The sequence below is a fragment of the Streptomyces sp. R-07 genome, assembly GCF_049913175.1.
In the GTDB taxonomy this organism is placed as follows: domain Bacteria; phylum Actinomycetota; class Actinomycetes; order Streptomycetales; family Streptomycetaceae; genus Streptomyces.
The window spans coordinates 2,045,768-2,496,032 of sequence record NZ_CP183978.1 but is presented as its reverse complement, the minus strand read 5'-3'; the positions used below and the strand labels follow the sequence as shown (position 1 = coordinate 2,496,032).

At 72.2% G+C, this 450,265-nt stretch carries 409 protein-coding genes, 5 tRNA genes, 1 other RNA gene, 9 pseudogenes and 2 riboswitches (2 of these 426 cut by a window edge); of the genes and pseudogenes, 206 read left to right on the top strand and 218 right to left on the bottom strand.

Features of this window, described 5'->3' with window-relative positions:
* Together ACN9M0_RS11270 and ACN9M0_RS11265 are read right to left on the bottom strand one after the other, a co-directional pair.
* Positions 1 to 19, bottom strand: the start of a protein-coding gene (locus ACN9M0_RS11270) for a TetR family transcriptional regulator (RefSeq protein WP_399698287.1). The gene continues 572 nt to the left of window position 1, outside the view; only the first 19 of its 591 coding nucleotides appear in the window; its start codon is at positions 17 to 19; its stop codon lies beyond the left edge, outside the window.
* 16 nt (positions 20 to 35) lie between these two features.
* Entirely contained in the window at positions 36 to 1,064 is a 1,029-nt protein-coding gene (locus tag ACN9M0_RS11265) for an aldo/keto reductase (protein WP_426403540.1), read from the bottom strand.
* 216 nt (positions 1,065 to 1,280) lie between these two features.
* Between ACN9M0_RS11265 and ACN9M0_RS11260 the strand changes: the two genes are divergently transcribed.
* Entirely contained in the window at positions 1,281 to 3,851 is a 2,571-nt protein-coding gene (locus tag ACN9M0_RS11260) for an FG-GAP-like repeat-containing protein (RefSeq protein ID WP_426403539.1), read from the top strand.
* 67 nt (positions 3,852 to 3,918) lie between these two features.
* On the opposite strand, the gene ACN9M0_RS11255 is transcribed toward ACN9M0_RS11260, so the two are convergent.
* The gene (locus ACN9M0_RS11255) at positions 3,919 to 5,358 is read right to left on the bottom strand and encodes an MFS transporter (RefSeq protein ID WP_399698292.1); all 1,440 of its coding nucleotides are present in this window, start codon (positions 5,356 to 5,358) and stop codon (positions 3,919 to 3,921) included.
* 101 nt (positions 5,359 to 5,459) lie between these two features.
* Here ACN9M0_RS11255 and ACN9M0_RS11250 point away from each other — a divergent pair, with 101 nt between their 5' ends.
* Entirely contained in the window at positions 5,460 to 6,374 is a 915-nt protein-coding gene (locus ACN9M0_RS11250) for a helix-turn-helix domain-containing protein (protein ID WP_366035859.1), read from the top strand.
* 32 nt (positions 6,375 to 6,406) lie between these two features.
* Entirely contained in the window at positions 6,407 to 6,547 is a 141-nt protein-coding gene (locus ACN9M0_RS11245; protein WP_426403538.1) for a hypothetical protein, read from the top strand.
* Here the strand turns inward: ACN9M0_RS11245 and ACN9M0_RS11240 are convergent.
* Positions 6,517 to 7,983, bottom strand: coding sequence for an MFS transporter (locus ACN9M0_RS11240; protein WP_366035860.1), 1,467 nt, complete (start codon positions 7,981 to 7,983; stop codon positions 6,517 to 6,519). The genes ACN9M0_RS11245 and ACN9M0_RS11240 overlap by 31 nt on opposite strands.
* A gap of 52 nt (positions 7,984 to 8,035) precedes the next feature.
* On the opposite strand from ACN9M0_RS11240, the gene dusB reads away from it, so the two are divergent.
* The 6 genes from dusB (at position 8,036) to ACN9M0_RS11210 (ending at position 16,049) form a co-directional block, all read left to right on the top strand.
* The gene (gene dusB / locus ACN9M0_RS11235; protein ID WP_123452108.1) at positions 8,036 to 9,172 is read left to right on the top strand and encodes a tRNA dihydrouridine synthase DusB; all 1,137 of its coding nucleotides are present in this window, start codon (positions 8,036 to 8,038) and stop codon (positions 9,170 to 9,172) included.
* A 356-nt stretch (positions 9,173 to 9,528) separates the two neighbouring features.
* The gene (ppdK, locus tag ACN9M0_RS11230) at positions 9,529 to 12,240 is read left to right on the top strand and encodes a pyruvate, phosphate dikinase (RefSeq protein ID WP_366035862.1); all 2,712 of its coding nucleotides are present in this window, start codon (positions 9,529 to 9,531) and stop codon (positions 12,238 to 12,240) included.
* A gap of 598 nt (positions 12,241 to 12,838) precedes the next feature.
* The gene (locus ACN9M0_RS11225) at positions 12,839 to 13,864 is read left to right on the top strand and encodes an ArsR/SmtB family transcription factor (protein ID WP_366035863.1); all 1,026 of its coding nucleotides are present in this window, start codon (positions 12,839 to 12,841) and stop codon (positions 13,862 to 13,864) included.
* A gap of 135 nt (positions 13,865 to 13,999) precedes the next feature.
* Positions 14,000 to 15,046, top strand: a complete 1,047-nt coding sequence (locus tag ACN9M0_RS11220; RefSeq protein WP_426403537.1) for a hypothetical protein — start codon at positions 14,000 to 14,002, stop codon at positions 15,044 to 15,046.
* 56 nt (positions 15,047 to 15,102) lie between these two features.
* Positions 15,103 to 15,546: a group III truncated hemoglobin gene (locus tag ACN9M0_RS11215; RefSeq protein WP_426403536.1), complete on the top strand. Its 444-nt coding sequence runs from the start codon at positions 15,103 to 15,105 to the stop codon at positions 15,544 to 15,546.
* A gap of 89 nt (positions 15,547 to 15,635) precedes the next feature.
* Positions 15,636 to 16,049: a VOC family protein gene (locus ACN9M0_RS11210; protein ID WP_366035866.1), complete on the top strand. Its 414-nt coding sequence runs from the start codon at positions 15,636 to 15,638 to the stop codon at positions 16,047 to 16,049.
* 14 nt (positions 16,050 to 16,063) lie between these two features.
* On the opposite strand, the gene ACN9M0_RS11205 is transcribed toward ACN9M0_RS11210, so the two are convergent.
* From ACN9M0_RS11205 to ACN9M0_RS11180, 6 genes are all read right to left on the bottom strand, one after another.
* A complete protein-coding gene (locus tag ACN9M0_RS11205) occupies positions 16,064 to 16,834 on the bottom strand; it encodes an SDR family NAD(P)-dependent oxidoreductase (RefSeq protein ID WP_426403535.1) in 771 nt (256 codons plus the stop codon).
* A 5-nt stretch (positions 16,835 to 16,839) separates the two neighbouring features.
* A complete protein-coding gene (locus tag ACN9M0_RS11200) occupies positions 16,840 to 17,160 on the bottom strand; it encodes a hypothetical protein (protein ID WP_399698313.1) in 321 nt (106 codons plus the stop codon).
* A gap of 78 nt (positions 17,161 to 17,238) precedes the next feature.
* Positions 17,239 to 17,823 (bottom strand): TetR/AcrR family transcriptional regulator, encoded by a 585-nt coding sequence (locus ACN9M0_RS11195; RefSeq protein ID WP_399698316.1) that lies wholly within the window; start codon positions 17,821 to 17,823, stop codon positions 17,239 to 17,241.
* Positions 17,824 to 17,874: 51 nt separating this feature from the next.
* The gene (gene nirD, locus ACN9M0_RS11190; RefSeq protein WP_426403534.1) at positions 17,875 to 18,261 is read right to left on the bottom strand and encodes a nitrite reductase small subunit NirD; all 387 of its coding nucleotides are present in this window, start codon (positions 18,259 to 18,261) and stop codon (positions 17,875 to 17,877) included.
* Complete coding sequence (nirB, locus tag ACN9M0_RS11185) at positions 18,258 to 20,777, bottom strand: nitrite reductase large subunit NirB (RefSeq protein WP_366035870.1); 2,520 nt, start codon at positions 20,775 to 20,777, stop codon at positions 18,258 to 18,260. Before nirB ends, nirD begins: the two co-directional genes overlap by 4 nt.
* Positions 20,774 to 22,363, bottom strand: coding sequence for an NAD(P)/FAD-dependent oxidoreductase (locus tag ACN9M0_RS11180; protein WP_426403533.1), 1,590 nt, complete (start codon positions 22,361 to 22,363; stop codon positions 20,774 to 20,776). Before ACN9M0_RS11180 ends, nirB begins: the two co-directional genes overlap by 4 nt.
* Before the next feature lie 217 nt (positions 22,364 to 22,580).
* On the opposite strand from ACN9M0_RS11180, the gene ACN9M0_RS11175 reads away from it, so the two are divergent.
* Genes ACN9M0_RS11175 through ACN9M0_RS11165 form a run of 3 tightly spaced genes read left to right on the top strand, consistent with a single transcriptional unit; the run spans position 22,581 to position 24,991 of the window.
* On the top strand, positions 22,581 to 23,987 hold the full coding sequence (locus ACN9M0_RS11175) for a ferredoxin reductase family protein (RefSeq protein ID WP_426403532.1): 1,407 nt from the start codon (positions 22,581 to 22,583) through the stop codon (positions 23,985 to 23,987).
* The gene (locus ACN9M0_RS11170; protein WP_366035873.1) at positions 23,980 to 24,168 is read left to right on the top strand and encodes a hypothetical protein; all 189 of its coding nucleotides are present in this window, start codon (positions 23,980 to 23,982) and stop codon (positions 24,166 to 24,168) included. The genes ACN9M0_RS11175 and ACN9M0_RS11170 overlap by 8 nt, the downstream gene beginning before the upstream one ends.
* 37 nt (positions 24,169 to 24,205) lie before the next feature.
* Positions 24,206 to 24,991, top strand: coding sequence for a sulfite exporter TauE/SafE family protein (locus ACN9M0_RS11165; RefSeq protein WP_366035874.1), 786 nt, complete (start codon positions 24,206 to 24,208; stop codon positions 24,989 to 24,991).
* A gap of 12 nt (positions 24,992 to 25,003) precedes the next feature.
* On the opposite strand, the gene ACN9M0_RS11160 is transcribed toward ACN9M0_RS11165, so the two are convergent.
* The 5 genes from ACN9M0_RS11160 to ACN9M0_RS11140 all read right to left on the bottom strand — a co-directional run bounded on the left by ACN9M0_RS11160 (position 25,004) and on the right by ACN9M0_RS11140 (position 29,421).
* The gene (locus tag ACN9M0_RS11160) at positions 25,004 to 25,621 is read right to left on the bottom strand and encodes a class F sortase (RefSeq protein WP_366035875.1); all 618 of its coding nucleotides are present in this window, start codon (positions 25,619 to 25,621) and stop codon (positions 25,004 to 25,006) included.
* Positions 25,622 to 25,709: 88 nt separating this feature from the next.
* Positions 25,710 to 26,264: a hypothetical protein gene (locus ACN9M0_RS11155; RefSeq protein WP_366035876.1), complete on the bottom strand. Its 555-nt coding sequence runs from the start codon at positions 26,262 to 26,264 to the stop codon at positions 25,710 to 25,712.
* Positions 26,265 to 26,516: 252 nt separating this feature from the next.
* Positions 26,517 to 26,927, bottom strand: a complete 411-nt coding sequence (locus tag ACN9M0_RS11150; RefSeq protein ID WP_366035877.1) for a hypothetical protein — start codon at positions 26,925 to 26,927, stop codon at positions 26,517 to 26,519.
* Entirely contained in the window at positions 26,924 to 28,630 is a 1,707-nt protein-coding gene (locus ACN9M0_RS11145; RefSeq protein WP_366035878.1) for a right-handed parallel beta-helix repeat-containing protein, read from the bottom strand. Before ACN9M0_RS11145 ends, ACN9M0_RS11150 begins: the two co-directional genes overlap by 4 nt.
* A gap of 29 nt (positions 28,631 to 28,659) precedes the next feature.
* Positions 28,660 to 29,421 carry an aminotransferase class IV gene (locus ACN9M0_RS11140; RefSeq protein ID WP_426403531.1) on the bottom strand — a complete coding sequence of 254 codons (762 nt, stop codon included), beginning with the start codon at positions 29,419 to 29,421 and terminating at the stop codon, positions 28,660 to 28,662.
* Between the two features lie 244 nt (positions 29,422 to 29,665).
* On the opposite strand from ACN9M0_RS11140, the gene cutA reads away from it, so the two are divergent.
* Positions 29,666 to 30,385, top strand: coding sequence for a divalent cation tolerance protein CutA (gene cutA, locus ACN9M0_RS11135; protein ID WP_366035880.1), 720 nt, complete (start codon positions 29,666 to 29,668; stop codon positions 30,383 to 30,385).
* On the opposite strand, the gene ACN9M0_RS11130 is transcribed toward cutA, so the two are convergent.
* The 3 genes from ACN9M0_RS11130 to ACN9M0_RS11120 all read right to left on the bottom strand — a co-directional run bounded on the left by ACN9M0_RS11130 (position 30,372) and on the right by ACN9M0_RS11120 (position 34,022).
* The gene (locus ACN9M0_RS11130; RefSeq protein ID WP_366035881.1) at positions 30,372 to 32,477 is read right to left on the bottom strand and encodes a molybdopterin oxidoreductase family protein; all 2,106 of its coding nucleotides are present in this window, start codon (positions 32,475 to 32,477) and stop codon (positions 30,372 to 30,374) included. The genes cutA and ACN9M0_RS11130 overlap by 14 nt on opposite strands.
* Positions 32,478 to 32,577: 100 nt before the next feature.
* Positions 32,578 to 33,261, bottom strand: a complete 684-nt coding sequence (locus ACN9M0_RS11125; protein WP_366035882.1) for a SanA/YdcF family protein — start codon at positions 33,259 to 33,261, stop codon at positions 32,578 to 32,580.
* 38 nt (positions 33,262 to 33,299) lie between these two features.
* Positions 33,300 to 34,022, bottom strand: a complete 723-nt coding sequence (locus tag ACN9M0_RS11120; protein WP_366035883.1) for an aquaporin — start codon at positions 34,020 to 34,022, stop codon at positions 33,300 to 33,302.
* A 75-nt stretch (positions 34,023 to 34,097) separates the two neighbouring features.
* On the opposite strand from ACN9M0_RS11120, the gene ACN9M0_RS11115 reads away from it, so the two are divergent.
* On the top strand, positions 34,098 to 34,799 hold the full coding sequence (locus ACN9M0_RS11115) for a hypothetical protein (protein WP_399698343.1): 702 nt from the start codon (positions 34,098 to 34,100) through the stop codon (positions 34,797 to 34,799).
* 7 nt (positions 34,800 to 34,806) lie between these two features.
* Here the strand turns inward: ACN9M0_RS11115 and ACN9M0_RS11110 are convergent, their stop codons facing one another.
* Entirely contained in the window at positions 34,807 to 35,640 is an 834-nt protein-coding gene (locus ACN9M0_RS11110) for a class II glutamine amidotransferase (RefSeq protein ID WP_426403530.1), read from the bottom strand.
* Positions 35,641 to 35,856: 216 nt separating this feature from the next.
* On the opposite strand from ACN9M0_RS11110, the gene ACN9M0_RS11105 reads away from it, so the two are divergent.
* The 5 genes from ACN9M0_RS11105 to ACN9M0_RS11085 all read left to right on the top strand — a co-directional run bounded on the left by ACN9M0_RS11105 (position 35,857) and on the right by ACN9M0_RS11085 (position 42,571).
* Complete coding sequence (locus ACN9M0_RS11105) at positions 35,857 to 36,726, top strand: sirohydrochlorin chelatase (RefSeq protein WP_399698346.1); 870 nt, start codon at positions 35,857 to 35,859, stop codon at positions 36,724 to 36,726.
* 35 nt (positions 36,727 to 36,761) lie between these two features.
* Positions 36,762 to 38,111, top strand: a complete 1,350-nt coding sequence (locus tag ACN9M0_RS11100; protein ID WP_366035887.1) for a deoxyguanosinetriphosphate triphosphohydrolase — start codon at positions 36,762 to 36,764, stop codon at positions 38,109 to 38,111.
* A gap of 126 nt (positions 38,112 to 38,237) precedes the next feature.
* On the top strand, positions 38,238 to 39,497 hold the full coding sequence (locus ACN9M0_RS11095; RefSeq protein WP_366035888.1) for an NAD(P)/FAD-dependent oxidoreductase: 1,260 nt from the start codon (positions 38,238 to 38,240) through the stop codon (positions 39,495 to 39,497).
* Positions 39,498 to 39,526: 29 nt separating this feature from the next.
* The gene (dnaG, locus tag ACN9M0_RS11090; protein ID WP_366035889.1) at positions 39,527 to 41,416 is read left to right on the top strand and encodes a DNA primase; all 1,890 of its coding nucleotides are present in this window, start codon (positions 39,527 to 39,529) and stop codon (positions 41,414 to 41,416) included.
* Between the two features lie 57 nt (positions 41,417 to 41,473).
* On the top strand, positions 41,474 to 42,571 hold the full coding sequence (locus ACN9M0_RS11085; protein ID WP_399698353.1) for an RNA polymerase sigma factor: 1,098 nt from the start codon (positions 41,474 to 41,476) through the stop codon (positions 42,569 to 42,571).
* Here ACN9M0_RS11085 and ACN9M0_RS11080 read toward each other — a convergent pair.
* The 5 genes from ACN9M0_RS11080 to ACN9M0_RS11060 all read right to left on the bottom strand — a co-directional run bounded on the left by ACN9M0_RS11080 (position 42,568) and on the right by ACN9M0_RS11060 (position 49,482).
* Entirely contained in the window at positions 42,568 to 43,764 is a 1,197-nt protein-coding gene (locus tag ACN9M0_RS11080) for a TerD family protein (protein WP_366035891.1), read from the bottom strand. The genes ACN9M0_RS11085 and ACN9M0_RS11080 overlap by 4 nt on opposite strands.
* Positions 43,765 to 43,796: 32 nt before the next feature.
* Positions 43,797 to 45,725, bottom strand: coding sequence for an ABC transporter ATP-binding protein (locus tag ACN9M0_RS11075; protein WP_366035892.1), 1,929 nt, complete (start codon positions 45,723 to 45,725; stop codon positions 43,797 to 43,799).
* Positions 45,725 to 47,458, bottom strand: a complete 1,734-nt coding sequence (locus tag ACN9M0_RS11070; protein ID WP_366035893.1) for an ABC transporter ATP-binding protein — start codon at positions 47,456 to 47,458, stop codon at positions 45,725 to 45,727. Before ACN9M0_RS11070 ends, ACN9M0_RS11075 begins: the two co-directional genes overlap by 1 nt.
* A 183-nt stretch (positions 47,459 to 47,641) precedes the next feature.
* Entirely contained in the window at positions 47,642 to 49,081 is a 1,440-nt protein-coding gene (locus ACN9M0_RS11065; protein ID WP_366035894.1) for an FGGY family carbohydrate kinase, read from the bottom strand.
* Between the two features lie 89 nt (positions 49,082 to 49,170).
* Positions 49,171 to 49,482: a YtxH domain-containing protein gene (locus tag ACN9M0_RS11060; protein WP_366035895.1), complete on the bottom strand. Its 312-nt coding sequence runs from the start codon at positions 49,480 to 49,482 to the stop codon at positions 49,171 to 49,173.
* Between the two features lie 136 nt (positions 49,483 to 49,618).
* Between ACN9M0_RS11060 and ACN9M0_RS11055 the strand changes: the two genes are divergently transcribed.
* From ACN9M0_RS11055 to ACN9M0_RS11040, 4 genes are all read left to right on the top strand, one after another.
* Positions 49,619 to 49,691: transfer RNA gene (locus ACN9M0_RS11055), tRNA-Asn, on the top strand.
* Positions 49,692 to 49,696: 5 nt separating this feature from the next.
* Positions 49,697 to 49,769 (top strand) — tRNA-Asn (locus ACN9M0_RS11050).
* Between the two features lie 166 nt (positions 49,770 to 49,935).
* Positions 49,936 to 50,009: transfer RNA gene (locus ACN9M0_RS11045), tRNA-Ile, on the top strand.
* Between the two features lie 465 nt (positions 50,010 to 50,474).
* Positions 50,475 to 51,449, top strand: coding sequence for a DUF2332 domain-containing protein (locus tag ACN9M0_RS11040; RefSeq protein ID WP_426403529.1), 975 nt, complete (start codon positions 50,475 to 50,477; stop codon positions 51,447 to 51,449).
* Positions 51,450 to 51,684: 235 nt separating this feature from the next.
* Here ACN9M0_RS11040 and ACN9M0_RS11035 read toward each other — a convergent pair.
* The 6 genes and pseudogenes from ACN9M0_RS11035 to ACN9M0_RS11010 all read right to left on the bottom strand — a co-directional run.
* Positions 51,685 to 51,852 (bottom strand): annotated as a pseudogene (locus ACN9M0_RS11035) (hypothetical protein); the annotation flags it as partial.
* Between the two features lie 51 nt (positions 51,853 to 51,903).
* The gene (locus ACN9M0_RS11030; protein ID WP_426403528.1) at positions 51,904 to 52,506 is read right to left on the bottom strand and encodes an HAD family hydrolase; all 603 of its coding nucleotides are present in this window, start codon (positions 52,504 to 52,506) and stop codon (positions 51,904 to 51,906) included.
* A 28-nt stretch (positions 52,507 to 52,534) separates the two neighbouring features.
* Complete coding sequence (locus ACN9M0_RS11025) at positions 52,535 to 53,029, bottom strand: hypothetical protein (RefSeq protein ID WP_366035898.1); 495 nt, start codon at positions 53,027 to 53,029, stop codon at positions 52,535 to 52,537.
* A gap of 19 nt (positions 53,030 to 53,048) precedes the next feature.
* Positions 53,049 to 53,456 carry a hypothetical protein gene (locus ACN9M0_RS11020; protein ID WP_426403527.1) on the bottom strand — a complete coding sequence of 136 codons (408 nt, stop codon included), beginning with the start codon at positions 53,454 to 53,456 and terminating at the stop codon, positions 53,049 to 53,051.
* A gap of 70 nt (positions 53,457 to 53,526) precedes the next feature.
* Complete coding sequence (locus ACN9M0_RS11015) at positions 53,527 to 55,581, bottom strand: phosphocholine-specific phospholipase C (protein ID WP_426403526.1); 2,055 nt, start codon at positions 55,579 to 55,581, stop codon at positions 53,527 to 53,529.
* Between the two features lie 241 nt (positions 55,582 to 55,822).
* Entirely contained in the window at positions 55,823 to 56,239 is a 417-nt protein-coding gene (locus ACN9M0_RS11010; protein WP_041129101.1) for an organic hydroperoxide resistance protein, read from the bottom strand.
* Positions 56,240 to 56,354: 115 nt separating this feature from the next.
* Here ACN9M0_RS11010 and ACN9M0_RS11005 point away from each other — a divergent pair, with 115 nt between their 5' ends.
* Positions 56,355 to 56,819: a MarR family winged helix-turn-helix transcriptional regulator gene (locus tag ACN9M0_RS11005; RefSeq protein WP_366035901.1), complete on the top strand. Its 465-nt coding sequence runs from the start codon at positions 56,355 to 56,357 to the stop codon at positions 56,817 to 56,819.
* A gap of 36 nt (positions 56,820 to 56,855) precedes the next feature.
* On the opposite strand, the gene ACN9M0_RS11000 is transcribed toward ACN9M0_RS11005, so the two are convergent.
* The 3 genes from ACN9M0_RS11000 to ACN9M0_RS10990 all read right to left on the bottom strand — a co-directional run bounded on the left by ACN9M0_RS11000 (position 56,856) and on the right by ACN9M0_RS10990 (position 60,573).
* Entirely contained in the window at positions 56,856 to 58,454 is a 1,599-nt protein-coding gene (locus tag ACN9M0_RS11000; protein ID WP_366035902.1) for a prenyltransferase/squalene oxidase repeat-containing protein, read from the bottom strand.
* Between the two features lie 137 nt (positions 58,455 to 58,591).
* Complete coding sequence (locus tag ACN9M0_RS10995; protein WP_426403525.1) at positions 58,592 to 59,302, bottom strand: NUDIX domain-containing protein; 711 nt, start codon at positions 59,300 to 59,302, stop codon at positions 58,592 to 58,594.
* On the bottom strand, positions 59,299 to 60,573 hold the full coding sequence (locus ACN9M0_RS10990; protein WP_426403524.1) for a cytochrome P450: 1,275 nt from the start codon (positions 60,571 to 60,573) through the stop codon (positions 59,299 to 59,301). Before ACN9M0_RS10990 ends, ACN9M0_RS10995 begins: the two co-directional genes overlap by 4 nt.
* A gap of 104 nt (positions 60,574 to 60,677) precedes the next feature.
* Between ACN9M0_RS10990 and ACN9M0_RS10985 the strand changes: the two genes are divergently transcribed.
* From ACN9M0_RS10985 to ACN9M0_RS10970, 4 genes are all read left to right on the top strand, one after another.
* Complete coding sequence (locus ACN9M0_RS10985) at positions 60,678 to 62,177, top strand: cytochrome P450 (protein WP_426403523.1); 1,500 nt, start codon at positions 60,678 to 60,680, stop codon at positions 62,175 to 62,177.
* Positions 62,178 to 62,423: 246 nt separating this feature from the next.
* Positions 62,424 to 62,876 carry a GNAT family N-acetyltransferase gene (locus ACN9M0_RS10980; RefSeq protein ID WP_366038214.1) on the top strand — a complete coding sequence of 151 codons (453 nt, stop codon included), beginning with the start codon at positions 62,424 to 62,426 and terminating at the stop codon, positions 62,874 to 62,876.
* Positions 62,873 to 64,159, top strand: coding sequence for an MFS transporter (locus ACN9M0_RS10975; RefSeq protein ID WP_399698379.1), 1,287 nt, complete (start codon positions 62,873 to 62,875; stop codon positions 64,157 to 64,159). Before ACN9M0_RS10980 ends, ACN9M0_RS10975 begins: the two co-directional genes overlap by 4 nt.
* 155 nt (positions 64,160 to 64,314) lie before the next feature.
* Positions 64,315 to 67,998, top strand: a complete 3,684-nt coding sequence (locus tag ACN9M0_RS10970) for a S8 family serine peptidase (RefSeq protein ID WP_426403522.1) — start codon at positions 64,315 to 64,317, stop codon at positions 67,996 to 67,998.
* Between the two features lie 52 nt (positions 67,999 to 68,050).
* Here the strand turns inward: ACN9M0_RS10970 and ACN9M0_RS10965 are convergent, their stop codons facing one another.
* Together ACN9M0_RS10965 and ACN9M0_RS10960 are read right to left on the bottom strand one after the other, a co-directional pair.
* Positions 68,051 to 69,490, bottom strand: coding sequence for an acyl-CoA synthetase (locus ACN9M0_RS10965; RefSeq protein WP_399698383.1), 1,440 nt, complete (start codon positions 69,488 to 69,490; stop codon positions 68,051 to 68,053).
* 35 nt (positions 69,491 to 69,525) lie between these two features.
* A complete protein-coding gene (locus ACN9M0_RS10960; RefSeq protein WP_366038210.1) occupies positions 69,526 to 70,056 on the bottom strand; it encodes a hypothetical protein in 531 nt (176 codons plus the stop codon).
* 152 nt (positions 70,057 to 70,208) lie between these two features.
* On the opposite strand from ACN9M0_RS10960, the gene ACN9M0_RS10955 reads away from it, so the two are divergent.
* Both ACN9M0_RS10955 and ACN9M0_RS10950 read left to right on the top strand, forming a co-directional pair.
* The gene (locus ACN9M0_RS10955) at positions 70,209 to 71,423 is read left to right on the top strand and encodes a sensor histidine kinase (RefSeq protein WP_366038209.1); all 1,215 of its coding nucleotides are present in this window, start codon (positions 70,209 to 70,211) and stop codon (positions 71,421 to 71,423) included.
* Between the two features lie 50 nt (positions 71,424 to 71,473).
* Positions 71,474 to 72,112, top strand: coding sequence for a response regulator transcription factor (locus ACN9M0_RS10950; protein WP_366038225.1), 639 nt, complete (start codon positions 71,474 to 71,476; stop codon positions 72,110 to 72,112).
* Between the two features lie 91 nt (positions 72,113 to 72,203).
* On the opposite strand, the gene ACN9M0_RS10945 is transcribed toward ACN9M0_RS10950, so the two are convergent.
* The 3 genes from ACN9M0_RS10945 to ACN9M0_RS10935 form a co-directional block, all read right to left on the bottom strand.
* The gene (locus tag ACN9M0_RS10945; RefSeq protein WP_426405295.1) at positions 72,204 to 73,388 is read right to left on the bottom strand and encodes an MFS transporter; all 1,185 of its coding nucleotides are present in this window, start codon (positions 73,386 to 73,388) and stop codon (positions 72,204 to 72,206) included.
* Between the two features lie 244 nt (positions 73,389 to 73,632).
* Positions 73,633 to 75,177 (bottom strand): GAF domain-containing protein, encoded by a 1,545-nt coding sequence (locus ACN9M0_RS10940; RefSeq protein WP_426403521.1) that lies wholly within the window; start codon positions 75,175 to 75,177, stop codon positions 73,633 to 73,635.
* A gap of 38 nt (positions 75,178 to 75,215) precedes the next feature.
* Positions 75,216 to 76,277, bottom strand: a complete 1,062-nt coding sequence (locus ACN9M0_RS10935) for a rod shape-determining protein (protein WP_366038207.1) — start codon at positions 76,275 to 76,277, stop codon at positions 75,216 to 75,218.
* 286 nt (positions 76,278 to 76,563) lie between these two features.
* Between ACN9M0_RS10935 and ACN9M0_RS10930 the strand changes: the two genes are divergently transcribed.
* Complete coding sequence (locus ACN9M0_RS10930; RefSeq protein WP_426403520.1) at positions 76,564 to 77,535, top strand: SCO2400 family protein; 972 nt, start codon at positions 76,564 to 76,566, stop codon at positions 77,533 to 77,535.
* Positions 77,536 to 77,557: 22 nt separating this feature from the next.
* Here the strand turns inward: ACN9M0_RS10930 and ACN9M0_RS10925 are convergent, their stop codons facing one another.
* Complete coding sequence (locus ACN9M0_RS10925; protein WP_366038205.1) at positions 77,558 to 77,992, bottom strand: MarR family winged helix-turn-helix transcriptional regulator; 435 nt, start codon at positions 77,990 to 77,992, stop codon at positions 77,558 to 77,560.
* A gap of 105 nt (positions 77,993 to 78,097) precedes the next feature.
* Between ACN9M0_RS10925 and ACN9M0_RS10920 the strand changes: the two genes are divergently transcribed.
* The 5 genes from ACN9M0_RS10920 to ACN9M0_RS10900 all read left to right on the top strand — a co-directional run bounded on the left by ACN9M0_RS10920 (position 78,098) and on the right by ACN9M0_RS10900 (position 83,063).
* On the top strand, positions 78,098 to 79,117 hold the full coding sequence (locus tag ACN9M0_RS10920) for an NADP-dependent oxidoreductase (RefSeq protein WP_366038204.1): 1,020 nt from the start codon (positions 78,098 to 78,100) through the stop codon (positions 79,115 to 79,117).
* Between the two features lie 64 nt (positions 79,118 to 79,181).
* The gene (locus ACN9M0_RS10915) at positions 79,182 to 79,604 is read left to right on the top strand and encodes an organic hydroperoxide resistance protein (RefSeq protein ID WP_366038202.1); all 423 of its coding nucleotides are present in this window, start codon (positions 79,182 to 79,184) and stop codon (positions 79,602 to 79,604) included.
* A 138-nt stretch (positions 79,605 to 79,742) separates the two neighbouring features.
* A complete protein-coding gene (locus ACN9M0_RS10910) occupies positions 79,743 to 81,395 on the top strand; it encodes a protein kinase domain-containing protein (RefSeq protein ID WP_399698392.1) in 1,653 nt (550 codons plus the stop codon).
* 10 nt (positions 81,396 to 81,405) lie between these two features.
* Positions 81,406 to 82,233 (top strand): EI24 domain-containing protein, encoded by an 828-nt coding sequence (locus tag ACN9M0_RS10905; protein ID WP_399698394.1) that lies wholly within the window; start codon positions 81,406 to 81,408, stop codon positions 82,231 to 82,233.
* 11 nt (positions 82,234 to 82,244) lie between these two features.
* Entirely contained in the window at positions 82,245 to 83,063 is an 819-nt protein-coding gene (locus tag ACN9M0_RS10900) for a pectate lyase (protein ID WP_366038199.1), read from the top strand.
* Positions 83,064 to 83,286: 223 nt separating this feature from the next.
* Here ACN9M0_RS10900 and ACN9M0_RS10895 read toward each other — a convergent pair whose 3' ends face one another.
* Positions 83,287 to 84,249, bottom strand: coding sequence for a LysR family transcriptional regulator (locus tag ACN9M0_RS10895; RefSeq protein ID WP_366038198.1), 963 nt, complete (start codon positions 84,247 to 84,249; stop codon positions 83,287 to 83,289).
* A 147-nt stretch (positions 84,250 to 84,396) separates the two neighbouring features.
* On the opposite strand from ACN9M0_RS10895, the gene ACN9M0_RS10890 reads away from it, so the two are divergent.
* Complete coding sequence (locus tag ACN9M0_RS10890) at positions 84,397 to 86,583, top strand: M4 family metallopeptidase (protein WP_426403519.1); 2,187 nt, start codon at positions 84,397 to 84,399, stop codon at positions 86,581 to 86,583.
* Positions 86,584 to 86,744: 161 nt separating this feature from the next.
* Here the strand turns inward: ACN9M0_RS10890 and ACN9M0_RS10885 are convergent, their stop codons facing one another.
* On the bottom strand, positions 86,745 to 87,458 hold the full coding sequence (locus ACN9M0_RS10885) for a carbon-nitrogen hydrolase family protein (protein WP_426403518.1): 714 nt from the start codon (positions 87,456 to 87,458) through the stop codon (positions 86,745 to 86,747).
* 8 nt (positions 87,459 to 87,466) lie between these two features.
* Positions 87,467 to 88,405 carry a LysR family transcriptional regulator gene (locus ACN9M0_RS10880; RefSeq protein WP_426403517.1) on the bottom strand — a complete coding sequence of 313 codons (939 nt, stop codon included), beginning with the start codon at positions 88,403 to 88,405 and terminating at the stop codon, positions 87,467 to 87,469.
* Positions 88,406 to 88,454: 49 nt separating this feature from the next.
* On the opposite strand from ACN9M0_RS10880, the gene ACN9M0_RS10875 reads away from it, so the two are divergent.
* The gene (locus ACN9M0_RS10875; RefSeq protein WP_426403516.1) at positions 88,455 to 89,252 is read left to right on the top strand and encodes an NAD(P)-dependent oxidoreductase; all 798 of its coding nucleotides are present in this window, start codon (positions 88,455 to 88,457) and stop codon (positions 89,250 to 89,252) included.
* A 196-nt stretch (positions 89,253 to 89,448) separates the two neighbouring features.
* Here the strand turns inward: ACN9M0_RS10875 and ACN9M0_RS10870 are convergent, their stop codons facing one another.
* Positions 89,449 to 90,027 carry a TetR/AcrR family transcriptional regulator gene (locus ACN9M0_RS10870; protein ID WP_366038191.1) on the bottom strand — a complete coding sequence of 193 codons (579 nt, stop codon included), beginning with the start codon at positions 90,025 to 90,027 and terminating at the stop codon, positions 89,449 to 89,451.
* 156 nt (positions 90,028 to 90,183) lie between these two features.
* Here ACN9M0_RS10870 and ACN9M0_RS10865 point away from each other — a divergent pair, with 156 nt between their 5' ends.
* The gene (locus ACN9M0_RS10865; RefSeq protein ID WP_366038190.1) at positions 90,184 to 92,646 is read left to right on the top strand and encodes a beta-glucosidase family protein; all 2,463 of its coding nucleotides are present in this window, start codon (positions 90,184 to 90,186) and stop codon (positions 92,644 to 92,646) included.
* Between the two features lie 60 nt (positions 92,647 to 92,706).
* Here ACN9M0_RS10865 and ACN9M0_RS10860 read toward each other — a convergent pair whose 3' ends face one another.
* A complete protein-coding gene (locus ACN9M0_RS10860; RefSeq protein WP_426403515.1) occupies positions 92,707 to 93,588 on the bottom strand; it encodes an SGNH/GDSL hydrolase family protein in 882 nt (293 codons plus the stop codon).
* Positions 93,589 to 93,847: 259 nt separating this feature from the next.
* Here ACN9M0_RS10860 and ACN9M0_RS10855 point away from each other — a divergent pair, with 259 nt between their 5' ends.
* Positions 93,848 to 94,342 (top strand): DUF3145 domain-containing protein, encoded by a 495-nt coding sequence (locus ACN9M0_RS10855; RefSeq protein WP_366038188.1) that lies wholly within the window; start codon positions 93,848 to 93,850, stop codon positions 94,340 to 94,342.
* A gap of 67 nt (positions 94,343 to 94,409) precedes the next feature.
* Complete coding sequence (locus ACN9M0_RS10850) at positions 94,410 to 95,924, top strand: PQQ-binding-like beta-propeller repeat protein (RefSeq protein WP_426403514.1); 1,515 nt, start codon at positions 94,410 to 94,412, stop codon at positions 95,922 to 95,924.
* A gap of 236 nt (positions 95,925 to 96,160) precedes the next feature.
* Here the strand turns inward: ACN9M0_RS10850 and fabF are convergent, their stop codons facing one another.
* From fabF to ACN9M0_RS10825, 5 genes are all read right to left on the bottom strand, one after another.
* Positions 96,161 to 97,423 carry a beta-ketoacyl-ACP synthase II gene (gene fabF, locus ACN9M0_RS10845; RefSeq protein ID WP_366038185.1) on the bottom strand — a complete coding sequence of 421 codons (1,263 nt, stop codon included), beginning with the start codon at positions 97,421 to 97,423 and terminating at the stop codon, positions 96,161 to 96,163.
* 79 nt (positions 97,424 to 97,502) lie between these two features.
* Positions 97,503 to 97,751: an acyl carrier protein gene (locus ACN9M0_RS10840; protein ID WP_366038184.1), complete on the bottom strand. Its 249-nt coding sequence runs from the start codon at positions 97,749 to 97,751 to the stop codon at positions 97,503 to 97,505.
* Positions 97,752 to 97,809: 58 nt separating this feature from the next.
* Positions 97,810 to 98,841: a ketoacyl-ACP synthase III gene (locus ACN9M0_RS10835; RefSeq protein ID WP_366038183.1), complete on the bottom strand. Its 1,032-nt coding sequence runs from the start codon at positions 98,839 to 98,841 to the stop codon at positions 97,810 to 97,812.
* A gap of 18 nt (positions 98,842 to 98,859) precedes the next feature.
* Complete coding sequence (locus ACN9M0_RS10830; RefSeq protein WP_366038182.1) at positions 98,860 to 99,777, bottom strand: ACP S-malonyltransferase; 918 nt, start codon at positions 99,775 to 99,777, stop codon at positions 98,860 to 98,862.
* A gap of 89 nt (positions 99,778 to 99,866) precedes the next feature.
* The gene (locus ACN9M0_RS10825) at positions 99,867 to 101,048 is read right to left on the bottom strand and encodes a PucR family transcriptional regulator (RefSeq protein ID WP_366038181.1); all 1,182 of its coding nucleotides are present in this window, start codon (positions 101,046 to 101,048) and stop codon (positions 99,867 to 99,869) included.
* Positions 101,049 to 101,150: 102 nt separating this feature from the next.
* On the opposite strand from ACN9M0_RS10825, the gene ACN9M0_RS10820 reads away from it, so the two are divergent.
* Positions 101,151 to 101,819: a pirin family protein gene (locus ACN9M0_RS10820; protein ID WP_366038180.1), complete on the top strand. Its 669-nt coding sequence runs from the start codon at positions 101,151 to 101,153 to the stop codon at positions 101,817 to 101,819.
* A 4-nt stretch (positions 101,820 to 101,823) separates the two neighbouring features.
* Here the strand turns inward: ACN9M0_RS10820 and ACN9M0_RS10815 are convergent, their stop codons facing one another.
* On the bottom strand, positions 101,824 to 103,008 hold the full coding sequence (locus tag ACN9M0_RS10815; protein ID WP_366038179.1) for a L,D-transpeptidase family protein: 1,185 nt from the start codon (positions 103,006 to 103,008) through the stop codon (positions 101,824 to 101,826).
* A 191-nt stretch (positions 103,009 to 103,199) separates the two neighbouring features.
* Between ACN9M0_RS10815 and ACN9M0_RS10810 the strand changes: the two genes are divergently transcribed.
* From ACN9M0_RS10810 to ACN9M0_RS10790, 5 genes are all read left to right on the top strand, one after another.
* The gene (locus ACN9M0_RS10810; RefSeq protein ID WP_366038178.1) at positions 103,200 to 104,387 is read left to right on the top strand and encodes a lipid II:glycine glycyltransferase FemX; all 1,188 of its coding nucleotides are present in this window, start codon (positions 103,200 to 103,202) and stop codon (positions 104,385 to 104,387) included.
* Positions 104,384 to 106,003 (top strand): murein biosynthesis integral membrane protein MurJ, encoded by a 1,620-nt coding sequence (gene murJ / locus ACN9M0_RS10805; protein ID WP_366038177.1) that lies wholly within the window; start codon positions 104,384 to 104,386, stop codon positions 106,001 to 106,003. The genes ACN9M0_RS10810 and murJ overlap by 4 nt, the downstream gene beginning before the upstream one ends.
* A gap of 74 nt (positions 106,004 to 106,077) precedes the next feature.
* Positions 106,078 to 106,761 carry a response regulator transcription factor gene (locus ACN9M0_RS10800; RefSeq protein WP_366038176.1) on the top strand — a complete coding sequence of 228 codons (684 nt, stop codon included), beginning with the start codon at positions 106,078 to 106,080 and terminating at the stop codon, positions 106,759 to 106,761.
* Positions 106,762 to 106,928: 167 nt separating this feature from the next.
* Complete coding sequence (locus ACN9M0_RS10795; protein WP_366038223.1) at positions 106,929 to 108,356, top strand: sensor histidine kinase; 1,428 nt, start codon at positions 106,929 to 106,931, stop codon at positions 108,354 to 108,356.
* Positions 108,357 to 108,451: 95 nt separating this feature from the next.
* Entirely contained in the window at positions 108,452 to 109,030 is a 579-nt protein-coding gene (locus tag ACN9M0_RS10790) for a hypothetical protein (RefSeq protein ID WP_366038175.1), read from the top strand.
* A gap of 95 nt (positions 109,031 to 109,125) precedes the next feature.
* On the opposite strand, the gene ACN9M0_RS10785 is transcribed toward ACN9M0_RS10790, so the two are convergent.
* A complete protein-coding gene (locus ACN9M0_RS10785; RefSeq protein WP_366038174.1) occupies positions 109,126 to 109,956 on the bottom strand; it encodes a serine hydrolase domain-containing protein in 831 nt (276 codons plus the stop codon).
* Between the two features lie 51 nt (positions 109,957 to 110,007).
* Here ACN9M0_RS10785 and ACN9M0_RS10780 point away from each other — a divergent pair, with 51 nt between their 5' ends.
* Positions 110,008 to 110,418 (top strand): MerR family transcriptional regulator, encoded by a 411-nt coding sequence (locus tag ACN9M0_RS10780; RefSeq protein WP_366038173.1) that lies wholly within the window; start codon positions 110,008 to 110,010, stop codon positions 110,416 to 110,418.
* Positions 110,415 to 111,434 carry an aldo/keto reductase gene (locus ACN9M0_RS10775; RefSeq protein ID WP_366038172.1) on the top strand — a complete coding sequence of 340 codons (1,020 nt, stop codon included), beginning with the start codon at positions 110,415 to 110,417 and terminating at the stop codon, positions 111,432 to 111,434. The genes ACN9M0_RS10780 and ACN9M0_RS10775 overlap by 4 nt, the downstream gene beginning before the upstream one ends.
* A 122-nt stretch (positions 111,435 to 111,556) precedes the next feature.
* Here the strand turns inward: ACN9M0_RS10775 and ACN9M0_RS10770 are convergent, their stop codons facing one another.
* From ACN9M0_RS10770 to ACN9M0_RS10740, 7 genes are all read right to left on the bottom strand, one after another.
* Complete coding sequence (locus tag ACN9M0_RS10770) at positions 111,557 to 112,753, bottom strand: acyltransferase family protein (RefSeq protein ID WP_426403513.1); 1,197 nt, start codon at positions 112,751 to 112,753, stop codon at positions 111,557 to 111,559.
* Entirely contained in the window at positions 112,750 to 113,730 is a 981-nt protein-coding gene (locus tag ACN9M0_RS10765; protein WP_426403512.1) for an alpha/beta hydrolase, read from the bottom strand. Before ACN9M0_RS10765 ends, ACN9M0_RS10770 begins: the two co-directional genes overlap by 4 nt.
* A gap of 213 nt (positions 113,731 to 113,943) precedes the next feature.
* Positions 113,944 to 114,627: a response regulator transcription factor gene (locus ACN9M0_RS10760; RefSeq protein ID WP_366038168.1), complete on the bottom strand. Its 684-nt coding sequence runs from the start codon at positions 114,625 to 114,627 to the stop codon at positions 113,944 to 113,946.
* The gene (locus tag ACN9M0_RS10755; RefSeq protein ID WP_426403511.1) at positions 114,624 to 115,967 is read right to left on the bottom strand and encodes a sensor histidine kinase; all 1,344 of its coding nucleotides are present in this window, start codon (positions 115,965 to 115,967) and stop codon (positions 114,624 to 114,626) included. Before ACN9M0_RS10755 ends, ACN9M0_RS10760 begins: the two co-directional genes overlap by 4 nt.
* A 187-nt stretch (positions 115,968 to 116,154) precedes the next feature.
* Positions 116,155 to 117,099, bottom strand: a complete 945-nt coding sequence (locus ACN9M0_RS10750) for a DUF4429 domain-containing protein (RefSeq protein WP_366038167.1) — start codon at positions 117,097 to 117,099, stop codon at positions 116,155 to 116,157.
* 74 nt (positions 117,100 to 117,173) lie between these two features.
* Positions 117,174 to 118,385, bottom strand: a complete 1,212-nt coding sequence (locus ACN9M0_RS10745) for an alpha/beta hydrolase (RefSeq protein WP_426403510.1) — start codon at positions 118,383 to 118,385, stop codon at positions 117,174 to 117,176.
* 183 nt (positions 118,386 to 118,568) lie between these two features.
* Positions 118,569 to 119,207, bottom strand: a complete 639-nt coding sequence (locus tag ACN9M0_RS10740) for a TetR family transcriptional regulator (RefSeq protein WP_366038165.1) — start codon at positions 119,205 to 119,207, stop codon at positions 118,569 to 118,571.
* 117 nt (positions 119,208 to 119,324) lie between these two features.
* Between ACN9M0_RS10740 and ACN9M0_RS10735 the strand changes: the two genes are divergently transcribed.
* Complete coding sequence (locus ACN9M0_RS10735; protein WP_366038164.1) at positions 119,325 to 120,947, top strand: MFS transporter; 1,623 nt, start codon at positions 119,325 to 119,327, stop codon at positions 120,945 to 120,947.
* Positions 120,948 to 121,107: 160 nt separating this feature from the next.
* A complete protein-coding gene (locus ACN9M0_RS10730) occupies positions 121,108 to 121,479 on the top strand; it encodes a peptidase inhibitor family I36 protein (protein WP_426403509.1) in 372 nt (123 codons plus the stop codon).
* Here ACN9M0_RS10730 and ACN9M0_RS10725 read toward each other — a convergent pair.
* Both ACN9M0_RS10725 and aceE (ACN9M0_RS10720) read right to left on the bottom strand, forming a co-directional pair.
* Positions 121,460 to 122,392, bottom strand: a complete 933-nt coding sequence (locus tag ACN9M0_RS10725) for a potassium channel family protein (protein ID WP_426403508.1) — start codon at positions 122,390 to 122,392, stop codon at positions 121,460 to 121,462. The two genes, ACN9M0_RS10730 and ACN9M0_RS10725, sit on opposite strands and share 20 nt — an antisense overlap.
* Positions 122,393 to 122,467: 75 nt before the next feature.
* Positions 122,468 to 125,200, bottom strand: coding sequence for a pyruvate dehydrogenase (acetyl-transferring), homodimeric type (gene aceE, locus ACN9M0_RS10720; protein WP_366038161.1), 2,733 nt, complete (start codon positions 125,198 to 125,200; stop codon positions 122,468 to 122,470).
* A 432-nt stretch (positions 125,201 to 125,632) separates the two neighbouring features.
* Here aceE (ACN9M0_RS10720) and ACN9M0_RS10715 point away from each other — a divergent pair, with 432 nt between their 5' ends.
* The 6 genes from ACN9M0_RS10715 (at position 125,633) to ACN9M0_RS10690 (ending at position 130,039) form a co-directional block, all read left to right on the top strand.
* Positions 125,633 to 126,055 carry a DUF3052 domain-containing protein gene (locus ACN9M0_RS10715; protein ID WP_366038160.1) on the top strand — a complete coding sequence of 141 codons (423 nt, stop codon included), beginning with the start codon at positions 125,633 to 125,635 and terminating at the stop codon, positions 126,053 to 126,055.
* Positions 126,056 to 126,175: 120 nt separating this feature from the next.
* On the top strand, positions 126,176 to 126,634 hold the full coding sequence (locus ACN9M0_RS10710; protein WP_366038159.1) for a peroxiredoxin: 459 nt from the start codon (positions 126,176 to 126,178) through the stop codon (positions 126,632 to 126,634).
* Between the two features lie 138 nt (positions 126,635 to 126,772).
* Positions 126,773 to 127,348 (top strand): TerD family protein, encoded by a 576-nt coding sequence (locus ACN9M0_RS10705; RefSeq protein WP_026058190.1) that lies wholly within the window; start codon positions 126,773 to 126,775, stop codon positions 127,346 to 127,348.
* 82 nt (positions 127,349 to 127,430) lie between these two features.
* Positions 127,431 to 128,006 (top strand): TerD family protein, encoded by a 576-nt coding sequence (locus ACN9M0_RS10700; protein ID WP_366038157.1) that lies wholly within the window; start codon positions 127,431 to 127,433, stop codon positions 128,004 to 128,006.
* Positions 128,007 to 128,034: 28 nt separating this feature from the next.
* Positions 128,035 to 129,183 carry a DUF475 domain-containing protein gene (locus tag ACN9M0_RS10695; protein WP_366038156.1) on the top strand — a complete coding sequence of 383 codons (1,149 nt, stop codon included), beginning with the start codon at positions 128,035 to 128,037 and terminating at the stop codon, positions 129,181 to 129,183.
* 118 nt (positions 129,184 to 129,301) lie between these two features.
* Positions 129,302 to 130,039 (top strand): TerD family protein, encoded by a 738-nt coding sequence (locus ACN9M0_RS10690; RefSeq protein WP_366038155.1) that lies wholly within the window; start codon positions 129,302 to 129,304, stop codon positions 130,037 to 130,039.
* A 10-nt stretch (positions 130,040 to 130,049) separates the two neighbouring features.
* Here ACN9M0_RS10690 and ACN9M0_RS10685 read toward each other — a convergent pair whose 3' ends face one another.
* Positions 130,050 to 130,973: a TerD family protein gene (locus tag ACN9M0_RS10685; protein ID WP_426403507.1), complete on the bottom strand. Its 924-nt coding sequence runs from the start codon at positions 130,971 to 130,973 to the stop codon at positions 130,050 to 130,052.
* A 186-nt stretch (positions 130,974 to 131,159) separates the two neighbouring features.
* On the opposite strand from ACN9M0_RS10685, the gene ACN9M0_RS10680 reads away from it, so the two are divergent.
* The 3 genes from ACN9M0_RS10680 to ACN9M0_RS10670 are packed head-to-tail and all read left to right on the top strand — an operon-like array spanning position 131,160 to position 135,796.
* Positions 131,160 to 132,323 carry an HpcH/HpaI aldolase/citrate lyase family protein gene (locus ACN9M0_RS10680; RefSeq protein ID WP_366038153.1) on the top strand — a complete coding sequence of 388 codons (1,164 nt, stop codon included), beginning with the start codon at positions 131,160 to 131,162 and terminating at the stop codon, positions 132,321 to 132,323.
* Between the two features lie 18 nt (positions 132,324 to 132,341).
* Positions 132,342 to 134,975 (top strand): phosphoribosyltransferase, encoded by a 2,634-nt coding sequence (locus ACN9M0_RS10675; protein WP_426403506.1) that lies wholly within the window; start codon positions 132,342 to 132,344, stop codon positions 134,973 to 134,975.
* Positions 134,972 to 135,796, top strand: coding sequence for an HAD family hydrolase (locus ACN9M0_RS10670; protein ID WP_366038151.1), 825 nt, complete (start codon positions 134,972 to 134,974; stop codon positions 135,794 to 135,796). Before ACN9M0_RS10675 ends, ACN9M0_RS10670 begins: the two co-directional genes overlap by 4 nt.
* A 30-nt stretch (positions 135,797 to 135,826) precedes the next feature.
* On the opposite strand, the gene ACN9M0_RS10665 is transcribed toward ACN9M0_RS10670, so the two are convergent.
* The 3 genes from ACN9M0_RS10665 to ACN9M0_RS10655 all read right to left on the bottom strand — a co-directional run bounded on the left by ACN9M0_RS10665 (position 135,827) and on the right by ACN9M0_RS10655 (position 138,353).
* The gene (locus tag ACN9M0_RS10665) at positions 135,827 to 136,039 is read right to left on the bottom strand and encodes an FmdB family zinc ribbon protein (protein ID WP_366038150.1); all 213 of its coding nucleotides are present in this window, start codon (positions 136,037 to 136,039) and stop codon (positions 135,827 to 135,829) included.
* Positions 136,040 to 136,152: 113 nt separating this feature from the next.
* Entirely contained in the window at positions 136,153 to 137,457 is a 1,305-nt protein-coding gene (locus ACN9M0_RS10660; protein ID WP_366038149.1) for a hypothetical protein, read from the bottom strand.
* A 134-nt stretch (positions 137,458 to 137,591) separates the two neighbouring features.
* Positions 137,592 to 138,353 carry a DUF4097 family beta strand repeat-containing protein gene (locus ACN9M0_RS10655; RefSeq protein WP_366038148.1) on the bottom strand — a complete coding sequence of 254 codons (762 nt, stop codon included), beginning with the start codon at positions 138,351 to 138,353 and terminating at the stop codon, positions 137,592 to 137,594.
* 177 nt (positions 138,354 to 138,530) lie between these two features.
* Between ACN9M0_RS10655 and ACN9M0_RS10650 the strand changes: the two genes are divergently transcribed.
* A tRNA-Val gene (locus ACN9M0_RS10650) sits at positions 138,531 to 138,605 on the top strand.
* Between the two features lie 100 nt (positions 138,606 to 138,705).
* On the opposite strand, the gene ACN9M0_RS10645 is transcribed toward ACN9M0_RS10650, so the two are convergent.
* The 10 genes from ACN9M0_RS10645 to ACN9M0_RS10600 all read right to left on the bottom strand — a co-directional run bounded on the left by ACN9M0_RS10645 (position 138,706) and on the right by ACN9M0_RS10600 (position 145,708).
* The gene (locus tag ACN9M0_RS10645) at positions 138,706 to 139,842 is read right to left on the bottom strand and encodes a tyrosine-type recombinase/integrase (protein ID WP_426403505.1); all 1,137 of its coding nucleotides are present in this window, start codon (positions 139,840 to 139,842) and stop codon (positions 138,706 to 138,708) included.
* Positions 139,842 to 140,051 (bottom strand): excisionase family DNA-binding protein, encoded by a 210-nt coding sequence (locus tag ACN9M0_RS10640; RefSeq protein ID WP_341623205.1) that lies wholly within the window; start codon positions 140,049 to 140,051, stop codon positions 139,842 to 139,844. Before ACN9M0_RS10640 ends, ACN9M0_RS10645 begins: the two co-directional genes overlap by 1 nt.
* A complete protein-coding gene (gene repSA / locus ACN9M0_RS10635) occupies positions 140,048 to 141,445 on the bottom strand; it encodes a replication initiator protein RepSA (RefSeq protein ID WP_426403504.1) in 1,398 nt (465 codons plus the stop codon). The genes ACN9M0_RS10640 and repSA overlap by 4 nt, the downstream gene beginning before the upstream one ends.
* Before the next feature lie 88 nt (positions 141,446 to 141,533).
* The gene (locus ACN9M0_RS10630; RefSeq protein WP_426403503.1) at positions 141,534 to 141,878 is read right to left on the bottom strand and encodes a SpdD-like protein; all 345 of its coding nucleotides are present in this window, start codon (positions 141,876 to 141,878) and stop codon (positions 141,534 to 141,536) included.
* An 11-nt stretch (positions 141,879 to 141,889) separates the two neighbouring features.
* On the bottom strand, positions 141,890 to 142,048 hold the full coding sequence (locus tag ACN9M0_RS10625; RefSeq protein ID WP_107425749.1) for a hypothetical protein: 159 nt from the start codon (positions 142,046 to 142,048) through the stop codon (positions 141,890 to 141,892).
* 19 nt (positions 142,049 to 142,067) lie between these two features.
* Positions 142,068 to 142,259, bottom strand: a complete 192-nt coding sequence (locus ACN9M0_RS10620; protein WP_426403502.1) for a mobile element transfer protein — start codon at positions 142,257 to 142,259, stop codon at positions 142,068 to 142,070.
* A gap of 12 nt (positions 142,260 to 142,271) precedes the next feature.
* Positions 142,272 to 142,985 (bottom strand): DUF2637 domain-containing protein, encoded by a 714-nt coding sequence (locus ACN9M0_RS10615; protein ID WP_426403501.1) that lies wholly within the window; start codon positions 142,983 to 142,985, stop codon positions 142,272 to 142,274.
* An 83-nt stretch (positions 142,986 to 143,068) separates the two neighbouring features.
* Complete coding sequence (locus tag ACN9M0_RS10610; RefSeq protein ID WP_426403500.1) at positions 143,069 to 144,424, bottom strand: FtsK/SpoIIIE domain-containing protein; 1,356 nt, start codon at positions 144,422 to 144,424, stop codon at positions 143,069 to 143,071.
* Between the two features lie 3 nt (positions 144,425 to 144,427).
* A complete protein-coding gene (locus ACN9M0_RS10605) occupies positions 144,428 to 144,772 on the bottom strand; it encodes a hypothetical protein (RefSeq protein WP_426403499.1) in 345 nt (114 codons plus the stop codon).
* Between the two features lie 138 nt (positions 144,773 to 144,910).
* Complete coding sequence (locus ACN9M0_RS10600) at positions 144,911 to 145,708, bottom strand: GntR family transcriptional regulator (RefSeq protein WP_426403498.1); 798 nt, start codon at positions 145,706 to 145,708, stop codon at positions 144,911 to 144,913.
* Here ACN9M0_RS10600 and ACN9M0_RS10595 point away from each other — a divergent pair, their 5' ends adjacent.
* Both ACN9M0_RS10595 and ACN9M0_RS10590 read left to right on the top strand, forming a co-directional pair.
* Positions 145,709 to 146,170 carry an NUDIX hydrolase gene (locus ACN9M0_RS10595; RefSeq protein ID WP_426403497.1) on the top strand — a complete coding sequence of 154 codons (462 nt, stop codon included), beginning with the start codon at positions 145,709 to 145,711 and terminating at the stop codon, positions 146,168 to 146,170. It abuts the gene before it with no gap.
* A gap of 2,104 nt (positions 146,171 to 148,274) precedes the next feature.
* A complete protein-coding gene (locus ACN9M0_RS10590) occupies positions 148,275 to 149,576 on the top strand; it encodes a restriction endonuclease (RefSeq protein WP_426403496.1) in 1,302 nt (433 codons plus the stop codon).
* Positions 149,577 to 149,919: 343 nt separating this feature from the next.
* Here the strand turns inward: ACN9M0_RS10590 and ACN9M0_RS10585 are convergent, their stop codons facing one another.
* Positions 149,920 to 150,357, bottom strand: a complete 438-nt coding sequence (locus ACN9M0_RS10585; RefSeq protein WP_426403495.1) for a hypothetical protein — start codon at positions 150,355 to 150,357, stop codon at positions 149,920 to 149,922.
* Between the two features lie 199 nt (positions 150,358 to 150,556).
* Here ACN9M0_RS10585 and ACN9M0_RS10580 point away from each other — a divergent pair.
* Positions 150,557 to 151,325 (top strand): annotated as a pseudogene (locus tag ACN9M0_RS10580) (transposase).
* 65 nt (positions 151,326 to 151,390) lie between these two features.
* Here ACN9M0_RS10580 and ACN9M0_RS10575 read toward each other — a convergent pair.
* The 5 genes from ACN9M0_RS10575 to ACN9M0_RS10555 all read right to left on the bottom strand — a co-directional run bounded on the left by ACN9M0_RS10575 (position 151,391) and on the right by ACN9M0_RS10555 (position 156,002).
* Positions 151,391 to 153,829: a restriction endonuclease gene (locus ACN9M0_RS10575; protein ID WP_426403494.1), complete on the bottom strand. Its 2,439-nt coding sequence runs from the start codon at positions 153,827 to 153,829 to the stop codon at positions 151,391 to 151,393.
* Positions 153,830 to 154,180: 351 nt separating this feature from the next.
* Entirely contained in the window at positions 154,181 to 154,528 is a 348-nt protein-coding gene (locus tag ACN9M0_RS10570) for a hypothetical protein (protein ID WP_426403493.1), read from the bottom strand.
* Positions 154,525 to 155,232, bottom strand: a complete 708-nt coding sequence (locus ACN9M0_RS10565) for a GntR family transcriptional regulator (protein ID WP_426403492.1) — start codon at positions 155,230 to 155,232, stop codon at positions 154,525 to 154,527. The genes ACN9M0_RS10570 and ACN9M0_RS10565 overlap by 4 nt, the downstream gene beginning before the upstream one ends.
* Positions 155,189 to 155,452: a hypothetical protein gene (locus ACN9M0_RS10560; RefSeq protein ID WP_426403491.1), complete on the bottom strand. Its 264-nt coding sequence runs from the start codon at positions 155,450 to 155,452 to the stop codon at positions 155,189 to 155,191. The genes ACN9M0_RS10565 and ACN9M0_RS10560 overlap by 44 nt, the downstream gene beginning before the upstream one ends.
* Positions 155,453 to 155,723: 271 nt before the next feature.
* The gene (locus ACN9M0_RS10555; RefSeq protein ID WP_426403490.1) at positions 155,724 to 156,002 is read right to left on the bottom strand and encodes a hypothetical protein; all 279 of its coding nucleotides are present in this window, start codon (positions 156,000 to 156,002) and stop codon (positions 155,724 to 155,726) included.
* Between the two features lie 79 nt (positions 156,003 to 156,081).
* Here ACN9M0_RS10555 and ACN9M0_RS10550 point away from each other — a divergent pair, with 79 nt between their 5' ends.
* From ACN9M0_RS10550 to ACN9M0_RS10540, 3 genes are all read left to right on the top strand, one after another.
* Positions 156,082 to 156,840 (top strand): GntR family transcriptional regulator, encoded by a 759-nt coding sequence (locus tag ACN9M0_RS10550; protein WP_426403489.1) that lies wholly within the window; start codon positions 156,082 to 156,084, stop codon positions 156,838 to 156,840.
* Positions 156,841 to 156,853: 13 nt separating this feature from the next.
* Complete coding sequence (locus ACN9M0_RS10545) at positions 156,854 to 157,102, top strand: hypothetical protein (protein WP_426403488.1); 249 nt, start codon at positions 156,854 to 156,856, stop codon at positions 157,100 to 157,102.
* Between the two features lie 458 nt (positions 157,103 to 157,560).
* A complete protein-coding gene (locus ACN9M0_RS10540; RefSeq protein ID WP_426403487.1) occupies positions 157,561 to 158,199 on the top strand; it encodes a hypothetical protein in 639 nt (212 codons plus the stop codon).
* Here ACN9M0_RS10540 and ACN9M0_RS10535 read toward each other — a convergent pair.
* Positions 158,177 to 158,554, bottom strand: a pseudogene (locus ACN9M0_RS10535) (tyrosine-type recombinase/integrase); the annotation flags it as partial. The gene ACN9M0_RS10540 and the pseudogene ACN9M0_RS10535 overlap by 23 nt on opposite strands.
* A gap of 30 nt (positions 158,555 to 158,584) precedes the next feature.
* On the opposite strand from ACN9M0_RS10535, the pseudogene ACN9M0_RS10530 reads away from it, so the two are divergent.
* Positions 158,585 to 158,716, top strand: a pseudogene (locus ACN9M0_RS10530) (GntR family transcriptional regulator); the annotation flags it as partial.
* On the opposite strand, the gene ACN9M0_RS10525 reads toward ACN9M0_RS10530, so the two are convergent.
* On the bottom strand, positions 158,692 to 159,132 hold the full coding sequence (locus tag ACN9M0_RS10525; RefSeq protein ID WP_366038221.1) for a DUF4240 domain-containing protein: 441 nt from the start codon (positions 159,130 to 159,132) through the stop codon (positions 158,692 to 158,694). The pseudogene ACN9M0_RS10530 and the gene ACN9M0_RS10525 sit on opposite strands and share 25 nt — an antisense overlap.
* A gap of 133 nt (positions 159,133 to 159,265) precedes the next feature.
* Entirely contained in the window at positions 159,266 to 159,571 is a 306-nt protein-coding gene (locus ACN9M0_RS10520; RefSeq protein ID WP_366038146.1) for a hypothetical protein, read from the bottom strand.
* 273 nt (positions 159,572 to 159,844) lie between these two features.
* Here ACN9M0_RS10520 and ACN9M0_RS10515 point away from each other — a divergent pair, with 273 nt between their 5' ends.
* From ACN9M0_RS10515 to ACN9M0_RS10505, 3 genes are all read left to right on the top strand, one after another.
* A complete protein-coding gene (locus tag ACN9M0_RS10515) occupies positions 159,845 to 160,030 on the top strand; it encodes a hypothetical protein (RefSeq protein ID WP_366038145.1) in 186 nt (61 codons plus the stop codon).
* Between the two features lie 929 nt (positions 160,031 to 160,959).
* A complete protein-coding gene (locus ACN9M0_RS10510) occupies positions 160,960 to 161,499 on the top strand; it encodes a flavoprotein (protein WP_366038143.1) in 540 nt (179 codons plus the stop codon).
* A 60-nt stretch (positions 161,500 to 161,559) separates the two neighbouring features.
* Positions 161,560 to 162,093: a DUF4231 domain-containing protein gene (locus tag ACN9M0_RS10505; RefSeq protein ID WP_366038142.1), complete on the top strand. Its 534-nt coding sequence runs from the start codon at positions 161,560 to 161,562 to the stop codon at positions 162,091 to 162,093.
* Between the two features lie 66 nt (positions 162,094 to 162,159).
* On the opposite strand, the gene ACN9M0_RS10500 is transcribed toward ACN9M0_RS10505, so the two are convergent.
* Positions 162,160 to 162,609 (bottom strand): lamin tail domain-containing protein, encoded by a 450-nt coding sequence (locus tag ACN9M0_RS10500; RefSeq protein ID WP_366038141.1) that lies wholly within the window; start codon positions 162,607 to 162,609, stop codon positions 162,160 to 162,162.
* Between the two features lie 126 nt (positions 162,610 to 162,735).
* On the opposite strand from ACN9M0_RS10500, the pseudogene ACN9M0_RS10495 reads away from it, so the two are divergent.
* Positions 162,736 to 163,329 (top strand): annotated as a pseudogene (locus tag ACN9M0_RS10495) (MBL fold metallo-hydrolase); the annotation flags it as partial.
* A gap of 342 nt (positions 163,330 to 163,671) precedes the next feature.
* On the opposite strand, the gene ACN9M0_RS10490 reads toward ACN9M0_RS10495, so the two are convergent.
* Positions 163,672 to 164,430, bottom strand: a complete 759-nt coding sequence (locus tag ACN9M0_RS10490) for a GntR family transcriptional regulator (protein WP_366038140.1) — start codon at positions 164,428 to 164,430, stop codon at positions 163,672 to 163,674.
* 188 nt (positions 164,431 to 164,618) lie between these two features.
* On the opposite strand from ACN9M0_RS10490, the gene ACN9M0_RS10485 reads away from it, so the two are divergent.
* Positions 164,619 to 164,843 (top strand): hypothetical protein, encoded by a 225-nt coding sequence (locus ACN9M0_RS10485; RefSeq protein ID WP_366038139.1) that lies wholly within the window; start codon positions 164,619 to 164,621, stop codon positions 164,841 to 164,843.
* A gap of 208 nt (positions 164,844 to 165,051) precedes the next feature.
* Entirely contained in the window at positions 165,052 to 165,315 is a 264-nt protein-coding gene (locus ACN9M0_RS10480; RefSeq protein ID WP_426403486.1) for a DUF2277 domain-containing protein, read from the top strand.
* On the opposite strand, the gene ACN9M0_RS10475 is transcribed toward ACN9M0_RS10480, so the two are convergent.
* The 5 genes from ACN9M0_RS10475 to ACN9M0_RS10455 form a co-directional block, all read right to left on the bottom strand.
* Positions 165,275 to 165,904, bottom strand: a complete 630-nt coding sequence (locus tag ACN9M0_RS10475) for a DedA family protein (protein WP_399698433.1) — start codon at positions 165,902 to 165,904, stop codon at positions 165,275 to 165,277. The two genes, ACN9M0_RS10480 and ACN9M0_RS10475, sit on opposite strands and share 41 nt — an antisense overlap.
* Before the next feature lie 412 nt (positions 165,905 to 166,316).
* A complete protein-coding gene (locus ACN9M0_RS10470) occupies positions 166,317 to 166,835 on the bottom strand; it encodes a DoxX family protein (RefSeq protein WP_366038137.1) in 519 nt (172 codons plus the stop codon).
* Positions 166,836 to 167,023: 188 nt separating this feature from the next.
* On the bottom strand, positions 167,024 to 167,674 hold the full coding sequence (locus tag ACN9M0_RS10465; RefSeq protein WP_366038136.1) for an HNH endonuclease family protein: 651 nt from the start codon (positions 167,672 to 167,674) through the stop codon (positions 167,024 to 167,026).
* Positions 167,675 to 168,024: 350 nt separating this feature from the next.
* On the bottom strand, positions 168,025 to 168,693 hold the full coding sequence (locus ACN9M0_RS10460; protein WP_366038135.1) for an HAD-IA family hydrolase: 669 nt from the start codon (positions 168,691 to 168,693) through the stop codon (positions 168,025 to 168,027).
* 167 nt (positions 168,694 to 168,860) lie between these two features.
* Positions 168,861 to 170,009 (bottom strand): peptidoglycan-binding domain-containing protein, encoded by a 1,149-nt coding sequence (locus tag ACN9M0_RS10455; RefSeq protein WP_426403485.1) that lies wholly within the window; start codon positions 170,007 to 170,009, stop codon positions 168,861 to 168,863.
* A gap of 278 nt (positions 170,010 to 170,287) precedes the next feature.
* Between ACN9M0_RS10455 and ACN9M0_RS10450 the strand changes: the two genes are divergently transcribed.
* Entirely contained in the window at positions 170,288 to 172,348 is a 2,061-nt protein-coding gene (locus ACN9M0_RS10450; protein WP_366038133.1) for an MDR family MFS transporter, read from the top strand.
* Positions 172,349 to 172,442: 94 nt separating this feature from the next.
* Here ACN9M0_RS10450 and ACN9M0_RS10445 read toward each other — a convergent pair whose 3' ends face one another.
* Positions 172,443 to 172,928, bottom strand: coding sequence for a GNAT family N-acetyltransferase (locus ACN9M0_RS10445; RefSeq protein ID WP_366038132.1), 486 nt, complete (start codon positions 172,926 to 172,928; stop codon positions 172,443 to 172,445).
* 33 nt (positions 172,929 to 172,961) lie between these two features.
* Complete coding sequence (locus ACN9M0_RS10440) at positions 172,962 to 173,285, bottom strand: antibiotic biosynthesis monooxygenase family protein (protein ID WP_366038131.1); 324 nt, start codon at positions 173,283 to 173,285, stop codon at positions 172,962 to 172,964.
* Here ACN9M0_RS10440 and ACN9M0_RS10435 point away from each other — a divergent pair, their 5' ends adjacent.
* Positions 173,286 to 175,034 (top strand): recombinase family protein, encoded by a 1,749-nt coding sequence (locus ACN9M0_RS10435; protein WP_426403484.1) that lies wholly within the window; start codon positions 173,286 to 173,288, stop codon positions 175,032 to 175,034. It abuts the gene before it with no gap.
* A gap of 1,330 nt (positions 175,035 to 176,364) precedes the next feature.
* Positions 176,365 to 176,438: transfer RNA gene (locus ACN9M0_RS10430), tRNA-Leu, on the top strand.
* A gap of 4 nt (positions 176,439 to 176,442) precedes the next feature.
* Here the strand turns inward: ACN9M0_RS10430 and ACN9M0_RS10425 are convergent.
* Positions 176,443 to 176,643, bottom strand: a complete 201-nt coding sequence (locus ACN9M0_RS10425) for a superinfection immunity protein (RefSeq protein ID WP_366038127.1) — start codon at positions 176,641 to 176,643, stop codon at positions 176,443 to 176,445.
* A 290-nt stretch (positions 176,644 to 176,933) separates the two neighbouring features.
* Between ACN9M0_RS10425 and ACN9M0_RS10420 the strand changes: the two genes are divergently transcribed.
* Positions 176,934 to 177,440, top strand: a complete 507-nt coding sequence (locus ACN9M0_RS10420) for an HNH endonuclease (RefSeq protein WP_426405294.1) — start codon at positions 176,934 to 176,936, stop codon at positions 177,438 to 177,440.
* 516 nt (positions 177,441 to 177,956) lie between these two features.
* Here the strand turns inward: ACN9M0_RS10420 and ACN9M0_RS10415 are convergent.
* The 3 genes and pseudogenes from ACN9M0_RS10415 to ACN9M0_RS10405 all read right to left on the bottom strand — a co-directional run.
* Positions 177,957 to 178,275: pseudogene (locus ACN9M0_RS10415) on the bottom strand (helix-turn-helix domain-containing protein); the annotation flags it as partial.
* 14 nt (positions 178,276 to 178,289) lie between these two features.
* On the bottom strand, positions 178,290 to 178,805 hold the full coding sequence (locus tag ACN9M0_RS10410) for a DUF6879 family protein (protein WP_426403483.1): 516 nt from the start codon (positions 178,803 to 178,805) through the stop codon (positions 178,290 to 178,292).
* Positions 178,777 to 179,031, bottom strand: a complete 255-nt coding sequence (locus ACN9M0_RS10405) for a hypothetical protein (RefSeq protein WP_426403482.1) — start codon at positions 179,029 to 179,031, stop codon at positions 178,777 to 178,779. Before ACN9M0_RS10405 ends, ACN9M0_RS10410 begins: the two co-directional genes overlap by 29 nt.
* Before the next feature lie 184 nt (positions 179,032 to 179,215).
* On the opposite strand from ACN9M0_RS10405, the gene ACN9M0_RS10400 reads away from it, so the two are divergent.
* The 4 genes from ACN9M0_RS10400 to ACN9M0_RS10385 all read left to right on the top strand — a co-directional run bounded on the left by ACN9M0_RS10400 (position 179,216) and on the right by ACN9M0_RS10385 (position 181,369).
* Positions 179,216 to 179,407 (top strand): hypothetical protein, encoded by a 192-nt coding sequence (locus tag ACN9M0_RS10400; RefSeq protein ID WP_366038125.1) that lies wholly within the window; start codon positions 179,216 to 179,218, stop codon positions 179,405 to 179,407.
* Positions 179,395 to 179,601, top strand: coding sequence for a hypothetical protein (locus tag ACN9M0_RS10395; RefSeq protein WP_426403481.1), 207 nt, complete (start codon positions 179,395 to 179,397; stop codon positions 179,599 to 179,601). Before ACN9M0_RS10400 ends, ACN9M0_RS10395 begins: the two co-directional genes overlap by 13 nt.
* A 158-nt stretch (positions 179,602 to 179,759) precedes the next feature.
* Positions 179,760 to 180,887, top strand: a complete 1,128-nt coding sequence (locus ACN9M0_RS10390) for a serpin family protein (RefSeq protein ID WP_426403480.1) — start codon at positions 179,760 to 179,762, stop codon at positions 180,885 to 180,887.
* 77 nt (positions 180,888 to 180,964) lie between these two features.
* Positions 180,965 to 181,369, top strand: coding sequence for a hypothetical protein (locus tag ACN9M0_RS10385; RefSeq protein ID WP_426403479.1), 405 nt, complete (start codon positions 180,965 to 180,967; stop codon positions 181,367 to 181,369).
* Positions 181,370 to 181,394: 25 nt separating this feature from the next.
* Here ACN9M0_RS10385 and ACN9M0_RS10380 read toward each other — a convergent pair whose 3' ends face one another.
* The 3 genes from ACN9M0_RS10380 to ACN9M0_RS10370 form a co-directional block, all read right to left on the bottom strand.
* Positions 181,395 to 182,063, bottom strand: a complete 669-nt coding sequence (locus ACN9M0_RS10380) for an O-methyltransferase (RefSeq protein WP_426403478.1) — start codon at positions 182,061 to 182,063, stop codon at positions 181,395 to 181,397.
* The gene (locus ACN9M0_RS10375; RefSeq protein WP_426403477.1) at positions 182,060 to 183,154 is read right to left on the bottom strand and encodes a DUF2330 domain-containing protein; all 1,095 of its coding nucleotides are present in this window, start codon (positions 183,152 to 183,154) and stop codon (positions 182,060 to 182,062) included. The genes ACN9M0_RS10380 and ACN9M0_RS10375 overlap by 4 nt, the downstream gene beginning before the upstream one ends.
* Before the next feature lie 220 nt (positions 183,155 to 183,374).
* Positions 183,375 to 184,664 (bottom strand): cytochrome P450, encoded by a 1,290-nt coding sequence (locus tag ACN9M0_RS10370; protein ID WP_366038119.1) that lies wholly within the window; start codon positions 184,662 to 184,664, stop codon positions 183,375 to 183,377.
* Positions 184,665 to 184,893: 229 nt separating this feature from the next.
* Between ACN9M0_RS10370 and ACN9M0_RS10365 the strand changes: the two genes are divergently transcribed.
* On the top strand, positions 184,894 to 186,063 hold the full coding sequence (locus ACN9M0_RS10365) for a steroid 3-ketoacyl-CoA thiolase (RefSeq protein WP_426403476.1): 1,170 nt from the start codon (positions 184,894 to 184,896) through the stop codon (positions 186,061 to 186,063).
* Here the strand turns inward: ACN9M0_RS10365 and ACN9M0_RS10360 are convergent.
* The 7 genes from ACN9M0_RS10360 to ACN9M0_RS10330 form a co-directional block, all read right to left on the bottom strand.
* Positions 186,047 to 187,165: an NAD(P)H-dependent flavin oxidoreductase gene (locus tag ACN9M0_RS10360; protein WP_426403475.1), complete on the bottom strand. Its 1,119-nt coding sequence runs from the start codon at positions 187,163 to 187,165 to the stop codon at positions 186,047 to 186,049. The two genes, ACN9M0_RS10365 and ACN9M0_RS10360, sit on opposite strands and share 17 nt — an antisense overlap.
* A 182-nt stretch (positions 187,166 to 187,347) precedes the next feature.
* On the bottom strand, positions 187,348 to 187,749 hold the full coding sequence (locus ACN9M0_RS10355; RefSeq protein ID WP_366038116.1) for a transglycosylase SLT domain-containing protein: 402 nt from the start codon (positions 187,747 to 187,749) through the stop codon (positions 187,348 to 187,350).
* Positions 187,750 to 188,036: 287 nt separating this feature from the next.
* Positions 188,037 to 188,846, bottom strand: a complete 810-nt coding sequence (locus tag ACN9M0_RS10350) for an ECF transporter S component (protein WP_366038217.1) — start codon at positions 188,844 to 188,846, stop codon at positions 188,037 to 188,039.
* A gap of 143 nt (positions 188,847 to 188,989) precedes the next feature.
* Entirely contained in the window at positions 188,990 to 190,765 is a 1,776-nt protein-coding gene (locus ACN9M0_RS10345; RefSeq protein ID WP_426403474.1) for an ABC transporter ATP-binding protein, read from the bottom strand.
* A complete protein-coding gene (locus tag ACN9M0_RS10340; protein WP_399701563.1) occupies positions 190,762 to 191,871 on the bottom strand; it encodes an energy-coupling factor transporter transmembrane component T in 1,110 nt (369 codons plus the stop codon). The genes ACN9M0_RS10345 and ACN9M0_RS10340 overlap by 4 nt, the downstream gene beginning before the upstream one ends.
* Positions 191,868 to 192,548, bottom strand: coding sequence for an SCO2322 family protein (locus ACN9M0_RS10335; protein WP_366038113.1), 681 nt, complete (start codon positions 192,546 to 192,548; stop codon positions 191,868 to 191,870). The genes ACN9M0_RS10340 and ACN9M0_RS10335 overlap by 4 nt, the downstream gene beginning before the upstream one ends.
* Positions 192,545 to 193,792 (bottom strand): prenyltransferase/squalene oxidase repeat-containing protein, encoded by a 1,248-nt coding sequence (locus ACN9M0_RS10330; protein ID WP_366038112.1) that lies wholly within the window; start codon positions 193,790 to 193,792, stop codon positions 192,545 to 192,547. The genes ACN9M0_RS10335 and ACN9M0_RS10330 overlap by 4 nt, the downstream gene beginning before the upstream one ends.
* 506 nt (positions 193,793 to 194,298) lie before the next feature.
* Here ACN9M0_RS10330 and ACN9M0_RS10325 point away from each other — a divergent pair.
* A pseudogene (locus ACN9M0_RS10325) lies at positions 194,299 to 194,745 on the top strand (zinc ribbon domain-containing protein); the annotation flags it as partial.
* A gap of 187 nt (positions 194,746 to 194,932) precedes the next feature.
* On the opposite strand, the gene ACN9M0_RS10320 reads toward ACN9M0_RS10325, so the two are convergent.
* Positions 194,933 to 195,970: an MBL fold metallo-hydrolase gene (locus ACN9M0_RS10320; RefSeq protein ID WP_399701557.1), complete on the bottom strand. Its 1,038-nt coding sequence runs from the start codon at positions 195,968 to 195,970 to the stop codon at positions 194,933 to 194,935.
* 131 nt (positions 195,971 to 196,101) lie between these two features.
* Here ACN9M0_RS10320 and ACN9M0_RS10315 point away from each other — a divergent pair, with 131 nt between their 5' ends.
* The 4 genes from ACN9M0_RS10315 (at position 196,102) to ACN9M0_RS10300 (ending at position 199,151) form a co-directional block, all read left to right on the top strand.
* The gene (locus ACN9M0_RS10315) at positions 196,102 to 197,562 is read left to right on the top strand and encodes an aldehyde dehydrogenase (protein ID WP_426403473.1); all 1,461 of its coding nucleotides are present in this window, start codon (positions 196,102 to 196,104) and stop codon (positions 197,560 to 197,562) included.
* Positions 197,562 to 197,795, top strand: a complete 234-nt coding sequence (locus tag ACN9M0_RS10310; protein WP_366038109.1) for a ferredoxin — start codon at positions 197,562 to 197,564, stop codon at positions 197,793 to 197,795. The genes ACN9M0_RS10315 and ACN9M0_RS10310 overlap by 1 nt, the downstream gene beginning before the upstream one ends.
* A gap of 144 nt (positions 197,796 to 197,939) precedes the next feature.
* A complete protein-coding gene (locus tag ACN9M0_RS10305) occupies positions 197,940 to 198,482 on the top strand; it encodes a hypothetical protein (RefSeq protein WP_426403472.1) in 543 nt (180 codons plus the stop codon).
* A 153-nt stretch (positions 198,483 to 198,635) separates the two neighbouring features.
* Positions 198,636 to 199,151, top strand: coding sequence for a hypothetical protein (locus tag ACN9M0_RS10300; protein ID WP_366038106.1), 516 nt, complete (start codon positions 198,636 to 198,638; stop codon positions 199,149 to 199,151).
* Positions 199,152 to 199,243: 92 nt separating this feature from the next.
* Here the strand turns inward: ACN9M0_RS10300 and ACN9M0_RS10295 are convergent, their stop codons facing one another.
* Positions 199,244 to 199,867, bottom strand: a complete 624-nt coding sequence (locus ACN9M0_RS10295; protein ID WP_366038105.1) for a TetR family transcriptional regulator — start codon at positions 199,865 to 199,867, stop codon at positions 199,244 to 199,246.
* A gap of 217 nt (positions 199,868 to 200,084) precedes the next feature.
* Between ACN9M0_RS10295 and ACN9M0_RS10290 the strand changes: the two genes are divergently transcribed.
* From ACN9M0_RS10290 to ACN9M0_RS10275, 4 genes are all read left to right on the top strand, one after another.
* Positions 200,085 to 201,419 (top strand): glycosyltransferase family 4 protein, encoded by a 1,335-nt coding sequence (locus tag ACN9M0_RS10290; protein WP_366038104.1) that lies wholly within the window; start codon positions 200,085 to 200,087, stop codon positions 201,417 to 201,419.
* Positions 201,420 to 201,552: 133 nt separating this feature from the next.
* Entirely contained in the window at positions 201,553 to 202,326 is a 774-nt protein-coding gene (locus ACN9M0_RS10285; protein WP_366038103.1) for a class I SAM-dependent methyltransferase, read from the top strand.
* A complete protein-coding gene (locus ACN9M0_RS10280) occupies positions 202,323 to 203,411 on the top strand; it encodes a prenyltransferase (protein ID WP_366038102.1) in 1,089 nt (362 codons plus the stop codon). The genes ACN9M0_RS10285 and ACN9M0_RS10280 overlap by 4 nt, the downstream gene beginning before the upstream one ends.
* 135 nt (positions 203,412 to 203,546) lie before the next feature.
* Positions 203,547 to 204,365, top strand: coding sequence for a helix-turn-helix domain-containing protein (locus ACN9M0_RS10275; RefSeq protein ID WP_366038101.1), 819 nt, complete (start codon positions 203,547 to 203,549; stop codon positions 204,363 to 204,365).
* On the opposite strand, the gene ACN9M0_RS10270 is transcribed toward ACN9M0_RS10275, so the two are convergent.
* The 3 genes from ACN9M0_RS10270 to ACN9M0_RS10260 all read right to left on the bottom strand — a co-directional run bounded on the left by ACN9M0_RS10270 (position 204,331) and on the right by ACN9M0_RS10260 (position 206,614).
* The gene (locus ACN9M0_RS10270; RefSeq protein WP_426403471.1) at positions 204,331 to 205,236 is read right to left on the bottom strand and encodes a hypothetical protein; all 906 of its coding nucleotides are present in this window, start codon (positions 205,234 to 205,236) and stop codon (positions 204,331 to 204,333) included. The two genes, ACN9M0_RS10275 and ACN9M0_RS10270, sit on opposite strands and share 35 nt — an antisense overlap.
* Positions 205,237 to 205,321: 85 nt before the next feature.
* Complete coding sequence (locus tag ACN9M0_RS10265) at positions 205,322 to 205,777, bottom strand: hypothetical protein (RefSeq protein WP_366038099.1); 456 nt, start codon at positions 205,775 to 205,777, stop codon at positions 205,322 to 205,324.
* A 114-nt stretch (positions 205,778 to 205,891) separates the two neighbouring features.
* Entirely contained in the window at positions 205,892 to 206,614 is a 723-nt protein-coding gene (locus tag ACN9M0_RS10260; RefSeq protein WP_366038098.1) for a helix-turn-helix domain-containing protein, read from the bottom strand.
* Between the two features lie 379 nt (positions 206,615 to 206,993).
* Here ACN9M0_RS10260 and ACN9M0_RS10255 point away from each other — a divergent pair, with 379 nt between their 5' ends.
* Positions 206,994 to 207,545, top strand: coding sequence for a hypothetical protein (locus ACN9M0_RS10255; protein WP_426403470.1), 552 nt, complete (start codon positions 206,994 to 206,996; stop codon positions 207,543 to 207,545).
* Here the strand turns inward: ACN9M0_RS10255 and ACN9M0_RS10250 are convergent.
* The 3 genes from ACN9M0_RS10250 to ACN9M0_RS10240 all read right to left on the bottom strand — a co-directional run bounded on the left by ACN9M0_RS10250 (position 207,542) and on the right by ACN9M0_RS10240 (position 210,541).
* Positions 207,542 to 208,552, bottom strand: a complete 1,011-nt coding sequence (locus ACN9M0_RS10250) for an LLM class F420-dependent oxidoreductase (RefSeq protein ID WP_366038096.1) — start codon at positions 208,550 to 208,552, stop codon at positions 207,542 to 207,544. The two genes, ACN9M0_RS10255 and ACN9M0_RS10250, sit on opposite strands and share 4 nt — an antisense overlap.
* A gap of 110 nt (positions 208,553 to 208,662) precedes the next feature.
* Positions 208,663 to 209,514, bottom strand: a complete 852-nt coding sequence (locus ACN9M0_RS10245) for a hypothetical protein (RefSeq protein WP_399701535.1) — start codon at positions 209,512 to 209,514, stop codon at positions 208,663 to 208,665.
* Positions 209,515 to 209,623: 109 nt separating this feature from the next.
* Positions 209,624 to 210,541, bottom strand: coding sequence for an N-acetylmuramoyl-L-alanine amidase (locus ACN9M0_RS10240; RefSeq protein ID WP_426403469.1), 918 nt, complete (start codon positions 210,539 to 210,541; stop codon positions 209,624 to 209,626).
* A 519-nt stretch (positions 210,542 to 211,060) separates the two neighbouring features.
* Here ACN9M0_RS10240 and ACN9M0_RS10235 point away from each other — a divergent pair.
* The gene (locus ACN9M0_RS10235) at positions 211,061 to 212,725 is read left to right on the top strand and encodes a hypothetical protein (protein WP_399701530.1); all 1,665 of its coding nucleotides are present in this window, start codon (positions 211,061 to 211,063) and stop codon (positions 212,723 to 212,725) included.
* 45 nt (positions 212,726 to 212,770) lie between these two features.
* On the opposite strand, the gene ACN9M0_RS10230 is transcribed toward ACN9M0_RS10235, so the two are convergent.
* From ACN9M0_RS10230 to ACN9M0_RS10210, 5 genes and pseudogenes are all read right to left on the bottom strand, one after another.
* Positions 212,771 to 213,403 (bottom strand): class I SAM-dependent methyltransferase, encoded by a 633-nt coding sequence (locus ACN9M0_RS10230; protein ID WP_366037955.1) that lies wholly within the window; start codon positions 213,401 to 213,403, stop codon positions 212,771 to 212,773.
* A 147-nt stretch (positions 213,404 to 213,550) separates the two neighbouring features.
* Positions 213,551 to 214,447: a hypothetical protein gene (locus ACN9M0_RS10225; RefSeq protein ID WP_426403468.1), complete on the bottom strand. Its 897-nt coding sequence runs from the start codon at positions 214,445 to 214,447 to the stop codon at positions 213,551 to 213,553.
* Positions 214,448 to 214,584: 137 nt separating this feature from the next.
* Positions 214,585 to 214,986, bottom strand: a pseudogene (locus ACN9M0_RS10220) (DUF4259 domain-containing protein); the annotation flags it as partial.
* A gap of 103 nt (positions 214,987 to 215,089) precedes the next feature.
* A complete protein-coding gene (locus tag ACN9M0_RS10215; protein WP_366037958.1) occupies positions 215,090 to 215,515 on the bottom strand; it encodes a MarR family winged helix-turn-helix transcriptional regulator in 426 nt (141 codons plus the stop codon).
* 42 nt (positions 215,516 to 215,557) lie between these two features.
* Positions 215,558 to 216,442: an NmrA/HSCARG family protein gene (locus ACN9M0_RS10210; RefSeq protein WP_426403467.1), complete on the bottom strand. Its 885-nt coding sequence runs from the start codon at positions 216,440 to 216,442 to the stop codon at positions 215,558 to 215,560.
* 143 nt (positions 216,443 to 216,585) lie between these two features.
* Here ACN9M0_RS10210 and ACN9M0_RS10205 point away from each other — a divergent pair, with 143 nt between their 5' ends.
* From ACN9M0_RS10205 to ACN9M0_RS10190, 4 genes are all read left to right on the top strand, one after another.
* Complete coding sequence (locus ACN9M0_RS10205; protein ID WP_426403466.1) at positions 216,586 to 218,826, top strand: acyl-CoA dehydrogenase; 2,241 nt, start codon at positions 216,586 to 216,588, stop codon at positions 218,824 to 218,826.
* A 12-nt stretch (positions 218,827 to 218,838) separates the two neighbouring features.
* The gene (locus ACN9M0_RS10200) at positions 218,839 to 220,053 is read left to right on the top strand and encodes a lipid-transfer protein (protein ID WP_366038081.1); all 1,215 of its coding nucleotides are present in this window, start codon (positions 218,839 to 218,841) and stop codon (positions 220,051 to 220,053) included.
* Between the two features lie 62 nt (positions 220,054 to 220,115).
* Entirely contained in the window at positions 220,116 to 221,570 is a 1,455-nt protein-coding gene (locus tag ACN9M0_RS10195; RefSeq protein ID WP_426403465.1) for an MFS transporter, read from the top strand.
* A gap of 10 nt (positions 221,571 to 221,580) precedes the next feature.
* Positions 221,581 to 222,876 carry a phospholipase D-like domain-containing protein gene (locus tag ACN9M0_RS10190; RefSeq protein WP_366037962.1) on the top strand — a complete coding sequence of 432 codons (1,296 nt, stop codon included), beginning with the start codon at positions 221,581 to 221,583 and terminating at the stop codon, positions 222,874 to 222,876.
* A 10-nt stretch (positions 222,877 to 222,886) separates the two neighbouring features.
* Here the strand turns inward: ACN9M0_RS10190 and ACN9M0_RS10185 are convergent, their stop codons facing one another.
* The 4 genes from ACN9M0_RS10185 to ACN9M0_RS10170 are packed head-to-tail and all read right to left on the bottom strand — an operon-like array spanning position 222,887 to position 226,292.
* Complete coding sequence (locus tag ACN9M0_RS10185) at positions 222,887 to 223,492, bottom strand: response regulator transcription factor (RefSeq protein ID WP_366037963.1); 606 nt, start codon at positions 223,490 to 223,492, stop codon at positions 222,887 to 222,889.
* The gene (locus tag ACN9M0_RS10180) at positions 223,489 to 224,640 is read right to left on the bottom strand and encodes a sensor histidine kinase (RefSeq protein WP_426403464.1); all 1,152 of its coding nucleotides are present in this window, start codon (positions 224,638 to 224,640) and stop codon (positions 223,489 to 223,491) included. Before ACN9M0_RS10180 ends, ACN9M0_RS10185 begins: the two co-directional genes overlap by 4 nt.
* A gap of 9 nt (positions 224,641 to 224,649) precedes the next feature.
* Positions 224,650 to 225,372, bottom strand: coding sequence for an ABC transporter permease (locus ACN9M0_RS10175; RefSeq protein WP_426403463.1), 723 nt, complete (start codon positions 225,370 to 225,372; stop codon positions 224,650 to 224,652).
* A complete protein-coding gene (locus ACN9M0_RS10170) occupies positions 225,369 to 226,292 on the bottom strand; it encodes an ABC transporter ATP-binding protein (protein WP_366037965.1) in 924 nt (307 codons plus the stop codon). The genes ACN9M0_RS10175 and ACN9M0_RS10170 overlap by 4 nt, the downstream gene beginning before the upstream one ends.
* A gap of 274 nt (positions 226,293 to 226,566) precedes the next feature.
* Here ACN9M0_RS10170 and ACN9M0_RS10165 point away from each other — a divergent pair, with 274 nt between their 5' ends.
* Genes ACN9M0_RS10165 through ACN9M0_RS10155 form a run of 3 tightly spaced genes read left to right on the top strand, consistent with a single transcriptional unit; the run spans position 226,567 to position 229,498 of the window.
* Positions 226,567 to 227,421, top strand: a complete 855-nt coding sequence (locus tag ACN9M0_RS10165; RefSeq protein WP_366037966.1) for a MaoC/PaaZ C-terminal domain-containing protein — start codon at positions 226,567 to 226,569, stop codon at positions 227,419 to 227,421.
* A gap of 45 nt (positions 227,422 to 227,466) precedes the next feature.
* Complete coding sequence (locus ACN9M0_RS10160; RefSeq protein ID WP_399701509.1) at positions 227,467 to 228,543, top strand: Zn-dependent alcohol dehydrogenase; 1,077 nt, start codon at positions 227,467 to 227,469, stop codon at positions 228,541 to 228,543.
* 13 nt (positions 228,544 to 228,556) lie between these two features.
* Positions 228,557 to 229,498: a 3-oxoacyl-ACP reductase gene (locus ACN9M0_RS10155; RefSeq protein ID WP_399701506.1), complete on the top strand. Its 942-nt coding sequence runs from the start codon at positions 228,557 to 228,559 to the stop codon at positions 229,496 to 229,498.
* Positions 229,499 to 229,648: 150 nt separating this feature from the next.
* Here the strand turns inward: ACN9M0_RS10155 and ACN9M0_RS10150 are convergent, their stop codons facing one another.
* Both ACN9M0_RS10150 and ACN9M0_RS10145 read right to left on the bottom strand, forming a co-directional pair.
* Positions 229,649 to 229,783, bottom strand: coding sequence for a hypothetical protein (locus ACN9M0_RS10150; protein WP_366037970.1), 135 nt, complete (start codon positions 229,781 to 229,783; stop codon positions 229,649 to 229,651).
* A 47-nt stretch (positions 229,784 to 229,830) separates the two neighbouring features.
* Complete coding sequence (locus ACN9M0_RS10145) at positions 229,831 to 230,991, bottom strand: hypothetical protein (protein ID WP_426403462.1); 1,161 nt, start codon at positions 230,989 to 230,991, stop codon at positions 229,831 to 229,833.
* A 230-nt stretch (positions 230,992 to 231,221) separates the two neighbouring features.
* On the opposite strand from ACN9M0_RS10145, the gene ACN9M0_RS10140 reads away from it, so the two are divergent.
* The 5 genes from ACN9M0_RS10140 to ACN9M0_RS10120 all read left to right on the top strand — a co-directional run bounded on the left by ACN9M0_RS10140 (position 231,222) and on the right by ACN9M0_RS10120 (position 236,458).
* Positions 231,222 to 232,259: an ABC transporter substrate-binding protein gene (locus ACN9M0_RS10140; RefSeq protein WP_366037972.1), complete on the top strand. Its 1,038-nt coding sequence runs from the start codon at positions 231,222 to 231,224 to the stop codon at positions 232,257 to 232,259.
* A gap of 152 nt (positions 232,260 to 232,411) precedes the next feature.
* Positions 232,412 to 233,245 (top strand): Nif3-like dinuclear metal center hexameric protein, encoded by an 834-nt coding sequence (locus tag ACN9M0_RS10135; RefSeq protein WP_366037973.1) that lies wholly within the window; start codon positions 232,412 to 232,414, stop codon positions 233,243 to 233,245.
* Complete coding sequence (locus tag ACN9M0_RS10130) at positions 233,242 to 233,985, top strand: zinc ribbon domain-containing protein (protein ID WP_399701587.1); 744 nt, start codon at positions 233,242 to 233,244, stop codon at positions 233,983 to 233,985. The genes ACN9M0_RS10135 and ACN9M0_RS10130 overlap by 4 nt, the downstream gene beginning before the upstream one ends.
* Positions 233,985 to 235,583, top strand: a complete 1,599-nt coding sequence (locus ACN9M0_RS10125; RefSeq protein WP_426403461.1) for a bifunctional RNase H/acid phosphatase — start codon at positions 233,985 to 233,987, stop codon at positions 235,581 to 235,583. Before ACN9M0_RS10130 ends, ACN9M0_RS10125 begins: the two co-directional genes overlap by 1 nt.
* Before the next feature lie 68 nt (positions 235,584 to 235,651).
* Positions 235,652 to 236,458 (top strand): GNAT family N-acetyltransferase, encoded by an 807-nt coding sequence (locus ACN9M0_RS10120; protein ID WP_426403460.1) that lies wholly within the window; start codon positions 235,652 to 235,654, stop codon positions 236,456 to 236,458.
* On the opposite strand, the gene eda is transcribed toward ACN9M0_RS10120, so the two are convergent.
* Entirely contained in the window at positions 236,448 to 237,095 is a 648-nt protein-coding gene (eda, locus tag ACN9M0_RS10115) for a bifunctional 4-hydroxy-2-oxoglutarate aldolase/2-dehydro-3-deoxy-phosphogluconate aldolase (protein ID WP_426403459.1), read from the bottom strand. The genes ACN9M0_RS10120 and eda overlap by 11 nt on opposite strands.
* 63 nt (positions 237,096 to 237,158) lie before the next feature.
* Positions 237,159 to 237,926: a peroxide stress protein YaaA gene (yaaA, locus tag ACN9M0_RS10110; protein WP_366037977.1), complete on the bottom strand. Its 768-nt coding sequence runs from the start codon at positions 237,924 to 237,926 to the stop codon at positions 237,159 to 237,161.
* A 157-nt stretch (positions 237,927 to 238,083) separates the two neighbouring features.
* Here yaaA and ACN9M0_RS10105 point away from each other — a divergent pair, with 157 nt between their 5' ends.
* Both ACN9M0_RS10105 and rnpB read left to right on the top strand, forming a co-directional pair.
* Positions 238,084 to 239,526 (top strand): RNB domain-containing ribonuclease, encoded by a 1,443-nt coding sequence (locus ACN9M0_RS10105; RefSeq protein WP_399701493.1) that lies wholly within the window; start codon positions 238,084 to 238,086, stop codon positions 239,524 to 239,526.
* A 156-nt stretch (positions 239,527 to 239,682) separates the two neighbouring features.
* Positions 239,683 to 240,081: RNase P RNA component class A (gene rnpB / locus ACN9M0_RS10100), an RNA gene on the top strand.
* 71 nt (positions 240,082 to 240,152) lie between these two features.
* On the opposite strand, the gene ACN9M0_RS10095 is transcribed toward rnpB, so the two are convergent.
* Positions 240,153 to 241,313, bottom strand: coding sequence for a serine hydrolase domain-containing protein (locus ACN9M0_RS10095; RefSeq protein WP_426403458.1), 1,161 nt, complete (start codon positions 241,311 to 241,313; stop codon positions 240,153 to 240,155).
* 169 nt (positions 241,314 to 241,482) lie between these two features.
* On the opposite strand from ACN9M0_RS10095, the gene ACN9M0_RS10090 reads away from it, so the two are divergent.
* The 5 genes from ACN9M0_RS10090 to ACN9M0_RS10070 all read left to right on the top strand — a co-directional run bounded on the left by ACN9M0_RS10090 (position 241,483) and on the right by ACN9M0_RS10070 (position 246,033).
* Positions 241,483 to 242,826, top strand: coding sequence for a sensor histidine kinase (locus ACN9M0_RS10090; RefSeq protein ID WP_426403457.1), 1,344 nt, complete (start codon positions 241,483 to 241,485; stop codon positions 242,824 to 242,826).
* Complete coding sequence (locus tag ACN9M0_RS10085; protein WP_366037981.1) at positions 242,823 to 243,497, top strand: response regulator transcription factor; 675 nt, start codon at positions 242,823 to 242,825, stop codon at positions 243,495 to 243,497. Before ACN9M0_RS10090 ends, ACN9M0_RS10085 begins: the two co-directional genes overlap by 4 nt.
* 85 nt (positions 243,498 to 243,582) lie before the next feature.
* On the top strand, positions 243,583 to 244,608 hold the full coding sequence (locus ACN9M0_RS10080; RefSeq protein WP_426403456.1) for an excalibur calcium-binding domain-containing protein: 1,026 nt from the start codon (positions 243,583 to 243,585) through the stop codon (positions 244,606 to 244,608).
* Between the two features lie 25 nt (positions 244,609 to 244,633).
* A complete protein-coding gene (locus ACN9M0_RS10075; RefSeq protein ID WP_399701487.1) occupies positions 244,634 to 245,650 on the top strand; it encodes a hypothetical protein in 1,017 nt (338 codons plus the stop codon).
* Positions 245,651 to 245,709: 59 nt separating this feature from the next.
* A complete protein-coding gene (locus tag ACN9M0_RS10070; RefSeq protein ID WP_366037984.1) occupies positions 245,710 to 246,033 on the top strand; it encodes a nuclear transport factor 2 family protein in 324 nt (107 codons plus the stop codon).
* A gap of 51 nt (positions 246,034 to 246,084) precedes the next feature.
* Here the strand turns inward: ACN9M0_RS10070 and ACN9M0_RS10065 are convergent, their stop codons facing one another.
* Positions 246,085 to 246,861: an SDR family oxidoreductase gene (locus ACN9M0_RS10065; RefSeq protein WP_366037985.1), complete on the bottom strand. Its 777-nt coding sequence runs from the start codon at positions 246,859 to 246,861 to the stop codon at positions 246,085 to 246,087.
* A gap of 102 nt (positions 246,862 to 246,963) precedes the next feature.
* Here ACN9M0_RS10065 and ACN9M0_RS10060 point away from each other — a divergent pair, with 102 nt between their 5' ends.
* Entirely contained in the window at positions 246,964 to 248,595 is a 1,632-nt protein-coding gene (locus ACN9M0_RS10060; RefSeq protein WP_426403455.1) for an alkaline phosphatase D family protein, read from the top strand.
* Between the two features lie 32 nt (positions 248,596 to 248,627).
* Here ACN9M0_RS10060 and ACN9M0_RS10055 read toward each other — a convergent pair whose 3' ends face one another.
* A complete protein-coding gene (locus tag ACN9M0_RS10055; protein WP_366037987.1) occupies positions 248,628 to 249,632 on the bottom strand; it encodes a Gfo/Idh/MocA family protein in 1,005 nt (334 codons plus the stop codon).
* A gap of 74 nt (positions 249,633 to 249,706) precedes the next feature.
* Between ACN9M0_RS10055 and ACN9M0_RS10050 the strand changes: the two genes are divergently transcribed.
* A complete protein-coding gene (locus tag ACN9M0_RS10050; protein WP_426405293.1) occupies positions 249,707 to 250,990 on the top strand; it encodes a Bcr/CflA family multidrug efflux MFS transporter in 1,284 nt (427 codons plus the stop codon).
* A 9-nt stretch (positions 250,991 to 250,999) separates the two neighbouring features.
* Entirely contained in the window at positions 251,000 to 251,983 is a 984-nt protein-coding gene (locus tag ACN9M0_RS10045; protein ID WP_426403454.1) for a small ribosomal subunit Rsm22 family protein, read from the top strand.
* On the opposite strand, the gene ddaH is transcribed toward ACN9M0_RS10045, so the two are convergent.
* Positions 251,980 to 252,810 (bottom strand): dimethylargininase, encoded by an 831-nt coding sequence (ddaH, locus tag ACN9M0_RS10040; RefSeq protein WP_366037989.1) that lies wholly within the window; start codon positions 252,808 to 252,810, stop codon positions 251,980 to 251,982. The two genes, ACN9M0_RS10045 and ddaH, sit on opposite strands and share 4 nt — an antisense overlap.
* A gap of 166 nt (positions 252,811 to 252,976) precedes the next feature.
* Between ddaH and ACN9M0_RS10035 the strand changes: the two genes are divergently transcribed.
* Both ACN9M0_RS10035 and ACN9M0_RS10030 read left to right on the top strand, forming a co-directional pair.
* Positions 252,977 to 253,609 (top strand): TetR/AcrR family transcriptional regulator, encoded by a 633-nt coding sequence (locus ACN9M0_RS10035; RefSeq protein ID WP_426403453.1) that lies wholly within the window; start codon positions 252,977 to 252,979, stop codon positions 253,607 to 253,609.
* Between the two features lie 101 nt (positions 253,610 to 253,710).
* Positions 253,711 to 254,490, top strand: coding sequence for a bifunctional DNA primase/polymerase (locus ACN9M0_RS10030; RefSeq protein ID WP_366037991.1), 780 nt, complete (start codon positions 253,711 to 253,713; stop codon positions 254,488 to 254,490).
* Between the two features lie 59 nt (positions 254,491 to 254,549).
* Here ACN9M0_RS10030 and ACN9M0_RS10025 read toward each other — a convergent pair whose 3' ends face one another.
* From ACN9M0_RS10025 to efeO, 4 genes are read right to left on the bottom strand one after another with little or no spacing between them, the layout of a single operon-like run.
* Entirely contained in the window at positions 254,550 to 255,575 is a 1,026-nt protein-coding gene (locus tag ACN9M0_RS10025; RefSeq protein ID WP_366037992.1) for a hypothetical protein, read from the bottom strand.
* Positions 255,532 to 256,413, bottom strand: coding sequence for an iron uptake transporter permease EfeU (efeU, locus tag ACN9M0_RS10020; RefSeq protein ID WP_366037993.1), 882 nt, complete (start codon positions 256,411 to 256,413; stop codon positions 255,532 to 255,534). The genes ACN9M0_RS10025 and efeU overlap by 44 nt, the downstream gene beginning before the upstream one ends.
* 30 nt (positions 256,414 to 256,443) lie before the next feature.
* The gene (gene efeB / locus ACN9M0_RS10015) at positions 256,444 to 257,718 is read right to left on the bottom strand and encodes an iron uptake transporter deferrochelatase/peroxidase subunit (RefSeq protein ID WP_366037994.1); all 1,275 of its coding nucleotides are present in this window, start codon (positions 257,716 to 257,718) and stop codon (positions 256,444 to 256,446) included.
* Positions 257,719 to 257,749: 31 nt separating this feature from the next.
* Positions 257,750 to 258,907, bottom strand: a complete 1,158-nt coding sequence (gene efeO / locus ACN9M0_RS10010) for an iron uptake system protein EfeO (protein WP_366037995.1) — start codon at positions 258,905 to 258,907, stop codon at positions 257,750 to 257,752.
* Positions 258,908 to 259,241: 334 nt separating this feature from the next.
* Here efeO and ACN9M0_RS10005 point away from each other — a divergent pair, with 334 nt between their 5' ends.
* Complete coding sequence (locus ACN9M0_RS10005) at positions 259,242 to 259,910, top strand: PhzF family phenazine biosynthesis protein (protein WP_426403452.1); 669 nt, start codon at positions 259,242 to 259,244, stop codon at positions 259,908 to 259,910.
* Between the two features lie 45 nt (positions 259,911 to 259,955).
* Here the strand turns inward: ACN9M0_RS10005 and ACN9M0_RS10000 are convergent, their stop codons facing one another.
* Both ACN9M0_RS10000 and map read right to left on the bottom strand, forming a co-directional pair.
* Positions 259,956 to 260,606: a heme oxygenase (biliverdin-producing) gene (locus ACN9M0_RS10000; RefSeq protein WP_366037998.1), complete on the bottom strand. Its 651-nt coding sequence runs from the start codon at positions 260,604 to 260,606 to the stop codon at positions 259,956 to 259,958.
* 114 nt (positions 260,607 to 260,720) lie between these two features.
* Positions 260,721 to 261,578 carry a type I methionyl aminopeptidase gene (gene map / locus ACN9M0_RS09995; RefSeq protein ID WP_366037999.1) on the bottom strand — a complete coding sequence of 286 codons (858 nt, stop codon included), beginning with the start codon at positions 261,576 to 261,578 and terminating at the stop codon, positions 260,721 to 260,723.
* A gap of 61 nt (positions 261,579 to 261,639) precedes the next feature.
* Between map and ACN9M0_RS09990 the strand changes: the two genes are divergently transcribed.
* Positions 261,640 to 261,873, top strand: a complete 234-nt coding sequence (locus ACN9M0_RS09990; RefSeq protein WP_366038000.1) for a hypothetical protein — start codon at positions 261,640 to 261,642, stop codon at positions 261,871 to 261,873.
* Positions 261,874 to 262,097: 224 nt separating this feature from the next.
* On the opposite strand, the gene ACN9M0_RS09985 is transcribed toward ACN9M0_RS09990, so the two are convergent.
* Complete coding sequence (locus ACN9M0_RS09985; protein ID WP_426403451.1) at positions 262,098 to 263,414, bottom strand: MFS transporter; 1,317 nt, start codon at positions 263,412 to 263,414, stop codon at positions 262,098 to 262,100.
* A 138-nt stretch (positions 263,415 to 263,552) separates the two neighbouring features.
* Here ACN9M0_RS09985 and ACN9M0_RS09980 point away from each other — a divergent pair, with 138 nt between their 5' ends.
* From ACN9M0_RS09980 to ACN9M0_RS09970, 3 genes are all read left to right on the top strand, one after another.
* On the top strand, positions 263,553 to 264,155 hold the full coding sequence (locus tag ACN9M0_RS09980) for a hypothetical protein (RefSeq protein WP_366038002.1): 603 nt from the start codon (positions 263,553 to 263,555) through the stop codon (positions 264,153 to 264,155).
* Between the two features lie 94 nt (positions 264,156 to 264,249).
* Positions 264,250 to 264,966, top strand: a complete 717-nt coding sequence (gene npdG / locus ACN9M0_RS09975) for an NADPH-dependent F420 reductase (protein WP_366038003.1) — start codon at positions 264,250 to 264,252, stop codon at positions 264,964 to 264,966.
* Positions 264,967 to 265,045: 79 nt separating this feature from the next.
* Positions 265,046 to 265,225: a hypothetical protein gene (locus tag ACN9M0_RS09970; RefSeq protein ID WP_366038004.1), complete on the top strand. Its 180-nt coding sequence runs from the start codon at positions 265,046 to 265,048 to the stop codon at positions 265,223 to 265,225.
* Positions 265,226 to 265,257: 32 nt separating this feature from the next.
* Here the strand turns inward: ACN9M0_RS09970 and ACN9M0_RS09965 are convergent, their stop codons facing one another.
* Positions 265,258 to 266,052 carry a site-2 protease family protein gene (locus ACN9M0_RS09965; RefSeq protein ID WP_366038006.1) on the bottom strand — a complete coding sequence of 265 codons (795 nt, stop codon included), beginning with the start codon at positions 266,050 to 266,052 and terminating at the stop codon, positions 265,258 to 265,260.
* 594 nt (positions 266,053 to 266,646) lie between these two features.
* On the opposite strand from ACN9M0_RS09965, the gene ACN9M0_RS09960 reads away from it, so the two are divergent.
* Positions 266,647 to 270,084 (top strand): BTAD domain-containing putative transcriptional regulator, encoded by a 3,438-nt coding sequence (locus ACN9M0_RS09960; protein WP_426403450.1) that lies wholly within the window; start codon positions 266,647 to 266,649, stop codon positions 270,082 to 270,084.
* Between the two features lie 15 nt (positions 270,085 to 270,099).
* Here the strand turns inward: ACN9M0_RS09960 and ACN9M0_RS09955 are convergent, their stop codons facing one another.
* The 3 genes from ACN9M0_RS09955 to panB all read right to left on the bottom strand — a co-directional run bounded on the left by ACN9M0_RS09955 (position 270,100) and on the right by panB (position 273,048).
* Positions 270,100 to 270,960 carry an ABC transporter permease gene (locus ACN9M0_RS09955; protein ID WP_366038008.1) on the bottom strand — a complete coding sequence of 287 codons (861 nt, stop codon included), beginning with the start codon at positions 270,958 to 270,960 and terminating at the stop codon, positions 270,100 to 270,102.
* Positions 270,957 to 271,958: an ATP-binding cassette domain-containing protein gene (locus ACN9M0_RS09950; protein WP_366038085.1), complete on the bottom strand. Its 1,002-nt coding sequence runs from the start codon at positions 271,956 to 271,958 to the stop codon at positions 270,957 to 270,959. Before ACN9M0_RS09950 ends, ACN9M0_RS09955 begins: the two co-directional genes overlap by 4 nt.
* A gap of 226 nt (positions 271,959 to 272,184) precedes the next feature.
* Complete coding sequence (gene panB / locus ACN9M0_RS09945) at positions 272,185 to 273,048, bottom strand: 3-methyl-2-oxobutanoate hydroxymethyltransferase (RefSeq protein ID WP_366038009.1); 864 nt, start codon at positions 273,046 to 273,048, stop codon at positions 272,185 to 272,187.
* Between the two features lie 204 nt (positions 273,049 to 273,252).
* Here panB and ACN9M0_RS09940 point away from each other — a divergent pair, with 204 nt between their 5' ends.
* The 3 genes and pseudogenes from ACN9M0_RS09940 (at position 273,253) to ACN9M0_RS09930 (ending at position 277,702) form a co-directional block, all read left to right on the top strand.
* Positions 273,253 to 274,935 carry an MFS transporter gene (locus tag ACN9M0_RS09940; protein WP_426403449.1) on the top strand — a complete coding sequence of 561 codons (1,683 nt, stop codon included), beginning with the start codon at positions 273,253 to 273,255 and terminating at the stop codon, positions 274,933 to 274,935.
* Positions 274,936 to 275,876: 941 nt separating this feature from the next.
* Positions 275,877 to 276,467 (top strand): annotated as a pseudogene (locus ACN9M0_RS09935) (TetR/AcrR family transcriptional regulator); the annotation flags it as partial.
* Between the two features lie 212 nt (positions 276,468 to 276,679).
* A complete protein-coding gene (locus tag ACN9M0_RS09930; protein WP_366038011.1) occupies positions 276,680 to 277,702 on the top strand; it encodes an endonuclease/exonuclease/phosphatase family protein in 1,023 nt (340 codons plus the stop codon).
* Between the two features lie 53 nt (positions 277,703 to 277,755).
* On the opposite strand, the gene ACN9M0_RS09925 is transcribed toward ACN9M0_RS09930, so the two are convergent.
* A complete protein-coding gene (locus ACN9M0_RS09925) occupies positions 277,756 to 279,516 on the bottom strand; it encodes an NAD+ synthase (protein ID WP_366038012.1) in 1,761 nt (586 codons plus the stop codon).
* 125 nt (positions 279,517 to 279,641) lie between these two features.
* Between ACN9M0_RS09925 and ACN9M0_RS09920 the strand changes: the two genes are divergently transcribed.
* Positions 279,642 to 281,150, top strand: a complete 1,509-nt coding sequence (locus ACN9M0_RS09920; protein WP_366038014.1) for an APC family permease — start codon at positions 279,642 to 279,644, stop codon at positions 281,148 to 281,150.
* Between the two features lie 367 nt (positions 281,151 to 281,517).
* Complete coding sequence (locus tag ACN9M0_RS09915) at positions 281,518 to 281,787, top strand: hypothetical protein (protein WP_426403448.1); 270 nt, start codon at positions 281,518 to 281,520, stop codon at positions 281,785 to 281,787.
* 205 nt (positions 281,788 to 281,992) lie between these two features.
* Here the strand turns inward: ACN9M0_RS09915 and ACN9M0_RS09910 are convergent, their stop codons facing one another.
* The 4 genes from ACN9M0_RS09910 to ACN9M0_RS09895 all read right to left on the bottom strand — a co-directional run bounded on the left by ACN9M0_RS09910 (position 281,993) and on the right by ACN9M0_RS09895 (position 284,330).
* A complete protein-coding gene (locus ACN9M0_RS09910) occupies positions 281,993 to 282,412 on the bottom strand; it encodes a CBS domain-containing protein (RefSeq protein ID WP_366038016.1) in 420 nt (139 codons plus the stop codon).
* 125 nt (positions 282,413 to 282,537) lie between these two features.
* A complete protein-coding gene (locus ACN9M0_RS09905; RefSeq protein WP_366038017.1) occupies positions 282,538 to 283,167 on the bottom strand; it encodes a DUF305 domain-containing protein in 630 nt (209 codons plus the stop codon).
* Positions 283,164 to 283,841 (bottom strand): DUF3105 domain-containing protein, encoded by a 678-nt coding sequence (locus ACN9M0_RS09900; RefSeq protein WP_366038019.1) that lies wholly within the window; start codon positions 283,839 to 283,841, stop codon positions 283,164 to 283,166. Before ACN9M0_RS09900 ends, ACN9M0_RS09905 begins: the two co-directional genes overlap by 4 nt.
* Before the next feature lie 93 nt (positions 283,842 to 283,934).
* A complete protein-coding gene (locus ACN9M0_RS09895) occupies positions 283,935 to 284,330 on the bottom strand; it encodes a hypothetical protein (protein ID WP_366038020.1) in 396 nt (131 codons plus the stop codon).
* A gap of 293 nt (positions 284,331 to 284,623) precedes the next feature.
* Here ACN9M0_RS09895 and ACN9M0_RS09890 point away from each other — a divergent pair, with 293 nt between their 5' ends.
* Genes ACN9M0_RS09890 through ACN9M0_RS09875 form a run of 4 tightly spaced genes read left to right on the top strand, consistent with a single transcriptional unit; the run spans position 284,624 to position 287,709 of the window.
* Entirely contained in the window at positions 284,624 to 285,985 is a 1,362-nt protein-coding gene (locus tag ACN9M0_RS09890) for a glutamine synthetase family protein (protein ID WP_015033133.1), read from the top strand.
* 49 nt (positions 285,986 to 286,034) lie between these two features.
* Positions 286,035 to 286,424 carry a hypothetical protein gene (locus tag ACN9M0_RS09885; protein WP_426403447.1) on the top strand — a complete coding sequence of 130 codons (390 nt, stop codon included), beginning with the start codon at positions 286,035 to 286,037 and terminating at the stop codon, positions 286,422 to 286,424.
* 53 nt (positions 286,425 to 286,477) lie between these two features.
* On the top strand, positions 286,478 to 286,966 hold the full coding sequence (locus ACN9M0_RS09880; protein ID WP_366038022.1) for a GNAT family N-acetyltransferase: 489 nt from the start codon (positions 286,478 to 286,480) through the stop codon (positions 286,964 to 286,966).
* 53 nt (positions 286,967 to 287,019) lie between these two features.
* On the top strand, positions 287,020 to 287,709 hold the full coding sequence (locus ACN9M0_RS09875) for a histone deacetylase (protein ID WP_366038023.1): 690 nt from the start codon (positions 287,020 to 287,022) through the stop codon (positions 287,707 to 287,709).
* On the opposite strand, the gene ACN9M0_RS09870 is transcribed toward ACN9M0_RS09875, so the two are convergent.
* Together ACN9M0_RS09870 and ACN9M0_RS09865 are read right to left on the bottom strand one after the other, a co-directional pair.
* Positions 287,636 to 288,067, bottom strand: a complete 432-nt coding sequence (locus ACN9M0_RS09870; RefSeq protein ID WP_366038024.1) for a VOC family protein — start codon at positions 288,065 to 288,067, stop codon at positions 287,636 to 287,638. The two genes, ACN9M0_RS09875 and ACN9M0_RS09870, sit on opposite strands and share 74 nt — an antisense overlap.
* 412 nt (positions 288,068 to 288,479) lie before the next feature.
* Positions 288,480 to 290,618 (bottom strand): PIG-L family deacetylase, encoded by a 2,139-nt coding sequence (locus tag ACN9M0_RS09865; RefSeq protein WP_366038025.1) that lies wholly within the window; start codon positions 290,616 to 290,618, stop codon positions 288,480 to 288,482.
* Between the two features lie 231 nt (positions 290,619 to 290,849).
* Between ACN9M0_RS09865 and ACN9M0_RS09860 the strand changes: the two genes are divergently transcribed.
* Entirely contained in the window at positions 290,850 to 293,837 is a 2,988-nt protein-coding gene (locus ACN9M0_RS09860) for a bifunctional [glutamine synthetase] adenylyltransferase/[glutamine synthetase]-adenylyl-L-tyrosine phosphorylase (protein ID WP_366038026.1), read from the top strand.
* An 89-nt stretch (positions 293,838 to 293,926) separates the two neighbouring features.
* A complete protein-coding gene (locus ACN9M0_RS09855; RefSeq protein WP_366038027.1) occupies positions 293,927 to 294,337 on the top strand; it encodes a VOC family protein in 411 nt (136 codons plus the stop codon).
* Here ACN9M0_RS09855 and ACN9M0_RS09850 read toward each other — a convergent pair.
* On the bottom strand, positions 294,328 to 294,942 hold the full coding sequence (locus ACN9M0_RS09850; RefSeq protein WP_366038029.1) for a TetR/AcrR family transcriptional regulator: 615 nt from the start codon (positions 294,940 to 294,942) through the stop codon (positions 294,328 to 294,330). The two genes, ACN9M0_RS09855 and ACN9M0_RS09850, sit on opposite strands and share 10 nt — an antisense overlap.
* Positions 294,943 to 295,058: 116 nt before the next feature.
* On the opposite strand from ACN9M0_RS09850, the gene ACN9M0_RS09845 reads away from it, so the two are divergent.
* Together ACN9M0_RS09845 and ACN9M0_RS09840 are read left to right on the top strand one after the other, a co-directional pair.
* Positions 295,059 to 296,597: an APC family permease gene (locus ACN9M0_RS09845; RefSeq protein ID WP_366038030.1), complete on the top strand. Its 1,539-nt coding sequence runs from the start codon at positions 295,059 to 295,061 to the stop codon at positions 296,595 to 296,597.
* Positions 296,507 to 298,075 (top strand): amidohydrolase, encoded by a 1,569-nt coding sequence (locus tag ACN9M0_RS09840; protein ID WP_426403446.1) that lies wholly within the window; start codon positions 296,507 to 296,509, stop codon positions 298,073 to 298,075. Before ACN9M0_RS09845 ends, ACN9M0_RS09840 begins: the two co-directional genes overlap by 91 nt.
* Before the next feature lie 124 nt (positions 298,076 to 298,199).
* On the opposite strand, the gene ACN9M0_RS09835 is transcribed toward ACN9M0_RS09840, so the two are convergent.
* Together ACN9M0_RS09835 and ACN9M0_RS09830 are read right to left on the bottom strand one after the other, a co-directional pair.
* Entirely contained in the window at positions 298,200 to 299,123 is a 924-nt protein-coding gene (locus ACN9M0_RS09835) for a phosphatase PAP2 family protein (protein WP_426403445.1), read from the bottom strand.
* 74 nt (positions 299,124 to 299,197) lie between these two features.
* Complete coding sequence (locus ACN9M0_RS09830) at positions 299,198 to 300,232, bottom strand: LacI family DNA-binding transcriptional regulator (protein WP_366038033.1); 1,035 nt, start codon at positions 300,230 to 300,232, stop codon at positions 299,198 to 299,200.
* A gap of 336 nt (positions 300,233 to 300,568) precedes the next feature.
* Between ACN9M0_RS09830 and ACN9M0_RS09825 the strand changes: the two genes are divergently transcribed.
* The 7 genes from ACN9M0_RS09825 to pulA all read left to right on the top strand — a co-directional run bounded on the left by ACN9M0_RS09825 (position 300,569) and on the right by pulA (position 313,728).
* Positions 300,569 to 301,846, top strand: a complete 1,278-nt coding sequence (locus ACN9M0_RS09825) for an extracellular solute-binding protein (protein WP_426403444.1) — start codon at positions 300,569 to 300,571, stop codon at positions 301,844 to 301,846.
* Positions 301,847 to 301,865: 19 nt separating this feature from the next.
* On the top strand, positions 301,866 to 302,879 hold the full coding sequence (locus tag ACN9M0_RS09820; RefSeq protein ID WP_366038036.1) for a carbohydrate ABC transporter permease: 1,014 nt from the start codon (positions 301,866 to 301,868) through the stop codon (positions 302,877 to 302,879).
* The gene (locus ACN9M0_RS09815; protein ID WP_399701582.1) at positions 302,873 to 303,745 is read left to right on the top strand and encodes a sugar ABC transporter permease; all 873 of its coding nucleotides are present in this window, start codon (positions 302,873 to 302,875) and stop codon (positions 303,743 to 303,745) included. The genes ACN9M0_RS09820 and ACN9M0_RS09815 overlap by 7 nt, the downstream gene beginning before the upstream one ends.
* Positions 303,746 to 303,793: 48 nt before the next feature.
* Positions 303,794 to 305,467: a glycoside hydrolase family 13 protein gene (locus ACN9M0_RS09810; RefSeq protein ID WP_426403443.1), complete on the top strand. Its 1,674-nt coding sequence runs from the start codon at positions 303,794 to 303,796 to the stop codon at positions 305,465 to 305,467.
* Positions 305,455 to 306,534, top strand: a complete 1,080-nt coding sequence (locus tag ACN9M0_RS09805) for a LacI family DNA-binding transcriptional regulator (RefSeq protein ID WP_366038039.1) — start codon at positions 305,455 to 305,457, stop codon at positions 306,532 to 306,534. Before ACN9M0_RS09810 ends, ACN9M0_RS09805 begins: the two co-directional genes overlap by 13 nt.
* 122 nt (positions 306,535 to 306,656) lie before the next feature.
* Entirely contained in the window at positions 306,657 to 308,369 is a 1,713-nt protein-coding gene (locus ACN9M0_RS09800; protein ID WP_366038041.1) for a carbohydrate-binding module family 20 domain-containing protein, read from the top strand.
* A gap of 70 nt (positions 308,370 to 308,439) precedes the next feature.
* Positions 308,440 to 313,728, top strand: a complete 5,289-nt coding sequence (pulA, locus tag ACN9M0_RS09795) for a pullulanase-type alpha-1,6-glucosidase (protein WP_426403442.1) — start codon at positions 308,440 to 308,442, stop codon at positions 313,726 to 313,728.
* A gap of 24 nt (positions 313,729 to 313,752) precedes the next feature.
* On the opposite strand, the gene ACN9M0_RS09790 is transcribed toward pulA, so the two are convergent.
* Positions 313,753 to 314,265, bottom strand: a complete 513-nt coding sequence (locus tag ACN9M0_RS09790) for a GNAT family N-acetyltransferase (protein ID WP_426403441.1) — start codon at positions 314,263 to 314,265, stop codon at positions 313,753 to 313,755.
* Between the two features lie 53 nt (positions 314,266 to 314,318).
* On the opposite strand from ACN9M0_RS09790, the gene ACN9M0_RS09785 reads away from it, so the two are divergent.
* Complete coding sequence (locus tag ACN9M0_RS09785) at positions 314,319 to 314,651, top strand: 5-carboxymethyl-2-hydroxymuconate Delta-isomerase (RefSeq protein WP_366038044.1); 333 nt, start codon at positions 314,319 to 314,321, stop codon at positions 314,649 to 314,651.
* Here the strand turns inward: ACN9M0_RS09785 and ACN9M0_RS09780 are convergent.
* Positions 314,636 to 315,361, bottom strand: coding sequence for a TetR/AcrR family transcriptional regulator (locus ACN9M0_RS09780; RefSeq protein ID WP_366038045.1), 726 nt, complete (start codon positions 315,359 to 315,361; stop codon positions 314,636 to 314,638). The two genes, ACN9M0_RS09785 and ACN9M0_RS09780, sit on opposite strands and share 16 nt — an antisense overlap.
* 37 nt (positions 315,362 to 315,398) lie before the next feature.
* On the opposite strand from ACN9M0_RS09780, the gene ACN9M0_RS09775 reads away from it, so the two are divergent.
* Positions 315,399 to 315,872, top strand: coding sequence for a hypothetical protein (locus tag ACN9M0_RS09775; RefSeq protein WP_426403440.1), 474 nt, complete (start codon positions 315,399 to 315,401; stop codon positions 315,870 to 315,872).
* 4 nt (positions 315,873 to 315,876) lie between these two features.
* Here ACN9M0_RS09775 and ACN9M0_RS09770 read toward each other — a convergent pair whose 3' ends face one another.
* From ACN9M0_RS09770 to ACN9M0_RS09750, 5 genes are all read right to left on the bottom strand, one after another.
* Positions 315,877 to 316,941: a PDR/VanB family oxidoreductase gene (locus ACN9M0_RS09770; RefSeq protein WP_426403439.1), complete on the bottom strand. Its 1,065-nt coding sequence runs from the start codon at positions 316,939 to 316,941 to the stop codon at positions 315,877 to 315,879.
* Entirely contained in the window at positions 316,941 to 317,825 is an 885-nt protein-coding gene (locus tag ACN9M0_RS09765) for a metal-dependent hydrolase (protein ID WP_426403438.1), read from the bottom strand. Before ACN9M0_RS09765 ends, ACN9M0_RS09770 begins: the two co-directional genes overlap by 1 nt.
* Before the next feature lie 73 nt (positions 317,826 to 317,898).
* Complete coding sequence (locus tag ACN9M0_RS09760; protein ID WP_426403437.1) at positions 317,899 to 320,112, bottom strand: hypothetical protein; 2,214 nt, start codon at positions 320,110 to 320,112, stop codon at positions 317,899 to 317,901.
* A gap of 409 nt (positions 320,113 to 320,521) precedes the next feature.
* Positions 320,522 to 321,322 carry a tyrosine-protein phosphatase gene (locus tag ACN9M0_RS09755; protein ID WP_399696573.1) on the bottom strand — a complete coding sequence of 267 codons (801 nt, stop codon included), beginning with the start codon at positions 321,320 to 321,322 and terminating at the stop codon, positions 320,522 to 320,524.
* 115 nt (positions 321,323 to 321,437) lie between these two features.
* Positions 321,438 to 322,436: an NAD-dependent epimerase/dehydratase family protein gene (locus ACN9M0_RS09750; RefSeq protein ID WP_399696571.1), complete on the bottom strand. Its 999-nt coding sequence runs from the start codon at positions 322,434 to 322,436 to the stop codon at positions 321,438 to 321,440.
* 229 nt (positions 322,437 to 322,665) lie between these two features.
* Between ACN9M0_RS09750 and ACN9M0_RS09745 the strand changes: the two genes are divergently transcribed.
* A complete protein-coding gene (locus tag ACN9M0_RS09745) occupies positions 322,666 to 323,271 on the top strand; it encodes a hypothetical protein (protein WP_426403436.1) in 606 nt (201 codons plus the stop codon).
* Positions 323,272 to 323,322: 51 nt separating this feature from the next.
* Positions 323,323 to 324,729, top strand: a complete 1,407-nt coding sequence (locus ACN9M0_RS09740; protein WP_426403435.1) for a PepSY-associated TM helix domain-containing protein — start codon at positions 323,323 to 323,325, stop codon at positions 324,727 to 324,729.
* On the opposite strand, the gene ACN9M0_RS09735 is transcribed toward ACN9M0_RS09740, so the two are convergent.
* From ACN9M0_RS09735 to ACN9M0_RS09715, 5 genes are all read right to left on the bottom strand, one after another.
* Positions 324,730 to 325,281 carry a winged helix-turn-helix domain-containing protein gene (locus tag ACN9M0_RS09735; RefSeq protein WP_366038055.1) on the bottom strand — a complete coding sequence of 184 codons (552 nt, stop codon included), beginning with the start codon at positions 325,279 to 325,281 and terminating at the stop codon, positions 324,730 to 324,732.
* 306 nt (positions 325,282 to 325,587) lie between these two features.
* The gene (locus ACN9M0_RS09730; protein WP_426403434.1) at positions 325,588 to 326,184 is read right to left on the bottom strand and encodes a DUF6891 domain-containing protein; all 597 of its coding nucleotides are present in this window, start codon (positions 326,182 to 326,184) and stop codon (positions 325,588 to 325,590) included.
* 88 nt (positions 326,185 to 326,272) lie between these two features.
* The gene (glnII, locus tag ACN9M0_RS09725; RefSeq protein WP_366038056.1) at positions 326,273 to 327,304 is read right to left on the bottom strand and encodes a glutamine synthetase; all 1,032 of its coding nucleotides are present in this window, start codon (positions 327,302 to 327,304) and stop codon (positions 326,273 to 326,275) included.
* Positions 327,305 to 327,460: 156 nt separating this feature from the next.
* Positions 327,461 to 328,624 (bottom strand): ARPP-2 domain-containing protein, encoded by a 1,164-nt coding sequence (locus tag ACN9M0_RS09720; RefSeq protein WP_426403433.1) that lies wholly within the window; start codon positions 328,622 to 328,624, stop codon positions 327,461 to 327,463.
* The gene (locus tag ACN9M0_RS09715) at positions 328,621 to 330,003 is read right to left on the bottom strand and encodes a hypothetical protein (RefSeq protein ID WP_426403432.1); all 1,383 of its coding nucleotides are present in this window, start codon (positions 330,001 to 330,003) and stop codon (positions 328,621 to 328,623) included. The genes ACN9M0_RS09720 and ACN9M0_RS09715 overlap by 4 nt, the downstream gene beginning before the upstream one ends.
* Positions 330,004 to 330,202: 199 nt before the next feature.
* Between ACN9M0_RS09715 and ACN9M0_RS09710 the strand changes: the two genes are divergently transcribed.
* Positions 330,203 to 331,108 (top strand): Gfo/Idh/MocA family protein, encoded by a 906-nt coding sequence (locus ACN9M0_RS09710; RefSeq protein ID WP_366038059.1) that lies wholly within the window; start codon positions 330,203 to 330,205, stop codon positions 331,106 to 331,108.
* 17 nt (positions 331,109 to 331,125) lie between these two features.
* Here ACN9M0_RS09710 and ACN9M0_RS09705 read toward each other — a convergent pair whose 3' ends face one another.
* Positions 331,126 to 332,538: a PLP-dependent aminotransferase family protein gene (locus ACN9M0_RS09705; protein ID WP_426403431.1), complete on the bottom strand. Its 1,413-nt coding sequence runs from the start codon at positions 332,536 to 332,538 to the stop codon at positions 331,126 to 331,128.
* Positions 332,535 to 333,020, bottom strand: a complete 486-nt coding sequence (locus ACN9M0_RS09700; protein WP_426405292.1) for a MarR family transcriptional regulator — start codon at positions 333,018 to 333,020, stop codon at positions 332,535 to 332,537. Before ACN9M0_RS09700 ends, ACN9M0_RS09705 begins: the two co-directional genes overlap by 4 nt.
* A 75-nt stretch (positions 333,021 to 333,095) precedes the next feature.
* Here ACN9M0_RS09700 and ACN9M0_RS09695 point away from each other — a divergent pair, with 75 nt between their 5' ends.
* Positions 333,096 to 333,926, top strand: coding sequence for an alpha/beta fold hydrolase (locus tag ACN9M0_RS09695; protein ID WP_426403430.1), 831 nt, complete (start codon positions 333,096 to 333,098; stop codon positions 333,924 to 333,926).
* Positions 333,927 to 333,959: 33 nt separating this feature from the next.
* On the opposite strand, the gene ACN9M0_RS09690 is transcribed toward ACN9M0_RS09695, so the two are convergent.
* On the bottom strand, positions 333,960 to 334,319 hold the full coding sequence (locus tag ACN9M0_RS09690) for an arsenate reductase family protein (RefSeq protein ID WP_366038062.1): 360 nt from the start codon (positions 334,317 to 334,319) through the stop codon (positions 333,960 to 333,962).
* A 149-nt stretch (positions 334,320 to 334,468) separates the two neighbouring features.
* Here ACN9M0_RS09690 and ACN9M0_RS09685 point away from each other — a divergent pair, with 149 nt between their 5' ends.
* On the top strand, positions 334,469 to 334,744 hold the full coding sequence (locus ACN9M0_RS09685) for a hypothetical protein (RefSeq protein ID WP_366038063.1): 276 nt from the start codon (positions 334,469 to 334,471) through the stop codon (positions 334,742 to 334,744).
* Positions 334,745 to 334,808: 64 nt separating this feature from the next.
* Here the strand turns inward: ACN9M0_RS09685 and ACN9M0_RS09680 are convergent, their stop codons facing one another.
* The 3 genes from ACN9M0_RS09680 to glnA form a co-directional block, all read right to left on the bottom strand.
* Positions 334,809 to 336,002, bottom strand: coding sequence for a cytochrome P450 (locus tag ACN9M0_RS09680; RefSeq protein WP_366038064.1), 1,194 nt, complete (start codon positions 336,000 to 336,002; stop codon positions 334,809 to 334,811).
* Positions 335,999 to 336,733: a tRNA-dependent cyclodipeptide synthase gene (locus tag ACN9M0_RS09675; protein WP_366038065.1), complete on the bottom strand. Its 735-nt coding sequence runs from the start codon at positions 336,731 to 336,733 to the stop codon at positions 335,999 to 336,001. The genes ACN9M0_RS09680 and ACN9M0_RS09675 overlap by 4 nt, the downstream gene beginning before the upstream one ends.
* Positions 336,734 to 336,969: 236 nt before the next feature.
* Complete coding sequence (gene glnA, locus ACN9M0_RS09670) at positions 336,970 to 338,394, bottom strand: type I glutamate--ammonia ligase (RefSeq protein ID WP_366038066.1); 1,425 nt, start codon at positions 338,392 to 338,394, stop codon at positions 336,970 to 336,972.
* Positions 338,395 to 338,615: 221 nt separating this feature from the next.
* On the opposite strand from glnA, the gene ACN9M0_RS09665 reads away from it, so the two are divergent.
* Positions 338,616 to 339,083, top strand: a complete 468-nt coding sequence (locus tag ACN9M0_RS09665; RefSeq protein ID WP_426403429.1) for an RDD family protein — start codon at positions 338,616 to 338,618, stop codon at positions 339,081 to 339,083.
* A 121-nt stretch (positions 339,084 to 339,204) separates the two neighbouring features.
* On the opposite strand, the gene ACN9M0_RS09660 is transcribed toward ACN9M0_RS09665, so the two are convergent.
* The 4 genes from ACN9M0_RS09660 to lipB all read right to left on the bottom strand — a co-directional run bounded on the left by ACN9M0_RS09660 (position 339,205) and on the right by lipB (position 342,291).
* Positions 339,205 to 339,909 (bottom strand): DUF4191 domain-containing protein, encoded by a 705-nt coding sequence (locus ACN9M0_RS09660; RefSeq protein ID WP_366038068.1) that lies wholly within the window; start codon positions 339,907 to 339,909, stop codon positions 339,205 to 339,207.
* A 10-nt stretch (positions 339,910 to 339,919) separates the two neighbouring features.
* On the bottom strand, positions 339,920 to 340,135 hold the full coding sequence (locus tag ACN9M0_RS09655; protein ID WP_041128875.1) for a hypothetical protein: 216 nt from the start codon (positions 340,133 to 340,135) through the stop codon (positions 339,920 to 339,922).
* Between the two features lie 285 nt (positions 340,136 to 340,420).
* Positions 340,421 to 341,389: a lipoyl synthase gene (lipA, locus tag ACN9M0_RS09650; protein ID WP_366038069.1), complete on the bottom strand. Its 969-nt coding sequence runs from the start codon at positions 341,387 to 341,389 to the stop codon at positions 340,421 to 340,423.
* A 104-nt stretch (positions 341,390 to 341,493) separates the two neighbouring features.
* Positions 341,494 to 342,291: a lipoyl(octanoyl) transferase LipB gene (lipB, locus tag ACN9M0_RS09645; RefSeq protein WP_366038070.1), complete on the bottom strand. Its 798-nt coding sequence runs from the start codon at positions 342,289 to 342,291 to the stop codon at positions 341,494 to 341,496.
* 288 nt (positions 342,292 to 342,579) lie between these two features.
* Here lipB and ACN9M0_RS09640 point away from each other — a divergent pair, with 288 nt between their 5' ends.
* Positions 342,580 to 344,067 (top strand): regulator, encoded by a 1,488-nt coding sequence (locus tag ACN9M0_RS09640; RefSeq protein ID WP_366038071.1) that lies wholly within the window; start codon positions 342,580 to 342,582, stop codon positions 344,065 to 344,067.
* A 211-nt stretch (positions 344,068 to 344,278) separates the two neighbouring features.
* On the opposite strand, the gene ACN9M0_RS09635 is transcribed toward ACN9M0_RS09640, so the two are convergent.
* On the bottom strand, positions 344,279 to 345,640 hold the full coding sequence (locus tag ACN9M0_RS09635) for an FAD-dependent oxidoreductase (RefSeq protein ID WP_426403428.1): 1,362 nt from the start codon (positions 345,638 to 345,640) through the stop codon (positions 344,279 to 344,281).
* A 221-nt stretch (positions 345,641 to 345,861) separates the two neighbouring features.
* Positions 345,862 to 346,782 (bottom strand): TIGR01777 family oxidoreductase, encoded by a 921-nt coding sequence (locus ACN9M0_RS09630; protein ID WP_366038074.1) that lies wholly within the window; start codon positions 346,780 to 346,782, stop codon positions 345,862 to 345,864.
* A gap of 38 nt (positions 346,783 to 346,820) precedes the next feature.
* On the opposite strand from ACN9M0_RS09630, the gene ACN9M0_RS09625 reads away from it, so the two are divergent.
* Positions 346,821 to 347,315, top strand: coding sequence for a GNAT family N-acetyltransferase (locus ACN9M0_RS09625; RefSeq protein WP_366038075.1), 495 nt, complete (start codon positions 346,821 to 346,823; stop codon positions 347,313 to 347,315).
* Here the strand turns inward: ACN9M0_RS09625 and ACN9M0_RS09620 are convergent.
* Positions 347,304 to 347,960, bottom strand: coding sequence for a TetR/AcrR family transcriptional regulator (locus ACN9M0_RS09620; RefSeq protein ID WP_426403427.1), 657 nt, complete (start codon positions 347,958 to 347,960; stop codon positions 347,304 to 347,306). The two genes, ACN9M0_RS09625 and ACN9M0_RS09620, sit on opposite strands and share 12 nt — an antisense overlap.
* 120 nt (positions 347,961 to 348,080) lie before the next feature.
* Between ACN9M0_RS09620 and ACN9M0_RS09615 the strand changes: the two genes are divergently transcribed.
* Entirely contained in the window at positions 348,081 to 348,875 is a 795-nt protein-coding gene (locus ACN9M0_RS09615) for an SDR family NAD(P)-dependent oxidoreductase (protein ID WP_426403426.1), read from the top strand.
* On the top strand, positions 348,875 to 349,708 hold the full coding sequence (locus ACN9M0_RS09610) for an SDR family NAD(P)-dependent oxidoreductase (RefSeq protein WP_426403425.1): 834 nt from the start codon (positions 348,875 to 348,877) through the stop codon (positions 349,706 to 349,708). The genes ACN9M0_RS09615 and ACN9M0_RS09610 overlap by 1 nt, the downstream gene beginning before the upstream one ends.
* A gap of 39 nt (positions 349,709 to 349,747) precedes the next feature.
* Here the strand turns inward: ACN9M0_RS09610 and ACN9M0_RS09605 are convergent, their stop codons facing one another.
* The gene (locus ACN9M0_RS09605; protein ID WP_366038087.1) at positions 349,748 to 350,269 is read right to left on the bottom strand and encodes a DUF4240 domain-containing protein; all 522 of its coding nucleotides are present in this window, start codon (positions 350,267 to 350,269) and stop codon (positions 349,748 to 349,750) included.
* A 99-nt stretch (positions 350,270 to 350,368) separates the two neighbouring features.
* Here ACN9M0_RS09605 and ACN9M0_RS09600 point away from each other — a divergent pair, with 99 nt between their 5' ends.
* On the top strand, positions 350,369 to 351,289 hold the full coding sequence (locus ACN9M0_RS09600; protein ID WP_366038079.1) for an SDR family oxidoreductase: 921 nt from the start codon (positions 350,369 to 350,371) through the stop codon (positions 351,287 to 351,289).
* Between the two features lie 71 nt (positions 351,290 to 351,360).
* On the opposite strand, the gene ACN9M0_RS09595 is transcribed toward ACN9M0_RS09600, so the two are convergent.
* From ACN9M0_RS09595 to ACN9M0_RS09570, 6 genes are all read right to left on the bottom strand, one after another.
* The gene (locus ACN9M0_RS09595) at positions 351,361 to 352,323 is read right to left on the bottom strand and encodes a helix-turn-helix transcriptional regulator (protein WP_426403424.1); all 963 of its coding nucleotides are present in this window, start codon (positions 352,321 to 352,323) and stop codon (positions 351,361 to 351,363) included.
* Between the two features lie 81 nt (positions 352,324 to 352,404).
* Positions 352,405 to 355,110 (bottom strand): pyruvate dehydrogenase (acetyl-transferring), homodimeric type, encoded by a 2,706-nt coding sequence (gene aceE / locus ACN9M0_RS09590; RefSeq protein WP_366040257.1) that lies wholly within the window; start codon positions 355,108 to 355,110, stop codon positions 352,405 to 352,407.
* A 301-nt stretch (positions 355,111 to 355,411) separates the two neighbouring features.
* Complete coding sequence (locus tag ACN9M0_RS09585) at positions 355,412 to 356,035, bottom strand: GntR family transcriptional regulator (RefSeq protein ID WP_366040256.1); 624 nt, start codon at positions 356,033 to 356,035, stop codon at positions 355,412 to 355,414.
* A gap of 118 nt (positions 356,036 to 356,153) precedes the next feature.
* Complete coding sequence (gene sucB, locus ACN9M0_RS09580) at positions 356,154 to 357,905, bottom strand: 2-oxoglutarate dehydrogenase, E2 component, dihydrolipoamide succinyltransferase (RefSeq protein ID WP_426403423.1); 1,752 nt, start codon at positions 357,903 to 357,905, stop codon at positions 356,154 to 356,156.
* Positions 357,906 to 357,967: 62 nt separating this feature from the next.
* Positions 357,968 to 359,356: a dihydrolipoyl dehydrogenase gene (gene lpdA / locus ACN9M0_RS09575; protein WP_366040254.1), complete on the bottom strand. Its 1,389-nt coding sequence runs from the start codon at positions 359,354 to 359,356 to the stop codon at positions 357,968 to 357,970.
* Positions 359,357 to 359,666: 310 nt separating this feature from the next.
* Positions 359,667 to 361,175, bottom strand: a complete 1,509-nt coding sequence (locus ACN9M0_RS09570; protein ID WP_366040253.1) for a leucyl aminopeptidase — start codon at positions 361,173 to 361,175, stop codon at positions 359,667 to 359,669.
* Between the two features lie 304 nt (positions 361,176 to 361,479).
* On the opposite strand from ACN9M0_RS09570, the gene ACN9M0_RS09565 reads away from it, so the two are divergent.
* The 5 genes from ACN9M0_RS09565 to ACN9M0_RS09545 are packed head-to-tail and all read left to right on the top strand — an operon-like array spanning position 361,480 to position 368,107.
* The gene (locus tag ACN9M0_RS09565; protein ID WP_426403422.1) at positions 361,480 to 363,588 is read left to right on the top strand and encodes a hypothetical protein; all 2,109 of its coding nucleotides are present in this window, start codon (positions 361,480 to 361,482) and stop codon (positions 363,586 to 363,588) included.
* Positions 363,589 to 363,614: 26 nt separating this feature from the next.
* A complete protein-coding gene (gene pelF, locus ACN9M0_RS09560) occupies positions 363,615 to 365,171 on the top strand; it encodes a GT4 family glycosyltransferase PelF (RefSeq protein WP_426403421.1) in 1,557 nt (518 codons plus the stop codon).
* On the top strand, positions 365,168 to 366,643 hold the full coding sequence (locus tag ACN9M0_RS09555) for a hypothetical protein (RefSeq protein ID WP_426403420.1): 1,476 nt from the start codon (positions 365,168 to 365,170) through the stop codon (positions 366,641 to 366,643). The genes pelF and ACN9M0_RS09555 overlap by 4 nt, the downstream gene beginning before the upstream one ends.
* Positions 366,644 to 366,650: 7 nt before the next feature.
* The gene (locus ACN9M0_RS09550; protein ID WP_366040249.1) at positions 366,651 to 367,274 is read left to right on the top strand and encodes a spherulation-specific family 4 protein; all 624 of its coding nucleotides are present in this window, start codon (positions 366,651 to 366,653) and stop codon (positions 367,272 to 367,274) included.
* A gap of 11 nt (positions 367,275 to 367,285) precedes the next feature.
* On the top strand, positions 367,286 to 368,107 hold the full coding sequence (locus ACN9M0_RS09545; protein WP_426403419.1) for an endo alpha-1,4 polygalactosaminidase: 822 nt from the start codon (positions 367,286 to 367,288) through the stop codon (positions 368,105 to 368,107).
* 5 nt (positions 368,108 to 368,112) lie between these two features.
* Here ACN9M0_RS09545 and ACN9M0_RS09540 read toward each other — a convergent pair whose 3' ends face one another.
* Positions 368,113 to 368,919 (bottom strand): adenosylcobinamide-GDP ribazoletransferase, encoded by an 807-nt coding sequence (locus tag ACN9M0_RS09540; protein WP_399696525.1) that lies wholly within the window; start codon positions 368,917 to 368,919, stop codon positions 368,113 to 368,115.
* A 25-nt stretch (positions 368,920 to 368,944) separates the two neighbouring features.
* Between ACN9M0_RS09540 and ACN9M0_RS09535 the strand changes: the two genes are divergently transcribed.
* Positions 368,945 to 369,712 carry a hypothetical protein gene (locus tag ACN9M0_RS09535; protein WP_366040246.1) on the top strand — a complete coding sequence of 256 codons (768 nt, stop codon included), beginning with the start codon at positions 368,945 to 368,947 and terminating at the stop codon, positions 369,710 to 369,712.
* Here ACN9M0_RS09535 and ACN9M0_RS09530 read toward each other — a convergent pair.
* From ACN9M0_RS09530 to ACN9M0_RS09515, 4 genes are all read right to left on the bottom strand, one after another.
* Positions 369,649 to 370,362 carry a hypothetical protein gene (locus ACN9M0_RS09530; RefSeq protein ID WP_366040245.1) on the bottom strand — a complete coding sequence of 238 codons (714 nt, stop codon included), beginning with the start codon at positions 370,360 to 370,362 and terminating at the stop codon, positions 369,649 to 369,651. The genes ACN9M0_RS09535 and ACN9M0_RS09530 overlap by 64 nt on opposite strands.
* Positions 370,359 to 372,122, bottom strand: a complete 1,764-nt coding sequence (locus ACN9M0_RS09525) for a phosphatidylglycerol lysyltransferase domain-containing protein (protein WP_366040244.1) — start codon at positions 372,120 to 372,122, stop codon at positions 370,359 to 370,361. Before ACN9M0_RS09525 ends, ACN9M0_RS09530 begins: the two co-directional genes overlap by 4 nt.
* Before the next feature lie 103 nt (positions 372,123 to 372,225).
* Positions 372,226 to 373,302: a nicotinate-nucleotide--dimethylbenzimidazole phosphoribosyltransferase gene (gene cobT / locus ACN9M0_RS09520; protein ID WP_366040243.1), complete on the bottom strand. Its 1,077-nt coding sequence runs from the start codon at positions 373,300 to 373,302 to the stop codon at positions 372,226 to 372,228.
* Between the two features lie 38 nt (positions 373,303 to 373,340).
* The gene (locus ACN9M0_RS09515; RefSeq protein WP_366040242.1) at positions 373,341 to 374,543 is read right to left on the bottom strand and encodes a bifunctional adenosylcobinamide kinase/adenosylcobinamide-phosphate guanylyltransferase; all 1,203 of its coding nucleotides are present in this window, start codon (positions 374,541 to 374,543) and stop codon (positions 373,341 to 373,343) included.
* Between the two features lie 91 nt (positions 374,544 to 374,634).
* On the opposite strand from ACN9M0_RS09515, the gene ACN9M0_RS09510 reads away from it, so the two are divergent.
* A complete protein-coding gene (locus ACN9M0_RS09510; protein WP_024758380.1) occupies positions 374,635 to 374,841 on the top strand; it encodes a hypothetical protein in 207 nt (68 codons plus the stop codon).
* A gap of 98 nt (positions 374,842 to 374,939) precedes the next feature.
* Here ACN9M0_RS09510 and ACN9M0_RS09505 read toward each other — a convergent pair whose 3' ends face one another.
* The 3 genes from ACN9M0_RS09505 to ACN9M0_RS09495 form a co-directional block, all read right to left on the bottom strand.
* Positions 374,940 to 376,016 carry a S1C family serine protease gene (locus ACN9M0_RS09505; RefSeq protein ID WP_366040241.1) on the bottom strand — a complete coding sequence of 359 codons (1,077 nt, stop codon included), beginning with the start codon at positions 376,014 to 376,016 and terminating at the stop codon, positions 374,940 to 374,942.
* An 82-nt stretch (positions 376,017 to 376,098) separates the two neighbouring features.
* Positions 376,099 to 376,875: a class I SAM-dependent methyltransferase gene (locus ACN9M0_RS09500; protein WP_366040240.1), complete on the bottom strand. Its 777-nt coding sequence runs from the start codon at positions 376,873 to 376,875 to the stop codon at positions 376,099 to 376,101.
* A gap of 65 nt (positions 376,876 to 376,940) precedes the next feature.
* Entirely contained in the window at positions 376,941 to 377,546 is a 606-nt protein-coding gene (locus ACN9M0_RS09495) for a DUF3043 domain-containing protein (protein ID WP_366040239.1), read from the bottom strand.
* A gap of 272 nt (positions 377,547 to 377,818) precedes the next feature.
* On the opposite strand from ACN9M0_RS09495, the gene ACN9M0_RS09490 reads away from it, so the two are divergent.
* The 5 genes from ACN9M0_RS09490 to ACN9M0_RS09470 all read left to right on the top strand — a co-directional run bounded on the left by ACN9M0_RS09490 (position 377,819) and on the right by ACN9M0_RS09470 (position 384,513).
* Positions 377,819 to 378,619, top strand: coding sequence for a PspA/IM30 family protein (locus ACN9M0_RS09490; protein ID WP_366040238.1), 801 nt, complete (start codon positions 377,819 to 377,821; stop codon positions 378,617 to 378,619).
* Positions 378,620 to 378,638: 19 nt separating this feature from the next.
* Positions 378,639 to 378,917: a PspA-associated protein PspAA gene (pspAA, locus tag ACN9M0_RS09485; RefSeq protein ID WP_366040237.1), complete on the top strand. Its 279-nt coding sequence runs from the start codon at positions 378,639 to 378,641 to the stop codon at positions 378,915 to 378,917.
* 338 nt (positions 378,918 to 379,255) lie between these two features.
* A complete protein-coding gene (locus ACN9M0_RS09480; RefSeq protein WP_399696514.1) occupies positions 379,256 to 380,518 on the top strand; it encodes a sensor histidine kinase in 1,263 nt (420 codons plus the stop codon).
* A complete protein-coding gene (locus tag ACN9M0_RS09475) occupies positions 380,515 to 381,204 on the top strand; it encodes a response regulator transcription factor (RefSeq protein ID WP_366040235.1) in 690 nt (229 codons plus the stop codon). Before ACN9M0_RS09480 ends, ACN9M0_RS09475 begins: the two co-directional genes overlap by 4 nt.
* A gap of 177 nt (positions 381,205 to 381,381) precedes the next feature.
* The gene (locus ACN9M0_RS09470; RefSeq protein WP_366040234.1) at positions 381,382 to 384,513 is read left to right on the top strand and encodes an efflux RND transporter permease subunit; all 3,132 of its coding nucleotides are present in this window, start codon (positions 381,382 to 381,384) and stop codon (positions 384,511 to 384,513) included.
* A 73-nt stretch (positions 384,514 to 384,586) separates the two neighbouring features.
* On the opposite strand, the gene nadA is transcribed toward ACN9M0_RS09470, so the two are convergent.
* Positions 384,587 to 385,765 (bottom strand): quinolinate synthase NadA, encoded by a 1,179-nt coding sequence (gene nadA, locus ACN9M0_RS09465; protein WP_361747046.1) that lies wholly within the window; start codon positions 385,763 to 385,765, stop codon positions 384,587 to 384,589.
* A gap of 248 nt (positions 385,766 to 386,013) precedes the next feature.
* Here nadA and ACN9M0_RS09460 point away from each other — a divergent pair, with 248 nt between their 5' ends.
* The gene (locus tag ACN9M0_RS09460; RefSeq protein ID WP_015033024.1) at positions 386,014 to 386,370 is read left to right on the top strand and encodes a HesB/IscA family protein; all 357 of its coding nucleotides are present in this window, start codon (positions 386,014 to 386,016) and stop codon (positions 386,368 to 386,370) included.
* Positions 386,371 to 386,443: 73 nt separating this feature from the next.
* On the opposite strand, the gene ACN9M0_RS09455 is transcribed toward ACN9M0_RS09460, so the two are convergent.
* Positions 386,444 to 387,970, bottom strand: coding sequence for a hypothetical protein (locus ACN9M0_RS09455; RefSeq protein WP_426403418.1), 1,527 nt, complete (start codon positions 387,968 to 387,970; stop codon positions 386,444 to 386,446).
* Positions 387,971 to 388,036: 66 nt separating this feature from the next.
* Entirely contained in the window at positions 388,037 to 388,243 is a 207-nt protein-coding gene (locus ACN9M0_RS09450) for a hypothetical protein (RefSeq protein WP_366040232.1), read from the bottom strand.
* 176 nt (positions 388,244 to 388,419) lie between these two features.
* Here ACN9M0_RS09450 and ACN9M0_RS09445 point away from each other — a divergent pair, with 176 nt between their 5' ends.
* Complete coding sequence (locus ACN9M0_RS09445; RefSeq protein ID WP_366040231.1) at positions 388,420 to 389,394, top strand: carbohydrate kinase family protein; 975 nt, start codon at positions 388,420 to 388,422, stop codon at positions 389,392 to 389,394.
* Positions 389,395 to 389,919: 525 nt separating this feature from the next.
* Here ACN9M0_RS09445 and ACN9M0_RS09440 read toward each other — a convergent pair.
* Positions 389,920 to 391,305 (bottom strand): cysteine desulfurase/sulfurtransferase TusA family protein, encoded by a 1,386-nt coding sequence (locus ACN9M0_RS09440; RefSeq protein WP_399696510.1) that lies wholly within the window; start codon positions 391,303 to 391,305, stop codon positions 389,920 to 389,922.
* A gap of 856 nt (positions 391,306 to 392,161) precedes the next feature.
* Between ACN9M0_RS09440 and coxB the strand changes: the two genes are divergently transcribed.
* From coxB to ACN9M0_RS09420, 4 genes are all read left to right on the top strand, one after another.
* The gene (coxB, locus tag ACN9M0_RS09435; protein WP_366040229.1) at positions 392,162 to 393,127 is read left to right on the top strand and encodes an aa3-type cytochrome oxidase subunit II; all 966 of its coding nucleotides are present in this window, start codon (positions 392,162 to 392,164) and stop codon (positions 393,125 to 393,127) included.
* Complete coding sequence (ctaD, locus tag ACN9M0_RS09430; protein ID WP_366040228.1) at positions 393,124 to 394,857, top strand: aa3-type cytochrome oxidase subunit I; 1,734 nt, start codon at positions 393,124 to 393,126, stop codon at positions 394,855 to 394,857. Before coxB ends, ctaD begins: the two co-directional genes overlap by 4 nt.
* On the top strand, positions 394,854 to 395,252 hold the full coding sequence (locus tag ACN9M0_RS09425; RefSeq protein ID WP_366040227.1) for a cytochrome c oxidase subunit 4: 399 nt from the start codon (positions 394,854 to 394,856) through the stop codon (positions 395,250 to 395,252). The genes ctaD and ACN9M0_RS09425 overlap by 4 nt, the downstream gene beginning before the upstream one ends.
* Positions 395,253 to 395,374: 122 nt before the next feature.
* On the top strand, positions 395,375 to 396,628 hold the full coding sequence (locus ACN9M0_RS09420; RefSeq protein WP_366040226.1) for a L,D-transpeptidase: 1,254 nt from the start codon (positions 395,375 to 395,377) through the stop codon (positions 396,626 to 396,628).
* Between the two features lie 59 nt (positions 396,629 to 396,687).
* Here ACN9M0_RS09420 and ACN9M0_RS09415 read toward each other — a convergent pair whose 3' ends face one another.
* Positions 396,688 to 397,089: a hypothetical protein gene (locus tag ACN9M0_RS09415; RefSeq protein WP_381439412.1), complete on the bottom strand. Its 402-nt coding sequence runs from the start codon at positions 397,087 to 397,089 to the stop codon at positions 396,688 to 396,690.
* Between the two features lie 202 nt (positions 397,090 to 397,291).
* On the opposite strand from ACN9M0_RS09415, the gene ACN9M0_RS09410 reads away from it, so the two are divergent.
* The 6 genes from ACN9M0_RS09410 to ACN9M0_RS09385 all read left to right on the top strand — a co-directional run bounded on the left by ACN9M0_RS09410 (position 397,292) and on the right by ACN9M0_RS09385 (position 404,468).
* Positions 397,292 to 397,912, top strand: a complete 621-nt coding sequence (locus ACN9M0_RS09410) for an aa3-type cytochrome oxidase subunit III (RefSeq protein ID WP_366040225.1) — start codon at positions 397,292 to 397,294, stop codon at positions 397,910 to 397,912.
* Positions 397,913 to 397,986: 74 nt separating this feature from the next.
* Complete coding sequence (locus ACN9M0_RS09405) at positions 397,987 to 398,796, top strand: cytochrome bc1 complex diheme cytochrome c subunit (RefSeq protein WP_366040224.1); 810 nt, start codon at positions 397,987 to 397,989, stop codon at positions 398,794 to 398,796.
* On the top strand, positions 398,793 to 399,845 hold the full coding sequence (locus tag ACN9M0_RS09400; RefSeq protein ID WP_366040223.1) for a cytochrome bc1 complex Rieske iron-sulfur subunit: 1,053 nt from the start codon (positions 398,793 to 398,795) through the stop codon (positions 399,843 to 399,845). The genes ACN9M0_RS09405 and ACN9M0_RS09400 overlap by 4 nt, the downstream gene beginning before the upstream one ends.
* Positions 399,842 to 401,467, top strand: a complete 1,626-nt coding sequence (locus ACN9M0_RS09395; protein WP_366040222.1) for a cytochrome bc1 complex cytochrome b subunit — start codon at positions 399,842 to 399,844, stop codon at positions 401,465 to 401,467. The genes ACN9M0_RS09400 and ACN9M0_RS09395 overlap by 4 nt, the downstream gene beginning before the upstream one ends.
* A 118-nt stretch (positions 401,468 to 401,585) precedes the next feature.
* Positions 401,586 to 402,650 carry an anthranilate phosphoribosyltransferase gene (trpD, locus tag ACN9M0_RS09390; protein WP_399696505.1) on the top strand — a complete coding sequence of 355 codons (1,065 nt, stop codon included), beginning with the start codon at positions 401,586 to 401,588 and terminating at the stop codon, positions 402,648 to 402,650.
* A 79-nt stretch (positions 402,651 to 402,729) separates the two neighbouring features.
* Positions 402,730 to 402,846, top strand: a riboswitch (SAM riboswitch).
* A gap of 227 nt (positions 402,847 to 403,073) precedes the next feature.
* Positions 403,074 to 404,468, top strand: a complete 1,395-nt coding sequence (locus ACN9M0_RS09385; protein ID WP_366040220.1) for an aminotransferase class V-fold PLP-dependent enzyme — start codon at positions 403,074 to 403,076, stop codon at positions 404,466 to 404,468.
* Positions 404,469 to 404,539: 71 nt separating this feature from the next.
* On the opposite strand, the gene ACN9M0_RS09380 is transcribed toward ACN9M0_RS09385, so the two are convergent.
* The gene (locus ACN9M0_RS09380) at positions 404,540 to 404,821 is read right to left on the bottom strand and encodes an Lrp/AsnC family transcriptional regulator (protein ID WP_017238849.1); all 282 of its coding nucleotides are present in this window, start codon (positions 404,819 to 404,821) and stop codon (positions 404,540 to 404,542) included.
* Positions 404,818 to 405,552, bottom strand: coding sequence for a rhomboid family intramembrane serine protease (locus ACN9M0_RS09375; protein ID WP_366040219.1), 735 nt, complete (start codon positions 405,550 to 405,552; stop codon positions 404,818 to 404,820). Before ACN9M0_RS09375 ends, ACN9M0_RS09380 begins: the two co-directional genes overlap by 4 nt.
* A gap of 159 nt (positions 405,553 to 405,711) precedes the next feature.
* On the opposite strand from ACN9M0_RS09375, the gene ACN9M0_RS09370 reads away from it, so the two are divergent.
* From ACN9M0_RS09370 to ACN9M0_RS09350, 5 genes are all read left to right on the top strand, one after another.
* Positions 405,712 to 405,954, top strand: a complete 243-nt coding sequence (locus tag ACN9M0_RS09370) for a hypothetical protein (protein ID WP_017238847.1) — start codon at positions 405,712 to 405,714, stop codon at positions 405,952 to 405,954.
* 33 nt (positions 405,955 to 405,987) lie between these two features.
* The gene (locus tag ACN9M0_RS09365) at positions 405,988 to 407,352 is read left to right on the top strand and encodes an NYN domain-containing protein (protein WP_366040218.1); all 1,365 of its coding nucleotides are present in this window, start codon (positions 405,988 to 405,990) and stop codon (positions 407,350 to 407,352) included.
* A gap of 257 nt (positions 407,353 to 407,609) precedes the next feature.
* Positions 407,610 to 408,641 carry an NlpC/P60 family protein gene (locus ACN9M0_RS09360; RefSeq protein ID WP_366040217.1) on the top strand — a complete coding sequence of 344 codons (1,032 nt, stop codon included), beginning with the start codon at positions 407,610 to 407,612 and terminating at the stop codon, positions 408,639 to 408,641.
* A gap of 195 nt (positions 408,642 to 408,836) precedes the next feature.
* Positions 408,837 to 409,856 (top strand): C40 family peptidase, encoded by a 1,020-nt coding sequence (locus tag ACN9M0_RS09355; RefSeq protein WP_366040216.1) that lies wholly within the window; start codon positions 408,837 to 408,839, stop codon positions 409,854 to 409,856.
* A gap of 24 nt (positions 409,857 to 409,880) precedes the next feature.
* Positions 409,881 to 411,095 (top strand): hypothetical protein, encoded by a 1,215-nt coding sequence (locus tag ACN9M0_RS09350; protein WP_426403417.1) that lies wholly within the window; start codon positions 409,881 to 409,883, stop codon positions 411,093 to 411,095.
* Positions 411,096 to 411,128: 33 nt separating this feature from the next.
* On the opposite strand, the gene ACN9M0_RS09345 is transcribed toward ACN9M0_RS09350, so the two are convergent.
* On the bottom strand, positions 411,129 to 411,653 hold the full coding sequence (locus ACN9M0_RS09345) for a PadR family transcriptional regulator (RefSeq protein WP_366040214.1): 525 nt from the start codon (positions 411,651 to 411,653) through the stop codon (positions 411,129 to 411,131).
* Positions 411,654 to 411,768: 115 nt separating this feature from the next.
* Here ACN9M0_RS09345 and ACN9M0_RS09340 point away from each other — a divergent pair, with 115 nt between their 5' ends.
* Positions 411,769 to 413,112: an MATE family efflux transporter gene (locus ACN9M0_RS09340; RefSeq protein ID WP_366040213.1), complete on the top strand. Its 1,344-nt coding sequence runs from the start codon at positions 411,769 to 411,771 to the stop codon at positions 413,110 to 413,112.
* Here the strand turns inward: ACN9M0_RS09340 and ACN9M0_RS09335 are convergent.
* A complete protein-coding gene (locus ACN9M0_RS09335; protein WP_426403416.1) occupies positions 413,073 to 414,335 on the bottom strand; it encodes a glycosyltransferase 87 family protein in 1,263 nt (420 codons plus the stop codon). The genes ACN9M0_RS09340 and ACN9M0_RS09335 overlap by 40 nt on opposite strands.
* 99 nt (positions 414,336 to 414,434) lie before the next feature.
* On the opposite strand from ACN9M0_RS09335, the gene ACN9M0_RS09330 reads away from it, so the two are divergent.
* On the top strand, positions 414,435 to 415,577 hold the full coding sequence (locus ACN9M0_RS09330) for a glycosyltransferase family 4 protein (protein ID WP_366040211.1): 1,143 nt from the start codon (positions 414,435 to 414,437) through the stop codon (positions 415,575 to 415,577).
* Positions 415,578 to 415,639: 62 nt separating this feature from the next.
* Here the strand turns inward: ACN9M0_RS09330 and ACN9M0_RS09325 are convergent, their stop codons facing one another.
* Positions 415,640 to 417,436, bottom strand: a complete 1,797-nt coding sequence (locus ACN9M0_RS09325; protein WP_426403415.1) for an AMP-dependent synthetase/ligase — start codon at positions 417,434 to 417,436, stop codon at positions 415,640 to 415,642.
* 258 nt (positions 417,437 to 417,694) lie between these two features.
* On the opposite strand from ACN9M0_RS09325, the gene ACN9M0_RS09320 reads away from it, so the two are divergent.
* The 6 genes from ACN9M0_RS09320 (at position 417,695) to ACN9M0_RS09295 (ending at position 422,841) form a co-directional block, all read left to right on the top strand.
* The gene (locus tag ACN9M0_RS09320) at positions 417,695 to 418,462 is read left to right on the top strand and encodes a metallophosphoesterase family protein (protein WP_366040209.1); all 768 of its coding nucleotides are present in this window, start codon (positions 417,695 to 417,697) and stop codon (positions 418,460 to 418,462) included.
* An 89-nt stretch (positions 418,463 to 418,551) separates the two neighbouring features.
* The gene (locus tag ACN9M0_RS09315) at positions 418,552 to 418,995 is read left to right on the top strand and encodes an SRPBCC family protein (protein ID WP_366040208.1); all 444 of its coding nucleotides are present in this window, start codon (positions 418,552 to 418,554) and stop codon (positions 418,993 to 418,995) included.
* Between the two features lie 333 nt (positions 418,996 to 419,328).
* Entirely contained in the window at positions 419,329 to 420,450 is a 1,122-nt protein-coding gene (locus ACN9M0_RS09310; RefSeq protein ID WP_426403414.1) for an ArsA family ATPase, read from the top strand.
* 43 nt (positions 420,451 to 420,493) lie between these two features.
* Entirely contained in the window at positions 420,494 to 421,012 is a 519-nt protein-coding gene (locus tag ACN9M0_RS09305) for a DUF5304 domain-containing protein (protein ID WP_426403413.1), read from the top strand.
* Positions 421,013 to 421,078: 66 nt separating this feature from the next.
* Positions 421,079 to 422,020, top strand: coding sequence for an ROK family glucokinase (locus ACN9M0_RS09300; RefSeq protein ID WP_366042383.1), 942 nt, complete (start codon positions 421,079 to 421,081; stop codon positions 422,018 to 422,020).
* A 77-nt stretch (positions 422,021 to 422,097) separates the two neighbouring features.
* Positions 422,098 to 422,841 (top strand): endonuclease/exonuclease/phosphatase family protein, encoded by a 744-nt coding sequence (locus tag ACN9M0_RS09295; protein ID WP_366042382.1) that lies wholly within the window; start codon positions 422,098 to 422,100, stop codon positions 422,839 to 422,841.
* A gap of 14 nt (positions 422,842 to 422,855) precedes the next feature.
* Here the strand turns inward: ACN9M0_RS09295 and ACN9M0_RS09290 are convergent, their stop codons facing one another.
* Both ACN9M0_RS09290 and ACN9M0_RS09285 read right to left on the bottom strand, forming a co-directional pair.
* Positions 422,856 to 423,521, bottom strand: coding sequence for a hypothetical protein (locus ACN9M0_RS09290; RefSeq protein WP_366042381.1), 666 nt, complete (start codon positions 423,519 to 423,521; stop codon positions 422,856 to 422,858).
* Positions 423,514 to 424,296, bottom strand: coding sequence for an alpha/beta hydrolase (locus ACN9M0_RS09285; protein ID WP_366042380.1), 783 nt, complete (start codon positions 424,294 to 424,296; stop codon positions 423,514 to 423,516). The genes ACN9M0_RS09290 and ACN9M0_RS09285 overlap by 8 nt, the downstream gene beginning before the upstream one ends.
* A gap of 188 nt (positions 424,297 to 424,484) precedes the next feature.
* Between ACN9M0_RS09285 and ACN9M0_RS09280 the strand changes: the two genes are divergently transcribed.
* The 4 genes from ACN9M0_RS09280 (at position 424,485) to ACN9M0_RS09265 (ending at position 428,236) form a co-directional block, all read left to right on the top strand.
* Positions 424,485 to 425,216: a lysophospholipid acyltransferase family protein gene (locus tag ACN9M0_RS09280; protein ID WP_370468176.1), complete on the top strand. Its 732-nt coding sequence runs from the start codon at positions 424,485 to 424,487 to the stop codon at positions 425,214 to 425,216.
* A gap of 33 nt (positions 425,217 to 425,249) precedes the next feature.
* Positions 425,250 to 426,461, top strand: a complete 1,212-nt coding sequence (macS, locus tag ACN9M0_RS09275) for a MacS family sensor histidine kinase (RefSeq protein ID WP_366042379.1) — start codon at positions 425,250 to 425,252, stop codon at positions 426,459 to 426,461.
* A gap of 20 nt (positions 426,462 to 426,481) precedes the next feature.
* Positions 426,482 to 427,129, top strand: coding sequence for a response regulator (locus ACN9M0_RS09270; protein WP_041133755.1), 648 nt, complete (start codon positions 426,482 to 426,484; stop codon positions 427,127 to 427,129).
* A 108-nt stretch (positions 427,130 to 427,237) separates the two neighbouring features.
* Positions 427,238 to 428,236: a 2-hydroxyacid dehydrogenase gene (locus ACN9M0_RS09265; RefSeq protein WP_399696480.1), complete on the top strand. Its 999-nt coding sequence runs from the start codon at positions 427,238 to 427,240 to the stop codon at positions 428,234 to 428,236.
* On the opposite strand, the gene ACN9M0_RS09260 is transcribed toward ACN9M0_RS09265, so the two are convergent.
* The 3 genes from ACN9M0_RS09260 to ACN9M0_RS09250 all read right to left on the bottom strand — a co-directional run bounded on the left by ACN9M0_RS09260 (position 428,233) and on the right by ACN9M0_RS09250 (position 433,212).
* Positions 428,233 to 430,101: an anthranilate synthase family protein gene (locus ACN9M0_RS09260; protein ID WP_426403412.1), complete on the bottom strand. Its 1,869-nt coding sequence runs from the start codon at positions 430,099 to 430,101 to the stop codon at positions 428,233 to 428,235. The genes ACN9M0_RS09265 and ACN9M0_RS09260 overlap by 4 nt on opposite strands.
* A 93-nt stretch (positions 430,102 to 430,194) precedes the next feature.
* On the bottom strand, positions 430,195 to 430,296 hold the full coding sequence (locus ACN9M0_RS09255; RefSeq protein WP_366042376.1) for a trp operon leader peptide: 102 nt from the start codon (positions 430,294 to 430,296) through the stop codon (positions 430,195 to 430,197).
* A 93-nt stretch (positions 430,297 to 430,389) separates the two neighbouring features.
* Positions 430,390 to 433,212 (bottom strand): N-acetylmuramoyl-L-alanine amidase, encoded by a 2,823-nt coding sequence (locus ACN9M0_RS09250; RefSeq protein WP_399696475.1) that lies wholly within the window; start codon positions 433,210 to 433,212, stop codon positions 430,390 to 430,392.
* Positions 433,213 to 433,367: 155 nt separating this feature from the next.
* Between ACN9M0_RS09250 and ACN9M0_RS09245 the strand changes: the two genes are divergently transcribed.
* Together ACN9M0_RS09245 and ACN9M0_RS09240 are read left to right on the top strand one after the other, a co-directional pair.
* A complete protein-coding gene (locus ACN9M0_RS09245) occupies positions 433,368 to 434,720 on the top strand; it encodes a class II 3-deoxy-7-phosphoheptulonate synthase (protein ID WP_399696473.1) in 1,353 nt (450 codons plus the stop codon).
* Between the two features lie 122 nt (positions 434,721 to 434,842).
* Entirely contained in the window at positions 434,843 to 435,091 is a 249-nt protein-coding gene (locus ACN9M0_RS09240; RefSeq protein WP_366042373.1) for a (2Fe-2S)-binding protein, read from the top strand.
* 25 nt (positions 435,092 to 435,116) lie between these two features.
* Here the strand turns inward: ACN9M0_RS09240 and bfr are convergent, their stop codons facing one another.
* Positions 435,117 to 435,593, bottom strand: coding sequence for a bacterioferritin (gene bfr / locus ACN9M0_RS09235; protein ID WP_123451457.1), 477 nt, complete (start codon positions 435,591 to 435,593; stop codon positions 435,117 to 435,119).
* A 178-nt stretch (positions 435,594 to 435,771) separates the two neighbouring features.
* On the opposite strand from bfr, the gene ACN9M0_RS09230 reads away from it, so the two are divergent.
* Positions 435,772 to 436,428, top strand: a complete 657-nt coding sequence (locus ACN9M0_RS09230) for a sulfite oxidase-like oxidoreductase (RefSeq protein WP_366042372.1) — start codon at positions 435,772 to 435,774, stop codon at positions 436,426 to 436,428.
* 43 nt (positions 436,429 to 436,471) lie between these two features.
* On the opposite strand, the gene ACN9M0_RS09225 is transcribed toward ACN9M0_RS09230, so the two are convergent.
* The 6 genes from ACN9M0_RS09225 to thiO form a co-directional block, all read right to left on the bottom strand.
* Positions 436,472 to 437,029 carry a DUF4396 domain-containing protein gene (locus ACN9M0_RS09225; RefSeq protein WP_366042371.1) on the bottom strand — a complete coding sequence of 186 codons (558 nt, stop codon included), beginning with the start codon at positions 437,027 to 437,029 and terminating at the stop codon, positions 436,472 to 436,474.
* An 85-nt stretch (positions 437,030 to 437,114) separates the two neighbouring features.
* Positions 437,115 to 437,975 (bottom strand): deoxyribonuclease IV, encoded by an 861-nt coding sequence (locus ACN9M0_RS09220; RefSeq protein WP_366042370.1) that lies wholly within the window; start codon positions 437,973 to 437,975, stop codon positions 437,115 to 437,117.
* A 6-nt stretch (positions 437,976 to 437,981) separates the two neighbouring features.
* Positions 437,982 to 439,874, bottom strand: coding sequence for a Stk1 family PASTA domain-containing Ser/Thr kinase (gene pknB / locus ACN9M0_RS09215; RefSeq protein ID WP_426403411.1), 1,893 nt, complete (start codon positions 439,872 to 439,874; stop codon positions 437,982 to 437,984).
* Positions 439,875 to 440,112: 238 nt separating this feature from the next.
* Positions 440,113 to 440,907, bottom strand: a complete 795-nt coding sequence (locus ACN9M0_RS09210; RefSeq protein WP_366039555.1) for a thiazole synthase — start codon at positions 440,905 to 440,907, stop codon at positions 440,113 to 440,115.
* Between the two features lie 5 nt (positions 440,908 to 440,912).
* A complete protein-coding gene (gene thiS, locus ACN9M0_RS09205; protein WP_366039554.1) occupies positions 440,913 to 441,113 on the bottom strand; it encodes a sulfur carrier protein ThiS in 201 nt (66 codons plus the stop codon).
* A complete protein-coding gene (gene thiO, locus ACN9M0_RS09200; protein ID WP_366039553.1) occupies positions 441,110 to 442,264 on the bottom strand; it encodes a glycine oxidase ThiO in 1,155 nt (384 codons plus the stop codon). Before thiO ends, thiS begins: the two co-directional genes overlap by 4 nt.
* Positions 442,262 to 442,375, bottom strand: a riboswitch (TPP riboswitch). (Overlaps the previous gene by 3 nt.)
* A 95-nt stretch (positions 442,376 to 442,470) precedes the next feature.
* On the opposite strand from thiO, the gene ACN9M0_RS09195 reads away from it, so the two are divergent.
* From ACN9M0_RS09195 to ACN9M0_RS09175, 5 genes are all read left to right on the top strand, one after another.
* Positions 442,471 to 443,694 carry an NAD(P)/FAD-dependent oxidoreductase gene (locus ACN9M0_RS09195; RefSeq protein WP_399696470.1) on the top strand — a complete coding sequence of 408 codons (1,224 nt, stop codon included), beginning with the start codon at positions 442,471 to 442,473 and terminating at the stop codon, positions 443,692 to 443,694.
* Between the two features lie 43 nt (positions 443,695 to 443,737).
* Positions 443,738 to 444,103: an Rv2175c family DNA-binding protein gene (locus tag ACN9M0_RS09190; RefSeq protein ID WP_366039550.1), complete on the top strand. Its 366-nt coding sequence runs from the start codon at positions 443,738 to 443,740 to the stop codon at positions 444,101 to 444,103.
* Positions 444,104 to 444,217: 114 nt separating this feature from the next.
* Complete coding sequence (gene thiE / locus ACN9M0_RS09185; protein ID WP_366039548.1) at positions 444,218 to 444,871, top strand: thiamine phosphate synthase; 654 nt, start codon at positions 444,218 to 444,220, stop codon at positions 444,869 to 444,871.
* A 104-nt stretch (positions 444,872 to 444,975) separates the two neighbouring features.
* Entirely contained in the window at positions 444,976 to 445,893 is a 918-nt protein-coding gene (gene metF, locus ACN9M0_RS09180; protein ID WP_366039547.1) for a methylenetetrahydrofolate reductase [NAD(P)H], read from the top strand.
* Between the two features lie 54 nt (positions 445,894 to 445,947).
* Complete coding sequence (locus ACN9M0_RS09175) at positions 445,948 to 446,811, top strand: hypothetical protein (RefSeq protein WP_366039546.1); 864 nt, start codon at positions 445,948 to 445,950, stop codon at positions 446,809 to 446,811.
* 9 nt (positions 446,812 to 446,820) lie between these two features.
* Here ACN9M0_RS09175 and ACN9M0_RS09170 read toward each other — a convergent pair whose 3' ends face one another.
* From ACN9M0_RS09170 to ACN9M0_RS09155, 4 genes are all read right to left on the bottom strand, one after another.
* Entirely contained in the window at positions 446,821 to 448,230 is a 1,410-nt protein-coding gene (locus ACN9M0_RS09170; protein WP_426403410.1) for a phytoene desaturase family protein, read from the bottom strand.
* A gap of 66 nt (positions 448,231 to 448,296) precedes the next feature.
* Positions 448,297 to 448,944: a DUF4126 domain-containing protein gene (locus tag ACN9M0_RS09165; protein WP_426403409.1), complete on the bottom strand. Its 648-nt coding sequence runs from the start codon at positions 448,942 to 448,944 to the stop codon at positions 448,297 to 448,299.
* Between the two features lie 250 nt (positions 448,945 to 449,194).
* On the bottom strand, positions 449,195 to 449,803 hold the full coding sequence (locus ACN9M0_RS09160; RefSeq protein ID WP_426403408.1) for a TetR/AcrR family transcriptional regulator: 609 nt from the start codon (positions 449,801 to 449,803) through the stop codon (positions 449,195 to 449,197).
* 19 nt (positions 449,804 to 449,822) lie between these two features.
* A protein-coding gene (locus tag ACN9M0_RS09155; RefSeq protein WP_366039541.1) for a YhgE/Pip domain-containing protein crosses the window boundary here: on the bottom strand, positions 449,823 to 450,265 show its 3' end. It continues 1,657 nt past the right edge of the window; 443 of the gene's 2,100 nt are visible here — the last part of the coding sequence; its start codon lies off the right edge, out of view; its stop codon occupies positions 449,823 to 449,825.

Here is a 450,265-nt window from a genome sequence, read left to right as displayed (position 1 = left end):
GGGTCTCGGTGGCGGCCATGGAATGACAGTACCTGTCAGTGCTCGCTGTCCAGGTGGGCCATCTGGGCCGCCGGGTAGCGCTCGCCGGCCGCCGCGCCCGCCGGGACGGCCTCCTCGATCGCGGCCAGGTCGGCGGCGTCGAGCGTGACGTCCAGGGCGCCGAGCGCCTCCGCGAGCCGGTCCCGGCGCCGGGCGCCGACGAGGGGCACGATGTCCTGACCCTGGGCCAGGACCCAGGCGATCGCCGTCTGGGCGACCGAGGCGCCCTTCGCCTCCGCGACCGCGCGCAGCCGGTCCACCAGGTCCAGGTTCCGGTCGAGGTTCTCGCCCTGGAAGCGCGGGGACATCCCGCGGAAGTCGCCGGCGGCGAGCTCCCTGTCCCGGGTGAAGTGGCCGCTGATCAGGCCGCGGGAGAGGACTCCGTACGCGGTGATGCCGATGCCCAGCTCCCGGGCGGTCGGCAGGATCTTGTCCTCGATGGACCGGGAGATCAGGGAGTACTCGATCTGGAGGTCTGCGATCGGGGCGACGGCCGCCGCCCGGCGCAGGGTGTCCGCGCCGACCTCGGAGAGGCCGATGTGCCGGACGTGCCCCGCCTCGACCAGCTCGGCGATGGCGCCGACGGTCTCCTCGATCGGCACGTCGGGGTCGACGCGGGCGATCCGGTAGACGTCGATGTGGTCGGTGCCGAGGCGCTGGAGCGAGTACGCCGCGAAGTTCTTCACGGCGGCCGGGCGGCCGTCGTATCCGGTGAAGCCGCCCTCGACCGTGCGCAGGGCGCCGAACTTCACGCTGGTCAGCGCCTGCTCGCGGGCGGCGGCCGGTGCCGTCCGCAGCGCTTCGTTGATGAGCAGCTCGTTGTGGCCCATCCCGTAGAAGTCGCCCGTGTCGAGCAGGGTCACCCCGGCGTCGAGGGCCGCGTGGATGGTCGCGATCGACTCGGCGCGGTCGCTCTCGCCGTACAGGGCGGACATGCCCATGCAGCCGAGGCCGAGCGCGGAGACGGCGGGGCCGGTGGCGCCGAGGGGGCGGGCGGGGACGGAGGTGTTCGATGTGGTGGTCATGGAACAACCATGACATGACCGATGACAGATTTCAATATCTGTCAGTCGTTTAGGGGTGGGTGGGTGGGTGGATGGGTGAGTGGGTGGGGATCCCGGGTGCCGCCGGGAGGGGGCCGGGGTAGCGTCGCTCGACCAAGGGAGAGGAAGAACGCCTTGCAGTACGGGAGACCTGGTTCCGGATGGGTGAGAACGGGCGCGTCCGCTCTCGCTCTCGCGGTGGCCACCGCCGGACTGACCGGCGGCATCGCACACGCCGAGGCCGCCGAGGGCGTCCTCGGATCGTTCGAGGAGGCCTTCGACAACACGGCCGTCACCCGGGGAGACCCGCCCTCCACAGCCGACTTCGACGGGCACGGAGGCAGCTACTCCGGCGCCCTGCTGAGCGCCGCCGGCTGGGTGCCAGGGGCACCGATCACCGTCAACGGCACGGTCTACACGTGGCCGAACGCGACCCCGCGCGGGGACAACGCGAAGGCCCAGGGCCAGGTCTTCCCCCTGTCGGGCAAGGGCGACGCCCTCGGCTTCCTGGCCGCCGCCGAGAACGGGCCCGCGGAGGGGGACGGCCTGGTCACGTACACCGACGGCACCACCTCGACGTACCACCTCGGCGTCAAGGACTGGATCTGGAACGCCGCCGACCAGTCGGCCCCCGCCGTGACCTTGACCGACACGTTCTTCGACTCGGGCAGACCGGACAGAACGGGGGGCAAGAACGTCTACGCGGTCACCGTTCCCCTCGACCGCGACAAGACCGTGAAGACCGTCGGGCTGCCGACGGCCCCGAACCTGCACGTCTTCTCCGTCGCCGTGCGCGACACCACCACGGCGAGCGCGAACACGACGTGGACGGGAAGCTGGGGCGCGGCCCTCGCGCCGCCGGAAGGGCTGCTCAAGGAGCCCGTCTGGCCCGTCTGGAACAACCAGACCCTGCGCATGGTCGTCCATCCGCACAAGAGCGGTACCGGCACCCGGCTCCGCTTCGCGAACACCTTCGGCTTCCAGCCCGTCACCCTCGGCCGCGTCACGCTCGCCGTACGGTCGGCGCGGACGGCCGCGGCGACCGGAGCCGTACACGAGGTGGCGTTCACCGGCAGCCGCACCATCCCGGCGGGAGGCGAGCTCGTCAGCGACAAGGTCGAATTCCCCGTGACCGCCGACGCCGACCTTCTGGTCAGCGTCCACCTCCCGGGAGAGGTCAAGGGTGCCCCCGTGCACGCCCGCGCCCTGTCCCCGACGTACGTGGGAACGGGCGACCTCACGCGTCAGACCACCGCAGCCGGATTCACGGCCGGCGCTTCCCGGTGGACCTTGCTCAACGGTGTCGACGTGGAGACCGCGGCCTCCCCGGGAACCGTCGTCGCCATCGGTGACTCCCAGACCGACGGTGCCCACACCGACGAGGACTCCAACCAGCGCTGGCCCGACGACTTCGCCAGGATCCTCACCACCGACCCGGCCGCGCCCGGGCTCCTGAACATGGGCCTGAACAGCAACAAGGTCCTCGCCGATCACAGCAGCCCGGTCACCGTGACACCCTCCGAGAATCCGTTGCTCCTCGACGTGGCGGGCCCCAGCGCCCTGAACCGGCTCGATCGCGACGTGTTCGCCCAGCCCGGCGTCCGCCGGGTGGTCCTCTACGAGGGCGTCAACGACATCCGCTACGGGGGCGTCGACGCCCTCAACGCCGACGTGAAGACGGCCGCACTCGTCGACGGCATCAAGAAGATCGTGGCGAGCGCCCGCGCTCGCGGCATCGACGTCACCGTGGCGACCATCCCTCCGTTCGGAGGGCCTGAGGGGAGCGTCGCCTCGGTCGACGACATCGCTCAGGAAAAGGTCCGTCAGAACGTCAACGCCTATGTCCGCACCCTGGACGATCACGTCGACTTCGACCGTGCCACCCGGGACGACGTACCGACCCGGCTCGACCCCGTGTACAAGTCGACCACGGACGATCTGCACTTCAACGCCCTCGGCACCCAGCGCCTCGCCGAGACGCTCGCCGCGGCCGTCACCGGAACGTCGAAGAACCTCTCCCAGACCGCGGCCGCCGACTTCGACGGCGACGGACTGACCGACGTCCTCGCCCGTGACGCCACCTCGTCGACGATGAGGGTCTGGTACGGCCGGGGAGACGGCTCGTTCGACCGCTCGCTGCACGTCACCGACGACTGGAACCACACCCAGACCGTCACGGCCGACTTCGACGGCGACGGCAAGGCCGACATCCTGGCCAGGACGCCCCCGATCTCCGAGGGTTCGACCGCGCCCGAGCTGTGGATGTGGCCCGGCCTGGGCAACGGCCACTTCGGAACCCGTGACCGTGTCACGTCGGGCTGGAACTTCGACGAGGTGGCGGTCGCCGACTTCGACATCGACGGCGAGGTGGACATCATCGCCGCCGACGAAAGCACGCACCGGCTCAAGATCTGGGCGGGCACGGGCCCCACCACCGCCGACTTCGAGCCCCCGCGGGACGTCATGGGGGGTTGGGACGCCTACACCCAGACCGTCGCCGGGGACTTCAACGGCGACGGCGGGGCCGACATCATGGCCACGGACGCCGGCAACGTCCTCACGATGTGGGTCCGCAACCCGGACGGTTCCTTCCAGCCGAAGAAGCCCGTCACCCAGGGCTGGACCCTCACCGGAACCACCGTCGGGGACTTCACCGGGGACGGCAAGGCCGACATCATCGCCCGCGACGCCAACGGCACCCTGAAGATCTGGACCGGCCGCGGCGACACCACCTTCCACGCCCCCAGGCCCGCGCCGGTCCACTGGTAGCGGGAGCCCGGCCCGCGCGTCGGGGCGCGGACGCGGACATCCGCCACGTCCGCGCCCCGATGACCCCTCACCGCACCGTCCTCGGCAGGCGCAGCGCCAGCAGGGCCGTGAGCAGGGCCATCGCCAGCTGGATGAGGAGCGTCACCGTCAGGGCCGTACCCATCGAGCCCGAGGCGGACAGCGACAGGAAGAGGGAGCCGAGGGTCGCGACGCCGAGGGTGATCGCCGTCTGCTGGGTGGTCACCATGACGCCGCTGCCCACGCCCGCACGCTCCGGCGGGACGTCGGAGAGCACCACCCGGAAGGCCACCGGAAGCTGGAGCCCCTGCCCGACGCCCGCGACCGCCATGCCGGGGACCAGACTCGCCACCGACAGGTCCGGCCAGGAGCGCCCGGCGGTCAGGGCGATCAGGCCGAGCCCGACGGCCTGGAGCACGGCGCCCACCGGGACCACCCGCGTGCCCCAGCGGCGGATCAGCCGGGGACCGGCGAGCGACGCCGCGAAGAAGGCCACCGCCATGGGGACCAGGGCGAGTCCCGAGGCCACCGCACTGAGACCCAGGCCCTGCTGGAGCGCCACCGCGATCACGAACATGAAGCCGCTGAAGCCCAGCGAGAGCGGCAGCACCACCGCGAGCCCACGCCGCAGCGGGACCAGAGCGAGCAGGCTCGGGGGGACCAGCGGGGTGGCGCCCCGGCGGTCCGCCCGCCGCTCCACCCACCAGAACGCCCCCGCCGCGAACGGGGAGACCGCGAGCGACACCCAGGTCCACAGCGGCCAGCCCGCCGCCCGGCCCTCCGTCAGCGGCGCGAGCAGGGTGAGCAGCGCGAGCGCGAGGAGCAGCGTGCCCGGCACGTCCACCGGCGCCGGCCGGTCCGAGCGGGTCTCCGGCACGGTCCGGACGGCGAGGAGCAGACCCGCCACCGCCACCGGCACGTTCACCAGGAACACCGCACGCCAGCCGGAGCCCGCGACGTCGGCGGTCACGAGCACCCCGCCCAGGATCTGGCCGCCCGCCATCGAGAGACCGGCGGTCGCCCCGTACAGGCTGAGCGCCCTCGCCCGGCGCGGCCCCTCCGTCGAGGAGTGGATGGTCGCGAGGACCTGCGGCAGCATCAGCGCCGCCGCCGCGCCCTGCGCCACCCGCGCCGCGACCAGGGTCCAGGCGTCCGGGGCGAGCCCGCAGGCGAGCGAGGTCAGTCCGAAGGCGGCCATGCCGGCGAGGAAGAGCCGCCGGCGGCCGAAGAGGTCGCCGAGCCGCCCGCCGAGGACGAGCAGCACCGCGTACGACAGGCCGTACCCGGCGACGACCAGCTCCAGGAGCGCCGGGCCCGCGGCCAGGTCGTGGTCGATGGCCGGCAGGGCGACGTTGACGATGAAGAAGTCGATGAGGGGGAGCGCGGCGCCGAGGAGGACGGTGAACAGGCCGAGGGCGCCGAGTGCCGAGGCCGGCGCCGGGCGGCCGGCAGGGGCCGCGGTACGGGCGGAAGGTGAGGTCGTAGTCACGCGACCGAGCCTCCGCCCCCGCTCAGCCTGGTACCAGAGTGTCTTTATCCTGGTACAAGCACTACCTGGAAACGGGCTGGGCACCCCGGCACGCTGGAGGCATGACCGTCATGGCGATGAGCGGACCCGCGAGCGGGCGCGTGAGCGAGACCGACGTACGGCGGCACGAGCTCGCCGCCTTCCTGCGCAGCCGGCGCGAGCGCATCACCCCCGAGCAGGTCGGCCTGCCCAGGGGCCGGCGCCGCCGCACCCCCGGCCTGCGCCGCGAGGAGGTCGCCCACCTCTCCGCCGTCGGCGTCACCTGGTACACCTGGCTCGAACAGGCCCGCGACATCCAGGTCTCCCCGCAGGTCCTGGACGCCCTCGCCGCGGCCCTGCTGCTCGACCCCACCGAGCGCAGCCACCTCTTCGCCCTCGCCGGAGCCGCCGACCCGCACCCCGAGGCGCCCTGCTCCGTCGTCACGCCCACCCTGCGCCGCCTGCTCGACCAGCTGGAGCCCGTGCCCGCCGCGATCCAGAACAGCCGCTACGACTTCCTCGCCCACAACCGCACCTTCGGGCAGCTCTTCTGCGACCTCGACGCGCTGCCCCGCGAGGACCGCAACTCCCTCTGGCTGGCCTTCACGAACGAGGACTTCCGGGCCTCGGTCACCGACCTGCCCGAGGTCATGCGCGCGCTCGCCGGGAAGCTCCGCGCCGCCATGGCCGAGCACCTGGCCGAACCCGCCTGGAAGGAGCTCGTACGCCGCCTCGAAGACGCCTCGCCCGAGTTCCGGGAGCTCTGGGCGCGGCACGAGGTGGTCGCCCCCGGCGGCCGCGTGAAGATCATTCGCAACGCGCGGGTCGGGCTGCTCGGCTTCGAGCACACCAACCTCTGGCTCGGCCCGAACGCCGGGACGCATCTCGTCACGTACGTCCCCGTGGACGACGCCACCCAGGCCGGGGTCGCCCGCCTCCTCGACCTCGTGGTCCGGGAGCGGGCGGATCAGGACAAGGGAGCTCTGGCCGTGGCCTGAGGGAGCCGGCTTCAGGCGAGGGTGTCCTCGCCGTGGCCTGGGGGAGCCGGCGTCAGGGCGAGGGTGTCCTCGCCGTCGCCTGGGGGATCCTCCGGCTTCAGGACGAGGGTGTCCTCGCCGTGGCCTGGGGGATCCTCCGGCTTCAGGACGAGGGTGTCCTCGCCGTGGCCTGAGAACCGCCCTCCGCGTGCGGACCGCCCTCCGGCCGGGGCTCCTCCTCCGGCGCCAGGCAGCGCGCCGTCCGCTCCGCCGTGCGCCGCGCCCACGGCCCGCTGGTCAGCGCCCCGACCGCCAGGACGGCGAGCCCGCAGCCCGTGATGATCCAGTAGCCCGGGCGGGCCGCCGCCACGAACGCGTCCGCGTGCGGCGTCGCGCCCACCCCCGCCGCCAGGACCGTGCCGATCACCGCGACCCCCAGCGTCTGCCCGACCTGCCGGCTCGTCGAGGCCACCGCCGCCGCCACCCCGGCCTGCGCGCGGGGCATCCCGGAGACGGCGGTGTTCGTGATCGGGGCGTTCACCAGGCCGAAGCCGATGCCGAAGACCACGTACCCGGTGAAGAGCAGCGGATCGCTCGTCTCGGCCGAGAAGGCCGCGAAGAGCAGCGGCCCGGCCGCCATCGCCGTCCCCGCGAGCAGCAGCGAGGGGCGCGGCCCGCGCGCCGCCGTGAGCCGTCCCGACAGCGGGGCGAAGACGAAGGTCATGCCGGCCATCGGCAGCATCCACAGACCGGCGGACAGCGGGGAGAGCCCGCGCACGTCCTGGAGGTACAGCGTGTTCAGGAAGAGGAAGCCGCCGAGCGAGGCGAAGGCGCAGACCGCGATGACGGTGGCCCCGCTGAACGGCGCGCTGCGGAAGAACCGCAGGTCGATGAGGGGCTCGCGCCGTCGGGGTTCGTAGAGGAGGAGACCGGCGAGGGCGACGGCGGCGATCCCGGCGAAGAGCGGGTCGGTCTCGATGATCGCGTACGTCAGTGAGCCCAGGAGCGCGGTCACCAGGAGCTGCCCGACGGGGTCGGGGCGCCGGGGCCGGGGCGCGCGGGACTCGGGGACGTACCGCAGGGTGAGGAGCAGGGCGAGGAGGGCGACCGGCAGGTTCACCCAGAAGATCGCCCGCCAGTCGACCGACTGGACGAGCACACCGCCCACAAGGGGCCCGGCGGCCATGGAGACGCCGACGACCCCGCCCCAGACTCCGATGGCACGCGCGCGTGCCGCCGGTTCCGTGAAGGTGTTGGTGATGATCGACATGGCGACGGGGTTCAGCATCGAGCCGCCCACGGCCTGCACCATCCGGAAGGCGACCAGTGCCTCCAGGTTCGGCGCGAGGGAGCAGAGCAGCGAGCCGAGTGCGAAGACGACCAGGCCGGTGACGAAGACCTTGCGGCGGCCGATGCGGTCGGCGGTGGAGCCCGCGAGCATCAGCAGGGAGGCGAGGACCAGGGTGTAGGCGTCGATGACCCACTGCATGCCGGCGACGGTGGCGTCGAGATCGCGGCGCATGGCGGGCAGGGCGACGTTGAGCGCGGTGTTGTCCAGGCTGACGATCAGCAGGCTCATGCAGCAGATCGCGAGGACGACGAGGCGGCGACCGCGTGTGAGCTCGGGCATGTGCGGATCGTATGGCTGTCTAAGAAACTCCGCAGTGCGGGACAATGGCCGAATGACCGCGTTCACCCCTCTCGCCATCGGGCCGCACATCGTGCAGCCGCCGGTGGTGCTCGCCCCCATGGCCGGCATCACCAACGCCCCCTTCCGTACCCTCTGCCGCGAGTTCAGCGGCGGCAAGGGGCTGTTCGTGAGCGAGATGATCACGACGCGCGCTCTGGTCGAGCGCAACGAGAAGACGATGCAGCTCATCCGCTTCGACGAGACCGAGAAGCCGCGCTCGATCCAGCTGTACGGCGTGGATCCGGTGACGGTCGGCAAGGCCGTGCGGATGATCGTCGACGAGGACCTCGCCGACCACATCGACCTGAACTTCGGCTGCCCGGTCCCCAAGGTGACGCGGAAGGGCGGCGGCTCGGCCCTGCCCTACAAGCGGCCGCTGCTGCGGGCGATCCTGAACGAGGCCGTGACCAACGCGGGCGACCTGCCGGTCACGATGAAGATGCGCAAGGGCATCGACGACGACCACATCACGTACCTCGACGCGGGCCGGATCGCGGTCGAGGAGGGCGTCACGGCGATCGCCCTGCACGGGCGGACGGCTGCCCAGCACTACGGCGGCACCGCCGACTGGGACGCGATCGCGCGGCTCAAGGAGCACGTGCCGGAGATCCCGGTGCTCGGCAACGGTGACATCTGGTCGGCGGACGACGCCCTGCGGATGATGCGGGAGACGGGCTGCGACGGCGTCGTCGTGGGCCGCGGCTGCCTGGGCCGCCCGTGGCTCTTCGGGGACCTGGTGGCGGGCTTCGAGGGCACCGGCGCCTACGCGCAGCCGGGCCTGCGGGAGGTCGCGGACGCGATGGTGCGGCACGCGCGGCTGCTCGGCGAGTGGCTCGGTGACGAGGCACGCGGTGTCATCGACTTCCGCAAGCATGTGGCCTGGTACTTGAAGGGCTTCGCGGTCGGCTCCGAGATGCGCAAGAAGCTGGCCATCACCTCCTCCCTGGACGAGCTGCGCGCTCAGTTGAGCGAGCTCGACCTCGACCAGCCGTGGCCGGTGGGTGCGGACGGTCCTCGGGGTCGTACGTCCGGAAACAACCGAGTTGTCCTGCCGGACGGCTGGTTGAAGGACCCTTACGACTGCGCCGGAGTGAGTGAGGACGCCGAGCTGGACACGTCCGGCGGCTGAGATCCGGCCCTTCTGGGGGAGTGATCCTCGCCACCCTTGAGGGGGGTGGTGCTCAGATGAGCATGTTGCAGACGGCTGCACAGCCTGAAGGGGTGGCACTGAGTGCCACCCCTTTTGTGTTTAAGAGTTGAACGCAAATGCTCGATTGGGCGCTCATGTGAGCGGCAAAGTGTAGGATTGGGTCAACCGGCCTTCGGGGCGTGAAACCGGAAGCTTCGCATCGGTAACTTTCGAAGTGCTGGCGGACGGGTGGTTAAGACCGTGTGACCGCTAGGCGTACCTCCCCAGAAGCCTTCGATCTGGGTATGTTCCTCGCCGTCAGGGCAGCCAACCGAGTCATCGAGGAGTCGGGACCCGTGTCGGAAAACAATGATCAGAAGTTCGTCTACGACTTCACCGAGGGCAACAGGGACCTGAAGGACCTGCTCGGTGGCAAGGGCGCCAACCTCGCCGAGATGACCAACCTCGGCCTCCCGGTGCCTCCGGGCTTCACGATCACCACCGAGGCGTGCAAGGTCTACCTCGAGAGCGGTACGGAGCCCGTCGAGCTCCGCGACGAGGTGAGTGCCCACCTCGACGCCCTCGAGCAGCAGATGGGCAAGAAGCTCGGCCAGGCCGACGACCCGCTGCTCGTCTCCGTCCGCTCGGGCGCGAAGTTCTCCATGCCGGGCATGATGGACACCGTCCTCAACATCGGGCTCTCCGACGAGTCGGTGGCCGGCCTCGCCCGCCAGGCCGACAACGAGCGCTTCGCGTGGGACTCGTACCGCCGACTGATCCAGATGTTCGGCAAGACCGTCCTCGGCGTCGACGGCGAGCTCTTCGAGGAGGCCCTCGACGAGGCCAAGGCCGCGAAGAAGGTCGCCAGCGACACCGACCTGGACGCCGCCGACCTCAAGAAGGTCGTCAAGCACTTCAAGAAGATCGTGAAGGCCCAGACCGGCCGCGACTTCCCCCAGGACCCGCGCGAGCAGATGGACCTCGCCATCGAGGCCGTCTTCAACTCCTGGAACACCGACCGCGCCAAGCTGTACCGCCGCCAGGAGCGCATCCCGGGCGACCTCGGCACCGCCGTCAACGTCTGCTCGATGGTCTTCGGCAACCTCGGCCCCGACTCCGGCACCGGCGTCGCCTTCACCCGCGACCCCGCCTCCGGCCACGCCGGCGTCTACGGCGACTACCTGCAGAACGCGCAGGGCGAGGACGTCGTCGCCGGTATCCGCAACACCGTGCCGCTGGCCGACCTCGAGTCGATCGACAAGAAGTCGTACGACCAGCTCATGCACATCATGGAGACCCTGGAGACCCACTACAAGGATCTCTGCGACATCGAGTTCACCATCGAGCGCGGCCAGCTCTGGATGCTCCAGACCCGTGTCGGCAAGCGCACCGCCGGTGCCGCCTTCCGCATCGCCACGCAGCTCGTGGACCAGGGCCTGATCGACGAGGCCGAGGCGCTCCAGCGCGTCACCGGCGCGCAGCTCGCCCAGCTGATGTTCCCCAAGTTCGACGAGAACGCCAAGGTCGAGCAGATCGGGCGCGGCATCGCCGCCTCCCCGGGCGCGGCCGTCGGCAAGGCCGTCTTCGACTCGTACACGGCCGTCAAGTGGTCCCGCTCCGGCGAGAAGGTCATCCTGATCCGCCGCGAGACCAACCCGGACGACCTGGACGGCATGATCGCCGCCGAGGGCATCCTCACCTCCCGCGGCGGCAAGACCTCGCACGCCGCCGTCGTCGCCCGCGGCATGGGCAAGACCTGTGTCTGCGGCGCCGAGGAGCTCGAGGTCGACACCAAGCGCCGCCGGATGACCACGGCCGACGGCCAGGTCGTCGAGGAGGGCGACGTCGTCTCCATCGACGGCTCCACCGGCAAGGTCTACATCGGTGAGGTACCCGTCGTACCGTCCCCGGTCGTCGAGTACTTCGAGGGCCGCATGCACGCCGGCGCCGACGACGCCGACGAGCTCGTCGCCGCCGTCCACCGGATCATGGCCTACGCCGACCGCGTGCGCCGCCTCCGCGTCCGCGCCAACGCCGACAACGCCGAGGACGCCTCGCGCGCCCGCCGCTTCGGCGCCCAGGGCATCGGCCTGTGCCGCACCGAGCACATGTTCCTCGGAGAGCGCCGCCAGTACGTCGAGCGGCTCATCCTGGCCGACACGGACGAGGAGCGCGAGGAGTCGCTGAAGGCCCTCCTGCCGCTGCAGAAGCAGGACTTCATCGAGCTCTTCGAGGCCATGGACGGGCTGCCCGTCACGGTCCGGCTGCTCGACCCGCCGCTGCACGAGTTCCTGCCCGACATCACCGAGCTGTCGGTGCGCGTCGCCCTCGCCGAGTCCCGCAAGGAGCCGCACGAGAACGACCTGCGCCTGCTCCAGGCCGTGCACCGGCTGCACGAGCAGAACCCGATGCTGGGTCTGCGCGGTGTCCGTCTCGGCCTGGTCATCCCCGGCCTGTTCACCATGCAGGTCCGGGCGATCGCCGAGGCCGCCGCCCACCGCATCGACGCCAAGGGCGACCCGCGCGCCGAGATCATGATCCCGCTCGTCGGCACCGTCCAGGAGCTGGAGATCGTCCGCGAGGAGGCCGAGCAGGTCATCGCCGAGGTCCGGGCGCAGACCGGCGTCGACCTGAAGCTCGCGCTCGGCACCATGATCGAGCTGCCGCGCGCCGCCGTGACCGCCGGTCAGATCGCCGAGGCCGCGGAGTTCTTCTCCTTCGGCACCAACGACCTGACGCAGACGGTCTGGGGCTTCTCCCGCGACGACGTGGAGGCCTCGTTCTTCACCGCGTACCTGGAGAAGGGCATCTTCGGCGTCAGCCCCTTCGAGACCATCGACAAGGACGGTGTCGGCGCGCTCGTGCGCAGCGCCGTCCAGGCCGGCCGGGCCACCCGCCCCGACATCAAGCTCGGTGTCTGCGGCGAGCACGGCGGCGACCCGGAGTCGGTGCACTTCTTCCACGAGGTCGGCCTCGACTACGTCTCCTGCTCGCCCTTCCGGATCCCGGTGGCGCGTCTCGAGGCGGGCCGCGCGGCCGCCGAGTCGAAGGGCAGCGACAGCCGCTGAGCCCTGCTGAACCCCGGTTCAGCTGGCCGCTGAGCCTGCTGAACCGGGGGTCAGGAGCGGCGGTCGGGCCCTCCTGAACCCCGGTTCAGCAGCGGAGCACGGACCACCGGGGCCGCCGTCGGTCACCTCTTGACCCTCACCGACGGGCGGCGGCTCCGGATCCACAAAAAGAGACGGGACGGACACCTTTGTGCGGAGGTGTCCGTCCCGTTCTTTGTTTGTTTGTTTGTCGAGCTGATGTGAGTCAATGTTCAATTTCGGCTGATTGAATTATTGGACATTGAACTTCTTCGATTCATCAGCGCAAAGAACGGGGCGGGCGCGGCCCCCGGATCCCCACCCGGAGGCCACGCCCTTTACCGATGCCGGGCAGGTGAGCCGCAACCTCGCCGACCGCCGCCGGACGGGCAAAGCCCCCCACGGTCTTCACCACGTCACCTCGGTCCTGAAGGTTTCCTGCCCGACCCGTACAGCTTTTCGGTTCCGCCCCGATTGCCGCGATGCCTTTCAACTGTGGCTGAAACACCCTGGTAACGTGCAGTGATGCTGTGCATACTCGTCGTCGGGGGTGGTTGCGAGTGCACAGGTGGGGACCTTCATGCTGCGGATTCATTTCACCGGGAACGATTTGGCAGGGGTGCGGACGGCCGCCCGGCCGGACGTTCTGTGGGAAACGATTCTGAGCTTTCACCGTTTAAGAGACCGGCGCGGGCCCGTCGTCTACGGAGAATGGCGCGCGGACGCCCGCATGCGGCTCGGCGGTGAGACCCGCCTCCTCGCCGCGCTCGTTCCCAGCCGCGGATATTTTCCCGACTTCCTGACGCCCGCGGAAGGCGTCCACGGGCTCGACGAGGGACTCCAGGCCATCCGCGCCACCGAGCCGGGCCGGCTGCGCGGCGAGCTCTCGCTGCTCGCCGCCGACCGCTCCGGCGGCCGGACCGTGCCCCACTCGCTGCGCGCCCTCGCCGACGGCGGCGCGGAGCCCTTCGACCGGCTCGTGGGGGCCCTGAGGAGCTACCACCGGGCCGCCGTCGAACCGTACTGGCCGCACATCCGCGCCCGCGTCGAGGCCGACCGCGCCCGCCGCGGCCGGGCCCTCCTGGACGGCGGCGCCGAGGAGCTGCTCGCCTCGCTGCCGCCGATGCTGCGCTGGCGCGCGCCCGTCCTGGAGGCGGACTACCCGGTCGACCGGGACGTCCACCTCGACGGGCGGGGGCTGCTGCTCCAGCCCTCGTTCTTCTGCCGGGGGACACCGGTGGTGCTGCGCGATCCGCTGCTGCCGCCGGTCCTCGTCTACCCCGTCACACACGGCGAGGCGCCGACGGTCCGCGCGCCGGGCGGCTCCTCGCTCGCCAAGCTGGTCGGCCAGACCCGCTCGGCCGTCCTGCACGCCATCGGGGACGGCGGGACGACCAGCGAGCTGGCCCGCAGGGCCGGGGTGTCGCTGGCCTCGGCCAGCCAGCACGCGGGCGTGCTGCGCGAGGCCGGACTCATCGCGACCCTCCGCCACGGCAACGCCGTCCTGCACACCCTGACGCCGTTGGGCGCGGCCCTGCTCGGCGGCGCCCAACGGACGGTGGACCTGCGGTGCTACACGACGAGCTACGCGCGTAACGGCCGGTGACCTCATGGCCGGTCCGGCGACAGGGCCGGGGGTTCGCGCGCTTCCGGAACCCGGGACACGGAGTCGACCGCGCGTCCACGAGCGGTGAAGCCGAAGCGGGCGCTCGCTGTCGGTGCGGGGCGCTAGGTTCTCACCATGGACGTCGACGCACACCTGCTCGATTCGGTCGCGCTCCCGGGCGGGCGCGAACTCGTCTACGGCCGCCCCTTCGAGGCACGGCAGACCGGCCGTCGCAGGGCTCTGCTGTCGCACGGCGTCGAACTCGAGGTCCATGAACTGGAGTCGCTGTTCGCGGGGGACCGGGCCCCGGACGTCGTCTTCCCGCTGCCGTGGCCCGGCTGGGGCGGGGGAGTCCACTCGGTGGACCCCGACCTGGGCTTCGTCGCCTTCTCCGGACAGCGGTCGGTGCGGGCGGTGCGCGCCGACGGCACGACCCGATGGGTCTACGAGCACGCCTGCTGGGACCAGGAGGTCGGGCACCCGCACACCGGCGACGAGCGGCAGGTCTGCGGAGGCATCGAGTCGGGCTCCTGCCAGGTCTCCGACGACGGGCGGTTCGTGTGGGCGCACGTCGTCCTGGAGGCGGGCGAGGACCCCGACGACTACCAGGAGGGCTGGGTCGTCCTCGACGCGGAGGACGGCCGCGAGCTGGCCCGGCTTCCGCTGCCGGACAGCGTGGCCTCCGGCTCGTGGCACCTCGCCCACCCCGACGGCGCGCACATGGGCCTCTGCGTCGGGATGGGACAGGACGGCGTCCTGGTGTACTGGGGGCGCTGGGACGGGCGGGAGCTGACCGTCCACGACGAGCTGAACGACGGCCTCGACCGCATCCTGTTCGACGTCCACCCCGACCACGCGGGATTCCTCACGGTCGAGCACTACGGCAACGACCTCCAGCTGCACTCCCTCGACGGGACGGTCCTCGCCGAGAACGAGGAGGTGCGGTGGGACCACGGCTGCGGCTTCCTCGACGGCGACACCGTCCTCGCCACCACCCAGGTCGAGTACGACTCCGACCCCGAGGCGCACGGCACCTGGCTCCTCGACGCCCGCACCCTGGAGAGACGCGGGCGCGTCCGCTACCCCTCGGGCCCCGCCGACGGCCTCGTCCGCCCCCTCGGCGACGGCACCTGGCTCACGTACGACACGGCGACGGACACCGTCCGTCGCTGGACGGCCTGAGGGCGGGGGACCTTCGGCACTTGGGGGAGCGGGGGTCGGAGGGGACACTGGAGGGCATGCGTGCCACCCGCGACATCAGCGACCGCCGCGACCTCGACGTCCTGCTGCGGCGCTTCTACGGCGCCGCCTTCGCCGACCCGCTGATCGGTCCCTTCTTCACCGAGATCGCCGGGACCGACCTGGAGGTCCACCTGCCGCGCATCGCCGACTTCTGGGAGCGCGCCCTCCTCCGTACCGCCGACTACGGCCGGGACGCCTTCGCCCCGCACGCCGCCCTCCACACCGCCCGGCCGCTCACCGCCGCCCACTTCGGCCGCTGGGTGCAGCTCTGGCACGCGAGCGTCGACGGGCTCCACACCGGGCCCCGGGCCGAGCGGGCCAAGGCGCAGGGCGAGCGGATCGCCGTCGCCATGCTGAAGCGGCTGGACGACGGATCGACGGAGGGCACGGGCGGCGGTTTCGTCCCGCTGGCGGCCCTGGAGCTGCGCTCGGTCGCCTGAGCGAAAAGAATCCTCGGGAGAGCGATGAGTTCCGAGGGGCAGGCCCGTCTTACCTCTCGACAGCACCGCACGACGGAAGCGAGAGCGCCATGGCCCCCCAGATGATCTTCGTGAACCTGCCCGTCAAGAGCGTCGACGCCAGCAAGGCCTTCTTCGAGAAGCTCGGCTACTCCTCGAACCCGCAGTTCAGCGACGAGACCACCGCCTGCGTGGTCATCAGCGACACGATCTTCGCGATGCTCCTCGAAGAGCCCAAGTTCAAGTCCTTCATGGCGCCCGGCAAGGAGATCTCCGACGCGACCAAGGCCACCGAGGTCCTGGTCACGCTGAGCGCCGAGAGCCGGGAGAGGGTCGACCAGCTCGCCGACGCCGCCCTCGCCGCCGGCGGCACCCCGGCGAAGGAGCCCATGGAGATGGGCTTCATGTACGGCCGCTCCTTCACCGACCTGGACGGCCACCACTGGGAGATCTTCTGGATGGACCCGGCGGCCGCCCAGGGCTGAGCCCGCCTTCCGGATCAGGCCGAGACGCCGCCGTCGATCACCAGGTCCGTGCCGACGGCGGAGGCCGCGTCGTCCGAGGCGAGGTACAGCACCGCCGCCGCCACCTCGGCCGCGGAGGAGATCCGGCCCAGCGGAGACTCCTGCTTCATCCGGAGCTCCCGCTCGGCCTCCGTCTCGCCCGGCCGCAGCGACATCGTGGACTCCGAGGCGCCGGGGCTGACCGCGTTGATCCGGACCCCGTCGGCGATGTGGTCCAGGGCCGCGGCCCTGGTGATCGCCGAGACCGCCGCCTTCGACACCTGGTAGCCGAACACCCCGGGGATCCGGACGTGCGGGCCCAGGTTCGACGCGATGTTCACGATCGCCCCGCCGCCGTTCGCCCGCATGTGGCCGACCTCGGCCTGCAGGGCGTGCAGCACCCCCGTCACGTTGATGTCGAGCAGCGTCCCCCAGTCGTCGAGCGGGAAGTCGGCGGCACTGTGGCCGCCCCGGAAGACCCCGGCGTTGTTCACGGCGACGTCCAGGCCGCCGAAGAGCCCGACCGTGCGCCGGACCAGCTCCCGGGTGGACTCGGCGCTCGACACGTCGGCGGTGACCGCGGCGACGGTGCCCCCGGCGGCCTCGATCAGGGCGACCGTCCCGTCGAGGGACTCCGCCGTACGGCCGGCGACGACCACCTTCGCGCCCTCGGCGGCGAACGCGAGCGCGATGGCGCGGCCGAGACCGGAACCGGCGCCGGTGACGAGGACGGTGCGGTCGGTGAAGCGTGCGGAACGTGCGGACATGGTGGTCAGCCCTTCTGGTGGACGGGTGTGGTGACGGTGAGTGCGGTGACGGCGAGTGCGGTGAACAGGGCGGCCGCGGCCGCCGGCGACACCGCGTCGCGGCCGAGGGTGGGCAGGGCGGCGAAGAGCACGGTCGGCCCGAACCGAGCAGGGTGACCGCGAAGGGCACGAAGGCGGCGGAGGTGAGCAGCGCGGACCAGCCGCGCCGCCGCCGGAGCGCGAGGGACGGCAGGACGAAGACCGTGGCCGTGCGGGCCGCCGAGGAGGAGGAAGCCACGGCGGGTGCCCGCGTCGTGGGCTTCCCGTACCTGTGTCGGCGTCGTCATCCCGCCCCCCAACTGAACTTGACCGTACGTTCTAGAATGAGCACCGAAGAAAGGGCGCCCCCCGTGGGCGCCCGCTCCTCAGTCCAGCAGTCCCAGTGCCTGCTCCGCCGCGTCCGTGACCCGGCCCGGCTCGCTCGACACCTTGCCGACCACCCGTATCCCCTGCAGCAGCACGAGCAGCATCCGGGCGAGCGCCCGCGGGTCCCGGTCGGCCGGGAGCTCGCCCCCGGCCCGGGCCCGCGTGAGTGCGCCGTACAAAAGCGTCTCGACCAGCTCCCAGCTCAGCTCGACCCGCCGGGCGACCACCGTGTCGTGCGGCCCCAGCTCCGCCGCCGAGTTGGTGACGAAACAGCCGTTCAGGCGCTCCCCGTCCGCCGTCGCCTGGGCGGCGAAGCGGCGGACGAGGGCCCGCACGGCCGGCAGCGCCGGGCCCGGTGCGGACAGCTCCTCGACGATCCGCGGGTCGCGGGTCTCCAGGTAGCGGTCCATCGCCTTCAGGTACAGCTCGTGCTTGTTGCCGAAGGTCGCGTAGATGCTGGCGCGGCCGATCCCGAGGTGCTCCACGAGGTCCGACATCGTCGTCGCCTCGTAGCCGCGCGCCCAGAACAGTTCGAGGGCTGCCTGGAGCGCGGCGTCCGGATTGAATTCCTTGGTCCTGGCCACGAGACGACCGTACGATCATCTGGAACGATCGGTCAAGTTACGCCGTGTGGATCACGTCGTACGGATCAGGTCGTGCGGACTCGTGCGGACCGGATACACCGCCACCGTGACCCCGTCGTCGTCCAGGCACCGGCCCGTCTCCAGGTCGAAGCGCTGCTTCAGGAGCGGCGAGGCCACGAACGGCCGCCCGTCCGCCGAGCCGACGAGCCCCCGGGAGAGCACCTGCGCGCCCGTGAACGGATCGCGGTTGTCGATCGCGTACGTCCGGCCGGACCGGTCCCGGAAGACCGCGGCCTGCCGGCCGTCCGGCAGCAGCGCCGCCACACCCCGGCCCGGGATCAGCCGGGCCTCGTCGCAGACCGCCATCCAGGAGTCGGGAGACAGGTCGGGAGACAGGGAGAGTTCGAGGGTCGTCGTGGTCGTGGTCGTCGTCGTCATCGGGAGGTGGCCCCTTCCAGCGTTCCGATCGTGAGAATCGTGAGGTCCGGCTTGATCTGGTCGCGCTCCGGCACGAACCGGACCGACGGGTCCGGCGCGCCCGGCGCGTTCACGAAGGAGACGAAGCGCCGCAGCCGTTCCGGGTCGTCGAGCGTCTGAGCCCACTCGTCCTGGTAGTCGGCGACGTGCGCGGCCATCAGCGCCTCCAGCTCGTCGCACAGCCCGAGCGAGTCGTGCACCACCACGTCCTTGAGGTGGTCGAGCCCGCCCTCCAGGCGCTCCAGCCAGGTCGACGTCCGCTCCAGGCGGTCCGCCGTCCGGATGTAGAACATCAGGAACCGGTCGATGAGCCGGATCAGTTCGGCGTCCGAGAGGTCCTGGGCGAGCAGGTCCGCGTGGCGCGGGGTCGCGCCGCCGTTCCCGCCGACGTACAGGTTCCAGCCGTTCGCCGTCGCGATGATCCCGAAGTCCTTCGACTGCGCCTCCGCGCACTCGCGCGCACAGCCCGACACCGCCGACTTCAGCTTGTGCGGGGCGCGCAGGCCCCGGTAGCGCAGCTCCAGCTGGATCGCCATCTTCACCGAGTCCTGGACGCCGTAGCGGCACCACGTCTGCCCGACGCAGGACTTCACCGTGCGCAGCGCCTTGCCGTACGCGTGCCCCGACTCGAAGCCCGCGTCGACGAGCCGCGTCCAGATCGACGGCAGTTGGTCCACCCGGGCGCCGAAGAGGTCGATCCGCTGACCGCCGGTGATCTTCGTGTAGAGCCCGAAGTCCCGGGCCACCTCGCCGATCACGATCAGCTTGTCCGGGGTGATCTCACCGCCCGGGATGCGCGGCACCACCGAATAGGAGCCGTTGCGCTGCATGTTGGCGAGGAAGTGGTCGTTGGTGTCCTGGAGGGAGGCCTGCTCGCCGTCCAGGATGTAGCCGTTGTTGAGGCTGGCGAGGATGGAGCCGACGGTCGGCTTGCAGACCTCGCAGCCCTCACCGCCCCGCGCCTCCTCCCGACCGTGCGAGTCGAGCAGCGCCGCGAAGGAGGTCAGCCGCAGGGTGCGGGCGATCTCGTACAGCTCGCTCCGGGTGTACGAGAAGCAGCCGCAGAGCCCCTTGTCGGTGGGCGCCGGCAGCAGCTTCTCGATCACCTTCACGCAACTGCCGCAACCCGTACCGGCCTTGGTGCACTTCTTCACCTCGGCGAGCGACTCGCACTGGCCGATCGCGTGCTTCGTGACGTTGTGGCAGGAGCAGATCACCGCGTCGTCCGGCAGCGCCGACGGGCCGAGCGCGACCGGGGCGCCCGCGCCCGCCGGGAGCACCAGCTGCTCCGGGGAGACCGGCGGCACCGTACCGGTCAGCGGGCGCAGCAGCCCGTACTGCTCGGCGTCGCCGACCAGGACACCGCCCAGCAGCACCCCGTCGCCGGAGACCACCAGCTTCTTGTAGACACCCGAGCGGGAGTCCGAGTACACGACGTCGAGGCAGCCCTCGGCCGTCCCGTGCGCGTCGCCGAACGAGGCCACGTCCACACCGAGCAGCTTCAGCTTCGTCGACATGTCGGCACCGGTGAAACCGTCCCCGGCCTCCTCCTCGGCTATCGCCGCCGCCGCCGTCTGCGCCATCTCGTAGCCCGGCGCCACCAGGCCGTACACCCGGCCGTCCGAGGCCAGCGCGCACTCGCCGATCGCGAAGACCGCCGGGTCGGACGTACGGCACAGCTCGTCGACCGCGATGCCGCCGCGCTCCCCGACCGCGAGGCCGCAGTCCCGGGCCAGCTGGTCCCGGGGCCGTACGCCCGCCGAGAACACCACCATGTCCGTGGCCAGTTCGGAACCGTCCGACAGCTTCATGCCCGTCACGGCGCCGTCCGCCGTCACGACCTCCTGCGTGCCCGTCCCCGTGTGGACCGTCAGACCCATCCGCTCGATCGTCCGCAGCAGGGCCGCGCCGCCGCCCTCGTCGACCTGCACCGGCATCAGCCGCGGCGCGAACTCCACGACGTGCGTGTCGAGGCCGAGGCCCTTGAGCGCGCCCGCCGCCTCCAGACCCAGCAGACCGCCACCGACGACCGCGCCGGTCGTCGCCGTCTTCGCGTACTCCTCGATCGCCAGCAGGTCCTCGATCGTGCGGTAGACGAAACAGCCGCGGGCGTCCTTGCCGGGGACGGGAGGCACGAAGGGGTACGAGCCGGTGGCCAGGACCAGGTGGTCGTACGCGAAGACCCGCCCCGAACGGGCCGTGACCTTCCGGGCCTCCCGGTCCACCGACTCCGCCGCGTCGCCCACGTACAGCTCGATGCCGTGCTTCTCCATGAAACCGGCCTCGACCATCGACAGGTCGTCCGCGGTCCTGCCCGAGAAGTACGAGGTCAGCTGCACGCGGTCGTAGGCCGGACGCGGCTCCTCGCAGAGGACCACGATCCTGGCCCGCTCCGTGACGCCACGGTCGGCGAGCGCCTCCAGGAACCGCTGGCCGACCATTCCGTGGCCGACCAGGACGATGGTGGGGGTGGTCATGAGGAGCCTCCGTCGTGGGTGAGCAGGTGGAGCAGGGGGGCGTCGTCGGGCAGGGCTTCGTCGCCCTCCCAAGCCCGGGCGAGCGTCCCGACCGCGGCCAGATCGCCGAGGAGTACGCCCCCGACGAGCCGGTCACCGCGGACGACGACCTTGCGGTAGGCGCTGCGCGTGGCATCGGTCAGCTGGACGACGTCGTCGCCCGGCCGAGCGGTGACCTCACCGAAGGCGGCGAGATCGAGGGGGCGGGGGCCGCCGAGGGTGAGACGGGTGAGGGCGCGGGTGCCGGTGTAGCGGGCGGGGGGTGTGCGCTCCGCGGGGGCGGTGCGGGCCTCGGGTGCGGGCGCGGCTTCCGCCGCGGCGGCGCCGGCGCCGGCCTCCGCCACCTCCGTCGTGGGCACGACGGACGGCACCTTCGCGGGTGCCTCCGCCTCATGTGCCTGGGCCCGCACATGGAGCGCGGCGTCCTCGTGGTGCGGGTCGGTACGGGGGGCGGAGGCGCCGCCGAGGGCGCCGTCCCGTGTGCCCACCCTCCCCCAAGCTCTCGGCTTCGCTCGAGCAGGGGGGACCCCCATCGCCCCAGCGGGACGATCGCCCACACGGGCGTGGGTGTCGTCCTCGTGGTGCGGGGCCGTGCCCGGGGTGTGGGTGCCGGCCGCCTCGTGGTGGGGGGCCGTGACCGGGGCGGAACGGGTGGGTCGCTCCGAGAGGAGGACGTTCGTCAGGGCGTCCGCCTGGTCCAGGGCCGGGCCCGCCAGGCCGTAGACGCGGCCCGCGTGTTCCGCGCAGTCGCCCACCGCGTGGATGTACGGGTCCGACGTCCGCAGCTCGTCGTCGACCACGATGCCCGTCGCGACGGTCAGCCCCGCGTCCCTCGCCAGGGCCACCCGGGGCCGGACCCCGCACGCCAGCACCACGACCTGCGCGTCGAGGACGAAGCCGTCGGCGAGTTCGACCGCCGTGACCGCCCCGTCCCGCTGCCGCAGCCCGCTGACCCGGCACTCGGTGTGCACCTCGACCCCGAAGGCCTCGACGTGTTCCCGGAGCAGGGCCGAGGCCTGTTCGTCGAGCTGGCGCTCCATCAGGCGTTCGCCCTGCTGGGTGAGGACGACGTCGGCCCCCAGCGAGGCGAGGGCCCGCGCGGCGGAGACCCCGAGGAGCCCGCCGCCGATGACCACGGCCCGTACCCCGGGCCGTACCAGGGCGCGCAGCTCCAGGCAGTCGTCGAGGGTGCGGAAGGGGTGGACGCCGGCCGGGAGCGCCGCGCCGCGCAGTCCGCGCAGCGGCGGAAGCACCGGGTTGGAGCCGGTGGCCAGGACCAGCCGGTCGTAGCCGACGAGCGAGCCGTCCGCGCACTCGACCGTCCGCGCCGCCCGGTCGATCCGTACCGCCCGGACCCCGAGCCGTACCGGCTCCCGGGTTCCGGGCAGGGCGATCACCTCGGGGGCGTACCGTCCGGCGAGGACGTCGGCGAGCAGCACCCTGTTGTACGGGGCGTGCGGTTCCTCGCCGAGGAGGGTGACGGGCAGGCGCTGGGCGAGCCGGGCGCCCGCCGTTCCGCCCCCGACCACCACGATCCGTGTACTCATACCGGAAGGGTGCGGGGCCGGTGTTACCCGACGGCATCCCGACTGTTTCCCGTACGGAACGCTGATCTCCGCCCGGGGCGGGGCGTGCTGTGAGGAGCCGGCACGCAGTGCCGCGGCCCCCGCCGGATTAACGCGCGGTCAGTCTCGGCTCAAGCCCGGCTTAAGGATCGCGGGTACGGGCCGGAGCGGGCCGTTCCCGTATACGGGCCGTCCTAGGGTGCCGGACGTGACCACCGAGGCCAGCCACCCCCTCTACACCCCTCTGCCCGTTCCGCTGTCCGAGCGGCCGCCGGCCGAGGTCCCGCCCGTGCCCGTCCTGCGGCTCGCCCCCGAGCGGCTGCGGAACGCGATCGCCGCCGGCGGCGGGGCCGTGGCCCTCCTCTGGGGTGTGCAGGCCCGTCCGTCCGCCCGGCTCGACGCGTTCTTCGCGACCGGCGCCCACCTCTCCGGCCTCCTCGCCGGGTACGGCGTCCTCGTCCTGCTGCTGCTCATGGCCCGCGTCCCGGCCGTCGAGCACGGCGTCGGCGCCGACCGGCTCGCCCGCTGGCACGCCCTCGGCGGCCGGTACGTCCTCGGTCTGATCGGCGCCCACGCCGTCCTCGCCCTCTGCGGTTACGCGGTGCACACCCGTACCGACCTCGTCACCGCCACCGGGGACCTCCTGGCGTACGGGGCGATCGCCGCCGCCACCGCCGGCACCGGCCTCCTCGTCGCCGTCGGCGTCACCTCCGCCCGGGGCGTCCGCCGCCGGGTCCGGCACGAGACCTGGCGGGCGGTCCACCTCGGCGGCCTCCTCGCCGCCGCGCTCGGCTTCGTCCACCAGCTCGCGGGCCCCGATCTCGCCGGCGGTCTCCTCACGCGCTGGCTCTGGTCGATGGCCCACGGCACCGTCGCGGTCCTCCTCGTCTGGTACCGGATCGTCGTGCCCGTCCGGGCCGCACTCCGCCACGAGCTGAGGGTCGCCGAGGTCCGCGCCGAGGGCCCCGGCGTCGTCTCGGTCCTCGTCCGGGGCAGGGGAGTGGCGCTGCTGCGCGCCGAGCCCGGCCAGTTCTTCCGCTGGCGCTTCCTCCGCCGCGGCCTCTGGGCGACGGCGCTGCCCTTCTCGCTCTCCGCGCCCGTCCGCGACGACACCCTGCGGATCACGGTCAAGGCGCTCGGCGACCACACCCGCCGCATCCGCCGGCTCCGCCCCGGGACCCGCGTCCTCGCCTCCGGCCCGTTCGGCGCGCTCACCGCGCACCGCCGCACCCGCCGCAAGGTGCTGCTGCTCGCCGGCGGGGTCGGCATCACCCCGCTGCGGGCCCTCTTCGAGACCCTGCCCGGCGGGCCCGGCGACGTGACCCTCCTCTACCGGGCCTCGGACGCGGCCGGTCTCGTCCTGCGCGCCGAACTGGAGACCATCGCCCGCGAACGGCAGGCCGCCCTGCACTTCCTGCTCGGCCCCTCGGACGGCGCCTTCGACCCCCTCGCGCCCCGCTCGCTGCGCCACCTCGTGCCCGGACTCGCCGCCCACGACGTGTACCTGTGCGGCCCGCCCGCGATGGCCCGGGCCGCCACCGACTCCCTCATCCGGGCCGGGGTGCCGGCCCACCGCATCCACAGCGAGGACTTCAGCCATGGCTAGACACGGTGCTCCCCGCGTCCCGGCGGACCGGGCGGGAATGCGGTTCGCCGCCGCTCTCCTCGGCACCGGGGCGCTCGCCGCGACCCTGCTCACCGCCGTCGTCACCCCGGCGGCCCCGCCCGCCCCCGACCGCGAACCGGGCGCCGCAAGCTCAGAGCTAGCTCAACGATCAGGAGATTGATGGACGGGGCAACGATCACGTCCCTAGGCTCACGGCCATGCCCGACATCTCGCTGACCACCCTTGTCCTGCTCTGCCTCGCCGCGCTCGTGGCGGGCTGGATCGACGCCGTGGTGGGCGGCGGCGGGCTGCTCCAGCTGCCCGCGCTGCTGCTCGGGCTGCCGCACGTCCCGGCCGCGCACATCCTCGGCACCAACAAGGCCGTGTCCATCGTGGGCACCACCGGGGCCGCCATCACCTATGTCCGCAAGGCGCCGGTGCGGGTGTGGACGGCGGTGCGGATCGGGCTCGCGGCCCTCGCAGGCTCGATGGGCGGCGCCTTCTTCGCGGCCGGGATCAGCAGCGACGTCCTGCGCCCGGTGATCATGGTGGTGCTGCTCGCGGTCGCGGCCTTCGTGATGCTGCGGCCCTCCTTCGGTGCCAAGGCCGAGGGGGAGGAGCGGGCGCCGCTGACCCGGGCGCGCATCGTGACGGCGATCGTGGTGGTCGGAGGCGGGATCGGCTTCTACGACGGCCTGTTCGGGCCGGGCACGGGCACCTTCCTGGTCCTCGCGCTGACCGCCGTGCTCCACCTGGACCTGGTGACCGCCTCGGCCACCGCCAAGATCGTCAACGTCTGCACCAACGCGGGCGCGCTCGTGATGTTCGCGTACCAGGGCAGCGTGTACTGGCAGCTCGCGGCCGTCATGGCCGTCTTCAACCTGGTCGGCGGGACGGTCGGCGCCCGGATGGCACTGAGCAAGGGCGCCGAGTTCGTCCGCGGCGTGCTGCTCGTCGTGGTCCTGTCGCTGGTCGCGAAGCTGGCCTTCGACCAGTGGGCGTGAGCTCCTCGGGGGTCACTTCACCCCGATGAGGTGGCCGAAGGCGACCACGTTCCCCTGGTAGCCGTTCTTCCTGGAGAAGCCGCCGCCGCAGGTGATCACCCGGATCTCGGCCCGGTCGGCCTCGGCGTACACCTTCTTGTCCGGGAAGTTCTTGTTGTCGTACACCTCGATCGCGTCGACCGTGAACACGGCGGTCCGCCCGTCCTCGCGGTCCACCTCGATCCGGTGGCCCTTCTTGAGGGCGCCGAGCGTGTAGAAGACGGCGGGCCCGTCGGCGTTGTCGACGTGGCCCGCGACGATCGCGGTGCCCTTGGCCCCGGGCGTGGTGCCGTCCCCGTACCAGCCGGCCATGTTCCGGTTCCCGGCCGGCGGCACGTCGAGCGCGCCGCTCTCCGCAAGGGCGAGCCGCATCATCGGGGCGTCCACGTCGGTCTCGGGGATGCGCAGCCGGACGGGCGCCGAGGGCGGCAGCGGGTCGGCGGCGGCGTCGGTGTGCACGCTCGGCCCGGCGGCGAAGGCCTGCGCGGCCGACGGTACGGGCGGGGTGACGTTCTCCGAGCCGTTCTGGACGAGCCAGAGACCGACGCACGCGGCCACGGCTATGCCCCAGCCCTTGCTCCTGTTGCTCACCTGTGTTCCCTCGGTCGCTTCCTGGGTGTGGCCCTGCCCCCGCCGGGCCGTGTTCGGGCGCGCGGCGGGGGCAGGACAGGCGGTGGTCTCAGTGGCCCTGCGCGCCGCTCGCCCGGCGACGCAGGAGCCAGACACCGCCGACGGCAGCCGCGGCCAGCACCGCCGCGCCTGCCGTGACCTGGGCGGTGTCGGGGCCGACGCTGCCACCGACACCGGTCTGGACGTGGCCGCTCGGACTCCGGTGCTTGACCATCAGGTCGCCCCGGGCGGTCTTGCCGTTGTCGCAGGCCACGCTGATCCAGTAGGAACCGGCCTTGACGTGCTCCGGCACCGTGAACTGTCCGACCACGACTTCCTTGTGCGTGCTCGGGTTCAGCTGGAACTCGCCCGCGCCGAGCGAGTTCGCGTCACCGACGCCGTGGCCGTGCTTGCCGCAGGCGAGCGTGTTCACGGTGACGGTCTCGCCCGGGGACGCGGACGACGGAAAGATCTCCAGCGACTCGTGGCTGCCGCTGTTCGCGTACGAGCTCTCGCTGTTCGAGTTCCAGTCTTCGTTGCCGGCGTACGCCGCGGGGGCGGCGAACGCCCCGATCGCGGCGACCGTCAGCGCGGTACCGGTGAACAGACGGGCAGTGGTGCGCATGGGGGTCCTCCGGGGCGCGCGAGCGGTCATGCCGGCTGGTCCTCCCGGGAGGGACATCCCGGAGCCGGACCTTCTAAGACCGAGATAAGAGCCACGCCGCGCGCCCCGCCTGCTGATGAGGCATCAGGATTGCTCCGTCCGATACGGTGTGTCGCCTGGATTTCGGACGTCTGTGCAGGTCAGGACGGTTTACGAGGCGTCAGCTGACGGCCCGTGCCGAACGGGTGAGCGCCGGAGGTGCCGGGGCCGGCGCTATCCGATCCCGGTCAGCCCGCCGATCGCCGCCACGGCCCACTCCTGCGCCCCCGCCGCCGTCCCGGCCGCGACCCCCGTCGCGACCGGGGCGAGGGCGCCCCGCAGGGCGGCGAGCGCGCGGCGCACCCTGCCCGCCTCGACGGGCTCGGGCCCGGTGATCTCCGCCAGGACCTCCTCGGCCGCCTGCTGGGTGTCCTCGCGGTCCAGCTCGGCGAGGCCGGCCCGGGGGAGCTCCCGGAGGAGTTCGTTCACCCGCTCGGCGAGCGTCTCGTACCCCGGCGCGACCACGCCGTTGCTCTGCTGGTTCTGCGTGACGGTCTCGTTGTTCCAGGCGAACTGGGCGTTCGAGACCTGGCCGCCGTGGAAGACCGGCCCGTCGTTGCGCGGGGTGTTCTGCTGGTCGCTCATCGGGAGGACTCATCTCCTTCGTTCTGCTGGTGCTGCGTGACGTGGTCGTTGTTCCAGGCGAACTGGCCACCGTGGACGTCCCCGTGGATCACCGGACCGATCTGGTTGATGACCGTCGGGGTCCGGTCGGCCGTGCGGAGGGTCTTGCGGACGACCGGCAGCGACGTGCGCAGGGACACGAGCTCGACGCTGCCGTTGTGCAGGACCGCCTTGCCCTGTGTGCCGTTCACGGAGCAGTCCGCGAAGCGCCCGCTGGTCCCCTCGTCGAAGACCGCCCCGGCGACGGCGCAGTCGGTGAACTCGCTCTGCGCGACGTCCAGGTACGTGGAGTCCTTGCCGGAGATCCCGACTCCTTCGGAGCCGATGACGGAGAGGTTCCTGGCGAAGAGCCTTCCGTTTCCGATCCCTCCTACCCCGCCGCTGGTCACCGCGCTGACGGTGCAGTCGTACACGAACAGCTGAGCGTCCTCGGCCACTCCGAAGCCGACCGTTCCACGCTCTGCCGTCACGTGTCTGAGCGTGACCCTGGACTGGCCGGCCGCGGTCACCGCGGGCAGGGTGAAGTCACGGAACGTCGAGTCGGTGAGGTCGGCCGTGGTGCCGCCGTCGCCCCGGGTGTCCAGGCCGGTCTGGCACCGGTCCACCCGCACGCCCTCGAACACGCCCGCGGCGCCGTCCAGGACCCGCAGCGCGGAGTTCGTCAGGTCCTCGATCCGGACACGCGTGAAGCGGCCCCTGCCCCCGTCGGTGACGGCGATGCCGACGTTCCCTCCCGAGACGCGGCAGTCACGCACCTCGGGCGCCCCGCCCGTCGTCGAGAACACCGCGACGTTGCGCGCGTCGAGGACCTCGCAGTCCTCGAACCGGCCCAGGCCCTGGGCCTGGACGTTGATGCCGGTGTCGCGGCACGCGGCGAACACGCTGCCGCGCACCACCGGACCGGCGCCGCTCTTCGTCACGATCCCGTGCAGGGCGTCGCTGACCCGCGTGCGGTCGACGGAGCCCCGGGACTGCTCGATGAACATGATCCCCTCCGCGTGGATGGCGTTGATCGCGCACTCCGTCACGGTGAGCTCCGCCTGGGTGTCCGCCACGAGGGCCGCGTTCCCGGTGCCGGTCACCTCGCAGCCGGTGACCTCGGCGCACGCCCCGCTGACTCGCAGGCCGTGGATGCGGCTGCCTTCGATCCGGCTGCTCCGGAGGGTCACGCGGGCGCCTTCGATCACCGCGATCGCGTTGTCGGCGGCGTCGGTGAACCGGCACCGTTCGATCAGGCCGGCCGAGCCCGTGAAGACCGTGCGGCCGTGCAGGACCACGCTCTCGCGCAGGGTGACGGAGGTGCGCGGACGCGCGTGCACGGCGACCGCGCCCGGCGCCCGGATCTCCGTGTGTTCGAGGGTCAGCGTGCCCGTGTGGCAGCCGACGACGTCGGCGTCCCGGCCGACCAGGGTGAGACCCTGGACGTGGACCTGTCCGTACGCGTCCAGGACCGCGCCCCGGGGCAGGCCGACCACGACGGAGCCCGGGCCCTCGGCCGCGACCAGCCGCACTTCGCCCCGGACGGTGAGCGCCTCCTCGTACCGCCCGGGCGCGATCTCGATCACGGCCGCCCGGCCCCGTGCGGCCGCCGCGTGGAGCGCCGAGCCGATGTCGGGGTGCGCCCGACGGCCCCCACGCGGCGAGACGACGTACCTCGCGACCATCCCGTTACTCCCTCCCCGTACGACTCGGCCTAGAGGCTGTCCCACTCCACGGAGTCGTACGCCGAGTACACCCGCCCCATCAGCTCCTCGTCCACCGCGAATTCCACCTCGTCGATCGCCGTCACGGCCGCGATCGTCCGGGAGTTGGTCACGAACGCGGCCCGGTAGCCCGGCAGATCGGCCAGCGTCACCGGGCGCCGGACCGAGGGCAGGCGCTGCTCCAGGAGGGCCATGGTGATGCCGGCGAGGCAGGGCGCCGACGGCCAGACCACCGAAGTGCCGTCCCAGAAAGCGATGTTGGTGACCGCTCCCTCGGCGATCTCGCCGTACGGGGAGGTCAGCAGCGCCTCGTCGTAGCCGGCCCGCCGGGCCGCCGCGCCGTGGTAGTGCTGGCCGAAGCCGCCCAGGTGCTTGATGTGCGGCGCGGGCCGCCAGTAGTCGACGGTCGTCAGGCGCTGCGGGGCGCCGGGGCCCTCCGGGGCCGGGTCGGCGACGGTCACCACGGTGCGGACGCCCGGGTACACGTACACCCGGACCGAGGCGTCCCGCCGCCCGGCGGTCGCGAGGGCCCCGGCGATCAGATCATGGACCCGCTTGCCGTCCAGCTCCCGGTCGAAGAGCTCGCGGGTGGACCGGTCGAGGCGGTCGAGGTGGAGGGCGAGGCCCTTCACGCGCCCGTCCCGTACCTGCATCGCCGTGAAGTGCCCGAAACCGCTCATCAGGGTGGCGAGGAGCTCCGGATCGGCCGCCGGGGTTCCGTCGATCTCGATGTGCGCGGGAGGTGTCGTCATGCCCTCACCGTACGGCGCACGGACGGCGCTCGACCTCGATCGGGCCTGAAGGGCACGGCACTTGACCTCGACCGGGCGGGGGAAGTCGCTTCGGCGCCGCCTCCCTCATCACCCGGACCACCGACGACGTCCAGCAGATCCAGTCGTTCACCATCGCCGAGCAGGGCGGCCACGAGGAACTCCTCGCCGCCGGCGGGGTGTACGCCCGGCTGCACGCGGCCCGGTTCGACCGTACGGTGGAGACGTGATCGTCACCGTCCGCACCACCACCGACGCGCGTGCCAAGGCCGACGCCCTGGCGCGCGGCGCCGTCGAGGCCCGGCTCGCCGCCTGCGCGCAGATCTCGGGGCCCGTCACCTCCGTCTACCACTGGCAGGGCGCGATGGAGACGGCCGAGGAGTGGCAGGTGGTGTTCAAGACCACCGAGGCCCGCTACCCGGCCCTGGAGGCGCACCTCCTCGCCGCCCACGACTACGACACGCCCGAGATCCTCGCCACCCGGGTGACCCGGGTCAGCGCGGAGTACGCCCGCTGGGTCGAGCAGGAGACCGCGGCGGCCACGGTGATCGCGGGCCCGGCGGACGACGAGCGGCCGTTCTTCGTGTACGGGACGCTGCGCCCGGGCGGGTACAACCACGACCGGTTCCTCCGCGGCCGGATCGGCACCGAGGCGGACGCCGTGCTGCACGGGGCGGTCCTGCACGACGGGCCCGGCTATCCGTACGTCGTCCCGGCGGACGGGGGCAAGGTCGTCGGCACGCTCCTGACGCCCTCGCCCGGCGACTACAGCGACCTGTTCGGCCTGCTCGACCGCCTTGAGCTGCCCGTCGGGTACGAGCGGGTGGCCATGGACGTCGTGCGCGTACGGGACGGGGCGCGGGTGTCCGCCTGGGTGTTCCTGGCGGCGCCGGACGCGCCCCTCGGCGCGGTCATCGAGAGCGGCGACTGGTTCAGCCGGCCGTAGCCCCCGCCTTCTCGGCGCGCTCCAGACGCACCGCGCACACCTTGAACTCCGGCATCCGCGAGACCGGGTCGAGCGCCGGGTTCACCAGCGTGTTCGCCCGCCCCTCGCCGTACCAGTGGAACGGCATGAAGACCGTGTCCGGGCGGATCGACGTCGTGATCCGCGCCGGTGCGACGGCCCGCCCGCGCCGGGAGACCACCGCGAGCTCCTCGCCCTCGGCGACCCCGAGCCGCTCGGCGAGCCGGGGGTGGAGCTCCACGAACGGGCCGGGCGCCGCCGCGTTCAGCTCGTCGACCCGCCGGGTCTGCGCACCCGACTGGTACTGGGACACGACACGGCCGGTGGTCAGGACGACCGGATACTCGGCGTCCGTCTCCTCGGCCGCCGCCCGGTGCACCACCGGCACGAAACGGGCCCGCCCGTCCGCCGTCGCGAACCGGTCCAGGAAGAGCCGCGGGGTGCCCGCGTGCTCCTCGTCCGGGCAGGGCCAGAACACGCCCTGCTCCTCCTCGACGCGCCGGTAGCTGATGCCCGCGTAGTCCGCGGGCCCGCCCGCCGAGGCGCGGCGCAGCTCCTCGAAGACCTCCTCCGGGTCGGCCGGGAAGCCCTTCTCCCAGCCGAGCAGCCCGGCCAGCGCGTGCAGCACCTCCAGGTCGCTGCGGACCCCCGGGGGCGGGGTGAGGGCGCGGCGGCGCAGCAGCACCCTGCCCTCCAGATTGGTCATGGTGCCGGTCTCCTCCGCCCACTGCGTCACGGGCAGCACGACATCGGCCAGTGCGGCGGTCTCGGAGAGCACCACGTCGGCGACGGCGAGGAAGTCCAGCGACCGCAGCCGCCCCTCGACGTGCGCGGCGCGCGGCGCGGAGACCACCGGGTTCGAGCCCATCAGGAGCAGCGCCTTCACCTCGCCGCCGAGCGCGTCGAGCAGCTCGTACGCGCTCCGCCCGGGCCCCGGCAGCGACTCCGGCGCGACGCCCCACACCCCGGCGACGTGCGCGCGGGCGGCCGGGTCGTCGAGCTTGCGGTAGCCCGGCAGCTGGTCGGCCTTCTGGCCGTGCTCCCGGCCGCCCTGGCCGTTGCCCTGGCCGGTGAGGCAGCCGTAGCCGCTCAGCGGCCGGCCGGCCCGCCCGGTGGCCAGGCAGAGGTTGATCCAGGCGCCGACGGTGTCGGTGCCCTTGGACTGCTGCTCGGGGCCGCGCGCGGTCAGCACCATGGCGTTGTCGGCGTCGCAGAACATCGCGACGGCCTCCCGGAGCTGCGGTACGGACACGCCGGTGATCCGCTCGACCTGCTCGGGCCAGTGGGACATGGCCCCGGCGCGGGCCGCCGCCCAGCCGTCGGTGCGCTCCTCGACGAACTCCTCGTCCACCCGTCCCTCGGCCACCACCAGGTGCAGCATGCCGAGGGCGAGCGCGAGGTCGGTGCCGGGGCGCGGCGCGAGATGCAGGTCGGCCTGCTCGGCGGTGCGGGTGCGGCGCGGGTCGACGACGATCAGCTTCCCGCCGTTCGCCTTCAGCTCGGTGAGGTAGCGGAGGGCGGGCGGCATGGTCTCGGCGAGGTTGGAGCCGACGAGGATCACACAGCCCGTCTTCGGGATGTCCTCCAGGGGGAAGGGGAGTCCCCGGTCGAGGCCGAAGGCCCGCTGGTGCGCGGCGGCGGCCGAGGACATGCAGAAGCGGCCGTTGTAGTCGATCTGCGAGGTGGCGAGGACGAGCCGGGCGAACTTGCCCAGCGTGTACGCCTTCTCGTTGGTGAGTCCGCCGCCGCCGAAGACCCCCACGGCATCGGGGCCGTGGTCGGCGCGGGTCCGGCGAAGACCGTCGGCGACGGCGGCGAGTGCCTCCTCCCAGGACGCGGGCTCCAGGGCCCCCGTGTCAGGGCATCGGACCAGGGGCTCGGTGAGCCGCACCCGGGAGGAGAGTACGGAGGGTGCGGTGCGGCCCTTGCCGCACAGCGCGCCCCGGTTGACGGGGAAGTCGGTCCGCTCGACCACCTCGGCGGGCAGCTCCGGGGCGCCGGTGGGGCGGAGCGACATGCCGCACTGCAGGGCGCAGTAGGGGCAGTGGGTGGGCACGGTGGCGGCGTCGGACATGCGGCCAGCATGCGTCCGGCGTGTTACGCGGGGCGGCGCGGCGTATTACGGGCGCGGTGCGGTGCGCTCCGCTGGGCGGGCGGCGTCGGGTGAGGCGTGGCTACTTCCGAGGTGACGCCAGCGCCTCCGTGACGCCCTTCTCCTTCGGGCCGAGGAAGTGGGGCTCCGGGCGCAGGCCGGCGTCGAGGGCGGCCTTGCCCGCCGCGAAGAGCTCCCGGGTGGTGCCGTAGTACCAGGTGCGGTCGTGGGGTTCGGCGACCCCGACCCCGTACGCGTCGACGCCGGCGCGGTCGCACAGGGCGACGGCCCGCTTGATGTGGAAGTCCTGGGTGACCAGGACGGCCCGCTCGACGCCGAAGACCTTCCGGGCGCGGACGCAGGAGTCCCAGGTGTCGAAGCCCGCGTAGTCGCTGACGATCCGGCCGACCGGCACCCCGCGCGCGGTGAGGTAGGCGCGCATGGCGCTCGGCTCGTCGTACGAGGTCCGGCTGTTGTCGCCGGTGACGAGGAGGACCCGGACCTTGCCCGTGCGGTACAGCTCGGCGGCGGTGTCGAGCCGGTGCGCGAGGTACGGGGTGGGGTGGCCGTTCCACAGGCCGGCGCCGAAGACGACGGCGACGTCCCGGGCGGGCACGTCGGCGGTGGTACGGAGCTTCCCGGCGGCGGCGGTCTGCATCCAGGTGGCCGGGGCGAGCGCGAGGACGGCGCCCAGCATCACGGCCTGGACGGTACGGCGGCGGGCCCGGGTGGTGCGGGGGATCAACCGGGTGAGCCGTGCCGGCATGCGGGAACCTCCGTGGGGCGTGGATCGGTGTCGGTCTGTCACCCGGTCCGACGCGCGTCGGCGGCGTTCGGTTCACCGGGCGCCCCGTGTGTTCCGTACAACACACCCGCGAGGCCCATCCCGAGGAGCATGCCGAGCAGCTGCGCGGCGGCGAAGGCGGGCACGGAAGCGGGGGCGATGCCGGTGAAGGAGTCGGAGAAGGCGCGCCCGACGGTGGCGGCCGGGTTGGCGAAGGACCCGGAGGAGGTGAACCAGATCGCCGCCCCGATGTATCCGGCCACGGCGACCGGGGCGAGGCCGGGACGGCCGATGTGCCGCAGGCCCTGCACGACGAGAACGAGCCCGGCGGTGGCGACGGCCTCCCCGAGGAGGAGGTGGAGCGCCGAGCGCGACTCGGTGGCCCAGGCGCCGGGCGCCCGCCCGAACATGGCCTCGGCGAGCAGGGCGCCCGCGACGGCCCCGGCGAGCTGGGCGGCGATGTAGACCAGGACCTCACGCCCCCTGCTCTCGTGGCGCCGGGACCACCACTCGGAGAGCGTCACGACGGGGTTGAAGTGGGCGCCGGAGAGCGGGCCTATGAGGGCGATGAGCAGCCCGAGGCCGAGGGCGGAGGCCGCGGCGTTGGCGAGCAGCCGGACGCCGATGTCCTGGCTCAGGGAGTCGGCGCGGATGCCGGAGCCGACGACGACGGCGACGAGGGCGGCGGTGCCGATGAACTCGGCTGCGGCGCGCCGGGGGAGCGCGGGCGGGGACATTCTCATATCGGAAAAGATATTCCGTGATTCGGAAGGAGAAAAGAGGGGAGGGGAGGTACGTCCGGACCGTACGATCCGCTCATGATCATCGACGACGTCCTCGGGGACGCGGTCCGCAACAACGCCGAGTGGTGCCAGGCCATGTGCCGCGCCCACGGACTCACCGGAACCTTCGCCCCCCGCGCCTGGACCAGCGCCGCCCGCACCCCGCTCTACTACCCGGACGCGGTGACGCTGACGGAGGACGCGACCGCCGAGGACGTCCTGGCCGGCATCGACCGCACGACCCCCGGGGCCTCGGTCAAGGACAGCCACGCGCGCGTGGACCTGGCCGCCGAGGGTTTCCGGCTCCTCTTCGAGGCGCGGTGGATCGCCCGCCCCGCCGGTGTCCCGGCCCCCGCCGCCCCCGGCGACTGGCGCCCGGTCCTGGCCCCGGAGGAACTCGCGGCCTGGGCCCTGGCCTGGAGCGGCGACGATGCCGAGGACGCGGCGCTGTTCCGCCCGGAGCTCCTCGCCGACCCGGCGACGACGATCGTCGCGGGCTACGCCGACGACGGCCGGATCCTCGGAGGTGGGGTCCTCACCGCGAGCGCCCGCGTCACGGGCGTGTCGAACCTGTTCGCCACGGCGGGCACGGACCCGTCCGCCGCATGGGCGGGCGTCCTCGCCTCGGCCCCGGTGGACCGCCCGGTCGTCGGCTACGAGTCGGGCGACGACCTGCCGCCGGCGCACGAGGCGGGCTTCGGGGAACTGGGCCCTCTCCGTGTCTGGCTGGGCGCGTAGGAGCGCGTCACGCCGCCGTGGGGGTGAAGCGGTGCAGTTCGTCGGCGCCGGGCTGGACGACGCCGTAGCTGTTCTCCGGCACCTCGTTCCAGGCACCGGGCAGGTCGCCGAGGGGCTCGGACACGACGAGGCGGGTCTCCTCGGACACGTCCCGCAGGAAGGCGAGGTCGGGGTGGAGCCTGCGCAGGGCCTCCACCCGGCTGCTGTAGAACAGCGAGCGGGAGGAGTGCGCGCTGGAGTAGCGGAAGGCCCAGACGCGCTCGCCGTCGGTGAGGGCGAGCGTCATCTGGAGGGGGAACTCCACCCCGTGCTCATGGCCGACCCGTTCCACGACACCCGCCATCGCGGCGACGGCGGCGGGCGGGTCCCGGTCGAGGCCGAAGGTGAGCGCCAGATAGAACATCACCTCGGAGTCCGTCGTGCCCTCGATGTCGGCGTAGAGCCCGGGGTCGACGAGCAGGGTGAGGTCACGGCGCATCAGGGGGAACCCGGCGATGGCGCCGTTGTGCATGAACATCCAGCGGCCGTGCCGGAACGGGTGGCAGTTCGACTGCTGCACGGCCGTCCCGGTCGACGCCCGGATGTGGGCGAAGAACAGCGAGGACCGGACGTGGTCCGCCAGCTCCCGCAGATTGCGGTTGTTCCAGGCGGGCCCGACGTCCCTCAGCAGCGCCGGGGTCTCGTCGTGCGCCGAGTACCAGCCGACGCCGAACCCGTCACCGTTGGTGGTCTCCACGCCCAGCCGGGAGTGCAGGCTCTGGTCGATCAGGGAGTGGGCCGGTCTGTACAGGATGGTGTCGAGCAGCACCGGCGTTCCCCGGTACGCGAGCCATCGGCACATGCGCGATCACCTGGGTCCCTGCCGGATCCGCGGGCGCCGTCGTGCCCACCGTCCGGCCCTCCCATTCTCGGCGCCCTCCCCACCCGGTGCCACACCGGCGCGGGCGGGACCCGGACCGGCGGGCTGGCAGACGGCGCCCGGGACGCGTGAGGTCACGGCAAAGACCCGTCACCCGCCCGAAACGGCCAGGCAACGAGCCCCCGCCAGGATCGGTCCATGACGGAGCCGGACAGCACGTTCGACAGCGCCGCCGAGCTGCTCGGGAGGATCAGCGAGCAGCTCGGGACCCAGCTCGGCCACGTGCGCCCGTACGGCCGCCGCCGGCCGCGGAAGCACGACGAGGAGGCACACCCGCCCATGAACGCCCCCACCCTCGTCGCCGTCGGCCACGGCAGCCGCGACCCCCGCGCCCGCGCCACCCTCACCCGCCTCCTCGACCGGGTCCGGGAGCTGCGCCCCGGACTCGACGTCCGCCTCGCCCACATCGAGCTGAACGCCCCGCTGCTCGACGCCACCCTCGCCGGACTCGCCGCCGAAGGCCGGGACGCCGTCCTCGTCCCCCTCCTCTTCGCCCCCGGCCACCACGTCACCCACGACCTGCCCGCCGCCGTCGCCGCCGCACCCGCGCTCCGGGCGCGGGTCGCCGAGCCGCTCGGCGCGCACCCGCTGCTCGTCGAGGCGCTCGTGGGCCGGCTCGTCGAGGCGGGCTGGACGGCCGAAGACGGGGCCTCCCGCGCCACCGGCGTCGTCCTCGCCTCCGCCGGTTCCCGCGACCCCCGGTCCGGCGCCGAGATCCGCCGGATCGCCGCCCTCCTCGGGGAGCGTCTCGGCGGCGTCCCCGTCGTCCCCGCGTACGCCTCAGCCGCCACCCCCACCGTCCCCGACGCGATACGCGCGCTCGCCGCCCGGGGCCGGCACCGGGTCGCCGTCGCCTCCTGCTTCACCGCCCCCGGCCTCTTCGCGACCCGCGCCGCCGCCCACGCGCCCTGGATCGCCTCGGACCCGCTCGGCGCCCACCCGGCGCTGGCCCGCCTGGTCCTGCACCGTTACGAGAAGGCCCGCGTGCGGGAACTCGCCGCCGTCTGAGCTCTTCTGTCGGTCCCTCCGGCTACCTTCGAGACATGGAAGGCAACGAGGACACCAAGGACAGCACGGACATCACCGACACCCCCGGCTACGACGAGACCGCGACCGAGCGGTGGGCCACCGAGCCCGACAAGCGGCCCGGGCGCACCGCCTTCCAGCGGGACCGCGCCCGCGTGCTGCACTCCGCCGCGCTCCGCAGGCTCGCGGGCAAGACGCAGGTCGTGACCCCCGGCACCCGCAGCCACGCCTGGGACGCCAGCCCCCGCACCCGGCTCACGCACTCCCTGGAGTGCGCCCAGGTCGGGCGGGAGCTGGGCGCCGCCCTCGGCTGCGATCCCGATCTCGTCGAGGCCGCCTGCCTCTCGCACGACATGGGCCACCCGCCCTTCGGGCACAACGGCGAGCAGGCGCTCAACGACGTCGCGAAGGACTGCGGCGGCTTCGAGGGGAACGCGCAGTCGCTCCGGCTCCTCACCCGCATCGAGCCCAAGCGCTTCGTCAAGGACGCCGAGGGGGACCTCGTCAGCGTCGGGCTCAACCTGACCCGCGCCGCCCTCGACGCCGCCACCAAGTACCCGTGGGCGCGGGGCGGCCACCCCGAGGACCCCGGCTCGCCGAAGTTCGGTGTGTACGAGGACGACCTGCCGGTCTTCGAGTGGATCCGCGCCGGCGCCCCCGCCCACCGCAAGTGCTTCGAGGCGCAGGTCATGGACTGGTCCGACGACGTGGCCTACTCGGTCCACGACTTCGAGGACGGCCTGCACGCGGGGCACATCGACCCCAACATGCTCTTCGCCGAGCCCGAGCGCGCCGACATCTGGACGGTCGCCATCGGCCGTTACGTACCGGAGGACACCGACCCGCAGGAGCTCGCCGAGGCCCTCGACCGGCTCGTCGACCAGGAGTGGTGGCCGCACGGCTACGACGGCTCGGCCGTCGCGCAGGCCCGCCTCAAGGACGCCACCAGCCAGCTCATCGGCCGCTTCTGCCTCGCAGCCGAGGGCGCCACGCGGGAGACCTGGGGGCACCGCCCAGGCCGTTCAGGCTCTGGGGGAGGTTCCGGCCGCCTCACCCGCTACTCCGCCGAGCTCGTCGTCCCGCGCGCCACCCGCAACGAGTGCGCGGTCCTCAAGGCCGTCGCCGACCGGTACGTGATGCAGCGCCCCCAGCAGGAGGCGCTCCGGGCCGATCAGCGCGTCGTCGTCGCCGAGCTCGCCGAGGCGCTCGTCGCCCGCGCCCCCGACGGACTCGAACCGCAGTTCAGGGCCGCGTTCGACACGGCCCGCGACGACCGGGCCCGCAAACGCGTCATCGTCGACCAGATCGCCAACCTCACCGACGCCTCCGCCCGCGCCCTCCACGCCCGCCTCCGCACCCCCCGCTGAGCGCGGGCGGCCCTCTTCCGTCACCTCCCTCGGTACGGGACCCTCGCAGGCACGGCCCGGAGAGGTACGACGGGACGAACGCCCGGGGGCGTAGGTTGGAACCGGTCGCAACGAGGAGGAATCGACGTGGTCGACGCAGATCAGACCTTTGTCATCGTCGGCGGAGGCCTGGCAGGGGCCAAAGCGGCGGAGACCCTGCGCGCCGAGGGGTTCAACGGCCGGGTGATCCTCATCGGCGACGAACGCGACCACCCGTACGAGCGCCCACCGCTCTCCAAGGGCTACCTCACCGGCGCCAAGGAACGCGACAGCGTCTTCGTCCACGAGGCCGCCTGGTACGCGGCGAACGACGTCGAGCTCCACCTCGGCCAGTCCGTCACCGCCGTCGACCGCGAGGCCCGCACCGTCCGCCTCGGCGACGGCACCGTCATCCGCTACGACAAGCTGCTCCTCGCCACCGGCGCCGAGCCGCGCCGCCTCGACGTCCCCGGCACCGAGCTCGCCGGCGTCCACCACCTGCGCCGCCTCGCCCACGCCGACCGGCTCCGCCAGGTCCTCGCCGGCCTCGGCCGGGACAACGGCCACCTGGTGATCGCCGGCGGCGGCTGGATCGGCCTGGAGGTGGCCGCCGCGGCCCGCGGCTACGGCGCCGAGGTCACCGTCGTCGAGGCCGACCCCACCCCGCTGCACCGGGTCCTCGGCCCCGAGCTCGGCCAGCTCTTCGCCGACCTGCACAGCGACCACGGCGTCCGCTTCCACTTCGGCGCCCGGCTCACCGAGATCGTCGGCCAGGACGGCATGGTCCTCGCCGTCCGCACCGACGACGGCGAGGAGCACCCGGCGCACGCCGTCCTCGCCGCGATCGGCGCCGCCCCCCGTACCGCCCTCGCCGAGAACTCCGGGCTCGCCCTCGTCGACCGGGCCGACGGCGGCGGCATCGCCGTCGACGAGTCCCTGCGCACCTCCGACCCCGACGTCTTCGCCGCCGGTGACGTGGCCGCCGCCCACCACCCGCTGCTGCACACCCGGCTCCGCGTCGAGCACTGGGCCAACGCCCTCAACGGCGGCCCGGCCGCCGCCCGCGCCATGCTCGGCCGGCGCGTCTCCTACGACCGGGTGCCCTACTTCTTCTCCGACCAGTACGACCTGGGCATGGAGTACTCGGGCTGGGCGCCGCCCGGCACGTACGACCAGGTCGTGGTCCGCGGCGACACCGGCAAGCGCGAGTTCATCGCCTTCTGGCTCAAGGAGGGCCGGGTCCTCGCCGGGATGAACGTGAATGTGTGGGACGTCACAGACCCGATCCAGAACCTCATCCGCGCCCGTACGGCCGTGGACCCGGACGCCCTTGCCGACCCCTCCGTACCCCTGGAGAGCCTGATCTGATCGGGTCCGCTCACCCGTAGACTTCATGCGTGGCAGGCAGGATCAACGATGACGACGTGAAGGCGGTACGGGACGCGGTCCCGATCGACGCCGTCGTGTCCGAGTACCTCCAGCTGCGCAACGCGGGCGGCGGAAACCTCAAGGGCCTCTGCCCCTTCCACGACGAGAAGTCGCCCTCCTTCCAGGTCAGCCCCAGCAAGGGACTCTTCCACTGCTTCGGCTGCCAGGAAGGCGGCGACACCATCGCCTTCGTGATGAAGATCGACCACCTCTCCTTCTCGGAGACGGTCGAGCGCCTCGCCGCGAAGGCGGGCATCACCCTGCGGTACGAGGAAGGCGGCTACAACCCCGGCCACCAGCGCGGCGAACGCATCCGCCTGGTCGAGGCGCACAAGGTCGCCGCCCAGTTCTACGCCGACCAACTCGGCTCGCCCGAGGCCGAGATCGGCCGGAAGTTCCTCGCCGAGCGCGGCTTCGACCAGGCCGCCGCCGAGCACTTCGGCGTGGGCTACTCCCCGGCCGGCTGGGACCATCTCACCCGCTTCCTGCGCGGCAAGGGCTTCTCCGACAAGGAGCTGATCCTCTCCGGCCTCTCCCAGGACGGCCGCCGCGGCCCCATCGACCGCTTCCGCGGCCGCCTCATGTGGCCGATCAAGGACGTCGGCGGCGAGATCGTCGGCTTCGGCGCGCGCAAGCTCCGCGACGACGACAACGGCCCCAAGTACCTCAACACGCCCGAGACGCCGATCTACAAGAAGTCCCAGGTGCTCTACGGCGTCGACCTGGCCAAGAAGGACATCGCCAAGGTCAGCCGGGCCGTCGTCGTCGAGGGCTACACCGACGTCATGGCCTGCCACCTCGCCGGCGTCACCACCGCCATCGCCACCTGCGGCACCGCCTTCGGCGGCGACCACATCAAGATCCTCCGCCGGCTCCTCATGGACAACGGCTCGGCCCGCGTCATCTTCACCTTCGACGGCGACGCCGCAGGCCAGAAGGCCGCCCTGCGCGCCTTCGAGGACGACCAGAAGTTCGCCGCCGAGACGTACATCGCCATCGCCCCCGAGGGCATGGACCCCTGCGAACTCCGCCTCGCCAAGGGCGACGAGGCCGTCGCCGAACTCGTCCAGCCCCGCACCCCGCTCTTCGAGTTCGCCCTCCGCCAGATCGTGAAGCGGTACGACCTGGAGACCCCGGCGGGCCGCGCCGCCGCCCTCGACGAGGCCGCGCCGATCGTCGCGAAGATCAAGAACGTCGCCTCGCAGCACGAGGTCGCCGTCCAGCTCGCCGGCATGCTCGGCATCCTCGACACGCAGTTCGTGGTCCGGCGGGTCGCCCAGATCGCCCGCTGGCAGCGGCAGGGCGGCAGTAGGGGACCGGAGCGCCAGCAGCCCCAGCGGACGTACGACACCCCGGCCCCGGCCGCCGCAGCCCCGGGCCCCGCCCTCAACCTGCGCAGCCCCGCCCACCGCACCGAGCGGGAGCTCCTCAAGCTCGCCCTCCAGCGGCCCGAACTGGTCTCCCCGGCCTTCGACGCGTACGGGGCCGACGAGTTCACCGCCGCGCCCTACGCGGCCGTCCGCCAGTGCGTCCAGGACGCGGGCGGCGCCACCGGCGCCCCCTCCGACTACCTCGACGCCGTCCGCGAGGCCGCCCCCAACGACTCGGTCCGCGCCCTCGTCACCGAACTCGCCGTCGAGACGATCTTCGCCAAGACCGTCGACGAGGCGTACGCCGGCGACCAGCTCGTCACCGTCCGCCTCCGCGCCGTCGACCGGCGCATCCGCGACGTCCAGGGCACCCTGGCCCGGCTCGGCGCGAACGGCGACCCCGAGCGGCTCGCCGCCGTGCAGAACGAACTGTGGGTCCTCACCCAGTACGGGCAGTCCCTCCGGAACAACGGCGCCGCGGCTCTCTGACGCACGTTCAGTCACGTCCCGGTCTCAAAAAGTCACCGCACGCCCCTCGTGGCGGCGATGTGTCGTACCCCACACTGGGTGACGGAGTCGTTCCGCCCCTCCTGGAGGTCGCCCGCCGTGCAGACCGAGACCCGGACCGTGTCGCAGGAGCCGTCCCCCGGCGAACCGGACGAGCAGACCGAACTCCCCGAGGTTCCGGAGGTCCCGCCACAGCGCCGCCGCACCGGCGACCCCGGCGGCAACAGCCCCTCCTCCGACCTCTTCCGCCAGTACCTGCGCGAGATCGGCCGCATCCCGCTGCTCAGCGCCGAGGAGGAGGTCGAACTCGCCCGCCGGGTCGAGGCCGGGCTGTTCGCCGAGGAGAAACTCACCAACACCCCCGACCTGGACAACCAGTTGGCGTACGACCTGGACCGGCTCGTCGTCCTCGGCCGGATCGCCAAGCGCAAGCTCATCGAGGCCAACCTCCGCCTCGTCGTCTCCGTCGCCAAACGGTACGTGGGCCGCGGCCTCACCATGCTCGACCTCGTCCAGGAGGGGAACCTCGGCCTCATCAGGGCCGTCGAGAAGTTCGACTACGCGCGGGGCTACAAGTTCTCCACGTACGCCACCTGGTGGATCCGCCAGGCCATGTCCCGGGCCCTCGCCGACCAGGCCCGGACCATCCGCGTCCCCGTGCACGTCGTCGAACTCATCAACCGGGTCATCCGCGTCCAGCGCCGCATGCTCCAGGAGCGCGGCTACGAACCCACCGCGGAAGAGGTCGCCGCCCAGCTGGACCTGGCCCCCGAGCGGGTCGGCGAGGTCCTCCGCCTCGCCCAGGAACCCGTCTCCCTGCACGCCCCCGTCGGCGAGGAGGAGGACGTCGCCCTCGGCGACCTCATCGAGGACGGCGACGCCGCCTCACCCGTCGAGTCCGCCGCCTTCCTGCTGCTCCGCCGCCACCTGGAGGACGTCCTCTCCACCCTCGGCGAACGCGAACGAAAGGTCGTCCAGCTCCGCTACGGCCTCGACGACGGCAGGCCCCGCACCCTGGAGGAGATAGGACGCATCTTCGGCGTGACGCGCGAACGCATCCGCCAGATCGAGTCCAAGACCCTCAACAAGCTGCGGGACCACGCCTACGCCGACCAGCTGCGCGGCTACCTCGACTAGTACAGCTCCTTGACGGTGAGGGTCCACGGGCCGTCCGCGCTCAGGAGCAGCAGCCGCGGCCCCTGGGGGACCGGGACCGTCCGCTTCAGCGCCCCGGTCGTGTTGAGGAGCAGGTCCGAATCGCCCAGAGCGCCTCCGGTGCGCCCGCGGGGCCCGTAACACTGGATGCCGACATAGCCGCCACCGTCGCCCGGCCGGCCCTCGAAGTCCACGCGGAGATCGGCCCCGTCGCCGGTGTAGACGAAGGCCTCGGGGCCGTAGCCGCTGAGCACGCCCTCCAGACGACGGGCCGCGGCGACCGGCTTCACCCGCAGGAGCCAGCGGTTCTTGCCGGCGAGCCGCAGACGCAGCGGCCGGTCCTTGGGGACCGGGGTGACCGAACTGCCCCGGAAGTCGGGCAGGGTGGTGTTGAACAGGTACTCCCCGTCCTTGTTGCGCTTGTCGAGCGGAAAGAGGCCGACATACCCGCCGTCCTCGTGCGCGATCTCCACGAGGACGGGTCCGGACCCGACGCGCGCGTCGGTGGTGATCACGTCGTCGCCGAGCCCCTCGACGATGATCGGCTCGAAGAGCGGGCCGAACTGCCAGCCCTCGACGAGTTCGTACGGCCGGTCGGCCGGCGGGAACGGCCCCGCGGCGACGGGCGTCCCGACCGGCTGGGGGGCGGACGCGCCATTTGCGGACGGCGCCTGCCCCGGCACTTTCACCACCCCGGTCAGCGGTACGGGCCCGGCGACGGCCGGCTCCTCGTCCGCGACCTCGACGCCGTACGCCGTGACGAGACCGGCGAGCCCGGAGCCGTACCCCCGCCCGATCCCCGCGAACTTCCAGCCGCCGGACTCCCGGAAGAACTCTCCGAAGGCCACGGCGGTCGCGTCCGCCTCGCCCGTCACCGTGTACGAGGCGACCGTCGCCCCGTCGGGGGCGACCGCCGTCAGCGCACCGCCCGCCGCCGAACCGGCGATCACGATCCGCTCGACCGCCGCCTCCACCTCGGGCAACGCGAGGACCAGCGACGGCGGTTCGTGCCGGACCGCCCCGGACGGATGCGCGGGCTGCCCGTCGAAGACCATGTCCGCGTCCCCACGGACCCGGCCGTCCGCACCGAGCAGCAGCGCCGCCACGTCCACGCCCTCGGCGCCCACACGCAGGGTGACCGACGGCACCCAGGAATTCTTGGTTGTGTGACCCATGCCGCACATCATGCGGCATGGGTCACATGCCGTCAGTCGACCTCGGCGACCGCCTGCGCGAACTGCGCCGCGTACAGCCGGGCATAGGCCCCGCCCGACGACAACAGCTGCTCGTGCGTGCCCTGTTCGACGATCGATCCGTTCTCCATCACCAGGATCACGTCCGCGTCCCGGATCGTGGAGAGCCGGTGCGCGATCACGAACGAGGTCCGCCCGTGGGCGAGTCGGGCCATCGCCTTCTGGATGAGGACCTCGGTGCGGGTGTCGACCGAGCTGGTCGCCTCGTCCAGGACGAGGATCACCGGGTCGGACAGGAACGCCCGCGCGATGGTGATCAGCTGCTTCTCGCCCGCGCTGACCCCCGCCCCGTCGTCCTCGATCACCGTGTCGTACCCCTCGGGCAGGGTCCGGATGAACCGGTCGGCGTGGGCGGCGCGTGCCGCCTCCTCGACCTCGGCCCGGGTCACCGGGCGCGTGGCGCCGTACGCGATGTTGTCCGCGATGGTGCCGCCGAAGAGCCAGGTGTCCTGGAGGACCATGCCGATGCCCTTCCGCAGGTCCTCGCGGGACATCTTCGAGACGTCCACCCCGTCCAGGGTGATCCGGCCGCCCGTCACCTCGTAGAACCGCATCAGCAGGTTCACCAGGGTCGTCTTGCCGGCACCGGTCGGGCCGACGATCGCGACCGTCTGCCCCGGGTCCACCGTGAGCGACAGGTCCTCGATGAGCGGCTTGTCCTCCTCGTAACGGAAGGAGACGCCCTCCAGCGCGACCTTGCCCTTCAGGTCCACCGGGTGCTCGCTCATCGGCGCGTCCGGCTCCTGCTCCTCCGCGTCGAGCAGCTCGAAGATCCGCTCCGCCGAGGCGACACCGGACTGCACCAGGTTCGCCATCGACGCGACCTGCGTCAGCGGCATCGAGAACTGGCGCGAGTACTGGATGAAGGCCTGCACGTCACCGATGGACAGGCTGCCGGTCGCCACCCGCAGGCCGCCGACCACGGCCACCAGGACGTAGTTGATGTTCGAGAGGAAGAACATCACCGGCTGCATCACACCGCTGTTGAACTGCGCCTTGAACCCGGCCTCGTACAGGGCCTCGTTCTGCTCGCGGAAGTCCTTCGCGGACTCCTCCTGCCGGCCGAAGACCTTCACCAGACCGTGCCCGGTGTACATCTCCTCCACGTGCGCGTTGAGCGTGCCCGTGGACTTCCACTGCTGGACGAAGTGCGGCTGCGAGCGCTTGCCGATCTTCGCCGCGACGAACACCGAGACCGGCACCGTCACCAGGGCCACCAGGGCCAGCAGCGGCGAGATCCAGAACATCATCCCGAGCACGCCGACGATCGTGAGCAGCGAGTTGATCAGCTGGCCCATCGACTGCTGGAGCGTCTGCGAGATGTTGTCGATGTCGTTGGTCGCCCGGGACAGCACCTCGCCGCGCTTCGCCTTGTCGAAGTACGAGAGGGGAAGCCGCGCCAGCTTCGTCTGGACGTCCTCCCGCATCCGGTAGACCGTCCGGTTGATCACCTTGATCGACATGCGGGTCGAGACCAGCATGAGCAGGCCCGCCGTGACGTAGATCGCGAGGACCCACAGCAGCACCTCGCCGACCGCACCGAAGTCGATGCCCTGCCCGGGGGTGAAGTCGACCCCGGACAGCATGTCGGCCATGCCGCTGTCGCCACTGGCCCGGAGCTTCTCCAGGGCCTGCGCCTTCGTGGCGCCCTCGGGCATGTTCTGCCCGACGACCCCCGCGAAGATCAGGTCCGTCGCCTTGCCGAGGATCTTCGGCCCGACCACGGAGGCCGCCACCGACAGCACGCCGGCGATCAGCATCACCCAGAGCGTGCCGCGCTCGGGCGCCAGCTGCTTGAGCAGCCGCTTGCCCGAGCCCTTGAAGTCCATCGACCGCTGGTCGGGGCCGCCACCGGCCATCATGCGTCCGCCAGGACCGGCCATCAGGCTGCCTCCGCCTCGGTCAGCTGGGAGAGCACGATCTCCCGGTACGTCTCGTTCTCCGCCATCAGCTCACGGTGCCGTCCGGTGCCCACGACCCGGCCCTCGTCGAGGACGACGATCCGGTCGGCGTCGCGGATGGTCGACACGCGCTGGGCGACGATCACCACGGTCGACTCCGCCGTCTCCTCGGCCAGCGCGGCCCGGAGCAGGGCGTCCGTCTCGTAGTCGAGCGCGGAGAAGGAGTCGTCGAAGAGATAGATCTCCGGCCGCTGCACGAGCGTCCGCGCGATGGCGAGCCGCTGCCGCTGCCCGCCGGAGACGTTGGTGCCGCCCTGCGCGATCGGGGCGTTCAGACCGTTCTCCAGCTTCCGTACGAAGTCGGCGGCCTGGGCGACCTCCAGGGCGTGCCAGAGCTCCTCGTCGCTCGCGTCGGGCTTCCCGTACCGAAGGTTCGTCGCCACCGTCCCCGAGAACAGGTACGGCTTCTGCGGGACGAGTCCCACGGTCCTCGCCATCAGCTTCGGGTCGAGCTTCCGCACGTCGACGCCGTCGACGAGGACCTCGCCGCCGGTGGCGTCGAAGAGCCGGGGCACGAGCCCGAGCAGCGTCGACTTGCCGCTGCCCGTCGAACCGATGATCGCGGTGGTCTCACCGGGCAGGGCGACCAGCGCCACGTCCTTGAGGACCGACTCCTCCGCGCCCGGGTACCGGAAGTCCGCGCTCCTGACCTCCAGGTGCCCGCGCCGGAGCAGCTTCGTCACCGGCTCGGCCGGCGGCACGACGCTCGTGTCCGTTCCGAGGACCTCCTCGATGCGCTCGGCACACACCTCGGCGCGCGGCACCATCATGAACATGAAGGTGGCCATCATCACGGCCATCACGATCTGCATCAGATAGGCGAGGAAGGCGGTCAGCGCGCCGATCTCCATGCCGTGGCTGTCGATGCGGTGCGCGCCGAACCAGACCACGGCCACGCTGGAGACGTTCACGACGGTCATGACCGTCGGGAACATCAGCGCCATCAGCCGGCCGGTCGCCATCGACACGTCGGTCAGCTCGCCGTTGGCGCCGCGGAAGCGCTCCTCCTCGTACCCGTCCTTCACGAAGGCGCGGATGACCCGGTTGCCGGTGATCTGTTCGCGCAGCACCCGGTTCACGGTGTCGAGGCGCGTCTGCATGGTCCGGAAGAGCGGCCGCATCTTCCGCACGATCAGCGAGACGGCGACGCCGAGGACCGGCACCACCGCGAGCAGCACGCCCGACAGGGGGACGTCCTGGCCGAGCGCCATCACGATGCCGCCGACACACATGATGGGCGCGGAGACCATCAGGGTGAACGCCATCAGGACCAGCATCTGGACCTGCTGCACGTCATTGGTCGTACGGGTGATCAGCGAGGGCGCGCCGAAGTGGCCGAGCTCCCGGGCGGAGAAGGACTGCACCCGGTCGAAGACCGCGCCGCGCACGTCGCGGCCGAGCGCCGAGGCGGTCCGCGCGCCGTAGTACACGGCCCCGATGTTGCAGACGACCTGGACGACGGAGACGCCGACCATCAGGGCGCCGAAGCGCAGGATGTAGCCGGTGTCCCCGTTGACGACACCGTTGTCGATGATGTCGGCGTTCAGGGTCGGCAGGTAGAGGCTCGCGCAGGTCTGCAGGAACTGCAGCAGGACGAGCAGCGCGATGGGTTTTCGATAGGGCCGCAGGTGGGTTCGGAGAAGTCTTATGAGCACGGCTCCTACTATCGCCCGCGCCCCCGGGACGTTACGACTCGGTTTTGGGGTGCGGGCGGAGCCTGGCCAAGACTTTACGAACGCGCATACGACCCCCGGGAGCCGCGCGGTCTCAGGAGCACCGCAGCCGCCTCAGGAGCCTCGCGGTCTCAGGAGGCTTTCGGCTTCAGGAGCCTCGCGGTCTCAGGAGCTGAAGGCCCCCGGGTGGATCTGCTCCCGCGTCGCCACGTACTGCTGCCGCACCGCCTGCCCGACCGAGAGCTCCTCGGCGGGCTCCAGGATCTGCGCGACCGCGCCCTGCCAGGCCGGCGGAGCGGACGGGGACAGCGTGCCCCGCGCGACCCCGAGGGCCCAGGCGGCCTGCCGGGCCGCGCCGAGCGCCGCGTAGTCGGCCGGCTGGGGGACGACGACCTGGGCGCCGAAGAGCGCCGGTGCGAGGGCCTGCACGGCCGGCAGGGCGGCCGCCGCGCCGAGCAGGAACACCCGCCGCACCTCGACGCCCCGCCCGCGCAGCACGTCCATGGCGTCGGTGAGCGCGCAGAGCATCCCCTCGAACGCCGCCCGCGCGAGGTGCTCGGGCTTCATCGACTCGCGCCGCAGCCCGCTGAGCGTGCCCGCGGTGTGCGGCAGGTTCGGGGTCCGCTCGCCCTCCAGGTAGGGCAGCAGGACGAGCCCGGAGGCGCCGGGGGTCGACTTCAGGGCGAGGGCGGAGAGCTCGTCGAGGTTCTCCAGGCCGAGCATCTCGGCGGTGCCGCGCAGCGCACGCACCGCGTTCGAGGTGGAGACGACGGGCAGGTGCATGCCGGTGGCGTCGGCGAAGGAGGTGATCATGCCTCTCGGGTCGGCGAGGGCCTCGTGGTGCACGGCCATCACGGAGCCGGAGGCGCCGAGCGAGACCACCGCGTCGCCGGGGCCGAGCCCGAGGCCCAGCGCGGCGGCCATCGTCTCGCCGGTGCCGGCGGAGACGAGGAGGCCCTCGGGGGTGATGCCGGCGGCGTCGGAGGGCCCGAGGACCTCGGGCAGCACGGCCTGGTGGCCGAGGGCCAGCTCGACGAGGTCGGGGCGGTACGTGCCGGTGCGGGCCGACCAGTAGCCGGTGCCGGAGGCGGCGCCGCGGTCGGTGGTGCGGCGGGCGGGGCGGCCGAGGAGCTGCCAGACGAGCCAGTCGTGGGGCTGGAGGAGCATCGCGATCCGCTGGGCGTGCTCGGGTTCGCTGCGGGCGAGCCAGCGGAGCTTGGCGACCGGCTGTCCGGCGCCGGGCACGCTGCCGACGGCCTCGGCCCAGGCCTGCCGTCCGCCCAGGGACTCGACGAGGTCGGCGGCGGCGACCTGCGCCCGCTTGTCGTTGCGGACCAGCGCGGGCCGCACCAGGCCGCCCTGCGCGTCGAGCGGCACGATCCCGTGCTGCTGCGCGGAGACGCCGATGGCCTCCACGCCCTCCAGGAGCCCGCCGGTGGCGGCCTCCCCGAGCGAGAGCAGCCAGCTCTGTGGATCGACGTCGACGGCCTTGGGTTCGCTGGGATGTGCGGCGTACCCCTGCCGCAGTACGGCACCCGTGTCCGTGTCACAGACGACGATGCGTGTGAACTCCGCAGAGCTGTCGAGTCCGGCGACTATCCCCATGACACATGATTCTGCCGCACGCGCGGCCCCCGGCGCTGCCGGTGCCGCATGTGCGGGGCTCGGGTGTCCCTCGTGTCCCGGTCCGGGGCTCAGGTGTTGCTGGTGCCCCAGTCCTCTTCGTCGACCTTGCCGTTGACCCGGCCGCGCTCGCGCAGCGCGTGGACCCGGTCGGTCACGGAGGACGGCAGCCGGTCGCTCACCTTGTCGCCCACGAGGTGCGCCGCCTTGCCCGCGGCATGGCGGCCGGTCTGGGCGGCGGACTCGGCGGCGTTCCGCACGGCCGGGTTCTGGGTGAAGTCCTTGAGGGACTTCTTCATCTGTTCGTAGCGCTCGCGTCCGGCCCGCGTGCCGACCACGTAACCGAGGGCGAGTCCCACGACGAACGTCAGCTTGTACCGCACGGCTGCGATCCTTCCCTGGAGGCCCTGGGGATACCGATTGGCGGAGCACCCCCCTGCTTGCGCTAATGTATGTCTCGCAGCGAGCGAGCGCCCTCCCGGTTCAGCCGGACTGGGTACGTTCGGTGCAACGCAGCAATCCCCTGTAGCTCAATTGGCAGAGCAGCCGGCTGTTAACCGGCAGGTTACTGGTTCGAGTCCAGTCGGGGGAGCGCGATCCCCTGTAGCTCAATTGGCAGAGCATTCGGCTGTTAACCGGAGGGTTACTGGTTCGAGTCCAGTCGGGGGAGCGAGACGGAAGAGGACCCTTCGGGGTCCTTTTTCGCGTCTCCGGGAACCAAGCGGAGCGCGGCGCGGTCTACATGGTCGAGCAGAGCCGATCATCCGGAGCAGGAGATCGTATGAGCGGCTATGCTGCGGCAGACGGCGCGCACACATGTACGCGCCTCATCGTTCGGGGCGGTAGCTCAGCCGGTTAGAGCAGCGGACTCATAATCCGTCGGCCGTGGGTTCGAGTCCCACCCGCCCCACTCCAGCAGAAACGTCGTGACCAGCGGAAACGCCCCTGGAGGGGTGTTTCCGCGTGCGGCGTTCACCTCGCATCGGTGAGGCGAAACGCGCTCTTCTGGTCTGTCCCACCGGGCCCTGGCCTTCTTGACCTGGGCTTTCAGGCGGAACGTAAGTGCGGAGCCACGACGATGATCCCACGGCGATCCCACGGCTCCCGCGTGTGACACGCCGCACACCACTCCGAACACCGAGGGGTCAGGGCCTGCGCCGAGCGCGCCCTCGCCCGCATGAAGCACTACAAGACCCTCCGCGACTGCCGACAGCGTGGCGATGGCTTCCACCGCGCGGTCCAGGCCATCGCCCGCATACGCAGCCTCACCCTCGTCGCATGATCCAGACCAGCCCGGAACCGGGACCTGGCTTGCCCGTACACAACCTTCTGAGACACGCTTTAGGCTGCCCCTGGGCCAGTAGAGAGGGGCGCGGTGGTGGACACGGCGGAGCGGTACCGGCGGTTCGCGACGATGGAGGCACGGGGCCACTCCCCGACGTACGAGCGGCTGACCGCCGCGATCGCCGGCGACCCGGACCTGCTGGCGTTGATCGACCAACTCCCCACTGCCAGGCGGCAGCCCAACCTGCTACTGGCTGCGGTGCGCTTTCTGGATGGGCCGGTCGACGACCTCGCCGCCTTCCGGGAGTGGACCCTCGTCCACTGGGCTCGGGTCCGTGCCACGATGTCGGAGCGGCGGACCCAGACCAACGAGCCCGGCCGATGTTCCGTCCTGCTTCCCGTGCTGGCTCGTCTGCCCCAGCCGCTGGCGCTCATCGAGGTCGGGGCCTCGGCCGGGCTCTGCCTGTATCCCGACCGCTACCGCTACCGCTACGACGGGGGTGCCGAGTTCGGCCCCTCGGACAGCGCGGTCGTCCTGGAGTGCGGCACGACGGGCGCCGTTCCACTGCCCGCCCGGCTGCCGGAGGTCGGCTGGCGGGCCGGTGTCGACCTGAACCCGCTCGACGTGGCCGACCCCCAGGACGCGCGCTGGCTGGAGTGCTTGGTCTGGCCCGAGCAGCACCAGCGCCTGGCCCGGCTGCGGGATGCCATGCGGATTGCGTGCGCCGAGCCCCCGACGCTGGTCCGCGGCGACCTGAACAAGACCATCCGCGACCTGGTCGCCGCCGCCCCGGCGGGAGCCACCCCGGTCGTCCTCCACAGCGCGGTCCTCGCCTACCTGCCGCCCGAGGAGCGCGAGGCCTTCACCGCTACCATGCGGGAGCTGGGCTGCCCCTGGATCTCCAACGAGGCTCCGGGCATCCTCCCGGCCGTGGATCGCCGGCTGCCGCTCGGCCCCCGCCTCGACCGACTGCTGTTCACCCTCGCCCTGAACGAGTATCCGCTTGCCCGCACCGGCCCACATGGACAGTACCTGGAGTGGCTGCCCACCCAGGCTGCCCCGTGAGCAGTCGGATCTCGGCCACTGTGCGACTTCCCGGCTGAAGTCGCAGATGAAGCGGCCGGCGCGCTCGGACGCAGCAGGCCAGCCTCCGCCCGGGGTCGACCAGGTGGGTGGGTGCGGCCCTCACCTGCGCAGGGCGGCGGATGGGGGCGACCGCCCGCGACACCGAACCCGTCGTCCTCAATGCCGGCTTCGCCCTCAGCGAGGCTGTCGCCCCCGGAACCCTCCGGCCCGTGGGTCAGCCGCCGAAGATGCGGTTGTCCCGGCGCTTGAGTGCCCGGTCCCAGCCGGCGAGCTGAGCGGGTTGCACGCCGATGTCGCCGACGTAGGCGGCGGAGGGGCGGATGATCTTGCCGAGGCGCTTCTGCTCGAGGATGTGCGCGCTCCAGCCGGCGGTGCGGGCGCAGGCCGCCGGCGACGCCCGTCGCTACGTCAAGAAGCCGAATGCACGGACGGATCATCGCTCCAGGAGCACCGCGAGCTCGGCTTCCAGTTCCGCGGCGCCGGTGAAGTGGAGCGCGGTGATCCCCACGGCCCGTGCGCCCGCCACGTTCGTGGGCTTGTCGTCGATGAACACCGCCGCTTCCGGCGGGACGCCCACGAGGTCGAGGGCCCGGGTGTAGGCCGCCGGGTCGGGCTTGGTGACGCCCAGCCGGCAGGAGAAGAGCAGGGGGTCGAAGCGGGCGGCGACCTGGGGCAGCACCTCGGGGAGCGCTTCGAGGACCAGGGCGTCGTTGTTGGTGAGCAGCGCCGTCCGTAGCGGGCGGAGGCCGTCCACCACGGCGAGGACCCGCTCATCGGGCTCGAACGCGCTGCACCAGACCTCGTGGAGGGCGGCCGGGTCGCCCGGATACCCGAGCTCCTCCCGCAGGGTCCGGTGGATATCGGCCGGCGACCCGAGGCCCCGGTCCCACCGTCCGACCCGCCCGGACTCGTACAGCGTCCGTTCCACCCGTTCGGCACTCACCCCGCACGCCTCGGCGAGCAGGTCCAGCCGCCGTCGCGGAAGGAACCGGCAGACCACGTCTGCGAGATCGAAGAGAACCACCTCGGGCCGCATGCGTCGACCCTAGGGGGTGCCTCGTGGGTCAGCCGTCCACCACGGTGAGGTGGTACGTCGTGTCCACCCCGAAGCCGCCCGTCGTCGCGGCCTTGATCTCCAGGACGTACTGGCCCGGCAGCAGCGGGGCGAGGCCCGCCCAGATGCCCCAGGAGAGGTACATCTGGAGACCCAGGCGGAAGGGGCGGGTGGTGAACTCGCCGAGGGGGAGCGGGGCGCCGTTGAGGTAGGCGTCGGCGGAGGACACGTCCATGGCGAGCGGTGTGCGCGAGTGCAGCTTGGGGTGGTGGACGTTGAGGACCGGGAAGAAGAGCGGGCGGTCGGCGGGGATCTCGCAGCGGCGGACCACCCGGCCGCCGTAGGTGCCGGCCAGGAACCACACGTCGGCGGGCTGCCGCCAGGCCGCGTGTTCGCCGGTGGTGTCGGCGACCGGGCTTCGGCTCTCGGGGGCCGATCGTGCCCACTGCCACCAGCGGGCGGCGAGCGTGCCGCCCTCGTCCTCGGATATCCGCCATTCGCTCACAGCGCCACACCCTACGGGGTCACCGGACGCCGAGGAGGCCCATGAAAACCAGCAGGGTGACGACGACCGCGAGCGGGGCGCCGACGGAGAAGCCGGCGCGCCGCGGCGGGATCCAGGCGGCGATCAGCAGGGCCAGGGAGACGAGGAGGCCCACCACGAGGGTGGGGAAGGCCACCTCGAAGGCGGCCTGGAACCGGTCGGCCTCGGCTCTGTCGCAGGAGTCGCAGGCCATGGGCGAGAGCATGGCGAAGACCAGGCCGAAGAAGCCCAGCGGCAGAGTGAGCAGGGTCGAGAAGAGGGGCGCGATCCAGGATCCGGTGGCCGGCGCGTCAGGTACGGCGGCGGTGGTGTCGGGTGCGTCGGGCGTGTCAGGTACGGCGGCGGCGGTGTCGGGTGCGTCGGGCGTGTCAGGGGCGTTCGCAGGCATGGTGACAGGAAACCCGCGGCGCCGCCGGGGCGGATGAGCTGTCGTACTCATCCGCCCCGGCGTCCCGTGCCTAGTACGTCAGGATGCCCGGGTCCGTCGTGCCGGCCGCGCCCGTCTCCACGTGGCCCGCCAGGCGGCGGAGGTAGTCCGTGGAGGCCGAGGACGTGACGGTGACGTCGTACCAGCGGGCGGAGGCGGAGAGCGGGACGGTGTGGGTGACCGTGGCGCCCTTGGGGACGGACAGGGTCGTCGGGGTGCCGCCGTACGCGTTGGTGACGGTCACCGTGGCCGTGGTGCCGGCGTTGGTGAAGGTCAGCGCGAGGTCGCCGGTCGTGGCGTCGTGGCGGGCCGTCACCTCGGGGACCGCCGTCTTTCCGGGGGAGCGGAAGCGGCGGAGGAAGCCGTTGGGGCCGTGGACCGTGAGGTCGGTGAGGCCCTTGGAGTACTTGGTGTTCCAGGTGTCGGCGATCGACTTGTTCGCCTCCGACGTGTACGTCCACGGGGCGTCCGTGCGGTTCGCCGAGGTGACGTAGAACTGGGCGCCCGCCTGCGGGCCGCCGCTGAAGGTCAGGCGGTAGGTGCCCGCCGTCACGTCCGCCGCGCCGTCCACGTACGGGGCGTACTTCAGCGGGCGGGTGGGCTTGGCGCCCGGCTCCTGGCGGGGCATCGTGCCGGTGGCCGGGGCGGTCGCCAGGAAGTCGGGGTGGCGGTTCTTGTCCGGCGGGTAGTAGCCGGCCGTCGGCGGGAGCGGGGCGGGCTGCGTGTTCGTACGCGTGAAGTCGAACGCCGAGGTCAGGTCGCCGCACACGGCCCGGCGCCACGGGGAGATCTGCGGCTCCTGCACCCCGAAGCGGCGCTCCATGAAGCGGATGATCGACGTGTGGTCGAAGGTCTCGGAGCAGCTGTAGCCGCCGGTGGACCACGGGGAGACGACCAGCATCGGGACGCGCGGGCCCAGGCCGTAGGGGCCGGCCACGTAGCCCGTCTTGCCGGGGAAGTAGTCCAGGGTGGTGGCGGTGGTCGACAGGCCCTCCGCCGCCGAGCCCGGGGCGTACGGCGGGACCACGTGGTCGAAGAAGCCGTCGTTCTCGTCGTACGTGATGAACAGGGCGGTACGGGCCCACACGTCCGGGTTCGAGGTCAGCGCGTCCAGGACCTGCGCGATGTACCAGGCGCCGTAGTTCGAGGGCCAGTTGGCGTGCTCCGAGAAGGCCTCGGGCGCGGCGATCCAGGAGATCTGGGGGAGGCTGCCCGCCTGTACGTCGGCGCGGAGCTTGTCGAAGTAGCCCTCGCCCGCCTTCGCGTTCGTGCCCGTGCGGGCCTTGTCGTAGAGCGGGTTGCCCGGCTGGGCGTTGCGGTAGTTGTTGAAGTAGAGGAGCGAGTTGTCGCCGTAGTTGCCGCGGAAGGCGTCGCTGATCCAGCCCCAGGAGCCGGCCGCGTTCAGGCCGTCGCCGATGTCCTGGTAGATCTTCCAGGAGACCCCGGCCGCCTCCAGGCGCTCGGGGTAGGTGGTCCAGCCGTAGCCCGCCTCGGCGTTGTTGAGGACGGGGCCGCCGCCCGTGCCGTCGTTGCCGACGTATCCCGTCCACATGTAGTAGCGGTTGGGGTCGGTCGCGCCGATGAAGGAGCAGTGGTACGCGTCGCAGATGGTGAAGGCGTCGGCGAGCGCGTAGTGGAACGGGATGTCCTCGCGGGTGAGGTGCGCCATGGTGGCCTTGGTCTTCGCCGGCACCCAGTTGTCGTACTTGCCCTTGTTGAAGGCGCTGTGGCCGCCCGCCCAGTCGTGGTTGAGGCCCTGGAGGTACTCCATGCCCAGCTTGTCGCTGGTCGGCCGGAACGGGAGCGTGACCTTGCTGCCGTCCGACTGGTTCCAGACCGACTTCCCGCTGGGCAGGGTCACGGGACGCGGGTCGCCGAAGCCCCGTACGCCCTTCATCGCCCCGAAATAGTGGTCGAAGGAACGATTCTCCTGCATCAGGACGACGATGTGCTCGATGTCCTGGATCGTGCCGGTGGAGCCCTGCGCCGGTATCGCGGCGGCGCGGGCGATGCTCTCCGAGAGCATCGTGAACGCGGCGGCGCCGCCGGTCAGCTGAAGGAACCGGCGGCGATTGAGGTCGGCCATGGGGGAGTTGTCCTCCGGGTGTGAGTGCTACGTCGACGGGGGTGCGGGTGCGGGCGCGGCGACCGGGCGGACCGGCCGACGGGCGCCCCAAGGAGAGCGCCCGTGAACCACCGCCCGGCGGCCGTCCCATGACTGCCCGTCGTACGGAAGACGAACCCCCCGTGCCCGAACGTGAAAACTCACAACCGAACGCCCCTGGTGGGTCGATGACCACCAGAGGCGTGCGGGAACCAACAGAAAACTACTCGACGACGAGCTCGACCTCGATGTTTCCGCGCGTGGCCTTCGAGTAGGGGCAGAAGGCGTGCGTCTTCTTCAGCAGGGCGAGGCCCGCCTCGCCCTGGAGGTGGTCGGGGAACTCGGCGCGCATCACGACCGCGAGGCCGAAGCCGCCGTCCGCCGGGTCCTTGCCGATGGAGACCTCGGCGGTGACGGAGGCCTCGGAGATGTCGATCTTCTCCTGGCGGGCGACCACGCCCATGGCGCTGGCGAAGCAGGCCGCGTACCCGGCGGCGAAGAGCTGCTCGGGGTTGGTGCCCTGACCGTTGCCGCCGAGGGCCTGCGGGTGGGCGAGGGGGAGGTCGATGTGGCCGTCGGAGCTGACGGCGCGGCCCTCGCGGCCGTTGGCGGTGGCGACGGCGGTGTAGATCGCGTCCATGGGGTCTTCCGTTCCTCGAAGGGGCCGTGTCGTGCTGCCCTCATATTGTTAGTGGACGATTCAGTTGTGCACAACTTAATCGCGTGTGATGCGCGTCTCCCGTACCCTGGACCCCATGGACGAGGACTTCCTCCGGCTCGACAACCAGATCTGCTTCTCCCTGCACGCCGCCACCCGCGCCTTCAACGGCGTCTACCGGGGCGCGCTCAAGGAGCTGGGCCTGACCTACCCCCAGTACCTGGTCATGCTCGTGCTCTGGGAGCACGGCGAACTGCCCGTGAAGGGGATCGGCGAGCGGCTCCGGCTCGACTCCGGCACCCTGTCGCCGCTGCTCAAGCGCCTGGAGGCGGCCGGACTCGTCGAGCGCCGCCGCAGCCCCGAGGACGAGCGGTCCGTCACCGTCCGCCTCACCGGCGACGGGACCGCCCTGCGGGAGAAGGCCCTCGGCGTGCCGCGCCGGATCGCCGCCGCGACCGGCCTCGACCTGGCGGAGCTGGGGGAGCTGCGCGAGCGGCTCCACGTCCTGGCCGCCCGGCTCGACGGCGTGGACCCGGACGACGTGGCGGTCTCCTGCGGCTGACCGCCACGCGGACGTCCTTCTCGGGGAGCGGCGGGTTCAGCGCGAGGCCCACGCGCGCGCGTGGTTCAGGCCGAGCAGCACGCACACGTCCGTCAGGAGCGGCACGTGGTACGCGAGCGGCCGGGGCCCCGCCTGATCGGGCCGGGAGACGAAGCCGCCGTCCGGCCGCTGCCGCTCCAGGAGGTGGCGTACCGCCCGCCCGGTCGCACCCCGGGCGGACGGCACGGTCGGTGTCCGGGCCACGGCGATCAGCGCGTACGCGGTGCTGATCGGGTCGCTCGGATCGGACGGCACGTGCCCCCAGCCGCCGTCCGCGTTCTGCGTGTCGACGAGCCGGGCCACGGCCCGCGCCCGGGCCCGCGCCACCTCGGTCCGGGCCGGATGGCCGGGCGCCACGGCCAGGAAGGAGTCGTGGGCGAGGACGGTACGGAACAGGGCGTTGCTCTCGTTGAGGCTCCAGCTGCGCTCGAACGGCCCGGCGGCCTCCTGTCGGGCCACGGTGAACCGCACGGCGGCCTCCACAGCCCGCCGGTGCGCGGCTTCGGGGGCCAGCGCGTTCACCGCCGCCGCCGTTATCGCCACCTCGGAGGCGGTGCCGTGCTCGAACGTCGGGAAGCCGCCGTCCGCGCCCTGCCGGGCGAGCAGGTACCGTTCGCCGGCCGCCACCTCGGCACCGAAGAGCCCGGGGCCCGTCGCCCGCAGGAACTCCACGCAGTACGAGGTGTCGTCCACGTCGCTCTGCCCGACGCCCCGGCCGAAGCCCCAGCCGCCGTCGGCGTTCCGGTGCTCCGTCAGGGCCGTCGCGAGGGCCCGCAGGGTGTGTGCGGGGGCGCCCGCGCCGGCCAGGGCGAGCCCGCCGGTCGCCGTCGCGAACACGTCCATGCCCGTGAGGAACGGCAGCCCGCCGTCTTCGCGCAGCCACGCGCGCAGCTCCCGCGCCCGCGCCCGTACGGCCGCTGCGTACCGGGGCCGCAGGCGCAGCGCGAGCAGGGCGAGGATCCGGGCGAGATGATTGCCGTACGGGGGCGGGCCGGGGAGCGAGCAGGGTTCGAGGGCCCGCCAGTCGTCCTCCGTGACGAGCCGCCGCGCTCCGGTCCCGAACGCGTACAGGACCTTCAGGGCGGCCATCTCCGTGATCAGCCACCGCTGTTGGCCGCGCGCCTCGAACAGGGCCTCGGGTGAGGGAAGTTCGGGGAAGGGATGGGCGCCCAGCTCCGCCAGGAGCGTCTGGAACATCAGCCGCTTGCGCCCGGCGGTGAAGTGGTCGAAGCCGCCCAGCAGCCGGGCCAGCGCGCCCCGCCCGTCCACGTACTCGCCGAGGGCCGCGCGGGCGGCGGCCTCCTGCACGGGGTCGGGGGCGCCCTCGTCCACACCGGTCTTCAGACGGCGGGTGAGCCGCTCCTGGGCGTCCGGGTCCACCCCCGTCACCGTGAGCAACCGCAGGGCCAGCGCCGATTCCAGGATCCGGCTGTCGCACGGGGCCCGGAGCAGCCCGTCCGGCCCGGCGGCCGCGACCAGGCGGGTGGCCAGCCGGGCCCGGGCGCGGTCGAGCCGTTCGGCCCCCGGAAGCGGTTCCGGCCGGGTGCCGGGGACGGCGAGGGAGGCGCCGGGTAAGGGCAGCGCGCAGTACGTCATGGGGGAGGTGTCCTTCAGTGGTGTCGTACGAGAAGCGGTGGGGCGAGATGGGGCGGTCGGGGAGAGGGGGAAGGGGCGCCGCAGGTGGGGCGAGGTGGGGGCGGTCGGCCGGGGGAGAGGCGGCGCGGGTGGGGCGGTCAGTGGGGGAAGAGGCGCCGCACGGCCTCCGCGCCGGCCGGGACCAGCGGCGTGTATCCGCCGGTCAGGACCGTGAGCGGCGCGACGAAGCCGCACCAGGCGACCTCCCGCGGATCGGGCCGGGGCGCGCGGTCCGCCACCCAGTGGTGGACCGTCAGGAAACAGGCGCCGTGCGGATCGTCGATGCGGATCCGGTACGCCTCCGTCAGGCCGGGCGCCCGCTCCCAGCCCAGCTCCTCCCGCAGCTCCCGGAGCGCGGCCGCGCGGTACGCCTCCCCGGTCCGGACCGCCCCGCCGATCAGGACGTCGTAGTGGTCGGGGTAGGCCGGTGCCGAGGCGGTCCGCCGGTAGAGGAGGACCCGGCCGGCGTGGTCCGTGCAGACGGTCGCCGCGTACCGCCGGAGCAGCCCGGCGGGAGGCCCGGCGGCCCGTCCGCCCTGGGACACGACCCGGTCCCGGGGATCGACGTAGTCGACCCGCTCGGAGGGGGACCCCTCGGAGGCGAACGTCCCGGGGTCGCGGCTGTCGGGGGCGTACCCCTCGGAGGCGGGAGACTCGGGGGCGTGCGTCCCGGGAGCGCGGCCGTCGGACGGGCAGGCGCCGGACGGGCGGGCGCCGGACGGGCGGCCGTCGGACGGGAAGGCGCCGGACGGGAAGGCGCCGGACGGGAAGGCGCCGGACGGGAAGGCGTCGGGGGCGGGTGCGTTCACGTCCGCTCGCGGACGCGCGCGTGCAGCGGGCCCGCCGGGCGCAGGTTGAGGCCGAACACGGGCTCGCCCGCCGGTTCCGTCACCTCGACCGTGAACCGGGCGAGGAGCGCGCCGAGCAGCTCCTCCATCTCCCGCATCGCGAACCGGGTGCCGAGGCAGGCGCGCGGACCGATGCCGAAGGGGAGGTACGCGCCGGGCGGCAGCGGGGACCGGGCCGGGAAGCGGCCCGGGTCGAAGGCCTCGGGCTCGGGCCAGACCTCCGGGTCGCGGTGGGTGAGGTAGGGGCAGACGAGGAGATCCGTACCGGCGGGGATCGCCCAGCCGTCCAGCGTCTCGCCGGCCGGGCTGTACCGGGGCAGCAGCCAGCCCGTCGGGTAGAGCCGCAGCGTCTCGCCGAGCACCGCCTCGACGGTCCGCGCGTCGCCCGCGGCCCGCTCCATGACCTCCGGATGCCCGTCGAGCAGGATGAACGCCCAGGTCAGCGTGCGGGCGCTGCTCTCGTACCCGGCGACGAGCAGGGTGACCAGCTCGTCGCGGATCAGCCGGTCCGTGTACGCGGGATCGGTCTCGGCCGCGTCGAGCAGCCGGTCCAGGACGCTCACCCCGCCACCGTCCGGCCGGTGGCGGGCCCGGGCGTCGGCGAGCGCGCGGAACATCCGCGCGTCGAGCGCGCCGAGCGTCGCGTCCACCTCCGGCGGCAGCGCGTTCGCACCGCCCACGTCGGCGGGGAGCGCCGCGACGATGTCCTGCACGGCCGCCAGGTCGACGTACGTCTCCCGGTCCAGGGGCCGGCCGGTCAGCGAGCGCCAGATCGTGTCGACCGTGAAGAACTGCACGTCCTCGGCGATGTCCGTCGGCTCGCCCCCGCGGGCCCGCTCCGCCCAGCGGTCGACGACGCGGGCCGCCGCCCCCGTGATGTGGTGTTCCCAGCGCTGGATGCCCCGGCCCGTGAACATCGCCTGCAGGAGCCTGCGCTGGGACCGCCAGGCCTCGCCCGTGGCGGTCAGCATGCCGTCGCCGATGAGGGGCCTCGCCCGGTGCGACCGCTTCACGAACCGGTCGCCGCCGACGCCGAGCACCTGGTGCACATGGCGGGGCTCCGTGACCAGGACCGCAGCCCGGCCGCCACGGCGGAAACCGGTCAGCCGGCCCGGTGAGTGCGCCTGGCGGAGGAGGTCGACGAGGGGTGCTCCGGAGGCGGTCCAGGCCGCCACGGCGTCGTCGTCGAGGAAGTCGGGGGGCATGCCATCCGTCACGCATTGCGATTGCATGATGACGTATCGTAGCGCTCTGTGCGATCTTCAGATCCCGTTCGATCTTCCGCGACGGTGGCGTTCGGCCGGCTTCCGCAGCTCGCGGGCCGTGCGGGGCGCCCGTGCGGGGAGCGCGACCCCGGCTTCGGCCCCGACCGTCACCTGTACGAGCTAACCGGAGGCGCCGCCGCGCGGGCCGGTGCAGGGAGCGGGGTGGCGGTGTCGTGACTCCTTCGGACAGCGCGGCCCGAGCGTCCACCGCAGGCCCGGCACCGGAATCCACATCCCCGGCGGCACCGGAGGCCGCGCCCGCTCCTCGGTACGGGCAGGCGCCCGGGGCCTGGCCGTTGCTCGGGCATCTGCCGTATCTCGCGACCCGGCCGCTGGCCTTCCTGGACTCGCTGCCCGGCCACGGCGACGTGGTCCGCGTGCGGATCGGGACCCGTACCGCCCACGTGGTGAGCCACCCCGCGCTCGTCCGCCGCGTCCTCACCGACCGCCGCTCCTTCGACCGGACCGGCGTCCTGTACGAGAAGGTCCGCGCGCTCCTCGGCAACGGCCTCGCCACCTGCCCGAACGACGAACACCGAGGGCAGCGGCAGACCCTCCGGCCCGCCTTCCACCACTCCCTCATGGACCGGTACGCCGCCGTGATGACGGCCGAGACCCAGGCCCTCACCGCGCACTGGCGGCCGGGGGCGGTCGTCGACGTCACCGAGGAGGCGTTCCGGCTCACGACCGCCGTCGCCGTCCGCACCCTCTTCTCCGCCGGCATCACCCCGCACGCCGCCGAGGAACTGCGCGAGGCCCTCGAAGTCCTGCTGCGCGGGGTCTACACACGGGTCGTGGCGCCCGCCGTCGACCGGGTCCCGTCCCCCGCCCGCCGCCGCTACCGCAGCGCCCTGGCCCGCTGGCGTACGGGCGTCGCCGCCATCATCGCCGCGTACCGGACGGCCGGGGTGGACCACGGCGACGCCCTCTCGCTGCTCCTGGCCGTACGGGACGAGCACGGCCGGCCGCTGTCGGACGCCGCACTCGGCGACCAGGTCGCCACGCTGGTCCTGGCCGGCGCCGAGACCACCTCCTCGGTCGTCGCCTGGGCCCTGCGCCTCCTGGCCGACCACCCCGGGGCCGCCGCCCGGCTGCGCGGGGAGGTCGACACGGTCCTGGCCGGACGCCCGCCCACCCGGGCCGACCTGCCCCGGCTGCCGTACACCGGCGACGTGGTGCGCGAGGCGCTCCGCCTCTACCCGCCGGCCTGGGCGGTCACCCGCACCGCCACCCGCGAGACGGAGCTGGCCGGGAGGCTCCTGCCGTCCGGCTCCACGGTCATCTGCTGTCTCTATCTCCTCCACCGGCGCCATGAACTCTTCGGGGACGCGGCGCTCTTCGACCCGGGCCGGTGGGCCGCCGGGGAGGTGCCGCGGGACGCCTGGCTCCCGTTCGGGCTCGGCGCCACGAAGTGCCTCGGCGAGGCGTTCGGCACGGCCGAGGCCACCCTCGCGATCGCCGCGATCCTCTCGCGCTGGCACCTCACCCCGCTCTCCCCGCGCCCGCCCCGGCCGGTCCCGCGCATCGTGCTGTCCCCGGGGCCCCAACGCATGCTGCTCGCCGCGCGCTAGGGGGTGTCGCGGCGTCTGGCACCGCGCCTCGCCGCGTTGTCGTCGGTCGACAACGTCCCCCAGCTACCGCTGGGAGGTGCCCCCACCGCGTTGCCTCCCTCCTCCGCCTTGCGAGGCACGGCACCGGACGCCGCTCCCTGATCCGGCCTGATCGACAAGACGCCCCCAGAGCCCGCCCCCGGCCCTGCCCCGCCCCTTGACCAAAACGTAAGGAGCGTGAGCCGTCCCCGCTCCTATACTCGCTCCATGTCCGACATCACCATCCGGCGCGCCACCGCCGACGACTCCAAGCGGCTCACCCGGCTCGTCCGGGGCTCCCGGGCCTACCGGGGCGACTACGCCGCCATGGTCGAGGGGTACCAGGTCGGCGGTTCGTACATCGAGCACCACCCCGTCCACGTCGCCGTCGACGAGAGCGACGGCGGCCGCGTGCTCGGGTTCTACGCACTCCTCCTCGACGAGGCCGAGCTCGACCTCGCGTTCGTCGCCGACGCCGCCCAGGGGCTCGGCATCGGGCGGCTCCTCATGGAGCACATGACCGGGCAGGCCAGGGCCGCCGGCCTGAGCTCCGTCCGGGTCGTCGCGCATCCGCCCGCCGAGGAGTTCTACCTGCGGACCGGCGCCGTCCGCACCGGCACCGTGCCCGCCACCGGGCACATCCACTGGGAGCGTCCCGAGCTGCGGTACGACGTCGCGTGACCACCACCCCGCAGGCGACCGAGCCCGAGCAGCGCCGCGTCTTCGCCGACCTCACCCCGCTGCGTACCTCCGCCGACTACCGCCGACTCTGGTTCGGCAACTCCGTCACCTGGGTCGGGCAGGGCATGACGACCCTCGCCATCTCCCTCCAGATCTACGACATCACCCGCTCGCCGTTCTCCGTCGGCCTCGTCGGGCTCTTCTCCCTCGTCCCGCTGGTCGTCTTCGGCCTGTACGGCGGTGCCATCGCCGACACCGTCGACCGCCGCAAGCTCGGCCTCGCCAGCGCGAGCGGCTCCGCCGCGCTGTCCATAGCCCTGGCCGGCGCCGCGTTCGCCGGCTTCCACCACGTCTGGTTCCTGTACGGGATCGTCGCCCTCCAGGCCGTGTGCGCGGCGCTCAACGCGCCCGCCCGCTCGTCGATGATCCCCCGGCTCCTGCCGCCCGAGCAGCTGCGCGCCGCCAACGCGCTCAACTCCATGACCACGACCTTCGGCACCCTCGTCGGGCCCAGCCTCGGCGGCGTGATCGTCGGCCTGGCCGGCTACCAGACCGCGTACCTCATCGACGCGATCGCCTTCTCGGCCTCCCTCTACGCGATGTGGCGACTGCCCTCGATGCTGCCGGAACGCACCGGCGCCACGGGGGCACCCCCGGCCGAAGGCAGGGGGAGGGCCTCCGTCCTCGACGGGCTGCGGTTCCTCGCCACCCGCCCCAACCTGCGCATGACGTTCCTCTCGGACTTCTGCGCGATGATCCTCGCCCACCCCCGCGCCCTGTTCCCGGCCGTCGCCGTCCTCTGGTACGACGGCGACGCGAAGACCACCGGACTCCTCGTCGCCGCGCCCGCGTTCGGAGCGCTCCTCGGTGGGGTGCTGTCCGGCTGGCAGGGCCGCATCCGCCACCACGGGCAGGCGATCCTGCTCGCCGTCGCGGCCTGGGGGACCGCCATCGCCGTCTTCGGGCTGACCCGGAACCTCTGGCTCGGGCTCCTGATGCTCGCGCTCGCCGGATACTCCGACACCGTCTCGATGATCTTCCGGAACACGATGATGCAGGTCGCCGCCCCGGACGAGATGCGCGGCCGGCTCCAGGGCGTCTTCATCGTGGTCGTCGCGGGCGGGCCCCGGCTCGGCGACTTCCTCGCGGGGTCGGTCGCCGATCTGACCTCGCCCGCCGTCGCCGTCACCGGCGGCGGGATCGCCTGTGTCCTGGCGATCGGCGCCCTCGCCCTGTACGGGCGCGGATTCCGCCGCTATGACGCCCTCGATCCGACTCCGTGAGCAATCCTCCCCGAACGGCCCGGCCCGTCCTGGCGGTTGGCCGCCACGGCACATAACCGCCAGGAGCGGCAGGGGTCAACTCCCGCCCCACAGGCCAAGACTCCACGCGGACCCGGAAACACCCCCCGACCCCGGGTCCGCGAGGAGTTCCCACGATGACGTCGAGGACCACGCCCTTCGACAGAGGAAGAGCCGCGCTGATCGCCGCGGGCATCTCCCTCGCGATGCTCACGGCCGGGCAGACCGCCACCGCCGCGACCACCGCTCCCGCCGTGCCGGACACGTTCAAGGCGCCCGCGACGAGCACCACCGTCACCCTCGTCACCGGCGACCGCGTCACCCTCACCGACCTCGGTGACGGCCACAGGACCGTCACCGTCGACCGGGCGAAGGGCGCCACCGGCGCGATACGCACCCAGACCGCGAACGGCCGGATCACCGTCGTCCCCGACGAGGCCCGCCCCTACCTGGCCTCCGGCGCGCTCGACCCGCGCCTCTTCGACGTCACCGGCCTCGTCGAGCAGGGCATCACCGGCGAACTCCCGCTGATCGTCACGTACGGCGGGAAGAGCGCCCGGACCGCCGCCGCCCCGCGCGGCACCGAGACCGTCCGCGCCCTGCCCAGCATCGGCGGCACCGCCGTCACCGCCACCGACCCCGCCGCCTTCTGGCAGGGCTTCACCGCGCACGGCACCGCCCGCGCCGCCGCCCCCGGCAAGGTCTGGCTCGACGGCCGGGTCAAGGCCGCCATGGCCGAGTCCAACGCCCAGATCGGCAGCCCGAAGGCCTGGGAGGCCGGGCTCACCGGCAAGGGCGTCAAGGTCGCCGTCCTCGACACCGGCGTGGACGCCGGACACCCCGACCTCGCCGGCCGGGTCACCGAGACCAGGTCGTTCATCGAGGGCCAGGAGGTCGCCGACCGCAACGGCCACGGCACCCACGTCACCTCCACCGTCGGCGGCAGCGGCGCCGGCTCCGAAGGCAAGGAGCAGGGCGTCGCCCCCGGCGCCACCCTCGCCGTCGGCAAGGTCCTCAGCGACGAGGGCTCCGGCTCCGAGTCGCAGATCATCGCGGGCATGGAATGGGCCGCCAAGGACATCGACGCGAAGATCGTCTCGATGAGCCTCGGCTCCCGCGAACCCAGCGACGGCACCGACCCGATGGCCCAGGCCGTCAACACCCTCTCCGCCGAGACCGGCGCCCTCTTCGTCATCGCCGCCGGCAACTCCGGCTACCCCGGCTCCATCGGCTCGCCCGGCGCCGCCGACTCCGCGCTCACCGTCGGCGCCGTCGACTCCGCCGACCAGGCCGCCTACTTCACGAGCCAGGGCCCCCGCTACGGCGACCAGGCCCTCAAGCCCGACGTGTCGGCACCCGGCGTCGACATCCTCGCCGCCCGCTCCCAGCTCGTCGCCGGCAGCGGCCTCTACACCTCCATGAGCGGTACCTCGATGGCGACCCCGCACGTCGCCGGCGTCGCCGCGCTGCTCGCCGAGAAGCACCCCGACTGGACCGGCGCCCAGCTCAAGAACGCGCTGATGTCCACCTCGAAGAACCTCGACGCCACCTCGTACGAACTCGGCGCGGGGCGGGTCGACGTCGCCGCCGCGATCTCCGCGAACGTCACCGCCACCGGCTCCGCCGACCTCGGCTTCACCTCCTGGCCGTACGAGGCGAACAAGCCGGTCACCAGGACCGTCACCTACACCAACTCCTCCGACGCCCCCGTCGAGCTGAACCTGGCCGTCGAGGGCATGCCCGCCGGGGTCGCCGCCCTCGCCGACACCGCCCTCACCGTCCCCGCCCACGGCTCCGCGTCCACCACCGTCACCGGCGACGGCACCGTGGCCCCCGTCGGCCAGTCCTCCGGCCGGATCACCGCCACCGCCGGCGGCGCGGCCGTCGCGCACACCGCGCTCGGCCTCGTGAAGGAGGAGGAGCGCTACACCCTCACCGTCCACGTCAAGGACCGCGACGGCGCCCCCACCCCCGCCCACCTGGGCGTCCAGCAGCTGACCGAGAACGTGGACCCCTTCCCGGCCGCCGTCGGCGAGTCCGGCACGCTCGAACTGCGCCTCAAGCCCGGCACGTACACCGTCGACACCTTCCTCGACGTACGCGGCTCGGGCGCCGAGGACTCCCTCGGCCTCGGCTTCCTCACCGAACCCGAGATCGCCCTCGACCGCGACCGCGAGATCACCCTCGACGGGCGGCAGCTGCGCGAGATCCGCGCCGAGGTCGAGCAGCGGACCGAGACCCGGCAGCTCCTCATGGAGTTCGACCGCAAGGCGAACGGCGCCTCCTACGGCGGAGCCGTCCAGGTCCCGATGAGGTACGACTCGATCTTCGCCGCGCCCACCCGGAAGCCCGCCACCGGCAGCTTCGAGTACCGGACCGTGTGGCGCCTCGGCAAGCCGCTCATGGAGGCGAGCGTCGACGGCGTCCGCCTCGGCGGACCCACCGTCCAGGGCGGCGGAACGTTCCTGGAGGGCCGGCACCGCCTCGGCCTCGTCGACGCGGGCACCGGCACCCCCGCCGAGTACACCGGCAAGAACGCCACCGGCAAGGCCGTCCTCGCCCGGCTCACCGAGGGAGCCGACCCGAAGGCGCTCGCCCAGGCCGCCCAGGACGCGGGCGCGAAGGTCCTCTTCGTCACCGACGACCGGCCGGGCCGGCTGATGGAGTACTTCGGCACCGCCGACTACGAGGACCGGCCGCTCGCCGTCGCCACGGTCGACACCGCCGACGCGCACCGGCTCGCCGCCGGCGCGGCCCGCGGCAAGCGCGTCGACCTGACCGGCACCCGCTTCACCCCGTACACCTACGACCTCTCCGAGGGACACCCCGGCGCCATCGGCACGGACCTGGTCTTCCGCCCCGACGAGGACGAACTCGCCACCATCCACTCCACGTTCCGCATGCCGACCAGGCGCAAGGAGCTCGGCGGCGAGTTCCGCTACTCGATCACCGACACCTTCCGGATCGGCTTCGGCTTCAAGGAGTGGATCGCCTTCCCGACCGAGCGCACCGAGTACGTCTCCACCGGCACCGGCCAGCGCTGGCACGAGTCCGTCGACCTCGGCGACTCCCTGGAGGAGCGCGGCGGGCAGTCCGTCTACCGGGGCGGCAGCCGGGTCGACCTCGACTGGTTCGGCCCCGTCTGGCACCCCTGGCTGGGCACCGGCCTCGGCTGGGGCCAGCAGCGCGTCGGCAACGACCTGCGCTTCAACACCCCCGGCTGGGGCGACTCCGGCACCGACCACACCGGCTTCGGCAACGTGTGGAGCGACGACACCATGACCCAGTACACCGAGGTGTACGTCGACGGCGTCCGCGTCGACCGCAAGAAGAGCTCCGGCGCCTACGCCTGGGACGCGCCCGCGCAGGAGGCGGCGTACAGGATCGTCACCGACACCGCGCTCGACCCGGCGCGCTGGCGGCTCGCGACCAAGGGCCACAGCGAGTGGACCTTCCGCTCCGCCGAGACCCCCGTCGACCGGATCACCTACCTGCCGCTGCTCAACCTCGGCTTCGACGTGGACACCGACCTCGACGGCGACGTCCGCGCCGGCAGCCGGCTGCCCGTCGGCATCTCCGCGGAGTACGTGAAGGGCGCGGCCGGCACCGGAACCATCGGCGCCGGCACCCTGGAGGTCTCCTACGACGAGGGCACGACCTGGGCGAAGGTCACTCTCAAGAAGTCCTCGCGCGGCGCCGCGTGGGCCGGTGAACTGCGCATCCCGACCGGCGCGGGCTCCGTCTCGCTGCGGGCCGGGGCGAGCGACGACCGGGGCGGCTCCGTCACGCAGGAGCTGATCCACGCGGTCGGCGTGAAGTAACCGCAACGCATGAGGCCGGGCCCCTCGGAGGAGGAGCCCGGCCTTCGTGTGCTCAACGGGCGTTCGGGAGGGCCTTCTTCAGGACCTTGCCCATGTCGTTGCGGGGGAGCGCGTCGAGGTAGCGCACCACCCGGGGGCGCTTGTGCGGCGCGAGCAGACCCGCCACGTGGTCCGCAAGGTCCGCCTCCGCCGGCGGCTTCTCCCCGTCCCGCGGCACCACCCAGGCCACGATCCGCTCGCCCAGGTCCGGATCGGGCTCGCCCGTGACGGCCGCCTCCCGGACGCCGGGGTGGTCGAGCAGAGCGTTCTCGATCTCGCCCGCCCCGATCTTGTAGCCGCCGCTCTTGATGAGGTCGGTCGCCTTCCGGCCCACCAGACGCACCCCGCCGTCCGCCTCGCGGACCGCCATGTCGCCGGTGCGGAACCAGTCGCCGTCGAAGGCCGCCGCCGTCGCGTCGGGCCGGTTGAGGTAGCCGGAGAAGAGGTTCGGGCCGCGCACCTGCACCTCGCCGACGGTCTGCCCGTCGAGCTCCTTCAGTACGGAGCCGTCCTCGTCCACCAGACGCAGGTCCACACCCGCGAGCGGGGTCCCGACCGTCCCCGGCCGGGGCTCGCCGCCCGGCCGCACGCTCGTGTTCATGAGCGTCTCGGTCATCCCGTACCGCTCCACGACCGCCCGGCCCGTCGCCGCCGCGATCCGCTCGTGGTCGTGCACCGGAAGCGCGGCGGAACCCGAGACGAGCAGGCGCGCCCCCGCCAAGGCCTCCTGGAGGCGGGCGTCCCCGCCGAGCGCGTCCGCGAGCCGGTGGTACATCGTCGGTACGCCGAACAGCATGGTGCCGCCGTTCCCCAGCTCCGCCGTGACCCCGTCCACCGAGAAGGAACCCAGGTGCCGGACCTCGCCGCCGCGCCGCAGCGGACCCAGGACACCGAGGACGAGGCCATGGACGTGGAACAACGGCAGCGCGTGCACGAGGACGTCGTCCGCCGTCCACGACCAGGCCTCGGCCAGCGCGTCGAGGGACGCGGCGACCGCCCGGCGGGACAGGAGGACGCCCTTCGGGGGGCCGGTGGTGCCGGAGGTGTAGACGATCAGGGCGGGCGCCTCGGGATCGACCGACGCGACCGCCTCGCCGGACGCGGCCAGGTCCACCTCGATCCGGGGGAGCCCGGCCAGCCCGGCCGGCAGCGCGTCCTCCGGCCCCGCGAGCACCGCGTCGGGCGCGCTGTCGCCGAGGATGTGCGCCAACTCCCGCTCACCGGTACGCGGATTGAGCGGTACGGCGGGCACGCCCGCGAGCAGGGCGCCCACCACGGCGACGGCCGTCCGGGCGGTCGGCGTGGCCCAGACGGCGACGCGCCGTGCCGTGCCGATCCGTCCGGCCAGGGCGCCGCCGGCCCGCGCGAGCTCCTGGTACGTCAGGAGGCCGGCGCCGAAGCGCAGGGCGGGGCGGTCGGACGGATCCGCCAGGGCGGGGAAGAGCGCACTCACCGGTCGTACTCCTCGTGGTCGTCGAGGGCAGGGGGCTACCAGGAGGAATTCTGCCCCTGCCGCGGGGGTGGCGTGACCGATGGCCCAGGTTGGGGACCACACCGTGCACTCCGCGGCGGGCGTGCGGCGATCACCGCGCACAGGACCGCGAGGGGGAGTTCCGCGAGCACGGCCATGGCGACGGCGACGGCCAGTTCCGGGCCGCCGGCGGAGGTGGCGAGGTCGACGCAGGCGTCCGCGAGGAGGAGCGCCGCCGCGGCGGCCGCGGGCACACGGTGACGGGCGTCGCCCCGCAGCAGACGGCTGCCGGCGGTGAGCAGCGCGGCGGCCTCCAGGGCGTCGAGGCCGATCCAGGCGGCGGCCTCGGCGGGCGGGAGCGTGCCGGCGAGGTAGCCGAGCCAGGGCAGCAGGGCGAGGCCCGCGCCCATGAGCACGAGGCCCTGCCGGCGGCGGGTGCGGCCGAGGCGGAGCTCGCCGTGGGCCGTGCCGCTCGCGGGGCGACCACCGTCGGTGGCGAGGGGGATGAAGGAGGCGAGGGCCATGTCGGAGGTCTCTTCCGGTGTCACGAACCCGGCCGTCGGGCTCGTGATCAACCCTCCGGTCGCGGCCCTCCGGAGTCAGTAACACCGTTGTCCGTCTTGGGGTGGCACTGGTTGCACCCCCGATGCGGACGACAGGTTCATGGCAGGCCGCGGAGACCGGCGCCTACGGTGGTCGCATGAAGATCCGTACCCGGCTGCGGCGTGCGCTCACCCGCCTGACGCGCGACGCGTCCTTCCTCGCTCTGGGGGCGCCGCTCCATCTCCTCATGGTTTCCCTGCTGTCCGTGGTCTTCGGCCTCGTGTGGGGGGTCATCGCAGGAGCGGACGACAGCGCGCCGATCGTCCTGGGATTCGTGGTCGTGACGACGGTGTTCTGCGTGCCGGCGCTGACCGTGGCCCACTGCTGGCGTTTCCGGCGGCTGCTCGGCATCGACATCCCCCGCCCGGGATGGCGGCGGCCGTGGCGCCAGTTCGGCTACCACGCCCTGGCCGGGACGCTGTTCGGCGCGCTCGAAGCAGTGGTGGTGGCGCTGATCCCGGCCGGACTGGTCGTCTCCCTGACCTCGGTGTGGGTCTACGCGATCCCCTGGGAATGGCGGATCAAGCACCCCGGATACTCCACGCAAGCCGCGTTCCTCACCGTGACAGGACTGCTCGTGCTTGCCGCCGTCCCGTCCCTGACCGCCGCCCTCGTACGCCTGGAGAGCCAGGTGGTCCCCACCCTGCTCGGGCGCAGCAGGGAGGAGGACCTGGCGCGGCGGGTCGAGGACCTCACCGAGAGCCGGGCCGGCGCGGTGGACGCCGCCGACGCGGAACGGCGGCGCATCGAACGGGACCTGCACGACGGAGCGCAGCAACGACTCGTCTCGCTGGCGCTGAACCTGGGCATAGCCAAGGCCACGCTCGCGGACCTCCCGCCCGAGGCGCGCGAGGTGATCGACGAGGCGCACCGGGAGGCGAAGGAGGCGATCGAGGAGCTGAGCAGCCTCGTGCGCGGCCTCCACCCCGCCGTCCTGGACGAACTCGGCCTGGACGCGGCCCTGTCGGGACTCGCGGCCCGTGCCCCGCTGCCCGTACGGCTGAGGGCGGACCTGCCGCGACGGCCGCCGCCGGCGATCGAGGCGGTCGCCTACTTCGTCGTCTCCGAGGCGCTGACGAACGTCGCCAAGCACGCCCGGGAGGCGACCCGGGCCGATGTGACGGTCACCCGGCTGGGCGGGATACTGCGGGTGATGATCGAGGACGACGGCCTGGGCGGGGCCGACCCCGGCAAGGGAAGCGGCCTGACGGGGCTCGCCCAGCGCGTGCGGTCCGTCGACGGAACGTTTCGGATGACCAGCCCGGTGGGGGGACCGACCATGATGAGCGTGGATCTGCCGTGTCAGAGCTGAAGGGTGCCGCCCCGGGCGCGGGACAGGGGGAGCCCGGTGTGAGGCGTGCGGTGATCGCCGAGGACTCCGTCCTGTTGAGGATGGGGCTGGTCAAGGTGGTCGAGATGGCCGGCTTCGCCGTGGCTGCCGAGGTGGGCGACGCCGAGGGCCTGCTGGCCGCGGTCGAGGAGCACCGGCCCGACCTGGCCGTGGTGGACGTCCGGATGCCGCCGGGCTTCACGGACGAGGGGGTGCGTGCCGCGCTGTCGATCCGCCGCAGCCGGCCGTCGACCGCCCTGCTGCTGCTCTCCCAGTACGTCGAGGAGCGCTACGCGGCCGACCTGCTCGCCGCCAACACCAGCGGCGTGGGCTATCTGCTCAAGCAGCGGGTCGCGGACGTCGAGGAGTTCATCGAGGCGCTGCGGCGGGTCGCGGACGGCGGCACCGCGCTCGATCCGCAGGTCGTCGCCCAGCTGCTGGTACGGCGGTCGAACGATCCGCTGGAACGGCTGACGGCCCGCGAACGGGAGGTGCTCTCCCTCATGGCCGAGGGTCGCTCCAACGCGGGCATCGCCGCCCAGCTCGTCGTCAGCGAGAGCGCGGTCGCCAAGCACATCAACAGCATCCTCGCCAAACTCGATCTCCCCAAGGCGGACGCCGACCACCGCCGGGTCCTGGCGGTGCTGCGGTTCCTGGGAGTGGGCGCCTGAGGGTACTTCCGGCACCTGGGGTGCCGGTACTTCCGGAACCTGAGGGTGCCGGAAGTACCGGCACCCTAGGTTCCGGAACCTGAGGGTTCCCCTAGGGGTGGCCCGCCGTGACCTCGGTCGGCTTCGGGTTCGAGGTCTCGCCGTCCGGGCGGATCCCGCGCATCCGGCCGTACGCGTACACGCAGCCGGCGAGCGCCAGGTCGGAGAGGAGCATGAAGCCGATCGAATACGACCCCTTCGCGCTGTAGATCGCACCCATCACCAGCGGCGGCAGGAACCCGCCCAGGCCGCCCATCGCGCCCACGATGCCCGTCACGCTGCCGACCTTGGCCTGCGGGGTGACCTGGGAGACGAGGGCGAAGACGGAGCCGCTCGCCGTGCCCAGCCCGGCGGCCATGATGAGCAGGGCGATCGTGCCGCCCGGGTTCAGCGGAGGGTCGAAGGCCTGGACGATCGCGAGGAGCGCGACGACCCCGAGCGCGACGGCCGTGACGAGCGCCGGGTGGACCCGGTCCGACACCCAGCCGCCGATCGGCCGGAAGACGACGGTGACCAGGGCGAAGCCCGCCGCCTTGGTGCCCGCGTCCGTCGGGTCCAGCTCGTACCAGGTCTTCAGGTACGTCGGCAGGTAGACGCCGAACGCGACGATGCCGCCGAACCCGATCGCGTACAGCGCCGACAGCTCCCACGTGACCCGCAGCCGCCCGGCCGAGCGGAGCCGGGTCGCGAGGGAGGCCGTGGGCACCGGCCGGTCGGGCCGGTCCGTGATGAGGAACGCGGCCAGCACCGCGTACGCGGCGAGCGCGATCGCCACCACGATGAACGGCAGGTTCTCGCCGTGCTTGGCGATCCGGGGCGTGAAGTAGCCGGAGAGCGCCACACCGCCCATGCCCATGCCGAAGACCCCGAGTGCCAGTCCGCGCTTGGCGGGCGGGAACCAGGAGTTGACCAGCGGGATGCCGATGGCGAACGTCGTACCCCCGAGGCCCAGGAGGAAGCCGACGACCAGCAGCAGGCCGTAACTGTCCTTGACCACGATCAGGAGCAGGACCGGGATGATCGTCAGCGCCGAGACCAGCGGGAACATCCGCTTCGCCCCGTACCTGTCGGTCAGCGCGCCGGCCGGGATGCGGCCGACGGAACCGACCAGGACGGGCACCGCCACGAGCAGCGACTGCTGGAAGGAGCTGAGATCCAGCCGGTCGCCGTACCAGCTCGCGATCGGCGCGATCAGGTCCCACGCCCAGAAGGTGAGCGTGAAGCCGATGGTGGCCATCACCAGATTGCGGTAGGCCGCCGCTGTCGGGGGCTTGGTCTCGGTGGTCACGCCACCAGTCAAGATCCGGGAGAGGCCCCCGGCGCGCCGGACTGCTCCGTACGGGGGGTGCCGTACGGCCGCTCCACCGTCCTACGGCCCAAGCGCCCTACGGCCCAAGCGTCCTACGGCTCCACCGCCCCACCGTCCTACGTCTCCACCGCTCCACCGCCCCACCGTCCTACGTCTCCACCGCCCCACCGTCCTACGGCCAGGTCACCGTGACCGGCGGTGTGCCGTCGTCCTCCACCCGGAGCCGGGCGCCGTCGTCCCCGGCCGACACCTCGACCGTGATCGCGCCGACCCCCGGCCGCCGGTGCGCCGCCGCGAGCGCCCCGCGCAGTACGGCGAGGAGCCTGTCCGCCGTGTCCTCGTCGACGAGCGTGTCGACCGCGCCGGAGAAGTGCACGGACGGCTGGAAGCCGAGCAGGGCCGCGGCCCCGCCGGTCTCGCGCAGCACTCGCCCCCGGAAGGAGGCCGGCGCGTCCGCCGGCGGCTGCTGGAGCGCGAAGATGGTCGTCCGGACCTCCTGGATCGTCGAGTCCAGTTCGTCCACGGCCCGCTCGAGCAGCGCGTTCTCGTCGGAGGAGCCGGCGGCCCGCCGCCGGGTGGACTCCAGCATCATCTCGGTGGCGAAGAGCCGCTGGACGACCAGGTCGTGCAGGTCCCGCGCGATCCGGTCGCGGTCCTCGAAGACCGCGAGCCGCTCCCGGTCGTGCCGCGCGTCCGCGAGGACGAGCGCGAGCGCCGCCTGCGAGGCGAACTGCGAGGCGAGCAGCCGGTCCACCGCCGAGTACGGCGCGTCGCCGCGCCGCCGGGGCAGGGCGAGGGTGCCGATGAGCTTCCCGCCGCTCTGCAGCGGCAGCATCATCGACGGACCGAAACGGGACCGGACGTGCGTGGTCATCCGCGGATCGGTCGCCGAGTCCTCGACGAAGACGGGTTCCCCGCCGAGGAGTTGGACCAGGACGGGGGAGCCGGGCGCGATCGTCGTGCCGACCAGTTCGCCCGGGTCGTCCGTGGTGGAGGCGGCGACGATCTCCATCCCGCCCTCCTCGGTGGGCTGGAGGACCACGCCGGCCGAGGCGCCGGCGAGGATGCGGGCCTGCTCGGCGACGGTCGTCAGGGCGTTCTCCGCGGTGGCGCCGGTGAGCAGGGCCGTGGTCACGGCGGCCGCGCCCTCGATCCAGCGCTCCCGCTGCCGGGCCGTCTCGTACAGGCGGGCGTTGCCGATGGCGATCCCGGCCTGGGAGGCGAGGACCCGCAGCAGGGCGAGGTCCTCCTCGGTGAAACCGCCCGCGCGCTTCTCGGTGAGGTACAGATCGCCGAAGACCTGGGTGTGGACGCGGATGGGGACGCCGAGGAAGGTGCGCATCTCCGGATGGCCCGCGGGCACGCCGGAGGAACGCGGATCGGCCGTCAGGTCGTCGAGCCGCAGCGGCTGCGGGTCCTGGGTCAGGACGCCGAGCAGCCCGGTGTGCCCGTCGGGGAGGCGGCCGATGCGCTGCCGCTCCTCGTCCGTCATGCCGGAGGTGAAGAGCTCGGTGAGGCGGTGCCGCTCGGGGTCGACGACCCCGAGCGCCCCGTAGCGGGCTCCGGTCAGCTCGGTGGCGGAGTCCACGATGTGCTGGAGGGTGGTGCGGAGTTCGAGGTCCGTGCCGACGCTGAGGACCGCTTCGAGCAGCACGGGCAGGCGGGGGGAGTCCTCGTCCGTGTCCGTGGCCCGGGCGTCCTCATCCATGATCGTCATGGTCTCATTGTCGTACGAATCGGCCGGTATCGGTCGGTTCAGTCCTCGTCGGCGAGCGGATTCCGCTCCGACAGCGGGTCGAGGATCATCGGCTGGACCTTGCCCTCCAGCATCGCGCCGAGCCCCAGGACCGCGCACACGTCGGGCCGTTCGGCGATGTGCACCGGCATCCCGGTCGCCTCGCGCAGCATCTGGTCGAGGCCCGGCAGCAGGGCGCTGCCGCCCACCATCATGATCCCGCGGTCCGCGAGGTCGGCCACCAGGTCCGGCGGGCAGTCCCGCAGCACCTTCCCGATGCCGTCGAGGACCGCCGTCAGCGGGGTGTGGATGGCGTCCCGTACGGCGGCGGTGTCGACGGTCACCGAGCGGGCCAGGCCCGTGGCGACGTCCCGGCCGTGGATCTCGGTCCAGGCGGGGCCCTGTGTCGTCAGCCCGTTGCCGCTGAGGGCCAGTTGCAGCGGGCGCACCGACTGGCTCGGCAGCATCAGCTCGTGGTGGTGGCGCAGGTGCTGGATGACGGCGTGGTCGATGGCGTCGCCGCCGACCGGCATCCGCTCCGCCGTGACGATCGCGCCGAGCGAGAGCACCGCGACCTGGGTGGTGGCCGCCCCGCACACCAGGATCATGGTCGCGGTGGGCTGCTCGACGGGGAGCCCGCAGCCCACGGCCGCCGCGATCAGGGTGTCGACCAGCTCGACCCGGCGCGCCCCGAGACCGACGAGGGTCTCGACGGCGGCGCGCTGCGCCAGCGGATCGCTGTCGTGCGGGGTGCAGGCCGCGGCGCGCAGCCGGGGCTTGCGGCGCAGCTGCCGGCGGAGCTTCTCGCCGAGGAGGTGACGGAGCATCCGCTGCGCCATCTCGATGTCGACGACGGTGCCGCCCGAGACCGGGCGGACGACCCGGATGTAGTCGGGGGTGCGGCCGGTCATCTTCTCGGCGAGGGCACCGACGGCGATCAGCGCCCCGGTACGGGTGTTGACGGCGGCGACGCTCGGCTCGTCGACGACGAGTCCGGCGCCCTTGACGAAGACCCGGGTGCGGGCGGCACCCAGGTCGACGGCGACATGGCAACGACGCAGCTGCTCAAGGCTGACGGTCACGGCGGATCCTCCGGAGTGCGGTGCTGGCACGGGCGAGGTGGGTCGCGATTCGCGGTCCTGTTCGCATCGTCCGGCCCCCCGGGGCGCGGCGCGCGCTGGGATGCGCCGCCCGGGGCCCCGGTGCGGGCGGTGCCGGACTCCGCACTCGGGGTGAGGAGGTTCCGGAGGCGATCCTTCCCGAAGCGGGAGAATCACGGCGCACCGCCGACCACCTGCGGTTTCCACACAGGATCCTCACTTCCGCGCCTACCTGACGCCGCACCGGGCCGCATAGCCTGCGGGCCCCATGGACTACTGCCACGCGTGCCGGCGGCATCTCAACGGGGCCCTCGCCTGTGCCGGGTGCGGGACTCCCGTCGAGGAACTGCGGTACGAGACCCCCCACATACCGGTCCACACACCGGTCTACACGCCGGTCCACACCCCGGACCGCGGCTACGGCGGGCCGGACCGGCCCGCGATCTACGGCGAGCCGGACCGTCCGATGGCGTACGGCGAGCCGGACCGCCCGATGGTCTACGGCGAGCCGGACCCGTCGGCGACCTCCGACGACGCCGACCGGACCGCGCCCGAGCACGTCTACGAGCTGGACGTTCTCGAACCACCGCGCCCGGCCCCCGGCGGACGCCGTGCCGCCCGCGTCGCCGCGCAGGGCCGCGCCGACCGGGGCCGCTCCACCGCGCGGCGGGGGCGGCGCTCGCACTCGCGCCGGGGCCGCACGGTTCTGGTGGGGACGGTGGGCCTGGTCCTCGCGGCCGGGACGCTGACCTGGGCGAAGCTCGCCCTGGAGGAGCCGCCGCAGAACGGCGCCGCGACGGCCGTGGAGGAACTGGAGGTCACCGAGACCCCGCTGTCGCCGGAGCCGGTCGACACCACCGAACCGCCGACCGGATCGAGCCCGTCCCCGGCGACGCACGCACCGGGCACGGTCTCCGCACGCCCCCGCCAGGTGAGCGCGGGCTCGGGATCCGGTACGGGCAGAGGATCAGGCTTGGGTACGGGTACAGGTACGGGTACGGGGACGGGTACGGGTCAGGGGACCGGGGACGCCCCGACGGCCGCGCCGACGACCACCGGCCCGGCCTCCCCGTCCGCCCCGCCCGCGGCGACCGCGTCCACGACGGCGAGCGGCCCGACGCCGAGCGGCTCGGGTACGGCCGGCGGGCCCACACCGTCGACCACGGACCCCACCCCGACCGAAACCCCGACCCCCAGCCCGACACCGACGTGCACCCGCTTCCTCTGGTGGTGCGTCTAGGGCCCGTCCGGATCGGGGCGCGTCACGCCACGTCCGTGCCCAGCATCCGCTTCAGCAGGTCCCGCAGCAGGGTCCGCTCCGTCTCCGTCAGTTCGCCGAGCGGCTCGCGGGCGAAGTCGAGGGACTCCCTGAGGCGGCGGGCCGTGTCGCGGCCCTCCTCCGTGGGGACGGCCAGTTTGACGCGGCGGTCCGCCGGGTCCGGGCGGCGTTCGACCAGCCCCCGGGCCTCCAGGCGGTCCACGATCCCCGTGATGTTGGACGGCTCGCACTTCAGCTTCTGGGCGATGCGCCGCATCGGCAGCGGGTCGAGCGCGAGCAGGCCGAGGACGCGGGCCTGGGCGCCGGTCAGCGCGTGCTGTGCCGCCGCCTGCTCGTACTCCTCGTAGTAGCGCGCCACGACCGTGCCGATCAGCTCGACGACTTCGAGGGTCAGTGGGTCCGTGCGTGAGGTGGGCATGGGAGTCAGTCTACTCAGATACTTGACAACGTTAAATATCTAGGCGCATGGTTGTTTGAGGTAGTGAACCTTTTGTGATCTCAAGCTTTTCTGGAGGCCGTGCTCATGTCCGTTCTTCCCGCGTCCAGCCGTGAGTGGCACCTCGTCGCCCGCCCGCACGGCTGGCCCGTGCCGGCCGACTTCGCCCTGCGCGAGACGCCGGTCGCCGAGCCCGCCGAGGGCCGCATCCTCGTGCGCAACCTGCACTTCTCCGTCGACCCGTACATGCGCGGCCGCATGAACGACGTGAAGTCGTACATCCCGCCCTTCAAGCTCGACCACCCCATGGACGGCGGCGCGGTCGGCGAGGTCGTCGCCTCCAACGCCGAGGGCTTCGCCGTCGGCGACCACGTCCTGCACGGCCTCGGCTGGCGCGAGTACGCCGAGGTCCCGGCCCAGCACGCCACCAAGGTCGACCCGGCTCTCGCCCCCCTCTCCGCCTACCTCGGCGTACTCGGCATGACCGGCCTCACGGCCTACGCCGGCCTCTTCGAGGTCGCCTCCTTCAAGGAGGGCGACGCCGTCTTCGTCTCCGGCGCGGCCGGCGCCGTCGGCAGCCAGGTCGGCCAGATGGCGAAGCTCAAGGGCGCCTCCCGTGTCATCGGCTCCGCCGGATCCGACGAGAAGGTCAAGTTCCTCGTCGAGGAGCTCGGCTTCGACGCGGCCTTCAACTACAAGAACGGCCCGGTCAAGGACCAGCTCCGCGAGGCCGCCCCCGACGGCATCGACGTCTACTTCGACAACGTCGGCGGCGACCACCTCGAAGCCGCGATCTCCTCGCTCAACGTGCACGGCCGTGCCACCATCTGCGGCATGATCGCCCAGTACAACGACACCGAGCCGGTCGCGGGACCGCGCAACATGGCGATGATCATCGGCAAGCGGCTGCGGCTCCAGGGCGTCCTCGTCGGCGACCACTACGGCCTGCAGAACCAGTTCGTCCAGGAGGTCGGCGGCTGGCTCGCCTCCGGCGAGCTGAAGCACCGCGAGACCTTCGTCGAGGGCATCGAGAACGGCGTGGACGCCTTCCTCGGCCTGCTCCGCGGCGACAACACCGGAAAGATGATCGTCTCGGCGACCCGCTAGTCTTCCCTCAGCCGCCGCGATCGTGGGCGCGAGTCGCGGCGAACCCATGAAGGAAGTACCTCGCATGTCGATCCAGCACTCCGACGTCCTCTACACCGCCGTCGCCACCGCCGAGAACGGGCGTGACGGCCGTGTCGCCACCGACGACGGTCAGCTCGACGTCGTCGTGAACCCGCCCAAGGCCATGGGCGGCTCCGGCGCGGGCACCAACCCCGAGCAGCTCTTCGCGGCCGGCTACAGCGCCTGCTTCCAGGGCGCGCTCGGCGTCGTCGCCCGCAACGAGAACGCCGACGTCTCCGGCTCGACGGTCACCGCCGAGGTCGGCATCGGCAAGAACGACGACGGCTTCGGCATCATCGTGAAGATCTCGGCGACCATCCCGAACGTGGACGTCGAGACCGCCAAGAGCCTGATCGAGAAGGCCCACCAGGTCTGCCCGTACTCCAAGGCGACCCGCGGCAACATCACGGTCGAGCTCGCCGTCTGAGTCCGGCCGCACGACCGCACACGAGGACCGCACCCCGGCCGACCGGGGTGCGGTCCTCGCCGTTCACGGGGCGGCTGCGGCATCATGTCCGTGTCCTACGGACGGGGGAGTCGAGTGGCGTCGCGCAGCGGGGCGGACATGGGATCGGATGGGGCCGGCCACGGGCTGATCGGCGGGCGGTACCGCCTCGGCGAGCGGCTCGGCCAGGGCGGCATGGGAGTGGTCCGGCGGGCCACCGACGAGCTGCTCGGCCGCCCGGTCGCCGTCAAGACGCTCGCGCTCGACTCCGGAGCCGATCCGGCAGGCGCCCTGCGGGAGGCCCGGGTCGTCGCCCAGGTCCGCCACCCCCACGTGATCGTCGTCCACGACGTCGTCGAGCACGAGGGACGGCCCGCCCTCGTGATGGAGCTGGTCGACGGCGGCTCGCTCGCCGACCGGCTGGCCGCCGGCGAGGTCCTGTCCGCCGGGGAGGCCGCCCGGCTCGGGCTCGACCTCCTCGACGCGCTGTCCGCCGCCCACGCCCACGGGGTGCTGCACCGGGACGTCAAGCCCGCCAACGTCCTTCTGGAGCAGGGCACCGGCCGCGCCGTCCTCACCGACTTCGGCATCGCGAGCCTCCCCGGCGCCACGACGCTCAGCGGCACCGGGGTCTTCGTCGGCACCCCCGAGTACACCGCGCCGGAGCGGATGCGCGGCGAGGACGGCGGCCCGGCCTCCGACCTGTGGTCCCTCGGCGCGCTCCTGTGCGCGGCGGCGACGGGCACCTCGCCGTTCCGCCGGGACTCGATCGGCGCCGTCCTGCACGCGGTCGTGTACGAGGAGATCCGGCCGTCCGAACGGATGGGGCCGCTCGTACCCGTCGTCCGCGGCCTCCTCGAACGCGACCCGGACCGGCGCCTGGGCGCCGCCGAGGCCCGCCGGATGCTGGCCGCCTGCGCGGCGGGGGAGGACGCGGCGGACGCCCCCACGCCGGTGGCCGGCGGCCACCACCCCCCGACCGCGCGCGACGCCGGGCTCGCCGCCACCCCGAGGCTGCACGGCACCCCGGAGGCACGGCCGCACCCCGACGGAGCCGACGGACCGAACGGGCAGGGCCGTGGCGCGGCCGGCAGCGACGCGAGCCGTGACGCCACCGGCCCGGGCCGCTCCGGGGCCGGGCGCCGGAGTGCGCTCGCGCTGCCCTTCGTGGCCGCCGCCGTCGCCGCCTCCGTCGCGGCCGTGACGGTCGCCGTGCTGTTCGCCGGACGGGACGAGCCGTCGACGGGTGCGGGCCCGGCCGGCCCGGAGAGCTCCCGGTCCGCGACTCGTACCGGCACCACCACGACGACCCCCGCGCCCCGCCCCGTACCCGCCGGATACGCGGCCGTCGAGGACGAGCGCGGCTTCACCCTGGCCGTGCCCGCCGGGGCGCGCCGTTCGACCGACGGCGAGCGGGTCTTCTACACGACGGGTGACGGGGCCGTCTGGGTCGGTATCAGGATCCGGGCGATCCCGGCCGGCGGCGCGATCGGGGTGATGCGTACCGCCGACGCGGAGGGCCCGAGGACCAACCGGGGCTACCGCGACGCCACGGTCGAGGAGACCACGCACCAGGGACTGCCCGCCGCCCGCTGGGAGTTCACCTGGAACGGCTTCACCGCCGCCGAGGGCCCGCGGCACACCGTCGACCTGTGCTGGGAGCAGGCCGGGACCCTCTACGACCTGTGGGTGTCCGCCCCGGTGGGCCGCGTCGCCGAGGCCCGCGGTCACTTCGACACGGCCCTGGAATCCTTCCGTACGACCGGCGGTTAGGGTGGCCCCCATGCGTGATCTCGGGGTGGGTTTCAAGTACCTGGTGCAGGGCCAGAAGTGGGTCGGGCGGCACGGGCGGTGGTTCGGCTTCGGGCTGTTGCCCGGGCTCGTGACGCTCGTCCTCTACGCGGGGGCGCTCGTCGGCCTGGGTTACGGCGCCGACGACCTGGCCGCGTGGGCGACGCCGTTCGCCGACGACTGGACCTCGCCGTGGCTCGGCATCTTCCGCGGCACCCTGACGGCGCTCGTCTTCTCCTTCGGGCTCTTCCTCGCGGTCATCACCTTCACCGCCGTCACCCTCCTCGTCGGCCAGCCCTTCTACGAGTCGCTCTCCGAGGAGGTCGACCGCAGCCAGGGCGGCGACGTCCCCGAGTCTGGGCTTCCGCTCTGGCGCGAGCTGTGGATCTCGGCCCGTGACAGCCTGCGGATCCTGCTGCGCGTCGCGTTCTACGGCGTGCTCCTCTTCGCCTGCGGGTTCATTCCCGTCGTCGGCCAGACCGTCGTCCCGGCCATCGGCTTCGCCGTCTCCGGCTTCTTCCTCACCGAGGAGCTGACGGCCGTGGCGCTCCAGCGCCGGGGCGTCGAACTCAAGGAGCGCCTGGGACTGTTGCGCGGCCGGCGACTGGCCGTCCTGGGCTTCGGCGTTCCGCTGACCCTCGCCTTCCTGGTGCCCTTCGTGGCCGTCTTCCTCATGCCGGGAGCGGTCGCCGGAGCCACCCTGATGGCCCGTGACCTGCGCGGCGAGGACGCGGAAGACCTCCCCGAAGAAAACGATCAAGAAGGCGGCAACCTTCCTTCCTCCGGTGGCGACCTGGGGGTGCATCACCTCCCCCACTGAAGAAGGAACACATGACGTCACACAAGCGGAAGACGGGTCGCCGCCGCGCGGTGATCGGCGGCCTGAGCGCCCTCGGTGTCACCGGGGCCGCGATCGTCACCAGCTCCCTGCTCGCCCCGGCGGGCGCGGCGAGCGCCGTCGCGGCCTGGCCGGCGGCGAGGGGCAGCAAGCCGGTCGCCACGACCATCGAGGTCTCCGGCACGTACGACGGGAAGCTCCAGCGCTTCTACGGCACCGGTGAGCTCGGCTCGGACGGCCAGGACGAGAGCCAGAAGCCGGTGTTCGTCCTCAAGGACGGCGCCGTCCTCAAGAACGTGATCATCGGCACCCCGGCCGCCGACGGCGTCCACTGCCTCGGCAGCTGCACCCTCCAGAACGTCTGGTGGGAGAACGTCGGCGAGGACGCCGCCACCTTCAAGGGCACCTCCGCCTCGTCGGTGTACGCGGTGTACGGCGGCGGCGCGAAGGGCGCCTCCGACAAGGTCTTCCAGTTCAACGGCGCGGGCAAGCTGGTCGTGACCAAGTTCCAGGTCGCCGACTTCGGCAAGCTGGTCCGCTCCTGCGGCAACTGCAAGAAGCAGTACGCGCGCACGATCCTGGTCAACGACGTCGACGTCACCGCGCCCGGAAAGTCGATCGTCGGCGTCAACGCCAACTACGGCGACACCGCGACCCTGCGGAACATCCGGATCCACGGCGACGCCAAGAAGAAGATCAAGCCGTGCACCCGCTTCACCGGCAACAACACCGGCAAGGAGCCCACGGAGATCGGCACCGGCCCGGACGGCACCACGTGCCGCTACTCGGCCGGGGACCTCTCGTACGACTAGAAGGCCCGCCGCGCCGGGTCCTCGGCCTTCGGGGACCGGGCGCAGTCGGTCGGTCGGCGGCGTCCGGTGCTCGGTCTTCGGGGACCTCTCGTACGACCAGAAGGCCGGCGGCGTCCGGTGCTCGGTCTTCGGGGACCTCTCGTACGACCAGAAGGCCGGCGGCGTCCGGTGCTCGGTCTTCGGGGACCTCTCGTACGACCAGAAGGCCCGCGGCGTCCGGTCCTCAGCCCTCGAGGACCGGGTGCAGCTCCGGGCGCGCGTCCCACCACGCCCGGTGGAAGGCGTTGTTGTCCACGTTCGCCAGGTACGCGCGGGCCGCCGCCCGGTACAGCAGCTCCGCCTGAGGGGCGGGGACCGCCGCACGGTTCCAGGCGAGCCGGATCCGCCCCGTCACCGGATCGCCCTCCAGGGGACGCAGCACCGTGCCCTCCGCCGGCGGGGCCGTCGGCTGGCTCATCGAGATCGCCCGGCCCGCCGCGATCAGGTCGTAGTGCATCTTGCGGTCGGCGACCCGGTGCCGCATCGACGGGGCGAACCCGGCCTTCTCGCAGGCCGCGACCAGCGCCTCGGGGCCGCCGTCGTCGTCCTCCACCAGCGTCATCCAGGACTCGCCCGCGAGCTCGGAGAGCGCGATCCGCTCCCTGCCCGCGAGCGGATGCGCCGCCGAAAGACGCACGCAGAAGGGCTCCTTGGGGACGAGGGTGCGGGCCGTCGTCCCCTCGGGCAGCGGCACCTCGTGGTCGTTGACCTCCCCGTACAGGACGGCGTCGTACCGCCCGGCGCCGAGCTGCCGGGTCAGCGTCGTCGCCGAGTGCTCCACGGTGACGGCCAGTTCCTGCCCCGCCATGATCTGCTCCAGCTCCCCGAGCAGCCGGTCGACGAGGACGAGCAGGATGCAGCCGAGCCGCAGCGGGGTGTGCGGGGCGACGGCCCGCGCCCCGGCGGCCAGCGCGTCCATCTCGCCGAGCACGAGCCGCGCCTTGGAGAGGACGAACTCGCCCAGCGGGGTGGGTTCGACGCCGTGCCGGCCGCGCAGGAAGAGCTCCCCGCCCGCGACCCGCTCGATCCGCCGCAGCTGCGCCGAGAGGGCCGGCTGGGAGACCCCGAGCCGCCCGGCGGCCCGCCCCAGACTGCCCGCCTCCGCTATCCGGCAGACGGCCTCAAGATGCCTCAACTCCAGCTGCATTTCAGCAGCGTACGCAGCGCCGTGCGGCCGCACCATAACCCGCGTCTTATGCCGGATGAGATGTCCCGAACTAGCCATGTCCACGCCCATACTCGGCGCGACAACCCGTCTCCCCCACCACGATCCACACCCCGATCGGAGCAGACGTTGCACCCCACCAGACTCACGGCGACCGTGGCGGCCCTGGCGCTCTCGGCGAGCCTCGCGACCGCCCTCGCGGGCCCCGCCGCCGCGGCCCCGCAGGCGCAGCCCGTACCGCCCGGGCACGGCAAGTCCCTCGCCCTCGCCGCCGCCGACGGCGCCGCGGCGAGCGGTCTCGACGAGCTGCGGCACGGCGCCGACGAGGACCTCGTCCGGACGTCCGTCACCCCCTGGGCGAACGGTCTGTACTACGCCTCGTACGAGCGCACCTACCGAGGCCTCCCGGTCGTCGGCGGCGACGCGGTCGTCGTCTCCGACAGCTCCGGCAAGGTCCGCGAGGTCACGGGCGCCCCGGCCCCCGCCATCAAGGTCTCCACGAAGGCGAAGGTGACGGCCGGGGCGGCCCTCGCCACCGCCCGGAAGCAGCTGGCCTCGGTCGAGAGCGCGAGCGCCCCGGAGCTGACCGTGCTCCTCAAGGGCGGCAAGGCCGTCCTCACCTGGCACACCCTGGTCATCGGCCGGACCGCGCAGGGCGCCCCGAGCTCCCTCGACACCTTCGTCGACGCGCGCACCGGGTCCGTCGCCCGCGCCACGGACAAGATCCTGCACGCCGACGGCCGCGGCTACCACAACGGCAACGTCACCATCGACACCGCCGCGACCTCGATGACCGACACCAGCCGCGGCGCCTTCAAGTGCGGCGGGCAGAACGGCAGCGCCTACACGGGCTCCTCGCCGTGGGGCAACGGCACCGCCAACGACCTGGTGACCGCCTGCGTCGACATCATGTACGCGGCGCAGAAGGAACACTCCATGGTCAAGGAGTGGTTCGGCTACAACGGCCAGAACGGGCAGGGCGGCATGGTCCCGGCCCGCGCCGGCCTCGGCGAGGTCAACGCGTACTACGACGGTACGAAGACCACGTACGGCCACAACCAGACCGGCAGCATGCAGCTCACCGGCATCGACGTCGTGGCGCACGAGTACGGCCACGAGATCTTCGACAAGACGCCGGGCAGCTCGGGCTCGTCCAACGAGAACGGCGGCATGAACGAGTCGACCGGCGACATCTTCGGCGCGCTCACCGAGCACTACGCCAACAACCCGAACGACACCCCGGACTACACGGTCGGCGAGAAGCTGAACTTCCTCGGCGACAACAAGCCGATCCGCTACATGTACAACCCCTCGCTCGCCGACAACGCCCCCAACTGCTACCCGCAGCTGACCTCCGGCACCGAGGTCCACGCGGCGGCGGGACCGCAGAACCACTGGTTCTACCTGCTCGCCGAGGGCTCCAACCCCGGCGGCGGCAAGCCCAGCAGCCCGATATGTTCCGGCGGTCCGTCCTCCGTGACCGGCATCGGCATCCAGAAGGCCGGCAAGATCTTCATGGGCGCCCTGCTCATGAAGACCTCCTCCTGGAACCACCTCGCCGCCCGCAAGGCGACCCTGACCACCGCCAAGAACACCTACGGCAGCGCCGAGTGCAACGCCGTGAAGGCGGCCTGGAACGCGGTCGGCGTGCCGGCCCAGTCCGGTGAGACCGACTGCGGCGGCACCACCACCCCGGACTTCTCACTCGCCCTGAACCCGTCCTCGGGCTCGACGCAGGCCGGTGCCTCCGTCACCTCGACGGTGAACACCTCCACCACCGGCGGCAGCGCGCAGACCGTGCAGCTCTCCGCGAGCGGCGCCCCGAGCGGGGTCACCGTCTCCTTCAGCCCCGCCTCGGTGACCTCCGGCTCCTCGTCCACGATGACCGTCCAGGTCGCCGCGGGCACCGCCGACGGGACGTACCCGATCACCGTCACCGGTACGGGCTCCGCCACGCACACGGTCACCTACCAGCTGTCGGTCGGCACCACGACCCCGCCCACCGGCTGCGACAACACCGAGTACACGTACCAGGGTTCGCTGAACGACGGTGAGGCCGAGGCCCAGCCCGACGGTTCGTACTACTACTCGGCGACCTCCGGCACCCACGTGGGCTGCCTGCGCGGTCCGGCCGGCGCCGACTTCGACCTGTACCTGCAGAAGTGGAACGGGTCGGCCTGGGTGGACGTGGCCGTCGGCGGCACGGCGACCGCCGACGAGGACACCAGCTACTACGGCACCGCGGGCTACTACCGGTACGTGGTCGACGCGTACAGCGGCTCCGGCGCGTACACGCTGGGCCTGAGCGCCCCGTAAAGGGCCTGAGTACCCCGTAAGGGGATGAGCGCCCCGTAACGGGGGCGGGGTGCCGTCGCGGACCGGGGGTTCCGTGACGGCCTCCCCGGAGCCGGGCGGCCGTATGTCCCACGGCCGCCCGGCATCCCGTGCGTCCACGGCCGCCCGGCCCTTCGTACGTCTCAGCCGACCTGGGCGAGCACGAACCCCGGTTCCGTCGCGCCCGCGTCGGCGATCCGCTCGCCGTCCGGGCCCCAGGCCCCGGCCCTGCCCGTACCGATCCCGTCCTCGTTGGGCCCCAGGACGTTGCCGAGCACCACGTACAGGCCGAAGTCCCGGGCCCGCGCCGGATACACCTCCTCGAAGGAGTCGTTGTCGGCGGCGAGCACCGAACTCGCCAGGTACACCGCGCAGCCGTCGGTCGCGGCCCGCTCGGCGAGTCCGGGGAAGCGGTTGTCGTAGCAGGTGGCGAGCGCGAATCGGACCCCGTCGAGCGTGAACCGCCCGTCGGTGCCGCCCGGTTCGAAGACCTCCGCCTCGACCCCGTACAGGTGTTGCTTGTCGTAGCGGGTGAGGAGCGAGCCGTCCGGGCCGATCACGAACGTCGTGATCCCGGCGCCCGAACCGCCCGTCCGCACCGGCCCGTTGACCACGGCCGCCGCGCCGACGGCCCGGCACGCCTCCCGTGCGGGGGCGAGGCGGGGGTCGTCCTCGGTCAGGAACAGACCGGGGGTGTCCCGGATCAGCGACGGCTCGTACCCGGTGAGCGAGAGCTCGGCGAAGACCACGACCCGGGCCCCCTCGGCCCCGGCCGCCCGGACCAGGCCGGCGATCGTACGGACGTTGGCGTCGATGTCCCCGGCGACCGGGGCGAACTGGGTGGCTGCGACGATCATGACCCTCATCATCCCGCCCGCCCGCCGCGGGGAAATCCCGGGGACCCCCGCAGGGCCTCCGCCGTCTCCCGCAGCACCTCCAGGAACGCGGTCGCCGCCGCCGTCGGGACCGGCGGGGCGGCGGCGAGGATCCGGCGGTACGGGACGTCGTCCGGGTGGATCCTGACGAGCACGACGTCCCGGCGCACGGCCGCCGCCGCGAGCGCCGGCACGAGGGTGACGCCGAGGCCGGCGGCCACCGCCCCCAGCTTGGCGATCCAGTCGTGCGCGATCAGCCCGGTCCGCGGCCGGAACCCGGCGGCGACCGCCGGACGGAACAAGGTGTCCTCCAGGCGCTCGTTGCCGACGATCCACTCCTCGTCGGCCAGCTCGGCGAGCCGCACCGCCCGCCGCCCCGCGCGCGCGTGCCCCCGGGCGAGCGCCACCAGCATCGGCTCGTCCAGGAGGTGGTGCAGCGTCACGCCCTCCGGCGGGGGAGCGGCGGCGGCCGGGCTGACCACCGCGAGGTCGAGGTCCCCGGCGGCGAGCAGCCCCAGGTGCTTCACGGACGGCCCCTCGGTACGGGCGACGGCCACCCCCGGATGGAGCAGGCGGAACGCGGCCTGCGCGCCGGGCACGAGCGCCGCGTTGGCGCTGGAGAACGAGCCGAGCCGGAGCAGACCGCCCTCCAGGGTGCGCAGCGCCTCCAGTTCGGCCCGGGCCGCGACCAGCCGGTCCCGCACCGCCTCGGCGTGCGGCAGCAGCACCCGGCCCGCCTCCGTCAGGCGCACGCCGCGCGGCAGCCGCTCGAAGAGCACCGCCCCCGTCTCCTCCTCCAGGGACTGGACCTGGCGGGACACGGCGGACTGGGTGTAGCCGAGCGCGTGGGCGGCGGCGGTGAAGGAGCCCGCCCGGGCGACCGCGAGGAAGGCCTCGTACAGGCCATGCGAGACAGGCATGGGAGCCATGCTAGACATTCGCTTGTCGCATGAACCGGGCAGTCCTAGCGTCGAGGCCATGAAGAACACCCCGCAGAAGATCGCCTTCCTCGGCCTCGGATCCATGGGCCTGCCGATGGCCCGCCGCCTGCTCGGCGCGGGACACCCTCTGACCGTCTGGAACCGTACGGCGGCCAAGGCCGACGCCCTCGTCACCGACGGTGCCGCCCAGGCAGCGACCCCCGCCGAGGCCGTCCGGGACGCCGACGTCGTCATCACGATGCTCGCGGACCCGGCCGCCGCCCTCGCCGTCGCCGACGGGCTGATCCCGGCGCTGCGTCCCGGCACCCACTGGATCGACACCTCGACGGTCGGCCCGGACACCGTCGCCGCCCTCGAAGCCCGGCTCCCCGACGGGGTCACCCTGATCGACGCGCCCGTCATGGGCAGCGTGGACCGGGCCGCCTCCGGTGAGCTGCTGATCCTCGCGGGCGGTGACACCGCGCCCGTCGCCGACGTCCTGGCGCGGCTCGGGACCGTCACGCCCTGCGGCGGCCCCGGCACGGGCGCCGCCCTCAAGCTCGTCCTCATCAACGCCGTCATCGGCGGGGTCGCCCTCGTCGCCGAGGCCCTCACCCTGGCCGGCGCGCTCGGTCTGCCCCGCGAACTCGCCCTGCGGACCCTCGCCGAGGGGCCCCTCTCCGGCGCCGTCGGCCGGGCCACCGCCACCGGCTCCCACTTCCCGGTCGCCCTCGCCGCGAAGGACGTCGCCCTGGCCGCGTCCTCGGCGAAGCTCCCGGTCCTGGAGGCCGTCCACGCCGCCCTGACCGCGGACCCGGCCCTGCTCGGCGAGGACCTGGCGGCCGTCATCCGCTAGCGACCAGCCGGTAGGCCCGCCCTGGACTCCGGCGCAGCGGTGCCGCGCGCGGTGCCGCAGGGTGTGGGGCCGTGGCAGAGCGGTCCATTGCGAAGCCGGGCGGAGGAGGTCCCCGAAGCCCGGGGTGAGTGGGCGGTCGCCGGACCTGGAGGCCGTACCCCGCGGGTTCGATTCCCGTCGGCCCCGCACCCGACCCTCAGGGCCTGTCCGGGGAGTCCCCGTGCAGCAGCCGCAGGAAGTCCCGGAAGGCGCCCGGCATGTCCACCGCCCCCGGGGCGAGGAGCCACTGGTACTGGAGCCCGTCCATCACCGCCGTGAGCAGCGGCGCCGCCCGCTCCGGGGTCAGCCCGCCCGGCAGCCGCTCGCCGAACTCCAGGCGCAGGACGTCCGCCATGTTGGCCCGCACCTGGGCGTACCGCTCGGTGAAGAACTCCCGCGCCGGGTGCCCGTCCGTGACGCTCTCGCCGAGCAGCGCGGAGAAGGTCTGCACGATCCCCGGCCGCATGGCGTTGTACTCGACGAGGGACTCCAGGAGGTCGAGCCGCCAGCCCTCGCGGTCGCGGCCCCCGCTGGTGTCCCAGCGGTCCCGCTCCTCCAGGACCGCGACGAGCAGCGCCTCCTTCGTCGGGAAGTAGTGCAGCAGCCCCTGCTGGGTCAGCCCGACGCGCTCGGCGACGGAGCCGAGGGTGGCGCCCCGGTAGCCGCGCTCGGCGATCACTTCGAGGGCGGCGCGCAGGATGTCCGCGCGCCGCTCCTCGCTTCTGGCCCGCACCATCGCCGTGGCCCCCTTTCACAGGTTCGTCCGACAGGACGGTACCCCCTCGTCGGCCCCCATATATAACAGAACAATAACGTAACCTACCGATCTACAGGTAGGTGGGTGCACGATGGGCGCATCGGGGTCATCGGTAGTCAACGAGGAGGTACGGCCATGGCGGACACCAGCGCGGAGACCGTGAGGAACACGGTCGTCGAGGCGGCGCTCGGCAAGCTCGACCTGGACGCCAAGACCAGGCTGCTCGCGGGCCAGGACATGTGGTCCCTGCCCGCCCTGCCGGAGATCGGCCTGAAGTCCCTGGTCATGTCCGACGGCCCCATCGGCGTCCGCGGCGTCCGCTGGACCGCCGACGACCCGTCCGTCGCGCTCCCGTCCCCGACCGCCCTGGCCGCCGCCTGGGACCCCGCGCTCGCCCGCCGGGCCGGTCGGCTGCTCGCCCAGGAGGCCCGCCGCAAGGGCGTCCACGTCCTCCTCGCGCCCACGGTCAACCTGCACCGCAGCCCCCTCGGCGGCCGCCACTTCGAGACCTACAGCGAGGACCCGTACCTCACCGGCGCCGTCGGCAGCGGCTACGTCCAGGGCGTCCAGGACGGCGGCGTCGGCACCACCGTCAAGCACTTCGTCGGCAACGACGCCGAGACCGACCGCTTCACCGTCGACAACAGGATCGCCCCGCGCCCGCTCCGCGAGATCTACCTCGCCCCCTTCGAGGCCATCGTCAGGAACGCCCGCCCCTGGGGCATCATGACCGCCTACAACCAGGTCAACGGCGTGACGATGACCGAGCACCACCACCTCGTCAACGAGGTGCTGCGCGGCGAGTGGGGCTTCGACGGCTACAACGTCTCCGACTGGATGGCCGCCCGCTCCACCACCGGCGACATCGAGGGCGGCCTCGACGTCGCCATGCCCGGCCCCGACACCGTCTACGGCGCCGCCCTCGCCGCCGCCGTACGCGCCGGCGAGGTCGAGGAGTCCGCCGTCGACACGGCCGTGCGCAACGTCCTGCGGCTCGCCGCCCGCGTCGGCGCCCTCGAAGGCGCCCCACCGGTCGTCACCGAACACCCCGCCGCCCTCGACGGCGACGCCCTCGCCCGCGAGATCGCCCGCCGCGGCTTCGTCCTCGTGCGCAACGAGAACGACGCCCTGCCCCTCACGGCCGGCCACACCGTCGCCCTCTCCGGCGCCGCCGCCCGCGACGCCCGCGTCCTCGGCGGCGGCTCCGCCCAGGTCTTCCCCGACCACGTCGTCTCCCCGCTCGACGGCCTCACCGCCGCCCTCCCCGAGGGTGCGCTCACCTTCACGATCGGCGCGGACCCCAGCGAGGAACTCGCCCCCGCCGACCAGGGCTTCACCCTCCGCGCCCGCTGCCGCGACGCCCAGGGCCGGCTCCTCGGCGAGGGCTCCCTGCCCAACGGCCAGGTCCAGTGGATCGGCGACGACCTCCCCGAGGGCGTCAGCCACGAGGCCCTCGCCTCCATCGAGGTCGTCGGCACCTTCACCCCGCGCGAGTCCGGCGACCACGCCTTCGGCACCCGCGGCCTCGGCGCCTTCACCCTCACCGTCGCCGGCACGACCGTCTTCGACGGCACGCAGGTCATGGGCCCCGAGACCGACCCCTTCGAGGCCTTCTTCGGCTCCCCGGTCGAGCGCGCCAAGGTCGCGCTCACCGCGGGCGAGACCGTCGAGGTCTCCCTGCTCCACACCCTGGACAAGGAGTTCGCGGCCCCGCTCCCGGCCGTCATGTTCTCCTTCGTCCACCTCGGTCCCCGCCGTGACCCCGACGAACTGATCGCCGAGGCCGTCGAGGCCGCCCGCGCCGCCGACACCGCCGTCGTGGTCGTCGCCACCACCGAGCGCGTCGAGTCCGAGGGCTTCGACCGCAAGGACCTCGCCCTCCCCGGCCGCCAGGACGACCTCGTACGGGCCGTGGCCGCCGCCAACCCGAACACCGTCGTCGTCGTCAACGCCGGCTCCCCGGTCGAGCTGCCCTGGCGCGAGGACGTGGCCGCGATCCTGCTCAGCTGGTTCCCCGGCCAGGAGGGCGGCGCCGCCCTCGCCGACGTCCTCACCGGCGCCGAGGAGCCCGGCGGCCGCCTCCCCACCACCTGGCCCGTCGCCCTCGCCGACGTCCCCGTCACCGAGGTCGCCCCGACCGACGGCGAACTCCACTACGCCGAGGGAGTCTTCGTCGGCTACCGCGCCTGGGACAAGGCCGGCGCCGTCCCCGCGTACCCCTTCGGCCACGGCCTCGGCTACACGACCTGGTCGTACGACTCCCTGGTCGTGACCCCGGACACGGTCACCGTCCGGATCACCAACACCGGCGACCGGCCGGGTCGCGAGACCGTCCAGATCTACCTGGCGCCCGTCGGCACTGTGTCGCATGACGCGCGGAGCGCGACGGCGGAACGCCCGGCCCGCTGGCTCGCCGGCTTCGCGAGCGTCGAGGCCGCGCCCGGCGAGACCGTCGAGACCGAGATCGCGCTGCCCCGCCGCGCCTTCGAGATCTGGGACGAGGAGAAACACGACTGGACCCTCGTCACCGGCGCCTACGAGGTCGTCGCGGCCCACTCCCTCACGGACGCCCGCCTGACCGCCACCCTGGAGGTCTGACCTCCCGGGATCCCCGTGAACCGGCCCCGGGGCGGAACCTGACAACCGCCCCGGGGTCCCTCACTCCTTCGTGATCCGCCGGTACGCGAGCTCCGCTAGCCGCGCCTGCCCGTCCTTGCTCGGATGGAACCAGTCCCAGGGGCTCAACTGCCCGCCGTCGAAGCGGAACCCGAAGACCGCCCCGCCGTCGTACCGGCAGCGCGCGTCCTTCGCGCAGACCTCCTCCAGGACCTCGTTGTACGCCACCACCCGGTCCCGCACCGCCGCCCGGCGCCGCTCGGCCGCCGGACCCAGGTCCTCCGCGTCCGCCAGCATCGCGCCGCAGATCCCCAACTTCCACACCTGGAGCCCCATCGGGCTCACCCGCCCCGTCGACCACAGGTGCTTCAGGTCCGGCACGCTCGCCACGTACACCTGCGCCTTCGGCGCGCCCGCCCGCAGCCGGGCGAGGGCCGTCTCGAACGAGGCGCGGAAATCGGCGACCGGCGTCATGAGGTCCGGGGTCGCCCTGCAGGCGTCGTTCGCCCCCATCATCACCGTCACCAGCTCGGGCTTCTCGGCCGCCGCCCCGGCCATCTGCGCCGGAAGTTCCGCCATCCGCGCACCCGTCCGGGCCAGGTTCCAGCTGCGGGTGGCCACCTTCTCCGGGCCGAGCAGCCGCAGCGCCAGACTGTTGACGGCGGTGTCCGTCCCGGTCGCCCACGACACCTCGGGGCAGTCCGACAGGACCGAGCACGCGTCGAAGGCGCGGGTCACGGAGTCGCCGACGGCCGCGACGGAGGCGGGGGAGACGTCCCACAGGGGCGCCGGTCTCGGCGTGGATCGCTTGCCGGGGGAGGCCCCCTCCGGGGCCCCGGCCGTGCAGCCGGAGAGCGCCCCGCCGCACAGCAGCGCGGCCGTCGCGACGGCGACAGCGGTACGGAATCGGCGTCGGCCGCGCATCCCCGGCCCCTCCTTCGGCGTCCTGGCGGGTGAAAGCTTCGTGTTCTCCCGCCCCCGGACCGACCGTACGTCACACCGATGACGGTGCGGCACGGTAGCTTTTCCCCCGTCGAACCAGAGGCACCTTTGCCGAACGGCTCCGGTAAATTACATCACGTCACATCCTGTCCCCTTTTTGAGGGTTTGTGACGTTTTACTCCTGATGCTGTTTACTGAGGCCGCTGGGAAAGGCGAACCTCGTCCCACACTGGAGGTCCCGGTGACGACACGTGGAGTCCTGTACGTTCACTCCGCACCGCGCGCGATGTGCCCGCACGTCGAATGGGCGGTCGCGGGCGTCCTCGGTGCGAGGGTCCAGCTCGACTGGATCCGCCAGCCGGCGTCCCCCGGCACCTGGAGAGCCGAGTTCTCCTGGCAGGGCCAGACCGGCACCGCCTCCAGACTCGCCTCCGCGCTCCGCGGCTGGCAGATGCTCCGCTTCGAGGTCACCGCGGAGCCCTGCCCCACCGCCGAGGGCGAGCGCTACAGCGCCACCCCCGACCTGGGCATCTTCCACGCCGTCACCGGCATGCACGGGGACATCCTCGTCCCCGAGGACCGGCTGAGGGCCGCCCTCGCGCGCTCCGCGCAGGGCGAGACCCAGCTGGAGGCGGAGATCGCCAAGCTGCTCGGGAAGCCCTGGGACGACGAGCTGGAGCCTTTCCGGTACGCGGGCGAGGGCGCCCCCGTCCGCTGGCTGCACCAGGTCGTCTGACGCCCCATCACCGGCGGATTGTAGATTCCGACCGGGCGCGCAGGGGGCGCGCCGGGTGGGGAGAGAAGTGACGCGAGACGGTATTCCGGGCGCCGCGTTCGGCGCGGCGGCGGTCTTCCTGGGGGCCGGTGTCGCCGGCGGTTCGTGGCCCACGGGCTGGGCGGCGCTCCTGTGCGCCCTCGTGTGCGGAGCCCTTGGCGCGACGCTCCTCGCGGTACGGCGCCGCCGAACGGCGACCCCGGAGGTACGGGACGCGGTGCCGGACCTCGGCGGGAACCTGGACAAGCACGAGGTGAAGCCCGCGCGGCCCGGCCGGTCCTCGCTCGTCGCCGCCGCCGTGATCTGGGTCCTCGCCCTCCTCGCCGGCGGCGTCTGGGCGCTCACGGCCGGGGACGACGACGACACCACGGCGAAGGACGGGGCGCCCGCGAGCAATCCCTCGGCCGGCGCGTCCCTCGACCCCCGGCCCGCCCTCGCCTGGACGGTCCCGCCCGCGGGGCAGGCCCACGACACGGCCGTCGGCTTCTGGGGCCTCGGCTCCGCCGTCGCCCAGGGCCGGATCGACGGCCTCTTCGCCTACGACGGCGCGAAGGGAGACGCCCGCTGGAGCGTGCCCGCGCCCACCCGCGAAGCCCTGTGCGCGATGTCCCCCGGCACCGGGGAGGGCGTCGGGCTCATCGCGTACGGCCGGCACGAGAAGCCCTGCGCGACCCTGCTCGCCGTCCGCACCTCCGACGGCAAGGTCCTGTGGAAGCGGAGCCTCGGCGGAGCCGGCCTGACCGACAACGAGCGGCCCCTCGCCGTCGGCGGCGCCACCGCCGTCAGCGCCGAGGACGGAGCCGTACGGGCCAGGTCCACCGAGACCGGGGAACAGCGCTGGCAGCGCGGGCTCGGCAAGGGCTGCGCCACCCTCGCCGTGGACGCCGACGCCACCCGCACCCTCCTCGTCGAGCAGTGCGGCGAAGGCGCGAAGCTCCTCGCCCTGGACACCCGTACCGGCGCACAGCGGTGGGCCCGGGACCTGCCCGTCGAGTCGAGGGCCACGGCGGCGGTGGTCTCCGTCTCGCCGGTCGTCCTCGCGGTCGACGAGGAGGACGCCCGGGGCACCCACGCCTTCCTCGGCTTCGACGACAAGGGCGCCCCGACCGTGACCGTGCCGCTCTCCGGACCGGAGGGCACCCTCTCCGCCCCCGAAGGCGTCGGCGACGCGGACTTCCACCGGCCCGTCGTCCGCGACGGCCTCCTGGTCACCCTCGCCCAGCGGGAGGCGCTCGTGCCCGACAACGTCGTCGCGTACTCCCTGAAGGACGGCCGGAAGGCGTGGTCGTACCACGCCGAGAACCAGACGATGACGCTGACGGCGGAACCGGACGGCCGGGTCGCCGTCCTGGAGAACTCCGGTTCAGGCCGGATCGTCCTGCTCGACCCCGCCACGGGCAAGGTCGGCACCCGCATCGAAGCGGACACGGACAAGGGCGCGGAGATCTCCATCTACCCCGAACTCGTCCCCGTCCCGGGGGGCCACGTCGTCCTCAACCAGATCCTGATGCACGCGGAACCGGCGGCCTACGGCCTGCGCTGAGGCACGCGAAAGGCCCACCCCGAGCAGGGGGCGGGCCTTTCGTACGTCGTACGAGGATCAGACCGTCCGGAACGCCAGCACCACGTTGTGGCCGCCGAAGCCGAAGCTGTTGGCCACTTCCTCGTGCGCTCCTCGCGCCGCTTCGCGGGCTTCGGGGCGCTGTGCCGGACTCCGTCCGGCGGTCGTGGCGGAGGCCCGCCCCCGGACTGGGGCGGGCCTCGTTGTTCAGGCGGGAGTCAGACCGTCCGGAACGCCAGCACCACGTTGTGGCCGCCGAAGCCGAAGCTGTTGTTGATCGCGGCGATCGTGCCCTGCGGGAGTTCGCGGGGCTCGTCGCGGACGATGTCCGCCTCGACCGCCGGGTCCAGCTCGTCGATGTTGATCGTCGGCGGGGCCAGACGGTGGTGCAGCGCCAGGACCGTCGCGACGGTCTCGATGCCGCCCGCGCCACCGAGGAGGTGACCGGTCATCGACTTCGTCGCGGAGATCGCGACGTGGTCCAGGTCGTCGCCCAGGACCTTCCGCAGCGCCTTGATCTCGGCGACGTCGCCCTGCGGCGTCGACGTGGCGTGCGCGTTGAGGTGGACGACCTCGGACGGCTTGAGGTCCGTCGCGTCGAGCAGGTTCTGCATCGCGGCGGCGATGCCCCGGCCGGTCGGCTCGGGCTGCGCGATGTGGTGGCTGTCGGCCGACAGGCCCTGGCCGAGCACCTCGCAGTAGATCCGCGCGCCGCGCGCCTTCGCGTGCTCCTCGGACTCGAGGATCACGACACCGGCGCCCTCGCCGAGCACGAAGCCGTCGCGGCCGGTGTCGTAGGGGCGCGAGGCCTTCGTCGGCTCGTCGTTGTTCTTGGACATCGCCATCATGTTGGCGAAGGCGGCGATCGGCAGCGGGTGGATCGCGGCCTCGGTACCGCCGGCGACGACCACGTCGGCACGGCCGGTACGGATCATCTCGACGGCGTAGCCGATCGCCTCGGCACCCGACGCGCACGCGGAGACGGGGGTGTGGACGCCCGCCCGGGCGTTCACCTCCAGGCCGACGTTCGCGGAGGGGCTGTTGGGCATGAGCATGGGCACGGTGTGCGGGGAGACGCGGCGAACGCCCTTCTCCTTCAGCACGTCGTACTGGTCGAGCAGCGTGGTGACACCGCCGATGCCGGAGGCGATGACGGAGCCGAGCCGCTCGGGCACGATCTTCTCGTCCTCGCCGGCGGGGGCGGTGTAGCCCGCGTCGGCCCAGGCCTCGCGGGCCGCGATCAGCGCGAACTGCGCCGAGCGGTCCAGCTTGCGGGCGAGCGGGCGGGGCAGGACGTCGCCGGGGTCGACCGCGGCGAGGGCCGCGATCTGGACGGGCAGTTCGGCGAAGCGCTCGCCCTCCAGGGGCTTGACGCCGGAGCGCCCCGCGAGAAGACCTTCCCAGGTCGACGCGGAGTCGCCACCCAGCGGTGTGGTTGCGCCGATACCGGTGACGACCACGGTGCGATTGGTCGAGCTCACAGGAATTCGTTCTCCATGTGTGTGATGGTCGGAATGCGGCGCCACCGCCGGGTGGCGTACCGAGTCAGCGAGGACCGAATCAGTCCTGGTGCTTCAGGATGTAGTCAGCGGCGTCGCCGACCGTCTTGAGGTTCTTGACGTCCTCGTCCGGGATCTTGACCTCGAAGCGCTCTTCGGCGGCGACGACGACCTCGACCATGGACAGGGAGTCGACGTCCAGGTCGTCGGTGAAGGACTTGTCCAGCTGGACGTCCTCGACCGGGATGCCGGCGATCTCGTTGACGATCTCGGCGAGACCGGCGACGATCTGCTCCTGGGTGTGAGCCATAGTGGCGCTCCTTCTTGCGGTTACTTCGGTAAAGGGGCTTCCGGAAGAGTCCGGGTGCCTAGGGGAGGGTAACGACCGTCGCGGCGTAGACGAGACCCGCCCCGAAGCCGATGACGAGCGCGGTGTCGCCGCTCTTCGCCTTCCCGGTCGCCAGGAGCCGCTCCATCGCGAGCGGGATCGAGGCGGCCGAGGTGTTGCCGGTGGTCTCCACGTCACGGGCGACCGTGACGTGCTCCGGCAGCTTCAGAGTCTTCACCATCGAGTCGATGATCCGCATGTTCGCCTGGTGCGGGATGAAGACGTCCAGGTCGTCCGCCGAGATGCCGGCGGCGTCCAGGGCCTGCTGGGCGACCTTCGCCATCTCGAAGACGGCCCAGCGGAAGACCGCCTGGCCCTCCTGCGTGATGGCCGGGAACTTGATCTCGCCCTGCTCGTTGAGCGGCAGGTTCGAGACGTCGCCGCCGTGGAACTCGTTCCACGGCACGGTCTGCTTGATCGTCTCGGACTTGTCGCCCTCGGAACCCCAGACCGTGGGGCCGATGTGGGGCTCCTCGGAGGGGCCGACGACCACGGCGCCCGCGCCGTCGCCGAACAGGAAGGCCGTCGCGCGGTCCTCCAGATCCGTCAGGTCGCTGAGCCGCTCCACGCCGATGACGAGGACGTACTCCGCCGAACCCTCGACGATCATGCCCTTGGCGAGCGTCAGGCCGTAGCCGAAGCCCGCGCAGCCGGCGGAGATGTCGAACGCGGCCGGCTTCCCGGCGCCGATCTTGTCGGCGATCTCGGTGGCGACGGCCGGGGTCTGCTTGAAGTGCGAGACCGTGGAGACGATCACGGCGCCGATCTGCTCGGGGCTGATCCCGGCGTCGGCGATGGCCTTGCCCGAGGCCTCCACCGACATGGCGGCGACCGTCTCCTCCGGAGAGGCCCAGTGGCGGGTGGAGATGCCGGAGCGCGAGCGGATCCACTCGTCGGACGAGTCGATCTTCTCGAGGATCACCTCGTTCGGCACGACCCGGGTGGGGCGGTAGCCGCCGACACCGAGGATCCGCGCGTAAGGGGCGCCCTTGCTGGGCTTGATCTTCGACATGTTTCTCGACACTCCTTGTCAGACGGCCGCGTGCTCGGCGATGAGCGTACGGGCCGCGTCGAGGTCGTCGGGAGTCTTGAGGGCCACGGTGGCCACGCCCGGCAGGGCCCGCTTGGCGATGCCGGTCAGGGTGCCGCCCGGGCACACCTCGATCAGCGCGGTCGCGCCGAGCTCCTGGAAGGTCTCCATGCACAGGTCCCAGCGGACCGGGTTCGCGACCTGGCCGACGAGACGGGCCACGACCTCGGCGCCGTCGGTGACGACCTGCCCGTCCTTGTTGGAGACGTAGCGGGTGGTCGGGGCGGCCGGGGACAGCTGCTTCGCCGCCTCTTCCAGCTTCGCCACGGCCGGGGCCATGTGGTGCGTGTGGAAGGCACCGGCGACCTTGAGCGCGACGACCCGGCGGACGCCCTCGGGCTTGTCCGCCTCCAGGGCGGCCAGCTGCTCCAGGGTGCCGGCGGCCACGATCTGGCCCGCGCCGTTCACGTTGGCCGCGGTCAGGCCGAGCTTCTCCAGGTGCGGGACGGTCACCTCGGGGTCGCCGCCGAGCAGCGCCGACATGCCCGTCGCGGTGATCGCGGCGGCCTCGGCCATCGCGAGTCCGCGGGTCCGGACGAGGCGCAGGGCGGCGGTGTCGTCGAGGACGCCCGCGAACGCGGCGGCGGTGAACTCGCCGACGCTGTGACCGGCGACCACGCCGGGGGAGACGGCACCGAGCGCGGCCGCGGAGAGCAGGCCGGCGGCGACGAGGAGCGGCTGTGCCACGGCGGTGTCACGGATCTCGTCCGCGTCGGCCTTCGTGCCGTAGTGGGCGAGGTCGAGCTCGATGGCGTCGGACCACGCCGCGATGCGGTCGGCGGCGCCGGGGAGTTCGAGCCAGGGGGTCAGGAAGCCGGGCGTCTGGGCGCCTTGGCCGGGAGCGACGAGTACGAGCACCCTCACACTCTCTCTTGGGGACGGCTCCGAGCGCCCGTGGGGACAAGGACGAAGAACCGTCGGGGGAATTGTTGGTGTTCGACAAAAGTCTAGGACTGCGGATCTCCGTCGGCCAAGCGTCCCAGGATGAGGGCGATCCGCAGCGTGAACGCGGAGCGGACATCGGAGGGTGACCAACCGGTGACGTCGGTCACACGTCGGAGCCGGTAGCGCACGGTGTTCGGGTGGACGAAGAGCATCCGGGCCGCGCCTTCCAGGCTGCTCGCCTGCTCCAGATAGACACTGAGAGTTTCGAGCAGCGCCGAGCCCGCCTCCTCCAGCGGTCTGTAGATCTCCTCCACCAGCTGGTCGCGCGCCGAAGGGTCGGAGGCGATGGCGCGCTCCGGGAGGAGATCGTCCGCCAGGACCGGGCGGGGCGCGTCCTGCCACGCCGAGCAGGCCTTGAGGCCGGCGGCGGCGGCCTGCGCGGAGCGGGTCGCGGCCAGCAGGTCGGGGACGACGGGACCGGCCACGACCGGACCTGCCGCATACGGTCCGATCAGCGCCTTCGCCACGGCGAGCGGGTTGTCGTTGCCGCCGGCGATGACGACGAGCCGGTCGCCGAGGACGCCGGTGAGGACCTGGAGCTTGGCGTGCCGGGCGGCCCGGCGGATCGCCTCCACCGTCAGCTCGCTGTCCCCGTCGGGGGCGGTTCCGAGGATCACGCACACATGGTCGGGCGAGTTCCAGCCGAGGGCCGCGGCGCGGGAGACGGCGCCCTCGTCGGCCTCGCCGGAGAGCACCGCGTTCACCACGAGCGACTCCAGGCGGGCGTCCCAGGCGCCGCGGGCCTCGGCGGCCTGCGCGTACACCTGGGCGGTGGCGAAGGCGATCTCCCGGGCGTAGACGAGGAGCGCCTCGCGGAGGATGGACTCGTCGCCGGGGGCGGCGACCTCCTCGATCGCCGTCTCCATGACCTCGATGGTGGTGCGCACCATCTCCACGGTCTGGCGCAGGGTGATCGCGCGGGTCAGCTCGCGGGGCGCCGTGCCGAAGACGTCGGTGGAGATGGCCTGCGGGGTCTCCGGGTGCCGGAACCACTCGGTGAACGCGGCGATGCCGGCCTGGGCGACCAGACCGATCCACGACCGGTTCTCGGGCGGCATCGCCCGGTACCAGGGCAGCGTCTCGTCCATGCGGGCAATGGCGTTGGCGGCGAGCCGCCCGGACGACTGTTCGAGGCGCTTCAGGGTCGCGGCGTGCGGATGGGAGGCGTTCACGGGTTCAGGCACGGGACAAGACTGCCTTATCGGGACGCCGGCATGCGGGGTCGGGGCGGTATCGCCACCGCGGACCACCGGAGACCGCGGCGGCCCGGGACTACCGTAGGGCGCGTGATACGCATCCAGCGCGCCGCCGAGCGGTACCCCGGGGGCGACCCGGCGGCCGGGATCGAGACCCGGCACGCCCTGTCCTTCGGGCCGCACTACGACCCCGACAACCTCCGCTTCGGCGCGCTCCTCGCCTGCAACGAGGAGCGGCTCGCGCCGGGCGCCGGCTTCGACGAGCATCCGCACAGCCACACCGAGATCGTCACCTGGGTCGTCGAGGGCGAGCTCACCCACCGCGACACCGCCGGGCACGAGACCGTCGTCCGGGCCGGGGACCTCCAGCGGCTCGGCTCGGCGGGAGGCGTCCGCCACGTCGAGCGCAACGACGCCGACGCGCCCCTGACCTTCGTGCAGATGTGGCTCGCGCCGCTGTCGCCGGGCGGGGAGCCCTCGTACGAGGTGGTCCGCGCGCTCGGGGACTCGTACGAGCTCCCGGCCGCCGACGCGGTCCTGCACGTCCGCCGCCCCCGCGCGGGGGAGCGCACCGACGTGCCGGCCGCCGACTTCGCGTACGTGCACGTGGTGCGGGGCGCGCTCCTGCTCGACGGCGAGGAGCTCGGCCCCGGCGACGCGGCCCGGCTCACCGGCACCGAGGGGCTCGCCCTGGCCGCCACGACCGACGCGGAGGTCCTGATCTGGGAGATGCGGGACTGGCGCAAGGCCCTGGGCTGACCCTTCAGCCGAGCGCGCTCTTCGCCTTCCACTGCTCCCAGCTCAGGTTCCACGCCCCGTAGCCGTTGCCCTCGGCGACCGTGCCCTTCGTCTCGCGGCCCTTGATCTCGAAGGGGTCGCCGACGTTCACCGCGGCGTAGAACGAGGCCGCGTTCTCGTCGCTCATCCCGATGCAGCCGGAACTGTGGTTCGCCCTGCCGAAGTACGCCGCGTTCCACGGCGCCGCATGCGCGTACATGCCCGACCACGTCAGCCGCATCGAGTAGTCCACGTCCTTGTTGTACGCGTCGCCGAGCCCGACGGTCTCCGAGTTCATGTTGATGGTGCCCTCCTTCGCCATCAGCACGGCCGTGCCCCGCCAGGACCGCTTGTCGCCGCCCGGGGTCCCGCCGGAGACCGGGATCGTGCGGACCGTCCGCCCGTCCCGCTCCAGCCTCAACCTGTGCGCGTCGAGGTCGACCCTGACGATCTGCGCGGCGCCGATGGTGAAACCGGTGCGGTAGTCGCGTACGAACCAGCCGCCGCCCGAGTCCGTACCGTCGAGGTCCGCCTCGAGGGTGACCTTCGTGCCCGGCCTCCAGTACTCCCGAGGACGCCAGTCCGCCCTGTCCCGGCCCGAGTAGTCCTTGACCCAGCCCCAGGAACCCTCGGTGCCGTTCGAGGTGGTCACCTTCAGCTGCTTCTCGACGTCCGCCTTCCGCGTCACCGGCAGGTCGAAGACGATCGACAGCGGGTGCCCGATGCCCACGGTGGTGTTCTTGCCGGGTGCCAGGGTCACCTTGTTGACCTTCTCGGGCTCCGGGGTGGCGAAGGACGACCGGCTGGTCGACTCCCTGCCGTCGGCCGTACGGGACGTCACCTCGATCGTGTACGAGGTGCCGGGCGCCGCCTTGCGGTCCGAGGCCCAGCTCGTACCGCCCGCGCCCGTACGGCCCGGGAGGGTTCCGCCCTCGGCGTCCACGACGCTCACCGCCGTGAGCGTGCCGCCGGACGCGGTCAAGGTCACCGGGCTGCCGGCCTCCTTCTTGACGACGGTCACCTTCGCCGGGGCGGCCGCCTGGGCGGGGGCCTGCGCCCCGGAGGGGCCGCTCGCGGCCTGGGCGGAACAGGCGGTCAGGGAGACACCCAGGGCCACGGCGGCGAGGGCGGGACGAGGGATGCGTATCGGCAGCACGGAAGACCTCCGCAAGGGGGAAGAAAGGTGGGATGTTCCGGACTGTAGGTCGCCCGGAGCCGCGCGGGGCCGCCCGAAGCCCATGTGACGAGGGCTGCGGCTCAACGGTCATCGTCCGGTCACAATCACCGCGCGCACCCGTCGAATTCGGCTGTGAGCCTGCTGTGCGCCCCACCACCGAGGGGCGGAACAAGGAGGCTCCCGTTGTGTCAGCGCTGCTCGTGACGGCCGCACCCACCGACCGCCGCGCCCCCGCGGGACCGCTCAGGCTCGGGCCCGTGACCCCCGAGGCGTACCGCGCGTTCCTCGACTCCCGCTCCGGCGCGGGCGGGCCCAGCTTCCTCCAACTCCCCTCCTGGGCCCAGGTGAAGGACGGCTGGAGCCACCAACTCGTCGGATGGGGACGGGAGGGCGCGGAGCTCTCCGGCGTCGCCCTCGTCCTGCTCCGGCCCTTCCCCGGCACCCGCAAGTACTTCGCCTACCTGCCCGAAGGGCCCGTCGCCGACTGGGCCGACCCCGACGTCGACGGCTGGCTCGCCCCGCTCCTCGGCCACCTGCGCTCCCTGGGCGCCTTCGCCGTCCGCATGGGCCCCGGCCCCGCCTACCGCCGGTGGAACGCCGCCACCGTCAAGGCCGGCACCGGGCCCGGCCGCCGGCTCTCCGACGTCCTCGCCGACGAGGTCGACCCGCTGGGGACCGCCGTCGCCGAACGCCTGCGGGCCCGCGGCTGGCGCAAGTGCGGCGGCGACTCCGAGGACGGGGCCGACGCCCAGCCCCGGCACGTCTTCCAGGTCCCGCTCACCGGCCGCAGCGCCGACGACCTGTGGACCGGCCTCAACCAGGAATGGCGGCGCAACGTCCGCAAGGCGCGGAAGTCCGGCGTCGAGGTCGTCGTCGGCTCCGCCGCCGACCTGCCCGAGTTCTACCGGCTCCTGCGCATCACCGAGGAGCGCGACGGCTTCCGGCTCGGCCGCTCGCTCGCCTACTACGAGCGCCAGTACGCCGTCCTCAACGCCGAACGGCCCGGCCGCATGCGGCTCTACCTCGCCCGCCACGAGGGCGAGGTCCTCGCCGCGCACACCATGCTCACGGTCGGCGGCCGCGTCTGGTACCAGACCGGCGCCTCCGCCGACCACCGCCGCGAGGTCCGGCCCTCCAACGCCCTCCAGTGGCGCATGCTGCTCGACGCCCACGCCCTCGGCGCCGCCGTCTACGACCTCCGCGGGGTACCCTCCACCCTCGATCCGGACGACCGCGCCCACGGGCTGCTGCGCTGGAAGCTCGGCACGGGCGGGCAGGTCGTCGAGACGCTGGGGGAATGGGAGATTCCGATGCAGGGCACGACCAACGGAGCGCTGTACCGCGCCTTCCAGGCGTACATGGCCCGCCGATGACGGCCACGCTCACCGAACGCCCCGGGCCGAAGACCGCACCCTCGGCGCTGCGCAGCGGCGCCCTCATGGCCGCCGGCTCGCTCGTCTCCCGTGCCACCGGCTTCGTCCGCGCCTCCGTCGTCGCCGCCGCGCTCGGCGCGGGCCTCGTCGCCGACGGATACGCGGTCGGCAACTCCGTCCCCACCATCGTCTACATGCTGCTCCTCGGCGGCGCCCTCAACGCCGTCTTCGTCCCCGAACTGGTCAAGGCCGCCAAGGAGCACGAGGACGGCGGCGTCGCCTACACCGACCGGCTCCTCACCCTCTGCGTGCTCGCCCTCGCCGCGCTCACGGCGGTCGCCGTGCTCGCCGCGCCGCTCATCGTCGACACGTACACCGACTACACGGGCGCGCAGCGGGACATGACCATCGCCTTCGCGCGCGCGTGCCTGCCGCAGATCCTCTTCCTCGGGCTCTTCACCCTCCTCGGGCAGGTCCTCAACGCCCGGGGCCGGTTCGGCGCCATGATGTGGACCCCCGTCCTCAACAACGTCGTCGCCGTCGCCGTCTTCGGCCTCTTCCTCGCCGTCAGCGACGGCGGGGAACTCACCCCGGGCGAGACCGCCCTCCTCGGCTGGGGCACCACCGCCGGCATCGCCGTCCAGGCCCTGGCCCTGCTGCCCTCGCTGCGCTCCGCCGGCTTCCGCTGGCGCCCCCGCTTCGACTGGCGCGGCAGCGGCCTCGCCGCCCCGCTGCGCTCGGCCGGCTGGCTGGTGCTCCTCGTCCTCACCAACCAGGGGGCGTACTGGGTGACGACCTGGCTCGCCACGGGCACGGCGGTCAGCGGCGGCGGCCTCGCCGCGTACAACAACGCCTACCTGCTGTGGACCGTCCCGCACGGCATCATCACCGTCTCCCTCGTCACCGCGCTGCTGCCCCGGATGAGCGGCGCCGCCGCCGACGGCGACCTCGCGGGCGTCCGGCGGGACGTCTCCTACGCCCTGCGGACCAGCGCCGCCGCCGTGGTCCCCGCCGCCTGCGCCCTCCTGGCCCTCGCCGTACCGCTGATGACGGTGGTCTTCCGGTACGGGGCGACCACCGGCGACGACATCCGCGCGATGTCCTGGACCCTGATGGCCTTCGCGCCCGGCCTGGTCGCCCTCTCCGGCCAGTACGTGTGCACCCGCGCCTTCTACGCCCTGCGCGACACCCGCACCCCGTTCCTGCTGAACCTGGTCATCGCCGGCCTGAACGCCGTCCTCTCCCTCACGGCCGCCCACTACCTCCCGACCCGCTGGGCGGTCACCGGCATGGCGGCGGCGTACTCGCTGGCGCTGTGGGCGGGCTGGGCGGTCACGGCGTACGCCTTGCGCCGGAGGCTGCGGGGCACGCGGGGGGACGGGCCCGTCTCCGGCGGCGCCGTTCCGGCGCTGGCGCGACTCCTTGTCGCTGCCGTACCGGCGGCCGGGTACGGGCTGTTCGTCGCCGACGCGACGGGCGTGGCGGGGCCGGTGGTGGCGGGCCTCGCGGGAGCCGCGACGATCCTGACCACCTTCGCCCTCCTGTCCCGCCCCCTCCGCCTCACGGAGCTGGAAACCCTCCTGCGCTCAGGCACAGCCCGCCTCCGCCGCACCTGACGCCCCACGGCGGGCGACCGCCTGCGATGAGGCCCCCACCACGGGGGCCACCCCGACCTTGGGATACTCCACACATGCCCCGCGTGCTCCTCATAGAAGACGACCCCTCCGTCCGCGAAGGCGTCGAGCTAGGGCTCCGTCGCCGCGGGCACGAGGTGCGGACCGCTCCCACCGGCGAGGCGGGGCTCGCCGCGCTCGGGGAGTTCCGGCCCGACCTGCTCCTCCTCGACCTGATGCTGCCCGGCATGAACGGCGTGCAGGTCTGCCGGCAGGTCCGGGAGAGCAGCCAGCTGCCGATCATCATGCTCACGGCCCGGGGTGACGACTTCGACGTCGTCATAGGCCTGGAGGCCGGGGCCGACGACTACATCGTGAAGCCCGCCCGTACCGAGGTCATCGAGGCCCGGATACGGGCGGTACTGCGCCGCATCGAGGAGCCCGGCACCGGCCGGTCCGCCGTCGAGTTCCACGGGGAGCTCGCCATCGACCGGTCCGGCCTGACCGTCGCGAAGGCGGGCGAGCGCGTCGCCCTCGCCCCCTCCGAGCTGAAGCTGCTGCTGCACCTGACGGCCGCCCCGGAGCAGGTCTTCAGCCGGCAGCAACTCCTGGAGCACGTGTGGGAGCACAGCTATCACGGGGACGCCCGGCTGGTGGACGCCTGCGTCCGCCGGCTGCGGAACAAGATCGAGGACACCCCGGGCGAGCCCCGGTACATCCAGACCCTGCGGGGCTTCGGCTACCGCTTCGGCCCGCTGTGAAGGCCTGCGTGAGCCGGGACAAGAGCCCGGAGAGAGGCACGGAGCGCCCGGAGAGAGGCCCGAGACGCCCGGACAAGGGCACGGACAGGGGCACGGGCAAGGGCCCGGCGAGAGGCACGGAGCGCCCGGCCGGACGGGCCCGTCGCCGCCGGGCCCGAGGCCCCCGCCTGCGCCCCTTCGGCCTGCGCACCCGCCTCGTCCTCGCCTTCCTCCTCGTCGCGGCCGTCGGCTGCGGCACCACCGCCGCGCTCACCTACCGCGCCGCCCGCAACGCGATCCTGGAGCAGACCCAGAACACCGCCGTCTCCGCCTTCCGTGACCAGGTCGACCCGCTCGTCATCAGCCTGCCCGTCGACACCGACAACCTGCGGTCGGTGGTCCTCGGCATCGCCCGTCAGGGCAAACCCAGACCCTGGCGCGTCTACGCCGAGTACGGCACCGTCCGCGTCTCCTCCACCGACCGCCCCACCTCCTCCGTCATCACGCCCGAACTGCGGGCCCGCGCCCAGGCCCGCACGGCCACCCCGCACAACAGCTTCCAGCGGGTCGTGAAGAACGGCAGCCCGTACCTGACGATCGCCGTCCCGGCCGTCTTCCGGACGCACGCCAGCAAGGGCACCGCGCAGCCCACCGGCCTCGTCTTCTACGCCGTCATGGAGCTCGACGAGGAGGAGGCGAACATCGAGGCCATGGTCAGCGCGGCCCGCGACGGCGCCCTCCCTGCCCTGGCCGTGGCCCTGATCCCCGCGCTCATCGCCTCGCGCGGCGTGCTCCGCCCCGTACGGGAACTGCGGCACGCGGCCCACAGCATGGGCGAGGGCCGGCTCGACACCCGCATCCACGCGAAGGGCAGCGACGAACTCGCCGATCTCGCCCGCACGTTCAACGAGTCCGCCGCCGAGCTGGAACGTTCCGTCACGGAACTCCGCAACGCCGAGGCCCGCGCCCGCCGCTTCGCCTCCGACGTCTCGCACGAGCTGCGCACCCCGCTCGCCGGCATGCTCGCGGTCACCGAGGTCCTGGACGAGGACGCGGCGAGCCTCGACAGCGACACCGCCCGCGCGGTCCGGCTGATCAGCGCCGAGACCGGAAAGCTCGCCGTGCTCGTCGAGGACCTGATGGAGATCTCCCGCTTCGACGCGCGCGCCGCCGAACTGCACACCGACGAGGTCGACGCCGCCGACTGCGTCCGCAAGACCCTCCAGCACCGGCACTGGACCGATCCGGCGCAGGTCGTCCCGTACCTTGGGGAGGGGATCAGGGCCCGGCTCGACCCGCGCCGTTTCGACGTCGTCGTCGCCAATCTCGTCGGCAACGCGCTGCGGCACGGAGCCGCGCCGGTGACGGTCAGGCTGTACGCGGAGGGGGACGAGCTGGTGACGGAGGTCGCCGACCGGGGGCCGGGCATCGACCCGGACGTCCTGCCGCACGTCTTCGACCGCTTCTACAAGGCGGACCGGGCCAGGACCCGTTCGGCGGGCAGCGGCCTGGGCCTGGCGATCACCCTGGAGAACGTCCGGCTGCACGGCGGCACCGTCCGGGCCGCCAACCACCCGGCGGGCGGCGCGGTCTTCACCGTACGGATGCCCCTGTGAGGCGCCGGACGGCTGCCGGGCCGGTGAGGCGCCGGACCGCCGCCACGGTTGGCGCGCCGGCGAGGCACCGTACCGCCGCCGCGGCCCTGTTCGGCATGGTCGCGCTCGCCGCCTGCGGCATCCAGGAGAGCGACGTCGTCGAGGCCGGCGGCGCCGCGACGGTGGCCGTCGCCCCGGCGCCCGAGTTCCGCATGGTGCTCTACTTCCTCGGCCCGGACGGCCGGCCGGTCCCGGTGGTCCGCGAAGTCGGGCAGCCGGTCCCCGACACGACGTTCGCCGAGGGCGGTTCCGAGACGGACGCGCAGCACCTGAAGGCCAAGGGAACCGGTTCCGGTCAGCCGTCCGAGACGCACGGCCCCCGGCGCGTCACCGACAAGGTGCTCGCTGCGCTCCTCGCGGGCCCGGCCGGTGTCGACACCGCGGCGGGCCTGACCACGGGACTCCCGGTGTCCGACACCGCGCCGCACACTGAGGAGATCGATCAGGCCGGCCTGACCCCGGAGGGCCGCCGCGCGATCAGGCTCCGGGCGCCGTTCCCGGTCATGGACCTGTCGGAGGCGGCCATCCAGCAGCTGGTGTGCACGGCCGCGTACGCGGAGGACGGCGGCGGCATGGTCGACGTGAGCCTCACGAGCGTCGACGGCACGCTCCCGGCGACCCGCTGCGACAGCTGAGCCCCCAGGACCGCAGGGCCACTGGCCCCAGGGCCACCGGCCCCAGGGCCACCGGCCCCAGGGCCACCGGCCCCAGGGCCACCGGCCCCAGGACCTCAGAGCGCCCGCAGGTCCGCGAGCACCGCGTCCGTGAACGGCGGCCAGGCCTCGACCGCCCACGCCCCGAAGGGCCGGTCCGTGAGGGCCACGCACGCGGCCCTCGCGTCCGGGTCGATCCACAGGAAGGTACCGGACTGCCCGAAGTGCCCGAAGGTGCGCGGCGAGGAGCTCGCGCCCGTCCAGTGCGGGGACTTGCCGTCGCGGATCTCGAAGCCGAGCCCCCAGTCGTTCGGCCTCTGGTGCCCGTATCCGGGCAGGATGCCGGTCAGGCCGGGGTACGTGACGGTCATCGCGTCCAGGACGGTCCGCGCGTCGAGCAGCCGCGGCGCCTGCACCTCGGCGGCGAACCGCACCAGGTCGTCCACGGTCGACACGCCGTCCTTCGCGGGCGAGCCCTCCAGGCTCGTCGAGGCCATGCCGAGGGGCTCCAGGACCGCCTGGTGCAGATACTCGGCGAAGGGGATGTCGGTCGCCTTGGCGACGTGGTCGCCGAGGGCCTCGAAGCCGGTGTTCGAGTAGATCCGGCGGGTGCCCGGCGCGGCCATGACCCGGTTCTCGTCGAAGGCGAGCCCCGAGGTGTGGGCGAGGAGGTGGCGGACGGTCGCGCCCTCGGGCCCGGCCGGCTCGTCGAGGTCGATCGCCCCCTCCTCGTACGCGACGAGGACGGCGTACGCCGCGAGCGGCTTCGTGACCGAGGCGAGCGGGAAGCGCCGCCCCGTGGGCCCGTGGGACCCGGCCAGGGTGCCGTCCGCGCGGACGACGGCGGCGGCCGCGGTGGGGACGGGCCAGTTCTCGATCGACGCCAGGCTCGGCAAGCTGCTCTGCATGGGGCCGAGCCTACTTGCTTCGAGTGCACTCCAACGTTTTAGCGTGGGGGTATGAGCGTGATCGAGAGCACGACCAGGCTTGCAGGGAAGGACCGCTACACCATCAGCGAGGTGGCCGCCCTGACCGGACTCACCGCGCACACCCTGCGCTGGTACGAGCGGATCGGCCTCATGCCGCACGTCGACCGTTCGCACACCGGCCAGCGGCGCTTCACCGAGCGCGACCTGAGCTGGCTGGCGTTCGTCGGCAAACTGCGGCTGACCGGGATGCCGGTCGCGGACATGGTCCGCTACGCCGAGCTCGTACGGGAGGGCGACCACACCCACGCGGAGCGCCAGGCGCTCCTGGAGGCCACCCGGCGCGACGTGCTGAACCGGATCGCCGAGCTCCAGGACACGCTCGCCGTGCTCGACCTCAAGATCAATCACTACGGGACCGTCTGCGGAGGCACCACCTCATGAGCAACAGGATCGACACCGTACGTCTGGGCGGCCAGGACGGGCCGGAGATCGGCGTCCAGGGCTTCGGCGCCATGGGCATCAGCGAGTTCTACGGGGACACCGACGAGGCCGCCGCGCGCGACACCCTCGAAGCGGCCCTGGAGGCCGGCGTCACCCTGATCGACACCGCCGACATCTACGGCAGCGGCGCCAACGAGGAGTTCCTCGCCCCGTTCCTCGCCGCCCACCGCGACGAGGTCACCCTCGCCACCAAGTTCGCGATAGAGCGCCGCGCCGACGACCCGACCTACCGGGCGGTCCGCAACGACCCCGCGTACATCAGGAAGGCCGCCGAGGACAGCCTGCGCCGCCTCGGCATCGAGACCATCGACCTCTACTACATGCACCGCCGCGACCCGGAGATCCCGTTCGCCGAGTCCGTCGGCGCGATGGCCGAGCTCGTCCAGGAGGGCAAGGTCCGCTTCCTGGGCCTGAGCGAGGTCACCGGGCCCGAGCTGCGCGAGGCCCACGCGGTGCACCCGATCGCCGCCCTCCAGTCGGAGTGGTCGCTCTTCTCCCGGGACGTGGAGCGCAGCGCCGTCGGCGCCGCCGCCGAGCTCGGCGTGACCTTCGTGCCGTACTCGCCGCTCGGCCGGGGCTTTCTGACCGGTGCGTTCGCGGACGCCGGGAAGGACCTGTCCGGCGGCGACTTCCGCAAGCACCAGCCCCGGTTCACCGGCGAGAACGCCGAGCGGAACGCCGCCCTCCTCGACCCGGTCCGGAAGATCGCCGCCGCCCACGGCGCGACCCCGGCCCAGATCGCCCTCGCCTGGGTGCAGCAGCGTGCCACCGTGCACGGACTGACGGTCGTCCCGATCCCCGGCACCCGCAAGCGCTCCCGCCTCCTGGAGAACGCGGCCGCGACCCGTATCACCCTCACCGCCGCCGAACTCGCCGAACTGGAGCCGATCGCAGGCCTGGTGGCGGGCGACCGCTACCCGGACATGAGCAACACGGCGGTGAGCCGGGAGGTCTGAGCCTCCCCGCGCACTCACGCCGGCCCCAGGGCGAAGACCGCTCCCGCCGGCCCCAGGGCGAAGACCGCTCACGCCGGCCCCAGGGCGAAGACCGCTCACGCCAGCCCCAGGGCGAAGACCGCTCACGCCAGCCCCAGGGCGAAGACCGCGAAGCCCGCCGCGAGGAGACCCGCCAGGGTGCGGCGGGCCGGGCCGGTCTTCGCCCACGGGGACTCGAAGACGCGCGCGTACCGGCCTATCAGGACCAGGAGGCCGGCGAAGACCGGCATCCAGGCCAGGCGGGCGAGGATCCAGCCGACCGAGTCCGGCGCGCCGACCAGGCCCGGGATCTCCCCGAGGTACGAGCCGGGGATCGCGGCGGCGAGCATCGCCGTCTGGTGCCAGCACAGGATCGTCATCGCGGACAGGTTGACCACGACGACCGGCGCCCACAGCGCGGGCCGCTTCAGGAGCGCGCCGAGCCGGTCCCGGAGCAGGACCGCCGCGCCGCTCTGCGCGGCGGCGAGGGCGAGGACGAGCAGCGACGGCGGGTGCGAGTTGGTGCGGGCCTCGCCGGGGACGCCGACCATCGACGCCGGGTAGCCGAAGGCGAGGAGCAGGGCGGCGAAGAGCGCGGCGCCGCCGATCAGCAGCCCCCAGGCGTGGCGCCGGGTGACCCGGCCCTCCCCCCACGAGACGCCGAGCTGATAGGCGAACAGCCAGCCGGGCAGGATGTTCAGGAGGCTCAGCCAGGACGGCACGGCGTCGGTGTACGGCCCGTACCGAAGGAAGTCGACGACGGCGACCGAGCCGAGCAGCGGCGCCGCGGCCCAGACCCCGAGGCGGCGGGCCGCCCGCACGCACAGCGGGGTCAGCGCGGTGACCACCGTGTACACCCCGACGAACCAGAGCGGCTGGATCACCAGCGTGGACGCCGTCCGCAGCGTGTCCACGGGCACCCCGAGACCGAAGTGAAGGACCGGCAGCAGCACCGCCCACACGGCGGTGACCCCGAGCACCGGGCGCCCGAGCCGGGCGAGCCGGCCGCCCAGCCACTCACCCGTGGAGCCCTTGCGGCGCCGGTACGACAGAACCGAGGCGTAGCCGCCGACCAGGAAGAAGATCCCCAGCATCTGCAGGATCCAGCTGACGGGCGCGAGACCGGCGAAGGTGCCCAGCGGGCTCGCGTTGTGGATCGCGCCGTCGGAGGAGAGCGTGAAACCGCCGAGCAGCCAGTGCCCGGTCGGCACGGCGAGCAGGGCGAGGGCGCGGAGCCCGTCGATCGCCCGGTCGCGGTGGGCGGGGGTGGAGGACTCGATCTTCCGGACCAGGGTCTTCATCGGACGTCCCCCTCGGCGATCGCGGCGAAGCTGCGGAGGGAGGAGGTGCCGGGCGCGAAGTAGCCGCCGTGCCCGGCGGCGTCCTCGGCGGGGATCAGGCGCGCCCCGAACGCCGGGTCGGTGGGGTCTGCGCCGTGCCCGAGCCCCGCGAACTCGACGTTCGGGATCCGGTCGATCCAGTCGGTGGGATCCTTCGCGGCCCAGACCCGGGCGGAGGTCCCGAGCTCGGAGACGTTCTCGGCGCGCATGCCGGGGGAGCCGAAGACGACCAGGTCCTTGGCCTTCAGCTGGTGGGCGGCGAGACCGCAGACCACGGAGCCGTAGCTGTGGCAGAACACGGACGGCTCGGCCGCCCCGACGGCCGCCAGACCGTCCGTGAACCGGATCAGCCGGTCCGCCCCGGCCTCGGCGAGCCGGCCGGTGGCCGCGTCCAGGCCGACGCCGACGGGGGTGGTGTACCCGGCCCAGGCGACGACCGCCGTACGGCCGCCGGTCGCCCGGCGCAGCTCGCTCGCCATGTCGGCGAGCGGCTTGACGTGGCCCGCGTCGACGTCGGAGCCGGGCACGATCACGGCCACGTGCTCGGCCCGCGCCAGGTCCCCGTACACCAGGGCCACCTGCCCCCGGCCGCGCGGATCGTGGGCGAGGACCCGCCCCCCGCCGAACTCCCCTTGCGTGGAGCGGTCGTTGGCCTCGTACCGCAGCTCCAGGGGCGCCCCGTCGAGGTTCCCGACGACCGTCGGGTACGTCCGGGCCAGCTCTTCCTTTCGTACGGGACTCAGTCCGGCGAAGAACCGCGCGACCTCGGCCGGGTCCATCCGCTCCGGGTCCGGCAACCCCGCAGCCCGCCACGCCCCCGTCCCGACCGGGGCCCCGGTCAGGGCCTCCTGGCTGCTCCCGGACGCCCAGCCGGCCGTCCCCGCGATCACGGCGGTCACCGCGGCGGCGGTGATCAGGGTCCTCGAAATGCGGCGCATCGGCCCGCCCTTCCTTGCTCTCGTCGTCGGCGAGAGGAAGGTAGGAAGACGACGGGTGACGGCACGTCACACCGGGGAGCCAACTCCCCTTTGATACCGGGGTAGGGGGTGGAGGAGCAGCCAACACCAGGCCGATGGTGGGGTTTCCCCCCGGGTGCCAGGGGGTGTCTTGCCGTTCAGGCCGGGCTCGCGACCTGAACGACAGGACACCCCCTAGCGCGACTCCCCGGGCGTGACCAGCCCCGACTCGTACGCGAAGACCACCGCCTGCGCCCGGTCGCGCAGGTCCAGCTTGGCGAGGACGCGGCCGATGTGGGTCTTCACCGTCTGCTCGGCGAGGACCAGGCTGTCCGCGATCTCCTGGTTGGACAGGCCCCGGGCGATCAGCTCCAGGACCTCCGTCTCGCGCGGGGTGAGCCCGTTCAGGCGCAGCGCCGTGGTGTCGCGTCGGGGCGCCGGGCGCGAGGCCGCGAAGTCGGCGATGAGCCGGCGGGTCACGGACGGGGCGAGCAGCGCCTCGCCCGCCGCCACGATCCGTACCGCCGCGATGAGATCGGCCGGCGGCGCGTCCTTCAGGAGGAAGCCGGACGCGCCCGCGCGCAGCGCCTCGTACACGTAGTCGTCGACGTCGAAGGTGGTCAGCATCAGCACCTTCGGCCGGTGCGTGACCCCGGCCGGCGGGTGCAGGATCTCCCGGGCGGCGGCGAGCCCGTCCAGCTCCGGCATGCGCACGTCCATCAGGACCACGTCCGGGTGCGCCGAGCGCGCCACCTCCACGCCCTGCCGCCCGTCCGGCGCCTCGCCGACCACGTCGATGTCGGGCTGCGCGGCGAGCAGCGCGGCGAAACCGGCCCGAACCATGGCCTGGTCGTCGACGATGATCACGCGGATGGTCACTCGGTGTCCTTCGTACGCAGGGGAAGCCGGGCCGCGACCCGGAAGCCGCCGTCCGGCAGCGGCCCGGTGTCCAGCGAGCCGCCGGTCAACCGTACGCGCTCCCGCATGCCGACCAGCCCGTGTCCGGTGCCGGGGGCACCCCGCTCGACGGAGGAACCCTCCTCCAGGGACGGCCCGTTGACGACGAGGACCGTCAGCCACCCCTCGTCGGCCCGGACCGACACCCGGGTCGACGCCCCCGGCGCGTGGCGCACGACGTTGGCCAGGGCCTCCTGCACGATCCGGTACGCGGACAGGTCCACGGCCTGCGGCACGTCACCGAGGTCGGCGGCGAGCCGCAGCTCGGCCGGCACCCCCGCCCGTACGGTCGCCTCGACGAGCTGCTGGACCCGGTCGAGGCCCGGCTGCGGGGCCCGCTCGCCCTCACTGCCGTCACTGCGGAGCACCGAGAGCAGCCGCCGCATCTCGGCCAGCGACTCGCGCGCGCTCGCCGCGATCGACGTGAACTCCTCGCGGGCCGCCTCCGGGAGCTCGGGGATGCGGTACGGCGCCGAGTCCGCCTGCACGGTGATCACGGACATGTGGTGGGCGACGACGTCGTGCAGCTCGCGCGCGATCCTGGCCCGCTCCTCCAGGAGCGTGCGGCGGGCCCGTTCGGCCTCGCTGATGGTCTCCTGCTCGACGAGCCGCCGCTGCGCGTCGCCCCGGGCGCGGACGGCCGAGGTGAGGAGCAGCAGCACGCCGCTCAGGACGAGCAGCAGGGTGTGGATGCTGGTGTACCCGGCGGGCTGGAAGGCCTCCAGGACGTATCCGGCCACGCCGGTGGCCAGCCACACACCGAACAGCGCCCGCCGGGACTCGCGCAGTCCGAGCGCGACCATCAGGGCGCAGTAGCCGACGAGGAGCGGCGGGGTCCAGGGCCAGTACTCGGCGCGGGGACCGTCCGAGCCGAGCAGCACGAGCGCGCCGAGCACATCGGCGGCGAAGACGATCCACCAGGCCTGGAGGGGCCGGGTGACGGCGAGCAGCAGCGGTGCGGCCTGGGCGGTGCCGATGGCGCCGGCGAGGGCGCCGTTGACGCCGTAGTCGTTGACGAGGAGCAGGACCGTGGAGGGGAGGAGCGCGGCGCTGAAGGCGACGGCGACCACGTACGGCAGCAGCCGCACCCACCGGTTCGCGGCGCCCGCGAGGAGCGGATCCCCCGGCGCGGTCGGGGTGGTGAGCGCGGCCCCGAGACCCTGGAACATCTCGCGCGTCCGCGCCACCGGCCACCGGCCACGGAACGGGCGGGGGGCGGGCGGGGGAGTGGTGGTCGGCCGGGGCCGCGATTCGATATCCATGACGAGCTCAGCGTAGGCAGCACCCCTGCCGACAGGCGTCATACCGGGGAGTGGGGCGGCGCCTGATACCGGAGTATGACCCCGTTGTGGGCATACGTTCCGCCGGGGCGATGGGGGTCCCCCCTACGGGACGATTGCCCACACGGAGGTGGGCGGGGTGGACGTGAGGGGGACGGCCCCGCCCCCCTCAAAGCTCCGCCAGGAGTTCCGCCTTCTTCGCCGAGAACTCCGCATCCGTCACCAGCCCCGCCTGATGCAGTTCACCCAGGTGCCGAATCCTTTCAGCCACCGCCCCCGGATCCCGGTGCTCCGCCTCCCGCGCCCCGACCGGCGCCGCGACGGGTACGGGCGCGCGGTCCTTGGCACGGATCGCGGTGAGGACCGACGCCGCGAAGGTCAGCGACTCGTACACCGGCCCGTAGCGGCCGAAGACGACGGATGCCGGGTCCCGGTCGGGCAGGTCGGCCCGGGGCCCGCCGTCCCGCGGCACCAGCCGCAGGTACCCGTCGAGACCGTCCGGCGAGCGCCATTCGACCCCGCAGAGGTCCCGTACGGGAAAGACCTGGTCACCGGCCTTCCACTTCTCGGAGGACGCCCCCGTCCTGGACCAGCGGAACGCGACCTCGGAGGTCCCGTCGAAGCTGGCCCTCGCGTCGTACGCCTTGAAGGACTGCGGACCCGGCGGCGGCGCCACCAGGAACCGGTCGGCGGGCACGACGCCCCCGACGGTCCCGTCCTCCGACGCGTACCCGGCTCCGTCCCCGTCGTACCCGGAGGCCCCCGCGGCCCCCGGGTGCGAGGCGAGGAGCGCCCGCAGCTCGTCCCGGTAGTGCTCGGCGAGCGTCTCGCGTTCCGCCGGGAGCACCAGGCGGTACGGATCGCTGCCCTCCTTGAGCTGCCCCGCGGCCGCCTCCATCAGCGGATCGGCGCCCGGTCTCGGCACGGCGTGCAGCACGACGGTGCCCCGCTTGCCGGGCGTGAGCGTCACCGACGCCAGCGCCTCGTGCGGTACGCGTCTCTCTCGCAGCGCCTGGAAGAGCTTCGGCGTGCGGATCCCCCGTTCGAAGCGGATGACGAGCGCGTCGCTCTCGAGCTCCCAGGTGGCATGAATTCCGGCCAGCACATCACCCATACGCCTCATCGTAAGCGGCGTGTGCCCTTGCGTCGCCCCTGTGAAAGGTCCCGAAATTGCGTGATCTACGCGCGTCAGGGCCCTTCCGTGCCGGATATTCCGTCGTGGCAAGCGCTGTCGGCACGTGCGCAGACCAGACTCGGGTAGGCCCCGACGCCTATCGCGGCGAAGTTGCCGAGGCTCTCCGTCCCCGGCGTGAAATAGCCGCTGTGGCCGAGCGCCCCGCGCGCGGAGAGCAGCCGGGCACCGAACTCCGGTGCGACCGGGTCCGCGCCGTGCCCGACCCCGCCGACCTCCAGGTGCGGCACATCGGCGATCCAGTCGTCGGCGTCCCGCATGGCCCACAGACGCGCGGGGCTGTCGAGTTCGGCCGCGCGCTCGACCCGCATCCCGGGGCTGCCGGCCACGGCCACGTCGGTCACCCGGGCGGGCAGCCGGGGGGCGGCGACCCCGCAGAGCACGGAGCCGTAGCTGTGGCAGAAGAGCGCCACGCGCGCCTCGGGGGGCAGCGACTCGGTGAGGCCCACCAGGCGTACGGCACCTTCCTCGGCGAGCCGCCCGGTCATCGCGTCGACGCCGAGGCCGGCGGGCGCGGTGTAGTCGGCCCAGGCGATCACGGCCACGCGCGCGCGGGGCGAGGTCCGCCGCTCGGCCGCGTAGAGGGCCTCGGCCATGCCGGCGGGGGCGCCGTACCGGCCGTGGGTCTTCTGGAAGGTGAGCAGGTTGGTGTCGACGCCGGGCACGATCACCGATATGCGCCGGGCACGCTCCAGGTCTCCGAGGACCTCGGCGGCCCGTCCCGTACCGGTCGGGTCGAAGGAGAGGACCTGGCGGCCGGGCCGCATCAGCGAGGCGAAGCGGTCGACCCGGCGGCGGGCCTCGTGCCGGCCCTCGGGGGAGAGCCTGGTGTCGTCGACCCTGGTCCGCTCGGATGCGTACGCGCGCGTGAGGGTGATCCGGTTGGCGCGGTAGCGGAGGGCGACCGGGGCGCCGTTGAGGTTGCCGACGACGAGCGGGTGCCGGGCGGCGAGCGCGGCGCTGCGCGCCGGGCCGAGGCCGGCGAAGAAGGCGGCGAGGGTACGGGCCGGGGCGGCCGGGTCGGGCAGCGGCCGGTGGTCGATCCGGTCCCGCGCCCAGGCGGAGAGCGCGGCCTCGCGGGACGGCCAGGGCACGGGCCGGTGCCGGATCGTGGTCCACCCGGTGGTCGCGAGGAGGACGAACACGACGGCGAGCGCGAGGAGCGCGCGCGAGGCGACGAGGGCGGGCGAGGCATCGACGGAGGTCACGGGCGGCCACCCTACGGGGCGGAGATGACGGCGCGGGCCGGGGCCCTTGTTCCGCATGGGTCCGCCGGTGCGCGGCGGGTCCCTTGTTCCGCCCGGTCCCGCAAGTGCCCGGCGGGCCCCTGGTCCCGCCTGGTCCCGCCAGTGCGCGGAAGGTCCCTCATTCCGCCAGTGCGCGGTGGGCCCCTATTCGGCCCGGGTCCGCCAGTGCGGGGCGAGCGCCGGGCCGAGGTGGTCGAGGTACTCCTCGGTGAGGGCGCGGATGGCCTCCAGGCTCTGGTCCGTCCCCCGCCCCCACATCTGGCCGGTGACCCGCATCACCCCGCTGAACGCCGCCACCGCGATCCGGGGGCGCGGGTCCTCGTCGACGTCGAGGCCCTCGCGCTCGGCGATGATCCGGGCGATGGTCTCCTCCATCTCGGTGGAGCGGCGCAGGTGGACGGCGAGCAGCGCGGGCGTCGACTCGATCATCTGGTACGCGCGCAGGTGCAGCTCGACCGGGACGACCTCGGCGATCGCCTCGCCGATGGTGTCCCAGGCGCTCAGGACGGCGTTGCGCATCGCGTCGAGGGGGCCCTCCGCCCGGGGCCGCTGCCCGAGGGCGTGGACGAAACGCTCCTCCACCATCTGCTGGACGGCGAACGCGACCTCCTCCTTGGAGGAGAAGTACCGGAAGAAGGTGCGCTGGGAGACCTCCACGGCGTCGACGATCTCGTCGACGGTGGTCCGCTCGTACCCCTGGGTGGTGAAGAGCTCCAGGGCGACCCGGGTCAGTGCGTCGCGCGTGCGCTGCTTCTTCCGCTCGCGCAGTCCGGGCAGGGTCACTTCGGGGTCCTCTTTCCAGGCATTTCGTCCTGCTCAGCGTACCTGTGAGCTACGTGACAGTTACCGACGTGTGAATCGCTTTGTCAATTGTCAGTGACTGTCATTAGCCTGATTCTCATGACTAGTCAGACCACCGTGGAAAAGGCCCCGCAGGGTCAGGGGGACGCCCGGGAACCCGTTCCGGTCCCGGCGAAGGGACTGCGCGGCCACCCCTGGCTGACCCTGTTCGGCGTCGCCGTGGGCGTGATGATGGTCGCGCTCGACGGCACGATCGTCGCCATCGCCAACCCGGCCATCAAGGACGACCTCGGCGCCACCCTCGCCCAGGTCCAGTGGATCACCAACGGCTATCTGCTCGCGCTCGCCGTCGCCCTGATCACCGCCGGCAAACTCGGTGACCGCTTCGGCCACCGACAGACCTTCCTCATCGGCATCGCCGGCTTCGCCGCCGCCTCCGGCGCCATCGGCCTCTCCCACTCCATCGGGGCCGTGATCGCCTTCCGCGTCCTGCAGGGCCTCTTCGGCGCCCTGCTGATGCCGGCCGCGCTCGGCCTGCTGCGCGCCACCTTCCCCGCCGAGAAGCTGAACATGGCGATCGGCATCTGGGGCATGGTCATCGGCGCGTCCACGGCCGGCGGCCCGATCCTCGGCGGCTTCCTCGTGGAGCACGTCAACTGGCAGTCCGTCTTCTTCATCAACGTGCCGGTGGGCGTCGTCGCGCTCGTCCTCGGCCTGCTCATCCTCAAGGACCACCGCGCCGAGAACGCGCCGCGCTCCTTCGACGTCCTCGGCATCCTGCTGCTCTCCGGCGCCATGGCCTCCCTCGTCTGGAGCCTCATCAAGGCCGGCGAGTCCTGGGGCTGGTCCAGCGGCAAGACCTGGGGCTGCCTGATCGGCGCGCTGTTCCTGTTCGCGGTCTTCGCCTTCTGGGAGACCAAGGTCAAGGAGCCGCTGATCCCGCTGGCCATGTTCCGTTCCGTGCCGCTCTCCGCCGGCGTGGTGCTGATGGTCCTGATGGCCTTCGCCTTCATGGGCGGCCTCTTCTTCGTGACCTTCTACCTCCAGGGCGTGAAGGGGCTCGGCCCGGTCGACGCCGGTCTGCACCTGCTGCCGCTGACCGCGATGATGATCGTCTCCTCGCCGCTGGCCGGCGCGCTGATCACCAGGTTCGGGCCGCGCGTGCCGCTCGTCGGCGGCATGGTCTGCACGGCCGTCGCGATGTTCGGCATGATCACGCTCACCGCCGGCACCGGCACCCTCACGATGTCCCTCTGGTTCGCCCTGCTCGGCCTCGGCCTCGCGCCGGTCATGGTCGGTGCCACCGAGGTCATCGTCGGCAACGCGCCGCTGGAGCTCTCCGGTGTGGCCGGTGGTCTGCAGCAGGCCGCCATGCAGGTCGGCGGCGCGCTCGGCACGGCGGTGCTCGGCGCCGTCATGTCCTCGAAGGTCGCCGACTCCTTCGCGGGGAACTGGAAGGAGGCCGGGATCCCGGCCCCGGTCAGCCCGCAGCTGGAGCAGGCCGCCGAGTTCGGCATGGCCCCGCCGGAGCTGGCCCAGGCGCCGGGGATGACCCCCGGGCTCCTCGAGCAGATCACCGGGGTCATCCACGACACCTTCCTCGACGGCATGGGTCTGGCCTTCACCGTCGCCGGTGCCGTCGCCGTCGTCGCGGCCCTCGTCGCCACGCTCACCAAGCGCGGCGCGAACGCGGAGGCGGGCGGCATGGGCGGTCACATCTGACGCCCGTCGGGTGCCCGGTGGGTGCACGTCAGGTGCCCGTCAGGGTTCCCGTAGGGGGCCGTCACCCGTTCGCGTGAACGGGGGCGGCCCCTCTTCCGTTCGCCGGAGACCTCCGCCATTCTCATGGTTACAGAGAGTGACGAAACGGGGGTTCACCAGTATGTATACGAAGACTGTTCTTGCCGTCGCGGCCGTCCTGACCGCCCTTCTCGCGGCGCCCGCGAGCGCCGCACCCGCCGGGGGCACGGCTCTCGGGGCCTGCGGGCCCGGCCGCCTCTGTCTCTGGCCGAAGCCCGACTTCAAGGGCAAGCCGTGGACGTACGAGCTGGCCACGACCGACATCGACAGCTGCGTCGCCCTGCCCCCGGGCACCTCGGCCCAGTCCCTGGCGAACCGCACGGGGCGGCCGGTCACCACCTACCAGTCGGCCGAGTGCGGGGAGATGGGGGAGTTCGAGACGTACCCGGGGCGCGGGACCTGGGTACCGCAGACGGCCTACGAGGTCAGAGCGTTCAAACTCTGGGAGCGCTAGGCGAGGGGACCTCACGCGGATCGTCCGGGCCGGGCGGGGCGGCCGGGCCGGACGGAGGCTCGTACGGGTTCGGACCGGGCGGAGGCTCGTACAGGTTCGGACCGGGCGGAGGCTCGTACGGGTTCGGACCGGGCGGACCGGGCGGACCGGGCGGGCCCGGCGGCGGTTGGTACGGCTCGGGGCCGGGCGGGGCCGAGAGTCTGGCCACCTCCGCGCGCAGCTCCCGGACCTCCAGGGTGAGCGCCTCCAGGAGCTCCGTCTGCCGGCGCTCCACCGCGTCGTCGCGGTCGAAGCGGGAGATGAACCAGGCCGCGATGTTGGCCGTGACGACACCGAGCAGGGCGATGCCCGAGAGCATCAGGCCCACCGCGAGGACCCGGCCGAGACCGGTGGTCGGGGCGTGGTCGCCGTAGCCGACCGTGGTCATCGTGGTGAACGACCACCAGACCGCGTCCCCGAGCGTCTTGATGTTGCCGTTCGGGGCGTCCCGCTCGACGTGCAGGACGGCCAGCGAGCCGAACATCATCAGCCCGACCACCGCGCCCGCCACATAGGTGGTGAGCGTTATCTGCGGGGCCATCCGGGCCCGCCGGCCCACGAGGAGGAGCGTGGAGACGACCCGCAGCAGCCGCAGCGGCTGCACCATCGGCAGTATCACCGCGAGCAGGTCCACCGGATGGCCGCGCACGAAGAGCCAGCGGTTCCGGGCGAGCCCGAGACGGACGAGATAGTCGAGCGCGAAGGCACCCCAGACGGCCCACTCGACGTGGGTGCACAGCTGGTGCACCCACGGCTCGGCGCCGGGAGCCACGATCGGCACCGCGTAGGCGATGCCGAACGCGACGGCGAGCACCAGGAGCGGTGTCTGGGTGCGCTCTTCCCAGCGAAGCTTCTTGACGGGCATGACCGGCATCGTAAGGAATGGCGAAGGGCGGCGGGATCGCGTCCCACCGCCCTCACCAGCCGAAACGGGTCTCGGCCGCTGCCGTCAGGCGTCGCCGCCCGCGGCGCCGGGGTCGGCGGCCGCCACGTCGAGCAGCTGGTAGCGGTCCACGGCCTGCTTCAGGGCCGAGCGCTCGACCTTGCCCTCGCGGGCGAGTTCGGTCAGCACCGCGAGGACGATCGACTGCGCGTCGATGTGGAAGTAGCGGCGGGCCGCACCGCGCGTGTCCGCGAAGCCGAAGCCGTCCGCGCCCAGCGAGGTGTAGGCGCCCGGCACCCAGCGGGAGATCTGGTCCGGCACCGACCGCATCCAGTCCGAGACCGCGACGAACGGGCCCTCGGAGCCCTGGAGCTTGCGCGTCACGTACGGGACGCGCTGCTCCTCGTCCGGGTGGAGCAGGTTGTGCTCCTCGACGGCCACGGCCTCACGGCGCAGCTCGGTCCAGGAGGTCGCGGACCAGACGTCGGCCTTGACGTTCCACTCCTCGGCGAGGATCCGCTGCGCCTCGATCGCCCACGGCACGGCGACGCCCGAGGCCATGATCTGCGCCGGGATCGTTCCGGCCTCGGCCGGCCTGAAGCGGTGGATGCCCTGGAGGATGCCGTCCACGTCCACGTTCTCGGGCTCGGCCGGGTGCTGGATCGGCTCGTTGTAGACGGTCAGGTAGTAGAAGACGTCCTCGGCCTCGGGGCCGTACATCCGGCGCAGGCCGTCCTTGACGATGTGCGCGATCTCGAAGCCGAACGCCGGGTCGTAGGCGATGCAGGCCGGGTTGGTCGAGGCCAGCAGCTGCGAGTGGCCGTCCGCGTGCTGGAGGCCCTCGCCCGTCAGCGTCGTCCGGCCCGCGGTGGCGCCGAGCACGAAGCCGCGCGCGAGCTGGTCGGCCATCTGCCAGAACTGGTCGCCGGTCCGCTGGAAACCGAACATCGAGTAGAAGACGTACACGGGGATCAGCGGTTCGCCGTGCGTGGCGTACGCGGAGCCCGCGGCGATCAGCGAGGCCGTGCAGCCGGCCTCGGAGATGCCGTCGTGGAGCATCTGGCCGGTCGGCGACTCCTTGTAGGCGAGGAGGAGTTCGCGGTCCACCGCCTCGTACTGCTGGCCCAGCGGGTTGTAGATCTTGGCGCTCGGGAAGAACGCGTCCATGCCGAAGGTGCGGTACTCGTCGGGGGCGATCAGCACGAAGCGCTTGCCGATCTCCTTGTCCCGCATGAGGTCCTTCAGGATGCGGACGAAGGCCATCGTGGTGGCGATCGACTGCTGCCCGGAGCCCTTCTTGGCCGCCGCGTAGGTCTTCTCGTCGGGGAGGACCAGCGGCTTCGCCCGCACGACCCGGGTCGGGACGTACCCGCCCAGCGCCTTGCGGCGGTCGTGCATGTACTGGATCTCCTCGGAGTTCCGGCCCGGGTGGTAGTACGGCGGCAGGCCCTCCTCCAGCTGCCGGTCGGTGACCGGGATGTGCAGCCGGTCGCGGAAGCGCTTGAGGTCGTCGACCGTCAGCTTCTTCATCTGGTGGGTCGCGTTGCGGCCCTCGAAGTTCGGGCCGAGCGTCCAGCCCTTGACGGTCTGCGCGAGGATCACGGTCGGCTGGCCCGCGTGGGCCTTCGCCGCCGCGTAGGCCGCGTAGATCTTCTTGTGGTCGTGACCGCCGCGGCCCAGGTGCAGGACCTGCTGGTCCGACATGCCCTCGACCATGGCCCGCAGCCGGTGGTCGTCGCCGAAGAAGTGGTCCCGGATGTAGCCGCCGGTCTCCGTCGCGTACGTCTGGAACTGGCCGTCCGGGGTGGTGTTCAGCTTGTTGACCAGGATGCCGTCGCGGTCCTGCGCGAGCAGCGGGTCCCAGGAGCGGTCCCAGATCAGCTTGATGACGTTCCAGCCGTTGCCCCGGAAGATCGACTCCAGCTCCTGGATGATCTTGCCGTTGCCGCGGACCGGGCCGTCGAGCCGCTGGAGGTTGCAGTTGACGACGAAGGTCAGGTTGTCCAGGCCCTCGCGGGCGGCGATGGAGAGCTGGCCGAGCGACTCGACCTCGTCCATCTCGCCGTCGCCGAGGAACGCCCAGACGTGCGACTTGGAGGTGTCGGCGATGCCGCGCGCCTCCATGTACCGGTTCATCCGCGCCTGGTAGATCGCGCCGAGCGGGCCGAGGCCCATCGACACGGTCGGGAACTCCCAGAAGTCCGGCATCAGCCGCGGGTGCGGGTAGGACGAAAGGCCGTTCGGGAACTTGGACTTCTCCTGGCGGAAGCCGTCGAGCTGGGTGTCGCTCAGCCGGTCGAGGAGGTACGCGCGGGCGTAGATGCCGGGGGAGGCGTGCCCCTGGAAGAAGATCTGGTCGCCGCCGTCGCCCTCGTCCTTGCCGCGGAAGAAGTGGTTGAAGCCGACGTCGTACAGCGAGGCCGAGGAGGCGAAGGTCGCGATGTGACCGCCGACGCCGATGCCCGGGCGCTGGGCGCGCGAGACCATCACGGCCGCGTTCCACCGGGTGGCGTTGAGGACCTTGCGCTCGATCTCCTCGTTGCCGGGGAAGAACGGCTCGTCCTTGGTGGCGATGGTGTTGACGTAGTCCGTGCTGCGCATCTCGGGCACGGCCACGCGCTTCTCGCGGGCCCGCTCGATCAGACGGAGCATGAGGTAGCGGGCTCGCTCACGGCCCCGCTCGTCGACGGCCGCGTCGAGGGAGTCGAGCCATTCCTGGGTCTCTTCCGGGTCGAAATCCGGGACCTGGCTGGGAAGGCCGCCAATGATGATCGGGTTGCGATCGGATCCGGGAGCCACGCTCTTCCTTCGCTGTTCGATGGGTGTCCACGGGGCCACGGGGGTGGTCGGGATGTCCATCGTGTACCCCGCCGACGCCGGACGTCACATTTACCGAGGGGTAACCCCCCGGGGGGTGCCTTGCCGTGCCCTCCAGATGTGCGGGTGCGGTCAAATCGCAACCTTACGCCCAACCCGCGCATGCGTTCCGTCCGGGTGTTCGGCAGACTGAAACCGCAGAAGTCGTCAAACCGGTACGAAGCATGTGTGCCTGATCACGGAGGAGGGTCCGACGATGCCGGAAGTTGGGGCGAGACGGCCCCAAACGTCACCGTTTCGGCGGTCTCGGCGGCCGGGTACTTGCGCGATCCGCCCCGGCACGTGTGGACTACGGCCAGCGCCGCGCGCATACGCGTGGCCCACAGCATTTACCGAATGAGCAGGAGGCAAGCCGTGAGCGCGACCGCGGACCACGCGGAGGAGCGGACCAACCCGGCCGGCAGGCTGGGGTTCGAGCCCGGACAGGTGGTCCAGGAGATCGGCTACGACGACGACGTCGACCAGGATCTCCGTGAAGGCATCGAGTCCATCATCGGGGCCGAACTCGTGGACGAGGAGTACGACGACGTCGCCGACGCCGTAGTGCTGTGGTTCCGCGACGAGGACGGCGATCTCACCGACGCCCTGGTGGACGCCATCGGTCTTCTGGAGGACGGCGGCACCATCTGGCTGCTGACGCCGAAGACCGGCCGCGACGGCTACATCGAGCCGAGCGACATCAACGATGCCGCGCAGACAGCTGGTCTCTCCCAGACCAAGAGCATCAGCATCGCCAAGGACTGGACGGGCACCCGCCTGACCGCCCCCAAGCGCTGATCACCACGCTGCGACAAGCCCCCGCCGGCCCGCCGGCGGGGGCTTTCGTGCGCAGGCCGTAGGGTGGGGTTCACCGGTACGGCCCAAGGCCCGGGCCCCGTCGAAAGGGACGCGTACGCGATGGCGATCGAGGTCGGCACCAAGGCCCCGGAATTCGAGCTCAAGGACAATCACGGCCGGACCGTGCGGCTCTCCGACTTCCGCGGCGAGAAGAACGTGGTGCTGCTCTTCTACCCCTTCGCCTTCACCGGCGTCTGCACCGGTGAACTGCGCGAGCTGAGGGACAACCTCCCGGCGTTCGTCAATGACGACACCCAGCTCCTCGCCGTCTCCAACGACTCCATCCACACCCTCCGCGTCTTCGCCGACCAGGAGGGCCTGGACTTCCCGCTGCTCTCCGACTTCTGGAAGCACGGCGAGGCCTCCCGGGCCTACGGCGTCTTCGACGAGGAGAAGGGCTGCGCGGTCCGCGGCACCTTCGTCATCGACAAGGCGGGCGTCGTCCGCTGGACGGTCGTGAATTCCCTGTCGGACGCCCGTGACCTCGGCGATTACGTCAAGGCCCTCGAAGTCCTCTGAGCGTCCCGGGGCCGACACCCTCGGATTCACCGGGCGAATCGACTGTTTCGACCGGGAACCCGTCACTAGGATCCAGACGTTGATCCGATGCCAACGCACGACTGGGGGCGCTGCCCCTGGAAACCTATGGAGGGACTCGTGGGAGTCAGCCTCAGCAAGGGCGGCAACGTCTCGCTGACCAAGGAGGCCCCTGGCCTCACCGCCGTGACCGTCGGTCTGGGCTGGGACGTCCGCACCACCACCGGTACGGACTTCGACCTCGACGCCAGCGCCATCCTGGTGAGCGAGGAGGGCAAGGTCCGCAACGACCAGGACTTCGTCTTCTTCAACAACCTGAAGAGCGCCGACGGCTCGGTCGAGCACACCGGTGACAACCTCACCGGCGAGGGCGAGGGCGACGACGAGCAGGTCAAGGTCAGCCTGGCCACCGTGCCGGCCGACGTGGCCAAGATCGTCTTCCCGGTCTCGATCTACGACGCCGAGAACCGCCAGCAGTCCTTCGGCCAGGTGCGCAACGCGTTCATCCGCGTCGTGAACCAGGCCGGTGGCGCCGAGATCGCCCGGTACGACCTCTCCGAGGACGCCTCGACCGAGACCGCCATGGTCTTCGGCGAGCTGTACCGTCACGGTGCCGAGTGGAAGTTCCGCGCCGTCGGCCAGGGCTACGCCTCGGGTCTGCGCGGCATCGCGCAGGACTTCGGCGTCAACGTCTGAGCCGAACCGTTCGAACCGTCCGGCGCCGCACACCCCGTGCGGCGCCGGACGTGCCTCATCACCACCGGGGAGGAACCGAATCATGGGCGTCACGCTCGCCAAGGGAGGCAATGTCTCCCTCTCCAAGGCCGCACCCAACCTCACCCAGGTCCTCGTGGGTCTCGGCTGGGACGCGCGCTCCACCACCGGAGCTCCCTTCGACCTCGACGCCAGCGCCCTGCTGTGCCAGGCCGGCCGGGTGCTCGGGGACGAGTACTTCGTCTTCTACAACCAGCTCCGCAGCCCCGAGGGCTCCGTCGAACACACCGGCGACAACCTCACCGGGGAGGGTGAAGGCGACGACGAGTCCCTCATCGTGGACCTCACCAAGGTGCCGGCGCACTGCGACAAGATCGTCTTCCCGGTGTCGATCCACGACGCCGACAACCGCGGCCAGAGCTTCGGCCAGGTCAGCAACGCGTTCATCCGCGTCGTGAACCAGACGGACGGCCAGGAACTCGCCCGGTACGACCTCTCGGAAGACGCCTCCACGGAGACCGCGATGATCTTCGGCGAGCTCTACCGGTACAACGGCGAATGGAAGTTCCGAGCGGTGGGACAGGGGTACGCGTCCGGGCTCCGGGGCATCGCTCTAGACTTCGGGGTCAACGTTTCGTAAAGCCTGTAATTTCACGATGGGGTAGACAGTGATTCTGAAAACCTTCGGCTGGTCGTTCGCGATCACTGTGCTCGGCTTGGCCGTGGCGGTTGCCTACGGGGGGTGGGAGGCGTTCGGGATCGTCGCGATCCTCTGCGTCCTCGAGATCTCGCTGTCGTTCGACAACGCAGTGGTCAACGCCGGAATCCTGAAGAAGATGAATGCCTTCTGGCAGAAGATCTTCCTCACGATCGGCGTCATCATCGCCGTCTTCGGCATGCGCCTCGTCTTCCCCGTCGTGATCGTCGCGATCAGCGCGAAGATCGGCCCCATCGAGGCCGTCGATCTCGCGCTGAACGACGCCGACCGGTACCAGGAGCTGGTGACCGACGCGCACCCGTCGATCGCCGCCTTCGGTGGCATGTTCCTGCTGATGATCTTCCTCGACTTCATCTTCGAGGACCGTGACATCCAGTGGCTGCGCTGGATCGAGCGCCCGCTGGCCAAGCTCGGCAAGGTCGACATGCTGTCGGTCTGCATCGCGCTCGTCGTCCTGCTCGTCACCTCGATGACCTTCGCGACCCACGCCCACCAGCACGGCGGCGCGCACGTCGACAAGGCGCAGACGGTCCTGATCTCCGGCATCGCCGGCCTCATCACGTACCTCGTCGTCGGCGGTCTCTCCGGCTACTTCGAGAACAAGCTGGAGGAGGAAGAGGAGGCCGAGCAGGAGGCCGAGGAAGAGGCCAAGCGCACCGGCAAGAAGGTTTCCGCCGTGCAGCTCGCCGGCAAGGCCGCCTTCTTCATGTTCCTCTACCTGGAGGTCCTCGACGCCTCCTTCTCCTTCGACGGTGTCATCGGCGCCTTCGCCATCACCAACGACATCGTCCTGATGGCGCTCGGCCTGGGCGTCGGCGCCATGTACGTCCGTTCCCTGACGGTCTACCTGGTCCGCCAGGGCACCCTCGACGACTACGTCTACCTGGAGCACGGCGCCCACTACGCGATCGGCGCCCTGGCCGTGGTCCTCATGATCACCATCCAGTACGAGATCCCCGAGATCGTCACCGGTGGCATCGGCGTCGCGCTCATCGGCTGGTCCTTCTGGTCCTCCGTCCGCCGCAACAAGCGGCTCGCGGCGGCCGAGGGCGGATCAGGCTCCTCGGACGACAAGACCGAGGTGCCGTCCGGGGTGTGACACCCCTGGCAGCGAGGAATGCTTCACTGCGGGGCGACCGGTGCATCCGGCCGCCCCGCAGGCATGTGCGCGGCGTCGACGGCCGCGGTGTTGACGACCAGTGGGGGGTGAAGGCGGCATGGCCTTCTGGGACAACCTGTTTCCGGGGAGGGCGGCGCACTTCGACTCGGGCAGCGCCGCGTCGAACGCGATCGACCTGACGAAACGGCGCCCGACCGTCTCGCTCACCAAGCAGGGCGCCGCCACCGGCAACCTCCGGGTGAACCTCTCCTGGCGGATGCGGACCTCCGACATCGAGGGCCGCTCCCGACAGAGCGGACGGCTGCTGCGGAACCCCGCCCAGCTCTTCAAGCCCGAGGTCGTCCAGGCCCACACCCAGGGCATGGTCAACGTCGACCTCGACCTGGGCTGCCTCTACGAGCTCTCCGACGGCAGCAAGGGCGTCGTACAGCCGCTCGGCGGCTTCTTCGGCGACCTCAACGCGGCCCCGTACGTGAAGCTGAGCGGCGACGACCGCTTCGGGGGCTCCTCGGGCGAGACGATCTTCGTCAACCTGGACAACAAGGACGAGATCAAGCGGCTGCTGTTCTTCGTGTACATCTACGACCAGACGCCCGCCTTCGACCGTACGCACGCCAAGGTCACGCTCTACCCGAGCAACGGCCCCCGGATCGAGATCGAGCTCGACGAGCGCGCCCCGCAGGCCCGCTCCTGCGCCGTCTTCTCCATGGAGAACGTCAAGGGCGAGCTGACCGTCCGCCGCGAGGTGCGGTTCGTGTACGGCTTCCAGGCCGAACTGGACCGGCTGTACGGCTGGGGACTCCAGTGGGGACGCGGCTACAAGACCAAGGCGTAGGGCCCTGTCCTCACGCGCGGACGAACTGGGGCCCCATCGGCGGCATGCGGAAGTCCGGTGCCGGGTTCTGCTCGGCGGCGGCCACCGGCTGGGGGTAGCCGTACGCGGGGGCCGGGGCGTTCACCGACTCTCCCCCTGGGCCCTGCGGCCCGGGAGGCGCCCCCTGCGGGTAGCCGTAAGCGGGCGCCCGGTCCGGCATGGGCGGTACGGCCGGCTGCGGCGGCACGGGGGTGTGGACCACGGTCAGGTCGAGGTCGGGGTCGCGCGAGCCGGCGGCCGGGAAGCCCGTGGAGGGGGAGCCGGTGGCCGGTGCGGCCTCCGTGGCCCCGGAGGCACCGCCGACGGGCCCCTGGGCGTCCTGGGCGGCCTCCTGGGCCTCCTGGGCGGCGTCCTCGTCGACCGAGATGCCGAAGTCCGTGGCGAGGCCGACGAGCCCCGTCGGGTAGCCCTGTCCCACCGCGCGGAACTTCCAGGCGTCCCCGCGCCGGTACAGCTCGCCGCAGATGACCGCCGTCTCCTCGCCGGTCTCCGCCGTCACGTCGAACAGCGCCAGCGGCTCGCGCTCGGACCCGGCCACCGCGTCGTACACCAGGATGCGCAGGTCGGAGACGGACCGGAAGGTGCCGCCGTCGGAGGAGGCCGCGATCACCACCCGGTCGACCGAGACGTCGAGTCCGGCCAGATCGGCCTCCACGGTGTCCGTCAGGCCCTCGGCGACCCGCTTCTTCGGCAGCCGCCGCACCAGGCCCGAAGGGTGGCGCGGCTGGTTGTAGAAGACGAAGTCCTCGTCGGACCGCACGCGGCCGGACGGCCCGAGGAGCAGGGCCGAGGCATCCACGTCGGGGACCCCGGGGCCCGGGGTCCAGCAGAGCACGGCCCGTACGGCCGCGGTGTCGAGAGGGACGTTGGAGCCCTTCAGCATCGCGTGCGTCATGACCGCAATCCTGCCCTCCCGCCCGACCCGCGGACAACGCGGGGGCACGACCGATACTGGGACAGTGCGACGGATGCTGACGAGTTACCTGAATTTCACGCACCAGGGGAACTAAGGACACCCGTACCTACGTACTATTACCGGCCACATGTCATCAGGGCCCGGAGAGGCAGACGGGGGACTTACATGCGTCATTTCGGGCACTTCCCGTCCGCGGTGCGGGCCGGACTGTTCCACCGGGAGCCGGCCGAGTTCACGGCCGACTCGCCCGCCCGCACGCTCGCCGTGGCCCTGGGCGCCACGCTCTACAGCCCGGCCACCCGGCCCCGGCTCGCCGACGCCGTCCGCAAACAGGCCGGTCGCGGAGTGGTCTCCATGGTGCTCTGCCTGGAGGATTCCATCAGCGACGCCGAGGTCGAGGCGGGCGAGGCCAACCTCGTCCAGCACTTCGCCGACCTCGCCGCCGACGACGCGGACCTGCCCCTGCTCTTCATCCGGGTCCGCGAACCGCGCCAGATCACCGACCTGGTCGACCGCCTCGGCGCATCGGTCCGGCTGCTGTCCGGATTCGTGCTGCCCAAGTTCACCGAGACCCGCGGCCGCGCCTTCCTCGAAGCGCTCACCCAGGCCGAGCGGACGAGCGGCAGGCGCCTCTTCGCCATGCCCGTCCTCGAGTCCCCCGAGCTCCTCCACCTGGAGACCCGGGCCGAGACCCTCGCCGGGATCGCCTCGATCACCGACAAGTACCGCGACCGCGTCCTCGCCCTCCGCCTCGGCGTCACCGACTTCTGCTCCGCCTACGGGCTGCGCCGCTCGCCCGACATGACCGCCTACGACATCAAGATCGTCGCGAACGTCATCGCCGACGTCGTCAACGTCCTCGGCCGCTCCGACGGCACCGGCTTCACCGTCACCGGACCCGTCTGGGAGTACTTCAAGACCGGCGAGCGCATGTTCAAGCCGCAGCTGCGCCGCAGCCCCTTCCTGGAGGGCCGCGCCGAGGACCTGCGCACCGCCCTCATCCAGCACGACCTCGACGGCCTGCTGCGCGAGATCGAACTCGACCGGGCCAACGGCCTGCTCGGCAAGACCTGCATCCACCCCACCCACGTGGTGCCGGTGCACGCCCTCTCCGTGGTCAGCCACGAGGAGTGGAGCGACGCCCAGGACATCCTGCGGCCCGAGCGGGACGGCGGCGGAGTCCTCCGCTCCGCCTACACGAACAAGATGAACGAGGTGAAGCCGCATCGCGCGTGGGCCGAGCGCATCCTCCTGCGGGCCGAGGTCTTCGGCGTCGCCAACGAGGACGTCGGCTTCGTGGATCTGCTCACCGCCGGCCTGGCCGGCTGACGAAGGGACGTCGACGACGTGGTGTGGACCGGAACGTGGGTCGCGGAGCGGCTGGGCGTCGAACTGATCGGCGACGAGGAGCTGCCGGCCCTGTTGGGCCTCGCACTCCGTCGCAACCCCAAGCGCGCGCACCTGCTGGTCTCCAGCGTGCTCGGCAAGCACGTGCCGCAGCGCCCCTCCGTCGTGTACGGCTCCGGCCTCGACCTCGGCCGGCGCGTCCGTGAGCTCCTCGGCGACGAGGAGGCCGCCCGGTCCGTCGTCCTCGGCTACGCGGAGACGGCCACCGCCCTCGGGCACGCCGTCGCCGACGGCCTCGGCCTCGCCCCGTACCTCCACTCCACCCGCCGCCCGGTGGCCGGCGTGGCCCGCGCGGGGGGCTTCGAGGAGTCCCACTCGCACGCCACCTCGCACCTCCTGCTCCCGGAGGACCCGAAGCTCCTCGCGGGCGACGGGCCGCTGGTCCTCGTCGACGACGAGTTCTCCACGGGCAACACCGTCCTCAACACCATCCGCGCCCTGCACGAGCGCTACCCGCGCGGGCGGTACGTCGTCGTGGCCCTCGTCGACATGCGCTCGGCCGCCGACCTCGGCCGCCTGGAGGCCTTCGCGACGGAGATCGGCGCCCGCGTCGACCTGATCGCCGGCGCGGCGGGCACGGTCCGCCTTCCGGCCGGGGTCCTGGAGAAGGGCCAGGCGCTGGTGGCGGAACACACGGCGTCGGTCCCCACCTCCACAGCCTTCCCCCACGCGCCGCGCGAGGCGCCCGTGCGGGTGGCGCTCGACTGGCCCGAGGAGCTTCCCGACGGCGGACGGCACGGCTTCACGACCGAGCACCGGTCGCGCCTGGAGGCGGCCCTGCCGGCCCTGGCGGACACGATCGCCGAGGCGCTGGGACGGCCCGCCGCCCCGGGGTCGGGTCAGGGGGCCCAGGAGGCTCAGCGGACGCAGGGGGCCGAGGGGGCCCAGCGGTCTCAGGGGGCCGAGGAGGCCCAGGCAGCCCAGCGGACCCAGGCAGCCCAGCGGACCCAGGAGGCCCAGCGGGCTCAGGAGGCTCAGGGGACCCAGGAGGCCCAGGGACAGCTCGAGACCCCGCCCGCAGGCCCCCGCGTGCTCGTTCTCGGCTTCGAGGAGCTGATGTACGCGCCGCTGCGCCTCGGCACGGCCCTGGAGGACGCCGGCCACGACGTCCGCTACTCCACGACCACCCGCTCGCCCGTCCTCGCCGTCGACGACCCCGGCTACGCGATACGCACCCGGCTCGTCTTCCCCGCCCACGACGACCCGGCCGACGGGCCCGGCGAGCGCTACGCCTACAACGTCGCGGGCGCGGACTTCGACGCCGTCGTCCTCGTCGTCGACTCCGCCGCCGACACCCCGGCCCTGCACGCCCCGGACGGCCTGCTCGCCCAGCTCGCCGCGCACATCCCGCGCGTCGTGCTCGCGGTGATCCCGTCCTACACCCCCACGGTCTCCGTCACCGAAGCTCCCGAAGCTCCCGAAAGGAGCTCCATGCTGCCCGAGCCCCTCCGCGGCCCCGCCTTCTCCTCGTACGCACCCGAAGAGGTCGGCTGGCTGCTCCAGGACCTCTCGGACGTCGAACTCGAAGCGCCCACCGAGGAGCGCGAGGAGGCCATACAGAGCGGCGGCGCCCACTACGCCGAGTCGCTCCCCGTCGAGTACCAGCCCAGCGAGCGCTACCAGGAGCTCTTCCACGCCGCCCTGGAGAGCTCCGCCAGCCGCATCGCCCGCGCCGTCGGCACGGTCACAGAGACCGTCCTCGCCGAGCGTTCCGCCCGCCCGGTCCTGGTCTCCCTCGCCCGGGCCGGCACCCCCGTCGGCGTCCTGATGCGCCGCTGGGCGCAGGCGCGCCACGGCCTCGACCTCCCGCACTACGCCGTCTCCATCGTGCGCGGCCGCGGCATCGACGCCAACGCGCTGCGCTGGCTCGCCGCCCACCACGACCCGGCCGACGTCGTGTTCGTCGACGGCTGGACGGGCAAGGGCGCGATCACCCGCGAACTCGCGGAAGCCGTCAGGGAGTTCGATGGCTTCGACCCGGAGATCGCGGTCCTCGCCGACCCCGGCTCCTGTGTCCGCACCTACGGCACCCGCGAGGACTTCCTCATCCCCTCCGCGTGCCTCAACTCCACGGTCTCCGGGCTGATATCGCGTACGGTGCTCCGCTCCGACCTCGTCGGACCGGACGACTTCCACGGCGCCAAGTTCTACCGCGAACTGGCCGACGCCGACGTCTCCGAGGCCTTCCTCGACGCCGTCGCCGCCCGCTTCGACGAGGTCGCCGCGACCGTCGACACGGACGTGAAGGAGCTCCTGGCCACCGACCGCACCCCCACCTGGGAGGGCTGGGCGGCCGTCGAGCGGATCAGCGAGGAGTACGGCATACACGACGTCAACCTGGTCAAGCCGGGCGTCGGCGAGACCACCCGCGTCCTGCTCCGCCGCGTCCCCTGGAAGATCCTCGCCAAGCGGGGAGCCGACGCCGACCTCGCGCACGTCCGGCTGCTCGCCGAACAGCGCGGCGTACCGGTCGAGGAGGTCGACGAACTCCCGTACAGCTGCGTGGGCCTGATCCACCCTCAGTACACGAGGGGTGCGACAGGCGCCGACGGCAAGGCGGTGGTGTCCCAGTGAGTACGCCGGCACCTGCGACGACCCTGGTCGCGAGCGACCTCGACCGCACCCTCATCTACTCGTCCGCCGCCCTCGCCCTCGGCATGCCGGACGCCCAGGCGCCCCGGCTGCTCTGCGTCGAGGTCCACGAGTCCAAGCCGCTCTCCTACATGACCGAGGACGCCGCCGACCTCCTGGCGCGGCTCACCGGCGAAGCGGTCTTCGTCCCCACGACGACCCGGACGCGCAAGCAGTACCAGCGCATCCAACTCCCCGGCACCGCACCGAAGTACGCGATCTGCGCCAACGGCGGGCACATCCTCGTCGACGGCGTCTCCGACCGCGACTGGCACGAGTCCGTCGTCCGCAGGCTCGCCGACGAATGCGCCCCGCTCTCCGAGATCCGCGCCTACCTCACCGCCACCACGGACCTGTCCTGGGTGCGCAAGCACCGGGTGGCCGAGGACCTCTTCGCCTACCTCGTCGTCGAGCGGGAGCGGCTCCCCGAGGACTGGCTGGACCGCTTCGGCAGCTGGGCGGGCGACCGCGGCTGGACCGTCTCGCTCCAGGGCCGCAAGGTGTACGCCGTACCGAAGCCGCTCACCAAGAGCGCGGCCGTCCGCGAGGTCGCCCGCCGCACCGGCGCCACGCTCACCCTGGCCGCCGGGGACTCCCTCCTCGACGCCGACCTGCTGCTCGCCGCGGACCGGGCCTGGCGCCCGGGCCACGGCGAACTGGCCGACAGCGACTGGACGGCACCCCACCTCGACGTGCTCGCGGAGCGCGGTGTCGCGGCGGGGGAGGAGATCCTCCGCCGCTTCCGGGCGGCCGCCGCCGGCTGAGCGGAGGCGGCCTTCGCCCACTGCAGCGACTCAGCCGCAGCAGCCCCCGCCGCAGCAGCCGCCGCCGCCCCCGCTCGGGGCGGGGGCGGCACCCGCGGAACCGCCGACGGCGACGGCCGACAGCAGCTTCACGGTGTCGTCGTGCCCGGCGGGGCAGGACGCGGGAGCGGAGGACTCGGCCATGGGACGGCTGAGCTCGAAGGTGTCGCCGCAGGTGCGGCAGCGGTATTCGTAACGAGGCATGGGAACAGGCTAACGGCGGGCCGAGCCCGGCATCAGTACCGCACCGGGCATCCGGCACACGACATCCCACGTCCGGCAGTCGGCACCCGGCACCCGGCACCCGACATCCGGCGTCAGTGGCCGGATCCGGAGCCCCGATCCTCCCGGATCTGGCCGACGACCCGGGCGGCGGAGGAGCGGACGGCCTCCAGCTCGGTCAGGAAGTGCCAGTAGTCGGGGTGGCGCCCCTCCAGACCGTCCACGGCCCGGTCGAGGCGGGCGACGGCGTCGTCGAGGGGCCGGGCGTGCCGAGGGTCGGGCGTGGCCCGCCCCGCCATCGCGAGCCGCTGGGCGTCCCGTACCGCGAACCGGGTGCGGTCGATCTCCGCCTTCGGGTCCTTCGCGACGGCGTCCAGGCGGCGCAGCCGCTCCCCGGCGGCCGAGACGGCCTCGTCGGTCGAGTCGAGCAGCGTGCGGGCGGTGGAGAGCAGCGAGGTGGCGTCGGGCCAGCGCTGTTCGGCCCGCGCCCCACCGGCCTCGGCGAGCCGCTCCTCGGCCTGCCGGAGGGTGGTGGCGGCCTGCTCGGGCACGTGCTGGAGGTCCTGCCAGCAGGCGGCCGAGAAACGCCGCCGCAGTTCGGAGAGGACGGGCTCCACACCGCCGGCGCGGGTGGTCAGGGCCTCGGTGCGGGTACGCAGCGACACCAGCCGCTTGTCGATCTCGGCGGCGCGCTGGGGCAGCCGCTCGGCCTCGGCCCGTACCGCCTCGGCGTCCCGCAGTACCCGGTCGGCGCGCTGCAGCGTCTCGGCGACGCCGTGGCGGCCGGCACCCTCGTTGAGCAGGGTGAGCTCGGGCCCGAGCGCGGCGAGCCGCGCGGCCAGGTCGTCGGCGCGCAGCCCACCCTCCCGTACGGCGTCCAGGGCGCCGCTCGCGCCCCGCAGCGCCTGCCGGGCGCGCTCGACGGCGGGAGCGAGCCGGGCGAGCTGGGTCTCGGCGCGACCGAGGAGCGGGGCGAGCCCCTCCTCGTACCGGTCCAACTCCCCCTTGACGCGGTCGAGCTCCTCCTTGGCGCGGTTCAGCTCGGTACGGGCGCGCGAGGCGGTGCCGGCGTCCAGCTCGTCCCGGTCGAGATCGTGCGCGTCGACGGCGGAGATGTAGTGGTGACTGACCTCGTCGATGCGCCGCCCGAGCGCCTCGAAGCCCTCGACGGCGCGGCGCGCCTCGGGGGAGCTGTCGACGGCGGTGATCGTCTCGATGGAGATGCGGAGCCCGCGCTGGGCGGTGTCGAGCTCGTAGAAGGCGGCCGCGGCGGCGTCCTTGGCGGCCTGCGCCTCGGCCCGCTGCCCCTCACCGCGCCCACCGAACCAACGGCGCGTCCCGCCGCCGGCGAAGGCCTGCGGCAGCAGCGCCCCCACGAGCAGGGGCAGCGCGAGCGCCAACGAAAACGTGGAGGAACTCCTGGGCGCCGATGCGCCCCTCGCGTCGCTCGCCGCCACGTACCTCTCCCGTGCTGTGTCCGCCGTGCCCGGTCCGGTTCATTCTCCCACCCGGTAAGGACGAACACACGGCCCGGTCAGTTCACCGTACGGGCGAGGAGATCTCCGTTGTCGCTGCGCAGGCTCACGACGTGCCCGCTGCCCTCGCGGCGGGGCACGTCGAGGCGGACGTCACCGTTGTCGCTGGCGCCGGACGCCGCGTACTCGGCCTTCGGCACGGTCACGGTGACGTCGCCGTTGTCGGTGACGACGTCGACCTTGCGGGGGACGGCGCCGAGGGTGATCCGTACGTCACCGTTGTCGGACCGGACGGCGACCTCGGGCGAGGTGACGGAGTCCTCGACGAGGACTTCCCCGTTCCCACTCCCGAGATCGAGCGCCGCAGTGGCCTTCCGTACGCGTACGTCCCCGTTGTCGGACCGCACCTTGAGCGGGGTGTCGAACCCTTCGGCGGTCACGCCCCCGTTGTCGTCCTCGACGGTGACGGCGACGCCGCGGGGCACCTGGATCCGGTGCACGGCCCCGCAGCTGGCGGAGACGCCGTCGCACTCCACGCGCAGCGTGAGCCGCCCGTCCACCAGCTTCCAGCTGGCCTCGGGCCCCGACCCCATGAACACCCACCCGTCGACCTGCCGCTCCACGCGCACGTCGTGGATGTCGGCGGGCGTGATCACCAGCTCGGAGTTGTCCGAGTCGACGGTGAGCGCGTCCCCGCCGAACGCGAACGACTTCCGCTCCACGGGCGCCCCCTCGGCATCGGCGGCGCCCCCGCACCCCGCGAGCACGAGCACGGCGACACCGGAAGCGAGCAGCGCACGGGACGTGCGGTGTAGGGCCATGACGATCAATCCCCCAGAAGCGACACCCAAGACCCCCCGAACCTAGAACCCGACCACCCCAGGTCACGATCCGGCGACCCACCGTCCCGGGGGTGGGGCTACCCCCAGCCCAGCCCCTGGGGAGGCATCCGTTTGCGGCACCCACCCATCGGCCATGTAGGCTGTTGCCTCTTCCACGGGTGCGTAGCTCAGGGGTAGAGCGCTGCTCTTACAAAGCAGATGTCGGCGGTTCGAAACCGTCCGCGCCCACCAGCGGGTAGAACGACGAAGGCCCAGGGCACCGGTACTGAACCGGGAACCTGGGCCTTGTTCGTTCCCCGGCCGGGGAGGCGGGGGAGGGACGCCGTGCCAGTTACGTGCCAGAAGCATCGCCGGACTCGCTCGGCCGGACTTTCCTGATCTGCTCGTCGACGTGAGCGGCGATGGCGTGGTCACGCCCGTTCACCAGGTGCTGATAGATCAGCGCGGCCCGCACCGACGAGTGCCCCATCCGCTGCATCAGCTCCCGCGTCGTGGCGCCGCCGGTCGCGGCGAGGGTGTTCCCGGTGTGGCGCAGATCGTGGAAGTGGACGTCGCGGAGGCCGGTGGTCTTCAGGGCCCGCAGCCACAGCCGGCGGAAGTTGTTCCGGCGCAGCTGCCCACCGCGGGCTCCGGTGAAGACCAGCCCGGTGCGACCAGGCTCGGCGTAGACGGCGAGATGCGTGGCCAGGCTCTCCGCCAGAGAGGCCGGGAAGGCGACGGTGCGCACACCGGCGGCGCTCTTGGGCGTCTTGACCAGGATGCCGTCGGTACGGGTCTCGGCCAGAGAACGCCGTACGGCGACGGTTCGACGGTCGAGGTCGATGTCATGACGCTGAAGCGCGGAAAGCTCACCGAAGCGGAGCCCAGTGAAGGCCGCCAGCAGGATGAACACCCGAAAGCGCGCCGGCACGGCGTCGGCGAGCTGGAAGACCTCGGTGACGTCGAGGAACGGCCGCTCAGCTGTCTTGGCCGCTCCGGCGCCCTTGATACGGCAGGGGTTGCGCTGGATCAGCTCGTCGTCGACTGCAGTGTTCATGATGGCGCGGAGGATCTGGTACGCCTTGGCGACCGTCGGTTCACCGACACCCGACTCCAGGAGGCCGGCACGCCAGCGACGGATCTGGGGTGTGGTGATCTCACTCAGGACCACGTCCGCGAAGGTCGGCAGGATGTGAAGGCGCAGGGCGCTGCCGTTGCGCTCGCGGGTGGTGGCCGCGTAGTCGCGTTCCTTGAACCAGGCGTCGGCGTACACCCCGAAGAGAACCTTGTCGTCAGGGTTCTTCCATTTGCCGTCGAGGATCTCCGCTTCCTTGCGGACGAGCCACCGATCGGCATCGGTCTGCGAGGCGAACGTCTCGGGGGCCGATCGCGTCATCCCGTCGGGACCCTGATAGCGAGCCTGAAACCGCCCTGAGGGCAGCTTGCGCACTGCACCGAAGCGCCGCCGCTTCCCCTTGCTGTTCGCCATCAGGCCACCGCCGCGAATCGGCGACGAGTGGTGATCGGCTGGACGGTGTGGGCGACGACGAATTCCTCCAAGGCCCGTTCAGGAATGCGGACATGCCGCCCCACCTTGACGAAGACGATCCGGCGCTCGGCGATGAGCCGACGCGGAAACCTCTCGGTGGTGCCGAGGAGTTCGGCGGCCTGGCCCACGGTCAGCAGTCGGTCGGTCATGCGGTTGCTCCTTCCAGGGCGAGTTGGTCGCGTAGGGCTTCGCGGGCGGTTTCGCGGTTGAGCTGGATGTCCCGGGCGATGGAGGCGGCGAGGGCGGCCTCGCCGGGGGAGTGGCCCTGGCCGGCGTAGGACCAGGAGGTGAGGACGAGGACGGTATCCGGCTCGATGCGGTCGAGGCCGCGGGCGGTGTGTTCCTGGGCGGCGCGGTAGTCGGCGCGGGTCTGGCGGAGCTCGCCCAGGGTGGTGGAGTACTGGCGGGACTTGGTGGAGAAGTGGCCCCGGAAGCCGAGCATGTGGGCCCAGGCCAGGAGACGACGGTCCGGGTAGAGCGGGTCGAGGTCGAAGCAGGCTTCGACAAGGCGGCGGGTGTGGTCGGGGACGCCGAGGAGGACCAGGGCCTCACGGTTGCCGATGCGACGGTCGAGGCTGCCGGTCGTCTCGGCGGCTTTGGTGGCGTACTTGGCGATGTAGGAGGCGACGGCCTGTTCGGTGATGTCGGATCCGTCGCCGAAGGCTTGGACGGGCCGGATGTCGAGCTGAGTGCCCCAGCGGAGGCGGCGGGCGGGTTGGTCGCCGGCGGCGGGGACGGTGACGGTCGTGTACGCGTGGGTGGCGGCGGCACGGATTGCGTCGGTGAGGTGCTCGGTGGTCGCCCAGGACGGCGGCGGGGAGTCGGGACCGTCCGGGCCGTCGATGCGGATGACGGCGTGGAAGTGGACGGCGCCGCGCTTCTGGAACTCGGCGACCTTCCCGTACGAGATCCGGGCGACCGCCCTCAGCTCCCTCTGCGAGAGGCCGGCCGCAGCGGCGATCTCCCGGCGGAGCCGATTCGTGAACCGCTGCCAGAGCTGCCCCGCGTGGTTGTTGAAGAGGACAGCGGCGGCGTAGTCGTACGACTCGGCGTCGAGCGGCGTGCCGAGGTCGGCGTCGTCCTCGGCATGGCGGACGCCGCAGCGACAGGGCCGGGGGTCGGGCCGGTTGTGGACCGGTCCGAAGGACGGGGCGGTGAGGGTGAGGAAGACGCGGGGATGCTCGCGGACGGTGGCGGGGATGTCCCGGCGGTCGTCTCCGGCGAGGCCGGCGCGGATGAGGTGGTACGTGTCGCCCGCGTAAGTCCATGCGCAGGCGGGGCAGCGGGAGGCCCGGCGGTTGCCGCAGGCGATCCGAAGCCGTGCGCCCGGTTCGGTGTCGGTGGAGTACCGGTGGAGGGTCTCGCCGGTGGACTTGTCCCGGGTGAGGGTCCAGCCCTGGAGGTGGATCGGGTGGGAGCAGCCGCCGGTTCGGTGGATCTGCTCCTTCCAGCGGTCAAAGCCGGGGGCCCCGGCCACCCGGAGCATGTCGCCCAGGGTGGCGGTGTCGAATCCCGCCGACGAGGCGGCTGGGGCGGTCATCATGGAGTGCTTCCTTCTGGTTCTGCGAGCTGGGTGGGAGCGGGGCTTTCGGGCGGCGGAGACTTGGCGGTTGAGCCGCCCGGGGGCCCGACTAACGGCGCCGCTGCTGGCCGTTGAGGAGCGAGCGCAGGACGACGGCGCACACGGCGACCGAGGCGGCGCTGATGGCGACGGCGAGGAGCATGGAGACCAGGACCGTGCCGACGACGAGGACGGCTCCGACGCCGCCGGCGACGACGACGGCCAAGCCAGCCGGGGTGAGGCGCACGGCGGAGGACGGCGCCGGGACCGGAGCAGGGGCCGGGGCGTGGTGGTGGTTGCAGGCCACGGCGTCGGCGGTGTGGTGGGGTGCGATGTCGGCGGTGACGGTCGGCTGGACGAGTGGGGTGACGATGCCGGTCGGAAGCGGGTTGACCGGGATGCGCGGCTGGAACATGACGGTTCTCCCTACTTGCTGATCGTGGTGTCGATGAGCGGGGCGAGGACGCTGTCGGCGAGGAGGTAGCCGCCGAGGAGGATCACGGCGACGAGCCACCAGGGCGGGCGGATGAGCTTGATGCCGAGGCCGCCGACGACGATCAGGGCGAGCCAGAGCGGGACGTCCATGACGCAGATCTCCTTGGGGTCAGCGGGGCTTGCAGCGGTGCGTGCGGGCGGCGAGCTGGGCGGCCGAGGAACTGGAGTACTCGGCGGACCAGCCGCAGCCGTCGGCCGTGCACACGGCGGCGTACTTGGTGCGGCCGTTGCGGTCGCGGCGGGTGCCGATCTGCACTGGACCGATCCGCATCACGGAGTGGAAGTGGTCGCGAGGGGCCATGAGGGCCTCCCTTCAGGCGAGCTGGGCGGCAATGGCGTTGGCCATCAGGGGCGGGACGCCGAGGCGGGCGCGGAGGGTGTCGGCGTCGATCGGGTAGCCGGTGCGGGCGCGGTAGTCGTCGGCGATCTTCCGGGCGTGAGCGACGAGTGCTGGCGGTACGGCCACGGGTGCGGGTGCGGGTGCGGGTGCGGGTGCGGGTTCCGGGACCGGCTCCGGTTCCGGAGAGGGGAGAGCCGGGGCGGCGGCGATCTCGGGCTCCGGCTCGACCACGTCATCCCGCTCGATGACCGCTTCCACGGCCGAGGGTTGCCCGGCGTCCGTGTCGGGTTCGGCAGGCTGGGCGACCGCCGGATGTCCAGGGGAGTGGACAAGAAGGGTCCCGCCGAGGAACGCGAGGGCAGGCCAACCCGCGACGAGGATGCGCAGCCAGGCAGGGACGTGGCCGAGGTCGAGGAGACCGGCGGTGGCGACGTTCGCACCGAGCGACGCGGCCAGGGCGACCATGAACCACGTCCAGGCGGAGCGGGCAGGTTCACCGGCGGCCCGCGAGGTCCGCAGCCGGTGCCAGGCGGCGACGAGCAGGAGATCCACGGAGACCGGGTAGGCCCAGGCCTTCCAACCGGACTGTCCGGCAGCCGCAGCCAGGTCGTGGAGGTGAGCGAAGGACAGGGCGCCGGCGATCACGGCTTGTACGAGGACGGCGTCCGGTCGGCGGATGGGACGCATCGGAGGGTCCTCCTTCCGGTTTCGGGCATGGGCGGGGTAGGGACCTGGCGTGAAGGGGTCACGCCGCCGTGGAGCGAGGGGATTCAGGCGATCGCGGGAGCCGTGACGGTCGAGGGCGCCGCGGCTTTGCCCAGGGGCGGCAGGACGGGCCGGAAGGCGTCCAGTGCGGGGAGCTCGGGCGTGCGGTGGGCGTGGGAGTTCGCGATGTTCACGGCCCGCCGGAGCGTGAGGTGGGGAGTGCGGATGCGGACCCACCCACCGGAGGAGTCGCCGGCGACGGCGGTGCCGGGCCGGTCGGTGCGGATCTGGACCGTGGCGAGGACGGCGTCCGGGGCGACGTCCCCGAAGGCCATGTTGGCGCTGGTCTCGTCGTTGACGCGGTGGGCGGTCCGGCCGGTGAGCTGGGCGCGAAGCATCGTGATGCCTTTACCGAGCTCGGAGCCGAAGCGCTGCCCGCAGATCTCCAGGTAGATGCCGGCGGCGCGGCCGAGCTGGGAGAGCCGGACGAGGGAGGTGATGATCCGATCCCGCCGCTTCTCCTCCTCCTTCGTGGCGAAGAGGGCGAGTTCGGCGACCTCATCGACCAAGAGCACGATCGGCGTCGGTCGCAGGTGATCGGGCAGGTCCCAGATGTCGGCGGTGATCTCCGTATCCGGCAGGTCTGCACTCAACCTCTGCTCGCGGCGGATCAGTTGATAGACGTCCTCCATGTGCTCGACGAGCGCGTCGAGGAGGTCGGCGGCGGCGTCAGGGTTGTCGGCCAGGGCGGTGAACCGTCGTGCGAGCGGGGCGAGTTCGACTCCTTGCTTGCAGTCGATCCCAACGAGGGCGACATCCAGCGCGGCGAGCGCGGCAACGAGGTTGCGCTGATAGACGGACTTCCCGGACTGGGTGGCACCGACGTTCAGCGCGTGCGGGGTCTGGCGATAGTCGCGGTAGTAGACCTTTCCGTCTTCCCGCATGGCGACCGGAACGCGCATCACCCCGCCACGGGCAGCCGCGGGCATGTGAACCCGCTTGAGGACGTCGTACCCGGTCATCCGAAGCTCGACGACGCCCGAGCGGACCTCCCGGGCGGTGACGTTCTGCATGACGAACGAGTGCCGGAGCCGGTCCGAGGCGGCGGAGAAGTCGAACGCGTCCTGACCGGGGCGGAGCTTCACCCGAAGTACGAGCCCGGTACGCGTCGGCCGCAGCCGCAGGATCCGGGGCGCCCGCGAGTCGGGGATGGGCCGGCCGGTCACCCGGGCCAGCGCCAGGCGCCAGCGCGAGGGCGGGACGGTCAGCCCACACGCGTCCATGACCGACGCGTACCGGGCGAGGATCCGCACCACGGCGAAGACGACACCGAAGCTCATCCAGTACCAGGCCGGACGCTGCCACCGCAGCAGCAGCGCGACCGTGGCGACCAGGGCGAGGGTGACCGTTAAGGCGGTCATGGGTCAGCTGACCTTCGCGGTGGCGAGCGAGGTGACGGCGACGGCGCGGAAGCTGATGCCGTGGCGCTTCTGGCCGTTGAACTCGTTCTCCCAGGGCCGGGCGACGACGCCGGTCAGGGCGACCGGTGTGCCCATGGCCAGCTCCTCGGAGATGCCGGTCTTGGGCACGGTCAGGTTGAGGATCTCGGCGTTCCCGTCCATGACGAACATGACGTCGACGGTCATCAGCGGGGCACCGGTGTCCCGGTCGGTGGCGATCTCGCCGGTCTGCCGGTTCGCGATCTTCGGGGCCGGGGGCTGGGCCACCATCACCATCGCGGCGGACGTGTCGACGGGGATCTGACGCACAGTGGATCACTCCTCTATAGAGGTTGGACTCCTTCACTCCTGTATAGGAGTGACATGGAGAAGAGTGCACCACTCCTGTACATGAGTCAACCCGCCACGGAAAGAAACCGCAGCGGGTTGAGGGGAGTTGAGCGCGCGTCAGTCGGTCGCGGGGATCCGGTACTGGAAGACGAACTGGTCAGCGGCCATGAGCGTGTCGCAGACCTCCACGACGCGGCCCTTCGTGGTCACCGCGTCCCGCACCAGCTGAATCACGGGGGCGCCAGGACTCAGAGCCAACTCGGACGCCTCCGTCTTCGCGGCCGGCCGAGCCTGAAGGGTCTCCACGAACTCGGCGAAGGTGTGGCCGTGATCTTCGAGGCGGGCGTAGATGCCACCGGGGCCGGGGTTCTCGGCGAACAGCTCGGGGATGTCCTTCACCACGTCCCACGGCAGGTACGACGAGGCGGTCTCGACGGGAGTCCCGTTCCGGAAGTACAGACGCCGCCGCGCGAGCACCTGAGTCCCCACGTCGACACCGAGCCGCTCGGCGATGTCCGCAGGCGCTTCCATAGGCCCGATGTAGAGGACGCTCACCTTCGCGGTGGCGCCGGACTGCTCGGACTCGGCGAGGTAGGCAGCCTTACCGCCCCGCCGGTGAGAAGCGCGGAACCGATCCGAAGACCGAAGCCGTACGGGAGGCCGGTCCTTCACGATCGAGCCCTTGCCGTGCCGGGTCTCGACGAGCCCACTGGCCCGTACTTCCACCATGGCCTTACGAATGGTCCCGCCGGCGACCCCGTACCGCTCGACGAGCTCGGACTCACTGGGCACCATGTCGCCGGCTTTCAGAACGCCGGACCGGATCTGCTGGACGATCTCGTCCGCGATCTGCACGTACCGAGGTACGGCCCTGCCAGCTCCTGCTGGAGTTCCCACAGTCCTACCCACTCTCATATGCTCCTGTACATGAGTAACGGGAGCGCGGGAACAAAGTCAACGCCACTGCACTCGGTGTCCGTGGCCGGAGCGGTAGTGCGCGAAGACGGCCGCCTCCTGGCCATCCGCCGAGCGGACAATGGCACATGGGAGCTCCCGGGCGGAGTCCTCGAACTCACCGAGGCCCCGGAAGCGGGCGTCGCCCGCGAGGTCCTGGAGGAGACCGGCATCCACGTCGAGGTGGACGAACTGACGGGCGTCTACAAGAACACCACCCGCGGCATCGTCGCCCTGGTTTTCCGCTGCAAGCCCTCAGGCGGCACCGAACGAACCTCGGACGAGTCCACGGCGGTCGACTGGCTGACGCCGACCGAGGTCGAGGAACGCATGGCCGAGGTCTACGCGATCCGCCTCCTGGACGCCCTGGACGGAAACGGCCCCCACGTCCGAAGCCACGACGGCCGCCAACTGATCGGATGACTCGCGAGGAAGCGATTCTCCTCATAAAGCGCCTCATGAACGCAGAGGCCTCCGAGGACGAGTCCTCCGAGATCCTGGCAGCCCTCGAACGGGGCTTGGCCTGCCCGCACATCAGCGACTACATCTTCTGAGACCCAGACCCCGAGCTGACTCCCGAGAAGGTGGTCGACAGGGCCATGACCTACAAGCCGATCGCCCTCTGAGGCCAGCGCGGTAAGACTTTCTCTACTTCATCAAGGCACCCGCCGCGCGCGGCGCGGCGCGCGCGGCCCGTCGCCCGGGCCGCCGCTCCTGTCTCCGCCCCGCTCCGGCCCAGCCGCCGTCCGCACGCCTACGGCTCGGGTTGATAAGGATGAAACGCGCCGGCCTGACAGCTGCTCAGCCCACGTCAAAACGATGCCTCCGGCGGGGGCGCTCCGGCTCCGGGATGGCGGGGGCTCCGTGGGCGGGTGCCGGCCGTGGGGTGTTGCGGTGGGGAACTCCCATCCCGTCTGCCATCGATCCAGGACAAGCCGAGCAGACACGGGCCCTGGCGTCCAGGTCGTTCGTACAGTGGCGCGCTCCACCTGGACGCCAGGGCCCGTGCCCGCTCCACATACGTGTGGGTCGACGGCAGACGGGATGGGAGCCAGGGAGAATAGTGGCAGGAGCGGGCGATCAGGTAACCGGCTCCCTCAACTTTACGACTATCGCCCCATAAGAGTCCACAGTGCACGCGTAACCCTATTTCCTTTTTCCGCAGGCGGGGGGGCGGAAACTGGTGCGGATCCCGGCGGCAAGATAGTCACACTCCCAATATAGGAATAAGCAAGAACCTCAACCGTGACCTTTTTGGCGAGCCCATACTCGAGGACAATACGGTCAGTCTCGCGGAAAGGGGCACCACCCTCCGGCGGCTCAATGACGATTTCAGCAGACGCTCGCCCAGGCAGATAAAACGGAAGTGGACTATCGAGCCCCCAGCCAGTGTAGCCACTAATTCTGCGAAGACTGAAATCGGGACCATGGCGCACGTCAATCCGCCTGATCATGCCGGGGGCCCCGCCATCATTTGATACCCGGACGGCAATCTTCATGATGGAGCCGTCGATATCACCTCTTTGCGCAATCGCAATAGCGTCGGGCTTGAACTGCGTGTTCTTCACCTGGATGCGAGCAAGGAAAAACCCGGCGACCCCGATGACAGCTGTAGTGCAAAACTGGGCGACAGTAAGGGCCGCATTCGATGACGCAGTAGTGTGGGGGCCAGGCTGCGGCGATGGCGTGACGGCAGCGGCGAGATCAGAAAGCAACGCAAGGCTACTGATCATTATGGACCGGACACCAGCAGATCGAGCAGTCGAAGCCGTGCACAATAACACTCTGACACTTACATTCTGGGCACCACTGCTTGCATTTAGCATCCTTGCCGCAGGGAACTGTCGGGCAGTGTTGAGTGAAGTCAATAGATGCACTCCGGACCCGAAGACTGTCCCCCTTAGTCACCCCCCTGAGAATTAGTCGCCCCCAGAGGCCTGCCAGGTTCGTGAAGAGTTGCAGGTTTGATGCTTCTCCCCCGTCGTCAGGAACAAGGAGGGTGCATTCGCCAATCGGAATTCCTGTGGTCCAAACCTGTTGCGCGACATCAAGATCTCCAGCGGGAAACTTCGGGAGCTTCGCAAGCAGATCCTTCCACTCGCGAGTTGACTGAATCGGAAGGAATGACTCGCCAATCTCCACGTGCTTGCGGAAAACATCTGGGATCCCGTCCAGAACCTCCGCGTGCTCCAGATCCGAGAGCATCACTCGGTCAGACCCATTTGCCACCTTTCGGATTCGCTCCAGCGTGGAATCTGAGACAGCTCGCAACAGGTTCACTCTTCCTCCGTGCCTCCATAGGCGGGATGGAATCATCATGGACGTGGTGCACTGTGCCTGCCCGCCAATGTGGCCCAACCGAGGTAGCTCAGGTGCCATCGAGCGCCACCGGCTGACACTCCTATGTAAGTTCGAGAGCTAGCGCCGAGGACCGCTGCCACAGCAGTAGCGGCCTAGCCCGCGTGTCAGTGCCACCAGCTACTGTCACCGAAGATCGTCGGTCAGGCGCTGCGATAGGGGGACACACATGGGTGGTCAGTTGCGTGTTGGTCAGGTGTATCGCTATGCCACCGGCAAGGATCCTGACCCAGCGGTGCTGGGTGGGTATCCCAACTTCCACCATGTGACTCACTCGCCCAAGCTCCCGCGAGCCCTGCTGGAGGCCGGGATCAACGGCATGGCGAAGGTACGCGCTCCGGCAGGGGACAGGCGGCCAGTGATTCTCATCAGGTCGAGCCCCTGGAAGGCCGGCACCGAGCAAACGCCTTGGCACGACGTGTTCGACATGGACAACGGGCACGTCCGCTACTTCGGTGACCACAAGGCCACCACCACAGTCGAGCCCGGTAAGACCAACGGCAACGCGGCTCTGCTCTACGCCTTCACCGGGCATCAGGGGCACACTCCGGAGGAGCGAGCTGGCGCCGTCCCGTTGCTGCTGTTCCGCGCGGTTTCGCGTAGCGGAAAGGTCAAGGGGCACGTCGAATTCTGCGGGTTGGGCGTCATCGAGCGGGCAGAGCGGCTGGTGCAGTGGGGTGGCAGCGAGCACACGACGTTCACGAACTACGTGTACGACATCGCTCTCATCGATCTCACGGACGAGGACGACAAGGTCTCCTGGGAGTGGATCGACGCTCGTAGGAACAAGTCCGTGAGCGACGCGGCAACGCTCGAACTCGCACCGCGGTCTTGGCGCGAGTGGGTCAAGCACGGCAACTCGGCACTGCCCAGGATCCGGCGACGCGTTGCTCGTGCCAAGGTGACCAAGGTGCCCAATCAGCGACCTGCTCCGGGCACCCCGGAGGGCAAGGATCTGGAGCTGATCTACAAGTACTTCGACGGACGCAAGCACGATTTCGAGGCCGTCGCCTCCGCGGTCGCATCGCGTGTACTGCGCGGCGCTGGCAACAGCTACGTCGAAGGGTGGCTCACCCGACGATCCGGCGACGGAGGCGCAGACTTCGTTGGGCGACTCGACATCGGCAGCGGATTGGCCGGCACCAGTCTCGTCGTCCTCGGACAGGCGAAATGCGTCAAGCTCGATAATCTCGTGACCGCCGAGCAGATCGCTCGCGTCGTCGCCAGGCTTCGGCGCGGCTGGATCGGTGTCTACGTCACGACCGGCGCCTATTCCGTGCCCGCACAGACCGAGATGGTGGAAGACCAGTACCCGATCGTCCTCATCAACGGGATGGACCTGGCTCGGGAGCTCAGAAGCATGGCCCGGGATGACCACGGCGGAGACCTCGAAGCCTGCATCGAGCACATACTGACCGTGCGAGAGACCGCGGTCACGAACCGGCGCCCCGAAGAGATCTTGTTGGAGTAGCCCGCCTGTGCGGCACGTGGCCTATTCGTGGACGGCGGAGGCATACCGATGCGCTCACGCACCTCTGACCAGCGGTAATGGATAGGACGCACAGAGCCTCCGGAGCCGTGTGCGCAGGTTCGAATCCTGCCGGGGGCACTCCAGCTCGGACAGCGTGATCAAGCCGCTGACCAGCAAGAGTGCCAAACACAGAGACCTGGACTCAGTCCCACTGAGTCCAGGTCTCTGTCGTTGTGTGTCGCTGATCGCGAGTGACTTTTCCTGTCACTCGCCACCCCAAACCGCCGGCTCGGTGATGCTCTCGGCATACCTCCGCCCGCAGATGACTTTCTGCCTAGAGAAACTACGCTGCGCGGAGATGACGGGGGCTTGTCTCAAGCTGGGCCGCTTGAGCCGCCGCGAGCTTTTGAAGTTCCCGGTGCATCGCAGACGATACGGGTGCATCCGGGTGCCAGTAAGGGTTCCGGAGCCCCTTCAAGACGGATTCCATGGCGCTGGTCAGCTCGGCGTCGGCTGCCACTGTTGCAAGATCGACACGCAACACTTCAGGGCGGTAGATGACGTAAGAGCACCACTCGTCGGGCCAGCTAGGGCGCTTCGGATAGCACTCCAGTCCACGACGACGAACCAGCTCGAAGACCCGATGCAAGCGCTCCATACGGAGCCGGTCTTTACACTCAAGCCTCTTGATCCGGCGGTTGTTGATCAGTGCAACACCATTCGTCAAATCGACCGCTTGCTCGATCGCGTCGAGGGTGCTTGGGCATACGTGGATCGGCAAGGCGGCCTCCCTTAAGTGGACTTAGGTGGAGGCAGGATCTCTGCTCTGCCGGACCTTCGGTGCCGAAAAGTGCGTTCCGGGTACAGATATAGATTGAGTGTGATACGGGGCGCGTGCGGAGCCTGCAAGATTTGGAGGCTCCGCTGTATCTCCTAAGGGTTGTCCCGCAACCGCTGCTCACGAGTGAGACGATCTCGCGGTGCCTGGTGTGATCACGGCGCCGGAGCCGTCTTGGATAGGCCCGTTCACAGAGCTCAGCTCGCGCCAACTCCTCAAGCTGGCCACCGTGCTGCGGTGCAAGGAGGCCGACACGGTCCGCCGGGCCGGCCATGGGGTCTGCCCTTGGAAGACCAGCTGTTGTTGGTTTCATCCTACTGACGCACGAACTTGACAATGGACCAGCTCGCCCCGTTGTTCGGTGCATCCAAGTCGGCCGCGGACCACATCATCAACCATCTGGGGCTGCTGCTCGCGCTCCAGCCTCGACAACGTTTCGCAAAGGACGCTGCGCTCATTGTGGACGGCACCTTGGTGCCCACCCTCGACCACTCGGCGCCGAGCAGTCGAAGAACTATCGGTACTCCACCAACCACCAGGTCGTCATCGACGCCGACACCCGGCACGTCGTCGTGGTCTGCCGGCCGCTCGCCAGAAACCGCAACGACCGCAAGGCGTGGGAGGAGTCCGGCTCCAAGGCCGCCATGGGCAACGCCGTCACGAGCGCCGACGGCGGCTACCCGGGCACCGGACTTGTCATCCCACGCCTCCGCCAGCACAGCCAAGCCGAACTCCCGGACTGGGAAGGGGAGTACAACAAGTCCCACAAGCAGGTCCGCGCCCGAGTTGAGCACGTCTTCGCCCGCATGAAGACCTGGAAGATCCTCCGCGACTGCCGCCTCAAGGGTGACGGTGTCCACCACGCCATGCTCGGCATCACACGGATGCACAACCTCGCTCCCGCTGGATAGGCAGGCGAGCCGCACGGCGACCAACCACGCTTGACACGGCCAGAAGATCATTTACGGGACAGACCTTAGATCAGCGTTCGGAAAAGATCATCGATCGGATCGCTGGGCTCCTCAAAAGATCGCGGATCCCCCCCGTCGCGCTCTTCCCTTTCACGCTCACTGGGGTCCGATTCACCCAACTCCTCGTCGCCGAAATCTAGATCCTGAGCTACTTCATCTTGAAGCATGAACAGTCGGTCAGCGAGGACGACTGGCTCAATCGCTTCATTAAGTTCGAAGTCAGCTAGCGCCTCCTGAAGCAAGGAGAGTGAGTTTTCGCATTCCGCAACGTCATTGACTCTTCCGGCCTCCATCAAGTCCCACTCCAACGCAAATGATGCAAATTTCTGCCGAAGATTCGCCTCGCTTCGCCTAGACCAGCGTGACGACTTGATATCGAACCCCCTAAAGACATAAAGGGCCGACTGGAAGTGCCCAGGATTTTCGAGGATATCCAGCAACCTAGCCGCTGCAGCATCACGGACTGCAACTACTGGATCCTGCACACTTTCATACCTGGACAAATGTCGCATGAGTGGGAATTCGCGCTCTACAAGACCTGAGTCGATTTGACCGAGGCGATCGGCCAGCATCTGTACGATGCCAACCAAGGATTCCTCCCCAAGGAGGCTTCGACCGTATTTATGGTCAAGGATAAGCATGACAAGGTGTCGATCCCTGACGGATACCTCACGTCGAGTTGAAACTCCGTAGTGCTGAGCACTGTCCACCCAGGTACAAGATTCCGCAGACCCAAGTCGAGTCAATGCATCCATCAAAACCCTCTGATGGCCAGGAGCGAGGCGAGGAAATTGCCGCCCTCGCGGCGCAGCACCAAAGAAAGCGTCTAACACAGACCTAAGGATTTGATTTCGGGGAGCCTCACCGAGTTCCCAGAGAGCAAGCGTCTCCGCTTGCTCAAAGAAGATACAACCCCGCGCCATCTGATCAATCTCATCAGGGTGGGATGATAGGTATGACGAGACATAATCAACAAAGGAAGGGTTGGCCAGCTGAATCAGCGCAGCGCGGTTCCCAGGATGAAACCCGTTCGTTTGATCATCGAGAGCCGCATTTGCAGAGATCTGAATAAATGTGCCTTCCAGCTTCTTGAGTAGCAGCCGAAATCTATGCAGGTCCGTGCATCGACCTCCAGTAACACCCTCGTACGAGTTTAGCGCGCGGTGCAGGTCTCTGAGTTCGACTCTAGTACGGATGGTGGCCAGGACCAGCAGCAGGCTCCTCTCCGCCACAGAGAGCTGGCTTTCAAAAATGCGCTCCCATAGCTCACGTGGATCGTCAAGCGCATCCAGCACGTACTCAAAGAAATATTCTTCGCCAACTCCAGAATCTTCAAAGTTTTTCGTGACAAGCTCGATGATTCGGGGATTGAAGTTGGCGTGCCGGATAACGTCCATATACCTCCTCTCCCGCAAGATGGACTCACGCGCGACATCAGAGAGTTTTGCGAAGTGAATATGATTGTAGAAGATTTCCGCCTTTTGCTTAGCCGTGTAGTGGGAGAGGTTCAGAACCATCTTCCCGTTGGTCAGCGCTCGCGAACTCTGCAGGCGTTCGTGAACCTGCTGGGCCTGCTGGAGAATGTACTCACGCGTGGTCATGATCAGGATCTTGTCATCCACGTCGCGAATGCGTTCGATCAGGCCTACCAGTCTACTGTCTTCATTTTTATTCAGGCTGTCGAGTAGCGAATTCTGACCCAGGAAGTCGTCATACAGAAACGCCTGCCTAACTCCCGGCTTCCACACCTTCTCAATATCCGCCACGTCACTGGAAGCAGAATGAACTTCCCATCCGTGCGATAGAAATTTAACGAGAAGCGTCTCGGCGAGAGTCGTTTTACCGATTCCCGGCTCTCCGGAGATCACGCAAACATGGTGCTCGTCCAGCATCTTCAACGACTGCGGGTAAGCGTCGCTGTGAACATAAAGCCTGCGCCGCTTGACGATCCGGTCGACAAGTCCCGAGCTCCGCCGGTGCAGATCAGAGTGGAGTAGATGCTCCAAGACGGCACTCGAAGTAATCCACAGCTTAAAATTATTGATCTCCACGTGAGGGTGCAACCTCAAGAAATTGTCAAGGTCATCCACACCCCAAATGTCGTCGACTTCCAGTCGCACCCCGGTAAACATAGTCGCAATTTCTTGCTTATTCTGGCGCGTCAGCGAAGCCGAAGTGGCCAAAATGTAACGACAGGGGAATCGGTCGCCGATCTTCTTGGCCTCGGCTTCGAGCTGTCCCCTGATCTGCGCAAAAGTCTTCCCCGGCGAATGCTTGCATTGGGCAACGAGAGTTTCCTCGCCGTTTCGATGAAGGCGGATATCGACTCCACCATCTCGGCCTGGCGGAAACGTCTCCATGCACACCCCATGGTGTGCCTGAAGGAGGTCCCTGACCAAGATTTCGAAATCGTGGGGAGAGAGATCGCTGTAGTTGCGCGCCATGCAGTCAGTATCTCCATGCGGCCTCGGTACCGGAGCATACTTTGCAGAAGATCCTTCCCCGACCAGCGGCCACGAGAGCGCTCACGACTCGCCGACTCACCGTGATGCCAGCGCAGGCAGGCAGCTACAGCAGACTTGCGCTTCCCCTGCAATCCCCGGACCAAGTACTCGACGGGCTGTCGCTCAGACACAGTTGACTCCTGCGAGTGATCCGCGAGCGAGCATGGCCTCGAACCGGAACTCGCGCAGGTCAGAGGGCCTTCTGAGTAGAACCGAGTATGCCCTCCAGAGCCGTGTGCACGAAGCCCCGGGCTTTGGCCCGGGGCTTCGTGTCGTTGTGGCGCGCGGCTGTTAGCCGAAGGCGCCTGCCGACAGGTGGGGGACCTCGTTACTGTCTCCGTGGTCGGAGGCGCCCAGCGTCAAGAGGCGGTGGCCGCGGCTTGCGGCTACGCGGAGTGCGTCTCGCAGGGCGCCGGTGAGGTCTGATGCCACGAGACGGAGTTCTTCCAGGGTCGACGACTCGTCGGCGAGTACCTCTTGGGCGTGCTCCAGGAGCTCGGCGGCGACGTCGAGTTGGGCGGCTTCGGTGCGGTCGGCCAGACGGGACAAGGGGCCGCCGGCGGTGTCGGTGCTCAGGAAGCAGGGCTTGCCGTCGGGGCCCGACCATGGGAGGAGTCGGAGCTCGTTGTGGGGCGTCATCCTTCGGCCCTTCTGCCTTCGGGCGTGTGGTGGGTGGTGAAGACGGCTTCCGCGCGGTCGCCGGGGAGGGCCAGGAGCGCGGCCTCGACGACGCGGCCGGCGGTGTCGGTCGCTACGCGGGTGATCGCCAGAACGGCGAGGGTTGGGCTGATTCGGAGGGTTGCCGCTTCCACTGGAGTGGGGAGGCGAGCGCAGACCCTCTCCTCAACCTCGGCCAGTGGCGTCGCCACGGTTGTGGGCCAAGTCGACTCGTCGGGTATGACAGCTGGCGCCAGATCGCGAGGGATGTAGACGCGGGACAGGCTGTGTGGCGAGGTTCCGTCGTGACTCAAGCACTGGAATTCGGTGAGGGGACTGCCAGCCGGCACCCGCAGCAAGACGGACAGGTGGCCGCGCGCCCGGATTTTGGTGGTGCGGACGCTGATCTGCAGGTCCGGAGTCGGCAGTGTCGGGCCGCCGCCGGGGTACGTGATCCTGCGAAGAGGGGGACGAACGAAGTTGCCCTTGCCGTGGATCTTTTCGACAAAGCCTTCGGCCTGGAGGAGTGCGAGGGCGCTCCGTAGGGTCGGCGTGCTGACCGCGTAGCGGGCGGCGAGTTGAGCTTCGGAGGGGAGACGGTCGCCGGCCTTAATGCGGCCGGTCGAGATCTGGGCCCTGAGGTCATCGGCGATGACGTGACGGCGAGAGGCCACGGAGCTGATCACCAACTCTCTGCATCCTCAGGGCGATGAGCCGGGTTCGGGAGTGCATGGTCAGCAGTTCGCCAGACTCGAAGAGGAGGCGCTTTGCACCGCCCGGAAGTTGGATGAGGTTGGCCACGCGGCACGGTTGGCCGCCGATCTGGATGATGTCGCCCCGCTGGACGTTGGTCGAGGTGATCTCGACGCTGGAGGCCAGCGCGCCGCTCGGCGTCCAGCTCCTCATGGGGTTGCCTCCTTCGGCGCTTCCCGGCCGGCCGCCGGGTGGCAGGGGCAGTCACACGCCTCGTAGATCACGGGGACGCCGACCGGCGCCAGGGACGGCGAGGACTGCGCGCACTCGTGGTGCGTGCCGATCCGACACGAGCTCGATCGGTAGGGGGCGGCTTTCGCGCGCATCAGTAGACCTCCGGCGGCACAAGGTGCGGCGGCCCTAAGGGGCGCACTCTGGTGCGCCCAACTGCGCAGCAGATACGGTTCAACACGCTGATCAGCTCCTATCGCTGATGGCCAGGTCCCCGGACATCGCCCGTCGCGGGGGCCGTTCTGTGTACGGCGGCCCATAAGGTGCGGCCGTTCAAGCTGCTGGCTTGGAGCCCGAATCGATCGGCCTCCGCCACCACTTCCAAGGCCTCCCGCCATGTTTCGGCGGGGAGCGATTCCGGCACCTCCGCTTCGATCCACGTGTGACGGGCGTGCTCCTCCACGCGCGTGGTAAGTCCGAGGGCGGACAACCTGGCGGCGATGTCCTCCGCGCTTGCTGCCGAAGCGGGCACAGGAGAGCCTCCGTCGCCAAGGGATCACTTTGCGTGAAGCTAGTTAACTAGATTAGGGCTAGTGGACTAGATTTTCCATATGCCTGAGCAGCAGCCGCCGTATCTCCGCATCGCTGACGAACTCCGGCGGAGGATCGCGGAGCGCGAGTGGGAGCCCGGAGACCGGCTCCCCTCGCGTGCCCAGATCGGCCAGGAGTGCGGCGTCGGCGAGAACGTCGTCCGTCGGGCGCAGGAGCTGCTGATCTCCCAAGGGGTGCTGGAGGGGCGGGCGGGATCCGGAACGTACGTCGCGGAGCCTCGTCAGCGTGTGCGCGTGGTTCGCTCGTCGGCACGCGAGCAGGGTGGCGGTTCGCCGTTCCGGGCCGACATGAGGGCCTTGGGTAAGCAGGGGGACTGGGAGAGCCGGACCGAGGCCAAGGTTCCGGCGCCGGCGGAGATCGCTGCTCGGCTCGGCATCGTCGAGGGCGACCTGTGCGTCCGCACGGTGTACGAGTTCCTCGCCGACGGTCGGCCCGCGCAGTTGTCGACGAGCTGGGAGCCGTACGACCTCACTGGCGGAACTCTCGTCGTCCTTCCCGAGGGCGGGCCACACGCCGGGGTCGGCGTCGTGAACCGGATGGCTGAGATCGGCGTCACCGTCAGCCATGCCGTCGAGCAGCCGGAGCCGCGGCAGGCTACTGCCGAGGAGGCGTCTCTTCTCGGGATTCAGAAAGCCTCGCTCGTCACCCACATCCGGCGGACGTACTACAGCGACGAAGGGCGGCCCGTTGAGACGGCGGACATCGTCGTCCCCGCCACTCTGTGCGAGATCGTCTACGAGATTCCGATCAGCCGTTAGCTGGGGGGGCGACATGCACAACGAACGGCACGACGAGCCGCTGTCTGATGAGGAGCTGGAGCTCTTCATTCAGTACCTGCATCGGTTCGCGAACCACGACGTGGACATCTGCGCCAGGATGGAAGCTGGGTATCCCGAGTTCCCCGTCTACGTGGTGTTCGGCAGGGACTACCCCCCGATCGGGGAAGCCTCGGACTACCACCGTCCGTTCGCTGGCCGCCGGCGGCCGACATCCACAACTGGTATCAACGATGCTGGATGACAGCAGTCCACCCTGGCTCCGCACGTACCCCGCCAGCCCGTCCAACTCCACGACACCCCGACCGAACGGCGCATGTCGCGCTCCGCTACGGGGAGCTTGCTGACGATGTCGTGAGCGAGCGGGTTGAGCTCTGAGCACGCGTGCCAGATGCGTGCCAGATCGAGCGGTCAACCGCGGTCACTGGAGGTTTGCTACGGCGTCCACAGCTTGTGACAGCCGTCGCCGCGCACAGAGGGGCTGAGCTGCCATGACGGGTCAGCTGCGGGCGCCAGGCTTACAAAGCAGATGTCGGCGGTTCGAAACCGTCCGCGCCCACCAGGGAAAAGGCCCCCAGCCGATCATGGCTGGGGGCCTTTGACATCCAGATCTGACATCAACGCCCACGGTCACTTGGGGTCTGGGCCTTGTCCGGCCGATCATGACGAACGCCAGGGTTGCGATTTCGTCGAGGGGGCTCGGTGGAGGACGTTTTCGACACGACCGGGAGACCGCCGAAGGGCTGGATGCACGCGATCTTCCATGGTGGCCCGTACGGAGAGGACGTGGGCCGCTGCATCCCCGGTCCTCCCGCGCCGGAAATCTTCACGGTGCCGCTGGCCGAGGGCGGTGTCCACACGTACCGCCTGTGGACGGTGGGCTCGTGGTCCGATCCGGAAGACCCCATAGCCGTCTACAACCCTGACGGACCTCCCGTACCGCCGCCTCCATTGACTGCCCAGGAGAAGAAGTGGCTTCGGGAGGGGCGGCAACGGGATGGGCTCGAGCCGGTCAGGCTTGACGCAGTGGTCACCGGCGGACGGACGGCGTGGGACCCGGATGTCCCCACCATCGAAGCGATGCTTGCCGGGCTGCGGCACAGGGAGTACCTCCTTCTCCAGCGGCTGACCGCCCACGATGAGGGCGACTGGTACCTCCAAGTCCTGCTCGATGAGGACGACACCTACGAGGTGGTTCATCAAGCGGGCACGGCCGCGGAGCGCGAGGGGACGCGGTCAGATTCCCAGGCCGCAGTCCGTGATGCCGTCCTCCGCTGGGCAGCCGATCAGCCGAGCTGGCGATCTGTACTTGAAGGACCTAAGACCGGGGACGACTCCTGAGCAGCCGATCCATGTGACTCACGGCCTCGCGCTGCGTGTCCTGGACGACGTGGGTGTAGACGTTCATCGTCACGGCGATCTGACTGTGCCCGAGGATCTCCATCACGACCCGGGGCGGGACGCCGGCGGTGGTGAGGAGTGTCGCCGTACCGTGCCGGGCGTCGTGGAGCCGGACGACGCGGAGGTCGGCGTTCTTCGCGACACGGGTGAACGAGCGGTAGAGGTTGCGCGGCTCGATGGGCTGCCCGGTGCGGGTGGTGAAGACGTACCCGGTCTCCGTCCACTTCTCCCCGGCGCGCTCGCGGGCAGCGCCCTGCTTGAGACGCTGCCACCGCAAGGGCGCGACGCAGATCGAGGTCCTTCGTCACGCCTGGCGCGGCTCCGGCAGAAGGCCGCGCTCGTCACCCACATCCGGCGGACGTACTACAGCGACGAAGGGCGTCCTGTTGAGGCGGCTGACATCGTCGTGCCCGCCGCCCTGTGCGAGATCGTCTACGAAGTCCCCATCAAGCGGTAGCTCGCCTCAGTCCCGCAGGTGCGACCAGCCGTCCCGGTTGGAGAAGCTCTCGAAGCAGTACCGGGTCGCGCGGTCCACTCCTCTCCGGTGGCCAGTTCGTATGCCTGTTCCGGCACGTTCAGCAGCCATTCGCCGTCGTACTCGGTGGAGGTGTACGGGGAGAACTTGTCGACGTCGAGGAGGACGCTCTCCCACACGGCCTGTCCCGCGGCCACGACGGCGCATCGTGCGTACAGGAACACGTCGGACGACTGGGGGAAGGGGTTGTCATCCCGTGCCGTCACGTCGATGACCGGTAGGCTGCCGAACTTCTCCTGGTCCAGGCGGTAGAGCTCCTCAGCGAGACGCTGGCAGTTCGCGTAGGTGGCCTCACCGTTCAGGGTGGCTGTCAGCGCCCAGAAGTCGGCCCATGTCATTCTCACGGGCGCAGGATGTCAGGGCGGTCTGACATTCACGCCGCCGGATCACCAGGGAGCGCCCCGCCAACTCGTATCAGATCGTCTACGGGATTCCGATCAGCAGAGCCGCAGCCCTCTGCGGGATCCTCCATCAACCAGCAGCAGAGTTAAGTGGCAGGTCCATGGGATCGGTCGTGATGGTTCCCGTCCACCAGCCTGGTTCGTCGCTTGCCTCCCAGGAGATCGTCAGCGGTCGGCCGGCCAGGTTCTGGGCCTTGCCATGTGCGGCTGTCTGGGCCTCGCCGGGTTCGCTGCCGGCGCTGGGCTGGGCGAGGTAGCCGTCGACGATGGCGCCAGAGAAGTACATGGCATAGCGCCACACGTCAGGCGTGCGGTACAGGACGAACGACTTCGGTGCCCCGAGTCTGTCCCACCAGTGCTTTCGTCCACTTTTCATGACCGGCACGGTAGCGGCGGCGGCCCAAGAGCCGCCGGTGTGTTTCAGCTCGGGTATCGTCCGGCCCAGCTGCAATCCCGGTGCTGCAAAGACGGGCGATCGAGCAACGGATGACCGGGAGTTCCCGTTGCTTGCGCCCGTACCAGCCGAAGGCCCAGGCGTGCCTGATGGACGTTGCGAGGTGCCGTCATGGACTCAGAACGAAGGTCCCGGATAGCCGGCGTGGCTGAGGCAGCGTGGCCTGTCTGGGCCGAGAGCTGTGACGCTGCGATCTTGCAGGAGTTCTTGAAGCAGCGCGGCTGTGACGGGATGGACGCCGTCATGGTCACTATGCAGGTCGTCGGTTGTGGGCTCTCCGAAGCGCAGGAGATGTTCTTCGCCGCGCCTTGCCGTGCGGCCGAGCTCCGATTCCATAACGCCGTAATCGACGGCTTGGAGCGGTCCCAGGACGATGCCTGAAATGCAGCGTGCCTCGGGTACCTGACATTATCCACGGCCGACATCAACGGCAGTGGATGGCGGCGAACGTACTCGGTACCCACGCCTGGGACCCCGCGATCGAACTTACAACGCAGATGTGGGCGGTTCGGAACCGTCCGTGCCCAGCAGTGCGAAGGCCCCCAGTCGATCTCGACTGGGGGCTTTTGGCATTCCCTTGCGGTCGAGGGGGGCGATCGGTCATCACCGGGGCGGTGTATGCGGACGCGGCCTGGCCGTCGTTGTCGGGGGACGGTGCGTTCCGTTGGGCGGTCAGGAGGGGAGGGTGACGATCTGCCAGGCGATCATGCCTGTGGCTCCGGTGGTCGCGGCGATGTCGATCGGCAGGTCAGCGGGGGCGTTCATGATGCGTCGGCCCGCGGGTGCTCCGTCGCACGGCAGGGGCTCAGGCGGCTCTTTCGCGATGACGACCTTCACCGTCCCTGTGCCTACGCACGCCACGGAGACCCTGTAGCTCTTGCCCTTTTTGAGCGGGGAGCGACTGTGAACGCCGTCCCCGACCCGCTCCAGGCCGGATTCCACGAATTCCGGGTCGTCCGGCGAGACCGTCTCCAGAGCGGCCTTGGCGCGCTTGCCCTGGTCCTCCTCGTTCTCCCCCGGGAGTGACCGCGTTCCCGTCGGGCTCTTCGTCGGCGATTCCGGCGGAGTGCCTGACGGTGTCGTGCAGCCGGTCGCCAGGGCGGTTAAGAGTGCGAGGGTCGCCGTTGCGGTCAGTGGCTTGCGCAGTGCCGTCACGAGCTCGTCTTTCAGTAGGGCCGTCCGGCCTTCGAGGTGGGCGGCTTCGCGGTTTCGTACCTGCAGGACTGATGGTGGGGCCACCCGTTCGCTCCATCCAACCAGTACGCGGCTCCTCGTCGATCATGGTGGGGTGGGTGTGGTCGGATGAGGGGATGAGCACCCTGTACTTGTTCGCAAGCGCCGCCGAGCCCGTCTTCGACATCGCCCGTGTCATCGAGGACGCGCAGGCCGACGGATGGGACGTCTGTCTCGGGCTCACCCCCACTGCGGCCCGTTGGCTCGCCGGGTCGCTCGATGGGCTTGCCGTGCTCACCGGGCATCCCGTGCGCTGGGACTACCGGCTCCCCGGTGAGCCGGCCGTGTGGCCGGAGGCCTCGGCGATCCTTGTCGCGCCGGCCACGTTCAACACCGTCAATCAGTGGGCGCTCGGGATCGCCGACAAGTTCGTCGTCGGTGTCGTCGCCGAGGGGATCGGGAAGGGCATCCCGATGGTGGCCATGCCGTGCGTGAACGCCGCCTATGCCCAGCACCCGCAGTTCGAGCGGTCCGTGGAGACCCTCCGCGGTGCCGGGGTGTCCGTGTTGTACGGGGAGGGTGGCGTCGTACCGCACGAGCCGGGGCGCGGCGATCCGGCGGCGTACCCGTGGCGGATGGCCCTCGATGCCGTGCGCGAGCGGGTGGCGGCCGGCTGAGGAGCCTCAGGTGTCTCCGGCGAGTTGACGGGAACCTGCCGGGGCCGGTGTACTCCGGACATGGCTGAGGTGGGGGACGCGCCCGAAGCAGGGGTGCAGGGCGGCGAGATGACGCCGCAGCGGTACATCGAGACCAGGCTCGCGCAGTACCAGGGGTGGTACGACGCCAAGGCGACCCGGATGAAGGCGATGCATCTGCGGATGCGGACCGTGTCCGTCGTCGGCGGGGCGCTCGTGCCGGTGTTCGTGAATCTGGACCTGGCGTTCGCGCGCGTCACCGCCACGGTGCTGAGCGTCGTGGTCGTCGCCGCCGTGTCGCTGGAGAGCGTCTACCGGTACCGCGAGCAGTGGAAGAACTACCGGTCGACGGAGCAGCTGCTCGGGCACGAGCGGGTCTACTTCGAGACCAAGGTCGGGCCGTACCACAACCTGGCCAGGCGCGAGGCGTTCTCCGTCCTCGTCGCCCGCGTCGAGAAGGCCATCGCCAACGAGAACTCCGCGACCCTGAACGTCATGACCCTCGGCGGGCAGGTCAACTCCGATGTGCAGCAGCATGGGATTCCCGCTGCTCGGCAGGAGCCCGAGGGGGGTTGAGGGGGGCGTAGGGCAGCTGCGGGCCTCGGGGATTCCGGGCCCGCTGCCGTCAGACCTCCTGTCGGGTCAGCACCACTTGTAGTCGACCCGCGTCGAGTTGTACGAGCACCAGTCCACGCTCGTGCCGTTCGACCTGCGCAGCGTCGCCGTGTCCCTGTCGTTGTTCCAGACGTACGCCGCACGGTTCTGGTACACGTTCGCGGCCGTGTTCGTGCCGCGGCCCGTGCGGACCGTCACGATCTTGCCCTTGCCGAGCGTGTAGTTGCCGAAGGTGTACTTGTGGTTGGCCGCGTCCGTCAGCGTCCAGCCCCGCAGGTTCACCGCCGCGCCGGTCGTGTTGCGTATCTGGACGTACTCGCCGTTCAGGCTGGTGTTGGACCGGTTGTCCGTGCCCGGGCTGTCGTAGTAGATCTTGTACAGGTGGACCGAGCCGGCTGCCTGCGCCGGCGAAGGCAGCAGCAGGATGCCGGAGGCGGCGGCCGCGGTCACGGCCGCGAGCGTGCGTACGCGAAGCATGAATGTCCCTCAGTTCTCTGCCGGACGCCCGCCGATGGGGTCCGGCGAGCACACAGGATATGCATGTTCTTCACTTTCTCTGCACAAGTTCCGGCCAGTCTCGGTCGGCCGTCCTAGACTCGGCGCATGACCGGCGACTCGCTGCGGATCACCGTCCTCGGGTCCGCCACCCCCTTCCCCCGGCCGGGCAACGCCTGCTCCGGCTACCTCGTCGAGGGCGGCGGCGTCCGCCTGTGGGTGGACGCCGGGACCGGCACCCTCGCCGAGCTCCAGCGGTACGTGTCCCTCGGCGAGGTCGACGCCGTGTGGATCTCCCATCTGCACGCCGACCACAGCGCCGATCTGCTCACCGCCTTCTACGCGTTGCTCTATGCGGGACTCGATCTCCCGCTGCCCGTCCCGCTCTTCGGCCCGCCAGGCATCGCCGACCGGCTCGCCGCCTTCCTCACCAACGGACCCGACCGCAGCCCCGTCGAAAGGGCCTTCGCCGTCGAGGAGTTGTACGACCGGCATGTCGCCCGCATCGGCGGGCTCACCCTCCGCTCGCGCGCGGTCGACCACGGCGGCCTGCCCGCCTTCGCCCTGCGCGTGGAGGACGAGGAGGGGTGCTCGCTCGTCTACTCCGGGGACTGCGAGCCCTGCCCCTCGCTCGTCGAACTCGCCCTCGACTGCGATCTGTTCCTCTGCGAGGCCGATGGCTGCGTGCCCGGGCACCATTCGGCGGCGCAGGCCGGACGGAGCGCCGCCGATGCCCGCGTCGGCCGTCTCGTCGTGACCCATGTCGGGGCGGGGTCCTCCCCGGCGGACGCCGTCGCCCAGGCCGCCGCGGAGTTCCCCGGAGTCGTCGTCCACGCCGATCCCGGGCTGCGGTTCGAGGCCGAGGTGGGGGGGGCGGGTCCGGGGGCGGGGACGTGGCTGGGGCCGGGGATGTGGCCGCAGGTGAGGCCGGGGGTGTGGCTGGGGCCGGGGGTGTGGCCGCAGGTGAGGCCGGGGGTGTGGCCGGGGCCGGGGGTGTGGCCAGAGGTGAGGCCGGGGGTGTGGTCGGGGGCGCCGCCGGGGTTCTCACGCGTCGAAGTCGTACTCCAGGACGTACGACGACGAGTCCAGCGTCATCTCGTTGAGCTCCACCGCCATCCCCGGCCCCGTGAACGCCGTGCGTCCGATGAGGACCACCGGCGTCCCGAACTCCAGGGAGAGCCGGTCCGACTCGTCCGCCGTCGGCATCCGGCAGCGGATCTCCTCCCGGAAGCGCACCGGCCGGTGCCCCAGCTCCGTGAGCCGGGCGTAGGTGCCGCCCGGGCCCGTGTCCGGCTCGGTGATCGGCGTGCCCCGTACCAGCTCCGCCGAGAGGTACGAGACCGACAGAAGCACCGGCTTGGCGTCCAGTACGAAACGGCGGCTCCGGACACAGACGGGCGCCCCCGGTGCCAGGTTCAGCGCCCCCGCGACCCGGTCGCCGGCCTCCGTCTCGCCCACCTCGATCTGGTCCACGACCAGCTCCCGGTCCTCGACGTCCGCCGACCAGACCGAGCGCCCGCTGCCCCACTGCTCGCCGGCCAGGCGCGGGATGCCCCGGCGGCGCAGCGGACGGAAGACCCGGACGAAGACCCCGGCGCCCTTGCGCGCCTCGGCGAGCCCCTCCGTACGCAGCACGGAGAGGGCCTGGCGGGCCGTCATGCGGGCCACGTCGTACGTCGTCATGAGGTCGTTCTCGCCGGGGAGCCGGTCGCCCGGCGCGAAGGCGCCCGACTGGATCGCGGTTCTCAACTCGTCGGCGATGCGCTGGTACTTGGGCCGACGAGCGCTGTCCTGGTCAGTCACGGGTGGACCACTCCCTTCACTTGCGGGACACCCTACGGCGCACTCCGCGGCCCGAGGGCACACCCGTGCGCCGTCCCGCCCGGTCGATCCATCCATCGGGGGACATCTCTAGAGATACGTTGACAGGGCGGGGTCACCGCGCTTCCCTGAGTGTCCCCAGGCTTCAGGAATCGGGACGGAGGGGATGCGTGCAGCCACTGCCCGAGGTCGGTGACCTCGTCCGCGACACCGCCACCGGGCGGGTCGGTTTCTATGTGGAGAGCGTCTCCGGGCGCTTCCTGATCCGCGCCGTCCACGGTGGCACCGAGTGGGAGGCCGAACCCGTCGACGTCCAGCCCGCCACACCCCTGCACGAGCTGCGCGCCCGCACCGCCGAGATCAACGCACGGAGCCGACGCGGCCTCGGTGGGTGAGCAGGCGTTCCCTCTCCTCGGGGGGGCAGGCGTTCCCTCCCCTCGGGGGGTGAGCAGGCGTTCCCTCTCCTCGGGGGGGCAGGCGTTCCCTCCCCTCGGGGGGTGAGCAGGCGTTCCCTCCCCTCGGGGGGAACAGGCGTGCCCTCACCTCGGCGGGTGAGATGCTCGCCCTTCGGCGGTTGTCAGTGGGCCGCGCCACACTGGAGGCATGTGCCGCAGCATCAAGACCCTCCGCCCGCCCGCGCTGCCCGATGAGGCGACCGAGGACGACATCCGCGCCGCCGCCCTGCAGTACGTCCGCAAGGTCTCCGGCTTCCGCGTCCCCGCCGCCCACAACCGCGAGGTCTTCGAGCGCGCCGTGGACGAGATCGCCGACGCGACCGCGAGACTCCTCGACGGCCTTGAGGTGCGCGGCGCGCACCCCGCTCCCGTCAGGACGCGGGTGCGGGAGCCGCAGCCGGACGCCGTATGAGGTACGCGGCGAGCCCGCCCGCGAGGAAGAGCGCGAGGGTCGACACCCCCGCGCTGAACCAGGTCGCGCCCAGCCACTGACCGCCCAGCCAGCCGAGCCCCACGCTGTACGAGGCCCAGGTCACGCCCGCGAGCGCCGACCACGGCAGGAACTCCTCGGCCCGCCGCTTCGCCGCGCCCGCGCCCAGTGAGACCACGGAGCGGCCGGCCGGGGCGAAGCGCGCCAGCACCACGAGCAGCCCGCCGCCCCGGGCGAGCGCGGTGCCGAGACGTTCCTGCGCCAGTGAGAGGCGACGTGAGCGGGCGATCGCCCGGTCCAGCCTGGCCCCTCCCCGCAGGGCCAGTCGGTACGCGAGGAAGTCGCCGAGCACCGAGGCGGTGGCGGCGCAGAGGAGCAGGGGGAGGAGCGACGGCACGCCGGTCGAGGCCCCCGTGGCCGTGGCCGCCGCCGTGGCGGCGGTGATCACCAGGAAGCCGCTCGGCAGCACGGGCAGGAAGACGTCGAGCAGGATCGACGTCGCCACCACCGGGTAGATCCACGGGCCGGCGGTGAGCGACCGCAGCGAGCCCAGGCTGTCGAGCAGATTCACAGGGCCAGAGCCTACGCGGGGGCGGGGGGCCCGCCGCCGGTGGGTGCCGGGAGGCGGCTGCCGCGCGTCCGGGGTCGTCACCGGGCGCGGTACACGAGAAGGGCCGGAAACCGTGCTGCGGTCTCCGGCCCCCTCCGGTAGCAGGCACCTCCGGTTGCCGGTTGCCGGTTGTTGGAGGGGTCGGTTGTCGGGAGCTAGCCGGTAGGCCGTAGCTACGGGCTACCGGTAGCCCGTAGCTGCCGGTTGCCGGTTGCCGTTCGCCCGTAGCCCGTAGCCCGTAGCCCGTAGCCCGTAGCCCGTAGCCCGTAGCCCGTAGCCCGTAGCCCGTAGCCCGTAGCCCGTAGCCCGTAGCCCGTAGCCCGTAGCCCGTAGCCCGTAGCCGGTGGTCGTGCTTGTGCCCGTGCTCGTGCGGTCAGGCCGCGACCGGCGTGCCGTGCTCCTCGCGTGCCTTCGCGTCCGTGGCCTCCCCGGCGCCGAAGAGCCGGTCGAGGGCCAGTGCGCCCGGGCCGGTGAACACGAGCAGTGCGAAGGCCCAGCAGAACATGGCCGCGTTCTCGCCGCCGTTCTGGAGCGGGAAGAGCGACTCCGGCTGGTGGACCTTGAAGTACGCGTACGCCATCGAGCCCGAGGCGAGGAACGCGGCGCTCCGGGTGCCGAGCCCGGCCAGGACCAGGATGCCGGCGCCGAGCTGGATGACGGCGGCGTACCAGCCCGGCCAGGTGCCCGCCGGTATCGCGCTGCCGCCGAGGAGGCCGAAGAGCGAGGCGGCGCCGTGGCAGGCGAAGAGCAGGCCGACGACGATGCGGAAGAGGCCGAGCGCGTAGGGCTGGGCCTGGTTCAGGCGGTCGGTGAGGCCCGTCGGGGCGGAGGCGGTGCCGGGCGCGGCGGCGGTGCCGGCCTTGGCGGTGTTCGGGTCGTTCAGGTCGGTCATGGGGATGGGACTCCTTCGGCCTGGCCCTGTCCGTGGGGGGAGCGGGGCGCGGGGGACGGAAACCGATGAGGCCGTAAGGTTAGGCACCCCTAACCGATACTTGCAAGTTCAACATTCGGCCATCGGGGAGTGCGGGGTGAGTCCACTCCCCGATGGCCGTCGCTGACGCGAGCTCAGAAGACGTGTGGTCAGCAGCCGTTGAGGACGGACTGGAGGGCGCTCTTCTCGGCGGAGTCGATGCTGAGGTTCCAGTAGTACTTCACCTGCACCCACGCCCGGACGTACGTGCAGCGGTAGGCCGTCCGCGAGGGCAGCCACGTCGCCGGGTCCTGGTCGCCCTTGGCCTGGTTGACGTTGTCGGTGACGGCTATGAGCTGCGGGCGCGTGAGGTCGTTCGCGAAGGACTGGCGCTGGGCGGTGGTCCAGGAGTTCGCGCCCGAGCGCCAGGCCTCGGCGAGCGGGACCATGTGGTCGATGTCGAGGTCGGAGGCGGCGGTCCAGGTGGCGCCGTCGTACTCGGAGTACCAGCTGCCGCTGATCGCGGCACAGTTGGAGTCGGTGACGACGTTCACGCCGTCGCGCTTCAGGACGGTCTCGCGCGTGTTGCAGGTGCCGGACTGGGTGATCCAGTGCGGGAAGAGGTCCCGGCTGTAACCGGTGGTGGAACCCTCCGCCTTGACCGTGAGCGCGGCCAGGTAGGTACGGGCGGTCGCGGCGCTGACCGGGGTGGGCATGGCGGCCTGCGCGGCCGGGGCGGTGGCGAGGAGGCCGGTGACGGTGAGGGCGGCGGAGGTGGCGAGTACGGCGAGTCGACGCGCGTAGATCATGCCGACGGGCATGTGAACTCCCTTGATGTGGGGGGACCTTGGCTGGACGCCGTCCCCGCGGGCTGCCGGGCGGTGGGCCCGGTCATCGTGGCGGCGCCAGGTTTCCTTGGGGGGTGCGCCAGGTAACAGAGTGGCGACATGAGCACGTCACATCAAGGGGTGTGGCGGTCCTGATGGAGCGCCAGATTCCGCCCGGCGGTGAGGGGTTCGGGTGTTCATCGCTCCAAGACGGTGACCCGAGGGCGTCCCGGAAGCGGCTCGTGCGCGGTCGGAAAGGGGAGCGCCTCGCGCGCAGCCCGAAACGCCTCGCGCGCGGCCGGTGAGCTCCGGCCGCGCGCGAGGGGGGAAGGGGGGAGGGAGGGTTACGTCAGGACGGTCAGCGTGATCGAGCCGTCCGCCGCGGGCTCCACCCGCAGCCGCGTGAGGTCGGCGACGTGCACGTCAGGGGCGAACGCCGCCGCGCGCGGGCCCACGCCCACGACGCGCATGCCGGCCGCGCGGCCCGCCTGGATGCCGGCCTCGGAGTCCTCGAAGACCACGCAGTCCGCCGGGTCGAAGCCGAGCGCCGCCGCGCCCTTGAGGAAGCCCTCGGGGTCCGGCTTGCTCGCCCCGACGCTCTCGGCGGTGACCCGGATCTCCGGCATGCGGAGCGCCGCCGCGCCCATCCGTGCCTGGGCGAGGGCCTCGTCGGCCGAGGTCACGAGGGCGTGCGGGAGGCCGGCGATCGCGGCCATGAAGGCGGGGGCGCCGGGGACGGGTACGACCCCGTCGAGGTCGGCGGTCTCCTCGGCCAGCATCACCCGGTTGTCGGCGTGGTTCTCCGCCATCGGGCGGTCCGGGAGCAGGACGGCCATCGTCGCGAACCCCTGGCGGCCGTGGACCACCTTGAGCACCTCGGCCGCGTCGAGGCCCTGCCGGTCCGCCCAGCGGCGCCAGCAGCGTTCGACGACGGCGTCCGAGTTGACGAGGGTGCCGTCCATGTCGAGAAGGAGGGCGCGGGCGGTGAGCGTTGCCGGGGTGGTGGCAGGCATCGGGTCTCCAGAAGGGGTGGCGCGGAGAACGAAGCGGTCCCGCCCACCGGTCAGGGAGTGCGGGCGGGGCCACTTTGTTCTTCTACGATACAAAACCGGGGGCCGTCTTGGCCAACCCGGTCCACGTCCCGGAATCCCGCGGCCCGCCGCCGCCCGCCGTGCAGGGCCTACAGCCAGGTGCTCCGCTCCAGTGCCTCGCGCGTGTGGGGGCCGTACACGCCCTTCGGGTCGCCCTCGATGTACATCCAGGACTGGTAGCTCTTCACCGCGCGCCAGACCTCCTGGTCGTACTGCCCGTCCACGTCGCCGTGGTACGCCCCCGCGAGGGTCAGCCGCGCCTGCAGCTCGACGACCTCGTCGCCCGACGAGCCGATGTTCAGCGTGACCGCAGCCTCCTCGGTCTCCCGGGGCGGCTGCGTGGACGGCGTGGCCGTCGTCGGCGCCGCGGTCGTCGGGGTCGCGGAGGAGGGGGCGGCCGGAGGGGCCGCCGCGCTCGGGCTCGCGGTCGTGCGGGTGGGGGCGGGGGACGGCGAATCGGTCGTCCGCTGCGGGGTCGGGGAGGACGTGGTCGGCTCCGGGGTCTCGGAGGAGGGGGACGGCGCCTCCGACACGGCGACGTTCAGGGACGCGCTCGTGGTCACCTCGGGCACGGCCGCCCGGTCGTCGGTCTCGTCCGCGCCGCCGAGGACGGCCGCCGCCAGGGCCGCGGTGCCCGCCACGGCGACGGCGGCCACCGCCGCGACCATCACCCCGCGCTTGCGGCCCCGCGCCCGCGCCTGCTCATGGCCGCGCGCGGGCGGTACGTCGCCGATGCCGCGCAGCAGCAGCGGCATCGTCTCGGAGGGGTCGCCCGCGGCGCCGGGGTGCATGTGATCGGAGTACGGCTCCGGGCCCGGTCCGCCAGGCTGTCCCCCTGCCGCGTACGCCGCCGGTATCGGTGCGGTGAGGTCGCTCTCCGGGCGGATCGCCGCCAGCTGGGCGGTCGGCGGGTCCTCCGTCGAGTACGCCGGCAGATGCGCGGTCGGATGCCCGCCCGCGCCGATCCCGGCCCCGTACGACCCGCCCGCGCCGATCCCGGCCCCGTGCGACCCGTCCGTGCCGATCCCGGCCCCGTGCGACCCGTCCGTGCCGATCCCTGCTCCGTGTGACCGGTCAGCGCCGATCTCCGCCCCGGAGGGCCCGTCAGTGCCTGCCCCCGCCCCGAACGACCCGCCCGCGCCTGCCCCTGCCTCGTACGGCCCCGCCGGCCCCTCGGGCGTGTCCAGGGTCACGTACGGCCTGATCCGCAGCGGGTCGAAGTCCTCGGCCGCTGCCATTTCCGCCGCCATCCCCGCCGCCCGGGCGCAGGCGCAGCCCGGTCTGTGTACACCGCATTCAGGACAGACGTGTCCGGTCATGATGGGTCCCCTCCCCGATACAACTGCGAGCGATTATGCAGCCCGCCCCTGTACGGCGGGCGAACGGCTGTGCCCTTCCGCAGGCCATAACGGGACATTCCGATCAGGATGGAGGAGCCGCCCACGGACACGGAGACGAATCCGGAGACGAACCCCGGAGACGAACCCCGGAGACGGAAGCCCGAGACGGAGACCCCATGGCCCAGGACACCCACCCGTCCCAGCTCGGCGACGCCCCCGTGCCCGGGGAGGGGCAGAGCCACCGCACCGTCCTCGTCGCGATCGGCGCCCTGCTGCTCGGGATGCTGCTCGCCGCCCTCGACCAGACCATCGTCTCCACCGCCCTGCCGACGATCGTCAGCGAGCTCGGCGGCATGGAGCACCTCTCCTGGGTGGTCACCGCCTACATGCTGGCGTCCACGGCCGGGACCCCCCTCTGGGGCAAGCTCGGCGACCAGTACGGGCGCAAGAAGCTCTTCCAGGGCGCCATCGTCCTCTTCCTCATCGGCTCCGCCCTCTGCGGCATCGCCCAGAACATGCCGCAGCTCATCGCCTTCCGCGCGATCCAGGGCCTCGGCGGCGGCGGCCTCATGGTCCTGTCGATGGCGATCGTCGGCGACCTCGTCTCGCCCCGGGAGCGCGGCAAGTACCAGGGGCTCTTCGGCGCCGTCTTCGGCGCCACCAGTGTCCTCGGCCCGCTGCTCGGCGGCCTCTTCACCGAGCACCTCTCCTGGCGCTGGGTGTTCTACATCAACCTGCCGATCGGCGTCGTCGCCCTCTTCGTGATCGCCGCCGTGCTGCACATCCCGGTGCGTCCGACCCGGCACACCATCGACTACCTCGGCACCTTCCTCATCGCCTCGGTCGCCACCTGCCTGGTCCTGGTGGCCTCCCTCGGCGGCACCACCTGGGCGTGGGGCTCGGCGCAGATCATCGGCCTCGCCGTCCTCGGAGCCGTACTCCTCGTCTGGTTCGTGTACGTCGAACGGCGGGCCGTCGAACCGGTGCTGCCACTCAAGCTGTTCCGGATCCGGACCTTCAGCCTCGTCTCGGTCATCAGCTTCGTCGTCGGCTTCGCGATGTTCGGCGCCATGACCTATCTGCCGACCTTCCTCCAGGTCGTCCAGGGCGTCACCCCGACCATGTCCGGCGTCCACATGCTGCCGATGGTCCTCGGCATGCTGATCACCTCGACCGCCTCCGGCCAGATCGTCTCGCGCACCGGCCGCTGGAAGGTCTTCCCCATCGCCGGGACCGCCCTCACCGGACTCGGCCTGCTCCTCCTCCACAAGCTGACGGAGACCAGCTCGACCTGGGAGATGAGCGTCTGCTTCTTCGTCTTCGGCGCCGGACTCGGCCTCGTCATGCAGGTCCTCGTCCTGGTCGTGCAGAACGCCGTCTCGTACGAGGACCTCGGCGTCGCCACCTCCGGAGCCACCTTCTTCCGCTCCATCGGCGCCTCCTTCGGCGTCGCCGTCTTCGGCACGATCTTCACCAACCGGCTCACCGGCAAACTCGACGAGGTGTTCGCGAGCGCGGGAACGGAGCTGCCGCCCGGCACCGGCCCCGACCAGGTCGCCGCCGACCCGCGCGCCATCGCCCAGCTCCCGCCCGAGCTGCAACCGTCCGTCCTGCACGCGTACGCCACGTCCATCACGGACGTCTTCCTGTACGCGGCGCCCGTCGTCCTCGTCGCCTTCGTCGTCGCCTGGTTCCTCAAGGAGGACAAGCTGCGCGCCTCGGTCACCGCGCCCGACACCAGCCAGACCCTCGCCTCCAACCCCGTCGAGCGCTCCTCGTACGACGAGTGCGCCCGCGCCCTGTCCGTCCTCGGCTCCAGGGAGGGCCGCAAGGCGGTCTACGTGAAGATCACCGCCCGCGCCGGGCTCGACCTGCTGCCCGCCGCGAGCTGGCTGCTGCTGCGCATCCGCCGCCACGGGACCGTCGAACCCGCCCGGCTCGCCGAGACCACCCCCGTACCGCTGCGGGTGATCGCGGAGGCGTCCCGGCAGGTGGAGGAGCGGCGCCTCGCCACCCGGGAGGGCGTCCAGCTGATCCTCACCGAGGAGGGCGTACGGGCGGCGACGGTGCTCGCCAAGGCCCGGGAGGAGTCGCTCGCCGAACTCCTCGGCGACTGGTGGGGGCCCGACCGGCCCACCGACCTCGTACAACTGGTGGAGGAGCTGACCGCCGAACTGTGCGGCTCGGACGGGGAGGGGCCCCACACGCCCGAACCGCCCCGCGACCACCACGCCTGAACCGCCTTGCGACCACGACGCCCGAACCGCCCGCGACCACCACGCCTGAACCCGGGCAACCCGGGCAACCCGGGCAACCCGGGGAACCCGGGGCTCAGAGCTCCTTGCCGTACCAGATGTCCATGTACGGCCCCGTGCAGTACGCGGGGATCTCCGCGTACCCGTGCCGCGTGTACAGGCCGCGCGCCTCGACCAGGTCCAGGCGCGTGTTGAGGACCATCCGGCGCGCGCCGAGTCCGCGCGCCTCCTCCTCCAGGTTCCGCAGCAGGGCGCCCGCGCCGCCCGCGCCGCGGAAGGCGTGCCGCAGGAAGACCCGGGTCAGCTCGGCGCGTTCGGCGTCCAGCATGAGGACCCCGCCGCAGCCGGCCGGCTTCCCCTCGAACCGTGCCACCAGGAACTGACCGGTCGGCGGGGTCAGCAGCTCGACCCCGTCGTTCGTCAGACCCTCGTCGATCTCCGCCCCGGTCGCGGGCCGCTTCCAGTAGCGGCTGGCGACGTCGTCGTAGTAGTCGCGGCGCAGCGAGGTCGCGTCCGGGGTGTCGACGCGCTCGGGAGAGAAAGTCCAGGTCATGCGGGCCATTGTGCGGCCCGCACCACCGGGCTCGCCGCCGAATTACTTGGGCGACGCCTGCTGGACGACCTCGAACGACCACAGGGTGGAGCCGGAGGCGGCGGGCTTCGGCCGCTCGCCCCCCTCGCCGGCGCCCTGGTGGGCGGCCTTCATGGAACCGTTCATCCAGTTCTGGAAGTCCTCCTCGCTGCGCCAGCGGGTGTACACCAGGTACTGGTCGGTGCCCTCGACCGGCCGCAGCAGCTCGAACCACTCGAAGCCGTCGGACCCCTCCACGGCCCCGGCCCGGGAGGCGAACCGCTGCTCGAGGACCTCGCGCTGCTCGGCCGGCACGGTCAGGACGTTGATCTTTACCACACTAGGCACATGACACCTCTCAGGAAGCACAGGCCGGGCGCTGCGCCGAGCCTTGATCACGTACGTGCAGTCTCGTACATCCGCCAGTCAAAGCGGCGTGAGGACGACTCGCAGGCGTCGCCCGTGGCGCAGCGCGAACGGTGCGCCTCGCTGATCGCGTCGAAAGGGTGGAGCGATGCGGGCCACTTCGAGGACGTGGGCAAGTCGGGGTGGGACCCGAGCATCCACCGCCCCGGCTTCGAAGAGATGATGACGGCCGTGCGGGGCGGGCACGTGGACGCGGTGGTCGTCTTCTCGCTGTCCCGCCTCACCCGCCGTGGCGCGCTGGAAGCCATGCGGATTATCGAGGAGCTGGAGACGCACGGCGTTCGGCTGGTCAGCGTCGAAGAGCCGTACCTCGACACATCCACCCCGGTCGGTGTCGGCATCCTCGCCATCATCGCGGGTCTGGCGCAGCAGGAGTCCGACATGAAGTCGGCCTACGTCTCCGCCACCAAGGACACGCTGCGGCGGGCTGGTAGCCATGTCTCCGGCGTCGCCCCGTACGGCTTCACGGCGGAGAGGGCGACGAGCGGCAAGCTGTCCGTCGTCCGACTCGTCCCGGACCCCGTGGAAGCCCCGCATGTCCGTGACATGGCCAAGTGGGCGGCAGAGGGCATGTCTGCTTCGCAGATCGCCAAGCAACTCAATGAGGACGGCGTGCCCACGAAGGCCGAGACGCTGGGGGAGTCGGGGGCCAAGCGCCTCGCCTCACGCCGTGCGCGCGGAGTCTCGGAAGCTGTGGAGCGGCCCGCGTGGGTGTCCTCTACTGTCCTGCGCATCCTGCGGGACCCGCGCCTCGCGGGGTACGCGATTGAGTGGCAGGGGCGGGTACAGGCGACCAAGGACGCCGATGGCAACCCCGTCCCGGGCAAGACGGGGAAGCGCGTCATCCTGCGTGATGACGAAGGACAGCCCGTCCAGTCGCACGAAGCGCTGATCCCCACGGAGGAGTGGTGGAAGCTCCAGGATGTGCTGGACGGCCGGACGCAGGTGGTCGTACGAGCGGGCCGACGCGTCCCGACCCTGCTGGCCGGGCACGGACTCCTGTTCTGTGACGTCTGTGGATCGGTCATGGTGACCGACCGGCGAGCCGGGAAGCTCTACTACAAGTGCAACCGGGCCGGGGGAGTCGTCGCGGGCCACGGTGGGCTCGTCATCGGCCAGGACGCAGCGGACGACGAGACCGCCGGGCGGGTGTGGGCGCGTCTCATGGCTATGGACCCCGATGACCCGGAAGACCTTGAGTGGCTGGCCGAGGCGTCACGCCGCTTCGCCCGCCAACAGGACACGTCCCAGAGGGACGCAGAATGCGCGGCAGCGCGCGCCGAGTTGGAGCACGTACGGGAGTCACGCCGCATCCTCCACATGGACCGACTCGCCGGCGTCTACGGTGACGAGACCGGTGCGCAGATGTTCAGGGAGTCCATGGCGCGGTTGGCTGCCCATGAGGAGCGGACGGTCGAACGATTGGCCCAACTGGAGGCCACTGGCGACCGAACCGTCCAGATCCCCAACGAGTGGACGAGCGTGGATGGAGATCCCATCGGGGAGGGGTCGACATGGGCGGCGTGGGACCTGGAGAAGAAGCGGGAGTTCCTGGCGCTCTTCATCGACTCCGTGAGGATTGCCAAGTCCGTCGGCAGAGGCCGGAACGCGAACACGCGGGACCGTGTGATCGTGCGATGGGCTGAGTCGCCAGACACTGCGGGGGCCTGACCGCTTGATAGATCTTGTATCGGCCCGTTGCCGGGGATGCCCGGTGGCGGGCCGTTTGGCGTTCCCCGACCCCACCGTGCGCTGCGCGTTGGTTGCTCGTCGGCGGAGCCATGACGGTATGACGGTTCAGAGTATTTTTGCCATCCCGTCATGCTCCGCCCTCCGCCTCCGCCCTCGGCTCTCGGCTCTCGGGAATCTGGTGGTCCCCACATCACAGTGAGGGACCGAGTGGAGCCGATCACAACCGGACGGACAGCCAGGAGTCTGCTGATCCCTACAACATGGTGAGGAGGTGCGGAGCCCGCCCTAGGTGCTATCTCGGGGCGTCCTCACAGGCGGGGCCGCCCCACAGCGGGGCGAGGAGGTGTTGAGAGTGTCGAGTTTCGACACTTTTTTAGAACACATAGAAAAAAATACAGAGAAAGAGAAGCCGGGGTCTCCGTCGTCACCATCGACACCGCGCGGCGCCCTCAGGCCACCTTTGGTCCCTACTACTGGGGCACCAGGGAGGAACCGAGCCCGACCGCCCACCGCACGAAGCAGCGAGGGCGCGGGGAACCTTCGCTCTCTACTGCTACCGGGAGAGAACGGTAGGGAGTCGCCCACGGGGGCGCCCGGGGAACCTTCGCTCTCCACTAACACCGAGAGCGAGAACGGCTCGACTGCCCGGAAGGGCGCGGGAATCTGTCCGTCCCTCCTACTTCCGGAGAGGGCAGGACTACCGCGTACCCACCCCGAGGGGGGAACCACGGCGGACCGAGTTCCCGCCCTCACACCGGCTCTGTCCGTGCACCACGCGCCCCGCGATACCGGGGTGGCCGCAGGTTCGTGTGGCAGAGCGCGGGGGACTGCACCGCCCATGAGTAACCGGCTTGTTCGCGAGTCGCCGAGAGGGGTTGTAAGCGCGTGCGGCCCCCCACCGTGTCCGGACCGGCCCCGCCGGCGAGGACGACGAAGCCCACCTGACCCAACAGAGCAGAGGTGCGCGGTACCGGCCCCCCCGGGGATATCGGCCGCAGAGTTCCGGGTTCGAGTCCCGGGGTGGGCACTGGTTACGGCTGCGGGAGCACGGCGCTGCCGAGAGGCGGGGTAAGTGCGGAGATACCTGCGGCTGCTTGGTCCACGGTCGGGGCCACGGGGGTGAGGCCGACGGCCCAATTCCAGTTGTCGGCCGCACTGATGGCACCGGAGAGGTCCGGGTCATCTGCGGCATGGGCGGGAGCGGCGAGAGCGACGCCCGCGAGGGCGAGTGCTGCGGCAGTAACGATCTTCTTCATGTCTTGCTGAACGAATGCCCCGGGGTGGGGAAACGGTCCCTCACCCCATCGGAGCCCGCCTAGCCCAATGGCAAGGGGCGTCGCGCTTAGACCGCGAAGGTTCCCGGTTCGAGTCCGGGGGCGGGCACGAGTTACGTGTAGGAACGCGGCGGCCCGCTCCGGGCTGCCATGGCCAACGCAACGATCCAGCCGAGCACCGTCCATCCGAGAAAGATGTTGATCACTATGACCGACCCTCGGTTCGGGACACTTCGCACGATCGCGACGGCTGTCGGTACGAAGTACAGCAGCGCGACAACAAGCGCCGCTGGCACAAGCACGTTGTAACTCATAAGTCCCCCGGGCTGAACGTTGGTTGACGCCATCTCTATCTCGCTCGCTGTGGCTTGTCCAGGCCGCGTAGCCCGACGGGAGGGGCGCCGCTCAGTTCTGATCCGAGGATGGGTAACAAGCTCAACATCAAGCACCAGGGGGCGCCATGCGCTGTATCGACTGCACGGAGCCGGCGACCCACCGCCGACGCTGAGAGCGACACCACACCGAGTACGAGAAGTGCCCGAGCGTCCGAAACCGTCGCGCTCGGAGCCGACGACGTGCGGAGCGGAACAACGCTGCTGCACGTCTGCGCCGGATCACCGCGCGGAAGAACCGGACGTGGTGTGACTGGTGCCTGAACGACTTTCCTGCGGCTGGCGCGGACGTGGACCACGTGCGGCCCCTCTCGATGGGAGGGACCGACACGGACGGCAACGTTCAAGTGCTGTGCCGAGGGTGTCACCGGCTCAAGACGAGCACCGAGTTCGGGGCACGTGGCCTAGCGCTGTGTCCACCACGTTCCCGCTGCACCACCGGCGGTGGTGATCAGGGCGACAAGCCATCCGGGGACGTGCTGGATGGTCAAGTGCACGCTACCGGCCCTGAGTTCAAAGACAGGGCGGCCCTTGGTCTTGGTGGTCATGGCTGCCTCTCGCGCTCGCATCGGGTTGCTGAGCCCGTTGGTGAACCGGGCATGCGCCCAGTGCAGCACACCGTCCAATGCTCGCGCTTAAGCCTGAACGCTGATCAAGCGTGCCGCTGCGTTCGGGCGAACAGGAAGGCTGCTCGGCATACCTCTTTTCCGCGCGCGTAGAGACCAGAAGTGCGGACTTCTTACATCGGTTGAGCTTGATGATTTCCGCCAATTACTTGTCTCGATTACGACGCTCTATGGGTGTCGATGTAACAGCTTGGAGCCCCATGCCGCGTAGACCCCGCCCCCCGTGCTCGGTACCCGGATGGCCCGAGCTGACTGCTCGTGGTGGCCGCTGTGCCGCTCATGAGCGTGAGGCGAACCAGGACCGTGCGTCACGTGGTGGCGCGGTGTACACGACGCGGTGGCAGCGCATCCGTCGTGCGTACCTGTACGCGAACCCGTGGTGTGTGCTGTGCGGTCGTGCGGCGAACGTGGCTGACCACTTCCCGCTGTCCCGACGTGAGTTGATCGCGAGGGGTGAGGCGAACCCGGATGCGCCGAAGCATCTGCGTCCGCTGTGCGTCGCGTGCCACAACCGTGAGACAGCGCGGAACCAGCCCGGCGGGTTTGCTGCTGAGGCTCGTTCGCGGCGTGAGTCGCTGGAGCGTCCGCCGTACTGACCAGGGGGTGACCCCCCTCCCCTCGCCACACGTGCCGTAGGCCGCCTCGCTGGAGGCGTTTCCATTGGATGTGGGCGTCCGCGGATTGTCTGTTCGCCGCGGATGAGGTCCGGCGCCTGGTCGTCAGCTCCGCACGCCCCGCACCATGCCCGAATGTCGGCGTCGGACGGAGGTGTCTTGGCGTTGCCGATGCGCGACACCTTCGAGTCCGACCAGCGAAGCCTGAGAGCCAGCTCCCGCCCGCTGATTCCGGCGTCCCTGCGTAGCTCGCGTAGCCGGCCCGCGAGTGCTTCACGAGCCTGCTGGACGCTCGATGAGGGGTGTGGGGGTATGGAGCTGGCTGTCCTCAGATCGCGTACAGGTGGTGCGGGACGGCCCGGTCCCAGACGGCTTCGAAGGCTGATGCGCAGAGTTTCACCGTCGCCGCGTCGTCGGTGATCTCGGCCTCCACCACCGCACCGTCACCGGAGAAGTGGTGCACGCGCAGGAATTCGCCGTCGAAGAGCCAGAAGTCGTTGCCGGGGAGGGCGATGTCCGTGGCCCGGCGGCGCGGCAGCCATCGGACGTCCTCGCCGGCCGTGACGTTGGCGTGGGTGACGTAGTGCTCCCACCGGATGTACTCCGTCACGGGTTCGGAGACGATCCGGGCGCGACGGATCGACACCCCTCGCGCCACGGTGTCCGCGATCAACTGGTCGTAAGGGTGCCACCAGGACGCGCGGTCGTCCCAGTCGATGCGCTCGCCCCGCTTCCACGCTTCGAATCTGTCGGTGGACGCGTACGAGTCACGCACCTCCAGGTGTACGGCCGACCGCTCGCACCGGCCCAACAGCTCAGCGAAGCTGGGCACGCTCGATGGCATCGCACGCCTCCCGGATCATCGGAATCATGCGGGCGGGAAGCCTGACGATCGCCTCACTGTCGGGCACCGGTCCGTTCGCGGGGCTGCTCGCCTCGCATTGGGCCTGAGTCTCGCTGTCCGGCTTCCAGCCTTGCAACAAGATCTCTTGAGCTTCCGCGTCCGCCCACACCGTCGGGCCGTGATCGCGGTCGGTGTTCGGGTCGATTCCTACGAACTCTACGGCCATGGCTGACTCCCTGGTCCAGATGGTTGCGTGGGCTTGCACAAACCATGTCGACCTGGGCTCTGAGCGTCACGCGCCAATGAGACAGGAGATTTGGCGTGCAAACTCATGCAACTTCATGGAGCTTGCGTCCGGTGTCTTCCTAGCGTCCTCGGCAAGAACGCAGACGGACCGAGGGGACGACGACATGCCTAGCAAGGCTCAGGAGTGTGAAACGGACGCACGGCAGTGGGAGTACACGACCTACGCCCCTTCGGGCGAGGTGTGTCCCGCCTGCAACAAGCCGATCGCCTCGCTCGAAGGCTGTCGCCGGGGAACGCTGCGTGAGCCGTCCCAGCCCGACAAGGCCGTCTACCAGCACATGAAGTGCCCCAAGTGATCGGCCCGGACAACATCGGCCGGCGCGTTGAGGACGGCGCGGGAAGGGTCGGCATCCTGCGTGACGTGATCTGGGACTACGAGGACCCCGCCGACCTGCCCGGGGAGCGCCGGAAGCGCCCCATGGCGTTCCTCTGGCCCGAGTGCGGTGGGCGGGAGTGGCTCGTCCCGCCCGACCATGTGCGGCGTGCGTAGTGGGGGTATAGGCCATCGGCGGAGGCTGACGGCTTCTAGGCTGGCCGACCGTGACGGCCCCACAGTGCGAAGTTCTATGTGAGTGGCTTGACCCATTCATTGATCTTCACGATGCTCATGAAGGGCAGGATATGACCCACGGCCCCGGTGGCTCGGCAGTGGATGCGATACGGAATCTCGCCGGGCGTTGGCTGTCCCGGCTCGGGGACGGGGACTTCGCCGTCTCGCCCGTCGGGTTGTGGCTGGCGCTCGGGGTCGTGGCCTCCGGGGCGCGGGGGCGGACCGGGGAGGAACTGGGCGGGCTGCTCGGGGTCGAGGGGCCGGCCGCGGCCGTGGCCGTGACCGAGGTCGCGGGGCGGGTCACGGCCCTGGACGGGGTCGCGGTCGCTACCGGGATGTGGAGCACCGTGCCGGTGCTCGACGGGTTCCGGCGGGGGCTGCCCGGAGTGCGGTTCGGGGTGCTGCCCGGGGCGGCCCTGTTCGCGCTGCCCGACGAGGTGTTCGGGGCCACGGACGACGTGTCCTTCGGGGAGGTGCCCGCGGACGCGCAGCCCGAGCTCGACGCCTGGGTGCGGCGGGCCACCGGCGGCCGGATCGATCGGCTGCCGCTCGACCTCGACGGCTCCGAGGACCTGGTCCTGCTCAACGCGCTCTCCCTGAAGGCCTTTTGGCTGACCGCCTTTCCCGCTCGCCTCACCCGCGACGAGCCGTTCACCGACCGGTTCGGCGTCACCCGGTCCGTACCGACCATGCGGAAGCGGATCCCGGCCGCCTGGGTCTGGTACGTGGACGGGGTCACCGTCGTCGAGCTGCCCTGCGCCGGTGAGCGGGGAGTGCGGGTGCGGTTCGTGCTGGGGAGCGAGGGGGCCGGGGCCGCCGAGGTGCTGCCCGCCGCCTGGGCCGGGCCCGGGGTGCGGCGGGCGCTCGTGGCCGACGCGGCCGATCTCACGCTGCCGCGGTTCTCGCTCCGTACGACGACCGACGCGAAGGAGCACCTGCCGGCGCTCGGCGTCGCCCGGGCCCTGGGCCCCGACGCCGACTTCTCGGGGCTCTCCGCGGCGGACGTGTACATCGACAAGGTCGCCCAGTCGGCGCTGGTCGAGGTCGCCGAAGAGGGTGTCGAGGCGGCCGCCGTGACCCAGGTGACGATGACCCGCAGCGCCGCCCCGTTCCGGCACGAGGTGGTGGAGCGGATCGCCTTCGACCGGCCGTTCGGTGTCGTGGTCCTCGACGGCGCCGGCGAGCTGCCGCTCTTCGCCGGCTGGCGGTCCAGCGCCCCCGCTTGACGATTCCGGTCGGCGGGCGTAGTCCGGAATGAGGGGATCCATCGGTTCCGGGAGGGATTTCGGAGAGGAGTCCCACCATGCTCGGCGAGCAGCTCGGCACGATCCAGGGAGAGACGACGGGGATGCGGGTGTTGTCCACGGACGGCGGTCATGCCGTCGTGGAGGCCTCGTTCCAGGCGACGGGCACGCTGCTCGGCGTGACCGTCAAGGACATGGGGACGTACGAGTCGGTCTCACAGGCCGACGGCACCCTCTTCGGCGAGGGCCAGGGGATCAGCATGACCCAGGACGGTCAGACGATCACCTGGCACGGGACCGGCGTGGGACGCTTCAACGAATCCGGCGGGGTGAGCTGGCGGGGCGCCCTCTTCTACGAGACCGCCGCCGCCGACTTCGCCCGTCTCAACGGGATCTGCGGACTGTTCGAGTTCGACACCGAGGAGAGCGGGAAGGTGTCGGGCGCGCTCTACGAGTGGAAGTGAGCCGAGCTGCAGTGGCCACCCGTTCCTACCCGACCACGCGGGCGAGCAGCAGGCCGTCGTAGCCCTTCGTGCCGACCGTCTGGAGGGCCGTCGCGTCGAGGCGCGGCTCACGCGCGACCAGGTCGAACATCTCGCGGGTGCCGGTGATCGCCGCGTCGTCGGGGTGTGCCGTGGCCACCTTCCCGTTCCGCACCACGTTGTCGACGACGATGACCGTGCCCGGACGCGAGAGCCTCAGCGCCCACTCCACATAGCGCGGGTTGTTGACCTTGTCCGCGTCGACGAAGACGAGGTCGAAGGGGCCCGTGCCCTCCGCCTCCAGGAGCGGCAGTGTGTCCAGGGCCGCGCCCGTCCGGACCTCGACGATCTTGTCGAGGCCCGCTCGGGCGATGTTGGCGCGGGCGACGTCCGCGTGGGCCGGGTCGTACTCCAGGGTGATCAGGCGTCCGTCGGCGGGCAGCGCGCGGGCCAGCCAGATCGTGCTGTAGCCGCCGAGGGTGCCGATCTCCAGGATGCTCCGGGCGCCCTGCATTTGCGCGAGCAGGTTCAGCAGCTTGCCCTGGTTGGGGGCGACGGCGATCTCCGGCAGGCCCGCGGCCGTCGAATCGGCGAGCGCGGCCGTGAGCACCTCGTCGCCGGGGGCGATCGTGTCGGTGAAGTAGTGGTCGACTTCGGTCCACTGAGGGTTCGTCATGCGGCCGAACGTACACCGGCGTCCATGCCCACGCGGCGCCGTGACGCCCGTACGAAAAGCAGCACCGCGAGCAGCAGACCGCCGCCGACCGTCAGGATCCAGACCGGGATGCCGCCGGCCACGGTGAGGAGCCGGTCGGTGTACTCGACCTCGCGGTACGGGGTGTCGGCGACGGTCCTCAGGTGGTGGTCGTCGTCGATCCGCTCGGGGTGCGGGAACTCCTGCTCCAGGACCGTCAGCCGCACCGGCCCGTCGCCCGCGAGCTCCGCGACCGCGCCCTCGGGCCGCTCGATCCGGCCGGCGAAGGTGACCTCGGGACGGTCGCCGCCGATGGGGGAGCGGGGCTCCATCCGGTGGTCGGCGAGGACGTAGAGCCCGAGGGTCTGCGGGGTCTTCGCCAGCCGGGAGAGCCGCATGGGGTAGACGAGTTCGGGGGAGGCGAAGGTGATGCGCAGCGGGGTCAGCTCGCCGTACAGGACGGCGTCCTTCTCCTGCGGGGCCAGGCGGACCGCCACGTACTCCCACTTCCGCTCCACGTACGGCTGGAGCGCGCCGGTGAGCCGTTCGGGCAGCTCGAAGCCGTTGGCGCGCAGCCAGTCGCCGAGGGCCTCGGGGTCGGTGGCGGTCAGCCTGGCCACGTCGAAGGGGCCGAGCCGCTCGCGCCCGACGACGCCGACGCCGGAGCCCGCGCCGGGCGGGGCGGCGGCGGCTCCGTCGCCGTAGGTGCTGTCGAAGGGCCAGTCGCCCTCGCGCGGCCAGAAGTAGAAGCGGTCGCGCTGCTCGGGCTCGGTGAGCCGGTCGAGCTCGTCGAAGAGCGCCGGGTCGCCCAGGGTGACGCCGGCGCGGCTGGGCACCGGCATGATCCAGGCGGCCCGCCGGGCGTTCCCGTGGACGTTGAAGCGCATGACGACGGTCTCGGTGCGCCCGTCCCAGCGGACGGCCGACTCCTCCCGGTCGACGCCGATGCGCTGGGCCTTGTCCGGGATCATGGCGCCGCAGCCGCAGGCGTACGCCGGTGCGACGAGCGAGCCGAGCTGGAGCGCGAGCAGCGCGATGATGGTGGTCAGGATGCTTCTGTATGTCCCCCGCATGGGAGTTCAGACGTGTCCGGGGAAGATCCGGTTCCGCCCGCCGGGGGCATGCGGTCCGGACCCGGAGTTCCGGTTCCGCCGCCCGCGGGAGCTGTCAGGCGCGGACCCGGAGATCCGGTTCCCCCCGCCGGGGGCATGCGGTCCGGACCCGGAGTTCCGGTTCCGCCGCCCGCGGGAGCTGTCAGGCGCGGACCCGGAGATCCGGTTCAGCCCGTGGGGGTCATGCGGTCCGGACCCGGAGTTCTTTCACCCCGTTCAGCCAGGCGGCCCGCAGCCGGCGTGGTTCGCCGGCGAGGGTGAGGTCGGGCAGGGCGTCGGCGATCGCGTTGAAGATCAGCTCGATCTCCTTGATCGCGAGGGACTTGCCGAGGCAGAAGTGCGGTCCGCCGCCGCCGAAGCCGAGGTGGGGGTTGGGGTCGCGGGTGATGTCGAAGCGTCCGGGGTCGGCGAAGACCTCGGGGTCGTTGTTGGCGGAGGAGTAGAAGAGGCCGACCCGGTCGCCCTTGCGGATCTTCTGTCCGCCGATTTCGGTGTCCTGGGTCGCGGTCCGCTGGAAGGAGACGACCGGGGTCGCCCAGCGCACGATCTCCTCGGCGGTGGTCGCGGGCCGCTCGCGTTTGAAGAGCTCCCACTGGTCGGGGTGGGTGAGGAAGGCGTGCATGCCGTGGCTGATGGCGTTGCGGGTGGTCTCGTTCCCGGCGACGGCGAGCAGGAGCACGAAGAAGCCGAACTCGTCGGAGGAGAGGTTGCCCTGGCCCTCGGCTGCGACGAGCTGGCTGACGATGTCGGCGGCGGGGCACTCCTTGCGGGCGGCGGCCATGTTCATCGAGTAGCCGATGAGTTCCATGGCGGCCTCGGCGCCGATCTCCTCGGTGATGGCGTACTCGGGGTCGTCGTACGCGACCATCTTGTTCGACCAGTCGAAGATCCGGGAGCGGTCCTCCTGGGGGACGCCGATGAGTTCGGCGATGGCCTGGAGGGGGAGTTCGACGGCGACCCGGGTGACGAAGTCGAAGGTGCCGTCGGCGTCCGCGCCGCGCTTCGCCTCGTCGACGATGGCGTGCGCGCGGTCGCGCAGGGCGGTCTCCAGGTTGCGGATCGCGCGGGGGGTGAAGCCGCGCTGGACGATCTGGCGGACCCGGGTGTGCTCGGGCGGGTCCATGTTGAGCATGATCAGCTTCTGGACCTCGATCTGGTCCCGGGTGATGTGCTCGTTGAAGCGGATGACGGCGGTGTTCTCGTTCGAGGAGAACAACTCGGGGTGCGTGGAGACGTACTTGACGTCCGCGTGGCGCGTGACCGCCCAGTACCCGCCGTCCTCGAAGCCGGTGACGCCGGCCGGCTGGGGGCACCACCACACGGGTGCGGTCTGCCGCAGCCGGGTGAACTCCGGGAAGGGGACGCGCTCGCGGAGCAGGTCGGGATCGGTGGCGTCGAACCCCTCGGGGAGATGTCCCGCGGGCTGGTGCCCTTCGGGGAGCTGTCCTCCGGGGAGATGGGGGCAGGCCATCGGCAACACTCTCCATATCTGATGGACCATCAGAAGTTGCCGGGAAAGTTAGTAACGAGTTCTACAAGTAGCAAGGGGCGGGGCGGGAACTGTTGCTTCCCGGACCCTTGCGTACCGGCGGTAGCAGTCATAAGACTGCACTCAGAACTAGAACGCGTACTAGTTCCCCCGTGACGCCGACCGACCGGGGTGCCGGGACACCCCGTCCGGTCGAGGAGAGGACGAGCCCATGGCCGCGGAACCCGTCATCGTCGAAGCCGTACGCACCCCCATCGGCAAGCGCGGAGGCGCGCTCGCCAACCTCCACCCCGCCTACCTCCTGGGCGAGACCTACCGCGAACTCCTCGGCCGCACCGGCATCCACGCCGACTGCGTCGAGCAGATCGTCGGCGGTACGGTCACCCACGCCGGCGAACAGTCCATGAACCCGGCGCGCACCGCCTGGCTCACCATGGGCCTGCCCTACGAGACGGCCGCCACCACCGTCGACTGCCAGTGCGGCTCCTCGCAGCAGGCCAGCCACATGGTCGCCAACATGGTCGCGGCCGGCGTCATCGACATCGGGATCTCCTGCGGCGTCGAGGCCATGTCCCGCGTCCCGCTCGGCTCCGGCTCCAAACACGGGCCGGGCAAGCCGTTCCCCGACGAGTGGAACGTCGACCTGCCCAACCAGTTCGAGGCCGCCGAGCGCATCGCCCGTCGCCGCGGCCTCACGCGCGAACGCGTCGACTCCCTCGGCCTGCTCTCCCAGGAACGGGCCGCGACCGCCTGGTCCGAGGAGCGCTTCAAGCGCGAGACCTTCGCCGTCCAGGTCCCCACCACGGAGGCCGAGCAGGCCGCCGGGCAGGGCATGTGGCGGCTCGTCGACCGCGACGAGGGCCTGCGCGACACCTCCATGGAGGGCCTGGCCCGCCTCAAGCCGGTCATGCCCACCGCGATCCACACCGCCGGGAACTCCTCCCAGATCTCCGACGGCGCCTCCGCCATCATGTGGGCCTCCAAGCGCATGGCCCGCGCCCTCAAGCTGAAGCCCCGTGCCCGGATCGTCGCCCAGGCCCTCGTCGGCGCCGACCCGCACTTCCACCTCGACGGGCCGGTCGACGCGACCCGCGCGGTCCTCGGCAAGGCCGGGATGAGCCTCAAGGACATCGACCTCGTCGAGATCAACGAGGCCTTCGCCTCGGTCGTGCTGAGCTGGGCGCAGGTCTTCGACCAGGACCTGGAGAAGGTCAACGTCAACGGCGGCGCCATCGCCCTCGGCCACCCCGTCGGCGCCACGGGCGCCCGGCTCATCGCCACCGCCCTGCACGAACTGGAGCGCACCGACAAGGAGTTCGCGCTCATCACCATGTGCGCGGGCGGGGCGCTCGCGACCGGGACGATCATCCAGCGGCTCTGACGGCTTCCTTGATCAGGTCCGCGAGGTACGCGGCGGCCGACGGCGACTCCTGAGCGAGCGCCGCCGCCTGGCCGGCCCAGAGGTTCACGTACTCGGGCCGGCCCTGCTCGGCCGCGGCCCGCCGCACCGGTGCCATCAGCGCGTTCTGTACGGGATACGGCGGTATGTGTTCCTCGTGGGCCGCCATGTCCCGGACGAAGCCGTTCGGGATGCCCCGCGCCGTGCGCCCCGAGAAGAGACGGGTGAGGACGGTCGTCCGGGACTCCGGGGTGCCGAGGACCCGCCGGTGCACCTCGCTCGCCCCCGACTCGCGCGCGGCCAGGAAACCGGTGCCGACCTGGACGGCGTCCGCGCCGAGCGCGAGCGCGGCGGCGACCCCGCGCCCGTCGGCGATCCCGCCCGCCGCGACCACCGGCACCGACACCGCGTCCGCCACCTGGGGCACCAGCGAGAAGGTGCCGACCAGGGACTCCCGTACCGGCCGGAGGAAGGCACCCCGATGGCCGCCCGCGTCGCTGCCGGACGCGACGACCGCGTCCACCCCGGCCCGCTCCAGGTGAACGGCCTCCTCCACCGTCGTCGCCGTGCCGACCACGACGATCCCGCGGCGCCGGGCCTCCGCGACCAGGTGGGGCGGCGGCGGGCCCATGACCAGGCTGATCACCGGCGGGGCGGCCGCGATCAGGGAGTCCAGCTGCGCGTCGAAGTCGGGCCAGGCCCGGACCTCCTCGGCGCTCGGCGGGCGGACGCCCAGCTCCTCGTAGTGCGGGCGCAGTCGCTCGACGTGCTCGGCGAGGGCGGACGCGTCCGCCGGGAGGCCGGCCCGCTCGCCCTCCTGCGGCACCCACAGGTTCACGGCGAACGGCCGTCCGGTCGCGGCGCGGAGCCGGGCCACGAGCGCGGTGATCTCCTCGGGGGTGTGGATGTGCGCCCCGTACGAGCCGAGGCCGCCGCCCTCGGAGACGGCGGCGGCCAGCTCGACGGAGGAGAGGCCCCCGCCGAAGGGGCCCTGGACGACGGGGAGCGCGATCCCGACGAGATCGCCGAAGCGGCCGGGCGGGAGGGTGGGTGAGAGGTGTGCGGGGGAGGGGTGCGTGGGCATGGGCGGGCTGCCTCCGGGGTCGCGGCGGGACCGTCGTCCGGGTGGGGGTCCGCCGATGCCAGGAACAGTAGACGAAGCTAGACGACCGGTCTACTAAATCGAACGACGCGGGAAACGCCGCAGGCCCCGCCCCTCCGTGAGGAGGGCGGGGCCTTGCGGATGCGCTGTGCGGCAGGTGTTTCTCAGTACCAGCCGTTGGCCTGCCAGAACGCCCAGGCGGCGTTCGGGGAGCCGTAGCGCTCGTTCATGTAGTTGAGGCCCCACTTGATCTGGGTGGCCGGGTTGGTCTTCCAGTCGGAACCGGCCGAGGCCATCTTCGAGGCCGGCAGGGCCTGAACCAGGCCGTAGGCGCCGCTGGAAGAGTTCGTCGCGGTGTGGTTCCAGCCGGACTCGTGCTCGACGATCTTGCTGAAGGACGCGAACTGCGCCGGCGGGACGATCTGGCGGGCGATCTCCTGCTCCGAGGTGGCCGAGGCCGAACCCGTCGTGCCCAGTACCGCGGCCGACGTGCCGACGAGCACAGCGGCGGAAACAGCGAAGGTCTTCTTGCGGGCGTTGACACGAGTGGCGATCGAGCGGAACAAAACGTCTTACCTAACGTCGGGAACAAGGGTCGCGCCGGGCACTTTCGGCATGCCGGAACCAGAGCCCGGGAGACCCGGGAACTGGGGGGAACCGGCCGTCCGTGGCGCTGCGATGAGCACCGGCTGCCTGGCGACGTCCACCAGAGAAGCAGGGCCGGAACGCCGATGCAATGACCCCCTGTACGAGGGAGGTTCGGACCCGGGGGTCTGAGGGGGGTGGGTGGCAGGGAGGCGTTTGCGCAGGTCATGCGGTGGTGTGGGGCGATTTGGTCGGTTACGCCGGTCTACTATTTCGCGTCGTACGTGACGTAGGTCCTATGGGGCGCCTCACTCCCGGAGCGCCCTTCCGGGCCCTCGAATGTGACCTGGGCCTCGAAGTTCGCCCGCCGTGTGGCCCGTCGGAGCGCCCTCAGGAGCGTCCCGCCGACCGTGAGGGTCAGGACGACCGTCAGGGCGGCGCGGCCGAGGTCCCAGCCGAGCGAGGTGGTGAGGACGTAGGCGAGGAAACGGACCAGGTTCTCTTGCAGCGGGGCACCCGGCTCGAAGGAGATCCCGCTGCTCAGGCCCTGGAGCAGGACCCAGCCCTGCAGATTCATGACCGTGCCGTACGCGAACGCCGCCACGAACCCGTACGCGGACAGCATCAGCAGCTCGGCCCGCCCCTGCAGCCGGTCAGGGCCCGGCAGCAGCCCCGCGCCCATCGTGAACCAGCCCATCGACAGCATCTGGAACGGCATCCACGGGCCCACCCCGCCCGTGAGCAGCGCCGACGCGAACATCGTCACCGAGCCCAGGACGAAGCCGAAGCCCGGCCCGAGGACCCGGCCGCTCAGCACCATCAGGAAGAACATCGGCTCCAGACCCGCCGTACCGGCGCCGAGCGGACGCAGCGCCGCGCCCACCGCCGCGAGCACGCCCAGCATCGCCACCGCCTTCGCGTCCATCCCGCAGTCCGCGATCGTCGCCACGACCACCGCGACAAGCAGCGGCAGCAGCGCTGCGAACAGCCACGGCGCGTCTCCGGCGTGCGAGGTCACGGCCGAGCCGGCGTCCGCGAAGAGGGGCCAGCAGAAGGCGATGACCCCGACGAGGGACACGAGGACGAGCGCGGCGACGGAACGCGGGCCGAGGCGGACGGGGCGGGACGACTTCGACCGTGGCTTCGCCTTCGCCTTCGCCTTCGCCTTCGGCTTCGGCGTCGGCTTCGGCGTCGGTTTCGGCTTCGGCTTCGGTTTCGGCTTCACAGGGCCGCCTCCACCTGTTCCACCGTGAGCCACGGCTGCGGCGCGAGGATCTTCGCCACCTGCGGCGAGAACGCCGGCGACGACACCACGACCTCGGCCGTCGGGCCGTCCGCGACCACCTCGCCGTCCGCGACGATCACCACCCGGTGCGCAAGCTCGGCCGCCAGCTCCACGTCGTGCGTGGCCAGCACGATCGCGTGCCCCTCCGCCGCGAGGCCGCGCAGGTGCGCGACCAGACGGGCCTTCGCCGCGTAGTCCAGACCGCGGGTCGGCTCGTCGAGCAGAAGCAGCGGCGGGCGGCCGGTCAGGACCACGGACAGCGCGAGGGCCAGCCGCTGGCCCTCGGACAGGTCGCGGGGGTGCGTGTCGTCCGCCACCCCCGGCAGCAGCTCCTCCACCAGTGCCCGGCAGGTCCCGGGCGCCGCGCCCGCGTCCGCGTCGGCCGCCGCGCACTCGGCTTCGACGGTGTCCGCGTACAGCAGGTCCCGCGGCTCCTGCGGAACCAGGCCGACCTGGCGGATCAGCTCGCGGGGCGCGGTGGTGTGCGGGGTCCGGCCCGCGATCCGGACGGTGCCGGACGTCGGCTCGATCATGCCGACGAGCGTGGACAGAAGAGTGGACTTGCCGGCGCCGTTGCGGCCCATGAGGGCCACGGTCTCGCCGCGGGCGACCTGGAGGTCGATGCGGCGGAGGGCTTCGACGCGGCCGCGGCGGACGGCGAGGCGTTCGGTGAGGACGAGGGGGGAGGTGGCGGCGGGGGCGGTGTCCTGGGTGCGGCGCCGTAGGAACGGGAAGATTCCCCCACCCCTCCCCCTACGCCCGAGGGCGTGGGGGGACCCCCACTTCCCGAAACCGGGGGCTCCGCCCCCGGACCCCCGTGCCTCAAACGCGGGCGGGGCTGGATTTCCAGACCGTCCGGCGTTCGAGGACACGGCCGCGGGCCGTACGGGAACCCCCGCAGGGGCCCGCCCCTCCAGCCGCTCCTTCAGCTCACCCGCCCGCCTCCGCGCATCCCGCACCGTCAGCGGCAGCGGATCCCAGCCCGCCAGCCTCCCCAGGCCCACCACCGGCGGGAACACCGGCGACACCGCCATGACGTCCGCCGGCGGGCCCATCACTCCCTCCGGCAGCAGCAGCACCTGGTCCGCGTACTGCACCACCCGCTCCAGGCGGTGTTCCGCCAGCAGGACCGTCGTGCCGAGGTCGTGGACCAGGCGCTGGAGGACCGCCAGGACGTCCTCCGCCGCCGACGGGTCGAGCGCGGACGTCGGTTCGTCGAGGACGAGGACCTTGGGGTGCGGGGTCAGGACCGAGCCGATCGCGACCCGCTGGCGCTGACCGCCGGACAGCGTGGCGATCGGGCGGTCGCGCAGGTCGGCGAGGCCCAGGAGGTCGAGGGTCTCCTCGACGCGGCGCCGCATGACGCCGGGCGCGAGCCCCAGGGACTCCATGCCGTAGGCGAGCTCGTCCTCGACCGTGTCGGTGACGAAGTGCGCCGACGGGTCCTGCCCCACCGTGCCCACCAGGTCAGCGAGCTCGCGCGGCGGGTGGGTGCGGGTGTCGCGGCCGTCGACGGTCACCCGGCCGGTCAGGGTGCCGCCCGTGAAGTGGGGGACGAGGCCCGACACCGCGCCGAGGAGGGTCGACTTGCCGACGCCCGAGGGGCCGACGAGGAGCACGAGCTCGCCCTCGGGGACGGTGAGGTCCACGTTCCGCAGGGTCGGTTCGGCGTCCTCCTCGTACCGCATGGAGACGTTCTCGAAGCGGATCACACGTTCTCCTTCGGTACGGGCGCCACGAACGCCGGGATCAGGCCCACCAGGACCGAGACCGCCGGCCACAGCGGCAGCTCCGGCGCCGTGAGAGGGACGACCCCCGGGTGCAGCGCCTCCGGCGCGTACGCGTTCGCCCAGATCATCAGGACCGCGACCGTCACCCCGGAGCCCGCGACCAGCCAGGCCCGCGCGTCCCAGCGGTCGGGCCGGTAGCGGGTACGGACGGTCCTGCGGCCGCCGAGCCGGAGCCCGGCCATCGCGGCGAGGAGCCCGGCGCCGAGCAGCGGAAGCCCGTACCCCGCACCCTCCGCCGCGAGCAGCCCGTACGAACCGGCGCACACGCCGAGGAGCCCGCCCAGGGTCAGGACGTTCGTGGTGCGCCGTACCGCCGCCGGGACCTGCGCCGTCCGCCCGTACCCGCGCGCGTCCATCGAGGCGGCGACGGCGATCGACCGCTCCAGGGCCCCTTCCAGGACCGGCAGGCCGATCTGGAGCACCGCCCGCACCCCGCCCGTGGGCCGGCCGCGCAGCCGGCGGGCGGTCCGCAGCCGGACCACGTCGGCGACCATGTTCGGCGCGAAGGTCATCGCCACGACGACGGCGACCCCGGCCTCGTACAGCGCCCCCGGCAGCGACTTCAGCAGCCGCGCCGGGTTGGCCAGGGCGTTCGCGGCGCCCACGCAGATCAGCAGGGTCGCCAGCTTGGCGCCGTCGTACAGCGCGAACACCAGCTGCTCGGCCGTCACCCGGCCCCCGATCCGTACCCCCTGCGCCCAGTCGGGCAGCGGCACCTCGGGCAGCGTGAACAGCACGTGCTCACCGGGGATGGGCGAGCCGAGCAGCAGCGAGAACACCACCCGCAGGGCGACCACGAACAGGCCGAGCTTCACGAACGCGCCGTACGAGCGGGCCCAGGGCGCGTCCGTGCGCCGGGCCGCCACGACGTACCCGGCGACGCCGACGAGCAGCCCGAGCAGCAGCGGGTTCGTGGTCCGGGAGGCGGCGACGGCCAGGCCGAGCGCCCACAGCCACCACGCGCCCGCGTGCAGGGCGTTGGCCCGGCTCGCCTCGGGGGCCGTGAACACGCTCCGGACCGCACTCATCCGCGCCGGCGGGCCTTCCAGATCGCCGCACCGCCGAGCGCCAGGACGGCCGCCCCGCCGACGAGCACGCCGAAGGACGGGCCGCCGTCCGAACCCTCCGAACCCTCCGAAGCGGCCGGACTCTCCGAAGCGGTGGGCGCGGCCGAGGCCGGGGTCCTCTCCGTGACCTGCTCGCCGCAGCCCCGTGCCGGGTAGCCCGCGATCCCGCACAGCATGGCCGCGCTGTCGTACCGCAGCGGCTTCGCCACCGCGGCCAGCGCCTCCGCGCCCGTCGCGTCCTCGGGGACCTGCGCGCAGCCGACCTTGATCAGCTTCTCCGGCGGGGTCTCTCCGGGCGGCGCGTCCGCCGGACCGCCGAAGTCGACGACGACCGCGATCCGCTTGGTGCCGTCCTTCTCCGCCGTGCCCCCGCAGATCCCCGGGAAGTCGGGGGCGACGGAGGGCAGGGAGGTGTCGGCCGTGCCGTTGCTGATCGCGAAGCGGAAGCCGATGGAGTCGCCGTCGGCGGGCCGGGCGGTCGCCGGGCCCTGCGTGGCGTACGCCCAGGGCTTGCCGCCGTCGCTCTCCCAGAACGACCAGTAGCGGTAGCCGGCCGCCTGCGCCGGAGCCGCCGCGAACGCGGTCAGGGTGAGGAGCGCCCCCGCCGCGGCGCCCGCGGCCCGCACCCATCCGCTCACTTCTTGCGGCCGCTCACGAGGAAGCCGATGCCGACGCCGACGACCATGCCGATGCCGATGATCCACCAGATGTCGAATCCGGCCTCGTCGTCGCTCGTGGAGGAGGCGGAGAGGTCCGGGCTCTTGGGCGCCGGGCCGGTGGCGTTGAGCTGCTCGACCAGGTCCGCCGTGCCGAACTCGCGCGGGTCCGTGTCCGTCGCGCGGGCCGCCAGGATCAGCTGCGCGTAGGCGGCCGGACCGCCCTCCTTCGCCCAGGCGGCGGAGTTCTTCTCCAGCCACACCAGGGCCGGCTCCGCCGCCCTGGTGGAGCCCGAGGCGGCGAGCGCCACGACGGCGTCGGCGGTGTTGCCGACGTCGGGCTGCTCGGTGGTGTCGGTGGCGCCCGGCATCGGCGGCAGGGTGAGGTGGCCGGTCTTCGCGAGGGCCTTCGCCAGGTAGGAGGAGCCGTTCAGGGCGGCCCGCTCGACGGTCGGCTTCGACAGGTCGGTGCAGGTCGGCGGCTGCTCGGGGGAGGCCTTGGTGGCGACGACGCTCTTGCCGAGCCCGGCCAGGGTGGCCGCCGCGGTGGCGTCGGCGTTGGCGAGGAGCTTGCCGGTCTTGTCCGGCTGGTACGCGAACGCCCCGGCGCCCTCCTTGTCGGAGCAGGGCAGGGCGAAGGCGAGGAGCGCGTCGTACGGGGTGCGGCCCTCGGCGGAGGTGAACGAACCGGGCCGCACGCCGATCGCGGCGAGCGCGCCGACGACGACCGAGGTGGAGTTCGCGTCGCTCGCGCCGCCGGCGCCGTAGCCCCAGCCGCCGTCCTTGTTCTGTACGGTCCGCAGCCAGTCGGAGCCGGCCTTGACGGCCTTGTCGATCGTCTCCGGGGCGGCGGCCTGGCGGCGCACGGCGCGGAGCGCCTGGACGGCGACGGCGGTGGCGTTGGTGTCCCGCATCGTCTTGGCGTCGCAGGCCTTCGTCGCGTCCGCGCGGTACGAGGCGAACGAGCCGTCGGCGCACTGCTGGCCCAGGAGCCAGTTCACGGACTGGTCGGCGGGCTGGTAGCCGGTGCCGCGCTGGGCGAGGAAGGCGAGCGACTGGCGCCAGACCCCGTCGTACGTCGGGTCCTTCGTGCCGTACAGGCCGGGCGGGAGGGTGACGGCGGAGGGCGACGGCGACGGCGCGGCGGAGGCCGCCCCGGCTGCTCCGGTGCCGAGCACGACTGCGGCGGCGGCGAGCGCGGCGGCGCCGCGGCGGACGGTGTTCATGGGGCCCTCTCCTGCGGCCGGGCACCGGCACGCCACGGGGGCACCAGGCTCCGGCTCCGTATTCCTCGACGGTGCCGGCGGTCACGTCCCGGACGGGGCATTCCGACTCGCCAGCCCCCGGGATCTCTCAGGGGGGCGGCTCACGGATTTGGGTGTCCCCTGCTCGAGCGAAGTCGAGAGCTCGGGGAAAGGGGCAGCGCCGGATTTCCACCGGACCTTCCCCCGTACGGGCATGATGACGACGCGCTCACTCTACCGGCCCGTACGCCCGCCGTTCCGGGGGTGCGAGGTGCCTCACACCGGGGTCGGGAACGGGTGCGGGTTACCAGCTTGGCGAGCTGAAGCTTGGGCGGGTAGTGCACGAGCAGGCGCACGTGCTTGAAGACCTCGTACCGGTCTTCGTGACGAAAGCCAAGTGAGAGTGGAGGATGAAGGCACAGTTGCCGACCAGCGCGTTCGGGTGTGCGCGGGTTCGCAGGATGGGGGCACCCCGGTTCAAGTCCCGCATTGCCGTTGAGGACCTGGCGGTGAAGGGCCTCGCCCGCACCGGGCTGGCCAAGTCCGTCCACGACGCCGGATGGTCCGCGTTCGTCGCGATGCCGGAGTGCAAGGCCGCTAGGTTCGGCCGCACCTTCCACCGCATCGGACGCTTCGAGCCGACGTCTCAGGTCTGCTCGGCCTGCGGCGTCAAGGACGGCCCCAAGCCCCTCCACGTTCGCGTGTGGGAGTGCGGAGCCTGCGGGGGCTTCCTGGACCGGGACATCAACGCGGCGGTCAACGTCGCCAAGGCCGCCGGACTGGCGGTGTCAGCCTGTCGAGCGCAGGTAAGCCGGGGACTCGTCCCCGCTCAGCGCGGCGAAGCAGGAACCCACCCGAAGCAGCGCCCGGCAACGGGGCGGCAGACGGGAATCGCCCTCCTCCAGGCGGGCGAGGACGTCAATGGATCGCGCTGATCGCCCGTACTGACCCTGCACATCCTCTGGTTCCTGTTCGTCGCCAACGGCTACGACCACACGGAGGGCGGCGGGCAGCACTGGTTGTGGTGGGTGGCCGGCCCGGTGATGGTGCTCGGCGGCGGCATCTCCCCGCTGGTCCTGATCACGGCTCTCATCCGTCTGGTCAAGGCCTGAGACCGGGTCCTCACACGGCGACGTACGTGACCGGGTCCGTGCCCGCCACCGGTTCCGCGCGGCCGAGCTTCACCAGACGGCGGACATGGGCCTCGGCCTCGCTGACGGCGATGTTGCGGGAGCCGTACGGGATCTGCTCCCAGGGGCGGTTCCACTCCATGCGCTCGGCGAGCTGCCACGGCGTGAGCGGGGTGGAGAGGAGGCCGAGGAGGCCGGTGAGGCGCTCCTCGTGGTGGTCGAGGAGTTCGCGGACCCGGCCGGCGGCGTCGGGGAAGGCGTACTGGTGGGCGGGGAGGACCTCGGCGACGCCGAGGCGGCCGATCCGTTCGAGGGAGTCGAGGTAGTCGCCGAGGGGGTCGGTGGCAGTGGCGTCGTCCGGGTCCTCGTACAGGCCGATGTGCGGGGAGATCCCGGGCAGCAGGTGGTCGCCGGAGAACAGCCGGCCGTGGCCGGGCAGCCGGGAGGGGTGCTCCTCCTCCAGGTGGAGGCAGACGTGCCCGGGGGTGTGGCCGGGGGTCCAGATCGCGCGCAGGCGCCGTCCGGCCAGGTCGAGGAGTTCGCCGGGGACGATCTCGCGGTCGGGGAGGGCCGAGCGGAGACCGGGCAGGGTCCGCATCCGGCCGGAGGCGCGGGCGGCCCGCAGCGGGGCGATGTGGTCCTCGGGGGCGCCGACGGCGGCGAGTTTGCGGGCGAGGTAGTCGAACCAGGTGCCGGGTTCGGACTCGCGGGTGCGGCGGACGACGGCCGTGTCGGCGGCGTGCATGGCGATCCAGGCCCCGGACTCCTCGCGGACCCGGCCGGAGAGGCCGTGGTGGTCGGGGTGGTGGTGGGTGATGACGACTCCGTGGATCTCCTGGACGGAGAGCCCCAACGCGGTGAGTCCGCCGGTGAGTTCGTCCCAGGAGGCCGGGTCGTCCCAGCCGGTGTCGACGAGGACCGGGCCGCGGTCGGTGTCGAGGACGTGAACGAGGGTGTGGCCCAGCGGATTGTCCGGGATGGGCACCCGCAGGGACCAGACGCCTCCGCCGTGCTCGGTCACCTGGGTCATGAGCGTCCTCATCTCTGTGTACCGGTACGGCCATTGCCCACCATAACTAGAACTGGTATCAGTTCTGAAGCATCGTCAGAAACATCCTCAGGAACTCAAGGGCAATTCCATCCCCTCGGGAGGCAGCGGTCATGACCGAGCTTGTGGAGCACGGAAAGCTGTTCATCGGCGGGGGGTTGGCCGATCCGCTCGGCGACGGGGTCATCGAGGTGATCTCCCCGCACACCGAGCAGGTCATCGGCCGTGTCCCGCACGCCTCCACGGCGGACGTCGACCGGGCCGTCGCCGTCGCCCGCCGGGCCTTCGACGAAGGGCCCTGGCCCCGGATGGCGGTCGAGGAGCGGATCGCCGTCGTCACCCGCATCAAGGACGCGATCGGCGCCCGGTACGAGGAGATCGGCCGCTCCATCAGCGCGCAGAACGGCTCCCCGTACTCCTGGTCCGTCCTCGCCCAGGCGCTCGGCGCGATGATGGTCTGGGACGCGGCGATCACCGTCGCCCGGGACTTCCCGTACGAGGAGCGGCGCGGCGGAGTCCTCGGACCGCTGCTCGTGCGGCGCGAGCCGGTGGGGGTGGTCGCGGCCGTCGTACCGTGGAACGTGCCGCAGTTCACCGCCGCCGCCAAGCTGGGGCCCGCGCTGCTCGCCGGCTGCACGGTGATCCTCAAGCCCTCGCCGGAGTCGCCCCTCGACTCGTACATCCTCGGCGAGATCGCGGCCGAGGCCGGGCTTCCGGAGGGGGTCCTGTCGATCCTTCCCGCCGACCGCGAGGTCAGCGAGTACCTCGTCGGCCACCCCGGTGTCGACAAGGTCTCCTTCACCGGCTCGGTCGGCGCCGGCAAGCGGGTCATGGAGGTCGCCTCCCGCAACCTCACCCGCGTCACCCTCGAACTGGGCGGCAAGTCCGCCGCGGTGATCCTGCCGGACGCCGACCTGGAGACCGCCGTCGCCGGGATCGTCCCCGCCGCCTGGATGAACAACGGGCAGGCGTGCGTGGCCCAGACCCGCATCCTCGCGCCCCGCGCGCGGTACGAGGAGATCGCCGAGGCGTTCGCCGCGGCGGCCGGCGCGCTCGTCGTCGGCGACCCGCTCGACCCGGCCACCCAGGTCGGCCCGCTCGTCGCCCGGCGCCAGCAGCAGCGCTCCCTCGACTACATCGGCATCGGCCAGGCGGAGGGCGCGAAGCTCCTCACCGGCGGCGGCCGCCCGGACGGCCTCGAACGGGGCTGGTACGTCGAGCCGACGCTCTTCGGCGACGTCGACAACTCCATGCGGATCGCCCGCGAGGAGATCTTCGGCCCGGTCATCTGCCTCCTGCCGTACGGGGACGAGGCCGAGGCACTGCGGATCGCGAACGACTCCGACTTCGGGCTCAGCGGCAGCGTCTGGACCGGGGACGTGGAGCACGGCATCGACTTCGCCCGGAGCGTCCGCACCGGCACCTTCAACGTCAACACCTTCAGCCTCGACATGCTCGGCCCCTTCGGCGGCTACAAGAACTCGGGTCTGGGACGGGAGTTCGGCCCGGAGGGCTTCGGCGAGTACCTGGAGCACAAGATGATCCACCTGCCGGCCGGATACGGGGACGCGTGATGGGGGACCGCTGGCACGTCGAGGTCGACCGGAGCGTCTGCATCGGCTCCGGCATGTGCGTCAACCACGCCCCGGACGGCTTCCGCCTCGACACGGCCCGCCAGTCCCACCCGCGCGACCCGGAGACCGACGCGGGCGAACGCCTCCTCGCGGCTGCGGAGGGCTGTCCGGTGGAGGCGATCCTGATCACCCTGGCGGACGGCGGCGAGCCGGTCTTCCCGCCGGAGGAGTAGCCCCCGGCGCTGTGCGACACTCCTGCGGCACCGCCGGGCGAGCCCTGCCCGGCGGTCCGTACGACAGGGGTGGGGAAGACCATGCGCAGGACGACGAGCACGACGAGAACGACCGGGGCGCGGGTCGTTGTGACCGCCGCGGCCGTGACGGTGTCCGTGGCGCTGGGTGTCACGGGGTGCGGCACGACCGACGGCGGCGGCGCGGGGAAGCCCGGCGGCGCGACCGCAGCCCCCTCCTCGGCCCGGCCCGAGGAGACCGGGCCGTTCACGAAGGAGCGGGCGCGGGCCGACGTCGACGCGGCGACCGCGGACGCCGGGGCTCCGCCCGCCGACCCGGAGTGGGCGAAGAGGTACGAGGACGCCCCGGCGGGATCGGTGAACACCTGCCTGGTCGCGTATCGCGGCTACGCCACCGAGGCCGCCCCGGTCGACCTCGGCCGGTTCGAGGCCGTGCTTCGCGAGTTGCGCGAGCGCGGCTGGCAGGAACAGCGGCCCAAGGACGGGGTCGAGCACAAGGCCGACGAGATGGGGGAGGCGGTTCTCACCAAGCGCGGCTGGTCCCTGGTGGTGGAGTTCCGGGCCCTCCCCGAGACGGACCACTACGTCAACATGATGGCCTTCGACAAGGCCTGCGTGGACAAGCACGGCGGGATCAACCCGCCGCCGGGACTCGACCTGGGCAGCTAGTGGCCGCCCCCGCCAAGCGAGTTCCACAGCCCTGACGCCGGCCGCCGTTGCGGCACCGGGCCGTTCCCTTGTGCAAAACTGTGCCCCTTGATCACGGGGGCAAGGGGCCTTCGTGCGCGCGGATTTGGGAGTGTTGTGCGCAAGGCGAAGTGGGTGGCTGCGGCTGCTGGTGTTGTTCTGCTCGTCGCCGGCTGTGGCAGCGAGGGCGGTACGGACAAGGGTGGCTCGTCCTCGGCCGGTTCGGCGGCGACGGGCGGTTCCGGCGCGGGCGGTTCGAGCGACGAGAAGCTGGACGCGGCCGCCGTCACCAAGGAGTTGACGGAGGCGGCGACCGAGGCCGGCTTCACGCAGGACTCCTCGGGCGAGGCGGTTCCCGCCGAGGCCAAGGAGTGCATGGTCAGCTGGACGGCCGACGCCGAGAAGGCCGCGGACCCGGCGAAGTCGTACGCCGGCACCGTCTCGACCCTGACCGGGACCGGCTGGACCGAGGAGCGGAGCTCCGGCGCGGGCGGCTCGACGATCAAGTCGCTGAAGAAGAGCAGTTGGAAGCTCCAGGCCAGCAACCACTCGGCGGGCCCGCTGAAGCTGGTCATGTTCGTGGCCGTCGACAGCAGCCCGGAGTGCGCGGCCGTCCTCGCGGCGAGCAACGCCAAGCCGCAGGGCTCCTGACCCCGCACCGCCCGCGCCCCCGGTAGTTCGTCCGCCGGGGGCACGGGCGGGAGACCGCGGGCATGCCGGCTCGCGCGGTCTCCGGGGCCTCCTCAGACCGCCGGCTCCGGCGCCGTCAGCTCGATCAGCCGGCAGACCGTCTCGATGTCGATCTTCACCTGTGCGATCGAGGCGCGCCCGGAGAGCCAGGTGATCAGCGCCGAGTGCCAGGTGTGCTCGATCACCCGGACCGCCGAGAGCTGGCTCGGCGTCGGGTGCTCCGCCCCCATCGCGTCCAGGATGATCGCGGTCGTCAGCCGGGAGACCGTGTCGACCTCGGGGCTCACGCTGCGGTCCGCGAAGGTCAGCGCCCGCACCATCGCGTCGGCCAGCTGCGGTTCCCGCTGGAGCGCCCGGAAGGCGCGCATCAGGGTCTCGGCGACCCGCTCCGCCGGGTCCGCGCCCGCCGGCGGCCGCTTCCGCAGCGTGGTGTGCATGTGCTGGAGCTGGTCCTGCATGGTCGCGACCAGCAGGTGGATCTTGGACGGGAAGTACCGGTAGAGCGTGCCCAGGGCCACGCCCGCCGCGTCGGCGACCTCCCGCATCTGCACGGCGTCGAAGCCGCCCCGGGCCGCGAGGTGGGCGCTGGCGTCCAGGATGCGGCGGCGCCGCGCCTCCTGGCGCTCCGTGAGGGGCGGCGACGCGGGTCTGTGGTCCGCTCTGTTGTCTGCGGTCATGTGGTCCCGTTCCGTGCGTCTTCCGTGCGGTGGGGAGCGACAGTATGGCGGCACGCCCGCCGTGGCGCGAATCACCTGTTCCGGCCCTCACCACGGAGCTACCTGCCGGTAGATTCTGTGCTCCTTGAAGGATCAAGAACGTTCAAGTCTGTAACTTGTTCTAGATTAGCGCGAGCGGTTACGCTCCGGCGAAACGCACGCTCGAAGGGGGTCGCGCATGACCGCTGAGGCCATAGAGGCAAGCCCCCGGCAGGGCGTCACCGCGGCCGGTGACAGTCCGTTGCGGATCGCTCTCCTCACGTACAAGGGGAACCCGTTCTGTGGGGGCCAGGGCGTCTACGTCCGGCACCTCTCCCGTGAGCTCGCCCGCCTCGGCCACACCGTCGAGGTCATCGGCTCCCAGCCGTACCCCGTCCTGGACGAGGGCGAGGACCTCGAGGGGCTCACGCTCACCGAGATAGCCAGCCTCGACCTCTACCGCTCGCCGGACCCCTTCCGGACCCCGAAGCGGGACGAGTACCGGGACTGGATCGACGCCCTCGAGGTCGCCACCATGTGGACCGGCGGCTTCCCCGAACCGCTCACCTTCTCCCTGCGGGCCCGGCGCATGCTCGCCGCCCGCCGCGGCGACTTCGACGTCGTCCACGACAACCAGACCCTCGGCTACGGACTCCTCGGCGGTCCGCGCGCGATCGGCGCTCCGCTCGTCACCACGATCCACCACCCCATCACCGTCGACCGGCAGCTCGAACTCGACGCCGCCGCCGACTGGAAGCGCCGCGCCTCCGTCCGTCGCTGGTACGCCTTCACCGGCATGCAGAAGAAGGTCGCCCGCCGGCTGCCGTCCGTGCTCACCGTCTCCGGCACCTCCCGCCAGGAGATCGTCGACCACCTCGGCGTCCGTGAGGACCGCATCAAGGTCGTCCACATCGGCGCCGACACCGACCTCTGGTCCCCGGACCCGTCCGTCGCCGAGGTCCCCGGCCGGATCGTCACCACCTCCAGCGCCGACGTCCCCCTCAAGGGGCTCGTCTTCCTGATCGAGGCGCTCGCCAAGCTCCGTACCGAACGCCCCGACGCGCACCTCGTCGTCGTCGGCAGGCGCGCCGAGGACGGGCCGGTCGCCCAGGCCATCGAGCGGTACGGGCTCGACGGCGCCGTCGAGTTCGTCAAGGGCATCAGCGACGCCGAGCTCGTCGACCTCGTGCGCTCCGCCCAGGTCTCCTGCGTGCCCTCGCTGTACGAGGGGTTCTCGCTGCCCGCCGCCGAGGCCATGGCCACCGGCACGGCGCTCGTCGCCACCACCGGCGGTGCGATCCCGGAGGTCGCGGGGGCCGACGGCGAGACGTGTCTGGCCGTGCCCACGGGGGACGCGGGGGCGCTGGCCGCTGCGCTCGGGCGGGTGCTTGGTGATCCTGAGCTGCGGGCCCGGCTGGGGGCGGCGGGGCGGGAACGGGTCCTGGAGCGGTTCACCTGGGCCCGTGCCGCCCAGGGCACCGCCGAGCTGTACCGCGAAGCGGTCGCCGCGCGGGCGCGCGGGGGCGCTCGGTGACCCTCGCTGCCGCTTGCCGGGTGCGGCCCGGTGGTCGGGTTGTGCCCACCCGTTCCGCCCTGCGGAACGCCTGCCCCCAACCCGCCGGCGGTCCGCGCCCACAACCTCCCGTCAACCCCGAAAGGCAGACCCCGTGCTGACCGTCGACTTCACTCGTTTCCCGCTCGCCCCCGGCGACCGTGTGCTCGACCTGGGCTGTGGTGCGGGCCGGCATGCCTTCGAGTGCTACCGGCGCGGCGCCCAGGTCGTGGCCCTCGACCAGAACGGCGAGGAGATCCGCGAGGTCGCCAAGTGGTTCGCCGCCATGAAGGAGGCCGGCGAGGCCCCCGCCGGGGCGACCGCCACCGCGATGGAGGGCGACGCCCTCAACCTGCCCTTCCCCGACGAGTCCTTCGACGTCGTCATCATCTCCGAGGTCATGGAGCACATCCCGGACGACAAGGGCGTGCTCGCCGAGATGGTCCGTGTCCTCAAGCCGGGCGGCCGGATCGCGATCACCGTGCCCCGGTACGGGCCCGAGAAGGTCTGCTGGACGCTCTCCGACGCGTACCACGAGGTCGAGGGCGGCCACATCCGCATCTACAAGGCCGACGAGCTGCTCGCCAAGATCCGGCAGGCCGGCCTCAAGCCGTACGGCACCCACCACGCGCACGCGCTGCACTCGCCGTACTGGTGGCTGAAGTGCGCCTTCGGCGTCGACAACGACAAGGCGCTGCCGGTCCGCGCGTACCACAAGCTCCTGGTCTGGGACATCATGAAGAAGCCCGCCCTGACCCGGGTCGCCGAGCAGCTGCTCAACCCGGTCGTCGGCAAGAGCTTCGTGGCGTACGCGACCAAGCCGCACTCCCCCTCGCTTCGCGGGGGGTACCCCCACCCGAAGGCCGACACCGCGGACGCGGCCAAGTGACGTCTCCCGAGCGGATCGCCGAGCACCTCGTCCTGCCCGGGGTGCTCACCGCCGAACAGGCCGCCGAGACCGTGGCCGGGATACTCGCCGTGCAGCGCGAGGACGGCGCCATCCCCTGGTTCCGCGGCCACCACCTGGACCCGTGGGACCACACCGAGGCCGCCATGGCCCTGGACGCGGCCGGCGAGCACGCCGCCGCCACCCGCGCCTACGAGTGGCTCGCCCGCCACCAGAACGCCGACGGCTCCTGGTACGCGGCCTACCACGACGGCGACCCGGACCAGGTCACCGACCGGAGCCGCGAGTCCAACTTCGTCGCGTACATCGCGGTCGGCGTCTGGCACCACTACCTCTCCACCGGCGACGACGCCTTCCTCGACCGGATGTGGCCCGTCGTCTACGCGGCCGTCGAGTTCGTCCTCGGGCTCCAGCAGCCCGGCGGCCAGATCGGCTGGAAGCGCGAGCCCGACGGCACGCCGGTGGCCGACGCCCTGCTGACCGGAAGCGCGTCGATCCACCAGGCACTGCGCTGCGCCCTCGCCATCGCCGAGGTCCGCGAGGAGCCGCAGCCCGACTGGGAGCTGGCCGCCGGGGCCCTCGGCCACGCGATCCGCCGGCACCCCGAGCGTTTCCTCGACAAGTCCCGCTACTCGATGGACTGGTACTACCCGGTCCTCGGCGGCGCGGTCACGGGGGCTGACGCGCAGGCCAGGATAGAGGCCGACTGGGACCGGTTCGTCGTCCCCGGCCTCGGCGTGCGCTGCGTGGTCCCCAACCCGTGGGTCACCGGCGGCGAGAGCTGCGAACTCGCCCTGGCCCTCTGGGCGATGGGGGAGTCCGACCGAGCCCTCACGATCCTCCAGGACATCCAGCACCTGCGCGCCGGGAACGGCATGTACTGGACGGGGTACGTCTTCGAGGGCGACACGGACGACGACAAGGCCGTGTGGCCCGAGGAGCAGACCGCCTGGACCGCGGGCTCCCTCGTCCTCGCGGTCGCGGCCCTCGGCGGCGAGGAGGCGACCGTAGCCGTCTTCGGCGGCGAGCGTCTGCCGAGCGGCCTGGACCCCGACTGCTGCGCCTGAACCCCGGCCCGGTTCCGGGCCCGACGGGTGCTCGGTGCACGCATATTCGCCTGCGCGGAGCACTCGTTGCGGCGTTCTAGGATGTGCACGTCCATGACTGGCATGGACATGCATATCAGGGAGAATCGGTCACAGATGGACCGTGCGGGGTCGGTCAAGGACCTGGCGGGCGAGCTGCTCGCGTTGAAGAAGGCGTCGGGATCCAGCTTCGTCCAGCTCAGCGAGCAGACGCACTACGCCAAGTCGTCGTGGGAGCGCTGGGTCAACGGCAAGCAGTTCCCGCCGCGCGACGCCGTGGAGCGCCTCGCCCGGCTCTGCGGGACCGATCCGACTCCGCTGCTCGCCCTCTGGGCCGAGGAGGACGCCCGGCGCACGGCACCGGAGTCCGAGGCCGGAGCCGAGTCCGTGTCCGAGACCGGAGTCGGGGCCGGGGCCGCGACGCTCCGGAAGCGCCGCGCCCTGTGGACGTCGGTCGTGCTCGCCGCCCTCCTCGTGGCGGGCGCCCTCTCCTACGTCGCGTTCTCCGGCTCCGGCGCACCGTCGGCCGCCCCTCGCCCGAAGCCCGTGGTGAAGGTCGCGGGCCCTGCCACCGGCTGCTCCCTCACCGGCTGCGAGGGACGTGACCCGAAGAAGATGAACTGCGGCGCCGACGCGGTCACCGTACGCACCGGCTCCATCCCCAAGGACCTCGTCATCGAGCTCCGTTACAGCCGTGCCTGCCGGGCCGCCTGGGGCCGGATCTCCTTCGCCCAGGTGGGCGCCACCGTCGTGGTCAACAACTCCGACGGAGCCGCCCAGGCGGACGTCGTGCACTTCGACCGGGACGTCTACACGCCGCTGATCGCGGCGCCGGACGACGGCTCGGTCTGGGTCTGCGCCGCCCTCCCGAAGAACGGCCCGCGCAGCTGCACCGGCCGCTTCATTCCGAGCGAGGAGAAGGCGCAGCAGCCTTAGCCGCGAGCACCTCGCGGGCGGCCCTGTCCTGGCGGGCCACGAGGGCCGTCCAGTCCTTGGCCACGGCCGGGTTCCGGTCCAGCCAGGCCTGCTGGACGGCGGCGAGCCGGGTGTACGCGGTGTCGAGGTAGCCCGTCTCGTCCTTGCAGCGCAGATCCGCCGCCAGGGCGGTACTGGACGCCCTGGCCTCCAGGGTGTGCAGGGAGGCGAGGAGCTGCGCGGGGCCGGGCCCGGGGAACCCGGCCCGGTCCATGCACGTCCGCCACCGCGCCGTCACGGCCTTGAACGCGGGATCCTTCTCCACGTCGCCACGGGCGTGTTCCTGCGCCTCGAAGAGCATGATCCGTACCTGGAGCCACCGCATCCGGCCGTCGCCGAGGACGCGCTTCTCGGCCTCGGCGAGGCAGCCGTTGCCCGGCCGGGACACGCTCATCGTGGTCCCCTTGGCGGTGACCCGCTTGGTCTCATCTCCGAACAACGCCTTGCTGTACGCCTCGGTGCTCTCCGGGCTGCCCGGCTTCGGAGGTGTGTCGGGCGCGGGCGGGGCGGACTCCGCGGGCCTCGTGGCCGACTCCAGGCCGAACGGCTGGGGCAGCTGGTCGTCGCCCTCCGTCGCCTCCGCCCCGGGGACGGGGGCGTACCGGAATCCGCGCTTCGCCATGCAGGTGACGGCGAACTGCCGCTGGGCTTCGTGGCTGCGGGCGTTCGAGGTGAACAGGAGCTCGGTGACCGGGGGCCGCCGGTGCAGCTCCGCCGTGTCGATCCGGGTGGCGGAGGCGGTCCGGTGGTCCGGTTCCGGCGTCGTGCCGCACCCGGAGAGCGCCGCCGCACCGACGGCGAGACCGAGCGCGAGTACGAGCGTCTTCCGCATCAGCGAGCTGCCTTTCGGAGGGGTGATGGGCGTGTCGGGGCCCGGCGCACCCCCGTGTCGCCGGGCCCCGGATCACGTCGGTCGGTCAGAAGCAGGGGATGCTGGTCGTGGAGCGGACCCGCAGGGAGGTGGCCTCGCCCGCCCGGCCCGAGCCGTTGCCGTCGACGCCGTCGTCGTCGAGCTGCCAGGAGTCGACCGAGCTGCCGGGGTTCACGCAGAACAGCAGCCCGCCGGTGTAGTCGAGGTCCCGGTAGTAGTGGCTCTCGTAGCCGCTGTTGCTGGAGTTGCTGGCGGCGTGGACGTCGTCGTTCACGACGTTTCCGTAGACGTCGAAGTAGTCGTTCCTGAAGTCGCCGTCGCTGTTGAAGAACGCGTGCTTGTTGTTGTTCGCGATGGAGGCCGAGAAGACGCAGTGGTAGCCGGACGGGCAGTTGGGGCCGGCGGCCGCCTGACCCGCCGTCGCCACTCCGCCCGCGACGATCAGCGCCGTCGCGCCGAGGGCGGCCGCGGCCCGCTTGCGGAACCCAGTGATGCTGCTCATGCTCTGATCCACCTTCTCGTCGTGAGCGACCCCGCGGGTCGCGCGCGCAGCAAGGCTGACATCCGCCGCGCGACCCCGTATTGGACAAAAGCGCACCCCGCGCAGTGGCCTGTTTCAACCGGCCAGCCACGCGCTCGCGCCGCTCCCGGCCGCCAGGAAGCGGCCCGGCGGCATGCCCGTCATCGCCGTGAACTCGCGGCTCAGATGGGACTGGTCGTAGAACCCGCAGTCGGCCGCGACGACGGCGGCCCCGCCGCCCGCGCCCAGCAGCCGGATCGCCCGGTTGAGCCGCAGGACGCGGGAGAGGCGCTTCGGACTGAGGCCGACCTGCTCGCGGAAGCGGTTCTCCAGGTGCCGCAGGCTCCAGCCAGTCCTGGCGGCGAGCTCCCCGATCGGCAGCGAACCGGCCGTGCGGTCGAGCAGCCGCCACGCCTCCAGGACGGCGGGGGACGGCTCGTGGGACGGTGCGGCGCCGGTCGTCCAGCGCAGCAGGGCCTCGTCGAGCAGGGCGAAGCGTTCGCGCCACCCCGGAGCCGCCTCCAGGGCCGCGCCGAGGCCGCGGACCCGGTCGCCCAGGACGTCCGCCGGGTCCGTGACGGTGTCCGCGAGCTCCCCGAGGGTGGCGCCGAAGAGGCGGTACGCCGCCCAGGGCGCGAGGGTGAGCTCCACCCCGTGGAGGTCACCCTGGTGGCGGAGGACCCTGGCCCGCGTGTGCAGACCGGACACCACCGAGGTGTGCGCCGACGCCGAGGCCCCCGCCGCGCCGCGGCCCGTCCGGCCGAGCCGCATCTCGCTGCCGAACCCGATGAGCAGGGACACCCTCCCGGTCGGCACCACGAGCCGCTCCTGCGGGACCCCCGCCGTCGACCGGAATCCGCGGTACACGCCGACGCCCGGCCGGAGCCGGGCGTCGGGCCTCCCGTAGAACCACTGACAGTTTCCCGATGCGCAGACGCGACGTCTCACCCTCACACCCTTCCGAGTCCGGAGCCGTCCCGGACCGACCTTCACGACCACTGTCGGATCGGTCCGGACGAGGGGCCAGAGGCGTCGGCGTCCCAGGGATGCGGAGGGACGTCCCACGCTCCTGACCTGCGAGGACGTCGGTAGAGAGGGATGTGTGGACAGGCTGCGGCCACTCGTTCGGGGCCGCCCGGGTAGCCGCGCGGAGGCCCCCGGGCGAGGCTGGCGCCACAGTCTCCAGGGAGGTCTCGTCGTGCCCAGAAGTGTTTCGCGCGGAGTCGTGGCGCTGCTGCTGTCCAGCACCCTGCTCCTGACCACCGCCGCCTGCAACGGCGACGACACGCAGAGCGCGAGCGCTGCCTCGACCCCGACGGCCTCCGCGAGCTTCGAGCAGCAGAAGCTGGCGAAGACGCGGTTCGTGGCCAACGCCGGTCTGGCCGCGGGCGCCACGTACCAGTGGATCGTGAAGCCCTACCGCGCGGGCAAGTTCAAGAAGGGCGCGGACGGCCGGACGTTCGCCCTGGTGAAGGCGGGCCTCGCGGGCGCGTTCACGTACAACCGGCTCAAGGCGGCGCTGAACAACGCCAAGGGCGACCCGCTGCTCTCGAAGGCGGTCGCGCCGCTCTCCGCCGGGATCGAGTCGCTCAAGGACCTGGGGACGAAGCTCCGCAAGGGCGAGGTGGGCGACGCGGACGTCGGCGCCTTCGAGAACGTCATCAACAGCGTGAAGGACGCGGGCAAGAGCGCCGGCGCCGAGGTCGTGGACAAGGTCCCCAGCGCCTCACAACTCAGCGGCGGAAATTAGGAGTCGAGCTCTGCCAGCAGGCGGAGCGTGGCGGGGTCCGGTGCGGTGACCAGCAGGTCCGTCACGGGGCCCCGCCGCCATCTCTCCAGGCGCTCGGCGATCCGCTCCCGGGGGCCGACCAGCGAGATCTCGTCCGCGAAGGCGTCCGGTACGGCGAGCACCGCCTCCTCGCGCCGGCCCGCCGCGAACAGCTCCTGGATGCGGCGGGCCTCCTTCTCGTACCCCATGCGCCCCATCAGGTCGGCGTGGAAGTTGCGGGCCGCGTGCCCCATGCCGCCGATGTAGAAGCCGAGCATCGCCTTGACCGGCAGCAGCCCGGCCGCCACGTCCTCGCAGAGCTGCGCCCGGACCATGGGCGCGACGACGAAGCCCGCCGGGAGCGCGTCCGGCAGGGCGTACACCTCGGCCCAGCGGTCGGGCGTCCAGTAGAGCGGCAGCCAGCCGTCGGCGATGGCGAGGGTCTGCGCGATGTTCTTGGGGCCCTCGGCGCCGAGCAGGACGGGGACGTCGGCCCGCAGCGGGTGCGTGATCGGCTTGAGGGCCTTGCCGAGACCGGTGCCGTCCGGGCCGTTGTACGGGTGGGAGTGGTGGCGTCCGTCGAGCCGGACGGGGGCCTCGCGGCGCAGGACCTGACGGACCACGTCCACGTACTCGCGGGTCGCGGTCAGCGGGGAGCGGGGGAAGGGGCGCCCGTACCAGCCCTCGACGACCTGCGGGCCGGACAGGCCGAGTCCGAGCAGTACGCGCCCGCCGGAGAGGTGGTCGAGCGTGAGCGCGTGCATCGCGGTCGTGGTGGGCGCGCGGGCGGCCATCTGTGCGACGGCGGTGCCCAGCCTGATGCGGCTGGTGTGCGCGGCGATCCAGGTCAGCGCGGTGAAGGCGTCGGAGCCCCAGGCCTCGGCGGTCCACACGGAGTCGTAGCCGAGCCGCTCGGCCTCGCGGGCGAGGTCGAGGTGGGCGGGGGAGGGGCCGCGGCCCCAGTAGCCGAGGGCGAGTCCGAGTCGCATGCCCGCATCCTTTCTGACGCTTCGTCAGTTCGTGCGATGCGGGGACTGTACGCCAACGGCCCCTCGCCCGGAAGGGATTCCGGACGGGGGGCCGCTGTCGTGCCGGTGTACTAGCCGCGCTGGATGCCCGTGGTGTCCTGCAGGACACCACGACGGCCGTCCTGCGTCTGGGCCACCAGGCCCGGACCGCGCTGCTCGACCGCCAGGTACCAGGTACCCGGGGCCAGTTCGGCGATCGGCGCCTGCGAGCCGTCCTCCGCGTACAGCGGACGCGCGACCGGGACCGCGAACCAGAACGGCGCGAAGTCCGCGGCCGACTGCGGGGCCGGAGCGGCGGCCTGCGGCTCGGGCTGCTTCGGGGCCTGCGGCTGCGGAGCGGCGGCCTGCGCGCCGAACGGCTGGCCCTGCGAGGGGTCCTGCGGCGCGCCGTACGGCTGCTGCTGCGCACCCGGGTAGCCGTAGCCGCCGGGGACGCCCGGCTGACCCGGCTGGCCCCCCTGCATGCCGTACGGCTGCGGGGTCTGCGGCTGGGGCGCGCCGACGAGCGGGGCCTGGAGGGCGGGGACCAGCGGACCGGCGACGGCGGCACCGGCCACCAGCAGGGCGGCGATCAGGCCGAGGACCAGACCGGCGCCGGCGTTGTCCGCCTCGAAGATCCACATGAGGAGGGTCCAGGCGGCGGCGACGGTGAACGCGGCACCGACCTGACCGAGCTCGAGACCGACCACCTTGCGCGGCTGCGGCAGGGAGCGGGAGACGACGACGAGGGCGGCGCCGGCGATGCCGACGAAGAAGGAGCCCCAGCCGAGGTACGAGATCTCCCACGAGTTCGTGGTGGGGACGTTGCGGCAGATGTCGGCACCGGCATCACAGCCGGCGACGGAGAGGAACGAGGCGATGAACAGCACCACCGCTGCACCGATCAGCACGCCATCGCCTCGGGTGAGGGAGCGGATATTCACGTAAGAGTCCTTCGTCGGGTCGTCAGTCGTCGCGTCTGGGGTGGCGCTCAGGTTCATGGCACGGGGGGCGGGGCCCCATCGTACGGAGCGAATCTATCGCCCGCCGGTTCTACCCCTCGAGGTAGGTGGCGATGCCGTCCGCCAATCCCTGCGCCGCCTTCTGCCGCCACGTCGACGACGTGAGCAGCTGTGCGTCCTTGGGATCACGCATATTGCCGCATTCGACGAAGACCTTGGGGACGGTCGAGAGATTGAGGCCGCCCAGGTCGTCCCGTACGTCCAACCCCGTACCGGAACCGATGTAGTTGGCGGGCGAGGTTCCGGTGGCGCGCGCGAACCGGTCCACGATCCGCTCGCCGAGGACGCGGGAAGGGGCGACGATCTTCGCGGTGTCGGCGGAGCCCGCGCGGACCTTCGCGGGCAGGATCACATGGAAGCCGCGGTGGCCGGCGGCCGAACCGTCCGCGTGGACGGAGACGACGGCGTCGGCACGGGCGGCGTTGCCGGTCCTGGCCCGCTCGTCGATGCACGGGCCCCAGGCGCGGTCGCCGTCATGGGTGAACACGACCTTGGCGCCGCGCGCGGTGAGGAGGTCCCGCAGCCGGTGGGAGACGTCGAGGGTGAACGAGGCCTCGGTGTAGCCCGCGTTCGTGGACGTGCCGGTGGTGTCGCACTCCTTGCGGGTCGTCCCGATATTCACCTTCTGGTTGATTTCGGATGAATGGCGGAAGTTACCGGAGTTGTGGCCGGGGTCGATCACGACGGTCCGTCCGGCGAGCGAGCCGCTTCCCCGGGCGGGAACCGGCGAGTGGCTGGGCCCGGCCGCCGGTCCCGAGGCGAACGGCGGCCGGGACTGCGTCCCGCTCTCGCCCTGGGTCGCGGTCCGGCTCTCCTGGGCGCTCCCGGCCTTCCCGGACGGTGGTGAGGCCTGGGAGCTCGCGCAGCCGGCGAGCACGGCGCAGCAGCCCGTGGCGGCGAGAGCGAGGGCGAGGGTACGGCGGGCGGTGTTCCGGTGGTCGTACGGCACCCCGCGACTTTAGGCCCTGTGCGGGGGGAAACGCCGCAGCGGTCACGTCGCAGGTTCGTCACCGCTTCGCGGAACGGTGGACGCGTGTGAGCGAACCGTGAAGGGTAGGTGGGAAGAGGCGACGGTGGGGTGTCACCGCGCATGGACCCACGAGGGGGAACCGTGGTGGGGGAAGAACCGAACGACGCACGTCCCGAGCCGAACGACAGACCTCCGGGTGACGGCGGCTCGGACCAAGGGAGTCAGGGGGCTCCGGGCGCGCCTGCCGGGGCGCCTTCGCGCGCGCCTGCCGGGGCGTCCGAGCCGCCTTGGGCCGCTCCGAAGCCGGCGGCCCCGGCGGCTCCTGTTCCGGCTGCACCGGCTGCGGCTCCGGCGGATCCCGCCGCCGCCCCGGGCGCGGGAACGCCCACGCTCGCCTTCGGCCCGCCGCCCGGTGCGGGGGCCGGCGCAGGGGCCGGTGCGGGAGCCGGTGCGGGGGCCGAGGCCGTTCCGTCCGCGGCCGCCGCACCGTCCGGTGCCGTGCCCGGCGCCGCCGCGCCCGGGCCCGCGACCGCGCCCGGCTGGGCGGGATCCGGGACCGCGCCGCCACCGCCCGGCGCGCCGCCCGGCTTCGGCCCGCCGCCGGGGTACGGCCCGCCCGGCTACGGCCCGCCCCCCGGGTACGGCGCCCAGCCGCCCGCGCAGCCCCCCGGCGACGCGAACCCGGCGCAGGCCGCCATGATCGGCCTCCTCAACCTCTCCTGCCTCGGCCTCGGCTACGTCCTGCTGCGGAACTGGATCGGCGCCGCGCTCTGCTGGCTCGCCACCGCCGCCCTCCTCGTGGTCGCGCTCCCCGCCGACGTCGACGGCGTGCCCTTCGGCCTCCTCGTCGGCTACGGCGTCTTCCTGCTCGCCGTCGCCGCCGACGGCGCCCGGCGCGGACTGCGCTCCACGCTCCGCGTCGGCGCCTCCTTCCGCCGCCTGGCGCTGCCGCTCGCGCTCGTGCTGCTCGCCGTGCCCGCGGGCGGTTCGCTCGCGTACGGGGCGGCCCGCGACGAGGCGAAGGAGCAGGCGCTGCTCGAACGCCTCGCGGCGGCGGACACGCTGGTGAAGTCCGCCGACGGCCTCGCCTTCGACAAGGCCGAGCCGACGTTCCGCAAGGCGCTCGACACGTACGAGGACCTCGGCACGAAGCACGCGGGCTCGCGGGCCGGGAAGCTCGTCCCCGACCGCCTCGACGCGTACTACAAGACGGTCTCCGCGCCGTACGGGAAGAAGCGGTACTGCGAGGCCGTACCGCCGCTCAAGCACCTGCGGGAGCTCCCGGCCACCGTGGACAAGGAGCTGCTCGGATCCCGGCCCGCCAAGACCGACGAGCCGCTGGCCGAGTCGCTGTACGAGTGCGGGACGGCCGCGCTCGGCGTGCAGACCGCGAATCCGCCGGCGAGCGAGAGCCTCAACGCGCTCCTCGACACCTTCCCGAAGTCGGCCCAGGCGACCCGCGTCGAACCGGCCGTCCGGGCCGCGATCAAGACCCGGACCAGCGCCCTCACCGGCGCCGAGCCCTGCGACGCCACCGAGCAGCTGCGCGCGCTGCGCTCCTCGCTCGACAACATGCCGGACCCGTCCCTCGAAAGCGCGTCGAAGGAAGCGGCGGCGGGGGTCCAGAAGGGCGACTTCGCCTGCGGGACCGACCAGTTCAAGGACAAGGAGTTCAGCTCCGCGGCCACGACCATGACCGACTACGCCAAGGCGTACCCGAACAGCCCGCAGGCCGCCCACGCCCGCTCGATCGCCATCGCCGCCGAGATCGCCGAGGAGGAGCCCGCGGCCGGCCGGAGCCTCCCTCCGGCGGAGGTCCCCGGCGGCGGCCGCATGGTCATGGTGGTGAGCAACGACGGCCCCGGTGAGGTCGAGCTGCTCTACACGGGCCCGATGACCGGCAAGGTCACCCTCAAGGCGTGCGGGACCTGCACGAAGTACAAGACCCCGCTGCTCGTGAACTCCCCGAAGATCAAGGCCTGCTCGGGGCCGTCCTCGAAGTACCCGAAGACGACCCTGCTGCTGCCCGCCGGCGACTACCACTTCCTCCAGAAGCGGGCGGCCACCGGCACCTCGACGGCGGGGGACACCAAGTCGAGCAACACCAAGATCGAACCGGGCTACAGCTACACCAACTGCCTGTACGTGACCTCACTGTTCTGACCGCTTCGGAGGGTGCCGGGCGGGCGCCGTCCGCGCGTCCGCCGACTAGCCCACGCGGCGCAGGACCCGCAGTGAGTCCGTGACCGAGATCTCCTCGAAGTCGCCCGACTCCAGGGCGCGGAGGTAGATCCGGTACGGCGCCTGACCGCCGTCCTCCGGGTTCGGGAAGACGTCGTGGATGACGAGCAGGCCCCCGGGGGCGACCTTGGGGGCCCAGCCCTCGTAGTCGTTCGTGGCGTGCTCGTCGGTGTGCCCGCCGTCGACGAAGACGAGGCCGAGCTGCCCGCCCCACACCTTCGCGACCTGCGGCGAGCGCCCGACCACGGCGATCACGTGCTCCTCCAGGCCCGCCTTGCGCAGGGTCCGGCGGAAGGTCGGCAGGGTGTCCATGAGGCCCACCTCCGGGTCGACCACGGTCGCGTCGTGGTACTCCCAGCCCGGCTGCTGCTCCTCGCTGCCGCGGTGGTGGTCCACGGTCACCGCGACCGTGCCCGCCTGCCGGGCCACGTCGGCGAGCAGGATCGTGGACCGCCCGCAGTACGTCCCGACCTCCAGGAGCGGCAGCCCCAGCTTCGCCGCCTCGGTGGCCGCCTCGTACAGGGCGAGCCCCTCCCCGACGGGCATGAAGCCCTTCGCGGCCTCGAAGGCGGCAAGGATCTCGGGCGCGGGCACGGACATGGTGACTCCTACTGGCGGGTACGCGGGTACGGGCGCCCATCGTGCCCTACGCACCGCGCACGAACCACACCGTCCTCCCGGCGACCCGTCCATCCGTCCCCGGCGTCCAGGCACGGTCTCCACGGGACGAGCCCCGCGCCCGGGCGTTCAGGTGGTGCCGGTGGTGCCAGTGGTGCCGGTGGTGCCGGTTGTGCGGAGGTGGAGGGTCCAGGTGCGCACCGTGTACCGGGTCGGTTCCGCCGGGTGCTGCTCCGAGACCGTCGCCACGAGCAGCTCGCCGTCCCTCCGCAGGGACCGCAGCGACGGTGTGCCCCGGGAGCCGGCGTCGGGGCCGAGGTCGGCCAGGACGCCGGTGTCGAGCTGTCGTCCCACGGTGCGGATCAGCCCGCCGTCGAGGATCAGCAGGGTGCCGTCGGGGAGGACCACCGGCTTCGGCGGCTGGGGGTCGCTCAGGCGTGGTCCGCGCGTGATCGTCCCGCCGGGCAGCAGCCGGACGACCCGGCCGCGGGTCGGCACCCGGCGGTCGGCCTCGACCACGCGCAGGCCGGTGCCGACGACGTAGTGGCCGTACGAGGGCCAGTGGTCGGTCTCGGCGCCGTCGCGGTCGTACTCCCGCGTCTCGAACAGGCCGTAACCCTCGAGCCCCAGGACGAAACGACCGCCGCCCCGCGCGGCGCCCCGCTCGCCCCGCAGCTCGGCGACGAGACGTCCGTCCGCGAGGTCGAGGAGGAGCGCCGGTCCGAGGAACCCCCACGGGGTGTACTCCAGGGAGTCGGTCGTGACCAGGACCCGGTCGCCGGAGACGTGGGCGGCGTTGGGGACCCCGGCGCAGGCGTGGGTCCAGCGCGTGTGGCCGTCGGCGTCGGCCAGGGTGACCCTCCCGACCGCGCCGTGCACGGCCATCTCGCCCCGGCGGGCGAGCGGTTCGCCCGCGGCGCGGGCCCGTTCGTACGGCGGGACGCCCTCCGTACACCGGTGCTCGATGACCTTCGCACTCCACCGTCCGGCCGCCGCGGCGGGCTCGTCCTCCCGGAAGCTCGACATGAGGGGAGCGTAACGGCGGGCGAGCGGAAGCGTCAGACGCCGGCCGCCGAGCTCGCACCCGTGCCCGTGCCCCCTCCCGTGCCCGTGCCCGCTCCCGCGCCCGCTCCCGCGCCCGCTCCCGCGCCCCCTTCGGCTCCCGCTCCCGTGAGGATCGTCCGGAGCTCGGCCACGCCTGCCTTCCACTCCTCGCCGTCCGACTCCTCCCAGAGTTCGAGGAGTTCGGAGGGCTCGGTGAGGACCCGGTCCAGGGCCGCCACGGCCTCCGGGCGCAATTCCTCCGGAAGCGTCGGCAGCGGCTTCTTCGGGCCGTACGAAGTGGTGACGGGGGTGCCGCCCGGGCACTGCGCCGCGACCAGGGCCGCCGAGGCGATCGCCTCCACCGCCAGGTCCGAGTCGAGGTACTCCTCGCCCGTCGCGGTCACCTCACGGAAGGCCGCGAGTAGCACCTCGGCCCGCTTCTCCTCCGGGGCTTCGTCCACCCGGTACGAGAAGTCGGCGGCGGTGTCGTTGTCGAAGGGGCCGATGTCCCACGTACCCATGGCGTGCTCACTCTCTCCGTCGGTCAGGTCTGCGGGAAGCGTGGCAGGTGCCACTGACAACGGGCGGTCGGCGAGCCAGGCGTGCAAGGTGCTCGAACGCCTGTCAGGGGCGGGGGCCTTCGAGGTTCTCGATCATGCGCTCCAGGACGCGGACGGCGGTGCGGTACTCGTCCGTCGTGATGCCCTCGACGGACCGGGTGCGGAACGCCGCCACCTGCGCCGCGACCTCGGTCAGGCGGCGGGCGCCGTCGGGGGTGAGGGCGAGTCGCCCCGGGGCCGGGCGGGACGCCCAGCCGCCGGCGAGGACGGTGTCGACCGCGGCGGTCAGGGTGGGGACGTCGGCGTTGGCCGAGAGGGTCGAGAGGACCTCGGCGTCGGCGGTCGCGCCGTCGCCGTCCCTGACGACGTTGAGGACCTGCCAGGCGACGCGGGTGAGGCCGAACTCCCCGAGCGTTCCGTCCATGACGCGGGTGAGCGCCTCGTCGGTGCGGTTGAGCAGATAGCCGATGGGCTTGGCCTTGGGCTCCATGCGGGAATCTCCAGGTGGGGTGGGCAAGTCGGTGGGGTCGGGTCAGTGGTGAGCCGGCGCGGGCTCGGACGTCAGTATCGCCGTCCAGTCCTGGGTCCGGGCCCAGTCGTCGAAGCCCTGCCAGCCGACCTCGGGGAACTCGCGGCGCAGGCCGGCGACATCGACGTCGAGACCGGTCGTCGTGAAGTACGAGAACATCGCTGCCAGGTCCGTGGACCGGGTTCGCACGGAGGCGAGTGGGACCTCCTGGAAGGAGACCGGGCGGTCGAGGGCGGCGGCGAGGATGCCGGTCATCTCCCCGGGGGTCCGCTCGTCGGAGGCGATGTCGATGCGCCGGCCCGTGAAGTCCTCGCGACGCCCGAGGGCGAGCGCGGCGAACGCGCCGATGTCCCGGGAGGAGATGAGGGCGAGCGGGCGGTCGGCCGGCATCGGCCAGGCGAAGGTCCCCCCGCGCAGTCCTTCGGCGGTCCAGCCGCCGGCGTAGTTGTCCATGAACGCCGCGGGGCCGATCACCGTCCAGGGCGTGCCGGAGGCGCGGAGGTGGTGCTCGATCACCCGCTTGCTCTCGTAGTGCGGGACGCCGGTGTCGCGGTCGGCGTGGGCGACGGAGGTGAGGACGACGTGTCCGAGGCGGGCGGTCGCCGCCGAGTCGACGAGGTTCCCGCCCTGCCGGATCTCGCCCTCGGTCCCGGCCTCGAAGGTGGTGACGGCGAAGAGGGAGTCGGCGTCCGCGAGGGCGGCGTCGAGCGAGGAGCGGTCGTCGAGGTCCGCGTACCGCACCTCGGCGCCGAGGGCGCGCAGGGTGTCGGCGGCCGGAGAGGCGGGGCGGCGGGTGAGGGCGCGCACCCGGTGGCCCGCGGCGAGCAGGCTGCGGGCGGTGGCTCCGCCCTGGGTTCCGGTGGCTCCGGTGACGGCGACGGTGAGCATGGTTCCCCCTGAGGTAGTTGCTGTGTGGTGCATTCTCTGTGCCACACAGGAGACTCTACCTCGATTCCTCTGCGCCGCGCAGGTTTTTTTCGATCGCGTTTCTGACCTTCCGTCAGAATGGAACGTGTTCTAGTCTGCGGCGCATGGGCATCGCCATCACGCACGAACAGCGGGAGCTCGCCCGATCCGTCCGGGGCTGGCTCACCCGCGCCGTACCCCCCGAGGAAGTCCGCAAGCACCTGGACGTCCCCGACACCGCCACCGGCCGCCCCGCCCACTGGGACGCCGCCGCCGAACAAGGACTCCTCGGACTGCACCTCCCCGAGGAGTACGGCGGCGGAGGCGGCGACCTCGGGGACCTCGCCGTCGTCGTGGAGGAGGCGGCGCGGGCCCTGCTGCCCGGGCCCTACCTGCCCTCCGTACTCGCCGCCGAGCTCCTCCACCGGTGCGGGCAGCCCGAATCGGCGGGCACGCTCGCGCGTGGGGAGCGGATCGGGGCCGTCGCCCTCGGCGGCACCGGCACCCTCACCGCCGTCCGCACCGCGAGCGGCTACCTCCTCGACGGCACCGCGCCCCCCGTCCTCGGCGGCGCCCAGGCCGACCTGGTGCTCCTCCGGGCCGCCACCGCAGACGGGTCCGTCTGGCTCGCCGTCGACACCGACGGCCTCGCCGTCCGGCCCCACGAGAGCGCCGACCCCACCCGGCCCACCGCCGAGATCGCCGCCCGCGCCGCCCACGTCCCCGCCGCGCGCGCACTCACCCTCGAAGAGGCCCGCGACGGCAGCGCCTCCGACGGCAGCGCCTCCGGCGCGGCCGGCGACATGCTTCCCGGCGCAGCCGCCGTCACCGCCCTCGTCCACGACCGCGCCGCCGTCCTCTTCGCCGCAGACGCCTGCGGCACCGCCGCCCGCGCCGTCGAGACCGCCGCCGAACACGCCCGCACCCGCGAGCAGTTCGGCCGGCCCATCGGACAGTTCCAGGGCGTCAAGCACCTCTGCGCCGACATGCTCGTCCGGCTCGAACAGGCCCGCGCCCTCACCTGGGACGCCGCCCGCGCCGGCCACGACGAGGCCCGCTCCCTCACCGCGGCGCTCGCCGCCGCCACCGCCCTCGACACCGCGTACACCTGCGCCAAGGACTGCATCCAGATCCTCGGCGGCACCGGCTTCACCTGGGAGCACGACGCCCATCTGCTGCTCCGCCGCGCCCTCGTCGCCCGCCAGCTCCTCGGCACCGGTGACCACCACCGGCTCGCCGCCCTCCGGCACGCCGCCGCCGGCGTCCGGCGCGGCCTCCGCCTCGACCTGCCGCCCGAGGCCGACGCGTACCGGCGCGAGGCCCGCGAGGCCGTCGCCCCCGCCGCCGGACTCGACCCGGCGGCCGCCCGCCGCACCCTCGCCCCCACCGGCTACGCGGCCCCGCACCTCCCGGAGCCGTACGGACTCGGCGCGGGCCCCCTCCAGCAGCTCGCCGTCCAGCGGGAGCTGGACGAGGCCGGGATCACCGTCTCCGGGCTCGGCATCGCCACCTGGGTCGTCCCCTCGCTCCTCGCCCACGGCACCCCCGAGCAGCAGGCCGAGCACCTCGGCCCGACCCTGCGCGGCGAACGCCTCTGGTGCCAGCTCTTCTCCGAGCCCGGCGCCGGCTCCGACCTCGCCTCCCTCCGCACCCGCGCCGAACGCACCGAGGACGGGCGCTGGCGGATCAACGGACAGAAGGTGTGGACGAGCGCCGCCCAGTGGGCCCACCACGGCATCCTGCTCGCCCGTACCGACCCCACCGCCCCCAAGCACCAGGGGCTCACCTACTTCCTCGTCGACATGCGGAACACCCCCGGGATCGACGTCCGGCCGCTCAAGGAGATCACCGGGGACTCCCTCTTCAACGAGGTCTGGTTCGACGACGCGATCCTCCCCGCCGACGCCGTCGTCGGCGAGGTGAACGGCGGCTGGCGGGTCGCCCGCAACACCCTCGGCAACGAACGCGTCCACATGGCCGACCAGGTCGCCTTCGACACCGGCCTCGAAGCCGTCATCGCCCGGGCGGACCGGGCCGACAGCTCCGTACGCGTACGGATCGGGGCGCTGCTCGCCGAGGCGCACGCGCTCGCGTGCATCGGCCTGCGCACCACCCTGCTCCAGGTGTCCGGTCTCGAACCCGGCGCGGGCGCCAGCGTCCGCAAGCTCGTCCAGACCCTCCACCAGCAGAGACTCGCCGAACTCACCCTCGAACTCCTCGGCCCCGAAGGCGCCGTCCGCGAGGGTCCCGGCGAACGGGCCGTCCACGGACTGCTCATGTCCCGCTGCCTCACCATCGCGGGCGGCACCACCCAGGTACAGCTCAATGTCGTCGCCGAGCGCCTGCTCGGCCTCCCCAGGGACTGAGAGGGCACGATGATGAAGGCGTACGTCGTCGGCGTCGGGATGACGAAGTTCGAGAAGCCCGAGACCCGGGACTGGCAGTACTGGGACATGGCCCGGGAGGCGGGGACCGCCGCCCTCGCCGACGCGGGCGTCCCCTACGCGCGCGTGGAGCAGGCCGCCGTCGGCTACTGCTTCCAGGCCTCCACCGCGGGCCAGCGCGCCGTCTACGAGCTCGGGCTCAGCGGCATCCCCGTCTACAACCTCAACAACAACTGCGCGACCGGCTCCACCGCGCTCATGACCGCCCGGCAGTTCGTCGAGGGCGGAGTCGCCGACTGCGTCCTCGCCCTCGGCTTCGAGAAGATGAGCCGGGGTTCGCTCGGCGGCGGTTCGGGCGCCGGAGCCCGCGGCGGAGCCGCTGATGTCGGGGGCGCGACCTCTCCCGTCGCCCGGCACTACGGCATCATGGCCGCCGCCCACGGCTTCGAGATGTCCCCGCCCACCGCCCAGATCTTCGGCAACGCGGCCCGCGAGCACATGGAGCGGTACGGGACGACCGAGGTGCAGCTCGCGGCCGTCGGCGCCAAGAACCACCAGCACTCCGCGAACAACCCGAACGCCCAGTTCCAGGACGTCTACACCGTCGACGAGATCCTCGCCGCGAAGACCGTCCACCGGCCGCTGACCAAGCTCCAGTGCTCGCCCACCTCCGACGGCGCGGCCGCCGCCCTCGTCGTGTCGGAACGTTTCGTCGCCGAACACGGCCTCCAGGACCGGGCCGTGGAGATCGCCGGCCAGGCGATGACCACCGACACCGAGGACTCCTTCGCCTCCGGCTCCTGCATCGACGCCGTCGGCCGCCCGATGTCCCGGGCCGCCGCCCGCCTGGTGTACGAACGCTCCGGGCTCGGCATCGAGGACGTCGACGTCGTCGAACTCCACGACTGCTTCTCCGTCAACGAACTCCTCACCTACGAGGCGCTCGGCATGTGCGAGGACGGCGCCTCCGGCAAGCTCGTCGAGTCCGGCGCCACCACGTACGGCGGGCGCTGGGTCGTGAACCCCTCCGGCGGCCTCATCTCCAAGGGCCACCCGCTCGGCGCGACCGGCCTCGCCCAGGCCGCCGAACTGGTCTGGCAGCTGCGGGGCGAGGCGGGGGCCCGCCAGGTGGCGGGGGCGCGGGTCGGACTCGCGCACAACATCGGCCTCGGCGGCGCGGCGGTGGTGACACTGCTGCGGAAGTCGTAGGTCCGAACCGCCAAGGCACTGGGACGGAAGCCCCATGTACGGGGTGGAAGCGGTCTGCGACCATGACATCCATGCCGCAGACCGACTCCGCCACCACGGCCGCGCCCGCCACGCCCCGACGCCCGCCCCGCCCCTGGACGGTCGTCCTGACCGCCTGCGCGGGGCAGTTCCTCGTCGTCCTCGACGTCTCCGTCGTGAACGTGGCGCTGCCGTCGATGCGAGCCGACCTCGGGCTCTCGGCGGCCGGCCTGCAGTGGGTGATCAGCGCCTACGCGATCGCCTTCGCCGGGTTCATGCTGCTCGGCGGGCGGGCCGCCGACCTCTACGGGCGCAAGGCGATGTTCCTCCTCGGGCTCGGTCTCTTCACCGCCGCCTCGGTCGCGGGCGGCCTCGCCCAGGAGGGCTGGCAGCTCGTCGCGGGCCGCGCGGTCCAGGGCCTCGGCGCGGCCGTCCTCTCCCCGGCGACGCTGACCCTGGTCACCGGCGCCGTCGCCGCCGGAGCCGCCAGGACCCGGGCCATCGCCACATGGACGGCGGTGGGCGCGGCCGGCGGCGCGGCGGGCGGCTTCGTCGGCGGTCTCCTCGTCGACCTGTTCTCCTGGCGCTGGGTCCTCCTGATCAACGTCCCGATCGGCGTCCTCGTCCTGGCGGGCGCGGTGCTCTGGCTCCGCGAGAGCCGCACCGGCACCGGCCGCCGCCTCGACCTGCCGGGCGCCGTCCTCGTCACCGCGGGCCTCGCGACCCTCGCGTACGGCATCGTCCAGACGGAGGAGGCCGGCTGGACCGATCCGGCGACCCTCCTGACGCTCCTCGGCGGCCTCGGGCTCCTCGCCGTCTTCGTGACCGTCGAGGCCCGCACCGTCGCCCCGCTGATGCCGCTGAAGCTGTTCCGTACGCGGGCGGTGTCGGCGGCCAACGTGGGGATCCTGCTGTGCGGTTCGAGCTCCTTCGGCATGTGGTTCTTCATGACGTCGTACGCGCAGAGCGTCCTCGGCTACAGCCCGCTCCAGGCGGGCCTCGCGCTCGTCCCGAGCTCCCTCAGCGTCATCCTGGGCTCGAAGTCGGCCCCGCGACTGATGCCGTCCGTCGGCGCCCGGAACCTCGCGGTGATCGGCGCGCTCATCGGGGCCCTCGGGTTCGCCTGGCAGTCCACGATGACCGCCGACGGCAGCTTCCTGACGACGATCCTGGGCCCCGGGATCCTGATGATGGGCGGCATCGGCCTGGCCACCACCCCGCTGGCCACGCTCGCCACCTCCAGCGCCGCCCCGGGCGACGCGGGCCTGGTCTCCGGCCTCGTCAACACCTCCCGCACGATGGGCGGCGCCCTCGGCCTCGCGACCCTCTCCGCGATCGCCGCGGCGGCCACCCCGACGGTCGTCACCTTCGGCGACCCGGACCCGTCCCTCCTGGTCCCGGGCTACGCGACGGCCTTCCGCACCTCGGCGGCGATCCTGGTCGGAGCGGCGGCCCTGATGTCCCTCTGGCTGCCGAGGACCACGGAGCGCCGTGGGTGAGAATGCCCAAGTGATATCGATCAAGAGCAAGTTCAGAACCGGCGTGACCGCCCTCGCCGTGGGCGCGGCACTGACGATCGCCCCGTCGGCCTCGGCGGAGCCGGTCCTGGCGGTGACCACCGGTGCCGTGTTCAACGAGCCGTCGAGCACGGACGCGGCCGCCCGCGGCCGGATCCTCTTCCACCTGGCCGACCTCGTCGACGGCGCGGAGGCCGGCTCGTCCGTCCGGATCTCCCTCTACCTGTTCCAGTCGCAGTACCTGGCCGACAAGCTGGGCGCCGCCCACCGCAGGGGCGTCTCGGTGCAGGTCGTCCTCGACCACGACAGCACGTCCACCGCGGCCGACAGCCTGAAGAGCCAGCTGGCGGCGCCGGGGGCGACCGACTCCTGGGTGCGGAGCTGCAAGAACGAGGAAGCCTGTCTGGCCCTGGACCCGGGCACCTCGGCGAGCGACCCCGACGGCTGGTACGACAACGTCAACCACAACAAGTTCTTCCTGTTCTCCCGCACCAAGGGCAAGGGCACCGTCCCCGTGGACAACGTGGTGGTGCAGTCCTCCGGCAACCTCACCGGCCAGGACCTCAGCTCCTGGTGGAACGACGCCCTGACGGTCGCGGACAACAAGACCCTGTTCGACGCGTACGGCGCGTACTTCACCGACCAGGCCGCTGCGGCGATCGGACAGACGCCCCAGGTCGCCGACTACGCGCACGACACCCAGGCGGGCATGGCCAAGGTCTACTTCTTCCCCCGCGCCACCTCCGACACGGTGGTCAACATCCTCAAGACCGTGGCGCCGGCCGGCACCGCGACCCCCTGCCAGGGCAACGGCCCGGGATTCGGCACCACGGACGGCCGGACGAAGATCCGCATCGCCCAGGGCCACATCACCCGCACCGAGGTGGCCCGGCAGCTGTGGGAGCTCGCCCAGGCGGGCTGCCACGTCGAGATCGTCTACCGTTCGCTCGACAACTGGCCGACCGACGGCGTTCCCACCTCGCAGGTGGCCAACTGGCTGACGAAGCCGACGACCGGGAAGGGCCGCATCGTCCTGCACCAGCTCGACAACGACGGCCGCGGCGGCACCGACTCCCACACGAAGTACCTGCTGATCGAGGGCACGTACCTCAACGGCGTCAACAAGAAGATCGTCTTCACCGGCAGCCACACCTACACGGAGACGGCGCTCAGGTACAACGACGAGGCGCTGCTCAAGTACGAGGACAACCAGGACACGTCGGTCTTCGACGCCTACCTGAGGAACTTCGAGGCCCAGCGCTCGGCCTCGCAGTCCGAAGGCCTGTAGCGCCCCCGGCCTACAGCCACCCCTGCCGCCGCGCAGCCCTCACGGCTTCCATCCTGTTCCGCGTGCCCGTCTTGCCGATCGCGGACGACAGGTAGTTGCGGACGGTGGACTCCGAGAGGTGGAGGGTGGCGGCGATGTCCGCGATCGTCGCCCCGTCCACCGAGGCCGCAAGCGCGTCCCGCTCACGGCCCGTCAGGGGGTTCGGGCCCGCGCTGAGGGCCGCCGCCGCGAGGGCCGGGTCGATGACCGTCTCGCCGCGCAGGACCTGGCGGACCGCCTCGGCCAGGTCCTCCACGGGACCGTCCTTCACGAGGAAGCCCGCCGCACCCGCCTCCATCGCCCGGCGCAGATAGCCGGGGCGGCCGAAGGTCGTGAGGATCAGCACCCGGCAGTCCGGGGCCTCGGCCCGCAGGTCCGCCGCCGCGTCGAGCCCCGAGCGGCCCGGCAGCTCGATGTCGAGGAGGGCCACGTCGGGGCGGGACAGCAGCGCCGCGTCCACGATCTCGTCCCCCCGTCCGACCTGCGCGACCACCTCGATGTCGGGCTCCATCCCGAGCAGCAGGGCCAGCGCCCCGCGCATCATGCCCTGGTCCTCGGCGAGCAGAAGTCTGATCATTCCGTGGGCTCCCCCTGGTGCTGTACGGAGGTCTCCACGGGGAGTTCCGCGGTGACCCGGAAGCCGCGCCGTGGAGCGGGTCCCGAGTCAAGAGTGCCGCCTGCCGCGGCGACCCGCTCGCGCAGGCCGCGCAGGCCGCTGCCCGGGGTGCCGGCGGCCGGGCCGCGGCCGTTGTCCGTGACGGTGAGGCGGACCCGGTCGGCGGAGCCCGAGAGGTCGATCTCGCAGCGGGTCGCGCCGCTGTGCCGTACCGCGTTCGTCGCCGACTCCCGCACCACCCAGCTCAGCAGGGCCTCCGTCTGGGGCTCCAGGAGCGGGCCCGAGCGGCGGACGACCGGTTCGATGCCGGCCGTGGAGAGCGCGTCGCGCGCCCGGTCCAGTTCGGTGGCGAGACTGCCCTCGCGGTAGCCGGTCACCGCCTCCCTGATCTCGGTCAGCGCCTGACGCCCCACCGACTCGATGTCCGCGACCTGCGCGAGGGCCGCGTCCAGGTCGCGCGGGGCGAGCCGCCGGACGACCTCCGACTTCACGACGATCACGGACAGGGTGTGGCCGAGCAGGTCGTGCAGGTCGCGCGAGAACCGCAGCCGCTCCTTCTCGACGGCCGTCCTGGCCAGCTCCTCCCGGGTGGCCCGCAGCTGCCGCACCGTCTCGTCGAGCGCGAGGATCGCCGCCGTCACCATGACCGAGATGAACGTGCCGTACACGATGCCGAGGGAATCCCAGCCGTCCCGCCAGAACGTCACCGCACCGGTCCCGAGGACCAGCGGGAACGTGATCACGGGCAGGAGCCTGCCGCGCCGCACCACGGCGCCGACCCCGAGGCCCAGGAGCGGGAAGAGGAGCAGCCATTCCCGGCCGTAGCCGATGGCCAGGCCGAAGGTGAGCGCCCCGAGGCCGGCGAGGAGTCCCCAGGTCAGGGGGGCTTCCCGGGTGCGCGGGTCGAAGGCGCGGAACACGATGGCGATGTACAGCGTGTTGAAGGCGAGCAGCCCGAGGCCGCCGAGCCAGGGGTTGGGCGCCTCGCCGCCGAGGAGGTGGGAGAGCGCCCCCAGGCCCATCAGGAGCCAGGGGAGGAGGCTCAGTCCGCTGGGCCCCCGGTCGTGGCGCTTGTGCGCCCTCGCTCTCCACCGCTGCCGGATCGTCATGTCCACTCCCTACATCGTCCTCGCCGAACGACGGTACGAGACCGCCGCGTACGTGCCGAACAGTGCCGCCCAGACGGCGACGACCGCGAGCGCCGCCGTGCCCGGCGCGTGTCCGTCGGCGACCGAGACGCCGAGCTCGGCGAAGCGGTTGGTCGGGGTGTACTCGGAGAGGGAGCGCAGCCAGCCGGGGAAGAGGCTCACCGGGAACCACAGGCCGCCGAGGACCGCGAGGCCCAGGTTGCAGGCGATGTTCACGACCCCGGTCGTCTGGGCGGTGAGCCGGTAGCCGTTGCCGATGCCGAGGAGGGTGAAGGGGAGCGAGCCGAGCCAGAGGGTGAGGGCGACCACGGCCCACTGCCAGGCCGCCAGGTGGACGCCGTTGACGAGGCCGCCGGCGAGGAGGACTCCGACGATCGCCGGGAGCACCACCACCGAGCCGGTGAGGGCGCGGCCGGTGACGACCTGACGCGGGGTCATCGGTGTGATCCGCAGCTGCCGCAGCCAGCCGGACGACTTGTCCTCGGCGACGCCCGTGCCGATCGACAGGGCGGCGCCGAGGGCTCCGTACGCCGCCATGCCGACCATGGAGGCGGTCTTCCATTCCTCTTGGTTCTGGCCGCCGAGGTTGGTGAAGAGGAGGTACATCATCACCGGGACGGCGATGCTGCCGATGGCGAAGCCGGTGTCGCGCAGGGTGCGGCGGACTTCGAGGCGTACGCACTCGGTGATCATCGGGTCGTCTCCAGGGGGCGGGCGTGCGCGGCGGGGGCGTGCGCGGTGAGGGCGAGGAAGGCTTCGTTGAGGGATACGGGGGCGACCTCGAGGCCCCGGATCGCGTTCCGTTCGGCGAGCGCGCGGACGGTCGCGTCGGAGTCGCCGGTGAGGAGCCGGGCGCGGTCGCCGCGGATCTCGACGGAGGTCACTCCGGGGAGCAGGTGCAGGCCCTCGCTGGGGTCGCCGGCCAGGTCGAAGGCGACGAGGCTGCCTCCGGCCGCGCGCTTGAGCTCCTCGCCGGTGCCGTCGGCGAGGACGCGGCCGGAGTCGATGACGACGATCCGGTCGGCGTGGGCGTCGGCCTCCTCCAGGTAGTGGGTGGAGAACAGGACGGTGTTGCCGCGCCGGGCGTAGCCGCGCATCGAGTCCCAGAAGGCCTCGCGGGCCTCGACGTCGAGGGCGGCGGTGGGCTCGTCGAGGACGATCAGTTCGGGGTTGCCGGCGAGGGCGACGGCGAAGCGGACGCGCTGGACCTGGCCGCCGGAGAGGCGGTCGACGCGGCGGTCGGCGAGTTCGGTGAGGCCGGCGAGCGCGAGGGCCTCGGCGACCGGCAGGGGCTTCGGGTAGGTGCGGGCGACGAAGGTGACGAGCTCGCGGACGGTGACCCGGGGGACCGGGCGGCCGTCCTGGAGCATCGCGCCGGTCCGGCCGGCCGCGACGGCGCGGGCCGGGGTGCCGTCGAAGAGCCGCACCTCACCGCCGTCGGGCTCGTCGAGGCCGAGGAGCAGGCCGATGGTGGTGGACTTGCCGGCGCCGTTGCGGCCGAGCAGGGCGACGGTCTCGCCGCGGCGGATGGTGAGGTCGATGCCGTCCACGGCGCGGACCGGTCCGAAGGACCGGGTGACTCCGGTGAAGGCGACCGCTGTCTCGTTCTTCATGGGGACGACGCTACGGATCGGGGGCCAGGGACCGGCAGGCGTGGATGTACGGACCTGGCCGTGACAAATGTCCCGGGTGCCGTGCCCAGGACCATTTCTGACATGCCGTCAGGAGGGTTCACAACTCCCTCGGCCTCGGCTATACATGGGGTCCACCGACCTAGAACGCGTTCTAGAACGGCCGCGTACGGGACGGTCCCCGCACGGCCTCGGTGCGGCCGACGGTGCGGACGGTCGCGCCGAGGTCTTCCACGGAACGAGGAGCAGCAGCCCGATGCCCATCGACCCCGCAAAGGCCGTCGCCGCCGAACCCCGCAGCGCCGAGATCACCTGGGACCACAAGGACGTCCAGCTCTACCACCTGGGCCTCGGAGCAGGCGTCCCGGCCACGGACCCCGACGAGCTCCGCTACACCCTGGAGTCCCGGCTCCACGTCCTGCCCAGCTTCGCCACCGTCGCGGGCGCCGGCATGGGCGTCGTCGGCGGGCTCTCCGCCCCCGGCATCGACATCGACCTCGCCGCCGTCCTGCACGGCGGCCAGTCGATCACCCTCCACCGCCCCCTCCCCACCGGCGGCCGCGCCGTCTCCACCTCCCGCGTCGCCGCCGTGTACGACAAGGGCAAGGCGGCCGTCCTCGTCCTGCGCTCCGAGGCCGCCGACGAGGACGGCCCGCTGTGGACCAGCGACGCCTCGATCTTCGTCCGCGGGGAGGGCGGCTGGGGCGGCGACCGGGGCCCCTCGGAGCGCCTCGCGCTCCCGGACCGCGCGCCCGACGCCACCGTCGAGCGGCCGATCCGCGAGGAACAGGCCCTGCTCTACCGGCTCTCCGGGGACTGGAACCCGCTCCACGCCGACCCCGAGTTCGCCAAGCTCGCCGGCTTCGACCGGCCGATCCTGCACGGCCTCTGTTCGTACGGCATGACCCTCAAGGCGGTCGTGGACACGCTGCTCGGCGGGGACGTCACCCGCGTCCGCTCGTACCGCACCCGCTTCGCCGGCGTCGTCTTCCCCGGCGAGACCCTGCGCATCCGGATGTGGGCCGGCGACGGCCGCGTCCAGGTGGCGGTGACGGCCGTGGAGCGCGACGACGCCCCGGTCCTCGCCGACACCCTCGTCGAACACTCCTGATCGCTTGATCCCTTGATTGCCTGATCGTCTGATGGGAGCCGCACCATGCGCGCAGCCGTACTGCACGAGATCGGCCAGGACAAACTCGAAGTCCTCGACGACGTCGAGGCGGTGGGCTTCGGCCCCGGCAAGGTGCGGGTCCGGGTGAGGGCCACCGGCCTGTGCCACTCCGACGTCTCCGCGATGAGCGGCGTCCTCCCGCAGCCCGCCCCCTTCATCCCCGGCCACGAGGGCGCGGGCGAGATCCTCGACGTCGGCGACGGCGTCACCGGCCTCAGCCAGGGCCAGCGGGTCCTGCTCTGCTGGCTGCCCGCCTGCGGCAGCTGTCCGGCCTGCAAGCGCGGCCAGACGCAGCTGTGCCTGGCCGGCTTCATGAACGCCGGCATCCCCAACTTCAAGCGCCCCGGCGGCGACGTCTTCGGCTTCGCCGGCACCGGCACCTTCACCGAGGAGGTCGTCGTCGACGCGGGCTGCGCCGTCCCCATCCCCGACGACGTGCCCTTCGACATCGCCGCCCTCATCGGCTGCGGCGTCACCACTGGCCTCGGGGCCGCCATCAACACGGCGAAGGTGGAGGCCGGTTCGTCGGTCGCCGTCATCGGCTGCGGCGGCGTCGGCATCTCCGCCATCCAGGGCGCCAAGCTCCAGGGCGCCGCCCAGATCGTCGCCGTCGACCCGGTCGAGTCCCGGCGCGAGGCCGCACTTCGCTTCGGCGCCACCGAGGCGGTCGCCCCGGACGCGCTCGCCGACGCCAGGCAGCGGATCACCGGCGGCGAGGGCTTCGACTACGTCTTCGAGGTCGTCGGCAAGTCCGCCACCGCGCGGACGGCGTACGAGACGACCCGGCGCGGCGGCACCCTCTGCGTCGTCGGCGCGGGCGCCCTCGACGACTTCCTCCAGCTCAACATGTTCGAGCTGTTCTTCGACGAGAAGCGGATCCTGCCCTCGATGTACGGGGGCGGGGACGTGCTCCGTTCGTACGAGCGGACCATCGCGCTCTGGCGGGCCGGCCGCATCGACCTGGAGTCGCTCATCACCCACCGGGTGCCGCTGGCGGGCATCAACGAGGCCCTGGAGCAGATGCGGACGGGCACGGCCCTCCGTACATGCATCGAGATCTGAGAGGACCCGACCCATGTCACTCCCTCTTGAGGGACTGAGCGCGATCGTCACCGGCGCCGGGCGCGGTCTCGGCCGCGCCGAAGCCCTGGAACTGGCGCGGCTCGGCGCGGCCGTCGTCGTCAACGACTACGGGCAGCCCGGCCGCGACGGCTCGGGCGCGGCCTCCGCCGCACCCGCCGAGGAGGTCGCGGCGGAGATCCGCGCGGCGGGCGGCCGGGCGGTCGCGCACCTCGGCGACGTCTCCGACTTCGAGACGGCGCGGGCCCTGGTCGACCTGGCGGTATCGGAGTTCGGGAAGCTGGACGTGCTGGTCAACAACGCGGGCATCCTGCGCGACCGGATGGTCTTCTCCATGAGCGAGGACGAGTGGGACTCGGTCGTACGGGTCCACCTCAAGGGCCACTTCAACACCACGCACTTCGCGGCGGTGCACTGGCGGGGCCGCTCCAAGGCGGGTGAGACCGGCGTCTACGGCCGCATCGTCAACACGTCCTCGGAGGCCTTCCTCGCGGGCTCGGCCGGCCAGCCCAACTACGCGGCCGCCAAGGGCGGCATCGTGGGCCTGACCACCTCGTCGGCGCTCGCGCTCGCCCGGTACGGCGTGACGGCCAACGCGATCTGCCCGCGGGCCAGGACACGGATGACCGAGGACGTCTTCGCCGGCTTCGGGGAGCCGGGGGAGGGGGAGCTCGACCCGCTGTCCCCGGAGCACGTGGCGCCGCTCGTCGGCTATCTGGCGTCCCCGGCGGCGGCCGGGGTCAACGGGCAGCTGCTCGTCGTGCACGGCGGGATGGTGGCGGTCGTGGACCGGCCGAAGGTCTCGGCCAAGTTCGACACGGCCAAGGAGGCGTTCACGTACGAGGAGCTGGACTCCCTCCTGACCCCGCACTACGCGTCCCGCCCGGCGGGCGAGACCTTCGCGGCGACGGAGGTGCTGGGTCTGAAGAGGGACTAGGGGGTGTCTTGTCGGTCAGGCCGAATCAGGGAGCGGTGCCAGGCGTCGCGAGCCCGGCCTGACCGGCAAGACACCTCCCTGAGCCACGGGGGTGGCGGTGGGGAATGGCGAAGGGCCCCGGGGAGACCCCGGGGCCCTTCGTTTCTTCCCTCAGTGCGCGTGGGCCTCGGCCTCGCGGCGGTGGCGGCCGTGCGGCGAGGACGTGGAGTCCTCCGCCGGCGACGCCTCGCCGCGGTGCTTCCCGGAGCCGTGCGACTCCGAACCCTGCGTGCTTACTTCGGACATGCTGGAACTCACCCCGTACGTATTGCTCTTGCTGTGCGGCCGTGAGTCTAGCCAGCGGGTCTGCGGTCCGTGAGCGGAGCCTGCTGCAAAGGCACCGGGCGGCACACCCGCGGCTCCTCGGCGACCGTCACCGGCTCCGGCTCCGGCTCCGGCTCGGGCTCCGGCGGCAGCTCCAGGCCCGCGAGCCCGCACGGCGCCTCGGCCGTCGCGTACGGCAGCCGCAGCACGCCCTCGGCCGTCCACAGGCCCGCGCCGGCCAGCCAGCCCTGGGGCGCCGCCAGTTGGGCCATCCGGCGGGACGAGGGCTGCCAGACGCCCACCCAGCTGCCGGCCGCCGCGTCGATCCGCAGCGCCACCGCACAGCTCTCCGGCATCAGCACCTGCCCCGGCTGCACCGCGAAGGGCGTCACCGCCGCGTCGTCGAGCCGCAGGCACTCGGGGAACCGCACCGGCAGCAGGCTGCCGAGCACGCCCCAGCCGAGCCGGTCGTGTCCCGGGGACGGCGCGTCGGAGCGGATCAGGAGCAGCCCGCTGTCCGGGTCCGCGAGCAGCAGCCGGTCGTCGCTCCCCTCGGTGATCTGGAGCAGCGGCGTCACCTCCCCGCCCCGCTCCAGGTCGACGGCGACCGCCTTCACCGGCCCGCCGTCGAGCCGCCGGTCGAGCGCGAGCATCCGACCCGTACGGTCGAGCCATACCCCGCCCGTGCAGCGGCCCTTGACCTCCGCGACCTGCTCCGGGCCGAAGGCCCCGCCCGCCACCAGCCACAGCGTCGTGGTGTCGGGGCCGACGCACATCGCGTACGCGCAGATGCCGTCCGGCGAGGGCGGGAGCAGCACGAGACGCTCGGAGCCGGGCGCCTCCACCGCGCCGAGCTGGAGCTCGCCGGTGGCCGGGCCGGTGGGGTAGAGCAGCGAGAACGTGTTCCGCCGTCCGTCCACGCGGCGGGCGACGAGGACCCGGCCGTCCGCGAGGGGCAGCAGTTGGGTGCCGGGCTCCTCGGGCTGGCCGAGGGGGAGCGGGACGGCGTAGGGCTCGGGGCCGTCGAGGGTCCACCTCTCCACGCACAGGGCGTCTCCGGCGCCCGCGAGCCTGGCCGCGTACGCGCCGTTGGCCGTGATCGTGAACCCCGTCGGCCACCCGGCGTTCCCGCCCTGCTTCCCGGCGTCGTCGTCGTCCTCGGCCGTGGTCTCGATGGCACACGCTGTCATCGACTCGTCACCTCCGGCCACGAAGCTAGTTTTCGCACTTCCAGCCGAACAACACGAGCCGGGTCACTTCACACATAAGGGTGGCCGTGCGGCGATTCGGCTGAGGGCGAGGGGGCGGTTGTGCTGGAGTGGCCCGTGGTGAGTAAGGTAAGGCGAACCTAAGTGGAGCTTGTGCCTCCGCTGGGCCGTGCCCGTGTCCCCGCCAGGATGACCCGTACAGGAGCCTTCTCATGTCCCTCCGCCGCCGCGGCACCGCCGCCGCCGTCGCCCTCGCCGCCGCGCTCTCGCTCGCGGCCTGCGGAGGAGGCGACGGAGGATCCGACGCCTCCGGGAAGCAGGACACGGCCAAGAAGAAGGACGTCGCCACCGGCGGCAAGGACTTCGGCGACGCCGCCGCCGAGACCGCGGCCATGGGCACCGACGCGAAGCCGGGCCAGTTCCCCCGTACCCTCACCCACGCCCTCGGGAAGACCGAGATCGAGGCCGCGCCCAAGCGGGTCGTCGTCCTCGACGTCGGCGAGCTCGACAACGTCGTCTCCCTCGGCGTCCAGCCCGTCGGCTACGCCCCCTCCGAGGGCGACGACGGCATCCCCGCCTACCTCGCGAAGGACGCCGGCACCCCGAAGTCCGTCGGCACCATCAACAACCTCAACCTGGAGGCCATCGCCAACCTCCAGCCCGACCTCATCCTCGGCAGCCGGCTGCGCGCCGCCGACAAGTACGACGAGCTGTCGAAGATCGCGCCGACCGTGTTCTCCATCCGCCCGGGCTTCACCTGGAAGGAGAACTACCTCCTCAACGCCGCCGCGCTCGACAGGACGGCCGAGGCGAAGGCCGAGCTCGCCGCGTACGAGACCAAGGCCAAGCAGCTCGGCACGGACATCGGCCCCGACAAGCCGACCGTCTCGATGGTCCGCTACCTCCCCGGCAAGATCCGCCTCTACGCCAAGGCCTCCTTCATCGGCACGATCCTGGAGGACACCGGCCTGCCCCGGCCGAAGAACCAGCAGATCGACGACCTGGCGGCCGAGATCAGCCCCGAGAAGATCGACGAGGCCGACGCCGACTGGATCTTCACCGGCGTCTACGGCGACGCCAAGGCCACCAAGAAGGACACCGCCCAGGCCAACCCGCTCTGGAAGAACCTCAAGGCCGTCAAGGCGGGCCGGGCCAAGGACGTCCCGGACGAGACCTGGTACCTCGGCCTCGGCGTCACCGCGGCGAACAGCATCCTCGACGACCTGCGCGCCGACCTCGTCAAGAAGTAACCGACGGGAGCGTCTGGTGCTGTTCCGGCGCCAGGCGTTCTTTCGTCCGAGGCCACCGCAACCATCAATTGAGCAACCCCGACGGCGCCCCGCCACCTCCGCGAAAGCGGCGCCGGTTTAGGCGCACAAGGCGGCCAGGTAGCCTTTCCTCCGTGCCCCGTCTGTCTGAAGTCATCGCCGAGCTCGACGCCCTCTGGCCACCCGAGCGCGCCGAGTCGTGGGACGCCGTCGGCACCGTCTGCGGTGACCCCGACGCCGAGGTCACCCGCGTGCTCTTCGCCGTCGACCCGGTCCAGGAGATCGCCGACGAGGCGATCGCCCTCGGCGCCGACCTGATCGTCACCCACCACCCGCTCTACCTGCGCGGTACGACGACGGTCGCGGCCGGCCACTTCAAGGGCCGCGTCGTGCACGGCCTCATCAAGCACGACATCGCCCTGCACGTCGCGCACACCAACGCCGACACCGCCGATCCCGGCGTCTCCGACGCCCTCGCCGGCGCGCTCGACCTCCGGGTCACCGGCCCGCTCGTCCCCGAGAACAACCTCGGCCGGATCTGCGAGCTCGACCGCCCCGAGACCCTCGCCGAGTTCGCCGCCCGCGCGGCGAGGCGGCTGCCCGCCACCGCGCAGGGCATCCGGGTCGCGGGCGACCCCGGCATGACCGTCCGCCGCGTCGCCGTCAGCGGCGGCTCCGGCGACAGCCTCTTCGACGCCGTACGGGCCGCCGGCGTGGACGCCTTCCTCACCGCGGACCTGCGCCACCACCCGGTCTCCGAGGCCACCCAGGCCGCGCATCTTTCCTCTGGCGCGCTCGGCCTGGTCGACGCCGCCCACTGGGCCACCGAATGGCCCTGGTGCGAGCAGGCCGCCGCCCAGCTCGACGAGATTTCCGACCGCCACGGCTGGGACCTCCGCGTCCACGTCTCGAAGACGGTCACCGACCCCTGGTCCGCCCACCACACCTCCCCTGGAGCCCCCAACTGAACGCCGCGCCCGCCGACCAGATCCGCCTCCTCGACGTCCAGGCCCTGGACGTCCGCCTCCAGCAGCTCGCCCACAAGCGCCGCTCGCTCCCCGAGCACGCCGAGATCGAGGGGCTGACCAAGGACCTCACCCAGCTGCGCGACCTGCTCGTCGCCGCGCAGACCGAGGAGAGCGACTGCGGCCGCGAGCAGACCAAGGCCGAGCAGGACGTCGACCAGGTCCGCCAGCGCGCCGCGCGCGACCAGCAGCGGCTCGACTCCGGCGCCGTCTCCTCCCCGAAGGACCTGGAGAACCTCCAGCGCGAGATCGTCTCCCTCGCCAAGCGCCAGGGCGACCTGGAGGAGATCGTCCTGGAGGTCATGGAGCGCCGCGAGTCCGTCCAGGAGCGGCTCGCCGAGCTGACCGAGCGGGTCTCCTCCGTCCAGGCCAAGACCGACGACGCCACCGCCCGCCGCGACGCCGCCGAGGCCGAGCTGGACGTCGAGGCCGCCTCCGTCACCAAGGAGCGCGAGCTCGTCGCGGCCTCCGTCCCGGCCGACCTCATCAAGCTGTACGAGAAGCTGCGCGAGCAGCAGGGCGGCGTCGGCGCGGCCCGGCTGTACCAGCGCAAGTGCGAGGGCTGCCACATCGAGCTCAACATCACCGAGCTCAACGAGGTCCGCGCCGCCGCCAAGGACGCCGTCGTCCGGTGCGAGAACTGCCGCCGGATCCTCGTCCGCACCGCGGAGTCCGGCCTGTAATGCGCGAAGTCGTGGTCGAGGCCGACGGCGGCTCCCGGGGCAACCCCGGGCCCGCCGGATACGGCGCGGTCGTCCTCGACCCGGCGACGGGGGAGACCCTCGCGGAGGCCGCCGAGTACATCGGCGTGGCCACGAACAACGTCGCCGAGTACAAGGGCCTGGTCGCGGGCCTCAAGGCGGCCCGGGAGCTGTTCCCGGACGCCACCGTCCACGTCCGCATGGACTCCAAGCTGGTCGTCGAGCAGATGTCCGGCCGCTGGAAGATCAAGCACCCCGACATGAAGCCGCTCGCGGCCGAGGCCGGGCGGGTCTTCCCCGCGGGCCGGGTCCGCTACGAGTGGATCCCGCGCGAGCGGAACAAGCACGCGGACCGGCTCGCGAACGAGGCGATGGACGCGGGCAAGCGGGGGCGCCGGTGGGAGCCGTCCGCCTCGACGGCCGGCCTGGACGCCTCGGCCGCCCGCAACGCCGCGACCCCGCCCCCGGCGGGCCCTCCCGGCGACGCGACGGCGGGCGCGGCCCGCGCGCGTGCGGCGCTGGCGGGTACGGCTCCTTCGGGTACGGCCCCTTCGGGTACGGGCTCGGGCGCCTGGCCGGGTGCCGTGTCGCGCCCGACGGCCCCGGACGCCGGTCCGGACGACGGCCTGTTCGCCGCCGAGGAGGCGGTCACGGCCTCGGTGGCCTCCGGCGACTTCGAGGCCGAGGCGGGTGCCCTGGCCCCGACGGGCCACGCGGCGCGCGCCCATGCCCCCGCGACCGACGGCCCGACGGCCCCCACCGAGACCCCGGACACGAGCGGTGCCGTCTCCACGGAGGCAGGTGCCGCGGCCACGCAGGCCGGTGCCGTCCCCGTTCAGGCCGGTGCCGCGCCCACGGTCGCCTTCGGCCAGACCGGTGCCGCGCCCGCGCACGCCGGTGCCGCCTCCGCCCAGGCCGGTGCCGCCCCCCGGCAGGGATGGGCCGGGCCCGACATGGGAGCGCCCGCGACCTTCGTGTTGTTGCGGCACGGCGAGACCGCGCTCACGCCCGAGAAGCGGTTCTCGGGGAGTGGCGGGAGCGACCCCGAGCTGTCGGCCGCCGGGCTGCGGCAGGCCGAGGCCGTCGCCGAGGCGCTCGCCGCGCGCGGCACGATCCAGGAGATCGTCAGCTCGCCCCTCACCCGCTGCCGCCAGACCGCCGGTGCCGTCGCCGCCCGCCTCGGCATCGACGTGCGCGTCGAGCAGGGGCTGCGCGAGACCGACTTCGGCGCCTGGGAGGGCCTGACGTTCGGCGAGGTCCGCGAGCGCCACCCGGAGGACCTCGACGCCTGGCTGGCCTCCCCGAAGGCCGCGCCGACGGGCGGAGGCGAGAGCTTCGCGACCGTCGCCCGGCGCGTCGCCGCGACCCGGGACCGGCTGACCGCCGCCTACGCGGGACGCACGGTCCTCCTCGTCACCCACGTCACGCCGATCAAGACCCTGGTCCGCCTCGCCCTCGGCGCCCCGCCGGAGTCACTGTTCCGGATGGAGCTGTCGGCCGCCTCGATCTCGGCCGTCGCCTACTACGCCGACGGCAACGCGTCCGTACGGCTCCTCAACGACACCTCGCACCTCCGCTAGCCGGAGCCGCCAGCCGGGAGCCGCAAACCGGTGGCGCCGGGCCCCGTCCGCGTACCAGCATCACCCGCATGACGTGGTCCTTCACCGAGAGCGCCGCCGCCTTCCGGGCCGCCGCCGCCGGGCATCTCGCCGCCGATCCGGCCCGCAACACCGCCGTGCTCACCCTCATGGACACGGCCGCGCGGCTCGGCTGGTGGGAGGAGGCGGACGGCCGGGTCACCGGCGTCCTCGCGGTGTCGCCGCCCGGCGTGCCCGCCTTCGGGGCCGTGACGGAGGAGGCGGCCCGCGCGCTCGTCCTCCCCGGCGGCGAGCAGCCGACGGAGGCGCGCGGCGAGACGGCCGCCGTCGAGGCGTACGCGGAGGCCACCGGCCGCCCCTGGGCGCCCACCGTCCGGATGCGGCTCTTCCGGCTCGGCGAGCCGACCCCGCCGGACCCGGCCCCCGCGGGCCGCGCCCGGCTCGCCACCGGGGCCGACGTCCCGCTCGTCGCCGCCTGGACGAGGGAGTTCGCGGTGGCCATCGGGGACGAGCCCGCCGAGGACTACGCGGGCTTCGTCGGCGAGCGGATCTCCGAGGGACGGCTGTGGCTCTGGGAGGGGCCCGACGGACGCCCGGCCTCCATGGCCGCCGTCTCCCGCACGATCGAGGGCCAGGCCCGCGTCCACCTCGTCTACACCCCGCCCGCCGAGCGCGGCCGGGGGTACGCGGCCGGGGTCACCGAGGCGGTCAGCCGGGCCGCGGCCGCGTCCGGAGCCGCCCAGGTCCTGCTCTTCACGGACCTCGCGAACCCCACCAGCAACGCGCTCTACCAGCGCCTCGGCTACCGCCCCGTCACCGACCACCTCGGCGTCACGTTCACCTCGGTCACCCGCTGACCGGAGCCCGCAGCCCCGCCGCCCCGCGCGCGAGGGACTCCACCCGCGCCCAGTCGCGGGCCGCGAGCGCGTCGGGCGGCAGCATCCACGTACCGCCGACGCAGCCGACGTTCGGCAGGGCGAGGTAGGCGGGGGCGGAGGCGAGGGTGATGCCGCCCGTGGGGCAGAAGCGGGCGCGGGGGAGCGGGCCGGCGAGGGACTTCAGATACGGGACACCGCCCGCCGCCTCGGCCGGGAAGAACTTCATGTCCCGCACTCCGCGTTCGAGGAGGGCCACGACCTCCGAGGCCGTCGACACCCCCGGCAGGAACGGCACGCCCGAGTCCCGCATCGCGCCGAGCAGCCCCTCGGTCCACCCCGGGCTGACCAGGAACCGCGCCCCGGCGCCGACCGCGTCCGCGACCCCGGCCGCCGAGACGACGGTGCCCGCGCCGACGACCGCCTCCGGCACCTCGGCCGCGATCGCGTGGACGGCGTCGAGTGCGGCCGGGGTGCGCAGGGTGACCTCGATCAGCGGCAGCCCGCCGGCCACCAGGGCGCGTGCCAGGGGAACGGCGTCGGCGGCGTCCTCGATCACGACGACGGGGACGACGGGGACGTCACGGACCCCCGGGACAAGGTCGAACACGCTCGTCATGGGCGTCATCCTGCCCAGGGCGAGCGTCACCCGCAACGAGCGTTGCGGAGGGTGCAACGAGTGCTAGTGGATCTCGTCCACCAGGACGTCGAGCGCCCCCGCCTTCCCGCCCTCCTCCACCACGTACCGCAGATCCCGCAGCGCCTCCGCCAGCTCCGCCGGCGACCCCGGCTCCGCGCCCGCCTCCAGAAGGCTCCGCACGATCCGGCCCTTCGTCGCCTTGTTGAAGTGGCTGACCACCTTCCGGGTCGGCGCGTGCAGCACCCGCACCGTCGCCGTCCGGGCCGCGACCTCCCCCTTCGGCTTCCACGCCGACGCGTACGCCGAGGAGCGCAGGTCCAGGACCAGACCGTCGCCCGCCGCCTCCGGCAGCACCGAGGCCATCGCACCCCGCCAGTGCGCGCCCAGCGCCCCGAGCCCCGGCAGCTTCACGCCCATCGAGCAGCGGTAGGACGGAATGCGGTCCGTGACCTTCACCGCGCCCCACAGCCCCGAGAACACGAGCAGCGAGCTCCCCGCCCGCTTCCGGGCCGCCGCGTCCAGGGTCGCCAGACCCAGCGCGTCGTACAGCACGCCCGTGTAGATCTCCCCGGCCGGACGCGCGCCCGCCGTCCGCAGCTCCGTGTTCTTCGCGACCTCGCCCCGCAGCCCCTCGCTCAGGCCGAGCACCTCGCGCGCCTTCTCCTCGTCGGCGGCGCACAGCTCGACCAGCTCGTCCAGGACCGCCGCCCGCGCCTCCGCGAGCCCCGGCAGGGACAGCGACTCCGGCTTGAGCGGCGCCCCGCGCCCCGAGGAGGCCTTGCCTTCGGAGGGCGGCAACAGCACGAGCACGGTGGTTCTCCTTCGTCCGTACGGGGATGGGGGTGCGGCCCCGACGGTCCAGCGTACGAGGTCCCGGACGCCGCCCCCGCCCACGTACGGGCCGCCGGGCCCCTTCCCCGCCCGCTCACGAGGTGCCGGGCCCCACCCCGCGCCCTACGCTCGGTCCATGCCCCGCCGCCACATCCACGTGACCGGCGCAGCCGAGGCTCCGCTGCGGGCCGCCCTGCGCGCACTCCGTACCGAGCTCGCGATCCCCGGGGACTTCCCGCCCGCCGTCCTCGCCGAGGCGGAAGCCGCCGTCAAGCAGCCCCGGCTCCCCTCGTACGACGCCACCGACCTGCCGTTCTTCACGATCGACCCGCCCACCTCCACCGACCTCGACCAGGCCATGCACCTGGCCCGCCGGGCCGACGGCGGCTACCGCGTCCACTACGCCATCGCCGACGTCGCCGCCTTCGTCACCCCCGGCGGCGCGATCGACGCCGAGGCCCACCGCCGCGTCCTCACCCTCTACTTCCCCGACGGCAAGGTGCCCCTCCACCCCGCGGTCCTCTCCGAGGGCGCCGCCAGCCTCCTCCCCGGCGAACCCCGCCCCGCCCTCCTCTGGCGCATCGACCTCGACGCCGAAGGACGGAGGGTCGCCACCGACGTCCGCCGCGCCCTCGTCCGCAGCCGCGCCAAACTCGACTACGCGCGCGTGCAGCGGCGCATCGACGACGGGACGGCGGAGGAACCGCTCGCCCTCCTCCGGGACATCGGCCGGCTCCGCGAGGCACTCGAAGCCGAACGCGGCGGGATCTCCCTCAACGTCCCCGAGCAGGAGATCGTCGAGACCGACCACACCTACTCGCTCGCCTACCGGGCCCCGCTCCCCGCCGACGGCTGGAACGCCCAGATCTCCCTGCTCACCGGCATGGCCGCCGCCGACCTCATGACCGCCGCAGGCACCGGCATCCTGCGCACCCTCCCCACCGCCCCCGACGGCGCCGTCGCCCGGCTGCGCCGCTCCGCCCAGGCCCTCGGCGTCGCCTGGCCGCACCACGTCTCGTACGCGGACGTCGTCCGCTCCGCCGACCCCACCGACCCGCGCCACGCCGCCTTCCTCCAGGAGTGCACCACCCTGCTGCGCGGCGCCGGCTACACCGTCTTCACCGACGGCCACGTCCCCACCCCGGCCGTGCACGCCGCCGTCGCCGACGAGTACACCCACGTCACCGCCCCGCTGCGCCGCCTCGTCGACCGGTACGCGGGCGAGCTGTGCGTGGCGGCGGTCGCCGGCGACGAGCCGCCCGAGTGGGTACGGGCCGCGCTGCCCGCGCTGCCCGAGGAGATGGCCACCGGCGCCCGCCGCGCCAACACCGTCGAACGCGAGAGCGTCGACATCGTCGAGGCGGCCCTCCTGAAGGAACGGATCGGCGAGGTCTTCGACGCGTACGTCATCGACGTGAAGGAACGCGAACCGGCCGTCGGCACCGTCCACCTGGACGACCCGGCGGTCGTCGCCCGCATCGAGGGCGGCGAGACGAAACTGCCGCTGGGGGAGTGGCTGCGAGTCAGACTGTCGGCAGCGGACCCGGGCACGGCGAAGGTGCTGTTCGCGCCCGCGTGAGCTCCCTCGGCTCTTCAGCGGTCCGGAGGACGGCGAGTGCCTCCGGCGGGACCTCGCCCCTTCGGCAAGTCGCTTCCGCTGCCGGAGCCCTTCGGCTGCGACCTGGAGACGGCCGACGTCGTCCGAATCGGCGGGTAGCATGGGCGGCACGGCAGACGAGCCGGGCGGACGGCCGCGTGGAGATCCTCGGATCTTCCCGAGGAACGTCCGGGCTCCACAGAGCAGGGTGGTGGCTAACGGCCACCCGGGGTGACCCGCGGGACAGTGCCACAGAAAACAGACCGCCGGGGACCTCGGTCCTCGGTAAGGGTGAAACGGTGGTGTAAGAGACCACCAGCGCCTGAGGTGACTCAGGCGGCTAGGTAAACCCCACTCGGAGCAAGGTCAAGAGGGGACACCTCGGTGTCCCTGCGCGGATGTTCGAGGGCTGCTCGCCCGAGTCCGCGGGTAGACCGCAGGAGGCCGGCGGCAACGCCGGTCCTAGATGGATGGCCGTCGCCCCGACGACCGCGAGGTCCCGGGGCACAGAACCCGGCGTACAGCCCGACTCGTCTGTCGGCCCACGTGGGAAGGGCCCCTGATCAGGTTTCCGCCTGATCAGGGGCCCTTCGGCGTGGACCGCGGTGTCAGCGCCGGCAGAGGGCCGTGTCCACGACGGCCTCGACGCGCCTCGTGTCCGCGATGTCGTCCGGGACGCTCGTCACCGCGATGTTCGCGGCCCGGCCGTCGTCCGTGACGCCGCCCCGGGTCTCGTACCCCACGATGTCGCCGCCGTGACCCCAGTAGACGCCGCCGCACGACAGCTTCCGGCTCATCAGCCCGAGGCCGTAGCGGGCGCCGGTGTCCCCGACCGGGACGGTCGTACGCATCTGGGCGAGCTGCGCGTCCGGGAGGAGCTCGCCGCCGAGGAGCGCGCTGAAGAAGCGGTTGACGTCGGAGTTGGTGGAGATCATCTGGCCCGCCGCCCAGCCCGCCGACGGGTCGATCTCCGTGTACTCGCGCAGCGGCCGGCCCGGTCCCGTCTCGCGGTAGCCCTTCGGATGCGGTTCCCGGACGGTCCTGTCGCCGGGGGCCGGGAAGTAGGTGTGGCGCAGGCCGAGGGGCTTGATGACGCGGCGGTCGATCTCCTCGGCGAGCGGGCGGCCGGTGACCTTCTGGACGATCAGACCGGCCAGGACGTAGTTCGTGTTGCTGTAGTTCCACTTCGTGCCGGGCGGGAACTCGGCCCGTTGCCTCAGGGCGAGGTCGACGAGGTCGCGGGGCTCGAAGTACCGGTACCGAATCTCGTCGTCGCTGATGTCCTTCCCGTAGTCGGGAAGGCCGCTGGTGTGCTGGAGGAGCTGGCGGACGGTGATGTGGCGGCCGTCGATGCCCTCGCCGCGTACGAGGCCCGGGAGGTACGTGTCGACCGGGGTGTCCAGGCCGAGCCTGCCCTCGCCGACCAGCTGCAGCGCGACGACCGCGGTGAACGTCTTGGTGTTGCTGCCGATCCGTACCTGTCCGTCCCTGGGCACCTTCGCGCCGGTGCTCAGATCGCCCACCCCCGCCGTGTACGTACGGCTGTGGCCCGCGCGGTCCGTGACGCTCGCGAGCGCCGCGGGCCGGCCGTCGCGCACCAGCGCTTCCAGGCCCTGTTGCACGGTGTCCGGACGCGGGGCGGCGGAGGCCGCGGCCGGCGTCAGGGCGCCCGTGGTCATGAGGGCGAGCACCACCGCGGCCGCTGCCGCCGCCGTCCCGCGTCGCCCGCCGTGCCGCCGCCGGGGCCCGTGCTGTGTCCGCTCGCGCATGTGTCGACTCCTGGGAGTTCGTGGGGTGTCGGTGCCCGGCCGGGTGCCGGCCGGGCAGGGCACGATCATGGAATTCCGGGGCCCCGGCGCACATCGCGGGAAAGCGGGAAGAACTGCTCCCCCGATCGGGGGAGGCCGTGTCCGAACGAGCCGTCCATACTGGCCGATCATGATCAAGGCAACGCGGACGCTGCTGCGCCGCTCCACGTACTCGGGTGCGCTGTTCGGCTACGGCGCCGTCCTGCTGAGCCTCCCCCTGCTGTCCCTCGCGCTCGTGCCCGCGATGGCGTGGCGGTCCGCTCCCGAGGGCCTGCGGGCCGCCGCAGTGCTGCTGGTCTGGGCGGTGCTGATCGGGCTCGTCGGGCTGGCCCGCACCACGCGGCGGGTCCTCGTCCTGTCCGCCCGGCGGCTGTTGGCGGTGTCGCTGCCGGACGCCGCTGCCGTACGGGCGTCCGCGTCCCGCGCCGATCGCTGGCGGACCCCCCTCTGGCTGCTGCTGCACGTGACGATCGGGTGGACGGGCGCGCTGGCGAGCGGCGTGCTGCTCGTCGCGGGCCTCACCCTGCCCGGGGGGTGGCTCGACGCCGAGCTGGGCCTGAGCCTCTTCGGCCGGACGGTACGGGTGACGGGCGGCTGGCAGAGCTGGGCCGTGGCGCCCGTCTGCCTGCTGCTCGCGGCGGCCGTGTGCGCGGTGGTGGCGAAGGCCCTGCGCTGGTCGGCGCCCCGGCTCCTCGGGCCGTCCGCGGCGGAGCGGCTAGCGCTGGCCGCCGAGCGGGAACGGCGCCTCGCCGAACGCAACCGGCTGGCCCACGAGTTGCACGACTCGATCGGTCACACGCTGACCACGACCACGATCCAGGCGGCGGTGGCGGGCGAGGTGCTCTCCGCCGACCCGGTGGCGGCGCGGGCCGCCCTGCGCAGCATCGAGGAGTCCGCGCGGGCCGCCCTGGAGGACCTCGACTACGTCCTCGGCGTCCTGCGCGAGCGGGAGGCCGAGACGGCGCCCGTGCGCACCCTGGCCGATCTGCCCGGGCTGCTCGACCGGTTGCGGCACGCGGGCGCGGTGGTGGAGCCGGACCTCTCGGGGGACCTGGCCCACGTCCAGGGAACGCTTTCCCGGGCCGCGTACAGGATCCTGCAGGAAGGGCTGACGAACGCGATGCGGCACGGAGCGGGCGGCCCCATCGAGGTCCGCGTGGCGGCGGGGGCGGAGGTCCTTGAGCTCGGGGTGGTGAACGCGACCGGGGCGGCGGTGCGCGAGGCGGGCGCGGAGGCGCTTGAGCCCGGGGTGGACGTCCTTGGGCCCGGGGTGACCGATCCGTCCGGACCGGACGGACCTGAGCCCCGCGTGGCCGCCCCGGTCCGGCGGCCCGGTGCCTTCCCGACGTCCGGGCACGGGCTGCCCGGTCTCGCCGAGCGTGTGCGGCTGCTGCACGGGGAGATCGAGGCCGGCCCGGACGGGCCCCGGCGGTGGCGGCTGGCCGTCCGGCTTCCCGTACGGTTGCCGGCATGACCGAAGCGGGCACGGCCCCCGTCACCCTCCTCATCGCGGACGACGACGAGGTGACCCGCAGCGGACTGCGTACCCTGCTCGGGGCGCAGCCGGGGCTCGCGGTGGTCGGGGAGGCCGCCGACGGGGTCGAGGCCGTCGAGCAGGCACGGCGGCTGTGTCCGGACGTGGTCCTGATGGACGTGCGGATGCCGCGCCGCAACGGGATCGAGGCCACCCGGCAGCTCCTCGCCGGTCCGGCCGCACCGCCGAAGGTCGTGGTGATCACCACCTTCGAGAACGACGACTACGTCACCGCCGCGCTCAGCGCCGGGGCCAGCGGGTTCGTGCTCAAGCGGCTTCCGGTCCGGCAGATCGCCGAGGCGGTGCGGGTGGTGGCGGCGGGGGAGGCGATCCTCTTCCCGGCGAGCCTGCGCCGGATGGTCGCCGCGCGTCCGCTGGAGGCGGCCGAGGCCTTGCCGAGGGCGGCGCTGACGGGGCGTGAGGAGGAGGTGCTGAGGCTGATGGCCACCGGCCTGTCCAACCCCGAGATCGCGGAGTCGCTCACGGTGAGCCTGGAGACGGTGAAGACCCATGTCGGGAACGTGCTGACGAAGCTCGGCGCGCAGAACCGCACCCACGCTGTGGTGATCGCGTACGAGTCGGGTCTCGTGGTGCCGGGGTCCACCGGCTGAGCACCCGGGGCGGGAGTGGTGAACCCGCAGGTCATACCCTGTGTGATGCCGAGATGTCAGCAGGGAGGGGCAGGGTCGCGTGGGCGTGTCGCCGGACAGGGGGCCGGTACGGGAACGGTGGTGGCGGCGGCCCGAGTTCGTCGTCCTCTGCCTGGTCTTCGTCCCGCCCGTGGGCATCCTGCTCGCGTGGCGGAGCGGTTGGTCGCCGGGCCGGAAGGTCCTCGCGACCGTCCTCTCCGGCGTCTGGTTCGTGGCCGTGGGCCTGAGCGATCCGCCGGCGGACCGGCCGGCGGTGGCCGATGCCAAGCCGCGGGTCGGCGCGTTCCCGTCCTTCACCCCGTACACCCCGCCCACCCCGACGCCGCGCCCGACCGTGCGGCGGGTGGTCGCCGACTACACCGGCCAGAACCTGGAGACCGCGTCGAGGGCCGCGTACGGGGCCGGGTTCCGGACGCGGTCGCACGACGCCACCGAGGACGACAAGACGCAGCTCGTCGACGGCAACTGGAAGGTGTGCTTCCAGGAGCCGGCGGCGGGGGAGACGGTCACGGCCGACGAAGGGCGGCGGAGCCGGATCGAGTTCGCCGTCGTCGAGAAGACCAGTCCCTGCCCGGCGCGGGACGGTGAGGCCGTGGTGTTCCCCAAGGTGCCGAACGTCGTCGGCAAGACCTTCGCGAAGGGCTCGGCGGAACTCCGGAAGGTGGGCCTGACCGAGATCACGGGCGCCAGTGTGTACACGGACGTCGACCTGGCGGCCGGTCACGACGACTGGCGGATCTGCTTCCAGGACCCGGAGGCGGGCGAGGACGTCGAACGCCCGCGGTACATGTCCGTACGGCTCTCCCTCGCACGCCCCGGTCTCTCCTGCCCCTCCGAGGACTACGCCCACCTGAACCCGGACCCGGACCCGGACCGGCACGGAAGCGGAGACGGAAACGGAAGCGGCTCGGGAGGCTCTGATTCCGGCGGGTCCGGCGGCGGTGGCCTCGCCTACTACAAGAACTGCGACGCCGTCCGCGCCGCCGGCAGGGCCCCCATCTACCGCGGCCAGCCCGGCTACCGCTCGGGCCTCGACCGCGACGGCGACGGCAAGGCCTGCGACTGGTCCTGACCGGCCGGTCCGTTAGGGTGCGCGGATGATATTCGGACGTGGGCGGCTTCCCGCCGCCGTGGCAGCCTTCGAGTCGGCCGTACGGGCCCAGGACGCGGACGCCGCCGAGAAGGCCTTCGGGCAGCTGACCGGCACGGTCGGGAAGGCCAAGGACGCGGAGCTCCACGAGGCGGGCCCGCGTCTCGCCGCCGTTCTGTCCGAGGTGCCGCCCGGGCCCCGTTCGGTCGTCGCCGTGGTGATCGGGGCCTGTGTCGAGCGGGGCGCCGACCCGGCGGCCTGCGCCCCCGCCGTCCTCACGGCCGCGCGCGAGGCCTTCGAGGCCGCCGCCGTCTTCTGCGAACGCTGGGCCGCCGCCGGGCGCGGCGAGCTCCCGAGCCACGAGGGCGAGGGGCTGGAGGAGGCGGACTTCGAGCGGATCGGCTTCGAGCCGGTCATGGCCTGGCAGTCGCTCCCGCAGTACGAGATGGCCTGCGTGGCGATGCTCAACTCCCCGGCCGTACGACGGAACACGCCCGGAAGGGCCGAGCTGCGCGAGGCCGTGGCGCGGGTCCAGGCGCTGACGGACGAGCCGTTCAAGTGCCTCGCGTACGCCCTCGTCGTCCTCGACGACGAACCGTTCGTCGCGATCGACCGTGCCACCGGCACCGGCTTCGCGCTGCGCGGGTCCGGCATCGGCGACAACTTCCAGCTGCACACGCTCCTCGCCGACGCCCTCGTCGGCGGCGGGCACCTCCCGGGCGAGGCGCCCTCCGCCGAGGCCGTCGCGATGTGCCGCGACAAGCCCGGTCAGACGCCGACCACCGGTTCCTTCAACCTGGTCGGCGCCGACGGCGAGTGGATCTGGAACGAGGGCAACCCCTCCGACATCCCGGTCGTGGACGGGGTGCGCCTCGTCGTCCTCGATCCGCCGTCGTACCAGCGGAGCTGGCCCGCCGGGCGGTTCTTCCCCGGCATGACCGGTGAGCTGGTGTTCGAGCGGGTCCTCGCGCCGCAGGAGTCGGCCGCCCTGCTGGCCCAGGTGGCCGAGCCCGCGCGCCGGTAGGTGGCATCCGCACGGCCCCGTTCCCCGGGGCGGGGCCGTGGGCGGTGTACGGGTGGGGCATGACCATCCCCGTGAACCAGCTCAGCGACCCGACCGTGCGCGCGTTCGTCACGGCCCTCAACGCCAACGACCGCTCGGCCGTCATGGACCTTCTGGCGCCCGGCGCGACCATGTCCGACGACGGCTCCGACCGCAATCTGCAGGAGTGGCTCGACCGGGAGGCGTTCTCCTCGCGCGGGCACATGGACGTCGAGTCCGAGGCCGACGGCGGGCGGGCGCTCGTCGCCACCTATCGGAACGACACCTGGGGCGCGATGCGGACCAAGTGGCAGTTCACCGTCGACGGCGGCAGGATCTCCCGGTTCGAGACCGGGCAGGCCTGACCGGGCGGCCGGGGGTGTGTCACCCCCGGCCGAAGGAGGGCACGGGGTGTCTCACCCCCGGCCGATGTACGGCATCGCCGTCGCCATCACCGTCGCGAACTGGACGTTCGCCTCCAGCGGCAGGGCCGCCATGTGCACCACCGTCGCCGCCACGTCCGCCGCGTCCATCACCGGTTCCGCCGCCAGCTGCCCGTTGGCCTGGAGGATGCCGGTCTGCATGCGGGCCGTCATCTCCGTCGCCGCGTTGCCGATGTCGAGCTGACCGCAGGCGATCCGGTACGGGCGGCCGTCGAGGGACAGGGACTTCGTCAGGCCCGTCATCGCGTGCTTCGTCGCCGTGTACGCGATCGAGTGCGGGCGCGGCACGTGCGCGGAGATCGAGCCGTTGTTGATGATCCGGCCGCCCTGCGGCGACTGGTCCTTCATCGTGCGGAAGGCGGCCTGCGCGCACAGGAACGCGCCCGTCAGGTTGACGTCCACGACCGCCCGCCAGGTGTCCGGGGCCAGGTCCTCGACGGGGGTGCCGCCGCCCGCGAACGTACCGGCGTTGTTGAAGAGCAGGTCGACCCGGCCCCAGTGGTCCCGTACCGCCGCGAAGAGGGCCGTGACCTCCCCGTCCGAGGTCACGTCCGTGGGGACGCACAGGAAGTCGCCGGCCGGGAGGGCCGCGGCCGTCTCCTCCAGGGCCTGCGCCCTGCGGCCCGCCAGGGCCACCTGCCAGCCGGCCGCCGCGAGGGCCAGCGCCACGCTCCGGCCGATGCCCGAGCCGGCTCCCGTCACCACTGCGATGCTCATGGGCGCGCAGCGTACGCGAGACGTGTGCCCCATGAACTCATCCGTCCGACACGTGGATGTTCTGTACTCGACAATGGGAGGTCGCTCCCTCCCCTTCGAATGACGGAAGGACAGCATCCGTCTGGGGAGGGGCACATGGACCACGTACAGAACCACTCCGAGGAACTCCGCGCCGCAGCACGTCACTTCGGGCGCCGCCGGTTCCTCACCGTCACCGGTGCGGCCGCCGCGCTCGCCTTCGCCACCCAGCTGCCCGCGGCCGGCGCCGCGGCAGCCGCCGAGCTCGACGGCCGGCGTGTCACGGAGGACCCGTTCACCCTGGGGGTGGCCTCGGGCGACCCGCTGCCGGGCTCCGTGCTGCTCTGGACCCGCCTCGCGCCCCGCCCCTTCGAGCCCGGGGGCGGCATGCCCGACAACCGGATCTCCGTGCACTGGGAGCTCGCCCACGACGAGCGGTTCACCCGGATCGCCCGGCGCGGCCGCGCCACCGCGCACCCCGCGTTCCGCCACACCGTCCACGTCGAGGTCGACCACCTCGACCCCGGCCGCGTCTTCTTCTACCGCTTCCGCGTCGGCGACTGGACCAGCCCCGTCGGCCGCACCCGCACCGCCCCGGCCCCCGGCGCCGACAACAGCGGGCTGAAGCTGGCCGCCGTCTCCTGCCAGGCCTACCACGACGGCTACTTCACGGCCTACGGCCACCTCGCGGAGGAGGACCTCGACGTCGTCTTCCACCTCGGCGACTACCTGTACGAGTACGCCGTCAACGCCACCGGCGGCGCCCGCGCCTACACCGACCGCACCCTCCCGGCCGTCTTCGACCGCGAGACGCTCACCCTGGAGGACTACCGGCTCCGCTACGCGCTCTACAAGTCCGACCCCGACCTGCGCGCCGCGCACGCCGCCCACCCCTTCGTCGTCACCTGGGACGACCACGAGACCGAGAACAACTACGCGGGCGACATCTCCGAGGACGGCGTCCCGCCGGAGGAGTTCCTGCTCCGGCGCGCCGCCGCCTACCGCGCCTACTGGGAGCACCAGCCGCTGCGCCGCCCGCAGCAGCCCGAGGGCCCCGACATGCGGATGTACCGGCGGCTGCGCTTCGGGCGGCTCGCCCAGTTCGACATCCTCGACACCCGCCAGTACCGCTCCGACCAGGCGTACGGGGACGGCTGGCACGCCCCGGGCCCCGAGATCGACGACCCGGCCCGCACCCTGACCGGTGCCGCCCAGGAGCGCTGGCTGCTCGACGGCTGGCGTGCCTCCGACGCCCGCTGGAACGTGCTGCCGCAGCAGGTCGTCCTCGCCGAGCGGCGCGACCGGCCCACCGCCGACTACACGGTCTCCATGGACGCCTGGGACGGCTACCGGGCCTCCCGGCAGCGGATCCTCGCGGGCGCGGAGGCCGCCGGTGTCGAGAACCTGATGGTGCTCACCGGCGACGTCCACGTCGGCATCGGCCTCGACATCAAGGCCGACTTCCGGGACCCGGGCTCCCGGACCGTCGGCACGGAGATCGTCGCCACCTCGATCACCAGCGGGAGGAACGGCGCCGACCGGCCGTCCAACTACGACCGGATCACCCAGGCCAACCCGCACGTGAAGCTCTACAGCGGGCGGCGCGGGTACGTGACGGTGGAGCTCGGCACGGACAGCGCCCGCGCCGACTTCCGTGCCGTCCCCTACGTCACGACCCCGGGCGCCCCCGTCACCACGGCCGGCTCCCTCGTCACGGAGGCGGGCAACCCGGGCCTCACGCCCGCGTAGCCGCGAGCTCGGAGGGGTGGCGGACCCGGCTGCTACGGAGAGACGACGGCCTCCTGCGGGTAGCGGACGCCGACGCGGTCCCGTACCGCGTCGAGCGTCCGCATCACCGCGAGCGAACCGTCGAGCGGCACGAGCGGGGACTCCGTCTCGCCCGCCCGCAGGCAGCGCATCACCTCGGTGGCCTCGTGCCGGAAGGAGTGCGGGTCGTCCTCCGTCACGAACTCCTCCGGCTCCCGGCCGTCGCGGTGCAGCGTGAACCGCTCGGGGAAGAAGAAGCCGCGCGGGACGTCGATCCGGCCCTCCGTGCCGGTCACCGAGGCCGTCAGCGGTGTGTCCGCGCCGAGCGAGCAGGACAGCAGCGCCGACGCGCCGGAGTCCCAGCCCAGCAGCATGCCCGTGTTCAGGTCGACGCCCTCCGGCGAGAGCAGCGCGTGCGCGTGGACCGCGGACGGCTCGCCGAGCAGCAGCTGCGCGAACGACACCGGGTACACCCCCAGGTCGAGCAGCGCCCCGCCGCCCATCGCCGGGTCCCGCAGCCGGTGGCCGGCGTCGAAGCGGCCCGCGAGCCCGAAGTCCGCCTGGACGGTGCGGACCTCGCCGATCGCCCCGTCGCGCACGAGCTCGGCGATCCGCCGGATCAGCGGGTGGCAGTACATCCACATGGCCTCCATCAGGAAGAGGCCGCGGTCCCTGGAGAGGCCGACCAGTTCCTCCGCCTCGCGGGCGTTGAGCGTGAGAGCCTTCTCGCAGAGCACCGCCTTGCCCGCCTCCAGGGCGAGGCCGGCCGCCGTGCGGTGCGCGTGATGCGGAGTCGCCACGTACACCACGTCGACGTCCTCGTCGGCGAAGAGCCCGGCCCACTCCCCGTACGCCCGCGGAATCCCGAACCGGTCGGCGAAGGCCTTCGCCGACGCGTCCGTGCGGGACGCCACCGCGACGACCTCGGCGCCGTCGAGCGTCAGCAGGTCCGTGGTGAACCGTTCCGCTATTCCGCCGGTCGCCAGGATTCCCCAGCGCACTGTCCTGTTCGCGTCCATCCCCACCCCAAAGGTCTCGACCATCCCGGTCGAGCTGAGAGCATAGGCAAGGATTCAACGAAATGGAGCAGTCGATGCCGGAGAGCGGCCCCAGAACAACACAAGGACACATAACCGAAACCGCCCCGGTCGTCACCGCCGCCCGGCGGACGGGGCTCCTCGTCACCCTCGTCCTGGGCGGGCTCACCGCCCTCCCCCCGCTCTCCATGGACATGTACCTCCCGGCACTGCCGGAGGTCACCGGCGCCCTGAGGGCCCCCGCCGCCACCGTCCAGCTCACCCTCACCGCCTGCCTCGCGGGCATGGCCCTCGGCCAGCTCGTCGTCGGCCCCATGAGCGACAAATGGGGACGCCGGCGCCCGCTGCTCATCGGCATGGCCGTGTACGTCCTCGCCACCGCCGTCTGCGCCCTCGCACCCACCGCCGAACTGCTCATCGGCTTCCGGCTGCTCCAGGGCCTCGCCGGCGCCGCCGGCATCGTCATCGCCCGCGCCGTCGTCCGCGACCTGTACGACGGCGTCGAGATGGCCCGCTTCTTCTCCACCCTCATGCTGATCTCCGGCGTCGCCCCGATCATCGCCCCGCTCATCGGCGGCCAGATCCTGCGGCTCACCGACTGGCGGGGCGTCTTCCACGTCCTCACCGTGATCGGCGTCCTGCTCACCGTCGTCGTCTGGCGCTTCCTCCACGAGACGCTGCCCCCCGAGCGGCGCCACGAGGGCGGGGTCGGACAGGCCCTGCGCACCATGCGGGGACTCCTCGCCGACCGGGTCTTCACCGGCTACATGCTGACCGGCGGCCTCGCCTTCGCCGCCCTCTTCGCGTACATCTCGGCCTCGCCGTTCGTCGTCCAGGAGATCTACGGCGCCTCCCCGCAGACCTTCAGCCTGCTCTTCGGCCTCAACTCGATCGGGCTCGTCGCCGTCGGCCAGGTCAACGGCAAGCTCCTCGTCGGCCGCGTCAGCCTCGACAAGGCGCTCGGCCTCGGCCTCGGCCTCATCCTGCTCGCCGGACTCGCCCTGACCCTCATGACCACCGGCGTCTTCGGCGAGACCGGCCTCGTCCCCATCGCCGCCGGACTCTTCGTCCTCATGTCCGCGATGGGCCTGGCCATGCCCAACACCAACGCCCAGGCCCTGATGCGCACCCCGCACGCCGCCGGCTCCGCCTCCGCCCTCCTCGGCACCTCCTCCTTCCTCATCGGCGCCCTCGCCTCCCCCCTCGTCGGCATCGCCGGCGAGCAGACGGCCGTCCCCATGGCGGTCGTCCAGCTCGGCTGCGCCGTCCTCGCCCTCGCCTGCTTCCTGGGCCTCTGCCGCCCCTGGCAGGCCGCCAAGGCGCAGGTCCCGGCCGCCTAGACTGGTTCGGTGAACGCCTCAGCTCCCTCCGCCGACTCCCTGCGCGCCGCTCTCGCCGCGCTCCTCGACGGGCTGCCGCCCAACCGGGCGGCCCAGGCCGTCGAGCGGCTGATCGCCAACTACCGGGGCACCACCCCGACGGACGCCCCCGTGCTGCGCGACCGCTCCGACGTCGCCGCGTACGCCGCGTACCGGATGCCGGCGACCTTCGAGGCGGTACGGGGCGCCCTCGACGCCCTCCGGGAGGCCGCGCCCGACTGGGAGCCGCGCACCCACACCGACGTCGGCGGCGGCACGGGCGCGGCGAGCTGGGCCGTCGCCGAGGCCTGGGAGGACGAGCCGCCCCGCACCACCGTCCTCGACTGGGCGGAGCCCGCCCTCACGCTCGGCCGCGAGCTGGCGGCCGGGGTCTTCGACGCCGAGTGGCGGCGCGAGCGGATCGGCGGCGCGCTGCGCCTGGCCGACACCGACCTGGTCACCGTCTCGTACGTCCTCAAGGAGCTGACCGAGGCCGACCGGACGGCGCTCGTCACCGAGGCGGCCCGCACGGCGCAGGCCGTCGTGATCGTCGAGCCCGGCACCCCGGACGGCTACGAGCGGATCATCGCGGCCCGCACCCTGCTGATCGACGCCGGCTTCACCGTCGCCGCGCCCTGCCCGCACAGCGGGGCCTGCCCGATCGTGCCCGGCACGGACTGGTGCCACTTCTCCGCCCGGGTGAGCCGCTCCTCGCTGCACCGGAAGGTCAAGGGCGGCTCCCTGCCGTACGAGGACGAGAAGTACGCGTACGTGGCGGCCGTCCGTTTCCCTGTCACCCCGGCCTCCTCCCGCATCATCCGCAAGCCGCAGACCCGCAAGGGACTGGTGCTCCTGGAGCTCTGCGGTCCCGAGGGGCTGGGCCGTGACACGGTCACCAAGCGGCACGGGCCCCTGTACAAGCAGGCCCGTGACGCCGAGTGGGGCGACTCCTGGCCCCCGGCCGAGGACGCCTAGGGGCGCAGCTCCTGGGTGCAGCACTTCACGCTGCCGCCGCCCTTGAGGAGTTCGCCCAGGTCCATGCCGACCGGCTCGAAGCCGCGGGCGCGGAGGGGCTCGAAGAGGCCCACCGCCGCCTGCGGGAGCAGGACGTTCCGGCCGTCGCTCACCGCGTTGAGGCCGAGGGCCGCCGCGTCCGGGCCGGTCGCGATCAGGGCGTCCGGGAAGAGCCGGGCGAGCACCGCGCGGCTGCCGGGGGAGAAGGCGTCCGGGTAGTACATGACCTCGTCCCGGGCGTCGTCCAGGACGCACAGCGCCGTGTCCAGGTGGTAGTAGCGCGGGTCCACCAGCTCCAGGCCGATCACCGGGCGGCCGAAGAACTCCTGCGCCTCGTCGTGGGAGAGCGGGCTGGAGCGGAAGCCGCGGCCGGCGAGGATCCAGGAGGCGGTGACGGCGAAGTCGCCCTCGCCCTCGTTCACGTGCTCCGGGACGCGCACGGCGTCGTCCGCCCAACCGTTCCTGCGGAACCAGGACAGGTGGGCGTCGGCCTCGCGGGCCCGCTCCGGGTAGGCGAACTTCGCGCCGAGGACCCGGCCCTCGACGACCGTCGCGCCGTTCGCCGCGAAGACCATGTCCGGCAGCGCCGGGTCGGGCTGCAGGAGCTCGACGGTGTGGCCGAGCGAGCGGTAGCGGTCGCGCAGGTCCTCCCACTGGGCGAGGGCGAGCGGCAGGTCGACCGGTTTCGTGGGGTCCATCCAGGGGTTGATGGAGTACGTCACCGTGAAATGCGTGGGTGGGCACATCAGATAACGGCGGGGCGAGGACGTGCGCGGAGTGGGGCGCAATGAAGGCTCCTCACGGACGGTTCGGACGGAACGGCCGATGATCTGTGGACGATCGGTGGACCCCATGGTCCGCTTTCGGCGGGCTCCGCGCTGTGGACCGTTCGGGTGGTTCGGAGCACGCGCAAGAGGCGAGACGTGGCGTCTCGTTCGCTGCTAGATTGGGGTCATGTCCGAGACCAGGCCCGCGAAGGCCGCCCCCGACGCCTCCCGCCGCAGCGAGCGCTCCCGCCGCGCCATCTTCGACGCCGCCCTCGCCCTCGTCTCCGAGACCGGCTACGCCAAGACCACCATCGAGGGCATCGCCGCCCGCGCCGGTGTCGGCAAGCAGACCATCTACCGCTGGTGGCCCTCCAAGGCGGCCGTCCTCCTCGACGCCTTCCTCGACCTCGCCGTCCGGGCCAACGAAGCCCTCGGAGGCGACGCCGAGAGTGAGATCCCCGACACCGGGGACCTCGCCGCCGACCTCAAGTACGTCCTGCGCGCCACCGTCGACGAGATGACCGACCCCGCCTTCGACGGCCCCACCCGCGCCCTCGCCGCCGAGGGCATCGTCGACCCCGAGCTCGGCGCCCGCTTCACCGAGGCCCTGCTCGAACCCCAGCTCCGGTACTACGTCCGCCGCATCGAGGCCGCCCAGGCCAAGGGCGACATCGACCCGGCGGTGGACCCCCGCGTCGCCGTCGAACTCCTCGTCGGACCGCTCCACCACCGCTGGATCCACCGCACCCAGCCGCTCACCCACGCCTACACCGACACCCTCGTCGACCTCGCCCTGCGCGGCCTCGCCCCCCGCTCCTGACCCCCGCGACCACCCCGGTTCCGCACTCCGGTCACCCGGGGCGCAGGATGGTGGGACCATGGGCAGAGCCGAACGGGCGAGCATGAGGTGTGAGGGGATAGATGGGCGACGGCATCGGCCGCTACCGCGGCACGGAGAGCAAACTCGCGCAGTGGCTGCGCAGGCGCCCCAAACGCACCGCGGCCGACGACGAGAACGACCGCGAGAAGCTGCTCCTGGCCGTCGCCGCCGCCGGGCTGCCCCTGGCCCCCGCCGCGTACCCCGTCGGCTACAGCTGTTCCTGTGAGCGGATCGGCTGTCCCACCCCCGCCCGGCACCCCGTCTCCTTCGCCTGGCAGACGCAGTCGACCACCGACCGCGCCCAGATCGAGCGCTGGGCCCGCAACGAGCCCGAGGCGAACTTCGTCACCGCCACCGGCATGGTTCACGACGTCCTCGACGTCCCGCTGGCCGCCGGCCGCGCCGCCCTGGAGCGCCTCCTCGCCGAGGGCGTCGAGGTCGGGCCCGTCGCCGAGTCCGCCGACGTCGACACCGTCGGCGGGCGCATGCTCTTCTTCACCGCCACCCGCGGCACCCCCGAGGACGAGGACGAGTGGTGGCCGTGTGAGCTGGACTGCCACCCGGAGACCATGGACGAGCACCCGGGGCTGCGCTGGCACTGCCGCGGCAGCTACGTCCTCGTACCGCCGGCCCGGCTCCCCGGGGACGAGGACGCCCACCCGGTCGTCGCCTGGGTCCGCGGCCCCGAGCATCCGCTGCCCGACCCGCTGAACCTCCTGGAGACCCTCCAGGACGCCTGCGCCCGCCACGCGGCGGAGCGCGAGGCGGACGGGGACGGCGAGCACACGGCCCACGAGATCGCCTGGCCGCTCACGCGCTGAGCCCGGGGCGCCGGCCGGGGCCGGCGGGAGGCGGGCTTCGATCCCTCCGGAAGGGGGCGTTACGAGCCCTCCGCGCCCACCACGCCCTGGAGCCGGCCCGCGATCGTGACCCCGTTCCGCTCCGTGCCCGCCGGCTTCACCAGGACCGCCTGGCTGGACACCCACTCCCGGGTGACCGTGTTCCTGACCTCGCCGGTCAGCAGCGCCTTGGTGTCGGCGCCGACCTTCGGCCGGTAGCCCTTCGCCGCCGTCTGCCGCTCGAAGTACCGGGTCGCGAAGAAGACGAGCGCGCCGCCGTCCCGGGTCCGCAGCCCGAGCGGCGCGAAGTCCCCCTGGTCCGTGACCCGGTCGATGTACTGGGTGGCCATGCCCGGCCGCTTGGCGGCCTTCTGCCGCTGTGCCCGCCACTCCGTGGTGTGCAGGCCCGGCGCGAACGTCCCCGCCCGCCCGTCCTTGAGGTACGCGACGTACTTCCCGCCGAGGTCCCCGGGCGCGACCGAGAGCGCGTCGGTGTCCGCGGCGACCGGCACCGCGTACCCCTCCTCCTCGGCGAACTCGGGTACGTCGCCCCGGGGGAGGATCGAGAGGTAGGCGGCCTCCCACAGCTGGTCCGGCCCGTTGCGCAGGAAGACCAGGAGCCAGCGCTGGTCGCCGGAGCCCCGGTTGGACGCGGTGTCCGCGACGAACCAGCGCGGCCAGCCCGCCTTCCGGGGAAGCACGAACCGCGCGTCGGTCAGCGCGAGGGGCTGGTGGTCCGGGTTGCCGCCGGGCGTGTTGATCGACCGCGCGCGCAGGCCCGCCTGGTTGATCGCCCCGAGCGGGCCGGTGACCCTGCCCGCGTCCAGGGCCGGGTCATAGGCCTTGTCGGCCCGGTTGTAGGCCGCCGTGAAGTCCGCGAGGGCCTGCGCGGCCTCGGTCTTCGTCGCCGGCGGCAGCAGCGCCAGTTCGCCGTGCACGGTCACGCAGCCGCTCGCCGTCAGCGACAGGACGGTCGCCGCCGCCGTCGCGGCGAGGAACCTCGTGGGCCGCGCCGTCAGCCGCTCAAGCGGTCGTCCCGGCGCTCGCCTCAGCCTCAGCCTTCTCATCGGTCGCCTTCTGCTTCTTCACCCGCACGGACGGACCCGACCCTATCGGGGCCAGGAACAGCGCGAGCGTCGGGATCAGATACAGCGCCCACACCGTGACCTGAAGGACCGTCGGATCCGGCTGGAAGTTGAAGACGCCCTTGAGGAGCGTGCCGTACCAGCTGTCCGGCGGGATCGTCGCCGAGATGTCGAAGGCCTTGTTCGCGAGGCCGCCGAGGAAGCGGGCCTCCTGGAGGTCGTGCACGCCGTACGCGAGCACGCCCGCCGCCACCACGACCAGCATCCCGCCGGTCCAGGTGAAGAACTTCGCCAGGTTGATCTTCAGCGCGCCCCGGTAGAACAGCCAGCCGAGCAGGATCGCGGTGAGCAGACCGAGGAGGACCCCGGTCAGCGGCGCGTACGTGCCGTCCGAGGAGGCCCGGACCGACGCCCACACGAAGAGCGCCGTCTCCAGGCCCTCGCGGCCCACCGCCAGGAAGGCGGTGGCCACGAGCGCGCCCGTGCCCATCTGCAGGGCCGCGTCCAGCTTCCCGTGCAGCTCCGCCTTGAGGTGCCGGGCCGTGCGCCGCATCCAGAAGACCATCCAGGTCACCAGGCCCACGGCGAGGACCGACAGCGAGCCGCCGAGCGCCTCCTGCGCCTCGAAGGTCAGCTCCTGGGAGCCGAACTCCAGGCCCGCGCCGAAGGCCAGGGCCACGCCGACGGCCACGCCGATGCCGATCCAGATCGGCTTCAGCGCGTCCCGGCGCCCGGTCTTCACCAGGTACGCGATGAGGATGCAGACGACGAGGCTGGCTTCGAGGCCCTCGCGCAGGCCGATCAGATAGTTACCGAACACGTCGGCTCCCTCCCTGGGATACGTGAAGAGTTACGCGAACAGCGCCCGGCCCCACCAGTCGTCCTTGTCCTGGACGCCCGGCGGAACCGCGAACAGCGCGGAACCCACGTGCTGGGTGTACTCGTTGAGGGCGTCGGCGCGGGCCAGCGAGGTCTGCACCGGGATGAAGCCCGTACGGACGTCCTTCTGGTACGCCAGGAAGAACAGGCCCGCCTCCAGACGGCCGAGGCCGTCCGTGCCGTCCGTGAAGGAGTAGCCGCGGCGCAGGATCGTCGCCCCGTGGTTGCTGTCCGGGTGGGCGAGCCGGACGTGGGAGTCCGGCTTCATCGCCTTCAGGAACGGCTCGTCGTGCTCCTTGGCCTTGCCGACCGGGGCGCCCTCGCGCTTGTCGCGGCCGAAGATGTCCTCCTGCTCGGCCAGCGGGGTGCGGTCCCAGGTCTCGACGTTCATGCGGATGCGGCGGGCGACGAGGTACGAGCCGCCGTCCATCCAGGCCGCGCCGCCCTCGGCGTCCTTGCCGGAGACCCACACGTGCTTCGCGAGCCGCTCGGTCTCGGTGCCCGCGATGTTGCGGGTGCCGTCCTTGAAGCCGAAGAGGTTGCGCGGGGTCTGGGCGTCCGGGGTCGTCGAGGACGTCTTGCCGAAGCCCAGCTGCGACCAGCGCACCGCGACCTTGCCGAAGCCGATCCGGGCGAGGTTGCGGATGGCGTGCACGGCGACCTGCGGGTCGTCCGCGCAGGCCTGGACGCAGAGGTCGCCGCCGCTGCGCGCCGGGTCCAGGTTGTCGCCCGGGAACTTGGGCAGATCCACCAGGGCCCCGGGCCGCTTGTCCTTCAGCCCGAACCGCCCGTCGAAGAGCGAGGGGCCGAAGCCGATGGTGAGGGTGAGACGGGAGGGCTTGAGACCGAGGGCCTCGCCCGTGTCGTCCGGCGGGGCCTCCGGCAGACCGCCGTAGGCGCCCTCGCCGACCTCGGCGCCGGCCGTCATGCGCTCGGCGGCCCGCGTCCAGTCCTTGAGGAGCTGGATCAGCTCCGCGCGGTCGGTCGTCTTCACGTCGAAGGACGCGAAGTGCAGCCGGTCCTGCACGGCGGTGGCGATGCCGGCCTGGTGCGGGCCGTGGAAGGGCACGGCCCCGCCGCTGTCGGCGACCGGGGCGGTGGTGTCGCCGTCCCGGGTCAGCGCGACGGCGCCGCCGGCCGCGGCGGCACCGAGCGCGAGCCCGGCACCGCCCCAGCCGATGACCTTGCGACGGGAGGGGGCGGCCGTCTCGACGGCCGCGGTCTGCTCCTGGGTGTCCTCGGACATGTTCGTTTCCCCGTCTCTCGTGACTCGACGACTACTTGACGACGGCGGCGGCGAGCTTGGAGAGCGGCTCGGCCAGCGCGTTGACGCCGTCGGAGAGCTCCTTGCGCTCGGGCTTGCCGACCTTGTCGTACGAGGTGAAGACGTAGCCGCTCTTGTCCGTGCGGTACTTGTCGAGCAGCGTGTTCAGCGCGGCGAACTGCTTGTCGAGTTCGGCGACGAGCTTCGGGTCGTTCTTCGTGGCGACCGGCTTGAGCAGCTCGAAGGACTTCTGCGCGCCCTCGACGTTCGCCTTGAAGTCGACGAGGTCGGTGTGCGAGTAGCGCTCCTCCTCGCCGGTGACCTTGCCGGTGGCGACCTCGTCCAGGAGCTCCTTGGCGCCGTTGGCCATGGAGGTGGGGGTGATCTCGGCCTTGCCGACCCGCTTCACCCAGTCCGCGAGGTCCTTGTCGAGGAGGTCGGCGAGCTGCTTCTCGCGGTCGCCGACCTTCTTGTCCTGCCAGAGGGCCTTCTCCAGGCGGTGCCAGCCGGTCCAGTCCTTCGCCGGGTCCTGGCCGTCCTCCAGGCCGTCCTCGCGGACGTCGACCTTGGGGTCGATGTCGCCGAAGGACTCGGCGACCGGCTCGGTGCGCTCCCAGCCGATGCGGGAGTCGGCGTAGGCCTTCTTGGCGGCCTCGACGTCACCGGCGCGGACGGCGTCGGTGAAGACCTTCACCTTGGGGAGGGTCTCGTCGGCCTGCGCCTGGACGTACTGGCGGTAGGCGGCGACGGCCGCGTCCATCTCGGGGGAGCGCTTGGCGGACGCGGCGCCCTTGCCGGTGGCCTTGACCTGCTGGCGGATGCCCTCGCCCTTCATGCCGGGCTTGCAGGCGATCTCGTAGTCGCCGGCCTTGATCTCGGCGGTGAGCGCGGCCTTGGTGCCGGGGCCGATGTTCTCGCGCTCGGAGACGATCCGGTCGTCCGGGTAGAGGACGTAGACCTCGGTGATCTTGGAGCCGCGGTTCTCGACGGCCAGCTTCACGTGGCCGGCCGGGAACTCCTTCTTCGAGACCTCGCAGGAGTCGTCCTTGGCGACGACGGTGATGGTGTCGTCCGCCGCCTTGGAGTCGCTTTTCTCGGCGCAGCCCGTGACGGCGGTCAGAGCGGCCGCTGTCGCGGCGGCGGTGACGACGGAGAGGCGTACGGCTCGCATGAGGACTCCAGGAACGCGGGGACGGGACTGAGGCGGACCTAACTTAACCGAGGCTTACCTCAGCAATACCCACCCGTCCAGTGATTCAGCTCTCAGGCCGGGCGGGCCGGACACGGCCGGATCACGGCCTCTCCACGGGCTTCTCATGGCTTGGTCAAGGGCGGGTCAAGGAGGGTGAATTGTCCCGTTTCTCGTTACGTGCCGGTATGCGGCCGGGGGAAGGGCGGTACGGGGGCGGGGGAAGGGCGGCGCCGGAACGGGGGAAGGGTGGTGTCGGGACGGGAAGGGGGCGGTGCAGCCCCTGCCGACCTGCGGCGAGTGATTCAATTCCGCCATGAACACGACCGCCACTGACATCGACGTCCTCAGGGTCTTCTGTGCGGGCGACGGCCGGCACGGCAACCGTCTCGGAGTCGTACGGGACGCCCGTACCCACCCCGACGAGTCCTCCCGGCAGGCGCTCGCCAAGGAACTCGGCTTCAGCGAGACGGTGTTCGTGGACGACCCGGAGCGCGGGATCGTCGACATCTACACGCCCGGCCTGCGGCTGCCGTTCGCCGGACACCCGCTCGTCGGCACCGCCTGGCTGCTCGACCTGGAGGTCGTCCATCCGCCGGCCGGCGAGGTGTGGGTGCGCGGCGACGGGGAGTTCACCTGGATCGAGGCGCGCGCCGAGTGGGCGCCGCCCCGCACCCTGCGCCAGTACGCCTCCGTCGCCGAGGTGGACGCGCTCGAAGTGCCCGAGCCGGGGGAGTGGATCTACGCCTGGGCCTGGGAGGAGGAGGCTGCGGGCCGCATCAGGGCGCGGGCGTTCCCGGGGCGCGGCGACGGCATCGACGAGGACGAGGCGACCGGGGCGGCGGCGCTGCTCCTCACGGCGGAGCTCGGCCGGGCCCTGAACATCACGCAGGGCCGGGGCTCGCAGCTGCTCACGGCCCCCGGCCCCGACGGCATCGTGGAGTTGGGCGGACGGGTCCGCCTGGAAGGCACCCTCACGCGCTGAGCAGGCGGGCGGGCGGGCCTCAGGCGCTGAGCGGCGGGGCGGGCCTCACGCGCTGAGGGGGTACTCCCCGCCCAGCTCCCGGAAGACCGCGCTGTTGAAGTCGAAGGCGCGCTTGCACTCGTCGACGATCCGCTGCTTCTCCAGGTCGTCGGCGTTCACCCCGTCGAGCAGCTCCCGGTACGCCCGCTTGAAGGCGGCCGGGTTGGAGATCCCCTCGAAGACGTAGAACCGGACGCCGTCACCCTTGCGGTCGAAGCCCCAGGTCCGCTCCGCCTTGTCGCGGATGATCTGACCGCCCGACAGGTCGCCCAGGTAGCGCGTGTAGTGGTGGGCCACATAGCCCGCGGGCCAGTCGCGGGCGCACGCGGCGACCCGCTCGGCGTACGCGGCGGTGGCGGGCAGCGGGGAGAGCGCGGCGCGCCAGCCCGGGCCGCGCAGATGGGTGAGGTCCTGCTCCAGGGCGGCCGTGCGGAACAGCTCGGGCTGGATGAACGGCCCCGCCACCGGGTCCTCGCGCAGCGCCTCGGCGCCCTCCTCCAGGGCCCGGTACACGAACCAGAGCTGCTCCGTGTAGCGCGCGTACGCGTCGACGCCCAGCCGTCCGCCCAGCAGGTCGCCCATGAACGACGAGGTCTCCGCCTCCGTGTGCTGCTCGTGCGAGGCCGTGCGGATGAGCGTCGAGAAGGGCGTGTCCAAGGCGTGCCTCCGTGACCGATGGGACGGGAACCAGCGACGATGCTGCCAAGTTAGGCTTACCTAAGTCAACTGGTTCCCGACGTCCTGTCGGTAAAACGCTACCCACTCGGGGGCTCAGGGCAACGTAAGGATTTCCGCCCCGTTCTCGGTCACCACGAGCGTGTGCTCGAACTGCGCGGTCCGCTTCCGGTCCTTGGTCACCACGGTCCAGCCGTCGTCCCACATGTCGTAGTCGTGGGTGCCGAGCGTCAGCATCGGCTCGATCGTGAACGTCATGCCGGTCTTGATCTCGGTGGTGTGGTGGGGCGAGTCGTAGTGCGGCACGATCAGGCCGGAGTGGAACGACGAGTTGATGCCGTGCCCGGTGAAGTCGCGCACGACCCCGTAGCCGAAGCGCTTGGCGTACGACTCGATGACCCGCCCGATGATGTTGATCTGGCGGCCCGGACGCACCGCCTTGATGGCCCGGTTCAGGGACTCCCGGGTGCGCTCGACGAGCAGCCGCGACTCCTCGTCGACGTCACCGCAGAGGTAGGTGGCGTTGTTGTCGCCGTGGACGCCGTTGATGAACGCGGTGACGTCCAGGTTCACGATGTCGCCGTCGCGCAGGACGGTGGAGTCCGGGATGCCGTGGCAGATGACCTCGTTGATCGAGGCGCACAGCGACTTCGGGAAGCCGCGGTAGCCCAGCGTGGACGGGTAGGCGCCGTGGTCGCACATGTACTCGTGCGCGACCCGGTCGAGCTCGTCGGTGGTGACACCCGGGGCGATGTGCTTGGCGGCCTCCTCCATCGCCTGCGCGGCGATGCGGCCGGCGATCCGCATCCGCTCGATGGTGTCGGAATCCTGCACCTCGGGCCCGGTGTACGGGGCCGGTGCGGGCTTCCCGACGTACTCGGGACGGCGGATGGAGCCCGGGACGGAGCGGTGGGGGGAGAGTTCCCCCGGTACGAGAAGCGACTGGCCAGACATGCCAGCGAGTCTAACGACCGGGTCTGGGGCAGCATGGTCCCGAAGGAAGGAGCCGAAGACGATGGCCCTGTTCAAGAAGCGCACCGTGGGCAAACCGGGCGAGTGGTACTACTGCCTGGAGCACAAGAAGGTCGAGGAGGGCCCCGAGTGCCCGGCGAAGAACCGCTTCGGCCCGTACGCCAGCCGTGAGGAGGCCTCCCACGCCATGGAGACCGCCCGCGAGCGGAACCTGGAGTGGGAGACGGACCCCCGCTGGCACGAATCCGCCGGGAAGGACCAGACGCCGGACGAGTGACGTGACCGCGTGAAGGCCGCCGGGACCGGGACTGCCCGGACCGGGGGCCGCCGGGACCGGGGACCGCCCGGACCGGGGGCCGCCGGGACCGGGACCGCCGGGACCGGGACCGCCGGGGCCGGGGACCGCCGGGGCCGGGGACCGCCCGGACCGGGGGCCGCCCGGACCGGGGGCCGCCCGGACCGGGACTGCTCGGACGGTCCCGGCGGCCTTCTTGTACGGGCTCAGACGGTCCCGGCTGCCTGCTGCGTCGCCTCGCGCCGGGCGGTCTCCTGCTGGGCCTTGCGGCGCAGCGAGTCCTCGTCGGTGTCGGAGTCGTACGTGAGGAGCTTCGGCAGCGCCAGGCAGAGCAGCCCCACCGAGGCGACGCACGCCACGCCGCCCGTCCAGACAGCGGTACGGGTGCCGGTCCAGCCGGCCATCGCGCCCGCCCGGACCTGGCCCAGCTGCGGGCCCACGCTGTACGAGAGCACCTCGATGCCGGCGAGCCGCCCGCGCAGCTCCTCCGGGATCGTCTGGTTCCAGATCGTCGACCGGCCGAGCCCGCTCAGCATGTCGCCCGCGCCCGCGAAGGCCAGGCACAGCAGCACCAGCCAGACGTTCCCGAACCAGCCCGCCGCCGCGATCGCCAGCCCCCAGCCCGCCGCGCCGCCGGCCACGAGCAGCCCGTGGCGTCGCACCTTCGACGTCCAGCCGCTGGTCAGACCGAGGACCAGCGAGCCGGCCGAGCCCGCCGCGTACATCAGACCGAGCGACCAGTCCGCGTCCAGCTCGTCCGCGAGGAACGGGAAGATCGTGTTCGGGAAGGCGAAGAGCATCGCCGCCAGGTCGATCGCGTACGTGCCGAGCAGCACCGGCCGAGACCAGGCGTACCGCGCCCCCTCCGCGATGCCCCGCAGCGAGGGCTTCTCCGCGTCGTGCGCGGGCGGGGCGGGCGAGAGCCGGCGGCACATCAGGACCGAGACCGTGAAACAGACGACCGTCACCCCGTACGCGGGCGCGTGACCCGCGTAGGCCACCACCAGGCCCGCGAGGGCCGGACCCGCGATCGAGCCGATCTGCCAGCGCAGCGAGTTCAGCGCGGCCGCCGCCGTCTGCTGGTCGTGCGGCACGATCCGGGCGAGCAGCGAGTCGAGCGCCGGACGCTGGAGCCCCGCGAGCGCCGACACCCCGGCCGCCACCACGTACAGCGGCCAGAGCATCGGCTCCGGGAACAGCGCGTTGAGCAGCAGGAGCAGGGCGAGCAGCCCCAGCCCCGCCTCCGTCCAGAGGATCACCTTCCGCCGGTCCACCGCGTCCGCGAGCGCCCCGCCGTACAGGCCGAACACCACGAGCGGCACCAGCTCGACCGCGCCCATCGCACCGACCGCGAGCGGCGAACCCGTCAGCTCCTTGATCTGCAGCGGCAGGGCGATCATCGCCATCGCGCTGCCGAAGTACGTGACGAGCCCCTGCACCCACAGGAGCCGGAAATCGCCGGACGAACGCCACGGCGCCAGATCGGGCAGCAGGGCGGAGAACTTGGAAAGGGGGGAGGACACGAGGGGTCATGCTCCGGCCGCCGGATGCCGGAGACAACCGAATTACCGGCGCACGGCACCCCCTGCGGCCCCTCCCGTACGGGTGGAAACGCCCCGATCGGCCGCGCGCGGGCCCCGGCTCGGGCAGGATGCGGGCCCATGGATGCCGTACGGGTCGCGTTGCTGCGGGAAGTGCTCGCCGGGACGGAATGGCCGGGGGCGGCGCGCCGGTTCGCGGGCGCGCTCCGGTCCTCCGTCGTACCGCACCGGGGCGGGCTGCTCCTGGTGGGCACGGAGGAGTACGAGCCCTGGCACCTGGCGGCGCACCTGGTCGACGAGTCCGCCTGGTCGGGCCTTCCGGAACTGGCACCGACGCTCGTACGACACCGGGTGCGGGCCGGCGCCCCCGCGCACCTGGCGGTCGGCCTCGGCCGCCTGGAGGCCGCGGGACGCGGGGCGACCCTCCTGATGGTGGCGCCCGGGCGACCGGACGCGGGGCTGCTCCAGCGGGTGCACGACGCCCGGCGGGCGGGGGCGACGGTGCTCTCGCTCGACGGCGGCGACGAGGAGGTGCGGGGCCTCGCGCACGAGACGCTCACCGTGGCGGAGGGGGCGGAGGTCGACCTGGACACGGTGCAGCACCTCGTCAGCGCGGCGGCCGGCGAGAACAGCCTGCCGTCGCCGCGCGGAAGCCACCGCTTCCGTGACCGCCTCTCGGGCCTCGCCGACCGCCTGACGGCCCCGCCGCCGGCGCGCTGGTAGGGGACGGGCGGGGGCGCGCGGGTGCGAGGGCGGCCGGTTCGTCGGTGGTGCGAGGGCATCCCCGTCGGCCCGACCGGTCGGTAATGTCGGGGCCATGACTACGACTGAGCGCACCGAGAGCACCGAGAGCAAGCCCGCACCCAAGGATCCGTGGGACCTCCCCGACGTCTCCGGTCTCGTCGTCGGCGTCCTCGGCGGCACCGGCGACCAGGGCCGCGGCCTCGCCTACCGGCTCGCCAAGGCCGGCCAGAAGGTGATCATCGGGTCCCGCGCCGCCGACCGCGCCCAGGCCGTGGCCGCGGAGATCGGCCACGGCGTCGAGGGCGCCGACAACGCAGAGACCGCCCGCCGCAGCGACGTCGTGATCGTCGCCGTGCCGTGGGACGGCCACGCCAAGACCCTGGAGTCCCTGCGCGAGGAACTCCGCGGCAAGCTCGTCGTGGACTGCGTCAACCCCCTCGGCTTCGACAAGAAGGGCGCCTACGCCCTCAAGCCCGAGGAGGGCTCCGCCGCCGAGCAGGCCGCCGCGCTCCTCCCGGACTCCCGGGTCGCCGCCGCCTTCCACCACCTCTCCGCGGTCCTCCTCAAGGACACCGCCATCGAGGAGATCGACACGGACGTCATGGTCCTCGGCGAGGAGCGCGCCGACGTCGAGATCGTCCAGGCCCTCGCCGGCCGCATCGCCGGCATGCGCGGCGTCTTCGCGGGACGGCTGCGGAACGCCCACCAGGTGGAGTCGCTCGTCGCCAACCTGATCTCCGTCAACCGCCGCTACAAGGCGCACGCGGGACTCCGGGTCACCGACATCTGAGCCGGAGACCGCACCCTTCGGGGCATGGGGGACACTGGACGGGCACCATCAGCCGTACCGCCCGACAGGAGCCGACCCCATGCCCCGCCTCGCCCTCTACGCCCTCGTGGTCTGCGCCCTGGCCGTCGCCGCGGCCGTCGTCTCCTTCGTCGAAGGCAGCTTCCTCGGCATCGTGTGGGTCCTCCTGGCCGGCCTCTCCTCCAACATGGCCTGGTACTACATCCGCCGCGCGAAGGTCGAGGCCCGGACCCAGGGCTAGGGGGTGTCTTGCCGATCAGGCCGGATCAGGCCCTAGACCCGGCAGAACTCCGGGGTCTCCTGCCAGACCCGGAACAGCTGTGAGCCGCAGTACCGGCTCGGCTCCGGCACCCCGAGGGACCGCATCAGGGCGTCGATTGCGTCGAAGAAGGCGTTGTTGACGGCCGGCACGAACAGCAGCGCGATCACGATGAAGAAGCCGTACGGCGCGTACGGCTCGATCTGCCGCTTCACCTTGTACGACAGCCAGGGCTCCACCACGCCGTAGCCGTCGAGCCCCGGCACCGGCAGGAAGTTCAGGAGCGCGGCGGTCACCTGGAGGAACGCCAGGAACGCCAGGGCGTACTGGAAGGCGGTCGGCACGCCGTCGAGCGCGTCCAGCCAGAACGGCGCCGTGCAGACGAGCGCGAAGAGGACGTTGGCCAGGGGGCCCGCCGCCGAGATCAGGCTGTGCTTCCAGCGGCCCTTGATCCGGCCCTGCTCGATGAAGACGGCGCCGCCCGGCAGACCGATCCCGCCCATGATCACGAACAGCACCGGCAGGACGATGCTCAGCACGGCGTGCGTGTACGCGAGCGGGTTGAGCGTCAGATAGCCCTTGGCGCCCACGGTGATGTCCCCGCCGTGCAGGGCGGTCCTGGCGTGCGCGTACTCGTGCAGGCACAGGGACACGACCCAGGCCGAGGTCACGAAGAGGAAGACCGCCAGACCGGGCGAGGCGGCGAAGTCCGTCCACACCGCCCAGCCGGTGACGGCCATGACGGCGAGGATCGCCAGGAAGACGGGACTGATCTGCCGTTCGTGGCGCCGGGTGGTGGCCGTGGTCATCGCGGGGGCTCCCAGGGGACGGAGGGCTGCTGCCCGGGAAACGTACCGGTCCCCGACGCAAGTTCCACCCCCGGGCCACCCGCCCGCTGCGCCGGCCCCCGTCGTGGGCGGTCGCCCGCCGGGCCGGTGCGCCGCCGCCCCCCCGTTGTGGGCAGTTGTTCCTCCCCCAGACTTCGGCGGAACGGGGGGCACAACGGACGGCGCCCGTTGCCGGGCCTAGGCTTCCGCGCCTGAACCCGCACCGCAGGTACGCCGCGCATCGTGGTGCGGGTCCAGGCACAGGGGGCGGAGGCGCCGCCTAGGGCGCCGTCCCGTGTGCCCACCCTCCCCCAAGCTCTCGGCTTCGCTCGAGCAGGGGGGGAGCCCCATCGCCCTGCGGGACGATTGCCCACACGGGCGCGGGCTCGGAGTGGGCGCGGCCCACACGCGGTGGGGGCGGGGCCCGGCACGGGTGTCGCCCGCGCGGCGGGAGTGGCGGCCGCAGCGGGCGCAGCGCACCCGGCGGGGGCCGAGGCCCGGTGTGGGGGGCGTTCGCACAGCGGTGCGGAGGTCCCGGCGGGGAGTTGGTGGGTGGGCTCGCGGAGAATGGGGTTCGTGCGCTACTCCGTCCTCGGCCCGACCCTCGCCCGCACGTCCGACGGCACCGACGTCGCCGTCGGTGGCCCCCGGGTCCGTGCGCTGCTCACCGTGCTCGCCCTGCGGGCCGGCCGGACCGTTCCCGTGCCCGATCTCGTCGACGAGGTCTGGCACGGCGACGAGCCGCCCGCCGACGCGCCCGCCGCGCTCCAGGCCCTCGTCGGGCGCCTCCGCCGGGCCCTGGGCCGGGACCGGGTGCTCTCCTCCGAGGGCGGCTACCGGCTCGACGCCCGGCCCGAGGACGTGGACGCCCGCCGTTTCGAGCGGCTCGCCGTCGAGGGCGTGGCCGCGCTCGGCGCCGGTGACCCCGTCCGCGCCGCCGCCCTCCTCGACGAGGCCCTCGCGCTCTGGCGCGGGCCCGCCTTCGCCGACCTGCCGGACCGGGACGCGGAGGCCTCCCGCTGGGAGGCGCGCCGCCTCGACGCCCGCCGGGCGAGGCTCGACGCCGCCCTCGTGCTCGGCGGGGCCGCCGCCACCCTCCCCGAGCTGACCGCCCTCTGCGCGGCCCACCCCCTCGACGAAACCCTCCAGGCGCTCCGGATCCGCGCCCTGCGGGACACCGGCCGGGCAGCCGAGGCCCTCGCCGCGTACGAGTCGGTCCGCCGCGCCCTCGCCACCCGCCTCGGCACGGACCCCTCACCGGCCCTGCGCGCCCTCCACGCGGAGCTCCTCGCCCCGGAGGCGAAGACGGAGGCGGAGCCCACGCGCGCGCGTACCCCCGCGCCTACGGCCGGGAACCTGCGCGCCCGCCTCACCAGCTTCGTCGGGCGCGACGAGGAGATCGCGCTCGTACGGGACGACCTGCGCGGCGCCCGGCTGGTGACGCTGCTCGGGCCCGGAGGGGCCGGGAAGACCCGTCTGTCGCAGGAGGCGGCCGACCGGGGCTCCGGGGACTGGCCGGACGGCGTCTGGGTGGCGGAACTCGCGCCCGTACGGGACCCGGAGGCCGTCCCCGAGGCGGTCCTCGCGGCCGTCGGCGCCCGTGAGACCGTGCTGCGCGGCGCCGGAGCCGAGGAGCTGCGAGGCGGGGGCGACCCGCTCGCCCGGCTCGTCGAACACTGCGCCGGGCGGCGGATGCTGCTCCTCCTCGACAACTGCGAGCACCTCGTCGGCGCGGCCGCCGAACTGGCCGAGACCCTGCTCGCGCGCTGCCCGGACCTCCGGATCCTCGCGACGAGCCGGGAACCGCTCGGCGTGCCGGGCGAGACGATCCGGCCCCTCGGCCCGCTGCCGACCGGCATGGCGCAGCGGCTGCTCGGGGAGCGGGGCGCGGCCGTCCGGCCGGGGTTCCGGGTCGAGGACGACCCGGTCGCCGCGGGCGAGGTCGTGCGGCGCCTGGACGGTCTGCCGCTGGCCATCGAACTGGCCGCCGCCCGGCTGCGGATGCTGACCCTGCGCCAGATCGCGGACCGCCTCGACGACCGCTTCCGCCTCCTGACCTCGGGTGCGCGGACGGTACTGCCCCGGCAGCAGACCCTGCGCGCGGTCGTCGACTGGTCCTGGGACCTCCTCGACGCCGCCGAGCGGGCGGTCCTGCGCCGCCTCTCCGTCTTCACGGGCGGCTGCGACCTGGACGCGGCGGAGGCCGTGTGCGCGGGCGGGAAGGGCGCGGAAGGGAACGGCGCGGGCGAGAGGCGCACCGGCGGCACCGGCGCGAGTGAAGAAGTCCCTGGTGAGCGGCGCACCCGCGACGACGGGGCCGCCGCCGTGGTCGACGTGCTCGACGTCCTCGGCGCGCTCGTCGACAAGTCCCTCGTCGTCGCCGCGCCCGGGGACGCCGGCATGCGGTTCCGGCTCCTGGAGACCGTCGCCGAGTACGCCGGGGAGCGGCTCGACGAGGCGGGGGAGCGGGCCGGTGCCGAGCGCCGGCACCTCACGTACTACCGCGAACTCGCCCGCCGTACCGACCCCGAGCTGCGCGGCTCCGGGCAGGCCGAGGCCATCGCCCGGTTCGGCACCGAGTACGGGAACATCCGCACCGCGATGCGCCGCGCCGTCGACGCCCGCGACGAGGACGAGGCGCTGGTCCTCGTCCACTCGCTGCTCTGGTACTGGCAGATGCGCGACCTGCGCGGCGACGCCCTGCACTGGGCGGAGGCCGTCTCCGCGCTGGGGCCCGACCCGTTCGGGACGCCCGCCGCCCCCGTCGTACCGCTGCACGAGCCGTGCACCGCCGTGCCCCTGCCGCTCTCCGAGGAGCAGCGCTGGGAGGCCCGGCGCGGGGTGCGGCTCATCGAGCTGCTCAACATGGACTACGAGACCGGCCGCTGGACCACCCCCGCCGGCGTCGAGCGGCTGAAGCGGATCAACGCGGTCTACCCGCCGGGGCTCCCGCAGACCTGCCGGCTGCCCGGCTCCTTCACGGTCTTCGCCGTCCTCCTCATCGGCGAGCCGGGCCGCATGGGCGAGGCCCTGGAGGCGCACGTCAGCGCCTGCCGCCACCACGGCAAGGAGTGGGAGCTCGCCAACGCCCTCCAGCTGCGCGCCAACATGCTCGCCAACCGGGCCGACCTGGCGGAGCAGGCCGGCGCCGACGCCGAGGAGAGCCTGGAGATCTTCGTCCGTCTCGGGGACGCCTGGGGCGCCGCCGAGGCGCTGTCCTCGCGTGCCGAGTCCCGCGAGCGGCGGCTCGAGTTCGAGGGCGCCGCGCAGGACTTCGCGGACGCCATCGCGTACGCCGAGCGGATCGGCGCCCAGTCCCAGATGGCCCTGCTGCGTGCCCGCTACGCCGACATGCTGATCGAGACGGGCCGCCGCGAGGAGGCGGAGCGGATCCTGCGCGCGGTGGTGGAGGGCGAGCACGGCCGCGGCCACGAGCCGATGCTGGCCGGGCGGATCTTCCTGGCGCTGCTGCTCGGGCGGACCGGCCGGACGGCCGAGGCCCGGGTGCATCTGGAGCGGCTGCTCGACGAGTTCAGCTCCGAGAAGCTCAACTCCGAGACGTTCTCCATCTTCGAGGGCTTCGCGCTGGGCAGCCTGGCCTGGGTGTTCAACCTCGAAGAGCGGTACGAGTCGGCGTTCGAGCTGTCCCGGAGGGCGTACACGCGCTCGCTCGGGGGCCTGTCGCTGATGGTCGCCCCGCAGATGCCGGCGATCCACCTGATCACCGCGGCCTGGGCGCTCGCCGGGCTCGACGGCGCTCGGTCCCGTACCACCGCCGTCGCCCGGACCGCCGCCGTCCTGCTCGGCGCCTACGAGGGCCTGCTGCCGTCGGGGCACCTGGCGCCGCCCATGGAACGGGAGAACCGGACGCGGGCGACCGAGCTGTGCCGGTCCGCCCTGGGGGAGGGGGAGTTCGAGGCGGCGTACGCGGAGGGCGACGACCTCTCCTTGGAAGAGGTCGCCGCCCTGCTCGGTCGCGCCGCCGACGCGATCAGTGAGCGCGCCGAGTCATGATCCCCCGGTCGGGACTCAGGTCTTCTTGCGGAACTTGGCGACCGCGAGCGGCGCCGTGACGACGGTGATCACCGCGGCCCAGCCGAGGGTCATCCACACCGAGTGGGCGACCGGGCCGCCGTTGATCAGGTTGCGGGCGGCGTCGGCGAGGTTGGACAGCGGGTTGTAGTCGGTGAAGGTCTCCAGCCAGCCGGGCATCGAGGTCGGCGGGGCGAAGATCGACGAGCCGAACTGGAGCGGCATCAGGACGAGCATCGCCATGCCCTGGACGGCCTGGGCGGTCTTCAGGCTCAGACCGAGCAGGATGAAGATCCACATCAGGGAGGCGCCGAAGACCGCCGCCAGTCCGATGGCGGCGAGGAGGTGGAGCACCGAGGTGTGGATCGTCAGGCCCAGCAGGAAGCCCGTGCCGAGGAGGATCGCGGTGGCGACCATCATCCGGCCGAGCTCGACGACGATCTTGGCGATGAGGACCGAGGAGCGGGCGATCGGCATCGTCCGGAACCGGTCCATCACCCCCTTCTTGAAGTCGTCGTTGATGCCCACGCCGACGCCCATGGCGATGTTCATGCCCATCATGGCCATCAGGCCGGGGGTCACGTAGTTGACGTAGACCTCGTTGTTGCCCTTGCCGGCGATGGCGCCGCCGAAGACGTACACGAACAGCAGGATGAAGATGATCGGCATGAACACGGCGTCGAACATCGACTCCGGGTCCTGCTTGATCTGGAGCATGTTCCGCCGGGCCAGGGCGCCGATGTGGCGCAGGTTGGCCCGCAGGCCGATGCGGCCCTCGGCGGCGGGAGCGGTGCGTGCCGCGGCGGGACCCGGACCTCGGGTCTCGGCGGGGGACTTGGTGACAGTGGTCGTGCTCACGCGGCGACCTCCTCGGTGATCGCGTCGGAAACGGCGGTCTTCTGGCCGGTGATCGCGAGGAACACCTCGTCCAGGCTGGGCAGGTGGGTGCCGATGTGGGCGATGCCGAAACCGCGCGCGCCGAGCAGGCCCACGACGGCCGTCAGCTGCTCGTCGGTGAGGATCGGCACGTACAGCACGCCCTCGTCGGGCACGACGGTCGAGCCGGCGACCCCGTCGAGGCCGGTCTCGCGGAGCGCGGCGGCCATGGCGGGCAGCTGGCCCGGGTCCGCGGGGCGGACCTTCAGGGTCCGGCCGCCGACCTTCGCCTTGAGCGCGTCGACCCCGCCCTGGGCGATGACCTTGCCCCGGTCGATGACGGTCAGCTCGTTCGCGAGCTGCTCCGCCTCCTCCATGTACTGCGTGGTGAGGAGGACGGTCGCGCCCTCGGAGACCATCCGCTGCACCTCGTCCCACACCTCGTTGCGGGTGCGGGGGTCGAGGCCGGTCGTCGGCTCGTCCAGGTAGAGGACGGCGGGCTGTCCGATCATCGAGGCGGCGAGGTCGAGGCGGCGCCGCATGCCGCCGGAGTAGTTCATCGCCGGGCGCTTGGCGGCGTCGGTGAGGGAGAAGCGCTCCAGCATCTCGTCGGCGCGGCGGCGGGCGTCGGCGCGGGAGAGGTCGAGCAGCCGCCCGATCATGTACAGGTTCTCCCAGCCGGACAGCTTCTCGTCGACCGAGGCGTACTGACCGGTGAGGCCGATGGTGCGGCGCAGCTGGCGGGGGTGCTTCACCACGTCGTAGCCGGCGACGACGGCGGTCCCGGCGTCCGGGACGAGGAGGGTGGACAGGCAGCGGACGAGGGTGGTCTTCCCGGCGCCGTTGGGCCCGAGGACCCCGAGGACCGTGCCCTCCGGGACGTCCAGGTCGACCCCGTCGAGGGCCTTCGTCTCGCCGAAGTGCTTCACGAGGCCCCGGACCTCGACGGCGTTGGTGTGTGATCGCGTCATGTCCACCATGGAACAGGGAGCCACCGACAATCCCCCGACAGGCGACCGACAGCCCCACCGACATCGGCCGGCGGGGCTGTCGGTCGCCTGTCGGGGCTGTCGGTACGGACCCGCGCGAGGCGGTCGGCAGGCGGCGTTGCGCCGGCCGGGGGCGGTACGGCGAAAGGCCGGAGCCCGTTCCCACGGGTTCCGGCCGTTCGTCGGAGAGGCACTGCCCAGTGGAAAGAGGCACTGCCTAGTGGAAGGTGTGCTCCTCCGCGGGGAACGCCCCGCCGCTGACGTCCTCGGCGAAGGCGCGGGCGGCGTCGCCGAGCGTCTCGCGGAGGTTGGCGTACTGCTTGGTGAAGCGCGGGACCTTGCCGCCGGTCAGGCCGGCCATGTCGGTCCAGACGAGGACCTGCGCGTCGGTGCCGGCGCCGGCACCGATCCCGATGGTCGGGATGTGCAGGGAGCGGGTGACCTCGGCGGCCAGTTCGGCCGGTACGAGTTCCAGGACGACGGCGAAGGCGCCCGCGTCCTGTGCCGCCTTGGCGTCGCTGAGGAGCCGGTGGGCGGCCTCGTCGCTGCGGCCCTGCACCCGGTAGCCCATGGTGTTGACGGACTGCGGGGTCAGCCCCAGGTGGGACATGACGGGGATGCCGGCCTGGACGAGCAGCTCGGTCTGCGGCAGCGAGCGCTCGCCGCCCTCCAGCTTGACCGCCTGCACGCCGGCGTCCTTGACGAGCCGGGTGGCGTTGCGCAGGGCCTGGACGGGCCCCTCCTGGTACGAACCGAACGGCAGGTCGCCGACGACGAGGGCGCGCTTCGTGCCCCGGACGACGGCGGCGGAGAGCAGGGTCATCTCGTCCATCGTGACGGGCACGGTGGTGTCGTAGCCGAGGTGACAGTTGCCCATCGAGTCGCCGACGAGGATCACCGGGATGCCGGCCTCGTCGAAGACGGAGGCGGTCATCGCGTCGTAGGCGGTGAGCATGGGCCACTTCTCGCCGCGGACCTTGGCGGCGGCGATGTCGTGGACGGTGATGCGGCGCGTGCCCTTCCCTCCGTACAGCGCCTTGCTGCTGTCGGCGGGCAGTTTCTGGGCAGCCTGAAGCGTCATGGTGAACGGCTCCTCTTGTCATCTCGAGGCGCCCTGTGGCGTCCCCGGACCATGTCCATGGTGGCACTTCGCCGGGTGGGCGGGGAAGTGGGCCGGAGTGGCGCTGTTCACACCGCCGCGTTCACACCACGGCAACGTAAAGCCTCCGTCAGTTTTTTTCGATACGAGACGGTCTCGTATCGAAATGGCTCTAGGGTGGTGCTCATGTCACAGCCGTCCACCGCACCCACCGCGCCCGCCGGGCCCCGCGTCCCCGAGGCCGTCCACCGGCGTCGCTGGGCCGTCCTCGGCGTCCTCATGCTCAGCCTGCTGATCGTCGTCCTCGACAACTCGATCCTGAACGTCGCGGTCAAGACGATCGCGGCCCCCGCGCCCACCGGCATCGGCGCCACCCAGAGCGAGCTGGAGTGGTCCATCAACTCCTACACGCTCGTCTTCGCCGGACTCCTCTTCACCTCCGGCCTGCTCGGCGACCGCCTCGGCCGCAAGAAGGTGCTGCTCTTCGGCATCACCGTCTTCGGCATCGGCTCCGCCCTCGCCGCCCTCTCCGGCTCGCCGGGCGAACTCATCGCCTACCGGGCCGTCATGGGCCTCGGCGCCGCCTTCGTGATGCCCGCGACGCTCGCCGTCCTCATGAACGTCTTCGAGCGCGACGAGCAGCCCAAGGCCATCGGCATCTGGGCCGGCAGCGTCGGCCTCGCCATCGCCATCGGCCCCATCACAGGCGGCATCCTCCTCGAACACTTCTGGTGGGGATCGATCTTCCTCGTCAACGTGCCCGTGGTGCTCCTCGCCCTCGCCCTGATGCTGTGGCTCGTGCCCGACTCCCGGGACCCGAAGCCCGGCCGCGTCGACATACCCGGCGTGCTGCTCTCCGTCGTCGGACTCGTCCTCCTCGTGTACGGGATCATCCGCGGCGGCGAACTCGCGAGCTTCACCGACGTCACCGTCCTCGCCCCCGTCCTCGGCGGCCTCGCGGTCCTCGTCGTCTTCGTCCTCCACGAGCGGCGCAGCGACCATCCGGCCATCGACATGTCGTACTTCAAGAAGCCCGCGTTCTCGGCGGCCGTCGCCGCGATCGCCCTCGTCTTCTTCGCCCTCATGGGCGTGACCTTCTTCTCCGCCTTCTACCTGCAGAGCGTGCGCGGCTACAGCGCGCTGCAGTCCGGGCTGCTCATCCTGCCGCTCGCCGTCGCGCAGATGGTCTTCGCGCCCCGCGCCCGGCTCGTCGTCGACCGCTTCGGCGCCCGCGCCGTCTGCACCGTCGGCATGCTGCTCGTCGCCCTCGGCCTCGCCGCCTTCGCCCTCTTCGACGCGTCGACCCCGGTCTGGGTCATGGAGGTCGTCTTCTTCCTCCAGGGCGCGGGCATGGCGCACATCATGCCGCCGGTCACCGTCGCGATCATGCAGGCGCTGCCCCGCGAGAAGGCGGGCTCCGGCTCCGCCATCAACAACACCTTCCGCCAGGTCGGCGGCGCGCTGGGCGTGGCCGTCCTCGGCTCGGTGCTCTCCTCCACGTACCGGAGCGGGATCGAGGGGCACCTCGGCGGCGTCCCGGCGGCCCTCCGCGAAACGGCGGGCGAGTCCGTCGAGGCCACGCTCGCGGTCGCGGCGAAGCTCGGCCCGGCGGGCAAGGGCCTGGTCGCCCCCGCGTACACGGCCTTCCTCGACGCCATGCACGTCACGGCGATCGCCTCGGCGGTGATCGGCGTGGCCGGCGCGATAGTGGTAGCCCTCTTCCTCCCGGGCCGAGCGCCGCAGGACGGGCCCTCGGGCGGGGAGGGCGGTGCGGGTACGGGTACGGATGCCGGTGCCGGTACTGGTGCCGACGCGGCCCCGGCGGCCACGGCCACCAGCGAGACGCAGGCCTCGGCTCCGGCGCGCTAGCCCCGACGGCGGCGTGAGGCCACGCCCGCCGGGCGACGCGCCCGCCGTGTGGTGCTGCGCCCACAGGGCGGGTGCCTCCGCCGACTGCGGTGCGGTCCGCGCCCGCCGTGTGGTGCTGCGCCCACAGGGCGGGTGCCTCCGCCGACTGCGGTGCGGTCCGCGCCCGCTCCGGGGCTGTGGGCTGCGCCCGCGTGGCCGGCGCGCCCGGTGTTCGGGCGCCCGCTCGCGGGGCGCTGCCCCCCGCCGACTCGCCGTGTGGGCAATCGTCCCTCCCCCAGACTTCGTCCGGGGGGACCCCCAGGGCCGGACGGGTGGGCACATGGGACGGCGCCCCGTGACGGGCCCAGGCTTCCGGGCCTGGACCCGCGCCCGGCGTGCGGCGCCGTCGTGGGTTGTGCCCACCCTGGTGCGGCGAGGGCTCGGCCCGGCCCGGGGGTGACCCGGGGCCGTTCCGTGCGGCTCCGAGGGGTGCGGTGCTCGTGGTCGGGGGAACGCGGGAGAATCGGGGGAAGACAGGCAGTACCCGGACGAGAGGCGGCGTGCACGTGTCCCTGCAGGACGGCGGGATCCCCGAACCCCAGGACGACGGGCCGGCTCCGGCCGCCCTGGGCGGGACGCCGGCCGAGCCGGCGGGACTGGGGCCCGGGCCCGAGGCGTCCGTGCCCGAGGCAACGGGGCCCAAGGCGTCCGCGCCCGAGTCGACCGCGCCCGAGTCGACCGGGCCCGAGGCGTCCGCGCCCGAGTCGGCGGGACCAGGGCCCGCGCCCCGGCCCGAGGCCCCCGCGCCCGAGCCCGCAAGGCCCGTCGCGTCCGCTTCCGAGCCGACGGGGCCCGAGGCCTCCACGCCCAAGGCGACGGGGCCCGAGGCCCCCGCGCCCGAGCCCGCAGGGCCCGTCGCGTCCGCTTCCGAGCCGACGGGGCCCGAGGCCTCCGCGCCTCCGCCGGAGGCGTCCCGGCGGGGGCGGCCGCGGTCCGAAGGGGTTGAGAGGGCGATCTTCGACGCCGTCGTCGGACTCCTCGAGGAGGGCGTTCCGCTCACCGAGCTGTCCATCGAGCGGATCGCCCGCACCGCCGGCGTCGGCAAGGCCACCATCTACCGTCGCTGGCCCGGCAAGGAGGAGCTCTTCGTCGAGCTGCTCCGCTCCGTGGAGCCCCCCGACCCGGTCCTCACCGGCACCTCGGTCCGGGACGACCTCGTGATGCTCCTGGAGATGCTGCGGCAGCGCGGCCTCGCCAAGCGGTCCTCCGCCCTGCTCCACAACGTGTTCGCGCAGATGCAGGCCTATCCCCGGCTGTGGGAGGCCTACCAGAACACCGTCATCGAACCGCGCCGCCGCCTCGGCCTGGACACGGTGCGGCGCGGCATGGAGCGGGGCGAGATCCGCGACGACCTCGACGTCGAGTTCGTGAACGACCTCTTCACCGGCCCCCTGCTGCTGCGTACCGTCATCCGCCCCGGCGCCACCCTGGAGCCCGGCCTCGCCGAGCGGGTCGTCGACGCCGTCATGGAGGGACTGCGTCCCCGTACCTGACGGAATCCCGCCACCACCGCTCCGACCGGCACGAATGTGCGCGTTCTGTCACAGCCTCCCCGCCCGCGCCACCTGCAGGAACCCGCCACGCACCGATGGTCGTCCCTGGGGGAGTACGACGGACCCGTCATCGCCTAGTGTCGACGTCGGGTCACGGAGCGGGACAGCACGGCGGCAAGGCAGCAAGGCAGCAAGGCAGTGAGGACAGTGCGATGGCGCGGGTGGACATGACGGAGACCGACCACGGCGGCGCGGGGAGCGGGCGTCCCCGGTCCCGGTTCCGGACCGCGCTCGACGGGCTCCGCCGCGACCGGGGGATCTGGCGCCGGGGCATCCTGCTCGCCGTGACCGCGGTGGCGCTGACCCTGCTGATGGTGTTGCACTCCGACATCCCCAACCGGATCGGCAACCTGGGCAGCCTCACCGAAACCTTCCTCCCCTGGATCGGCCTCTTCGTGCCGCTCCTCCTCGTGCTCGCCCTCGTGCGGCGCTCCGCCACCGCGCTGATCGCCCTGCTGCTGCCGGCCGTGGTGTGGCTCAACCTCTTCGGCGGTCTCGTCGCCGACAAGTCGGCCCCGGGCGGCGACCTGACCGTCGCCACCCACAACGTGAACGCCGACAACCCCGACCCCGAGGGCACGGCCCGCCTGCTCGCCGCCTCCGGCGCCGACGTGCTCGCCCTGGAGGAGCTGAAGGGCGACATGGTCCCGGTCTACGAGAAGGGCCTCGCCGAGACCTACCCGCACCACTCCGTCCAGGGCACGGTCGGGCTCTGGAGCAAGCTGCCGCTGCGCGCCGCGCAGCCCGTCGACATCCACATGGGCTGGACCCGCGCCATGCGCGCCTCCGTCGTCACCCCGAAGGGCGAGGTGGCCGTGTACGTCGCCCACCTGCCGTCCGTACGGGTCAAGCTGAACGCCGGCTTCACCGCCACCCAGCGCGACACCAGCGCCAACGCGCTCGGCGAGGCCATCGCCGACGACCGGCACGAGCGGATCGTCCTCCTCGGCGACCTCAACGGCACGATGAACGACCGCGCGCTCAACGCCGTGACCTCGCAGCTGCGTTCCACCCAGGGCGCGGCGGGCGACGGCTTCGGCTTCAGCTGGCCGGCCTCGTTCCCGATGGCCCGCATCGACCAGATCATGGTCAAGGGCGTCGAGCCGATGTCCTCCTGGGCGCTGGCGGAGACGAAGAGCGACCACCTCCCGATCGCCGCCCGCGTGAAGCTCTGAGGGGGCTTCCCGCGTCGTCGCGGGAAGCCCCCTCGGGGCGCAGGGGCGGGCGGTCAGCCCGTCGTCGTCTCCCGCCAGCGGTTCGTGATCGGCAGCCGCCGGTCCTTGCCGAAGCCCTTCGCCGAGATCTTGGTGCCCGGCGGGTACTGGCGCCGCTTGTACTCCGCCGTGTCCACCATCCGCAGCGTCCGCGTCACCAGCTCCTCGTCGAACCCGGCCGCCACGATGGCGTCCCGGCCCTGGTCCTGGTCCACGTACAGCGCGAGGACCGCGTCCAGGACCTCGTAGTCCGGCAGCGAGTCCGTGTCGACCTGGCCCGGGCGCAGCTCGGCGCTGGGCGGCTTCGTGATCGAGCTCTCCGGGATCGGCGGGGTCTGGCCGCGCTCCTCGGCCGCCCGGTTCCGCCAGCGGGCGAGCCGGAAGACGGTCGACTTGTAGACGTCCTTGATGGGCCCGAACGCGCCGACGGAGTCGCCGTACAGCGTCGAGTACCCCACCGCCAGCTCCGACTTGTTGCCCGGCGCGAGGACGATGTGCCCCTCCTGGTTGGAGAGCGCCATCAGCGTCGTGCCGCGCAGCCGCGACTGGAGGTTCTCCTCGGCGAGACCGGTGAGGCCGAGCGCGCCCATGTACGCGTCGAACATCGGCTCGATCGACACGGTGCGGAAGTGCAGCCCGGTCCGGCGGGCCAGCTCGGCCGCGTCGCCGCGCGAGTGGTCGGAGGAGTACTTCGAGGGCATCGACACGCCGTGGACGTTGTCCGCGCCGAGCGCGTCGCAGGCGATCGCCGCGACGAGCGCCGAGTCGATGCCGCCGGACAGGCCGATCAGGACCGAACGGAAACCGTTCTTCGCGACGTACGCCCGCAGTCCGATGACCAGCGCCGAGTACACCTCCTCGTCGTCGTCGAGCCGGTGCGCGTAGCCGCCGGTCAGCTCCGGCTCGTATGCGGGCAGCGGCTCCCCGGAGAGCACCACCCGGTCGATCCGCAGCCCGTCGTCCACCAGGCCCTCGGGCGCGTCCGGCTCGGCCGACGGCAGCTCCAGGTCGAGGATCACACTGCCCTCGACGAACTGCGGGGCGCGCGCGATGACTTCGCCGGCCGCGTCCACGACGATCGAGTCGCCGTCGAAGACGAGCTCGTCCTGACCGCCCGTCATCGCCAGGTACGCGGTGACGCACCCGGCCTCCTGGGCCCGCTTGCGGACCAGTTCGAGCCGGGTGTCGTCCTTGTTCCGCTCGTACGGCGAGGCGTTGACCGACAGGAGCAGTCCGGCGTGGGCGCTGCGTGCCGCCGGCACCCGGCCGCCCTCCTGCCAGAGGTCCTCGCAGATCGCCAGGGCGACGTCGACGCCGTGGACGCGGACGACCGGCAGGGTGTCGCCCTGCACGAAGTAGCGGTACTCGTCGAAGACGCCGTAGTTCGGCAGGTGGTGCTTGGCGAAGCGCAGCACCACCTCGCCGCCGTACAGGACGGCGGCGGCGTTCTCCGGCGACCCGGCGGGCCGGCCGAGCCTCGGCTCGGCCCGCTCGGAGCGGTCGAGGTAGCCGACGACGACCGGCAGCTCCCCGAACCCCTCGTCCGCGAGGCGCCGGGCGAGACCGTGCAGGGCCGCCCGGGAGGCCTCGACGAAGGAGGAGCGCAGCGCGAGGTCCTCGACGGGATATCCGGTCAGCGCCATCTCGGGGAACGCGACGAGATGCGCGCCCTGCCCGGCGGCGTGCCGGGTCCAGTGCACGATCGCCTCGGCGTTCCCGGCGATGTCTCCGACGGTCGAGTCGATCTGATTCAGGGCGAGGCGTAGTTGAGGCACCCGCCCAGTGTAATCGTCAGACCGACGCTATGTCCTGGGATCCGCGCGGCCATGTCGTACGGCGAGGGGCCCGGGCCCCGCGTCGCCGACATGCGGGGCCGCCGTACCCCGCTGATCATGGCCCCATGACGACCACTGACGAACCGGCAGAGTCGGCACGGCCCACCGTCACCGACACGGCGGCCCCTCAGGACGGCGGCACGAAGCGACAGGGGGGCCGGGGGCGTCCCCCGGGAATGAACAGCATCTCCTGGCTGACGCTCGCCTTCATGACCACCGCGTCCGTCGCCAGCCTGCGGCCCTCGCCGTCCATGGCCATCTACGGACTCGCCGCGATCTTCCTCTACCTGCTCCCCGCCCTCGTCTTCCTGCTCCCCACCGCCCTCGTCGGCGCCGAGCTCGCCTCCGGCTGGTCCGGCGGCATCTACCGCTGGGTCAGCGAGGCGCTCGGCAAGCCCCTCGGCTTCCTCGCCGTCTGGTGCCAGTTCGCCATGACCATCGCGTACTACCCGAGCCTGCTCGCGTACGTCGCCTCGACCTTCGCGTACGTCATCGACCCCTCCCTCGCGGAGAACGGGCTCTACGTCGCGATCGTCATCATCGTCATCTACTGGTCCGGCGTCTGGATCTCCTCGCGCGGTACGAAGACGATCGCCGGCCTCTCCTCCTTCGGTCTCGTCATCGGCACCCTCATCCCCGGCGTGCTCCTCGTCGTCCTCGGCATCGTCTTCCTCGGCCAGGGCAACCCCTCCGCGCAGCCCATGAGCGCCGACCACTGGCTCCCGCCGTGGACCGGCCTCGCGAGCCTGGTCCTCATCGTCAACAACTTCCTGTCCTACGCGGGCATGGAGATGAACGGCGTCCACGTCTCCTCGCTGCGCGAGCCCAAGCGCGAGTACCCGAAGTCGATGTTCCTGGCGACCGGCCTCGTCCTGCTGATCTTCATCCTTCCGGCCCTCGCCATCGCCTGGGTCATGCCGTCCTCGCAGCTCAGCCTCACCGCCGGTCTGATGCAGGCCTTCCAGGCCTTCTTCGACCACTTCTCCATCGGCTGGATGACCAAGGTCGTCGGCGTCATGCTGGTCTGCGCCGCGCTCGGCGGCATGCTCACCTGGCTCGCCGGACCCGCCAAGGGCCTCGTCCTGCTCTCCCGGCAGGAGGGCTATCTGCCGCCCTCGCTGCAGAAGTTCAACAAGGACGGCGCCCCGCAGAACATCATGATCGCGCAGGGGGTCGTCACCACCCTGATCGGCATCCTCTACGCCTTCAGCGACGACGTCTCCAGCGCCTACTGGATGTTCTCCGTCATCACCGTGCAGATCTACCTCATCGCCTACCTGCTGATGTTCGTGGCGGTCGTCAGGCTCCGCAGGACCCAGCCGGACGTCGAACGCGGCTTCCGCGTCCCCGCCGTGGCATGGGTCGCCGGCATCGGCTTCGTCGCCTCCGTCGCCGCGCTCGTCATCGGCTTCGTCCCGCCCGACCAGTTCGGCAACCAGCCGCTCTGGCGCTACCTGCTGATCGTCGGCGGCGGCCTGCTGCTCCTCGGCCTCGTCATCCCGGCCGCACTCCTCAAGTACCGCAAGCCCGGCTGGGTCCACCCCGACCACCGGGAACCTTCCGTCACCCCCTAGCGTTCGACCCGCCATGCCCCGGAGTGTCACGCGTACGGCCGCCGTCCTGCCGGCTCTCGGCGCGCTCGCGTACACCGCCTGGGTCCTCGAAGTCCTCGTCCGGACCGGGCTCGACCCGGTCCGGACGTACGTCTCCGCACCGGCCGCCGCCGACCAACCCCCTCGGCGGCCTCTTCCGCGCCACCGACCTCGCGGCCGGCCTCCTGGTCCTGGCCGGCCGCGCTGACCGCCCTCGCGGCCGGCCGGGCCCGCCGCCCCTGGCTCCTCACCGGCTGGACCGCCCTCGCCGTCTTCGGCGCCGCCACCGCCGTCGACTCGCGGCTGCCGCTCCGCTGCGCGCCGACCGCCGACCCCGAGGGGCCTCGCGATGGCCGGCGCGCTCGTGGCCCTCGTCGCCCTGACCGTGGCCGCCCGCCCGTACGGCCACTGGCCGGCCCCGGCCCGTGCCGGCCCGGTCCTCGTCGCCCTGGAGCTCGCCGCCACGGCCTGGACCCCGTCCGCCGTGGCCGCCTTCGAGGGCGGGAAGGGCACCTGGTCGCTCGGCGCGGGCCGGCGGCTCCAGGTCCTCCTGGTGGCGGTGTGGCTCGCGGTCCTCGCGTACTCGCGTACTCGCCGGCGCGCGAGGAGGAGCCGGTGAGGACCCGCGTACGGATCGGAGCGCGGGAGCGGTGACGCTCGCCCGGCGCAGTTCCACCCGGACCGGACCGCCGCCCTCGTCCTCGTCGACTCCTCGGTCGCCCGCTACGCGGCGGCCGGGGCGTCCGGCCATCTGGTCATGCGCGACCGCCCGGACGCGGTGGCCCGGGCGGTGCTCGGAGCGGGGACAGGTCCCGCGTGACGGTTCAGGAAGGGGCGTAGACGCTCGCGCAGAACGCCATGAGCTGCTCGTCCGACAGGTGCTGGGCCAGATCGGCCTCGCTGATCATTCCGACGAGCCGCTTGTCCTCGATGACGGGGAGCCGCCGGATCTGGTGGCTCTGCATCTCCTCCAGGACGGCGCCCACGTCCGCGTCCGACTCGACCCAGCGCGGGGTGCCCTTCGCCATCTCAGCGCAGGTGATCTTCGCCGGGTCGTGGCCCATGGCCACACAGCCGACGACGATGTCGCGGTCCGTGATGATGCCGGACAGCCGTTCGTTCTTGTCGGCGATGGGCAGTGCGCCCACATTCAGGTCGCGCATCATCTGCGCGGCGCGGTCGAGCGTCTCGTGTGCCGGGATCCACTGGGCCCCGGGGTGCATGATGTCCTTCGCCGTGGTCATGGGGTGCGTACCTTTCGTCGGACGTATGCGTACGAACTCCCCGAGCCCACCCATTGTCGGCGGACGGCTCGGCCCCCGCGACCGCAGCGGGTCACGGGGGCCGTGGGCCGTCACGGACGGGGGCGTCAGGCCCCGCGCTTCTTCAGCATGTCCGCCATCAGCGCCATCTCGGACCTCTGCGCGTCGACCATGCCCTGCGCGAGGTTCCGCTCGATGTCCACACCGCACTTCTGGACACAGCCCTCGGCCATGTGGACCCCGCCCTTGTGGTGCTCGGTCATGAGCTTCAGGTACAGGACCTCGGCGTCCCGGCCGCTGGCCTTCCGCAGCTCGTCCAGCTGCGCGTTGGTCGCCATGCCCGGCATCAGGGCCCCGTCCAGCGGGCCCGCGTCGCCCATGCCGCCCATGCCCATCCAGGTCATCGGCTCGACACCGGACTCGTTCTTGGGCAGCCCCCACAGGTCGAGCCAGCCGAGCATCATGCCCCGCTGGTTGGCCTGGGTGTTGGCGATGTCGTACGCGAGCCGCCGGACCTCCTCGTCCTTCGTCCGGTCCCGGACGATGAACGACATCTCGACGGCCTGCTGGTGATGGACGGACATGTCCCGGGCGAAGCCGGCGTCCGCCGAGGTGGAGACCGGGGTGCCGGGGGCCTCGTCACGGTCGGCGGAGGCGACGGTGACCGCGCCCCCGGCGAACAGCACCGCGAGGGCGACGGCGGCGACCGCCGCCCCCTGCGTACGGCTGAGCCTCACTGGCCCATCCCCGTACCGCCCTGGCCGTCCGCGCCGATGCCGCCGGTGCAGGCCGCGCCCGGCTCCGGGGTCTGCGGGCCCTGCACGTACTTGGTGAAGAAGGCGTCGACGCGCGGGTCGTCCGCGCCGTCCACCGTCACCTGCTTGCCCCAGGCGGACAGCGTGATCGCCCCGGTCTGGTCGTCCATGGGGCTCATCAGCGAGTACTTGGTCTTGCCGACCTTGTCGGCCAGCTTCTTCACATCGGCCTGGGAGGCCTTCTTGTTGTACGTCACCCAGACGGCCCCGTGCTCGAGGGAGTGCACGGCGTTCATGTCGGGGATCTTCTTGTCGTAGACGACGCCGTCGCAGTTCATCCAGACCTGGTTGTGGTCACCGCCGACCGGCGGCTTCATGTCGTACTTGACGGTCGTCGTCACGTGGTTGCGGCCGAGCTTCTTCGCGTCCCAGGACTTCTCGGCCGCGATGGGGGCCTTGGCGGCGGCGTCCTTCTTGTCCTGCTCGTCGGACCTCTTCATCAGCACGAAGGTGCCGAAGCCGACGAGGCTCAGCACGACGACGGACGAGACGCCGATGGTGATCAGGCGGTTGCGGCGCTCGCGGGCCTGCTCGGCGCGGCGCATCTCCTCTATTCGGGCGCGGCGGTCGGCGGTGGCGGAGCGGTTGGCGGCCATGGTGATGTCGTCCTTCTTCAGGAGTGGGGTGGAGTTCGGGGGTGGACGTGCGGGGGCGTCGCGCCCGCCTCGGCGGCGGGACGCCCGCCGCCGCTACGTCCGGAGAACTTGAAGGACGTGCAGGTCCGGCGCCCGCGGCCGGGCGTCCGAACGGCGCGCCGGCCCGTCACCGGCAGGCGGCGCGACACGCGGGAGCCCGCCTTCCGCGTGGAGCGGGGTGTCGAGCGGGGGCGCGCTGAGCACCGCGGGGGAGAGGGACGGGAAGAGGGAGCAGCCGCCGCGGTCGTACGGGCAGACGTACGCGTCGGTGACGGCCGTGGCCTCGCCGGTGACGTCCGTGACCTCGCCGGCGGCGGTCGTGACCTCGCCGGTGGCGCCTGCCGTCGCCCGCGGGCCCTCCTCGTGGTGGGCCCGTTCCCCGTCCGGCCCCGTCCCCAGACAGAGGAAGAGCGCGGCGAGGAGCGTCGCCACGGCACTCGCCAGTGCCATGGGACGCGCGTGTCGGGACGGGCGTACGAGCCGTGTGGCCCCCATGGGCGCAGATCGTAGTGGGCGCGAGGCCCCTGTGGGCCGAACGGGGTACCACTCGGTACCGACGGACAGGCGCCGGACGAGCGGAAGAGGACCCCGATCCCGGCGCTCCCCCGTTACCTGAGTCACACCCGAGCAGGCAGTATGGGTGTGCAACGTGCGCGAAACCATGTGGTGGGATGCTCAGGTGCCCCCCGATGCACCGGAGGCGGTGGGAGCAGGCGGCCTGACCAGCGAGGATGGGTGTGGAAATGGACAAGCAGCAGGAATTCGTGCTCCGTACGCTCGAAGAGCGCGACATCCGCTTCGTACGTCTGTGGTTCACCGACGTGCTCGGCTTCCTCAAGTCGGTGGCCGTGGCGCCCGCCGAACTGGAGCAGGCCTTCGACGAGGGCATCGGTTTCGACGGCTCCGCGATCGAGGGCTTCGCCCGCGTCTACGAATCGGACATGATCGCCAAGCCGGACCCGGGCACCTTCCAGATCCTGCCGTGGCGCGCCGAGGCCCCGGGCACCGCCCGGATGTTCTGCGACATCCTCATGCCGGACGGCTCGCCGTCCTTCGCGGACCCGCGGTACGTCCTCAAGCGGGCCCTGGCCAAGACCTCCGACCTCGGCTTCACCTTCTACACGCACCCCGAGATCGAGTTCTTCCTCCTGAAGGACAAGCCGCTCGACGGCACCCGGCCCACCCCGGCCGACAACTCGGGCTACTTCGACCACACCCCGCAGAACGTCGGCATGGACTTCCGCCGCCAGGCCATCACCATGCTGGAGTCGATGGGCATCTCGGTGGAGTTCTCCCACCACGAGGGCGCGCCCGGCCAGCAGGAGATCGACCTCCGCTACGCCGACGCGCTGTCCACGGCGGACAACATCATGACCTTCCGCCTGGTCATGAAGCAGGTGGCACTGGAGCAGGGCGTGCAGGCGACGTTCATGCCGAAGCCGTTCTCGGACTACCCGGGTTCGGGCATGCACACCCACCTGTCTCTCTTCGAGGGCGACCGGAACGCTTTCTACGAGTCGGGCGCCGAGTACCAGCTGTCGAAGGTGGGCCGCTCCTTCATCGCGGGCCTCCTCAAGCACGCGGGCGAGATCTCCGCCGTCACCAACCAGTGGGTCAACTCCTACAAGCGCATCTGGGGCGGCTCCTCCCGCACGGCGGGCTCGGGCGGCGAGGCCCCCTCGTACATCTGCTGGGGCCACAACAACCGCTCCGCCCTCATCCGCGTCCCCATGTACAAGCCGGGCAAGACGGGCTCGTCCCGCGTCGAGGTCCGCTCCATCGACTCGGGCGCCAACCCCTACCTGACCTACGCGGTCCTCCTCGCCGCCGGCCTCAAGGGCATCGAGGAGGGCTACGAACTCCCGGCCGGCGCCGACGACGACGTCTGGGCCCTCTCCGACGCGGAACGCCGCGCGATGGGCATCGAGCCGCTCCCGCAGAACCTGGGGGAGGCGATCGCCCTGATGGAGAAGAGCGAACTGGTGGCGGAGACGCTCGGCGAGCACGTCTTCGACTTCTTCCTGCGCAACAAGAAGCAGGAGTGGGAGGAGTACCGCTCCGAGGTCACCGCCTTCGAGCTGCGCAAGAACCTGCCGGTGCTGTAGGTCCCGCGGGGTGAGCGGCGTCGAGTTGGTGCCTGTTCTCGTCAACCGGGTGGCCAACACGGTGCCCGGTCTCGCGCCCTGTCTCGGCGCTCTCGCGTACGGGGCGGAGGCCGGGGCCGCGTGGCAGCGGGCGGTCGCGGTGGCCGTCGTCGTCGTGTGCGGGATCCTCGCCGTCCGCGGGTTCCGCGCGGGCGTCCGCTGCGAACCGGACCGGGTCGTGGTCCGCGGGTACGTGCGGACGCGGGTGATACCCCGGGCGGTCGTCACCGGGGTCACGGCCCTCCCGGCCGTCAGGTGGACCTCTCCCGGGGGCCGGCCCCGGTGGACGCCGGTCACGGCGTTCGCGACGGTCTCGGGCGAGCCCGGCGGGGCGCGGTCACGCAAACGGAGCAACGCTGCGGCGCTGCGGCGCTGGGCGAGTACGTCGTCGCGGGGGTAGGGCCGCACGGAAAATCCGTTGCCCGGAGGCGGGGCGCGGCCCAGACTGCCGCAGTGAAGATCGAATCCGTCGCCACCGCGCGGCTCGTGCTGCATCCCATGACCGTCGCCGGAGCCGAGCGCATCGTCGCCCGGGAGTCCGGTGACGGGGACCGCTGGGCGGAGGCGTATCCCGGGGACGGGGACGTCCGCGCGGCCACCGGGTTCCTGCGGGGGGTCGCCGAGCGGGGGGATCCGGGGGCGTTCCGGCTCTATGACATACGGCTCGACGGCGTCACCGTCGGAGGGATCGGGTTCCACGGGCCGCCGGACGAGCTCGGGGTCGTCACCATCGGCTACGGCCTCGTGCCCTCCGTACGCGGAAACGGGTACGCCGCCGAGGCGCTGCGGGCTGTTCTCGAGATCGCCCGGGTGGCCGGCGCCGCCGGGGTGAAGGGGGACGCCGACCTGGACAACCCGGCCTCGCACCGGGTCATGGAGGCCGCCGGGATGCCGTGCGTGGCGGAGGACGAGAAGCTCCGCCACTTCTACCTGGGTTTCTGACACCCGGGTTTCCGGGGGCCCGTCCCGCACCGTCCGCGCTAGCGTCGGGCCTCATGCCGGAACCCCAGTCCCGTGTCTGGTACGCCGCCTACGGCTCCAACACGCACGTCGAGCGCCTGCGGTACTACCTCGACGGCGGGTGCCCGCCCGGCGCCGCCCGGGAGTTCCCCGGATGCCGGGACCGGCGCCCGCCCGCCCGGTCCGTGCCGGTCGTCCTGCCCGGGCGGCTGTACTTCGCGACCGACTCGCCCGTGTGGGGCGGCGGCCGCGCCTTCTACGACCCGGCGGCGGACGGCACCGCCTGGGGCGTCGCACACCTGCTGACGGTCGGACAGTTCTCGGACATCGCCGCCCAGGAGATGTACCGCGAGCCGGGCGCCGACCTCGATCTGGCCGAGGTCCGCGCCACCGGGCGCCGCACGCTGGGGGCAGGACGGTACGAGACGCTCGTGTGCCCCGGAGTCCTCGACGGGGTCCCGGTGATGACGTTCACCGCCCCCTGGCCGATGCCGGGCGACGACGGCCTCCGGGCGCCCTCCGCCGCCTACCTGCGGCACCTGGCGGCCGGGCTCGGCCGGGCCGGGGCCTGGCCGCACACCGAGGTCGCCGCCTACCTCGCCGCCTGCCCCGGCGCCGCCGGGCACTGGACGGCGCGGGCCGTGGCCGGTCTCAGCGCTCCGACAGCTCCGACGGGGCCTCCTGCACGACCCAGCCGTTGCCGTCCGGATCCTCGAAGGTCATGAACGAGTTCCAGGTGCCGCCCTTGCCGTCCTCCCAGCCCGTCGCGCCGACGTGCATCACGGGCGAGACGTCGACGCCCCGGCCTTCGAGCTCCGCCCGCGCGGCCTCGATGTCCGTGACGCAGAGCTGCAGACCGTGCAGTCCGCCGGGGCTCGTCTCCTTGGTGCCGGGCATCGGCGGCATGCCGCTCACCAGGGCGATCGAGCAGCGCGAGCCGGGTGGGGTCGCCTGGATGACGCGGGTCCCGGGCGCGACCTCGTTGTCGAGATCGATCGTGAAGCCGCACCTCTCGCCGTAGAACTCCTTCGACCGGTCCATGTCGGTGACGGGAACGGTGACGACTTCCAGGGTCCAGTTCATGGGGACCACGGTCCCGCACGGGCGATCCCCACGCACCCCGAACGCCCCAGGCCCCCCCGCGGACCGGCGCCCCGCCGCGCGGCCGCCGCCCACGCCGGGCCCGCCGCGCGGGCCGCACCCCCTCCGGGCCCGCCCGCCCGGTCGGGCGCGCGCCCGCTGGGCGGTGCCCCCGCCCCGCCCGTGTGGGTAATCGTCCCGCTGGGGCGGGACGGGTGGGCACACGGGACGGCGCCTTTGCGGGCGCCTCCGCCCCCTGTACCTGCCCGCACCACGTGTGCGGCGCACAAAGGGGTGCGGGTTCGGGCGCGGAAGCCTCTGGCGCCGGCAAGGGCGCCGTCCGTTGTGCCCACCCGTTCCGCCCTTGCGGAACGTATGCCCACAACGGGGGGGCACCGGCACGGCGCGGACGGCGTCAGTGGGGTGCTGGGGTCCAGTGGAGGTGGGCGTCCAGGCCTATCGTCGCGACGCCCTCCGTGCCGGCGTCCGGTGCGCCGGAGAAGAGGAACTTCTCCAAGGTCCAGACGGGCCGCGTCCCGGTCCGGCCGTGCGGTGCCGTCGCCAGGAAGCCGGTGCGGGAACGGACCGCGAGCAGGCCGTCCCCGCCGCTCACCGGACCGAAGCCCGCGACGCCCGCGCCGGGGAGTTCCGTGACCGGCGAGACCGGGCCCGTACCGGAGAAGTCGGCGCTCCGCAGGTCACCGGAGGCCGGCTTGCGGAACCAGAGCCGTACGCCGTCGCCGTCCGGCGCCGCGCTCGCGCTCAGTGCGAGGGTGGTCGGCGGCAGCCCGGTCGGCTCCGGCCCCGTCAGCGGCCCGCCCGGGCCCTGCGCGGCCCAGGCCAGGACGGTGTTCGGGGTGCTGGCGAAGACGTACCCGCGTCCGTTCGCGTCCGTCGCCGCCGCCGGGTCGCCGTACACCTCCGCGCCGCCGAGGGTCCGCCACGGACCCCAGTCGCCGTCGGCCGACTGCTCGCGGGCCGTCAGCCGGTGGCGGCTGTCGCGCAGGATCAGGGTCGCCCGGCCGTCGTCGGCCACGGTCACGGCGGGCGCGCTGATGTCCGAGGTGCCGTCGGCGTCGTTCCGCTCGGGCGTGCCGAGCGAGTGCCAGGGTCCGAAGGCGCCGCCGGGCGCGGACTGGACGGTGGTGACGACCTCGCGCCGGTAGGCCGACGCGTCGCCGCCGAGGGTCGTACGGGTGCCGAAGACGGCTATCCGGCCGTCCGGCAGGGTGACGGAGGTGACGCCGCTGTCGAGGCCACCGCCGGGCAGCAGCTCCGGGCCGCGCCAGGCCACGGCGTCCGCCGGCTTCCGCCAGGCCGCGAGGCGCCCGTCGAGCACCGAGAAGGCGTGCAGCCCGCCGTCCGGGTCGCCCTGGACCCAGGAGGTGGAGGTGCCCCGGGCGTACCGGACGGTCTGGGTCCAGCCCCGCCCGGCGGGCCGCGCGGCCACCTTCAGGTCGCCGCAGCCCGCGTCGGTCCCGCAGTCGTGGACCCCGTCCAGCCAGGCGTACGTCTTGAGGGTCTTCAGCTTCGCGCCGGCCGTCTGGGGGTCGAGGGTGTGCGGCAGGACGCTGGTCGGGTAGCCGAGGTAGTTCTGCACGCCGACGTGCGGGTGTCCGGGCAGCTCCGCGTACCGGGCGAGCGCGGCCTGCACGAACCGGGCCCCGAACAGGTGGTCCTGGTGGTCGCGGTACTTCCCGCTCTTCGGGTACGTGCCGGGGCTCGGGTCCTGCATCCGGACGAAGGTCGGCCGGAAGCGCTCCAGGATCCCGGTCACCGTGGCGACGACCTGCTCTTTCGTGTACGTGAAATCGGCGGCCACCGGCGTGCCGGCGGCGCGCTGGGACGCGAGCGCGGCGATCCGGCCGTCCCAGAGGCCGTGGAGGCTGTGCGGACGGTCGGCGTTGATGGAGCCGGCCTCGCGCAGCTGCAGCCACACGAGCCTGATCTGCGGCCGGGCGCGCAGGGTGTCCAGCTCGGCCCACCCGCCGCCGTCCGTCGGGATCGCGACCCGGTCCCAGGCGCTGGTCCGGCTGCCCGTCGCCATCTCGGCGTACGCGGCGCGTATGCCGTTCTGCCGGGCCTCGGCGTAGCCCGCCTTGTCGGGCGCGGCCGCGGCGGCGTCGCGCGGGCGCGCGTTGACGCCGTCGGACTCGCCGGCGGTCAGGTAGACGGCGGTGAGGGGGCTGCCGGAGTGCAGGGACTGGGAGACGTCGGGGTTCATGAAGAACAGGTCGTCGTCGGGGTGGGCCACGATCTGCACGACGGAGACCGGGGAACGGGGGTCCTTCCCGGGCTCCCCCGGCTTCCTCGGCTTGCCCGGCTTGCCCTGCGCCTCGGCCGGCAGGACCTTCGCGGGCGGCCGCGCCGCCGGGCGCTCCGCCGAGCCCCCCGCCCCCTCCGCCGTGTGCGCCGAGGCCGCGCGCGGAGTGCCCGTCGCCGAGAGGAGCCCGACGAAGGTGCCGCCCACCAGGGCAGCCGTCACCACCGTCGCGGCGGTCCCGCGGCGGGACGGGAAGGACAGGGCGGGGCGGCGGAGGCGGCGGACGGGCATGTTCCGGTGGCGTGCTTTCACATGAGGTCGGACGGGAGGGGCGGTCTTGCGGAAGGCAAGACGAACTTTCAAGGAATACGGTTCATTCAGTCTGAAAAGCGAATGATGTGCGTGACGTCACGTGTGATCCGCTGCGATCCGAAGGCCTGGGGGCCCGCGCCTCCCGCTCCGGATAGGCTCGATGTCCCGGGTTCGCCCCGGGCCTTGGACGTGCTCGGAGGGAGCGGCGGAATGACGGTGCCGGGACGCAGGAGCAGCACGTTCTCACGTCTGCTGCGGCACGGGTTCACCGACCCCTCGGGGGCCGAACGGCTCCTCGACGTGCCCGAGCTGTCCGCCCTGCGCGACGATTCCGTCCTCCTCGACGCCCTGGGCGCCACCGCCGACCCCGACCTCGCCCTGCGCGGCCTGGTCCGGCTCGTCGAGGCGCAGCCGGAGACCGAGCGGGGGACCCTCACCACCACGCTGCTGTCCGCGAAGCCGTTCCGGGACCGGCTCCTCGGGGTGCTCGGTGCCTCCGAGGCGCTCGCCGACCACCTGGCCCGGCACCCCCGCGACTGGGAGTCCCTCGTCACGTACGAGGCGGTCGACCTGCACCCGGGGGTCGCCGAGTTCGAGCAGGGGCTCGCCGAGGCCACCGACCCGGTGTCGCTGCGGGTCGCCTACCGCCGCTGCCTCCTGGCCATAGCGGCCCGTGACGTGTGCGGCACCACCGACGTCGCCCAGGCCGCCGCCGAGCTCGCGGACCTGGCGACGGCGACCCTGCGCGCCGCGCTCGCCATCGCCCGTACGGCCGCGCCCGCCGACGCCGCCATGTGCAGGCTCGCGGTGATCGCGATGGGCAAGTGCGGCGGCCACGAGCTGAACTACGTCTCCGACGTCGACGTGATCTTCGTGGGGGAGCCCACGGAGGGCGCCGACGAGGGCAAGGCGATCCAGGCCGCGACCCGGCTCGCCTCCCACCTGATGCGGATCTGCTCGGAGACCACCGTCGAGGGCACCATCTGGCCGGTCGACGCCAATCTGCGCCCCGAGGGCCGCAACGGCCCCCTCGTCCGCACCCTCTCCTCCCACCTCGCCTACTACCAGCGCTGGGCGAAGACCTGGGAGTTCCAGGCGCTCCTGAAGGCGCGCGCGGTGGCCGGCGACCTGGAGCTGGGCGCCCAGTACATCGACGCCGTCTCCCCGCTGGTCTGGCAGGCCGCCGAGCGGGAGAACTTCGTCCCCGACGTGCAGAAGATGCGCCGCCGCGTCGTCGCCGGCATCCCCGCCGCCCAGGTCGAGCGCGAGCTCAAGCTGGGCCCCGGCGGCCTCAGGGACGTCGAGTTCGCCGTCCAGCTCCTCCAGCTGGTGCACGGCCGCAGCGACGCCACCCTGCACAGCGGGACCACCCTCAGCGCGCTCGGCGCCCTCGCCGCCGGCGGCTACGTCGGCCGCGCCGACGCCTCCCAGCTCGACGAGGCGTACCGCTTCCTGCGGGCCATGGAGCACCGCATCCAGCTTTACCGGCTGCGTCGCACCCACCTCGTCCCCGAGGACGAGGCCGACCTGCGCCGCCTCGGCCGCTCCCTCGGGCTGCGCACCGACCCGGTCGCCGCGCTCAACAAGGAGTGGAAGCGGCACGCGTCCGTCGTCCGGCGGCTGCACGAGAAGCTCTTCTACCGGCCGCTGCTCGACGCGGTCGCCCAGCTGGCCCCCGGCGAGATCCGGCTCAGCCCGAAGGCGGCCGGGCAGCGCCTCGAAGCGCTCGGATACGCGGACCCCGCCGCCGCCCTGCGCCACCTGGAGGCGCTGGCCTCCGGGGTGAGTCGGAAGGCCGCGATCCAGCGGACCCTGCTCCCGGTGCTGCTCGGCTGGTTCGCGGACTCGGCCGACCCGGACGCCGGACTCCTCGGCTTCCGCAAGGTCTCCGACGCCCTCGGCAAGACCCCCTGGTACCTGCGGCTGCTCCGCGACGAGGGCGCCGCCGCCGAGAACCTCGCCCGCGTCCTCTCCGCCGGCCGGCTCGCCCCCGACCTGCTGCTCCGCGCCCCCGAGGCCGTCGCGATCCTCGGCGACCCCGAGGGGCTGAAGCCGCGCGGCCGGGACCATCTGGAGCAGGAGGTCCTGGCGGCGGTGGGCCGCGCGGACGACGCCGAGCAGGCGGTCGCGGCGGCCCGCGGGGTGCGCCGCAGGGAGCTGTTCCGTACCGCCGCGGCCGATCTCATCGGCTCGTACGGCACCGAGGACAGCCCCCGCGAGCACGACCCGGGGGCGCTGGTCGACCGGGTGGGGGAGGCCGTCACCGACCTCAACGCGTCGACGATCGCCGGAGCCCTGCGGGCCGCCGTGCGCGCCGAGTGGGGCGACCGGCTGCCGACCCGGTTCGCGGTCATCGGCATGGGCCGCTTCGGCGGTCACGAGCTGGGGTACGGCTCCGACGCCGACGTGCTGTTCGTGCACGAGCCCCGCGAGGGCGTCGACGAGCAGGAGGCGGCCCGGGCCGCGAACCGAGTGGTCGCCGAGATGCGGCGGCTGCTCCAACTGCCCACGGCCGACCCGCCGTTGCTGATCGACGCGGATCTGCGCCCGGAGGGCAAGAGCGGCCCCCTGGTGCGCAGCCTGAAGTCGTACGAGGCCTACTACCGCCGCTGGTCGCTCGTCTGGGAGAGCCAGGCCCTGCTGCGCGCCGAACCCATGGCGGGAGACATGGACCTGGCAGAGCGGTTCATCGAACTCGTCGACCCGCTGCGGTACCCGGCCGAGGGGCTCGGCGAGGACGCGGTCCGCGAGATCCGCCGCCTCAAGGCCCGGATGGAGTCCGAACGGCTGCCGCGCGGCGCCGACCCCACCCTCCACGCCAAGCTCGGGCGCGGCGGCCTCAGCGACGTCGAGTGGACGGTCCAGCTGCTCCAGATGCGGCACGGCTGGGTCGAGCCGGGCCTGCGGACGACCCGTACCCGCGAGGCCCTGGCCGCCGCCCACGCGGCGGACCTGATCCCGACGGAGGAGGCGCAGACCCTCGACGAGGCCTGGGTCCTCGCCACCCGCGTGCGCAACGCGGTGATGCTGGTCCGCGGCCGCCCCGGCGACACCTTCCCCTCGGACCCGCGCGAACTCGCGGCGGTGGGGCGGTACTTGGGGTACGAGTCGGGTCATGTCGGCGAGATGGTCGACGACTACCGCCGCATCACCCGCCGGGCCAGGGCCGTCGTCGAGGAGCTGTTCTACGGGGCGTAGGGTCGCGACCGATCAATGGCGTCGACCGACCGTTGCGCCGGCCGACCGACCGTTTCCCCGACCGACCGTTCCCGACCGAGGAGCCCGCCGTGGACGTCCCGTACACCCGTCTGCTCGTCACCGACTTCGCCGACTGCTTCCGGTTCTACGCGACGGTCCTGCCGCCGCTGACCGGCGCGGGTCTCGACAAGGGCGGGCCGGACGGTCCGTACGCCAACTGGGAGGTGGACGGCCGGGCCGTCCTGGTGCTGTTCGACCGGGGTGCGATGGCCTCCGTCCTCGGCACCGGGACCCTGCCGGCCCGGCCGGCGCCGGCCCAGGACACCGCGATGCTCGTGCTGCGGGTGGACGACGTGGACAAGGCCCTCGCCCTCTGCCTGGCGTCCGGCGGCGCTCCCGTGCTCGGCGCGGCCGACCGCCCGGAGTGGGGGCCCGGCCTGCGGACCGCCCATCTGCGCGACCCCGAAGGGCATCTGATCGAACTTCAGTCCTACAGCTGATCCGTGTCGAGCAGCGTCCGCACGTGGTTCAGATAACCCGTCAGGGCCAGTTCGAAGGCCTGGTCGGCGCGGCCCTCCGGGACCGCGCCGAGGGCGCCGGCCAGGCGTGGGGTCGCCGTCTCGTCGGCCACCACCCACATCGTCTCCGGTGCCGCGAGGTCGAGCGCCGAGCCCAGCACCAGGTTCTCCAGGGCGATGATCACGGGCATGACGTCCGGCAGCGCGAAGCCCGCGTCGAGGAGGCGGCCGACGGCCAGTTCGTACTGGTCGAGGACCTTCGGGGCGCGCACCGGTGAGGTCATGAGCATCGGGATCGTCCGCGGGTGGGCGGCGAACGCGGCCCGGTAGGAGCGGGCCCAGGCGGCCATGGCCGCGTCCCAGGGCTCCTGGACGAGGGCCCCCGAGTCGATGGCGGCGCACACCCGCTCGCGCAGGAGCTCCACGATTCCGTCCCGGCCGTCCACGTGGTGGTAGACGGAGGCGGTCTGCACCCCGAGCCGCTTCGCGATCTGCGGGACGCTGAACTCCCCCTGCTCGTCGACGATCTCGAGCGCCGTGGTGGTGATCCGCTCCCGGTCGAGGAGGGGTCTGCGCGGCCGGCCCATGAATCGTCACTCCCTGTTCAGCTGCACGTCGGGTCTTCCCGAACCGTCGGAGCCGAGGTTACATTGCGCCAACCGAAAGCCTTTAGGTTTACTGCCGCGGAAGGGCTTCCCCACCCATGTCCTCACCCACCTCCGACGAGCCCCCAGGGCTGAGAACCGGCACCCTCACCACCGCCGACATCTCCTTCTTCGTCGTCTCCGCCGCCGCCCCGCTCACCGTCATGGCCGGCGTCGCCCCCATCGCCATCGTCCTCGGCGGCATCGGCGCCCCCGCCGGGTACCTCCTCGCCGGCATCACCCTCGCGATCTTCGCCGTCGGCTTCACCACCATGAGCCGCCACGTCCGCAGCGCCGGCGCCTTCTACGCGTACATCACCCGGGGCCTCGGCAAGCCGGTCGGCATCGCCGCCGCCCTGCTCGCCATGCTCGGCTACAACGGCATGGAGATCGGCGTCTACGGCCTTCTCGGCACCGCCACCGCCGACACGGCCCACTCCCTGTGGGGCGTCGACATCCCCTGGCTGCCCGTCTCCCTCGCCGGACTGCTGCTCATCTGGTACGGCGGATTCCGTTCCATCGACTTCGGCGCCAAGGTCCTCGGCGTCCTGCTCCTCGCCGAGACCGGCATCCTCGTCCTGCTCGCGGGCGGCGTGCTCCTCGAAGGCGGCGCGAACGGCCTCTCCCTGGCCTCCTTCACCCCCGGCAACGTCCTGGTCCCCGGCAGCGCCGCCGTCCTCGCCTTCGCGTTCACCGCCTTCACCGGCTTCGAATCGACCGTGATCTACCGCCGCGAGGCACGCGACCCCGCCCGCACCATCCCCCGCGCCACCTACATCGCCGTCTCCTTCCTCGGCCTCTTCTACGCCTTCGTCGTCTGGACCGTCATCCAGGCCTTCGGAGACGACAAGGTCGTCGAGGCCGCCGCCGGCGACACCGGAGGGCTCTTCTTCGCCGCCATCACCACCTATGTCGGCGGCTGGGCGGCCGACCTGATGCACGTCTTCATCGTCACCAGCGTCCTCGCCTCCCTCCTCGCCTTCCACAACGCGATCAACCGCTACGGCCTCGCCCTCGCCGAAGAGGGCGTCCTGCCCCCCGCCTTCGGCAAGGTCCACCCCCGCCACCGCTCCCCGTACGTCGCGGGCGTCGCCCAGACCGCCCTCGGCCTCGCCGTGGTCCTCGGCTTCGCGGCCGCCGGAGCCGACCCGTACACCCAGCTGCTGCTCTGGGTGAACACCCCCGGCGGCATCGGCCTGATGGCCCTCCAGCTGCTCGCCGCGCTCGCCATCCCCTTCTACTTCCGCCGCGTACGCCACGACGAAGGCGTCCTGCGCACCGTCGTCGCGCCCGTCGTCGCCGCCGTGCTGCTCGCCGGCGCGATCGCCCTCGTCGTCTCCAAGGTCGATGTCTTCACCGGCGCCTCGACCACCGTCAACACCGTGCTCGTCTCCCTCGTCCCCGCCGTCTTCCTCCTCGGGCTCCTCCTCGCGTACCGCCTCCGCCGCACCCGCCCCGAGACCTACGCCCGCTTCGCCGCCGAACCGTCCGACCCTGGAGAGCCCTCGTGCCCGCACCCGACCTCGTCCTCGTCAACGCCCGCGTCCGCGACCCCGAGCTCAGCGGCGCCACGGCCGTCGCCGTCCGTGGCGGACTGATCACTGCCCTCGGCACCGACGCCGAGGCCCGCGGCTGGGCCGGCCCCGGCACCGAGACGGTCGACCTCGCCGGCGCCACCCTCACCCCCGGCCTCACCGACGCCCACAGCCACCCCGTCTGGGGCCTGGAGACGTTCACCGGCACCGACCTGTCCGGCATCACCGACCTCGAAGGACTCCGCGCCGCCCTCCGCACCGCCGAACGCCGTGACGGCTGGGTCCTCGGCCACGGCCTCGACCACAACGTCTTCGGCGGCCGCCCGATCCACCACGACCTGATCGAGGACGTCCTCGACGGCGCCCCCGCCCACCTGCGCCTCTACGACGGACACTCCGCCCTCGTCAGCGCCACCGCCCTCAAGGCCGCCGGCATCGAGGGCACCCGTGCCTTCGCCCAGCACTCCGAGATCGTCTGCGACGCCGCCGGACACCCCACCGGACACCTCGTCGAGCACGCCGCCATGGACCTGATGACCCCGGTCCTGCCCACCCAGCCGTACGCCGAGCGCCGCGACCGGCTCGTCGCGCTGCTCGGCGCCATGGCCGCCACCGGCCTCACCTCCGCCCACGTCATGGACCTCGGCGGACACGACGTCCCCGGCCTGCTCGCCGGCATCGAGGAGGACGGCGACCTGCCGGTCCGCCTCCGCCTCGCCCCCTGGTGCATGCCCGGCGCCACCCCCGAGGAGCTCGACGGATTCGTACGGCTCCAGGAGCGGGCCGGACGCCTGTGGGCGGTCGGCGGCGTCAAGTTCTTCATGGACGGCACCGTCGAGGGCGGCACCGCCTGGCTGGAGCACGCCGACTGCCACGGCCAGGGCACCGACGCCTTCTGGCCCGACCCGGCCGCCTACTCCGCCGCCGTACGCCACCTCCACCGCGCCGGTGTCGGCACCGCCACCCACGCCATCGGCGACGCCGCCGTCCGGCACGTCCTCGACACCGTGGAAGGCCTCGGTACGGGCGGCCCCCGGCACCGCATCGAGCACATCGAGACCGTCCCCGACGACCAGCTCGGCCGCTTCGCCGCGCTCGGCGTCGTCGCGTCGATGCAGCCCCCGCACACCGCGTACACCCGCGCCGACCACACCGACGAGTGGTCCAAGCGGCTCGGCGAGGAGCGGGCCGCCCGCGCCTGGCGCTGCCGCGACCTGCGGGACGCCGGGGCGCACCTCGCGCTCGGCTCCGACTGGCCCATCGCCCACTACGACGCCCGGCAGGTCCTCGCCACCGCCCGCGCCCCGCGCGGCGCGGCCGCGGCCCGGCACGGGCTGACCGGCCTGATGGCCCTGGAGGGGATGACCACGCACGCGGCGGTCGCCGCGGGGGAGGAGACGGTCGCGGGCCGGATCGCCCCGGGCTTCCGGGCCGACCTCAGCGCCTTCGCCGTGGACCCGGTCCAGGCCCCGGCGGACGAGGCCGCCGAGGCACCGGTCCGGCTCACCGTCGCCGGCGGCCGGATCACGTACGGGGGCTGACCCGGGGCGGGGTCACTTTCCGGAGCAGGCGTCGGGCGGGTCGCTTTCCGGAGCAGGCCTCGGGCGAGTCGCTTTCCGGAGCCGGCCTCGGGCGAGTCACTTTCCGGAGCCGGCCTCGGGCGAGTCACTTTCCGGAGCCGACCTTCTCCTCCTGCTCCTCCGGAGCGTCCGTCCCCGTCACCGGGGGCGGACCGCTCCGCGTGACGCCCCGGGCCGTGGAGGCGGCCGGCTCCACCAGCTTCGGCAGCCGGTGCGGGCGGGAGCCGTACCAGAAGTACGAGACGGAGAAGCCGAAGGACAGGCAGATCATGCCGCCGACGGCGTCCAGCCAGAAGTGGTTGGCGGTGGCGACGATGACGACGAGGGTCGCCGTCGGGTAGAGCAGACCGAGGATCTTCGCCCAGGGCGCCCGGGCGAGCAGGAAGATGGTCAGTCCGCACCAGAGCGACCAGCCGATGTGCATCGACGGCATCGCCGCGTACTGGTTCGACACGTGCTTGAGGTTGCCCGAGGCCATCGAGCCCCAGGTGTGGTGGACGAGCACCGTGTCGACGAAGTCCTGGCCGTTCATCAGCCGGGGCGGCGCGAGCGGGAACAGGTAGTAACCGACCAGAGCCACACCGGTGGTCGCGAACAGGACCGTACGGAACGCCGCGTAACGGCCCGGATGCCACCGGTACAGCCACACCAGCACACCGATGGTCACGATGAAGTGCAGCGTCGCGTAGTAGTAGTTCATCGACACGATCAGCCATGTCACCGAGTTCACGGCATGGTTGACGGCGTGCTCGAAGGCGAGGCCGAGGGACTCCTCGGTGCGCCAGATCCAGTCGGCGTTCCTCAGCGCCTGGGTCTTCTGCTCGGGCACCGCGTTGCGCGTGAGCGAGTACAGCCAGTAACTCACCGCGATGAGCACGACCTCGAACCAGATCGTGGGGCGCCGGGGCGTGTGCGCGCGCAGCCGCGCGAACCTGCCCTCGTCGGCCACGGTGGGTGACGTCGACGGGGTCGTCCGGCTGTCCAAGCTCTTCACGGTCGTTTCACCCATAGCGAGAGAGTCTGCCAGATCCCGTCCCCCGACCGATCATCCCGCAGTCGGGTTCCGGGTGCACCCGCTCCACCTCAGGAAGGAGTGCGCGCGGGCGACGGCGCCGAGGCCGTCGAACCGCGAACGACCAGCTCAGGCATGAAGACGAACTCGGAGTGCGGGGCCGGAGTGCCCCCCACCTCCTCCAGGAGCGCGCGGACCGCCGCCTGCCCCATCGCCTGCACCGGCTGCCGGATCGTCGTCAGCGGCGGATCGGTGAAGGCTATGAGCGGAGAGTCGTCGAAACCGACGACCGAGACGTCCCGGGGGACGTCCAGACCCTGCTGCCGGGCCGCCCGGATCGCGCCGAGCGCCATCATGTCGCTCGCGCAGACGACCGCGGTGCAGCCGCGGGAGATCAGCGCGCCCGCCGCCGCCTGCCCGCCCTCCAGGGTGTACAGGGAGTGCTGGATCAGCTCCTCGGACTCCTCGGGGCCGAGGCCGAGCCGCTCCTGCATGCCCTGCTGGAAGCCCTCTATCTTGCGCAGCACCGGCACGAACCGCTTCGGGCCGACGGCGAGACCGATCCGGGTGTGCCCGAGCGCCGCGAGGTGCGTCACCGCGAGGCGCATCGCCGCCCGGTCGTCGGGCGACACGAAGGGCGCCTGGACCTTGGGGGAGAAGCCGTTGAGGAGGACGTACGGGACGCCCTTGCCGCGCAGCTGGTCGTAGCGCGTCATGTCGGCGGTGGTGTCGGCGTGCAGGCCGGAGACGAAGATGATGCCGGCGACGCCGCGCTCCACCAGCATGTCGGTGAGCTCGTCCTCGGTGGACCCGCCGGGGGTCTGGGTGGCGAGGACCGGCGTGTATCCCTGCCGGGTCAGGGCCTGCCCGATGACCTGGGCGAGGGCCGGGAAGATCGGGTTGTCCAGCTCGGGGGTGATGAGGCCGACGAGCCCCGCGCTGCGCTGGCGCAGACGTACGGGGCGCTCGTAGCCGAGCACGTCGAGCGCGGCAAGGACGGACTCGCGGGTGGCGGCGGCCACGCCCGCCTTGCCGTTGAGCACGCGGCTGACTGTGGCCTCACTGACCCCCGCCTGGGCTGCGATGTCGGAGAGCCGCGCGGTCATGAGGATGGACTGTACCGGTCACGGGGCGTATTGCCCACCGCTACGCCGTAGCCGCTTGCTCACTGTCCGCCTGCAAGCTCTTGCAGGCCTTGCGGGCGACTTTCGGGGGTGATTCGGGTGCGAAAAGGCCCCGCAGTGCCCTGTCAAGCGATCCTTCGGCAACCTTCGGGACACGCGGATGTAACGATCGCCGGTCCTTGCAGAAAGTTCTCGCAAGCTCTTTCGGCGCGTTTTCATCCCTGTTACGTTCCTGGCAACCCGGAGCGCCGCGAGGGAGCGGTCGCATGAGGAAGGTTCCAGCCCCTCGTCCCCCCGGGATCCATTGAAGGAGTTCACATGCGGCGTGGCATAGCGGCCACCGCGCTGGTGGCGGCCCTGGGCGTGACCCTGGCGGCGTGCGGCGGAAGCGACAGCGGTTCCAACGGCGGCTCGAAGAGCTCGGGCGAGCTCTCCGGCACGGTGACGTGGTGGGACACCTCCACGGTCGGCTCCGAGGACAAGGTCTTCAAGAAGGTCGCCGAGGACTTCAAGAAGCAGCACCCCAAGGTCACCGTCAAGTACGTGAACGTGCCGTTCGGTGAGGCGCAGAACAAGTTCAAGAACGCCGCGCAGTCCGGCTCCGGCGCCCCCGACGTCATCCGCTCCGAGGTCGCCTGGACCCCCGAGTTCGCGGACCTCGGCTACCTGGCCCCGCTCGACGGCACCCCCGCGCTCAAGAACGCCGACGACTTCCTGGACCAGGCCGCCGCCTCCACGAAGTACAACGGCAAGACCTACGCCGTCCCGCAGGTCATCGACTCCATGGGCATCTTCTACAACAAGAAGATCTTCAAGGACGCCGGCGTCGAGGTCCCCAAGACCATCGACGAGCTCAAGTCCGTCTCCGCCAAGATCAAGCAGAAGACCGGCAAGACCGGCCTCTACCTGCGCGGCGACGACGCCTACTGGTTCCTCTCCTTCCTGTACGGCGAGGGCGGCGACCTGGTCGACGCCGACAACAAGAAGATCACCGTCGACAGCCCGGCCGGCGTGAAGGCCTTCAAGGTCGTCAAGGACCTGGTGGACTCCGGCGCGGCCAAGACCGACGCGACCGACGGCTGGAACAACATGCAGACGGCCTTCAAGGACGGCAAGGTCGCCATGATGATCAACGGCCCGTGGGCCGTCGCCGACACCTACGCCGGCAAGGAGTTCGCCGACAAGGCCAACCTGGGCATCGCCCCGGTCCCGGCCGGCTCGGGCGGCCAGGGCGCCCCGCAGGGCGGCCACAACCTCGCCGTCTACGCGGGCTCCAAGAACCTCGACGCCTCCTACGCCTTCGCCGAGTACATGACCTCGGCCGAGACCCAGGCGAAGATCTCGACGGAGCTCAGCCTCCTCCCGACCCGCGAGTCCGTCTACATCAAGCCGGACGTCGCGACCAACGAGATGATCACCTTCTTCAAGCCGGTCGTCGACAAGGCCGTCGAGCGCCCCTGGATCCCGGAGACCGGCAGCCTCTTCGCGCCGCTCGTCACCGAGTACACCAAGGTCCTGACCGGCCAGACCGCCCCGGAGACGGGAGCCAAGACGGTGGGCGACGGCTACCGCAAGCTCCTGAAGGACTGGAAGTAACAGGAAGGCAGGCCGGCTGATGGCTGTGGACACCCCCAGCCAGTCGGTGGCGAAGGCCGCGGGCGACGACGTCGCCCGCGGCCGGAGCCGCGGAACTGGCAGTCACCGGGGCGCGCCGAAGCGCTCCCTCTCCACCCACTGGTACGCCTGGGCGATGGTCGCCCCGGTGACCGTGGTGATCGCCGTGATCATCGGCTACCCGCTGGTCCGCGGCATCTACCTGTCGCTGACCGACGCCAACGAGCGGAACGTCGCGCGGTCGATCGGTGTCAACCAGATCCCGGCCACCTACGAGTTCGTCGGTCTGGACAACTACGCCGACGCGATCACCGGCGGCCAGTTCCTCGGGACGCTGGGCTGGACGATCGTCTGGACCGTGTCCTGCGTGGCGCTGACCTTCGCCCTCGGCCTCGGCCTCGCCAACATCCTCAACCGGAAGATCGCCGGCCGCTCCGTCTACCGGCTGCTGCTCATCCTGCCCTGGGCCGTGCCCGGCTTCGTCTCCGTCTTCGCCTGGCGCTTCCTCTACAACCAGGACAACGGCCTGCTCAACAAGGTCCTCGCGGGCGGCGGCATCGACGCCGTCCCGTGGCTCAACGACCCGATGTGGGCCAAGATCTCGGTCATCGCGACCAACGTCTGGCTCGGCGTCCCGTTCATGATGGTCGCCCTCCTCGGCGGCCTCCAGTCCATCCCCGGCGAGCTGTACGAGGCCGCCGAGATGGACGGCGCCAGCGCCTGGCAGCGGTTCCGGCACATCACCATGCCCGGCCTCCGGTCCGTCAGCACCACCGTGATCCTGCTGAGCACCATCTGGACCTTCAACATGTTCCCGGTGATCTTCCTGCTCACCCGGGGCGGGCCCGGCGAGGCCACCCAGATCCTCGTCACCCAGGCCTACAAGTTCTCCTTCGAGGTCAGTCCGCGCGACTTCGCGCAGTCGTCCACGTGGGGCGTCCTCATCCTGGTCCTCCTGATGGTCTTCGCCGCGTTCTACCAGCGCGTCCTCCGCAAGCAGGGAGAAGTCTGGTGACCACCACGACCCCCACCCCCCAGACCCTGAACACCCCGATCCGGGGCCGCCGTTCGCCGCTCGCCTCGGTCGGCCTGCACGTCACCCTCATCGTGGCGTCCGTGATCGCCGTCTTCCCGGTGCTCTGGGTCCTGCTGACCTCGCTCAAGCCCGCGCAGTTCGCGACGACGACCGACTTCTTCAAGGAGACGACGCTCGAGAACTACACGAACCTGCTGAACGACACCCCGTTCCTCACCTGGTTCGGCAACTCGCTGCTCGTCGCCGGCCTCACCACCGTCGTCGGCGTGTTCATCTCCGCCACCACGGGCTACGCCGTCAGCCGCTTCCGGTTCCCCGGCAAGCGCGGCCTGATGTGGACGCTGCTCATCACCCAGATGTTCCCGGTCGCCGTCCTGATCGTGCCGATCTACAACATCATGGCGTCGATGGGCCTGCTCAACCAGCCGGCCGGCCTCGTCATCACGTACCTGACGATCGCCGTCCCCTTCTGCGCGTGGATGATGAAGGGCTTCTTCGACACCATCCCGCGCGAGATCGACGAGTCCGGCTACGTCGACGGCCTCAACCCGTTCGGCACCTTCTGGCGGCTCATCCTGCCGCTCGCCAAGCCGGGCATCGCGGTCACCGCCTTCTACTCCTTCATCACCGCCTGGGGCGAGGTCGCCTACGCCTCCGCCTTCATGGTCGGCGACGAGAACCTCACGCTCGCCGGCGGACTGCAGAAGTTCGTCAACCAGTACGGCGCCCAGTGGGGCCCGATGGCCGCGGCCTCCGTGCTCATCGCCGTCCCCGCCGCCCTGGTGTTCCTCTTCGCCCAGCGGCACCTGGTCACCGGCATGTCGGCCGGTGCCGTCAAGGGCTGACGGTTGAACGCCCCATCTGTACGCCCCTCCTTACCTCCCAGGGAAGACATGACCCAGCATCTCGCCGCCCCGGCCGACGCCCCTTCCACCGGCACGCACACGGGCTGGTGGAGAGACGCCGTGATCTACCAGGTCTACCCGCGCAGCTTCGCCGACGGAAACGGCGACGGCATGGGTGACCTGGAGGGCGTCCACAGCCGGCTGCCGTACCTCAAGGAGCTCGGCGTCGACGCCGTCTGGCTCTCCCCGTTCTACGCCTCGCCGCAGGCCGACGCCGGCTACGACGTTGCCGACTACCGGGCCATCGACCCCATGTTCGGCTCGCTCCTCGACGCCGACGCCGTGATCCGCGAGGCCCACGAACTGGGCCTGCGCGTCATCGTCGACCTGGTCCCCAACCACTCCTCCGACCAGCACGAGTGGTTCCAGCGCGCGCTGCGCGAGGGCCCGGGCTCGGTGCTCCGCGAGCGCTACCACTTCCGCCCCGGCCAGGGCGCCACCGGCGAACTCCCGCCCAACGACTGGGAGTCCATCTTCGGCGGCCCCGCCTGGACCCGCACGGAGAACCCGGACGGCACCCCCGGCGAGTGGTACCTCCACCTCTTCGCCCCGGAGCAGCCCGACTTCAACTGGGAACACCCGGCCGTCCGCGACGAGTTCCGCTCCATCCTGCGCTTCTGGCTCGACATGGGCGTCGACGGCTTCCGCGTCGACGTCGCCCACGGCCTGGTCAAGGCCGAGGGCCTGCCCGACCTCGGCGCCCACGACCAGCTGAGGCTGCTCGGCAACGACGTCATGCCCTTCTTCGACCAGGACGGCGTCCACGAGATCTACCGCTCCTGGCGGAAGGTCCTCTCCGAGTACGACGGGGAGCGCGTCCTCGTCGCCGAGGCCTGGACCCCCACCGTCGCCCGCACCGCGAACTACGTGCGCCCCGACGAGATGCACCAGGCCTTCAACTTCCAGTACCTGGGCACCCACTGGGACGCCGACGAGCTGCGCGCCGTCATCGACGCCTCCCTCGACGCGATGCGCCCGGTCGGCGCGCCCACCACCTGGGTGCTCTCCAACCACGACGTCACCCGGCACGCCACCCGCTTCGCCAACCCGGCGGGCCTCGGCACCCAGCTCCGCGAGGCCGGCGACCGCGAGCTCGGCCTGCGCCGCGCCCGCGCCGCGACCCTGCTGATGCTGGCGCTGCCCGGCTCCGCGTACGTCTACCAGGGCGAGGAGCTCGGCCTGCCCGACGTCACCGACCTGCCCGACGAGGTCCGCCAGGACCCGTCCTTCTGGCGGGCCAGCGGCCAGGACGGCTTCCGCGACGGCTGCCGGGTGCCGATCCCGTGGACCGTCGAGGGCTCCTCGTACGGCTTCGGCGACGGCGGCTCCTGGCTGCCGCAGCCCGCGACCTGGGGCGCCCTGAGCGTCGAGGCGCAGACCGGCGACCCCGGCTCCACCCTGGAGCTGTACCGCAGCGCGCTCGCCGTGCGGCGCGAGCGCCCCGAGCTCGGTGCGGGCGAGGCCGTCGAGTGGCTGGAGGCACCCGAGGGTGTGCTCTCCTTCCGCCGCGACGGCTTCGTCTGCACCGCCAACACCACCGGCCGGGCCATCACCGTCCCGCTGCCCGGCCGGTATCTCCTCTCCAACGAGGAGGTGGACAGCTCCGCCGTGGAGGGGACGGTGGAGCTGCCCGCCGACACCACCGTCTGGTGGGCGGTGTGACGATCCCCCTGCCGCGGGGCGCCGGGAACGGCGCCCCGCGGCTCGCGGACATCGCGGCCCAGTCCGGGGTCAGCGAGGCCACCGTCAGCCGCGTCCTCAACGGCAAGGCGGGGGTGGCCGGCGCGACCCGGCACAAGGTGCTCGCGGCGCTCGACGTGCTCGGCTACGAGCGTCCCGTACGGCTCAAACGCCGCAGCGCGGGCCTCGTCGGGCTCGTCGTGCCCGAGCTGACCAACCCGATCTTCCCGGCCTTCGCGCAGGTCGTCGAACAGGTCCTCGCCGGGCACGGCTACACCCCGGTGCTCTGTACCCAGATGCCCGGCGGCGCCACCGAGGACGAACTCGTCGAGCAGCTCGTCGAGCGCGGGGTGGCCGGCATCGTCTTCCTCTCCGGGCTGCACGCGGACGCCAGCGCCGACCCCGCGCGCTACGCCCGGCTCGCCGCCCGGGGCGTCCCGTACGTCCTCATCAACGGCTACAACGAGCACATCGACGCCAACTTCGTCTCCCCGGACGACCGGGCCGCGGCCCGGATGGCCGTCCGGCACCTGGTCGAGCTGGGCCACGAGCGGATCGGCCTCGCCATCGGCCCCACCCGGTACGTTCCCTCGCGCCGCAAGGCCGAGGGCTTCACCGCCGAGCTGTACGAGCTCCTCGGCGTCGAACGCGCCGACGCGGAACGGTTCATCAGACCCACGCTGTTCGGCGTCGAGGGCGGGCACGCGGCCGCCGACATCCTGCTCCGCGAGGGCTGCACGGGCATCGTCTGCGGCTCCGACCTGATGGCGCTCGGCGTCATCCGCGCGGTCCGCGCCCGCGGCCTCGACGTGCCCGGCGACGTCTCCGTCGTCGGCTTCGACGACTCCCCGCTCATCGCCTTCACCAGCCCGCCGCTCTCCACCGTGCGCCAGCCCGTCCAGGCCATGGCGACGGCGGCCGTCGGCGCGCTCCTGGAGGAGATCGAGGGGAATCCGGTGCAGCGCACGGAGTTCGTCTTCCAGCCGGAGCTGGTGGTGCGCGGCTCCACGGCGCAGCCGCCCGGCCGGCTTCCGCAAGTCCTTCCGTAACAACTTGCGTCGGGGTGTTCGGAGGGTTGACCGGGCGCCGGGGCACTCGTACGGTCACGGCTGAAAACAGTTGCTGACATTTGCGGCAACTTCTTGCGACAGTGAAGTCAGCAGGAGGAAGCATGGCCAGAAAGACCGTGGCAGCTGCACTCGCCCTCGTGGCGGGAGCCGCTGCGGCCGTCACGGGCAACGCCCCGGCGCAGGCCGCCCCGCCCGGCGAGAAGGACGTCACCGCGGTGATGTTCGAGTGGAACTTCGCCTCGATCGCCCGCGAGTGCACCGACCGCCTCGGCCCCGCCGGATACGGATACGTCCAGGTGTCCCCGCCCCAGGAGCACCTCCAGGGCGGCCAGTGGTGGACCTCGTACCAGCCGGTCAGCTACAAGATCGCCGGACGACTCGGCGACCGCACCGCCTTCAAGAACATGATCGACACCTGCCACGCGGCGGGCGTCAAGGTCGTCGCCGACTCCGTCATCAACCACATGGCGAACGGCTCGGGCACGGGAACGGGCGGGACCCCGTTCTCCAAGTACGACTACCCCGGCCTCTACTCGGGCTCGGACATGGACGACTGCCGGTCCGCCATCTCCAACTACCAGGACCGGGCGAACGTCCAGAACTGCGAACTGGTCCAGCTCCCCGACCTCGACACGGGCGAGGACTACGTCCGCGGGAAGATAGCCGGTTACCTCAACGACCTGCTCTCCCTCGGCGTCGACGGCTTCCGCATCGACGCCGCCAAGCACATGCCGGCCACCGACCTCGCCAACATCAAGTCCCGGCTGACGAATCCTTCCGTCTTCTGGAAGCAGGAGGCCATCTACGGCGCCGGCGAGGCCGTCTCCCCGAGCGAGTACCTCGGCAACGGCGACGTCCAGGAGTTCCGCTACGCCCGCGACCTCAAGCGGGTCCTGCAGAACGAGAAGCTCGCCTACCTCAAGAACTTCGGCGAGGCCTGGGGCTACATGCCCTCCGGCCAGTCCGGCGTCTTCGTCGACAACCACGACACCGAGCGCGGCGGCGACACCCTGAACTACAAGGACGGCGCGAACTACACCCTCGCCTCCGTCTTCATGCTCGCCTGGCCCTACGGCTCCCCGGACGTCCACTCCGGCTACGAGTGGACCGACAAGGACGCCGGCCCGCCCAACGGCGGCCAGGTGAACGCCTGCTACAGCGACGGCTGGAAGTGCCAGCACGCCTGGCGCGAGATCTCCTCCATGGTGGCCTTCCGCAACACCGCCCGCGGGCAGGCCGTCACGGACTGGTGGGACAACGGCGGCAACGCGATCGCGTTCGGCCGCGGCTCCAAGGCGTACGTGGCGATCAACCACGAGTCCTCGGCCCTCACCCGTACCTTCCAGACCTCCCTGCCCGCCGGCGGCTACTGCGACGTGCAGAGCAACACCGCCGTGACGGTGAACTCCTCCGGTCAGTTCACGGCCACCCTCGCCGCGAACACCGCGCTCGCCCTGCACGTGAACGCCACGAACTGCGGCGGCACCACCCCGACCACGCCGCCGACCACACCCCCCGCCACCGCGGGCGCCTCCTTCAACGTGAACGCCACCACGGTCACCGGCCAGAACATCTACGTCACCGGCAACCGCCCCGAGCTCGGCAACTGGGCCCCGGCCTCCGCCCTCAAGCTCGACCCGGCCTCGTACCCCGTCTGGAAGCTGACGGTGTCCCTGCCCGCCGGAACGGCCTTCGAGTACAAGTACGTCCGCAAGGACGCGGCCGGGAACGTGACCTGGGAGTCCGGTGCCAACCGCACCGCCACGGTCCCGTCGTCGGGCCAGATCGTCCTGAACGACACCTTCCGCAACTGAGCCTCCCCCCCCTGCAAGGGCCGCCCCGCCGGGGCGGCCCTCTCTTCCCGTACCTCCAGGGAGCACCCCCTTGATACGCAAGAGAACGGCGGTCGCGCTGGCCGCCGCCCTGTGCGCCGCCCTCGTGCCCGCCGTCCCCGCGACGGCCGCACCCCGCCCGCCCGCCCCGCCCTCCGACCAGGCCCTCGCCGCCCAGCCGGCCCGCCAGGACCTCACCCGCGAGCAGTTCTACTTCGTCCTGCCCGACCGGTTCGCCGACGGCGACGCCTCCAACGACCGCGGCGGCCTCACCGGCAGCCGCACGGAGACCGGCTTCGACCCCACCGACAAGGGCTTCTACCAGGGCGGCGACCTCAAGGGGCTCACCGAGCGGCTCGACTACATCAAGGGCCTCGGCACCACCGCCATCTGGATGGCGCCGATCTTCAAGAACCGGCCCGTGCAGGGCACCGGCAAGGACGCAAGCGCCGGCTACCACGGCTACTGGATCACCGACTTCACCCAGGTCGACCCGCACTTCGGGACCAACGAGGACCTGGAGAAGCTGATCGCCGCCGCCCACGCCAAGGGCATGAAGGTCTTCTTCGACGTCATCACCAACCACACCGCCGACACCGTCGACTACGCGGAGAAGAAGTACGGCTACCGCCCCAAGGGCGCCTACCCCTACCTCGACGCCTCGGGCCGCCCCTTCGACGACCGGGCCGCGATGGGGAAGGTGGACGCGGACTCGTTCCCGTACACGCCGACCACGACCGGCGGCAAGGTCCCGTCCTGGCTCAACGACCCGACGATGTACCACAACCGGGGCGACTCCACCTGGGCCGGCGAGTCCGCCGAGTACGGCGACTTCGTCGGTCTCGACGACCTGTGGACCGAGCGTCCCGAGGTCGTCGACGGCATGAAGAAGATCTACGAGAAGTGGGTCCGCGACTTCGACATCGACGGGTTCCGCATCGACACCGTCAAGCACGTCGACCTGGACTTCTGGACGCAGTGGGCCACCGCCCTCGACGCGTACGCCAAGGAGCAGGGCCGCGAGGACTTCTTCATGTTCGGCGAGGTGTACTCCGCCGACACCACCGTCACCTCCCCGTACGTCACCCGGGGCCGGCTCGACGCCACCCTCGACTTCCCCTTCCAGGACGCGGCCCGCGCCTTCGCCTCCCAGGGCGCCGGAGCCGACCGCCTCGCCAAGGTCTTCGCCGAGGACTACCGGTACACCACCGACAAGGCCAACGCCTACGAGCAGGTGACCTTCCTCGGCAACCACGACATGGGCCGCATCGGCACCTTCCTGAAGCAGGACAACCCGAACGCGTCCGACGACGAACTCGTCCGCCGCGACCGGCTCGCCAACGAGCTCATGTTCCTCACCCGGGGCAACCCGGTGATCTACTACGGCGACGAGCAGGGCTTCACCGGCCCCGGCGGCGACAAGGACGCCCGCCAGACCCTCTTCGCCTCGAAGACCGCCGACTACCTCGACGACGACCAGCTCGGCACCGACCGCACGCACGCCACCGACGCGTACGACACCACACACCCGCTGTACCGCTCGATCGCCGCGCTCTCGAAGCTCACGCGGGAGAACCCCGCCCTCCGCGACGGCGTCCAGCGGGAGCGGTACGCCGAGGGCTCCGTCTACGCCTTCACCCGCACCGACCCGAAGACCCGCACCGAGTACCTGGTCGCCGTCAACGGCGCCACCGAGCCGAAGACCGTCACCGTCCCCGTCGACTCCGCCGCCTTCCGTGCCCTGTACGGGGGTCAGGGCGCCGTCACGGCTTCCCAGGGCAAGGCCACCGTCACCGTCCCGGCCCTCTCCTCGCTGGTCCTCAAGGCCGACGCGCCGCTCGCGGCCCCCGCCACGAAGCCCACCGTGTCGCTGAAGGCCCCCGCCGCCGGCTCCACCGGCACCGTCGAGCTCTCCGCCGACGTCACCGGCGGCGGCCTGAACCGCGTCGTCTTCGCCGCCCAGGTCGGCGACGGCCGCTGGCAGACCCTCGGCACCGCCGACCACGCCCCCTACAAGGTCACCCAGCACGTCACCGCCCCCGCCGGCACCGCCCTGCGCTACAAGGCCGTCGTCGTCGACGCCGCGGGCCGCACCGCGAGCGCCCTCGCCGCCACCACGGCCGGCGCGCCGCCGGCCCCCGAGAAGCCGGTCGCCGTCGAGCGGGCGTACGCCGTCGTGCACTACCAGCGCGAGGACGGGAACTACGACGGCTGGACCCTGAAGGCCGCCGGCCAGGAGGCCGCGTTCACCGGCCGCGACGCCCACGGCGCCTTCGCCTGGGTCAAGGTCCCCGAGGGCGCCTCCACCCTCACGTACACCGTCGAGAAGGACGGCACGGCCGACGGCCCGCAGCGCAGCATCAACCTCGGCCGGACCGGCGAGGTCTGGATCACGCAGGGCGCCGAAGGCCAGTCCGACACGAACCCGGCCCCCGCCACCCCCGACAAGACCAAGGCCGTCATCCACTACCAGCGGGCCGACGGGAACTACGACGGCTGGGGCCTCCACACCTGGACCGGCGCCGCCCAGCCCACCGACTGGTCCAAGCCCCTCCTGCCGGTCCGCGTCGACGCGTACGGCGCGGTCTACGAGGTCCCGCTCACCGAGGGCGCGAGCTCCCTCTCGTACATCCTCCACAAGGGCGACGAGAAGGACCTGCCCACCGACCAGTCCCTCGACCTCGCCACCTACGGCCACGAGGTCTGGCTGCTCTCCGGACAGCCCAAGTACCTCCTCCCGACCGTCGGCGGCGCCCCGAACCTCGACCTCGGCAAGGCCGAGGCCCAGTGGATCGACCGCAACACCGTCGTCTGGAAGGTGAAGACCACCGACGCCACCAGCCAGCAGCTGGTGTACGCCAAGGACGGCGGGATCACCGTCACCGACGGCGCCCTGAACACCGAGGGCCAGTGGCTCCGGCTCACCCCGTCCTCCCTGAGCGAGGCCCAGAAGGCGAAGTACCCCCACCTCAAGGACTACCCCGCCTTCACCGTCGACCCGCGCGACGCCGACCGGGTCCGCGACTCCCTGCGCGGCCAGCTCGTCGCCACCCAGCGCGCCGCCAACGGCGCCCTGCTCGCCGCCACCGGCGTCCAGACGGCCGGCATCCTCGACGACCTGTACGCGGCGAAGGCCACGCGGGCCGCTCTCGGCCCGGTCTTCCGCGACGGCCGCCCCACCCTCTCCCTGTGGGCCCCCACCGCCCAGTCCGTCGCCCTCGAACTCGACGGGAAGACCGTGCCCATGCGGCGCGACCCCGCCTCCGGCGTCTGGTCGGTCACCGGCCCCCGCAGCTGGGCGGGCAAGCCGTACCGGTACGTGGTGAAGGTCTGGGCCCCCACCGTCCAGAAGGTCGTCGAGAACCGGGTCACCGACCCCTACTCCACCGCCCTCACCACCGACTCCGCCCGCAGCCTCGCCGTCGACCTCACCGACCCGAAGCTCGCCCCCACCGGCTGGAAGAACCTGAAGAAGCCCGCCGCAGTGCCGCTGCGCGACGCCCAGATCCAGGAACTCCACATCCGCGACTTCTCCATCGCCGACCCCACGGCGAAGGCCGGCCACCAGGGCACCTACCTCGCCTTCACGGACAAGGACAGCAAGGGCTCGCAGCACCTCCGCGACCTCGCCGCCTCCGGCACCTCCTACGTCCACCTGCTCCCGGCCTTCGACCTCGGCACCATCCCCGAGAAGAAGTCCGACCAGACCGCCCCGGCCTGCGACCTGAAGGTCTACGCCCCCGACTCCGAGGAGCAGCAGGCCTGCGTCGCCGCCGCCGCGGCCAAGGACGCCTACAACTGGGGCTACGACCCCCTGCACTACACCGTCCCCGAGGGCTCCTACGCCACCGACCCCGAGGGCACCCGCCGCACCGTCGAGTTCCGGCAGATGGTCCAGGCCCTCAACGGCGACGGACTCCGCACCGTCATGGACGTCGTCTACAACCACACCGTCGCCGCAGGACAGTCCGACAAGTCCGTCCTCGACCGGATCGTGCCCGGCTACTACCAGCGCCTCCAGGACGACGGCTCCGTCGCCACCTCCACCTGCTGCGCCAACACCGCGCCCGAGAACGCCATGATGGGCAAGCTCGTCGTCGACTCCGTCGTCACCTGGGCCAAGCAGTACAAGGTCGACGGCTTCCGCTTCGACCTCATGGGCCACCATCCGAAGGCCAACATCCTGGCCGTGCGCAAGGCCCTCGACGAGCTGACCCTCGCCGAGGACGGCGTCGACGGCAAGGCGATCGTCCTCTACGGCGAGGGCTGGAACTTCGGCGAGATCGCCGACGACGCCCGCTTCGTCCAGGCCACCCAGAAGAACATGGCCGGCACCGGCATCGCGACCTTCTCCGACCGGGCCCGCGACGCCGTCCGCGGCGGCGGCCCCTTCGACGAGGACCCCGGCGTCCAGGGCTTCGCCTCCGGCCTCTACACCGACCCGAACGCGTCGGCCGCCAACGGCACCGCCGAGCAGCAGAAGGCCCGCCTCCTGCACTACCAGGACCTCATCAAGGTCGGCCTGACCGGCAACCTCGCCTCCTACTCCTTCACCGACACCGCAGGGCGCACGGTCAAGGGCTCCGAGGTCGACTACAACGGCGCCCCCGCCGGGTACGCCGCCGCCCCCGGCGACGCCCTCGCCTACACCGACGCCCACGACAACGAGTCCCTGTACGACGCGCTCGCCTTCAAGCTGCCGGCGGACACGTCCCCGGCCGACCGCGCCCGCATGCAGGTCCTCGCCATGGCGACGGCCACGCTCTCCCAGGGCCCGGCGCTCTCCCAGGCCGGCTCGGACCTGCTGCGCTCCAAGTCCCTGGACCGCAACTCCTTCGACAGCGGCGACTGGTTCAACGCCATCCACTGGGACTGCCGCGACGGCAACGGCTTCGGCCGCGGCCTGCCGCCGGCCGCCGACAACAAGGCCAAGTGGAGCTACGGCAAGCCGCTGCTCGTCAACCCGGCCCTGACGGTCGGCTGCGCGCAGATCGACGGCGCCTCCGCCGCCTACCGGGACCTGCAGAAGATCCGTACCACCGAGCCGGTCTTCTCCCTGGCCACGGCGGACCGGGTCCAGGACGCCCTGTCCTTCCCGCTCTCCGGCCGCGACGAGACCCCCGGCGTGATCACCATGCGCCTCGGCGACCTGGTCGTCGTCCTCAACGCGACCCCCGACGGCACCACGCAGAAGATCGGCGACCTCGCCGGGAAGGGCTACCGCCTGCACCCGGTCCAGGCCGGCGGCTCCGACACCGTGGTGAAGTCGGCCGCGTACGAGCCGGCCACGGGCACCTTCACGGTCCCGGCGCGGACGGTCGCCGTCTTCAAGGCCCGCTGATCCCAGACCCTGGCGTGGCCACCGTCACGCCAGGACCTTCTCCATCAGCCGCACCGCGTACCGACGGCCGTCGGCCCCGACCTTCTCCAGGTGCGGGACGACGGCCGTGTACCCGGCCCCCTCGTAGTACGTCCCCAGGCGCGGATTGCGCGCCTCGCAGTCGAGGCGCGCCAGCGTCCGGCCCGAGGCGGCGATCCGCGCCTCCGCGTGCGCGAGCAGCGCCCGCCCCGCACCGGCGGGCGCCGCCTCCCGGTCGGTCATCAGCCGGTGCACGTACCCGGCCTCCGGCGGCTGCGGCCCCCACACCTCCAGGTCCTCCCACCAGAGCTCGTACGCCCCCACGGCCCGCCCCTCGTGCGCGGCGATCCACACCTCGCCCTCGGCGATCCGCGTACGGAAGTGCCCGGCGCCCCGGCCCCCCGGCTTCCACTGGTCGATACCGCTGCGCACCATCCAGCGCGCCACCCCGTCGAACAACCCCACCAGAAGGTCGAGATCGCGTTCGTCCGCCTGCCGGAAGGTCACTTGTGTGGTCATGACGATCACCGTAAAGCTGTGGCCAGACATCCACTTCACCGGGAGTGCCCCTCATGCCGCAGATCACCGTCGACTACTCCGCGCCCCTCGACCGGCGCGGCTTCGCGCGCGCCCTGCACCCGCTCGTCGTGGAGACGGTCGACGCGACGCTCGACTCCTGCAAGACCCGGTTCCGGGAGGTCGAGGAGCTGGTCGTCGCCGACGGAGCGACCGATGACGTCATCGTGCACGTCGAGATCGCCCTGCTGCCCGGCCGCACGGACGAGGCCAAGGCGCGGCTCTCGGACGCCGTCCTCGACCTGTTGCCCGCGTACCTCAAGGCGGGCGAGGGAGTCAGGCTCTCCGTCGAGGTCCGCGACCTCGACGGCTCCTACCGCAAGCGCTGATCGGGCACGAGGGGCGACGCCGGCGGGACGAGCGCGGCGAGGCGGGCCACCAGGTCCCCGAAGGGACCGTCGGCCGGCTCGTCCGCGAGGATGCCGACCAGGATCTCCGCCATCTCCGCGTCGTACGCGGCGCTCACCGCGGCCAGCGCGGCGAAGTCGTGCACGAGCTGGAGCTCCAGCTCCGCGCGCGGGACCCGGCGGCCGTCCAGCCAAAGCAGCGCCGTCGACTCGGCGAGCGACACCCAGGAACGGACGACCAGTTCGAGCCGGGCGGAGGGCTTCTCGACCTCCAGATGGGCCAGGATCTGCTCGTACGCGGCCTGCCGCACCTCGTCGATCATCGCGTTCGTCGTGGACGAGCCCACCGCGGGCCCGCCGCGCATCAGCGCCGCGAAACCGGGACCGTGCTCGTCCACGAAGTCGAAGAACCGGCCCATCACGCGCAACAGGCGCGCCCCGAGCGGTCCGCGCGGCGGCTCCACGAACCTCGCCGCCAGCTCGTCCGCCGCCCGTCGCAGGGCCGCCTCGTACAGGCTCTGCTTGCCGGGGAAGTAGTGGTAGACCAGCGGCCGCGAAATGCCCGCGGCCGCGGCGATCTCGTCGATGGAGACCTCGTCGGGAGAGCGGTGGCTGAAGAGTTCGAGAGCCACCCCGATCAGCTGCTGCTTGCGCTCCTCCACGCCCATCCTGCGGCGTACCCCGGTCGTCATACGAACAGCCTAACCGCGTCCGTTACGCTCCTGCCCCATGAGCGCTTCCGACCAGGACACCCCGACGGCCGAGGCCCGGAAGGCCGACGAGCCCCGCGAGACCGAAGAGGCCCCGGCGAACCCCGAATCCCCTGAAACCCCGGAGCCCTCCGGGGAGTCGGAGGACGCCGAGGAGCCCGGGGAGTCCGAGGGGTCTGAGGGGTCCGAGGAGTCCGAGGGGTCCGAGGAGACCGATCCCTCCGAGGCTCCCGCTTCCGGACTCACCCCGAAGCAGGCGCGGCGGCTGCGCGTCGCCGCCGCGTCCGTACTCCTGGTCGCCCTGGCCGTGGTGCTGGTCATCCGCCTCGCGAGCCGTACGTCCGTCCTGGTCGTCGGCGTGTACGGACTCGCCATGATCCTCTGCGGGATCGTGATCGAGCTCTCCCGCAACGGCCGCACGCGCCTCGGCACCTGGCTCCTGGCCGGAGGCCTCCTCACCGCCCTGGCCCTCGACTGGCTGGTCCTGCCCTGACCGCCTAGAGGTCGAGGACGAGCCGCTTCCCCGCGCAGCGCGAGACGCAGATCAGCATCGAGTCGTCCCGCTCGGCGTCCGTGAGCAGCTCGTCCCGGTGGTCGATCTCGCCCTCCAGGACCCGCTGCCGGCAGGTCCCGCAGAAGCCCTGCCGGCAGGAGTACATGAGGCCGGGCAGCTCCTCGCGGACCGCCGACAGGAGCGACTGGTCGGCCGCCACCGTCAACGTGCGCCCGGAGCGGCGCAGTTCGACCTCGAAGGCGGTGCCGCCGGTCGTCGCGGCGGCGGTGAAGCGCTCCAGGCGCGGCGCCCGGCCCTCCGGCATCGCCGCGCCCACCGCGTCCATCAGGCCGTCGGGACCGCAGCAGTACACGGCCGTCCCCTCGGGCAGGTCCGCGAGGAACTCCAGCTCGGGGAATCCGGATTCGTCCTCGGCGACGACGGTCACGCGGCCGCCCGCGCCCAGCGCCTCGATCTCCGCCAGGTACGGCATCGTGGCCCGGCTGCGCCCGCAGTACACGAGCCGCCAGTCCGCCCCGGCCGCCTCGGCGGCGCGCAGCATCGGCAGGACGGGAGTGATGCCGATGCCGCCGGCGACGAAGACGTACGCGGGGGAGTCGACCAGCGGGAAGCGGTTGCGGGGCCCCCGGATCTCGATCTCCACGCCCTCGCGGAGCTGCTCGTGGACCTCGCGCGAGCCGCCCCGGCCGCCTTGCGCCTCCTCGATGAGGCGGGTCGCCACCGTGTACGTACCGGTGTCGGAGGGATCGCCGCAGAGCGAGTACTGCCGGACGAGTCCGGAGGGCAGGACGAGGTCGACGTGGGCGCCCGGCTGCCAGGAGGGCAGCCCGTCGCCCGTCAGGCGGAGTTCGACGACGCCCTCGGCGGGCGTGGCGCGGCCGGTGACCAGGACCTTGCGGGGGACGGTGCTGCCCCGCCCGTACCCGGACACGGGCTCGTCGAGGGCGGGCATCGGCCAGAGCGGGGCCGTGGACATGCGGCTGCGGACGGCGCGGCGGAGGAGCAGCGCGGCCCCGGCGACGAGGGTGACGGTGGTGAACCGGGGCATCAGCGGCCTCCGTTGGCGCCGGGGGAGGAGGCCAGGTAGGCCATGGCCTGCGCGGTGTCGCCCTCCTGGGAGGGGTGGTAGGCGCGGCTCAGGTAGCGGGGTATGGAGCGCAGCATGGCCGGGGTGGAGGGCAGCATGCCCTGCCGGCCCTTGCGGACGAAGTCCGCGAAGGAGGCCTTCGGGTCGAGCAGGCTGGGGTCGTTCTCCATGAAGAAGCGGATGCCCCGCTGCCAGAGGAAGACGAGCGCGGAGAAGGCGAGCGCCCAGGTGCGGGCGCGGCGCCGGTAGCCGCCGTCGAGGTGCATGAACAGCTCGAAGGCGACCGCGCGGTGCTCGACCTCCTCCGCCCCGTGCCAGCGCAGCAGGTCCAGCATGGTGGGGTCGGCGCCGGCCCGGTCGAGCGCGTCGGCGTTGAGGATCCAGTCGCCGAGGAAGGCGGTGTAGTGCTCGATGGCGGCGATCAGCGCGACCCGCTCCATCAGCCACCAGCGGCGCGGGCGGCCGGGCGGCAGGGTCCGGTCCCCGAGGAGCTTCTCGAAGAACCAGTCGACCTGCGCGGTGTACGGGGTGGGGTCGAGGCCCAGCTTCCGCAGGTGGGGGAGGACGTCGTCGTGGGCCTGGGAGTGGATGGCCTCCTGGCCGATGAAGCCGATGACGTCCTCGCGCAGCCGGTCGTCGGTGATGTACGGCAGCGCCTGCTTGTACACGTGGACGAACCAGCGCTCGCCGGCCGGGAGCAGCAGGTGCAGCACGTTGATGGTGTGCGTGGTGAAGGGGTCGCCCGGTACCCAGTGGAGCGGCGTCTCTTCCCAGTCGAAGGAGACCTTGCGGGCCTTGAGCTCGACGTGCTCCGACGCCACCGGTGCAGGCTGCGTATTAGACATGACGTCAATGTACTGAGGGGTAAGGGGCCGGCAACAGGCCTGTGCGGCCTCTTTTTGCTCCTGTTACCGCCGGTCACCTCAGGGCGGCCATCCGCGTCCCGCCCTTCAGCGTGCCGGTCAGGTCCGCCCGGCTGCCCGGCGCCGCCTTCACCGCGAGGAACCGGCCCTGGGACCGCCCCGTCACCCCGTGCGAGAGGTCGAGCGCGGTGAACTCCTCCGTGCCGGCGGCCACCACGTACCAACCGCCCCCCGGCGCCTGCCACAGCACGCCCGCGAGGACCCGGGGATCCCGCACCCCGCAGGCCGGCGAACCCTCGGAGCGGGCCGCGAGCGCGGCCGGCACCTCGGGCGACGGGACCAGGAACTGGGCGAGGACCCGACTGCCCGTGCCCCGCCAGGTCTCCGCGCGCGTGCACAGCCAGGTGCCGAGCCCGGCGCCCTCCGGCAGCGGCTGCCGGGCGAACCGCCAGGCGTTCACCGAGCGCACCCCGTGCGCCCGCACCTCCGTCAGCTGGCACGCCGTCCGCGCCCACGCCTGCCGGGCCTCCGCCCCCGTCGCGTCCACGGCCGCGGCGGGCGGCCCCCACAGCAGCCGCGCGGGCGCGAGCTCGCCGAGGTCGGTGAGCAGCCGCAGCCCCGAACCGTCCCGCACCTGGAGCGTGTTCCAGCGGGTGCAGGCGCCGGCCCGCGCGGGGCTCGGCACGGGATCGGTCACCCCGTCGGCGTCCCGCACCAGCGGCCGCGGCCCCTTCGAGGGCGCGAGGAGGTCCCGTACGGCCGTCTCCCGCACCCAGGGGGCCGTCAGATAGCGGACGTTGCCCGCAGCGCGCGAGACGACGAGCGCCGCCGAACCGATCGTGTCGGCCGCGTCCGTCCGCGCGAAGTCCAGCGCGGCGCCCGTCGTCCCCTCGGCCGGCTCCGCGTACCGCACGGCCCGCAGCCCGTCGTGGAAGAGCACCACCCGCATGGCGTCGACCCGGCCCGCGAACAGCAGCTGCGGCGACCCCATCGGCGGGCCGACGGGCGTCCCCGGTGTCGCGGACGACCGTACGGAGCCACCGGGCCGGGCCCACACGGCGAGCGCCCGCCGCAGCAGCGCGCTGTCGCCGGTCAGCCCGCCGCGCGCGGGCCACGTGGAGAAGTCCCGCCGCGTCGCCCCCGGCCACACGTCGGGGCCCACCCGCTTGACGGCCCCGGGGTCGAGGGCGGCCTCGGCGGCGGGGTTACGGGCGTACGAGGGCGCAGCAGCACCGTTTCTGCCCCAGCCGTCCCCGGGCAGCCCGAGCAGCGTCCCGCACACCGCGAGCGCCACGACGGCGACGAACGCGGCGCGGGCGTGCTGTCGCCGCCGCATGAGATCGGTGGGGCGCGCCTGCAGGGCACAGGGATCGAACTCGTCCGACTCGAGGAGGGCGGCACCACTGAGGCGCGGGGAGGGCCGTGGGGTCTTGGGCGCCGAGGGGGTGCCAGGTCCGTCGGAGTCGTGGGGCCCGCCCGCGCGGGGGGTTCGGCCCACGGCGCCGAGGCCGTTCGCCGACAGGCCGCCGCCCCTTCCCGGGCCGCCCTGTTCGCCGACCCGGTCGGGGCGGGTTCCCGGACCCTCGACGCCGTCGAGGTCGCTCGCGGGCGCGCCGGGGCCTCCGGCGGCCCTCCCGGGCCCGGGCCGTCCGCCCACGCGGGCCGGGCCGGGGGTCGGGTCCTCCGTCGGGTCCATGGCATCCAGGGCATCCATGGCGTCGGCCTCCGCCAGGGCGGCCGCCGGGTCGTCGACGCCCGCCGCCGCCAGGACGCGCAGGACCTCGGGGTCGCCCTGGCGCTCCAGACCGCGGAGCACGTAGGCCGCGCGCCCGGGCCCGGAGAGCCGGGACAGCCGCTGGTCCAGGGCGAGTTCGTCGGCGCCGCCCACGCGGGGGAAGAGCCGGAGCCCCCACACGTGCGGCAGCAGCGGCGGGAACTGGGCCCGGTGCGGCAGGGCGAGGCGCCGGAGCGGCAGCCCGGCGACCAGCGCCTGCCGCAGAACCTCGCCCCGCACGTACGCGTAGCCGGGATCCACGGCGTCCTCGGCCTGCCGGGGCCCGGGCAGCGCCGGGCCGGGGACCCGGCGGCGGGGCAGCGACCGCTGGACGAGGGCGTGGGCGGTCAGCACCCGGCGGTTGCGGCCGAGGGCCGGCGGCAGGACGAGATACGCGATACGGACGAGCCGCGGATACCGCTCGACGAGGGCGGCCTCGGCCTGCTCGACGTCGAGGGGGCCCACGGGGGAGGGAACGAGATCCTGGGTGCTCACGTTCAGCAGAACGAGCGATTCTTCCGATGGTCACCCCGGACGGCGCGGAGCGGGCGGGCGCGCGAACGGCCGTGCGGGCAGGCACGAAGCCCACCCGCCCGTGCAGGCACGCGCCCGCGCCCCCGCCCGTGTGGGCAATCGTCCCGCTGGGGCGGGACGGGTGGGCACACGGGACGGCGCCCTCCGCGGGCGCCTCCGCCTTCCGTGCCTGCACCCGCACCACCTTGCACGGCGCGTACCTGGTGCGGGTCAGGGCGCGGAAGCCTGGGCCCGGCACGGGGCGCCGTCCGCTGTGCCCACCCGTTTCGCCCCAGCGGAACGTTTGCCCACAACGGCGAGGCGGCGGACCGCAACAAAAGCGGCACGGGCGCAGCCCCGGCGGGAGCGGGCGCGCGCAACGGGTCGCGCCTCAGGCCGACGACACCGTCAGTCGTTCCCGGATCCGTTCCGTCACCTCGTCCGGGACGCCCAGACCCTCCCGTACGTACTTCTCCATCGACCCGTGCCGCACCGCCACCTCCTCCAGCGCCGCGTCCAGGTACTCCGGCAGGACCCCGATCAGTTCGAGCGCGAGCTCGGGGTCGCCGCCCTGGGCCGTGAAGCCCTCGATCATCGGCGCGAACGCCAGCCGCACCGCCGGGTTGACCGCCAGGTACTCCGCCCGCACCGTCTCCTCGTCCGCGCCGAGCAGCGACAGCACGACCGTCGCCGCCCAGCCCGTACGGTCCTTGCCGGCCGAGCAGTGGAAGAGCAGCGGCCCCGCGCCCGGCGTGCCCAGTTCGCCGAGCAGGGCCCGGTAGGAGGCGCGGGCGGAGTCGCCGGAGACGAAGGTCCGGTAGGTCCGGGCGAAGGCCGCCCGGACCCGGCCGCCGCCGAGGTGTTCCTCGGTGAGCGCCGGGTCGGCGAGCAGGGACTTCAGGCGCGCGGCGGGCGGGAGTCCGCTGCCGGCCAGGTAGTCGGCGAGGACGTCCGCGACGAGCAGCCGGGCGCCGGGCGGCAGCCGGTCCGGCCGGTCGTCGCGCTCGGTGGCGGTCCGGAAGTCGACGACGGTGCGGATGCCGAGGCCCGCGACCGGGGGTTCGGCCGGGTCGAGCCGGTCGAGCTGCGCGGAGCGGAGGACGAGGCCGGGCCGGACCGCGCGCCCGTCTCCGAGCGGCAGGCCGCCGAGATCACGGAGGTTGGCGACGGAGGTGGCGGGGATGGCGGGCATGGCGTCGACTCCTCCGATTCGTGCATGTTCGTGTCGACGTTAGTGGATCGCCCTGATTCGAGCAGGTTCGCCCGCCTCAGGGCGCCGGTGTGGGCCGCCCCCACCCCTCCCACTCTCACCCCTTCGTGAGCGCTGCCAGGACCTCCGCCTCCCGTTCCGGGGAGAGGCCGGCGCCGGGGCGGTCCGGGCGTTGGGGTGCGACGCCGCCGAGCGACCGCAGCCACGCCCAGGTGTCCGCGACCGTCTCCTCCACCGGCCGGCAGCGCAGCCCGGCCGCGAGGGCCCGGGAGACGTCGGCGGTGTGCATCGCGTCGTACATCTCGCCCGGCGGCAGCCACACGGGCAGCTCCGTCCAGGGCGCCGCCCCGGCCGCGAGGAGCGCCTCCGGCTCCGTCCAGCGCAGTTCGGCGTCGGCCCCGGTCGCCCGTACGCAGGCGTCGAGCAGCTCGCCCATGGTGGCGTGTTCGGGCGGCGAGACGAGGTTGTACGGCCCCGAGAGCCCGGCCGCCACCGCGTCCAGCGTCCATGCGGCGAGGTCGCGGACGTCGATGTACTGGACCGTCGTCGCGCGCGGCCCGGGCGCGATGACGGGGCCGCCGCGCGCGATCCGGCCCAGCCACCAGGGGAGCCGGCCCACGTTCTCGTACGGGCCGAGGATGAGGCCCGCGCGCACGAGCAGCGTCCGGTCGGCCCCGAAGGCGGCGGTGGCGGCGAGTTCGCCGCCGCGCTTGGCCTCGGCGTAGGGCACGTCCCCGTCGTCCGGGGAGCCCTCCACCAGCGGGCCGTCCTCCGCGATCCCGGCGGCGGCCGGCCAGGCGTACACGGAGCGGCTGGACACGTACGCGTACCGCCCCACCCGGTCCGCGAGCAGCCGGGCCGCGTCCCGTACCGCCGAGGGCGCGGCCGACCAGGTGTCCACGACGGCGTCCCAGGAGCCGGTCGCGAGGGCGGCGAGTCCGTCGGGGGCGGTGCGGTCCCCGATCAGCGACACGGCTCCCGCCGGGGCCTCGTGGCGGCCCCGGTGGAAGACCGTCACCTCCCAGCCCCGTTCGAGCGCGGCCTCGACGATCGCGCGGCCGACGAACTCCGTACCTCCGAGCATCAGCAGTTTCATGATCCGAGCCTGCCCGGCGGGGGAGGCGGGGGCCAGGGAGTTCCGCTCCCGGAGGATTCCGCCAGGGGAGGAACGGCGCCGACGAGGGCGTGCAGGGCGGTCTGTTCGGCCATCTGGCGGGATGACACCATTGCGGACGATGACGGATGTCCGGTCGCCCCTGCGCGCCCTGCGAGCCGCGCTCTTCGCGGTCGTGTGCGTGGCTTTGGCCGCTGTGGGGCATTCGTCCATGTCTGCGCACCAGCTCCCGGCGACCTCGCTGTCCGGCGCCTTCGCCGTGACGGCGGCGGCCGCCTGGGCGGCGGCCGGACGGCGCCGGGGCACGTCCACGATCGCGGGGGCGCTGCTGGTGTTCCAGGGCGCGCTCCATCTGTTCTTCTCGACGGTGGGCCACTCGACGGCGCCGTACACGCAGGGGATGCACCACGCGATGCCGGGCATGGACGGCATGGACGGCATGGACAACATGCCCGGCATGGACGGCATGGCCATGGGCATCGCCGACCCCGCGACCACCGCCCCTTCCATGGGCACCGGCTCCGGCGTCGGCATGCTCGCCGTCCACCTCCTCGCCGCGCTCCTCTGCGGCCTCTGGCTGGCCCATGGCGAAGCCGCGTTCTTCGCGCTCGCCCGTGCCGCCCTCGCGTACGCCTTCACGCCACTCCGCCTGCTGCGCGCCCTCGTCCCCGTCCCCCAGACCCCGCGCCGCCCGGTCCGCCGGGTGCGGCGGAACGCCCGCCGCCCGCACGCCGTCGTCCTCGCGCACACCCTGTCCCGGCGCGGCCCGCCCCGGCTGTCCGTACCCCGCGCCACGGCCCTCGGAGCACACGTCTGACCCGGGGGTCGCTTCCCCCTGTCGACATACCGACTCCAAGGACAGTCCGTCATGACCCTCGACGATCTCGCACGCCCGGAAACCCCCGAGGCGCCACCGTCGCTCCCCACCCGGCCCGGCACCTGGAGCGCCCTGCGCCCCCTCGTCCTGCGCCTCCACTTCTACGCGGGCGTGCTCGTCGCCCCGTTCCTCCTCGTGGCCGCCGTCAGCGGCCTGCTCTACGCGCTCTCCTTCCCGGCGGAGAAGATCGTCTACGCGCACGAGCTGGAGGTCCCCGTCGGCGACACCACCCTCCCGCTCTCCCAGCAGGTGAACACCGCCCGCAAGGTCGACCCGAACGGCACCGTCACCGCCGTCTGGCCCGGTGCCGAACCCGGCGCGACGACCCGGGTCCTGATGGCCGACCCCGACGTCCCCGAAGGCACTTCGCTGGCCGTCTTCGTCGACCCGTACACCGGTGACGTACGGGGACAGCTGCCCAGCTACGGCAGCTCCGGCGCCCTCCCGCTGCGCACCTGGATCGACGGGCTCCACCGCGATCTGCACCTCGGCGACCTCGGCCGCAACTACAGCGAAATCGCCGCGAGCTGGCTGTGGTTGATCGCGCTCGGAGGCGTCCTGCTCTGGGCCGGCCGGCGGCGGAAGAACCGCCGCTCCCTCCTGCTGCCCGAAGGGGGCCCGAAGTCCCGCCGCCGCACGCTCTCCTGGCACGGCTCGGTCGGCCTGTGGGCGGCGGTCGGCCTCGTCCTGCTCTCGGCCACGGGCCTGACCTGGTCGCGGTACGCCGGCGACAACATCGGCACCGTCCAGGACGCTCTCGGCGGAGCGACGCCGAAGCTGTCGGCGGGGGCGGCGCCGTCCTCGGAGCACGAGGGCCACGGCGGCGGGCACCACGGTGGTACGCGTACGAGCCCGCAGGGCGCGGACATCGGTCTCGACAAGGCGGTCGAGGCGGCCCGCGCGGCGGGCATCGACAGCCCCAGGATCTCGATCACGCTCCCCGCCGAGGGCAAGGGGTACGTGGTCAAGGAGACCGACACGCAGTTCCCGGTCCAGCTGGACTCGGTGGCGCTGGACCCGACGGACGGCACGGTCCTCGACCACCTGCGCTTCACGGACTACCCGCTGCTCGCGAAGCTGACCCGGATCGGCATCGACGCGCACACCGGCGTCTTCCTGGGCCTGTTCAACCAACTGGCGCTCGCGGCGCTCGCGCTGGCCCTGATCCTGCTGATCCTCTGGGGCTACCGCATGTGGTGGCTGCGCCGTCCGGGCCGCCCGGTGGCGCGCGGGGCGTGGCGGAAGGTTCCGGTGACGCTGCTGCTGCCGCTCGTGGCGGTGACGGCGCTCGTCGCCTGGTTCGTACCGCTGCTCGGTCTGAGCCTGCTGCTGTTCCTGACCGTGGACCTCGCCCTGGCGCTGGTCTCCCGGCTCCGGGCGAGGTCCCGAACGGCCTGATCAGGGGATGTACTTGTAGCCGACCCGCCGCACGGTCTGGATCGTGTGGCGGTGCTCGGCACCCAGCTTGCGGCGCAGCCGGGCCACGTGCACGTCGACCGTCCGGCCGTCTCCCACGTGCCCGTACCCCCACACCGTCGTGACCAACTGGTCACGCGTGTGCACCCGGTGAGGGTGCGCCACCAGGTGGGCGAGCAGCTCGAATTCGAGGTAGGTCAGGTCCAGTGCCTGCCCGTCGACGAGGGCGATCCGCCGGACGCCGTCGATGGTCACCGGCCCCTGCTCCTCCGCCGCGACGGCGGCCGGGGCGGGGGCGGGGGCCACGGGCAGGTGCGGCTGCTGATCGGCCGGGACGAGGACGAGGTACCCGACCATCGGCGGACGGCCCGGCAGCGTCGGGAGCGTGTGCTGCGGCGCGGGCAGCAGGGTGGCGCCGGGCGGCAGGAAGTCCGCGACCTGGGAGAGGTCGACGACCTCGTTCGGATCGACGGCACGCAGTCGGTGCCGGCCGGGACGGACGGCCGTGAGGGAAGCGCTCTGGGTGTGGGCCATGGCAGGTCAGCTCTTTCGCGCGAGGGAAACGGACGGAGAGGTCTCGTACGTCGTGCGCGTGGGCCGAAGGCCGGGGATCGGACCGTACCGATCGGGGCTTTAGAGGGCCGACGCGTTCCTCACGCGTCGACAGCACCGGTCGAAGTCGTGGTGCTGCCGGGAAGGCCAGAACGGCTCGAGGTCGTGACGACCCGTCGCGGTGTCGTTCTGCATGCTGGCCATATCCCTATTAAACCAGGAGGGAAACAGGCTGAGCACCCCCTGTCACGTCACATCCCGCCCGACCGTCTGGAAACCGGCCCCGGCTCAACCCGTCAGCCGTCTCCGCCAGTCGAGCCCGGTGACCAGGATCGCCTGCCCCGGGTCCCCGTCCCACCGCACGCTCAGCCCCTGCCCGCGCAGCGCCGCGGCCACCTCCTCGCCGACCGCCGCCGTCGCCCCCGCCGAGTCGTCGAACCCGCCGTACAGCAGATGCAGCGGCCCGCCGGCCGCCGCGCCCTCGGTGCACTGGGTGGGGAAGAACACGAACCCACGTGCCCCATCCGCCCCGTCTTCCGCGCCGATCTCCGCCGTGCCGCAGGACCGGCAGCACGTGAAGTTCTCGCGGGCGACGATCCCGGCCGCGTCCAGCTCGGCGAAGGCGGCGGTGACCCGCTCGGGGTCGGTCACGCCCTCCCAGCCCGCCATCTCCTCGACCCGTTCCAGCCACAGCCGGTCCACGAGCGCCTCGACCTGCTCCCGGGACACCAGGTGCTCGGCCGGGGAGAACACCTCCTCCTGCGCGACCCGGGTCAGCTGTGCCCGGTCGCCGTAGCCGATGCGCCGAACGAGCCCGGTCAGGTCCTCCTCGGACGGCCGGACGTACGTCTCCCCGTTCTCGGTCTCCACCGTGATGTCGAGCATGGCCCCACTGTTCCAGGCGGCACTGACAACGCGACAGGGGCGCCCGCCGTACGAAACGGTGGGCGCCCCTGTCCGGGAGTGCGGGGGATCAGACCTGGCCGGCCTTCTCCAGGGCCTCGCAGCAGGTGTCCACGATCAGGCGGGTCACCACGTACGGGTCCACGTTCGCGTTGGGGCGGCGGTCCTCGATGTAGCCCTTCTGGTCCTGCTCGACCTGCCACGGGATGCGGACCGAGGCGCCGCGGTCCGAGACGCCGTAGGAGTACTCGTCCCACGGGGCGGTCTCGTGCAGGCCCGTCAGGCGCTCGTCGATGCCGGCGCCGTAGTTCTTGACGTGGTCGAGCGGCTTCGAGCCCTCGCCCAGCGACTCGCACGCGGTGATGATCGCGTCGTAGCCCTCGCGCATCGCCTTGGTGGAGAAGTTGGTGTGCGCGCCCGCGCCGTTCCAGTCGCCCTTCACCGGCTTCGGGTCGAGCGTCGCGGAGACGTTGAAGTCCTCGGCCGTGCGGTAGAGCAGCCAGCGGGCGATCCACAGCTGGTCCGAGACCTCCAGCGGGGCCAGCGGGCCGACCTGGAACTCCCACTGGCCGGGCATGACCTCGGCGTTGATGCCGGAGATGCCGAGACCGGCCTTGAGGCAGTTCTCCAGGTGCGCCTCGACGACCGGGCGGCCGAAGATCTCGTCCGCGCCGACGCCGCAGTAGTAGCCGCCCTGAGCCGCCGGGAAGCCGTTGATCGGGAAGCCGAGCGGGCGGGTGCCCTCGAAGAAGGTGTACTCCTGCTCGATGCCGAAGATCGGCTCCTGGGCGCCGTACTTCGCGGCGACCTCGGCCAGCGCGGCACGCGTGTTGGACTCGTGCGGCGTCATGTCCGTGTTGAGGACCTCGCACAGCACCAGGACGTCGTTGCCGCCGCGGATCGGGTCCGGGCAGGAGAAGACCGGCTTGAGGACGCGGTCCGAGGCGTGGCCCTTGGCCTGGTTCGTGCTGGAGCCGTCGAAACCCCAGATCGGCAGCGCGTCGAGGGCGAGACCCTCACCGGCGATGATCTTCGTCTTGGAGCGAAGCTTCGCGGTCGGCTCGGTGCCGTCGATCCAGATGTACTCAGCCTTGAAGGTCACGGGTCTCATCCTTTGGCGTGCTGCTGCGGGGTTCCGCTGCGGCTCGCGGCACTGCGAGAAGCTGCGGTCTCTGCGCTGACTGCGCGGTTTGTGTTCGACCGCAGCTTCGCAACACGGGATTTCCCGTCGGTTGCCCGTTTGTGAACCCCGTGTTACTCAGCCTTCCTGATTTTCGCGCAGCCGCCGTGCGACGGCGTGGGCGTCGAGGAGCGCGCCGAGTCCCGCGCCCCGCACCCGCCGGACCACCTCGGCGTACGAGGTGCCGAGCGCCTCCGCGGTCCGGCCGAGGTGCCAGTCGCAGTCCGCGAGCCGGTTCAGGAGGTACCCCTTCCGGATCTGGTTCTCCGAGAGCCGGAAGGTCTTCAGGTACGCCGCCCGCCCCTTCCGGTCGGTGATCACCTCGCCGATGTGCTGCTCCCGCCCGCCGCGCTCGAACGGCGGAAGGAACCGGTACAGGTCGAACCGCCCCATCCGGTGGACCCGCTCGAAGGAGTACGAGGTCTCCCGCAGGTCCCGCGCCATCAGCCCGTCGTGCGCCACCGTCCAGGCCCGCTCCTGCTCCCGCGCCGCCGCCCGCAGGTCCGCGAGGCTCCGGATGCCGCCGGCCCCGTCCCGGATCCGAGCCGTGAACTCGGGCACCGGGGCGCCGTAGTGCGCGTACTGGTGGACCAGCTCCCCGTACAGGTCCTCCACCAGCGTCGGATGCAGCAGCCGGTAGTCGTCCGGGTGCGGCACCACGAAGGCCGCGGCCAGCGCGTCCGCCACGTACAGGAGCAGCCCGCACTGCCCCGGATACAGCTCGAAGACCCGCAGTGCCTCCCCGAGCCCGGGCACGGACCATCCCGCGTACGCCGCCTCGGCCCGCGGCGAGAGACCGCGCCGCAACGCCTCCCGGGACCAGTCGTCCCAGACGACGGACGGCCCGCCGAAGTGCAGCGCGAGATACCCCTCCAGGGCGAGGTGCAGCGGCAGGAACCGCAGCCGCCGTTCCCCCTGCCGGCGCTTGGCCATGCGGTGGAGCCGGCGCACGGGCACGGTCGGCGGCGCCCCCGCGGGTGTCCCCGAGCCGCCGAGCCGCGTCCCGTACGCGGCGGACTCCGCGCCCGTCCCCGTCCAGTCGGCGACGAAGCCGTGCGGGATGTACGAGGTGTAGGTCGTGCGGTCGCCGAGGTCGACGGAGGCCGCGCCCCACCCCTCGTACACCTCCCGCCCGAGCCGCAGCCCCGGCACCGGCTCGTCCCGTACGAGTGGCACGAGCCGTACCCCGCCCCACACCTGCGCGGGCCGCACACCGAGCCCGGTCAGATCGATCCGGGTCACCCTTCCGCCCCCTTCAGGAACAGCTCCACCCGCCGGTCCAGATAGGACCGGAGCTCCGCGAAACCCGTCCGCCCCTCCGCGAACTGCGCGATCTCCACCAGGGCCGCCAGATCCTCCGCGTCCCGGATCCCGGCCGTCGGCACGCTCGGGGCCAGCCGGCGCACGTCGAAGCCCTCGGCGTCGTATACGGGGTTCAGGTGTACGACGCTCGTCCGCCGCTCCGGATCCAGCCGCGTCCGCCACACCCGCAGCACCTCACCCGCCAGCCCCGGAGGGGCGTTGTCCCAGCCGTCGGAGACGATCACCAGACGCTCGGCACCGGTCTCCAGGGCGTCCAGGATCCGCAGGCCGAGCGGGGTCGGCCCGTAGGGGTGGACGAGCAGCGGATCGTCCCGGCCCGACGTCCACAGCGGGGTGTACGCCCCCGGCGACGCGAGGGCCTCCAGGAGGAAGTGGCAGCCGAGGGCCACGGCCAGCGGACGCCGCCGCTTCACCGCCGAACCGGAGGAGGAGAAGCTGTCGTCGAGGACGGCCGCCACCCGCCCCCAGCTCCCGGCGTACGGCCCCGCCGCGCGCCGGGCGGCCGCGCGCAGTGCACCCGTCAGCTCGGCCCGCCGTTCCACCCGCTCGCCGAACGGGAGCGCCAGCACGTACAGGGCGAGCCGGGTGAGCGGCATGACCGACAGATCGGCCGCCCGGTCCGTGCGCAGTCGTTCGAGGCGGGTCATCCGGGGCGCGATCCGCTCCAGGAACACGGCGCGGGGCACCCCGTGCTTCGCGGCGAAGCCCTCGGCGACCGTGAACGGCAGCTCGTACAGCGCTCCCTGCTCGTAGTGCGCCCGGCGGTGCGCGTCGAGCGTGGCGTTCTCGTACCGGACCCGGCGGCCCGGTGCGAAGAGGAAGTCGCCCGCCTCGGCGTCGGGCAGCCGCCCGTGGACGTGCCGGAGGGCGGTCTTCAGACCGGTCCGGTACTTCACCGCGTCCAGCGCGGGATCGGGCCGGGCCGCGAGCCACGCGCGCACGATCGCGCGCGTGCGGCGGTTGTTGACCCGGGCGGCGCGCAGCGCGCCGAACAGGCGGTAGACCCGCGGCGGCGGCAGCTGCGCGAGGCGGGCGGCGATCAGCCGGCCCTCGCCCGGCTCCGCCTCCTTCGGCGTGCGGAGCAGGTGCTCGATGACGAGCGCGGCGTTGTGGTCGTTGATGTCGAGCGCGAGGGCGGCGGCGTACACGGGCCGGTAGTTGACGCGTACGTATTCATGGAGGAACGCGAGCGAGAAGCGCTGCTCGGCGGCGGACGAGCGGAACTCGCGCTGGCCGGTGGCGGTCACGGCGGCGTTGACGAAGAGGAGCACGTCCTCGGCCGCGACGAGCTCGGACACGGTGCTCTCCCTCCAGCGCACGGGTGCCGGCCGGGGAATGAGGGCGCGAACAGCGAAGACGTTGCTTCAGAGGCAGGTTCCGGAAGTCGCACCGGAGTCCCGCGGCCGGCCCGGGAACGCTAACACCGGGCCGGGGGAGGTCCGCCAGCGGATTACGGCCGCAGGGGCCCTTGTCAGTGCCGCCCGGCAGACTGGGGGCATGGCGAAGCACCTGGGCGTGAAGCCCCGTATCGGACTCCTCGGCACCGGCCCCTGGGCCGCCCGCACGCACGCGCCCGCGCTCGCCGGGCATCCGGGCGTCGAGTTCAGCGGGGTGTGGGGCAGACGCCCCGACGCGGCCGCCGCCCTCGCCGACGCGTCCGGCACGCGCGCTTACGAGGACGTGGACGCCCTCCTCGCCGCGAGCGACGCCGTCGCCCTGGCCCTCCCGCCGGACATCCAGGCCCCCCTCGCGGTCCGGGCCGCGGAGGCCGGCTGCCACGTCCTGCTCGACAAGCCGGTCGCCACGACCCCGGCGCTCGCCCGCGAGGTGGCCGAGGCGGTGGAGGCGGCCGGGGTCGCCTCGGTGGTCTTCTGCACGCTGCGGTTCGCGGAGCCGACGGCCCGCTGGATCGAGGAGCAGACCGCGGCGGGCGGCTGGTTCCTCGGCGAGGCCCACTGGCTGGGCTCGCTCTACGGACCCGGCTCCGCCAGCGCGTACGCGGCCTCGCCCTGGCGGCGGGAGAAGGGCGGACTGTGGGACGTCGGCCCGCACGTCCTCTCCGTCTACCTGCCGGTCCTCGGCGACGTCACCGGGATCACCGCCGCCCCGGGCCCGGGCGACACCCACCACCTGGTGCTGCGCCACGCGTCGGGAGCGAGCAGCACGGCCACCCTCACCCTGAGCGCGCCCCCGGAGGCGGCGGAGGCGGCCCTCACCCTGTACGGCACCCGGGGCCGGGCCGAACTGCCCCGCTGGGACGGCGCGCTGGGGGCCTTCGCCGCGGCCGTGGACGCCCTGGTCACCGCGGCCCGCACGGGCGAACCCCACGCCTGCGACGCCCGCTTCGGCCTCCGCATCACGGAGATCCTGACGGAGGCGGAGCACGCCGCGGCCCGCGCCTGACGACCCGGCTCGGCCGGTCATGCGGAAGAGGCTGGGCCGAGGCTCTCGGAGAGGGCGTCGCACAGGGCGTCCAGAGCGGGCCCGTACAGCCGTTCCGGTGGGGTGGCGTAGCCGACGACCAGGCCGTCCGGCTGGGCGGGGCCTTGGGCGTCGGGGTGGCGGTAGGCGGCCAGTCCCTCCGTGGCGACCCCGTGCCGGGCCGCCGCCGCGAGCGCCGCGCGCTCCGTGCCGACGGGCAGCTCCAGGACGGCGTGGAGACCGGCGGCGATCCCCGTCACCCGTACCTCCGGCACCCGTTCGGCGAGCACCGCCGCGAGCCGGTCGCGCCGCTCCCGGTGGCGGCGGCGCATGCGCCGGACGTGCCGGTCGTACGCGCCGGAGCCGAGGAGGTCGGCGAGCGTGAGCTGCTCCGTGGCCGGGGCGTACGGTTCGCGTTCCCCCTTCGCGGCGACGACGCCGTCCACGAGCGCCGCCGGCAGGCACATCCAGCCGAGCCGCAGCGCGGGGGAGAGGCTCTTGCTGACGGAGCCGAGGAGGACGGTCCGTTCCGGGTCGAGGCCCTGGACGGCGCCCACGGGCCGCCGGTCGTAGCGGAACTCCCCGTCGTAGTCGTCCTCCACCACGAGCCCGTCGGACCGCCGCGCCCACTCCAGGACGCCGGCCCGGCGCTCGGGGTGCAGCGGCCCGCCGGTGGGGAACTGATGGGCCGGCGTGAGCAGCACCGCGCCGGCCCCGGGCGGGATCTCCCCGGTCCGCGCCCCGTCCTCGTCGACGGCCACGGGCACCGTGCGGATCCCGGCCTCGGCGAGGAGCCCGCGGTGGAAGGGCAGTCCGTACGCCTCGACGGCCCAGGGGCGTTCCGTACCGAGGACCCGGGCGAGCAGCCGCAGCGCGTGCGCGGCGCCCGAGCAGACCACGATCCGCTCGGGCGTGGTGCGTACGCCCCGCACGCGCGCGAGGTACTCGGCCAGCGCCCGGCGCAGTTCGATCCGGCCGTGCGGGTCGCCGGTCCCGAAGGCCTCGTGCGGCGCCTCGGTCAGGGCCCGCCGGGCCGCCGCAAGCCAGGCCCCGCGCGGGAAGGCGCCGGGGTCGGGCTTGCCCTGGACGAGGTCGTACGGGAGGGGCGGCGGCGCGGCGGGCCGCGGGGGCCCCGGGGCGGGCGCGGCGACCCGGTCGGCGACCCGGGTGCCGGAACCCTGACGGGAGGCCAGCCACCCCTCGGCGACCAGCTCGGCGTACGCGTCGGCGACGGTGTTGCGGGCGATCCCCAGGTCGGCGGCGAGGGACCGGTAGGGCGGCAGCCGCGTCCCGGGAGCGAGCCGCCCCTCGCGCACGGCCTCGCGCAGGGCCCTGATGAGCGCGGCCCGCCGGCTGCCGTCCGCGCCGAGGTCCAGATGCAGATCGTTCCCGAGCGAGTCGGCGCCGGTCACCGTCCCTCACCCGCCACGAGGCTCCCGCCGTCGCCGGCCTTTCCGTCGCCCGTGTCACCGCGGTCGTCCATGAGGTCCCGTACCCCCGTCAGGAACCGCCGTACGGCCCGGGTCTCGGTCTCCGTGAAGCCGCCGAGCAGCGCGACCGTCCCGTCGATGAGCGGTCCGAAGTGCGCGCGGCCCAGTTCCTTCGCCCGGTCCTCCACGGTCAGCAGGACGCGCCTCCGGTCCCGGGTGTCACGCGACCGGGCCACGTACCCGAGCCGTTCGAGCCGGTCGACGACGGCGGTCGTACCGGCCGAGTTGAGGCCGAGGCGCTCGCCGAGCCATCCCGCGGTCGCGTCCGTACCGGCACGCGCGGCGTCGAGGAGGCAGATCAGGGCCCGTACGTCCGTCGGGTGCATTCCGTTGCGGGCGGCGAACTCGCCCTGGCGCAGGCCGTATTCGACCGTGACCTCGCGCAACAGATGAAAGACGCGCATCTCCAATAACTCGGCCACCCTGTCCTCCTATTATCTCGCTGAGCGAGATTATCGCCGAACGAGAGGACGAGCACCATGTCGTACACCGCCGCCTACGAAGCCGTCCTCTCCACGTGGCCCCACCCCACCACCACCTCGGAACTCCGCACGCCCCACGGCGCCACCCACGTCCTCCACCACGGCCCCGAGGACGGGCCGCCGGTCCTCCTCCTGCCCGGGGGCGGGGCCACCGCCTGCTCCTGGCGGACGACGGCCACCACGCTCGGCGCGACGCACCGGGTCCACGCCGTCGACCTCGTCGGGGGACCGGGCCGCAGCCGGGCGGACGGCCGGCCGATCCGTACCGCCGCCGACCTCACGGACTGGCTCGACGCCCTCCTCGACGGCCTCGGGCTCACCTCGGCGGCCTTCTGCGGCCACTCGTACGGAGGGTGGATCGCACTCCGGTACGCCCTGGCGGCCCCCGACCGGACCGACCGCCTCGTCCTGCTCGACCCCACCGGCTGCTTCGCCGGCTTCCGCCCCGGCTACCTCCTGCGCGCCCTGCCCGTGCTGCTGCGCCCGACGCCCGCGCGGACGGAGGCCTTCCTTGACCGGGAGGCGCGCGGCGCGGAGCACGACCCGGTGGTGCGGCACCTCGACGCCCTGGCGGCGGAGCTCCCCCGGCACCGCCCGGTCACGGGCCCCCGCCCGACCGGTGCCGAACTGGCCGCCCTGCGCCCCCCGACGCTGATGCTCCTCGCCGGGCGGAGCGGCGTCCACGACGCGGCCCGGGTCGCGGCCCGCGCCCGGGCGGCCGTCCCCGGCATCGTGACGAGGACCCTGCCGGCCGCGACCCACCACACCTTCGCGGCGGACCTTCCGCCCACCGCGCTGTCGGAGATCGCGGACTTCCTGACGGGCTGACTCCTGACTTCCTGACGGGCCGGCGGGCCGGCCTCAGCGGGACAGAGCGTCCCGCACGGCCTCCTCGCTCCGGCCGACGACGGCCGTGCCGTCCTCCGCCGTGATGATGGGCCGCTGGATCAGCTTGGGGTGCGCGGAGAGCGCCTCGATCCACCGCTCCCGGCTGTCCGCGTCCCGGGGCCACTCCTTCACCCCGAGCTCCTTGGCGACGTCCTCCCCGGTCCGGGTGATGTCCCAGGGCTCAAGCCCGAGCCGCTTGAGCACGCCGCGGATCTCCTCCGGCGACGGCACGTCCTCCAGGTAGCGCCGCACGGTGTAGTCGGCGCCTTCGGCGTCGAGCAGGGTGAGGGCGCTGCGGCACTTGGAACAGGCGGGATTGATCCAGATCTCCATGGCTCACACGGTACCCCCCACGCCCTCCTCCACCACCCCCCAAACCCCATCTGGCCAGGGGCGATTGTCAGTGGGGGTCTCTAAAATAGGGGGTGAAGGTGAGGGTCCCGGGGAGGGCCCGCACCCCACCGTTCGCCAGGAGGTAGCCCATGGCTCTCGCCGTGATCCGGACGCCGTCCCTCGAACCCTGGAAGCCGCTCCAGAAGAAGCCGCTCCCCGCGGGCCGCCCCCGCGAGTGGTACGTGTCCCACAACCGCCGTCTGAAGGCCATGCGCCTCGCGATCGCCCTGCTCGACGCCGGCGTCTACGTCCCGTCGAAGGCGACGAACGCGACGATACGCACGACGGCCGCCGACATCGGCATCCATCCGCCCTCCGACACCACCTGCCGCATGGTCCGCGCCCTGATCCGCTACGGCCGCTGACACCGGAGGGGCGTTGCCCGGCCCGGACCCCGGGCCGGGCAACGCCCTCGTCGGATCCCGCCCGCTACCAGGCCACCGGCAGCCGTTCGGGGAGCCGCTTCATGAAGTTGGTGCGCCACACCAGCTGTTCGACCGGGACCGCGAGCCGCAGCCCCGGCAGCCGGTCGAGGAGCGTCTCCAGGGCGATCTCGGCGTGCCGCTTGCCGAGCGCCGTCGCCGGGCAGTAGTGCCGCCCGCCGCCGAAGGAGAGGTGTTCGGCGGCGTTCTCCCGGTCCGGCCGGAAGGCCAGCGGGTCCGGGAAGCGCTCCGGATCGTGGTTCGCGGCCTCCACGAGCACCAGGACGAGGTCCCCCGCCCGCACCTCGACCTCGCCGAGCCGGACGTCCTCCAGGGCGAGGCGCGGCAGCCCGTCGCCGATCGACAGGTTCACCCGCAGCAGTTCGTCCATGGCTCCGGCGACCCCGTGCGTGCCGCCGGCGGTCAGCGCCTCCCGTACGTCCGGCCGGGTCAGCACCGACACCAGCGCCATCGTCAGGAACCCGGCGGTGGAGATCACCCCGGCCCCGAACAGCGTCACGCCCACCGTCGCCAGCATCTCGTCCGTCAGATGCGCGTAGTCGGGATCCTCGCGCAGCGCCGCGAGCTCCGCCATGAGCCCACCCGTCGCCGGATCGTCCAGGCGCTCGGTCATGTAGGCGACGTCCCGGTCCCAGTTGAGCCGGGCCGCCTCGATCTCGCGCGGCGCGTTCATGAAGGCCACGTCCAGGCTGCGCAGCAGCCGCGGCCCGTCCTCCTCCGGGATGCCCAGCATCCGGCAGTGCAGCCCCGCCGAGTACGGGTCGGCGTAGGCGCCCCGCAGCTCCCCGGGCGCCCCTTCGGCGAGCAGCGCGTCCACCAGGGCCCCGGCCCGCGCCCGCAGCCACTCCTCCAGGCCGGGCGCCTTCGGGTTGATCGCCTTCATGACGGCCTTGCGCAGTCCGGCCCCGGTGATGTTGCCCATGTTGTTCACCACGTGCGGCGGGATCGTCAGCGCGTACTGCCGCGGTGCTCCCGGCGCCGAGGTGTCCTTCAGGCTGAACCTCGGGTCCTCCAGGACATGCCGGCACAGCTCGTACGAGGAGACCAGCCAGGCGTCGGCCCCGGCGATCGTGCGGACCTTCCGTACCGGCTCGGCGCGCAGCGCGTCGATCTCGGCGGGCAGCCGGGTGCCGTCCCAGTCGAAGGGAAAGGCCGGCGGGGTCGTGACGGCGACGCTCATCGCGTGGCTCCTTCGACGGGGGTCTCGGTGTTGTCGGCGGGGGTGAGGATGCCGTGGCCCTGGTTGCGCGAGGCCCGGAGCCCGGACCCCCGCCCGTACAGCAGATCGGCCAGGGGCAGGGCCTGGTGGTAGCAGTTGAGCGAGGACGGCACCCCGAGGATCGCGGGCGTGTCCAGGAACAGCGGTACCTCGGCGCAGATGTACGCCCGGCACACCTCCCGCTGCCGTTCGTCGGTCCGCTGCCCCGGCGCCAGCTTCCCGGCCAGGAAGATCCCGGTCAGCGCGTCGCAGGTCTCCCGCACCACGGGGTCCGCCGCCACCGCGTCGAGCACCGTGCGGTGCAGCTCGCGGTAGGCCGGGACGTCGCCGAACTCCGACATCCCGCGGGCCCGTACCCGTACCCCCGTGGGATCGGCCTCCGCCACGGCCGTGCCGACCTTCGCCCGCACCCCCCGCAGGTTCTTGACGGCCTTCCGCCGTGCTTCGTCGGCCCCGTACCCCAGCGCCTCGTACATGTCGGAGACATGCAGATCGGTGTAGACGAGATCGACCTGGTCGAAGTGGTCCAAGCCCCAGCGCGTCAGCTCGCGCAGCCGCTGGGCGGTGAAATAACTGTTTCCCGGGGAGACGCCGATGACCACGTGCGCGCCCTCGTCGGCGATGACGCGGCAGTGATCGGTGTACGGCTGGAGTCGGAGCGTCTCTGCAGGGGCGAAAGCCGCCTGAGTCACGTAGGCAGTCCTCATCGCGCCAGCTAGTCCCAGCGGAGCCCAGTGCTCCGGGTGTGGCGGCAGCGACGACGACACGCTATCGGCCGGTTGCTGAGAGTGAGTCCCCTACTGGCGGGTACGCAGGATAGTTCGTCAGCTGTTCGCATGAACGTGATCTTGGCCGGAAGGCGGCGAGGCCCGCCGCCCCCACGAAGGGGACGACGGGCCTCGGAAGAACCTCGCTCGCGCGGTACGGCTTAGAGGTCGAAGTAGAGCTCGAACTCGTGCGGGTGCGGGCGCAGCTGGATCGGGGCGATCTCGTTGGTGCGCTTGTAGTCGATCCAGGTCTCGATCAGGTCCGAGGTGAAGACGCCGCCGGCCTGGAGGTACTCGTTGTCCTCCTCCAGGGCGGAGAGGACGGCCTCGAGGTTGGTCGGGACCTGCGGGACGTTGGCGTGCTCCTCGGGAGCCAGCTCGTACAGGTCCTTGTCGATCGGCTCCATCGGCTCGATCTTGTTCTTGATGCCGTCGAGGCCCGCGAGGAGCAGCGCCGAGAAGGCGAGGTACGGGTTCGAGGACGGGTCCGGCGCGCGGAACTCGACGCGCTTGGCCTTCGGGTTCGAGCCCGTGATCGGGATGCGCATGGCGGCGGAGCGGTTGCGCTGCGAGTACACCATGTTGACCGGCGCCTCGAAGCCCGGGACCAGGCGGTGGTACGAGTTCACCGTCGGGTTGGTGAAGGCGAGCAGCGACGGGGCGTGCTTGAGGATGCCGCCGATGTAGTAGCGGGCGGTGTCCGAGAGGCCCGCGTAGCCCGTCTCGTCGTAGAACAGCGGGTCGCCGTTCGACCAGAGCGACTGGTGGACGTGCATGCCCGAGCCGTTGTCGCCGAAGATCGGCTTCGGCATGAAGGTGGCGGTCTTGCCGTTGCGCCAGGCGACGTTCTTCACGATGTACTTGAAGAGCATCAGGTCGTCGGCCGCGGCGAGCAGCGTGTTGAACTTGTAGTTGATCTCGGCCTGGCCGGCGGTGCCGACCTCGTGGTGCTGGCGCTCGACCTGCAGGCCGACGTTCTCCAGCTCCAGGGAGATCTCCGAGCGCAGGTCGGCGAAGTGGTCGACCGGCGGGGCCGGGAAGTAGCCGCCCTTGTAGCGGACCTTGTAGCCGCGGTTGTTCTCCTCCGCACCGGTGTTCCAGGCGCCGGCCTCGGAGTCGATGTGGTAGAAGCCCTGGTTCGCCGAGGTCTCGAAGCGCACCGAGTCGAAGACGTAGAACTCGGCCTCGGGGCCGAAGTAGGCGGTGTCGGCGATGCCGGTGGAGGCGAGGTACGCCTCGGCCTTCTTCGCGATGTTCCGCGGGTCACGGCTGTACTGCTCGCCCGTGATCGGGTCGTGGATGAAGAAGTTGATGTTCAGCGTCTTGTCGCGGCGGAAGGGGTCCACGCGGGCCGTCGACAGGTCGGCGCGGAGCGCCATGTCGGACTCGTGGATGGCCTGGAAACCGCGGATCGACGAGCCGTCGAAGGCGAGCTCCTCGGACGGGTCGAACGCCGTCGCGGGGATCGTGAAGTGCTGCATCACACCCGGAAGGTCGCAGAACCGGACGTCGACCATCTTGACGTCGTTGTCCTTGATGAACTTCTGGACCTCGTCGGCGTTCTGGAATCCGTTGTTCTGGGACATCCAACTCCTCCTACTCCCGGCCCGGGGAGGGGCGGGGTTGCAGCTCGGTCGTGCGGCCAGTGCGGTGGCACACGCTGGACCCGACCATAGGCAGACGGGATTTCTCAAGCATGACCCAATTGTTTCGTCGAAGTTAACCGGGGTGGGTGTCGTCGCGCGCGCCGGCGCCGTACTCCCACCCGGGCCGAAGTGATCAAAAACGGGCGCAGTACCGTGGTCGGGTGGACAACAGGCAAGCAATCGGATCTTGGCTCTCCGGCCCCCGCGCGGCGGCCGAGGACGCAGGCGTCGACTTCGGCTACCGCGGTCAGCAGCTCGGGCTGCCCGAGGAGGGACCCGGTTCGATCGCCCGCCCCGGGCGTCGTCTCGGCGCCCTCGCCGTCGACTGGGCCCTCTGCATCCTGATCGCATACGGCCTGATCACCGACGGCTACAACCAGGCGACGGGCAACTGGGCCCTGCTCATCCTGTTCGTCCTGAGCGTCCTGACGGTCGGCACCGTCGGCTCGACGCCCGGCAAGCGGCTCTTCGGCCTGCGCGTCGTCTCCATGAACGGCGGGCGCCTCGGCCTGTTCCGCGTGGCGGTCCGCTCCCTGCTCGTCTGCCTGGCCATCCCGGCCCTCATCTGGGACCGCGACGGCCGCGGCCTCCACGACCGCCTCGCGGCCGCCGTCCAGGTCCGCATCTGACCCGGACCGCCGTTCAGGTCCGTATCTGACCCGGACCGCCGTTCAGGTCCGTATCTGAACCAGGAATACGAGAAGGGCCCCGGACCGCATGGTCCGGGGCCTTTCTCGTCAGGTCGGGGTGTCAGCGCATCTTTCCGCCGCGCGGCATCCGCATGCCCTTCGGCATCGGACCCTTCGGCAGCGGCATGTTGCTCATCAGGTCGCCCATCGCCCGCAGCCGGTCGTTGGCCGCGGTCACCTGCGGGCCGTTGAGCACCCGAGGCAGCTTGAGCATGGTCGTACGGATCTTCTTCAGCGGCACCTGGCCCTCGCCGTCGCCGACGATGATGTCGGTCACCGGCACGTCCACCACGACGCGGCTCATCCGCTTCTTCTCGGCCGCGAGCAGGGTCTTCACCCGGTTCGGGTTGCCCTCGGCCACCAGCACGATGCCCGCCCGGCCGACCGCGCGGTGCACGACGTCCTGGCTGCGGTTCATCGCGACCGCGGGGGTCGTCGTCCAGCCGCGCCCGACGTTCTGCAGCACCGCCGCAGCCGCGCCCGGCTGGCCCTCCATCTGCCCGAAGGCAGCGCGCTCGGCGCGTCGCCCGAAGACGACGGCCGCCGCCAGGAGCGCCAGGACGAAGCCCAGGATGCCCAGGTAGACCGGATGACCGATGAGGAAGCCGATCGCGAGGAGGACACCGAGTACGACGATGCCCACGCCCGCGACGACCAGACCGACCTTCGGGTCCGCCTTCCGGGTCATCTGGTACGTGAGGGCGATCTGCTTCAGTCGCCCGGGGTTCGCAGCGTCAGCGCTGCTCGTGTTTGCCTTCCTCGCCATGTCCTGAAGTTTACGTGGCCCGGGAAGCCCGGCCGGACGCGACCTCCATCACGTGCTGGGCCTCCACCCGGTCCTTGGCGCGGCGGCGGTCCTCCAGGACGGAGTTCCAGGCGTTGCGCCGGGCGGTGCGCTGGCCGGCGCCCAGGAGCAGGGCCTCCACGGCCTTCAGGGCGTCGGTGACGGACGGGATCGCGGTGACGCGGACGTGCGTCGATGCGGCCGGCATGTCGGGGTCCTCCCTCGATTGCGGGTGAGACGAGGTGGGGGGTGTGAGCGGGTGGTGGCGGTGAGTGAAACCAGGCTCACAGATCGGTGTTACCAGGGCGTGACCCGGTGGTCAAACACTGATGAAACGTTGATGCGGCCATGTGGAGGACCGGGCGGACGGCGACGCGGCCCGTACGCCCCCGCTGAGCTGCGGGGGCGTACGGGCCGCGTCGGATCCGGCCAGTACTGACCGGTAACTACTTGTGCGCCGATTCACACAGGCGCGGTGGTGCAGCGGGGTGGTTCAGACCGCCTGCGTGGCGTTGTCGACCGCGCCGCGCTTCTCGATCGCCTGCTGGAACAGACGGCCCGCGCGGTACGAGGAACGGACCAGCGGGCCCGACATCACGCCGGAGAAACCGATCTCGTCGGCCTCCTCCTTCAGCTCCACGAACTCCTGCGGCTTCACCCAGCGCTCCACGGGGTGGTGCCGGACCGAGGGGCGCAGGTACTGCGTGATCGTGATGAGCTCGCAACCCGCGTCGTGCAGCTGCTGGAGCGCCTCGCTGATCTCCTCGCGGGTCTCGCCCATGCCGAGGATCAGGTTCGACTTCGTGACCAGACCGTAGTCACGGGCCTGGGTGATGACGTCCAGGGAGCGCTCGTAGCGGAAGCCCGGACGGATCCGCTTGAAGATCCGCGGGACGGTCTCGACGTTGTGCGCGAAGACCTCGGGGCGCGAGTCGAAGACCTCCTTCAAGAGCTCCGGCACCGCGTTGAAGTCGGGGGCGAGCAGCTCGACCTTGGTGCGGCCGTCGGCGCGGTCCGCGGTCTGCTGGTGGATCTGGCGCACCGTCTCCGCGTACAGCCAGGCGCCGCCGTCCTCCAGGTCGTCGCGCGCGACGCCCGTGATGGTGGCGTAGTTCAGGTCCATCGTGACGACCGACTCGCCCACGCGGCGCGGCTCGTCACGGTCCAGCGCCTCGGGCTTGCCCGTGTCGATCTGGCAGAAGTCGCAGCGCCGGGTGCACTGGTCACCGCCGATGAGGAAGGTCGCCTCGCGGTCCTCCCAGCACTCGAAGATGTTGGGACAGCCCGCCTCCTGGCAGACCGTGTGCAGGCCCTCGCTCTTCACGAGGCCCTGCATCTTCGTGTACTCGGGACCCATCTTCGCGCGGGTCTTGATCCACTCGGGCTTGCGCTCGATGGGGGTCTGGGCGTTCCGGACCTCCAGGCGCAGCATCTTGCGTCCGTCGGGGGCGACTGCGGACACATCGGCTCCTGTAGCTTCGATTCTTCGGCGCACACCAGGGTACGCCCGTTGCTTCCATGCCTTGCTCTACGCCTGGCCAACCTGTGGCCAGAGCCCGGCATTCCTCAGGCCGAGGCCCGCTCGATCTCCCGCGGCTTCAGCTCCGCGTTCTCCAGCACCTCCCGCAGATGCTTCTCCGCGACCGGGAGGACCTCCTCGATCGCGAGGTCCCGGCCCAGCTCGTTGGCGAGCGAGGTCACACCCGCGTCGCGGATGCCGCACGGGATGATCCGGTCGAACCAGGCGTTGTCCGGGTTCACGTTGAGGGCGAAGCCGTGCATGGTGACGCCCTTGGCGACCCGGATGCCGATGGCGGCGAGCTTGCGGTCCTCGCGGCGCTGGCCGGCGTTGGACGGGGCGTACTCGGGACCGTTCAGGCGCGGATCGAACTCCTCGTCGGTCAGACGCGGGTCGAAGTCCAGGGAGAGTCCGCCGAGCGAAGGGCGCTGCTCGACCGGGTCACCGAGGACCCAGACGCCGCTGCGGCCCTCGACCCGGCTGGTCTCCACACCGAACTCGGCGGCCGTACGGATCAGGGCCTCCTCCAGGCGGCGCACGTGCGCGACGACGTCCACCGGGCGGGGCAGCTTCATGATCGGATAGCCGACCAGCTGGCCGGGGCCGTGCCAGGTGATCTTTCCGCCCCGGTCCACGTCCACCACCGGCGTCCCGTCCAGCGGGCGCTCGTTCTCCTGCGTGCGCCGGCCGGCCGTGTAGACCGGCGGGTGCTCCAGCAGCAGACAGGTGTCGTCGATCTCGTCGGCGAACCGTGCGGCGTGCACCTCGCGCTGCTTGTCCCAGGCCACCTGGTAGTCGACGGACTGCTCGCCGAACCCAAGGCGGACGAATCGCAGCTCACTCACGGCCATGCCTCCTCCTGGGTGCCGGGAGCCGGGGACCGGGGATCATCCCGGGCCGGCGCGGCACCATGCGTCATTCGCACCCATGCCACTGTACGGCGGCGCCGGGGACACCCCTCCGGCAGGTGGACGGGGGCGCCTACGTCAGCGGTGCCGTCAATCCTCACACGATCGGATGAATGTGGGGCGAAGGCGGCGGTACGGGCCGTGAGGACCGCTAAATTCACGCCGTTCCATGAGGGTCCGACGGGGCTGCCGTCCGGACCCGGAAGGCAGGAGACCGCACAGCTGATGACGGAACGACCACCGCAGCGCATCCCGAACCGCCAGCTCGCCTCGCTCATCGCCGAAGCCGGGTTCTCCAACGCGGGGCTCGCCAGACGGGTCGACCAGCTCGGTCTGGAACACGGGCTCGACCTGCGGTACGACAAGACCTCCGTGACCCGCTGGCTCCGCGGACAGCAGCCGCGCGGCACCACCCCGGCCCTCATCGCCGAGGTCTTCACCCGTCGCCTCGGCCGCCGCCTCTCCGCCCAGGACCTCGGCCTCGACGCCTGCGCGCCCGTCTACGCGGGCCTGGAGTTCGCCGCCACCCCCGAGGAGGCCGTCGACATCGTCAGCGGCCTGTGGCGCAAGGACTCCGGCAGCCACGCCGAACTCCGCAAGATCGCCTTCACCCCCGCCGGCCTGGTCGTCCCCAGCCGCGACTGGCTCATCGGCCGCGCCGACGACCGGGTCGCACGCGGCGAACCGGCCCCGGGCACGGCCGCCCGCCCCCCGGCGGCCCCCACCGGCACGCCCGCCCACGACCCCCGGGTCCCCTCCCAGGGGCGCTTCTCCGTCCCCCGCCAGCGCGGTACGGACCGGGGCCCCGGGCAGCGCGTCTCCAGCGGTGACATCGCCGCCCTCCGCTCCGTCGGCGAGCTCTTCCGCACCCTCGACCACGCCTACGGCGGCGGTCACGCCCGCCAGGCCCTCGTCCGCTACCTGGAGCACGAGGCAGAGCCCATGCTGCGCGGCACGTACGGCGAGAGCACCGGCCGGCGCCTCTTCGCCGCGGCCGCCGACCTCACCCGGCTCGCCGGCTGGACCTCGTACGACATCGCCGCCCACGGCCTCGCCCAGCGCTACTTCGTCCAGGCGCTGCGCCTCGCCCAGGCCGCCGGGGACCGCGCCTACGGCTCGTACGTGCTCCTCACCATGAGCTGCCAGGCCGTCTACCTCGGCCACGGGCGCGAGGCCGTACAGCTCGCCCGGGTCGCCCAGCAGGGCGTCGGCCCCGCCGCGCCGCCCGTCGTCCAGGCGATGCTGCACGCGGTCGAGGCGCGGGGCCACGCGGTGCTGGGCGAGGCGCGGGCCTGCAGCGCCTCCCTCGTCCGGGCGGAACGGGCCCTGGAGGCGGCCCGGCCAGGCGACGAGGTGCCCTACTGGGCCCGTCACTTCGACGAGGCCCAGCTCGCCGACGAACTCGGGCACTGCCACCGCGACCTCCAGCAGTACCGCCCCGCCGCCCAGCACGCGGAACGCGCCCTCCAGCTCCGCGCCCCCGGCTTCGCCCGCAGCCGCCTCTTCTGCCGGGTGGTCCTGGCCACCTCCCGCCTGGCCCTCGGCGAACTGGACCAGGCGTGCGCGCTGGGCGCGGAGGCGGCGCAGCAGGCGTCCGAGATGCGGTCGGCGCGGGCGGTCGAGTACGTACGGGACTTCGAACGCCGCCTGGAGCCGTACCGCGACGCGCCGGCGGCCCGCACGTACCGCGACCGGGTGGCCGCGATCGGCTGACACGCCCGGGCGACGCCACCAGTACCCGGGACGCCGCCCCACGCCGAGCCGGGGTTGCTGCCCCCGCCCGCCTGCCGTGGGCTGCGTCCCGCTCCGGGGGCTCCCGCGCCGCCCGCGCCCGCACCACCGGGGGCGGCGACCCGGGGCGGCGGGGTCCGCCACCCGGCCCGAAGGGGGGGCGGGCCCCGCGGCCCAAGCGACCGGCCGGGGGTCAGGCCGCCGTGGCTGGGGGTTCGGCCGGGGGCCGGACGTGGAGGTCCGTCAGGAGGGAGTGCGCCGCGCGGTGGGCCGAGGCGAGCGCACCCGCCACCGTGCTCGTGTCGCGGTGGTCGCCGCAGACGTACAGGCCCGCCAGCAGCCGGACCGAGCGGTGGCCGTCGTGCGGCGGCGGCATCGCGGGCACCGCCTCGCGGGTGTGGCGGAGGGCCAGCAGTTCCCAGTCGTCCGTCGACGTGCCGTACAGGGTGGCGAGGTGTTTGCGGACCCGGCGTTCCGTGTCGTCCGGGGGCGTACCCAGCACCGTCGAGGTGATCAGGGGGCGACCCGAAGGAGCCCGGGACGGGTCCACCGCGCTCATCACTGCCGTGTGCGCCACCGGCCCGCCGGCGTCGGACTCCAGCAGCAGGGTGGGGTCCGCGGTGGGTGCCACGGGCGCCGTGTGGTGAAGGACCGTCACCGGGTGGAAGCCGGGCACCCGCAGGCCCGGCAGCAGCTCCGCCGCCGTCCGCGCGCCCGTGGCCAGGAGCACCGAGCGGCAGCCGATGACACCGTGCTCGGCCGTCGTGACGCGGGAGACCGACACGTCCGTGACCCGCACGCCGGTGCGGACGGTGCCCGGCGGCAGCGCGGCGGCGAGCCGTTCGGGGAGCGCCGCCGAGCCGCCTTCGGGGACGGCGGGCCGGCCCCGGGCGAAGGCCCGCAGCGCCAGGTCCGCCTGACGGCTCGACATGCCGAGGTCCGGGTCGGCGAGGAGCGCGGCGAGCAGCGGCCGCAGCACCCCCTGCACGGTCCGGGCGGGGAGCCGGGCGGTCAGGGCCTCCCGTGCGGTCCGTTCGGGCCGGGCGAGCAGCCGCTGCGCCGGGGTGGCGGCGAGCCGGACGAGGGAGGCGCCGAGCCTCGCCTGGTCGAGCGAGGCGGCAGGATTCCGGGGGGCGCTCGCGAGGGCGCGCGCCACACTGAACGCTCCCCCCACGCCCCGGTGGACCCCGCCGCCCCGGTGGCCGGCCGCCCGGCGCGGGTGCGGGACGCCCCACCGCGCGTACCGCCCGTCGCTGTGCACGAGCACCCCGGGGGCGAACGGGCGCAGCGCGAGCCCGGCGAGCCCCGGTGTGGCCCGGAGTTCCTCGGGCGAGAGGGTGAGCAGCGGGCCCACCCGGTCGAGCCGGAAGCCGTCGACCACGTCGGTGGCCAGCCGGCCGCCGACCCCCGGTTCCGCCTCCAGGACGGCGACGGCCAGTCCGGCGCAGGTCAGCCGTCGGGCGGCCGCGAGTCCCGCGATTCCGGCTCCTACGATGACGACGTCGACGGTCTCCACGACGTCCCTGTGCTGTGCGCTACTTGCGGTACTGAGCACGTGCCCCTCCCCAGGTCGGCGCGCCGGTGGGAGGCCTTATGCCCCCAACGGGCCCCCGGAATGCCCGAGTTCGCGTTCGTATCGAACCGTGGGCTTCGACAGTGGGCGTCGAGCCTAGGCAGCGTCGAGCGGGAAGTCGGCCCGCGCGCGGCGGGGTGCACGCAGCACGGGGGAGCGCAGGAGGGCGGGAACGCGTGGGGGAGGGGCCGCGCCCGGGACCGTCAGCGCAGTGCGGCCCTGATCGAGTCGTCGATCGTCGGGAAGGCGAAGTCGAAGCCGGTCTCCAACAGCCGTCCCGGGAGCACCCGCTGACTGCCCAGCACGTCCTGGGCGAAGTCGCCGAGGACGATCTTCAGGGCCGGTGCGGGGACGGTGAAGAGGGTCGGGCGGCGCAGCACCCGGCCCATCGCCGCCGTCACCTCGCGGTTGGTGACGGGCTCGGGGGCCGTCAGGTTCACCGGGCCGGAGAGGGCCGGGGTGTCGACGAGGTGGCGCAGGGCGGCCACCTCGTCGTGGAGGGCGATGTGCGACCAGTACTGGCGGCCGTCGCCCATCCGTCCGCCGAGTCCGGCGCGGAAGACGGGGAAGAGCCGCCCCCAGGCGCCGCCCTGGCGGGCCACCACCAGGCCCGTGCGGGCGTAGGTGACCCGGATGCCGGCCTCCTCGGCGGGGGCGGCCGCGGCCTCCCACTCCACGCAGACCGAGGGCAGGAAGCCCGTGCCGGCGGGGGCGCTCTCGTCCACCGCGCGCGTGCCGGTGTCGCCGTACCAGCCGAGTGCCGTGCCGCAGACCAGGGCCTCCGGCGGGTCCGCGAGCGAGGCGAGGGCCTGGGCGATCGCCGTCGTGCCGAGGACGCGGCTGTCCCGGATCTCCTTCTTGTACGCCTCGTTCCAGCGGCGCTCGCCGACCCCGGCGCCCGCCAGGTGCACGACGGCGTCCACGCCGACGAGCCCGGCGGCGTCCACGTACAGCCGCTTCGGGTCCCATTCGACCTCGTCGGCGGTCCGGGCCGGGCGGCGGACGAGGCGGAGGACGTCGTGGCCGTCGGCGCGCAGGGAGCGGACCAGGGCCGAGCCGATGAGCCCGGAGGCGCCGGTGACGGCGACACGCTTGCGAGTGGCGGAACGCTGCATGGCCACCATCCTGCCCTCCCCGGGCGGCGCGTGGCACAGTGGCCGCCATGATCGTGCCGGAGACGCAGATACGTACCGCCGTGCAGGACGACGACGCCACGCTCGCGGAGCTCGACCGGACCACCTGGTCGACCCTCCACGCCGTGCTGCCCGCCCCGGAGCCGGGCGCGCCCTTCTTCGACGAGCGCCACCTGCCCGAGCACTACCTCGTGGCGGTGCGCGGCGGGGCGGTCGTGGGTTACGTCCGGGTGGCGCCGCCGACCCCGCTCGCCGCCACCGCCCACGTGCGCCAGATCCAGGGCCTCGCCGTCGCCGGGTCCGCCCGGGGCAGGGGCGTCGCCCGGGCGCTGCTGCGGGCCGCGATGGACCGGTCCCGGGAGCAGGGCGCCGTCCGGATCACCCTGCGGGTCCTCGGCCACAACGCGCCGGCCCGCGCGCTCTACGCCTCGGAGGGCTTCGCGGTGGAGGGCGTGCTGCGGGGGGAGCTGTTCCTCGACGGGGCGTACGTGGACGACGTCCTCATGGGCCGGTCATTGGTCTGAGGCCAGCAGCCGCATACCGCCCATCAGCTCGCGCAGGCAGCGGACCGCGAGGGCGGCCGGTGCGCCCTCCCCGCGCTCGGGCCCGTCCGTCTCCGCCCAGCTCTCCAGGGCGATGCGGATGGCGTCGGTGGCCGCCGCCGCCGCGAGCCGTACCTCCAGCGGGTCGGCGTCCGGTCCGGCGAGCCCGGCGACGACCTCGCGCAGCCGCTCCTCGGACTCCTGGTTGACCCGGTACCAGACGGCCCGGAGGGCGGGGTCCTCGGCGGCGGCCCGCAGCAGCCCGCGCGTCCAGCGCAGGCCCTCGGTCTCCGCCCCGGTCTCCGGGGTCAGCGATGCGGCGATCGAGCGCTCCAGGGCCTCGGGCACGCCGGCGCCCGGTTCCGTCGCCGCGAGCTGTTCCCGCCAGCGGTCGGCGCCGCCCGCGAGGAGGGGGGCGACGGCGTCCTGCTTGGAGCGGAAGTAGCGGTAGAAGGTGCGCAGGGCGACGCCGGCCCGCTGGGCGATCTCCTCGGCCGTGGTGCCGTCGGGGCCGTGCTCGGTGAAGAGCTCGGCGGCGGCGCGGGCGATGTCCAGCTGGGTGGCGGCCTTGCGGCGCTCCGTCAGCGAGGGGGAGGGGGGCGTGGCGCCCTCGGGCTTGGTGCTCACCCCACGAAGCGTACGCCTGCGGGTGTCGAAGGTGCACGATGTGCAGGTGTGGCAAAACGTGCCACTCGGGCGTACGGTGGCAGCGTTCCCCGGAAAGCTTGACATCGAGAGGTTGTCGACATGAACCAGCTGACCCGTTACGAAGGACGCCGCGCCCTCATCACCGGCGGCGGCTCCGGCATCGGGCAGGCCACCGTCCTGCGCATGCTCGCCGAGGGCGGCCGGGTCGTCGCCGCCGACGTCAGCGAGGACGGCCTCAAGGACACCGTCGCCAAGGCCGGCGACGCCGCCGACCGCCTCACCACCGTCGTCCTGAACGTCGCCGACGAGGCCTCCGTACGGGCCGGCGTCGCCGCCGCCGTCGAGGCGCTCGGCGGCCTGGACGTCCTGGTCAACGCGGCCGGGATCCTGCGCTCCTCGCACACCCACGAGACGAGCCTGGACTCCTTCGAGCAGGTGATCCGGGTCAACCTCACCGGCACCTTCCTCATGATCCGCGAGGCGATCCCCGCCCTCCTGGAGGGCGACGGCTCCGCCGTCGTGAACTTCTCCTCCACCTCCGCGATGTTCGCCCACCCCTACATGTCCGCCTACGCGGCCAGCAAGGGCGGCATACAGTCCATGACCCACGCGCTCGCCTCCGAGTACGCCAAGCAGGGCATCCGCTTCACCGCCGTCCAGCCCGGCTCCATCTCCTCCGGCATGACCGACGGCTCCGGCGCCAGCAAGCAGTCCGCCGGCCCCGGCCTGCCCGAGGACACCGACTGGTCCCTCTTCGCGAAGCTCGCCCCCGCCCTCGGCCAGGGCTTCGCCGGCCCCGAGACCGTCGCCGGCGTCGTCGCGATGCTCGCCTCCGAGGACGGCAGGTTCATCACCGGCACCGAGGTCCGCGTCGACGGCGGGACCCACTTCTGATGACCGCCCGCGAGGTCTTCGGCGGCCGTACGGCCGTCATCACCGGCGCCTCCTCCGGGATCGGCGCCGGCCTCGCCCGGCACGCCGCCGGACTCGGCATGAAGCTGGTCCTCGCCGACATCGCCGCCGAGCGGCTCGCCGAGTTCGCGGGCGAGCTGTCCGCGACCGGCGCCGAGGTCACCGCCGTCGTCACCGACGTCGCCGACCCCGCCTCGGTCGAGGCCCTCGCCGACACCGCGTACACCTGCCACGGCGCCGTCGACCTGCTCGTCAACAACGCCGGGATCATGGCCATGGGCTACTCCTGGGAGATCCCGGCCGCGCGCTGGGACGCCATGCTCCGGATCAACATCGGCGGGTACGTCAACGGCATCCGGGCCTTCGTCCCGCGCATGCTGGAGCGCGGCGAGAAGGCCTGGGTGGTCAACGTCTCCTCGGTCGGCGGCATGCTGCCCAGCCCGCTGATGGCGCCGTACAGCGTCACCAAGTTCGGCACGCTCGCCCTCACCGAGTCTCTGCACTACGAGATGCAGATGAAGGGCGCCCCGATCCAGGTGTCCGTCGTGACGCCCGGCTCGGTCAAGAGCGAGATCTTCAAGGCCGCCCGCCCCGGCGAGACCGAGCCCCCGGAGATCGCCGCCTTCAACGAGCAGCTGCAGAACCTCGCCGACGAGCACGGGCTCACGCCCGAGGAGCACGCGGAGAGGGTCTTCGAGATGGTCGCGGAGGGCAAGTACTGGGCGATCCCGCAGCCCGAGCAGCTCTTCCCGGCGCTCCAGCCGCGCACGGACATGATCCTCGGCCAGGAGAACCCCCGGCTCCAGCTGGGCTGATCGGTACGGATCCCGGGGGCCCCGCCTCCGGGATCCGCGCTACACCGCCCCGAAGCGCTCCCACAGCCGGGGGAAGCGGGCCGCGAGCACGTCGTCGTCCTCCAGGTCGAAGGGCGTGCCCAGCGGCTCCCCGCCCGGCATCGGAATGCCCAGGTCGGGGGTCTCGGCGCCGGTCAGCTGCTCGTACGCCTCGTCCGCCGCGAAGCCGATCTCCTCGCCGTCCCCGTCGATCTCCACGTCGAATTCGTCGAGCAGCTCCGCCAGCGCGTCCGGATCGTGCACGCCCCCCTCGTACACCTCCCGGCCCTGGCCGATCAGCCAGCAGCGGAACGAGTCGAAGGTCTCGTCGCCCGCCCCGTCGAACAGCACGGCTGCCGCACCCCACAGATCCCAGAGGTACGCGCGGTTGTAGCGGGCCTCGAAATGGCGCGCGTAGTCGAGCACCGAGTCCGGGTCAAGGCGCGTCAGCCGCTCCACGAGCAGATCGGCCTGCTCCTCGGGGTCGCCCTCGGCTTCCTCGCGGGTGGCGTCGATGATCTCCCAGAACTCGGTCTCGTCCATCACGGCTCCAGCATCGTGGCTCGGGGAGTCCGACGCACCCGGAAAGTCGGAAATGAATCCGGACGGAAGGTGTCGTGCTTTCCTGTCAGCCTGGTGGCCATGACGACTGAAACCACACCCCTGCGGGGACGGATCTGCCTGGTCGCCGGGGCCACCCGGGGCGCCGGACGGGCCACCGCCGTCCAGCTCGGCGCCGCCGGAGCCACCGTCTACGTCACGGGGCGCACCACCCGCGAGAAGGTCAGCGAGGTCGGCCGCGCCACCGAGACCATCGAGGAGACCGCCGAACTGGTGACGGCCGCCGGTGGCGAGGGCGTCGCCGTCCCCACCGACCACCTGGAGCCCGAGCAGGTGCGGGCCCTCGTCGACCGGATCGACCGCGAGCGGGGCCGGCTCGACGTCCTCGTCAACGACGTGTGGGGCGGCGAGCACCTGGTCGTCTTCGGGAAGAAGACCTGGGAGCTCGACCTCGCCAACGGCCTCAGGATGCTCGAACTCGGCGTGCGGACGCACGCCATCACCTCGCACCTCGCGCTGCCGCTGCTGATCCGTCACCCCGGCGGCCTCGTCGTGGAGATGACCGACGGCACCGCCGCGTACAACAACACCCGTTACCGCGAGAACCTCTACTACGACCTCGCCAAGAACGCGCCGATCCGGATGGCCTTCGGCCTCGCGAAGGAGCTGGAGGAGTACGGCGGGACGGCGGTCGCCCTCACCCCCGGCTGGCTCAGGTCCGAGCAGATGCTCAGCGGCTTCGGCGTCACCGAGGAGAACTGGCGCGACGCCACCGAGAGGACCCCCGACTTCGGCATGTCCGAGTCACCGGTCTACGTCGGCCGGGCCGTCGCCGCCCTCGCCGCCGATCCCGACCGGCACCGCTGGACCGGGCAGTCGCTCTCCAGCGGCCTGCTGGCGAAGGAGTACGGCTTCACGGACGCGGACGGTTCGCGGCCGGACGCCTGGGGTTTCCTCGTCGCGGCCGAGACCGGGAAGCCGGACCTGGCCGACTACCGGTAGGCCCGGTCAGACCCCGGCTAGCGGTAGGCCGGGTCAGACCCCGGCTAGCGGTAGGCCGGGTCAGACCCCGGCTACCGGTAGAGATCCGCCATGCTCCGGGCCGCATCCGCGAACTTCGCGCGGAGCGAGTCCGGGGCCAGCACCTCCACCTCCGGGCCGAGCCCGAGCAGCTGGGAGAAGGCGACGTCCTCGCCCTCCACCCGGAGGACGACCCGCACCAGGCCGCCCTCGGCGGCCCCCGCCGCCAGGGCCTCCTCGGCGGCCGCCCGGTCCGTGACGTACGGCAGCCGGCGGGCGCCCGCCTCCGTGAGCCGTACGACCACCTCCGTACGGAGCAGGGAGCGGGTGAACTCCGCCGACCGCTCCTCCCAGAAGACGGACAGGTCGAAGTCCGGGTCCCGGTCGAAGCGCTCCTCGCCCACGGCCACCGCCGTGAACCGGTCCACCCGGTACGTACGGAAGGAGGAGCCCGAGCGCGCGCACACGTACCAGACGCCCGCCTTCAGGACGAGGCCGTACGGCGCGAGCTCCCGCTCCACCTCCGCGCCGTCCCCGCGCCGGTACCGGGCCGACACCCGCCGGTCGTCCCACACCGCCTCCGCCACCGGCGCGAGCAGCTCCGGCGTCTCCGGCTCCTGGTACCAGCCGGGCGCGTCCAGATGGAACCGCCGCGCCGCCGACTCGTGCGCGTCCCGCAGCGAGGGCAGCAGCGCCGCCGACACCTTGAGCCGGGCCGCCGAGGCCGCGTCCTCGAGCCCCATGTCCCGCAGCGCGCCCGGCAGCCCCGACAGGAACAGCGCCTCCGCCTCACCGCGGGCGAGACCGGTCAGCCGCGTGCGGTACCCGCCGACGAGACGGTAGCCGCCGGACCTGCCCCGGTCCGCGTAGACCGGCACCCCCGCCTCGGAGAGCGCGAGGGCGTCCCGGGTGATGGTCCGCTCCGACACCTCCAGTTCGGCGGCGAGCTCGGCGGCGGTCATGGACGGCCGGGACTGGAGCAGGAGCACCAACTTGATGAGGCGGGCGGCACGCATGAACCCATCATGCGTGCCGCCCGCCCCCAAGCTCTCGGCTTCGCTCGAGCAGGGGGGACCCCCGCGGCGAAGCAAGGACCCTTACAGGCCGTAGCGCTCGCGCGCCTCCTTCACGGCCGTCGCCCGGACCTCGCCGCGGCGGGCCAGCTGGGCCAGGGCCGCGACGACGATCGACTGGGCGTCGACGCCGAAGTGGCGGCGGGCCGCGTCGCGGGTGTCCGAGAGGCCGAAGCCGTCGGCGCCCAGCGAGGACCAGTCCTGCTCGACCCACTGCGCGATCTGGTCCGGGACCTGGCGCATGTAGTCGGAGACCGCGAGGACCGGGGAGTCGATGCCGTCGAGGGCCTTGCGGATGTACGGCACCTGCTCCTCGCCGCGCAGCAGCGCCGCGTCCGCCTCCAGGGCGTCGCGCCGCAGCTCCGTCCAGGAGGTCGCGGACCACACGTCGGCGGCCACGCCCCACTCGGCGGCGAGCAGCTTCTGCGCCTCCAGGGCCCAGTGGATGGCCGTGCCGGAGGAGAGGAGCTGGATGCGGGAGGCGTTCGCGGGCAGCTCCAGGCCGGCCGACTCGGCCGTGTTGAAGCGGTAGAGGCCCTTGACGATGCCCTCGTCGATGCCGGACGGCTTGGCCGGCTGCGGCATCGGCTCGTTGTAGACGGTGAGGTAGTAGAAGACGTTCTGGTCCTCGCCCTCGGCGGCCTCGCCGTACATCCGGCGCAGACCCTCCTTGACGATGACCGCGACCTCGTAGGCGAACGCCGGGTCGTACGTCAGCGCCGCCGGGTTCGTGGCGGCGATCACCGGCGAGTGGCCGTCGGCGTGCTGCAGGCCCTCACCGGTCAGGGTCGTACGGCCCGCGGTGGCGCCGACGAGGAAGCCGCGGCCGAGCTGGTCGCCGAGCTGCCACATCTGGTCGGCGGTCCGCTGCCAGCCGAACATCGAGTAGAAGATGTAGAAGGGGATCATCGCCTCGCCGTGCGTGGAGTACGCGGTGGAAGCGGCGATGAAGTCGGCCATCGAGCCGGCCTCGGTGATGCCCTCGTTCAGGATCTGGCCGTTGACGGCCTCCTTGTAGTACATCAGCTGGTCGCGGTCGACCGGCTCGTACGTCTGGCCCTTCGGCGAGTAGATGCCGAGCGACGGGAACAGCGACTCCATACCGAAGGTACGGGCCTCGTCCGGGACGATCGGGACCCAGCGCTTGCCGGTCTCCTTGTCGCGGATCAGGTCCTTGATGAGTCGCACGAACGCCATCGTGGTGGCCATCGACTGCGAGCCGGAGCCCTTGTCGAACGCGGCGAACGCCTTCTCGGCCGGGGCCGGCAGCGGGGCGAGCGCGTGGGTGCGGCGGGCCGGGGCCGGGCCGCCGAGGGCCGCGCGGCGCTCCTGGAGGTAGCGGACCTCGGGGGAGTCGGCGCCGGGGTGGCCGTACGGCACCTGGCCGTCGACGAACTGCGCGTCCGAGATGGGCAGCTCAAGAAGGTCACGCATGTTCTTGAACTCGTCCGTCGTGAGCTTCTTCATCTGGTGGTTCGCGTTCTTCGACGCGAAGCCCTCACCCAGGGTGAAGCCCTTGACGGTCTGCGCCAGGATGACCGTCGGCGCGCCCTTGAACTCCAGGGCGGCCTTGTACGCGGCGTACACCTTGCGCGGCTCGTGGCCACCGCGGGAGAGGTGGAAGCACTCGAGGATCTTGTCGTCGCTGAGCAGCTGCGCCATCGCGACGAGCGCCGGGTCCTTGCCGAAGAAGTCCTGGCGGATGTAGGCGGCGTCGCGGGTCTGGTACGTCTGGACCTGCGCGTCCGGCACCTCGCGGAGGCGGCGGACGAGGGCGCCGGTGGTGTCGAGCGCGAACAGCTCGTCCCAGGCGTTGCCCCACAGCGACTTCACGACGTTCCAGCCGGCGCCGCGGAACTGGGCCTCCAGCTCCTGCACGATCTTGAAGTTGGCGCGGACCGGGCCGTCGAGGCGCTGCAGGTTGCAGTTGATGACGAAGGTCAGGTTGTCCAGACCCTCGCGGGCCGCCAGGGCGAGGGCCGCGGTCGACTCGGGCTCGTCCATCTCGCCGTCACCGAGGAACGCCCACACGTGCGAGGCGGAGACGTCCTTGATGGAGCGGTTCGTCAGGTAGCGGTTGAAGCGCGCCTGGTAGATCGCGGAGAGCGGGCCGAGTCCCATGGAGACGGTGGGGAACTCCCACAGCCAGGGGAGGCGCCGCGGGTGCGGGTAGGAGGGCAGGCCGTTGCCGCCGGACTCCTGCCGGAAGTTGTCGAGGTGGGCCTCGTTCAGGCGCCCGTCCAGGAACGCGCGGGCGTAGATGCCGGGGGAGGCGTGGCCCTGGATGTAGAGCTGGTCGCCGGAACCGTCGGCTTCCTTGCCCTTGAAGAAGTGGTTGAAGCCCGTCTCGTAGAGCCAGGCCGCGGAGGCGAAGGTGGCGATGTGGCCGCCGACGCCGTGCTTGGAGCCGCGGGTGACCATCGCGGCCGCGTTCCAGCGGTTCCACGCGGTGATCTTCCGCTCCATCTCCTCGTCGCCGCCCAGCTCGGTGATCGAGGGCTCGGCGGAGGTGGGGATGGTGTTGACGTAGTCCGTCTCCAGGAGCTTCGGCAGGGCCAGGCCCGCGCCCTCGGCGTGCTGGAGCGTGCGGCGCATCAGGTAGGCGGCCCGGTGGGGCCCGGCGGCCTTGGTGACGGCGTCCAGGGAGGCCGCCCACTCGGCGGTCTCCTCGGTGTCACGGTCCGGGAGCTGGTCGAGCTCGCTCGGAATCTTGCCTACGGGACCGGTCATGATCGCCGCCTTCCGGACAGATGGGGGTGGAGAAGGGTTGCCTTGTCTGGCAGGACAGGGCGAAGGGCCGGGTAGCGGCCCGCCGAAGACTGTAAACCGGCGATCGATGATCGATCAAAGGGTTGAAGGCGAAAACCTCTTCAGATCGAGAAAGTCGGCACAGGGTGCCAGGGAAAAGGGCACCCGGTGCCTCGTCTTCTGTCCTGTTTTCGCAGGTGGGACCGGCTGTCTGAGGAGGTGCTCGCACGAATGAGCGGGCCCACCGGACGGTGGACCCGCTCACTGTGCGTGAAACCGTGGCTCAGGCTCTCGGGGCGCAGCCGAGCACATGCGCCTTCACCAGGGCGCCGATGTTCGGGTCGCCCCGCCGGAAGGCCTCCACGAGCTCCTGGTGCTCCTCCGCGTACGACTTCTGGACCGTGCCCAGCCAGCGGATCGAGAGGGCGGTGAAGACCTCGATGCCGAGCGTCTCCCAGGTGTGCAGCAGGACGCCGTTCCCGGCCGCCTTCACCAGCTCCCGGTGGAAGGCCACCGTGTGCCGGACCTGCGCCGTCCCGTCCGCGGCCGCGTCCGCCTCGTACAGGGCCGCCACGTGCGGCTCCAGGGCCGAGCAGTCCGTCGCGAGCCGCCCGGCCGCCAGCTCGGCCGCGATCTGCTCAAGCCCGGCGCGTACGGGGTAGCTCTCCTCCAGGTCGGCCGCGGTGAGGTTGCGGACCCGGACGCCCTTGTTGGGCGCCGACTCGATCAGCCGCAGCGACTCCAGCTCGCGCAGCGCCTCACGGACCGGGGTCTGGGAGACCTCCAGCTCGGTCGCGATCCGACGCTCCACGATGCGCTCGCCCGGCTTCCAGCGGCCGCTGACGATCCCCTCCACGATGTGCTCGCGGATCTGCTCGCGCAGCGAGTGGACGACGGGGACGGTCATGAAGCGGCTCCTCGGGGAGTGTTGACCCTTAGACAATACGGCGGCGCCCCCGTCCGGAAACACTTCCGGACGGGGGCGCCGCAGGTGAGGCTCGTTACGTTGCGCCTCGGGGGACGGATCAGAGACCGAGGTCGACCTCGAACTCGCCGGCCTCCAGGATCGCCTTGACGGCCGTCAGGTAACGGGCCGCGTCGGCGCCGTCCACCAGACGGTGGTCGTAGGACAGCGTCAGGTAGGTCATGTCGCGGACGCCGATGACGGTGCCCTCGGCGGTCTCGATGACGGCCGGACGCTTGACCGTGGCACCGATGCCCAGGATGGCGACCTGGTTCGGCGGCACGATGATCGTGTCGAACAGCGCACCGCGCGAACCGGTGTTGCTGATGGTGAAGGTCGCACCGGCCAGCTCGTCCGGCGTGATCTTGTTGCCGCGGACCTTGCCGGCCAGCTCGGCGGTGGCCTTGGAGATGCCGGCGATGTTCAGGTCGCCCGCACCCTTGATGACCGGGGTCATCAGGCCCTTCTCGGAGTCCACGGCGATGCCGATGTTCTCCGAGTCGAAGTACGTGATCGTGCCCTCGTCCTCGTTGATCCGGGCGTTGATGACCGGGTGGGCCTTCAGCGCCTGGGCCGCCGCCTTCACGAAGAACGGCATCGGGGAGAGCTTGACACCCTCACGGGCGGCGAAGGTGTCCTTCGCCCGGCCGCGCAGCTTCATCAGCTTGGTGATGTCGACCTCGACGACCGAGGACAGCTGGGCCTGGCCGTGCAGCGCCTTCATCATGTTGTCGCCGATGACCTTGCGCATGCGGGTCATCTTGACGGTCTGACCGCGCAGCGGGGAGACCTCGAGGGCCGGGGCCTTCGACGCGGCGGCCGGAGCGGCGGCGGCGGGGGCCGGGGCGGCCTTCTTGGCCTCGGCGGCCGCGAGGACGTCCTGCTTGCGGATGCGGCCGCCGACGCCGGAGCCCTTGACGGACGCCAGGTCGACACCGTTCTCGGTGGCGAGCTTGCGGACCAGCGGGGTCACGTACGCGCCGTCCTCGGCCGGAGTGGCCGCGGGGGTCGCCGGGACCGGGGTCACGACGGCCGGAGCGATGGACGGGGCGGCGGCGACCGGAGCCGGAGCGGCGACCGGGGCGGCCGGGGCCACCGGCGCGGGGGCCGGAGCCGGAGCGGCCGGGGCAGCCGGAGCCGGGGCAGCGGCCGGGGCAGCGGCGGCGGGGGCCGGGGCGGCCGGAGCCGGAGCGGCGGCCGGAGCCGCACCCGCGGCGCCGATGACGGCCAGCTTGGCGCCGACCTCGGCGGTCTCGTCCTCGGCGACGACGATCTCCAGGAGAACGCCGGAGGCGGGGGCGGGGATCTCGGTGTCGACCTTGTCCGTGGAGACCTCGAGCAGCGGCTCGTCGGCCTCGACGGTCTCGCCGACCGACTTCAGCCAGCGGGTGACGGTGCCCTCGGTGACGGACTCGCCCAGCGCAGGCAGGACGACGTCCGTGCCGGTGGCGCCGGCGCCACCGGCAGTCTCAGCCGGAGCCGGAGCGGCCGGGGCCTCGGCCACGGGGGCCGGGGCGGCGGCCGGGGCCGGAGCGGCCTCGGCGGCGGGGGCCGGGGCAGCGGCCGGGGCGCCGGTGCCGTCGTCGATGATGGCCAGCTCGGCGCCGACCTCGACCGTCTCGTCCTCGGCGACCTTGATGGAGGCCAGGATGCCCGAGGCGGGGGCGGGGATCTCGGTGTCGACCTTGTCGGTCGAGACCTCGAGCAGCGGCTCGTCGGCCTCGACACGCTCGCCCTCGGCCTTGAGCCAGCGGGTGACGGTGCCCTCGGTGACGCTCTCGCCGAGCGCCGGCAGGGTTACGGAAACCGACATGGTTTCAGTTGCTCCTAACGAATTGCGGAAAGTGGTCGTCGCGCCCTGTGATGACGTGAGCGTCAGTCGTGGGAGTGCAGAGGCTTGCCGGCCAGGGCCAGGTGGGCCTCGCCGAGCGCCTCGTTCTGCGTCGGGTGGGCGTGGATGAGCTGCGCGACCTCGGCCGGCAGCGCCTCCCAGTTGTAGATCAGCTGAGCTTCGCCGACCTGCTCGCCCATGCGGTCACCGACCATGTGGACGCCGACCACGGCACCGTCCTTGACCTGGACGAGCTTGATCTCGCCCGCGGTCTTGAGGATCTTGCTCTTGCCGTTGCCCGCGAGGTTGTACTTCAGGGCGACGACCTTGTCCGCGCCGTAGATCTCCTTGGCCTTGGCCTCGGTGATGCCGACGGAGGCGACCTCGGGGTGGCAGTACGTCACCCGCGGCACGCCGTCGTAGTCGATCGGGACGGTCTTCAGACCGGCCAGGCGCTCCGCGACGAGGATGCCCTCGGCGAAGCCGACGTGCGCGAGCTGGAGCGTCGGGACGAGGTCGCCCACGGCCGAGATCGTCGGCACGTTGGTACGCATGTACTCGTCGGCCAGGACGTAGCCGCGGTCCATCGCGACGCCCTGCTCCTCGTAGCCGAGACCGGCGGAGACCGGGCCCCGGCCGATGGCGACCAGGAGGACCTCGGCCTCGAAGGTCTTGCCGTCGGCCAGGGTGACCTTGACGCCGTTGTCGGTGTACTCGGCGGACTGGAAGAAGGTGCCGAGGTTGAACTTGATGCCGCGCTTGCGGAACGCGCGCTCAAGAAGCTTCGAGCTGTTCTCGTCCTCGACCGGGACGAGGTGCTTCAGGCCCTCGATCACCGTGACGTCGGTGCCGAAGGACTTCCACGCGGAGGCGAACTCGACGCCGATGACGCCGCCGCCGAGGATGATCGCGGACTCCGGGACCCGGTCCAGGGTCAGCGCGTGGTCCGAGGAGATGATCCGGTTGCCGTCGATCTCCAGGCCCGGCAGCGACTTCGGCACGGAACCGGTGGCCAGGAGGATGTGACGACCCTCGACGCGACGGCCGTCCACGTCGACGGACGTCGGGGAGGACAGGTGGCCGGTGCCCTCGATGTACGTCACCTTGCGGGAGGCGACGAGACCCTGCAGGCCCTTGTACAGGCCCGAGATCACGTCGTCCTTGTACTTGTGCACGGCCTTGATGTCGATGCCCTCGAAAGAGGCCTTGACACCGAACTGCTCCGCCTCGCGCGCCTGGTCGGCGACCTCGCCGGCGTGCAGCAGCGCCTTCGTCGGGATGCAGCCGTTGTGCAGGCAGGTGCCGCCGAGCTTGTTCTTCTCGATCAGTGCGACGTCCAGGCCCAGCTGCGCTCCGCGCAGCGCCGCGGCGTAACCGCCGCTACCGCCGCCGAGGATCACTAGGTCGAAAACGGTGCTGGCGTCGTTCGCCACGTCACGTCCTCCATGCATGTGCGCTCGTCGCCGGTCGTCCTCGACCTGGCGGCGGCTGGTGTCCGGCCGCTTTATTTCGGCCCTGTGGTGGGGGCCCTGTCCTGCCGAGAACCCATCTTCGCACTTGTTGACGGGCGACGGGACGCGGGGCCGTGGTCTGAGACGGCCGATCGTCCGTACGGCGGGGTCACGGCGGCGTACGAAGCTACGGATTTCGTCGCCGGCGAACAGTCGGAGGGGAACGTCGCGGCGAACAGGGGGAGGCCCCGGGAGCCGAAGCTCCCGGGGCCTCCCGTCACACCCGTGCCGCTCAGAGCTCGCCGGCCGCCGTGCGCTCGGCCAGCTTCACCAGGGTGCGGACCGAGGAGCCGGTGCCGCCCTTCGGGGTGTAGCCGTACGGGGCGCCCTCGTGGAAGGCCGGGCCCGCGATGTCCAGGTGGGCCCAGGTGATGCCCTCGCCCACGAACTCCTGGAGGAAGAGACCGGCGACCAGGCCGCCGCCCATCCGGACGCCCATGTTGGCCATGTCGGCGGTGGGGGAGTCCATGGTCTTGCGCAGGTCCGCGGGGAGCGGCATCGGCCAGGACTGCTCGCCGACCTCCTCGGCGATCTCGTGGATCGCGGTCCGGTAGTCGTCGTCGTTGGCCATGATGCCGAAGGTGCGGTCGCCGAGCGCCAGGACCATCGCGCCGGTCAGCGTCGCCACGTCGACGATCGCGTCCGGGTGCTCCTCGGAGGCCTTGGTCAGCGCGTCGGCGAGGACGAGCCGGCCCTCGGCGTCGGTGTTCAGGACCTCGACGGTCTTGCCGCTGTACATGCGAAGGACGTCACCCGGGCGGGTGGCGGAGCCGGACGGCATGTTCTCCGCGAGGGCGAGCCAGCCCGTGACGTTGACCTCCAGGCCGAGGCGGGCCGCGGCGACGACGGACGAGAACACGGCGGCGGCGCCGCTCATGTCGCACTTCATCGTCTCGTTGTGGCCGGCCGGCTTCAGGGAGATGCCGCCCGAGTCGTAGGTGATGCCCTTGCCGACCAGGGCGAGGGTCTTCTCCGCCTTCGGGTGGGTGTAGGCGATCCGGACCAGGCGCGGCGGGTTCACGGAGCCGACGCCGACGCCGAGGATGCCGCCGAAGCCGCCCTTGGCGAGCGCCTTCTCGTCGAGGACCTGGACCTTGAGGCCGTGCTCCTTGCCGGCGGCCTGGGCGGCGGCGGCGAAGGCGGCCGGCGTCAGGTCGTTCGGCGGCTGGTTGATCAGGTCGCGGGCGCGGTTGATCTCCTCGGCGACGGCCTGGGCGCGCTCCGCGGCGGCCTTGTAGGCCTTGTCGCGCGGCTTGGCGCCGAGCAGGGCCACCTCGGCGAGGGGCTTCTTCGCGTCCTTGCCGTTCTCCTGGTACGCCGTGTAGGCGTACGCGCCGAGCAGGGCGCCCTCCGCGATGGCGGCGGCGTCCTCGGCGGCGGCGATCGGCAGCGCGAACGCGGCCTTCTTCGTGCCGGTCAGGGTGCGGGCGGCGGTGCCGGCGGCGCGACGCAGGGTCTCCGCGCCGAAGGACTCGCCGTCCTCGGGGGCAGCGCCCAGGCCGACGGCCAGGACGACGGGGGCCTTGAGACCGGCGGGGGCGGGCAGCTTCGTCGCCTCACCTTCGGCACCCGAGGCGCCCAGGGTCTCCAGGACGGCGGCGAGCCGGCCGTCGAAGGCCTTGTCGACGGCCTCGGCGCCCGAGGCGACGACCAGCGTCTTCCCGGACTTCGCGACGCCGACGACGAGGGCGTCGGCGCGCAGCGTCGCCGCGCCGGCAGTGCTGAGAGTGAGAGCAGTCACGGTGGTGAAATCTCGCTTCCATTGAGTTCTGTGGCGGTCGAAGGGTGGGCCGACCGTGCCCGCCGCATCGTATTTCGGCCCGGAGAGCGCCGAGAACGAGCCTACGCTCGCTCACCCGGTTCGCTCACGGCGGCGGTGATTCACTCATCCGTGGTGTCTCTTTCATGTTTACCCTTCCGGCCCCTGTCGTCCGGTCACACTCGCCTCATTCACGCAAGGACGACACACCGTCCTTCGCCTCATCTGCGACATCTCCACGCGTCCTGCCGGTTCGGGCGGGGCCCGTCGAGGGGGGACACCAGCCATGGACTCCGGCCGAATCCGTACGCCCAGAACCGCGCCCCGCACCGCGGCCGGCGCCCGCACCGCGCCCCGTACCGGTCCTCGTACGGGCAAGATCGCGGCCCTCGCCGCCGCCGCGCTGCTCGCCACCGTCGTCCCCTCCGCGCAGGCGGTCGCCGCGACCGCGCCCCGCGTGGACCTCACCGTCCTCGTCGTCGACGACGGCGGCAGCGCGGTCGGCGCGATCACCGCCGAGCTGAAGGGCTCGGGCGTCCCGTACCGCAGGATCGACCTCAACGACCCGAACCGGCCGGTGCTCGACACGGCCTTCCTCAGCGACACGGTCGACGGGCGGCCCCGCGCCAAGTACCAGGGCGTCGTCCTGCCCCACGAGAGCGCCTTCGGCCCCGACTCCGCCGAGGCCACCGCCCTCCACGCGTACGAGCGGACCTTCGGGATCCCGCAGGTCGACGCCTACACCTGGTCGCACCCCGGCGTCGGCCTCGACTACACCGACCAGGGCGGCTGGTCCGGCGTCCTCGACGGGACCACGGCCGGCGTCACCGCCGCCGGCCGGACGGGCCCCTTCCGTTACCTCGCCGGAGCGCTCACCTTCGAGGACAACGACCCCTCGATCGCCGAGAGCTACGGCTACGCGGGCCGCCCCCGCGCCGGCTACACCAGCTTTCTCGACATCCCCGTCGACGGCGCCGGCGGCGGCCGGGCCAGCCTCGTCGGCGAGTACGCCAGCGACGGGCGCCGCGAACTCGTCGTGACCTTCGCCTACAACCAGTACCAGCGACAGTTCCGCGCCCTCGCCCGCGGCATCGTCGACTGGCTCACCCAGGGCGTCCACCTCGGGCAGAGCCGCAACTACCTCTCCGTCCACGTCGACGACGTCTTCGCACCCGACGCCCGCTGGGACCCCACGCTCGACTGCACCCCCGGCGACTTCGACTGCGTCGGCGACGACGGCGAGGGCGTGAACCCGATCCGCATGACGTCCGCCGACGCCCAGTACGCCGCCGCCTGGCAGAAGGCCTCCGGCTTCACCCTCGACATGGTCTACAACGGCGGCCAGGGCGAGCAGTGGAAGACCGAGCACGGCGGCACCGACCCGCTCACCGACCGGCTCGTCGCCGACCGCGCCCAGTACCGCTGGATCAACCACACCTACACCCACCCCTTCCTCGGCTGCGTCCAGGACAACGCCGTCGTCCCCTGGCAGTGCGCCAGGGACACCGCCGGCAACACCCTCTGGGTCAGCCGCTCCGAGATCTCCGGCCAGATCCGCAACAACTACAACTGGGCCGTCGGCAAGGGCATCTCCGTCGACCGCTCCGAACTCGTCACCGGCGAGCACTCCGGCCTCAAGACCCTGCCCCAGCAGCCCGTCGACAATCCCAACCTCGCCGGCGCCCTCGCCGACAACGGCGTGAAGTGGACCGGGAGCGACAACTCCCGCGAGCCCCAGCAGCGCCCCGTCGGCACCGGCACCGTGAAGACCGTGCCCCGCCACCCGATGAACGTGTACTACAACGTGGGCACCGCCGCCGAGATGACCGACGAGTACAACTGGATCTACACCTCCCGCGCCGACGGCGGCAGCGGCATCTGCGAGTCCAACGCGGCCTCCACCTGCCTGCCCGCCCCGCTCCCCACGGCCACCGGCTACGCCGACCACATCGTGCCGCAGGAAGCCCGCACCGCCCTCTCCCACGTCCTGGGCAACGACCCCCGGCCGCACTACGTGCACCAGTCCAACCTCGCCGAGGAACGCCTCCTCTACCCGGTCCTCGACCGCGTACTCGCCGACTACCGGGCCCTGTTCGCGGCGAACGCGCCCCTGGTGAACCCGGCCCAGAAGGACGTCGGCACCGAACTGAACCGCCGCGCCGCCTGGGACCAGGCCGTCGCCGCCGGAAAGGTCACCGCCTACCGCATCGGCACCACGGTCACCGTCAAGGCGCCCTCCGGCGTCACCGTGCCCGTCACCGCCCCCGAGGGCACCCGCAAGCAGCTCCTCCTCGGCACGACCACCTTCGGGGCGCCCTACGCGGGCACCCGCTCCGCCTGGACCACGCCCGAACTGCTCCAGACCGCCGTCACACTCACGCTCCCGACCGCCTGACCAGCACGTCCTGGGGGGACCCGCTCATGCCGAGCAGTGGCCGTCACGTCACCATGCTCACCGAAGGCACCTATCCGCACGTCCACGGCGGCGTCAGCACCTGGTGCGACCAGCTCGTCCGCGGCATGCCGGAGGTCGACTTCGAGATCCTCGCCCTCACCGGCAGCGGCCGCGAACCCGTCACCTGGGAGCTGCCGCCCAACGTCACCCGGCACACCGCGTACCCCCTCTGGGGCCTGCCGCAGGGGCCGGCCGCGCCCGGCCTGTTCGCCGGAGCGCGCCGGCCCCTGCGGGGGCGCGACCGCCGCCGCTTCCTCGACGCCTACGAACGCGTCCTGCTCGCCCTCCTCGACCCCGAGGCGGGCTGCGACTTCGGCACCGGCCTGTACGAACTCGCCGAACTCGCCCGGCAGGGAAGGCTGACCGCCGCCCTCCGCTCCGAGCGGGCCCTGCGCTCCCTGATGTGGATCTGGACCATGCCGCACCTGCCCACGCTCGCGGCCCGGCCCACCGTCCACGACGCGCTCACCGCCACCGACCTCCTCGAACACGCCCTGCGTCCGCTCGCCGCCCGGATATCCACCGGCGGAGTGGCGCACGCCGTCTCCAGCGGCCTCGCCACCCTGCCGGCGCTCGCCGCGCAGCACTTCGAAGGGGTGCCCTTCCTGCTCACCGAACACGGCATCTACCTCCGCGAGCGCTACCTCGGCTACCGCACCGAAGCGCAACGCTGGCCCGTCAAGGCCCTCATGCTCGGCTTCTACCGCGAGCTCAACACCCTCGGCTACCGCAAGGCCGACCTCATCACCCCCTGCAACCAGTACAACCGGCGCTGGGAGGAGCGCGGCGGAGCCCCCGCCGACCGCATCCGCACCGTCTACAACGGCGTCGACCCGGCCCTCTTCCCCGAGGCCGGACCCGAACCCGAGACCCCCACCCTCAGCTGGTGCGGCCGCGTCGACCCCATCAAGGACCTGGAGACCCTGATCCGGGCCTACGCCATCTGCCGCGCCGAACTCCCCGAGCTGCGGCTGCGGTTGTTCGGCCCGGTCCCCGCCGGGAACGAGGACTACCTCACCCGCCTGGAGAAGCTCGCCGCCGAACTGGGCGTCGCCGACGGCGTCTCCTTCGAGGGCCGGATCAGTGACGTCCCCTCCGCGTACGCCGCCGGCAGCGTGGTCATGCTCTCCTCCATCAGCGAGGGCTTCCCCTTCTCCCTCATCGAGGCCATGTCCTGCGGCCGCGCCACCGTCTCCACGGACGTCGGAGGCGTACGGGAGGCCGTCGGCGACACCGGGATCGTCGTCCCGCCCCGCGAACCGGCCGTCATGGCCGCCGCCGTCTCCGCACTCCTGAGGGACGGCGCCCGCCGCGCCGAACTCGGCCGCCGCGCCCGGCAGCGGGTCGTCGACCGGTTCACCCTGCACCGCTCGGTGGACGGCTTCCGGCAGATCTACCGCGAACTGGCGGGCGCCCGCCCGCCGCGCCCCGCCCCGACCGTCCCCACCGCGCCCCTGCGCCTGAGCATCCCCGCCCCGCGCCGTACCTCCCCGGCCCTCGTCACAGGAGGCACCCCGGCATGAGCGGATCCCTCTGGCTGAAACCCCCGAAGGCGCAGACCCCGCTCGCCGCGATCCCGCGCCCCCGCGGCGAGGACCACGCGGTGCGGGCGACCCCGGCCCCGGCAGGAGGCGACCTCGCCCCCACCCCACCCCCCTCAGAAGGCGACCTCGCCGCCGATCCGCTCGACGAACTCGCCGAACGGCTCGACCGGTTCGTCGCCGCCGCCGTGCACCCGGACGAGATCGCCGCGGTCCTCGAGTCCGACGGCATGACCGACGAGCACATCAAGCTCACCTACGGCCGCGCCGACTCCTTCTCCCTCGCCGAGGACCTCTACGCGCGCGTGGAGCGGCGCCACCCCGAACCGGAGGCACCACCCGCCGGCGCCTGGCACGGCGACCTCGCGGGCTGCCTGCTGCGCGGGCTCGTCTTCGCACTCCCCGGCCTCGCGTACGTCCTCGCCGCGCCGCTGCTCGCCGGGGGCCACGGACGCTTCGGGCTCCCCGCCGGAACCGTCCCGCTCCTCGCCGGGGCCGTCACCGGCTGGGTCTGGAACCAGGCCCTCTCCCACCGCGCCTACACCTGGCTCGGGCTCGGCGACCGGCCCGCCGCCGCCCGCGCCCTGCTCACCGGCGCCCCGGCCGGCGCCCTCGCCGGGACGGCCGTCGCCCTCGCGGCCGCCGCACCCGGCGAGACTCCGGCCGCCGTGTTCGCCGCCGGGCAGTCCCTCTACCTCGCCGCCGCGACCGTGCTCCTCGTCCTCGGCCGCGAACGGGCCCTGCTCGGCGCCCTGCTGCCGCTCGCAGGCGCCGTCCCCGCCTTCCGCTGGGACCTGCCGGACGCGCTGCGCGCCGGACTGCTCCTCGCCTCCCTCACCGCGTCCGTCGTCCTCGCCGCGCTCGTCCTGCGCCCGGGCGCCCGCCGGGGCGCGGCGGGCCGCGGCGGACCCCCGCGCGCCGCCTCCCTCCCGTACGGCCTCTTCGGCCTCGGCAGCGGCCTGCTCGTGCTCCACTCGGGCGTCGGCGACACGCTGGTCGGCGGGGCGGGTGCGGTCATCGCCCTCACCCTCTCCATGGGGCCCGCCGAGTGGCTGCTGCTCCGCTTCCGGGGCGGGAGCCTGACCCGGCTGCGGACCCTCACCACCGCCCGCGAGTTCCGCCGGGCGGTCACCGGCACCCTGGTGGTCTGTCTCGGCGGCTACCTCACCGTGCTCCTCGCCCTCGCCCTCGCCGCGACCCTGGCCTGGCCGGGGGCGCCGTGGCCGACGCTCCCGCGCCTGGTCACCCTGCTCCTGATCGGGACCGTGCTCTGGCTCGGGCTGCTGCTCCAGGCCTTCGGCGCGGTGCTCAGCGCCGCCACGGTCTGCCTGCTCGCGGCGGCGGCGCAGACCGTGGAACCGGCGGCGGGCCCGGTGGCCGCCGGGGGAGCGGCGGCGGTGCTCGCCACCCTGACCTGTGCCCTGCTGGTACGACCGACCGCCCACCGCGCCTAGAGGTCCCATGACCAACCTTCCCTCCCTCCTGGTGCCGTACTACGAGCACCCGGCCGAACGCCCCGAGGCCTGGTCGGCCCTCGTCGACGCGGCGCCCTCCCTGTACGGCGTCGTCCTCAACCCGGCGAGCGGCGCCGGCGCGGCCCCCGACCCGGCCTTCGCCGAGGCCGCCGGCCGGCTGCGGGCGGCCGGGGTGCGGGTCCTCGGCTACGTGGACACCGCCTACGGGCGCCGCCCGCACGCCGAGGTCGTCGCCGAACTGGTCCGCCACCGCGACTGGTACGCCGCCGACGGCGCGTTCCTCGACCAGGTGGCGACCGCGCCCGCGGCCCTCGCCCACTACCGCCGGATCGCGGTCGCCGCCCGGGCCGCCGGGGCCGCGACCCTCGTCTTCAACCACGGGGCCCAGCCGAACCCCGGCTACGAGGCCCAGGCCGACCTCCTCGTCACCTTCGAGGGCCCCTGGGACACGTACCGGACGCTCGACCTGCCGGTCGCCGCCCACTACTGCCACCTCGTCTACGCGGCCCCCGCGGGCATCCGCCCGGCCACCCCGGTGCACTGCGCCGTCCCCGGGACGGGCGCGCACCCCTGGGGCACCCTTCCGCACCTCCTGGAGCCCGCCCGATGAGAGCCCGCCCGATGAGAGACCGGCCGTTGCGCGCCCGCCCGACGCGACGACCGCTTCCGTTGCTCGCGGGGCTGCTGCTCCTCGCCACGGCCTGTACGGCGGCCCCCGGCCCCGACCCGAAGCCCACCGAGGAGGGGCGCTGGCAGCCCAAGCCGGGCCTCACCTGGCAGTGGCAGCTCAGCGGCACGCTCGACCCGGCCGTCGACGTCCCGGTGTACGACATCGACGGCTTCGACCACCCGGCGTCCACCGTGAAGGACCTGCACGCCCGCGGCCGCAAGGTCATCTGCTACCTGTCCACCGGCGCCTGGGAGGACTTCCGCCCCGACGCCGACCGGTTCCCGAAGGCCCTCCTCGGCAAGGGCAACGGCTGGGACGGCGAGCGCTGGCTCGACATCCGCCGCACCGACCTCCTCGGTCCCCTCATGGCGAAGCGCCTCGACATGTGCCGGGACAAGGGCTTCGACGCCGTCGAACCCGACAACATGGACGGCTACAAGAACCGCACGGGCTTCCCGCTCACCGCCGCCGACCAGCTCCGCTACAACCGGCTCATCGCCGGCATGGCCCACGAGCGGGGCCTCGCGGTCGGCCTCAAGAACGACCTGGACCAGGTTCCGAAGCTGCTGCCGGACTTCGACTTCGCGGTCAACGAGCAGTGCGCGGAGTACGACGAATGCGGCAGCCTGGCGCCGTTCGTGGCGGCGGGCAAGGCGGTCTTCCACGTCGAGTACGAACTGACGACGGCGCAGTTCTGTCCGCAGGCCCGGAAGCTGGGCCTCAGCTCCATGCGGAAGCGGTACGAGCTGGACGCCTGGCGCCAACCCTGCTAGCCGCCTCAGCCCAGCGTCAGCGCGACCAGCGCCACCGTCGCCGCCGACTCCTCCACCGCGCCGAACACGTCGCCCGTCACCCCGCCGAAGCGCCGCACGCACCGGCGGAGCAGCAGCGCCGCCGCGCCGAGGGCCGCGCCGGCCGCCAGGACGTTGCGGACGGCGTCGTACGGGGAGAGGAGCAGGCCCGTCGAGGCGCAGAGGACCAGGACCAGGGCCGTTGTGAGGGTCGCGGAGCGGGTCGGGACGGTCTGCGCGACGATCGCGCCGAGGCCCTCGGGGCGGGCCGCCGGGACGCCGAGCCGGGAGGCGTGGGTGAGGGCGAGGCGGGCGACGGTGGCGGCGAGGACGGCGGCGAGGGTGCCGTGCGCCCAGCCCTCCCCGTACAGCTGGTACAGCGCGGCGACCTGGCCGAGCAGGACGAGGACCAGGGCGATGACGCCGAAGGGGCCGATGTCCGACTGCTTCATGATGCGCAGCGCGTCCTCGGCCGGCTTGGCGCTGCCGAGGCCGTCGGCGGTGTCCGCGAGGCCGTCGAGGTGGAGGCCCCGGGTGAGCAGGGCGGGGACGGCGGTGGTGACGACGGCCGCGAGCAGCGGGCCCGCGCCGAGCAGCAGGAACCCCCCGCCGGCCGCGGCGGAGCAGAGCCCGACGACCAGTCCCGCGAGCGGGGCGCTGAGCATGCCGGCGCGCGCCGCGTCCCGGTCCCAGCGGGTGATGCGGGCGGGGAACACGGTGAGGGTGCCGAAGGCGAAACGCAGGCCGTCCATCCGGGCAGGGTAATCGCCGCCCCCGGACGGTAGATTGCGCATACCGCGCATATCGGATCGGGGTGGCATGGGTCACTGGTTCTCCCGCAACATCGTCGAGCCGGGCAAGCTCCCGATGCTGCTCGCTCTGACCTCCTTCGTCCTGACATTCCTGGTCACGCGCACCGTCACCCGCCTCATCCGGGCGGGGAAGGGCCCGTTCGGGAACGTCTCCTCCGGGGGCCTCCACATCCATCACGTCGTGCCCGGCGTCGTCCTCGCCGTCCTCGGCGGGTTCGGTGCGGTGGGCAGCGGCCGGCACGGCGTCGGCGCGGCCGTCTTCGCCGTCGTCTTCGGGATCGGCGCGGGGCTCGTCCTGGACGAGTTCGCGCTCATCCTCCATCTCGACGACGTGTACTGGTCCGAGGACGGCCGCAAGAGCGTCGAGGTGGTCGTGCTCACCGCGGCCCTCGTGGGGCTCGCGCTCAGCGGCTTCTCGCCGCTCGGCGTCGACGACATGACCGCCGACGAACGCCAGGACCGGACCACCTTCATCCTGACCCTGGCGCTGAACTTCCTCCTCATCCTGGTCACCCTGGTGAAGGGGAAGTTCCGGATGGCCGTGATCGGGACCCTCGTCCCGTTCGTGGCGATCGTCGGCGCCGTCCGCCTGGCCCGCCCCGGCTCCTGGTGGTCCCGGCACTTCTACCGGCGCCGCCACCGGGCCAGGGCCCGCTCCCGGATCCGTACGTACCGCCACGACAGGCGCTGGACCAAGGTGCGGCGCCGCGTTCAGGACCTGATCGGCGGCTTCCAGGAGCGCGTCCCCGGGCGGGGCCCGACGCCACCCTCCTGACCCCGCCCGCGCCAGGCCACGACCGCGAGCAGGACGAGGACGGCCGCGATCGCCGCGAGGTGCTCCTTGCCCGCCAGGTTCGCCTTGACGATCACCTCGACGACCATCGCGACCACCACGAGCGCGCCCGTCCACCGCGCCCCGTACCGCCAGCAGACGTAGACCGCGAGGCCCACCACGGCCGCCGAGGGGCCGGTGTCGACGACCTGCGCGTCGGAGGCGGGCAGCCCGAACGGGCTGTCCGGGCCGAGCGCGATGCCCACGCGCGCGTAGAGCGTGCCGGCCAGCGTCGCCAGGTAGGCGACGGCGAGCGTCCGCCACCGTCCGAGGCAGATCTCGGCGATCCCGAACACCAGCAGGACCTGCGCGAGGGCGCCCCACACGGGCAGGTCGAGCGCGGGGACGAACAGTGAGAGCGGGGTCCGCAGCAGCGCGAGCCACAGCGGGTCCTCGGCCCGTACGGAACCGATGTCCTGGACCGGCTGATAGCCCCAGTCCTGGTTCTGCACGACCTGGAACAGGGAGGTGAGACAGACGGCGGCGAGCGTCATCGGGACCGCCCTCCACCGCCGCGTGACGAGCGCCGTCTTCACGGTGGCGAACAGCGGGCCCCACTCGCGCCGGGCGAAACGCGCGAAGGAGCCGGTCAACGCCCGCTCTCCAGATGTCTGCGGTGCATCCACTTCGGCAGACCGGGGGCCTCCAGGAACCCCTCGGCGCGGCCTGCGGCGAGGCCGATGCGCAGCAGGTCCGCACTCTTCTCGAAGAGCATGAATCGGGGCTCCCAGATCGGTCGGTACTTGGCGTTGGCGCGGTACAGCGACTCGATCTGCCACCAGCGGGAGAAGAAGCTGAGCAGTGAACGCCACATGCGCAGCACGGGTCCCGCCCCGAGCTTCGAGCCACGTTCGAAGACGGAGCGGAACATCGCGAAGTTGAGCGAGACCTGAGTGATCCCGATCTCCTTGGCGCGCTGCAGGAGTTCGATGACCATGAACTCCATCAGGCCGTTCTCGGAGTCCCGGTCGCGGCGCATCAGGTCCAGCGAGAGCCCCTTCGGCCCCCAGGGGACGAAGGACAGCACGGCCCGCAGCTCGCCCCGGTCATCGGTGCACTCCAGCATCACGCAGCGGCCGTCCTGTGGGTCGCCGAGCCGGCCCAGCGCCATCGAGAAACCGCGCTCGGTGGCCCCGTCCCGCCAGTCGTCCGCCTTGCGGAGCAGCACGCTCATCTCGTCCGCCGGGATGTCCTCGTGACGCCGGATCCGGACCTCGTACCCGGCCCGCTTGACCCGGTTGAAGGCCTGCCGGACCGTCCGCATCGCCCGGCCGTCCAGGGTGAACTCGTCCGTCTCCACGATCGCCTCGTCGCCCAGCTCCAGGGCGTCCAGACCGTGCCGGGCGTAGATGACCCCGGCCTCCTCGCTCGCACCCATCACCGCCGGGATCCAGCCGTGCTCGCGCGCCTCGGCGAGCCAGGGCTCGATGGCGCCCGGCCAGGCCTCGGGGTCGCCGATCGGGTCGCCCGAGGCGAGCGAGACCCCGCCGACCACCCGGTAGGCGATGGCCGCCTTCTCGCTCGGCGACCACACGACGCTCTTCTCGCGGCGCAGCGCGAAATAGCCGAGCGAGTCGCGCTCGCCCTGCTTGTCGAGCAGCAGCCGCAGCCGCTCCTCGTCCTCCTCGGTCAGCGCGTCGACGGCCCGGCGGGAGCGGAAGGCGGCGAAGAGCACCGCGAACAGCAGCAGCGTGGACATCACGTTGATGAAGACGTCGACCCAGCCGGGGGTGGAGATCCCGGTCATGCCGGAGTCGTCGGCGGCGAGCGTGACCAGGCGCAGCACGCCGTACTTCCAGCGCTCCATGAAGGTGGAGCCGCCGGTGGCGGTGTTGGTGACGGTCACCAGGACGGCCGCCAGCAGGGAGGTGACGAGCAGCCCTCCGACGGCGACGGCCGCCGCGAGCAGCGGGTTGGAGCGGTCGCCCTTCGCGTAGAACTCCTTGCGGCCGAGCAGCAGCGACACGAAGAAGGCGGCGGTCAGGGCGAGCGAGATCCAGTTCTGGGCGTGCTGCCGGATCTCCGGGAAGACCATCACCACCGCGAACAGCAGCAGGAAGAGCCCGCTCAGCACGGAGTTCAGGATCCACGCGGCCCGTTTGCGGCGCCGCATGGTGATCGCCAGGAAGAGCGTGAAGACGCCCGAGGCGAAGCCCGCGGTGAGCATGTACGGGGTGAAGTAGTTGTCCTCGTTGTGGCGGCGCAGGTCCTGCCCGAACGAGACCCAGACGGCGCTCAGGAAGTTGATGAACGTGACGACACGCAGATACCAGACGGCGAACGCTGCGCTGCGCCGTGAACGGGCGGTCGTGGCCCGGGGCGCTGTTTCGGCAGACAAGCGGACTTCTCCCATGAAAAGCGATCATATGGGGCGGTACTTGCCGTGCGGAGACGCCGGAGCGGCCACGCGCGTCGCGTACGACCGCCCCGGGGCCGGTTGTTCCCTTCGCCCGCGCTCAGGCCTCCGCAGCGCCCTCGGCGTCCGGAGCGGTCGGGTCCGGACGTTCGGGCAGCTCCGCGGCGAACGCCGCCGCGGCCTGGACGAGGGGAAGCGCGAGCAATGCCCCGGTTCCCTCACCCACATGGACGCCGTGATCGAGCAGCGGGTTGAGCGCCATCCGGTCCAGCGCCTTCGCCTGCGCCGGCTCCCCGCTCACCTGGCCCGCGAGCCACCAGTCCGGCGCCCGGAACGCCGCCCGCTGCGCCACCAGCGCACAGGCCGCGCCCACCACACCGTCCAGGATCACCGGCATCCGCCGCACCGAGGCCTGCAGCAGGAAACCGGTCATCGCCGCCAGGTCCGCCCCGCCGACCGCCGCGAGCAGCTCCAGCTGGTCGCCCAGGACCGGCCGGGCCCGCCGCAGCGCGTCCCGGATCGCCGCACACTTGCGCATCCACGCCAGATCGTCGATCCCGGCACCACCGCGACCGGTCACCACCGAGGCGTCCGTCCCGCACAGCGCCGCGACCAGCGTCGCCGCCGGAGTCGTCCCGCCCACGCTCAGATCCCCGAGCACCACCAGATCGGTGCCCGAGTCCGCCTCCTCGTCGGCGATCGCGATGCCGAGCCGGACCGCCGCCTCGGTCTCCTCGACCGTCAGCGCGTCCGCCACGTCGATCCGGCCGCTGCCGCGCCGCACCCGGTGCCGTACCACCTCGGCGGGCAGCAGCTCCGGGTCGCAGTCCAGACCGGCGTCCACGACCCGTACCGGCACGTTCATCGAGCGGGCGAGGACGGCCACCGGGCTCGTCCCGTCGAGCACCGCGCGCACCAGCTCGTGCGCCGTGCCCGCCGCGCGGCCCGACACGTCGAGCGAGGCCACCCCGTGGTCGCCCGCGAACAGCACGACCTTCGGCTGCTCGATCGCCCGCACCTTCACCGAGGCCTGCGCCGCGGACAGCCACTCGCCCAGCTCGTCGAGCCGGCCCAGCGCCCCCGGCGGCACGGTCAGCCGCTCCCTGCGCTCCTCGGCGTCACGCCGTATCCCGCCGTCGGGGCGCTCGATCAGATCGGAGAAGTCGTCCAGGTTCAAGGGGTCCGCCTAGTGACAAGTAATCGGTGAGCGGCACCCTACCCGCGCAGTACCAGAGCCTGACCGGCGACCACCAGGACGACCTCCTCGCACTCGTCCCCGAAGGCCGCGTTCAGCCGGCCCAGCTCGTCCCGGAAGCGGCGCCCCGCCGCCGTGGCCGGCACCACCCCGGAGCCGACCTCGTTCGTCACCACCACGACCGTGCGGCTCGTCGCCCGCACCGCCGCCACCAGCTCCGCCATCCGCTCCCGCAGCGCCGCCTGCCCGCCGGCCGCCCACGTCGCGTCGTCCCAGGCACCCACCCGGTCCATGGCGTCCGTCAGCCACAGCGACAGACAGTCGACGAGCAGCGGCGGACCGTCCTCCGCGAACAGCGGTACGAGCTCGCAGGTCTCGGCCGTACGCCACGAACCCGGCCGCCGCTCCCGGTGCAGCCCCACCCGCTCGGCCCACTCCGGATCGCCCTCCCGGGTGCCGCCCGTCGCCACGTACAGCACCTCGGAGAAGGTCTCCAGGCGCCGCTCGGCCTCCACCGACTTCCCCGACCGGGCCCCACCGGTCACCAGCGTCCGCCGGGGCACGTCCGGCACCTCGTGGTAGTCACCGATGTACAGCGTCGTCCCGTCCGGCACCGCCCGCGCGCCCGCCGCCGCGAGCCGCCGGTCCAGCTCGGCACCCGTCGGCACGTCGTGGTCCAGGTGCACCGCGATCACCTCGGTGGCCGGGCCCACCGCCCCCGCCGCCCGCAGCCGGGCGAGCCCGTCCGGCCGGCCGGTGACATCGGCGACGATCATGTCGTACGGGTTGCCATGGTCGTCCGTCAGCCCCGCGGGCGCGCCCCCCGGCGGCAGATAGAGCAGCCGCTCACCGTCGGCCGAGGTCACCTCGTACCCGGTCCCGGGGGAGTCCATCGGCACCGCCCGCACCCGGTGCCCGCTGATCAGCGTCAACTCCCGGCCGTCCGGCACCCGCCCCGCCGTCGGAAGCCCCGCGGGCACCTCCACGGCGGGCCCGTCGTGCGGATGGGTGAGCAGCACCTGCCGCACCCCCACCAGCGAATGCCCCGACCGCGCGGCGGCGAGCGCGGCCCCCGGGGTCAGATCGAGCAACAGGGCCCCGTCCACGAGCAGTGAGGTCGCGGCCCTCGCCCGCTCCCCACGAGACAGCGCGCACACGGCGCAGGGGCAGTCGGAGCGGGGGAGTCCGAGGGGGGCGCCGGTGCCGAGCAGAGTCAGTTCCACCCTCAGATCCTCCCGCGCCACCGCGAGGCGTGCGCGCCCGGCTACGCTGCGGGCAGGAAACCGATCATCCGGTGAGCGCCAGGAGGCTTACATGGCATGGACGTGGCGGTTCGAGAAGTCCGACGGCACCGAGGTCGAGCCGGTGGTGACGCCCGAGGAGTTCACCACCCAGGGAGACGCGGAGAGCTGGATCGGCGAACACTGGCGCGACCTCCTGGGCGGCGGCGCGGACCAGGTGACCCTCTCGGAGGACGGCGCGAAGATCTACGGCCCGATGCCCCTCGACGCGGAGGGCTAGAACACCGGGCGAACCGGAAAGGGGGCAGGGGGCCAAGCCCCCTGCCCCCTTTCCGGGACCGCCGCACCGTGCCGGGGCCCCGCGGCCCAGGGCGGGGGCTACAGCTCGCCCAGGGTGATGTTCGTCCTGTGTGTCGTCGCGCCCCGGACATACACCGTCGTCACCTTGTCCCCCGGCTTCATCGACGCCAGCGCCTCCGACAGCGACGTGATCGTCGTGATGTCCGCGTCGCCGAGGCGGGTGATCACGTCGCCCGGCTTCAGGCCCGCCTTCCCGGCCGCCCCGTCCGCCGGTGCCTCGACGACCGCGACGCCCGCCGGCTCGTAGTCGTCGTCGAGGACCGTACGGCCGGTGATGTTCAGGGCGGCCCGGCCCGAGTCCGTCACCTTGCCGCTCCTGACGATCTGGTCCGCGATCGTCCGCACCATCGACGCGGGGATCGCGAAGCCGATGCCGGGCGCCGAGCCGCCGCCCAGTTCGGGGTCGGTCGCGGCGAGCGTCGGGATGCCGATGACCTCGCTGTCGAGGTTGACGAGGGCGCCCCCGCTGTTGCCCGGGTTGATCGCCGCCGACGTCTGGACCATGTTCCCGATGGTCGCGCCGGTGCCGCCGCCGGTCCGGCCCTCGCTGACCGTCCGCCCGGTCGCAGAGACGATGCCCTGGGTCACGCTGCCGGACAGGCCGAGCGGGGAGCCCATCGCGAGGACGATCTGCCCCATGTCGACGGTGGCCGAATTGCCGAACTTCGCCGCCTTCAGCCCCTGCGGCACGCTGTCCAGCTTGATCACCGCGAGGTCCTGCTCGGGGTACGAGGAGACGAGCCGCGCCGTCACGGGCTGCCCGCCGGTGGCGGCCGTGACCTTGAAGGTCTTGTCCTGGCCGACCACGTGCGCGTTGGTGACGACGTGCCCCTTGCCGTCGTAGACGACCCCGGAGCCGAGGCTGTTCGCCGCGTCGATCTGCACGACCGAGGGCAGCACGTTCTTGATGACGGCCCGGTAGTCGTCCTGGAGTTCGTTGGCGGCGAGCGGCGCCGCCGCCTGGGTGGAGCGCTCCGGGGCGGACGCGTCACCGCCGGAGGAGGAGCAGCCGCCGACGAGTGCGACGGCGCAGGCTCCGGCGGTGAGGGGAAGGAGGGCGCGACGGGCACGGGAACGGGCACGGATGACGTCCATGTCCGGAGTATCCGATTCCGCCCCGTCCCGGGCCCGGCGAACGCACCCGATCAGGGATGCGCGAGCGCCGGTCGAGCTCCCGTCAGCCCCGGACCCCGCACAGGTGAAGAAGCGCCGCGATCCGCCGGTACGGCTCCGTGCGGCCCGCCCGGTCCTCGGCGGCGAGCAGCCGCTCCAGCTCCTCGGCGGCCGGCAGGCCCGCGTCGGCGGGGACGCCGTCCGTGAAGACCCGTACCCCGTACCAGGCGTGCAGCGGCGCCGCGATTCCCGCGAGCGTCGCCGTGAGCCCGTCCAGTCGGTCGGCCCGCACCTTCACGCCGTTGTCGTCCGTGTAGACGTCCGAGTCGAAGGCCGCCAACGCCCCCGACCAGTCCCCGGCGAGCCCCGGCCGCATGGACAGGGCCTCGGCGTTCCGCACGACCAGGGACAGCAGGCCGCCGGGGGCCAGCATCCGGGCCAGGCCCGCGAGCAGCGCGTCCGGCTCGTCCGCGTACATGAGCACACCGTGGCAGAGGACCACGTCGAAGCTGCCGGGCAGGAAGTGCACCCCGGTCTCGCGTCCGTCGCCCTCGATCATCCGGACCCGCTCGCGGATCCCGGCGGGCTCGGTCGCCAGCGACTCACGGGCCGCCTTCAGGAGGTCCGGGTCGGCCTCCAGGCCGGTCACGGTGTGTCCGGCCCGGGCCAGGCGCAGGGCCTGGGTGCCCTGCCCCATGCCGGCGTCGAGGATCCGCAGCCGCTGCCCCACCGGGTAGCGGCCGGATATCTGCTCGTCGAGCTGACGGGCGACGATCTCCTGCCGGATGGTGTCGCGCAGCCCGCCGGGACCGGCGGGCCAGTGGGCGACGGCGGGCAGCACGGGGCCACCCGACTCCGACGTGGCCTCGCCGAACGCGCGCCCGCCGAACTCCGAGCTGTCGGCGCTCAGGGCCGCTCTCCGCGCTTGACCTGCGGCTTCGGCAGTCGCAGTCGGCGCATCTGGAGCGTGCGCATCAGGCCGTAGGCGATCGCGCCGCGCTTCGGCTCGTTCGGGAAGCGCTCGTTGAGCTGCTTCCGCAGACGGATCCAGATACCGATCGAGTCGATGACGATCAGGATGATCACACCGAGCCAGAGCAGCAGGGAGATGTTCTGCAGCGCCCGGTTTGCGTTGCCGAACAGCGACAGCACGAGGATCACCACGGCCATCGGCAGGAAGAACTCGGCGATCGCGAACCGCGAGTCGACGAAGTCGCGCACGAAGCGGCGGACCGGACCCTTGTCGCGGACGGGCAGGTAACGCTCATCGCCGTTGGCCAGCGCTTCACGCTGCCGGGCCATGTCCGAGCGGCGTGCGTCGCGCTGGCGCTTGGCGGCCTCCTTGCGGTCGGTCGGCACCGTCGCGGCACGACGGCGCTGAGTCTGCGCGTCGCTCCGCTTCGGAGTCGGGCGGCCCTTGGGGGCCTCGGGGTCGCGGGGCTGCTTGCTGGAGAGGTCCGCCGTCACCTTGTCGGTGGGGGCCTTCTCGTCCTTCGAACGGCTACGGAACACAAAACCCAAGGGTACGGGGTGGTGGGCATGAACCCCATGCCGGGCGGGAACGATCCGCTAACGGACTGCGTCTTGGGGCGTACGTACGCAGGACAGCAGCGGTTTCCCCTAGATCCATCTACTCCCTGCGCGGGAGGCGACGAGGGGCGCAGTCGTCCTTGGGGAGGAGCGCATCCCGCTCCGAACAGTGCGGTAATGGAGACAGGGCCCGTACTGTGGATCCTGTCGAAGAGCTGGAGCCGAAGTCCGTCAGAAGGGGGCGCGCGAAGCCCATGAGCGGTGTCATGAAGCGTATGGGGATGATCTTCCGCGCGAAGGCGAACAAGGCCCTTGACCGGGCCGAGGATCCGCGCGAGACGCTCGATTACTCCTACCAGAAGCAGCTGGAGCTGCTGCAGAAGGTGCGGCGCGGCGTGGCCGACGTCGCCACCTCCCGCAAGCGGCTCGAACTCCAGCTGAACCAGCTGCAGGGCCAGTCGGCCAAGCTGGAGGACCAGGGCCGCAAGGCACTGGCGCTCGGCCGCGAGGACCTGGCGCGCGAGGCGCTGTCCCGGCGTGCCGCGCTCCAGCAGCAGGTCAGCGACCTGGAGGTGCAGCACCAGACGCTGCAGGGCGAGGAGGAGAAGCTCACCCTCGCCTCCCAGCGTCTCCAGGCCAAGGTGGACGCCTTCCGCACCAAGAAGGAGACCATCAAGGCCACCTACACGGCGGCCCAGGCGCAGACCCGGATCGCCGAGTCCTTCTCCGGCATCTCGGAGGAGATGAGCGACGTCGGCCTGGCGATCCAGCGGGCCGAGGACAAGACCGCCCAGCTCCAGGCGCGCGCGGGCGCGATCGACGAGCTGCTCGCCTCGGGCGCCCTGGACGACCAGTCCGGGCTCGCGAAGGACGACATCCAGGCGGAGCTGGACCGGCTCTCCGGCGGCACGGACGTCGAGCTGGAGCTCCAGCGGATGAAGGCCGAGCTGGCCGGGGGCCCCTCCGCTCAGCAGCAGGCCATCGAGGGCGGTGGCGCGGCCGCGCCGCAGGACCGCTCTCAGCAGCAGCAGTCCCACCCGCGCTTCGAGAAGTAGGCGACAGACAGGACGCGTCATGATCGTACGGATCATGGGGGAGGGCCAGCTGGAGCTGGCCGACATCCACTTCGCCGAGCTCAACAGACTCGACGACGAGCTTCTCGAAGAGATGGAGTCGGGGGACGAGGAGGCGTTCCGGCGCACGCTCGGCGCCCTCCTCGACGCGGTCCGGCGGCTCGGCGAACCGCTGCCGGACGATGCCCTGGAGCCCTCGGAACTGATCCTCCCGGCTCCGGACGCGAGCCTGGACGAGGTCAAGGAGATGCTCTCCGACGACGGCCTCATCCCAGGCTGACACCCCATCGGCCCCGTTGTGGGCATACGTTCCGCAGGGGCGGAACGGGTGGGCACAACGGACGGCGCCCTTGCCGGCGCCAGAGGCTTGCGCGCCTGAACCCGCACCCCTTGGGGCGCCGCGCTCGTGGTGCGGGTCAGGGCGCAGAAGGCGGAGGCGCCGCCGAGGGCGCCGTCCCGTGTGCCCGCCCTCCCCCAAGCTCTCGACTTCGCTCGAGCAGGGGAGACCCCCATCGCCCCTGCGGGACGATTGCCCACACGGCGGGTAGGCACCGGCCTGGCGGCCGCGAGGGCGCCGGGACGATCGCCCGCACCGACGTGGCCGTACCGTTGTCTCCCGTGACCCCCACCGGCTCCGCCACCGGCACCCTCCACGCCCGCCTCCGCGACTGGTTCCGTGCGCACCCCCTCGCCTTCGACGCGGCGATCGCCGCCGGCGCGCTCGTCTGCATGATCGCCGGGTCCTTCACCGATCCGCACGGCAGCCCGGACGGGCCGACCTTCGGGGACCGCACGCCGAGCGCGTGGAGCGTGCTGATCATGATCGCCGGGGCCGCCGCCCTCGTGATGCGCCGCCGCCGCCCCTTCGCCGTGCTCGCCTTCACCGTGGCGATCAGCCTCTTCGAGCTCGTCAACGACAACCGGCCGGCCCCGATCGCGATGGCCGCCGTCGTCGCGCTCTACACGGTGGCCTCCCGCACCGACCGGCCGACCACCTGGCGGGTCGGGCTCGCCACGATGGCGGTGCTCACCGCCGCGGCCATGGCCTTCGGTCCGACCCCCTGGTACGCGCAGGAGAACCTGGGCGTCTTCGCCTGGACCGGGATGGCGGCGGCGGCCGGGGACGCCGTCCGCAGCCGCCGGGCCTTCGTCGACGCGATCCGCGAGCGGGCCGAGCGGGCGGAGCGGACCCGCGAGGAGGAGGCCGGACGGCGGGTCGCCGAGGAGCGGCTGCGGATCGCCCGCGACCTGCACGACGTCGTCGCCCACCACATCGCCCTGGTGAACGTCCAGGCCGGCGTCGCCGCCCACGTCATGGACAAGCGGCCCGACCAGGCCAAGGAGGCCCTCGCGCACGTCCGCGAGGCCAGCCGCTCCGCCCTGGACGAGCTGCGCGCCACCGTCGGCCTGCTGCGCCAGTCCGGCGACCCGGAGGCCCCCACCGAGCCCGCCCCGGGCCTCGCCGTCCTCGACGGGCTGCTCGACAGCTTCCGCAAGGCCGGTCTCCCCGTCGCCCTGGCCCGCCCCGACGAGGGGCTGACGCTCCCCGCGACCGTCGACCTCGCCGCGTACCGGATCGTCCAGGAGGCCCTGACCAATGTGCGCAAGCACGCGGGAGCGGACGCGACGGCGGAGGTGAGCATCGTCCGGGTGGGCCGTACGGTCGAGATCACCGTCCTCGACAACGGCACGCCGCGGACCGTCCCGCCCCAGCCCCGCGAGCAGCCCCCGGTCGGCGGCCACGGACTGCTGGGCATGCGCGAGCGGGTCGGCGCGCTCGGCGGCACCCTCACCGCCGCACCCCGCTACGGTGGCGGCTTCCGCGTCCAGGCGATACTGCCGGTGGCGTCCCGCACGGGGAAGGACGGGGAGGACACATGACGATCCGGGTACTGCTCGCCGACGACCAGGCACTGCTCCGCAGCGCCTTCAAGGTCCTGGTGGACTCCGAGCCCGACATGGAGGTGGTCGGGGAGGCTCCCGACGGCGCCGAGGCGGTCGTGCTCGCCCGCGCCACGCGGCCCGACGTCGTCCTGATGGACATCCGGATGCCGGGCACCGACGGCCTCGCCGCGACCCGGATGATCACCGCGGATCCCGAGCTCGCCGACGTACGGATCGTCATGCTGACCACCTTCGAGGTCGACGAGTACGTCGTGCAGTCGCTGCGTGCCGGGGCCTCCGGTTTCCTCGGCAAGGGGGCCGAACCGGAGGAGCTGCTGGGCGCGATCCGGATCGCGCACGCCGGTGAGGCGCTGCTCTCCCCGGCCGCCACCAAAGGGCTGATCGCCACCTTCCTCGCCCAGGGCCCCGGCACGGACACGGCCGGCGCGGCGGGCAGCGCCCGCACCGAGCGGCTCGGCGCGCTCACCGCCCGGGAGCGCGAGGTGCTCGTCCTCGTCGCGGGCGGTCTCTCCAACGACGAGATCGCCGAGCGGCTCGACGTCAGCCCGCTCACCGTGAAGACGCATGTCAACCGGACCATGGCCAAGCTCGGCGCCCGCGACCGGGCCCAGCTGGTGGTCACGGCCTACGAGTCCGGTCTCGTACGCCCCCGGGTGGAGTGAGCGCGTACTCCAGACGCGGTATGCGCGGGATAAGGATCTGGACCCGGGGGCCGAGGACTTCCGGCCGCGGATGGCAGATCGTATAGACGGGGGGCACCCCCGGCGGACCCAGCGGGTCAGGGCCGGGGTCTTGGCTGCTCCCGCCTGTCGACGAGTACGCCACAGAAGAGAGACCCCATGTCCTGGCTGTCCAGATTCAGCCTCGCGCAACGGGCCCTGATCGGGCTGATGTCCATCGTCGCGATCGTGTTCGGGGCGATCGCGATCCCGCAGCTGAAGCAGCAGTTGCTCCCCTCGATCGAGCTGCCCATGGTCTCGGTCCTCGCCCCCTACCAGGGCGCCTCTCCCGATGTGGTCGAGAAGCAGGTCGTCGAGCCGCTCGAGAGCAACCTCAAGGCCGTCGACGGGCTCAAGTCGGTCACCTCCACCGCCTCCGAGGGCATGGCCGTCGTCATGGCCTCCTTCGACTACGGCGACGAGTCGACGAAGCAGCTCGTCGCCGACGTCCAGCAGGCGGTCAACCGCGCCCGCGCCCAGCTGCCCGACACGGTCGACCCGCAGGTGATCGCCGGTTCGACGGACGACATGCCGACCGTCGTCCTCGCCGCCGCCTCGGACAAGGACCCGCAGGCCCTCGCGGACCAGCTGGAGCGGACCGTCGTGCCCGCCCTGCAGGACATCGAGGGCGTCGGCCAGGTCTCCGTCAGCGGCGTCCAGGACCTCCAGGTCTCCGTCACCCCGGACGAGCGGAAGCTCGCCGCGGCCGGACTCACCACGATGAAGCTCGCCGAGACCCTGCGCTCCGGCGGCGCCACGATGCCGGCCGGCGCCTTCTCGGAGGCCGGCAAGTCCCGCACCATCCAGGTCGGCGGCGGCTACACCTCGCTGCGGCAGATCGAGGACCTGCGCATCCCGGCGGCCGTCCCCGGCAAGAGCAAGGCGGTCCGCCTCGGCGACGTCGCCACCGTGAAGCAGGAGGAGTCCCCGCGCACCTCCCTCACCCGCACGAACGGCAAGCCCACCCTCGCCGTGATGGCCACCATGGACAAGGACGGCAGCGCCGTCGCGATCTCCGACGCCGTCGAGGAGAAGCTGCCCGACCTGCGCCGCGACCTCGGCGCCGGCGCCGAGCTGACCGTGGTCTCCGACCAGGGCCCGGCCGTCGCCAAGGCCGTCTCCGGCCTGACCACGGAGGGCGCGCTCGGCCTCGTCATGGCCGTCCTGGTGATCCTGGTCTTCCTCGCGTCGGTCCGCTCGACCCTGGTGACCGCGGTCTCCATCCCGCTCTCGGTCGTCCTCGCCCTCATCGTGCTGTGGACCCGTGACCTCTCGCTGAACATGCTGACGCTCGGCGCGCTCACCATCGCCATCGGCCGCGTCGTCGACGACTCGATCGTGGTCCTGGAGAACATCAAGCGGCACCTGGGCTACGGCGAGGAGCGCCACTCCGCGATCCTCACCGCGGTCCGCGAGGTGGCGGGCGCCGTCACCTCCTCGACCCTCACCACCGTCGCCGTCTTCCTGCCGATCGGTCTGGTCGGCGGCATCGTCGGCGAGATGTTCGGCTCCTTCTCGCTGACGGTGACGGCGGCCCTGCTCGCCTCGCTGCTGGTCTCCCTGACCGTGGTCCCGGTCCTCTCGTACTGGTTCCTGCGCGCCCCCAAGGGCACGTCGGGGGACCCGGAGGAGGCCCGCCGCCTGGCCGAGGAGAAGGAGGAGAAGAGCCGCCTTCAGCGCGCGTACGTGCCGGTCCTGCGCTTCGCGACCCGGCGCCGGGTCACGAGCCTCGCCATCGCCCTCGTCGTCTTCCTCGTCACCATCGGCATGGGCGGGCTCCTGAAGACGAACTTCTTCGACCCCGGCGAGCAGGAGGTGCTCAACATCCGGCAGGAGCTGGCACCCGGCACCAGCCTGGACGCCTCCGACGAGGCCGCGAAGAAGATCGAGAAGGTCCTCGCGGACACCGAGGGCGTCAAGGACTACCAGGTCACCGTCGGTTCGTCCGGCTTCATGGCGGCCTTCGGCGGCGGCACCGGCGCCAACCAGGCCTCGTACAAGGTGAGCCTGGACGACTCCGCCTCGTACGAGAAGACCCGCGACGCCCTCGAGAAGGGCCTCGGCGCGCTGGACGGGATCGGCGACACCACCATCGCCGCCGGCGACGGCTTCGGCTCCCAGAACCTGAGCGTGGTCGTGAAGGCCGCCGACCCGGAGGCCCTCAAGAAGGCCTCCGAGCAGGTCCGGGCCGCGGTCGCCGGTCTGAAGGACGTCACCGACGTCGAGAGCGACCTGTCGACGTCCGTCCCGCGCATCTCCGTCAAGGCGAACGCCAAGGCGGCCGACGCCGGCTTCGACACCACCTCGCTCGGCGCGATCGTGGCCCAGGCAGTCCGGGGCACCCCTGCCGCCAAGGCGATCCTCGACGACAGCGAGCGGGACGTCCTCATCACCTCGGCCCACCCGGCCACCACCCTGGCCGCGCTCAAGGCGCTGCCGCTCGGCCCCGTGAAGCTCGGTGACATCGCCACCGTCGAGCTGGTCCCCGGCCCGGTCTCGATGACCCGGATCGACGGCGCGCGCGCCGCGACGATCACGGCCAAGCCGGTCGGCGACAACACCGGCGCGGTGGGCAACGCCCTCCAGGCGAAGCTCAAGGGCCTCGACCTGCCGGAGGGCGCCACCGCCACCGTCGGCGGCGTCACCGCGGACCAGTCCGACGCCTTCGTCAACCTGTTCCTGGCGATGCTCGCGGCGGTCGCGATCGTCTTCATGCTCCTGGTGGCGACCTTCAGGTCGCTGGTCCAGCCGCTGATCCTGCTGGTCTCGATCCCGTTCGCGGCGACCGGCGCGATCGGTCTGCTCGTGGTCACCGGCACGGCGATGGGCGTCCCGGCGATGATCGGCATGCTGATGCTCATCGGCATCGTCGTCACCAACGCGATCGTCCTGATCGACCTGATCAACCAGTACCGGGCGCAGGGCCTGGGCGTCGTCGAAGCGGTGATCGAGGGCGGCCGGCACCGGCTCCGCCCGATCCTGATGACCGCCCTGGCGACGATCTTCGCCCTGCTGCCGATGGCCCTCGGTGTCACCGGCGAGGGCGGCTTCATCGCCCAGCCGCTGGCCGTGGTGGTGATCGGCGGTCTGATCACCTCGACGCTGCTCACCCTGCTCCTCGTCCCGACGCTCTACGCGATGGTGGAGCTCCGCAAGGAGCGCCGCGCGAAGAAGAAGGCGGCGAAGCGGGAGGCGAAGGCCGGCGGCCCGGCGGTCCCGCCGCAGGCCAAGGAGGAGCCGGCCGCGGTCTGACCCGGACGGCATGAGGAAGGGGCGCCCCGCGAGCTCGCGGGGCGCCCCTTCCGGCGTACATACGGGAGAACCGTTACGGCAGCGCCAGCATCCGCTCCAGGGCGAGCTTGGCGAAGCTCTCCGTCTCCTTGTCGACCTGGATCTGGTTGACGAGGTTGCCCTCGGCCAGGGACTCCAGGGTCCACACGAGGTGCGGGAGGTCGATGCGGTTCATGGTCGAGCAGAAGCAGACCGTCTTGTCGAGGAAGACGATCTCCTTGTCCTGGTCGGCGAATCGGTTCGCCAGCCGTCGGACCAGGTTCAGCTCGGTGCCGATCGCCCACTTGGAACCGGCCGGGGCCGCCTCCAGGGTGTTGATGATGTACTCGGTCGAGCCCACGTAGTCCGCGGCGGCGACGACCTCGTGGCGGCACTCGGGGTGGACGAGCACGTTCACGCCCGGGATGCGCTCGCGGACGTCGTTCACCGAGTCGAGCGAGAAGCGGCCGTGCACCGAGCAGTGCCCCCGCCACAGGATCATCTTGGCGGCGCGCAGCTCCTCGACGGTGAGACCGCCGTTCGGCTTGTGCGGGTTGTAGAGCACGCAGTCGTCCAGGGACATGCCCATGTCGCGGACGGCGGTGTTGCGGCCCAGGTGCTGGTCCGGCAGGAACAGCACCTTCTCGCCCTGCTCGAAGGCCCAGTTCAGGGCCCGCTCGGCGTTGGACGAGGTGCAGATCGTGCCCCCGTGCTTGCCGGTGAAGGCCTTGATGTCGGCCGAGGAGTTCATGTACGAGACGGGCACGACCTGCTCGGCGACGCCGGCCTCGGTCAGCACGTCCCAGCATTCGGCGACCTGCTCGGCGGTGGCCATGTCGGCCATCGAGCAGCCGGCCGCGAGGTCGGGCAGGACGACCTTCTGGTCGTCGCCGGTGAGGATGTCGGCGGACTCCGCCATGAAGTGCACACCGCAGAAGACGATGTACTCGGCCTCGGGCTTGGCGGCGGCGTCGCGCGCGAGCTTGAACGAGTCACCGGTCACGTCGGCGAACTGGATGACCTCGTCGCGCTGGTAGTGGTGGCCGAGCACGAAGACCTTGTCCCCGAGCTTCTCCTTGGCGGCGCGGGCGCGCTCCACGAGGTCCGGGTCGGAGGGCGACGGCAGATCGCCAGGACACTCCACACCGCGCTCGCTCTTCGGGTCGGCCTCGCGACCGAGCAGGAGCAGGGCGAGCGGCGTCGGCTGGACATCCAGGGGCTGGGCGGTGGTCACGTCACGCACCCTTTCATTCGGGTCTTCGAGGGAAAGCCTTTTCGTCTAAATGACGCTATCTATCATAACCGCTTCACGTCACGTTGACGATGTCCATAGTGTCGATGTGACGAATTCGCCGTCCGCGCTCCTGGACAGGGTGTGCGAGCATGAAAGAGGGAAGACCCCACTGGGCCCGGAATGAATCCGGGGCACCGTCGGTTGCAACCGTCGGCAAGCAGTCTCCGTACACACCGGGAGAGAAGCAGATGTCCGTATCGGACGAGAAGACCACTGTCAGCGACGGCATCCTCCTGTCCGACGCCGCCGCGGCCAAGGTCAAGGCCCTCCTCGACCAGGAAGGCCGCGAGGACCTGGCCCTGCGCGTCGCCGTTCAGCCCGGTGGCTGCTCCGGCCTGCGTTACCAGCTGTTCTTCGACGAGCGTTCGCTCGACGGCGACGTCGTGAAGGACTTCGACGGCGTCAAGGTCGTCACCGACCGCATGAGCGCCCCCTACCTGGGCGGCGCCTCGATCGACTTCGTCGACACGATCGAGAAGCAGGGCTTCACCATCGACAACCCGAACGCCACGGGCTCCTGCGCCTGCGGCGACTCGTTCAGCTAAGCCTGTACGTACGTGAGGGCGGCGGCCCCGGGGTCTTCCCGGGGCCGCCGCCCTCACGCGTGTCCGGAGGCGCTCAGCGGCGCGGCACGGCCTGCCCCCTCGCCGCGTCCACCACGGGCCGGTCGCCGAGCGGGCTCTGCAGCGACACCGTCAGCGTGATCTCCTTGGCGATCGCGATGCACACCCGCCCGGGGTCGGCCTTCTCGTCGATCCGCACGGTCACCTTCTCCGGCGTCTCCACGGCCTTGGCGGTGTACGTGCTGCACACCCCGCCCCAGAAGGTGACCGTCAGCTTCCGGCCGTCCTCCGCGGGCCGGTACGACTCGACCTGCCGGGCCGGCGCCGTGCCCTCGTCCGGCGGCGAGGGCTTCACCGGCGGCGCCAGGTACTCGGGGGCCACCGCCGTCTCCGTCACCGTGTACGGCGCCGCGTCCACCGGGTCCGCCGTGAACAGCCACGTCGGTACGAGCAGCCGCTCGCCCGCCACGTCCTGCGCGGCCAGACCGAACACCGCACCCGTCACGGGGACCTCGGTCGGCGGCGCGATGTCCGCGGCCGACCGGCAGGGCGCCGCCGGCTCGGGCTTGCCGCCGCCGCTGCCGCTGGCATCGACGTCCGCGGGCCGCTCGGCCCTGCCGTTCCCGTCGACTTCCGCCGCCGGGTCGGCCTTGCCGTTCCCGTCGACCCCCGCCGGCGGGTCCGTCGCGCAGCCGCCGATGCCGACCGGGCCCGTGCCCTTCGACTTCTCGTTCAGCTCCGCGAGCGCCTTCGCCGCCCCGACCACCGGATACGTGGCACCCTTCACCGGCTCCTTGAGTGTCCCGCTCCCGGCGATCGCCCGACCGTCCGGACCGATGTGCAGCCCCGTCGACCAGCCGTACGTCGGCAGCCCGTCCACCACCGGATCGGCGTTGACCACCCGCACCGAACCGTCCATCACCTGGGTCGCGGTCACCTTCGCGTCGTCCTGGCCGAGCGCCTTCAGGACGGGGGCGGCGGCAGCCTTCGCCGCGGCCTCGCTCACCGGCGAACCACCGCGCGAGGGCTTCGCCTCTCCCGGCGGCGGGCACGCCTTGCCCTTGAGGCAGCTGTCGCCGACCGGGCCGCCGTCGTACCAGGAGTACGACCAGCTCCCCGGGGCCGCCTTCGCCACGTCCAGCCGTGGCCCCTGGCCGTCCTTCTCGGGCCGGACCGTCCAGACGTCCCCGACCAGCGCGGGCCGGCCCTCGATCCCGAGCGCTTCGGCCAGCCTGGTCACCTCCGCCGAGGTGACCAGGCCCTCGGGCCGGTGGACCGCGGCCGAGGAGGGCCCTTGGGGGAGGGGGCCCTTGGCTTTGTAGACCGTCCCGCTCGGGCCTCCGCTCGGGTCCGGCTCACCGGGCGCGATCCCGGGACCGCCTCCCGTGCTGTCGCCGCCCCGCTCCAGGCGCAGGGGCGGCGCGGCCGCGTCGGCGACCTTGCCGCCGGACCCCGCCGGCGTGGCGTCGCCGGACGCCGTGGCGGCGAGATAGACGCCACCGCCCCCGGCGAGCAGCACACCCGCCGCCACCGAGGCGGCGAGGACATTCCGTCGCCTCCGTACGTTCTCCGTACCGCTCACCGCAACGCTCCCTCGTCTCGACCGGACGCCGATGGGACGGAGCGGACGCGCGGACGGTTCCCTCCGTCAGCCGCCGTACTCGGTGGTGGCGTCGATCAGCCGGGCCGAGGCCGCCGGGACGACGACGCCGTGGATCGACGCGGGGGAGACCGGTACGGGGTCGGGGCCGGCCGGAGTCACCCAGTGGGGGGCCATCCGAGCGCCGTCCCCGCGCAGCTGGGCGAGGCTCAACTCGGACTCGTGTCGCTCACGGGGAGCGGGGTAGGTGGTCATGGCCGCACCGTATGCACCGCACCACTCCGGGGAAAAGGCCTACTCTGGGGTAGTTTCCACTGTTCGGCAGCGCGCCGCCCACCCGGTAGCGTGAACTGTCGCCCGCCCGAAGCGCACCACCACCTTCGTTCGAGCGCTTCGCGCGCCCCTACTGAATTCCGCAGGAGCACCCCGCCGTGCGTATCGCAGTCACCGGCTCCATCGCCACCGACCACCTCATGACCTTCCCCGGCCGGTTCGCCGACCAGCTGGTGGCCGACCAGCTCCACACGGTGTCCCTCTCCTTCCTCGTCGACAACCTGGACGTGCGCCGGGGAGGCGTCGCCGCCAACATCTGCTTCGGCATGGGACAGCTCGGCAGCCGCCCCCTCCTCGTCGGCGCGGCGGGCTTCGACTTCGACGAGTACCGCGCCTGGCTCGACCGGCACGGCGTCGACACGACCTCGGTGCGCATCTCCGAGGTCCTGCACACCGCCCGCTTCGTCTGCACCACCGACAAGGACCACAACCAGATCGGCTCCTTCTACACCGGCGCGATGAGCGAGGCCCGGCTGATCGAGCTCAAGGCCGTCGCCGACCGCGTGGGCGGCCTCGACCTGGTCCTCATCGGCGCCGACGACCCCGAGGCGATGCTCCGCCACACCGAGGAGTGCCGGACCCGGGGGATCCCCTTCGCCGCCGACTTCTCCCAGCAGATCGCGCGCATGGACGGCGAGGAGATCCGCACGCTCCTCGACGGCGCCACCTACCTCTTCTCGAACGAGTACGAGAAGGGCCTCATCGAGTCCAAGACCGGCTGGACCGAGGCCGAGATCCTCTCCCGCGTCGGCCACCGCATCACCACCCTCGGCTCGCGCGGCGTGCGCATCGAGCGGGTCGGCGACACCCCCATCGAGGTCGGCTGCCCCGAGGAGATGGCCAAGGTCGACCCGACCGGCGTCGGCGACGCCTTCCGCGCGGGCTTCCTCACGGGCCTGTCCTGGGGCGTCGGACTCGAGCGGGCGGCACAGGTCGGCTGCATGCTGGCGACGCTGGTCATCGAGACGCTGGGGACGCAGGAGTACACGCTGCGGCGGGCGAACTTCATGGAGCGCTTCACGAAGGCGTACGGCGAGGAAGCCGCCACGGAGGTCCAGTCCCACCTGCTCTGACCCCCACGCGCCCGCACCGGCGTGGGCCCTGCGCCCCGCCGCGCGGGCTCCCCGGGTGCGGGCACACCCGCGGCCCGTCACCCCGCTCACGGGCGGCGCGGTGCCCATGCCCGCCGGGCGGCGCCCCGGCATCCGCTGCCCTTTGGGGCCGCGCCCGCCCCGTGCCGCGTTCCCGCCCGCTGGGCGGTGCCCCCGCCCCGCCCGTGTGGGCAATCGTCCCGCTGGGGCGGGACGGGTGGGCACACGGGACGGCGCCCTTGCGGGCGCCTCCACCCCCTGTGCCTGGACCCGCACCACGAGCGCGCCGCACGAAGGGGTGCGGGTTCACGCGCGGAAGCCTCTGGCGCCGGCAAGGGCGCCGTCCGTTGTGCCCACCCGTTCCGCCCCAGCGGAACGATTGCCCACAACGGGGGTGGGTGCCGTCTCGGAGGAGCGATCGCCCGCAACGGGCGGGGCGGCGCGACGGGGCGCCGACCAAGGCGGGGCACCCGGCCCGGCGGGTACCCGGCCCGGCCGGTTGCCGGGTTACGTCAGGCGGCGGATCACATACGCCGTACCGCCCCGCGGCGAAGGCGACTCCCCCACATACTCCTGCCCCCGCATCTCGCACCACGCCGGAATGTCCAGCCGCGCCGCCTCGTCGTCCGACAGCACCGTCACCGTCCCGCCCACCGGCACGTCGCCGATCACCTTCGCGAGTTCGATGACCGGGATCGGGCAGCGCTTGCCCAGGGAGTCCACGACGAGCGAGCCCGAGGGCGCCGGCGCGGACGGTACGGAGACGGGCGCGCCGAGTCGTTCCCGTACCCCCGCCACCACCCCCGGCAGCACGGCGAGGAAGCGGTCCACGTCCTCCTCCGGCGTGCCGGCCGGCAGGGACACCCGGACGTTCCCCTCGCTCAGTACGCCCATCGCGCGCAGCACATGGCTGGGCGTCAGCGTCGAACTCGTGCACGACGAACCGGACGAAACGGAGAATCCCTCCCGGTCCAGCTCGTGCAGGAGCGTCTCCCCGTCGACGTACAGGCAGGAGAAGGTGACCAGGTGGGGGAGCCGGCGCACCGGGTCGCCCACCACCTCCACGTCCGGCACCAGCTCCGGCACCCGCGCCCGGATCCGGTCCACGAGGGCCCGCAGCCGGGCCCCCTCCGCCGCGGCCTCCGCCCGTACCGCCCGCAGCGACGCCGCCGCCGCCACGATCGCCGGCAGGTTCTCGAAGCCGGGCGCCCGGCCCGACTCCCGCTCGTCGGTGGGGCCTTGAGACGCGAACCTGACCCCCTTCCGTACGGCGAGCAGCCCCACCCCCGCCGGACCGCCCCACTTGTGCGCGCTCGCCGCGAGCAGTGACCAGCCCTCCGCCACCGGGCCCCAGCCGAGCGACTGCGCCGCGTCGACGAGCAGCGGTACGCCCGCCGCCCGGCAGGCCTCCGCCGCCTCGGCCACCGGCTGCTCGGTCCCCACCTCGTGGTTGGCCGACTGGAGGCAGGCCAGGGCGGTGTCGGGGGCGAGGGCGGCCGCGAAGGCGTCCGCGTCCACCGCTCCCGACCGGCCCACCGGCACCTCGGTCACCGTGCCGCCCGCCGCCGTGTGGGTCTCGCCCGCGTGCAGGACGGAGGAGTGTTCGACCGCGGAGACGACGAGCCGGTTCCCGACACGCCGACGCCCCGCGAGCGCTCCGGAGATTCCCGCGTGAACCGCGCGCGTCCCCGAAGGAGTGAATACGAGCTCGTCCGGCCGGCACCCCACCGCCTCCGCGGCGGCCTCGCGGGCCGCGTCGAGCAGCAGCCGGGCCCGGCGCCCCTCCCGGTACAGCCGGGCGGGGTCGGCCCAGCCCTCGTCCAGGGAGGCGAGCAGCGCCTGACGGGCGACGGGGTGCAGCGGAGCGGCGGACGCGGCGTCGAAGTACGGCATCCGCCCACGGTAGAGCCTGGGGCCGGACGGACTCCGCCCGACCGTGCCGACTCCCCGCCCGACCGTGCCGACTCCCCGCCCGGCCTGCGACGCCCGCCCGTGCCGACGCCTCCCCGAACCTGCGACGCCGCCCGTGCCGACGCCTCGCTCCGCCGGTGACGCCCGCCCGTGCCGACGCCTCGCCCCGCCGTTGACGACCCGCCGTGCCGGGTCCCCGCGCCGCCCGTGACGCCCCGCCGTGGCTCGCCCCGCCTGCGACGATCCGCCGCAGCGCCGCCTCGCCCGGCCTGTGACGCCCGGTCGTGCCGACTTCCCGCCCGGGCCGTGACGCCCCGCCGCAGCGCCGCCTCGCCCGGCCTGTGACGCCCGGTCGTGCCGACTTCCCGCCCGGGCCGTGACGCCCCGCCGTGGCGCCGCCTCGCCCGGCCCGTGACGCCCTGCCGCCCCGCCGCCTCACCCGTGACGCCCCGCCATGCCGCCCCCCCCGCCCCGCCCGCGGCGAGCCGTCCCGGCGACTCCCGCCCCGCCCGACCCGGCGCCCCGCGCCCCGCCCGCCCCGCACCCCCGCTCAGCCCCCCACCCCGTTCCCGATGAGCCCTCGTCAGAAGTGTGGCCCGCCATGCCGTCAGACCGCCGAACGGCCGCCTCGGACCCCCCTCCGGAACCCCGGAGTCCACCCCTTCGGGGACTCGGACGGCGCGTTGGGCACCCTCCCCGCGCGACCCCAAATAGCGTCCAGTAGGGTTTGGTCCGCATAAACATCCAAACCCCTGCCCGCGGCCGGGGCGGCGACCGACCAGCGAGACGGACGGCCGTGGCCGACCAACGCGGGCCGAGACTCTCGGGAAGGCGCTACGTGAGTCCCAACGGCTCCGACCGCTCGTCGCGGCGCCCGATGCGGCGGAAGCTGCCGCAGGTGCTGACTGCGGGCCTGATCCTGGCGACAGCCACGGGCTGCTCGTACAACTGGGAAGACTTCCCTCGCCTCGGCATGCCCACCCCCGTCACGGAAGAGGCGCCTCGGATCCTCTCCCTGTGGCAGGGCTCCTGGGCCGCCGCCCTCATCACGGGCATCCTGGTGTGGGGCCTGATCCTCTGGGCCACCATCTTCCACCGGCGCAGCCGGACCAAGGTCGAGGTACCTCCGCAGACCCGTTACAACATGCCCATCGAGGCGCTGTACACGGTCACTCCGCTCATCATCGTCTCGGTGCTCTTCTACTTCACCGCGCGCGACGAGTCGAAGCTCCTCGAGCTCACCCCGAAGCCGCCCCACACGGTCAACGTGGTCGGCTACCAGTGGAGCTGGGGCTTCAACTACGTCGAGAACGTGCCCGGTGTTCAGGGTGACGCCAAGACGGACAAGAACCTCGCCTCGCTCCCGGACAAGTTCATCGCGGACTTCCCGGAGAACGCCGGCGGTGTCTACGACGCGGGCATCCCGGGCGACCGGAACCCGCAGACCGGCAACCCGGGTCCGACCCTGTGGCTGCCCAAGGGCGAGAAGGTCAGGTTCGTCCTGTCCTCCCGTGACGTCATCCACTCCTTCTGGGTGGTCCCCTTCCTCATGAAGCAGGACGTCATCCCGGGTCACACCAACGCCTTCGAGGTCATCCCGACGCAGGAAGGCACCTTCCTCGGCAAGTGCGCCGAGCTGTGCGGTGTCGACCACTCCCGGATGCTCTTCAACGTGAAGGTGGTCTCTCCGGAGCGCTACCAGGCGCACCTGAAGGAGCTGGCCGAGAAGGGGCAGACCGGCTACATCCCGTCTGGCATCGAGCAGACGGACCCGGCCAGGAATGCGGAGAAGCACCAACTGTGAGCATCCACAACGAAACCCAGGCCGCCGCAGCTGAGGACTCGTACGAGAACGAGCTGCCCGTACGGCGCAAGCAGCCCGGCAACGTCGTGATCAAGTGGCTGACCACCACCGATCACAAGACGATCGGCACGATGTATCTGGTCACCTCGTTCGTCTTCTTCATCATCGGCGGACTCATGGCGCTCTTCATGCGCGCCGAGCTGGCCCGGCCGGGTACGCAGATCATGTCGAACGAGCAGTTCAACCAGGCGTTCACGATGCACGGCACGATCATGCTGCTGATGTTCGCGACGCCGCTGTTCGCCGGATTCGCGAACTGGATCATGCCGCTGCAGATCGGCGCGCCCGACGTGGCGTTCCCGCGGCTGAACATGTTCGCCTACTGGCTGTACCTCTTCGGCTCGATCATCGCGGTGGCCGGCTTCCTCACCCCGCAGGGTGCGGCCGACTTCGGCTGGTTCGCCTACTCCCCGCTGTCGGACGCCGTCCGCTCGCCGGGTGTCGGCGCCGACATGTGGATCATGGGTCTGGCCTTCTCCGGCTTCGGCACGATCCTCGGTTCGGTCAACTTCATCACCACGATCATCTGCATGCGCGCTCCGGGCATGACGATGTTCCGTATGCCGATCTTCACCTGGAACGTTCTGCTGACCGGTGTCCTGGTCCTGCTCGCCTTCCCGGTCCTGGCGGCCGCGCTGTTCGCCCTGGAGGCGGACCGCAAGTTCGGTGCCCACGTCTTCGACGCCTCCAACGGCGGCGCGTTGCTGTGGCAACACCTCTTCTGGTTCTTCGGACACCCAGAGGTGTACATCATCGCCTTGCCCTTCTTCGGCATCATCTCCGAGGTCATCCCGGTCTTCAGCCGCAAGCCGATGTTCGGCTACATCGGTCTGGTGGCCGCGACCATCGCGATCGCCGGTCTGTCCGTGACCGTGTGGGCGCACCACATGTACGTCACCGGTGGCGTGCTCCTCCCGTTCTTCTCCTTCATGACGTTCCTCATCGCCGTACCGACCGGCGTGAAGTTCTTCAACTGGATCGGAACGATGTGGAAGGGCTCACTGTCCTTCGAGACCCCGATGCTCTGGGCCGTCGGCTTCCTGATCACCTTCACCTTCGGTGGTCTGACCGGCGTCATCCTGGCCTCGCCCCCGATGGACTTCCATGTCTCGGACTCGTACTTCGTCGTGGCGCACTTCCACTACGTCATCTTCGGCACCGTCGTCTTCGCGATGTTCTCCGGCTTCCACTTCTGGTGGCCGAAGTTCACCGGCAAGATGCTCGACGAGCGCCTCGGCAAGATGACGTTCTGGACGCTGTTCGTGGGCTTCCACGGCACGTTCCTGGTGCAGCACTGGCTCGGTGCCGAGGGCATGCCGCGTCGTTACGCGGACTACCTCGACGCCGACGGCTTCACCACGCTGAACACGATCTCGACGATCTCCTCGTTCCTGCTCGGCCTGTCGATGCTTCCGTTCCTGTACAACGTCTGGAAGACCGCCAAGTACGGCAAGAAGATCGAGGTCGACGACCCGTGGGGCTACGGCCGTTCGCTCGAGTGGGCGACGTCCTGCCCGCCGCCGCGGCACAACTTCCTCACCCTGCCGCGGATCCGTTCGGAATCCCCGGCGTTCGACCTGCACCACCCTGAGATCGCCGCTCTCGACCAGCTCGAGAACAAGCCGCACGAGGCCGCGGCCCTGACGGGCAGCAAGGAGGCCGGCAAGTGAAGATCCAGGGCAAGATGTTCATCTGGCTGAGCGTCTTCATCCTTGCCATGGCGGTCCTGTACGGCGTCTGGTCCAAGGAGCCGGTCGGCACGACGGCGCTCTTCCTGGCCTTCGGCCTGTCCATCATGATCGGCTACTACCTGGCCTTCACGGCCAAGCGTGTCGACGCGATGGCGCAGGACGACAAGGAGGCCGACGTCGCGGACGAGGCCGGTGAAGTGGGCTTCTTCGCCCCGCACAGCTGGCAGCCGCTCTCGCTGGCCGTCGGCGGTGCGCTCGCCTTCCTCTCCATCGCGATGGGCTGGTGGATCCTGTACTTCTCGTTCCCGCTGATCCTCGTCGGCCTGTTCGGCTGGGTCTTCGAGTTCTACCGCGGTGAGAACCAGAACCAGTAGCGGTACCCCGCTCCGCACCGGAGCACACCGAGGGGCCCGGACACTTCGTCACCGAAGTGTCCGGGCCCCTCTTTTGCAGCACTCGGCGCGCTGCCCGCGAGGATTGTCCTTAGCGTGAAGTCATGAACGACACGCCGCGCATTCGGACTGTTCTGAGCTGCACTCTTCTGGCCGTCACCGTCACCGCGGGCGCCACCGCGTGCGCGGGCTCCGACGGACACCCGCTGTCGGAGAAGGCCTACGACGCGTCGGACCAGCTCGCCGTCAGCGCCCCCGTCGACGGCGCCAAGGCGGACCCCGAGAAGCCCCTGGAGATCACCGCCAAGGGCGACGACGGCCGGATCACCGACGTCACCGCCATCGACGCCTCCGGGCACCACCTCGCCGGCGAACTCACCGCGGACGGGCAGCGCTGGCGCTCCACGGCCGCGCTGGCGGCCGGCACCCGCTACACGGTCCGGGTGGCCACCGAGGACGAGGACGGCGCTCCAGGCGCCCGTACGTTCACTTTCGAGACGGCTCCCGCCAAACGGGCCCTGACCGTGACGTTCGGCCCCGAGGCGGGCACGTACGGCGTCGGACAGCCCATCACGGCGGACCTCAGCCTCCCCGTCAAGGACCGGGCGGCCCGCGCGGTCGTCGAACGGGCCCTCAAGGTCCGCTCCACGCCCGCCGTCGAGGGCGCCTGGTACTGGGTGGACGACAAGAAGCTGCACTTCCGTCCGGAGGAGTACTGGCCGGCCGGGGCGCTCGTCACGGTCACCGGCAACCTGGACGGCCTCAAGGTCGGCGACAAGCTCTACGGCGGCGCCTCCAAGCCGCTCCGGCTGAAGATCGGCGACCGGATCGAGGCCGTCGCGGACGCCGAGTCCCACCAGATGACCGTGAAGCGCAACGGAGAAGTGATCAACACCATTCCGGTGACCACCGGCAAGCCCGGCTTCTCCACCCGCAACGGCATCAAGGTCGTGCTCGGCAAGGAGTACTACGTCCGGATGCGGGGCACCAGCATCGGCATCGCGGAGGGCAGCTCCGACTCGTACGACCTGCCCGTGTACTACGCCACCCGGGTCACCTGGAGCGGCGAGTACGTCCACGCCGCGCCCTGGTCCGTGGGCTCGCAGGGCGTGGAGAACGTCAGCCACGGCTGTGTCGGCATGTCGACGGAGAACGCGGCCTGGTTCTACGAGACCGTCCGCCCCGGGGACGTCGTCCGCGTCGTCAACAGCATCGGCGACACGATGGACACCTTCGGCAACGGCTTCGGCGACTGGAACATGCCGTGGGACAAGTGGCGTACGGGCAGCGCCCTGGTGGAGGCCGCCGGAAACCCGGTGACCCCCACCGAGAAGGCCCGCCTGAGGCCCTCGATCTGACCGGGGCCCGTCCGGCCCCGATCAGCGGGCCGGGCGCCGGCCCGCCCGTCCTGGACGGCTCAGGCGTCGATCGACAGGCGCGAGCGCAGCAGGGACGCCAGGGACGCCGCGAACTCGACCGGTTCCACCGGAAGGGTCACCGCGGCGTCCGCGCGGCTCCAGGTGGCCAGCCAGGCGTCCTGCGGGCGTCCGATGAGCAGCAGCACCGGCGGGCAGCGGAAGACCTCGTCCTTGATCTGCCGGCAGACCCCCATGCCTCCGGCGGGCACCGCCTCGCCGTCGAGCACGCACACGTCGATCCCGCCCTCGTCCAGGCGCTTGAGCACCGCGGGCAGCGTCGCGCACTCCACGAACTCGACCGGGGGAACGTCGGCCGCGGGCCTGCGTCCGGCGGCGAGCCGCACCTGCGCGCGGGTGTTCGCGTCGTCGCTGTAGACCAGGACCGTGGCACTCGACTGCATCGTTCCTCCGTGGGGAAGTCCGTGGGAAGGTCGTCGATCGATGCGCCGGATGCTACTCCGGTCCACACCCCGTCAACACCCGTTCAGCACCTGTTCGAACGGTGTCCGGTGGCCTCCGCGCTGGGCCGTTCGGGCTGGACACGCCCCCCTGACACTCCGAACGGCACCCCCCGGAGTGAGGGCGGGATAAGCGACCGACATAATGTCGGTCGTGGCGACAGTAACGACAGTAGAAACAGGGCACGCGCACCCGTCGGTCAATCGACCGAACCTCACCAGCGTCGGAACCATCATCTGGTTGAGTTCCGAGCTGATGTTCTTCGCGGCCCTCTTCGCGATGTACTTCACCCTGCGATCGGTGATGGGTGCCGAGTTCTGGGCAGAACAGGCCTCGGCCTTGAACTTCCCGTTCTCGGCGACCAACACCACGGTCCTGGTGCTCTCCTCTCTCACCTGCCAGCTCGGCGTCTTCGCCGCGGAGCGGGGCGACGTGAAGAAGCTCCGGACGTGGTTCATCATCACGTTCGTGATGGGTTCCATCTTCATCGGCGGCCAGGTCTTCGAGTACACCGAGCTGGTCAAGAAGGACGGCCTCTCGCTGTCCTCGGACCCGTACGGCTCCGTGTTCTACCTGACCACCGGCTTCCACGGCCTGCACGTGACGGGCGGTCTCATCGCCTTCCTGCTGGTCCTCGGCCGGACGTACGCCGCCAAGAGGTTCACTCACGAGCAGGCAACCGCCGCCATCGTCGTGTCCTACTACTGGCACTTCGTCGATGTCGTCTGGATCGGCCTCTTCGCCACGATCTACATGATCAAGTAATCGGCTCCGCCTCCACGGCGGACCGAGACATCCAGCAAGCATCGACGCAGAAGATCCTGACACCGGGGTAATCCGTGAAAAAGCTCTCCGCACGACGACGCCATCCGCTGGCGGCGGTCGTCGTCCTACTTCTCGCGCTGGCGGCCACTGGGGGGCTGTACGCCGCGTTCGCACCCGCGGGCACGGCGAAGGCCGATGAAACCGCCCAGTCCCTCGCCATCGAGGAGGGCAAGAAGCTCTACTCCGTCGGCTGCGCCAGCTGCCACGGAACCGGGGGTCAGGGCACCTCTGACGGCCCGTCCCTCGTCGGCGTCGGTTCGGCCGCGGTCGACTTCCAGGTCGGCACCGGCCGTATGCCGGCCCAGCAGCCGGGCGCCCAGGTCCCGAAGAAGAAGGTCATCTACTCGCAGGCTCAGATCGATCAGCTTGCGGCGTACGTCGCCTCTCTCGGTGCGGGCGCGATCACGCCGACCGAGGGCCAGTACAGCCCTGACGGTGCCGACATCGCCAAGGGTGGCGAGCTGTTCCGCACCAACTGTGCCCAGTGCCACAACTTCACCGGTGAGGGTGGCGCGCTGACCTACGGCAAGTACGCCCCGAGCCTCGAGGGCGTGGACCCGAAGCACCTCTACGAGGCCATGCAGACCGGCCCGCAGAACATGCCCTCCTTCCCGGACACGACCATGCCGGAGAAGGAGAAGAAGGACATCATCGCGTACGTCCAGGCCGTCAACAGCGACACGTCCGAGACCCCGGGCGGTTTCAAGCTCGGTGGCCTCGGCCCCGTCAGCGAAGGCCTGTTCGCCTGGGTCTTCGGCCTGGGCGCGCTGATCGCAGTTGCCATCTGGGTCGCGGCCCACACCGCTAAGGCCAAGAAGTCATGAGTAGCCAAGAGATTCCAGAAGAGACCCTGCCGGCAGGGCAGGACACCGCGCACGGCGCGGTGACGGTCGCCGACGACCCGTTCGCCGACCCGGGCCTCCCGCCCCACAAGCCCCGCATCCAGGACATCGACGAGCGGGCCGCCCGGCGGTCCGAGCGCGCGGTCGCCTTCATGTTCACGCTGTCGATGCTGGCCACCGTCGGCTTCATCGCCTCGTACGTGATCTTCCCGGTCGACAAGATCGTGTACATCTGGCCCTTCGGCCACGTGTCCGCGCTCAACTTCGCCCTGGGTCTGACCCTCGGTGCCGCCCTCTTCTTCATCGGCGCGGGCGCGGTCCACTGGGCCCGCACCCTGATGTCCGACGTCGAGGTCGCCGACGAGCGTCACCCGATGGCGGCGTCGCCCGAGGTCAAGGCGAAGGTCATGGCGGACTTCGCGGCCGGTGCCGCGGAGTCGGGCATGGGCCGCCGCAAGCTCATCCGCAACACGATGTTCGGCGCGCTGTCGCTCGTACCGCTCTCCGGCATCGTGCTGCTGCGTGACATGGGCCCGCTGCCCGAGAAGAAGCTCCGGACCACGCTGTGGACCAAGGGGCTCCAGCTCATCAACATGAACACGCACGAGCCGCTGCGTCCCGAGGACGTCGCGGTCGGCTCGCTGACCTTCGCGATGCCCGAGGGCCTCTCGGAGCACGACGAGCACTTCCAGACCGAGATCGCCAAGGCCGCCCTGATGATCGTCCGGATCCAGCCGGAGGACATCAAGGACAAGCGCGAGCTCGAGTGGTCGCACCAGGGCATCGTCGCGTTCTCGAAGATCTGCACCCACGTGGGCTGCCCGATCTCCCTGTACGAGCAGCAGACGCACCACGTGCTCTGCCCGTGCCACCAGTCCACCTTCGACCTCTCCGACGGCGCCCGCGTCATCTTCGGCCCGGCCGGTCACGCCCTTCCGCAGCTGCGGATCGGCGTGAACGACAAGGGCTTCCTCGAGGCGCTCAGCGACTTCGACGAGCCCGTCGGTCCGGCATTCTGGGAGCGCGGATGAGCACCGTGACCAACACGCAGAAGAAGGCACCCGCCGGTGAGCGGGTCGCGGACTGGGCCGACGGCCGGCTGGGGATCTACACGCTGGCCAAGGCCAACATGCGGAAGATCTTCCCGGACCACTGGTCCTTCATGCTGGGCGAGGTCTGCCTCTACAGCTTCCTCATCATCATCCTGACGGGCGTCTATCTGACGATGTTCTTCCACCCGTCGATGAACGAGGTGGAGTACGTCGGACCGTACGTCCCGCTCCAGGGACAGCTGATGTCCGAGGCGTTCAACTCCACCATGCACATCTCGTTCGAGGTGCGCGGTGGTCTGCTGATCCGGCAGATCCACCACTGGGCGGCGCTGATCTTCCTCGCCGGCATGTTCGTGCACATGATGCGCGTGTTCTTCACCGGCGCGTTCCGCAAGCCGCGTGAGATCAACTGGCTGTTCGGTTTCCTGCTGTTCTTCCTGGGCATGTTCACCGGCTTCACCGGTTACTCGCTCCCGGACGACCTGCTCTCCGGCACCGGTGTCCGCTTCATGCAGGGCGCGATCCTGTCCGTGCCGGTCCTCGGCACGTACCTCTCGATGTTCCTGTTCGGCGGCGAGTTCCCCGGCGGCGACTTCGTCGCCCGGTTCTACTCGGCGCACGTGCTGCTGCTCCCCGGCATCATGCTGGGTCTCGTGGTCGCCCACCTCATCCTGGTGTTCGTCCACAAGCACACGCAGTTCGCCGGCCCCGGCCGGACGAACAAGAACGTCGTCGGCATGCCGCTGCTGCCCGTGTACATGGCGAAGGCCGGAGGCTTCTTCTTCCTGGTCTTCGGTGTCATCGCGGTCATCGCGGCGATCGCCTCGATCAACCCGATCTGGGCCATCGGCCCGTACCGCCCGGACCAGGTGTCCACCGGCGCCCAGCCCGACTGGTACATGGGCTTCGCCGAGGGTCTGATCCGCGTCATGCCGGGCTGGGAGATCAACCTGTGGGGCCACACGCTGGTCCTCGGCGTGATGATCCCGCTGGCGATCTTCCCGGCGGTCCTCGCGGCCATCGCGGTGTACCCGTTCATCGAGTCCTGGATCACCGGCGACAAGCGCGAGCACCACATCGCGCAGCGCCCGCGCAACGCTCCGACGCGCACCGCCTTCGGTGTCGCCTGGATCACCGCGTACATGATCATGCTCGTGGGTGGTGGAAACGACCTCTGGGCGACCCACTTCCACCTGTCGCTGAACTCGATCACCTGGTTCGTGCGGATCTTCTTCTTCGCCGGTCCGGTCATCGCCTTCGTCGCCACCAAGCGGATCTGCCTCGGCCTCCAGCGCCGCGACAAGGACAAGGTGCTGCACGGCCGCGAGTCCGGCATCATCAAGCGCCTGCCGCACGGTGAGTTCGTCGAGGTCCACGAGCCGCTCAGCCAGGGCGAGCTGCACCGCCTCACGGCGCACGAGCAGTACGACGCCGCGGAGCTTCCGCCGGCCGTCGACGAGAACGGCGTGGAGCGCAAGATCGGCCGCATGGAGAAGCTCCGGGTCAAGCTCAACAAGGGCTACTACGGCGACGACAGCCAGGTCGCCAAGCCCACGGTCGAGGAGTACAAGGAGATCCAGAGCGGCCACGGCCACCACTGATCACCTGACCTGAAGGTCGCCACGGCGAGAGCCCCGTCCATTCGATGGACGGGGCTCTTTGCCGTCCCCGGAGGTCGATAGGGTGGGACCGTATCCGTCACGTGATTCAGGAGCTGCCATGAGCGCTGCGACCCCCGCTGGAGGACCTACGTCGGCGGGCCGCTCCTGGCCCGTCCTGCTGAACGGGCTGCTCGACGGCAAGGACCTCTCCGCCGACGACACGGCCTGGGCGATGGACCTGATCATGAGCGGCGAGGCGACCGACGCGCAGATCGCCGGATTCATGGTGGCGCTGCGGGCCAAGGGCGAGACGGTGCAGGAGATCACCGGCCTCGTACGGACCATGTACGCGCACGCCAACGTGATCGAGGTGCCCGGTCCCGCCGTCGACATCGTCGGCACCGGCGGCGACGGCGCCAAGACGGTGAACATCTCCACGATGGCGTCGATCGTGGTCGCCGGCACGGGCACGAAGGTCGTCAAGCACGGCAACCGCGCCGCGTCCTCCGCCTCCGGCTCCTCCGACGTCCTGGAGAAGCTCGGCATCAACCTGAACCTGACCCCGCAGCGGGTCGTCGAGGTCGCCGAGGAAGCCGGCATCACCATCTGCTTCGCCGTGAAGTTCCACCCCTCGCTGCGGCACGTCGCCGCGGCCCGCGGCCAGCTGGGCATCCGGACCACCTTCAACGTCCTCGGCCCGCTGACCAACCCGGCCCAGGTGAAGGCGCAGGCCGTCGGCGTCGCCGATCCGCGCATGGCGCCGATCGTCGCCGGGGTCCTCGCCGAGCGCGGCAACTCCGCCCTGGTCTTCCGCGGCGACGACGGCCTGGACGAGCTGACGACCACCGCCACCTCCCGGGTCTGGGTGGTCCGGGACGGCGCCGTCACCGAGGAGCGCTTCGACCCGCGGGACGTCGGCATCGAGCTCGTCCCCCTGGAGGCGCTGCGCGGCGCCGACGCCTCGTACAACGCCGACGTGGCCCGCCGGCTGCTCGCGGGGGAGACCGGTCCGGTACGGGACGCGGTGCTGCTCAACGCGGCGGCGGCGCTCACCGCCCTGGAGCCCGGCACGGGCACCCTGGCGGAGCAGCTGGGCGCGGGCATCGCGAAGGCGGCCGAGTCGATCGACTCCGGTGCGGCCCGCCGGTCCCTGGAGCGGTGGATCGCCGCCAGCAACGCGTAACCCGTCTGCCGTACGACCCCGGTCCACCATGCGGACCGGGGTCTTGCACTTCGGCGATCATGTGGCAGGATGCTCTACAGGTCACGAGTGACAGCGTTTTGGCCCCGGCTTGCTGTCCGGCAACCCTCCTTCCGTGGCGGGGTGCCCCGGGTGATGACCAGGCCGTAGGCAGCGAGGTCTACGGCAAGCGCGGATCCCTCGAACACCAGGGGTCCTGGTCAGTCGAGGAGCTTTTTCCGTGAGCAAGCGAATGCGATAGGGCGAGTCCGCCCCTACTTCACCCTCGGAACAGGGTCCCTTCCGCGTACCCGCATACCCGTGCGCGCCCCCGTCGTCTCCGAGGCATCACCCGTACCCCGCCGTACCCGGCCGCGTACGGGATTCACCGAAGCCATTCCGCACCGCCCGCCGGGAGATACCGCCATGTCCGCACGCCCGAACACCGCCACCGTCGACACCGCCGCCGCCGAGTCCGCCGACCCCTGCTGCGCCGCCCCGCTGCCGGTCCTCGGCCGGGACGTCACCGTCCCGCTCGTCACCGGCGGCGAGGTGAGCTACGCGGCGCTCGACTACGCGGCCAGCGCGCCGGCCCTCCAGCGGGTCTGGGACGACGTCGCCGCGTACGCCCCCTACTACGGCAGCGTCCACCGCGGCGCCGGGTACCTCTCCCAGCTCTCCACCGACCTCTTCGAGAACAGCCGCGCCACCGTCGCCGAGTTCCTCGACTGCCGCCCCGGCGACCAGGTCGTCTTCACCCGCTCCACCACCGACTCGCTCAACCTGCTGGCCGCCGTCGTCCCCGCCGACTGCCAGGTCTTCGTCTTCGAGACCGAGCACCACGCCTCGCTGCTGCCCTGGAAGGACGCCCGGGTCACCTACCTCAACGCCCCGCGCACCCCGGCCCAGGCAGTCGCGACCCTGGAGCGCGCCCTCGCCGACCGTGACCCCTACGGTCCCGCGCTGGTCTGCGTCACCGGCGCCTCCAACGTCACCGGCGAGCTGTGGCCGGTGAAGGAGCTGGCCGCCGCCGCGCACGCGCACGGCGCCCGGATCGTGCTCGACGCCGCCCAGCTCGCGCCCCACCACCCGGTCTCGGTAAGGGAGTTGGACGTGGACTGGGTCGCCTTCTCCGGGCACAAGCTGTACGCGCCCTTCGGCTCCGGCGTCCTCGCCGGCCGCGCCGACTGGCTCCAGGACTCCGAGCCCTACCTCGCGGGCGGCGGCGCCTCCCGCAAGGTGGCCCGCCGGGCCGACGGCGGTGTGGACGTGGAGTGGCACACCACCGCGGCCCGGCACGAAGCCGGTTCGCCGAACGTCATCGGCGTCTACTCGATCGCCTCCGCCTGCAAGGCGCTCACCGAGGCCGGCTTCGACTCCCTCGTCGCCCGCGAGCAGCACCTGATCACCACGGTCCGCGAGGGCCTGGCCGAGGTGCCCGAGGTGCGCGTGCTCTCGCTCTTCGGCGACGACGCGCCCCGCGTGGGCGTCATCTCCTTCGTCGTGGAGGGCTGGAACAGCTCCCACTTCGCCGCCGCGCTCTCCGCCGAGTACGGCATCGGCGTCCGCGACGGTCTCTTCTGCGCCCACCCGCTGGTCCGCACCCTGCTCGGCAGCGACCCGCAGGACCCGGGCGAGTGCGGCGCCCCCGAGGCGGCGCCGGGGGAGAGGTCGCTGAACGCCATCCGGGTGAGCTTCGGCGCCGGTACGCCGGACGAGCACGTGGAGCGGTTCGTCGGCGCCGTGAAGGAGCTCGTGAGGGACGGCGCGCAGTGGAAGTACCGCACCGAGGACGGCCGCTGCGTCCCGGACCGCGGCTGATCAGTCACTCGTACGGGTGAAGGGGGCCTCCCGACCGGGAGGCCCCCTTCAGTCGTGCCGCGTGCGCGGTGTCAGGACTCCAGACCGATGGCGAAGGCCGCCTCCAGGTCGTGCTGGGAGTACGTGCGGAAGGCGACGTGCGTGTCCGTGGCCTCCACGCCGGGGATCTTGCTGATCCGTCCGGGGATCACGTCCGCCAGGTCGTCGTGGCGCGGCACCCGGACCATGGCGATCAGGTCGTACGTACCGGTGACCGAGAAGACCTCGCTGACGCTGTCGAGCGCGGCGATCGACTCGGCGATCTCGGGGATGCGGTCCACGCTGGTCTTGATGAGCACGATCGCGGTGATCACGGCTGGCTTTCTCCCTCGGTCGCCGCGGCTTGGGCTTTCACTCTATCCCCACCGCGGAAGCGCCCCCAGGCGTAGAGGAAGCCGACGGAGAAGCCCACGACATGGGCCAGATAGGCGACGCCGGGCCCCGCGCCCGCCGCCCGCGCGGCCAGCCACTGCAGCGTGAACCAGAAGATCAGCACGATCCAGGCGGGGAAGCGCAGCGGCAGGAAGAACAGGAAGGGGAAGAGGCTGGTGACCCGGGAGCGCGGGAAGAGGAAGAGGAAGGCCCCGAGCACCGCGGAGATCGCCCCGGACGCCCCGACCAGGGTCTGCTCGCTGTCCGCGTGCGCCACCGCGTACCCGAGCAGGGCCACGTAGCCGGTCCCCAGATAGAAGAGGCAGAACTCGACCGGACCCATGCGCTCCTCGGCCATCGCGCCGAAGACGTACAGGAACAGCATGTTGCCGAGCAGGTGGAGCCAGCTGCCGTGGACGAAGAGCGCGGTCAGCGGGGTGAGCAGGGCGCGCGGCTCGCCGCTCATGAGCTCGGCGGGCACCACGCCCCAGCGGCGGAAGTAGGCGCCCTGGGCGGCCAGGAGCTCGTCGCCCGTGCCGTACACCGGATTGAGTCCGGCGACCGGGCCGATCACGAAGAGGAGGCAGCAGGCGGCGATCAGTCCGTACGTCACCGTGGGCCCGCTGCGGGTGCCGCGCCAGGCACCGAGGACCACGCCTCGCCAGTCGATCATGGACAGATCATGGCGTACCGGGGCCGAAGTGGACAGAGTGCCTCGCCGTGCCTCGCCCTCCCCGGGAGGCCGTAGGGTTACGGGCACCACCGACCGCAGTTCGACGGCGCACCGCGGCTCCCGCACCTGGTACCACGCAACAGGAAGAAGGACGGCACGATGACGACGGTTCCCCTGCCGACCGCCGAGACCCGCTGGCGCTGCACGCTCTGCGGCAATCTGACCCGCTTCGACGTGACCCGCTCGTCCAAGGTCGTGGAGTACGTCCATCTGGACCTCGCCGGAGACCCGACGGTCGAGGAGCGGCAGGTGGTCAGTGAGACCATCGAGTCGGTCCGCTGCCGCTGGTGCAACGCGGTGGACCAGATCGAACTGGTGGACAGGCCGGGCGCCGCCTCCTGAGGGACGGCGCGGACGACATAGGGGTGACGGATCGTGGAGCAGCCCGCGCACGGTGGTGAGCCGGCCGGCGCGGCAGGTGACGCTGCCGAGACGCTCGACCACCCGCTGCCTGAAGGCGTACGGCGGCGGGTCGTCGCGCTGGTCGCGGACGCCTTCGGCGGGCTCACCGTCGCGGAGCTGCCCGCGCCCCTGCGGCAGTACGCCCGCTTCACCGCGAGCCGGCGGGCCAAGTTCGCCGGCAACGCGATGGCCGCCGCCCTGGAGAGCGACCCGCTCTTCCGGCAGCGGATCGGCGAACGGTTCAAGCAGGGCCAGCCCGAGCTGGCCGGAGCCGTGGAGACCGGCGCCCCGCCCGCGGCCGCCGACCCCGTCGACGTGGCGGCGGCCGCCTATGTGCTGCGCCCGCCCGGCTGGGTCAAGCTCGTCGCCGCCGCCGGCGAGGAGGCCCAGCGGGCCGACGCCGAGCGGGCCGACGAGGCCGGCCGGCGCGAGCTGGAGCAGCTGCGCGAGGAGCTCGCCGCCGCCCGGGACCGCACCCGGGGCGAGAACGAGCAGTTGCGGCACGACCTCGACGCCGCCCGCAAGGAAGCCGAATCGCTTCACCGCAAGCTGCGCAGCGCCCAGAGCGACGTCAAGCGCGGCGAGGCGGCGCTGCGCAAGGTGCACGGCGAGATCGAGGCCGCGCGGGCGGAGTCGGCGGCCCAGGTGTCGGCCGCCGAGAGCGAGACCCGGCGGCTCCGGGCCCGGCTCGGCGAGGTCGAGGCGGCCCTGGAGGCGAGCCGCAGGACCGCCCGCGAGGGCCGCTCGGTGGAGGACATGCGGCTGCGGCTGCTCCTCGACACGGTCCTCGACGCGGCGCAGGGGCTGCGGCGCGAACTCGCGCTGCCGCCCGTCTCGGTGCACCCGGCGGACACCGTGGACGCCGTGGAGCCGGGGCGGATGTCCCCGAAGGACATCGCGGCGCGGGCCCTCTCCGAGACGGACCCGGCGCTGCTCGACCAGCTGCTGGCGCTGCCGCAGGCGCATCTGGTCGTCGACGGCTACAACGTCACCAAGACCGGCTATCCGACGATGCCGCTGGAGAAGCAGCGGCTGCGGCTCCTCGGCAGCCTCTCGGCGCTGGCGGCCCGCTCGGGCGCCGAGGTCACCTGCGTCTTCGACGGGGCGGAGCTGGCGGCCCCGGTGCTGCTCGCGCCGCCGCGCGGGGTGCGGGTGCTGTTCTCCAAGCCCGGCGTCACGGCGGACGAGTTGATCCGTCAGCTGGTCCGGGCCGAGCCGCCGGGGCGGCCGGTCGTGGTGGTCTCCACCGACCGCGAGGTTGCCGACGGTGTCGCGAAGGCGGGGGCGCGGCCGGTGGCGTCCGCCTTGTTGCTGAAGCGGCTTTCGCGCCTCTCGTGACGCATCGCAACTCCTGGGTGTTATGCCCGAATTCTGGATGGCGCACCGTCAAGTGCTCATCACTGCCCGTGCGGTGTATGTAAATAAAGTGGTGGGTGGGCGAGATTTTTGCCAGCGGGATTTGAACTGATCACAACTTGGTCACTAGGGTCGGGCTTCGAACCTTCGCGCGGTTGATCACCCATCCGGGGTGGCGGCGGAGGAACCGCCTGCCCCTTACCGGTTGGGCGGCTCTGAGGAAGAAGGAGCTCGCCTTCGTGGCGTCCCACCGTCGACCCAAGCAGCCGAGCCGCACCCGTGTGACCGTGCTCACCGTGACCGCGGCCGCCGCCGTCGCACTCACCGCCCAGTCCGGCGCGCAGGCGGCCCCCGCCAAGCCCAAGATCGACGAGGTCAAGTCGAAGGTCGACGCGCTCCACCACGAGGCCGAGGAGGCCACGGAGCAGTACAACCTCGCCGAGGAGCGCCGCGGCAAGCTCCAGAAGGAGATCAGCAACCTTCAGGACAAGGTGGCCCGCGGTCAGCAGGAGCTCAACACCCTGCGCGACCAGATCGGTTCGGTCGCCAGCGCCCAGTACCGCTCCGGCGGCATCGACCCGGCGCTCCAGCTCTTCCTCTCCGCCGACCCGGACACCTACCTCGACAAGGCGTCCGCGATCGACCAGTTGAGCGCCCAGCAGGCCGACGTGCTCACGTCGATCCAGGCCAAGCAGCGGACCCTCGCCCAGGAGCGGGCCGAGGCCTCCACGAAGCTGGCCGACCTCGAGGACGTCCGCAAGACCCTCGGCGCCAAGAAGAAGAAGTTCCAGGGCAAGCTCGCCGAGGCGCAGAAGCTGCTCAACACCCTCACCGCCCAAGAGCGCGCCAGGATGCAGGAGCAGGAGCAGCGTGCGAGCCGCTCCGCCGGCGAGCGCGTGAACCTGGGCAACGAGGCCCCGGCCTCGCAGCTCGGCGCCGCCGCCCTCTCCGCAGCCGCCACCCAGCTCGGCAAGCCGTACGTCTCCGGTGCCGAGGGCCCCAACGCGTACGACTGCTCGGGCCTGACCCAGTGGTCCTACCGCCAGGCCGGCGCCACGCTCACCCGCACCACCTACACCCAGCAGAACGACGGCGTGAAGATCGGCCGCAGCCAGCTCAAGCCGGGCGACCTGGTCTTCTTCAACAACCTGTCGCACGTCGCTCTGTACGCGGGCAACAACACGATCCTGCACGCCCCGAAGCCGGGCGCCGTGGTCCGCTACGAGTCCATGGACTACATGGGCACCTTCCAGTTCGGCGTCCGCATCTGACGCACGCCGACCCGCTGCGCCATGCCGCCCAATCGGGTGGTTCGCGGCGACCCGCACTGACCTGACGCCCCGCCGGTGACCTGTGTTCTCCGGCGGGGCGTCACTTTGTGTGCCCGTCGCCTTCGTTGGACGAGGACTGATCAGCGGCTACTGTCTGCCGCGCCAGTCTGCGTCGAGCCGAACGGAGCGCGATTCGTGGCGTCCCACCGCCGACCCGCCCGGGTCACCGTCCTCACCGCCGCCGCCGCGGCCACCGCGGCCGCGTCCCTCGGGGCCGTCCCCGCGAGCGCCGACCCCGGGACCACGCCCGCGGCCACCCGCGCCACGGTCGACCGCCTCTTCGAGGAGGCCGAGAAGGCCACCGAGGGCTACAACCGGGCGGACGAGAAGGCGGACGCGCTGCGCCGGACGGTCTCCCAGGCGCAGGACAGCCTCGCCCGGGGCCAGGAGCACATCAACCGCATGCGGGGCGTGCTCGGTTCGGTCGCCGGGGCGCAGTACCGCTCCGGCGGCATCGACCCCGCCCTCGCCCTGCTGCTCTCCTCCGACCCGGACACCTATCTGGACCGCGCCTCCGCCCTCGACCGGGTCACCGCCCGCCAGGGCGCCGCGCTCGGCGAACTCCTGCGCGCGCAGCGCGGCCTGAACCAGAAGCGGAGCGAGGCCCGCACGGCCCTCGCCGAACTGGAGCAGAGCCGGGCCGAGGTCGCCCGCCACAAGCGCACCGTCGAGCGGAAGCTCGCCGAGGCCCGCCGCCTGCTCGCCTCCCTCACCGTCGAGGAGCGCGCCGACTACGACCGCGCCTCCCGCACCGGTGAGCGCGCCGACGGGCCCGCCGAGGAGCTGCCGCCGCTCGCCGACCTCGGCCCCTCGCGGGCCGCCGCCGCGGTGATCGCCGCCCGCAGCGCGATCGGCAAGCCGTACGTGTGGGGGGCGACCGGACCCTCGGCCTTCGACTGCTCGGGCCTGATGGTCTGGTCGTACCGGCAGGCCGGGATCAGCCTGCCGCGCACCTCCTCGGCGCAGCGGTACGCGGGCCGGCAGGTGCCGCTCTCGCAGGCGCAGCCGGGCGACCTCGTCACGTACCGCGGCGACGCCAGCCATGTGGCGATCTACGCCGGGAACGGCCAGGTCATCCACGCCCCCTATCCGGGCGCGCGGGTCCGCTACGACCCGGTGAACATGATGTCCCACGTCACCGTCACCCGCGTCTGAGACCGCCCCCGTACGATCGGGGGCGTGGCGGTTCGGCGGAGTGGAGCGGTGCGCGGTGTGGCGGCGGGGCTGCTGGCCGCGGTGCTGACCCTCGGCGGATGCGCGGCCCCCGAGCCGGCCGGCCCGGCGACCGGGGAGATCCAGGGCCTGCTCGACCGGCACGCGGCGGCGCTGCTCGACCGGGACGAGGCCGGCTACCTCGCCGCCCTCGACCCCGCGCTCGCGCCGGCCGCGCGCACCGAGTTCGACCGGCTCGCGAAGATCCCGCTGGGCGGCTGGCACTACCGGATCACCGGCGTCGACCGGACCGGTGAGGGCCGGGTCACCGCCAGGGCCGAGCTCGGCTACCGGATCAAGGGCTACGACTCCGGGCCCGCCACCACCGAGCGGGTCCTCGACCTCGCCGAGCGGGACGGCCGCTGGTACGTGACCGGCGACCGCGCCGCCGACGGCGCCCCGCAGCAGCTGTGGCAGCAGGGCGAGGTCACGACGGTGACCGGCCGGCGCAGCCTCGTCCTGGGTGTGGGGCAGAGCCGGGAGCGGCTGCGGGAGATCGCGACGGCGGCGGACCGGGCGGTGCCCGCGGTCGGGGAGGCCTGGCGCGGTGACTGGGCGGGCCGGATCGTGGTCCTGGTGCCCGGGTCGATCGAGGCGATGGGACGGCTCCTCGGCGGGCCTGCCGCCTCCTACCGGGGCATCGCGGCCGTCACCACCGGCCGGACCGGGGGCGGTCCGACGGCGCCCGCGGACCGGGTGATCGTGAACCCGGACGCCTACGCGACGCTCGGCGCGTTCGGCCGGCAGCTGGTCCTCACCCACGAGACCACCCATGTCGCGACCCGCGTCCAGACCACGAAGGCCACCCCGGTCTGGCTCTCCGAGGGCTTCGCCGACTGGGTCGCCTACCGGGGCACCGAAGGCACCGCCGCGCAGGCCGCGCCCGAGCTGCGCCGCGCGGTCCAGGCGAGCGAGCTCCCGGCCGAGCTCCCCGACGACCAGGCCTTCGCCTTCGGCAGCGACGCGGAGGCCCTGGCCAGGGCGTACGAGGGCGGCTGGCTGGCCTGCGAGCTGATCGCGGACCGCTGGGGCGCGGAGAGGCTGACCGCGTTCTACCGGGCGGTGGGCGCGCATCCCGCCCGGGCGGGCGCGGTGGAGAAGGCGCTCCGGGAGGTCCTCGACACCACGCCGGAGCAGTTCACCGCCGACTGGCGGTCGTATCTGACCGAGCGGCTCGGCTAGGGCCGTTCCGCGGGGATCAGGGGCGGACGGAGCCTAGCTCTCCAGCCGTTCGATCGTCTCCGCCAGCCAGGCCTTCTCCTCCGTGCCCGTCGCGCGGGCGATCCGCAGCATCCCCTGGCGGAAGAGGTCGGGCTCCCGCTCGGCGGTGACCGGGGTCCCGGCCTCGTAGAAGAAGCTGGCCGGGGTGAGCAGGAACTCCTGGCGGCGGCGGAGGACGGCCGCCTGGTCCGCGCGGTCGGGGAGTTGCCCCAGGAAGGCGAGCAGGGTGAAGAAGCGCTGGCCGTCGGTGATCTCGGCGTCCTTGGGGGTGCGCAGCCGGGCGAGGAGCTCCCGGCGGCCCTCGGGGGTGAGCGAGAGCGTGCGGCGCGGGGCCGCGCTCGCGCCCGGCTCCGTACGGCTGTCGATCAGGCCGCTCTTCACCAGGCGGGTGATGGCCGGGTAGAGGGCGCCGTCGCTGACCGGGCGGACGTGGCCGCTCAGGCCCTGGATGCGTTCCTTCAGCTCGTAGCCGTGCAGCGGCTTCTCGTACAGGAAGCCCAGGATCGACAGTTCCAGCACCGGGCACCTCTCCTTCGGGCTTCGGCGGGACCGCTTGTCGGGGGACCGCCCGTCATGCTACCTCTTTCCGAGGTGCCTCTATTCGAGGTACCTCGGAAAGAGGGGGTCCCTTCGTATGTCCTCGCACCGCCGCACACTCGTCCGGCTCGCCTGCCCGGTCTATCTCGAACTCCTCGCCGGAGTCGCCGCCGGCATCATCAACATGGTCTGGGTCGCCCGCCTCGGCGGGGACGCCGTCGCCGCCGTCGCCGTCGCGAGCAACGTCGAGAACCTCCTCCTGGGCGTCGTCCTCATGGCCGGCTCCGGCACCACCGTGCTCGTCGCCCGCGCCCGCGGCGCCGACGACCCCGGCGCCGTCCGCGCCGCCGTCCGCGGCGGCACCGCCCTCTGCGCCCTGCTCGTGCCGCCCGTCGCCCTCGGCGGCTACCTGCTGCGCGAGCCGCTCGCCGCCCTTCTGCTCGGCGGCTCCGGCCAACCCGCCCACGCCCTGGCCACCGCCTACTTCGCGATCTCGCTCCCCGGCACGGCCGTCTTCTTCGCCACGAACGTCCTCGACGGAGTCCTCAAGGGCGCCGGCGACACCCGCACCCCCATGCGGCTCGCCTTCCTCGCCAACGGACTGATCCTCGTCCTCGACCCGCTGCTCATCCACGCGTACGGGGTGCCGGGCGCCGCCCTCGCCACCGTCACCGGCCGGAGCGTCGCCCTCGCCGCCGGACTCCTCGCCCTGCGCCGCGACCCGCTCCTCAAGGCCGCGCGGGCGGCCCGGGCGGCCCTGCCCACGACCGCCGCGCTGCGCCGTACCGCCGCCACCGGACTGCCCATGTCCGTCGACTTCGCGGTCCGGATGGCCGGGGCCCTCGCGCTCGTCTCCGTCGTCGCCCGGATCGGCGTCACCGAGATCGCCGCCTACGGCATCGCCACCAAGGCCATGTACGTGGCGACCATGGCCTTCTACGCCGTCCGGCAGGCCGCCGCCATCCACAGCGCCCACCTCCTCGGCACCGGCCGGGACGAACGCCGGGCCGTCGGCCGGCAGGCCCTCCTCCTCGCCGGCGTCCTCGGCGCGAGCGCCGCCGGGCTGCTGTTCCTGGGCGCCGGACCCGTCATGCGGGCCTTCGGCGCCGAGCCCGCGGTGGCGGAGGCGGGCGCGCTCTTCCTGCGCTGCCTCGGCCCCTACCTGCTGCTCATGGCCGGGTACATCGCGCTCGCCGGGGTCTTCGAGGGCACCGGGGCGAGCCCGTACCTCGCCCGGATCACCGTCGCGGGCGTCCTCGTCCAGCTCCCGCTCGCGTACGCCCTCTCAGGCGCGGGCCTCGGTCTCGGCGGGATCTGCCTGGCCATGGCCCTCGCGATGGGGGCCCAGTGCGCGGCGCTGGCCCTGCTGCACCGCCGTACGATCACCGCCCCCGGGGAGTCTCAGCGGGAGCCGGACAGGCTCTTCTCGCGCTCCGGCTGAGTCGCCTGCGCGGGGATCCTCACGCCCGTGGCGAGACGCGGCTCCGTCACCGTGTGCTGCCACAGGATCCGGCAGGCGATGACGGTGGCGGCGATCAGCAGACCGTTCCGCGTGAACAGCACCGCCATGCCCAGCGGATCGCTCCGCGTCACGTGCGAGAACCACACCGGGAACTCGAACTGCGTCACCGCCGTCGCCCACAGCACCAGGTGCGCCGGCCGCCGCATCCGGCTCGACCGGTAGGCGAGGCACAGCGCGGCCAGACCCACCAGCCACAGCATGTACTGCGGGGAGAGCACCCGGCTCGTCGTCGTGAACAGCAGCACCGCCACGAAGGCCGCGTCCGCCGGCGTCGACGACACGAAGCGGCGCGCCCGGATCCGCCACACCAGCAGCCAGCCGAAGGCGGCGACCGTGAGCACCATCGCGGCCGTCGAGACCGTGGACACGTACGGCCCGAGGAACTCGATCGAGCCGTAGTTCATCCGTGCCTCGCCCTCCCAGCCGAAGTGCCGGACGACGTGGAAGACTATCGAGCCCAGCGACTCGACCTCCGTGCCCCGGTCGCGCTGGAAGCCGAGGAAGGACAGCGCCCCCGGCATCCACAGCACGCAGAACACCAGCACCGCGGCCGCCGCGCCCACCGCCGTCGACCAGGAGCGGAAGGTCGCCCGCCCCTTCGGGGTGCCCGCGAGGACCAGCACCGGCCACACCTTCAGGACCGCGCCGAAACCGGCCAGCGCGCCGAGCACGCGCGGGCTGCGGCCCGCCGCGAGCAGCCCCGCCACCGCGACGGCGGTCACCATCACGTCGTACCGGGCGTACGCCGTCGGGCCGAGCAGCGGGACGCCCGCGAGCCAGAACCAGGCGCCGCGGGGCGAGCGGCCCGCACGGCGGCCCGTGTGGAGGAGCAGCCCGAAGACCAGCGCGTCGCAGAGGAAGGCGAGGACGAAGAAGGCCGACGCGTAGCCGAGGAACGGCAGCAGGCCGGGGGCCAGGATGGCGAAGGCCGCGGCCGGCGGGTACTGCCAGGTGACGTCGTCCAGCGGGTACGTGCCCGTCCGCAGGACCTCGTACCAGCCCTGGTAGATGTCCGAGACGTCGAAGGTGATGTCCGGTCCGGGGATCACCACGATCTTGAAGACGCACAGCAGAAGGATCACCCGGGTGAGACCCCAGAGGCCGAGCGGAAGCCGCAGGCTCGTGCGTGACCCGTTCCCCACCGCACCCGTCGTCACTGTCGCGTCCCTGTCCTGTCGGCCCGCGGTAGCGGGGCAGCCGTGTTGCCGGGCGGTGGATGCGATCGCGTACTGTCGGCCACGATGCACAAGACCCTGATCGTAACCAACGACTTCCCGCCGCGTCCCGGCGGAATCCAGGCCTTCCTGCACAACATGGCACTCCGCCTGGATCCCGACCGGATCGTGGTCTACGCCTCCACGTGGAAGCGCAGCCGCGAAGGGATCGAGGCGACGGCCGCGTTCGACGCCGAACAGCCTTTCACGGTCGTCCGGGATCGCACCACCATGCTGCTGCCCACTCCTCGGGTCACCGCCCGCGCCACCGCGCTGCTCCGCGAGCACGGCTGCGAGTCCGTGTGGTTCGGCGCGGCCGCGCCGCTCGGCCTGATGGCCCCCGCGCTGCGCCGGGCCGGCGCTCGGCGGCTCGTCGCCACCACCCACGGGCACGAGGCGGGCTGGGCCCAGCTCCCCGCCGCCCGGCAGCTCCTGAGCCGCATCGGCGAGGGCACGGACACGATCACCTACCTCGGCGAGTACACCAGGTCCCGGATCGCGACGGCCCTCACCCCGGCCGCCGCCGGCCGCATGGTCCAGCTCCCGCCCGGCGTCGACGAGAAGACCTTCCACCCCGACTCCGGCGGCACCGAGGTCCGCGCCCGCCTCGGGCTCAGCGATCGCCCCGTCGTCGTCTGCGTCTCCCGGCTCGTGCCCCGCAAGGGGCAGGACACCCTGATCCGGGCCATGCCCGAGATCCTCCGCCGGGTCCCGGACGCCGTCCTCCTGATCGTCGGCGGCGGACCGTACGAGAAGGACCTGCACCGCCTCGCCGCCGAGACCGGCGTGGCCGGATCCGTACGCTTCACCGGCGCCGTCCCCTGGTCCGAGCTGCCCGCCCACTACGGGGCCGGCGACGTCTTCGCGATGCCCTGCCGCACCCGGCGCGGCGGCCTCGACGTCGAGGGCCTCGGCATCGTCTACCTGGAGGCCTCCGCCACCGGCCTCCCCGTCGTCGCCGGCGACTCCGGCGGCGCCCCCGACGCCGTCCTCGAGGGCGAGACGGGCTGGGTCGTCCGCGGCGAGTCCGCCGAGGACACCGCCGACCGCGTCGCGGCCCTCCTCCTCGACCCGGAGCTCCGTGCCCGCATGGGCGAGCGGGGCCGGGCCTGGGTCGAGGAGAGATGGCGCTGGGACCTGCTCGCGGAGCGGCTGCGCGAGCTGCTCTGACACACGGTGTACGAAGGGGCCCGGGGCGATCACATCGCCCCGGGCCCCTCTCCGTACCGCTCCTACTTGCTGTAGATCGCCTCGATCTCGTCCGCGAACTCCTTCGCCACCACGTTCCGCTTCAGCTTCAGGGACGGGGTGATGTGGCCCGCCTCCTCCGTGAACTGGGCCGGGAGGATGCGGAACTTGCGGACCGACTCCGCCTTCGAGACCGCCGCGTTGCCGTCGTCGATCGCCCGCTGGACCTCCGCCACGAGGTCCGCGTCCTCGCGGAGGGAGGCCGCCGTCGAACCCGCCGGCTTGCCGTGCTCGCTCGCCCAGCGGCCGAGGAACTCCTCGTCGATCGTGACCAGCGCGCCCACGAACGGACGCCCGTCGCCGACCACCATGCACTCCGCGACCAGCGCGTGCGCGCGGATCCGGTCCTCGATGACCGCCGGGGCGACGTTCTTGCCGCCCGCCGTCACCAGGATCTCCTTCTTGCGGCCGGTGATCGCGAGGTAGCCGTCCTCGTCGAGCGTGCCGATGTCGCCCGTGTGGAACCAGCCGTCCGCCAGCGCCTCGGTCGTCGCCGCCTCGTTGTTCCAGTACCGCGAGAAGATGTGCTCGCCGTGCAGCAGCACCTCGCCGTCGTCGGCGATCCGCACCACCGAGCCCGGCAGCGGCTGGCCGACCGTGCCGATCTTCTGCCGGTCCCAGGGGTTGAACGCGGTCGCCGCGCACGACTCCGTCAGGCCGTACCCCTCCAGGACCGTGAAGCCGATGCCCCGGAAGAAGTGACCGAGCCGCTCGCCCAGCGGCGCGCCGCCCGAGATCGCGTACTCGCCACGACCGCCGAGCACCGCCCGCAGCTTGGAGAAGACCAGCTTGTCGAAGACCTTGTGCTTCAGCCTGAGACCGAAGGACGGGCCCTGCGGGGTGCCGATCGCCCGGCTGTACGCGATGGCCGTGTGCGCGGCCTTGTCGAAGATCTTGCCCTTGCCGTCGGCCTGCGCCTTCGCCCGCGCCGAGTTGTAGACCTTCTCGAAGACGCGCGGCACGCCCAGGACCAGCGTCGGCCGGAACGAGGCCAGCTCGTCCGTGAGGTTCTTGATGTCCGGGACACAGCCGAGCCGGATCGGCGCCATGACCGACGCGACCTCGACGAGCCGCCCGAAGACGTGCGCCGCCGGCAGGAACAGCAGCACCGAGCACTCGCCCGTACGGAAGAGGGGCTTCAGTCGCTCCACGATGTTGCCGCACTCGGCGAAGAAGGCCCGGTGGGACAGGACACAGCCCTTGGGGCGGCCCGTGGTTCCCGAGGTGTAGACGATCGTCGCCGGGTCGTCCGCGTTCGCCGCCGACATCCGCTCGTCGAGCAGCTCGTCGGAGACGCCCTCGCCGGCCGCCGTCAGCCGCGCGACCGCGTCGGCCTCGATCTGCCACACGCCCGTGAGCTCCGGCAGGTTCGCCCGCACGGACGCCACCGACTCCTCGTGCGCCGCGCTCTCGAGCAGGACGAGCCGGGCGCCCGAGTCGCCGAGGATCCACTGGATCTGCTCCGGCGAGCTCGTCTCGTACACCGGCACGGTCACCGCGCCCGCGCTCCAGATCGCGAAGTCGAGCAGCACCCACTCGTAACGCGTACGGGAGAGCAGCGCGACCCGGTCGCCCGGTTCCACGCCGGAGGCGATCAGACCCTTGGCGACGCCGCGGACCTCGGCGAGGAACTGGGTGGCGGTGACGTCCGTCCAGACGTCGTCGACCTTGCGCCCCATCACGGCGACGTCTGGGTGCTGGGAGGCGTTGCGGCGGATGAGATCCGTCAGGTTGCCGTCCGTGGGGACCTCGTACAGGGCCGGAAGGCTGAACTCGCGCAAGACTGCTGCTCCTCATCGGGCGCCGGCGCCACGGCTCTGTGTGATGCACCGGTGAAGTCCATGATCGGGCAGGTGCTCAGTGGGGGTGAGCACGACTGGTGGACTGCCCGGACGTTACTCGCCGGTACACGGTTCCCGGTAGGGGGTCCCGGCCAGATGTTCCGTGCGTCACACATGCGTGACGGTGCTCTGCGCACAGTAATCCACGGGTTTCACGACTCCCAAGTAACCGCAGGTGACACCCCCTAAGGTGGGCTCATGCGAGTCCATGTGGTCAGTGACGTGCACGGCAACGCCGGCGACCTCGCCAAGGCGGGGGAGGGCGCCGACGCCCTCATATGCCTCGGTGACCTGGTCCTCTTCCTCGACTACGCCGACCACAGCCGGGGCATCTTCCCGGACCTCTTCGGCACCGAGAACGCCGACCGGCTCGTCGAGCTCCGCACCGCCCGCCGCTTCGACGAGGCCCGCGACCTGGGCCGCAGCCTCTGGGCCGGGCTGGACGTCGACCGCGACACCGCGATCGAGGCCGCCGTCCGCCGCCAGTACACCGAACTCTTCGCCGCCTTCCCCACCCCCACCTACGCCACCTACGGCAACGTCGACATCCCCCGCTTCTGGTCCGACTTCGCCCGGCCCGGGACGACGGTCCTCGACGGCGAGCGGATCGAGCTCGGCGGCCTCGTCTTCGGCTTCGTCGGCGGCGGCCTGCGCACGCCCATGCGCACCCCGTACGAGATCTCCGACGAGGAGTACGCGGCGAAGGTCGAGGCCCTCGGCGACGTCGACGTCCTCTGCTCCCACATCCCGCCGGACGTCCCCGAGCTGACGTACGACACCGTCGCCCGCCGCTTCGAACGCGGCAGCCGGGCCCTCCTCGACGCCATCCACCGCGTCCGGCCCCGCTACTCCCTCTTCGGCCACGTCCACCAGCCGCTCGCCCGGCGGATGCGGATCGCCGCGACCGAGTGCGTGAACGTCGGCCACTTCGCCTCGACCGGCAGACCCTTCGCCCTGGAGTGGTGACGGCGCGGGCACGGGGGCGCGATAGCCTTCCGTCGGCACGCCTGTGCCCCTTGACTTCCGCCGGACCGCACCGTGGAGGAGCCACCGCGATGGCCGAACACACCAGCTCGAGCATCACCATCGAGGCGGCGCCGGCCGACGTCATGGGTGTGATCGCCGACTTCGCCCGCTACCCCGAGTGGACGGGCGAGGTGAAGGAGGCCGAGGTCCTGGAGGCCGACGACGCCGGCCGCGCGGGGAAGGTACGGCTGCTCCTCGACGCCGGCGCGATCAAGGACGACCACACCCTCGCGTACACCTGGACCGGGGACAACGAGGTCAGCTGGACCCTGGTCAAGTCCCAGATGCTCCGCTCCCTCGACGGCTCCTACCTCCTGAAGCCGGTCGGCTCCGGCGACCGCACGGAGGTCACGTACCAGCTGACGGTGGACGTCAAGATCCCCATGCTGGGCATGATCAAGCGCAAGGCGGAGAAGGTCATCATCGACCGCGCCCTGGCGGGCCTGAAGCAGCGGGTGGAATCGGGCGCGTAAGCCTCACGGCGGGGCGGGTCCCGGCAGGGGCCGCGCCCGGGCCTCGCCCACGCGGGCCGCGCCGGGACGGCGGTGCCCTCGCCACGCCCCGTGTGGGCAATCGTCCCGCTGGGGCGGGACGGGTGGGCACAACGGACGGCGCCCTCAGCGGCGCCTCCGCCTTCCGCGCCTGGACCCGCACCACGATGCGCGCCGTACCTGCGGTGCGGGTCCAGGCGCGGAAGCCTGGGCCCGGCAAGGGGCGCCGTCCGTTGCGCCCACCCGTTCCGCCTCAGCGGAACGGGTGGGCGACCGCTCGCGGGCGGGTCGGTGCGGGGCGGTAACGTCGCCCGCATGCGGATCATCCTTGTCACCGGCCCCGGCGGCGCCGGACGTACCACCCTCGCCGTCGCCACCGCCCTCGCCGAGGCGCGGGCCGGACGTCGGGTGCTGCTCGTCTCCGAGGACGCGGACCCGCTCCCCGGTCTCCAGGTCCTGCGGCCCCAGCCCGCCGTTGACTTCCGGCGGGAGTTCCTCGCCCTGCAGGCCCGTTCCGCCGCCGCCCTCGACCTGCTCGGCGCCGCGCCCTTCGAGGACGCCGAGCTCACCGAGCTCCCGGGCAGCCGCCCGTTCGCCCTGCTGCGGGCCCTGCGCGACGCCGCCGAGGGCGACCACGACCTCGCCGTCGTCGACCTGCCCCCGCTCCCCGATGCCCTCGCCCTCCTCGCGCTCCCCGCCCAGCTCCGCCGCTACCTGCGCCGACTCCTGCCCCCGGAGCGCCAGGCCGCCCGCGCCCTGCGCCCGATGCTCGCCCAGCTGGCCGGTGTCCCGATGCCCGCGCAGTGGCTGTACGAGACCACCGCCCGCTGGGAGGCCGAGCTCGCCGCCGTCCAGGCCGTCGTCGAGGCCCCCGCCACCAGCGTCCGCCTCGTCCTCGAACCCGGCCCCGGCGCCGCCCGTGCCCTGCGCACCGCCCGGCTCGGCCTCGCGGTGCAGCGCCTCGCCCTCGACGCCGTCGTCGCCAACCGGATCCTCCCCGCCGGCTCCGAGGACCCCTGGCTCGCCGGGCTCACCGCCGAACAGCACCGGCACCTCGCGGAGCTCCGTACCGCCACGGGCGAGCTGTACGAGCTCCCGCACCTCGGCCGTGCGCCGCGCGGGGCCGAGGACCTCGTCCTCCTCGCGCCCGTCCGGCCCGACGCCGTGCCCGCCCCCGTACCCGAGTGGGCCGTCGAGGACCGCCGCGAGGAGGACGGCGTCCTCGTCTGGCACATCCCCCTGCCGGGGGCCGTCAAGGAGGAGCTGTCCCTCGTCCGGCGCGGCGACGAACTGCTCCTGACGGTGGGGGCGTTCCGCCGTGGCGTCCCGCTGCCGGGTGCCCTGCGCCGCTGCACCGTCACCGGCGCCGGGCTCGTCGACGGGGACCTCCGGGTGCGCTTCACCCCTGACCCGGGACTCTGGCCCCGTACCTCTTGAACGGGCGTGTACCGTCGAAGTAGCAGCCATTGAGGAGTACGCCATGAGCGATTCGGACGCCTGGGCCAAGGCCTGTGCCGAGGACCTGGAGGCGGAGAAGGCCCGCCGCCGGTCGCAGCGCGCGGCCGAGCCCGGCTCGCCCGCGGAGGAGTTCCGCAAGCTCTTCGAGGCCGTGGCCGACAAGGTCTCCGGCGGCCTCGGGAACCCGCTCCTCGGCGGCCAGGCCGCGCAGACCGCCGCGCAGACCGTGCAGCAGCTCGTCAACCAGGCGAAGGCCGTCGTCGAGCCCGTCATCGAGCGCAACCCGCAGGTCTTCGACCACCTCGCGGCCGCCGGCAGCGAACTGCTCGCCGCCTACCGCTCCGCCGTCGAGGGGCACGAGAGCCGCTGGACCCGCGGCGGGGGCGTCGCCGAGGACGACCCGCGCCGTGACGCGGACCCGGACGTGCCGCGCAAGGAGGACCGCGAGGACCACCCAGAGCACGAAGGCAAGGACGACCGCAAGGACGACCGCAAGGACGACGAGGGGCCCGGAACCGGCCAGCACATCGACCTCGACTGATCAGTCGGCCGGCTCCCCTCGGGTACGGTGGGCCTTAGCGGGGCTCGACCGAAAACTGAGGGACACATGGGACTCACCATCGGCGTCGACATCGGCGGCACGAAGATCGCGGCCGGCGTGGTCGACGAGGAGGGCAACATCCTCGACACGCACACGGTGCCCACCCCGCCGACCCCCGACGGCATCGTCGACGCGATCTGCGCCGCGGTGTCCGCGGCCGGCAAGGGCCACTCGATCGAGGCCGTGGGCATCGGTGCCGCGGGCTACGTCGACGACAAGCGTGCCACCGTCCTCTTCGCGCCGAACATCGACTGGCGGCACGAGCCGCTCAAGGACAAGGTCGAGCAGCGGGTCGGCCTGCCCGTCGTCGTCGAGAACGACGCCAACGCGGCGGCCTGGGGCGAGTACCGCTTCGGCGCCGGTCAGGGCCACGAGGACGTCATCTGCATCACCCTCGGCACCGGCCTCGGCGGCGGCATCATCATCGGCAACAAGCTGCGCCGCGGACGCTTCGGCGTGGCCGCCGAGTTCGGCCACATCCGGGTCGTCCCGGACGGCCTGCTGTGCGGCTGCGGCAGCCAGGGCTGCTGGGAGCAGTACGCCTCCGGGCGCGCCCTCGTCCGCTACGCCAAGCAGCGCGCCCACGCCACCCCGGAGCGCGCGGAGATCCTCCTCGGCCTCGGCGACGGCACCCCGGAGGGCATCGAGGGCAAGCACGTCAGCCAGGCCGCCCGCGCGGGCGACCCGGTTGCCATCGACTCCTTCCGCGAGCTGGCCCGCTGGGCCGGCGCCGGTCTCGCCGACCTGGCCTCGCTCTTCGACCCCTCGGCGTTCATCGTCGGCGGCGGCGTCTCGGACGAGGGCGACCTCGTCCTCGACCCGATCCGCAAGTCCTTCCGGCGCTGGCTGATCGGCGGCGAGTGGCGCCCGCACGCGCAGGTCCTCGCGGCCCAGCTCGGCAACAAGGCCGGCCTGGTCGGCGCCGCGGACCTCGCCCGCCAGGGCTGAGCCCCGGGGAACCTCGTACGACGACCGCCCGCCGCGTCCTCTCGGACACGGCGGGCGGTCGTCGTATGTTGGCCGTCATGGCGATCAGTGAGCTGCCCAACTCCCGCACCGAGAGAGACGGTTCGGCCGTCCTCCGGGTCCTGAGCTACAACGTCCGCTCGATGCGCGACGACGAGGACGCCCTCGCCCGGGTGATCCGCGCCTGCGCCCCGGACCTCGTCTTCGTCCAGGAGGCCCCGCGCTTCTTCCGCTGGCGCAAACACGCCGCCCGGCTGGCCGCCAAGAGCGAGCTCGTCGTCCTGAGCGGCGGCGCCACCGCGGCCGGACCGCTGCTGCTGTGCTCCCTGCGGGCCACCGTGGAGCGCACCGAGGACGTCCTGCTGCCGCTCACCCCGGGCCTGCACCGGCGCGGCCTCGCGACCGCCGTCGTCCGCTTCGCCGGGGCCCGGGTCGGCCTCGTCAGCTGCCATCTGAGCCTGCGGAAGGACGAGCGGTACGCCCAGGCCGGGATGGTCCTCGACCGGGTCGCCGCCCTCGGCACCCCGTACACCCTCGTCGCCGGCGACCTGAACGAACGCCCCGGAGGCCCCGCCTTCACCCGCCTCACGAAGGAGCTCCGGGACGGCTGGGCGGTCAGTCCCTGGGGCGGCGAGCACACCTCGACCCCGGCCGACCCGCACCAGCGCATCGACGCGATCCTGGCGACCCCGGGCGTCGAGTTCCTCGGCTGCGGAGTCCCGACGGACCTCGACCCGGCGGACCTGCGGGCCGCCACCGATCACCTTCCGGTGCTCGCGGCGGTCCGCATCCCGGCCTCGTGACGACCCCCCCGGGGCTAGACCACCGCCCCGCGGCCCGGGTCGTCGAAGCCGTCGTCATCGTCGTCGTCGTGCTTCATGCGGGACACCAGGGTCGCGAAGCCGCCCAGGAAACCGCCCACGCAGACCGTCGTCAGCCACCAGGTCATGTCCCACTGGAGCAGGACGGCGAGCAGCATCAGGACCGGGCCGCCGACCACCGCGAGCCACGCGAACTTGGTCGTCGCGTCCGCCTCGGGCAGCGGGGGCGGCTCCGGCGGGACGAAGTGGCCCTCGTCGGAGCCGCCCGCCGCGTCGTCCGGCTCGTCCGGCGCGTAGTCCCGGGGGCCTTCGGGCCGCACGCCCGGCGCGAACACGATCGAGCTGCCGAGCGCGGGCCGCTCCGGACCCGCCTCCGCGTCCCCGTCCGTCTCCGAGCCCTCGGCGGCCTCCGGCGCGGTCTCGCCGGGCTTCGGCCGCGGCTTCCAGGGCGTGCCCTTGATGGGCCGGATCTCCCGGGCGGACCCGCCCTCGTCGTCGCCGTCCTCGGGCTCCGGCAGCGACAGGTTCTCGATCGGCCGGAACGGCTTCGCCCCCGGAGGGTCCGCGGGCTCCTCGCCGTACCCGGCGACGATCGCGGCCCACGCCGCCTCCTCGTCTATGGGCTGCGGCTCCCGCTCTCCGCCGTCCTGCTGCTCAGCCACCGCTCCTGCTCCCCTTCCCGTCGACCAGATCCGGGGCCAGACGCTCGACGAAGGCCAGGCTCTCGTCGAAGATCCGCTCCGCGTCATGGTCCAACGTCGCCACGTGGTAGCTCTGTTCCAGCAGGATCTCCTGGACGTCCGTCGAGGAGATCCGGGAGAGGATCCGGGCCGAGTCGACGGGCGGCACGACATGGTCCTGGGGGCTGTGGAGCAGCACGACCGGCTGGGTGACCTGCGGGAGCTGCGCGTCCACCGCCTTGAAGAACTGGCGCAGGGAGTGCGCCGCGTGCAGCGGCACCCGGTCGTAGCCGACCTCGGTCACGCCCTCCTTGGCGATGTCGCTGGCGATGCCCTTCGTGGAGGGGACCAGGTGCCGGGCGACGGGCAGCGCGTGCGCGGCGAGGCCGTGGACCTTGTTGCCCGGGTTGACGAGGACGATGCCGCGCACCGCGTCGCCGTGCTGGGCGGCCAGCCGGAGCGTCAGCGCCCCGCCCATGGAGAGGCCGAACACGAAGACGGTCCCGCACCGCTCCAGGAGCTCGCGCAGGGCCCGGTCGACCTCCGCGTACCAGTCGTGCCAGGTGGTGAGCTGCATGTCCTGCCAGCGGGTGCCGTGGCCGGGCAGCAGCGGCACCGACACCGACAGACCGCGCTCGGCCAGGTACTCGGCCCACGGGCGCATCGACTGCGGGGAACCGGTGAATCCGTGACAGAGAAGGACGCCGACCTCTCCGCCTTCATGGCGGTACGGCTCGGCTCCGGGAAGGACCGGCACCGGGGTCTCCTGTTCGGTTGCGACTCCGGCGTCTTCGGGTGCGCCGGAGCGACGGAAAATGGGGAAGGACCTTCACGGTACGCGACCGGACCGACACCGACCAGGGCCGTAGCGGGGGCCGTGCGTCGGTACGGGATAAAGTCGTGGCGACGGCACACGGAAGGCATGGCGAGTTGATCTACGGCGCAATGAAGTTCTCCCTCGGAGGGTCCCTGAAGCTGGCCTTCCGGCCCTGGGTGGAGGGTCTGGAGAACATTCCCGCCGAGGGGCCGGCGATCCTCGCGAGCAACCACCTGTCCTTCTCGGACTCCTTCTTCCTGCCCGCCGTCCTTGACCGCAAGGTCACCTTCATCGCCAAGGCCGAGTACTTCACCACCCCGGGTGTGAAGGGCAAGCTCACCGCCGCCTTCTTCAAGGGCGTCGGTCAGCTCCCGGTGGACCGTTCGGGTGCCCGCGGCGCGGGCGAGGCGGCCATCAAGGCAGGCATCGAGGTCATCGAGGGCGGCGGGCTCTTCGGGATCTACCCCGAGGGCACCCGCTCGCCCGACGGCCGCCTCTACCGGGGCAAGCCCGGCGGTCTGGCGCGTGTCGCCCTGGCCACCGGCGCGCCCGTGATCCCGGTCGCCATGATCGACACCGAGAAGATCCAGCCGCCCGGCAAGGTCGTCCCCAAGCTGATGCGCCCGGGGATCCGGATCGGCAAGCCGCTGGACTTCACCCGCTACCAGGGCATGGAGGGGGACCGCTTCATCCTCCGCTCGGTGACCGACGAGGTCATGTACGAGATCATGAAGCTGTCCGGCCAGGAGTACGTCGACATCTACGCGACCGCCGCCAAGCGGCAGATCGCGGATGCGGAGAAGGCGGCCAAGGAGGCCGTGAAGGCCGAGATCGCCGCTCGGGAAGAGTCCGGCGCGTAGGTCCCCGCGGGGGCTTTCCGGGGGGTGGGGGAGATGGCCAAGCGCGAGCGTGTCGTGCGCATGTCGGTCGAGCAGCCGCTGTGGCGTGCGCTGACCGGCTACCGCGTCCTGACGATGGTCTACGCGGTCCTGCTGTTCGCGTTCGGCCGGGACGGGTACGAGCGGCCGTGGATCGCCGTCGGCTATCTGGCGGTGCTGTGCGGCTGGACCCTCGCCACCCTCCCCAAGGTGGCGAACGCGGCCAGCTGCACCAGGCGCTTCCTCGTCGCCGACCTCACCATCGCGCTCGCCGGCATCCTCCTCACCCCGGTCGTCGACGCCCAGGCCCAGTCGTCCGACGGCCCCACGCTGCCGTCGATATGGACCGCCGGCGCCGTCCTCGCCTACGCCATCAAGGGCGGCTGGCGCTGGGCCGGCGTCGCCTCCTCCCTGGTCGCCGTCGCCAACATCGTCGAGCGGGGCCATCCCAGCCGGGACACCTTCCACAACGTGCTCCTCGTCTGGGTCGCCTCCATCGCCATCGGCTACGTCGTCGAGGTCGCCCGCGCCTCCGAGCGCACCCTCGCCCGCGCCCTGGAGATCGAGGCCGCGACCCGGGAGCGGGAGCGGCTCGCCCGCGACATCCACGACAGCGTCCTCCAGGTCCTCGCTATGGTGCAGCGGCGCGGTACGGCGCTCGGCGGCGAGGCCGCCGAACTCGGCCGGATGGCGGGGGAGCAGGAGGTGGCCCTCCGCACCCTCGTCGCGGGCGGGCTCACCCGGCCCAGTCTCGTCTCCGAGGACGAGTCCGAGGGCGCCTTCGTGCGGGTCGTCGAGGTCGACGACGAACCCGACGACGACGCGCCCGTCGACCTCCGCGTCCTGCTCGCCCCGCGCGCGGGCGCCAGGGTCACCCTCTCCGAGCCGGGCGCCCCGGTCATGCTGCCGCAGCCCGCCGCCCGAGAGCTGGCCAACGCCGTCGGCGCAGCCCTGGACAACGTCCGGGTGCACGCCGGGGAGGACGCGCACGCGTGGATCCTGATCGAGGACTGGACGGACGAGGTGATCGTCACCGTCCGGGACGACGGCCCCGGCATCCCGGAGGGCCGCCTCGCGGAGGCCTGGGGCGAGGGCCGGATGGGCGTCGCCCTGTCCATCCGGGGGAGACTGCGGGATCTGGGCGGATCGGCCGAGCTGATCTCGGTCCCGGGTCAGGGCACGGAAGTCGAGTTGAAGGTTCCACGGGGGAAGGCAGGGGAGAAGTGAGCGAGCAGCGGATCAAGGTGATGGTCGTCGACGACCATCCGATGTGGCGGGACGCGGTCGCCCGCGACCTCGCCGAGGCGGGCTTCGACGTGGTCGCCACCGCCGGAGACGGCGAGCAGGCCGTGCGCCGCGCCGCCGCGGCCGGTCCCGACGTCCTCGTCCTGGACCTGAACCTGCCGGTCAAGCCGGGCGTCCAGGTCTGCAAGGAGCTCGTCGGCGGCCGCCCCGAGCTGCGGGTCCTCGTCCTCTCGGCGAGCGGCGAGCACGCCGACGTCCTGGAGGCGGTCAAGTCCGGCGCCACCGGCTACCTCCTCAAGTCGGCCAGTACGGAGGAGCTGATCGACGCGGTGCGGCGGACGGCCGTCGGCGACCCCGTCTTCACCCCGGGCCTGGCCGGACTGGTCCTCGGCGAGTACCGCCGCCTCGCCTCCGAGCCCGCCCCGGCGGCCGGCGCCGACGAGCCGAAGGCCCCGCAGCTGACCGAGCGCGAGACCGAGGTCCTGCGGCTCGTCGCGAAGGGGCTCAGCTACAAGCAGATCGCCGAGCGCCTGGTCATCTCGCACCGCACGGTGCAGAACCACGTCCAGAACACTCTGGGCAAGCTCCAGCTGCACAACCGGGTCGAGCTCGTCCGGTACGCCATCGAGCGCGGCCTCGACGACGCCTGAGGCGGCCCGACGTCACGAGGGGCCGTGTAGACGCCTGATACGGCCCGACGTCACGAGGGGCCGTATATTCGCGGATATACGGCCCATCGTGATGTTGAGGGGAATCCCGTGGAAATCCTGGCATTCGGCGTGCAGGCGGACGAGAAGCCCCTCATGGAGAAGGCCTTCGAGGGCCACCACGACGTCCGCTGCCTGAGCGTCTTCCTCACCGAGGACACCGCCCCCATCGCCGCCGGCTACGAGATCATCTCGACCAGCGTCAACGCCAGCCTGGACCACCGCGTCCTGCAGACCCTCGCCGCCGGCGGGACCCAGATGATCGCCCAGCGCTCCACGGGCTTCAACAACATCGACCTGGAGGTCGCCGAGCGCCTCGGTCTCACCGTCGCCCGCGTCTCGTCCTACTCGCCCTACTCCGTCGCCGAGTTCGCCTGGACGCTCGCCATGGCCGTCAACCGCCGGATCGTCCGCGCCTCCAACCGGACCCGCGACTTCGACTTCCGGCTCGACGGACTGATGGGCCGCGACCTGCGGGGCCGTACCGTCGGCGTCCTCGGCACCGGCAAGATCGGCGAGGCCTTCACCCGGATCGCCCACGGCTTCGGCATGAACCTCCTCGGCTGGGACGTCGCCGAGAACCCCGCCTGCATGGCACTCGGCATGAAGTACGCCGAGAAGGAACGGCTCTTCGCCGAGGCCGACCTCCTCAGCCTCCACGTGCCGCTGCTCCCCGCCACCCAGCACATCATCGACGCCGCCGCCCTCAGGGCGATGAAGGACGACGCCATCCTGGTGAACTCCAGCCGCGGCGGACTCGTCGACACCGAGGCCCTCGTCACCGAACTCCGGGCCGGCCGCTTCACCGGCGTCGGCCTGGACGTGTACGAGGCGGAGGCCGGGCTCTTCTTCCTCGACAAGTCCCTGGAGGTCGTCGAGGACGACACCCTGGCCCGCCTGGTGACCTTCCCGAACGTGGTGGTCACCTCCCACCAGGCGTACTACACGGTCGACGCCGTCGGCCAGATCATCGACACCACCGTCCAGAACGTCCTCGACTACACCGACGGCCGGCGCAGCGAGAACGTCCTGGTACCGAGGGCCTCCTAGACGAGAACGCCTGCCAGGAGCGAGGCGGTCAGGGCCGCCCCGTCCGTCGTGAGCACCGACTCCGGGTGGAACTGGACGCCCGCGAACCCCGGTCCGCGCAGGGCGTGCACCTCGCCGGACTCCGCGTCCCGGCTCACCTCGATCCGGTGCAGCGCCAGCTCCGTCGCCGTCCGGTCGTCGCAGCGGGCGGTGAAGCTGTTGTAGAAGCCCACCGTCTGCGCCTGCCCGAAGAGGTCGATCCGCAGCTGCGCCCCCTGGAACGGGGTCCGCTTGCGGACGATGTCCAGGCCCAGTTCGGCCGCGATCAGCTCGTGCCCGAGGCAGACGCCCAGGAGGCCGTGGCGGTGATCCCGCACGAGTTCCGCCGTCAGGCCGCGCAGGAAGCGCATCTTCGGGTCGGCGGCGTCCGAGGGGTTCCCGGGGCCGGGCCCCAGGACGACCGGCCCTTCGTGGGCGAGCGCGAGCTCCCGCAGCCCCGGCTCGTCGTAGCGGAGCACCGACACCTCCAGGCCCGAGGAGCGCAGGACGTGCGCCAGCATCGCCGTGAAGGTGTCCTCGGCGTCGATCACGAGCGCGTGGCCCGACAGCTCCGCCGAACGGGCCTGCATCTTCAGCCAGAACGGCGCGAGGTCCGCCCGGCGCGCGTCGAGCGCCGCCCGCACCCTGGGGTCGTCGGCGAGCCGCGGGCGCTCGGGGGCCCCGTCGCGCGGCCGCCCCTCCCGTACCCCGAGGGCCGCCAGGACGCCCGCCGCCTTCGCGTGGGTCTCGGCGACCTCGCCCGCCGGGTCCGAGTGCCGCACGAGCGTCGCGCCGACCGGCACCCGGAGCCCTCCGTCGGACGCGATGTCGGCGGTGCGGATCAGGATGGGCGAGTCCAGCGTCTGCGCCCCGCTTCCGTCCGTACCGAGCAGGGCCAGCGCGCCGGCGTAGTAGCCGCGCCCGCCGGTCTCGTGACGTTCGATCACCCGGCAGGCGTTCTGCACCGGCGACCCGGTCACGGTCGCCGCGAACATCGTCTCCCGCAGCACCTCCCGCACGTCCAGCGAGGACCGGCCGCGCAACTCGTACTCCGTGTGCGCGAGATGGGCCATCTCCTTCAGCCGCGGCCCGACCACCACCCCGCCCATGTCGCCCACCGTGCACATCATCTTCAGCTCCTCGTCCACCACCATGGAGAGCTCCTCGGTCTCCTTGCGGTCGGCGAGGAAGGCGAGCAGGTCCTCGGCGGTCGGGGCGGCGTCGGCCGGGTAGCGGTACGTGCCGGAGATCGGGTTCATCACGACCGTGCCCCCCGACATCCGGACGTGCACCTCCGGGCTCGCCCCGACGAGCGTCCGGTCCCCGGTGTGCACGACGAACGTCCAGTACGCGCCCCGCTCGCCCGCGAGCAGCCGCCGGAACAGGGCGAGCGCGTCGGCGCGCCCGAAGCCCGGGATCTCGCCGGTGTAGGTGCGCCGGATGACGAAGTTCGCGCCCTCGCCGGAGCCGATCTCCTCGTCGATGACCCGCCGCACGGTCTCCGCGTAGGCCTCGTCGGAGACGTCGAACCCGCCGCCCTCCACCCGTACGTCATGGGCGGGCAGCGCGGCCAGGGCCTCGGCGAGCGGCAGCTCGTACGCCTCGTCGGCGACGAGCACGGACAGCGGGGTGCCGTCGTCCCGCACGTCGAAGCCGCGCTCCCGGATCTGCCGGAAGGGCACGAGCGCGAGCGTCGGCATGGAGCCCACGGGCAGCTCGGCGAGGCGCTCGGCCTCGTGGACCCGGCCGATCAGCACCTCGACGGTGTCGTGGTCACGGCCGGGGGTGCGGCGGCGCAGCAGGGCGAAGGGCGGGCAGGAGTCGTCGAGGAGACGGGAGAGGTCCATGGGGCGGGTCGTTCCTTCCGAGTGGAGTACGGAGAGGAGGAACGGCCCCGGGTACGAGAAAAGGCCGCCCCTCGGGCGGCCTTCGCGTGTCGATCAATCGCGCGAACTGGGGTATCCCCCAGCTCGAAGAGCTTGGGGACGGGCCGCCGGATGAGCGGTCCACCACCAGTTCTGGATCTGCGACGCGTACAACATGCGAGCACTGTAACGCAGCCGGGCACGGGAACGGGGCCCGGTCCGCACCGTGGACGGTGCGAGCCGGGCCCCGAGGCCGGTCGGACTACCCGATCAGAAGATCAGGTTGTAGGCCTGCCAGCCGGGACCGACCTGCACGCGCGTGGCGTACGGGGCGGTGGCGCTGCCGGTGCCCTTGTACAGCCACAGGGTGCCGGAGCCGTCGCGGCCCACGAAGTCGACCCTGCCGTCGCCGGTGAGGTCGCTCGGCCCGGTGATGCTGTTGTAGATCTGCCAGCCGGTGCCGACCTTGACGCGCGCGGCGTACGGGGCGGTGGCGCTGCCGGTGCCCTTGTACAGCCAGAGCGCGCCGGTGCTGTCGCGGCCGATCAGGTCCGGCTTGCCGTCGGACGTCAGGTCGCCGGTGCTGACGATGTCGTTGTAGATCTGCCAGCCGGTGCCGATCTTCACCCGCGGGGCGAACGGCGTGGCCGGGGTGCCGGTGCCCTTGTACAGCCACAGGACACCCGACTTCTCACGGGCGATCAGGTCCGGCTTGGAGTCACCGGTGAGGTCGCGGACGCCGGTGATCCGGTCGTAGATCGCCCAGCCGCCACCGGTCCGCAGCCGGGCCTTGAACGGCGCCGACGGGTTGCCGCTGGCCTGGTAGTACCAGAGCACGCCGGACGCGTCCCGGGCCACGGCGTCACCGGTGGCGTCGGCACGGAGGGCCGTCAGCGGGGTGATGGCGTTGTAGACCTGCCAGCCGCCGCCGACCTTGTACCGCGACAGGAAGGGAGCGGTGGCGCTGCCGGTGCCCTGGTACTGCCAGAGGACACCGGAGGCGTCGCGGGTGAGCAGGTTGTAGCGGTTGTCGGTGCGGACGGGCGCCGTGGTGGCGACCTCCTTGACGTCGCTCGCCTTCACCCACGCCAGGCGGTGGTTGTAGCGGATCGGGACGAAGATGTTGGTCGTGCCGACGACCCGCGTGCCGTCCGTGTTGTAGGCGCTGTAGTAGTAGTCGCCCGCCACGGCGTCGCCGGCCTTCGTGTACAGCTGCCCGGCCGGGACGCTGTACTTCGTCAGCGACGCGCTGTTGTTGTTCTGGACCGGAACGCCGGTGCCCGCGTAGGCGGCGTCCTCGGGGTAGGTGCGGCCGTAGACCGGGATCGAGGCGAGGCCGTCCTTGGCGGTGATGGCCGTGCCCGTCTTCACCGGGGCCGTGTACTGGCCGCCGGGGTTGTAGAACCAGGCCTTCTGGCCGCCGTACCAGATGGCGGTCCAGTCGGTCCGGGACTCGGCGACGACGTGGGTGCTGCCGGCCGTGACCTTGTTCGCCCAGGTGGAGCCGTACTGCCAGCCCGAGCCCACCCCGATGTACGGGTCGGTCAGCGCCTTGGTCTGGTCGGCCACCGGCTCCGAGTAGAGGTAGCCGAAGTTGACCGGCAGCGCGACGGTGGTCTTGGTGACGTTCTGACCGTCCACCTGCTCCGTGTACTTCAGCTGCTGCTGGTTGGCCGAGGTGTACGGCGGGACGATCCGGACGAGCTGGCCGGTCTGGAGGAGACCGCCCGCGCCACCGGCGCCGGTGGGGGCGCCGAGGAGGCTCATGAAGTGGTTCCAGTCCCAGAACGGGCCCGGGTCCCAGTGGTCCTGGCGCGTGGTGTCCAGGATGCTCGGCACGTCGTCGTGGCCGATGACGTGCTCGCGGTCCAGCGGGATGGAGAACTTCGCGGCCAGGTACTTCACGAGGGCCGCGGAGGACTCGTACTCCGGCTCGGTGTACCAGCCGGAGTCGCCCTTGATGGCGTAACCCTCGTGCTCGATGCCGATCGAGTGCATGTTGAGGGTCTTGTTGCCGGCGTGGTACGCCTCGTTCTTGGTCTCGACCATCTGGGTCACACGACCGTCGGCGCGCACGATGTAGTGGGCGCTGGCGTAGCTCAGCGGGTTCTGGAAGACGGAGACCGCGCCGTCGTGGTCGCCCTCGATGTCGTGGATGACGATCTGGCGGACGTCGTAGCCGTTCGCGGGACGGCTCGCGATGTTGTAGTTGCCGTCGTTCTGCGAGTAGGCGGCCGGGATGAACGTGCACACCAGGCCGGTCGGGCACTCGACCGCCGGCGTGTCGGTCGCGGCCGCGGAGCTCGCCGCAAGCGGCACGTTCGACGGCTTGACCGGCTCCACCGACGGGTCCGCCGGCAGGACGACCTGCTCGCCGTCAGCGGTGATCTCCCGCTCACCCGTCTTGATGGACTCGAAGACGCGCTTCGCGAAGAGGTCGGCGCCCTTCCGGTCATCGGACTGGCTGTAGCGGGCCACGGCCGGGTACCAGGCGCCCGGGTCGTCGGACAGCTCGGCGCCGGCCTGCTTCTGGTACTCGGCGAGGAGCGCGGCACCGGCGCGGATCGAGGCGGCGGTGTCCTTCTGCACGGAGTCGGTCGAGCCGTCGATCAGCTCGGCGGCCTTGTCGAGCGTGTGCAGCGTCGGGTCGGAGGTGTCGACCTTCTTCTCCGGCAGGGAGGCCAGGGCCTTCTTCCCGTCGAACCGCTTCTCGATGCGGGGGTCGCCGCTCCGGTTCATCAGGTCGAGCAGCTGCTCGTCCGTGTCCTGCTCCACGTCCTCCGGGTCGACCTTCGTCAACCCCATGACGTTGTACGCGCCCGTGGTGCTGGGCACGCCCTCGTGCGACTCCCACCGCGTCTGGCGGTACGACACCGCCATCAGCACGCTCTGGGGCACATCGAACTCGCGCGCCGCGTTTGCGAACTGCGTCTGGAGGGAAGGGTCACCTCCGGACGTGCCGTCGCCCGCCGCACCGAGGAGGCCCGGTGAGGCGACCGCGATGGTGCCGATGGTGGCGGTGGCGACGACAGCCGCTGCCGCCCCGTACAAGAGTCGTTTCTTCTTACGATCCCTACGGTGCCTCTGGGTCACGCCCACCCCTGTGAGTTCGACTTTGCTCTTGTTAAACGGGCCAGAGGGTAACACCACTCGATGGCATGAACATCGACGGGGTGCATTTCGGGCGCGCGTCTCAGCCATTGGGCAGAGGGTCAGGATCCGGACGAAGAACCCGTAATGTTGTGCTTGTGACCGTGAACGCTGAATCCCACGCCGTCGCCAAGGCGACCTGGCGAGACCTGCCCGCGGCGCAGCAGCCCGAGTACCCCGATGCCGAGGCTCTGCGCGATGTGATCGCGGACCTCGAGTCGTATCCTCCGCTCGTCTTCGCCGGCGAGTGCGACCAGCTGCGCGCCCGGATGGGAGCCGTCGCCCGTGGCGAGGCGTTCCTGCTCCAGGGCGGCGACTGCGCCGAGGCATTCGACGCCGTGTCCGCCGACCACATCAGGGCCAAGCTCAAGACGCTGCTCCAGATGAGTGCCGTCCTCACCTACGCGGCCTCCGTGCCCGTCGTGAAGGTCGGCCGTATCGCCGGCCAGTACTCGAAGCCCCGCTCCAAGGGGACCGAGACCCGCGACGGCGTGACCCTGCCGACCTACCGCGGCGACTCGGTCAACGGCTTCGACTTCAACGAGAAGGCCCGCATCCCGGACCCCGAGCGGCTGAAGCGGATGTACAACGCCTCCGCCTCCACGCTCAACCTGGTCCGCGCCTTCACCACCGGTGGCTACGCCGACCTGCGCCAGGTGCACGCCTGGAACCAGGACTTCGTGAAGTCGTCCCCCTCGGGCCAGCGCTACGAGGCGCTCGCCCGCGAGATCGACAACGCCCTGAACTTCATGAAGGCCTGTGGCACCGACCCGGCCGAGTTCAAGGCCGTCGAGTTCTACGCCTCCCACGAGGCGCTGCTGCTCGACTACGAGGGCGCCCTGACCCGTACGGACTCGCGCACCGGCAAGCTGTACGACACCTCCGGCCACATGGTCTGGATCGGTGAGCGCACCCGCCAGCTCGACCACGCCCACATCGAGTTCGCCTCGAAGATCGCGAACCCGATCGGCATCAAGCTGGGCCCGACCACCTCGGTGGACGAGGCGCTCACCTACATCGACCGTCTCGACCCGGACCGCGAGCCGGGCCGGCTGACCTTCATCGTCCGCATGGGCGCCGACAAGGTCCGCGACAAGCTCCCCGAGCTGGTCGAGAAGGTCACCGCCTCCGGTGCGGCCGTCGTCTGGGTCACGGACCCGATGCACGGCAACACCTTCGAGGCCGCCTCCGGCCACAAGACCCGCCGCTTCGACGACGTGCTCGACGAGGTCAAGGGCTTCTTCGAGGTCCACAAGGCGCTGGGCACCCACCCGGGCGGCATCCACGTCGAGCTCACCGGTGACGACGTCACCGAATGCGTGGGCGGCGGCGACGAGATCTTCGTCGACGACCTGCACCAGCGCTACGAGACGGCCTGCGACCCGCGGCTCAACCGCAGCCAGTCGCTCGACCTGGCCTTCCTGGTGGCGGAGATGTACCGCGATCAGTAAGTAGGTACCTACGACGATGGGGCGCGGATCCTTGTGATCCGCGCCCCATCGTCGTGTCCAGGTCTTTTGCGGTCCCGGGCCGCCAGGTAAGGTTAGGTAAGCCTTATCGATCTCGGCGGGAGGTGAACCGCGTGTACGTCTGCTCATGCTTCGGTGTCACGGAGAAGCAGGTCAAGGAGCACGCGGACGCGGGCGCCTGCACACCTCGCCAGATAGCCTCCGCCTCCAAGGCCGGCACCGACTGCGGGTCCTGCGTCCGTCGCATTCAGGCCATTCTCGGGCGCGGCAGCTGCCCGCGACGCGAGCTCCTGGACCAGGGCATGCCCGCCCTGACGGCGGAGACGGTCGCGGAGCTCGGGGAAGCGGCCTAGAGCAGCCCTGAGGGGTGTCCGTGCGCTAGCTCGGCTGCTCGATCAGCGTCGAGACGTACAGCGCCTCACCCAGGGACTCGATCAGCTCCAGCTGCGTGTCCAGGTAGTCGATGTGGTGCTCCTCGTCGGCGAGGATCTCCTCGAAGAGGTTGGCGGACGTGACGTCCCCCTTGGCGCGCATGACCTCGATCCCGCGCCTGAGCCGGTCGATCGCCTCCACCTCGACCTGGCGGTCCGCCTGGAACATCTCGGTGATCGTCTGGCCGACCCGTACATGGAAGAGCCGCTGGTAGTTGGGCAGGCCGTCGAGCATCAGGATGCGCTCGGTCAGCTTGTCCGCGTGCTTCATCTCATCGATGGACTCTTCGCGGGTGTACTTGGCGAGCTTCGTCCACCCCTTGTTGTCCTGGATGCGGTAATGCAGCCAGTACTGGTTGATGGCCGTCAGCTCGCCGGTCAGCTGCTCGTTGAGGAACTCGAGGACCTCGGGGTCGCCCTGCATCGCTTCAGGATCCTTCCACGCTACGTGTCTACGCCGTCACTAGGCGGGATGGCCGCATCCTCGCACCCCGAATGGGGGGCGTCCAGTAAGTGCAGGCTTAGTCGGACTTGCCCGAATCGAGCCGCCCGGGTGGTCGCCTGGTCATGACCACCCCTCGCCGTCTGTCACCATGGATGACATGGGTCAGCCGGAGAGCGGAGTACACCGGGAAGCGGGTCAGCCGGATCGTTCGCCGGACCTTCCGTCGGATCTGCCGCCGGGGCAGCGGCTCCAGCGCGGCTGGCCGGTCACCCACTACGGGCCCGTACCCAAGTTCAAGCCGGACCGCTGGGAGTTCCGCGTCTTCGGGGCGACGGCCGACGGTGACAAGCGGTGCTGGAACCACGAGGAGTTCTCGGCCCTCCCGTTCTCCACGGTCGTGGCCGATCTGCACTGCGTCACGAAGTTCAGCATGCTCGGGGCCGAATGGGGCGGTGTCCCCGCCCGCACGATCCTGGAGCTCGCCCCGCCCGCGCCGCAGGTGACCCATGTGATGGTCTGGGCCGAGTACGGCTACAGCGCCAACATGCGGCTCGCCGACTTCGCCGCGGACCGTACGATCTTCGCCACCCACAAGGACGGGGAGCTGCTCACCGCCGAGCACGGTTTCCCGCTGCGGCTCGTCGTCCCGCACCTGTACGCCTGGAAGGGCCCCAAGTGGGTCCGGGGCGTGGAGTACATGGCGGCCGACCGCCGGGGCTTCTGGGAGGAGCGCGGCTACCACAACCTCGGCGACCCGTGGACGGAGCAGCGCTACTCGTACCAGGAGGAACCCGGAGACGGCCCGGAGCTGTAGCAGCTCCGGACCGCCTGTCGGTCCTTCTGTCCCGCTGTTGCGGTCAGTGGTACTGGTGGACCACCGCGTGGCCCTTGCCCCGGCCGATCATCCACTTGTTCACCGGGGTGGTGAGCACGAAGGCGATGCCGAGCGAGATCGCCAGCACGATCCAGAAGAGCGGCTCGTCGAGGTGCGCGTCCATGGCGCCGGGCCAGAGGGCGATGACGGCGTTGTCGATGATCTCCATGACGGCGATGGAGAGGGTGTCGGCGGCGAGGGCGACCTTGAAGGCGGTCGTGAAGTCGACGCCGGCCTTCAGGATGCCGCGCAGGGTGAGCGCGTAGCCGAAGAAGAACGCCAGGATGATCGCGAGGACCATCGTCGGCACGTTGCCCCAGCCGAACGCGGTGCCGATGATCATGCCGAGGATCTCGCCGATGGCGCAGCCGGTGAGGCAGTGCAGGGTGGCCTGGGCGGCCATGGACCACGAGACCGTGCCGCCCGCGGTGTGGTGGTGACCGGCGTGCGCGGCGTGGCCCTCGTGGGCGCTGTGATCCGCGTGGTCCGTGTGACCCTCGTGGCCCGTGTGGTCGTGGTGTGCGTGCGCGTCGTGCTGCATCGGGTGCCCCCCAGTGTCGGGTAGCGGTTCCTGCCGTCTGGCAAGAACCGTATACCCCCCTGGGGTATTCCTCAACAGGAAATGATCATCCGCGCTGCTCGCGGAGCTTCTTCAGGAGCTCGACGTCGGCGACATGACCCTCCTTGCCGCCCGGCGTCTCGATGATCAACGGTACGTTCTCGGTGGCCGGGTGTCGCAGGAGATCGCGGAAGGCCTCCTCGCCGATGTGACCGGCGCCGATGTTCGCGTGCCGGTCCTTGTGGGCGCCCACCACGTCCTTCGAGTCGTTGGCGTGGATCAGCTTCAGCCGCCCCTCGCCGACCGTCTCCACCAGCAGGTCCAGCGTCTGCGCCGCCCCGTGCGGGCCCGCCAGGTCGTGCCCGGCCGCGAAGATGTGGCAGGTGTCGAGGCAGACGCCCAGCTTGGGGTGGCGGTCGAGCGCGTCGAAGTACGGGCCGAAGTCCCAGGTCCGCGAGCAGAGCGAGAAGCCCTGGCCCGCCGTGGACTCCAGGAGCAGGTACGGATCGTCCTCGTGCGTCAGCTCGTCGAGGAGCGGAAGCATCCGCTCGCGCACCTGGGCGAGCGCCACCTCGCGCGGACGGCCGCCCGTCGCCGAGCCGGTGTGCACCACCACGCCCTTCGCGCCGATCTCCCGGCCCCGGCGCAGCGAGTGCCGCAGCGACTCCACCGACTTCTCCACCGTGGCCTCGGTGTGGGACCCGAAGTTGATCAGGTACGGGGCGTGCACCCAGACCGAGATCGACTCGGCCTCGCACTCGGCCCGGAACCGCTCGTCCTGGGCGGGGTTGCCCGCCGGGGTGGCCCAGCCGCGCGGGTTGGCGACGAAGACCTGCACGGTCTCCGCGCCGAGCTCGCGGGCGTAGCCGAGTCCGGTCGTGGCGAGGCCACCGGCCACGGGGACATGGCCGCCGACGGGGTTGCGCATGAGTCTCTAGAGTCCCTTGATCGTGATGGTGATGGTGGAGCCCTCGGGGGCGGTCGCGCCGCCCTCCACGGACTGGCTCGCGACCTTGTCGCCGAGGTAGGGGAAGGACTTCTTGACCTCCACCTCGAAGCCCGCGTCCTCCAGGGCCGCGCGGGCGTCCTCGGTCGTCTCGTCCGTCACGTCCGGGACCTCGACCAGCTTCGGTCCCTTGGAGACCGTGAGGGTGATGACGTCGCCCTCGGCGGCCCGGCTGCCCCCGGCGAGGGACTGGGCCGCGACGGTGCCGGCGTCCTCGGGGGAGTTGATCCGCTCCGGGGCGACCCGGACGGTGAGTCCCTCCTCCTGGAGGGCGGCCGTGGCGTCGGCGACGGTCTCGCCGCTGACGTCGGGCACGTCGATCGGGGAGCCCTTGCTGACCACCAGGGCGACGGCCGAGTCGGGGCTGCGCTCGGTGCCGGGCTCGGGGTCGGAGCTGATCACGGCGCCCTGGGCGACGGAGTCGCTGAACTCGTTCGTGATCACCCCGGGGGCCAGGCCCTCCTGCTCCAGGGCGCGCTTCGCCTCCGCGAGCGGCTTGTTCTTCAGGTTGGGCACCTTCACGATCTGCGGGCCGCGCGAGAGCGTGAGGGTGACCGTGCTGTTGCCCCGGACGCGCTCGCCCGGAGCCGGGTCGACGGCCATGACGGTGCCGCGCTCGTACACGTCGCTGAAGGCGCGCTTCGTCGTGCCGACGTCGAGACCGGCGTCGGTGAGACGTTTCGTCGCGGCGGCCTCGGACTGGCCGAGGACGGCGGGCACGCGGGTGAACTGGCCGGAATTGATGTACCAGACACCGGCGCCCAGACCGAGGGCGAGCAGGACGGCGGCGACGACGAGAAGCGGGCCGCGCGGGGGCCGCCGGCGGGCGACGGGGGGAGCCTCCGCGGCGGGCAGCCGGTTGGTGTGCAGGACATCGGATTCCGCGGGTACGGGGCGGGCGATCACGCTCGTCCGGTCCTCGGCGGTGTCCCGGGCCGCGGACCGCGCCAGCGGGGGCGCGGCGTCCAGCTGCTCCTCGGTGAGCCCGGCGCGGGCCTCCCGGAGCAGGGCGAGCAGGGCGACCGCGTCGTACGGGCGGACCTCCGGGTTGCGGGCCGTGGCCGCCGCGACCAGCTCGTCCAGCTCCACGGCGAGCCCCGGGACGGCGGCCGAGGGAGCGGGCACGTCGGTGTTCAGGTGCTGGTAGAGCACCTGGGCGGGGGTGTCGCCGGAGTGCGGCTTGCCGCCGGTCAGCATCTCGTAGAGGACGACGCCGCAGGCGTACACGTCGGCGCGGGTGTCGGCGGTGCCGTGCTCGATCTGCTCGGGAGCGAGGTACGAGACGGTGCCGAGGACGGCGCCGGTGGTCTGGGTGGCCGAGCCGACGGCCCGTACGAGCCCGAAGTCGGCGACCTTCACCCGGCCGTCGTCCCCTATCAGGACGTTCTCCGGCTTCATGTCCCGGTGCACGAACCCGGCCCGGTGCGCGGCGCCCAGCGCGGCGAGCACCGGCTCCAGGATGTCGAGGGCGGCGCGGGGCGAGAGGGCGCCGCGCTCGCGCAGGACGTCGCGGAGGGTGCAGCCGGCGACGTACTCCATCGCCAGGTACACGTACGCGCCCTCGGCGCCCTGGTCGAAGACGCCGACGACGTTGGGGTGCGCGAGCCGCGCGACGGACTTCGCCTCGCGGATGAACCGCTCGACGAACGCGGCGTCCGTGGCGAGGGCCGGGTGCATCACCTTGAGCGCGAGCACGCGGTCGAGGCGGGTGTCGACGGCCCGGTAGACCGTGGCCATCCCGCCGACGGCGATGCGCGCGTCGACGCGGTAGCGGCCGTCGAGCAGCCGCCCGACGAGGGGGTCCTGAAGGGTCGTGTCCACGGCGACGAGTCTACGAGCCGGGGGCGGGGACCTTGTGCGGTCGGCCCGGTACTGCAGCCCACCTGTGACGAGCCCCGCACCCTCCCGCACCCGTTCCGCGGGGCGGCGCCCCTTGCTGTGCGGCGCCTGCCCGGTGTGGGGCCCGCGCCCCGCCCGTGTGAGCAGTCGTTCCGCTGGGGCGATGGGGGACCCCCATCGCCCCAGCGGAACGTTTGCCCGCAACGGGGGTGGGTGGACGTCAGAAGGCGGGGCGTTCGGGGTCCAGGTGGGGGTGGCCCTTCGTCGGGGACGAGGCTTCGGCGAAGTGGCGGCGGGGGATCCGGCCCGCCCGGTGCGCCAGGCGGCCCCCTTCCACCGCGTGCCGCATCGCCGAGGCCATCAGCACCGGCTCCTGCGCCCGCGTCACCGCCGACGCCAGCATCACCGCCGCGCACCCCAGCTCCATCGCGAGTGCCGCGTCGGAGGCCGTTCCAGCGCCCGCGTCCAGGATCACGGGGACGCCTGCCCGTTCCACGATCAGCTGGAAGTTGTGCGGGTTGCGGATGCCGAGCCCGGAGCCGATGGGGGAGCCGAGCGGCATGATCGCCGCGCAGCCGACGTCCTCCAGCTTCCGGGCGAGGACGGGGTCGTCGTTGGTGTAGGGGAGGACGGTGAAGCCGTCGTCGACGAGGGTCTCGGCCGCGGCGAGGAGTTCCTCGCCGTCCGGCAGGAGGGTGCGCTCGTCCGCGACGACCTCCAGTTTGATCCAGTTCGTGCCGAGCGCCTCCCGTGCGAGGCGCGCGGTGAGGACCGCCTCGCCGGCCGTGAAGCAGCCGGCGGTGTTGGGCAGGACCCGGATGCCGAGCCGTTCGAGGACGGTGAGGACGGAGCCCTGGACGGTCGGGTCCAGGCGCCGCATGGCGACCGTGGTCAGTTCCGTACCGCTGGCGAGGAGGGAGCGTTCGAGGACGTCGAGGCTGGGGGCGCCGCCGGTGCCCATGATGAGGCGGGAGGAGAACTCCGTACCGCCGAGGAGGAAGGTGTCGTCGGACATCGCGCTCAGCCTCCCTGCACCGCGGTGAGGACCTCCACCCGGTCGCCGTCGCCGAGCTGTGTGGTGGCCCACTCGCCGCGCGGCACGACCGTCTCGTTGAGCGCCGCGGCGACCCCGGAGCGGGCCGGGGTCAGGGTCGCCACGAGGGCGTCGAGGGAGAGGGGGCCGGAGAGCTCGCGCACTTCTCCGTTCACGGACACGTTCATGCGGGCTGCTCCTGACGGGCGGGGGAGAAACGGCGGGGGGTGAAGGGGCGCGCCTCGTCGGGGAGGGTGCCCGTGGTGAGCGTCTCCGCCATGACGTCGCCGGTGACGGGGGTGAGCAGCACCCCGTTGCGGTAGTGGCCGGTGGCCAGGTGCAGGCCGGGCAGAGCGGTGGGGCCGAGCAGCGGCGCGTTGTCGGGGGAGGCGGGGCGCAGTCCGGCGCGGGTCTCGGTGAGCGGCAGCTCGGTGATCCCGGGGACGAGCTCGTGGGCGTCGCGCAGCAGCTCGTACACGCCGCCCGCCGTGACCGTGGTGTCCCAGCCCAGTTCCTCGCTGGTGGCGCCGACGACGAGCTCGCCGTTCTCGCGGGGCACCAGGTAGACGTGGCTGCCGCGGACGACGGCCCGGACGGTCCGGGAGAGGAAGGGGGCGTACGCGGGCGGCACCCGCAGTCGCAGGACCTGGCCCTTCACGGGGCGCACCGGCGGCAGCACCTCCTCCGGCACGCCGGAGAGCCGCCCGCTGAGGCTGCCCGCGGCGAGCACGACCTGGTCGGCCGTCAGCTCCTCGCCCCCGGCGAGCACGGCGCCGCGGGCCCGGTCGCGTACCACCGTGAGCCGCTCGGCGAGGGACCGGTGGAAGGCGACCCCGGCCCGCTCGCAGGCCACCACCAGCGCGGCGGCAAGGCGGCGCGGGTCGACCTGGTGGTCGCCGTCGACGCGCAGTCCGCCGCGGACGCCGGGCGCGAGCATCGGCTCCAGGCGGCGGCACTCGCGGCCGCTGAGCCACTCGGAGACGAGGCCGCAGCGGGTCTGCAGGGCGTGCAGTTCGCGCAGGTGTGCCCGGTCGTCGGCGTCGAGGGCGACGGCGAGGGTGCCGCAGGCCCGGTAGCCGACGTCCTGGCCTGCGGTCTCCTCCAGCTCGGCGGCGAACGCGGGATAGCGGGCGGCGGAGGCGAGGTTGAGCCCGAGAAGGGTCTCCTCGCCGTAGTGGAGCTCGGTGACGGCGGCGAGCATGCCGGCCGCGACCCGCGCGGCGCCGCCGCCCGGGTCCGGGTCGACGACGGCGGTGCGCAGTCCGCGCTGCGCGGCCCGCCAGGCCGTGACCAGGCCGATGATGCCGCCCCCGACCACGAGGACATCGGAAGAACGCATGGGCGTCCAGCCCCTCCCTTCGCCGGCATGACCCGGATCAGGTTCGTACGGTCGGAGGCCGTCCCAGCCTCCCTCTCAGCCCGGTGCGTCCGGGCTCCCGCGAGTGCTTTACGCCCGCCAGACTAGCCCGCGCCGCCGGGGTGGCCACAGACCCCCTCCCGCACCCCTCCCTTCCTGACGGTCCGTCAGATGCGTAAGGTGGTCGGGTGAGCGAGCAGAAGCAGCCCCAGCAGCACGTCGTGATCGTCGGCGCCGGAATGGCGGGCGTCCAGACCGCCGTCGCCCTGCGCGAGCAGGGATTCACCGGCCCCGTGACCCTCATCGGGGCCGAACCCCACCAGCCCTACGACCGGCCGCCGCTCTCCAAGGCGATCCTCCTCGGCAAGGCCGAGGACTCCGCCTTCGAGATCGACTTCGAGGACCTCGGCATCGAGCTCCGCCTCGGTCTGGACGTCACCGGGCTGCGCGCCGCCGACCACGAGATCGACACCGAGGCCGGACCCGTCGCCTACGACACCCTGGTCGTCGCCACCGGAGCCCACCCCGTCACCCTGCCCGGCGCCGAGGGCGTCCCCGGGGTCCACCTGCTGCGCACCCTCGACGACGCCGTGCGCCTCGGGCCCGTCCTGGAGCGCCGCCACTCCGTCGTGGTCGTCGGCGCCGGCTGGATCGGCGCCGAGTTCGCCACCGCCGCGCGCGAGGCGGGCTGCGCCGTCACCGTCGTCGAGGCCGCCGACCGCCCCCTCGCCGGAGCCCTGCCCGTCGAGGTCACGGCCCCCATGGCCGAGTGGTACGGGGCGAACGGCGCCGAACTCCTCACCCACGCGCGCGTGCTCACCGTCGAGCCGGGCACACCCGGCCGCGTCGTCCTCGCCGACGGCCGCGAACTGCCCGCCGACGCCGTCGTCGTCGGCATCGGCGCCCGCCCTGCCACGGGCTGGCTCACCGGCTCCGGCATCGCCCTCGACCAGAGCGGCGCGGTCACCGCCGACGACCGGCTGCGCACCTCCCTGCCCGATGTGTACGCCGTCGGCGACTGCGCCTCCTTCCCCTCCGCCCGCTACGGGGAGCGCCTCCTCGTCCACCACTGGGACAACGCGCTCCAGGGCCCCCGCGCGGTCGCCGCGGCGATCACCGGGGTCGGCGACGCGCCGTACGACCCGGTGCCGTACTTCTGGTCCGAGCAGTTCGGCCGCTTCGTCCAGTACGCGGGACACCACGCCGACGCCGACGAGCTGCTGTGGCGCGGCGACCCGGCCGACGAGGCCTGGTCCGTGCTCTGGCTGCGCGCCGGGGTGCCGGTGGCCCTCCTCGCCGTCGGCCGGCCCCGCGATCTGGCCCAGGGCCGCAAGCTCATCGAGGCGGCCGTCCCCGTCGACCCGGAGCGCGCCGCGGACCCGTCCGTCCCCCTGAAGGCGGCAGTCCGGTAGGGCCCGACTACCGGCTGTCAGTCCGGGATGGCAGGCTTGTCCCGTGACCGAGATTGACGTAAAGATCGATGCTCTCGTCCCCGCCTGGCTCTACGTGCCCGACATCGCGGAGATGCTCGATATCGAGGTGACGCGCGTGCGACAGCTGATCAAGGAGGGTCAGCTCATCGCCGTGCGCCGCGGACCGAACAACGCCCTGCAGATCCCCGCCGCCTTCATCCAGGGCGACAAGATCGTCAAGGGCCTCGTCGGGCTCCTGACCGTGCTGCGGGACGACGGCTTCACCGACGAAGAGATGCTGGAGTGGCTCTTCACTCCGGACGAGAGCCTGCCGGGCACGCCCGCGCAGGCGCTCAACGAGAATCGCGGCACGGAGGTGAAGCGTCGCGCCCAGGCGCTCGCCATCTGACGCACCCGCGCCGACGCGCGCACGCACCGAAGACACCACCCGCGGGTGTCGCGGCGCCCGCCCCTCACGGGGCCGGCGCCGCGGCGCCGGCGCCCGAACGGGGGGAACCCACCCATGCCCACGCCTCGTGAGCGGCTCGCCGACGCCCGGCTCTACCTGTGCACCGACGCCCGGAAGCGCCAGGGTGACCTGCCCGCCTTCCTCGACGCCGTGCTCTCCTCCGGCGTGGACATCGTGCAGCTCCGCGACAAGGGCATGGAGGCCGGTGAGGAGCTGGAGCACCTCGCCGTCTTCGCCGAGGCCGCCCGCCGGCACGGCAAGCTCCTCGCCGTGAACGACCGGGCCGACGTCGCCCACGCCATCGGCGCCGACGTCCTCCACCTGGGCCAGGGCGACCTGCCCGTGCCCGCCGCCCGTGCGATCCTCGGCGACGAGGTGCTGATCGGCCGCTCCTGCCACGCCGAGACCGAGGTCGCCGCGGCCGCCGCCGAACCGGGCGTGGACTACTTCTGCACCGGTCCCTGCTGGCCCACCCCCACCAAGCCCGGACGGTACGCACCGGGGCTCGGCCTCGTGCGGTACGCGGCGGGTCTGGCCCAGGACCGGCCCTGGTTCGCCATCGGCGGCATCGACGAGACCAACCTCGACGAGGTCCTGGACGCGGGCGCCCGCCGGATCGTCGTCGTCCGCGCCCTCACCGAGGCCGCCGACCCGGCCGCCGCGGCGGCCGCCCTCGCCAAGCGCGTCCGCGAGCGCGCCGGCGTGTAGGACCGTCCGAAGCCGCCGGAAGCCGTTCGGCCAGTTGTCCGAAAAGGTGTCCAGCACTCGGACGGCGTTCACGCGGCTCCCCGGACCGCGTCTAACCTGCCCGTATGGCCCTTGGTACCGCTTCCGTCCGATCGGACCGTGCACGCACGGTCCGCGAGATCCTCGCTGCCGGTGACACGTCGTACTCCTTCGAGTTCTACGCGCCCCGGACCGAGAAGGGCGAGCAGGTCCTCTGGAACGCCATGCGCAGGGTCGAGGCGGTAGGCCCCAGCTTCGTCTCCGTGACCTACGGCGCCGGCGGCACCACCCGCGGCGGCACCGTCAAGGCCACCCAGAAGATCGCCTCCGACACCACGCTCACCCCCGTCGCGCACCTCACGGCCGTCGACCACTCGGTCGCCGAGCTGCGCAACGTCCTCGGGCAGTACGCCGACGCCGGCATCCGCAACATGCTCGCCCTGCGCGGCGACCCGGCCGGCGACCCGCTGGGGGAGTGGATCGAGCACCCGGAGGGCGTGAGGTACGCCGCCGACCTCGTCCGGCTGATCAAGGAGTCGGGAGACTTCTGCGTCGGCGTCGCCGCCTTCCCGGAGATGCACCCCCGCTCCACCGACTGGGACACGGACATCCGGCACTTCGTGGACAAGTGCCGCGCGGGCGCCGACTACGCGATCACCCAGATGTTCTTCGACCCGGAGAACTACCTGCGGCTCCGCGACAGCGTGGTGAAGGCGGGCTGCGAGACCCCGATCATCCCCGAGGTCATGCCCGTCGTGAACGTGAAGACCCTCGACCGGCTGCCCCAGCTGAGCAACGCCGCCTTCCCCGCGGATGTGAAAGAGCGCATCCTCGCCGTCAAGGACGATCCCGCCGCTGTACGCTCCATCGGTATCGAGTTCGCGACGGAGTTCTGCGCGCGTCTGCTCTCCGAGGGTGTCCCCGGACTGCACTTCATCACGCTCAACAGCTCCACCGCGACGCTCGAGATCTACGAGAATCTCGGACTGCACCAGCAGTCGTGACCGGTCGTACCCGCCCCGACCCGCGGCGGTGACCGTGGAGAGGGGCGGCGGGGCATGGGGTGGACGGTCCTCTACATCGCGTTCGGCGTGGTCGCACTGTGGCTGCTGGGGGAGGTGCTCCTCCAGTACAAGGCGCGGCTGCGCTGGCGCCTGCTCGCCTTCGGCGGCTTCCTCTTCGTGGTCCTGGGCGTCCTGCTGCCCTCGGTCCTCGTCATCGTCGCCGGGGCCGTCGCCTTCGCCGTCGGCCAGACGTACGTGACGCTCTCCTTCCGCCGCGGCTTCTCCACCGGCTGGGCGATCGGCGGCAACCCGGGCGCGAGCCGTCGCCGCAAGGCCGCCCCGCGGGGCGAGGCCGGACCCACCCTGGAGGTCACCGACCTCTCGTACGACTCCGAGGACACGGAGTACGGCACGCAGGACGGGGCCGGTCACGACATGTCCGGTCACGGCCCGCACCCCGAGACCGCCGCCGAGACGACCGCGGTCTACGAGCCGCAGCCGATGCCCGACGACACCGGCCAGTACGGGATCTACGACACCACCGCCCACGCCCCCCAGCCGGGCACCGGCTACGACACGGCGTACGACCCCTACGCGCCCGCGTACGACCAGTCCGCCTACCAGCAGCCCGCCTACGAGCAGCCCGCCTACGAGCAGCAGCCGGCGTACGACTACGGCGCCGCCGCCGGGCAGCAGCAGTACGCCGCGTACTCCGACCCGTACATCGGCCCGGGCACGGACAGCCAGCAGTACACCCCGTACTACACCGACCCGTACGCCCCCTCGTACACCTATGACACTCCGCCCGGCGGCGTCTGGGTCCCGCAGCAGCGCGACACCGAGCCCGCCCCGCAGCAGCAGGCCCCGTACGGCTACGAGCAGCCGCACCCGGACGACCAGCAGCAGTACCGCTACTAGGGTCTGCCCCTACTGGGAGCCGCGGAAGTCCGCGCCCTCCACGATGAGTCCGGCCACCAGCGCGCCCGACATGCCCGCGTGGGCGAGCCCGCCGCCCGGGTGCGACCAGCCGCCCGCGAAGTAGAGGCCCGGCAGCGGGGAGCGGTTGGCGGCCGGCAGGAGCAGACCGCCCGCCCCGGCGAGCGCGGGACCCGGCACCTCGGCGGCGCCCGTGTCCCGCCGGACGTCCTCCGGGGTGCGGACGTGCCGCCACAGCAGCCGCTCCGCGAGCCCCGGGACCGCCCGCCCGGCCGCCTCGACCATCCCGTCGGCGAAGGGCTCCCAGTCCTGCTCGGGGGAGGTCCGCACGGTCGCCGTGACCGTCACCGACTCGTGCTCCCCGTCCGGGCGCAGCGCCGGGTCGTCCGGCCGCAGCACCGTCACCGTCGGCCGCCCGCCCTCCGCGTGCACGACGGTCCGGTGGACCGCGCCCGCCTCCCGGGGGCCGCGCAGGGCCAGACAGACCGTCACCCGGCCCGTCCCGTTCGCCTGGTGGCGGGGCACGTCCCGGCTGTGGTGGAGCGCCGGCACCGGGGCCCCGGACACCACGTGGTCGGCCTCGACGACCTCGCCGCCGGCAAGGCGCACACCGGCAGCCCGCCCGTCCTTCTCCAGGACGTCCTCCACCGGCGTGTCGAAGACGAACTCCACCCGCCGCTTCCGGCACCGCTCGTACACCGCGTCGGCCAGCGCCCGCAGGCCCCCGCCCACGTACCAGCTGCCGAAGGTCTGCTCCATGTACGGCAGGACGGCGGCCGAGGCCGGGGCGGTCGCGGGGTCGAAACCGTACGACCACGCGTACGCGTCGAGGAGGGCGGCGAGGCGCGGGTCCCGCAGCTCCCGCGTCCCGACCTGGGCGAGCGTCGTCGTCGGGCGCCGCAACAGGCCCGCCTTCAACGCCGGGTACGGCTCACGGGCCAGCGGCGCCGGGTCGGCCGGCTGCGGCTCCTCCAGGAGCGGGCGGCGGGTCCGGTCCCAGGCCTCGCGGGCCCGGGTCAGGAAGTCGCCCCAACGCTCGCCCGCACCCGCGCCGAGCGCGGCGTCCAGGGCGGTGACCGTGCCGGCCCGGGAGGCGTTCGGCAGGTCGACGCGGGTGCCGTCGGCGAAGACATGACGGGCCGCCGGATCGACCTGCGTCAGCGCGACGCACTCCTCGAGGGGCTCCTTGCCGGTCTTCACGAACAGGTCCCGGTAGACGGCCGGCAGATGCAGCAGCCCCGGGCCCGTGTCGAAGGCGAAGCCCTCGCGCTCGAAGCGGCCCACCGCGCCGCCGTACGTCGAGGTCTTCTCGTACACCGTCACCGTGTGCCCGGCGACCGCCAGTCGGGCCGCCGCCGCCATGGCGCCGAGACCCGCGCCGATCACCACAATCCGTGCCATGCGGACGAGCCTATCCGGCGCCTCCGACACCGGCGGAGGGCAGGCCGGGAGCCCGGTCGGACACGGTCAGAAGTGGTCCGAGCCGTCGTCGGGCGGCCCTTGGGTCCGTGGTCGCGCCCCCGTCGCCGCGAGCCGTCTCTCCTCCCGCCGCTGGGAGCGGCGGCGCCAGAAGCGGCGGATCCGCTGGGCCAGGAACACCAGTATCGCCAGGCCCGCCAGGAGCAGGACGGCCGCGATGACCGCCGCCGTCACCGGATGGAAGACCGCGAAGGTGACGATCGCCGCCACCCCGAGATCCTCCGCCAGGCTCAGCGCGACGTTCGAGAACGGCTCCGGCGAGGTGTTGACCGCCATCCTCGTCCCCGCCTTGACGAAGTGGCTGAGCAAGGCCGTCGAACCACCGACCGCGCCCGCCGCCAGCTCCGGCAGCGAGCCGTTCTGCCCGGCGAGCAGGGCGCCGACGACGGCCCCCGCGATCGGCCGGATCACCGTGTGGACGGAGTCCCATATCGAGTCGACGTACGGAATCTTGTCCGCCACCGCCTCGCACAGGAACAGCACGGCCGCCGCGACGAGGACATCGGTGCGCTGCAGGGACGCGGGCACCTCGTCGGTCAGCCCGGTCGCGCCGAAGATGCCGAACAGCAGGACCACCGCGTACGCGTTGATCCCGCTCGCCCAGCCGCTGGTGAACACGAGGGGGAGTACGGACACGCCCGCGATCGTAACCAGGACTGAGTACCCGTACCTAGGGGGCGAGATGAGTAGATGCGCGGATGGGCCCGGTGCCGCCCGGAGGAGAGAGTGGAGCCCACGGAAGGGGCGCGGCTCCGGTACCGCCGGCACGGGGCTGCGGAACGGGGCCGCGCACCCGCCGGCACGGGGGTGCGAAAGAAGCCGGTGCGGCGAGGCTCGGGGGGATCGAGCCTCACCGCACCGGCTTTTCCATGACTACGCGCGCGTGTCAGCGGCCGCCGACGCGGCCGTGCAGCAGGCGGGAGAGCGCCGCGTGCACGTCGTCGAGCGAACGCTCGCTCTGGAAGGCCTGCCAGTCGAGCGCGGCCACCAGGACCATCCCGACCAGGGCGGACGCCGTCAGCTGGACGTCGATCTCGTCGCTCAGCTCCCCGCCCGCCACGCCCTCCCGCAGCACGTCCTCGACCACCGCGACGGCTTCCTGACGGACCACCAGGAGGGTGGAGTTCCAGGCGCGTCCGGTGCGCCAGAGCTCGGCGACGTACAGCTGGGTGAAGGCCGGGTAGCGGTCGATGAAGACGAGGCCCGCCCGGATCATCGCGTCCAGCGCGTCGACCCGGCTCCCGCCGCGCTCGGCGGTCTCCTCGGCCGCCGAGCGCAGGGAGGCGGCGAGCAGCGAGACGCCGTGGCGCAGCAGCTCCTCGAAGAGCTCGGTCTTGCTCTTGAAGTTGTAGTAGACCGTGCCCTTGGCCACGCCGGCCCGCTCCGCGATCTCGTCCACCGTCGTCGCGGAGAAGCCCTGCTCCGCGATGAGGGTGACGGCCGCCTCGTAGAGCTTGGTGCGCGTGGCCTGGCGTCGGGTGCTGCTGCTGTCCATGGCGTCGATTCTCACAGGTTCAGAGCGACAGTTCGGGGTGGAGCCGGTCGAGCGTCCACACCTGCTTCCGGCGCGCCGAGACGGCGGTCAGGGCGAGGGCGCCGACGGTGAAGGCCGCCAGGACCGCGCAGGCCTGCCAGACCGGCCCGATCCCGCCGCCCGTGATCAGCCGGCGCAGCGCCTCGACCACGTAGCTCATCGGCAGGAAGGGGTGGACGGCGTTGAAGAAGGCCGGGCTGGTCTGGACGGGATAGGTGCCGCCCGCCGAGGTCAGCTGGAGCATCAGGAACGCGAGCACCAGGATCCGGCCCGCCGCGCCGAAGCGGGCGTTGAGCCACTGGATGATGGCGGCGAAGCAGCAGGTGACGAGGGCGAGGAAGCCGATCGTGCCGGCGGCCCGGGTCATCTGGAGGCCGAGGCCCCAGTGCAGGACCGACATCAGGGCCCCGACCTGGAGGACGC

Bases quoted from the DNA above. Each gene is read 5' to 3' on its own strand.
- ACN9M0_RS09830 (WP_366038033.1), bottom strand. From the start codon at position 300,232: ATGACCGCGCGGCTCTCCGACATCGCAGCCCAGGCGGGGGTCAGTGAG.
- ACN9M0_RS10195 (WP_426403465.1), top strand. From the start codon at position 220,116: ATGACATCCATGCCGCAGACCGACTCCGCCACCACGGCCGCGCCCGCC.
- ACN9M0_RS10665 (WP_366038150.1), bottom strand. From the start codon at position 136,039: ATGCCTCGTTACGAATACCGCTGCCGCACCTGCGGCGACACCTTCGAG.
- ACN9M0_RS09820 (WP_366038036.1), top strand. From the start codon at position 301,866: ATGGCTGTGGACACCCCCAGCCAGTCGGTGGCGAAGGCCGCGGGCGAC.
- ACN9M0_RS10035 (WP_426403453.1), top strand. From the start codon at position 252,977: ATGTCCGAGACCAGGCCCGCGAAGGCCGCCCCCGACGCCTCCCGCCGC.
- ACN9M0_RS10270 (WP_426403471.1), bottom strand. From the start codon at position 205,236: ATGCGGAAGACGCTCGTACTCGCGCTCGGTCTCGCCGTCGGTGCGGCG.
- ACN9M0_RS09315 (WP_366040208.1), top strand. From the start codon at position 418,552: ATGGCCGAACACACCAGCTCGAGCATCACCATCGAGGCGGCGCCGGCC.
- ACN9M0_RS09505 (WP_366040241.1), bottom strand. From the start codon at position 376,016: ATGGACGTCATCCGTGCCCGTTCCCGTGCCCGTCGCGCCCTCCTTCCC.
- ACN9M0_RS10275 (WP_366038101.1), top strand. From the start codon at position 203,547: ATGGACCGTGCGGGGTCGGTCAAGGACCTGGCGGGCGAGCTGCTCGCG.
- ACN9M0_RS09330 (WP_366040211.1), top strand. From the start codon at position 414,435: ATGCACAAGACCCTGATCGTAACCAACGACTTCCCGCCGCGTCCCGGC.
- ACN9M0_RS10990 (WP_426403524.1), bottom strand. From the start codon at position 60,573: ATGCAATCGCAATGCGTGACGGATGGCATGCCCCCCGACTTCCTCGAC.
- ACN9M0_RS10060 (WP_426403455.1), top strand. From the start codon at position 246,964: ATGGACCACGTACAGAACCACTCCGAGGAACTCCGCGCCGCAGCACGT.
- macS (WP_366042379.1), top strand. From the start codon at position 425,250: ATGGCCAAGCGCGAGCGTGTCGTGCGCATGTCGGTCGAGCAGCCGCTG.
- nirB (WP_366035870.1), bottom strand. From the start codon at position 20,777: ATGACCACCCCCACCATCGTCCTGGTCGGCCACGGAATGGTCGGCCAG.
- ACN9M0_RS09875 (WP_366038023.1), top strand. From the start codon at position 287,020: ATGCCGGAACCCCAGTCCCGTGTCTGGTACGCCGCCTACGGCTCCAAC.
- ACN9M0_RS10645 (WP_426403505.1), bottom strand. From the start codon at position 139,842: ATGGCGAACAGCAAGGGGAAGCGGCGGCGCTTCGGTGCAGTGCGCAAG.
- ACN9M0_RS10880 (WP_426403517.1), bottom strand. From the start codon at position 88,405: ATGGCTCCCATGCCTGTCTCGCATGGCCTGTACGAGGCCTTCCTCGCG.
- ACN9M0_RS11215 (WP_426403536.1), top strand. From the start codon at position 15,103: ATGCGTGCCACCCGCGACATCAGCGACCGCCGCGACCTCGACGTCCTG.
- dusB (WP_123452108.1), top strand. From the start codon at position 8,036: ATGACCGCGTTCACCCCTCTCGCCATCGGGCCGCACATCGTGCAGCCG.
- ACN9M0_RS09460 (WP_015033024.1), top strand. From the start codon at position 386,014: ATGTCCGTATCGGACGAGAAGACCACTGTCAGCGACGGCATCCTCCTG.
- ACN9M0_RS10505 (WP_366038142.1), top strand. From the start codon at position 161,560: ATGGCTGAGGTGGGGGACGCGCCCGAAGCAGGGGTGCAGGGCGGCGAG.
- ACN9M0_RS10205 (WP_426403466.1), top strand. From the start codon at position 216,586: ATGGGCATCGCCATCACGCACGAACAGCGGGAGCTCGCCCGATCCGTC.
- ACN9M0_RS09690 (WP_366038062.1), bottom strand. From the start codon at position 334,319: ATGGAGATCTGGATCAATCCCGCCTGTTCCAAGTGCCGCAGCGCCCTC.
- ACN9M0_RS10210 (WP_426403467.1), bottom strand. From the start codon at position 216,442: ATGCTCACCGTCGCCGTCACCGGAGCCACCGGAACCCAGGGCGGAGCC.
- ACN9M0_RS10165 (WP_366037966.1), top strand. From the start codon at position 226,567: ATGCCCATCGACCCCGCAAAGGCCGTCGCCGCCGAACCCCGCAGCGCC.
- ACN9M0_RS10105 (WP_399701493.1), top strand. From the start codon at position 238,084: ATGCCCCGCCGCCACATCCACGTGACCGGCGCAGCCGAGGCTCCGCTG.
- ACN9M0_RS10885 (WP_426403518.1), bottom strand. From the start codon at position 87,458: ATGATCGTCGCAGCCACCCAGTTCGCCCCGGTCGCCGGGGACATCGAC.
- ACN9M0_RS09890 (WP_015033133.1), top strand. From the start codon at position 284,624: ATGGACAAGCAGCAGGAATTCGTGCTCCGTACGCTCGAAGAGCGCGAC.
- ACN9M0_RS09310 (WP_426403414.1), top strand. From the start codon at position 419,329: ATGCGGATCATCCTTGTCACCGGCCCCGGCGGCGCCGGACGTACCACC.
- ACN9M0_RS10320 (WP_399701557.1), bottom strand. From the start codon at position 195,970: ATGACCCAGGTGACCGAGCACGGCGGAGGCGTCTGGTCCCTGCGGGTG.
- ACN9M0_RS10835 (WP_366038183.1), bottom strand. From the start codon at position 98,841: ATGTCGAAGATCAAGCCCAGCAAGGGCGCCCCTTACGCGCGGATCCTC.
- ACN9M0_RS09835 (WP_426403445.1), bottom strand. From the start codon at position 299,123: ATGGGTGAAACGACCGTGAAGAGCTTGGACAGCCGGACGACCCCGTCG.
- ACN9M0_RS10790 (WP_366038175.1), top strand. From the start codon at position 108,452: ATGGTCGCGCTCGCCGCCTGCGGCATCCAGGAGAGCGACGTCGTCGAG.
- ACN9M0_RS09280 (WP_370468176.1), top strand. From the start codon at position 424,485: ATGAAGTTCTCCCTCGGAGGGTCCCTGAAGCTGGCCTTCCGGCCCTGG.
- ACN9M0_RS10770 (WP_426403513.1), bottom strand. From the start codon at position 112,753: ATGAAGACCCTGGTCCGGAAGATCGAGTCCTCCACCCCCGCCCACCGC.
- ACN9M0_RS11140 (WP_426403531.1), bottom strand. From the start codon at position 29,421: ATGACGACACCTCCCGCGCACATCGAGATCGACGGAACCCCGGCGGCC.
- ACN9M0_RS10840 (WP_366038184.1), bottom strand. From the start codon at position 97,751: ATGGCTCACACCCAGGAGCAGATCGTCGCCGGTCTCGCCGAGATCGTC.
- ACN9M0_RS09775 (WP_426403440.1), top strand. From the start codon at position 315,399: ATGAGCGCTTCCGACCAGGACACCCCGACGGCCGAGGCCCGGAAGGCC.
- ACN9M0_RS11005 (WP_366035901.1), top strand. From the start codon at position 56,355: ATGGACGAGGACTTCCTCCGGCTCGACAACCAGATCTGCTTCTCCCTG.
- ACN9M0_RS10215 (WP_366037958.1), bottom strand. From the start codon at position 215,515: ATGGAGCCCAAGGCCAAGCCCATCGGCTATCTGCTCAACCGCACCGAC.
- ACN9M0_RS09810 (WP_426403443.1), top strand. From the start codon at position 303,794: ATGACCCAGCATCTCGCCGCCCCGGCCGACGCCCCTTCCACCGGCACG.
- ACN9M0_RS10905 (WP_399698394.1), top strand. From the start codon at position 81,406: ATGCGTGATCTCGGGGTGGGTTTCAAGTACCTGGTGCAGGGCCAGAAG.
- ACN9M0_RS10780 (WP_366038173.1), top strand. From the start codon at position 110,008: ATGAGCGTGATCGAGAGCACGACCAGGCTTGCAGGGAAGGACCGCTAC.
- ACN9M0_RS09895 (WP_366038020.1), bottom strand. From the start codon at position 284,330: ATGGCACTGGCGAGTGCCGTGGCGACGCTCCTCGCCGCGCTCTTCCTC.
- ACN9M0_RS10655 (WP_366038148.1), bottom strand. From the start codon at position 138,353: ATGGCCCTACACCGCACGTCCCGTGCGCTGCTCGCTTCCGGTGTCGCC.
- ACN9M0_RS10140 (WP_366037972.1), top strand. From the start codon at position 231,222: ATGTCCCTCCGCCGCCGCGGCACCGCCGCCGCCGTCGCCCTCGCCGCC.
- ACN9M0_RS09225 (WP_366042371.1), bottom strand. From the start codon at position 437,029: ATGCAGCACGACGCGCACGCACACCACGACCACACGGGCCACGAGGGT.
- ACN9M0_RS11240 (WP_366035860.1), bottom strand. From the start codon at position 7,983: ATGCCCGAGCTCACACGCGGTCGCCGCCTCGTCGTCCTCGCGATCTGC.
- ACN9M0_RS10730 (WP_426403509.1), top strand. From the start codon at position 121,108: ATGTATACGAAGACTGTTCTTGCCGTCGCGGCCGTCCTGACCGCCCTT.
- ACN9M0_RS10360 (WP_426403475.1), bottom strand. From the start codon at position 187,165: ATGCCCACGCACCCCTCCCCCGCACACCTCTCACCCACCCTCCCGCCC.
- ACN9M0_RS10570 (WP_426403493.1), bottom strand. From the start codon at position 154,528: ATGACGCCCCACAACGAGCTCCGACTCCTCCCATGGTCGGGCCCCGAC.
- ACN9M0_RS10735 (WP_366038164.1), top strand. From the start codon at position 119,325: ATGACTAGTCAGACCACCGTGGAAAAGGCCCCGCAGGGTCAGGGGGAC.
- ACN9M0_RS09540 (WP_399696525.1), bottom strand. From the start codon at position 368,919: ATGCGCAATCTACCGTCCGGGGGCGGCGATTACCCTGCCCGGATGGAC.
- ACN9M0_RS09170 (WP_426403410.1), bottom strand. From the start codon at position 448,230: ATGGCACGGATTGTGGTGATCGGCGCGGGTCTCGGCGCCATGGCGGCG.
- ACN9M0_RS09255 (WP_366042376.1), bottom strand. From the start codon at position 430,296: ATGTTGTACGCGTCGCAGATCCAGAACTGGTGGTGGACCGCTCATCCG.
- thiS (WP_366039554.1), bottom strand. From the start codon at position 441,113: ATGAACGTGTCCGTGAACGGAGAAGTGCGCGAGCTCTCCGGCCCCCTC.
- ACN9M0_RS10160 (WP_399701509.1), top strand. From the start codon at position 227,467: ATGCGCGCAGCCGTACTGCACGAGATCGGCCAGGACAAACTCGAAGTC.
- aceE (WP_366040257.1), bottom strand. From the start codon at position 355,110: ATGACCGGTCCCGTAGGCAAGATTCCGAGCGAGCTCGACCAGCTCCCG.
- ACN9M0_RS09980 (WP_366038002.1), top strand. From the start codon at position 263,553: ATGGATGCCGTACGGGTCGCGTTGCTGCGGGAAGTGCTCGCCGGGACG.
- ACN9M0_RS10380 (WP_426403478.1), bottom strand. From the start codon at position 182,063: ATGACGAACCCTCAGTGGACCGAAGTCGACCACTACTTCACCGACACG.
- ACN9M0_RS10550 (WP_426403489.1), top strand. From the start codon at position 156,082: ATGCCTGAGCAGCAGCCGCCGTATCTCCGCATCGCTGACGAACTCCGG.
- ACN9M0_RS10600 (WP_426403498.1), bottom strand. From the start codon at position 145,708: ATGAGAGTGGGTAGGACTGTGGGAACTCCAGCAGGAGCTGGCAGGGCC.
- ACN9M0_RS11210 (WP_366035866.1), top strand. From the start codon at position 15,636: ATGGCCCCCCAGATGATCTTCGTGAACCTGCCCGTCAAGAGCGTCGAC.
- ACN9M0_RS09475 (WP_366040235.1), top strand. From the start codon at position 380,515: ATGACGATCCGGGTACTGCTCGCCGACGACCAGGCACTGCTCCGCAGC.
- ACN9M0_RS10050 (WP_426405293.1), top strand. From the start codon at position 249,707: ATGCCGGAGAGCGGCCCCAGAACAACACAAGGACACATAACCGAAACC.
- ACN9M0_RS10775 (WP_366038172.1), top strand. From the start codon at position 110,415: ATGAGCAACAGGATCGACACCGTACGTCTGGGCGGCCAGGACGGGCCG.
- ACN9M0_RS09825 (WP_426403444.1), top strand. From the start codon at position 300,569: ATGCGGCGTGGCATAGCGGCCACCGCGCTGGTGGCGGCCCTGGGCGTG.
- ACN9M0_RS09845 (WP_366038030.1), top strand. From the start codon at position 295,059: ATGTCCTCACCCACCTCCGACGAGCCCCCAGGGCTGAGAACCGGCACC.
- ACN9M0_RS10945 (WP_426405295.1), bottom strand. From the start codon at position 73,388: ATGGCCACCATCGGCTTCACGCTCACCTTCTGGGCGTGGGACCTGATC.
- ACN9M0_RS11065 (WP_366035894.1), bottom strand. From the start codon at position 49,081: ATGGGGATAGTCGCCGGACTCGACAGCTCTGCGGAGTTCACACGCATC.
- ACN9M0_RS11125 (WP_366035882.1), bottom strand. From the start codon at position 33,261: ATGCCGGCACGGCTCACCCGGTTGATCCCCCGCACCACCCGGGCCCGC.
- ACN9M0_RS10590 (WP_426403496.1), top strand. From the start codon at position 148,275: ATGGGTGGTCAGTTGCGTGTTGGTCAGGTGTATCGCTATGCCACCGGC.
- ACN9M0_RS10560 (WP_426403491.1), bottom strand. From the start codon at position 155,452: ATGAGGAGCTGGACGCCGAGCGGCGCGCTGGCCTCCAGCGTCGAGATC.
- ACN9M0_RS09605 (WP_366038087.1), bottom strand. From the start codon at position 350,269: ATGGACGAGACCGAGTTCTGGGAGATCATCGACGCCACCCGCGAGGAA.
- ACN9M0_RS11225 (WP_366035863.1), top strand. From the start codon at position 12,839: ATGCTGCGGATTCATTTCACCGGGAACGATTTGGCAGGGGTGCGGACG.
- ACN9M0_RS11130 (WP_366035881.1), bottom strand. From the start codon at position 32,477: ATGTCCGACGCCGCCACCGTGCCCACCCACTGCCCCTACTGCGCCCTG.
- ACN9M0_RS10785 (WP_366038174.1), bottom strand. From the start codon at position 109,956: ATGCAGAGCAGCTTGCCGAGCCTGGCGTCGATCGAGAACTGGCCCGTC.
- panB (WP_366038009.1), bottom strand. From the start codon at position 273,048: ATGACGCTTCAGGCTGCCCAGAAACTGCCCGCCGACAGCAGCAAGGCG.
- ACN9M0_RS11170 (WP_366035873.1), top strand. From the start codon at position 23,980: ATGGCTAGACACGGTGCTCCCCGCGTCCCGGCGGACCGGGCGGGAATG.
- ACN9M0_RS09415 (WP_381439412.1), bottom strand. From the start codon at position 397,089: ATGCAGTCGAGTGCCACGGTCCTGGTCTACAGCGACGACGCGAACACC.
- glnA (WP_366038066.1), bottom strand. From the start codon at position 338,394: ATGTCCCAGAACAACGGATTCCAGAACGCCGACGAGGTCCAGAAGTTC.
- ACN9M0_RS10575 (WP_426403494.1), bottom strand. From the start codon at position 153,829: ATGGCGCGCAACTACAGCGATCTCTCTCCCCACGATTTCGAAATCTTG.
- ACN9M0_RS10755 (WP_426403511.1), bottom strand. From the start codon at position 115,967: ATGGATATCGAATCGCGGCCCCGGCCGACCACCACTCCCCCGCCCGCC.
- ACN9M0_RS10680 (WP_366038153.1), top strand. From the start codon at position 131,160: ATGCGTCATTTCGGGCACTTCCCGTCCGCGGTGCGGGCCGGACTGTTC.
- ACN9M0_RS09370 (WP_017238847.1), top strand. From the start codon at position 405,712: ATGACGACGGTTCCCCTGCCGACCGCCGAGACCCGCTGGCGCTGCACG.
- ACN9M0_RS11105 (WP_399698346.1), top strand. From the start codon at position 35,857: ATGACGGAGCCGGACAGCACGTTCGACAGCGCCGCCGAGCTGCTCGGG.
- ACN9M0_RS10615 (WP_426403501.1), bottom strand. From the start codon at position 142,985: ATGCGTCCCATCCGCCGACCGGACGCCGTCCTCGTACAAGCCGTGATC.
- ACN9M0_RS09600 (WP_366038079.1), top strand. From the start codon at position 350,369: ATGACGACTGAAACCACACCCCTGCGGGGACGGATCTGCCTGGTCGCC.
- ACN9M0_RS09735 (WP_366038055.1), bottom strand. From the start codon at position 325,281: ATGGCCCACACCCAGAGCGCTTCCCTCACGGCCGTCCGTCCCGGCCGG.
- ACN9M0_RS10185 (WP_366037963.1), bottom strand. From the start codon at position 223,492: ATGATCAGACTTCTGCTCGCCGAGGACCAGGGCATGATGCGCGGGGCG.
- ACN9M0_RS10445 (WP_366038132.1), bottom strand. From the start codon at position 172,928: ATGGCCCGCATGACCTGGACTTTCTCTCCCGAGCGCGTCGACACCCCG.
- ACN9M0_RS10875 (WP_426403516.1), top strand. From the start codon at position 88,455: ATGAAGAACACCCCGCAGAAGATCGCCTTCCTCGGCCTCGGATCCATG.
- ACN9M0_RS09685 (WP_366038063.1), top strand. From the start codon at position 334,469: ATGGCTCTCGCCGTGATCCGGACGCCGTCCCTCGAACCCTGGAAGCCG.
- ACN9M0_RS09680 (WP_366038064.1), bottom strand. From the start codon at position 336,002: ATGAGCGTCGCCGTCACGACCCCGCCGGCCTTTCCCTTCGACTGGGAC.
- ACN9M0_RS10620 (WP_426403502.1), bottom strand. From the start codon at position 142,259: ATGGCCCCTCGCGACCACTTCCACTCCGTGATGCGGATCGGTCCAGTG.
- ACN9M0_RS10865 (WP_366038190.1), top strand. From the start codon at position 90,184: ATGGCGGACACCAGCGCGGAGACCGTGAGGAACACGGTCGTCGAGGCG.
- ACN9M0_RS09950 (WP_366038085.1), bottom strand. From the start codon at position 271,958: ATGGTGGACATGACGCGATCACACACCAACGCCGTCGAGGTCCGGGGC.
- ACN9M0_RS10175 (WP_426403463.1), bottom strand. From the start codon at position 225,372: ATGATCACCGAGTGCGTACGCCTCGAAGTCCGCCGCACCCTGCGCGAC.
- bfr (WP_123451457.1), bottom strand. From the start codon at position 435,593: ATGCAGGGCGACCCCGAGGTCCTCGAGTTCCTCAACGAGCAGCTGACC.
- efeB (WP_366037994.1), bottom strand. From the start codon at position 257,718: ATGTCCGAGGACACCCAGGAGCAGACCGCGGCCGTCGAGACGGCCGCC.
- ACN9M0_RS10435 (WP_426403484.1), top strand. From the start codon at position 173,286: ATGACACCTCTCAGGAAGCACAGGCCGGGCGCTGCGCCGAGCCTTGAT.
- ACN9M0_RS10525 (WP_366038221.1), bottom strand. From the start codon at position 159,132: ATGACATGGGCCGACTTCTGGGCGCTGACAGCCACCCTGAACGGTGAG.
- nirD (WP_426403534.1), bottom strand. From the start codon at position 18,261: ATGACGACGACGACCACGACCACGACGACCCTCGAACTCTCCCTGTCT.
- ACN9M0_RS09625 (WP_366038075.1), top strand. From the start codon at position 346,821: ATGATCGTGCCGGAGACGCAGATACGTACCGCCGTGCAGGACGACGAC.
- ACN9M0_RS09640 (WP_366038071.1), top strand. From the start codon at position 342,580: ATGACGGAACGACCACCGCAGCGCATCCCGAACCGCCAGCTCGCCTCG.
- ACN9M0_RS09230 (WP_366042372.1), top strand. From the start codon at position 435,772: ATGGGTCAGCCGGAGAGCGGAGTACACCGGGAAGCGGGTCAGCCGGAT.
- ACN9M0_RS10310 (WP_366038109.1), top strand. From the start codon at position 197,562: ATGGGGGACCGCTGGCACGTCGAGGTCGACCGGAGCGTCTGCATCGGC.
- ACN9M0_RS10610 (WP_426403500.1), bottom strand. From the start codon at position 144,424: ATGACCGCCTTAACGGTCACCCTCGCCCTGGTCGCCACGGTCGCGCTG.
- ACN9M0_RS10940 (WP_426403521.1), bottom strand. From the start codon at position 75,177: ATGACGATCATGGATGAGGACGCCCGGGCCACGGACACGGACGAGGAC.
- ACN9M0_RS10925 (WP_366038205.1), bottom strand. From the start codon at position 77,992: ATGCCCACCTCACGCACGGACCCACTGACCCTCGAAGTCGTCGAGCTG.
- ACN9M0_RS09765 (WP_426403438.1), bottom strand. From the start codon at position 317,825: ATGTCTAATACGCAGCCTGCACCGGTGGCGTCGGAGCACGTCGAGCTC.
- ACN9M0_RS10895 (WP_366038198.1), bottom strand. From the start codon at position 84,249: ATGCAGCTGGAGTTGAGGCATCTTGAGGCCGTCTGCCGGATAGCGGAG.
- ACN9M0_RS10690 (WP_366038155.1), top strand. From the start codon at position 129,302: ATGGCCTTCTGGGACAACCTGTTTCCGGGGAGGGCGGCGCACTTCGAC.
- ACN9M0_RS10800 (WP_366038176.1), top strand. From the start codon at position 106,078: ATGCCCCGCGTGCTCCTCATAGAAGACGACCCCTCCGTCCGCGAAGGC.
- ACN9M0_RS09930 (WP_366038011.1), top strand. From the start codon at position 276,680: ATGGCGCGGGTGGACATGACGGAGACCGACCACGGCGGCGCGGGGAGC.
- ACN9M0_RS11100 (WP_366035887.1), top strand. From the start codon at position 36,762: ATGGAAGGCAACGAGGACACCAAGGACAGCACGGACATCACCGACACC.
- ACN9M0_RS10365 (WP_426403476.1), top strand. From the start codon at position 184,894: ATGGCCGCGGAACCCGTCATCGTCGAAGCCGTACGCACCCCCATCGGC.
- ACN9M0_RS09790 (WP_426403441.1), bottom strand. From the start codon at position 314,265: ATGACCACACAAGTGACCTTCCGGCAGGCGGACGAACGCGATCTCGAC.
- ACN9M0_RS09910 (WP_366038016.1), bottom strand. From the start codon at position 282,412: ATGACCACGGCGAAGGACATCATGCACCCCGGGGCCCAGTGGATCCCG.
- ACN9M0_RS10155 (WP_399701506.1), top strand. From the start codon at position 228,557: ATGTCACTCCCTCTTGAGGGACTGAGCGCGATCGTCACCGGCGCCGGG.
- ACN9M0_RS09970 (WP_366038004.1), top strand. From the start codon at position 265,046: ATGCCCCGCCTCGCCCTCTACGCCCTCGTGGTCTGCGCCCTGGCCGTC.
- ACN9M0_RS11250 (WP_366035859.1), top strand. From the start codon at position 5,460: ATGACCGTCATGGCGATGAGCGGACCCGCGAGCGGGCGCGTGAGCGAG.
- ACN9M0_RS10005 (WP_426403452.1), top strand. From the start codon at position 259,242: ATGAACACGACCGCCACTGACATCGACGTCCTCAGGGTCTTCTGTGCG.
- ACN9M0_RS09585 (WP_366040256.1), bottom strand. From the start codon at position 356,035: ATGACCGTCCCCGTCGTCCACTCGCTGCGCGAGCAGATCCGCGAGCAC.
- ACN9M0_RS09850 (WP_366038029.1), bottom strand. From the start codon at position 294,942: ATGGGCCGGCCGCGCAGACCCCTCCTCGACCGGGAGCGGATCACCACC.
- ACN9M0_RS11110 (WP_426403530.1), bottom strand. From the start codon at position 35,640: ATGTGCCGATGGCTCGCGTACCGGGGAACGCCGGTGCTGCTCGACACC.
- ACN9M0_RS10385 (WP_426403479.1), top strand. From the start codon at position 180,965: ATGCTCGGCGAGCAGCTCGGCACGATCCAGGGAGAGACGACGGGGATG.
- ACN9M0_RS09800 (WP_366038041.1), top strand. From the start codon at position 306,657: ATGGCCAGAAAGACCGTGGCAGCTGCACTCGCCCTCGTGGCGGGAGCC.
- ACN9M0_RS10030 (WP_366037991.1), top strand. From the start codon at position 253,711: ATGGGCGACGGCATCGGCCGCTACCGCGGCACGGAGAGCAAACTCGCG.
- ACN9M0_RS10510 (WP_366038143.1), top strand. From the start codon at position 160,960: ATGAGCACCCTGTACTTGTTCGCAAGCGCCGCCGAGCCCGTCTTCGAC.
- ACN9M0_RS09920 (WP_366038014.1), top strand. From the start codon at position 279,642: ATGACGACCACTGACGAACCGGCAGAGTCGGCACGGCCCACCGTCACC.
- ACN9M0_RS10230 (WP_366037955.1), bottom strand. From the start codon at position 213,403: ATGTCCGTGCCCGCGCCCGAGATCCTTGCCGCCTTCGAGGCCGCGAAG.
- ACN9M0_RS10860 (WP_426403515.1), bottom strand. From the start codon at position 93,588: ATGCGCGGCCGACGCCGATTCCGTACCGCTGTCGCCGTCGCGACGGCC.
- ACN9M0_RS10250 (WP_366038096.1), bottom strand. From the start codon at position 208,552: ATGCGACTCGGACTCGCCCTCGGCTACTGGGGCCGCGGCCCCTCCCCC.
- ACN9M0_RS10545 (WP_426403488.1), top strand. From the start codon at position 156,854: ATGCACAACGAACGGCACGACGAGCCGCTGTCTGATGAGGAGCTGGAG.
- ACN9M0_RS10055 (WP_366037987.1), bottom strand. From the start codon at position 249,632: ATGGACGCGAACAGGACAGTGCGCTGGGGAATCCTGGCGACCGGCGGA.
- ACN9M0_RS09870 (WP_366038024.1), bottom strand. From the start codon at position 288,067: ATGAACTGGACCCTGGAAGTCGTCACCGTTCCCGTCACCGACATGGAC.
- ACN9M0_RS10630 (WP_426403503.1), bottom strand. From the start codon at position 141,878: ATGTTCCAGCCGCGCATCCCGGTCAACCCGCTTCCGACCGGCATCGTC.
- ACN9M0_RS10295 (WP_366038105.1), bottom strand. From the start codon at position 199,867: ATGACCGCAGACAACAGAGCGGACCACAGACCCGCGTCGCCGCCCCTC.
- ACN9M0_RS09320 (WP_366040209.1), top strand. From the start codon at position 417,695: ATGCGAGTCCATGTGGTCAGTGACGTGCACGGCAACGCCGGCGACCTC.
- ACN9M0_RS09610 (WP_426403425.1), top strand. From the start codon at position 348,875: ATGACCGCCCGCGAGGTCTTCGGCGGCCGTACGGCCGTCATCACCGGC.
- ACN9M0_RS09525 (WP_366040244.1), bottom strand. From the start codon at position 372,122: ATGGGAGAAGTCCGCTTGTCTGCCGAAACAGCGCCCCGGGCCACGACC.
- trpD (WP_399696505.1), top strand. From the start codon at position 401,586: ATGAGCGCTGCGACCCCCGCTGGAGGACCTACGTCGGCGGGCCGCTCC.
- ACN9M0_RS11030 (WP_426403528.1), bottom strand. From the start codon at position 52,506: ATGCGGCCCGAGGTGGTTCTCTTCGATCTCGCAGACGTGGTCTGCCGG.
- ACN9M0_RS09655 (WP_041128875.1), bottom strand. From the start codon at position 340,135: ATGCCGGCCGCATCGACGCACGTCCGCGTCACCGCGATCCCGTCCGTC.
- ACN9M0_RS10595 (WP_426403497.1), top strand. From the start codon at position 145,709: ATGCTCCTGTACATGAGTAACGGGAGCGCGGGAACAAAGTCAACGCCA.
- ACN9M0_RS10120 (WP_426403460.1), top strand. From the start codon at position 235,652: ATGACGTGGTCCTTCACCGAGAGCGCCGCCGCCTTCCGGGCCGCCGCC.
- ACN9M0_RS11145 (WP_366035878.1), bottom strand. From the start codon at position 28,630: ATGGTCGCGAGGTACGTCGTCTCGCCGCGTGGGGGCCGTCGGGCGCAC.
- ACN9M0_RS09700 (WP_426405292.1), bottom strand. From the start codon at position 333,020: ATGCGCGTCTTTCATCTGTTGCGCGAGGTCACGGTCGAATACGGCCTG.
- ACN9M0_RS10410 (WP_426403483.1), bottom strand. From the start codon at position 178,805: ATGCCATCGAGCGTGCCCAGCTTCGCTGAGCTGTTGGGCCGGTGCGAG.
- ACN9M0_RS11165 (WP_366035874.1), top strand. From the start codon at position 24,206: ATGCCCGACATCTCGCTGACCACCCTTGTCCTGCTCTGCCTCGCCGCG.
- ACN9M0_RS10915 (WP_366038202.1), top strand. From the start codon at position 79,182: ATGTCGATCCAGCACTCCGACGTCCTCTACACCGCCGTCGCCACCGCC.
- npdG (WP_366038003.1), top strand. From the start codon at position 264,250: ATGACTACGACTGAGCGCACCGAGAGCACCGAGAGCAAGCCCGCACCC.
- ACN9M0_RS10955 (WP_366038209.1), top strand. From the start codon at position 70,209: ATGAAGATCCGTACCCGGCTGCGGCGTGCGCTCACCCGCCTGACGCGC.
- ACN9M0_RS09965 (WP_366038006.1), bottom strand. From the start codon at position 266,052: ATGACCACGGCCACCACCCGGCGCCACGAACGGCAGATCAGTCCCGTC.
- ACN9M0_RS10265 (WP_366038099.1), bottom strand. From the start codon at position 205,777: ATGAGCAGCATCACTGGGTTCCGCAAGCGGGCCGCGGCCGCCCTCGGC.
- ACN9M0_RS10405 (WP_426403482.1), bottom strand. From the start codon at position 179,031: ATGGCCGTAGAGTTCGTAGGAATCGACCCGAACACCGACCGCGATCAC.
- ACN9M0_RS09755 (WP_399696573.1), bottom strand. From the start codon at position 321,322: ATGCCCGCCATCCCCGCCACCTCCGTCGCCAACCTCCGTGATCTCGGC.
- ACN9M0_RS10870 (WP_366038191.1), bottom strand. From the start codon at position 90,027: ATGGTGCGGGCCAGAAGCGAGGAGCGGCGCGCGGACATCCTGCGCGCC.
- ACN9M0_RS10150 (WP_366037970.1), bottom strand. From the start codon at position 229,783: ATGTCCGAAGTAAGCACGCAGGGTTCGGAGTCGCACGGCTCCGGGAAG.
- ACN9M0_RS09555 (WP_426403420.1), top strand. From the start codon at position 365,168: ATGAGCGGATCCCTCTGGCTGAAACCCCCGAAGGCGCAGACCCCGCTC.
- ACN9M0_RS09260 (WP_426403412.1), bottom strand. From the start codon at position 430,101: ATGGACCTCTCCCGTCTCCTCGACGACTCCTGCCCGCCCTTCGCCCTG.
- ACN9M0_RS09440 (WP_399696510.1), bottom strand. From the start codon at position 391,305: ATGCCGTACTTCGACGCCGCGTCCGCCGCTCCGCTGCACCCCGTCGCC.
- ACN9M0_RS11150 (WP_366035877.1), bottom strand. From the start codon at position 26,927: ATGAGCGACCAGCAGAACACCCCGCGCAACGACGGGCCGGTCTTCCAC.
- ACN9M0_RS09535 (WP_366040246.1), top strand. From the start codon at position 368,945: ATGGGTCACTGGTTCTCCCGCAACATCGTCGAGCCGGGCAAGCTCCCG.
- ACN9M0_RS11075 (WP_366035892.1), bottom strand. From the start codon at position 45,725: ATGGCCGGTCCTGGCGGACGCATGATGGCCGGTGGCGGCCCCGACCAG.
- ACN9M0_RS10520 (WP_366038146.1), bottom strand. From the start codon at position 159,571: ATGAAAAGTGGACGAAAGCACTGGTGGGACAGACTCGGGGCACCGAAG.
- ACN9M0_RS10225 (WP_426403468.1), bottom strand. From the start codon at position 214,447: ATGTCGAGCTTCCGGGAGGACGAGCCCGCCGCGGCGGCCGGACGGTGG.
- ACN9M0_RS10200 (WP_366038081.1), top strand. From the start codon at position 218,839: ATGAAGGCGTACGTCGTCGGCGTCGGGATGACGAAGTTCGAGAAGCCC.
- ACN9M0_RS09400 (WP_366040223.1), top strand. From the start codon at position 398,793: ATGAGTAGCCAAGAGATTCCAGAAGAGACCCTGCCGGCAGGGCAGGAC.
- ACN9M0_RS09410 (WP_366040225.1), top strand. From the start codon at position 397,292: ATGTCGGTCGTGGCGACAGTAACGACAGTAGAAACAGGGCACGCGCAC.
- ACN9M0_RS10910 (WP_399698392.1), top strand. From the start codon at position 79,743: ATGGGATCGGATGGGGCCGGCCACGGGCTGATCGGCGGGCGGTACCGC.
- ACN9M0_RS10330 (WP_366038112.1), bottom strand. From the start codon at position 193,792: ATGAACACCGTCCGCCGCGGCGCCGCCGCGCTCGCCGCCGCCGCAGTC.
- ACN9M0_RS10640 (WP_341623205.1), bottom strand. From the start codon at position 140,051: ATGACCGACCGACTGCTGACCGTGGGCCAGGCCGCCGAACTCCTCGGC.
- ACN9M0_RS09900 (WP_366038019.1), bottom strand. From the start codon at position 283,841: ATGGCCGCCAACCGCTCCGCCACCGCCGACCGCCGCGCCCGAATAGAG.
- ACN9M0_RS11205 (WP_426403535.1), bottom strand. From the start codon at position 16,834: ATGTCCGCACGTTCCGCACGCTTCACCGACCGCACCGTCCTCGTCACC.
- ACN9M0_RS09990 (WP_366038000.1), top strand. From the start codon at position 261,640: ATGGCCCTGTTCAAGAAGCGCACCGTGGGCAAACCGGGCGAGTGGTAC.
- ACN9M0_RS09175 (WP_366039546.1), top strand. From the start codon at position 445,948: ATGGGGTGGACGGTCCTCTACATCGCGTTCGGCGTGGTCGCACTGTGG.
- ACN9M0_RS09785 (WP_366038044.1), top strand. From the start codon at position 314,319: ATGCCGCAGATCACCGTCGACTACTCCGCGCCCCTCGACCGGCGCGGC.
- ACN9M0_RS09395 (WP_366040222.1), top strand. From the start codon at position 399,842: ATGAGCACCGTGACCAACACGCAGAAGAAGGCACCCGCCGGTGAGCGG.
- ACN9M0_RS10125 (WP_426403461.1), top strand. From the start codon at position 233,985: ATGCGCGAAGTCGTGGTCGAGGCCGACGGCGGCTCCCGGGGCAACCCC.
- ACN9M0_RS10095 (WP_426403458.1), bottom strand. From the start codon at position 241,313: ATGCGCGAGCGGACACAGCACGGGCCCCGGCGGCGGCACGGCGGGCGA.
- ACN9M0_RS10900 (WP_366038199.1), top strand. From the start codon at position 82,245: ATGACGTCACACAAGCGGAAGACGGGTCGCCGCCGCGCGGTGATCGGC.
- ACN9M0_RS11120 (WP_366035883.1), bottom strand. From the start codon at position 34,022: ATGAGAATGTCCCCGCCCGCGCTCCCCCGGCGCGCCGCAGCCGAGTTC.
- ACN9M0_RS09750 (WP_399696571.1), bottom strand. From the start codon at position 322,436: ATGAAACTGCTGATGCTCGGAGGTACGGAGTTCGTCGGCCGCGCGATC.
- ACN9M0_RS09695 (WP_426403430.1), top strand. From the start codon at position 333,096: ATGTCGTACACCGCCGCCTACGAAGCCGTCCTCTCCACGTGGCCCCAC.
- ACN9M0_RS09340 (WP_366040213.1), top strand. From the start codon at position 411,769: ATGTCCTCGCACCGCCGCACACTCGTCCGGCTCGCCTGCCCGGTCTAT.
- ACN9M0_RS11200 (WP_399698313.1), bottom strand. From the start codon at position 17,160: ATGACGACGCCGACACAGGTACGGGAAGCCCACGACGCGGGCACCCGC.
- ACN9M0_RS11015 (WP_426403526.1), bottom strand. From the start codon at position 55,581: ATGGCCGACCTCAATCGCCGCCGGTTCCTTCAGCTGACCGGCGGCGCC.
- ACN9M0_RS10625 (WP_107425749.1), bottom strand. From the start codon at position 142,048: ATGGACGTCCCGCTCTGGCTCGCCCTGATCGTCGTCGGCGGCCTCGGC.
- ACN9M0_RS09630 (WP_366038074.1), bottom strand. From the start codon at position 346,782: ATGGTGGCCATGCAGCGTTCCGCCACTCGCAAGCGTGTCGCCGTCACC.
- ACN9M0_RS11155 (WP_366035876.1), bottom strand. From the start codon at position 26,264: ATGCGCACCACTGCCCGTCTGTTCACCGGTACCGCGCTGACGGTCGCC.
- ACN9M0_RS10070 (WP_366037984.1), top strand. From the start codon at position 245,710: ATGACCATCCCCGTGAACCAGCTCAGCGACCCGACCGTGCGCGCGTTC.
- ACN9M0_RS09420 (WP_366040226.1), top strand. From the start codon at position 395,375: ATGAACGACACGCCGCGCATTCGGACTGTTCTGAGCTGCACTCTTCTG.
- thiO (WP_366039553.1), bottom strand. From the start codon at position 442,264: ATGCGTTCTTCCGATGTCCTCGTGGTCGGGGGCGGCATCATCGGCCTG.
- efeO (WP_366037995.1), bottom strand. From the start codon at position 258,907: ATGCGAGCCGTACGCCTCTCCGTCGTCACCGCCGCCGCGACAGCGGCC.
- ACN9M0_RS09300 (WP_366042383.1), top strand. From the start codon at position 421,079: ATGGGACTCACCATCGGCGTCGACATCGGCGGCACGAAGATCGCGGCC.
- ACN9M0_RS09740 (WP_426403435.1), top strand. From the start codon at position 323,323: ATGACCCTCGACGATCTCGCACGCCCGGAAACCCCCGAGGCGCCACCG.
- ACN9M0_RS09710 (WP_366038059.1), top strand. From the start codon at position 330,203: ATGGCGAAGCACCTGGGCGTGAAGCCCCGTATCGGACTCCTCGGCACC.
- ACN9M0_RS09860 (WP_366038026.1), top strand. From the start codon at position 290,850: ATGACGGTGCCGGGACGCAGGAGCAGCACGTTCTCACGTCTGCTGCGG.
- ACN9M0_RS10685 (WP_426403507.1), bottom strand. From the start codon at position 130,973: ATGACGCACGCGATGCTGAAGGGCTCCAACGTCCCTCTCGACACCGCG.
- pelF (WP_426403421.1), top strand. From the start codon at position 363,615: ATGCCGAGCAGTGGCCGTCACGTCACCATGCTCACCGAAGGCACCTAT.
- ACN9M0_RS10725 (WP_426403508.1), bottom strand. From the start codon at position 122,392: ATGCCGGTCATGCCCGTCAAGAAGCTTCGCTGGGAAGAGCGCACCCAG.
- ACN9M0_RS09385 (WP_366040220.1), top strand. From the start codon at position 403,074: ATGTCCGCACGCCCGAACACCGCCACCGTCGACACCGCCGCCGCCGAG.
- ACN9M0_RS09550 (WP_366040249.1), top strand. From the start codon at position 366,651: ATGACCAACCTTCCCTCCCTCCTGGTGCCGTACTACGAGCACCCGGCC.
- ACN9M0_RS10470 (WP_366038137.1), bottom strand. From the start codon at position 166,835: ATGACCGACCTGAACGACCCGAACACCGCCAAGGCCGGCACCGCCGCC.
- sucB (WP_426403423.1), bottom strand. From the start codon at position 357,905: ATGTCGGTTTCCGTAACCCTGCCGGCGCTCGGCGAGAGCGTCACCGAG.
- pspAA (WP_366040237.1), top strand. From the start codon at position 378,639: ATGATCGTACGGATCATGGGGGAGGGCCAGCTGGAGCTGGCCGACATC.
- ACN9M0_RS09450 (WP_366040232.1), bottom strand. From the start codon at position 388,243: ATGACCACCTACCCCGCTCCCCGTGAGCGACACGAGTCCGAGTTGAGC.
- ACN9M0_RS09915 (WP_426403448.1), top strand. From the start codon at position 281,518: ATGGCCGGCGCGCTCGTGGCCCTCGTCGCCCTGACCGTGGCCGCCCGC.
- ACN9M0_RS11020 (WP_426403527.1), bottom strand. From the start codon at position 53,456: ATGCCTGCGAACGCCCCTGACACGCCCGACGCACCCGACACCGCCGCC.
- ACN9M0_RS11265 (WP_426403540.1), bottom strand. From the start codon at position 1,064: ATGACCACCACATCGAACACCTCCGTCCCCGCCCGCCCCCTCGGCGCC.
- ACN9M0_RS09745 (WP_426403436.1), top strand. From the start codon at position 322,666: ATGTCTGCGCACCAGCTCCCGGCGACCTCGCTGTCCGGCGCCTTCGCC.
- ACN9M0_RS10455 (WP_426403485.1), bottom strand. From the start codon at position 170,009: ATGGCAGCGGCCGAGGACTTCGACCCGCTGCGGATCAGGCCGTACGTG.
- ACN9M0_RS10500 (WP_366038141.1), bottom strand. From the start codon at position 162,609: ATGCTTCGCGTACGCACGCTCGCGGCCGTGACCGCGGCCGCCGCCTCC.
- thiE (WP_366039548.1), top strand. From the start codon at position 444,218: ATGCCCACGCCTCGTGAGCGGCTCGCCGACGCCCGGCTCTACCTGTGC.
- ACN9M0_RS09545 (WP_426403419.1), top strand. From the start codon at position 367,286: ATGAGAGACCGGCCGTTGCGCGCCCGCCCGACGCGACGACCGCTTCCG.
- map (WP_366037999.1), bottom strand. From the start codon at position 261,578: ATGTCTGGCCAGTCGCTTCTCGTACCGGGGGAACTCTCCCCCCACCGC.
- ACN9M0_RS10970 (WP_426403522.1), top strand. From the start codon at position 64,315: ATGACGTCGAGGACCACGCCCTTCGACAGAGGAAGAGCCGCGCTGATC.
- ACN9M0_RS10425 (WP_366038127.1), bottom strand. From the start codon at position 176,643: ATGAGTTACAACGTGCTTGTGCCAGCGGCGCTTGTTGTCGCGCTGCTG.
- ACN9M0_RS10750 (WP_366038167.1), bottom strand. From the start codon at position 117,099: ATGGGTGATGTGCTGGCCGGAATTCATGCCACCTGGGAGCTCGAGAGC.
- ACN9M0_RS09615 (WP_426403426.1), top strand. From the start codon at position 348,081: ATGAACCAGCTGACCCGTTACGAAGGACGCCGCGCCCTCATCACCGGC.
- ACN9M0_RS10920 (WP_366038204.1), top strand. From the start codon at position 78,098: ATGTCCGTTCTTCCCGCGTCCAGCCGTGAGTGGCACCTCGTCGCCCGC.
- ACN9M0_RS10375 (WP_426403477.1), bottom strand. From the start codon at position 183,154: ATGCGGGGGACATACAGAAGCATCCTGACCACCATCATCGCGCTGCTC.
- ACN9M0_RS09220 (WP_366042370.1), bottom strand. From the start codon at position 437,975: ATGCGCAACCCCGTCGGCGGCCATGTCCCCGTGGCCGGTGGCCTCGCC.
- ACN9M0_RS10930 (WP_426403520.1), top strand. From the start codon at position 76,564: ATGGACTACTGCCACGCGTGCCGGCGGCATCTCAACGGGGCCCTCGCC.
- eda (WP_426403459.1), bottom strand. From the start codon at position 237,095: ATGACGAGCGTGTTCGACCTTGTCCCGGGGGTCCGTGACGTCCCCGTC.
- ACN9M0_RS11085 (WP_399698353.1), top strand. From the start codon at position 41,474: ATGTGTCGTACCCCACACTGGGTGACGGAGTCGTTCCGCCCCTCCTGG.
- metF (WP_366039547.1), top strand. From the start codon at position 444,976: ATGGCCCTTGGTACCGCTTCCGTCCGATCGGACCGTGCACGCACGGTC.
- ACN9M0_RS10340 (WP_399701563.1), bottom strand. From the start codon at position 191,871: ATGAGTGCGGTCCGGAGCGTGTTCACGGCCCCCGAGGCGAGCCGGGCC.
- ACN9M0_RS09160 (WP_426403408.1), bottom strand. From the start codon at position 449,803: ATGGACAGCAGCAGCACCCGACGCCAGGCCACGCGCACCAAGCTCTAC.
- ACN9M0_RS11080 (WP_366035891.1), bottom strand. From the start codon at position 43,764: ATGGGTCACACAACCAAGAATTCCTGGGTGCCGTCGGTCACCCTGCGT.
- ACN9M0_RS09865 (WP_366038025.1), bottom strand. From the start codon at position 290,618: ATGCCCGTCCGCCGCCTCCGCCGCCCCGCCCTGTCCTTCCCGTCCCGC.
- ACN9M0_RS11180 (WP_426403533.1), bottom strand. From the start codon at position 22,363: ATGAGTACACGGATCGTGGTGGTCGGGGGCGGAACGGCGGGCGCCCGG.
- ACN9M0_RS10290 (WP_366038104.1), top strand. From the start codon at position 200,085: ATGACCGCTGAGGCCATAGAGGCAAGCCCCCGGCAGGGCGTCACCGCG.
- ACN9M0_RS10075 (WP_399701487.1), top strand. From the start codon at position 244,634: ATGATATTCGGACGTGGGCGGCTTCCCGCCGCCGTGGCAGCCTTCGAG.
- ACN9M0_RS10025 (WP_366037992.1), bottom strand. From the start codon at position 255,575: ATGAGAAGGCTGAGGCTGAGGCGAGCGCCGGGACGACCGCTTGAGCGG.
- ACN9M0_RS10765 (WP_426403512.1), bottom strand. From the start codon at position 113,730: ATGCGCCGCATTTCGAGGACCCTGATCACCGCCGCCGCGGTGACCGCC.
- ACN9M0_RS10315 (WP_426403473.1), top strand. From the start codon at position 196,102: ATGACCGAGCTTGTGGAGCACGGAAAGCTGTTCATCGGCGGGGGGTTG.
- ACN9M0_RS10460 (WP_366038135.1), bottom strand. From the start codon at position 168,693: ATGCCTGCCACCACCCCGGCAACGCTCACCGCCCGCGCCCTCCTTCTC.
- ACN9M0_RS09565 (WP_426403422.1), top strand. From the start codon at position 361,480: ATGGACTCCGGCCGAATCCGTACGCCCAGAACCGCGCCCCGCACCGCG.
- ACN9M0_RS11115 (WP_399698343.1), top strand. From the start codon at position 34,098: ATGATCATCGACGACGTCCTCGGGGACGCGGTCCGCAACAACGCCGAG.
- ACN9M0_RS11220 (WP_426403537.1), top strand. From the start codon at position 14,000: ATGGACGTCGACGCACACCTGCTCGATTCGGTCGCGCTCCCGGGCGGG.
- ACN9M0_RS09470 (WP_366040234.1), top strand. From the start codon at position 381,382: ATGTCCTGGCTGTCCAGATTCAGCCTCGCGCAACGGGCCCTGATCGGG.
- ACN9M0_RS10980 (WP_366038214.1), top strand. From the start codon at position 62,424: ATGTCCGACATCACCATCCGGCGCGCCACCGCCGACGACTCCAAGCGG.
- ACN9M0_RS09210 (WP_366039555.1), bottom strand. From the start codon at position 440,907: ATGTCCGACGACACCTTCCTCCTCGGCGGTACGGAGTTCTCCTCCCGC.
- ACN9M0_RS10465 (WP_366038136.1), bottom strand. From the start codon at position 167,674: ATGCCCGTCGGCATGATCTACGCGCGTCGACTCGCCGTACTCGCCACC.
- ACN9M0_RS10065 (WP_366037985.1), bottom strand. From the start codon at position 246,861: ATGGGGCACACGTCTCGCGTACGCTGCGCGCCCATGAGCATCGCAGTG.
- ACN9M0_RS11000 (WP_366035902.1), bottom strand. From the start codon at position 58,454: ATGACGTACTGCGCGCTGCCCTTACCCGGCGCCTCCCTCGCCGTCCCC.
- ACN9M0_RS10370 (WP_366038119.1), bottom strand. From the start codon at position 184,664: ATGGCCTGCCCCCATCTCCCCGGAGGACAGCTCCCCGAAGGGCACCAG.
- ACN9M0_RS09660 (WP_366038068.1), bottom strand. From the start codon at position 339,909: ATGGCGAGGAAGGCAAACACGAGCAGCGCTGACGCTGCGAACCCCGGG.
- ACN9M0_RS10180 (WP_426403464.1), bottom strand. From the start codon at position 224,640: ATGACGATCCGGCAGCGGTGGAGAGCGAGGGCGCACAAGCGCCACGAC.
- ACN9M0_RS09940 (WP_426403449.1), top strand. From the start codon at position 273,253: ATGTCACAGCCGTCCACCGCACCCACCGCGCCCGCCGGGCCCCGCGTC.
- ACN9M0_RS09295 (WP_366042382.1), top strand. From the start codon at position 422,098: ATGGCGATCAGTGAGCTGCCCAACTCCCGCACCGAGAGAGACGGTTCG.
- ACN9M0_RS09595 (WP_426403424.1), bottom strand. From the start codon at position 352,323: ATGCGTGCCGCCCGCCTCATCAAGTTGGTGCTCCTGCTCCAGTCCCGG.
- ACN9M0_RS09305 (WP_426403413.1), top strand. From the start codon at position 420,494: ATGAGCGATTCGGACGCCTGGGCCAAGGCCTGTGCCGAGGACCTGGAG.
- ACN9M0_RS10090 (WP_426403457.1), top strand. From the start codon at position 241,483: ATGATCAAGGCAACGCGGACGCTGCTGCGCCGCTCCACGTACTCGGGT.
- repSA (WP_426403504.1), bottom strand. From the start codon at position 141,445: ATGATGACCGCCCCAGCCGCCTCGTCGGCGGGATTCGACACCGCCACC.
- ACN9M0_RS10710 (WP_366038159.1), top strand. From the start codon at position 126,176: ATGGCGATCGAGGTCGGCACCAAGGCCCCGGAATTCGAGCTCAAGGAC.
- ACN9M0_RS09510 (WP_024758380.1), top strand. From the start codon at position 374,635: ATGGCATGGACGTGGCGGTTCGAGAAGTCCGACGGCACCGAGGTCGAG.
- ACN9M0_RS10700 (WP_366038157.1), top strand. From the start codon at position 127,431: ATGGGCGTCACGCTCGCCAAGGGAGGCAATGTCTCCCTCTCCAAGGCC.
- ACN9M0_RS09770 (WP_426403439.1), bottom strand. From the start codon at position 316,941: ATGCCCCGGTTCACCACCGTCACCCTCGTCGCCGGGGCCGCGCTGCTC.
- ACN9M0_RS09270 (WP_041133755.1), top strand. From the start codon at position 426,482: ATGGTCGTCGACGACCATCCGATGTGGCGGGACGCGGTCGCCCGCGAC.
- ACN9M0_RS10450 (WP_366038133.1), top strand. From the start codon at position 170,288: ATGGCCCAGGACACCCACCCGTCCCAGCTCGGCGACGCCCCCGTGCCC.
- murJ (WP_366038177.1), top strand. From the start codon at position 104,384: ATGACGGCCACGCTCACCGAACGCCCCGGGCCGAAGACCGCACCCTCG.
- ACN9M0_RS10480 (WP_426403486.1), top strand. From the start codon at position 165,052: ATGTGCCGCAGCATCAAGACCCTCCGCCCGCCCGCGCTGCCCGATGAG.
- ACN9M0_RS10085 (WP_366037981.1), top strand. From the start codon at position 242,823: ATGACCGAAGCGGGCACGGCCCCCGTCACCCTCCTCATCGCGGACGAC.
- ACN9M0_RS11010 (WP_041129101.1), bottom strand. From the start codon at position 56,239: ATGGACGCGATCTACACCGCCGTCGCCACCGCCAACGGCCGCGAGGGC.
- ACN9M0_RS10145 (WP_426403462.1), bottom strand. From the start codon at position 230,991: ATGACAGCGTGTGCCATCGAGACCACGGCCGAGGACGACGACGACGCC.
- ACN9M0_RS10400 (WP_366038125.1), top strand. From the start codon at position 179,216: ATGCCTAGCAAGGCTCAGGAGTGTGAAACGGACGCACGGCAGTGGGAG.
- ACN9M0_RS09780 (WP_366038045.1), bottom strand. From the start codon at position 315,361: ATGACGACCGGGGTACGCCGCAGGATGGGCGTGGAGGAGCGCAAGCAG.
- ACN9M0_RS09730 (WP_426403434.1), bottom strand. From the start codon at position 326,184: ATGCTCGACATCACGGTGGAGACCGAGAACGGGGAGACGTACGTCCGG.
- ACN9M0_RS10170 (WP_366037965.1), bottom strand. From the start codon at position 226,292: ATGAAGAACGAGACAGCGGTCGCCTTCACCGGAGTCACCCGGTCCTTC.
- ACN9M0_RS09375 (WP_366040219.1), bottom strand. From the start codon at position 405,552: ATGATCGACTGGCGAGGCGTGGTCCTCGGTGCCTGGCGCGGCACCCGC.
- ACN9M0_RS09490 (WP_366040238.1), top strand. From the start codon at position 377,819: ATGAGCGGTGTCATGAAGCGTATGGGGATGATCTTCCGCGCGAAGGCG.